We start from the raw sequence: 448,127 nt of genomic DNA, 5'->3' as shown, positions 1-448,127 counted from the left end.
CCCTCCGTTTCCGTTGGGACTGCAAAGGTAGAAATCTTTTCTGAACTTCCAAAAACTTTCTGAAGTTTTTTTTCTTTTTCTTTTTTTCGATTTCAGCGTTTAAAATAAACTGGGCGGGATTTTAAATCCTGTCGAACTCACTTAAACCCTTCTTTTTTCATCGGTTCCTTCTTTCGAAGTAACCCTGCCTCCCTTGCGGAGTGGTGCAAAGATAGGGAGTTTACTAACAAACTTCCAAGCCTTTTGTTTTATTTTCTTTCAATATTCCCCTAACTCACTGGAAACTTGACCGATTGTTTTTCCCGGCAACTGACCGGAGGGCCGTAGGAAAGGCTTCCGGGCAGGAAAAGCGGGAAAAAGGCGGCGGAACAACACCGAAATAAATCCGATGAGCCGGATCTCCCGGATCAGAAGATATGAAACGGTAGACAGGCATAAAAACCGCAGTCACAAACAAACCGAAGAGGCCGCAGAAAAACAAGGCAAAAGCGGACTTACTAAGATGACAAGAAATTCGTAGTTTAGTTAGGGTTTGTTTAGGTTTTACTTAGGTCTTAGTTAGGTTTAGTTTAGCTAAAAGCTAAACTAAACCTAACTAAATTCTAAACTAAGTCTAGATTACGTCTAAACTATTATATAACTTAATATTAAATTGTTGATACAATAATAAAAAGCGAATCCTTTCGAGCTATTTTAACCAACAACGATAGGGGGCATGTGGTCGCGAGCAAGAGACCTACAGCAGAATATATACTAACTTAAGTATTGTACTTCTCGCGTAGTACAAAAAGCACTCCCTCTTGGCATCAAGCTCCGAAAAACCTAATTCATCACCAACCGCAACGACAACTAATCATATTAGGTTAAAAAATAAAAAGGTAGAGGAGAAGCCGCCACTTATCAAAATGCCCAGAGGACTTAATTAAATAACAACAGCCGGACATGGTACCTCGAAAAGCAAAAATGATCACAACTATTCTCACGAAATCCATACACAACAATTATACTTAAGTAAAAAAACTTAAAGGGTATACGCAGCACAAAGAAAAAATGAGCTTATCTGTTTTTAAGTGTATTAACCTTGATCTAGATCAAAAATTTACGAAAAGGGATCACATATATATAAGATGTTAAAGATATTGAATACTTTTATTCTAAATAAAAATCATATTGGTCATGATAGATTATAATAAGCTTTTAAAACAAGTAGAAGAATATTCTAACACTTATATTATACAGAATATCTCTTCCTGTCATTGTTTTCACAACAGTCTGCACACACATTCAGTAGTACAGGCGGCAGAAGAGATTTCGTCATTTTATAAGTTAAATGACGAAGATCATTTTATTGTGATCAGTGCTGCCTATTTTCATGATTTGGGTTATGTAAAATCTGACAATGCCATTGGCCATGAGAAGAGAAGCGTAGAAATTGCTTTAGACTTCCTAGCAGATAAAAGCGTATCCGAAGAGGCAAAAGAGAAAATAAAAGGTTGTATTCTAGCCACCAGAATGCCGCAAGACCCAAATAACCTTTTGGAACAGATTCTATGCGACGCCGACCTGTTTCATTTTGGCAGTGATGATTTTGAGAACAGGAATAAGCTCATGAAAGCCGAAGCCGAAGCCGTATTAGGCAAAGAAATTGACAAAGACGTTTGGCGTGCGGGCACAATAAAGCTTTTAACAAGCCACCATTACCACACGACCTATGCCCAGCAGAAACTCAATGCAAAGAAAGAGGAAAACTTAAAAGAACTTGAACGTAAGCAGGAAAAATCCAAGGACAAGAAAAAAGAAGACAAGAAAGAAACAAAAAAAGAGAAAGATAAAAGTGTCAAACCTGAGCGTGGTATAGAGACAATGTTTCGGATAACATCGTCCAACAACCAACGACTGAGCGATATGGCAGACAATAAGGCCAATATATTATTGACCGTCAATTCCATTATTCTATCTGTTGTTATTGCCGTATTATTCAGAAAATTAGATAGTAACGAACATCTGATCTTCCCAACAATTATTCTCACAGTGATTGTTGTGGCGACCATGGTTATGGCCATATTATCGACTATTCCCAAAATACCATCTGGGAAGTTTTCAAAACAGGAAATAGAAAATAAAACCGTCAATCTATTATTTTTTGGGAATTTCTATAAAATGAAACTCGATGATTATAACGAGGGGATGCAAAAAGTAATGATCGATTCCGAATTTTTATACGGTATGCTTACAAAAGATGTTTATTCCCAAGGGGTAGTTTTAGGCAGAAAATATAAGTTATTACGTTATGCCTATGGTATTTTTATGTTTGGCCTGGTCATATCGGTGATTTCTTTTGTGATCGCCACGTTATTATGAATATAGATCAAGCTCCTCTAACTTCATTGCGTCTTAGATTATTTTTCAGATGAAGCCACCATGCTTTATTCAAACCGAGTAAACCGAATGAAGTAAGCTCACAAATACCTTAAAATATTAATTTAATGAGTAAAGGAGCGCCTGAATACCATTAAAATACATACTTAATGAATAATAACTTTAAAGGAAAAATGGACTGATGGATAAACAAATTTATATGGATAAAAAAAAAGACCTATATATCAATAGAGATATCAGCTGGCTTTCCTTTAATGACAGGGTGCTTAGCGAGGCTGGGCGCCAGGAGGTCCCACTATTGGAAAAACTTCAGTTCCTCGCCATCTTTTCATCAAATTTAGATGAGTTCTACCGTGTACGGATGCCCGTACTAATGGCATGGAAGAAAATAAAAAAGAAGACTAGTGAACAAACCTTCACGAATATTGATATTGGAACGTATAAAAAGGCATCTAAAATTATTGAAAAACAACAGGAAAAATTCGGGTTCTATCTAACTGATATCATTCATCAGCTGGCTGACGAAAATATTATACTGATCTATAACCAGGAAATTCCGTTAGCGGTAAAGCCTCTTGTAGCCAATTATTTTTTTAGTACGGTGGCCTCTTATCTGCAAATAATTTCTGTGGACGAAGAATTTTCATTTTTCCCGATCAACAACCACCTGTATTTCGCACTGACGGACAATAATTCTACAGATTTATTCATTGTCAACATTCCCTCAGATCGTATCAATCGTTTTTTTACCTGTCAGGTCAATTCCAAGACATACACTGTCTTTATCGACGATATTATTAAGCTATTTCTGCCCGGGTTGATAAAAAACAGCAGTTTAAATTTCTACTCCTTTAAAATTACACGAGACGCTGAACTCAACTTACAAGATGAGTTTGACGGCGATATCGCACAAAAAATAGAAGCGGAGGTCAATAAAAGGGACCTCGGCTATGCTACACGATTTTTACATCAGCCTGGTTTTCCAAATCCGCTGATCGAAAGGCTTGCGGTTCTTTTTGACTTGCGAAAAAGCAGTATCGTTGCTGGAGGATATTACCATAATCTGAAGGATTTTTTCTCCTTTCCAATAAAACAGGATAACCTTTCTTTCCCGAGACAGCAACAGTTGGCAGTACATCAGGACTTTGAGCGTTCCATTTTCGAACAGCTTGATCAGCATGATATGTTGATCTGCACTCCTTATGAATCATTTGACCCCATTCTTAGATTTTTTAACGAGGCGGCAATAAATCCTGATGTAGCGGAAATTCATACCACACTCTATCGAATTGCCGGTGATTCGCATATCGCCCAAGCACTGGCTACCGCAGCAAGGAATGGCAAAAAGGTGAGTGTATTTGTTGAATTAAAAGCACGTTTTGATGAAGCCAATAATATTCACTGGTCACGAATTATGAAAGAGCAGGGGGTAAAGATCAGTTATAGTATCCCAAACCTTAAAGTACATGCTAAAATTGCGCTTGTCAAACGAAAAGATGGAAAAGAGAGTGCATTATTCGGAACAGGTAACTTAAATGAGAAAACCGCTAAGGTATATACCGATTATTTCTTGATGACATCCAACCGCCGGTTGACGGCGGAGCTAAGCTCGCTATTTGAATTTTTGCCCAATAGAAAGAAACCGGACAAGCCGACCGATATCCCTTTTCAAGAGCTTTTGGTTGCTCAATTCAACCTAAAGCAAACTTTTGTTACTTTGATTGACCAAAACATTGCTCAGGCAAAACTGGGTAAAGCTACTTCGATAAAAATTAAGCTAAACAATTTAGAGGAAGAATCGTTAATCAATAAATTGTATGAAGCGAGTCAAGCCGGTGTGAAGATACAATTATTAGTCAGAGGAATATGCAGACTTAAACCTCAGGTAAAGGGATTAAGTGAAAACATTGAAATAAAGCGGATCGTAGGCCGCTATTTAGAGCATGGGAGAATATTTATATTTCAATATGAAGCGGATACAAAGGTATATTTAGGTTCCTCAGACTGGATGAATCGCAATATCTACCGTCGGATAGAAACCTGTTTTCCTATTATGGAGCCGGTATTGGCCAAAAAGATCCAGCAGCTCTTTGAAATCCAATTCGCTGACGACATGGAAGCAACTTTTCTTGATGACATGGGACAAAATATACCAATAGAACATCCGATTGGTAATAAATCACAACAACAAATTGTTGATTACTTAAACAACTAAATTGATGAAAGACTCAACACGATTAATAGCTCTCGCGTTAGGAATGATTTCCACGGTATTACTGGCCTGTAATCCCAGTAATGCAAACAAAGAACCTGCGGCAAATCCAACCAACGCTATAGCAGACAACCAACAGCAGCAGTCGATTCCATATAAATTATCAGCTGGAGAAAAGATTAACTTACCCAATGAACTGCTCGAAATATCAGGAATAGCATTTTTAGAAGGTCAGGATGAAGAAATCTATGCTATTCAAGATGAACAGGGGCTACTTTTTAAATACCATTTACCAAGCCAAAAACTTTCATTCAACCCATTTGGAAAAGATGGCGATTACGAAGATATTGGCATTAGTAAGACGCATTTTTTTATTTTAAAGAGCAATGGGGCTGTCTATTCATTTCCTATCACGGAGAAAGATAACATACAGGCGATTGCCGAACAAAAAGATATTTTACCCAAAGGAGAATATGAAGGCCTTTTTGTAGACAAGGCAAGTAACCTGGCGTATGTTCTCTGTAAGGAATGCCGGGTAGACAAAAAACAATCACAAACGACAGGATATATTTTTTCCATTGATCGTGATGGGAAATTTAGCCCCAAAGGCGAATTTGCCATTCAGATTGATGAACTGAAAAAATTTGATCCAAAAATCAAAAAAACATTCAAACCTTCAGCCCTTGCAAAGAAAAACGACAGCAATGAGTGGTATATTTTATCCTCCATTGATAAGGTGCTTGTCGTAACGGACGAAAATTTTCATGTCAAATCCATAACCTCACTAGATCCAAAGCTATTTCCTCAACCAGAGGGGATCAACTTTGATTCAAAATTCAATCTTTACATCAGTAGTGAAGCCGGCAACCAAGACAAAGGAATCATCTATAAATTTGAAAAATAATAAGCATGCAACGGGTACTACCATTCTTTTTACTTTTTCTCACGACACAAGCTTATGCTCAGCAGAAGAACAGATCCAACTCGGCAACTGATCCACACAAAGACCAGCCCCTGGTGCAGGCAGTGATTAAAGACAGTACGACCGTCATAGCAAATGCAAAGTATGGACAGGCGAATAGATTTAAGAAATCATTTCTTGGAGAAAATTACCGTAAAGAATGGGCGGCCGAAACCACGTTACCCCTGTTGCAGCTTTCTAATTTATTTGGTGGTCTCACACCCGTCAAGCAGGGGGGTGGGATGCAATCTGTATCCCTGAGGTTAACCGATCCAACAGGAAGGGAATGGGCACTCCGATCAGTCAATAAACGGACAGAATCTTTGATTCCAGTAGAATTGCATGGCACCTTTGTACAGGATGTGCTGGATGACGCGACAAGTGCCCAACATCCTTATTCCGCGCTGATGATTCCGGCACTGGCCAATGCGGTCAACGTCCCACACGCACATCCGATCATAGGTGTCGTTGCTCCGGACACAATTCTTGGCGAATACGCACCATTATTCGAAAATACGGTTGCGCTTTTGGAAGAACGGGAGCCTCTAGGCGACTCCGACAACAGCCCAAAAGCAGTTCGCAAGCTCCAGGAAGACAACGACGATAATTTTAAACCCAAGGCCTATCTTAGGGCCCGCATGCTGGATGTGATTGTAAGCGACTGGGATCGCCATGAAGATCAATGGCGTTGGTATAATGAAAATCAGGATACGGACGATAAAGACAAAGATTATATCCCCATTCCCCGGGACCGTGATCAGGCCTTGCGTGTTACACAGGGATTTTTGATGAAAGACATTTACCAGCGTTTTGTAAACCCCGTTATGCAGGGGTTTACGACAGGTATTCCAAGCATCCGGTATTCTCTTTTCAAATCCAGATTTTTAAATGCACACCCCAGTAACCAACTCTCCCACAAAGAATGGACAAAAGAGGTAAACCAGTTTGTTGCCCGTTTGACAGATTCGGTGCTCCGGCAGTCAGTCAACAGCTTACCCCAATCCTCCATCGCCATTCGTGGGGAACAGATTTTCCGTACCCTTCAGAGCAGACGTGATGCTCTACCAGCTGCAATGGAAGAATATTATCGTTTTATCAATAATATTGTCGATATCCATTTCAGTGATAAAAACGAAAAAGTGGAGGTTGCCAGTACCAAAGATAATGGACTGAAAGTCAATGTGTCCAAAATCAACAAAGATGGAAAGTTGACCAAAACCCTGATGGACAAGACTTATGAAAAGAACTTAACAAAAGAGATCCGGTTATACCTTTCTGAAGGTCAGGACTCGGTATCCATAAATAACGTAAATTCGCCGATAAAAATGCGCATTATTGGCGATAGTCTGCCAAAAACCTATATAGTCAACAAGAGCAGATCAAGGATAAAGCTCTATGAGAATACGAACAATTCGACTTTTTTAGGAGAAAAAGGTCGAATCAGGCTACATAAAGGTAAGGACAGCTTGAATACACAATTCGTTCCCGTCAATCTATACAACTCCTGGCTACCCTTATTAACAGCTGGTTATAACGCTGATGATGGCTTCTCTCTCGGACTTGGTGCGGCATATACGCATCAGCGAGGGTTTAGAAAAGTACCCTTTACCTATAAACAACAGATTACTGTTGCTACGGCATTCCGAACCGGTGCATATAAAATTCATTATCGCGGTGAATGGGAAGATGTTATCGGCAATGCAGACTTCGTCATTGATGCATTAGCAAAAGCGCCTGACAATACGCAGAACTTCTTTGGAGTGGGCAACAATTCCCTATTTTTAAAAGATCAGTATGGAGCGAAATACTACCGCAGCCGATTCAATATTTTCAATGTCAATCCGCTACTGCGGTGGCACCCATCATCGACGCTGAATTACGCTATTGGCCCACATATCCAGTTCTACCACCTGGATCCGATTGAAAATGAAGATCGTTTTATCTTAAATCCGCAGGCACTACATTCCTATGATAGTGTTTCCATTACCAATGACAAAGCCTTTGTCGGGTTAAACGCTTTTCTGACGCAAGATACACGCAACCGTAAGATCAACCCAAGTAAAGGATTATTTGTTAAGGCAGCCCTACATTCTTTTTTGGGCTTAAATAAACATTCCAGAAATTCAGCGCAATTAAGCGCAGAAATGACAGGCTATTTTAGTGCACTGAATGAAGGCATCGTATTCGCCAATAGAGTAGGGGGTGGAACGGTAGTGGGTAACCCTACATTCTATCAATATCTTTTTCTGGGCGGTCACGAGAATCTTCGTGGTTTTCGTCAATATAGGTTTGCTGGGGAACAGATGGTTTACAACAACCTCGAAGCCCGGGTTAAGATTCATGAAGTAAAAAGCTACGTACTACCCGGAGAGCTAGGGCTCATGGGTATGTATGATATCGGGAAAGTTTGGGCAAAAGATCACAACAGTAAGACAGTCCATCAGGGATTCGGCGGCGGACTTTACTACATCGTGGCAAATGCGTTGCCACTTCACTTCGTCATGACCAAATCCGATGAAGGCTGGTACCCCTATTTCAGCACCGGCTTCCGCTTCTAAAGGTATCAATAAATGGAAATAAAGAAAGTACATCTGACCAACGATAAAAAAACGCTGCATAAAGTCGAAAAAAAACTTCATTTTGAATCTTTTTTTCGATATCTGGAATCCTTTACTGAAAGCGGCGTATCTTCTGATGATATGATTCCATCATTTGCACTGGAACGGCTAAGAGAAATTGAACAAGTCAGTGGCAAGCTATGCATGCACAACCTAAGCGCTTATAGGGATATTTTACAGCTTATCTATAGCCTTTCAGTATCACTTATTGATACGGATCCTAAGCGTTATTGGGCGCTCGCGACACCACTCGCAGAAGAAACATTTTATGGAACTGAAGCTTTTTTTGACCTCTGGAAAAATAACCTGGAGGAACAAGATATACAGGATCAAATACAAGATGGAGGGATTCTGAACAATCAGGAAAAACTGTTGTATGCGCTTATTTTCGAGCGTTTATATGGACTCCCCGCCAAAGAAAATAATACGATCGTCTATCATCATCTCGATGAAAAGGGTGAAATTATTGATTATTATGATCTAAATATAGATTTTAAATTTGTCGATATTAAACCTAAAAAAGAACTCCCGCAATTTGATGTGGGAAGTCTGACCAAAAATACCAACGACACTTCCCTATTTGACTGGAATAATGTTGCCAATGTTATTAAGATAGAAGATTTTGAATTGTCAGGTTTTACCATCCTCACTGTCAAAAAGAGTAGTCTGGAACATACCCTCAAACGAGTACAGTCTATCTTATTGAATCTCGAAACGTATAATTACCACCTCTTTTTATCGGATCTGGAGAAGATTATCGCTCCGATCCTCAAAGGGGAAGATACAATTTTCAGTCTGTTCCCCTTGTTCCAGCTGAACGGCCTTCCTTTTTTTGATTATTCCATTACAAATAAAAGCATTTTAATTTCCGAAACTTACGCCAACAATACTTATACAAACATCAATCCGCAAGTTGCAAACTACCTAAAACATCCGCATCTTATCTTTTACAATACCCTAGATGCCATTAAAAATACCACATCCATTTTTGATGAACGTATCAAGGCTTCCGGTGTCAAGACTTACGTGTGTATTCCATTGATACATAATCATACATTGTCTGGTATTTTAGAAATATACAGTTATCAGCTGGATCAGCTGGAAAATGAGACCATGCACTCAATCCGTGAACTTGTGCCTTTATTATCTCAACTTTCACACGACATTACGACAGAGTTCAAAAAACGTATTGATGAGATTATTATCAACCGGTTTACGACCATACAGCCTGCAGTACAGTGGAAGTTTAATCATGTTGCCGCTCAATATATTCAAGAGTTCGAAAATGATGCGCAGAATGCACATATCAGACCTGTTATTTTCGAAGAAGTTTATCCGCTCTATGGCGCTATAGATGTAAAAGATTCTACCATCATCCGTAATGCTTCAATTTTAAAGGATTTTGGTTTCAAAGTGAAACAACTGGCTCTTCTCATTGACGAATTGTCTTTGGATGGCAGATATCAGTTGATTATTGATTTTTCAAAACGAGTCGATCAGATTACCAAGTCGCTCGACCAGATCTCCTTTGATGAGTCAATGGTCAAGATCATTGAATTCTTCCGAAAGGATGTACAGCCTTTTCTCGATCAAGCCAGAAGGCAATTCCCCACAAAATATGCCATTATCGAACATTATGCCCGACACTTTTTTACCAATCGGGATACCGGAGAGTTTTATAGGAATGAATTTGAAACTTCATTGCGCCATGTAAATCATATCATCAGTAAAGAGCTCAATCATTTCAACAGCTTTATCCAAGGGAATTATCCCTCTTACTTCCAAAAATTCAGAACTGATGGCATCGAATACGATATCTACATCGGCGAATCCATTACACCGCAACAGACTTTCAGTAAAGAATTCATCAATATCTTTAGGCGGCAACAAATTATCTCCATGGCCCGAATCGCACTGAAAGCACATCATGCAAAACAGGATTTACCACTTGGCCTGGAAACGACCCAACTTATTTTTATCAATCCGCACAGTATTGATATCAGTTTTCGGGAAGACGAGCGTAGATTTGATGTAGAGGGATCACTAAATATCCGTTACGAAATCATCAAAAAAAGGATAGATAAGATACGGATAAAACGCACGAAGGAAAGGCTCACCCAGGTCAATAAGATTGCCATTGTCTATCTTTCGGATGAGATCTTGGAGGACCTAAATCTGAGCATACAGGCCATTTATGATATGGGAATCATCGAAAACAGTGTCGAACATCTCAAACTGGAGGACGTGCAAGGAATTATAGGGTTGAAGGCAATTCGTCTGACGGTAAATTTAAACTACAGAGATTTCTCCTAAATTTGTCGAAATCTCGCATAGATAGATTATAGAAATAGGGAAATTATTTTTAAAAACATATTACGATGATAACTGATGCCAACTACTTTTATTTAAGCGATTTGCTTGGCACCTTATTTTTTGCGATATCGGGCACCTTGTCTGCGAAACGTAAGGATATTGACATCTTTGGGGCTGCTTTTTTGGGCTTTGTGACGGCGATTGGCGGTGGGTCCATGCGTGATGTATTTTTAAACCTACGTCCCGTTTGGGTGAATGATAGCAATTATCTAATCGCTATATTTCTAGGCATCTTGATCGCTATTATCTTCAATCGACAACTCTATAGTTACTATCGCACCCTGACGCTTTTTGATGCTATAGGAATTAGCTTCTTCACCATCTTAGGTGTACAAAAGTCATTAAACTATGAAAGCAATGTTTATGCAGCCATCATTTTCGGTATGTTTACTGCCGTTTGTGGGGGCATGACCCGGGATATCCTCCTCAATGAGACCCCCTTGATCTTTAAAAAGGAAGTGTATGCAACGGCCTGTCTGGCGGGTGGATTGATTTATATTTTGCTCGTTCATCTCGATCTTGATTTGTCCTGGGCAGCTTTTATCGCCGCTGGAATTGTCTTTATGATTCGAATGACCGCTGTCAAGTACAGGTTATATCTCCCCCGACTGGATTGAGTGCCGAAATTTGCAAGGTATCCTGTTGACTAAATAAGAAAAAGCGTTAGTTTGGACTAACGCTTTTTCTTTTGCTGAGGGAATTTCATTTTATAACTCACCCGGATGTTGCCTTTGGCGATCGCATCCAATCGACCTTTCAACATCGTTTTCTTCAGTGTACTCAATTTGTCCGTAAACAGCTTCCCTTCAAGGTGATCGTATTCATGCTGCACGACACGTGCCGCTAATCCGGTAAGATCCACTTCGTGTTCTTCAAAATTTTCATCCAAATAATTGATACGAATATTTTTATGACGAAGTACATCCTCATTAATATCAGGGATGCTCAGGCAACCTTCACCAAATGCCCACTTTTCACCAGATTCATCGACCATAATCGGGTTGATGAAAACTCTCTTAAAAGACTTCAGCATTTCCTTATTCTCTTCGTCATCCTCTGCAAACGGTGTCGCATCAATAACGAACATGCGTATTGGCAAGCCCACTTGTGGCGCGGCAATCCCAACACCATGTGCGGCATACATGGTATCGAACATATCATCAATCAGTTTCTTTAAATCGGGATAGTCTTCATCTATTTCTTCAGCAACCTTTCTCAATACAGGGTCGCCATACGCCACTATCGGAAGTTTCATATGTAAATAATTATTTTAATAAGTGTCGATTTCCACGGTTATACATGAACTCGTTACACTCGGTTTGTTTTTTAACGTCCTGTGAATAGCCTATTTATCTTATGCAGCACCAGTCTGGCTTAGCGGCCGATATATTGCTTCGCCTCCATCTGTGTATAAGTCTTATAAACAGGAATAGTTCACAGCACCACTATATTTTGTACAAAGATACGGATAATTATTAAAAGCGAATATTTCGTCAAAACTTACATAAAGGTTACTTTTGTGTTATGAATACATCCTTTAAAGATCTCGTTATTCGGTTCAAAATCGAACTTGAACGACAGCTCGAAGTGCAGCTAACCCTGGCCGAACTAGATGGATTTATACAAATTGACTCTTCTGAATTAACAAAAAAAATCTTTATTTACCCTAATGAACAGCGTTTACGCCACCAGACAGCTGAATCTGGCATCCATATAGATGAAGATCAGTTAGTAGAAAAATTCGGTCTCATTGTCCAGCGCATTATCGCTAAATCGGTGAATAATCGACGCATTTATGCACGAAATACAGTCGTTGCCCGAATTGACAAAAAAGTAAGTCATCAGTTTCTCGTGGAACATCACCTACAGAGTCCACTACCCGGAAAATATCGATACGGCCTATATGAGCATGGCGAACTCGTTTCCATCGCTGTTTTTTCCGGCGGGCGTCGCATGAACGATAAAAATGATGAGTATCGTTCTTTCGAATTATTACGCTTTTGTAATAAATCCGGTTACAATGTCATCGGCGGACTAAGCAAATTAATAAAAGCATTTTCAAAAGACTTCTCCCCGGGGGATATCATGACCTATACAGACCGGGACTGGAGCCAACATTCCTCCCTAGAAAAAATCGGCTTTAACGCAAAAGAAATTACGGACCCGATCAACTTCTGGGTAGCTGGTGCTCGAAGATATGCCTATCGTACCGAAGAAGAACTAAAAGCATTGATAGATCAGGCTCCGCTCGGCTTTCTAAAGGAAAACATGGGAAGCATCAAGATGATTTTATATATAAAATAAGCTAAATTGTGTATATTGTACACTTTAAGAGTTTGAAAAATAAATAATCAAAAATAATAACGTTATGAAGAGAAAACTTCGCATGGGTATGGTCGGAGGCGGAAATGACGCCTTTATTGGAGCCGTACACCGCATCGCCGCTTTTATGGATGGTAAGATTGAATTGGTTTGTGGTGCATTTAGCATTGATCCACAGATCTCAAAACAATCTGGAGAAGACTTATTTGTAGCTCCTGAGCGTGTCTATCTAAACTATGAAGAGATGATCGAAAAAGAATCTTTGCTTCCTGAGGGAGAACGCATGGATTTTGTAACGATTGTTACACCTAACTTTTTGCATTTTGCTCCTGCTAAATTAGCTTTGGAAAAAGGCTTCGATGTTGTCGTTGAAAAACCAATGACTGTATCAGTTGAAGAGGCAAAAGAATTGCAGGAGACCGTAGAACGCACAGGCCGTACGCTATGTTTGACACATACCTATTCGGGTTATCCAATGGTCAAACAGGCCAAAGCAATGGTAAAAGAAGGCCATTTTGGTAAAATAAGAAAGATTGTTGTTGAATACCCGCAAGGCTGGTTAAGCCGTTTAACCGAACGTGAGGGCAACGCAGGTGCTGCTTGGCGTGCAGACCCGAAACGCTCGGGCAAGTCATTGGTAATGGGAGATATCGGTACCCATGCAGCTCATCTTGCAGAATATGTTTCAGGATTAAAAATCGAAGAATTATGTGCTGACTTGACAACATTTGTTGAAGGCCGTCTATTGGATGATGATGGTTCGGTATTATTACGTTTTGAAAATGGCGCAAAAGGTGTATTAATGGCGTCACAGATCTCAGCAGGAGAGGAGAACGCTGTCCGCATCCGTATTTATGGAGAAAAAGGAGGCCTGGAATGGGCCAATGAAGACCCGAACAACCTGATCATCAAAATGCTCGATCAGCCGCGCCAATTGTACCGTACAGGAAACGCTTATGCGGCTCCATATACGTTGAGCTCTTTTGCCACACATAATACGCGTATCCCTGCGGGTCACCCAGAAGGGTTATTGGAATCCTTTGCGAACATCTACCGTAACTTTGCATTGACTGTTACCGCAAAACGTGAAGGCAGAACACCGACACCTGAGCAACAAGATTTTCCAACTGTTTACGATGGTGTAAGAGGAATGACTTTCATCGATACTGTTGTAAAAAATAACGAAGGAACAGAAAAATGGACTAAATTTGTCGTGTGATAGACAGATTAGAACATATACTTTCTCTTTTGGAAGGGGCACCCCTTCCAAAAGAGAAAGTAATCGTTATCCTGGGCCCAACAGCCTCCGGAAAAACCAAACTGGCAGTACAGCTTGCCCAACAAATTGATGCTGAAATTATCAGTGCAGATTCCCGTCAAATTTACCGGCGCATGGATATCGGTACCGGAAAAGACCTCGCCGAATATCAAAACATTCCATATCATCTCATTGATATACAAGAGCCTGGCACAAAATACAATCTCGGAAATTTTATCACGGATTTCAATCAGGCCTATCAATCCATTTTAAAAAAAGATAAACATACAATCTTATGCGGGGGCACGGGTTTATATTTGCAAAGTGTTATCCAACAGACACCCTATGCGTTGATACCCAGTATAGCAGGATTTAAAGAAGTACTTATAGGGCAGACCACGTCGGCCTTATTGCAGCGGCTAAATACCTATACATGTCCTTTGGATTTTCAGATAGACCACTCTACGAATAAGCGTATCATACGGGCCATCGAAATACTGGAATTTCTCCAACAAAACCCAGGCTTCAAACCACAGCAGCAAACCCTAGAAGTTTTGGTCATTGGATTAAATCCACCGCTGGAGAAAAGGCGGGAAAGTATTAGCAAGAGGCTGAACGAGCGGATTGAAAACGGCCTTTTACAAGAAGTCAAACAATTATTAGCTGAGGGGATTTCCCATGACCAACTCCAATATTATGGATTAGAATATAAGTACGCTTCTCTTTATCTCCTTGAACAACTGGATTACGCGACCTTCCTCACAAAATTAGAAACGGAAATACATCGATATGCCAAGCGTCAAATGACTTACTTCCGAAAAATGGAAAAAGACGGGATCAGGATCCACTGGATATAACAAAAAAGGGCTAGTATTACTACTAACCCTTTTCGTTAATCTCTTTCTATTATAACTTGATTTCCTCATCTTTCGCATTGAAAAAGTGGAATTCAGTTAGATAATATGACGTCATTGGATTTACTTTAATCCATTTACCGTACTTCATAAACCATTTCATTCTTTTAGAAATCAAACCAGACTTAATGTAGGCGTCTATGTAGGGGTGAACACATAAGGTCACCTTTTTCTCATTCTGTTCTTGAAGAATAAAACTCAAATTATTTTCAATATCATCCATTAGGACAATACTTGACCGGATTTCACCTGTACCATCACAAGCCGGACATTTCTCGTTTGTGACAATATTCATTTCAGGTCTTACGCGTTGACGGGTGATCTGCACTAGACCAAATTTACTTGGTGGCAAAATCGTGTGTCTCGCTCTATCCGAAACCATACATTCCTTTAAGAACGTATACAACTCTTTTCGATGATTGGGTTTATGCATATCAATAAAATCGATGACTACAATTCCCCCCATATCACGCAAACGCAGTTGTCGCGCAATTTCCTTTGCTGCTTCCATATTGACCAGCAATGCATTATCTTCCTGATTCTCCTTATTGGCAGAACGGTTACCACTATTGACATCAATTACGTGCAGGGCTTCGGTATGCTCAATAACGAGATACGCGCCGCCGGGCAAAGTAACAGTCTTGCCAAAAGCTGCCTTGATTTGCTTTTCAACTCCGAAATGGTCGAAAATTGGTTCTTTATGTTTGTAAAGTTTTACAATTTTCTCCAGGTCTGGAGATATATCGTGTATATATGATTTTGTTTCTTCGAAGATCGAAGGATCATTAACATAAATATGCGAAAACTCATCCGTTAGGATATCCCGTAGAATCGTGGATGCACGATCCATTTCGCCGAGAACCTTTTGTGGCGGTTCAGCATTACGAAGACGTTTGGTAAATAGCTCCCATTTTGAGATCAGGTCCAATAAGTCACGTTGTAGTTCTTCGACACCTTTACCTTCAGAGACTGTACGGATGATTACACCAAAATTAGCTGGTTTAATTCCTTCGACAATCTTTTTAAGTCGGTTACGTTCGTTACTACCTTTGATACGCTTGGAAATGGAAACAGTACTTGAGAAAGGTACCAAAACGACAAAACGACCTGCAATTGAAAGGTCTGAGCTCAGACGAGGTCCTTTTGTTGAGATGGGTTCTTTGGCGATTTGAACTGGCACGAGCATATTTTTGCTCAAGACATCAGAGATCTTACCAGCTTTATCGATATCCTTTTCAAGTTTTAAACTATTGAGCAGTTTCTCTTGATAACTGCCATTCTTTACGATACGTGTAAGCTTTAGCAAAGATTGAACTTGGGGACCCAAATCTAGATAATGTAGAAAAGCATCCTTTTCGTAGCCTACATCTACGAAAGCCGCATTCAGCCCCGGCATAATCCGTTTGATTCGTCCGAGATAGATATCTCCGACGGCGAAATTATTATTTGCGGGCTCGCGGTTAAGTTCAACAAGCTGCTTGTCTTGTAGTAAAGCAATAGTTACCCCTTTATCAGGAGTTGAATCGATAATTAATTCCTTTACCAAAAGCTACTCATTTTTGATACCTATGCAATATCCTATCGCAATTTTGGGTATCCGATTAAACATTTAAAGAACGTTGTTACGAAAAAAACAATCTACACACCCATTAAAGACATGTAGATCGTTTCGTAAAGCTATCTCAGCAAAATGGGCCAAGATGTTTAAAAGCTTAACACAAGACTATTTTTTCTTGTGTCTATTTTTTCTTAAACGTTTTTTACGTTTGTGAGTAGCCATCTTGTGTCTTTTTCTTTTTTTTCCGCTTGGCATAGCTAAATTTTTTAATGATTATAAAATAATAAATTAATTACTTGCTCAATTCCCCGATCTTACGGTCGATGAATTGTGATAGGGACGGATCAGCGGCCAGTTCTTTACTTTTTTGAAAAGCAGTTACGGCTTCTTTTTTCATCCCAATATTTTCATAGCCTGTGGCTAAGTAAAAGTATGACTCTGCATCGGGTTTTTGATCGATAACGGTCTTAAAACGCTCGATGGCTTTGTCAAACTGACGGGACTGTAATGAAAACAATCCCAAAGTTTTATTCGCTTCTAAGTTTTTAGGATCAGCAGCAACAACTTCTCGCAATAAAGCAATACCTGCCATCGGATTGTTTGTTCCTGATACCATTGCGGCACCTAATCCTGTTTTCGCATCAAGACTACTTGAATTCGCTTTTAGCGCCGCCTCATACGCATGAATTGCATTCTGATTAAGTGCTTGGGCCAAAGTAGAATCTTGCAAATTAGTATAAGCAGCACGATAAGCATTCCCAGCTTTCAACCAATATTCAAATTGGGGAGAAACCTTTGCCATTTCCTCATACACAAATGCCTGAGGGGCCGGTTTTGCGACATCGTCCCACTTATTTGCCAACTGTTGCAACAGCTTTATCTTATCTTCACCGGAAGCTTTTGCAACTTGGGCCTCAATATCGGAAATTTCTTTGACTAAACTAGCATCTAAACCTTGTTTTGTCATCGAAGAGATATTTTCCAAATTTACTTCATTGGAAGGTTTCGATTCAGATGCTGCAGCAGTTTGTTTTTCTTTGTCCACCAAACCTTTAATAGGCTGCGCAAATAGCACAGCAACCAAGGCTACAACTGCTCCTATGACTATTATTTGTTTGGTTTTTGCCATTTTAATCTATTTTAAGATTATTTATTGCCGTTTTTTACTTTCTCAACGAAAATCTTAGCTGGCTTGAAGCTAGGAACAAAGTGCTCTGGAATAATGATTGCTGTATTTTTTGAAATGTTTCTTGCAGTCTTCTCAGCTCTTTTTTTGACTACGAAGCTACCAAAACCTCTTACATATACATTTTCTCCTCCGATCATTGCGTTTTTGACAACTTTGAAGAACGCCTCTACGGTCTCTTGAACATCTACCTTCTCTAAGCCAGTTTTGTTAGAGATTTCTGCAATAATTTCTGCTTTAGTCATATCTATTTTACTGTAATTATTTATTTTTCAACCCTTAAGCCAACTAATGTTTGGGGATGCAAAAGTATTGTTTTAAAATGAGGAATGGAAATTATTTAAATACTTTTTTGATAAATAAGCTTCCAAAAGCCAAACATTTACAATCAATTAACGAGATTTCACATCGAGCAAACCGCTAAATAAGTTTCAAAATTAACAACAATTTCCTAATTTACAACAAGTTGATTCAATGGATGTCATAAAAAAATCAAGATATGCCAATTGCATGACTAATACGTTCCAAATCTTCGCGAGTATGATGTGCATTGACAACAATTCTATTCAATAATGGATCTGTAGGAAGGGGATAAGGGAAACTAGAGACCAATATACTTGCTTCCATTAGCCTTTCATAGAGACTAATATCATTGGAAGAGAAGACCGGAAAATTAGCGACGGTATTTAAATATCCTTTTGAAAGTGATGCGAAATAAAGAATATTTTCCTGCAATTTTTCAAATTGCTTGCGATAGATCTGCTCCCCATTTACAAAAGCATAAAGACTCGCGGGGGAACTCGGGGAGGCACCCGTATAAAAGTTTGATTTTTTAAACTCCGCAATCCGTTTCTGGCTAGCCAAGATTAGTCCTGCATCTGTCGCTAATCCCTTGGCCAGGGAGGCCACGACAATCAGTTCAATATTTGCGTCTAGAAAATCACGTTCAGTTAAAGAAATTCCATTTTCAGACAACACACCGATACCATGAGAATCATCCAGTACTAAAGTCACTCGTTTATCTGCCGCAATTGTACCAAAGACCGAAAAGTCGTACCGCTCGGGCTTCATGTTATCCAGGCTATTACTGACGACGACAAATGAAGTCGCTTTGGATTGATTGATATACTCGACAGTACGTAGGCTCCAGTCCCTAAAATCGCCCGTTATACCGGGGTTTGCGTCAAGCCATAGCGCGGGATGACTGGAGGGAGCATAAAGCAGCTCGCCTTCATTTGACAACATTTTGACAACAAATTGCGTTGCCAGGTAACCGCTTGATAGCAATAGTCCAGCCTCAAATCCAAATCGCCCTGAAGCATATGCTTCAGCTTGGTCGAATATAGCTTGCTGAACATTGTTACTGCGAGATGTCCCGTTATTAATGCCATACCGTTTTATCCCCTCGATAAAAAGTTCGGTGTATGCTCTGTCCGTCGCCAGCCCAAGATAGGAAGTCCCTCCAAAAAAGAGATATTCCTTTCCATCCAAGTAGATGGATCGCCCGGTAGGCTGGTCAAGTTTTGTAAAATTTTTCATTTAATTCTCTTATCCCCAAATAGCCCTTCTTTTAAATTTTCAATTACCAGGGGGTGCGCTTTTACTTTTGGAAAATTTGATTTCAGTCAATAATACACATTTAGATTGACACCGGTCAACTATAACAGAAACATTCATTTTCCATTCCTCTGATCAGCTATACAACGTGAATGACGTTTCAAGCACCATTCCACTGGATAGTGTGCCATTTATTTACTTATAGACAAAAGGGAAATTTTGATACACAAACCTATTTTAGCCGCGAGACCCGATCGGTGCGGGTTAACTCGTCAGTACCTCCGGGTTGGCAATATGCTGCGGCGTTCCTTGTGCGAAAGCAACAATATTTTCAAAAGCTGGCTTAAACAGCTTTTCATAACCATTCGCCTCCACGTACCCCAAATGTGGGGTACAAATAACATTGGACATCTGCAGCAATGGATAATTCGGATCCCTGATTGGTTCAGACTCGTACACGTCCACCGCAGCGGCGCCGGGCGTTCCACTTTCCAATGCGTCCAGCAGCGCACCTTGTTCCACCAACTCAGCCCGCGAAGTATTGACGAATAGCGCTGACGGCTTCATCGAACGTAGATCTTCCAATTTTACTATACCTCGGGTTTCTGGCACCAACCTCAGGTGCAGCGTTACCACATCCGCAAAATGGAAGAAATCCGATTTACTAGATGCAGCTAAGAATCCGTCCTTCACAGCTTCTTCTCTAGAGCGCTCACTCCCCCAAACGATCACCTGCGCACCAAATGCTTTGGCATATTGGGCAACCAGCCGACCGATCTTACCATAACTCCATATACCGATTGTTTTTCCTGCCACGGACTGACCGATATTCGTCTGCCATTGCCCTGATTTCATTGCTTCAATCGCTTGCGGCAGCTTCCGTAAGCCATGCATAATTAATAGCCAAGTCAGTTCGGCAGGAGCAGTCGGGGATCCGACACCCTCTGCAACAGCAACCTGATAAGCACTGCAGGCAGCCAGATCAAGATGGTTGGAAATTTTACCGGTTTGGCTGATGAGCTGGAGATTTGGAAGTCTGCTGAGCAGATCAGCAGAGATTTTCGTTCGCTCTCTGATTAGCACCAGCGCTTCTGTATTCTTAAGCTTTTCCGCTAATTCTTGTGGATCTGTATAGGATTGTTTCAATATCTGAACATCGTGACCATCAAGTATTTTGAAACAATCCAGCTGTCGGACAGCATCTTGATAGTCATCTAAAATGGTAATTCGCATCTTTCTGTGACTTAATTTACACCGCTCGTTATGGCGACCGGTTTTCATTTCAGACATTAATTTACAGCATAAAATCGAAATACTACATTTCGTCATGATATTTTGACATTTCATCTACTCTTTTTCGTAAAAGCAGCTGTGTCAGCCCATATTCGGATAAAAATCCATCAAATGAAGCTGCTATTAGTCTTATTTTTTTTACCATTAATATCGTTTTTCCCAATCTGTCCTCAAAGGAAGGGTATTGGAAAAAAATAGCAAACCGATCTATTTAGCCAATGTTTATATTGACGGAACCTACGACTGAAGCACAACGGATAGTCTCGGAAATTTTACTTTTGAAACCAATGAGCAGGGTCCGAAAACAATAAAAGTCTCTGTCATAGGCCCTGTCCTATACGGCACGTACATCAGCTCAAAAAAGGTTTTTTAAATACTTCAGGCAGAGAAAATTTTCGACTCATTTTCTTTTTGATTCAGAGCAATCAGACAGAAGACGTGAAAGCGAAAAAAATTACATGTTGAGCCTATAGTTCAGCGGAATACTGAATCTTAGGGACACGGCAAATCCTTTCATTGGCCGATAATCCGTTTTGTCTTTGATCGAAAAACCATACCCAAAATCAATATCTAAAAGCGTAGCTAGGCTAACGCCAACTTTTGGGGTGAAAGTATAAGGCGTTACTTCCGCACGTACAAATGGAGTCAGCACGTAGGTTTGTGGATAATACGTTAGCGCGGCCTCGGGAATGACTGCAAATTTCTTTTGCGTCCAGGTGAAGTTGGCAGTGGCATCCGCCCGCAAGATATTATCGCCTGAAAATGGAAATGCAAAATAAGCGCCCGTTTTTATAATACTCCCTTTTTGGAATTGATAACTCAGCGTAGGACCGATCAAATGATCCTGTGCCGTAGCCTTTTTTCCAAAAGCAAGCAAAATAACCATACTGCCGATCCAAAGTATACTTCTATTTTGCATAATCCATCATTTAATAAAGATGAAAATTCAGGGGTATATTCACCCCCACAGACACCGTAAAACCATCTATTGGCCTAAAATTCTTTTTCGTGTTATAATCAAATCCGTAACCTATACCCAGGTCGACGATTGAGAATAAACTTGCCCCAACTTTGGGTGTGATGGTATAAGGGGTCAATTCGGCCTTGACAAATGGGAACAGGACAAAGTCATTCAGATAATAGGTAAAGCCCACCTCGGGAATGACGGTCGTTTTGTTGTCCATCCAGCTGAAATTTGCACCAGCGTCTATTTTCATGTACTGAAAGTCGTTCGGTGCAAATAGGCCCCAACCAGAAACTTTTAGAAAATTGCCACTTTGGTATTGGTATCCCACTGAAGGGCCCCAGATCCAGCTGTTATGCTCCCGCCAAGGCTTATTTTGAGCCTTTACCAGAAAGAATGAACAACATAGCGCAGCAAATAACAGTAGTGTTTTTAGTTTCATCCAGCTAAATTACAAACTATAATCTATTTTATTGAATACAACAGGTGCGTCCCAGAATAGTTTTACCTAAAACAGAAAAATAGCGTCCATCCAGTCGATATCCGCAAATTAAATCGACATGGAGTCCTCTTTGGCTCCATCTTTAATGCTCAAGCAACTTGATTCTAACAAATTGGGAGCGTTCGCTTAAGGATCCATCTTCACCCCAATAACCATTTACGTGATTGGCCGCTGTGTAAATATGTCCATCTTTGCCCCAGAACATCAGCTCCTCTTTCCAGGTCGGCATCCATTCTTTAAAACTTACTGAAATCATCGGGATCACCTTTCCCTGTTTCACGTGGAAGACTTGCAGGTCACCCGTTGATTCATAGGGATCCGCATGCAAAGTCATCAAATATTTTTTATCCGCGGAAAAGAAAGGATAATCGCCGCATTCCACAATAAGATGACCATCCTGCCGATCAAAAAGGCGTACATCAGCACTTTCCCAATAGTTGCCCGCGACGGCAAAAGCATTCAGAAAATCGTAATGCCCCATGTACGAATAGCTAGATTCCAGCTCATTATCAATATCCTTATCTGTAAAAGTCAGTTTTTTCCCGTTTGCCAGCGGCAGTTCTAAAATCTTTCCGTTTTTAGTATAGGACAGCGTATCTTTGATCAAATAATTTTCTACCGTATTTCGGGCGGCTAAAAACGTTTGTTCATCTATTAATTCCACAAAAAGATATTTATCCAATGGATGCCCTTTTTCATAATAGCTTTCTTTTCCGTTCACGGTCTGTGAGACAATAATATTTAAATCCTTGGGCGATATTGTTATTTTATCCTGTTTGCCCAATTTAGATTTCGCCACATATACTTTTTCCCATCTTGTTACATCATTGGCTTCGCCATTAGCCCCTTTATAATCCCGTTGAATACGATCCATCACTGCAATCCACTCACCTTCCTCACCGATCACGTCCAGTTTTGTCCCAAAAGGATATTTTCCAAGCGCTGGAGCATTTTCATCTGCACCCTGGCGCAAAACCACGCCAGCACGATCGATCACATACAGATTTTTCAAGACCTTTGTCTGATCATAGTTGATCGGCAAGGGCGGAAATTTCTCCGCTGTCGCGGTATCTTTGATCGCACTCACATCCATTTGTGCCGAATCTTCCTTCTGGGTGGTCTTCTTTTTTGTTCCGTCACCACAGCTTGACATCCCCATCAAAATAGTACTTCCGACAAGCATATACGCAGGTAAAAATAGCAGTCTTTTCATATAGGTGAAGATAGCGATTCCCGTGCCGAAAAAAAATACTGGTATTCAGGGGTTCTCTTCTATTGCCATAAATTCGGAAAGGTCCATAAGGCGAACCTACCAATATCGGGCAAAAGCCAATGTAGACTCCCGAAGCTTCGCGCTTCCGAATTTTATACCTTGCGCCAAAGTGTCTTCCGATTTACCAGGAGACCGTTATGGCTATTCTTGGCTCTGATTACTGTCAATACTATAATTAGAGCGATCGTCAAAAAGCGGAAGATATTAGCATACCAATTGCCTGCAGCATTGTCGTCGACATTAAATAGCATCCAGGCCAGATTCATCAATATATGTAGGGCTACCGGAACCCAAAGATTGAACTTCCACTCGGTATATAACCAGGCAAACAATACCGATCCTAAAAATGTTGTCGCGAAAATGAGTACCAATTCCATCGGATCCTGACTTTGATATAGATGTAGTAAGGCAAATATCAACGAAGTCGCCAGAATAGCGGGAATAAAACCCAGGCGTGTATAACGGTAAACAAGACCAAAAAAATAAGCCCTAAAGATAAGTTCTTCAAACAGCCCCGCGGAGAGGGTATTAATAACCAAAAAGTTGAAATCGGGCTGCCTGATCAAAGAAAACCTAAATGCATAGCCGATAAACATTGGGAGTGTTGTCAATGCAGCGATACCTATTCCCAATGCAGGAGATTCATTTATTCCAAATTTAGACATCAGTGTATCCTGATCTTTAGGTCTGAGCAAAAGCGCACCCAAGAGCAAAGGCAGCAGACTGAGGACATAGGTTACCATGTGGGCCAGCGCCCTGTTGTGAAGAACGCCGGTTATCCGGGACTGAACAGACGTAAAAAATAACTGATCTAGGCCAAAGTAAATCCCGAAGAAAAAAAACAAAACAAGTAGGTTGAAATTTGTACGATTCATATTTTTTGGGACAAAACTATATGGCAATGTCAGGACTGACAAAAATATGTGGCGGTTCGCCCGATTAAGGGACGAATGGTATAAGTTGTCCCAGGAACCAATTAAACCGCATCATTTCAATAAGTAGGCCTTTACGGCAGGGAGCATCGAACGCGATACCAGCGCATATTCGTCCCTATCAGCGAAACGTAGCACAAAGCCCTTTGCATTGCCCTCCTTGGCCAGGATCTTGTCGAAATTGACCAAATATGATCTGTGGCAGCGGTGAATATTTGCATCTGTCAACTGCTCTGCTAGCTTTCCCAAAGTGATCCGGATAATCTCTTTTTTGGCTATTTTATTTTCATAAAAATAGACCTCACAATAATTATCCATGGATTTGGCAAATATAAAATCCTGTTGGCCAAAATATAAAAGCTGACTTCCATTAGCAAGACAGACCATAGTGCTGTTATCAGAAACAACGGCATACTGATCCGCTAAGCTCGCCACTAGTGGAGCGGTGGGGGTATGAGCGGTGGGGTGCGATATACGCTGCGCTGGTAAGCTTACCCGTATCGGCAAAACTGGACTCAGCGTAACAGGGACCGATACAGGCGTAGTCAGTCTGCCCCGATCCGTTTTTATGAGCGCTAAAAAATAAATCAGTCCGATGGGCACATAGAGCGACAAGGTATAAAGTCCCATATACAGCAAGTTGATCCATTGCATAGGCACCCGGCTCACAATACAACTATTGTATAAAAAATTTAATATTGTCGCTGCTACGTATACCAACAACATACGCAGAAATTCTTTTTTTAGCGTCCATTCCTTCCCGCTGGACAATAAGACAGTGGTGAATAGGTAAGATAAGGTGAAAATACCCCCATAGCCCATCAATAGTATATATTTTCCTGCATCCTCAAAATTGTAGGTACCAAAAGGCTGAAAAATGATTAAAAATAGATAACAGGATCCCCCGAGCAAAAAAGCGTATCGCAGCGATGTCCGGAGAGAAAATATTCCCGGAATGACCTGTTGTTGCTGCCTAAACCATCGATTTAAATTGATCATAATCAGCGCTGAATTTACTAAAAATTTAGCGCTGATTATAACACTTTTTGATCGTACAGCGCCCTCAATAACTAATTATAGCGAAATATTATTAAACTATAATAAAGAAATATCCAAATTATATCTAACTTAGGAAATAGATTTCATCAAATAGACCTTTTATGCGGTCTGATGACTATAGTCATAGTATTATTTAAACACATTATATTTTATAATTATGCGTTTACGTCATGTACTTACCTTCTTTTTCTGTGCTTGCAGTATCCATACTTTAATAGCACAGCAGAAACAGATCCTTTTGGAAAATGTTAAACTCATAGATTATGAAAGCCAGCGCCTTAGCGGCCTGAAGCACGTTCTGATCAATGGCAACACAATTCAAACGATTAGTGCTACGCCCATTAAGACCACGGGAGCCGAAATTGTAAAGATAGATGCCAAAGGCAAAACATTACTACCCGGATTGATTGATGCCCATGTGCATTTGGTCTTTGGGTCACTTACAATGCCACAGATGATGACAAACGATCTTTCGGAGGAATTTCTGGTTAACAAGGTCGGCCAATCAGCGCAGAAAATGCTCATGCGTGGATTTACGAGTGTGCGTGATTTGGGCGGGCCAATATTTCCATTGAAGGCAGCTATTGACAAGGGTAAACTAATCGGTCCCAGGATCTGGCCTTCCGGAGCTACGATAAGCCAAACTGCAGGACATGGTGATTTTAGGACACCAGAGGAAAAATCGCGTAGATTCTTCGGCATTGTTTCACGCGCCGAAAGATATGGAGCCACTTTTATCGCCGACGGACGCGATGAGGTACTGACGGCCGTCAGGGAAAATTTACGGTTCGGCGCCAGTCAGATCAAACTGATGGCCGGCGGAGGCACTTCTTCGGCATATGACCCTGTGGATGTTACGCAATATACCCTAGATGAGATGAAGGCGGCGGTAGAAGCAGCAGAAGATTGGGGCACTTATGTTACCGTACATGCCTATACCCCTAGGGCGATACGCCGCGCGGTCGAAGCAGGGGTAAAGTGCGTCGAGCATGGACAGCTATTGGATGAGGAAACACTGCAGCTTCTTGCAGATAAAAATATTTGGCTCAGCTTACAAAATTTGGTCGAAGACACTCCCGATATGGATCCGCAAAGGCGAATAAAACGCAAGCCCGTTATCGAAGGCCAGGAAAAAGTATGGCCTCTGGCCAAGAAGCACGGCGTTAAGCTCGCCTGGGGAACCGACTTTCTTTTTGAACCCGATCTGAACGATCTGCAAAATTCATTTATCCTGCGTCTTCAAAAATGGTTTACGAATGCTGAGATCATTAAAATGGTTACCCAAGACAACGCGGAACTGTTACAGCTTGCAGGCTTACGGAGCCCATATCCCGGCAAACTAGGCGTGATCGAAGAAGGAGCTTTGGCCGATATGCTTTTGGTCGATGGCGATCCGCTCCAGGATTTAACACTGCTGGCCGATCCAGCCAAAAATTTTCTCCTTATTGTCAAAGACGGACAAATCTATAAGGATAGTTTGCAAAAACGTTGATAGGTCAATCCAGGCTGGTCCAATTCTTTATCTATATAATTGATTTTTATGGATCGGGCCAGTCGTACACGTATTTTTTTGTAAAAGGCAGATCATAAAGATGTTTATTTGTCAAAGCTTTAAACACCTTTGCTTTTTATTGATTAGTTTTGTGTTTCAACGATAAATTAAAGCATTTCGGTGGCATTATTATTCAACGAAGGACGTCCTGTAGTTAGACTAAGAGCATTTCGTGCTATAGACGATCCTAAGACCTGTGAACGTTTTATAGAGGGACATGCTCATGTCTTGACAGCAATAGGTGTCAAGAAAGTTACGTCATCCAAGAACGAATGGATGTACAATCCGGCATCATTCGTCCTTATTGTAGAATCTCTTGATGGTGAGAAGGTATATGGAGGTGTTCGGATACATGCCGCCGGGGGAAGTGAGCCATTGCCGATAGAACAGGCTACAGGTGCCATGGATGCCCGGATCTACGATTTAGTATACGACTACGCATTACACGGTACCGGCGAAGGCTGCGGGCTATGGAACTCGCGTGAGATCGCGGGATATGGGATCGGCAGTATTTTCCTCACTAGGGCCGGAGCAGCCATCAGTACCCAGATCGGGATCAAATCGCTATTTGCCCTGTGTGCTCCATATACAGTAAAACTAGCGGAAAGTGTGGGTTACCGCATAGATACCAGCGTCGGTAACAATGGTACTTTTTATTATCCCAAATTAGATTTAGTGGCGACAGTCATGATCATGAGAAATCTGGATACGTTGACTGAAGCCGATCAGGAAAATAAGGAGGCTATTTTCTCCCTCCGAAACAATTCTAATATTGTTCGGATAGAAACCCTGCGAAATAAAGAAATTGAAATTCACTATCAAATAGACATTCCCAACCTGGACCGTTGGGATCTTGAAGAAGTCATAAAAAATTTGCAACACACATCGGCAGATCTCAAAGCAGATCATCGCAATCTAAATATTTTGTAATGGACACTAAACACTATGGCGCCGGTTATTTACAGGATACCGGAGACTTTCTCAAGCAATTAAAAATACATTCCTATTCTCCTTTCAGTACGATCAAAGAAGGGCTCGTGGCCGAGTTGGGCTGCGGTACCGGAATGGATGCTATTAACCTGGCCAATATGTTGGGAAGTGATGTCCAGGTGGTCGGCGTTGACCATGATGCGAAATTGATTGATCATGCGAAATCAGGTAGTGACGGAATCAGTAATGTTAATTTCGTCCAGGGTGAGGTATATCAACTCGGTTTCGAAGATGAGGCTGTTTCCGGAGTTCGTATGGAACGTCTTGTCCAGCATTTGACCGACCCACAAAAGATGTTTCGCGAGGTATATCGCATATTGGGCAAGGGACAACCTGTAGTTATCGTTGAAACCATCTGGAATAGCCTGACTTTTTACACCCAGCACGTAGGCATAGAAGCCAAGATCTGCCATTATTTGACCGAAGAAAAGGTCAACAATGGCTGGGCGGGCAATAAGCTGACAGCAGACCTCCTTGCAAATGGATTTCAAGATGTTCAACTGCAAACATTCTGTATGGTGACACGTTCAAAAGAAGAAGCCAACCGCTATCTGTTTTTGGACAGAATCCTTTTGGAGATGTTCGAAAAAGATAAATTAAGTCAAGCAGAATATGATGATTTCCAAAAAACATTGAAACAATTGGATGAAACTGGCTGTTTTTTAGTGTCAATGAATCTCGTCATCGCCCTGGCAAAAAAATAGCAGCTTAAAAATGAAGTGCTGGTTTCCCCTGATCTGTCTGTATATTCTCGCATGCCTGCCGTCGCGAGCACAGCTCACCATTGACCATCCCGGACAGCGGCTACTAGTCGGTCATCAGCTGGAGCGCTATACAGGAACAGGAGATGTTGCATTTTCAACCATTTTATCTTCATCGGACTTTCAACCCCTAAATAATGAGGTGCCAAACTTAGGCACCTCATCTGACGCCATCTGGCTTCGCCTTCCTATAAAAAATAGCAGCGAAAAAGATTTAGATTTTCTATTAGAAATTGCTTATCCGTTATTGGATGAGGTTGAATTATATAGCCCGTCCGAGAATGGCTCTTATCAATCCATGAAACTTGGGGAGCATCAAAATTTTTCCATTCGAAAATATAAAGTTCCGAACTATGTATTTGACATTCATCTACCCAGCCAGACGGAAAAGACTTTTTTTGTTCGTATAAAAAGTACCGAGCAGATTATATTACCCATCTACTTGAGTAGCGAGCGACAATTTGTGACGCAGATGAATAACGATAGCCTCATTAGTGGCATCTATATCGGGATAGTGCTCATTATGGCGATATACAATCTCTTTCTATTTTTCTCTGTCAGGGACAAGGGATACCTATATTATGTGTTATATGTCCTCTGTGCGGGGGTCACCCAAATGGGCATCAAAGGATATAGTTTTCAGTATCTATGGCCCTCCTGGCCTTACTTTGCAACCAAAGGCCCCATTATATTCGGTTGTATATCGGGGCTAAGTGCGCTTTTATTTGCAGATTCATTTCTCCAGTTAAAGAAAAATGCGCCTCGATCAAGACGGATAATCAGCATTTTTATTACTTTGTTTGCCCTTGGTACCATCTTGGCATTGACCAATTTAACACAATTTGCATTTTTTGTGATGCAGGTGACCACTGGAGCTGGCTCGTTATTCGTTCTCTACTTATCCTATCGTATTATGATAAGTGGCTATAGACCAGCAAAATACTTTGTTTATGGATGGACCGTCTTACTCCTAGGATCCGTTGTGTTTTTGTTAAAAGATTATGGAATATTAGACTATAATAACTTTACGAGCAACGCTGTGCAGATTGCCTCGGTAATCGAAATGGCCTTACTGTCCTTTGGTCTGGCCTACAGTATCAATATACTCAAGCAGGAAAAAGAAGAATCTAGGCTACGAGAATTAGCGATTTCTTTGGAAAACGAGCGGCTCATCCGTGAGCAAAATGTGGTGTTGGAGCAAAAGGTCAGTGAACGGACACATGAATTAAAAGAATCCAATGCGTCATTGCAAATGACACTGACACATCTGAAAGAAGCCCAGTCACAATTGGTTGAAGCCGAAAAAATGGCCTCTTTGGGACAGTTGACCGCAGGAGTCGCACACGAAATCAATAATCCAATCAACTTCGTCACCTCAAATATAGCCCCCTTGAAAAGAGATATCGGGATGATCTGGGATACATTGGACGAAGTCGAACGTATTGCTTTCACGCCAGAGCTTTCCGATGACGAGAAACAATTACAGATCAAAAAATTCAAGGATGATCTGGACCTTGACTATCTGAAGACCGAAGTCGATTTCCTATTGAAAGGAATGCATGATGGAGCCCATCGTACGGCCGAAATTGTAAAAAGTTTACGTATCTTCTCACGTGTCGACGAGGACACATTAAAATTCGCCGATATCAACGAGGGTATAGCGTCCACAATGGTGATACTGAACAGTTTGATCAACGATACGATCGAAGTCGAAAAAAACTATGGCGAGCTTCCAATGGTAGAATGTCATGCGGGAAAACTGAACCAGGTATTTCTGAATATTATAACGAATGCGCTATATGCCATCAACAAAAAATTCGGCAATAACGGAGGAGGAAAGCTAGGGATAGAAACTGGACTTGCTGCGGATCAGTCCAGTATTTTTATTAAAATAGCAGACAATGGCATTGGTATTCCAAAAAACATTCAGGAACGTATCTTTGAACCTTTTTTCACGACGAAGGATGTCGGCGAGGGGACAGGATTAGGGATGTCCATCGCCTATAATACCATTGCCAAACATCATGGTAAGATTATTGTAGAATCAGAAGTGGGAGAGGGAACAGTCTTTACGCTACAACTCCCCATAGAACAAAAGAATTGATGCAAAAGTAAAACCCAATGAGTTCGATAAATTATGATTAATTTCGGTCATTTTGGGAAAATAAACCAGATTATAAAAATTATGCAGACGGAGCTTGAAATTTTATATATTGATGATGAGGCAAATAACTTAATTGGTTTTAAAGCGAATTTTAGATATGATTATGCCATTCATACTGCATCGAATACCGCCGAAGCCGAGACAATACTCCGCTCCAATCCGGATATCCGTGTGATCTTTTGTGATCAACGTATGCCCGAAGAATTGGGAATAGACTTTCTGCACCGCATCAAAAAAGATTTTCCAAAGCCTATCCGTATTTTATTGACCGCTTATGCTGACATGGATACAGTTATTGATGCGATTAATAAGGGCCATATCTTTCGCTTTGTCCGCAAGCCTTGGATGCGGGAAGAAATTATTTCAGCAATTGAAGAAGCAAATAAATTTTATGTTGCAAATTCGTTATTAGAGACAAAGAATCAGGAACTGCAGAAAGCGTACGATGAGCTGGATAAGTTTGCCTATAGTGTGAGCCATGATTTACGTGATCCGCTAACAGGAGTACTCTCTGCGGTAAAACTTGGGCTAGAATTTGACAATATAGACCGCATCCATGAATTACTTACCCTGATGGATAGTTCATTGGTCAGCCTAGATGCCTATATCGATAGCCTAAGGGACTATTATCTGCTTCGGAGAGGTGAGCTCATGCTCTCTGAAATTAATTTTGATGAACTTTTCGGCAATGTGAGACAGTTCTATAAAATGTATACTCAAAACAAAGACGTAACCTTTGATATCTGTGTTGAGCAAAAAGAATCGTTTAAATGTGACAAGGCTATTCTGGAATTGATTTTACACAATTTACTATCCAATGCCTTCAAATATCAGCAAAAGGGCCAAGCAAATCCATTCGTCAAATTATCCGTTGACGTATCTGGCAAGCAGGCGAAGATTGTAGTGAGTGATAATGGTATCGGTATTTCTCCCGAACACATCCATGATATTTTCAAACTGTTTTTTAGGGGCAGTGATCAGGCCAAAGGCATGGGATTTGGCTTGTATAACGTACAAAACGCGCTACTAAAGCTGCAGGGGACCATCGATGTGCAATCGCCTCCGGGAGCAGGGACGACATTTACGGTCAGTATACCGAGTAAATAGTTCTGCTTTCCTAAAAAAAAAGTTTTTAGGAAAGCAGTTTTTGTCGCAGCATAAACTCAAGTTGGTCATTGGACGATTCGAGTTTTGCATTCGTTTCGATTATTTTTTGTCGTTCTAGATACACCTCATACGCGCGCTGAATCGTTTCGTCCAGTTCCGCTTCGCTCCAAGGTTTATTGAGGTAATGGAATATCTTTCCTTTATTGACAGCATCGACCACCGCAGCCATATCAGTATACCCCGTTAAAAGTATCCGCATTGGAGCAGCATCAATCTTAATGATCTTCTCCAAAAACTCGACACCGGTCATTTCGGGCATCCGTTGATCTGTAATAATGATATTAATCGGATTATTTTTAACAAGATCAATTGCTTCGGCTCCACTGATGGCCGTAAATATCTTGTATTTTAAACGGAATGTCGCCTTGAAGGAAAACAAATTATTCTCCTCATCATCAACATACAATATTGAAATCTTCTTGTTTTCCATAAACTTTTTGTTTCCGGTACAAATTTACGGAATAAATTTACTGAATTAAGTAACAAGAAGGTAGTTTTTACAGAGTTGGCCCTTCAGGGAGCACGAAGAAGATCTAGAACATAAAAATTTCTTTCGCATACATCATGCATAAAACCAACCTGTTTAAAAGAGTCAAAATTAGATAAACGTATTGAAACTGCTTATAGGAACAAAAAAAGCCTTCTTACTTACGTAAAACGGCTTTTTTGAAAGTGACCCCGCTGAGGCTCGAACTCAGGACCCACAGATTAAGAGTCTGTTGCTCTACCAACTGAGCTACGAAGTCATTCGATAAACCAAATGTAAGGTTCACCGCAGAAAAAGTCAAGTGGAAAAGAATATTTTTTTGACTTTTATGACATTCAAGCGAGATTTTTGATCCTTTTGTAAATAGAAACAGCCTACCTATTGGTTACTTCGTTACATGCCCCTTATAACAATTACCTATACATAGAGATAGTTTAAATAGATGTAATTTATTGGGAGAACAGTGCGAGAACAACTATAATGATCAAAGCACAAATTTCAATATCCACTACCGATGACCTAACGAAACGCTCATACATCTATATCAAAATTGGAGATAAAAAATATAAAGAATATACGGGCATCAAACTAGGGCTAGACATACAGCCCAATTCCTCCATAACTATTAAGGAGCGCACAGAACAATTAAGACTTCTAGAGTATGAATTTAGAAAGGCTATAGAATTTGGTAAATACCCTGTTAACCAATCGAAACTAAGGATCAAAACAACAGAAAATACGCCTCTAAAAGAATTATTAGATATTGCAATAAACAATAAAAGAAAAGCAAACCTATCACCTAAATATGTTTACCATTTAGAAAAGCTCACCGAAAAATTAAAGCAATTTCTCTCACCCGAAGAATTGAACGGAAACATCAACAACTTACAACGATCTAGAATTCAAGAATACATGAACCAATTCAATTCAAGTGCTTCTAACTACATGATTTCTAGGCGCCATATAAAAGCGATCTTTGCCGAAATTGATAAAGATTTCGAATTTAACACCTCAATAATTAATAGAACAGATAAGAGAAAGGCAACACCAAAGCTACATCAAATATATTCGGACAACCAAATTAAAGAGGTATTGTCATTTCTCAAGACTAATCACAAAGACCTCTATCTTTGCTGTTTAATGAGCTATGGATGTTTATTACGCCCACATAATGAAATCAGATTGCTTAAACGTTACCATTTCAAAAATAACGTCACAGAGATACATCTTTCAGGAGATGAAAATAAAGGAAAGAAAATTAGAACAGTCCCAATACCTCATTATGTTAGAGAACTAATAATAGAAAGACTAGAAGGTCTATCATATGACGACAATCTATTTACAAGAAAGCCTGAAATTCATAACCCTTATTACTTTAGCACCGCTTGGACAAGAATGTTTAAGTTAATGGAGAAAGAAGGTATTATCGAGAAGAACCAAACTATCTATTCGTTTCGCCATACAGCTTCTGTAAACGTTTATAAGAAGACGAAAGACCTTCATATACTCCAACAGCTATTAGGACATTCGGACATGATTGTAACGCTTAAATACCTTCGTGGATTAGGTGTTCATAATGCGGATGAACTGAAACATGTGATGCCTGAACTCTAACATATCGAAAAACTGCACTTGAAAAGCCCATTCCATTTTATCGGAATAGGCTTTTTTTATTTATAATTGGTGCTTAAGACTAAATTTAATGGCACTTAAATACAAAAAAGAATCGTATGACCTTGAAGTAATATTTGATGATTATTTCCTAAAATACTTTAATCCTCTAGCTATCAAAGAAGAGACATTCAAGTTTGTACCTTTTACAAAGAAAAATAGCAAGGAGAAACCAAAAACTCTGGAGGAAATAAATCAAGAAGATTTTGAAAAGCAAAAAAGATCTAGGTGGGTTAATGGAGATTTCTATATTGCCACCTATATTGATTCGGATGGTGATGAAGAGTTTCATCCCGATTACGATGTATATGAATATGCAAGTCAAGTGCTATTTAAAATAGGTAAACATGAAATCGATAAGGAGCAAACAGAAAAGGTGGTTATGTTTGTTCATAATCTGCGTTTACTTCTTCTCCTATATAAAGCCGATCGTTGGAACAAAAGACTTGGTCTATTACATACAAGAGACCGCGATCTAACCTTATTCGAGGAGATAGAAAAGATTACCTATCTAAAACAGCTCTTGGATAAGTTAGAAAATTCAGAAAATTCAGAAATGATTCTTCGGAGGAAAGACGAATATGAAATTGTTATCACTTCGGAGAGCCAAAAAATTCCAGCAGAAGATTTCAAACCTATTCTTTTGCAATATGCCGAACGAAAGTATTATGAATTTATTCATAGATATAATGCCTACGGATATCTCCCATTAAAAGACATTAGCACAATTCGAAATAGGATATCAAAATTGCCCCAACAAGAAATAGCACAACCCAACAGTGACATTTCTTTTGCTATGAACATCCTGTCTGCGCAAAATATAAACCCATTCTTTACCTATTATTACTTTTCTAGGCTTGAAAGTCATTTAAACAGTCTGATTGCTTCTAAAAAGGAAGACCCTATCTACGAGTTCCTAAAGATTGCCGTTCCTGAACTGAACAGGGCTATCGAAGACAATGCTCATCCTAAGTTCAAGAAAAAAGACAAGCATCTATTACTATTTTCTCTTTTAAGGTCATCTAAATTTTTACCTGATAGAAAAGCTCTGGAACTAGATGGAATTGTGGATGTTAAAGAAGATTTTATAAAGCAACTACTACGCTAAACATACACTTTCCGAAAAAGGGGGTGATAGAAAATTAATCGTTTTTTATCACCCTTTTTTGCTTGCTCATCTTTGATTCAACAGTTCAGCAATGTCGCTGTTCTATAAAACAATTTAAGATGAAAAAGACTTCATTAAACGATTTATTGGGAACGAATTCTAGATTTCCAAAGTCTCAATATTTCATTACTCGCTTCAAAACTTTCAATGACAGATCGAGAGTACAGCTAGAAAAAGGGCTTCAACAGTTAAAGGATGCAAAATCCATTTCAGGATGTCTTATCGATTCCACGACTTACTTCACAACTATAACATTTAAAATTCAATTATCTAAAAATGAGCAAAGCCATGATGTTGTCTTACCCTATATAGATGGAATAGAAAAGCTAGATCAATGCAACGGAACCACTTTCAATCTTGCAGATTTACTGACGTATATCTTGAATCTGGAAGAACTAAATGAAATCTTCGAAGTAATCCCTGAGAAGACATATTGGGAAATACAAGATAAACTTAATGAGGAGACGAAGGAGGAATTGTTCGGAAATCCAGTTCTAGAACAAATCGAAAATGAAGCCTTATACTCCGAATTCATCGGTATTGAAGGGTACGAGGAAGAATCAGATCAATTTCTTTATTAAGCCGAGGTATTACACAGATTAAAATTTTCATCATGAAAGTCATTACAAAACATATAACCAAGGGACAATTTATCAAGGATATAATGTCTGAAATTCCCTCAAATATTCTCCTTTTCAAAAATATTACCGGTATCGGTGCCACCACATTAGAAATATTATCAGAAAGGCATTCAATCATTATCGAACCCTACAGTCCGGTCATGATAAATAAAAAAAGAAAACACTCAGATATATTTATTGTAAAGCACGGTATCGGCCGTGCGGACATTATTAAATATTTAAAGAATGATAAGATAAGGTTTAAAAAAATTGTGTCAACTCCTGAATCGTTTTCTAAAATCATGGATGCTTTTCGGATATTGAAAATCAATGTATATAAAGAATACTTTTTACTATTTGATGAATGTGAAACAACATGCAGAGATGTAAGCTTTAGACCAAAAATAGTTTTACCAATGAACGATTTTTTCAAATTCGATAAAAAAGCTTTTGTTTCAGCCACTGCTGTAATACCCCGTGATCCAAGATTCAAGGAGCAAGGATTTGAGATACATAACATTCTTCCTGATTTTGACATTAGCCATGATATTACACGCTATAAAACCAACAACTCAATTTATACAACAATGGAATTATTGGAAAAAGATGATTCTGAAAATAAACACTTTATATTCTTAAACAGTATCGATGCAATAACGACTTTGATCGAAAAATTGAAAATCCATAGCTTAAGCTCTATTTTTTGTGGAGAGAATGGCAAAGTCAAGCTAAAACGCGATAGTTACGCTCATGTTGGTTTAGAGATTGAAGAATCAAAGTTTTCCAAATATAATTTTTTTACGAGTCGCTTCTTTCGAGCTGTTGATATCGACGTACATGAGGATGTGAATATTTATATTATATCAGATCCAAATATATCCACCAATACACTTTTATCACAAGAAACAGATGTTACACAGATCATAGGTCGATTTAGGGATATGTCATTCAATAGAAATATTCAGGTGATTTCAACGACAAATGAAAAAACACCTTATATGACCGATCAGCAAATAGATACCTTTCTACAAGTAATTAAAGGCGTATACAATACAGTTAGTAAAGCGATAAGTACTATCTCCAAGGAAAACAATATTCCTAAAGCTGTCATAGAAGAATTCAAGAATATACTCAATTACAATATCTTTTTGCAACAAGATGGCAGTGTAAATCATTTTATGATTGATAATATTTATCACGACAACAGGATTAAAAGTCTTTATACCTGTCCTTATAAACTTGATAAAGCTTTTGAAGAAAGTCTGCTTTTTAATTCAAAAAACAAACGATACAATGTCAAAAACATTATTACAAGAAGTCATGAAAAAGGCAGTGATATGATTTATATTTATGGTGAACATAGACCTTATGCTGAAATTATGGATGAAATAATCGATGAACTGATGAAAGCAGAGAATCCAACTGATGCTTCGGAATCGAAAGAATTGAAATTTCTAAAATTAAAATATCAATCGCAGTTTCCTGAACTTATTGAAGCTTATGAATTAGTTGGTGGCGCAAAATTGCTGGAAGAGTGTCATTCAAAAAAAGGTGTACAGCGCTTAATAATGCAATACAAAAAAACCGAAGGAACCGGAAACTTTGAGTTTCTTAAAGATCTAAAGAAAATATTTTATACAGGCAAATTTGACACGGGAGTCAATTTAAGGAAATCATTTAGGGAGTTGATTCAAAAACATAAAATTGAAGGCCTATCCGATAGCTCGCAATCTTTACGAAATTTTGCCCAATTAAGTGGACAGACAAGAAAAAATGGTGTCCAAGGATATTATGTAATCGAACATAAGGTTTAGTTTTAGACTAACTTCTTGCCTATATTATATATAAATATAAACTAGTCTGGATTTTAGAAACTAAAAATAAGAGACAGTATTTTTAATAATAGAAAATACTGTCTTTATCCGTTATGGACACTGGCTACCTTCCTTTAGAAACCCATCAATTACAATACGTGCAAAAAACTTCATCATTTTAGGCCTTATATTTAAGCTTGACTCTAAAAAATAGCTTAAGCGACTACTATCCAATGCCTTATATCTAACCAAGCGGTCAATCCGAAGACAAGTCTCTAAAAGTCAGTAAAATGACCACCAATTTTACCAATCCGTTATATTGATTTTAACATAGAGCTTTTCCTTTTAAAAACCCAATCGCTTAAAAAATTATGTATCTCCCGCTCATTAAGGGTATATCTTAATCATCCCCCCACTTGGCCTTACAGGGTAATCAATCTTTAAATACACAATCAAATCATGAAAAATCTACTCAATGTTTCAGAAATTCGGGTCGAGTTTGTTCCCGAATTTAAAATTTCAGAATGTCCATTAATTACCAATTCACAGCAAGCCTACAAAATATTGATGCAGGTCTGGGACAGATCGGTTATGAGCTTTTTAGAAGAGTTTAAAGTTATCTTACTTAACAATGCAAACAAAGTGTTGGGAATTATAGATCTAGCAAGAGGAGGTAGGGATTTCGTGCCTGTTGACATGAAAGTTATCTTTTCTATAGCGCTGAAAGCATCAGCATCTAAAATTATACTGGCGCACAATCATCCATCAGAACAACTTCAACCGAGTTCCGCAGACAGAGCAATTACAAAGAAAGCAATTGAAGCAGGTAAATTTTTGGACATAGAAGTCTGCGATCATCTAATAGTAACGCATGATAAATACCTCAGTTTAAAAGATGAGGGATATTTTGACATTGATAATCAATAATTATTTATCTTTGTATTGTATTAAAATATTGAAGAAATAAAGCGTTAGCTTAAAGTTCTTGTGAAAGAGAAAACCTAGGAAATTTTCAATTGCACAACAAGAGCGGATAAGGTGACGTTCTACGCTATATATAAGCGTGGGGCGTACCTATCTGTTTTGTTTGTGCAGGGTTCTCCTAGGTACCTCTCTCAGCAATTCAGCTCTAGGTTACGTCCCACGCTTTTCCATTTATTAACCACCGTTAAGGGACTCACCGGTTATCAATTTATTGACAAATGAAATTCAAATCTTTTTTTGTTGCTCTATTTATGGGCACATTATTTCTAGGCTCTTGTGCATCTGGAGTTATTTGGAGCAGGATCGGTATGACTGAAACAGAATTCCTAAACACCAAGAAAAATCGTAAACGTGTCCATCTAGTTCAGGAGAGCATGACTAAATCTATTTACAAGGCAAATGATTTCAATTTTTTCTTTTATTTCCAAGACAAAATTTTAGTTGAAAAAAATGAGGGTCAAAGACAATCTGACTTTATTCTTGAAAATAGAAACAGGTAAAATTATAAAGCAAAATTTAGATGCACACAGTTTTAGCAATCATTATATTTTTGGCAGTGCTTTTTTGGTTTAATTCACAAGGTGTCTTACATAAATCCAAAAATATTACACTCCTCATTATTCTAGGTCTATGCGTCATCGTAAGCCTTCTTAATACAATTTTTATAAAATAATTATTATGGCCATAACTTATAAAACACGAGATGGAGGTAATTACAGAGGCTGGGACTACGATATTTCATTAGACTGGAAAGATGATTTAGTTATTTCTATTTCACCTGCTTTGGTATACAATAGTGTCGAAAATTTTTCCAACAAGCTTTTTGAAATTCGTGCAAAAAACACTTATACCTTTGTAAAGAAGTTCCGTTTTCTAGGAATTTTTTCTTCTCCTATACCTCAAATTCATAAAGGACATGCTGTTGCTAAAGAATATATAGACGAAAAACTAGGGGATTGCAATTACAAAGAGATTTTTAAATCTATCCTGTAATAAGATATAGCCTCTTCGATGAGAAGAGGCTTTCCAACCTTATAAAATTTATTTCAAATGATACGACTTTATCTAGCAATATTCGCTGTCATTCTAATTGGCTTAACATTGAGCGAAATACAAAATGGTGAATCTATCGTGGTTATTATCATTTTAGGCACCCTAGCCTTGATTGTTTGCTCCTACTTAGTGTATAGTATTTTTCACGATGTCTTCTTTCTAAAAAGGGTCAAACGTGCATTTGAGAGGTTATCATTTGAGAGTCTTTTACAGGGCAACAATCAAACATATATAGTGGAAAGCTTAATGTTTGATTGTTGCCCTACATCACCTGTTGCCACTGCTGAATTTACAGTCTCAGGCCAAAAGGAAAATGAAACTGAGGGTTTCCTTCATATTATCGACCATTTGGAAAACAAAAGCTATAACCTATATATTTTCAATATTCAAATATCTAAAGACGTTCACATCTTTAATGGGAAGTACAAGGATCAGATAAAATTCAACCTATATGCCCCAATAGCTAAAGCTATGGCTAAAAAGGACTTGTTATCAGTTAAATTCGACCGAGAATATAAATCGGGTAAGTTGCGTTTTTCCTATACTGTTGAAGTACCATCTAAAAAGATCGGGGAATCTGAATACTGTATCGATTCAAATTGGGGTTATTTAAAGGGATTGAAATTTTAGCAAGACTTGAAGATAACCCTCCTTAATTCTTAACACCCTACATCTCACCAATAATCATCCCACTCACTTGAAACTTGGAGGGTTTCGTGAGTGGGAGTAATTAAAAAAATTATATGTTTTAATTACGCCTTACCTCAAATGCCATTACTTCAATAAATTTATATTGCGTTTTCATCTTCTTTAATATTCCAGAAATTTCAATATTACGCCCTTCTTTATGAGCGTCAACAGCTTCTTGATATTGTTCACTACTCAACTTAGCTTTTACTCTTACTGGCATCTGATCAAGTAAAGTTCCGATAGTAATTTCATTAGAATTCCCCTCTGGATTACTCGACTTAAGATTGATAACTCTCCCCAAAAGTCGTGTTTGATTCTCTTCATTTAGAGTTTCGTCAAGCTTCTTAATCAAAGAAGATAAATTGGCTAATCTATTATTGTAAATACCCTCAGTTTGAATTTTCTTAGTATCATTAATATCACTAAAACTGAATTGGATATTCTCACTTTTTGTATTTTCATAAATTTTCTCCAAATCTTTTAATAAATTAATATTCAAGTTTTCTTGGTTCTCGTCAAAATGATTTTCATCAAACTGTCCATTCGATTCGAAAACAGAGTTACTAACATAAGAAATTACTGAAATCAGTTTTGAATTTATTTCAGATGCTCTTATCTCATCTCGAAATATTTGTTGTTCTTTTATAATTTCCTCAGATGGCAATTCTATTTTTGCAACAAAGCTACCAACCTCCGTTTGTAAAAATTTGCAATAATTTAAATATCTTAATGCTTCAGCCGGCTTAGACTTGGTCACTATCTGAGGATTTAGGACAAATGATGCTGTATCAACTAACAAATCTTTTAATCCATCAATTAGTTCTTCAAATCTATGGAAGCCAATTTTTCCTAATATAGTATCATTGTCATGAATTCTTATAGAAAAAACTGAATTGTTTTCAGCAATTACCACAGAAAGCTCATCAAAAGATAGTTCATAAATATCAGCTAAAATAGTAAGTGTATTTTTTAGAAATTTTTCATTGTCAACACTATTATTAATTCTTGGAACAGGTAAATCATAGGCGTCCTCAAATCCTAAATCCGCAGGAGCTCTATAATAATCAAATTTTTGACTCTCAGCCTGTAAGAGCCATCCTCTATTTGAAATATACCGTACTATTTGTGCACTTGTAATCATGCGTAATGTTGATCAAAAAGTTCTCTAAAAAAGTCTATCCCAATTTTATTCTCATAAGGAATACTGATCCTTATAGTATTTGCATTTTGAGACTCTAGCATATTTTCATCAGGATAAAAATAATAAACAATTTGATTTAAATTAAGACAATTTTCACCAATTAATGCCCACTCATTTTGGTCGTCAGGTAAAATTGCTAGAACTAAAACTAAAGGGGCATTTCCATCATTAAATCTATAAATCAAATCATTATAGGTTTTTACTTCGAGATCAAATCTTAAATGATCTTCATCAAATACAATACGGTGTCTTTCTGTTGCTTTTAATTGAAGTTCTATATATTTACCTGATTGAATATGCCTTATTTTACCATTTCTATTTTGAATATAATCAAATGTAACAGAGAAATCTACACCACCAGTATCATCAGGTTTTTGTAATTTATAACCTTTATAATTTGCTATTACTGAAACAAATGCATTTGAAAGCTTTTCCTTAATTTGCTCTATGGTCATTGCTAGTATTATTGGTAATATGGCATTCCGTTACGGAATTTCTGCCATTAAGATACGCCAAACTTCATAAATATGAAACCTTATTTCATAAAATTTCATATTTATAGCTTCGCTGTTTGTCATACTTAATGTTTTATAAATCCCTCCACTTCATAAAAGCACCTAAATCTTTTTAATTAGTGCTGCGCACCCATTAAAAATCTTCAAGCTTTTAGAGTTTGGCTCGCCTGCTTAATCTCTCAGGCTTCGCTCTTGTCAATATTTTTGATAAGCCCAGGTCACAAGCCCCTTTTTCAAAAATATTGACAAGAAGCTTCGTCTATTTCATAGATATCGTTGAATCGTGCTAAGCACTTTTTTTCAACGACCTTCGTTCAACTCGCAGGAGGCGAGCGATTCTAAGCCCCTCTTTGCGGTGTTTTTTGTTTAATTTGATCGACGGCTCTGTCTACGATTTCAGATTCCAATAGATTCTCCACAATTGAAAGAACTTGAAACAATGTTTCTTTATCAGGTTTATATCCTCTATGAGCAGAAGCATTTCCAGCATCAATTGTTGTTTCTAAAACCTGCGCTTTTGAACTGGTTATAATATTGTTCTCTACTAATTTCTTAATTTTTTGTTTGAAATTACCTGAATCACCAATCTTCTCAACAATGTAAATATCCAACAATGTGCGAATTCCTGTTAAGGCTAAAGTGAAAAGTTGTTCGTTTACAGCTATGTAAACTTCCCTAAGAATATCAACATATTTTATCGGTATGTTAATGACCCAATTTGGAATAGATCGAATAGCTCTTTTGGGAAAATAAAAAACTTGGTCGGTTTTATCAACAGGCGGAGCACTCCTTAATGTATGTTTAAAGTTAATCTTATCACAACCTCTGCATTTCGTCAAAAGCCATATATTTCCAACAACCTCCCAGACCGATTTTATATCATCTCCTTTATCGTTCCGTAATATAATCTCTCTTGGCCCGATTTCAGAAGTGTGAAACAGAACATCTTGATTTGTATCGTGGTTACAATTATAACAATGAGTTTTAATTGTTTTTATCTCAGGTTTAGAGCTATCTTCCTTTTCCAATTGAATTATTGTATGGTATTATAAATGAACTTGCGATTATTAAAATAGAAAAAATATTTCATACAATATCAGAGATTACAAAAAAGGGTTCCCATACAAGTTACTATATATACCAAAAATCCTCCTTAACTTTATACAAAGAGAAAGGAGGATTTTCATATAAATTAGAGAGAACAAATGCGAGAACAAAGGCCTAATTCAGGCTGTAAAAACAGTGTTAATTAACAATATTTTAAATTACTGTTCTAACAATAAATACATCTAATATCTTTTAAATCAGGAAATTGAAAGGAAAAATTAAGCTTCAAATGATTAATTAAGAGTCTGTTGCTCTACCAACTGAGCTACGAAGTCATTCGATAGATCAAATGTAAGATTCAACAAAGAGAAAGTCAAGTATAAAAGTAGATTTTTTATTCTTTGTCTTTCATTTTTTGTTCCATGGCTTCGATTGCCTTAAATGTACGTTCATACATTCGTTCCACGAAATCATATAATATGCGATAACTACCAAAAAACCTCTTCGGCAAAGTCCAGATTAGCGATATATGCATCTGATATCTACTTATAAACTGTCAAAAAAGTCTGCTGGTCATCATCAACAGAAGCGATATTGACGGATAGTTCCTCATAACGGGGAAATACCTTATCAAATACTTCAAAATATCATCGGTGCATCGGCCGGTCTGCACGTAAAGCCAAGCAAAAAATAGAATGCCTTCATGTGGCCCAAGTTCCTACCTATCTGAAGTAGCAATTAGTCCCATGATCATTGGTCTAACCTCCATTTTAATAGACTTATTTATAACTTTCTTGTCGCACTTTTTTAAGCGAACGACAGCAGTTTTATACCCGATCATTTGTGCATGTAGCTCCTGATCTTTACGAAATAACGACTGTGGTACCCAAAGCTCAAAGCGACCATTTTCATCAGCTTTGGTATGGTAGTTTTCAACTGACACGTCAGTTCCCATCATGCTGCCCTCGCCAGAAGCACATACAATTTTTCCCGCGATCTTCACCTTAATGCTATCCTGATTTGACAATGCAGGTTCACTTTGGAGACGTTGGCTTGAAATTGTCTGTTTTTCGACAGATTCCGTCACTGCTAAGTCTTTTGACTGTACTACAGCTACTTCACCTGTTGTGAAGGTTTGCGCCTGTACCCCAGGCGAGCTCAATGCACCGATCAGCATCAATCCGGCAGCAACACCATTCCACCTATTAAGCCATAGCGGATTTTTTGCAAAAGAAAAACTGGCATCCAGTTCACGTAACAGCTGATCTTCATAAAACCGGCCACAGAGTCCCTTGTTGGATTTTGTAATCTGATCAACGATTTCCTGATCACTCATCTGCGAAAAATCAACGACCATTTTTTTACACTGCCCACAAAAACGTCCCTGTTCTTGTGCTGTCATTTCGCCCCAATCCGCTGTGCAGGCTTCTTTTACTTGTAATATGATCTTTTCCATGTCTATTCCTTTTATGTTTTGAGAAGGGATGCACAAAAGATCAAGATTTCACAAGAGCAGAATAAAATAATTTTAAAGAGCTGTAAAGAGGCACTAAGGGAATTAATCTTGCTATTAGCTGGAGGGGATACCCCTCCAGCTATAGCCGTTTATTATTATTACTTGAGATCGGCTAAGATTTCTTTCACTGCACGCTCCAGCTGCGGATCTTTATTTTCCATACGATCCTGCACTGTGTTTTTCACAAAAATATCAGGTGCGACACCTGTCTGCTCCAGATCCTGACCGTCCAGCGTATAACAACCCCAGGAAGGTAGTCGGTAGAAAGACCCGTCGACCAGTCCTTTCCCTGAGGTAAAGATGATCCAGCGGTAAGTTTCATTACCGATGATTTTACCTAGTTTCAATGCTTTGAATCCGGCGGCGGTCATCTCCGCGTCACTCAGGGACTGTTCATTGATCAACAGTACGATCGGCTTGGCAGCAGGCGCGAAATTACTCTGCGGAGCACGCTTTCCACCGCGATATTGCCACTGTAGGTAAGGGCGCTGTGACAAAAAACGCAATACTTCATCGTGTACATTTCCTCCGGTATTATAACGTAAGTCCAAAATAATTCCTTGCTTGTTATTTTCCTGCTCAGCCATATCGATAAGAAAACGTTGCAATTCTCCGCCCGACATATTCTTCATATGTGAATAAGCAATTTTATTGTCACTCAGTTTGTCTACACGGCTGCGGTTATCCTTGATCCATTCATCATAAATCAATTCTCTAAAAGCTGTACTGGAAACCGGACGCACATTAGTATGAACTTCTTTGCCATTACGGCTTAGCGTCAGCTGCACTTCCTCTTCCAATGATGGCCATGTAAAATAACTATCCCGATCTACCGCTGTGTTTAATTTTACACCATTGACAGCCACTAGCACATCACCCGCTTTAATATCCACCTCTTTCTTTGCCGCAGGTCCATTGCCTATAATCCGGCTGACCTTATATGGGTTTTCGCTATCATATTCTACTCCTATTTCGTTGGTCACGAAGCCAAAAGGCTTGCGCTCTTCAGCTCCCATCGAACTAAAGCCTAAGTGTGATGAGTTGAGCTCGCCCAACATATCGTTCAGGAGAATACGCAGATCATTACGGTCATTGATTCCCGGCAGATATTTTTCGTATTTCTTTTTGGTTGCCGTCCAGTCTACCCCATGAAAATTGCCATCATAAAAGTTCTCCTCCAGATTGGCCCAGGTCTCATAAAACATCTGGTTAAATTCTTTCTCCAGATCTCTGTTGAATTTAAAGCTCATGGTTATCGCATCAAACTTGTTGCCCTCCAGACTATATTTCTGTATAGTACCTCGGTTCAGCACAAAGTACTTGCCTGCCGATTCTTGTACCTGTCCCATGCCACCTTCGATTACCTTTTCAGTTTTTGGAGCCGTGAATGGTTCATATACGGTACGGTAAGCGCTGAATTTACCTTCATGGTCAGACGAATAGAATACATAGGTCTTATCTGCCTTTTGGATCACCAAAGGGCTGTACTGTGTCCCGGATGCAGGACTGACCTGTTCGATACGATCGCGCAAACCCTCAAGATCAAGCTGTACCAAGACTGTTTTCTTCGGTTCTGGACTAGGAGCTGCCGTCTTATTCGTATCTGCATTGGACTTACTCATGTCCTTGGCGGCTTTTTCTTTTTTAGGCGCTGTCGGCTTATTTGCGACCGAATCTTTTTTTATAGCGGGCTGAGCAAATAATTCGTCAAACTTGGCACTGCGATACGGTTGGTCAAAATTGGTCAGCGCCATACGGAAGATGCTCGAATTTTGCATCCCGGTAGGGTATGAGGGCTTCGTCCTGTTGCTCGCAAAATAAATATACTTCCCATCCGGAGACCAATAGGGGTTGGTCTCGGAGACACCGGTATTGGTCAGGTTGGTCGTTTGCCCGGTCTTAAGGTTATGGACAAAGATGTCCTGTTCAAAATTGCGCATTGCCGTAAATAACAGATAATTACCGTCAGGCGAAAATGAGGGGGAAGAATTTTGGAAGCCCCAGATTTCATCTTTAACCACGGTCTGGCTTTTTAGACTCCCTAGATCCATTGTTCGTACCTCATCGCGGCCGCTTAGGTATACCGCTTTCGTCCGATCAGCGTTAAAGCTAATGTCGCGGTTGTTTCGAAGGTCTTCGGTCAGCTGCTTCACCTCACCTTTTCCATCTGCGGTACGGGAAAACCAGTTCTGATATCCCTGGTAGGTTTGACTATAAAGCAGCGTTTTACTGTCCTTGAGCCATTTAACTTCCATGACACGTTCCCCTTTGCCCGGCATCTGACGCACAAATTTGCCTTCACTATCGGAAACAAACAGCTCACCTCTGGATATAAACGCTATCTTTTTACCGTCGGGCGAAACGTCAAAATCGCTGATATTGCCCGAGACATTGAACTCCTTCAGCTTGCCAAGTACCTGATTGCGGTTTAAAGCGATATTGGGCTGTACCGTTTTTTTCCCGGCGACATCATAGATATAAAGCTGATACCCCTTTTCAAATGCAATTTTATCGCCGTTTGCTGATACAAAAGGACGTTTAACAGATTCTGTAAAACTTGTAAGCGCTGTTTTGGTCTTACCGTTCAGCTGATACAGGTTATATTCGCCGTTGTTTTCATCCGAAACATAGTATATGTTTGCTTTTTGATCTGTTGTTGGCCAAAGATCTTTTCCAACGTAGTCTGTATATTGCTGAAAGGCTTTTGTCTTGGGGTTATAGGAACGGATATCCGGGTTGAATGCTCCTTTATAGCGTTTGCGGTTTGCCGAACTGTATCCTTCCCAGCTATCGTTAAACAGGAGCTCTCCCGAAGGCGTAGGAACGATACCACTGATATAGTTGAAAAAATGTGGAAATAAGCGTGTTGCCGTACCGCCGTCCAAAGAGACCTGATAACCAGCCATACGATTATAACGTGAGGAAGTGAAATAAAGTGATTTACTGTCCCAACTCCAGCTGTCCACTTCATCCGAGGCATCATGTGCTGTCAATTGACGGATATCCCCACCAGCCAAAGGCATGACATAAATATCCATATTCCCGTTTTGATTGGCAGAGAATGCTAACCATTTACCATCCGGAGAGATTCGGGGATTGATTTCATTGCCTTCCATACCCGTAAGCCGGACAGCAACACCTCCTTGGCTCGCTACTTTCCAAAGATCTCCTTCATAGCTGAATACCATCTCCTTCCCATCGGGTGTCAATGTGGGGTGAGACAAAAATGTCGGTTGCTGCGCAACGACATAAGCAGTTCCGCCGTAGGCCAGAACTGCACTCAAAAGCAGTTTTTTTATCATTATATCTAGGAGGCTAATAATTGTTGCCTGTAACAAAAATAGAATACGTTATCGAAAAACTATTGACGTATTGCGAATTTTACATTTTGATTGTATTTTGGTCTGACATGAGTAGGTCGTGTTTTAACAACTTCGTATATTTAAATAAAAAAGGTGGGTAAATTCAACATCTGGCTCCTGATCATCGTAGATGTGGGGTAGGATCTAACTATGGTTTAGAAACATGTATAAACCTTATAATAAGGTGTTTAACATAACAAAATGTACACAAGCGCATAAAAGAAGATAATTATCACATTCACTGTCGGCACAAACCGAAGCGTTAGAAGATAATTTTCACTTATTTTGAATATAATTTTCAACTTAATTTATTGCCTTTTATACTCTTGTCAAACCTTAACGATATTTTCCTTCGGGACTGGGTGATTAAATTTCTTTATTGATCCTGTCGTAAAATGAAATACTTATCCGTAACTTTGCACGCTCAAATCAGGAACTATGGACACTACGCTAACTCTCTCAGAGGAAGATCTTTATCATAAACGTAATCGCATTCGGATTGCGGTATCTCTTTTCTTTTTTTGTCAGGGTATTGCTTTTGCCTCTTGGGCTAGCCGTATTCCTGTCATCAAGGAACGTCTTCACCTGAGCGAAGGGCAGCTGGGAACCATTTTATTGATGCTTCCGGTAGGTCAGCTGGCCACAATGGCTCTTTCGGGTAAATTGGTCACCAAATATGGTAGCGCCAAAATGCTGCGTATCGTACCGATTGCTTATGCATTGGTCTTGTGCTCCATCGCCTTTGCTCAAAATGCCTGGCAACTGGGTGCTATTCTCTTTCTTTTTGGCGTAACAGGAAATATGTGCAATATTTCGGTCAATACTCAAGGGGTGGCTACCGAACAGATCTATAAAAAATCCATCATGACTTCTTTCCACGGCGCATGGAGCATCGCCGGCTTTACAGGCGCATTGGTCGGACTGCTCACCATGAACCTTGGCTTGGATACTTTATCGCATTTTTTGATCATATTGGCCTTCGTCACCGGCAATACATTCATTAATCAACGCTATCTGGTTCCGGGAAAATCACCACAGAAAGAAAGGCGAAGCTTTTTTTCCAAACCTGAGGGAAGTCTTTTACAACTGGGCATCATCGGCTTTTTCAGCATGGCAACGGAGGGCGCCATGTTTGACTGGAGCGGGGTATACTTTAAGGAGATCGTTCATGCACCCGAAAAGTTCGTGGTTGTGGGGTATGCTTCTTTTATGATCATGATGGCGACGGGCCGTTTTGTGGGTGACGCCGTGATCCGTAAGCTGGGACGCAAAAGAACCTTACAATATAGTGGGCTCCTGATGTTCGTAGGCATGATGACCTCGGTTATTTTTCCTCAATTTATTATATGCACACTTGCTTTTATGCTTGTGGGCATCGGTGTCGCCTGTAATGTACCCTCTATCTATAGTATCGCCGGTCAAAACAAAAATGTGCCATCGGGCGTGGCATTGGCGATGGTTTCGAGCATTAGCTATCTCGGTTTTTTAATGGGGCCACCACTGATCGGCTATATCGCAGAAGCATTTAGTTTGCGTTATTCCTATGGTGTTTTCGCCTGCTTCGGCCTACTCATGTTTGGCATGGTCGGAAGGCTATCCTTATTTAGGGAAATGCCGTCAAATACCTAATCACTACTGGTCTTAGATAGCACATAACTTCGTTTTTCGCTGATTTGATCTTCGCTGGTTCTGTTGACATCTTGTCGCGGCTAACTCCGGGTGTTTTTCGTCTGCTTTGCTTTTTATTTACCCTTGCGGTGTTCGATCCTGCTTTGACCTGCGCCGGTCTACTGTCACTGGGAGAACCGCTCTCATTAATTTGATCTGAGGGAACTTATAGTTAAATACCAAAAATTTATTGCGTGAAATCATCGGCATAACAATAAAATAAATACAGGTAGTCCCCACACCCAACAGTGATCCAAAGCCAACATCTTCGAGGAAGTGCTGTCCCAGATAAATCCGGGAATAACCAGTTAACGCCGCCAGAATAAAACAGAACAGCCCCATTTTCTTGCTCTTGGAAATAATGGCAATCGTGGCCGCCATGGCAAATGCAGATGTTGTATGGCCGGAAGGGAAGGAATTGGTGTAGGCTACCGGCAACCAGGAGACAACGTGCAATGTCGGATCCCCACGAAACATCGCTGCCGGACGCTCAGCATGAAATATGCTTTTCAAAACACAGCAAACTACACCCGAAAAAATATAGGTCCCAAAAATCCCTTTCGCGAAATTCCACTTTTTCAGAAAGCAACACACAGCGGCCAGGGCAATAATGCTGATCCCATCCCCAACGAACGTGTTCACTGTCATGAAAATATCCGCCCAGAAAGCATGGTGACTATTAACAAACTGGAATGATTCTCTTTTGGTTACAAAAAGCAACAGAAAGGCAATCAGCAGGAACCATATACTAATTATATGGAAAAAAGTGGGGTTGGTATTATATATTTTTTTCAATTGTTTCTGAATCACTTTTATCATCGCTCGCATTTTATTGGGCAAAATTAGCCACCAAAGATTAGTAAGTCATTAATTTGTAATAAAATTTAAATTAACACAATTTTTACCAATCCTGAAAATATTATGACAAACGTCCTAAAATGTTACAGATTTAATGAGCCTATGAATTTATAATTGATCAAAGAACTCGCTTTTTCATGTGCAACAATTAGGTAATGAATTATTCGGACAGCATTTCAATTTCAAAAATCAAACGGGATATTTTATTTTGAAAACCAACAGTCTTTCTGAGAGGAAACTTTATGGCAGGAGACCAACGGTCTGATGAGAGGAATAGCGATACAAAATAGCAAAGATGATTTCGTCTTAAAATAAAACAGGAGAAATATCTTTTATCGTATTTCTCCTGTAATTGAAAAGTAACACTGTTGACATCACTTCTCTTTATGTAGCCCCGAGCAGAATCGAACTGCTATCAAATGTTTAGGAAACATCTATTCTATCCGTTGAACTACGGGGCCTTTTCAAAAGCCAAACTTAGGCTTATTTTATAAATAAGTCAATAGCTAGTTGAAAATCCATGCTATATTTTTTGCCGGACTCCATAATCAGAAGCAAAAAAATATCAACACAGACGCTATAGCGCAAAAAGCTACCCTTAACCAATGCCATCGGTATACGAGCTCTTCTATTTGACAGGAAAATTTAAAGTGAATTTTATAAAGGAAAAAATGTGGAGGGAGAAGGATTCGAACCTTCGAAGCCGAAGCAACGGATTTACAGTCCGTCCCATTTGACCGCTCTGGAACCCCTCCAGCATTGCGCTATTTTGAAATAGAACGTCGCAAAAGTAGGCTTTGCCTACCAATTGTACAACTATTTTAATGCATTAATCTGTAACTACCCCAGTATGAATTGTTTTATTTTTTCAACAAATCCCGATTCGGATAGAAAACCCCCAAACAGCTTGTATTAATATAATAAAAACTTATTGTTACATTCTAGTCATAATAGATTTTGATGATAGTGTATTGGTAAAATCAATTCGCTTTTTGATCCGGGTTACCTTATCTTTGTGTCAACAAAAAAAGAAAGATATATTATGAGTTTCACAGGTAAAAGTTTTCCAAGCATTACAGTAGATGCAATTGATTATTTAGGCGACAATTTGCAGATCAACATTTTCGAAAAAGCAGTTAAAGAAGGTAAAAAAGTACTTTTATTCTGGTATCCAAAAGATTTCACTTTTGTATGTCCTACAGAATTACACGCTTTCCAAGAGGCCGCTGCTGAATTTGAAAAACGCAATACAGTCTTAATCGGTGCTTCATGCGACACAAACGAAGTTCACTTTGCTTGGTTAAACACTGCAAAAGATAATGGCGGTATCGAAGGTGTTGAATATCCTATTTTAGCGGATACCAACCGCAACTTATCTAGCGTATTGGGTATCCTAGACGTTCAAGAAGTTGAGCATCCTGAGTACGGTACATTAGCACAAGGATCTGCTGTTACTTACAGAGCTACTTATTTGATCGACGAAACTGGCCGTGTATTCCACGAGTCTGTAAACGACATGCCTTTGGGCCGTAACGTAAAAGAATATTTACGCTTGATCGACGCTTACGCTCACGTACAAAAATTTGGCGAAGTATGCCCTGCAAACTGGGAAGAAGGTAAAGATGCAATGAATGCAGACAGAAAAGGTGTAGCTGACTATTTAGCAAAACACTAACAATAAAAGACCCCGGGTCTTATCAACAGGGGCCCTTATCCCGGCTCCTGTTGATTTCTCCATCAATCACCTTAATAATAAAATCATGTTACAAGAATTAGAAAACGATAATTTACAAGAAATTGTAAACAATAACGATATTGTGATGGTTCAGTACGCTGCTACATGGTGTGGTAACTGCAAAATCATGAAACCAAAATTCAAAAAATTGTCCGGTGAGAACGAAAGTATTCCTTTTATCATCGCTGATGCAGAGAAATTTCCTGAATCACGTAAATTGGCAAACGTCAATAACCTGCCTACATTTGCTGCATTTAAAAACGGTAAATTGGTGAATCAAGTACAAACAAATAAGTTGGACGCATTAGTAGAATTATTCAATGAAGCTGCCGGTAATTAAACATCTTACAGAATTCATCGAACAGAACGATGTCGACTATGTATTGGAGACCATCGAGACTTTGGAAGCGCTTACTGAGGCGCCATTGAAAGATGAGGAACTCGACGTGATCGGTGAATTAATTTCGAACCTATACGGTGCCGTGGAGGTTGATAAATTGATAAAGGAAGGCAATTCGAAAAAAGATGCCTTAAATATGTTCATGAAACGTGTTTTAGGGGCAATTGACAAATAATTTTGCTTGACCAAACACAATGAAGTGAAACTTTCTTTTCATATTTTTAGTTACTCAAAAGCTAAATTGTTGACAAAATTTAGCAATGTGGAAAACTAATTGGAGGAATCTGACAGAACTAAATATTTTCTACATATATTTACTATGTTAAAGGTTGCCACTTGGAGCGAAGCGACAAAATAACTATTCTCTAAAAATTCGTTTCAGGAAAAAATATTTTAATTGTTAAACGGAAATTCCAACTTGGTTGGAATTTCCGTTTTTTATTTTAGACGAATTTCAAACTAACCTCATTATTTTACCTGAGTTTCACCTTCTTTACAACAAATAATATACATTAAAATTACAATGCGTAACGATGCTGTTTTGGATGAAATCTTTATCTTTAAACATGCGAAAACCCTTTCTTTCTGTCATTATTCTATTGGCCAGTATGCTGTCAAAGTCAACTGTACAAGCACAAAATCCGCAGTGGAATGCCGCCGAGATTAAGCTTAACCTAGAAAAACTGAATGTTTTAGGCTCTGTCCTGTACTTTGCAGCACATCCGGATGACGAAAATACCCGTCTGATCGCCTGGCTGGCCCAGGAGAAAAAATATAGAACGGGTTATTTATCCCTGACCCGTGGTGACGGGGGACAGAATCTTATCGGCACCGAGCAAGGTGTTGAGTTGGGACTGATCCGCACACAGGAGCTTCTTGCCGCGAGAAAGATCGACAAAGGGGAACAATTTTTCTCTTCAGCTTATGATTTTGGCTTTTCAAAGACACCCGAGGAAACATTTGACTTTTGGGACAAACAACGGGTGCTCGCCGAGGCAGTATGGTTGATCCGCAAATTCAGACCTGATGTGATCATAACGCGGTTTCCTCCCGATGCCAGAGGTGGCCATGGTCATCATCAGGCCTCCGCAATGTTGGCACACGAAGCATTCAAAGCCGCTGCTGATCCCAAACAGTTCTCTGAACAACTTCAATACGTAAAACCTTGGCAGGCGAAACGCCTCCTCTGGAATACGTTTAACTTTGGCGGACAGGACAATACGCGCGAAGATCAGCTCAAAGTAGACATCGGAAACTATAACGCATTGATTGGTGCCTCCTATGGTGAAATTGCCGCGCATAGTCGCTCTTCCCACAAAAGCCAGGGCTTCGGATCTGCCGCCCAACGGGGGGCTTCCATTGAATATTTTGAATATGTCGACGGTGCACCCGCAACAGCTTCTCCATTGGATGATATTGATACTTCCTGGAAAAGAATACCGAATAGCGGGACAGTACAATCGCTGATCGCTAAAGTTAATCAAAACTATCAGATCGACAAACCTGAATCGGCTTTACCTGATCTGCTCCAGCTCCATAAAGCGCTCGACCAGATCAAGGATGACTACTGGCGGGATCAAAAGAAAAAAGAAGTCGAAAAACTGATCCTTGCTTGCGGCGGAATATGGTTTGAAAGTATCGCAAAAAATCCGGATTATGCAATAGGTGATCTGATTAATGTCGACAACGCCATTATTGCGAGACGTCCCGATGTTACCGTACAACTGGTGAAGCTCAATGGTAAAGAGATCCATAAAAAACTGACCAGCAACATTCTTTTAAAGGATTCTCTTTCGGTAAGTGCAACAAACTCTACGCAGCCCTATTGGCTAAATGAACCGCACGCCAAAGGGAAGTTTAACGTCAAGGACTTTAACCTCACCGGTTACCCCGAAAACCCTGATCATCCAAAAGTACGCTTTGAATTAATGATCAACGGTACCGCCATCACATTTGACCAGCATATACAATATAAGTATACTGATCCTGTCCGTGGTGAAATCTATAATCCAGTCGCCATTCTGCCACAGCTCACAGCAAAGAGTTCGAGCCCACTGGCCCTGACCCAAAATGCCCAATCTGTCAACGTAAATATTTCATTCAAAAAAAATGGGCAGGCATCCGCACAGTCATTTCGTGTAATGCCGGTTGGAGTAAAAGGCTGGGAAATACATCCGGCTTCATTTGAGCTCCAGTTTACCGCGGGGGTTAATAGCCTATCAAAAGAAATTTCAATACGCCCTTTGAATCCGGCTATTTCATCCATTGATACGCTACTTTTCCAAGTTGATCAAAAGGATAGACTAAAAGAGATAAAAACAATAGATTATAACCATATTCCTGAAATTGTTTACTTTCCTGATGTGGCGATAAAAATGAGCAATATCAACCTGATCAATACGGTTAAAAAAGTAGCCTACATCCATGGTGCGGGAGACCTGATTCCCGAATCGCTCAGTGCTATTGGCATCAAAGTGGACATACTGAGTAGTGAACAGCTTTTAAAAAGTGACCTATCGGGCTATGACGCGGTCGTCCTGGGTGTCAGAATCTTCAATGTCAATAAGGACATCGCACAGATTCAGAGCAAGCTGTTTGACTATGTCAATACCGGAGGCACCGTCGTTGAGCAATATAATGTGAACAACGGACTGGTTTCAAAAAATTTCGGTCCCTATGCATTCAGCCTCGGGAGAAGTCGGGTCACCGATGAACTTGCCGCCGTTCATTTTGACGAAAAAGATCCTATTTTCAATTATCCCAATAAAATTACAACATCCGACTTTGACAATTGGGTGCAGGAGAGAGGTTTGTATTTCGCCGAAAATATCGACAAAAGATACCGTACACCCGTCGCCATGCAAGATCCGGGCGAACCTTTGCATAAAGGAGCGCTGTTGATCGCAGACTACGGGAAAGGAAAATTTGTCTATACATCACTATCTTTTTTTAGACAATTACCTGCCGGAATTCCCGGAGCTTACAGATTATTTGTAAATTTGTTATCAAAATCAAAATAAAATATCACAATGGAAAATCAGATTGACAACAACTGCACAACGATAGATGCTGGAAAAGCAAAAGGAATCATCCTTTTGGTCGCTGTAGTATTTGGGGCATTAATTGGCTTCACTGCAAACGAGACATTTTTAAGTATCATTGGTGGTGCTGTTATCGGATTGATTATCGCTGCATTTTTTAACAGTGTTATCTATCCTCAAAAGCCCTCAGATAGATAAAAATAGGATGAATAGCTGGAAACGTTACTACTGGATGGTCGTTATCTGGCTATTTATATTTATCCTTTTTCTGTACTTTTTTACGAAATATTATTCATGAGTACAGTAGACTGGACCGTTTTATTGCTAACACTTTTGTCGATTGTGGCTTATGGCATCTTTAAAAGTAGAGGTATAAAAAATATTGATGGTTATCTTTTGGGCAATCGTTCTTTGCCCTGGTACCATGTAGGGCTTTCGGTAATGGCCACTCAGGCGAGTGCCATTACTTTTCTGTCCGCTCCCGGATTGGCCTACTCGTCGGGAATGAGTTTTGTCCAGTTTTATTTTGGTCTCCCACTGGCCATGATCGTGCTCTGTATCACTTTTATTCCGATATTTCACAGACTTAAAGTCTTCACAGCCTATGAATTCCTGGAGAAGCGCTTCGATGTCAAAACCCGGGGGCTTACTGCATTGCTGTTTTTGATCCAACGGGGTATTTCTACTGGTATCACCATTTTTGCACCCTCGCTGATCATCTCCACAATCCTTCATATCGACCTTACGCTAACAACTCTGGTCATCGGCAGCTTTGTGGTAATTTACACGACCTACGGCGGGACAAAAGCCGTATCTCATACGCAGTTGCTCCAGATGAGCATTATCTTTGGATCACTGCTTATCGCGGGTATGCTTGTCATCCATTTGCTCCCGGCAGATATCGGTCTTTCGAAAGCGCTTCATATCGCCGGTAAATCGGGTAAAACCAATGCACTGGACTTTACTTTTGACTTGAATAACAACTATACGCTGTGGACGGGGCTGATCGGAGGTTTTTTCCTGCAACTTTCTTATTTTGGAACCGACCAGAGCCAAGTAGGCCGTTATCTCACCGGTTCATCCATAAAAGAGAGCAGAATGGGATTAATTATGAACGGACTTTTGAAGATCCCCATGCAATTTGCCATCCTGCTGATCGGTGTTCTGGTATTTACCTACTATCAATACCATCAACCCCCGATTTTCTTTAACCAGGTCGAAGTACAAAAGTTAAAAGAAAGTCCGTATGCTGCTTCCTACCAGAAGCTTGAGCACACACACACACAGCTATTCCAACAGCGTGAGTCTCTCGTCAATGGCCTCAGTACAGCACTGGATCAGGGAGATCAGAGGGGCATCGAGACTTCCCGTTCGGCTTTGCATCAACTGAATGCACAGATGCAGCAAGTGAAAGACAGTACACTCACACTTATCAAGAAGAACAATCCGGCAGCCGAAACAAACGATAATAACTATGTATTCCTTTCGTTCGTAACCAAGGCATTTCCAAAAGGCCTGATCGGTTTACTGATCGCCGTTATTTTTCTGGCATCCATGGGCTCTACTGCCAGTGCCATTAACTCCTTGGCTTCAACCACAACCATAGATATCTACAAACGCTTTATAAACCGCAACGCAACCGAAAAGCAGGATCTCTTCTGGTCACGTATATTTACCTTGATCTGGGGTATTTTTACCGTCGTCATCGCGCTGTATGCAAACAGACTGGGCAATCTTTTGGAAGCGGTAAACATCTTAGGTTCTTTATTCTACGGCACGATCCTCGGAATATTTATCGTCGCTTTCTATCTAAAAAAAATTCAGGGAAAAGCCGTTTTTATCGCTGCAATCCTCTCTGAGATCATGGTCATTGGCATTTGGTATCTCGACAAAATCCCTTTTCTCTGGCTGAATCTCATTGGCTGTGTGGCTGTAATGATAATCGCCTATTTTATACAGCTTTCACTCAGAAATGATACCACAGCATCAAATAGGAGCACTAACCCTTAGAAACAATCTCTCGTAAGCCAATTCGCTGATTTCGAATCGGAATTTTGTTTGGAGTGGGCTTTTTAATCCCCCGATTATTGAAAAAAGTCCGGATTCGCGATAAATCCGGACTTTTCATTTAATAGACCGAGATACCAGGGTCTTATTTGGTATCATGGATCAATATTCGCTTTTGGAAAGCCTATTCGTATTTTTTATAAATATTGTAAAGTACGCTCTTATCATACACCGTCAGTTCGGGTGTTGTGTCCCGTACAATAAATTTCCGTTTAAATGCGACGATCGCTGCCTTTAGGTTAGCAGTATCATACCCGATGATTTTAAGCGCATCAATGGCATTAAAACTATCAGGAGGGGCAACCAGCTGGCCTTCATCATACCAGATACCAAATCCTCTCGCTGCAAGCTTCTTCCAGGGGAAGAATACACTGGGATCGTTCTTGCGTGACGGAGCGATATCTGCGTGACCGATAAAGTTATTGTCAGGGATCAGATAGCGTGATTTTAAAGTATCCAACACTGTCATCAGCGAATTGATCTGGGCATCTGGAAAAGGCTCCCTGCCGTTATTGTCCAATTCTATTCCGATAGAGCAGGAGTTCATGTCCACAATGGATCCCCACTTTGCAACACCGGCATGCCACGAACGTACATAGTCATTCAACATCTGGATAATCTCACCGTTGCGACCGATCACATAATGTGAACTCACTTTGGTGCGTGGAATCTGGAATGTCTTGATGGTCTGACCGACACTATCTTGTGCCGTATGGTGGATGATCACAAAATTTGGCTTGCGAACATCATAATGAATCGCCTCTGCTTGACGCCACTCGGGGTGAACCCCGGTTTTCTGCAAGAAGATGACCTTTCTCTCCTGGGGTGTCAATTGATTCGTATCGGGCTTGGCAACAACCTTTTCTTCCAATACAACTGCGGGTGCAAAAGAAGCGACCAATGGTCTGGACACAGCGGCATGTCCTTTGGACTTACAGCTTGCCAAAGACATCAACACAGCAAGTATGATCCCAATCGACACTGGTCTAAGCATTATTTTGGTAAACTATATACAATTCCCATGGCCAATGACTGGCTCAACTGAACTCTTGAAATAACATCTGGATCATAGATCAAAATCCCGTTTAGATTGACGTTGATTACGCGTGTTACTTTTGCTGTTACCCAAACGTCAAGCCGGTGGGTAGGATCTGAAATCTTTTCATAGTCTGCGAATAGATTGTAACGTGCCTTCACATTCAATTTATCAGTAAAGTTTTTGTCTAGGTTGCCCGTAAGCTGGAAAGCGAGTGCATTGGCAAAAGAACGGTCTTCTTTGACACCAAAGCGTTCTCCTGTTCCTACCGTTGGGTTGTTAGGGTCTCTATAATAACCGTATTTCTGAAAAAAGCCTTCTCCCGAACGAGGTTTTACACGCTCATCCAAAATAAAGGTCTGCCGTGCGGTACCTGTACCAAAACGCAACGAAAACTCATTGCTCGGTTTATATTCAAGACCGAATGATTCCGTTAGATAGGCAGGTGCCATAAACGCATTTTCAATGTAATCTATTGTGTCCTTGCCATTCACGGTTTTATATTTATAACCCGCATCAAATTGTGACTCGAAAGTAACCGATGTAAACAAGGCCCAGTTTGCCGACAATTTATAGGATAACTTGTTATCCCAAAATATACGGTCATTATTCTTTTTAGCAATATTATTCGTATTCTTGATTTTACCGTAACGGAGGTCTAATTCAGTCACAAAATTAAAATTGTCGCGGGTATAGTCCGATTTGTGATTGGCATTGAGACCGACAGCGATGGAACCGACACCCCCACCTTTCCAATCGTTATTAAAGGAGGCCTGATTTAAATTGATACCAAACTTGGTCCAATGCTTCCAGTAATCTACTTCAAGATTAAGCTTGGGTACCACCGGACGAATGGTTCTGATATTTAAAGGTTGCTCTTTTTGTACAGAAATTACGGTATCTGGTTTTGCTCTAAGATCCTTCAGATCCTGTGCCTTTATGCTCGTAAAAGAAAGGCAAAGCATAGCCATGCCGACAAAATTGAATAACTTCATTCTGAAAACGTCTATTTTTTTGTTTACGGTACTAATTTATAATTAATTGTTGGAAAAGGCTCAATAAAATATTGCGAAGGGTTCAATCTATAACGCGAATAGCACTCTTTGATGTAATTTGTTACTTCGTAATCACTCGCCGCCAGAATGAAAAAATAGGATGGTCTAAATATTCGCCTAAATTTTTCTGACTCCTCAAAACTGAGTCCTGTAACTTTACTGATGAGTTCCTTCGTAAATTTATAATCAATTACATTTTCCTTATAATCGTTTTCAATGGTTTTAGTCAGCCTACGCGCTCTTTTAGCTTCTTTGCTAAATAAACTGTAAATGGAGTTTATACTCAGTCCTGCTCCGGTAGGGCCTACGGAAAATACGTCACCATACCCCGCCAGACGATAGGCTTTCTCATAATCTTCTTTTGCTTTCTTCAGAATTTCCTCTGGGCTCTTTCGTGCGGACACCTGAACCTCGTCGATATAGATTGATTCACGCAATAAATGAAACAGCAACAGCCCTTTACTGTCAACGGAAAGGGTATCCGAAAAATAGCCTTTGCTCATAGCGACAACCCGATCGCCTATGCGGGCAGGAAAGTCAAATTCGCCTTTAATATTATTATAGATTACTTCACCCGTACGCAGATTCGCAAGTCTCACATTTCCGATACGTTGTTTCGTATTTTTGTCAAATACGATCCCTTCAACTCTTTTTTCCTGACAAAAAAGTAGTGGGAGACTGCCCAATATGGCCGAAAACAGAAAAATATAGCGTATTAGCTTCACTTTCGTAAAACTACTATATCGCCATACAAAACTGAAATATTTAACATCTTTTAAAGCGTAACTATTTAGATATAACCAATAGTTGTCCTAGGGACAATGCTTCATCTGTCAGGCCATTTAATGATTTTATCTGTTCGACTGAGACATTATAGAGTTTGCTCAGCGAATAAAGGGTATCCTGCGCTTTCACCTCGTGAATACGCATCGCCACTGGGCTTTTAATTTCTTCGGTCTTAACGACAGCAGGAGGGTTCTCCTGAACAAGCTGTACGATTTCCTCTTGCACGACCTCTTCACGTACCACCTTCTCCTTCGGCGTCTCTCTCCGGTCATATTGATCAAGATGGTAGCGTTCGATCATTTCTATCAAGAGATCTGGATAACGGGGATTGGTTGCATATCCTGCAGCCTTAAGTCCTTTGGCCCAGCCCTTGTAGTCATTCTTATCCAGCTTGAACAAGGCCGAATAGCGAGGCCTTAGCAGGAATTCGGAATGATCCTTAAATGATTGTTCGGGATTGTCATATACACGGAAGCAATCGTTGATATTGTCGTCAGGGCGGGTCACGGATTTACCTTTCCATACGCCACCGCACTTAATACCGAAATGATTATTTGCTTCACGAGCCAGGTAGCTGTTGCCATTGCCAGACTCCAACAGGGCCTGCGCAAGTTTGATACTGGCCGGAATACCATATTTGTTCATTTCTGCAATTGCTATATCTTTATAATGCGCAATGTAGTCATTTCCTGCCATGGAGGGCCGACCTGTAGAGGAAGATGAAGAAGTTTTTGAATTGGAGCCGGATTTAGCCGATGATAATGTGCCTCTCCGGCTTGAACATGATGTAATCAACATCATGAATACAAACATGCCATAAAAAAACTTCTTCATGCAATAATATCGTGCTTATTTTCTAGTTGACGAGAATTTATTTTGCTTGGAATCATTATCAAACATATCAAGATGATAAAGTTTGATCGTTCTGAGTACCTTCGCTGTCCAGTCTCTACTTGTGGAGTATCCCGAACGCGCTATCGCCTTTACCCAAGCTTCATATTTTTCTCCCGGATGTTTTTCAAAAAGGCTTTGAGTAGTCTTTTTTCTTTTTACTATTCCTACAAAGTCATCATATGAGTCCAATACAGACCTATAACCTTTGTAAGCTGACCGAATAACGGTACTGTTGTTTCTTCCTTTGACACCAAAATGGTTATTCAAATTCTTTGCTATCCTGCTACCACCATTTCCGCTTTCGTGCATAGCGATGGCTAAGATAACCGATGCCGGAACGCCATGTTCGTCCATCATTTCTTTTGCTATTGGACTGTACTTATCGACATATGCCGCACTTTGAGCTGAAACTCTTGAAATTCCAAAAGTTGCTAAAGCCAGTACCAGTACAAAGCTTTTTAATTGTTTTAAATTCATGAAGAATGTTTTAGTTCACAAATTACTTCTTGCGCAACGCAAAAAGTCCGTCTCGAATCGGTAATATCACCTTTTCTACGCGCTTGTCCTGAGCTAAACGTGCATTCAAATCAATGATCTGCTTTGTTTGGTTGTCTGGTTTTGAATCTAACACCTTACCTTTCCATAAGACGTTGTCAATCAAAATAAGTCCCCCAGACGGAACTTGATTTATTATCGTTTCGAAATAATATAAATTTCTTTTTTTATCAGCGTCAATAAATACCAGATCAAATGTTTCGTTCAAAGTGGGTATGATTTCCGCTGCGTCGCCAATATGATATCTGATTTTAGCTGCGAATTCTGACGCATCAAAATACCCTTGGACTCGTTCCTGTTGCTCTTCATTGATATCAATGGTATGTAATATTCCATCCTGCTGGAGACCTTCTGCGAGACATAATGTTGCATATCCCGTAAAAGTTCCAATCTCCAAAATACGTTTTGGAGCAACCAATTTACTCAATAAAGAAAGAACTCTTCCCTGATAATGACCAGATAACATATGGGGCATTGTTTCCTTCAAATATGTCTCCCGATTTACCCTTTTCAGTAACGAATTTTCGTCGTCTGTAGTATGTTCCAAATAAGACTCTAAATCGTCGGCAACAATTTCCATAACCACAAAGGTACCAAAAAACATTTTTATGATAAAAATATTTTTTTATAAAATACTGAAATACAATACGATATAATTATCCGTTTGTAAAGGGATTTTTTATCGACTTGCCCTAAAAGCCCAAAAACGCAATATGCTCATTTTTTGATTTTTTTATTTTTTCTCCGATTCCATCAAAAAATGAGCCCTCGGGAAGACGTGCTTCGCGAGGGCTCATTTTTATTATTTAACGATAAAATTCTAAGCAAGATCTGCTGTAATCAGACGTAAAAATTCGGACCGCGTCACGTCATTTTGAAATGCACCTGTAAATGCGGAGGTCGTCGTAACAGAATTCTGTTTTTGCACACCACGCATGGCCATACACATGTGTTTGCACTCCATCACAACCGCAACCCCACGAGCGCCCAGTGTTTCCTGGATACAGTCTCTGATCTCGTTGGTCAGACGCTCCTGTACCTGCAGGCGGCGGGCAAAGATATCCACGACGCGGGGAATTTTACTCAAACCTACAATATGTCCGTTTGGAATATAAGCGATGTGTGCCTTTCCAAAGAAAGGTAACATGTGGTGCTCACACAGGGAGTATACTTCAATATCCTTTACAACCACCATCTGGCTATAATCTTCCTCAAACATGGCTCCTCTCAGCACTTCAGCAGCATCGATATCATATCCATGTGTCAAAAACTGCAGGGCTTTAGCGACACGCTCGGGAGTCTTTACCAGACCTTCACGCTTGGGATCCTCCCCGAGGCATTCTAAGATATCTGTATAATGAGAAGCGATGCGATCTACTTTTTCAGTATTGTATTTGTCGATCTTAATATATCCATCCAACTCTTCGTTGTCAAATGAGTGTTGACTCATAGTTTCTACTATTTAAATGTATTAAAGATTAATCGCCAAAATATTCGACGTAGTTATTTTCGGTTTCGTGCAAACGGACACTATGCAGTGCAACTCCTTCTTCCTCAAAAAGCGGCTTGAGGATCTTGAATATCTCAATAGCGATATTTTCTGTAGAGGCCATGACATCCTTCATAAAATCAACATCCAAGTTGAAATTACGGTGATCCACTTTATCAATAATGCTGCGGTTGATAATTTCTTTCATGATCTTTAAATCGATCAAAAAACCAGTTTCGGGATTGACCTCTCCCTTGACCGTGACAAAAAGGTCATAATTGTGCCCATGCCAATTTGGATTAGAACAGAGTCCAAACACTTGTTCGTTTTGTTCATTGCTCCAATCTTCACGATACAGCTTATGTGCTGCACAAAAACGTTCACGACGAGTTATAAATATCATAATAATACAAAGATACGGCTTTAGGGCCAATTTTAACATTCCTATTTTAGGAATGCCGTCAGAATATAGTAATATAATTAAGGAGGGAAGATCATCCGCTGATTTTTATTTTTAAGTACCCAAGACCTGCACGATAATTCGTAATTTTCGCGTACTATAATTCGCATACTATAAAAATAAGTTCATCATGAAAATATTAATCGTTTCCGCCACGCAGTTCGAAATTCAGCCTTTTTTGGAGGTCGACGCAAATTATCCCGACTGTGATACGGTAATCACGGGCGTAGGAATGGTGGCAACAGCATTTGAATTAGGAAGAGTGCTGCACGAGAACAAATATGACCTCCTTATAAATATAGGTATTGCGGGCTGCTTTGACCGCAACCTGAAAATAGGAGCGGTTGTACAGGTCATCTCAGAATCGTTGGTCGAATTGGGGGCGGAGGATGACCAACAATTTATTCCGATCGAACAATTGGGTTACGGAAAATCCAAATTTGAGTCGTCTTTACTTCGTGGCAAAAATCTAGTGCTTCCGTTTTTAACTCAGGAGCACGGCATTACCGTAAATAAAGTACACGGGAATGCGGATAGTATTGCAAGAATTCAACAGCTCCACCCTGACCGCTGTATCGAGAGCATGGAAGGCGCTGCTGTTTTCTTTGCTGCGAATAAAATGGATCTTCCGGTGATCGAGCTTCGTGGCATCTCCAATTATGTGGAAAAAAGAAACCGTGCCACGTGGAACATTCCGCTGGCAATAATGAATAGTAATAAGGCTCTTATACAGACATTGGATTTCTTGCCGAACTTATTTTCCAAAATTTAATACAAAAGTCATTTACTTATTAAAAAATGACATAAAACTATACAATTAGGCTGGTCAAATCTTCAAAATATCAATTTTAAATAGTAGATTTGTAATCTAAAAATTGACACTATTTTACAACTGATGAGAGAAATACAATTCAGAGAAGCACTTCGTGAAGCGATGAACGAAGAAATGCGTAAAGACGACAAAATATTTTTATTAGGTGAAGAAGTTGCTGAGTATAACGGTGCTTATAAGGTAAGCCAGGGTATGCTTGATGAATTCGGTGCAAAACGTATCATTGATACACCCATTGCTGAACTTGGTTTTGCTGGTATTGCTGTTGGTGCAGCAATGAACGGTCTAAAACCGATCGTTGAGTTCATGACATTTAACTTTTCACTTGTTGCGATTGACCAAGTTATCAATGCTGCTGCAAAAATCCACTCCATGAGCGGTGGACAATTTTCGATTCCTATAGTCTTCCGTGGGCCGACAGGAAATGCAGGTCAGCTAGCAGCACAACACTCTCAAAACTTTGAAAACTGGTTTGCAAATACACCAGGATTGAAAGTGGTTGTTCCTTCAAACCCTTACGAAGCTAAAGGTTTATTGAAATCTGCTATTATTGATCCAGATCCAGTTATTTTCATGGAATCTGAGGTTATGTACGGTGATAAAGGTGAAGTGCCTGAAGAAGAGTACTACCTGGAAATCGGAAAAGCAAATATCATTCAAGAAGGTACTGATGTTACTGTTGTTTCTTTCGGTAAAATGCTTCCTCGTGTTGTAATCCCTGCAGTTGAAGAATTGAAAAAAGAAGGTATCAGTGTCGAATTGATCGATTTGCGTTCTGTGCGCCCAATTGATTACCCTACGCTTATTGAATCTGTTAAGAAAACAAACCGTCTGGTTATTGTAGAAGAAGCTTGGCCTTTGGCGTCAATCTCTACGGATTTGGCATTTAATGTACAACGCAATGCGTTTGATTATTTGGATGCCCCTGTTATCCGGGTGAACTGTGCTGACGTACCTCTTCCTTATGCGCCAACATTGATCGAAGCTGCTTTACCTAGTGTAGAAAAAGTGGTTAAAGCCGTAAAAGAAGTATCCTATATCAAAAAGTAATTCGATTACTTTTTTGAATCAAATAACAATCCCTTTTACTGTAGTAAAAGGGATTTTTTTATATATTTATCTGTCCTGTTATTCAACAACACTAAAATCCAATAGATGAAAACACTAAAAACAATGGCCTTGACTGCTTTATTTGCATTTATCGCCCTATCTGTATCCGCCCAAAAGAAATATACCCTACGGGTGAATCCCGACCAGGGAAAGAAAATAGCGCAGAATGTTGCCATGGCAATGGATATCGAAACTGGCGGGCAGAAGATTGTGACAGACTTAACAATGGGCTTTGATATTACAAATACAGCCAAGAAAGATAACTCCTTTCTATTTGACCTTATCTATACGGGAATCAACATGAAAATGAGCGGAGAAGCGATGGAAATGACCTATGACTCCAAAAATCCCGAAGCCAATGAATTTTCAAAACAAATGCATGCTACTGTAGGCAAATTAGTGGATAGTAAAATAGGCTTTTCGATAGATCAATTGGGAAAATCTTCGGATATACAATTGCCTGAAGGTGTCAATCTGCCTTTCGATCGAAGTATGTTTGAAAATATCAGCACAGTATTACCTGAACAGTCCATTGCTGTTGGCGAATCATGGAGTTCAAAAACCGAATCGGAAGAATCAGGCTTACTAATCGAAAACAAAATGACACTCGCCGAAGTGAATGAGCAGGGATATAAAGTAAATGTCGAAGGAAAAATGTTTGGATCTGACGCAAAGCAGGTGGGTAGTATCCAGGGATTCTATGTCCTGGATAAAAAGACCTGTCTAACTAAAATAACAGAGATGACAAGTGATGTCGATATGCCCGAGGCAAAGATTAAGACAGTCATAAAATGCCAGTAAATAGATAGCAACAAAAAAGGGGTTTAATTTTAAAATTAAACCCCTTTTTTGTTATCACACCGATATTAAGCGTTGATTTCTTCTTTGTATTGATCCGCAGATAATAATGCATCTACATCAGCTGCATTATTCAATTTAATACGAACAATCCAGCCTTCACCATAAGGATCAGAATTCACCAATTCAGGAGAAGCATCAATTGCATCATTAACCGATAAAATTGTAGCTGCTACAGGTAAAAACAGATCAGAAACTGTCTTCACAGCTTCGATTGTACCGAAAACTTCATTTGCGGCAACTTCTTCACCTACTGTGTTAATGTCAACAAAAACGATGTCACCCAATTCACGTTGAGCGAAATCGGTAATCCCTACAACTGCTTCATCACCTTCAACACGAATCCATTCGTGATCTTTGGTGTATTTCAATTCTGCTGGAAAATTCATTGTATCTAATTTTTTGATTTTTAATGCCGTGAAGTTACAAAATATCTTCAATTGTCAAAAATGATATTCGTTATAACATTTTTGTGTTTATTTTTAAGTCATGAATCCTCAAATCGAAAAACTTTATCAGATCGCGCTAAAAAAAGAGCGTTTTATTATTGGTTTAATGTCCGGTACCTCCTTAGACGGCCTTGATATCGCATTATGCCGTATTGAAAACTCCGGAAAGACGACCAAAATAAATTTGGAAAAGTTTATCACAATGGACTACGAGGATATTTTTAGAACCAAAGTCCGTGAAATATTCGCAAAAAGAACCATCGACCAGCAGCTATTTTCAGGGCTTAATGCATACGTAGGTATCACCCATGCGAATCTGATCAATCAAGCGCTCAAAAGCTGGAATATTTCAGCTGCCGAAATAGACTGTATCGCCAGTCATGGACAAACGGTCTACCACGCACCGCAATCGCTGACAAAAGACCTTAATTGGCCGAATAGCACGCTACAAATCGGTGACGGAGATCATATTGCCATGCATACGGGCATAATTACACTCTCAGATTTTAGGCAAAAACACATTGCCGCAGGAGGAGAGGGAGCCCCATTGGCAGCCTATGGTGACTACCTGCTTTTTTCTCACCCTACTGAAAACAGGTTTTTACTAAATATAGGCGGCATTTCGAACTTCACCTTTATACCAAGTCATCAGAGTAATCTGGAAGCCTATGCGACAGATCTAGGACCGGGAAATACAATGATGAATCAGTATATGAAAGCTCATTTTGACCTGGAGATGGACAGAGATGCCGTGATCGCAAAAAAAGGAAGAGTCAATAATAGGTTATTGGAACAGCTTCTGGCCGAAGACTTCTTATCCCTGGAATTCCCGAAAACAACGGGGCCAGAATTGTTCAATCTGGATTATCTAAAAGAGGCCCAAAAACGTTCTGAGACGTTACATCTATCCGCAGAAGATGTGATGGCAACACTCAATCGCTTTTCGGCCCGGGCGATGATCAACGGTATACACAGACAAGCCGTTGGATTAGCCAATTTCTCAGTATATATCAGTGGTGGTGGACTACATAACCCCTTGCTTTTTGACGACATCAAAGCAAATCTGCCAAACATCAAGGTAGAAAGCTTCGCCACACTGGGGATTGACCCGGATGCCAAAGAGGCCGTATTATTCGCATTGCTGGCCAATGAGACCCTCACCGGAACAAGGTCCAATGTTGAACACATTAAAGACTCTCCGGCGGTTTGTATGGGCAAAATTAGTCTACCAGAGTAGGCTACTCACTTTCTATCGCCTCTTGTAAAAACTCCTTGAACGGTAACATCTTTTTATAAGAGGCGATAATACCATCCAGCGCATTTTTATTTGACAGGTCTTTAATGGTCAGGGGCTGATCCAGAACAAAGCTTTTTAGCTTGATAAAATCAATATGTGGATTGTCCTCACCATAACCGGCGGGAGCACGCTTGAGCAGATCTTCTTTGAACAGGATTATTTTTCCATCATCCAAGGCCCCATTCAGGATTTTCACCAAATGCTCACCATTATAGTCAATCTCCTGTCTTATGGCTTCCAGGTGTGGCTTCTCCGGCCGCCAATAACCACAGGCAATAAATGAATTTTCAGCACCAATATGAATATAATATTCAGGACCGTGCAACTTCCTTCCGTCAACAGAGATCCCAGCGCCAAACCAAGTCTTATAAGGCGTTTTATCATTTGAAAAACGGGTATCTCTATAGATACGGAACAAACATTTATTGGCCTGAATAGAGGTATTTATTTTGGGGTCGAATTCACTCAGCGCAGCAATCAAATCGGTTAGAAAACTCCGGACATCCGCCAGTGCGGACTCATATTTCTCGCGGTTCTCTGCGAACCATTCCCTTGAATTATTTTCCTTTAATTCTTTCAAAAAATCAAAGGTAGATTTTTGAATGTAACTCATAATGCTTTTAACTAATTAAAATTAAGAAAACGTAGACGATGGGTGCAGCCAATAATAAACCGTCAAAACGGTCTAGGAAACCACCGTGTCCGGGTAAAATGCTACCCGAATCTTTCACATGTAAGCTCCTTTTTAGCATCGATTCGACCAGATCTCCTAATGTTCCAACAATACTGATGATCATGGCAACAGTAATCCATTGCCATAAGGGCAAACTTCCAAAATATTTCTCCAGATTTATAGCGACAACAATAGCCAAAATGAAGCCTCCAAAAAAACCTTCCCAGGTCTTTTTTGGAGAGATACGCTCAAAAAGTTTATGGTTACCAAAGCTCCGGCCGGCAAGATATGCTCCGGTATCATTGGTCCAGAGCAATATTAAAAAACCCAGGGGGATATAATGATTATATACACCATTAATAAACCCCAACTTTGCAAAAAGAAAGAAGGGAAATGTGACGTAACAGATACCCAAAAAAGTATAGGCGATATCATTAAAGGGAAAACTTCGCTTTTGAAAAAGTGAAATGATATAGGTCAGGCCGATCAATGGTGTAATGAGCCATAGAAATTTAGTTTCCAAAAGGTTCATAGCCACCATAGACCCTACAGCAAATCCTGTCACAGCCAAAATCATGCCCAGGGCCTTATTGGGTGCACGCTCCTCAGAGGACACGATGCCGTAAAACTCATACAGACACCATGCACTTAACAGCGTAAAAAAGATACTGTATAGGTATGGTCCGAATAAAGTGGATGCCACCATGACAGCTACAAAAATCGCACCGGTTATCGCTCTTGTCTTCATCTTAATTCTCTCCCTCTGCTTCTTCAATCAATCTTTCGGCAGTTTCAACCGAGTTTTCACTAACATATAGTTCTATTTTTCCAAACAGATAGGAAGAATCCTGTTTGTTTAATGCCACGGTTGGAATACCATTCTCTTCCAGCATCTGTTTTACTATTTCAGCCTGAATAGCATTTGTATATGTTTTAATTTTCTTCCAATCGTTCTCCATGATTTCCTTTTTGTGTTGACAGATAAAATAAGAATACAAAAATAGCAGTAAAAATGAAGCCTACAACATATATCCACCAAGATTGCAGCTCAAAAGCATTGATCTCTTCATAACTTTTACCATTTCTTGTATAATAAAAGGACATCACTGTCGCTCCGGCGTTATTGACAAAATGACCAAAAATAGGCAAAAGAATATTTTTGCTCCAGACATAGAGATAACCGAAAAATGCGCCCAGCAGCATACGTGGTATAAAACCAAAAAACTGCAGGTGTATGGCGCTGAAGACGATTGCAACAATCCAAATGACAACATGAGGATTGGAAATCCACCTGCCGACGATATTTTGAAGGACACCACGGAATAAAAGTTCTTCGCCTATAGCTGGTATCAGCGCCAGAACAACCAGGTTAAACAGAAATCCGAAAAAACTTGTTTCCACGATAATTCCTTTGATCAGATCTCCTGATTCTCGCTCACTGCGCTCCATCCAAATCTGCACAGACCTCATATTATCTGGCAGCTGTAATGATTCATTCCAATGTCCGATTAGACTCATTAGCGGCATAAAAGCAAGCATGGCGAAAAAGACATAAGCAAACTGCTTTGCCTGTGGTGCGTATTCTTGCTTAAAATAAGTGATTCCGTACCCCTCACGTGTATGCATCAGATATGCCGGTACAACAAAGGAACCCAAACTACTCATCAACAACAAAAAACGCATTTCATTTGCGGAACCTTGCATAAGGGTAGCCAATGAAAATACCTGTCCTGTAAATTTGTAATAGAAAAAGAGCATAAGGATACCGATGACCTGCGAGAGAAAGGTAAATCCGATGACCAACAGGACCAGACGCAATAATGATTGAAATGGGGAAGTAGTTTGCTCGGGATACATAAAATTTTAAATATGTTTTAAAGATAACAATAAAAGCATGTCACTTTATAAATTTCACTGCAATTCAATAAGACATCCCTGACCGGATCAGTAGAAAAAATGGTATTATGAAAGGCTCCGGATCAGTTGGAAACAATAAAAAATAAGTATCAAAATCTAGTAAATAGCGCTGGATGGTATATAAAAAAGGTTCCGGAAATAATTTCCGGAACCTTTTTTATACAATATTGATATTGATCTGTTAATTTACCCGAATCGGATCTGCTGGTTTTTGTAGATTTTTGTAAGGGTAGGTTTTCATTTCTTCCAATAAAATCTTCACCGTTCTTTCCAATTGTGGATCACGTCCTTCTAAGAGATCCTTCGGCAATTGCTCTACAAATATATCCGGAGCGACACCCTCATTTTCTATAATCCAGTTACCTTTCAGGTCGTATACCCCAAAGTTTGGCGAGGTGATGCGTCCTCCATCCAACAACGGCGGATATCCGCTGATACCAACCAGAATACCCATTGTAGTGCGGCCAACTAGCTTACCTAAGCCTTTGAAGCGGAACATATAAGGCATCATATCACCTCCTGAACCCGCATTTTCGTTAATAATCATCGCTTTTGGTCCATAGATACCATTGCCCGGCGTGGTAAATCCTTTACCGTCACGGATCCCCCACCCAGCAATTAATTCACGTGATAGTAAGTCAATGACATAATCGGCTACCCAGCCACCACCATTGTTTCTTTCGTCCATCAGAAGGGCCTTTTTATCCATCTGGGAGAAATAATAACGGTTGAAGTAGGTGTATCCCTCCGGACCGGTATTTGGCATGTATACGTAAGCTATTTGTCCATTGCTTAGCTGATCCACTTTCCTGCGGTTACGTTCTACCCACTCCATGCTGCGCAAGCTCATTTCGTCTGCAAAGGAAATTGGTTTCACAATGACTTCGCGAGCGCCGACCAGCGATGGTTTGGAATTAATTTTTACCGCCACCTGTTTGTCTACAGTATTATCAAATAAACTATAAATGTCTTTATCTTCCGTTAATTCAATCCCGTTTACTGCAACAATATAATCACCTTCTTTGATATTCAATCCCGGTTCTGCCAACGGAGCCTTAAAAGAAGGATTCCATTCCAGACGTGTAAGTAACTTCGCGATCTGGTAATAGCCATTTTTGATCGTATAGTCGGCTCCTAATACGCCCACCGACACAGATGGGGTAGAAGGCTGGTCACCCGGATAAATATAATTGTGTCCAACAACCATTTCGCCCATCATTTCGTTCAATAAATACCCCAAATCAGAACGATGGCTAACAAAAGGGAGAAACTTCTCATATTTGGCTTTCATGGCTTTCCAGTCAGCTCCATGCATATTCTCCACATAGAAATAGTCCTTCTGCATTGCCCATACTTCATTGAAGATCTGTTTCCATTCTGCGACAGGATCCACCAATTGTTGAATACCATCCAATTTGATAACACCTGCAGTCGGGGAGGCGACTTTCTGTCCGGCCGGCACGATATTATAACCGTTAGCTGTCTGATATAACATCTTCTTGCCATCGGCACTGATCACAAAGCTACGGGCATTCTCCACCAATGTCTTATTTTCCAGATCTTTAAAATCATAGGCTCCGATGGTACCTCCACGCTGATATGTCAACTGGTTTGGAACCAGACCGTTCAGATTCCAATAGGTACCTGCTGGCAACGGTAAAGCGACAATGCGGTTTTCAATACGGTCAAAATCTACCGGAATGATTTTGTCTTCAGGCTTATTGGCCGGAATTTCCTCCTTTTTATCCTTTTTCGTTGCCTTTTTATCGTTTTCTTTTACGCGCGCTGTTTTGTTGCTTTCTTTTTCAGCCGGTTTGTCCGGTTTATCTTCACGAATCTGCTCTTCATCACTTTCGTTCTTAAAGAAAGAAGGGGTCTTACTTGATAGAATGAAAGCATATACAGCATAGTCAACATTACGTTGTGTAGCCGACATGTGCAGACCAGAATTGGTCAATCCTGTATTGGTACTTGCTGTGAAGAAAAGATATTTACCATCCTGTGAAAAAGCAGTGCTACGCACCGAACTCATACCATCTGTAATCTGCTGCGTTTTCTTGGTATCCAGATTGTACATAAACACAGCCGGTACGCCGTTTTCTAAGGTACGTGTAAATGAAATCCATTTGGAATCCGGAGACCAGCTCGGTTGAAAATGATTCGAAACTCTGCCGGTTTGGCCGCTCAGTTTATCGTCCGCAACCTTCACTATAGCCTTAGATGCGATATCAATATAGTACAGATTGAGATGAGCGTCGTTATAAAACAGCTTTTTCGAATCTGGAGACCATGTAGGTTCAAAATAAAAATTGGTCTCACCCAAATTGAAATATAGCGGCTGATCCTTTCCAAACTGATCCACTAAAACTAACTGGTAAGAACCGTTCTTATCTGAAATATAAGAAATCCATTTTCCATTGGGTGACCAATCTGGGAAACGTTCGTGTGAACCCGGTGAATTCGATAAATTGCGTGCTTCACCTTTCTCTTTAGGTACGGTGAAGATCTCACCGCGAGACTCAAATAATGCACGTTGTCCTGTCGGAGACAGGGCAGCATAACGAATGTCGTCTTTGATATTTTTATAGAAAGGACGCTTAAACATGGCATCCGTGTTTACGCTAATGTGTAGGGCAGTTACCTTATTATTGTTCGTTAGGTTTAATGTATTCAATACACCCGCGTATTCAAAAATCAATTCATTGCCGTTTCCATTTAGCGAGCGCACATCGTAATCTTTGAAATCAGTCAGCTTTTCAACTTTCTTTGACTTGGTATCATAACTGAAGATGTTGACTATTTTATCGCGATCTGACAGGAAATAAACCTTATTACCTAACCAAAGGGGTTTCACATCGTTGCTTTTTACCTGGGGAATTGCATCTATTTCCTTGGTTTTTGTATCAAAAATCCAGATGGTAGGTGTACCGCCACCTCTATAGCGCTTGAAAGCTACGCGATCCCGCTCTGTCGGATCGGTATTTTTGATATAGGCCCAATAGCGCCCGTCTGCGGAGGGGCTACCCTGTGTTGCTTCGGGCATCAATAAAGCCTTATCCATACCCAGTCGCTGAATATTAGAGCTGTATAACCGTGGGCTTAGCGCATAGGTAAAATCACGGGATGTCGTATAATAAACTTCATCATTATTCAGCCAGCCACGTAATACATCGGAAGAAGGGTGATAAGTGATGCGTTGCGGTTCCCCTCCTTCGATAGGGAGAACATACACATCTGTATTACCGTCATAATTGCCCGTAAAAGCAACTTTCTTTCCATCAGGAGAGAACATGGGGTTTTGTTCGACACCGGGATTTGTTGTTAGACGTCTGGGATTTGCACCGTTCTTGTCTGCAATCCAGATATCTCCACCGTACACAAAAGCAATATTACTGGCGCTGATACTTGGATTTCGGAGTAATAAAGTTTCTTGGGCCTTGACCTGTAGAAATGAGGTTCCAATCAAAAACGCCGCAATAAACTTAAAATGAGTTTTATTCATAAATGCTCAATGGTTAAAATTAATATGCAAAGCTACTATTTTGTTCAGCACATTGCTCGGCATATCAAATTCATAAAAATATAAAGGTTACAACTTACTCTACAAAGCTACTATTTTGCTCAATAAATAGCCTCGTATATCAACAAAGTTGCATAAAAAATATCGTAAAAAAAAAGCCCTGCTTTATGGGCAGGGCTTTATCCTTTTATTAACGATTAAAAACCGTATTCTTGCTCGATTTCCAATACGATACCTTCGTCTACCAAAACGCGACCACAATGTTCGCAGATAATGATTTTTTTACGTTGACGAATTTCAGATTGCATCTGAGCAGGGATTTTATTGTGACATCCTGAACAGCTATCACGATCGATAGAAACGACCGCCAAACCATTTTTGAAAGAATTACGTAAACGGTAGTAAACTTTTACCAAACGCTCTTCGATATTCGCTTCCGCTTCTGCAGCTTTGGCCAATAAAGCATCTTCTTCCTTTTGAGTTTCTGAAGTAATTGTTTCCAATTCTTTCTTTTTACCCTCAAGTTCATTTTTGCTGTAATCCAGGTTACCTACAGTAGCATCGTAGTTTTCTGTTTTGTTACGAATCTCGAATTCTGCTTCTTTGATTCTCTTTTCACAAACCTGAATCTCAAGACCTTGGATTTCAATTTCTTTCGAAATAGCGTCGTACTCACGATTGTTTTTTACCTCATTTAACTGCGACTCATATTTTTTGATTGCAGCTTGGGCATCCTTAATCATGTTTTTACGCTTAACGATCGAATCTTCTAAATCGTCTAAGTCTGTTCTGATCTTCTCAATACGAGTCTCTAAACCCGCAATCTCATCTTCAAGATCTGCAACTTCCATAGGCAACTCACCACGAACCTGGCGAATTTTGTCTATTTTAGTATGTATGGCTTGCAAAAGCCATAGTGCTTTCAATTTTTGTTCTACGGTTTGTTCCATCAACTGTAGTATTTTATAGGATTTGTATCTATTTCTGTTGTTAAGGTTGCAAAGTTAGGAAATTTTTTCGTAATAATGTCGTACAATAATTCTTGCGTAAATTGTTCGCTCTCAAAATGTCCCGTATCTGCAATGACAATTTCACCCTCCGCATCAAAAAATTCATGGTATTTATAATCAGCCGTAACAAAAAAATCAGCTCCTGAGCGCTTTGCCGCCCCTAATAAAAAACCGCCTGCACCACCGCACACAGCAACCCTGCTAACCTTTTTGCCTAAAAGCGCGGTATGGCGAATAACATTTAGTTTGAGATTCTTCTTCAGATAAGCCAAAAACTCTTGTTCATCCATAGGCTCCGATAAATTGCCGATCATTCCAGCTCCAATTTCTACCGCAGTATTCTGCAAATCAAAAAGATCATACGCGACCTCCTCATAGGGATGGGCCTCGTAAAGTGCCAAAAGAAGTTTTCTTTCAATTGAACGGGTATAGATCACTTCAATCCGCGTTTCTTCGACACGTTCCTGTGTTCCTATTTCGCCGATCGTAGGTGCAGATCCTGTCAAAGGCCTGAAACTTCCATAACCGGCCGTATTAAAACTGCATTGGTCATAATGCTTACCGATCTGGCCCGCTCCGGCTTCAAATAGGGCTGTCCTGACTTCTTCTACATGGCTCCTTGGCACAAATACCACCATCTTGCGCAGTACATTGGGTTTTGATTCCAATATCGCCTGATTAACTAAGCACAGCTTATCTGCTATTTTTGAATTAACACCTCCAATAACATTATCCAGATTGGTATGTATTGCATACAGTGCGATTTTGTTTTCTATAGCTTTTATAACAGTACGCTCTACATAATTCTTTCCGTTGAACTTTTTTAATCCTTTGAAAACAATGGGATGATGCGAAATAATTAAGTTGCACCCTTTTTCGATCGCTTCCTGTACAACTTCCTCCGTACAATCCAACGAAATTAATACTTTGGTAATCTCTTGATCTGCATTGCCGACAATAAGCCCGGCGTTATCGTAAGATTCCTGCAAATCCAATGGAGCCAACTGCTCCAGGTATTGAATAACTGCTTTAATTTTCATCGTTTATAATAACCTCCTTTTCTCGAAATTTATCGTGTTCTTCTAAAATTCTACGGTTTGCATTGATATTAAACCAGTAATTAGCCAATGTGACAAAGTGCATGATTACCAGCACACCTGAAATAGAAATCGGCAGGGGAATATTTGTAGCCAAATAGATCCAGGCATATAACGATCCTTTCCGAAAAGTCGGATTCTCCTCAACAGCAATCTTGCGATCATAGAACTCATTGATGAGCGAATCCCGCAGACGGGAAGCAACCTGAAAGTTCCAGTAAATATTGATCAGTGGAACGGCAACCAACCAAGACTGATTGGGTGTCATCAATCTATTTTCCACGGCTATCAAGTTTAATGTCCGGCGAATTGTATTCGCAAATAACAACCAGATAATAATGCGTATAACGACCAGGCCTAAGGCTGCATACAGTACTTCGGGTTTACTTAATTCTTTTACTAATTCTTCTTGCGTCATTGAAATATCTTACTCTTATTTATTTTTCGTGTAATAACAAATCTACTAATTCTTTCAGCTTTTTTATTTGCGGATTGTGATCGCTGATCAATTCAACGGTTTTAAAATGACGCTGCTTTGCTTTCGCATAAAATGGATAAAAGTCGTCTTTGTCTATTGCCTTATTATCTTCGTAAGTCAGGATATAAGTTGCGGGAATTGTCTCCCGTTTCGGGTTTCTTAAACCGATTTTATCAGTCATCGTTTTCAAAGGATGGGGGACATCCCGCGGAAACTCGCGTTCGTTCTTTACCCAAAATGGAATAATAAAACCGTCCTTCTCAAGTTTTAAAAGACCATTGTCCCCATCAGGCTTTACCATCAAACTCAGGACGGATTCCTGATCATCCGGAAGGATGGCATCTAAATAGACCAACTTTTTTATCCGATCCGGAAGACTGTCTGCTACACCGGTTATTATCATTCCACCGTAGCTATGTCCAACCAATACAATATCCCGGAGATCTTCAAATAATATCTTATTGATAACATCGTTGATGTGGTTCTGTAAACCAATAGAAGTGTCCGCTAAATGATAACGTTCTCCCAGGCCCGTTAGTGTGGGGCGATAGGTTTTATGTCCTTCTTTCTCCAATTCATTTGCTGTCTTTTTAAATTGCCAGGCACCACCCCAGGCACCATGCACAATAACATAAGTAGTTTGCTGTGCATAAGTAGATTTTAAGCCTACAGCTAATGAAAAAAACAATATAAAATAACCTAATCCACTAAATTTCATTACATTATATTTACATCAAATAATCTTATCACTATTTCTAAATCTACTCAACAATTTGCTATGTTCCAACATGCATTTATCGTTTTGTTACCGAAAAAGGTAAACGTGAGTGCTCACTTATTAAACAAACCTCCCTTAATTACTGTTTAACTACCTATTTCATATAAAAATCGCCTTATCAGATCAAGCAGGGTAGGGGAGAACGCAACAAAAAAAAGTCATACATACAATAAAAATATGGTTGGTTTTTTATGATAATCCACTTTTTGTTTTTTCCATTCCGCGATGGTCAGACTCCGTATAGATTCATCGGCTGAGGTCACATTGCAGGCTACACAGAGCTGAGTATTCGGTTTGCAGGTTTTCAGAAGATCCTCCAGCAGGTGATTGTTACGGAAAGGTGTTTCGATAAAAATCTGAGTTTGCTTCTCACGCATGGATTGTAGCTCAAGATCTTTAATCTTCTTCGTACGTTCGTTTTTGTCAATGGGCAAATAACCTTGGAAAGCGAACTTCTGTCCACTAAATCCTGAAGCCATAAGTGCTAATAAGATGGAGCTGGGGCCAACCAATGGCACCACTTTAATTCCGAGCTGATGCGCGCGGGCCACAACAGAAGCGCCCGGATCCGCTACTCCCGGACAGCCAGCCTCCGACATGAGGCCCACATTTTTACCTTGCTTCAAGCCCTCAAAAAAATCATTAATATTTCCTTTGTCCCGTGCATGTTTCCCATAATCATGTATTTTCAATTCACTTTGGGGTATCTTTAAACCTGCTAGCTTTAGAAACTTTCTTGCAGTCTTTTCATTTTCCACGATATATTCGTCCAATGTATTGATTGTTTCAACCAAATAAGGAGTAAAAGACTGGAATGCAGCATCATCGCTCAGAGGAACGGGAATTAAATATAATATACCATTTGCCATATACAAACCTACTAATTAACGATCATTTGATTGTAGTAATTTTATACTTAGCATAATTTAACCTTTAAAAATGATTAAGTTTGCAAATTTTAAACTCATTATTAGTATTTTAGCATAAGTATTTGTTGCAACAATAAACATCATCCAAATGATCACACAAATTACAGAAGGCGTAAAAATCTCGGTTGAAACCATCTATCAATCGGAGTATTCTAATCCCGACCGTGAACATTTTATGTTTGCTTATCACATTAGCATAGAAAATCTGAGTGATTACACGGTACAATTGCTAAGTCGTTACTGGAAAATTTTTGATGCAAAAGGCGACTATAGGGAAGTATCAGGCGAAGGCGTTGTAGGCGAGCAACCTGTCATCGAACCTGGCCAGATACATCAGTATACTTCGGGATGTAATCTTAACAGTGAATTTGGTTTCATGGAAGGTCATTACAACATGATCCGTTCTTTGGATAATAGCAGTTTTCAGGTTGAAATACCACGCTTCAATCTGATTGCGGATTATGCATTGAATTAAATTTATCAAGGTAATATCATTATTGCCGATTTATCACACAACGAAGCTTTTTTCGCATCGAATAAGAAACTATTTCTTTATTTTTGCGTGCATTCTAAATCAACTGTTACTGAGACCATGCTGCGCGAAGGCAATTTACCCGTCATGCACCGGTTAACATCGTATAGAAAGCCACCCAACAGATTTAATTAGTCAGCAATCAAAACAGATTATTGATTCAATATATAAATAATTGAAAATCAAAAAGATATACAACTATTTGATTTTCAAAACATTAAAAAACCATCAAGGGTAATGGATTCTTGAAGGGAATTTTATTGTATTAAAAATGACTAAAATTAATTTTTGGGTGATATAACGTGAGTATTTTAGCTACAGAACAAGTAAGCCATTCCTTCCACGATAGGTGGCTTTTTAGAGATTTACACTTCGGACTCCAAAAAGGAGAACGGGTGGCTTTGGTCGGAATAAATGGTACAGGCAAATCAACATTGCTTTCTATTTTAGCAGACCGTACCTTGCCAACATCAGGAAAAGTTGTCAAGGAAAAAGGTATAAAAATTGGTTTTCTCGAACAAGATCCTGATTTCACAGGATTAAAATCAATCAACGATTTTATATATAGTGCGGACAACGATCAGCAGCGTCTAATCAGGGAATATGAAGAACTTCTCGAAAGCAGTGATATCGACCAGAAAAAATTAGAAGATCTTACTGAAAAAATAAGTTCACTGAACGCCTGGGAATATGAGCATAATATCAAGACGATTTTAAATCGCCTAAACATTATGGACTTTCAACAGGATATAAAAAGTCTCTCCGGGGGCCAACGCAAAAGGCTGGCATTAGCCAAGCTTTTGATAGATGAACCAGACGTATATATCCTCGATGAACCAACCAACCACCTGGATATAGAGACCATTGAATGGTTAGAGAAGCTGCTTACCACCGGAAATAAAACGGTACTTTTGGTCACACACGACCGCTATTTTCTCGATAATATCTGTACGGAAATCCGGGAACTGGACAGGGGCAATCTATATATTTATAAAGGCAGCTATGCTTATTTTTTAGAGAAGAAATCGGATCGCGAGACGATAGATGCAGTCATGGTCGAAAAGAGCAGAAATCTACTTCGTAAAGAGTTGGAATGGATGCGGCGCCAGCCTCAGGCTCGGGGTACCAAATCGAAATCCCGTATAGAAGCGTTTTACGACCTGGAGGAAAAGTCAAAATCAATAAAGGGAAACGACTCCGTTCAACTTAGTGTAAAAGTAAGTAGACAGGGATCTAAAATTCTTGAACTGGAACATGTATCCAAACATTATGGACCAAAAGAAATCATTACGGATTTTTCTTACACCTTCAAAAAAGGAGACCGCATAGGTCTGGCTGGAAAGAATGGAACAGGTAAATCGACCTTTCTAAATCTTATCACAAAAGAAGAAACCCCAGATGCCGGAACCATAGCAGTAGGAGAGACCACCGTATATGGATACTATAAACAAGGAGGTCTCGAAGTAAACGAAAATGACCGCGTACTTGATGTTGTAAAAAATATTGCGGACTATATTGAGATGGCAAACGGAGAAGTAATTACGGCATCTCAATTACTCACGCACTTTTTATTTCCTCCGGAGAAGCAGTTTGGCTTTGTCAACAAACTTAGCGGCGGGGAGCGAAAACGTCTCCAGCTGATGCGGGTATTAATGAAGAATCCAAATTTTCTTATACTGGATGAGCCTTCCAATGATTTGGACATCGATACCCTAAATGTACTTGAAGAGTTTCTTGACAACTACAGGGGCGTACTGATATTGGTATCCCACGACAGGTATCTCTTGGATAAGTTGACAGATCAACTTTTCATATTTGAAGGGACAGGCAAGATCCGTATCTATAATGGAAACTATGCCGACTTTAAAATAGAACAAGACGAGCTTCAAAAGTTAGAAAAGGAAAAGCAAAAAAAGAATATCCAGGAAATAGCGAAACCTCAGATAAAAGAAGAAAAGAAAAAGCTTTCTTATAGGGAGCAGCTCGAATACAATAAACTCGAATCAGAAATAGAAAGCCTCGAACTACAGGTGAAAGCCAAGACTGAGGAACTAAACCAACTGACAGATCACACCAAACTTTCAACAGTGGCAGAAGAGATAAAAACGATGCAAGAACAAATAGATCAAAAGTCAGAGCGCTGGTTATATCTTGCCGATTTTATATAAAATTTTTCATTGGGTTTCACGTGGAACCTAAAGAAAAGAGTAAATTTGTAGATAAATAAAAAGCCACGTTTCACGTGGAACAAGGATATAAAAATGTTTAAAAAATACAATGTAATTGTAGTAGGTGCCGGACATGCCGGATGTGAAGCAGCAGCAGCAGCAGCCAATCTCGGTTCTTCCACTTTACTTATTACAATGAATATGGGTGTGATAGCTCAGATGAGTTGCAACCCAGCTATAGGTGGTGTAGCCAAAGGACAAATCGTAAGAGAGATAGATGCGATGGGTGGATACACCGGAATCATTGCAGACAAATCAACTATTCAATTCCGCATGCTTAACCTTTCAAAAGGTCCGGCAATGTGGAGCCCACGTACACAAAATGACCGTATGCGATTTGCGGAAGAGTGGAGATTACAATTAGAATCTTTACCTAACCTAGACATGTGGCAAGACACCGTAAAAGAGGTCATCGTTAAAAACGGAAGAGCATGCGGCGTAATCACTTCCATGGGAATAGAAATTGAATCAGATGCTGTTGTCCTAACAAATGGAACATTCCTAAACGGTGTGATCCACATCGGTGATAAAAAATTTGGCGGCGGTAGGACAGGAGAGAAGGCTGCTACTGGATTAACCGAACAGCTCGTTTCACTGGGCTTCGAATCGGGCAGAATGAAAACGGGTACTCCACCGAGAATTGATGGTCGCAGTCTCAACTATGCGCTCATGGAAGAACAATGGGGCGATGAAAAGAAGGGACGTTTCTCCTATACAGATGTAGAGATGCCCACCGAACAACGCTGTTGCTGGATTACATATACCAACGACAAGGTACATGAAATGCTCCGCACCGGCTTTGAAAAATCACCCATGTTTACCGGACGGATCAAAGGGTTAGGACCACGCTATTGTCCATCCATAGAAGACAAGATCAACCGCTTTGCGGAGCGTGAGCGACATCAGATTTTTGTGGAACCGGAAGGATTCAAAACCGTGGAAATATATGTAAATGGTTTCTCGACTTCGCTTCCCGAAGATGTACAACTAAAAGCTCTTCAACTCATTCCGGGTTTCGAAAATGCCAAGATGTACCGTCCGGGATATGCAATAGAATACGATTACTTTCCACCGATGCAGCTTGACCTAACATTGGAAACTCAATTGGTGAAACACCTTTTCTTCGCCGGACAGATCAATGGAACCACAGGGTACGAAGAAGCAGCAGCACAAGGTTTCCTTGCAGGTATCAATGCACATCAACGTGTCAATGAGGATAAAGAACTTATTCTAAAAAGATCCGAGTCCTATATCGGTGTACTGGTGGATGACCTTGTCACAAAAGGAACCGAAGAACCCTACCGTATGTTCACTTCGAGAGCAGAGCACCGGCTCTTATTACGTCAGGATAATGCCGATATCCGCCTTACACCATTAGCGTACAAACTGGGATTGGTCAGTGAGGAAAGACTAAAGAAAGTAGAGGCTAAAATAGAAAATTCGAATAACATCATTGAATACCTCAAGCAGAATTCAACCGATCTCGAGAAGATGAATGCCGTAATGGCCGAAGTGGGTTCAAGTGCACTTGCACAAAAAACTCGTTTAAGTAACGTACTTGCCCGACCGCAGGTTAATATACAGGACATCGTCAAAGGGGACGAAGGCTTTGCTCAATACGTTTCTCAATTTGACAACGAAACCATAGAGCAGGCTGAAATTAATCTCAAGTACGAAAGCTATTTCGAAAAGGAAATCGAGATCGTCAACCGCATGAAGAAGATGGAAGATAGAGAAATTAATCCTGATTTCGATTATAGTTTGTTAACTTCACTGTCCATAGAAGCCAGGCAGAAATTAGCGAAAGTAAAACCCAGAACATTGGGGCAGGCTTCCCGAATTTCAGGCGTATCACCGTCAGATATCAGCGTTTTGATGGTACATATGAGTTAATTAATTGATTACCAGATAATTATAAATAATAAAAAACAAGCTTAAAATAAGCGATTTAAGACAATATTCTATTTTTTATGACAACTTCTTTAAAAAATAATAAAAGTAGTTCAGAGAGGCTAAAAAGTAGCTTAAAAACGAGATTACTTATTTTAAGCATGTTTATAATGCTCATTGGCTTGTCAATACAATGTGCGAGTATACAACAGCCGACAGGGGGGCCCAAAGATTCCATTCCACCAAAAATTCTACAGGAAAGTCCTACGAACTTTTCGAAGAATTTTACGGAGAAAAAAATAGTGATCACATTTGATGAGTATGTCAAGTTGGCCAATCAACAAAAGGAATTTAGTATCACGCCTGATATGGGAAGTAATCCCCAATTCAAAATCAAGAAAAAAAATCTGGAAATCACTTTACCTGATTCGCTGGAAAAAAATACGACCTATAGCATCTATTTTGGTAAAGGTCTTGTAGATTATAATGCAGGAAATGCATTGGTAAATTATGCTTATGTATTTGCAACAGGTGATAAAATTGACTCGCTCAGTATATCGGGTAATGTAAAGAGCGCAATGACAAAAGAGGTCTTAAAAGAGGTTAAAGTTCTGCTAATCCCCATAAGTCAAGATTCAATTTTCGGAAAAAAGAAAGCCAATATTTTTACAACAACGGATACCGCCGGAAATTATAAACTAAATAATCTGCGTGAAGGGACATATCGCATATATGCACTTCAGGAAAAGAACAATGACCGAATCTATAATGCACCTGATGAAGAAATAGGATTTCTAAAAGATTCCATCGTATTGGAACGCGATCTTACCAACATCAATCTTGAAGTATTTAAAGCAATTCCAAAAAAATTCCGCATCCAGGAAAAGAAGTTTGAAAAAAATGGTAGTGTACTGCTCATTTTCAATAGAAGAGTAGATAAACCCAAACTTAATATTCTGAATGATGAGGTCAACAACAAGGATAAAATAGTACGGTTCTCGAAGAGTGCTGATTCTGCAACGTTGTTTCTGCCAAATCTAAAAATAGACTCTTTAAAACTCGTTCTAACGGAAAATGAAAAACCTCTGGATACCATTCTCGTCAGAAAGGGAAACGTAAAAATTGAACAGGTTATTGACCCGCAATTTACACCAAATAACGGAAAAGTGGACAGAATCAATCACCTTCAGGTATCAGCTTTTACTCCGATAAAAAATATAGATAAGGCAAAGCTAAAGTTTAAAGAAGACTCGCTTGTAAGAACAAATTATCAATTAGCAGTGGATACAAATGACTCCAATATTTACCATATCCGTTATAATTGGAGAAAGGATAAAAAATATCAAATAGAATTTACCGAAGGTGCCATAACAGGGTATTTCGGGGAACAAAATAAAGAGAAAAAATTCGATCTGACATACGACGATAGCGAAAATTATGGGGATCTAACCTTTGATTTCACCGACCTGGATAGCAACACAACCTACCTGGTCGAACTGATCAATGAGAAAAAAGATAAAATATATAGAATTGATAAAATCAACAGCAATAACGCTTCAGTAGTTTATAAACAATTTCCAGGGGGAAAATATACCATCCGCGTCATTCGGGATGACAATGACAACGGCATATGGGATACCGGAGATGTTGAAAAGAAGACTTTTCCCGAGCCCGTTGTTTATTTAAACAAGGTTTTCACGATACGTGCAAACTGGGAACAAAAAGATAGTTTTTCTCTAAATGGCCTCAAAAAGGAATAAAGTCAAGGCCACTGCTAAAAATAAAGGCGAAAATATCTTGCTAATACGTTTAAGCTAAAACCAAGAACTATATAATACGTAGTTGTGTGGCAACTGCTGTAAAAGCGCTTTCTGTTCCTCAGTCAGCGCTTTTATCTTTTTAGCCGGAACGCCGGCATATAAAAAACCGGACTCACAACGCGTATTCTCCAAAACAACAGCGCCCGCTGCAATAATTACATTAGACTCCACTACGGCATTATCCATTACGATAGCCCCCATTCCGATCAATACGTGATCCGCCACGACACATCCGTGTACCATTGCCTGATGGCCAATATTCACATAATTACCAATAGTAGTCCCACACTTTTGATAAGTACAGTGAATAACAGCCCCATCCTGGATATTGGTATAATGCCCTATACGAATATAATTAACGTCTCCGCGTATTACCGCATTGAACCATACCGAACAATGGTGTCCAATCTCCACATCGCCGACAATAGTCGAATTGGGTGCTAAAAAGCATTCCTCCGCTATCAATGGAGACTTGTCCAGAACAGGTAAAATAAGTGCCATATCTCCTAAAATATTGTGTCTTGTAATACAGTTGAATGCTGTGGATAATCCGTCGTATAATGTAGGCCCCTACTCTCTTTCCTCAACATAGCCGACTTGGTTACAATATAGGCTACCTGGATCACATTACGCAGTTCACAAAGCTTCACAGAGAGCCTCGTGTTACGATAAAAGTCCTCTGTTTCCTCATATAATAAATGAAGACGCTTTAAGGCTCTTTCCAATCTAAAATCCGACCGGACAATACCTACGTAGTCACTCATAATTTTCTGACATTCACGCAAGTTATGGCTGACCAAAATATCTTCATTAGAAAGTGAAGTCTTGGAGTCATCCCAATCCGGGACATTAGTAACATAATGTATGGATTCAATCGCTTTGGTCGCATCCAAAAAGATGCGATGCGCATATACAAGGGCTTCCAGCAAAGAATTCGAAGCTAAACGATTTGCCCCATGTAGTCCGGTTGACGAACACTCCCCACAAGCGTACAGGTTGCGTATACTGCTTCTTCCGAAATCATCCACATATATTCCCCCGCATAAATAATGTGCTGCCGGAGTGACCGGTATAAAGTCTGTCGCCATATCCAATCCGATGGAGAGACACTTCTCATAAATATTTGGAAAATGCTTAATGATATCCTCCTTATCCCTATGGGTAATATCCAAATACACATAATCTATACCGGATTTTTTCATCTCCGCATCTATAGCGCGCGCAACAATATCCCTGGGAGCCAATGATGCCCGCTCGTCATATTCCTCCATAAAAGACTCACCATCCACCCGTCTAAGAATCCCTCCGAAACCGCGAACGGCTTCAGACACCAAAAAAGCCGGAGAATCCTTAGGATTATATAATGAAGTGGGATGAAACTGCATAAATTCCATATTACGCACCTTGCCCTTAGCCCGGTAAACCATGGCTATACCGTCACCGGTAGCAATAGTCGGGTTAGTTGTACTCGAGTACACGTGACCAGCTCCACCGGAAGCCATGACAGTCACCCTACTTAAAATTTTGTCCACGAGGTGGGATGAAGTATTGAAAGCATAGATACCATAACAGGTTATATCCTCCCTATTCTTATCCACATATTCCCCCATATGATGTTGGGTAATCAGATCTACGGCAAAATAATGTGTGACAATTTCAATATTGGGATCGCTATGGGCCTGCTCCAACAATGCTCTTTCTATTTCGTAACCTGTTATATCCTTATAATGAAGAATACGGTGAGCCGAATGCCCGCCCTCTTTAGCCAGGTCATATACCCCCGATTCTTCCTTGTCAAATGAGGTTCCGTAGGAAATAAGTTCAGCGATTCGATCCGGTGCTTCCCTAACGACGTTTTCCACAATTTCCACATCACATAATCCATCCCCAGCTATCTGAGTATCAATGATATGCTTTTCGAAGCTATCAGACTTATCCACAACGGCAGCCACTCCCCCCTGCGCATATTTTGTATTAGACTCATCCTCATTGGACTTCGTGACTATCAACACTTTACCAAATTTTGAAGCCTTTAACGCAAAGCTCAATCCGGCAATACCTGATCCAATGACCAAAAAATCTACCTTTCTATCTGCCATATATTTTAAATTCACAAACTATCCCCAAAAGTGATGGTTGAAATTAACGAAAAATGTGGAAAACGTGTAAATAAAAGGTTAAATAAAAATGAAAAGTATTTAACATTCCACAGATCCCCTATTCACAGCACGAATTCCAATTATTTTTCCGCATAAAATTTGATAGATTTCCACATTTTCTCGACAGCGACTATTCAACAAAAAATTATGGAAAATAAAAAACGTCAAAAATTAGATTTTTAAAAATCAGCTCTTTAAAGCAAAAATTCTGTTGAAAAATTGTTGAAAACTCTATAAAAACCGCAAATCAAAATCGATTCAGATCAATTTATACCACTTTTCCACACCCTAATAAACAATAAGAGAATCTTTAATTTAAAATATTAGTATTTATTGAAAAAAAAGATTGTGGAATACGTTCGAGAATCTTTGTTTAGCTTTGTCAATATCGAATCAAACCTATTTAGGATACGATATTTGGAAAGGGATAAACTCCCCTTTTGAAATATTCAATTCTAAACGGCTTTATTTTCGATAACTGGATTCTTGAGGTATTTTAGACCTTTTTAGAATGGAATATTTTTTTTAAAACTTTTTAAACAACTTTTTATGGAATTATAAAAGGGTTTGTATCGGCATTTTTATGGTCTTTAAGCCCAGAAATTGGTTTTTAAACCGTTTAGACTAAATTATTTAGACTTTGGTAGCTTTATTTCAATTTTATCAAAGTCTGAAAGGCTTTGATAATTTTGAGATTGAAAGAAATATGCATTTTGAGCCGTTTAGGTTTAGATATTTGATTTTTTTTAGAAAAAAATTGAAAATATGCCGTGCAGAGAGTGTTTTCGATGAATTTTTATGGAATATTTAAATTTGGATTTTATCGATATGCTGTTTTCGTTTCTCTAAAGCGATTTAGATTTGCATATTAGATTTTTTTATAAATTTTTAAGATTTTATGGCATTTTAAGTGACTTTGGATCAATCGGAATTATTTTTTGCTACTGGAGATTTCAAAATGTTGATTTATGGACATAAAATCTGGCAAATCTGTTCGGAGATCAGTTTATAGTTGATTTCTTTGCAATATTTGAAATTTTGGAGGATTTTTTGGTAATTATGCGATTTTTGGAGGGTTTGTTATCAATTTTAATACAATTAAACTCAATTAGAATTGAATATTTTTTTTGTAAATGCCGTTTTGATTGATTATTGGATTTTAAGCGGTTTGATAACAGGTTTTGCTATAGATCTTTGAATCGCCTCCATTAGCAAATGGCAAATGGATCAAATTCGTGGAGATTATTTTTAAAAAATTATTGTGGAATGAAGATTCTTACTATATTTGCGACCCAGTATCTATTGGGAGCTTTAAAAAAATATAATTTAGTCTTTTAGATTTTGATAATTACCATTATCAGCTATAATAAATTTTTTAGACGAATGTCAAGGGGCTTATTTTAAAAATAAAGTCCTCCTGATTGCGATAGATTTTTATTTTAAATGCTATATCGGATTTAATGGATTGTAAAGCCCTATTTTTACTATTGAAAATAGCTCTTAATAATTTTTATATCCTTATTGTAATTTTATTATTTTATTAATTAATAAAATAAAATATAAGGTGTACTATTCTCTATTCAAGTAGGATATCACTAGTATTGCCTAGTTGAGATTTTTTCAACTTATTCATTCAAAACCTATTGAACCGAAAAATAATTTGTTTAAAGCTCTTCATATAAGCTGGTTTAGATTTTCATAAAATTTTATTCAGCCCATAACAGCGCAAATATCGCATTCTATGGGGCTTTAACTTTTGCTCTTATAATTTCATAGATAAAATAAACCCCGCCAGTTTGCGCTATAATTTTTTATTTTCAATTTTTACAGAATAATCGTATCCTAAACGGCTTTGAAGTACGAAAGCACCGAATAAACTGTTAAACTAATCTTCGCTATTCAAAGCTGCTCGAAACTATCCTAGCCCAGATAACTGTCTTTGCCTGGCTATCGCGAATAATTTCGCTTTTAATATGTTAAAGTATGTGTCGTGCTGTTTTTCAATTTGAGGCCTCTTACAATCAATTGTACGATATGATACTATAATTCATCGAAAATATCAGATTCTCATGGACTTTAATTGAGATGATAATTGAAAAATTAGACCTAACGTATATCCTTCCAATTTTATGGACTCAAATTGTAAATTTTATCGAAATAAAGCCTTTTAGGTTTTCCTAAAAGCATCCCATTAGGCTATTGTATGTAAATATTCAATTCTGAACGAGTTTATAATGGAAGCAGCCATAATGCTGTTGCAGTTCATTGTTTGTCGTTAGATATGCTATGGTAATATGTGCTGCTACTCGTTTGAAACAGGGGCAGCACTTTCCTACTAAAGCCTTTGAGCTTTTCATATATTTTTTCTTTCTTTTTCTCTTGGCAAATTTTGAATTCTGGCGGGCACAAAACGATAACAGCATGTGAAATGTTAATAAATAAAGCTTCCGTTTGTGCTATATTTTTGCTTGTTTTGTATTATGCCTAAGAACGTTCAATAGGCTGAAAATGGAGAGAAAGTCATTTTCTACGTTGGAAAGATTTTGGTACAAACCCGCTGAGCTTTTTATATATGGTATATTGCCCCGGTAGTTTTCTGAATATCCGACTCAAAAACGGTTTAAATTGGGTAATATCTTTATATATTTATTTTAATGATAATAATTTAATTTAAAATTTATAATATCTTCCTGCTATTGCTCAGCTACATATTTGATTAATTTGCTTTTTATTGACTTTTATATATGTAACAATGCGTATTTTTGCTGTTCATAAACTGTTGAAAGTACCCGCATGGAAATTGTAAATTATGAGCTTCAGGCAAAAGGATATAATGATGCTCCGATTGACCCCTCATTGGATTTGGTAGCTGAAATCCAACGATTGAAGAAAGAAAAGAATGCTGTAGTTTTGGCACATTACTATCAGGAATCTGAAATTCAAGATATTGCAGACTATATTGGAGATAGTTTAGGCTTGTCCCAGGAAGCGGCAAAGACAGATGCCGATTTAATTGTTTTTGCCGGAGTACATTTTATGGCGGAGACAGCGAAGATACTTTCGCCCACAAAGAAGGTTATCTTGCCGGATGCTAAAGCTGGATGTTCGTTGTCGGATTCATGTCCACCACACTTGTTTGCTAGATTTAAGGAACAGTATCCAGATCATTTGGTCATTACCTATGTCAATTGTACTGCCGAATTAAAGGCGCTTTCGGATATTGTATGTACGTCGAGTAATGCAGTCCAAATTGTGGAGAGTCTTCCGATAGATCAGAAGATCATTTTTGGACCCGATCGTAATCTTGGAGCTTATGTAAGGAAAAAAACGGGCCGTGATCTCGTGTTATGGAACGGTGCTTGTATGGTCCATGAAATTTTTTCTCAAGATAAAATTGATCGCCTGAAGAGTGAATATCCTGAAGCTAAGTTTATTGCTCATCCTGAATGTGAAGACCATATTTTGGCTAAAGCGGATTATGTGGGTTCCACATCGGGGATGCTTAAGTTTACGCAAACAGATAATGCGCAGGTTTATATTGTAGCCACAGAATCTGGAATTCTTTATCAGATGCAGAAAGCAAGCCCAGGGAAGACTTTTATTCCTGCACCACCAAACAATGCCTGTGCATGTAATGATTGCCCTCACATGAAGCTTAATACGCTTGAGAAGCTTTATAATTGTTTGAAATATGAATCGCCTGAAATTTTACTTCCTGAGGATGTCATACTTCGCGCACAACGTCCTATTGAGCGGATGTTGGAGATATCCGCAAGTTTGGGATTGTAATAATTTGTATAATTTTTGATGATAATCTATATAATAACACATTGGTTATCATATAGATTATTATTTTTGTAGTGCTATTAACGGAGCTAAACCATCGCGATTATGAGATCCTTGTCTGGGCATTATATGATAGTTTAAAATTTTAAATTTTTTAACATGTTTGATTTTGATAATACTGAACGCACCAGCCTGGAGGACATGGGGGAGTTCGGTTTAATTGACTACATAAGTAAAGCAGTGGAGCTGACCGAAAAATCTACCATTAAAGGAATTGGTGATGATGCAGCGGTATTGGATTTTGAAGGAAAGAAAACCTTGATTTCTACTGATTTGCTTTTGGAAGGTATCCATTTTGATCTGCGATATGTCCCTTTAAAGCATTTGGGATATAAGGCCGTACAGGTCAATTTGAGCGATATCTATGCGATGAACGGAATAGCTTCTCATATTACGTTTTCTATTGGGTTATCCTCGAAATTTCCACTGGAAGCCGTCGAAGAGATCTATCAGGGAGCCTTAATCGCCTGTAAGAAGTATAACGTCGATCTGGTTGGGGGGGACACTTCGGCTTCTGCCCAAGGTCTCGTTATCTCTGTTACCAGTGTAGGTTATGCAGACGCGGATAAGATTGTCTATCGTAACGGAGCGAAGGAAGGCGACTTATTGTGTGTATCTGGAGATTTGGGAGCAGCATATATGGGATTGCAACTATTGGAAAGAGAGAAAGATATTTATTTGGAAAATCCTAATGTGCAGCCGGATTTGGAGGGTAAAGACTATATTGTTGAACGTCAGCTAAAACCGGAAGCACGAAAGGATATTGTAGAATTATTTGCAAAATTAGATATCTTACCTACATCAATGATGGATATTTCTGACGGCTTGGCTTCCGAAATACTTCATATCTGTCGACAATCTGATAAAGGTTGTAGATTGTATGAAGAAAAAATTCCATTGGACCAGATGACCTACGATACCGGACGGGAATTCGGTATTGACCCAACTGTAGCAGCACTTAATGGTGGTGAGGATTATGAACTGCTGTTTACAATAGCACAGGCGGATCACGATAAGATCAAGAATTTACCTGATATCAGTATTATAGGCTACATGACGGCAGCTTCAGAAGGCTGTGAAATGATTTCTAAATCCGGAAATCTTTATCCAATTACGGCCCAGGGCTGGAACGCTTTTAAAAAGAAGGGTTAAATTAAGATAACTAAAGAGAACAGCAAAGTTTTCAGTGAATGGATATTGAAGAAATTGGATATTGACATATTTAGACGATATAGAAAAGGTTGTCCAGCTTGCCAGACAACCTTTTTTATTGTTCTAGTTCTTCTTCGAGTACCAGATGTTCCTGTTCTGGATCCCGCTCCTCGACATTAAAATTGTTATATCCTAATCCTACTTCAATCTGTAGAAGATGCTGTTGGAGCATTTCTAAAATCGCGAGAAAATTATAGACAAATTGAACCTTGTTTTCGGAGTTTTTCAATAGTTCCTGAAAATCTAATTTCTTATTGATTTCAATAAGCTCAGCTATCGCTTTTTTCTGTTGTTCAATCGTATAGGGATACTTCACAACAGTATGCGTTACCTCTGGTGGCCTATTGCGAAATTGATACATCATTTGCTCATAGATCATCATCAGGCCGTATAGATCAAAACTATCCAAGTTTTCACCTGTAGCATCCAATTGAAGTTGTTGGCGTATATCATAATGGATATTGCCCCTACTATACAACTGAAGGCGGTTTTCTTCCATTACTCTTAGGCCTTCGCAGACCTCTTTGAACTGCTTATAGAGAATAAGTTTCTGAACGAGGTCTTCTCTCAGATCTATTTCGTTTTCATTTTCATCCAGATCTGGTCTTGGCAGTAGCATCTTTGCTTTTATACGCATCAATGTAGAGGCTACAAAAATAAACTCGCTGGCCATCTCCATATTGAGTGCCTGCATCTGACTTACGTAAGACAAAAAATCATCGGTAATTTTCGAAATAGGGATATCATGAATGTTCAGTTCGTCCCGCTCGATAAAAAATAGTAATAAATCAAAAGGTCCCTCAAATTGAGGAAGCTTGATTTCGTAACCTTCTTCTACTTGCATATCTTATACAAATTTACGCAATAAAATCTTTTGGAATCGTTCATATAGAAACTATTGCTGTTTTTATTTGTTGTAGCTCAATATGGAAATGCGATTTATTTTAAAGATTAAATAAAATTGTCGTTACTTTGTGTAAACATTTAATGTAAATAGCAGTACTATGCAATTTGAGGCTGGAGAACTATTAAGTAAAATAAACGATCCCTCTGATCTTAAAAAGCTAAAGGAAGACCAATTAGAACAACTAAGCCAGGAATTACGTCAATTTATTATTGATCAGGTTTCGGTGAATGGTGGTCACTTTGCAGCAAGTTTGGGAGTCGTTGAGTTAACGGTGGCGTTACATTACGTAATGAATACACCCTATGATCAATTAATATGGGATGTAGGCCATCAGGCTTATGGTCATAAAATTCTGACTGGACGTCGCGAGGTATTTCATACGAATCGTATTGAAAATGGAATTTCGGGTTTTCCGAACCGTTTTGAATCTGCATATGACGCATTTGGGGTGGGCCATTCTTCTACCTCAATTTCAGCAGCTCTAGGTATGGCCGTTGCTTCCCAAATAAAGGGAGAAAAAGATCGTCAGCATATTGCAGTTATTGGAGACGGCGCTTTGACCGGTGGAATGTCATTTGAAGCATTGAACCACGCTGGTATCTCTAAATCTAATCTATTGGTGATTCTGAATGACAATTGTATGTCGATAGATCCTAATGTTGGCGCGCTGAAAGAATATTTGACAAGTATTACGACATCAAAACGATACAATAGATTTAGGGATGATATCGCTGCTGTGCTGACAAAAATTTCTGAAGTAGGGCCAAATGCACTCGGTATTGTTAAAAAACTGGAGAAAAGTATCAAAGGGACTTTATTAAAGAATGCTAATCTTTTTGAGTCTTTGAACTTTAGATATTTTGGGCCGGTTGACGGACATGATGTAAAGAAATTAGCCAAGACGCTTGAAGATCTTAAACATATACCCGGTCCCAAATTGCTACATGTTGTAACAACTAAGGGAAAAGGATTTGCACTTGCGGAGAAAGATCAGACGAAGTGGCATGCGCCGGGCTTATTTGATAAAATTACCGGGGAGATAAAAAAATCTTCCAGTGAAAAACCGGTAGCACCAAAATACCAGGATGTCTTTGGACATACGATGGTTGAGCTCGCTGAAGCGAATGAAAAAATTGTTGGTATCACACCGGCGATGCCTTCAGGCTCTTCTATGAATATCATGATGAATGCAATGCCTGATCGGGCATTTGATGTCGGTATTGCTGAACAACATGCCGTCACATTTAGTGCCGGCCTGGCGACACAGGGCTTATTACCTTTTTGTAATATTTATTCATCGTTTATGCAACGTGCCTATGATCAGGTAGTCCATGATGTCGCGCTACAAAATTTGAATGTTGTTTTTTGCCTGGATCGTGCGGGGGTAGTTGGAGCCGACGGAGCAACACATCACGGAGCTTATGATATTGCATTTATGCGTTGTATCCCTAATATGACCGTTTCTGCTCCAATGAACGAAGAAGAGCTCAGAAACTTAATGTATACAGCACAATTGCCTAATAAGGGGCCTTTCGTCATTCGTTATCCGAGAGGAAATGGAGTAATGCCGGATTGGCGTCGTCCATTTACGGAAATAGAAATCGGAAAGGGGCGTGTCATTACCGAAGGTGAAGAACTCGCTATTCTAAGCTTCGGCGCTATTGGTAATGAAGCTGTCAAAGCCGTACAGCAATTGAATGAATTGGGAATACATCCTGCACATTATGATCTGCGATTTGCCAAGCCTTTGGATGAAGCCTTATTGCATCAGGTCTTTAAAAAATTTAAAAAGATAATCACAGTTGAAGATGGCTGTCTACAAGGTGGTATAGGTTCCGCTGTATTGGAATTTATGGCAGACCACGGTTACAATAGCCAGATTGTACGATTAGGTATTCCTGATCGAATTGTAGAGCATGCTGAACAGAGTGCCCAATGGCGAAATTCTCATTACGATGCAGCTGCAATTTTACAAGAGGGAAAGAAAATGTGTGATGGAAAATTTACCCATACGATGGTTGGATAGATACGACTACTTATATCATAAAAAAAGGAAATTCTTTAAGAGGGTTTCCTTTTTTTATGACATAAAACCAAATCCATTTTTTAAATTTTCCTGTCAGCTATGTTACAAAATGATTTTCCAATATCTTGTAGATACTATATTTTTTTATTTTCCAATGGCTTCAGAATGGGGTAGAAAGATATTGGGTAATGTTGTTAAGTAGACTTTAAATTCTTATAAATTTAATATTAAAAATATATGAACTAAAGGTTGTATTTCGCTTTTATTTTGGTTAATTTAGTTCTAGACCTTTAAGACTGATCTGTAGTATGTTTACTACTTTTTTTGTTCTTTTTTTTGAAATAAATTTGGAATGTTAATAATTATTTTTAGAGATCAATTTTAGCGCAAGTTTTCCACAATTTTACAAGGTAAATAGCTGATATATAGATTTTTATTAATTATTTTATATTTTAGTTTTTTAGCTGATTTTTTTTTGTCATCTTCGTTCTCAGAGAAAGTTATCAACATATTTTTTGTCGCGTATTGTAAATCAACTTATTAACAATTTTAGAATGGAAAAAACGTATTCAAGTGTCTGGAATAATTGTCTTTCGATTATCAAAGATAATATACCAGCGCAAAGTTTCAAGACCTGGTTTGAACCTGTGAAAGCAGTCCGTTTGGAGGGTGACGTTTTGACTATTCAAGTACCTAGCTTATTTTTTTACGAGTGGCTGGAAGAACACTATGTAGGTATTCTTCGCAAGACCGTAAAGAAGTTTCTAGGGGAGCAAGGTAGATTGGAATACAATATTGTAGTTGAGAAGTCGTCGGCTTCTCATCCTTATACGACTAATCTTCCATCGAATGGCAATGGGGCAGAGGGTAAGAGACAATCTATTCCCGTGCCGGTATCTTTGAATAGAGATATCAAAAATCCATTTGTTATTCCTGGATTAAAGAAATTGCAGGTTGACCCGCAATTGAATCAAAACTATACATTTGAAAATTTTATTGAAGGTGAATGTAACCGTCTTGCTCGTTCTGCAGGTTATGCCGTAGCAAACAAGCCGGGAGGTACGTCATTCAACCCCTTAATGATCTATGGTGATGTAGGTTTGGGAAAGACGCACCTTGCCCAGGCTATCGGTAATGAAATCAAAAGAAATCTTCCCGATAAGTTGGTCATTTATGTGTCTTGTGAGAAATTCTGTCAACAATTTGTGGACTCATTGAAAAACAATACTATCAATGATTTCGTAAATTTCTATCAGGCAATGGATGTGATTATCATGGATGATGTACACAATTTTGCCGGTAAAGAGAAAACGCAGGATATCTTCTTCCACATATTCAATCATTTGCATCAATCTGGGAAGCAAATCATTCTAACTTCCGATAAGGCACCTAAAGATTTAGCTGGTTTAGAGGAACGATTGCTCAGTCGTTTTAAATGGGGATTATCTGCAGATATTCAAATTCCGGATCTTGAGACAAGAATGGCGATTTTGAAGAAAAAAATGTATTCTGATGGCATTGAGTTACCAGAAAATGTCGTGGAGTATGTAGCAACACAGATCGATAACAGTGTTCGTGAATTGGAAGGTGCAATGGTTTCCTTATTGGCTCAATCAACATTGAACAAAAAGGAAATTGATTTGGGACTGGCAAAATCGATGTTGAAGAATTTTGTGAAAAATACACATAAGGAAATTTCAATGGATTTTATTCAGAAATTAGTTTGTGAATACTTTGAAGTTCCTGTGGATATGGTAAAGTCAAAGGTCAGAAAACGTGAAATCGTGCAGGCCAGGCAAATTTCGATGTATTTAGCAAAAGCCCACACAAAATCTTCACTTAAATCGATCGGTGCATTCTTCGGAGGAAGAGATCATTCAACTGTCATCTATGCATGTCAAACCGTTGAGGATTTAATTGAAACTGACAAGAAATTTAAAACTTATGTCAGCGACATTATGAAGAAATTGAAATCTTAATGTAGCTTGATATCGAGTTAAAGCAAAAAGGTTGTCCAAATAGACAGCCTTTTTTTGTACCCACAAAGGACGATATAATAAAAAACCTCTGAATATGCCTAAGCATATCCAGAGGTTTAATACATTCCTCTTAATTGAATAGAATGATTATTGTTGTTGATTGCTGTTTTCGTTATTATTTTCCTTTTGCTCTGTTGGAACCGGAGTTGACGGAATGATTACCGCAGGTCGTTCATCAATGTATTTTTTAAAGGCTGCTTTCTGCTCATCGGTCAATAATAGCGCAATCTTGCTATCCGATTCACCTTGAAGTTTCGTAATGCTCTCCTTTTTTACATCAGCCGTTGTTGTGGTATCTTGGATAACAGCTGCTATCGCTTTTTCTTGATCCAATACAATCGGTGATACAGCGGCTTTTTGTTCGTCATTGAGTGTAAGCTTTGTGACCAATTCGGTCACAACTTTAGCTGCATTTTCTTCTGGTGTTGTTTGCTGTGCAAATAGTAGGCTCATCGCTAGAAAAAAGCCTATACCGGTTAAAAATAACTTTTTCATGATGTTTAATTTTAAATGAAATTATTCAATGAATTTATTAACGTCTGTTTTTACTTGTTCCAATAAGCTGTTAGTTCGCACTGGATTTTGTCTTAGAAGGTTCAGTCCGAGCTGGAACCGATTTTGCCGGGCGTTCGGCAATTACCTTCTGATAGATGTTTTTTTGGTCTTCTGTCAGTAATTGACTCACTTTGTCGTCTACTTCTGTTTGAAGTTTATTGAGAGCTTCACCTTTCGCAGCTGCGGTGGAAGTACTGTCTTTTAAAATCGTTTCTTCTGCTTTCGCTTGATCCAATAGAATGGAGGATACGGCAGTCTTCTGCTCATCGTTCAGATTCAGCTTCTGTACCAGCTCAGTAGTAGCTTTTGCAGCAGTTTCCTCAGGTGTAGCCTGTTGGGCAAATGTTAGGCTAAGTGTCAGACACAACCCTATACCTGTTAAAATTAGCTTCTTCATATAGTTTGTATTTAAAAAGTTACAACTATGATGTCTTGCTATAAAAACTAATAAAGTCGATTTATATTGTATCAAGTATGTTACTTTAACAAATTTTTAACGCTATATGTGGTTTTATGTTGCTTATTATCAGGTTAATAAGTGTTTCTGCTATTGTATAGCATAGGGCTGTTATTGTTTTGTTTAAATAAAGGGCTAAGAATAACGCTCAGTGTAAACTCGAGGAAATGTATGCTTGGAGAGATAAATAATGTTAGAAGGCTTTATAATGGTATTTATGGCGATGAATATACAGGAGATAGGTAGGGTCTATAAAAAAGAGCGGTTAATTACAACCGCTCTTTTTATGGAAATTAGTTTGAAGAACGTTTAGACATCCTATCCTTCATTTTTTCTTGCTGCTCATCAAATAATTTGATTTGATCAGGAGTGAGCCAAGATTTTATTTTTGTTGCCTGAGCTTCTTGAAGCTGTTTGAATTTTTCCATATTGGCTTTGCGGTCTCCACCATCATTTTTCATTGTCGCCCGCTGTTGGGCTTGGCTCAATGTAAGGTTATAGATGGAATCTTTTTGGACTTGATTAAGTGTAAGTAGTTTGTCCAGGTGCTCTACGCGCATCTTCGCCTGTTCTTCTGGGCTACGTTGTTGGCGCTGCTGCGCAAAAGCGACTGTTGTCGCCAAAAGTAGGCCGCTGATTACCATTAAAGTTTTCTTTTTCATCGCTTTATATTTTAAGTTTGTTTTTCTTTTGAATATAAATTTGACGAAAAAGTTTGCTAAAATATTAGCATTTAACAAAATTTAAGGTTGATTAACACTTAATGCGACAGTATCACTTAAAATATTACAAAATTGATTATTTTGTCGTACATCATTAAAGCTAAGTCCTATCGGTAAATGAACGAGTTCTATCGTATCGAATAGCGCTTTATATGGTTTTAGTCGTTGATAGTCCTTCTCAGTGGTCAATACTATTTTATTGTCACTATCTAGGGATTGGTATGTTTTTATGATGCGGTCAATGTCTGCCTCGCCAAATGTATGATGATCCCCAAAAGAAATATGACTGACAGATTTCGCTTTTTGGGTAACATGGTCTACCATCGGTTGTGGTTTAGCAATCCCTGTCACCAAGACGATATCTTTATTTTCGATATCAATATGTATTCCATCACCATTTACTGGTTCAAAATAGCTAATATAGCTAAATGTGATCGGAGCTTCTCGATTATAATGGCGCAGTTTTTTTTCTATACGTATTTTGTCCGCACTAGAAATATTGGTGGGACATTTTGTAATGACTATGATTTGCGCCCGTTTAGATTCCATAAGTAAGTCTCTGAAATTTCCAGCGGGAAATACAAACATCGGTTGTGAAAAGGATCGGAAATCGAATAAGAGTATATTAAATTGAGGTGATAATTTTCGATGTTGATAAGCATCATCCAGAATAATAAGCTGATGATCCTCCTGAAGTTTTTCTATGCCCGTACAACGATCTTCACATACCGCTACAGTGACATTTGGAAACTTATTTTTGAATTGTAATGGTTCATCGCCTACATCTATCGCCAAAGAATCTATTTGCACTGTACGGAATCCTTTTGTTTTTCGACCATAACCTCTGCTGAGGATAGCTACGTTGTACTGCTTGCTAAGGTAGGAGACAACAAATTCGGTCATGGGACTTTTACCGGTACCACCAACAGCTAAATTACCGATTACGATGGTAGGAATTGGAAAAGATCGAGCCGGTAGCAACTGAAAATCATAGAGCCGATTTCGTAACCATATGACTGACCCATAGATCAACGAAAAAGGAAGAAGAAGATATCGTAAAAAGGTCCACATTACTTTGGTATTACTGTCAATCCAATATCTGTAATTTCTTTTAAAGGATTATCTCGCATATTCTGTTCAATTGATATCGTATATAATCCGGTATCCGGAAATATATAATCTTTATGGAGAATTGCCTGCTGATTGTAAAGACTACCCGATGATTTTCCGGTCCACTTTCCATCGGATTTTGCCAATTTAACTTCCTTACGAAAGGTATATGTTTTTTTATTGGGATCCTGCTGGTAAATCAAAACAAAGAGATTGGAAAAAGCATATTCTGGTGTATGGCGTACATCCATATATACATCGTATTTCTTCGTATTGTCACTAATATGGAATTGAAAACTAGGATGTGAGGTATACAGCCAAGTCTTATTTTCGATGGGTTTATTTTCATTTAGAATGGCAGTTTGGTCACAAGATGCCCATAAACCAATACTTAAAGTTCCAAAAAGAAAAGCCTTTAGTTTCATTTTAAATCTATAAAAATAGAATATGCCTAACATTTTAAAATTAGGCATATTCGTTTTATTCTGGTTTTGAGGCAGAGTTGTTATTATTGCCTCTGTTTTTATTTCTATGCCGATTAAAGCGTTTTTTAGGCCTATTATTCTGCCCTTCTTTATTCTCTTTGCCTGCCGTTGCCGTAACTGCACTGTCCGGGTTGCTCTGCTGTTTAACTACCGCCTGTTTTGGTGGATTTTGCTCAGCTTTATCGCTTTTCTGACTATTTTTATTTTCCGGTTTAGCGTTATTATTGCTTTTAGTCTTCCGTTTTTTCTTTCTTTTGTTACGGTCATCAAGGCGTGTTAAGCTATCCTGGCCGACTACATTTTCATAATCGTAGTTGACAATCTTCTCCTCCCGGATATCTTCGGTCTCTATTGCGCTTGATATGACCTCTGGTTTAATACCCTGCTTATTCATTTCGACAAGTTCTTTGACTTGTTGAACTGGCATCGCAATCCAGTTTTCTGCTCCGGGGAAAGAAAACCACATCATTTTTTTGAAGATATCGGTTTTTTGGAGATAAGCCACACCTTTTAATGTTTCAATACGATCAATATTGTTGGGAATGTCTTTCAGTGCATCCATATAGCTATCCAATTCATAATTGAGACAGCATTTCAATTTACCACATTGTCCGGCTAGCTTTAACGTATTCAACGATAAATTCTGATAGCGGGCAGCTGAGGTGGATACAGTTTTAAAATCTGTCAACCAGGTAGAGCAACATAGCTCACGACCACAGGATCCGATACCGCCAAGGCGGCTTGCCTCCTGGCGCATACCGATCTGGCGCATTTCAATCCGTATACGGAAAGCCTCAGCCATTTTCTTGATCAATTCACGAAAATCCACACGGCCTTCGGCTGTATAATAAAACGTCGCTTTCGTTTTATCGCCCTGATAGTCCACATCAGAAATCTTCATGGATAAACCCAGATCCAAAGCAAGTTTACGTGCTTTATGCATGGTTTCCCATTCCAGGTCTTTCGCTGCATTATACTTTTCTACATCCACTTCATTTGGCTTCCGATAGATCTTTTTTGTTACCAATTCTGGGGTAACATTGTTCTTTTTCAATTGCAATCGAACCAATTCACCAGTCAAGGAAACGTGGCCAACGTCATATCCCCCTGTTGAGGGCTCTACAACGACCATTTCTCCCATTTCAAGGTATAGGTTGTCTACATTAATAAAGAAATCTTTTCGAGATCCTTTGAATCGTACTTCTACGATATTGAATGGTTTATAGTTTGATGGCATATCCATATCGGAAAGCCAGTCATATACATCTAATTTATTACATCCGCTAGTCATGCAAGAGCCATTATTTTGACATCCTGCCGGTGTACCACTTGCTGTGGTAGTACCGCAACCTCCGCCGGATGAGCAACTGCCACATCCCATAGTTTTCTATTTATATATATTGAGTTCCTTTCGGAAACGTTTTGTATTTGTATATTAATGTTAATTGCAAAGATAAATCTAAAAATAATATTTTAGGGTTTGCATTTCTTTCTACAAAATAATGCGTTTCCTCAAATAGATTTATTGTTGCTTCAATTTGTTCTACTGTGTAATGTACTGCAAATTTTTGGACAAAATCCAATTCTTTTGCAGGTAAAAAGACAAGACTGGAGAGGCCTTCCTTAATCAAAATAATCTGGCGCATCATGTTGATGGCATAAAAAAGAAAGGTCTTTTGATTTTCGCGACCCATTTTGGACAGATCCTCTTCAATTAAAGAGATCATATTTGTGCCAGCATCCGATACAATAAATCGCAGCCAGTTTACCAGAATACCAAAATGATTATTGGTCTGGGTGTTGAGTTGATTAAGTGCTTCCTGCAAATTTCCATCCGCTATAAAAGCTACTTCGGATGCTTCCTGATCAGAAAGATGTTGCTCAGTCTTCAAATACTGTGTGACTTCGGTATGGTCTAGTTTCTTTATTTTGACCAGCTGTGTCCGAGAAATAATGGTATTTAAAATTTTATCCTGATTCTCCGCAACCAAAATAAATAGCGTTTTTTCAGGCGGTTCCTCAATCAATTTTAATAAGGCATTGCCTTGGGTATCCAGATATTCGGGTAACCACATGATCAAAACTTTATATTCGGCCTCAAATGCTTTAAGACTCAATTTCTTGATGATGCCATGTGCTTCAGCAATATTAATATTGACCTGTTTATTGTCTGCATCCAACTGATTGCGCCAGTATTCCAATCCCATATAAGGATTGGTCAAAAAGGACTTTCGCCAGTTTTCGGCATAATCTGTCGCGGTATCTTCTTTGTGTTTGGCAATAAATGGATAAGACATGTGCAAATCTGGATGAATAAGCTTGCCATATTTTCGGCAAGAAGCACATTCGCCACAACTATCCGCAGTTTGTTTATTTTCACAGTTTAAAAACTGAGCATATGCATACGCTAGTGCAAGGCTTCCGGAGCCCTCCGGTCCCAGAAATAATTGCGCATGGCTTACACGGTTTTCATGAACCGTACGAACAAGATGTTCTTTGATGTCTTTATGCCCAATGATATCTTTAAACTGCATACACTATTGCTAATATACAAATGTAATAAATATTGTGATTTATCAGGGTCAATTTGCTTTCTATACTTTTGAAAGCGTACTTATTAATTGAAATACAATCGCTTATTTAAGTACAATAAATCTTCGTATGTGGAAAGAAAGGGGGGGACAAAACTGAAAAATATTGATTAATTTGTGTATTATTGCACATAATAATTAGTAATTAGGAAATGAGATTCATTGTATCAACATCAATTTTATTAAAGCAGTTACAAGCTATCAATGGAGCATCTAGTACAAGTACTGTTTTACCAATTCTGGAAAACTTTCTTTTTGAAATAAAAGACAATAACTTGACTATTTCTGCTACGGATCTGCAGACGAGTATGGTTACTTCTTTACAGATTGAAGCAAAAGAAGAAGGAAGAGTAGCTATGCCTTCAAAGATTTTGATAGAGACGCTAAAAACTCTCCCTGATCAGCCTGTTGCTTTTTCGGTAGACATGAATACATTGGCTATTGAAATCAGTGCGGGTGATGGTAAATATAAATTGAGCGGAGAAAATGCAGACGATTTTCCTAAAATTCCATCTATTGATAACGGATCTATTATTGAAATGCCTGCTCCGGTTCTTTCGGAGGCGATCAGTAAGACTATCTTTGCGGTCAGTAATGATGAATTGAGACCGGCCATGTCTGGGGTTTTAGTGCAATTGGCGGAGAAGAATGTTACTTTTGTTTCTACAGATGCACATAAATTGGTACGTTACACCCGATCGGATATCAGTGCTGAAAAACCGGCATCACTTATTTTACCTAAGAAAGCACTTTCTTTACTGAAATCGTCACTGCCTTCGGATGATACAAAAGTATCTATTGAATATAATCAAACTAATGCATTTTTTAGTTTTGGTAATATCAATCTGATCTGTCGTTTGATCGATGAGCGTTACCCTGACTATGCTGCGGTAATTCCTCAGGTCAACCCTAATAAGCTGACGGTTGATAGACTACTTTTCTTAAATACCTTGAGAAGAGTTGTTATTTTCGCAAATAAAACAACACATCAAGTACGTTTGAAGATATCAGGTAGCGAATTGAATATCTCCGCTGAAGATCTGGATTTCTCCAACGAAGCACATGAACGTTTGTCTTGTCAATTTGAGGGGGATGATATGGAAATTGGCTTTAACGCGAAGTTTCTGGTAGAGATGTTAAACAACCTTGAAAGCGAAGAAGTGGTTATCGAAATGAGCACACCAAATCGTGCCGGTTTATTGATCCCTGCCACATCTGAAGATCATGAAGATATTTTGATGTTGGTGATGCCAGTGATGTTGAATAACGCTTAATCTTCTGATCGGTTTTGGAAATAATTACACACCTTATTGACTTTATTCTCCATATTGATAAACATTTGGTTGAAATTGTCAATGACTATCAGTTGTGGACATACCTTATTTTGTTTCTCATTATTTTTGTTGAAACAGGGGTAGTTGTCATGCCTTTCTTACCTGGAGATTCCTTATTGTTTGCTGGGGGAATGCTTGCTGCGCAACCAAATGAATTGAATGTTTGGTTAATGATACTGATTTTATTGATTGCTGCAGTAACTGGTGATTCTCTCAATTACTCCATCGGAAAGCATTTTGGGATGCGATTGACAAAATTCAAGCTTTTTGGCAAACAGGTTGTCAAGGATGAACAGATTGCCAAAACGCATGCTTTCTATGAAAAGTATGGTAGTAAAACAATTGTTATAGCCCGTTTTGTTCCTATTGTACGCACGTTAGCACCATTTGTTGGTGGTATCGGAAAAATGAATTATGGTACTTTTATTACTTACAATGTTGTTGGAGCAATATTATGGGTAGGAGGCATTACATTAGCTGGCTATTTTTTGGGCAATATCCCAATTATTAGAGATAACTTTTCTAAAGTGGTACTGCTGATCATTTTTATATCTGTATTACCTATAATCTTTGAATTGGTCAAAGAAAAAATAAAAACTAAAAAGGGAGTTCAATAGGACTCCCTTTTTTTCTGAAAGTGTCTGTTTTCTATTGGTCAGAAAGAACCTTCAGTTGATTTTTATAGCTGTTGGCGCTTATAAGAACATAAAGGTTTTATTTATCGAATATGGATTTTGTTTATCATCTGGTCGATTTTATCCTACACATTGATCAACACTTGTTGCAGATCGTCAATACCTATGCAGGATGGACTTATTTCATTCTATTCTTGATTATCTTTGCTGAAACAGGATTTGTTGTTACACCATTCCTTCCAGGTGATTCAGTTTTATTTGCTTTAGGTGCCATTATTTCACGAGCGGAAAGCAATCTTTCACTGTCCCTTTTCTTATTGATTCTTATATGCGCGGCTATTTCTGGCGATTTTGTTAATTATGAGATTGGCAAATATTTTGGAATCCGGGTTTTTAAACCGGGCTCAAAAATATTTAAATCTTCCTATCTTCAAAAAACGCAGGATTTCTATGCTAAATATGGTACTAAGACCATTGTTTATGCTCGTTTTGTTCCCGTTGTCCGGACCTTTGCCCCTTTTGTAGCGGGTATTGGCAAGATGCCATACAGCGTTTTCGGTAAATATAATGTAGTAGGAGGCATATTGTGGGTATCCTTATTTCTTCTAGCCGGCTACTTTTTTGGACAGATTCCTTTTTTCAGGCATAACTTTTCCTGGGTTGTATTAGCAATCATATTTATCAGTCTAATACCCATGCTGATACAGTTTTTTGTTGTTAAAAGAGCAAAAAAAGATTAAACGTTAAGTACTAAATGCAGTCTTTTAAGGTTAAAGGATTGGTATGAAATATTTCATTTTAGCGTTTACCTTATTTGTCGCACAGTTTTCATTGGCACAACGTGTCAAAGTCGATCGTCATCAAGCAAAAGAAGCCTACGATCTGTTGAATAAAATTCGAACAAATCCCGAGAATTATAAAAAGGAACTGAAGCTTTTTAATTTACATAAGATTACCCGAACAAAGCTTAATTGGAACAAACAGCTTGCTGAGGTCGCGGAATACCGGGCTAAGGATATGGCTAAACGGTCTTACTTTGATCATGTCTCTCCTGAGGGCTATGGACCCAATTATTTTATTGAAGAAGCCGGATATAGTTTAAATCAGTCATGGTTAAAAAAAAGGAATGCCAATAACTTTGAATCCATTGCTGCTAATCGCGCCAGTGCGACTGATGCGATTAAAGCGTTAATCATCGGAAAAGAAGCACCCGGTTATCATCACCGTACGCATCTGCTAGGGATGGATCAATGGAACGCATCGCTATATGATATCGGAATCGGTTATGTAAAGTGTAAGGGGGCCAAACCTTATGAAAGCTATCTCGTTGTTATTATTGCAAAGCATGATTGGTAAAGAAAATGAAAAATCATACCTTTGCATATGATAAAATCCATGACAGGATATGGCACGGCTTCACAAGAGAACGGTAAAGTCAAATATAGTGTCGAAATAAAGTCCTTAAATTCAAAATTCCTTGAATTAAATCTTCGTCTGCCCAAAGTCGTTTCGGACAAAGAATTGACCTTGCGCACAGAGTGTAGTAAGCTTATTGAACGCGGCAAAGTCAATTTGAACGTAACCGTAGAATATACTGACCAAACAGCTAAGGCCTCATCTATCAACGCTGATTTACTTAAAAAATATTATGGTCAATTGCAGCAGATCGCAGATGAGCTAAATGATACGAATGTCAATCTATTCGAATTGGCGTTAAATATGCCCGAAGTTGTCACCAACAACGATGATACCGTTGATGATGAAGAATCCAGCGTATTGATGGATGCTTTTTATGATGCGGTCAAACATTTTAATACATTCCGTGAGGACGAAGGAAATGTATTGGCTCAAGATTTAAAAAAGCGAGCTGAGCTAATTTTGACTTATTTGAGTGAGGTCGAAGATCTTGAAGTTGAGCGTATCCCATTGATCAGACAGCGTATAGAGCAATTTCTCAACGATAGTGTAGGTAAAGAGAACGTGGACCAGAATCGTTTTGAACAGGAGCTCGTTTACTATATAGACAAATTAGATGTCACTGAAGAGAAAGTTAGGTTGCGTTCCCACTGCAACTATTTTCTGAAAGCCTTTGATTCTGCCGATTCCAATGGTAAGAAATTAGGGTTTATCTCTCAAGAGATGGGCCGTGAAATCAATACCTTGGGATCCAAAGCTAATCATGCCGGTATTCAACAGATCGTGGTTAGAATGAAAGAAGAATTAGAAAAAATAAAGGAGCAGTTGCTCAACGTATTATAAGAATGAGCGGTAAATTAATTATTTTCTCGGCACCATCAGGAGCAGGAAAAACAACTATAGTAAGAGATCTATTAAGTAAACATGGGGATAAAATAGAATTTTCTATTTCTGCGAGTACCCGCGATCCAAGGGGGCAGGAGGTCGATGGAAAAGACTACTACTTTATGTCCAAAGAAGAATTTTTGCATAAAGTTGCCAAACAGGAGTTTATCGAATTTGAAGAGGTCTATTCGGGTACATTTTATGGTACGTTGCGTTCCGAAATCGAACGTATCTGGAAAGAAGGTAAAAATGTTATTTTCGATATTGATGTCGTCGGAGGATTGCGCCTGAAATCTAAATTTCCGGAACAGGCAATCTCTATATTTGTACAGCCACCTTCATTGGAGGTGCTTAAAGAACGTTTAACCGGACGTGGCACGGATTCGGAGGAAAAGTTGCAAGAAAGATTTGCCAAAGCGGAACTGGAACTTACCTATGCGAATAAGTTTGATGTGATCTTGAAGAATTTTGATCTAGCGACAGCTTGCGCTGAGGCAGAAGAAATTGTAATGGGTTTCATCGATAAATAAAACGCTAAATGAAAAAGATTGGTTTGTTTTTTGGTTCTTTTAATCCGGTGCATGTCGGGCATTTGATTATAGCAAATTACATGGCCAATTTTACCGGACTGGATGAAGTATGGTTTGTGGTATCTCCACAGAATCCATTTAAGAAAAAATCAACTTTAGCGGATCCCTATGATCGTTTGGAAATGCTCAATCTTGCCGTTGAGGATTGCGAACATTTGCGCGTGAGCGATATTGAATTCCATTTGCCGGTACCATCCTATACCATAGACACCTTAACGCATCTGAAGGAAAAATATCCAACTAGAGAATTTGTGCTTCTTATGGGGGAGGATATCTTAGAATCATTGGAAAAATGGAAGAATGCCGAGATTATTTTGCGTGATTATCACATTTATGTGTATCCCCGTCCGGGCTACGATGGTGGGAAACTAAAGGATCATCCGGCTATAACCATGACTGATACGCCATTAATGGAGCTTTCTTCAACGTTTTTACGAAAGGCAATCAAAGAAAATAAGAATATTCAGTTTTTCACACCGCAAAAAGTGATTGATTTTATAGACAAAAAGGGCCTTTATTCCTAAAGTGCAATATAAGAAGAGTTTACTCCCTGGATTCCATAAAAGATTCGGGGATTTTTTGTTTTCCTGTGGTTGGTAAGCTTATTGGATAGCCATTGATTTTGAAAAATGCAGAAGGGATAACGAAACGAAATATACTTATAAATCAGGGTAATATAATTTGTGATTTTGGATTTAACAAATGGAATTGTTTTTGGTAAGAATAATTTCTTTACTTTTAAATAGCACGATGCATACTATATGAGAAGTTTAATTTTATTATTAATCTGCCTAAGTCGTTGGACTTGTGTCTTTGCACAGACAGGAGATGATACGGGAAGTGATTATATCATGGATCCCGTTGCCATTGAATTCAGAACAAAGATGACCACACCTCCATATGGTTTGGCAAAGGTGAAAGCAATGATCGCAAAGTTGTCACCGGTAGAAGACAAAGACGGTTCAGAGACTGGGTTACTGGCACTCTCAGCGACGGATTTTAAGAATTTAAGTTTACGTGAAAAATTTACTTATACCATGATCCATGCTGAGGTGTATGCCCAAAATTGCGATATACCGGAACACCAGAAAGCTATAGATAAGAAAATATTTGGCAAGTTACTCGATGGTTTTAATGAAGCCTGGTGGTCAGAAAGACAGACTGATTTTCTGCAGGAAAACAGGGATTCGGTCATGAAACTGATCCAGGAATCTGTTTTGAGAAGCAAACGAATGGGCGTGAATTATAAAGAGGCGATCGAACAGATCAATGGCTGGCAAATGATTCCATTTATTATTGAATACGCAAAGAAAACCCCTAAAGATAAAGATGCGTTGACTTTATTGCTATTACTGATGAAACGTGGTGAGTATAGCGAATTTATGCAGTCTACATCCTTCAAAAAGTTATATGGCGAGACAAGTAACTACTATTCCTATCTAGACTATAATAAGGAGAATGAAGCATTAATATATCGTAGAGCAATGGGATATTACAATGAGAAAAAAGGTAAATAAAATATTGTTCTGCTGCCTGATATTGATCGGGTTTATTCGCAATTCAAGTTTCGGTCAGGAATATAAAGACGTAGCCTGGAATGATCCACGGCCAAATGATTCAGCCTATTATGCGATGCGCGAAAAAATAAGCATACCGCCTTTTGGTCTCAAGAAGGTTCAGCGCCTAGTTGAACAACGGGTGAAAAGCCTACCGGACGAAGCAATGGTGGACTATGATGCTGGCATTTCAAGCGTAAACTTTGATAAGTTGAGCTTCGAAGAAAAGTTTACTTATACGATGATCCATCCTGAAATCTATAGCCAGGCCTGTGCCGAGCGGATGTTTGTATTTGACCCCCAGAATAAAATATTTGGGCATTTGCTTTTTGTTTATAATGGTGTCTTTTGGAGTGAGCGGCAGCTTCATTTTATGAAGAAAAATAAAAAAAGAGTAATAGATCTGATCATGGATCAAGCGGACCGGAATCATATGTTAGGATTGAATTATAAAACTGCGTTAATAGAAATCGACGCTTGGGAAAGTATTCCCTCTTTAGTCAGTTTTTATCAAAAAAATCCAAAAGACAAGGATATTCTGACCACTCTGCTACAGCTAATAAAAAAATCGGAGTTAAAGGAATTTGAGCAGTCGAAAATATACAACAAGTTATATGGAGCAGATACGCATTATGATAGCTGGATAAATTTTTCAAGTGCCAACGAAGTGTATATTATTGAATCTGCTCAGGCTTGCTATAAAAAACGTCAAAATCAGTGAGAGAAGCATTATACATATTGCTCTTTTTTTTATCAAACTGTTTATCGCTAGTGGGTCAGGAGAAGGGATATATTTTAATTCCCGAGGGAGACTATCAATTGGGTGATACGATGAGTTTGGATAACCCAAGAAGAACGGTGCATATCACATCGTTTTGGATTGCTCCCTATGAGCTGACGAATGCTGAATTTGAAAAATTTGTCCGGGCAACGAATTATCGGACTTTGGCGGAACGACATCATAATGCAATGGTATTTGAGCCGGGGCTCGCAGAGTTCAGGTGGCTGCAAGACAGCACCGCTTATTGGCGTTTTCCAAATGGAATAAGCCGTGGTGGTATAGTAGACAAAATGGATCACCCTGTCACCTGCATTTCTTTTAAAGATGTATTGGCCTATTGTGCCTGGGCAGATTGTAGATTACCTACTATTGAGGAGTGGGAAGTCGCTGCGCGAGCCGGCAATGATGGCCGTTATTTTGAAGGGGTGAATAAAGATAATATCGGACAATATGCCAATATATGGCATGGTAAAGATCATCTTAAAGCAGACTATTCGGATGGTTATATGTATACATCTCCAGTAGGGACTTTTAAACCGAATCCATGGGGGCTATTTGATGTATTTGGTAATGTATTTGAATTTTGTCGGGGCAAACTAAATAGGGATGGAGAGCGCGATGTGGCTCATGCAAGAGGTGGCTCGTGGTGGTGCAGTAGAAATAGCTGTTCGGCCTTCAACACGGTTTATATTGGCTCTGTCAGTCCGAACGCCTCATTCAGCAATCTTGGGTTTAGGGTTGTAAAAAAAGCCTTTACCACGCAGGATAAAGACTTTTAAAACAAACTAATCTTAAAAGGTTGAATTTTTATCTTCCCATCCAGCCGCCGTCGACAGTAAGAATCGTACCGTGTACATAATCCGCTGCTTTTGAAGCAAGGAACACTGCCGGTCCTTTAAAGTCTTCCGGAGTACCCCAACGTCCTGCGGGGATACGGTCCAAGATGGATTTCGAGCGTTCGGGATCCTCTCGAAGTGCTTCCGTATTATCTGTCGCAATATAACCTGGTGCAAAACCATTTACATTCACTCCTTTGGAGGCCCATTCATTTGCGAAAGCCTTGACCAATGATCCTATCGCACCTTTGGACGCAGCATATCCCGGAACATTGATACCGCCTTGAAAAGTCAATAACGATGCCGTGAATACAATTTTACCAGTTCCACGTGAAATCATATCTTTTCCAATTTCCCTTGTCAGAATGAATTGTGCATTCTGATTAATTTCAATGATTTCATCCCAGTATTCATCGGGATGTTCAGCGGCTGGTTTACGCAATATATTTCCGGCATTGTTGAATAGGACGTCTATTGTCGGATGTTCCGATTTTACTTTTTCAATAAACTGATAGAGTTCTGTTCTTTTCGAAAAATCACATTGATAAGCATAAAAATTCCTTCCTAACGTCTGAACGGATCTTTCTACGGCGGATCCCGTTGTCTCCAACGATGCCGAAACACCAATGATGTCCGCTCCGGCTTCCGCTAATGCTTCCGCTATAGCCTTACCTATTCCCCTTTTACAGCCTGTTACCAAAGCGACCTTTCCGGTCAGATCAAAAGATTGCAGTATAGACATTATTTTGCGTATTTTATCGTTAATGGTTGATTTAAGTTATTTCTGAATTCTTTGATATAGGATTGCCATTGATCAAAACTGGTTATTTTACCTGCCTTATTAAATGCAGCTCCGGCGAAATAGACCAAAGGTTGGTCATTTTTGACCGTAGTCGCCAATAAAAACTGTTTGGGACTATCCTTAAATACATAGTTTATTTTAGGTAAGATGACAGCTGTTCCAGTGATTTTATCTCCTTCAGCAGGCTCCCAATATGCCAAAAAACCATTTTTAGGATCGTTTAAGAGCTGCGGTTTATCCTCTTTACGTTTGGCAAGACCAACGACTACAGCTGTACTGCCTGAAGTCGTATTTTTGATTGCATAACTTATTTTGTTCAGCTGGCTTCCCGCATCCAGAGAGACTGTCTTTTCAACTTGTATATGCTGTCCTTTTACATTTTCTGGATCATATATTAGCTTAAATGTAGTGCGTAAAGGACCATTATCCAGCACTTTGTATTGACGATAATGTTTGTGATAGACGACTTCCTGGTCAATAAATGGAGTTGCGTCTCCTACTCCTAGGGTCTGACCTACAGAATAATAATCTAAACCTTTTCCATGATCGGCGTGGTAATCTCCTGTTTTATACCATTCGTCAATAACGAGGTCGTTACTACGTTTAGCCCAAAAATCAAATCCCTGAGCATCCTCGGAGCTGCCTTCCAAAGCTTTTCCATAAGCTCTGAATGCAGCAATGTCATTTTCCCAGGCAAAGTCATCTTTACGTTCAGGGACGTAACGTGCATATGCTTTGGAAGCAACGGCTTGGGGATTGTTTCCGGTTACGCCAAAAGTTAAAGCGCTTTTGGGCGCAATGGAGACTTGTATCAGCACATTTTGAGGTGTTGGCTGTCCTAATTTTTCCAATTGGTAAGCCAGTTCCTGTTTATTTTTGCTGTCGATGATCGTAAAGACATTTTTCTTCAGTTCGAAATGTTTTTCGAACGTTGTATAAGGAATACTGATCAGCTCTGTTCTAGTTACAGCTGAAGGATTATTTACTGTGATTGTCTTATTGTTTTGGGCAAAGGCGATACTTGAAAGCCCCAGCGCTAAACTTAATATGAATGTTTTTTTCATTTGATATTTTTGTTAAAGAATCTCAGATCTCTATCTCCAAAAAACTACTTAAGCTCAGTGATAGCACATTTGTCCATGTCATCGTAGTCCAGGTTTTCACCCGCCATACCCCAGATAAACGTATAGTTGGATGTTCCTGCCCCCGAGTGAATTGACCAAGGCGGAGAAATGACCGCTTGATCATTATGCATCCAAATGTGACGCGTTTCGTCTATCGGTCCCATAAAATGAGATACTGCCTGACCTTTTGGCAATTCAAAGTAAAAATAAACCTCCATACGACGGTCATGTGTATGCGAAGGCATAGTGTTCCATACCGATCCTGGCTTTAGTTCCGTCATTCCCATTTGTAATTGACAGGTTTGTACAACTTTATTCAGCAACATTTGGTTGATGGTACGGTGGTTGGCTGTTTCCAGGGATCCTAATTCTATTTTATTGGCATCTTCCTTGGTCACCTTTTTTGTGGGATAACTATGGTGAGCTGGGGTTGAATTTAAATAAAATTTTGCCGGGTTTGAACTGTCCTGACTTGAGAAATAGATATCTTTTGAACCTTGCCCGATGTAAAGTGCTTCTTTGGTTTTAAGTTCATATGATGTTCCATCTACTTCCACCTGTCCATTCCCACCGACATTGATGATACCTAATTCTCTTCTCGAAAGGAAGTAAGGTTCTTTTAATAATTCAGGGATTGTTTCTAATTTGATTTTTGAATTTACGGGCATTGCACCACCGGCCATGTAACGGTCATAATGCGTGTAGACAAAGTTAATTTTATCAGTTTCAAAAACTTTTTCAATGAGAAAGTTATCTCTTAATCCTTGCGTGTCTAACGTTTTGTATTCTTTAGGCCCGATTGCATAACGGGATTCAAAATTAATGCTCATAACTGAATGATTTTTCTTTATTTGAAAGCTAAATTTAGGGCTAATATTTATTAAAAGCTATATAATCTTACGCAATCGATGTCGTACTTATGTAAAGGATCTATTAAGACAAATTTTCTTACGGTTTTTATTTTTCAGATTTGCTAACTTCGTATATGGTAAAGAAGAAACCGAATATTTTAGTTGTTAATGACGATGGTATCACAGCTCCGGGAATTAAGGTGTTGTTAGAAGAAATGCAAAAAATAGGCAATGTGGTTGTGGTAGCGCCGGATTCGGCACAATCGGGTATGGGCCATGCGATCACGCTTGGTAGACCGTTGCGATTGGATAAAATTAATCTTTATGAAGGAGTAGAGATGTATCAATGTTCGGGAACGCCCGTTGATTGCGTCAAGCTTGCCGTTAATAAAGTCTTCAAAGGGCAAAAACCGGATATCTGTGTGTCTGGTATTAATCACGGGCTGAATAATTCAATTAATGTTTTATATTCTGGAACAATGTCTGCTGCGGTCGAAGGAGCTATCGAAGGAATTCCTTCTGTTGGTTTTTCGCTGGACAATTTTTCCCATGATGCGGACTTTAGCTACTGCAGACCTTATGTGATTTCCATAACGGAACAAGTTTTGGCCAATGGTCTACCAAAAAATACATTGCTCAATGTCAATTTTCCGCAAACACAAGGATTTAAAGGTATTAAAATTTGTAGACAGGCTGGAGGACACTGGGTAGAGGAATTTGATGAACGTATTGATCCACATAACCGTGATTATTATTGGACCACAGGAAAATTTGTCTTGCAAGACCGTGGAGAAGATACGGATAGTTTTGCATTAGCAAATGGCTATGTATCCGTTGTTCCTACACAATTTGACATGACTGCACATCATGCTATTCCGGAACTGAATTCATGGAGTTTTGATCATTTGGATGGTATGACCCAATACAGCAAGAGTGAAAAATAATCTTTGGATAGGCCTTGGCATAGGCATTATATTTCCCTTACTCGCATTTTTACTGGTGCGTTTCACTGATATCGAACTTCATTTTCTTCCTGACAAGCCAATGGCAACGTATACCATTGCTGTATTGATCAATTTGATTTTCTTAAGGTTTGCATATCGCTCAGGTAATGATCACGTAGGGAAAGGAATTATCATCATGACATTTTTGGCCATGATATTATATTTAATTACACATAAAGTGACTGTATAAAACAAAAATGTAAACAGCTGTGGCTATACCACAGGGATCGTTTAAAATGTTTTTATCGGTTCATTTTTTAAAGAAGGATAAAATGAAATTAACATTGGGGTTTTCTCCCTGTCCGAATGATACATTTATTTTTGATGCCTTGATCCATCATAAAATAGATACGAAAGGGTTGGATTTTGATGTAGCTTATCAGGATGTTGAGACATTAAATTTAAAGGCTTTTCAAGGAGAACTGGATATCACCAAATTGAGCTATCACGCTTTTGCTTATGCCATTGAAGATTACGAACTGTTGGATGCGGGTAGCGCCTTGGGCTTTGGTGTGGGTCCGATGCTAATCACAAAAGATGCTGCTTTGGCGGAAGTGCTCAAGGAGAAGCTAAAAAATGGTGGCGGTTTAGGCGAATTTGATAAGTTAAAGGTGGGATATCCAGGGAAGTTTACAACTGCAAATTTTCTGTTGGGCTTGGCATTCCCGGAATTAACCAATAAAATAGAACTGGTTTTTTCTGATATAGAAGGGGCGCTCTTGGATGGTTCAATTGATTTGGGGCTTATTATTCATGAAAATCGGTTTACATATGGAGAAAAAGGACTGTATAAAGTCGTCGATTTGGGAGAATATTGGGAAAGTACGACAAAATTTCCGATTCCGCTGGGTGGTATTGTCGTAAAACGTTCGTTGCCGAAGGATGTGAAAGACACGCTTAATGCAATTTTAAAGGAGAGCGTCGAGTTTGCTTTTACAAATCCAAAGTCCGGATTGGAATTTATCCGTAGCCATGCGCAGGAGATGAGTGAGGAGGTGATGTATAAGCATATTGAACTTTATGTCAATAAATATTCAGTTGAATTGGGCATTGAAGGACGGAATGCAATTACTAAAATGTTTCAAAAGGCTCAGGAGATGGGTTTGATCCCGCATTCGGATAAAAAATTGTTTCTTTCATAACATCGTCCCAATATTTGGTAGCCGTAATAACAGGTCGCTTGTGCAGCAGCACTACCTGTTTTCTTTCAAGTGCTACTATTCGGGGTGTAAAGAACAAATAACCAAGATAAAGGGAATAGAACGTCCTCAATAATAGGATAAATGAGGTGAGAATAGGATAAATTGAGACGAGTAAAATAAGATGCGCATCCAATTGAAAAAAATAACGCAAAAAAAATAGTGGTAAGCTGTTAGATATCATATCTAATAACTAAATTTGCCCGATTAGTGTCAAATTGTCTGCAATTTTACTTTGGAGTCATTATTGTACAAAATCTTTAGTTGAGATAGAAAAAAAATTATGTTAAAGTTTTTAAGTAAATTATTTGGAAGTAAATCCGAAAGAGATATCAAGGGGATTCAGCCAGTTGTAGAGCAAATCAAAGCTGAATATGATAAACTTTCAAATCTAACCAATGACGAGTTACGTGCCAAGACCGTTGACTTCAAAGAAAGAATTAAAAATTACCTTGCAGATATTGACCAAGAAATAGAGGCGCTTAAAACAGAGGCGGATCAAGATGAGGACGATATGGCTAAAAAGACTTCTATTTACGAGCAAGTAGACAAATTGTCTAAAGATCGTGATAAGAAGTTGGAAGAGATATTGAAGGATATTTTACCGGAGGCGTTTGCTGTGGTGAAGGAAACTTCAAGACGTTTGACAGAAAACGAAGAATTGGAAGTTACTGCCAGTGATTTTGACAGAGAACTCGCTGTCTACAAGCCAAACGTTATTATCAATGGTGATAAAGCTATTTGGAAGAACAAGTGGATGGCTGCTGGTACTGAGGTAACCTGGAACATGATACATTATGATGTGCAGTTGATCGGTGGTATTGTACTACATAGCGGCAAGATTGCTGAGATGGCAACAGGTGAGGGTAAGACATTGGTCGGAACCTTGCCAACTTATCTAAATGCACTTTCTGGACAAGGGGTGCATATCGTGACCGTCAATGACTATCTTGCTCGCCGTGACTCTGAATGGAACGCACCATTATTTGAATTCCACGGCTTATCCGTAGATTGTATTGATAAACACCAACCAAACTCACCGCAACGTCGTAAAGCATACCAATCCGATATCGTATATGGTACAAACAACGAATTTGGTTTCGACTATTTACGTGATAATATGGTTCAGACGCCTGATGCATTGGTGCAAGGTAAATTGCATTTTGCCATGGTCGATGAGGTTGACTCCGTTTTAATTGATGACGCCCGTACACCATTGATTATTTCAGGTCCGATCCCCCGTGGCGATCAACATGAATTCTATCAATTGAAACCACGTATTGAGCGTTTGGTGCATGTTCAAAAAGCTTATATCAATACTGTATTAAATGATGCTAAAAAAGCATTGGCTGCTGGTGATTCTGATGTTGAAGGTGGTGGTTTAGCTTTATTGAGGGCGTACAGAGGTCTACCTAAAAATAAAGCCTTAATCAAGTTCTTGAGTGAAGGCGCCAATCGTTCCATCTTGCAAAAAGTAGAAAACTACTATATGCAAGAACAAAATAAAAATATGCCTAAAGTCGATGCAGAGCTTTATTTTGTCATTGATGAGAAAAACAATCAGGTCGAACTGACTGAAAAAGGTATTGAATTAATTACAGCGACAGGAGAAGATCCTTCATTCTTTATTTTACCTGATGTAGGTACTGAAATTGCAGAAATTGAAAAGTCTTCGTTGACTTTGGAAGAAAAAGCAGCTCAGAAAGAAGACTTATTGCGCGATTACTCGATTAAAGCAGATCGTATCCACTCCATTAATCAGCTATTGAAAGCATATACCTTGTTTGAGAACGATGTGGAATATATCGTGGATGAGGGTAAAGTGAAAATTGTCGATGAGCAAACTGGCCGTATCATGGATGGTCGTCGCTACTCAGACGGTTTGCACCAGGCGATCGAAGCAAAAGAGAATGTGAAGGTCGAAGATGCTACACAAACTTACGCGACGATTACCTTACAGAATTACTTCCGTATGTACCACAAACTTTCAGGTATGACAGGTACTGCTTCAACAGAAGCCGGAGAACTTTGGGAAATTTATAAATTGGATGTTGTAGAAATCCCTACCAATCGCGTTGCCCAACGGGAAGACCGTCAGGATCTGATTTACCGTACTGCACGCGAAAAATACAACGCAGTAGCCGAAGAAATTCAACGGTTGACAGATCAGGGACGCCCTGTGCTAGTCGGTACAACATCGGTAGAAATTTCCGAGCTATTGAGCCGTATGCTTCAATTACGTAAGATCAGACATAATGTATTGAATGCAAAGCTTCACCAAAAAGAAGCCGATATCGTTGCTGAAGCCGGACGTCCCGGACAAGTGACTATCGCGACGAATATGGCTGGTCGTGGTACGGATATTAAATTGACTGAAGAAGTAAAAAATGCTGGTGGTCTTGCAATTATCGGTACTGAAAGACATGAGTCTCGTCGTGTTGACCGTCAGCTACGTGGTCGTGCTGGTCGTCAGGGAGATCCGGGATCATCACAATTCTTCGTATCGTTAGAAGACAACTTAATGCGTTTGTTTGCTTCTGAAAGAATCTCCAATATCATGGTGAAAATGGGGGTCGAAGAGGGTGAAGTGATGCAACATAGCATGTTGACCAAATCTATCGAACGAGCACAACGTAAGGTTGAGGAGAACAACTTTGGAATTCGTAAGCGTCTATTGGAATACGATGACGTAATGAACTCACAACGTACCGTAATCTACACTAAACGTAAAAATGCGTTGTTTGGCGAGCGTTTGGATGTGGATTTGAATAATATGATCTTTGATGTTGCTGAAGAAATTGTTGCTGAAGCCAAAGAGCAAGGTAATTACGAAGACTTTCAAATTGAGGTCATCCGTATTTTTGCCATCACACCAGAAATCACGGCAGAAGAATTTGGCCAAGGAAAGATCGAAGGGTTGACAGATCGTCTTTTTGATCAAGCAAGCAGAGCATATCATCATAAAATAGAAGCGATTGGTGCATTAACAGTTCCTGTATTGAATAATGTGTATGCTGAACGAGGACAGATTGTTGAAAACGTGGTAATTCCATTTACAGATGGTATCCGTGGTATTCAAGTTTCTGCGAATCTGAAGAAAGCGATTGATAGCAATGGTAAAGAGGTTTTCAAATCCTTTGAAAAAGGCATTGTATTGGCTTTGATCGACGAAGCATGGAAAGAGCATTTACGTGAAATGGATGATCTAAAACAATCTGTTCAAAATGCTGTTTATGAACAAAAGGATCCAATCATTATCTATAAAATGGAAGCCTTTAATTTGTTCAAGTCTATGTTGGCTTCTATGAACAAGGACGTCGTGAGCTTTATTTTCAAAGGAGAGATCCCAGGGCAGGAAACAACCTCATTACAGGCTAGACAAGTAACCCAAGCACCTGTAAAAACGGTTGAAACAAAAGCAGAGTTGGCTTCCCCAACAGGTGTCAGTGAAGAGGATATGAATGATGGTCCAAAAGAACCTGTTCGTAACGAGAATACAGTGGGACGCAATGACGAATGTCCTTGTGGTTCCGGTAAAAAATATAAAAATTGCCACGGCGCAAATAACTAATCGATAAGAAAAGTTAAACTATGCTGAAGAGAGGATTGATTTTCATACATGCATTTGTGCTATTTACGATCGTTCACGTAAAAGCACAGGAAAAGGGTGGAGTGATGGTAACCAAAGATTCTTTGATTACACAGCTTCAAAATTTTAGGGCAGCAATGGGAATCAATCCTGTCGAAAGCAAAACCACGACAGTGCCTTCTAAACCTGTTGTACGTTCCGCGGCAACAAGAGTCAAGGTGAGAGGCTTTCGCGTCCAGATCTTTGCTGGATCCAGTCGAAACCAAGCTTTTTCAGAGCAAACTCGTTTTCGGGGAATGTATAAAGATGTTGATACCTATATCACTTATGATGAACCCAATTATCGGGTGAAGGTGGGCGACTTTAGAAGTCGTTCCGAAGCGAATGCGTTTATGCGTGAGCTGCGTCAATATTTTAGTAACGTTTTCGTATTTTCAGAAAGCGTTTTTGTTTATCAATAAATCAAACAACCTTATGGCAAGTACGAAAGAAAAAGTCCTGGCCTTAGCCCATCAATATTTTGAAGATACAGTTGCTAACCGCAGACATCTTCATCAAAACCCTGAACTTTCCTTTGAAGAATATAATACTTCGGCATTTGTAAAGGCGCAGCTGGATCAATTAGGCATCCCTTACGAAGCAAAGGCAGACACAGGTATCGTGGCGTTAATTAAAGGTGAACTTGCTTCGGATGAAGTAATCGCCTTGCGTGCGGATATGGATGCATTGCCTATTCAGGAAGTTGAAGGACGATCTTATGGATCCAATAACCCAGGGGTCATGCATGCTTGTGGCCATGATGTGCATACGTCTTCGTTGTTGGGAACCGCAAAGATATTACATAGCCTGAAGGCTGAATTTGGTGGTACGGTGAAATTAATCTTTCAGCCCGGAGAAGAGCGTTTGCCCGGCGGAGCATCCATTATGATCAAAGAAGGAGCACTACAAAATCCGGCACCTTCCGCTATCATAGGCCAACATGTAATGCCGTTTATTGAAATTGGCAAAGTCGGATTTCGTGAAGGCAAGTACATGGCTTCCTGCGACGAGTTGTTTATGACCGTAAAAGGAAGAGGGGGGCACGGTGCACATCCGCATCAGAATATTGATCCGATTGTGATCACAGCGCATATTATTACCGCTTTACAGCAGATAGCAAGCCGTTTTGCGGATCCTCGTACACCGACTGTTCTATCTTTTGGCAAAATCATCGCTAATGGTGCGACAAATATTATTCCTGATCAGGTTTATCTCGAGGGTACATTCCGTACATTCGATGAGCAATGGCGCGCTGAGGCACATGAGGCGATGGTAAAAATGGCTGTCGGAATCGCCGAAAGTATGGGGGCTACCTGTGACTTCGAAGTTCGCAAAGGCTATCCATTTTTGATCAATGCCCCTGAACTAACTAAGAGTGCGCGCACTTTTGCAGAGGAATATCTCGGAAAAGAAAATGTCGTGGATTTGGACCTTTGGCCAGCTGCGGAAGATTTTTCTTACTACTCGCAAGAAATCAATGCTTGTTTCTACCGATTAGGTACAGGAAATAAGGCGAAAGGAATAACTTCTGCGGTGCATACACCTACATTCGATGTCGATGAAGCCTCGCTGGAAATCAGTACGGGGTTGATGGCTTACATCACTTTGCGCAGATTAGGGTATTAAATCTTTCGAAATGTCATCGCATCATATCGTTCGAGAGAACCAGGAACCTGCTCTGCTGATTGAAGATCTTTTTCTGATCGATGAAGAAGATTTGGGACAATTGCTGGAATGGAGCCCAACGATTGCCATAGAAAATAATATGGTTGATCCATTGGACGCCAGGGGATACAAATTTGATATCGTTTTTGCACAGTCCCAAACAAATTATGCACAGGAGAATTTGAGAGTAGTTTCATATATCGATAGTTTTTTACAATCGGCCATTGAATATCTCATTGAACATCAGTATAAGGCGGTAAATATTATTACGGATCAAATAAGTCTTGTACATTATCAGCGCTACCTGGATCTGATCAATGTGGTATTATTGGCCCAAGGAATGCGCTACTATTTTGTCACGACCGGTTTTACAAAGTGGAAAATGGGTGGGGAGCAGCTAAAAATAGACTCCCAAGGCGAAGAAATCACGACAGAAGGACTTCGGAAAATAGGTGAAGATCTTTATGAAACAGTAGCGGATGGCTTATTTAAGCTCGGATTTTCGAAATCAAAATATATTTTAATAGGAGAGACAATCTCATGATAACAATAGAGTTAGCCGAACAGACAGATATCCGTAGTATTTCTAACATGGCGCATATCATATGGCCAGATGCTTATGGAGAGATACTTTCAAAAGAGCAGATTGATTTTATGCTGGAGAAAAGCTATACCGTTGAAGGCTTAGCTGAGGGAATGGTAAATGGACAGTTTTTTTATATTCTGAAGGAAGATGGTATCGGCCAGGGCTTTGTAGCGTTGAAAACTTTTGCAGACAAACTTCGTATTGAAAAGCTGTATTTGATGCCCAATGTACAGGGAAAAGGTTTTGGGAAAGCATTGATTGATTTTGCCATTGACAAAGCAAAAACCAAAGGCAAGAATATTTTGGAACTCAATGTCAATAGAAATAACCCTGCTTATCATTTTTATTTGAAGCAGGGGTTTCAGGTTATCGAAACTGTTGATATTCCCTATTATGACTTTGTATTGAATGATTATGTCATGCAGCGGGCAATAGATCCTACCACCTCTTTCTAGTCTTTTAATTTTTCCACACGCGAAGGAGTTTGCTTGCCTTCAACAATACCCGAAGCTCCAATCGCAATAGCTTCAATACTGGAGATAATATTTTGAACGTTTAGCGTGGCGACTTCATCCTTTACCGTGTGGTAATATTCATCCTTGTCCATTTGGGAAGTAGAAAATGAATGTGCGGGAACACCTTTTGCCGCTAACACTGCATTATCACTGCGATAGAATAAATTTTGCTTTGTGTAAGGATCAGGATAAAATTTGAAGGTCGTATTCTTTAGGTTTTCCTGCATTAATTTACCTAAGTCAGATTGATCATAGCCTGTTATATAGACTGTATTGGGCCCAAATTTTGAATCTTTTCCGATCATTTCCATGTTGATCATCGCCACGACCTGATCCGCATTGATGTGATTAGAAAAATATTTTGAACCATACATGCCGAGCTCTTCGGCTGTAAATGCCACAAAAATAAGAGTCCTTTCATTGTTATTTTTCTTCTTATAGTAGTCTGCGAGGGTCAGCATCGCTGTTACTCCCGACGCATCGTCATCGGCTCCGTTGGCAATTGAATCTTGTCCCACAGCTGGCAATATGCCAATATGGTCATAATGCCCTGAAAAGATTACATACTCATTTGGTTTACTCTTTCCGGGAATAACTCCAGCAACGTTAAAAAGCGGGAAGTGTTGGAGGTCCCGTTCGATATGGATATGGAGTGTTTTTGGTTTTTCCTTTGTCAGCAGGTAGACTATTGAAGGTTTTTGTGTGCCCGGATCTTCAATAAATTTGGGTTTGTTGAGCATTTGGCCAAAACGAACAAAAGAAGCTTCAAATGAAGGGTCTACCAGTACAAGCGTATTTTCCTTAGACAAGGACTGTTCGCGAAAAGCCTGGGCAAAATCAGCATCGGATGTAATATGAACGACCTTAATAGCGCTCTTTTCATCCCATTTAAGGTCCGCGTGGTTCCCCAGTGATATGATATGCTCCGCAGGAACGGTTTTTTTATTGACGGTTGCGGTATTGTTTTTGGGTGAGAGCCTGTCCAGTTGGAATGTTTGTCTAAACGCCCCTTTTGCATAAGGTACCAGACCAACCTTCTGCATCTCTTTTGCGATAAAATCTGCCGCTGGCTCAATGTCCTTTGTCAGAGCTGATCGCCCACGCATATCATCCGAAGCCAGGGTATTTAAGATACGGCTCACATCCTGCCGCTGTTGTTCGGAAATCACCTGCTGTCCAAATGTAATGGTAGATAGCGTAATTAATGATAAGGCTAAAAATATTCTAGGTACTGAATTCATAAAGTTAGTAATGTTCGGATGAAGATAATAATTTCAGCTGTAATTTTAGTGGAAATTCACGCCGGCCGTCGATAATGGCCTACCATCTTTAACCTCAAGGCGGTAAAAGGTTAAATGAAAGCGCTTATTGCCGTTCAGGAAAAAGATGCAATCAATGAAACTCTGGTGGTTACATTGAATTAGCAATAGGCACGAAAGTTCCTGATGGCCTTTGAAGACAGACAATTCAGAAAAAAATGTAGTATATTTGATTATAAATTATTTGACAATGAAAGAAGTATCTGTACAAGAATTAAAGAATAAGATCGATAACAACGAAGATTTTCAACTGATTGATGTGCGTGAGTCATTTGAATATGAAGTTTCAAATTTGAATGGTTTGAATATTCCACTATCAGGAATCCTGATCGAAGCAGATAAGATTGCGAAGGATAAACCAGTTATCGTTCAATGTCGTTCCGGAAAACGTTCGGCACAGGCAATTATGTTGTTGGAACAACAAGGTTTTGATAATCTAGCAAATTTAAAAGGCGGCATCTTGGCCTGGAAAGAGGAAATCGATCCAGAGTTAGACGTTTATTAATATGAAAAATTTGGAGCATCAGACTAAACAGGCTTTCTTGTTTAGTCTTGCTTTTTATATTGTAGCCCTATTCGCCCGGCTATTAAGCTTAGGTATTTTCCCCATATTAGGTAGCCTTTCTATTTTATTGTCTCTTTTGTGGGTGATATTGGCCTTACGGGAAATTATGCTTTCCAGGACGATTTCCAACAGTGAGCGGATGTTGATGGCATTGGCTATCGTATTGCTCAATATTATCGGTGGGGTTTTCTATTTCTTTGTGTGGCGGCCGCGTGTGCTGGGATTAACAAAAAAGTAATATGACAAAATATTTTATACTGAATATTGTATTGAACTTGGCCATTGTATTTTTGGCGTATTGTGGATTTGAAGGCTATAAAGCCGGAAATATGTTGGTGACCGGATTGTCAATCGCATTTTTGGTGGTACTGATTTACCTTAAGGTTGTCTTAAGCAAACGCATAAAAGTGGTGATTCAGGAGAAAGATCGCGAGAAAAAGCAGCAATATGCCGCTAAACAGGCGAAGGGAAAAAATAAATAAGCCAGTTTCTTACTTATAACAAAAAAAGAGCAGAAAACGATCGTTTTCTGCTCTTTTTTATATGTTCTCTCTACTCCGGTTATTATTTTACAAAAGGAGGTTTTGTTACTTTAGCTTTTACTTTTTGATTACGGATATGAATAAAAATATCTGTACCGTCTTTTGCAAATGCCATGTCCACATAACCCAAACCAACCGATTTTTTCAATGTCGGAGATTGCGTTCCGGAAGTAACCCGACCGATTACATTGCCATCAGCATCTACGATTTCATAATCATGACGAGGGATGCCTCTGTCGATCATTTCAAACCCAACCAGTTTCTTTTTAAGTCCAGCTTCTTTTTCAGCTTTAAGCGCAGCGGAGTTTACAAAGTCTTTCGTGAACTTCGTTACCCAACCTAACCCAGCTTCTAAAGGCGAAGTATTGTCGTCAATGTCATTTCCATAAAGGCAGAAACCCATTTCTAGACGTAAGGTATCACGGGCACCTAATCCGATCGGTTTGATTCCGTAAGCTTTTCCAGCTTCAAAAATAGCATCCCAAACTTTTTGTGCATCTTCATTGGCAACATAAATTTCGAAGCCACCGGCACCGGTATATCCTGTAGCGGATACCAATACGTTGTCTACCCCGGCAAAAGTACCTTTGGCAAAGGTATAGTATTCCATTGGCGCGAGCTCGATATCTGTCAACGATTGTAAGGCATCAGCTGCTTTGGGACCCTGAACGGCAAATAAAGAAGTCTGGTCAGAAATATTTTTCATTTCCACACCATCGGTATTGTATTTGGAAATCCAGTTCCAGTCTTTCTCGATATTAGAGGCATTGACAACCAAAAAATAGGTTTTGTCGTCTATGCGGTAAGTTAGGAAATCGTCTACTACACCGCCCGTTTCATTCGGAATATAAGCATACTGAACTTTACCGTCATATAATTTAGATACATCATTTGAAGAGATTTTTTGAAGAAGGTCCAAGGCTTTTTCACCCTTAAGGATGAATTCGCCCATGTGGCTTACATCAAAAACTCCTACACCTGTACGAACTGTTTCGTGCTCATCGTTGATACCGGTATATTGTACCGGCATGTTGAAGCCTGCGAAGGGAACCATCTTTGCTCCTAAAGCAATGTGCGTCTCCGAAAGGGCAGTATTTTTTAACATAAAAATTAAGTTTTAATCAGTTGCAAATTTAATAAAATATACGTGATTCCTAGCTTTGAATCTATTTTAGAACAAACGATTTAATTCGTTACTTTCAACGAATAAACAGTTAGTTCAGCCTCTTCTGTATCCGTATCTTCACAGAGAAGGAAGATTAAACCCGTCTCAGTTTTCTCTTTGAGCGTAATACCTTCGAATTTATGATTTCCGGGGATCTGGAATACTTCAGGCCCGGAAGACAGGTCTGCGGATATTTTTCCAAGTAAAGACCCAGCGATTTCGCCGTCAAGATAGGTCGATTTTGCATCTTCTGCAGTCGCGATGAAATATATGTCGTCGCCAACATGTGTGGCATCCGAGAAGCCGGTACTGATCCCATTTATCTTAGGTAAGTCGACTGGAATACATCGCGATTTACCTTCCGCTTTACTGTTGTATTCTAAAATCGCATTGATGCCTTTGGGGCCATTTCCTCTATTGAAAAACAATATCCGGTCATCCATATGAACCACCCCCTCGATGTTAAAGTCCGCTTTGCTTATCCCAAATTTCTGCATTAAATGCATATAGATTTTACGATAGTCTTCCTGTAGGACCTTTTTTCCGTCCCAGATAAAGCGATTGTTTCTTTTTTCCGTCGATCCTGAGCCATAGAGATAGTAGCGGTAGCCATCGAATGTGATGGATTCAAGATCCATTTTATTCGCTTTGTTTATATTTTCCATTGGCTCAGCTTCAAGTAAGACTGTTTTGGATAAACTTTGCTGAGAGAGTTTATAGTTATAGAGGTAATTGCTGTTGTCAGAAATAATATGAAGCTCATCATTATGGTAGACAATCCCAGATGCTGCCGCGATGCCGGATATGCTGATAAATGCTTCGAGAATTAGTTTTAACATAATCCGTGTATGTTTAAGATTCCAAGTACTTTCTGAAAATCGGATTGGATTGCTGCTTTTATATGAACAGTCTCACCTGACAGCGGATGTTTGAAGGATAATTCGGAGGCATGCAGTAGCATGGTATCCATCTCGTAGTTCTCTTTCCAGAATTTATTTTGCTTATTACAGCCGTGTGGCCGGTCGCCGATGATGGGATAAAAGATATGCGCAAAATGACGTCGCAATTGATGCATACGGCCAGTAAGTGGGTTGGCTTCGACAAGACTGTAACGTGAGGTCGGAAATTTCCCGAAAGGAATATCGAGTTCACTCTTCGCTAATAACCGGAATGATGTCTGGGCTTCCTGTATGGTCCCATTTTCTTTTTTTAATGGATAATCAATCAGCCCTTCCTCAGGGGCGAAGCCTCTGAGCACAGCGAGATATTTTTTGTCTATTTGATGTTCCTGAAAACTTTTTTGTAGGTATTGATCCGTTTCTTTGTTTAGTGAAAACAGGAGTACACCAGCAGTTTTACGGTCTAAGCGATGAGCGGGATACACCGTTTTCCCGAGCTGATCACGTAGTATTTGGAGGGCAAATTCGGACGTGTCACGCGCAATGGATGAACGGTGTACCAAAAGACCATGCGGCTTGTTGATCGCCACGATGGATTCATCTTCGTAAAGAATTTCTAAGGACATACTAGATTTTTTTCAATGCGGCAATAATTTCGTCGGCTTTTTCATCAATCTTGGGACTCAGCCAAATCTGCTTAAAAGCACCGCCACCTATAATTTGTTCCTTTCCCTGCCATTTGATCTTGGTAAGGGAAAAGAGATAGTAGTTGTCTACAACGATCGAATTTTTGACAAAATCGTCCACTAATTTATTTCCGAAAAGTTGCATCCCCAACCCGAAAAAGGCTTGGTCTTTCGCATGGAGCTGGCTTTTCAATAATTGCTCAGCTTTTGCACGGACAATTTTTTCATGTTCATCTTTACTTGGGTTTGTTAGGATGGCCGCTAGCATAATGACAACCAGAAGTAGGGCAAATATTCTTTTTTTACTCATTTTTTAATACTAAAATTAATATTGAGAGATCGGGTCACACAGGATCTATCGTTACCAAAATTATTAAATAGATATTAGATATACACAATTGTTTTTGTGTGGAGGTTTTATTGCGAATAGAAGTCGGAGTAAAAAGGGCAAGACCTTAAAAAGAAACCCCATTTAGCAAGGAAAATGCCCAGGAAAAGAACATCCATATCAGGTAACAAGTGCCAGCGATTAAGATAAATAACATCAATATGATCGTCAGGACAATGCCGATGCCCGAACCTTTGTGTCGGCCTTCATAATAGTGTTCGCGTAGAAGTCTGATGTTTTTCTCGTTGGCTTTGCTGTAAAAGTCGAAAATATTGCCTAAGAACGGGATACTCCCCAAGATTGCGTCAAGGGTAATATTAAGCAGCATACGGATGACCAGTTTTGGGCTAGCCCCATTTCGCCACATGGCAATGACCAGGACCAGTGATGTGCCAAAGCCGGCTACCGCACCGCCCAAAGGGATCAGATTCAAGATCGGATCCAATCCGAACCGGAAATTGCCAATCTTGAACTGATTATCCATTAACCAAGATATTCGATTGATCCAACCGAAATCTTGGTCTATCTGTTTCTTTTTATCTTCTGGAGATAATTCTCTATGCATGATTACAATAGTTCGAAAGAAGCGCTGATTTCGCTTGTCACTTTCATTGGTCTGATATTTAAGTCAAGACCATTTCCACCGGCGTCGTCTGCCATTTCAGCCATGGCGCCTTTATACATGGCATTGCGCATCATGGGCTGAACACCAAAAATAATTTGTTGTGGTGTTTCCGAAAGGACGATTGCCTTACCAATTTTTTGCCCTGCTGCTTCGGCAAGAATCTGCGCATTCGCTTTCGCATCCAATACAGCTTTCGTTTTTAAGGTCTTTTCAAGCTCTTTTTTCTTCGAATAATCGTATTCGCTGATGTAGGTGCTCTGGATACCTGCTTTATCTACACCGTCCAACAATTGATCTAAGTTGTTTAAGTTGGTAACCTTGATGCGGTATTGTCTGGAAAGCAAGATATCCGTATCCTTTTTCTTTTTTTCCGGTGTATTATAACTCCAGATATTCTGGATCGTAAAATCTTCTTTTTTAACACCAGCTTTTGTTGCTGAGTCAAAAAGATCTTTTTCTAACTTGTCTATGGCAACCTTTTTCTTGGTGTTTCCATTGTCATAAAATTCCTTTAGTGTAACATCTATATAGATGATGTCCGGAGTCACTTCTTCCTCTGCGCGACCCACTGTGGATACAAATTCTTTATTTACCATTTGTTGAGCGTTTAGTTTTGTCATCAAACCTAAAAAAGCCAGTCCTAATAATATTTTTTTCATGCTTTACTATCTTAAAGTTTTATAATAATACGATTGCTATTGTCGCAATGCTACAAGATTGGAGCCAAAGTAGACAAAAAAGTTTAACGGATAAAAAAAATAAAAACGTTAAGATTTTTGATTTTATTTCTATACCTTTAGGGAAATTAATAAAATAGTGCCATGCAAGAAGGTAAAGTAAAATTCTTTAATGAGACCAAAGGTTTCGGTTTCATCATCCCTAATTCAGGCGAGAGCGAGATTTTTGTTCACGTTTCTGGATTAATTGACAAAGTTCGTGAGAATGACAATGTATCTTACGAAGTTGAACAAGGCCGTAAAGGTCTTAATGCGGTAAATGTAAGAGTTATCTAATAAGATTCAAGATATATTTATTGTGAAAAAGCCTATGCGATCCGCATGGGCTTTTTTATTGCAATAATAATTTGGACTGATAATTGTTTCACAATGCTTAAATATAATAGGTTAACATGAAACGTACTTTAGTATTGATCTTCTCTGTTGTGGTGGCAATTTCCATGTCTGCATGTTATTCCACACATCATAGGCATGGGCATAGAGGTGGGCCAAAAGGTATGCCCCCTGGTCAGGCAAAAAAATATTATGGCGAACAATCTGCGAGAGACTTTGCTCCCGGGCAACAAAAGAAGAAGCATAGACATTGATCTCGCTGAATTTCACTTTCGCGGAAAATTTCGCAATCGAAAAAATAAAAAAAGAGCTTTCATTACAATGAAAGCTCTTTTTTTATTCCGTTAGAACGACCTATGCAAATGGATCTTTATCTGCAGGAGGTGTTGAAGGTGCAGGAGGCGTTTGTGAATTTCCAAACGGATCATTGTTCCCCGTATTTTGTTCAGGTTGTGAACTTCCAAAGGAGTTATTCGGCTGTGATGAACCAAAAGGATCTTGTGGTTGATTAAACGGATGATTTGTCCCGTTTTCAACGGCCTTTGGATCAGGGCCATATTGGTTAGGTCCCTTGTCGCCTTCTAAAATCTCCAAATAGAGTAAATATAAGCTTCCTACAAATGGGATTAATGATACGAGTATAAACCAGCCTGATTTATTGGTATCATGAAGTCTTCTTACGGTAACAGCTAAGGCAGGTACCAGTATGGCTAAATAGGCTAGGCCCATAATGCCGTAAAATAGACTGCCTAATGTATCACTGATAGCGGATAGAATGCCGCCGACAATACCGAGTGCAAAGAATAATACAAATACAGCGAGCACGAACATCCAATATTCTTTTCGGCGGGCTCTACCTTCAAAATTTGCGTAGTTGTCTCGGACAACTTTTAAAAAGGCTTCTTTAAGTTCCATATCGTTAAGACTTTTTTTAGGTGAAAAATATGTTAGTAAATCAAATGTTAATATAATTCTGTTACAATAAATGTACCAAGAATTTATCTGGGAAAACAATTATTATAGATAAGTAACTGAGATAGGTGCATTGTTGAAACTTGAATGAACAGTGTGCGTTTATTTATACGAAACATCCCGCCGATTGGTCCTGACAGGAAATAGACAGCTCTTTACGAAGGAGGATCTAAGGACAAATGTCTTATCGAAAAATCTCTTCCAGAATATACAGCGATTTTATCTCCTTGAAATTTGTGCGATGAAGGCGGTAGAAATCCAATAATTTTTCCAATAAAAATTGTCTGTCTGCACTGGACATTTTGATGCGATCACAATTTGAGTATTCTGATGTTATTAAACTCCGAAAAATTGAGGTATGTGGTTCTTGAAGTACAAGTGGATGTTCTGGAAGACTGCTTGAAAATGTTGCTTCGTGTAAGTTAAAATAGGGCAGGACCTGTTTGGATGCCGTTGGGTAAAATCCAAGAAAGCGCGTCAGTTTGATTAGAAATACGAGATGAAAATTGGCGAGGTTTAAGTGAGTTTCATCTAACCATCGGATAGACTGATGGATGAATTCAAATAAATGAGGGTCACTTTCTTGTTCTTTTAATACTTTGTACAAAATTTCATTCAAGAAGAGCGCTATTGAACTTTTTATAATATCGTAAGGTATTTCCTGTAATACTGGCGTTTGTCGGGCTTCGGAAATACGCTGTAATGATCCGTTATCCTTATGGGTTACGATAACTTCAAGTAGATGCAGCGGTTGTAAGATATTGGCTTTGATTTTAGCCTTTGGCTTACGTGCGCCGGCAATGAGGTACGATTGCATACCAAAGGATTCGGTGTATATCTGTGCAACGAGGCTGCTTTCCGAATAATTCGTTGTTTTTAAAACGATACCTCTAGTTTTGTTCAGCATCCCCTTCCTTTTCTTTTTTATGAATTTCCTCCTTATGAGCCTCTTCGCGCATTTCAATAATTGCATTGCGGTCCACTTTTCGAATCATTCGATAGATTAATGTGAGAAAACCAATACCAAATGTAATAACTCCGATGATCATGGCTAACTTGTACCAGTTAGATCGTTGCTCCATCAGGTAATAACCTAGGATAACGAACAACGCGCCGATGATTATTTCTCTTAGGCCCTTGCGAAGATATTTGTTCATAAATGTGAATTGTTGAAAACTATTTTTGTTTACAGAGCAAATATAATACAATAAAATGCTTTATTTTTGCCCACACCCTTCCTGTGTAGAACTATTTTTAAAAATAATTCCCATAATGTTGTTGCTTATCTAAAAAAAAATATAGATATTTGCAAACTCTTTGCAGAGAGTGCAAAGGATTAACATATTGTAATAAAGACAACAAAAAAGATAATATCATGTCAAGAATTTGTGATTTAACAGGCAAAGCGGCGTTAACAGGAAATAACGTTTCTCACTCAAACGTTAAAACTAAACGTAAATTCTATCCAAATTTACAAACTAAACGTTTTTACATTCCAGAAGAAGATCGTTGGATTACGTTGAAAGTATCTACTTCTGCTATCAAGACTATCAACAAGAACGGCATTACAGCTGCGATCAATAAATTTATCGTTAAAGGATCAATTTAATATTGATTTATCGCCTGTTACATTAAGATTATTCATGAATTTCAATCCTATATTAGGGTTCAAAATAAAGTAAAACAATGGCTAAAAAAGGAAATAGAGTACAAGTTATCTTAGAATGTACTGAACACAAAGAAAGTGGTCTTCCGGGAATGTCTCGTTACATCACTACTAAAAACAAAAAGAACACAACTGAGCGTTTAGAGTTGAAAAAATTCAACCCAGTATTGAGAAAAGTTACTGTTCATAAAGAAATTAAGTAATTCACCCATTCTTAGCACTTGCAAATAGCGGGCTGAGTAAAAATATTTAAATACCATGGCAAAGAAAGCAGTTGCATCGTTACAAAAAGGTGGCGGTAAAGAATTTACAAAGGTTATTGTTACTACTAAATCTGCAAAAACTGGCGCGTATACTTTCAAAGAAGGTATGGTTCACAACGATAAAGTGAAAGACGTGCTTGCAGAAGCTCAAAAAAATAACTAGTAGCATTTTCCTTTTTTAAAGTTTTTCTTTAAAAAGAATTCGATAAAAATAGCCGTTTTGGTATCCTACCGAAAGGGCTTTTTTTGTTGAGGACATTTGTTTATATTTGGACATCAATTTTCACTAAACACTCCATGGGATTATTTGATTTTTTTAAGAAAAAGCCGCAAACACAAGAAGAAGAGCAAGCCTTAGACAAGGGTTTGGAAAAAACCAAAGAAGGATTTCTTTCCAAGATAACGAAAGCTGTAGTGGGTAAATCTACTGTAGATGACGATGTGCTTGATAATTTGGAAGAAGTTTTGGTTACTTCTGATGTAGGGGTTACGACGACTTTAAAAATCATAGACCGCATACAAGCGCGTGTTGCCCGAGATAAATACGTCTCCACTTCAGAGCTAAACAATTTACTGAAAGAAGAGATTCAGACCTTACTTGCCGAAAATAACAGCTCAGATTTTGAAAACTTCAACTACGGAGATCATAAACCTTATGTTATTATGGTCGTCGGAGTGAATGGTGTTGGTAAGACGACGACAATAGGCAAACTTGCCCATCAGCTCAAGCAAGCTGGAAGTAAAGTCGTGTTAGGTGCAGCAGATACATTTCGCGCCGCGGCTGTAGATCAGCTTAAGTTATGGGGCGAGCGTGTTGGAGTGCGCGTTGTGGCGCAGGCAATGGGTTCAGATCCCGCTTCGGTCGCTTATGATACGGTTAAGTCTGCTGTTGCAAATGGGGAAGATGTCTGTATTATTGATACGGCAGGCCGTCTACATAATAAGGTTGGTCTAATGAATGAATTGACCAAGATTAAAAATGTCATGCAAAAAGTCGTTCCAGGCGCTCCGCATGAAATTTTATTAGTCTTAGATGCTTCTACAGGTCAAAATGCCATAGAACAATGTACGCAATTTACCCAGGCGACTGATGTAAACGCTTTGGCACTGACGAAATTGGATGGAACAGCCAAAGGTGGTGTTGTTATAGGGATATCTGATCAGTTCAAAATCCCGGTGAAATACATCGGTGTAGGCGAAAAAATAGGCGATCTCCAATTATTTAATAAAAAGGAATTTGTAGACTCCCTTTTCAAATAGAAAATTAAAATTATTGTCAGAAATAAGGTTGTCATCCTTTGCTGTGCATGATGATTAACCAGCCCTTTTTTTTCTTGACAAACCCTTCTAATCATATGAAGACAAAATATACGAAATCTGTCCCTTTGATCAATAAACCGCGTGTAAACGTCGTTACTTTGGGCTGTTCGAAAAATATTCACGATAGTGAAGTGCTGATGGGCCAGTTGAAAGGTAATCAGATGGAAGTTGTCCATGAGGCCTCAAATATACAGGAGAATGATATTGTTGTCATCAATACCTGTGGTTTTATCGACAATGCTAAACAGGAGTCTATTGATGCAATCTTACAATATTCAGAATTAAAGGATCAAGGTAAGATCAATAAGGTGATTGTTACTGGATGTCTTTCGGAACGTTATAAGCCAGAACTGCAAGCTGAAATTCCGAGTGTGGATGCCTATTTTGGGACAAATGATTTGCCTGATTTACTCTCTTCTATCGGAGCAGACTATCGCCATGAATTATTGGGTGAACGCTTATTGACGACTCCTTCCCACTTTTCTTATTTTAAGATCGCGGAAGGTTGTAACCGCCCATGTTCATTCTGTGCAATACCATTAATGCGAGGTAAGCATGTTTCCAAATCAATTGATGACTTGGTTAAGGAAGCGAAATTTTTGGCATCAAATGGAACCAAAGAATTAATTTTAATAGCGCAAGATTTAACCTATTATGGATTGGATATTTATGGTAAACGTAATCTTTCCGATTTGATGCGTCATTTATCCGATGTAGATGGTATTGAGTGGATCCGTTTACAGTATGCCTATCCTTCTGGATTTCCAATGGATATTTTGGATGCAATGAATGAGCGTTCAAATATCTGTAATTACCTGGATATGCCATTGCAGCATATCTCAGACCCGATGTTGAAGTCTATGCGTAGAGGGACAACCAAACAGAAACAGATCGACCTTGTCAATGCGATCCGGGACAAAGTGCCTGATATCGCGTTGCGTACGACATTAATCTGCGGATACCCCGACGAGACTGAGCAGGATTTTCAAGAGATGTTGGAATGGGTGGAGGAAACTCGTTTTGACCGTTTGGGCTGTTTTACCTATTCCCATGAGGAAAAGACCCATGCACATACATTGGAGGACAATGTTCCACAAGAAATAAAAGAAGAACGGGTTGAAGCTATTATGGAGGTTCAGCAAGGCATTTCTTATGAGATTAATCAATCGAAAGTCGGTAATACCTATAAAGTACTGGTTGATCGTGTGGATGGAGATTATTTTATCGGACGGACAGAATATGATTCTCCGGAAGTGGACAATGAGGTCTTGATTTCAGCAGCTGATTCCTATGCGCGGATCGGAGATTTTGTTCAGGTAAAAATAGATCGTGCGGAGGATTTCGATCTCTATGGCGAAATTGTGAAAAAATAATACGCGATTGACCGATGAAAGTCATTAAGAATATATGGAAGAGCCTCCCGAAATACAAGGGAGGCTCTTTTTTTGAATTGTCAGGGAAAACCTGCTGTGGATGTATGTCGCTGTTGGTGCCGGTGAAGGTATAAGGGTTTTATTTGGACATTTGTCAATAGAATGATATAATTTAAAAGTGGAATGAGCTTTTTATTAAAAATCAGTATTTTGTCTGCTCAAACTAAATACATTTGTATATCGTACAATAAGCATATATGAAAGCAACTTATATCGAATATAGTGAGACAAACAGTTTCTCAAAAACATTGTTGGCCTATCTGGCTCATGACGAGGCGCTGAAACCGTTTGTTGGACACTGGCCTACATTTGACGGTTTTGAGAAGCAATTGCACGAAAAAAAACATTTTGACCACCGCACCATTCTCGTGGAGCGCCTAAAAGCTCAGTATGCGGCATTGTTGCAGGATTCTCCTGCTGTCGCCGAAAATATGGATTTGTTGTTGCAGGAGAATACCTATACGATCACTACGGGCCACCAATTGAACATCTTTACAGGGCCCTTGTACTTCATATTTAAGATCATGACGGCAATACGTCTATCCGAAGACTTGCATGCCAAATATCCGGACAAAAACTTTATCCCGGTATATTGGATGGCAACTGAAGATCACGATTTTGAAGAAATTAATCATACAAAAGTCTACGGAAAGAAAATAGCTTGGGAGACACCTGCGGTATCGGCCACAGGGCGTATGGATATAGCTTCAATTGTCGATGCGGTAAAGCAGTACACCAATATCCTTGGTCTTTCTGAAAATTCTGCTAAGCTCACGGGTATTGTGGAGCAAGCTTACCTGAAGCACACGAGGTTGGCCGACGCGACACGTTATATGGTGAACGAACTTTTTAAAGCCTATGGTCTTTTGATTGTTGATGCCGATGATAAAGAATTGAAGGAGTTATTTAAACCGATTATCAAAACGGATATTTTATCCGAAAATAGCTTTAAAGCTATCACGGAGAGGTCGAAAGAACTGGAATCAAAGGGTTTTTCTACACAGGTGCATGCGCGGGAGATCAACTTCTTTTATCTGACCGATGAATTTAGAGAACGCTTGGTTCTGACTGCAGACGGCCGATATGAGGTTCTGCATCAAAATATATATTTTACTAAGGAAGAGCTGGAAAAAGAAATAGATGCCTATCCTGAGCGTTTTAGTCCAAATGTGGTGATGCGTCCGATGTATCAGGAAATTATCCTTCCTAATTTAGCCTATATCGGCGGTGGCGCTGAAATGGTCTATTGGATGCAACTGAAATCTAATTTTGATCAGTACCAAATAGACTTCCCCATCCTGATTCCGCGAAATTCAGCAATGATTACCGAAGATAATGTGGCCGCAAAGCTTTTCCGTGTGGATCTAACCTTCAAAAGTATCTTCCGGCCAGCAGAGGTTTTGAAGAAGGAGTATGTACGTCGTCATACCAAGGAAAGATTAAACCTTAATGATGAATGGATGGAACTGAATGCGATCTTTGGAAAGATAAGATTACGTACACACAAAATTGACCCGAGTCTGGGACCCAGCACCGAGGCGATAAAAGCTCGCTTGAAAAAGGCGATGAACAATCTGGAAAAAAAGTTGATGAAAGCAGAAAAACGAAATCATCAGCACGCATTGGCAGATATAGACAATGTAAAAGAAAAGCTCTTTCCCGGAGGGGGCCTACAGGAGCGATCGGAAAACTTTGCCTTGTTGTATGTAAAATATGGTGATAACCTCTTTAGAGATCTTTATAAATACTTTAATCCCCTGGATTTTAAATTTACAATCTTATATTAAAGTCGGTATTTTACTGACTTTTTTTATGACTAATCTTCTATTTTCTTTGCTTTTTGCTTCGTTGTTTTTTCTTAAAATGTTTTGTAGTGTTTTGTTTATAATTTCATAATATTTCGTTTAGCTTCTGTTAATACTATCGAAGTAGTTTTGTTGCCATATCACAACCAACAACTAAATGAAAGAAATATTACTTACGACTTGTGCCATTGCGATAGGAACAGGTTTGTATGCTCAAACAACTCAGGCAGGATTTTCCGGAAAAATTACGGACGAGAATAACAAAGGGGTTCATGGAGCTTCAGTAGAGGTTCGTAACGAATCTACGGGTTTTACCACCAAAACATCTACCAATGCCAATGGCGATTTCAATTTCAAGGAGCTTCCATTAGGAGGTCCGTATATCATTAAAGTTACTTATATCGGCTATGGTGAGCAGGTTCGTTCGGGCTTCACACTAAATCAAGGCGATATGATCCGGTTAAATATTCCAATTCAGAATGCTTCAAATGTACTGGAGACGGTCGAGTTAACGGGTGTAAGCACCTTGAAGAATAAAATAGAGAACTTAGGTGCAGCAACCGCGGTAACAGCCCGAGATATTGCAAAACTACCCGTCAATGGACGTAATTTTACTTCCTTGATGGATCTATCTCCGTTGAGCAAGGGCGATAATATTGGTGGTCAGCTCGGGTCTTCTACCAATTTTACCATTGATGGTATGAACGCAAAAAATCCAACTTCTGCGGGTTCGACAACAAGCCGGAGTGGTGCTCCTTTTTCGATTTCTATCGAAGCAGTCCGAGAGTTTAAAGTCGTGACCAACCAATATGATGTAACCTATGGCAGGGCCGGGGGTGGAACAGTCAGTGCAGTGACGAAACAAGGTACAAATAAAACTCAGGGCAGTGCCTGGTTATATTCGCGAGCAGATTGGTTGTCCAGCCCATACGATATTCGGGGAAACAAACGAAGCAACGATTTTTCCACTTATCAATATGGCTTTACTTTGGGTGGTCCCATTATAAAAGACAAACTCCATTATTTTGTTGCTTGGGATCATCAGCAAGACTCCCGTCCCTTGATTATTGCTGATATCAACTCTGAAGCCGATGAAAAAAGATTTAATGTTACAAACGCGACATTGGATGAATTTGTCAATATCGGGCGGAAAAAGTACGGATTAGGGAACGAACGCCAATATGGTGCTTTTGACAAGAAAAGAGGCTCTGATGCTATTTTTGGGCGGATTGACTGGCAAATCAATGACAAAAACTTATTGACAATCCGTAATAACTTTACAAGTGACAACAATAAGCTTGGGCTACAAGACAACAAGCCAATTACTTTATATGAATCTTACGGAAATGACAAGAATATTGACAATAGCCTATTGGCTACTTTACGTACCACCATTTCCCCTAAGGTAACCAATGAGCTAAAAGTACAACATCTCTATACCTATCAGAAAAGTAGTCCGGGAGACCTTTTACCCGGTCAGAATATTCCACGTGCAATTGTAGAAGATGCGGTCTCCAAAGTTGCCGGGGAAGATAAAAAGACCACATTGCAATTGGGCGGGCATCGTTTTGCGCAAGAATCTTTTAAAAATAATGTATTTCAGCTTGTCGATAATATCTATTACAGTACCGATAATATCAATTACACCTTTGGTGTGGATCTGATGTATACCCACGCAAATTCCATTTACGGAAGTGAGGTTAATGGTCGCTTCCACTTTAGACCAAGTGATGGAAAAACGGCTATGCAGAACTTTGACGACATGAAGCCATATGCTTACTATCGTGAAGTTCCTTTGATGAGTGATCCGGCAGTGGTCGGTAAGATATTCAATGCTGGTGTGTATGGACAATTGCAAACCAAGCTAGCACAGGGATTGGACCTGGTCGCCGGTTTGCGATTGGATTACGGACATTATCCTACCTCTCCTCTGAATGAAGAATTGCTAAGAGAAGTCGGTGTCCGTACGGATCATAAACTCAAGTCTTTTGTGGTGCAACCGCGTTTCCAAATGACCTGGGATGTGAACGAAGAAAGAAAGGATTTCTTTCGAGTGGGTGGAGGCATATTTGCCTCGGATATCAATAATTACATGACGATCAATAACCTTACTTTTGATGGGAAGCATTTTGCTACTGTTGATGTTCGCGGTGCGGATGTACCTACACCAAATTTTGTCGACTACAGAAAGGATCCATCATCCACACCTGCTTTAGCCCAGTTTCAGGTCCCGACCATCAACACTTATGGTCCCGACGCCAAAATCCCGGTCGTGTATAAAGCAAATTTATCTTATACGCACTTTTTCACAGAAAAGTTGAAGGCAAGCCTTTCTGGGTATATGAATTTGGGACGTAATAATTATATGTATGTAGATCGTAATATGGTGAAAGATCCTTTCTTTAGGCTAGCAAATGAAGATAATAGAGGTGTATTCGTTCCTGCGGCATCCATCGTCGATGGAGCTCCGGATTGGAAAAAAGGAAGGATTTCAGATAAGTTTGGTCGGGTTTTGGAATTGAATTCTGAGGGCAAAGTCAACCAATTTGCCGTCGTATTTGATGCAAGTTATCAGTATTATAAGGATGGAACGATCTCGGTTAGTTATACCTGGAACGATGCGAAAGACAATACTTCCTTCAACGGGAATGTGGCCAATACGGCTACTTTATCCCTAGCTGTGAAGGATGATCCTCGCGATTTGAGCAAGATGAGCTATTCGAACAATCAATTCCGTAATAAGATTGTTATTTACGGAACTTTGCCAACATTTTATGGGGTTAGTATCGGCGTTCGCTACTCAGGGATCGGCGGGACACGGTATAGTTTACTCGCAGGCGGTAATATCAATGGAGACTTTGTCGCCGGAGACAATGATCTGGCCTTTATCTTTGACCCGAATAATCCGAATACTTCAAAACAGCTGGTCACCGGGTTGAATAATCTGTTGAATAATCCAGAAGCGAGTCAGAGTCTTAAAGATTATATCAAGAAATATCAGGGTAAAATAGCGGAACGTAATGGTGGGGTGAATGGTTTCTATGGTTTAATAGATCTGCGGATTGCCAAAAAATTCAATCTATATAAAAATCATGCGTTGGAAATATCAGGAGACCTTTTCAACGTTGCCAACTTGTTTAAGAAAACTTGGGGCATAAATGAGTCTCTAGGCAATCAAAATCTGTATGCCTTAGGCGGGAAAGATGCTGCTGGGGAAAAGCTGATCCCTTTTGATGTTGCCAAACAGCAGTTTAATTACAATGTAAATAATTCAGGTATCGTTACCCCCTCTGGCAACCCATACCAATTCCAGCTGGGATTACGTTATTCTTTCTAAACGTTTTAAAAAAGCGGGACATGGCTATCTAATTAGATCGACATGTCCTTTTTGAAATTGAATCAAAAAAATAACAATAAAGGGGCAACATGTCTAATGTAATATCAGATTCAGAAATAAGAAAGATCAACAAATTAGTAAAAAAAGAGCTTCAATAGCTGTATTGACCTGATGGAATTTGAGTTTCAAAAAGTGATGAATGCCTTAAGCATTCATCACTTTTTCTTTTGGAAGGAATACCTCAGCCATCATATGACGGACACTACCTCCGCCACAGGTTTCAATAACATGTAAATCCTGATGGATGATTTTTCCATGTTTTTCCAATTGTGCCGTTTGATAAAGGGTCAAGGAGGATAATGCTTTATCGCTTAATACTATAAAGCGGTTTCCATATTTATTTCTTACCTGAAGACAGTTTGCAGCAAAATTTTCCAGTTGGTTCTCATTGATCTCGATGATTTCTTTTCCGGTTTCTTTTAATTTCTTTAACAACCCTTCCCGTTCGGATTGATTATCAATCGCAGCTGGACATAAGATTGCAAAATCTTCTCCCACGGCCAATACTACATTGGTATGATAGATAGGTCTGCGTTCGCCATTGACCGTCTGAAATGCATGAAAGACGATAGGAGTATAATTTTCCGTTTTGCAGTATTCGTCCAACATGGTGCGGTCCGCGCGTTCCGACAGTGCGCAATAAGCAATACGGTGTGTGCGATCCAGTACGAGGGCCCCGGTCCCCTCTAGATATTGTCTGTTATTTTCGGCCTCGCTTAAGTCTTTAATCAACTTTACGTAGTAACCATTTTGTTTCAATGGGCCTTCAAAGTCCAATAAATGCTCTTTTCGACGGTTGGGGGCAAACATCGGATAAAAGATAATTTTTCCGTCCTGATGGAAAGAGACAATATTGTTCGGAAATATACTGTCTGGACTTTCTGATTTTTCATCATCTTGAATGACCGTCACTAGAATGCCGTGTGATTTCAATTCATTGACAAGGGCATCAAATTCACTTTGTGCCTCCCTATTTACATCTTCACCGCTTAAGTTTTCAATGTCCTTTTGGAAAAAATTATTGACTGCGGTCTGCTCATTTTTGCGGAAGACAGAGGGCCTTACTAGGAGTACACTGTCTGTTACCTGTTTTCTCATGATTTATAATCGTTACTTCGCTGGTTTATATTTGTTAAAAAGAATGATATTCTTGGTTTGTACGAGTCCCATTGCAGTAAAAGCCTGATTTCTCTTTTCGATTTTTCAGCAATGCTGCGATATGTGTGAAATCCCTTTGAATCATTGACCAGTATCAGAAATCACTTTACAATTGGTACTTATACTAATGTATTGAAAAATCAGCGCCATTGCAAAAAGAATATCTTCAAAAAGAAAAAATGATGGTTTAAAAATAACAGCATAATCTTTCGTTTTTTGTTATTCTGTTAAGTTATCTTTGATTTGGTTGGTATATTTTCAACATGAACTTTGGTTGTTTGTTTTTATTTGAATTTTAATACATATAGGACAATCGATTGCACATCTACCCGTTGTTAAAACTGACTTTTTATACACTTTTTTGCTTCGTTTTCAGTCATTTATTTTGCTATCTTTGCTCATCCAAAAAACGACTGTTTATAAGAGAGTTAATTACCTAATTATTATGTCGCTAACTGTCTATAAGCGTTAACTTTTTGCACACATGAGCAATATACACTTCCAAGAAAAATTCGAAAGTCGCCACAATGGCCCAAGTCCAGTTGAAGCGAATGAAATGTTGGCCAAATTGGGCGTATCGTCAATTGACCAGCTAATTGACCAAACGGTCCCTTCTCAAATCCGCGCTCCAAAACCTTTAAATCTTCCAAAAGCATTGTCTGAGGTTGCCTATTTAAAGCGGATAGCGGAAATCGCAGAGAAAAATAAAGTTTTTAAATCTTTTATTGGTCAAGGATACTATGACGTGATCCTTCCGGGTGTAATTCAACGTAATGTGTTTGAAAATCCGGGATGGTATACGCAATATACTCCTTACCAGGCGGAAATTGCACAAGGTCGTTTACAGGCACTGTTAAACTTCCAGACCGTTATTTCTGATTTTACTGGATTGGAAATTGCAAACGCTTCATTATTGGATGAAGCCACAGCTGCAGCTGAAGCTATGTTTATGCTTTACTCAGCGCGTAAAAACAAAGAAGCAAGCATATTCTTGGTTTCTGAAAATGCGTATCCACAGACGATTGATGTATTGAAAACGCGTGCGTTATCTTTTGGTATCGAGCTAAAAATCACAGCTATTCAAGAATCGGAATTGACAGACGACGTTTTTGCTGTATTTGTACAATATCCGGCGGCAGACGGTTCAATCGTTGATTACAGATCATTTGCTGAGGCTGCACATGGTAAAAACATTACGGTATGTGCTGCTGCGGATCTAATGAGCTTAGCGCTATTGACTCCTCCGGGAGAATGGGGGGCAGATGTTGTTGTCGGTAACTCACAACGTTTTGGTGTGCCGATGGGATTCGGAGGTCCGCATGCGGCATTCTTCGCTACACGTGATAGCTTCAAACGTAATATTCCCGGACGTATCATTGGTGTAACTTCTGATTCGAATGGAAAGTATGCCTTACGTATGGCTTTACAAACACGTGAGCAACATATCCGTCGTGATAAAGCTTCTTCCAATATCTGTACGGCGCAAGCTCTATTGGCTATTATGGCCTCTTTCTACGCTGTTTATCATGGTCCAGAAGGAATTAAAAATATTGCATCCCGTATTAATGCTTTAGCAAATTTATTGGATCAAGCGTTACAATCATTGGGTTATGCCCAATTGAATAAAGCTTACTTTGATACCCTGCGTGTGGATTTAGGCGCACATGCGGGCGCGTTAAAATCTGAAGCGTTGAATAATGAGTTGAACTTCTACTACAAAGGTTCACAAGTTTCTGTCGCTATCGATGAAACAACAACATATGAGGATATCAAAACAATCGTAAAAGTGTTTGCAAAAATTCAGGGCAAAACATTGAATGATGTAGATTTCGATACCTTAGAAGAAAACTTAGGTTCTTCGATCCCTGCTGAATTGGTTCGTACCTCAGCGTACTTAACTCATCCAAATTTTAATAGCTACCATTCTGAACACGAAATGTTACGCTATATTAAGTCATTGGAAGCAAAAGATTTATCGCTTTGCCATTCGATGATCCCATTGGGTTCCTGTACAATGAAATTAAATGCCACAGCTGAGATGACCCCTGTTACCTGGGCGCGATTTGGAGGATTACATCCATTTGCTCCAGCAGACCAAACTTCAGGTTATATGCAGATGATCGGTGAATTGAACGATTGGTTGTCTGAGATCACAGGTTTTGCTAAGATGAGCTTCCAACCTAATTCAGGGGCGCAAGGTGAATATGCGGGGTTAATGGTTATCCGTGCTTATCATGAGAGCCGTGGCGATCACGGACGTAATATCTGTCTGATTCCAGCTTCTGCACATGGTACTAACCCTGCGTCGGCTTCAATGGCTGGCTTGAAAGTGGTAGTAGTGAAATGTGACGAACTTGGAAACATTGATATCCCAGATTTAAGAGCAAAAGCAGAAGAGCATGCTGCTCACCTGAACTCTTTAATGGTGACTTATCCATCTACACATGGTGTGTTTGAGGAATCTATCATTGAAGTTTGTGAAATCATCCACGCTAATGGCGGTCAGGTATATATGGACGGAGCAAATATGAACGCACAGGTAGGTTTGACTAGTCCGGGCCATATTGGTGCTGACGTTTGTCACCTGAACTTGCATAAAACATTCTGTATTCCTCATGGTGGTGGTGGCCCGGGTATGGGACCGATCGGTGTTGCTAAGCACTTGGTTCCTTTCTTGCCAAACCATCAGGTGGTTTCTACTTCAGGAGAAGAAGGCATTACTGCTGTTTCTGCTGCACCATTTGGATCTGCATCAATCTTGATTATTTCCCATGCCTATATTTCCATGATGGGTGGTGAAGGCTTGACCAACGCTACACGGACGGCAATATTAAACGCAAACTATATTAAGGCGCGTTTGGAAAATGCTTATCCAGTACTTTATTCTGGTAGCAATGGCCGTTGTGCACATGAGATGATCCTTGATTGCCGTGGTTTCAAAAATGTAGGTATCGAAGTTGCTGATATCGCGAAACGATTGATGGACTACGGTTTCCATGCACCAACAGTCTCTTTCCCTGTTGCTGGTACATTGATGGTCGAGCCGACGGAGTCTGAATCAAAAGCTGAATTGGATCGTTTCTGTGATGCATTAGTTGCTATTCGTCAGGAAATTGCTGCAGTTGAGGCTGGAGAAGCTGAACAGGCAAATAACGTATTGAAACACGCTCCGCATACAGCGGCAGTGGTTACCGCAGATGAGTGGGATAGACCTTACAGTCGCCAAACGGCCGCTTATCCTTTGGAATATGTGAGAGAGCGTAAGTTCTGGCCTTCAGTAGGTCGTGTAAACGATTCTCAGGGAGACCGTACATTGATCTGCTCATGTCCTTCGATCGAAGAATATGCTGAGGCCTAACAAGTCTTAAAAAATATAGTAATAATGCCTCCCGCTAACGGTGGCTTTTATGAGCACACAAATAAGTTCTATGTATCGCAGAAAGTCCGGACATCCCGTCCGGACTTTTTTAATGATCAGATTATGTTAGAAACAAACCGACCATGAATAAGGAATGATTTCGTGAAAAGTATTACAGGATCGGAAAGTTATTGTATCAATTTAAGCTACAATCCTCCTGATATGGTATTTTGGAAGTATATTTGTGTTGAAACATTTCGATATGAAGATAACATTAATATTCAATCTTTTTATTGCTGCGGCATTGATTACATCTTGTGCGGGCAATAAATATGCGAAGACCGAGAAAGTATATAAGAATCAAGCGAAGGAGTTTTCTAATTTATATCGCGCCTCTCCCGTAACCGGGCAGCTGGATAAAGTAAATGTCAAAGATCAGCAGTGGATTGCCTCCATCAATTTTGGTATCCGGAAGCCTAATTTTGTGGTTATCCATCACACGGCTCAGGATTCTCTGGGACAGACCATTCGTACCTTTCATTCCGCAAAAGCAGGTGTAAGTTCACATTATGTGGTCGGTAGGGACGGCAAGGTTGTGCAGATGGTGAATGATCTGTACCGTGCGCATCATGCGGGTCTGGGTAAATGGGGAAATGATACCGACCTGAATTCTTCGTCCATAGGTATTGAACTGGATAATAATGGGACAACAGATCCCTGGACGGATGCTCAGATAAATGCGTTGACACAACTATTGACTTATCTAAAGAATACTTATAAGATTCCGCAGGCAAATTTCATCGGTCACATGGATCTTGCGCCTACACGTAAAAATGATCCGTCACGATTCCCTTGGAAAAAGCTGGCTGATCAGGGATTTGGCTATTGGTATGAAGAATTTTTGGAAACACCTCCTGTTGACTTTAACCCCAAAATGGCGTTACGCATTATTGGCTATGATGTCAGTAATCTGGATGCGGCAATAAAGGCATTTAAGATTCACTATATCCAACAGGATGTGAATACAGCATTTTTGGGTGAAAACGATTTAAAGATTATGTATTCCATCTATAAGAAATATCTATAGGGATTTCCTCAGCATTATAAAAGTGAATTTACAGGGGCTGCAACTCTTAGGGCTGGTATTATAGTACTGCTGATGGAGTATGGGTATTATCTTACTTCTTGTATTTGTCTAAATAGGTTTCAAATACACGTTGATAGATTAGCTTGAACCAAGGTGTAAATTTCTCCGGAAAGTGCGTGATTTTATCTTCGATCTCTTGTTGACTCATATACTGTACAGCGGCGACTTCTGCCGGATTAAAATCAGGGGCTCCACTGAATTTTCCAATCAGGATATGATCAAATTCATGTTCGGTAAGGCCATTGTCAAATTGGGCGCTGTATACAAATGAAAAGGCATCATATAGCGCTGTTGCCTCAATCTGGAGCTCTTCTGTCAGGCGTCTTGTTGCAGCGTCCATATTGCTCTCTCCGAGGCGTTGGTGCGAACAGCAGCTGTTTGTCCAAAGCCCGCCACAATGGTATTTATCCAAAGCCCTTTGCTGCAAGAGTAATTGATCCCGATCATTAAATAAAAAGACACTAAATGCACGATGCAACAAGCCCTTTTCATGGGCTTCGTATTTTTCCATAAGACCAATGAAAGTATCGTTAGCATCGACTAATATAACATTTTCTTGCTTCATGAAGACTGGAAATAAATATAGTCCAATTTAACTAAATTGGACTATATAATAAATTAAATTTTAACGAAGCGTATATTATACGGTTTTTACAAATTTCTCGTCGTAATTTTCAATATCTATAATGTATCCGTTCTTGATCAGGAATTCGAAGAGAGGTTGTGCCTCTTCCGAAACCGGCATATTCTGTGTGGTGATGATTTTGTTTTCCTTTTTCAATAGATAAGGATAAGCATAAAGCTTTACATTCTTGTTGAACATACCGGATATGTACGATAATAGTTCATTGGTATAGAGTTCTTTATTGTAGTTGTCCGAATTGAAAATGTTCTTTAAGTTATAAACGTTTGTCGCAATTCCGATATTCTTGGGTTTAAAGTTGCTTATAAACTCAGCGAGATGATTATTTCTACGGAAGTTGCTAACGATAATATTATTGCCTGTGGCACATAGCTCATCTGCTCTTGATGCGAATTCTTGTAGATCTTCATCTGTAATTTCATGCGTATCCTCTAAGACATTCCCCATCAAAACCTCGATCAAAACAATAGTATCTTGATCAGTAGCGCCTGTATTTTTCTTAAACTGCTCGACGGCAAGGTTAAATAAGTCAAAGTTAGGAAGTGATTTCTGACGGTATTTTGTGCGAAGTAAGATGATATTCTTTTTATATAAATAATCCTTGATCTGTACTGCTTTACCGTCCGGCTGGAAAATAGCTGCTTTTGCGAACCCTTTGGCAATAAGATATAAGTTGATCAGGCGTTGGTTGACATTTTCGAACAAAGGACCGTTTAATTTAACCAGATCAATTTCGACAGATCCTATCGACAAATTATCAACCAGGGATTCAATCATTGTCTGTACATTTTCTGCGTAGTAATATGCGGCAAACAACAGGTTTACACCAATAATACCCAATACTTTCTGTTGCAGCTGGTTGTCACTGTCCAAGAGTCTGACATGGACGATAATGTCATTTGTGGGGCCACCGACCTCGTTTTGAAACCGAAGACCGATCCAGCCGTGAGGCTCATTGGTTTTGGTAAAATTCAACGTGGTAACCGTGTCCGCAAAGGCAAAGAATTTTTTGTTGCAATACTTGTCGCCATGTAACCGTTGCGTCAGCAAGTTAAATTCATGGGAGAGCATCTTCTGTAAACGGGTTCTGCTGACGTATCTGCCGTCTTCTTCTTCACCATATATGGCGTCACTGAATGCCATGTCATAAGCTGACATCGTTTTCGCGATTGTGCCTGATGCAGCTCCTGCATTGAAAAAGTTACGTGCGACTTCCTGTCCAGCACCGATCTCGGCGAAGGTTCCGTAAATCTCTGGGTTTAGATTTATTTTCAGGGCCTTTCGCTTAGTTTCAAAAATTTCTCTTGCCATGGCACAAAGGTACAAAAATCAAAAGTCTAGTGAAAATTAAAGTATGAAAGGAAAAAACAGAATAAAATTAGGCTTGTTTTAAAACAAGCCTAATTTATTAAAAGCATAGAATAATGCACTGCTATGCAGAGCTTGGCTAAATTTGTTTTCCAACAGCATGGTTTTTGCTTCCTTAAGCGGTATTAGGATAACGTCAATCTCTTCGTGTTCATCCAGTTCCTGTTCCTGAACTTTCTGTCCTCCTGTCATGAGATAAGTATAAGTAATATTACCACTTGTTGCCGGATTGGCATAGAGCGTAGCGATCTCTTCAATTTTTTCAAACTGATATCCTGTTTCTTCGAGCATTTCCCGTACTGCGGCATCTTGGGGATTTTCACCCGGCTCCGTTGTACCAGCTGGAATTTCCAAGGAAAGGACCCCTGCTCCGTGACGATATTGCCTGATGACCAATAACTCGTTTTGCGCTGTAATCCCGACCATGTTGACCCAATCTGGATATTCCAGTACATAATAATGGTCATTAATGCGTCCATCGGGCAGTTGGCATGTATCCCGGCGTAAAGTCGCCCAGGGTTCTTTGCAGATATATTCAGATGATAGTAGTTTCCACTTTTCCATTTAACCAACAATATCTTTCATCATGCGGTCCACTTTTTCTTCCAACGTATGTTGAAGATTTAGATAGTCCTTTTTGTCCTGAAGTATTCCCTTGACTGAGCAATAAAATTTGATTTTCGGTTCCGTACCGGAAGGTCTTGCCGAAATCACGTCACCATCCGTCGTGATAAATTGCAATACGTCCGACTTTGGAAGTGTAATCTCTTTCTTACTTCCTGTCTTCATATCAGTAGTTTGGGAAAGTTGATAGTCCCGAATTTCCTTAACTTCGATTCCGCCGAGTTTCGTTGGTAAATTTTGACGTAACCCGGCCATCATAGCCTGAATTTCCTCAGCTCCGGCTTTTCCTTTTTTCGTTAAGGAAATCAGTTTCTCCTGATAGCAGCCAAATTCTTGATAGATCTCCAATAGAACCTCATAGACAGTCTTGCCTTTTGATTTAAAATATGCCGTCATTTCAGCTAAGAAAGCGCATGAATTGGGCGCATCCTTATCTCTGACAAGATCACCGACGAGGTAGCCATAACTTTCCTCTCCACCGGCTAGATATTGAGCCGAATCTCCTAATTTTGTTATCAGTTCCCCTATATATTTAAAGCCAGTGAGGGTTTCATAGTGCGACACATGATAATGATTAGCAATATCAGCCTGAAGGTTGCTGGTTACAATTGTTTTAACGATGTAAGGGTTATGTCCCAATTGTTTTAGATCACTCTTTGCACTTAAGACATAATAGATCAGCAGGCTGCCGATCTGATTGCCATTGAGTAACTGAAATTGGCCGAGGTTGTTTTTAACGGCGATTCCGACACGGTCCGCATCGGGGTCAGTTGCCAAAACGAGATCCGCGTCAATCTCTTCACCTTTTTTCTTCGCCAAGGCCATTGCATCTTCCTCCTCCGGATTTGGATAGATGACCGTTGGGAAATTTCCATCCGGTGTTGCCTGTTCAGTGACTACCATAACGTTTTCAAAACCCCATGATGCGAGCATTTTTGGTACAATTGTAATTCCTGTACCATGGATCGGAGAGTAAACTATTTTTAAGTCTTTCTGTGCGCGTACAGCTTCCGGATGTATACTCAATGCGATATTGGCATCAATATAAATTTGATCAATTTCTTCTCCGACTGGAATGATATGCTGGGCGTTTCCCTCAAATCGGATGTCTTTAACGGAGGCGATTGCATTGACTTCATCGATCACATTCTCATCATGTGGCGCGGTCAATTGCGAGCCGTCGTTCCAGTAGGCTTTATAACCATTGTATTCCTTCGGATTATGTGAAGCTGTCAACATGACCCCGCTTTGGCAACCAAAATGGCGGATTGCAAAAGATAACATTGGTGTAGGACGTAACTCGTCAAACAGATAAACCGTGATTCCATTTGCAGCAAATACCTGGGCTACAAGGTGACCAAAAGATTGCGAGTTGTTACGGCTATCGTAAGAGACTGCTACCTTTATTTCCTGGTTGGGAAACTGTTTGATTAGGTAGTTTGATAATCCCTGAGTTGCTTTTCCAATCGTGTATTTATTCATGCGATTGGAGCCTACCCCCATAATCCCTCTTAATCCTCCAGTTCCAAACTCGAGATCCTTGTAGAATGAATCAATCAGCTCCGTCTCGGCCTGCTCATCTATTAATTTCTGAACAGCATCTCTTGTTTCCTCATCATAATTTGAGGTTAACCAATCGTCGATTTTCTTTTGTATGTCTTTATCTAAATTTCCCATTATCTTTAAATATGGCTAAATGTAAAAAAATCTTTTAGGCATCGCAACCCGCATATGCACGATCAATGACTGTAATGTACCATTTTTCCCCTTCTTTTGTAACGTGAAAAACAAATGGTTCTTCGCTTTCATTGGAGGTCATTATCGCGCGGTAACTCCTGACTTCTATATTTCTTAATCGTTGTAATTCGTTACCCGTAATTTTTGCGTCTAAAATCTCATTCATAAACTTGGCTGTTTGTGACAGTTCATTCGGGCGGGATTTCTTGTCATAAAAAAAACCGAGCTTATCCCATTTCATTGTGCCGCAGTCAAAAACGGGAAGTTTTCCAGTTTTTAAAGGTCCTTTGTAACTCAGTTTTTCATACGAATGATACTCTGGCACCGGTTTGGAAAAGTTGAAATTATTTTGATGTACATACGAATCCAATGCCCCGGGACGATAGATGATATAGATCCCTAATTTGGGATGTATATAACTATTGATTGTTTTGCTGTCTTGATCGGTATACGCTTTGGCTATTTTTTCCAAAACTTGTTCTAATGTTTCTGTATCCTCTTTTTTGACTTCCTTTTCGAGTGTGTCGGGTTTGCTTATCGTATCTAAGGGGATAGAATCTTGGGCAATTTTTACGGCCTTGTCTTCCTTTTTATTGTTTCTACAGGAGAATATACCTATCGAGATACAGATCAGAACAAAGAAAAAGAGATTTCTCATGTTGTTTTTATTTATTTAGTACTATTTTTTGAAGTCAAGTTATCTATGATCGACTTTAATATTGACCTTGTTGATGGCAGCCACCATTGCACAAGGATTTCCTGAATAGTTTCTTCTCTATTCTCGCGCAATTTAAGAATTATTTCTTTTCTGAAGTTCAGTTTGGAGGTCTGCCAGGTCTTTTGATTAAACTGTGTGATCTGTTTTATTTTCTTTGCTGCGGTATTAAAAAGCATGTTTGCCGGAACGACATCATCTACCAAACCTTGCGATTTTGCCTCATCTGGAGTTAAGAGTTTTCCCTCAAGCAGATTTTGATACGCGTTGTGTCTTCCAATCCAGAAAGCATACAGTTGAAAGATACTTTCCGGTACAATGAGCCCCACCGGTATTTCATTGAGCCCGATGACGAAATTACCCTCGGCCATGATCCTATAGTCGCAGCATAGGGCAAATACGCAGCCTCCGGCAGGACTATGACCGGATATGGCCGCTGCGATTGGTTTTGGAAATGATGCCAAGAGCGAGGTTGCCTCCAAAAAAAGATTCCAAAATTCCCTGATTTGATCCTCATTATAGCCAAATAAGGTGATGAGATCAAGCCCCGCACTGAAAAAGTTCTCCTTACCAATAAGAATCACACCGTGAACGGCGTCGTTTTCCCGATTTATCTCCAACGTCTCTATTAGCTCTTTCAGTAATAGCGTATCTATGGCGTTTGACTTTCCTCGATCCAGAAAAATGCTTAAAATATGGTCTTCTACTTGGGTTTTGATATGCTCCATAATGAGTTTATTTAAATGTATAACGGTTTGTTCGGCTTGCTATTGTGGCTTTACTTCCATTAAATATTCCAGGTGTGCAATTTTTCCCTCCATGTCAATTCCTTCAATCGTGATTTTATAGGTTCCGGGTTCATCCGAAGTATAGAAATCAAATTTGGCTTCTCCGTTTTTAGTTGTTACCAGATTTGGTTCCCAGGCGATTGTTGTTCTCAGATCACGATTAAGCTCTTGTTTCTGTGTGCTATTATATTGTGGCTTGTAAAAGTTGCGATTCACATGCAGACCTTTGGGTAAAATGGTTATTATTCCTGTTGGCGTATAGGCGGATAACATCGCATCGCCAGATTTACTGGTGATAACCAATACACCGTTGCCGCCGTACATTCCATAAATAGCGGTGTTTCCAGCGCTTCTCAGCACTTCGATGCTCGCGATATCCGGGACGTTGATCATACTAATCTGGTCAGGCTCAATATACATGCCGTCTAGCACTACCTGCATGGGGCTGCCGCCATTTAATCCCACCGATCGGGTACTGTAAGGGACTCCATTTCGGAAAATAACTCCCACTAGTCTCCCCGCAAGGCATTGCTCCAGGGTCGCACAGGTAGACAGATCCTCGGCCGTAAGCACCTGATCAGCATTGCCTGGGCCATTGAGGTTTCTTGAATTTTTATCTGCTTTATTGACTCTGACCCTGTTGACCTGAACTTCTTCCAGTTTGATGCTTTTTTGAATAATACCGGCAGCTTCAAGTTCGGACAGGAATTGCTGATTGTCTTTAAGCTGGTTGATTAGCTTGGTGTTGATGTCATTCAGCACCAGTGGTTTGTCTTTACTTTCTCTGACTGGGGGAGAGGACGCATTGTCAACAAGTATATCGACTCTATTCTTCTCTTTTTGACCATTTCCGGTGACAATAAACTTGATACTATCCGCAAAAAATAGGTTATCAAAAGAAAATCTACCATCACTATCTGTCAGCGTATCTATACTTAGCATCATATTGCTCGTGGGGACTAAAGTAACTTTTGCATTCGGAACTACTGCCTTTCTTCCGGTTTTTTTAACAGTACCCGAGACCGTGAGACCCTTCTCCGGAAGGTACGCATTATTCGTCGTATTAAGGTAATTTTTCCAATCTAGCTTACGCCAGCCCTGGATCAGCATAAGGTTGTCAAGCTCATTGAACTTGATATTGTTGAGATCTTCAAAGTAATAATTTGGACGTTCTATAAAGCCCCTGAGATCGGATTTTAAGAGGAGCTCGGAGACAATTGAAGAATAATATTGCGCTGTAGCAGAATCGACTTTACTGAGGTTGATCACCGAGGCGGAGAGTGCCGCTATTTTTGAGGTATCACTGCTACCTTCCTTAACCGAAAGATTTGCGATTACCTGATCCCGTGTTGTAAATGTTGGCTTGTTCAATTGTAAGGTTATTGGCAACATTGTTTTTGGCGCATTGTAACTAAATACGAGCCTTTCGATGATCGGAACCAGCTGTTCATTCAGTACTGATAATTGGATTACTCCCGAAGAAAGGTCTTGTTTGGGAATGTTGAATAATATTTCCGGCCCGTTTAACTTTTGTTTAACAGCATGTAAAACAAGTCCATTGTATTGTGCAATGAGGTAGACTTCTTTACCTGTTACGAGGTCATCTGTCGCCGATAATTGCGCGGCGATTTTATCTTTTAAACCTGAGTTGACAGTGAGTACATAGCCTGAGGCAGCTACCGGAGGCAGAGGGCTGCTCACCGAATTCCCGTCCGGGAATACCGCCGTGGCAATATATTTTTTTCCTGTGCTTAAAATAAGCGGCATACTGCCCATGCCGAGGTCATTCGTCTCAAATTCGATGATGGGAGCCTGGTTTTCCTCTCCGATTTTGATTTTGGACTTCAGGCCCAGTCCGGCGGGTGTAAGTACTTTAACCCCGGTTTTGCTCAAAATATTGTTTACGAGCTCACCACTTTCAGGGAAAATCTGGATACTGTTCTGTAGGTTGGGATCTGGAATTGTAAAATTCTTTAATACCCGTCTTTTATCTGATGATAAAAATTGTAAGGATAATGTTCCGCCCCTAAAATTATCTTTGAGCTCAAGAGCTATCGTTCCATTTTCATTGGATTTTAAGCGCCCCTTCTTTTCTTTTAGGCCGTCCTGTTGGAGGGTATAGCTCACGCTGCTGTTTATTAGTGGCGCGCCCTGAATTGTCTTTAAGTTGATCTGGAAGAGGTTTTCAGTTCCATTTTGAAGGAGAGTACTTTCAGTAATGACATTGTCTGCCCGACCATTGGTAACCGGTACAATCCGCTCATAGAAGTTGGAGACGGAATCGTTTTCCATCCAGCGGGTGTAAGCTCTGATACGGTATGATCCTTCCACGAGTGTGTCCGATAGGCTCAAATCACCGATGCCAAGGCCCAATGTGAGAGGGATTTTAATGCTTTTGATGATGCTATTTGTCGGCGAGATCAATTCGATATTCGCAATCTTGCTGATATTGCTCAAGTAATTAAATGGCGCCGTGGTACAATATAGTTTGAACCAGATATTTTCACCCGCTGAATAGTCATTTTTGTCCAAGTGTAGATAAATTTTCTCCGTAACATGACTTTCGTGATAGGTCTCCAATTTCTGTATGGTCTGATCAATTTGAGCGGAAGCCAGAAAGGGAAGCAGAAGGCAATTGATTAACAACAATAAGCGAGCATACATATGACTAATGTTTCTTGAAAATTAGAAAATATTTTTCCTTTAATCAACTTATAAATCAAAATATTATCGCATGAAAGAGATCCGGCAATTCCTATTACAGGGATGGGGGCGCTTTTGAGTTGGAAAATAAATATAAAATCCGTTTTTGAATGATCTTATGTCTGAAAATTAGCATAAAAAAAATATCTTTGTGCTATGAATATCCTAATAATCGGTTCAGGAGGTCGTGAATCCGCCTTCGCCTATAAACTATCGAAAAGTCCACGTTTAGATCAATTGTTTATTGCTCCAGGAAACGCTGGTACAGGAGCATATGGACAAAATGTAAATATTAAAGTTACTGATTTTGAAGCTATCGCATCCTTTGTTTTGGAAAATGCGATACAAATGGTGTTGGTGGGACCAGAAGAACCTTTGGTGAAAGGTATTCATGATTATTTTTTGAACCGGACAGATTTAAAAAATATTCCTGTCATAGGCCCACAGCAAGAAGGTGCCCAATTAGAAGGTTCAAAAGATTTTTCGAAACAATTTATGGATCGCCATGGCGTGCCTACCGCCGCTTCTCGTTCTTTTGATGCAGACTCGCTTGCTGAAGGATTGGTTTATCTGGAGAGCCAAAAGTTACCGATTGTGCTTAAGGCTGACGGATTAGCTGCGGGAAAAGGTGTTTTGATCTGTGAAACACTCGAAGAAGCAAAAGCCGAATTGAAAGCAATGATTGCTGACTCTAAATTCGGAGAGGCAAGTCGCGTCGTTGTGGTGGAGGAATTTTTAAAAGGAATTGAACTCTCGGTATTTGTCTTGACGGATGGAAACTCCTATAAGGTACTTCCTTCTGCAAAAGATTACAAACGTATCGGAGAGGGTGATACAGGTCTAAATACAGGCGGAATGGGCTCTATTTCTCCTGTACCTTTTGCTGACGAAACATTTTTGAATAAAGTGGAAGAACGTATCATCAAACCAACTGTAGAGGGGCTGAAGAAAGATGGTATTCCCTATAAAGGTTTTATTTTCATCGGTTTGATGAATGTTGATGGTGAACCCTATGTGATCGAATATAATGTGCGTATGGGAGACCCTGAAACTGAATCCGTATTGCCTCGTATCGAATCTGATCTGTTGGATCTGTTGGAAGGCGTCGCACAGGGGAATTTGGATCAACGCTCTTATACCGTTTCTCCAAAGACCGCGGTTACAGTTATGTTAGTGGCAGGAGGTTATCCAGGAGCGTATGAATCTGGAAAGGAGATCGCGAATATAGAGAATGTTAAGGAGTCGATTGTATTCCAGGCGGGAACGAAGGAACAGGACGGCAAGGTTGTTACTGCCGGCGGACGTGTGATCGCGGTAACCACATTACAGGATTCGCTTTTTGAAGCGCTTCAACAGGCTACTGCTGATGCCGGAAGGATCTATTTTGAAGGAAAGTATTTCCGTCGTGATATCGGTTTTGACCTCATCTAAAAAATATTTAAAATTATTTTTGTATAAATGATTTTAAGGCCTATATTTGCAACTCCAAAAACAACAAAACTTTTGGAGTTGCATAAAAAGGCCCGTTCGTCTAGGGGTTAGGACGCAAGATTTTCATTCTTGAAACAGGGGTTCGATTCCCCTACGGGCTACACATCTAAAAGTCAAAACATACAAAAGCTTGCAAATTAAACATTTGCAGGCTTTTTTGTTTTTCAGTATCTACAAAACTTACACGAATTCCCAATAAAAAAGTGAGTCATTCAGTGAGTCATTTTCGCTCATTTGCTTACTCACTGAAATGGTGATAACATTTTAATAATCAATATGTTTAAAAATCAAACATCTTGATCCGTTTTAGTTGCAAGGCTAATTTTGCATCTGCTTTCATTGTTTTTTCAATGGCGATGCAGAGCCTGTTCCGAAAGTCGGGACAGGGTTTGTTTCACTTAAATGATGTTGTCATGAGTACAAATTATTCCTTGCTCTTCTACTTGAAGAAACCCAAAAATTATGTTACTGGCCCCAAGCCAATCTACATGCGGATTACTACCAGAGGTATGCCAAAAGAAACTTCCACGGGACGTGAATGCGAGCCATCGAAATGGAATTCTAAAGCCAACCGCGCAAAGGGTACAACAGAAACTGTAAAGACCCTGAACAGTTACCTTGATACACTCGTAACTAAAGTAAGTGCGATCCATACTGCTATGGTGGCGGCAGGAGAAGAAATTACAGCGGAGTCCATTAAGTTGCGGTTTCAGGGAAAGGATATCAAACGCAAAAACTTCTTAGATGTATTCAGGGAGCACAACAACCAGATGGAAGCGCTTTTGGGCAATGGGTTTAAGCCCAATACGCTCAAAGGGTATAAAACCTCCTTTTCCCATGTTGGTGGGTACCTGGAAAAAGAATACAGGTCGCAGGATATCAACACAAGAAGGATTGACCATGCTTTCGTCACAGGATACGAGTTTTTTCTGCGTTCCACAATGGGCTGTTCAGCCGTGTCGGCTGCAAAGTACATGAAACACCTGCGCAAGATCATCAAGATCTGTATTGCACACCGCTGGATCACAGATGATCCATTTGCATTCTACAAGATCAAAGCGAAGGCGAAAGAGAAGGAGTTTCTAACAGATGCTGAACTTCGTAGGATAGAAGAAAAGGAATTCAAAATACCACGTCTTGCGCATGTGCGTGATATTTTTGTCTTCTGTTGTTATACAGGTCTATCTTATGCTGATGTAAAGAAATTAAAATGGATAGATATCGCAGAGGGTGTGGACGGGAAACTCTGGATCTTCACGAGCAGAGAGAAGACTGAAACATCATCAAATATTCCTCTATTGCCAAAGGCACTTGAAATTATTGAAAAATATCGTGATTATCCGCCCTGCGTAGCGAAAGATATGGTATTACCTGTTCTTAGTAATCAGAAAATGAACAGCTATATGAAGGAAATTGCCGATTTATGCGAGATTACCAAAGAGCTAACATTTCACAAATCACGCCATACGTTCGCTACCTCTGTTACACTTGCCAATAGCGTACCTATCGAAACTGTTTCCAAGATGCTCGGGCATACCGACATCAAAACTACGCAGCATTATGCGAAACTCTTGGACAATAGAGTTGCTGTGGATATGGACAGACTGGAAAGAAAGATCGAGAATAAACCGGTACCTGCAAATCAGGCTAAAATGGCTGAGCTATGTACTCCACAGGTTTTTACTTTCATAAAAGCAGGCCATAACGGAAGAAATATTGCTTAATCACAAAGTGAAGCGATACATCAGGTATCGCTTCTATAATAAAATAAAAATATGTTATCCTCCCTTAATAAAGAAACAGCTGTACTTGTTTATTCTTTTGAAAACAGCATTGTCACCTTGGACCGAAAACTATCCTTGTCGCCATAGCTGATTTCCTGCTGTAATTTTAATAAATTTCCATCGAGGAATATGTCCCACCAGTCAATATCTGTCCTGAGCTTTGGGTAATAATCGGCAAGAGAATCAATAATTCCTGTTGCGGAGGTTCCCCATTTCTCTGCCCAAGCGGATGGGTTAAATGTATTAGTTTCCTTTAGCAGAAGTTGGTTTGCTGTGATACGATAATAGTATTTTCGGAAATAGATAGGTTCTCCAATATGGATCCCCCCATCTTTAATACTTACATCTGCACCTGATGGATTCCAATTAGTACCATTCGCGGTAGAGCTGACAAAGTAAGGGGTTGTCAAGCGCAGGGAAGCACTGTCAGGTCCATCAAAACTCAGATATTCGTAAGGAAGATGCTCATTCTGAGCAATACTGTTTTCATTTTTGTCTCCGGTGGACAGGATCGTTTCATAACTGGTTAACTTCCATTTACCTTTAAGGCTGTTGGCCATGTGCTGTCCAGAATTCTCCTTCTTGCAGGAAACAAACAATAGGAGGAAAATGAATAAAATAATCAATCGGTTTCTCTTCATGGCCTGTTATGGTTTGAGTGGCTAAAATAAATAATTTAAATCTAATTTTACAATCTATGAGGGTTTAAGTGTCGGACTGTGATAGCCCGCATATAGAACTTTATCATGAGGCCTTCTTGTCGGTAAAATTTGTGGTTGGTTTGGCCTACAAGTTTAATTAATCGAGCGTATTAAATGCTTGGGCATGGTCAAATGGGAGTTGGTCGAATAATTTTTGAATTATTATCCGAGTTTATCTAATTTGAATATTGTTTTTTTGAACTGGACAACGGTCAGAATAGATAGCCATAATTACAGAACTGGACAGCCCGAATAACCATGAAAGAATTCGAAATTGATATTTATCTAGAAGGAGTGAAAACGAGGATCAATCTTCGCAAGATGGATTATACCTCGCTTCGGAACCTTTCCCTGAAATTGCAGCGGCTATTGGGAGATAACAGGTATATCCATGAGTTGGTCCTTGAAAGCGACCTCTTTTATTTCCGGCAGGAGCTCAGCGGAAAGACCGTCAGTGCCCTTCACAAGAATGGAATAATAACTGTTGCGGACCTGATGGCCTGTTCGTATGGGGATCTGGCTGCTATAGGCGGATTGGGAAACAAATCCCTTTCAGAAATATCCGGCTTTGTTAAGGAACTTGGAAAATGGCCCATCGAATTTTGAAAGATCTTCCGAAAAGTGTAATTTGATATTGTTTTTCAAACAAATCCCATAAACTAATCCTTAAGCGGCTGCCCCGAAAGGGTGGCCGTTTTACTATGGATACCCCTCAGTGGACAGTCCATCGGATATAAGGATCATGGTATGGGGCGACGCTTTTATAGGTCTGGATTTTCTTCCCCTTTATCCCTTCTCCATTTTTTCTCGGTAATGGAGTTAAAATTTGATTTTTTCCATTTGGTCAGGTGGTAGCCCCCGCAATGTGTACAGTAATATGCACGCCGCTGTACAGGCCGTCCCTGCCTGTGCTTGATGCGGCGGCCTGTTTCGTTTCGTCCCTTTTGAAAAAGTAGTTCCACTTAATGTCGAGCATGACGAGCCGGGCCTCTATCGAGGAAGCAAATATCACCTTTCCGGTTTCCCTGCATTTTTTATTGGTCGCCATAGAAATAAGTTTTGTTTTTCAGTATTCCCTTCGGTTATATTTTGGTCCTTTGAGGCAATAGACTACGAAAATATTTCTCTGCCCGTTAGCATGTCCAGATCGCTCCCTATTTTGACCGTAGGTATTGACCGCTTCTTAAAGCTAACCAATTTGCTGCTGAAAACGAGGCAGACAGCTATCTGGTCAGGAGAAAGGCTGTACGAAAAAGTCAGATATCGAGGAAATCGTAGAACTTATAGTGGTCAGACCTCTGTTTGTCGAAAAAATTTGCTAATGTGAAATGTAACACCCTACATTTAATGTATTTCGTACCCCTAAAGTAGTCCAAGTAGAACAGTATACAATTATTTTTTTGCGTTTATGACGGATCATTTTAATATTATTTTTCCCACTGAGCCCCTTTCCGTACTTGATTTAGGTAGCTGTCCTGCTGACTGGACGGAAAATGCTTTGAAGTCAGCAACTTCGTCCTTAAGGTATTTTTTTCCGAAAGCAGAAGTCCTCCGTGAGAAGCTACTCCTAAAAAAATACCATATTGAGCTTTTACAGATCCGTACAGAAGAACCTTTCAGACTTCGATTTCAGTTGGACCGTGACAGGCTGTTCCTTTTATTTACGATGCAGGGAGATCTCAGGTTTTCAACAGAAGATGGTACAGAAGTTACCACGGCAAACGAAAACAGTTTTTATCCCTCACATAGTAGGGCCGGAGTCTACCGAGGAGAAATTGTAGAAGAGTCTGTAGTAAAGGCTCTCATTATTTCATTTGATCCGAAATGGACAGAAAGTATTGTCCGGCCCTATAGGGTCCTATGGGAGGCGTTAAGTGAAATAGCGCTTTCCGATAGACAGTTCAGCATCCTTCCGCGCCTTAGGATTGATCATGTGCTGGGAGAAGAACTTGACGAGATACTGGACTTCAATGATGCCAATATCGGGATCGTCAAGCTCAAAATGCGCAAGAAGATTGCTATGGTCTTGAAGTCTTACCACGAAATGCTGGTCAGCTCGGGACTGGACAGGATCTATCTGGCAGGATTATATATAATGAAAAATTTTACAGATCCAGAAATTGATATCCAGTCGCTGCTACAGGATCTACCGATGAGCGATAAAACTTTTCGCAGAAAGTTCAGGGTCATATTTGGAACTACGCCCTATGACTATTGTGTAAGGCTAAGAATGGAGAGGGCCCGAAAATTCATCGATGAACAGGGACTGACCCAAAAAGAAGTATTTTCCCTGGTTGGCTACACGGATCTTGGTAGCTTTTCACGTATCTATCGTAGCTACTACCGAAATGGAGGAAAGAAATAACCTCATGTAGATCTTTTCTATTGTATCTCTTTTGTTACCCAGAAAGGGAATAAACGGACATTTTTGATCAAAAGTCTCCAAAAATTGTCCGTTTTTTCCTTTTTCAGGCTATACCCAAACCTGAACTTTGTATTAAAGGTTTTGTAACCGGCTATCCCTGAATAGGGAACAGCGATATAAACAATAAGGAAATGAGAACAAAAAAGAAAATAGAGACTATCGCGCAATACGGCTTTTTACTGCTCTGGGGAGTTACAGCTGCTGTCAAGCTCAGTAGCTGGGATACGACCAAAAGTGAAATGGCATTGCAGTCATTTCCCTACTGGATGGAGCAACTGCTTCTTTGGGGACTCCCGGCCTTGTATATAGGCCTGACCTTAATATTGCTATATAGACCTACAACGAAACTGGGCCTGAGGCTGTCTACGGTCGTGATTGTTATTTTTACTATCTATCTTTTGGTTGGAGTTTCGGGGGTACTCGGTTATACGCCCTGCGCCTGCGCTGGGATATGGCCGACAAACAACCACTGGCTGCATATTGCACTGAACAGCATATTTATTACCATAGGTATCATATATTGGGTGTCGGCCCACAAAAGCCATACGGAAAAAGACGTCGTTTCCGATCTCGGCAGGAAGGAGGATACCATCTTATCATAACTCAGCCGATAAGGCAGGTTGAAGGTCTGCCCTGCCAAGATCAAGGAATATCCCCAGGCCAAGACCTCGGATGGTATATGGGGCAGGCCATGCAATGGGCCTGATGAAATCAGCGCATGCTAACCATTAAATTTTTTGTTATGAAATCATTATTTAAAAATTTGAACTTTGGCGCATTAGTGGTACTTCTATCAGTTGTGGCCCTGACAGTTTCCTGGAAAAACCATGAAAGCAAGCGATTGACTTTCCAATGGTTTGAGGTTTCCGATAATGGATCAGGCAATACCAACAAGGTTATTGACGGTCCTTATCCCGGAGGAACACCCGGAACTGAATGTCAGGAGCCTGAAGGTAACATGTGTGCCGTTCCTATCGACAGACAATCCTATACCGGCCCGATCAATACGTTGGCCCATGCTTACCAGCTACAGACAGAAGGTAAGATCCTTGTAGGTGAACCTGTTTATAGAGAAGAGGAATAAGCAAATTAACATATTTTTTCACAGGGCCCGATCCTTTAGATGGCGGATATAGCTATCCGCCATCTATCATTTCTGATCAATAGTTTTTCTCACTGTCCGGCCATTGCCAAACCCATCGGGCATCATCAGGGAGCAGTGAATACGTTTTTCCGCCTGCCTGACGTGTCAGGGTGATCCCATCGTCACCTGTTAAGTTCTGTTTCCTGATGTCCGACCATCTGGTTCCCCGCATATAAAGTTCTTTTATCCGTTCGTCATCGATGCGCTCCCGAAGGGAATTTTCATCTGAGGCGATTGAGCCAAAATCGCCGTTCCTATACCGATGGGACAGTAGAAACTCCAGGTCATCTTTTGCTTTTTCGGGCAGGCCTTTTTTGAGATAGGCCTCAGCACGGATCAGGACAACTTCATCCAGGGCCAGTCCGTTAAAGAAGATGCTTCCCGCATAGGAACCATAAAACCGTCGCCCATTCTTAAAAAATAGGGCTTTTCTCAGATCATTTTGTTCATAGGACCTCAGGATATCTTCACTGACGATCCCCTTGCTCATAATGGGAGCTCCGAAGGACTGGCAATAGAAAAGGATCTCGCTGTTTTTCATTCCTTTTTTCATGGCGTCAAAAGGATATGAAGGGGATCCGCTGATCTTGTTATAGTCAAGCAGGTCTTTCTTTACCGAAAGGATCTTTTCACTATATTCAAGGGCCTGATCCCAACGGTCCATTTCCCTGAAAATTCTGGCCAGCAGTGCGTACGATGAAAGTCTCGACGGTCTATAATTATTAGCTGCTGTTTCCGGTAGCAGGCTGGCTGCTTCCAGCAGATCCGATATTACTTTATCGTACATATCTTCAAGGTTGCCGTATTGCGGACTGACCGCTACATCATAATCCAGACGTAATGGAATGGCCCTGTCCAGCTTTGCTGTTGCAGGGACATACGGTCTGCAGAATGCCTGCGCCAGTTGATAATAGGCAAAGGCACGATGAAATAGCGCCTGTCCCTGAATATTTTTCCAGCTCTCAAGGTTTTGGGCATCAGGTTTTAGTTTCTTTATGTCCAGTGCGAGATTGGCATACATAATCACCTGATAAGCATTGTTCCAGTCTGCAACCTGTTTTCCTTCATAGACATCATCGGCCCAGATGTATCCGTTTTTATAATAAAAATAGGATATTGGGCTCAGCGTTTCCCATGCGTCGTCGGGATAAATATATTCATCAGACCCGATGGACACCAGACGGAATGCTGCCTGTTTGTTCATCACGGTACTGTTGTCCAATATCGCCTGATAATCGTTTATGTTGCTTGGTATAACCTGATTGGTCTCCCTTTTCTCATTCAGAAAATCCTTTCCACAGCCGGCAAAAAAAAGAAAGCAGCAGGGGAATATAAAAAGTATCTGTTTCATAATGTTTTATTAAAAGTCCAATTGCATTCCCAATGTGATTGTTTTTGGCGCTACATATTCCGCTCCGGAATAATCGGGATCAACACTGCGGTCACCGGACTGCCATAAAACACCGAGGTTACGTGCCATTGCATAGAAGCGCATATTATTGAATTTAAGCTTTTTTGCCACCGAAATCGGCAGGTCATAAAATAACCGGATATCCTGAAGACGGATCTGGTCTCCCCTTTTGATCAATATGGCAGAATTGCTATATATGATATTCGAATAGGGAATGGTTTTGCCGATCTCCTGAGTGGCAGGAACATCGGTACTGTTTTCGTCTCCGGGTTTCTGCCACCGCTTAAAATAATCCATATTATAGTCAAGCGTATACTCGCCCCCGGAATTCATTGAATTTGCACGAAAGGAATGGCCTGTTTTCCAGCTCAATGTAAATTCCAGGCCAACCCCGTTATAGTTAAGGGCATTTCGGAGCGTTCCATAGAATGGGGGCACACTTAGGCCCGCTGCTGTTAGGTCATTAAAAGCCAGCCCCGAATAAAATTTGGTATAGTCCCTGCTTTCCCTGCCATCAACATATACAATGGGCAGACCGTCCGTATTGCCCAGTCCATACCATGGAAGAGTGAACATGGCGTCCCTGCTCATGCCGGCTACGGGAACCTTTCCGTCCAGGTAATCGGAAATCACCACATTATTGTTCTGCGCATATCTGGTGACACGGTTCCTGACAAGATTCAGCAGAAGTGCAGAGGTCCATTTTAGCCTGCCATCCGTATTTATGGAATTTAGCTGCAGTTCATACCCGTTTGTAACCAGATCCGCATAATTTATAAGCCTGGAATTATTGGCGCTCCCACCTTCAATAATACCAGTGTTGGGGGGGAGTATATCTTCGCCGATCAGGTCGGAAGCGTTCTTTCTGAAATATTCGGCAGTACCGGACAGCCTATTTCCAAATGAACGAAAATCAATGCCCATATTGAATGTATTGACTCTTTCCCACCGGAGCGACGGGTTCCCGACAGATAATATCTGAGCATTGTCCACCCCCGTTGTCAGGTCGGCCCCCATGTGCCTGACCGTTGGATATACGCTCACGGATTTATTGACATTTCCGGCACTGCCATAGGTTGCCCGTATCCGGAGATATTCCAGATTTCTTACCGCAAACCAGTTTTCCTGCGAAATGTCCCAGCTCGTACCAAGGGAATACAGCGGTGTTCCTTTCTGATTTGTCTTTACACCAAAAAGATTGGAGCCATCCCATCGCAGCGAGGCTGAAAGGATATACCGTTTTTTAAAGGTATATCCCACATTCCCGAAATAGGAAAGATAACGGTCCACAAAAATTCTGTTTGTATAATCGGGAGACGATATATAGCCGTAGCTGTCAGGACGCAGGTTGTAGCCCTGCGAATAGTCCAGATTTGTCAGGCCCATTGCTATATCGGGATTGTAGCCATAAAGTGTTGAGCCCGGTGTAATGGTCCGCCTGAATTCCCGTATCTCGCCGCCGATCAGCCCGGAGACCTGATGGTCTTTCCCATAACTGCCGTTATAGTTCAGCTGTCCCCTTGCCGAATGGCTCAGAAGCGATTCAGGGGATTCATTTATGAATATCCCACCATAGGGTATGATTTTTTTTCCGTCATCCTGCGTGAAACGATTGACCATATCCCGCACAAAATAACTGTCCCTGTCGTATAACACACTGCGAAAAGAACTTCCTTTTGTGTACTGATAAGTAATGTCCAGATGGAAATCTTGAAGAAAATCATACCGGAGGCCGGCATTTAACCGCAGTTCCTCACTTTTTCTACGTTTATCTATCAGGTCACGCTCCCGTAAAGGATTGTACTCCCAGTCCAGCAGTCCATCAGCTTTGGCCCGATCAATATAGCTCTGGCGATATTCCTTTATCAGGGTCAGGCGATTCCCGTTTTCGTCCATCAATCTTGTATAAGGAGACAGGCCTACGCTTGTTACGTGTCCTTTTAGGTCGTTCAGGGTGATCCCGTTTTCTTTTCCATGCTGCTGACTATACCACACCGAACTCATCACCTCGAGGTTCCTCAATGGCCTGAACGTGTTCTGTGTACTAAAGCTGACACGGTTCCCTGTATTTCCGATTACTTCGCCCCTATTTTTGTCATAGCCTCCCGATAGGAAATAAGTATAATTTTCTCCCCCTCCGCGGGCATTCAGCGCATATTGCTGGACGACTGATGGCTGGTACAAGTACCGCATGGCCTCTTTTCTGACTTCCGTTTTCTTGAGCATATTCTCCTGGCCGAGAAACTCCTCTTCCGTCATGGAACCATTGTCCCGGGCGATCAGCATTTCCACGTACCTGGGGAATGGTACCTGATTATCAGTATCAATATAGAATCCGCCATGAAGGTATTTTTCCTTTTCTATCTGCATTACGGTTTCACTCGGCAGCCGGTTTCGGCTGTACATCAGGTCGGGTTTCCGGCCGATGGACAGATTGCTGTTAACGGAAAGTACTCCCTTCTGATTATACCGCCCTTTTTTTGTTGTAATCACGATCACTCCATTGCCGGCACGTGCTCCCCAGATAGAAGCGGATGCTCCATCTTTTAGAACTGTAATATTATCTATGTCATTCGGATTGATGGATGTGATATCGCCATCGTATGGGAAATTATCCACGATGATCAGTGGACTGGCATCCGATTGGATCGTTGCGAGGCCCCGAACACGGATATCCGAAGGTTTTGTTCCGTTCGGTGTGACAAACTGAACCCCTGAGGCAACACCGTCGAGCCTTTCAAGTATGTTCGCTCCCACAGAGCGGTTTAAAAGCTCATTGTTTATGGTAGTAAATGATCCGGTAGCTCTTTCTTTGGGGATCTGGTAAAACCCTGTGTTTACGACCTGTACTTCACTTATTGCCTGCGTTGCATGGACCAATCGGATTTGCAGATTCCGGCCTGCCGAATTTACCGCGACTTTCTGTTCAATGTATCCAACAAAGCGGACGGATAATGTATCGGGAAAGGATACTTTGCCGAAAGAAAAATGGCCATTTTCATCAGACAGCATCGTTTGCCTAGCCTCTTTGAGGGCCACAGTCGCTCCAGATAGCGGAATATTATTTTCTCCGATGATCTTTCCGGCTATCTGCGCTTTTCCTTCCAGAAAAGAGATTAAAAAAAAGAAGAGTATTATTTTTTTCATAGCTCCTCCTTTCCCTTCTTTAGTTTGCGGTCTCCATTTTCCGAGAATGAGGGTGGTAGACCGAGCAATAGGTTATTGATAATTTTTTCGCTGTCAGCCCTGGCATCAGAAAGGCCAATGAATTTGCCTTTGTTGATCCAAGCTGACGGACCGGTAACTGGCGTTCCGCAGAAATAGTAATTCAGTAAATATACCTCCGGTCCGATCAGCTGCGGCATATTCCAGCCCATTTTATGGATCATCAGTTCGGCTTTGTAATCCCAATCGAGCATCAGCCCGACCACCTGGACCTCCCCTTTATATTTTGGCTGTAGTTCTTTCCACTTATTCATGGATTTCAGGCAGGGAGAACACCATTTCGCCCAGAAATCGAGCACGAGGATCTTATCTGCCGCAAGTTCCCGCAGGGTTATACTATCTCTTCCCCGGATGTCACCAACAATCCTGACCGGCAGATCCCATATTTCGTCGGGGACATTTTTACCGACCTTTAAAGGTCTTATTCTATCTATTTTTGCGCGATACTGAAATACCGGATACTTCTCCAGATCGGCATTTGGATAGTACATTAACTGTTCCCGTGAATTTTCCTTTTTGTCGATTATATCGACGAAAAAAGGAATGTTCTCCCGTGTTATTTTCTTAGCGGATTGCCCGGCATCAGCCCGTGTTTCCACGGACTGTGCGGAACATAAACTAAACATAGAAACGAAAACCGCCGTTAACGTCTTTAACAGGTTGTTTCCCCTATAAAGATGCGTTTTTAGAATATCTTTTATCAGTAACAGTATGAGTGTCATAATATGGTCTGTTTATGGTCGAAAAATCAGCGGCGCGAAAAAAGCATACTTCTCCCATTACGCTATCTGCGTTTGTTTTTCGATAGAAAATTGGTTTGTTTTTGGCTTATAATATAAAAAATAGCCGCTCCCAGCCCTTGGAAAATTTATGACGGATTCGGTCGGGACAAAGAGGGAGCGGCATATGGTTATTGTACCACACTATTCGGGTGGGCATGCTAAATTTTGAAGTAATTGTTTCTTTAATGCTATCATAACTTCTTGTTTTATGAGTTATGAGCGAGGGAGGCTAAAAAATAATTAAGCGACATGGGCCTCTGCTCGCTCCCTCCCCAGGCAGGTTTGGAAAAGCGAGTGAGCACACCATGTCGCTCAATCATGTAAATTTATGATAAAATTTAACATGCACGACATGGGGCTTCACTTGCCTTGGTTAGCTTCCTATTTTGCCTGGGGAGGACTAACCAATACTGTAATAAAGCCAGAACGATAGCTAATGTATTGGGTTCAAATCTTGTTCAAATGTGATCCACTAGTAAAACACTATCAAATTCTTATTCAAATATAAGAATAATATTTAAATAAGTAAAATAAAAACATACTAAAGTAAATTTATTAGATCCTTTTGGGTGTCAATTAAGATTATTAGTAAACTAATATTTGTCTTATGAAGATTAACATTGGACAGATAATAAAAAGAGTTGCGACTGAACAGGGAATCAGTCAGAAACAATTAGGTGATAAAATTAACAAAACTAAGCAAGGAGTGGCAAGTATATATAGACGTTCCACAATTGATATAGAACTCCTTAAGGAAATAGCTTTGGTATTAAATCATGATTTTCTATCGTATTATTACCAAGATGCTCCTTTTAAAGTTTTTAAAGAGTTGGAAGTCAGTAATTGGGAACAAAAAGTAGATGACCTCAATGAACAGATAAATCTGAAGGATATCTTATTAGGCAAAAACGAAGAAATTCTTCTCTTGCAGCGGAAATATATAGCTGAGCTGGAACAAAAGCTAGGCAAAAAGTAATATAGACTTTTTATAATAACTAGGAGTCTGGGCATAATTGACATTAACGATATAGAATCCATCAGGATTAGCTCATTTCAACTTCTAAATGTTGGAAATTGACCTGATTTTTATTAACTTAAGGAATATTTAAATCCTCTTTTTATAGGATAGGATCTCACATCTAGAGGATTTAAGCCAAATGGAGGGGTATGACTAAATCGAGCCATCGAAAAATCAGTTACGGCCAGAAGGAACAGGCCCGCCGTCGGGTATTTTACCACAGGTTACGCATTATCTGTGAAAAAATGGTTGGCAAGGGATATTTTGAGCTTCTTCCTGAAAGTAGCCTCCGACTATTATACCTATATAGATATCCCGAGATCAAGGTGATCCTGCGTGGTAATCGTGTCATGAATGAAGAGGAGCTCAAAAATTATAAGCAAACTTTGGCCGAACTGCTCAGCAGTCAATATATCGAAACCCTGCTGGGAGAAAAGATCTCTTATGCACGCTTTTTGACTGATGCGCTTGTCCTGCTTCATTATATACAGTACAGAGTGGGCACGAGGATCAAAGGGTTTTCCAAGTTACGGGAGGTGTTCGCGCCCTATTTCACCACTAAAGAGTGGTTCAGTCAGCAGCGCACGAATATTATACAGATCATGAGCATCAACGATCTGCAGCTCTATGATTTTTACAGGGGTACAGTACGGTTCAGTTTTGACCGGATGGCGATAGAACAATTCGGTGGGACCAATGAAATCTATATTCACCGTCTGGCCCATAGCACAGCTTTACAGGATATCGACGGTAAGAAAAGGGTAATCGTCCGTATGGGAGTACCCTCTCCGTTCAAAGTAGATGAATTTGACTGGATCTCTATCCGACCGAGCCAGTTGGGACTGGCCAATGTTGAAGAAGATATACCGCTTCCAATCTATGCCCAGCAGCATGCACTCGACCGCTTTGAAGAGCGCGCGGTGTTTTGGAGAGGATACGTGCAGGCCTATATTGGATATATAATGCGGGAAGGAAGTGCCCGTACCATTGTAAAAAAGGATTATTTGCTGCTGGAATGTTATCTCGCCACCCACAAGGTGGGTTACTTTGTCATATCGCTCCAAAGGGACAAGTGGCTGATCCGGACTTTCCTGTTCCTGACCAATTCGGGAACACCGGAGAGCAATAAACTTGAAGAGATGACCAAACTGAAATTGCTCGACAGGAAGCACCTGATGATAGACAGCATGGACGCTTTTTTACTTTACGATATTGCAGGAGATAAAGGGCTACGCAAACTCTTTAACAAAGCAGGGTGTGGCTCTCTGATGCAATATGCTGATCAGATCAATAAACATGGAAAGGAGAGCCTCAAAAGTCCTGATTTTATATACCGTTATATGTCTATGCTGAAATAAAGAAAATACCAGATTTTCCTCTCCTTAACGGCAGTTGATTTGAACACACCATCCTATTGCCAGCGCTTAGGCCACCAGAAGGCAAGATGGTACAATTTGGTCAGGGGCGCTAGCAGGGGCGGTGTGATTGAGCGTTCACTACACCTTTGACCTTTGAACCATCGTGGCTATATTTGCTTTTGCGGTGACAATAGATATCCATATTTACAGTTATTGATATATGCAGATATATAAAATTCTTTATTATTAGCGCATACCTCGACCCCTGCCTCTCTTTTTTCGCTTTCTTTTTCTTTCCTCTTCTGCAGAAACGGTATCATGTCCTCCGAAATCCTGAACTGGAGCTAGCAGAATATCCAATAGCCCCCAACTAGCTTCTGGAAATAAAGGTCCCCATCCTGTTAGCTGTGGAAATTTCTCTAAGTCCACCTTTGAAAGAATCGGTTCGTCCTGCTGCTTTTCCCTTGCTGTATCTCCGCCACTCTTCAATTGTCTGTCAAGTGTATGCACTGCCGCCTGCTGGTCAATATTTCCGTTCTTCATCGTATTTGCGTAGAGTAGTGTATCTTTCAATTTTCGGTCAAAGCCGAACATCCTGTCGAAAACTGTCTCGCCACACTGCTTGAAAGCCATCTGGTCAAATTGTCCCATTTTTTTTGAATGTTCCACATTCCTTCCCCGTGACCTGTTCTGAGGGCTAAGCTTGATCCTGTTTGTTATATCTTTTCTGCTGACGATGACCTGCACATGGAACTGCGGCCCTTCTTTACGATCCCCTACTTTTTTTGTGCCATTTTTTACCTCTCTGTCCTTATGGCTGTAATACCGGTAGTTTTCCAGTTTGCCAAACCACAAAAGATCATTATTGCTTTCTATTCCTGGGCGCCTGAAATTGCGTGCATATTCATCCATGATCCTTACGGCGTATTCTTTCAGTTTTTCCCTCGCGCCCTGCTCGCCATAGGTAGACAGCAGAAAGTCGATCTCTTTTCTACTGGGGCTGATGTTGATCAGAAAAAACTTACTGTCATCTTTTCCCAGCTTGGCGATATTGCCATCTATACCGATACGGACTTCATGCGGCCTGATGTTACTGCTAGCCCCATTGAACCAATGCTGGGGCACTTTGTTTTCAGCAAGACGGTTTTCCTTCTCAAGATAAGAGACTAGATTCCCGCAGCTTTCCTTATTGTTCCCTGTTTCGGAATCCGTGATATTGATATACATAGCGACTAAAGTTTATCCAGTGCTTCTCTGACCTGTTTGGCCAGTTCTTCCTTTCTGGCGGCAGAGACCGACCAGCCCAGCGTCTCCCGTTGACTGATATAATGTTCAAGGATCTTTCTGAAACTATCTTTTAGCTCCTGTTTTTCTGCGATCCCCAAAAGTAATTTCTTAAGGACTTTATCAAGGCTCCCGAAATATTCCGTATTGGCTTTCAAAAATTTTGATGCCTGCTGCTGTTCATTAGAAATAATGTCTATCGCTCCTGATTGTTGTCTGTGCATGGTCGTCAGTTCATCCAGCATGGAATATAGGGGTACCAACAGGTCGGTTTCCTGCTTTCTGATAAAGGAAAGTATACGGCTTACTCCACTGGAAAGTTCCTTTTTCAGCACCTCATCGTTCAGATCGGCCGGATCCTTCTTGCTCCTGTAGAAATAATCTACCATCTGTATCACCAGCAGGCGTTTTGTCCGACCGAGTTTAAGGGAAAGATGTTCGAGCCTGCCGTCCACTTCCATGGGGAAGCGGACGGACCTTGTGTTTTCATCGGACCTAGCCATTGCTGCCGGGATTATTGTTCATGATAAACCTGAACCTGCTTGCGTTGGTCGGATGCCATGAGGGGATATACTCAAGATAACCAAACCGGACAAGTTCGGAAAGGCATTTATGATAGGTAGCAATGGAACGTATGCGGGAAAAATGCATCAGTTTCCTGCGGCTCGTATGAAAAAAATCGTTGAAATTATCATGCTGCTGAAAATAGCATAGGGCAATGACAAGCCCGATATGTGAAGGGAGTAGTCTATCATCCTGCGTGATATGTTCAAAATAAACGCTAAAGTTATGGTCATGCGTATTATTAACCATTGCCGTCTCCTCCTTCCATCATCATATTTACATCGCTACTGCGATAATACATACTGCCTCCGATTTTCTTGAAGGGCAGTACTCCGGTTATCCGCAGGTTCTGCAAAGTGCCCGGAGATATGTTCAGTTTCTTTCTTACCTCCCGGCTACGGAGCCATTCTCTATCTCCGTTTTGCGCTAAGCTCTTTTCCTTTATGATCTGTCTGATTTCATCGAGCAGCTCTCTCTTAAATACCTGTAAGTCTTCTTTTGTCAGAATGTCCAATACCATAGAATACCAATTTTGTAAACAATACCGGGCAGGCTGTATGCCGTGCCACCGTTGCAAAATTGTGATCCGGGAGAGGACTTTGGATGACCATCCGACCGCAATGGTCATGTTCATCAATCAGACAGGAAAGCCGTTAAAGCGGAATTTTGGGAATAATCTCGAACAGTTTCTTTTCTTTCGGAATTTTGACACCTTTCATGGAATCTTTCGGGTCTTTCTGTACAAAATAGTTCCGGACGGTATTTACCGGTATATCTTTGCCATTGTAGACAAAATATTTTGAGACCATTTTATAATAGGGACTTTCGTGGTCACTGACCAATAGCTTCCTTCCGTTGGGAAGGTTCAGATTTTTCATCTGCTGCAATAGGTCGATAAATGTGGGGAGGTGATCATCCTGTATCATCGGCTTTACGGAGACTTCATATTTCTCCAGATCGGCAAGTTTGGTCTGTAAAACTTCGACCTCTGATCGAAGTTTTGAGATCTCTTGGTCTTTCTCTTTTACCAGCATATCATTTGGCCTGATGTTCCATTTGTCGAGCGGTGCGAGGAAATCCAGGAATTCACCCAACTTCTTGATATTGGAGATATGGAGGGAGTGCTTTGAGGAAAAGGGATCCTGTCCCTTAAAATAATCAATCCTATCGGACACGATACGCCAGACATGGGAAAAGAAATCTTTTTCCGAGCGGTTTCCTCCGGAAAGGTAATGTTCCAGATGGTACTGATAATAATCTTGAAATATTTTCTCTTCCAGATCATAGACCTTCAAAAGGAAGTGATTGTCTTCGTACCCCATTTTGAGACCCAGAATATTTCCTAAATCAAAAGGGTTCGGATTGAAATCAAACGCTTTTCTTGCTTTAAAGTAAGTTACTGTCATATAACGAATTTAATAAAATCATTACAATTGATATGAATCAATCCTTTGGATATGGATAATATTATCTGGGGACGCTCTTCTAACGAGAAACAATAAGTAAATTTGGTAAACGACCAATACTATGCATGATTTAGACAGATTAAAAATGTTGATCGGATTGTACCAGAAGGAAGCAAGGGACTTGAAAAAGTTAATTTCTACCGGCATTAAGGAATGGGAGTATATGATGGCAGATTATTATGCACAAAGGTTGCGACAGGTCAATAGGGAGTTACAGATATTGCAGACAATCCTTGACCCCGATTATGGTGAAAAACAGATCCTGATTAGGCAGATTACCCACTGTAAAAAGAATCGCTCATTGGCGGGTCAAAAAAATTTAAGGGAACTTTACGAGCAGTGGATAGGAGATGCCGAGAAGAAGTTGGAGGGACTGAATAGTAATGTGAACCCAGACTCGCCCTTTTCCAGGGTTGTGGCTGATCTACTAGAGAAATTGAAACGGAAGGAAGTTCAAAAAGTCGTACTGATGTTCGATAGTGAACTGGATCTTGGTATCATAATTACCAGCGGTAGAAAGTTATGCCTACGGATTCCCAAAATAAAAACTCTCAGAAATAGAAACGCTATCGGAAACCATCAGATCAGCCTTCTGCAGCGGATGGGGTTCCAATGGGATGCAAGAGAAACTTTGTTGTATTTGGGATTGGAGCTTAACACCTTAACCAATCAAGTGATGGAATTATTGTCAAAAATTGTATTCAAAGTTTTCATATTCGAAGAGATGGGTGGTAAAAGCTACATCAGTTATAGCTAAATGAATGCTTATTCAGATAACCAGCGATATATTTATCTATATTGATAGCCTAATAGATATATTGTCTATTCGATATACAGCCTATTATTTCCCATGTTGGATTGAATTATAAAGTATACTGTTCAGTATACTAAAACGAGGCTTAGCGGTATCGTTAAGCCAAAAGAGTATCCCCGGAGGATACTCTAAACCCTATTTGCAGAGCAGGGGACAAGAAAAGTAGGGCTGTGCCCAACTTCTGCTTGCTCTAATGTCTCGTCCTACTATGGGGTTTACAATTGTTTAATAAGATAATTGAATTCCTTTACAATTTGATTAGCATTCAAATTATATATATTTATCTATTGAAATGTTTCTGCAAAATTAATGGGTGTAAATGCAACTCAACTTCCATTTTTGAAATAAAAATGTATATTTTTAAGCTTCAGAACTTATGGAAAATAAAAAGATCTCAATAAATGACATTGCGAAACACTTAAATATTGCAAAGTCAACCGTGTCATTGATCATTAACGGAAAAGCTGATGAGAGACGCATCAGTAAAGAATTACAGACTAAGGTATTAGATTATGTCAGAGAGGTTCGTTTTTATCCCCATCACTTAGCGCAAAGCCTTGCAACAGGACGGAGCAACAGTATCGGACTTATTGTTGAAGATATTTCTGACTCATTCTTTGGACCAATAGCACTTATGATCGAAAATCTAGCCAAAACGAAAGGTTATAGAATAATGTATAGTAGTACGCTCGGTGACACCAATACAGCCATTGAGATTATCAATTTTTTCAGACGGAGCCAATTAGATGGTTATATTATTGCGCCAACCAAAGGAATAGAAAATATAGTGAAAGAAATGGTCGATGAACATATCCCAATTGTTCTATTTGATCGGGATCCGGTCGAAGGGGTAGATTTCGTCGGAACGAACAACAAGGAAGCAACGATAGAAGCTTGTATGCATCTTTATGATAGGGGTTTTCGTCAGATTGGATTCGTTACACTCGAATCTACACAAAGCCAAATGCATGAGCGATTATCAGGTTATGAACAGGTTATGGTGAAATTAGCTATTGATTCTAAAGTGGCCTTTATACCGTTTGAATCAAAAAAAGCAATCAAACAGCAGCTTATTAAAGATTTTCTTGAGAACAATCCGGAACTGGATGCTATCATCTTTGCAACCAATTATCTTTGTCTAGCAGGATTGGCTGCAATAAATAACCTAACGACTAACACGAAAACGGATTTCGGAATTGTGTCCTTTGACGATCATGAGGCGTTTAACCTGATCTCTCCAACGATCACCGCCGTACGCCAGCCGTTGGAAGAACTAAGTAATAACATCATAAAATTATTGCTAAAGCAAATAGAAAAGCCAACAAGGGATAATGCTAGTCATGTGGTATTGCCCTCAGTGATAAAAACAAGAAAATCATCTGAAAGAAAAAGTTTTACATAGAATCGTATTAAAGGGAAAAAAAGACTCCTCAAATTTAAGATATCATGAGTACTAAAATAATCTTCTTCCGATAGGTAGCAATAACTAATCGAAAGAAGATTATTAAAAAAAAGAGTGTAATCAGTTATTATTGCACTTTCATTGAAGAGGCCTTATCATTGCCCGATGGTGTTAATTGAGAAAACAGTGGTGTATCCGTCGTCAACACCCAGTTGATCCCTAAGAAATTCTGGTGTTCATAGATCGTCAAAGTAAGCCCATTTGGTACTCTAGCCGAAGATGCCCAGTCATTTTCAATGCCTCGGGCATTGAGATCAGCTAAGTTATAAGTCCCTCTCGGTAAGAAAACTCCCTTACCACCATAGTGTGCATCTTTGAAAATACTTACCCCGTCTACTTGTAGTCGCGCAATAACAGGAAAATGATCAGAAGGCAATATTCCTCCGGGATCTTTATGGTACCAATCGACTAACCTGGAGGAAACTGACCATTGACCGGTAACAAAGATATGGTCGATCTGACTATCCCCGCTTGGGCTAATGTTCCATCCATTACCGGTAACACGTAATGCAGGCGACTTAGAACCAGCGATATTCCAGCTTTCTTCTAACCATGACGGACTATTAAGCACACTATATGCGGCAGAATTTTGATTTGCATTTAGGTCGCCCATCAGTACCGCCGGAAGATCGCCAATTTTGTTTTGCATATAGGTTAACAAAAGATTCGCACTATTAACCTTAGCATCAGCACCTTTATGATCAAAATGCGTATTAAATACATAAAAGATCATTGCCGTCTGTTTATCCTGAAGCTTTATCCAGGTACAGATGCGCTTGTATGCAGCATCCCAGGCTGGTCCGGCCGGAGCTGTAGGTGCTCCAGGCGCCAGCCAAAATGTACCGCTTTCCAAAGCATTAAATTTTGTGTTTTTATAAAATATGGCAGAGTGCTCAGAAGAACTATTTCCTTCTCGTCCTGTGCCCACTTTGCTGTAGCCTTGCAGATCTGAGGCCATATTGTCCATCTGATTTCCTAAAGCTTCCTGAACTCCGACTATATCACAGTCATGTTCCAAGATTCTTTCTTTGACCAAAGATCGCCTGACCGTCCATGCACGGTTTCCCGCATCGGGTGCATCCTGCCGGATATTAAAAGTCATCATGACGTACCCCCCGCTTCCGGCTATTGTTGCTGAACTTTGTACTTCGGTTGGTAAGGACAGCGTTTCGTCAGCCGGTGATGACTTTGCTAAATCTTTCGCACAAGCTGCAAAGATGCAGCCGGACAGAAGTGCCAGCTGCAGTCCATAAATTAATTTTCTCACAATTTATATCTTTTGGTTAACATGAAACAATTACGACGATAGCGTTCACTAAGACTATTTCAGATTAAATGTTCCCACAACTGGATAGTGGTCTGACTCTTTGTCCGCCCAAAATTGAACCGCGTAGTCCTTAACTTCAAAAGCCTGGTGAGGTGCATATATTAACCAGTCACAGGTATATGTAGGCTTTGGAGTCGGTACGGTCCATTCACAATTTGAGATTTGACAAGGCAAAGTAAACCATTTCTGCAAAGCCGGCATCGTCTGCGAATTAGGCCGAGAATTCAAGTCAGCCCCTAAAATGATCGGCTGCTTTAAATTTTTAATTTCCTTCAAAATCTCGTTGATCTGTTTTAAACGGGTGGCATCGTCCTTTTTATAGCCCAGGTGAGTCGTGGCGAAATAAAACTGTTTACCATCCTTTTCCAGCAACGCATATCCAAAAGATCGCGTATCATCCCCATCATCAGCAACCCCCAAATGAATGGACTTTGTTTGCAAAAGCGGATATTTTGAAAGGATAACATTTCCATAGTCTCCTTTCTTCAGGGTGAGCGCATGTGCAAAAAAATAATATTTCATTCCCGTCAACGCCGCTATTTCCTTAGGAAAATCCATCGGATTCACATCGGTATTGCGTTCTACTTCTTGTAGAGAGACCACATCGGGGTTGACCTTTCTGATTACCGCTGCAATAGCTTCAATACCCATTTTTCGAGCACTGTAGATGTTGTAGGTCATCGTTTTGATCTCAACTTCACCGCTCAATTTTTGAGCAGAAGTTTCATTCGCGCTTACAGCCACCAGAACAGCAGTGATTAAAGCAAACAGTAGAAGACGCAAGTTTAGATTTCTTGCTTTAGACAAAGCTATCATCATGATCCTATTCTTTAATTTAAGTAAGAATTTGGTAAAACATATTTTAGTTATTCTATAACTATTTTTCGAATAACGTGATTCCAGGTGTCAGCGACGTACAATGCGCCGTCAGGACCAAATTGCAGGCCTTCGGGCTCATAAAATTTTGCTGATAAAGCGTTTCCGTTCTGCAGGCCATTTGTACCCGCAATACCCGCGTAAGTAGTTACCGTACCGGTGGTCGTAATTTTTCGAATGCAATGGTTTTTACGATCGGCAACATATAAGTTTCCTTCGTTATCCAGATCCATCTGTGCAGGAGTGTTAAACCGGGCAGATTCTCCATTTCCCACCGCATTCCCTGTTGTATTGGCATTTGGTCCAGCAAGTACCTGTACTGTTCCAAAACTCTTGGTGCTTATGTCATAAGGAACACGATAAACACTGTGTGCATTGTAAGCGCCAGAAATATACATGGTTTGACCATCCTTAGAGAAAATGATGTCCATGATATTCACGTTTTTTGAATTGACACCAAACAGTCCCTCCAGACTACCATCGGGTTTTAATCGACATATCTTTCCCCCGGAATATACTCCCACGAATACCTCATCTGTCACTGGGTTAGTTGCGACAGCGGTTAATCCCCCTTGCGCTGACAAAGCTGTCAAATTGTTGTACTTACCTGAAGATTTCGTCATTTTGCCCAGGCCCATGGAGCCATTTGCGTTATTGTCATTAGTAAGAAACAATGTACTCTGATCCATTGAAAAGTCAAAAGCCCGGAGGCGTTCAAACAGCGTACTTTCAGAAGCCTTGAGTAAGGTCGTCACATTGTTATTTGATGCTACACGGAGTGCTGCGAAGTTATCTCGGCTGCTTGCCCCCTCTTCGACAAAATAAAGCGCATTATCCTTGCTCCATTTCAAATATCGTGGCCCCGACAATTTGGCTTGGGCATAGTCCCCATCCATATCGTCCTTGGTACTTCCCAAGTACGTATAGACTACAGTCTGGTAGCCATATTCAAAAGCCTGTTTGTAAATATATTCTTTCCCGCCAATGGTCAATTTGACTTTTCCAGAACCGGCATTCTGTGGAATGCGGGCCGTAATGATACGTCCATTCGAACTCAATACCGCCGCTTCCTTATCATTTATGGTCACCTTAATTTTTGTCAGATCTGTTTCAAAGTTGCTTCCGTACAGCGATATCTCAGTTGCGGACCCTCCGGAGATCGGCGTATACTGTGTAATTTGAGCCCCATCAGTTTTATCAGGGTAAGACATGTCACTGCCTTGATCTTTATTACAGCTCACAACGCCCATGCTGAATGCCATCAATGCCGCAAAGCAGAGGTTTCTGGCACCTGACCGTTTAAAAAAACTAATTATTGTCATGGTTTGTTAGGTAAAAATTTTATGGATTTTTGATCAAAAAGTTTGCAACGACCGGAAAATGATCAGATTGCGAATAAGAACTATAATCAACATCATATGTCTCTGTCACTGCTGCATCTGTAGGCGCATACATCAGATAATCTATGGTTCCATCAGGCTTAGGCGTCCCAGCCGTAAAACCGCAATATCCATTGAGGCACCCAGATGTAAACCATTTGGTCAGCACTTTATAGGCTTCTTCCGTAGGTTTGGCATTTAAATCTGCGGACAGAATGACCGGCAATGCAAGATCTTTGGTATATTGGCGGATCAGATCAATTTGATGGAGCCTATTTGCATTATCGGACAAATGGTCCAGATGGGTTACGGCGAAATAAAAGTCCTTATTTTCTTTGCTTACCTTGACAGTTCCGAGCGCCCTAATGTATGCATTGGCTTCCGATGTAAGTACATCCAGCAAATATGTTTTCGTTTCTTTGAGGGGAAATTTAGACAGGATCAAATTTCCATACTCACCTTGTGCCAAGTTACGTGCCTTAACAAAATAATAATAAGGCATTCCCGTGAGTTCCGAAAGTCGTTTACCAGTATCAAAATTCAGATTGGTAGAATTTACCTCTACCTCCTGTAGTCCTACGAGTTCGGGGTCATTTTTCTTGATCACTTCGGCGATGGCCTCAATGCCTCTTTTTTGCGCCGCATAGATGTTGTAAGTCATAGTTTTGACAGAAACACCAGTGACAGGTGGCTCTTCCACCTTGGTATCATTTTTACTGCATGATGCCAATAAAAAACCTAGGATACTTAATGTTATAATTTTTTTCATCAGTGACTTTTTTGTAGGTTTCACTTTGCGTGTTATTTGATCAGTCATTTGCTATCAATTCTATGGTATCACTATAATTCACGACACCGTTTACCGTCGCACTTACCCTGACGTAGATTTTGTTGCCATTTGCCTTGATTTTGTAGAAGTTCTCGACAAATTGTTTGTCATTGGCCAGTTCAAAGACATGTGTACCTTCTTCTATTTTGCCTTTCGCGGTCTTTGTGACATAATTAGCATTATTTTCATCTACTCGCGGTGTATAGTTCCACATGACAGATACATTGGTAAACGTAAAGGATTCATCCGCCTTATTGACTTTAAATGCTATTTCGACCTGATTTCTTGCGGAAATGGTCGCCGACGCTGCAATACGGGAAAAAGGGGTAGCTTTCAAATCGTACTGCGTCTGCCCATTAACCGTGGTATAGCCTTCACAAACCCCTATAAAAGGACCATTTACGACCACCCTATACTTCCCGTTAAACACTTTATTATTGGTATAAGATCCGTCTGCATTCGCTCTGAAATCGACAGAAGCAGTCGCATTTGTCCCTATTTCAAATAAAGAAACCAGTACGCCACCCGATCCCTCCACGGGCAGCGGAATAGGCTTGTTTGTTTCCATATCATAAACGGTTCCGTGCAGTCCGCCATTTGGAGCCTCCAGATTATCGATCTCATTTTCACAACTGTTCATGACAGCAATCAGCATAACACCGAGCATAAAAAAAATATTCTTCATATTTATCATAATTTTATACATCTCAATTAATTACCGTATCCCGGATTCTGAACCAGTTGCGGGTTTGTGCTCAAGTCCGTCGGACTGATGCGGATATAATAGTTTCTTTCCAGAAATAATCTCTTTTGCTTAGGAGGAACTCCGGTTTCGAAAGTAAACTTCTTACTTTTGACATTGAACCAAGGGTATAATGCGGTGCCCCTATAGTTGGTAAGTCCGCCCTGAGATTCATCCAAATGGGCCACCCGCCATCGTTTGAGATCCCAAAAACGCAGCTTTTCAAAAGCGAGCTCTACCTTTCGCTCCTGTCTTACTTTAGCGGTGGATATCGCTTCAAGAGGCTGGATCCCGGCCCGCGAACGAATGGCATTAACCGCCTGGAGAGCCTCTGCGTCTCTTCCGCCGAGCTCTACACAGGCCTCGGCAAGATTGAGGTAAATTTCACCAAGGCGAAATACTACCCAAGGTGTTTCCGAGCGTTTGGCATCAATATTAGTCATATCCGTAAGCGTTTCATCAAAAAACTTTCGCATATAAAACCCCGTTTTTGAAGCATCTCCCACGTCTGCACCACCATCTTTACCTGAAGTATTGTACCTCACGCCATCGATTGTAGCCACATTATCTTTGTCCGGCTGATTCTGTGCCTGATATTTTTGTCCCGAGCCATTTTGTCCATTGATCACCCCCCGTATCCATTCGACCTTGCTGCCCTTTAAAGGAGCTCCGGGTACATAGATGGAAGCAAATAGACGCGGATCCTTGCCAGCGAAAAGATCATAGGGACTATCAAAACTACGTGGTGTCCCATCCGTATTTTTTAAGGCCAATTTACCGGGGCTTCCATCGCTGTATTCAAATGCTTCGACCATTTCAAGCGTAGGAGTTACACCACATCCCCATCCGTCACCACGATAGGAAAAAGGAGCATTCATCTTATCCCACATGTGACCTTTTCCCGCTGAAACATTGAATGTTTTCTGAAAGATATATTCCCCATTATTACCATTAACACTTTTGGAAAACAGTTCATAGAAATTCTCCGCTTTGTCGGCATTTTTATTGTAAAGGCTATAGGTACCTGCGTCCAGCAATGCTTTTGAAGCATTGTATGATTCCGTAAAATACCGCATTGCCTCACTGGATGCTATTCCCACGTATCCACGTGTGACCGCCTCACCGCTTAAATTGGCGTTCGAACCATATTTTGCAATTGAACCAGCATAAAGCGCAGCTCGCGAACATAGAGCAAGCGCGGCACCTTTAGATGCCCTATATTTACTTTCAGCAGTTCTGGATGCGGGAAGGATATCACTGATTGCCTTACACTCAGCGATAATAAAATCATACACTTCTGACTCCTTATTTCTAGGTACCTGCAATCCTTCAAAATCTCCGGGCACATATTCCTGCGGCGCTGTCAGCAGAGGAACTCCTCCATAGCGTTTAACCAGTCCGAAATATTGCATTGCCCTTATCCAGCGTGCTTCAGCGTCGATCACACGTTTTTCTTCCGTACTCAGGACAGCAGTCTCGTTCAGCTTCTTGAGGAAGTCGTTGGTGCGGCGTATCTGTACGTATCTGGTCGCAAACGGATCTTCAAATACATAATCACTATAGGTATATATCGAATTGGCATTACTGAACGCATAATCCTTCTGGTACGCCCCTGTGGCTTCGTCCGACAAGGAAGTCAAGTTGAGCAGATTAGATTTTCCTGTAAACCAGTCGTCAAATTCATCTAATCTTAATCCTTCATCGTACATGGTGACCAGCACGGACTGTATCGCCTGCGGGCTTTCCCAGATCAAATCAGAAGTTATGACACCGCTAGTGAGTTCCCGATCCAGATAATCATTACAGCTATATAAACTCAGTGTAAGTGCACAGCTCACAAAGAGAGGACTGAAATATTTCATTTTCATAGTATAACGGTTTTTATAAAACTAAATTAACACCCAAGTTGAATGTTCTCAATTGCGGATAATAACGTAATCGGCTTTGATTGCTTTCAGGGTCGATATTTTTTAATAATTCATCGCTTCCCGTAAAAGTCAGCAAGTTATTGGCATTGAAATAAATTCTGCACCGGTCAATTTTTAAAGACTGTATCCAGCTTTTTGGGAGCGAGTATCCGACTTCCAAAGTTTTTAAGCGCAGATAATCCGCTTTATGTAAGGACCATGAGTTATCGGATCTGTTGTCTACCTGCCCTGTTACACGAGCAGCCGGCATAGTTCCGGGGATCCACTCACTATTGGGATCCGAAGGATCTGCTCGATGCCATCGGTCGGTCATAAAAGCAAAGCCATTGCCGAGTCCCTGCTGTATAAATGGATCGAGGATATCACCGCTGATGTAGATGTCATGACCTGCGGCCCCCTGAAAGAATAACGTCATGTCAAAGCCCTTATAATTAGCTCCTAGATTAAGACCATAATACATTCTTGGCGTTGCACCGTGCCCAATTGGTTCCACATCGTTGCCGTCTATGATCCCATCGCCATTTACATCTTTGAACTTTAAATCACCCGGAAGCAGAGAACGGTTGCCATTATTATCCTGAACGGGAGAGTTTAAGATATCCTCATAAGATGAGAATTGGCCTAAGACCGTCTTTCCCCATCGGATATCTTTATTTCTATCGTTATTATTTTTCTGCCAGTTATCGTAAAGATTGGTTGACGCGGCACGTTCAACATAGCCATATCGAATCCGTGTAACGGAAAAATTAGCCGAAACATTATAGGCAAAATCAGCGATCTTGTTTTTATGGCCGACAGTCCATTCAAATCCAGTATTGATATCAGAATTTAGATTTTCCTGTGGCATAGACTCGCCAAATGTTGTCGGAAAAGTACCTTGTCTTGTCGCCGGTAATCCAGAACGTTCCCTTCTAAACCAGTCGAACTCGGTATTGATCAATCCATTTTTAAAAGAAGCTTCAAACCCTAAATTCATGATATTAGATTCATACCATGTCAACCAAGGATTAGCCATCCCACTGCTTCTCAGCCCCGAAGATAAGCCACCAGTCCCAAGTACATAACTTCCGCCATAAACATATCCATCCAGATATTGGAATGCAGAAAAATCTCCCTCATCGCCGACTTTGGCGTATGAACCCCGGATTTTTACATTGTCAAAGTGGGAGAGGTTTTCCTTGAAGAATTTCTCTTCCGAAATCCGCCAGCCGGCCGATACCCCCGGGAAAAAACCCCATCTCCGGTCGCGTCGAAATTTATAAGACCCATCATAGCGAAAATTCAGTTCAAGCAGATATTTTCGATCATAGGCATAATTAAACCGTCCCACAAGACCAGCGTGAGCCGTTTCCACACTTTTGCCGCTTGTATTCTGGTTCTCGGTGTCCCCCTTACTGATATCGTCAATGATACCGATGGAAGATTCCCTAAATCCTAGAATATCGGTCAAGCGGTCATGATAAGCCTCCCATAACAGTAAACCGCTTACATCATGTTTTTGTCCAAATACACGGTTGTAATTGATCGAATACTGCTGTGTGGGCATATACAGATTTTCCATCTTGGACTCTAGACTGGCCTTTTTTCGCAAAGCGACCTCCGTATACTGTTCATTCGTCTGATTATACTGGTAATCGCTCAGAGCTTTTTGCCAGGTTTTCCATTCGCTATTTTTGTAGTCATAAGCCACCATGGCGCGCAATGAAAGACCGGATACCCAAGGCAGCTTCCAATTGAGGTCCAGCGAGCCATTGAACTCTCTTCTCAGGCGTGACTCATAGCCACTATTATCAATGTAGGAACTATGGATAGGATTGGCCATATTTCCGATTGCCTGCCAGTAATCCGGATTATTGTTGGCATAAATATTATAAATCGGAATAGCCATCTGAGCCTGGGTAAACAGATCATCAGCGCCATATGGTTTCTCACGGTCTTGAAGACGCCCTGTCAATTTAAATCCGACCGTAAAATTTGGCGCGACATTCAGGTCTATATTGGAACGTAAATTATACCTTTTGAAGTTCCAGTCATCTGATCTCAAAATCCCCCCCTGATCTACATATCCGACGGAATTATAATATTTGACCTTATCATTCCCGCCATAGATGCTGACATTGTGCGAACTCTGTGGAGCATTGTTCCGTACCATGGCATCCCACCAGTCGGTACCTTGCGATCCGCTTTTATAACTATCGAGCTGTTCTTGGCTATAGGCAGGCACCCCTGTATACGGATTGGTGTTATAGATCGCTTCATTATACAGTGATGCATATTCGTAAGCGTTCATCATGCGTGGATAGCGGGTTACCTGCTGGATGCCATAATACCCATTGTATTCCACTTTGGTTTTCGCGTTAGTCCCTTTTTTGGTGGTGACCAGTAATACTCCGTTTGAGCCTTTAAACCCGTACACCGCAGCAGCAGCGTCCTTTAATATCGATATAGATTCAATATCATTTGGATCGACCTGCGCGAAATCCCGTTGTACACCGTCGACGATAACAAGCATGCTGCCGTATCCACGGATATCCACCGAGGCACCATCATCGCCCGGAGCACCGCTGCGCTGTACAGCGCGGATCCCCGGCAGTCTGCCTGCCAGCATATTTGTTACATTCGGTGTTTTCACCTTGATCAGTTCATCGGCCTGTATCGAAGCAACAGCGCCTGTTACGGAAGCACGTTTCTGCACACCATATCCCACCACGACCACCTCGTCCATCATCGCTACACTATCCTGCAATATAATGGATAAGTTTGTTCTTCCCCCCAGCATGATTTCCTGACTTTTATAGCCAGTGGCAGATATCAGCAGCGTTTCATCGGGTTCTGCTGCAATGGAAAATTTCCCAGTACCGTCCGTACTGGTTCCGATGGATGGCGTACGCTTTATTTGTACAGTAGCTCCTGCAATCGGATTATTGGCGGCATCCACAACTTGTCCGTTTATCTGGACGGGAGCTTTGGCAATGGACACGTGTATGGGACTATTGTCCCAACGCTCATGTCCGTAAGCCGCGGATGTCATTAGTGCAATCCCTAACAAGCTCGCTTTTAAAGCTTTTTTGTAGGGTACATTCAAATCACGCTGTATCATACTATAAGATTTCTATATGGTTATTATTTTGTAAACGTAGATGTTCTTCAATTTGGCGATATACATCTAAACTTATTTCACTTTAGGCAGCGGATCCAGAGCAGCTGGCTTCTCAGGATCAAAAATGGCCACTCCTACTTTTGAGTCAGCGCAGCCATAGTAGAGAAACCATTTCTGCTGAAAATATACAAGACCTTCAATAAACACTGTACCGTCTACATACTGTCCGCTTTTTTCAAACGCTTCCATGGGCCTTAAAAAAGGCACGTCCATCCTTGCCAATACTTTACCCGGATCTTTGCTGTCGAAAAGAACCTGCCCCGCCGAATAAGTGCCTCTGTTAAACCGCTTATCTCCTTTTTCAGGATGGTTTTTACCGTTGTACAATAGCAGGATTCCTTTATCTGTCAGGATGGCTGGCGGGCCGCATTCGGTTAAAGAACTATCAAAATACCCCTCCCTGGGAGAGATGAATGCTTTCAGTTCACCCCTTTCATCGACAATCGGTTCCCAATCTACCAGATTGTCTGAGGTGGCGCCATATACCCCATGCTCGCCCCAATACATCCAGTACTTCCCGTTTACTTTAGCAATCAGCTGCTTGCCGTGCTCCAGTTTGGTGACGATCGACGCTGATTTATGCGATCTGTTGACCAGGTCAGGCAGTACTTTCGATTTTTTAAAAATAGGGCCATATTTCGTCCAGTTTTTAAGATCCCTTGAGGTGGCCACACCCAAGCGGGGTACTTTTCGGTTCCACTGCGTATAGAACATCACATAGGTGCCATCCGCAGCTTCTGCTATCCGGGGATCCTCAGTTCCGCCTGGCCACTCAAATTCACGCTGACTATCATTTCCGGGATAAAAAACAGGCGTATGCCGGCGATTAAAATGTGTCCCATCCGCACTCGAGGCAAGTCCAAGCCGGGAAGTCCGATGTCCGATTTTTATACCAGTTTTATCTTCGGCCCGATAAAGCACATAAATGCTATCGCCTTTTACAACGGCCGCAGGATTGAAAGTGTCATTATTCTCCCAATGCACTGCTTTTCCATACATGGGATCCATAAAAGTTGTCGTACTATCCGGCTCAATGACTGGGTTTACTCCTATTGGACGAACAAAACCGCCCATCACCCAGTCTTGGGCAGGATGGGTTTGTTGTTTTTGCGTGCTGCAGCCCCAAAAAGTGAACATAATCGTCATTATGGATAGGGGCTTGTACAGATTTTTAATTTGTTTTATCATATTTCAGCTAATTTAATATAGGGTGTTATTGAAAATATATTTATCGTCATCAAAACAAGTAAACGACGATAGAAAACCGGTTTTGCAAAGCGAAACTAAGAAGTTTATACTACACTATCGCATCATGATGGAGAATTAATAATTATTTAATATGGATAGGGCTCAATTTATTTCCTCAAGTGCTTTACCTTTCGTTTCGGGCATAAACAGGATAAAAACGAACGAAGCAACGACCATCAGTGCATAAAAAAGAAAAACATAATAACCGCCGAGCACGCTCCCTTCTACGATAATGGGAAACACCCAGGATATAATGGCCGCGAACAGCCAATGCGTCGTACTTCCCAGTGAAGAGCCTTGTGCGCGGACCTCATTGGGGAAAATTTCGGCCAGAAACACCCAGATAACAGCCCCCTGTGATAAGGCAAAAGATGCTATAAAGCCCATGATATAAAAAAGTAAAAACTGCGGATTTACTCCTTTTAGGCCAAATGCAGCCAATAGCAGGAATAAGAACATGCCGATTGCGCCCGTCAGCAGCAATTTCTTCCGGCCAAAACGATCGATAATGCTCATGCCGGCCAAGGTGAAGAGCAAATTGGTACCGCCGATAAAAATAGGCTGAAGGTAGGCCAGCTCTGCATTAAAACCAGCCATTTCAAAGATCCGCGGGGCATAATATAAGATCGCATTGATCCCTGTCATTTGATTGAAGAATGCCAGCAGAACAGCAAAAAGTATCGGCCTGGCATATCTTTTTTGAAAAAGGCTGACATTTTTAGCTGGTATTTGGGACTGGTTGCCCAACATCTCAGCCGGCGTTTCTAGCCGCAGATAACTTGCACGCGCTTTATCGGCCTGTCCCCGCTGCAGCAGCCATCTGGGACTTTCGGGAATGAGATTCAATAAGAGCACAAATAATAGGGCAGGAACCGCCATGATACCGAGCATGTATCGCCAGCCGCCAGATTCAACGCTCATAAAGAGAAAATTGGTCAGGTAGGCAGTAAAAATGCCAAGTACGATCATAATCTGAAAGGTTCCTGTAAGTTTGCCCCGGTCTTTTGCTGGTGCTATTTCAGACGTATATACCGGTCCGACCACAGAGCTGATGCCGACAGCAAGTCCGCCCAGCAAACGGAAGAGCAGGAAAAGTTCCCATATGGAAGCTAATGCACAGCCCAATGCCGAGAGCAGATATAAAGAGGCAACAAAATAAAGCACGGGTTTGCGCCCATAACGGTCGGCCATACGTCCGGCGACTATGGCTCCTATAATGGTCCCGATCAGGGAGATCGATACGGTAAGTCCATGACGGACAGCATCCAGATGCCAGAGTTTCTGTATAATCTGTTCTGCACCCGAGATGACGGCTGTTTCAAAACCGAACAAAAAGCCGCCCAAAGAAGCGATTAATGTAAATTTCCAGATGGGTTTCATATACTAAATGTCTTAAGGGTTAATCCAAGAAATAAGTTGCGTTCATCAAATGATGCAATGGACAGATCCACATCAAGGGCAGACCGGAGCTTATCAAAAAAATAGATGTGTGCTTTGGCAATACTGCCTCCAATGATAATTGAGTCAGGGTTTAATGGACAGATATATTCCTTAATGAAAGCAACCAGCTGCTCGCTTAAGAAACCAAAAGCTTCCTTTCTGTACTCATCCAGGCCATCCAGGTGTACCAAGTCTTTTATATTGCTTACCGGCGCGGATCCAAATACTTCTTTTAAATGCGACAGCATCCCGCGGGTTGAGAGCACATCTTCAACGATACCTGTATGAAATATTGCTGATCCTAAATTGAGATCTACGATTGTCCCATTTTCATAAAGCGAAGAGCCCAGTCCTGTTCCTAAGGTCAGGCCTACAACCCGCTTAGTTTCGATTTTTTTATTGACAACTTCACCCAGCAGAAAGGCCGAAGCGTCATTATAAAAGTAGATCGACGCTACATCAACACCAGTGATAGCCGAAAAAAAATTTTTTAGATTAACATGTAGCAGGGCTTGATATTTATTCATGCCGTCCATTAAAGATATGCCATTTTCATAATCGAAAGGACCGGGACAGGATATAAAAATTTTGGATGGACGAACCGTGGCTGCTCTCAGCGTCTTATCAATCGTTTCTTTTATCTCAGACAAGATCTGCCCTCTTTCCGCATGGCTATTTACATTCCCCCGGAAATAGGATCCGTCAATGACATACCCAGATGACACCTGCACAAGACCCGATGAACAATGTGTACCGCCTAAATCAGCACATAAAAATAAATTGTCAGTATGAGGCATTTTGTTTTTAAAATTGGTTATTAGTAAAAGATATAGCAAAACCGGTTTTGCTATATATTGCGAATATAGTATATAAATTTTAAAAACAAATATTTTTTATTTTTTTTAACGATTTTTATAATATTCCTAACTGATTCTTCGTTTAGCAGCATTAATATTTGCCACAATGAGTCTATCAAAAAGTATATCACCAAAATATTTTCTGTTCAGCTTGTAAATAAACTCATCCAAGTGCAGCTGTAGATACTTTTGATTATTTTATGATAGTTTCCTAACAAATTTCCTTTTTGCGTTAACGATCGCTATGCGCACATATTTAAGTGTTTCTTTGATGGTTTTGGCATCCGATTTTTCAGTGATATGTAATTCAACAAAACTAGGGATATCTACATAAGAAGAACTTTTATCCGTAAATACGATACAGGATCATTTATTGATTCTTTGACGACTTCATTGATCTCTTTTCCAAAATGGCTTTCCATCACTTTAGCCTTGAAAAAACGGACGTTTCTCTTTTTTGCCTGTAGAAAGATCTTCTAAAGTTACACTTTCCGCCATGATAGCCACGTTTTGCTTGCCCGCTTACCCTGTCCCTTTTTATTTCCTTGCTCGCAACAGAAAAATATCCTTCGTCAAATTCTATCCTACCTTCTAAGGTATATCTTGAATCTCGGTTACGCATAGTTCTACGTATTTCGTGAACCATGGCCCAGACTGGTTTGTAACGCTTTAGCCCCAGTTGCTTCTGAATCTCATTGGTCGAAAACCCCTTCTTGGTACAACTCATCAAAAACATCGTCTTGTACCAAATCAAGAAGAATAACTTCAAACTCTCCATTATCGCACTGCTTCGTAATGAGGTCCTAAAATGGCAATCTTGCACTCATAGCTCCATTTGCCTAAACGCTAATATTGATTTACCTTTAAGATCTAAATTATAGTCTCTTAGTAATAGGCTGCAAAGAAAAATTCATTATAAATAGTTTATTTATTTGAATTTTCTTAATTTTAAAGTTTAAAGCGCTTGCAACTAAAACGTATGTCAAACCAGTGAGTTATTCGAGGAGTTAGATCTTGATAGGTTTGTAAATTATTGATAAATAGATTAATGTAAGTAGGGTTCGATTCCCCTACGGGCTACAGAATAAAAGTTAAAAACATAACGCCTGCAAATATTAAATTTGCAGGCGTTTTGTTTTTTAGTATATACAAAACTTACACGAATTTCCAAGAAAAAAGTGAGTCATTTTTCGGACATGACCACTTTCAAAAATCGGTTTTGCTGAATGTAAATGATGCTGATTTATCTGACGCAGAGTATTGTATCATTTTAGTTCTTGTTATTTGCTGCATTGCACCATTTAAGTTATAATAAGTCTGCGTTGCAACTGCGCGCACAATTCCCGAATTTCCAGGTTTAGAGATATTGTGGCTGCCCTCAGGACCCCAAGGGGCTTTTGCGCCATTGACGTATAGTCCTCCAACAGTGACGTAATAAGAATAAGTGTAACCGCCATTATTTTCTGGTAGTGACACTTTCACATTCAAAACACCATCATCATCTATCTTCTCATCTTTCCAGGTATTCGTAAGATTATTTGGGGAGGGTTGTGGTCTGTTAATGCCGTATTCATTCCATCTTTCGTTATAGTCATACCATCTTGAGGCTAAACTTTTATCGTATTCAGGATGGGATGCGGTGCCAATATTTGGCCCAGGAAAATTATTGCTGACAACTCTGATTCTTATCTTGATATATCCATAAGGGAAATACGTGGAACTTAAGTCTATCGGGTAGTCCCTTACCGGATCAACCACTCGCGGATAGAGTCCATATCGTTTATAAATTATCCCCCAGGGATCATCATTTTGAGGACTTTCCATTATCGGGTAATACCAGTTTGAGCCACCGCCCTGCGGCTTATATTGGATCTGCAACATTTTATAATTATTACCAGCGCTTCCATAATAAGGAGGATACGAATTCCATAATATCGAAACATAATGGGCAAATAAATTAGTTCCTACCTGTGATTCAGGACTTGTGCCACCTGTATAAATATCATAAATATATGGGGCCGGCATTGTCCCCTCTTCTTTGTCCCACCATTCCAAGGCAGGGTCAGTCCTTATATCGCCCATAAAGCCACTTCCAGAAGTTAGAGATAAATTTGTTTCTTTTTGATTTGAACGCTCAGATTGCTTATTTAGCTCCACTTTCATGTTGGGGTTTATGGATTCTTTACTGCAGGAGTAAATTCCTAACAGTACAAAGAACATACAATTAAGTTTTGAAATAGATAGTCTTTTCATAATTGAAATAATTTGATAATTAAGTTATTGTTTACTTTGCATAGTATCTTTTATTGTCAATACAATAGTTTTCAGCATATTCTTCCGTATTGCAAACTTTATGTGAAAAAATGTTTCTTAAATTTATAAAAAAATAATAACAATATCTATTCTGTTACTGGGCGATTGTTTTTTGTAGTCCTGGTCAAAAGCTTGTTTAAAAACTTTGACAATTAATATTGGCTGATACTGATTACATGTTTTCGAAAGAAGGGTTTCTATTTGTTACCTCTCATTTTCTCAATTTCTAAAAAAAATAACCGAGGTAAGAATCATTTTTGACAAAGACCAAGCCATCGAATGGTAAACTTTATCAAACCATTCCGCGAGCTATTGGTTATATCTAAGGTATAAAAAATAGTGTTATGATTGGTATAGTAGGTGGCCTTGGTCCTTATGCAGGCTTGGATATAGCCAAGAAAATTATAGATGAGACAGTGGCAAGTTCCGATCAGGAACATTTGCCACTGTTGTTGTTTTCCTGTCCTAATCTGATTCCGGATCGTTCCGCATATTTATTGGATAAATCGAAGGAGAATCCCGGAAAGGCAATAGCCGTGGTTTTAAAACAACTGGAGCAGGCTGGCGCAACGATTGCGGCAATTCCGTCGAATACAGCGCATGCAGAACCGATTTTTTCAGTTATTCAGGATGAAATGGCCCGTTTAGGAAATGAACTGAAGTTGCTCCATATTGTCCATGAGACGGTACGCTTTGTTCATGAAAATTATCCAGAGAGTACAATAGGAGTTTTATCGACAGCAGGTGAGCAGGCTTACAGCCAGTACCGGGAAGCTTTTATGAAAAAAGGATTTCCTATCGTAGAACCTGAAGGTGCACAAAAAGAAAAGGTAAACAATGCTATTTACGATAAAGAATATGGGATTAAGGCGCAACCAGCACCAATAGCCAATAAGGCTAGAGAAGATTTATTAATGGCTATGGATGATTTGAAAAAGCAGGGCGCACAGGTGATTATTTTGGGATGTGCCGAGTTGCCATTGGCCATTCGCGAAAGAGATCACAATGGAATGACCGTAGTGGATCCCAACCGGATCCTCGCCCGGGCACTTATTCAGGCTGTCGCTCCCGGTAAACTCAAAGTACTTTAGTGGTGTTTTTTGTCAAATTGGCAGATTTTTTACCAAAATGCTTGTTGGTATGAGTTTTGTCCTCTGATTAGTAGTGATTTATATAACAGGGAGAAACAGATGCAAAAGATCATACACCGGGAAAACGATCGCGGCCATGTTGATTTTGGTTGGTTGAAAAGTGCCCATTCATTTAGCTTTGGGCAATATTTTGATCCTGAAAAAATAAACTTTGGAACATTACGGGTATTAAACGATGATCAGGTGGAGGGCGGTCAGGGTTTTGGTCGTCATGGCCATGACAATATGGAAATCGTGAGTATACCTTTGGAGGGAATACTTTCCCATCAGGACAGTATGGGCAATGTCCGTAATATTGAAACAGGAGAAGTACAAATTATGTCCGCGGGTAAAGGGGTGAAGCATTCAGAGTTTAATGGGGATCAGAAAGATCTTGTTAAATTTCTGCAAATTTGGGTCATACCCAATGAAATGAACCTAACACCTGGTTATGATCAAAAATCTTACCTGCATTTAGATCGCCATAATACGTTTGCAACCATTGTATCTCCTGATAGTTCTGATCCGGACACCGTTCATATTCATCAGGATGCGTATTTCAGTCTTGCGGATCTGGATGAAGGGAATACAGTTTCGTATGCTGTTCATTCGGAAAGAAATGGTATGTACCTTTTTGTGCTTGAGGGAAAGGTAAAGGTGGCCAGCGAAACATTATCCCGAAGAGATGCTATCGGCATCTACGATTCGGAAAAAATGGAGATTACGGCAGATTACAATGCAAAATTGCTACTGATTGAAGTTCCCATGTTTTAATACAGCTCATATCTTATTATGATTTAGCTGGCCCTTGACTAGAAACATAAGACAACATCGAAAATTCATGGAGATTTTGCGAAGAGATAAACAAGTAGTTGCTTATCTAATATTAGGAGGGGTAATCAGGATCTGCATCCTGTGCCGGAGCGATCTTTTGCAATAACTGATTCACTTCGTCTTCGGTTGTGGTCAATTTTGTCCGGCATACTTCAATGAGGTCGGACGCACGTTTTATTTTTTCAGCTAGCTCATCAATATTTGTTGTGCCGTTTTCAATTTCTTTCACAATTGTTTGTAGTTCGTTGAAGGCGTCGGTATACGTATATTTTTGCTCCATTTTATTTTTCTCCTTAAAATTTTTCAGTTTAATATAGTTCCGGTTAGCTGTTTCCGGAACTGTCGCTAAGCGCTTTCTTATCTGTTACAGTACTTATAATTTCGCCATCTTCCACGATTGTCTGGATCAGGTCGCCCGGAGATAGCTGATCAAGAGATTGGAGTAACTTGCCATTGACTTTTGTGATGGAAAATCCCTGTTTGAGCAGTCGCCGCGGATCAGAAAGCTGGATAATCCGTTCGGTGTGCGCTAAAGCCGTTTTATGTTCATAAAAGCGTAGTTTGATCAAGGCGCCCAGCTCGTGCTGCATATGCTGAATATTGGTGCGCGCAGTCTGAAGTTCTCGCTTTCCGACCCATTGGATATGCGTTGCCATTTGAGACAAGAAGTTTCTCTCCTCCTTAAACCGCGTAAAGATCAGCTGTTGGATCCCTTCCACGGCCTTTTCGATTGGGACAGAAAAATTATGGAATTTTTGAATAAGGAAATCAGCCAGTTCACTCGGTGTGATCGCATTTTTGTAGGCGACCATCTCACTCACAGTATAGTTGGTAGAATGGCCAATGCCGGTCAATATAGGAATGGGAAAGATCGCTATTGCCTTTGCCAGCAAATAATTATTGTAGCTGGATAGGCCAACCTCTCCGCCGCCACCACGAATAATGGCAACCACGTCAAATTCAGCTATTTTATCCGCAATGACCGCGAGTTGATTGATAATTGAGGGAATGGATTTATCTCCCTGTAAGAGCGCTGGAAATAGTGTGCATTCCAACTTGTAACCCCAGGGATTTTGATTTATAATTTTGTAAAAATCAGAAAGACCTTTGCTTGTCTCCACCGAAATAATTGCTAGCTTTTTTGGAAGCATTGGAAACGGAATAGATTTATTGGCCTCGTAAATGCCCTCTTCTTTGAGCTTTCTAATGCTGTCCAATTTTTCTTTCTCCAGTTCCCCTAAGGTAAAAGTAGGATCAATATCAACAATCCTTAAGCTTAAACCATACATCGGATCATAGGAAATGCTCGCCTGAAATAACATGGTAATGCCTTCCCTTAAGGGTTCTTGGGCAATTTTCAGAAAATTGTTATTGATTCGCGTGAAATCTGCTTTCCACAGAGTTGATCTGATCTCTGCAACGACTTTGCCATCTTGTTTTTCAACGAGTTCGGGGTAACAATGTCCGGAATGTGTATAGTGGTTGAGTTTATTCATCTCCGCCTTGATCCAATATAAGCTCTTGTAACGCTCAGCAAGCGTTTTTTGGATACTTTTGCTCACCTCTAACAGGGAAAATATTGTTTTATTTTGAATCAATTCCGGCATTAATCAAACTTACAGAAAAAAAAAGATTTATACTTGCTCATCCCGAAAATCCCTAACCGGGGCCTTTAAAAAACAAGCGTAACAAAATTGATTTTTTTACTGAAATGGACTTGGCTTTTTTATTTTATTCGTATTTTTATTTGATAGAACCTAAAAAACGATAAAAACAGAATGAAAAAAGGATTTTTCGGGGTGTTATTTGCAGGTTTGTTCTGTATTGCCCCCCTGTTCGCTCAATATAAGTCGACCATAAAAAACGAAACCATACTTTATAATAATGTAGATCAGCTGCTGCCACTCACAGGGCTAGATCAACGGCGTATTGCTGTCGTTGTTCCAAATGTAGACAAATATGCTGCGTTTATAGGCCAGCTGACGCGTTATGCGAATACAGCGCTTTTTGATTTTAGTAAATTTGACGAAGATATCAAGTATTATAATACGATTATTGTAGCTGGCAAGGAAGATGATTTGGATGCAGATTGTTTGGCGCAGCTCAGGCAGGCAGTCCTGAACAATAAAAAGGTTGTGCTCTGCCATTTCTTTGAACATGAGCGAAGCAGAAAGACTGTGTCTGAGCATCCGCAATCCGATTTGATTGAACTGCTGGCGCCTTTTACCGCTGTCGGTCAACGCAATGCCGCCATGTCTATTTTTGGCGGAGCAGCCATTACTGAAGGAAACGTCAAGACGGCTCAAACGCGACTTCAATACAGTTTTGGTGAAAACTCAAGTCTGAACTTGGGTAAATTGACCAAAAAAATTGATGCCATTGCACAAGAAGCAATTGAGAAACAGGCGACTCCGGGAGCGGTCGTGATGGTTATCAAAGACGGGCAGGTGTTATTGGAAAAATCATACGGTTATCATACCTACACGAAGGCAGTTCCAACGAAAACGAGTGATATCTTTGATCTGGCCTCAGTCAGTAAAATCGCGGGTACTACTCCAGTTATTATGCGTCTGACCGAACGTAATATCATTAATCTGGACAGTACCATGGGGCACTATCTGTGGCAAGCGAAGTATACAAATAAAAAAGATATCAAATTGCGTTCCGTAATGCTGCATGAAGCTGGCTTTACGCCATTTATCCCATTTTATAAATATTTGAAGGCCGGAGATGTTGTTGCCAGTCCAGATCAACAGCATCAGGTTAAGATGGCCGACAATAGTTATATTCTCAACCATTACTATCGGGATGTGATGTGGCCCGAGATGTTAAATTCTCCAGTTAAGCCAACAGGAAACTATGTGTATAGTGACATCAGTATGTATGTGATGAAGGAAGTTGCCGAACATCAGACGGCAGTACCTTTGCAGGATTATGTTCAGGAAAATTTCTATCGACCATTAGGAATGACACACGCGGGGTATCTTCCAAGGGAACGATTTTCAAAAGAGCAGATTGTACCTACGGAGCAGGATACTTCATTTCGCAGGACATTATTGGAAGGGTATGTGCACGATCAAGGAGCAGCTATGGCGGAGGGAGTCGCCGGACATGCGGGGTTATTTGCCTCCGCCAATGATCTGGCGATATATGGACAACTGTTGCTGAATCGGGGTGAATATGGCGGAGAGCGCTATTTTAAGACTGAAACGATAGATCAGTTTACCAGTAAGCAGTCCACCTCAAGTCGGAGGGGACTGGGGTTTGACCGTTGGGATCCAAACCCGAAAAATGAATATCCATCTAAATTGGCCAATAGCACTGTCTTCGGACATACTGGTTACACAGGTACCTGTATCTGGATAGATCCGCAAAATCAACTGGTCTATATCTTTTTATCCAATCGGGTGCATCCGCAGGTCAGTACCAAATTGTTGGATCTCAATATCCGCAGCCGGATTCAGGATGCGATTTATGAAACAATCAATGAGGTGAAAAAATGACAAAAAAATTAGTGCTTATGGGCTTATGCATGTTATCCTTAAATCACTTGAGCCAAAGTCAGGATTATAAGCAAATTCATGCAGACATGGTTGTTGTTGATGGGCATAATGATGTGATCTATGAATCTATTTTTCAGGGAAAAGATATCGGTCGGCGTCTGAATTCCGGCGCCACGGATTTGCCACGGCTAAAGGAAGGTGGAGTGGATGTACAAGTATTTGCTGTTTGGTCCGATGATGCGAAATGGAAGACCGGAGCATTTGAGCATGCCAATGCGCAGATAGATTCGCTGGAGAAAATGGTAGCGACGAATGCGGGAACTATTGCCTTGGCTAAATCAGTGGATGATATCGACACAATTCTAAAGACTGGAAAAATTGCCGCAATTATTGGTGTGGAGGGCGGTAATATGATCGAGGAGAGTATTGATAATCTTGTCCGGCTCCATGAACGTGGCGCGAAATATTTGACCTTGACCTGGAACTATAATCTACCGTGGGCAAGTTGCGCTGCGATGGAGTCCAAAAAGATGGATTCGAAGGCAAAGGGATTAACGAATCATGGGAAAGCGATCGTTAAAAAAATGAACGAACTTGGCATGCTAGTCGATCTCTCCCACGGTGGCGAGCAGACTTTTTATGATGTACTTGCGGTTTCCAGTAAACCAATATTAGTGTCTCACAGCAATGCCTATCGTTTATGTCCACATTTCCGAAACCTGAAAGATGAACAATTGGAAGCGTTGAAGAAAAATGGCGGTGTGATCGGTGTGAACTTTTACTCTGGTTTTTTAGACCCGACCTATGAAACAAGGTTAAAGAAGATCTACAAAAAACAAGTTGGAGAGGAAGCCGATATGACAAAAAGCACCTGGAGTATGTATGATCAGTTATCCAAGGAGGCGAAATACGAAGTTGATGCACCTTTATCCAAACTATTGGATCATATCGATTACCTTGTCCGTAAAGTTGGGATTGATCATGTAGCGATTGGATCAGATTTTGATGGTATCGAATCTGCTCCTCAGGGCTTGGAAGATGTTTCAAAATTTCCTTTATTGACAAAGGGACTTTTGGAAAGAGGTTACAACAAAGCAGATATCGCTAAAATCATGGGCAAGAATTTTTTGCGGATTTTAAAAGAAAATGAAAGGTAAGGTAACGGATAGAAATTTGTAATTTCGTAGATGGCAAAAACAAAATCGGCATATTTCTGTCAAAACTGCGGCTATGAATCTCCCAAATGGATGGGACAGTGTCCTTCGTGCAAACAATGGAATAGTTTTGTTGAGGAGGTGGTCGAAAAGTCAAGCTCAAAAGTTCCTGAATGGCGAAGCACGACAACAACAGGGAATGCAAAGCGGGCAAACAAAGCTGCTATTATTCATGAAATTGTATACCAGGATGAATCGCGTATCCTAACTCCAGATCAAGAGTTCAACCGTGTATTAGGTGGCGGCATAGTTCCGGGCTCCTTGGTGTTGATCGGTGGTGAGCCCGGAATAGGAAAGTCCACCTTGATGCTGCAGCTGGCTTTGTCCATTCCACAGGTCAAAACACTCTATATTTCCGGAGAGGAGAGTGAGCAGCAGATCAAGATGCGGGCCGAACGATTGTCGCAGTCCTCTAAAGCCAATTGTTATATTCTGACGGAAACATCCACACAAAATATTTTCAAGCAGATTGAAACCGTACAGCCCAATGTTATTGTCATCGATTCCATCCAAACCTTGCATTCAGCGCAGATTGAATCGGCACCGGGGTCGGTTTCCCAGGTACGGGAATGTACCGCCGAATTACTCCGGTTCGCCAAAGAAACCAGCACACCTGTATTTATTGTAGGGCATATTACCAAAGATGGTTCTATAGCCGGACCGAAAGTATTGGAACATATGGTCGATACCGTACTCCAATTTGAGGGTGACCGCCATCACGTCTACCGTATATTGCGTGCGGTAAAAAATAGGTTTGGCTCCGCTTCGGAATTGGGTATATATGAAATGCAGGGTTCCGGATTGCGGGAGGTGTCCAATCCGTCCGAAATTATGATTTCACAACGTGATGAGCCCGTGAGTGGGGTTTCCATTGCGGCCATGCTGGAGGGGATGCGGCCGATGATGATCGAGGTGCAGGCTTTGGTGAGCAATTCGGCATTTGGCACAGCTCAACGCTCATCTACAGGTTACGATACAAAGCGATTAAACATGCTATTGGCCGTATTGGAAAAGCGATTTGGTTTTCGTTTAAGTGCGCAGGATGTGTTTTTGAACATCGCCGGCGGGCTGCGGGTCGAAGATCCCGCTATTGATCTGGCAGTTGTCGTTGCGATTATCTCATCTCAGCAGGATATTCCGATACGGAGCAACCTGACTTTTGCCGGCGAGGTGGGCTTATCGGGAGAAATCAGAGCAGTCAACCGGATTGAACAACGTATCCAGGAAGCTGAGAAGCTGGGTTTTGATGGAATCTTTATTTCCAAGTTTAATACCAAAGGACTGGATGCCAAGAAATATAATATTGCCATTAGGCCAGTGGCTAAATTGGAGGATATTTTTAGCGCTTTATTTGGCTGATTTGCTAAAACATATATTAAAAAGAATAGGTGCCTGATTTTTGGGCACCTATTCTTTTTAATATGGTTATTATTCCCCTATAGCCTCATTTCTGATGCTTACTTTGAAGGAGACAGCAACCATATATACCGAAAACCTACTTCAAAACTTCTTTTAGCTTTTCACGTAAAGCATCGCCATGCAAGTTTTTGGCAATGATTTTTCCATTGGGGTCAATCAATACATTTTGAGGGATAGACTTTACTGCGTATAATGTGCCGACATCATTTTGCCAGCGTTTTAAGTCAGAAACATGTCTCCAGTGTAGCTTATCCGCATGAATGGCTTTGATCCAGGAGTTGCGGTCCTTGTCAAAGGATATACCCAGGATTTCAAAGTTGTCTCCTTTGAACTGTTGATAAGTTTTTACGAGATCAGGACTTTCAACGCGACAGTCCGGACACCAGGAAGCCCAAAAATCAAGCAGTACATACTTGCCTTTGAAATCGGATAGTTGTACAGGGTTGCCCGTTGTGTCATTTTGTGTAAAAGCAGGTGCGACTTTTCCGATCTGAACAGTCTCCAGTGCATTTAAATATTCCTGGAATTCTTTTCCTTCACTGGAGTTCTTGACATTATCGCTCAAAGTGTTATAAAGGGCTTGTAGCTCAGTATAGACAGGGTCGTAGCCGCCTACACGACGCAAATCAACTAATGTTGAAATAGAATCCGGTGCTGCTTTAACACGGGCAATGTATTCCTGTTTGGTCAATTCTTTTTTCTGGGCTGAACCAAAGAGCGGAAGAACCAAAAAAAGTAGTGTGATGTATTTTATCATGTTGCTATTCTTCTATATATTTACAAATATAAGAAAATCCACTAATTTAGTAGATTAATAAAATGTCAAAAAATGAACTTCAACCTAATAGCTAAACTTCCACATGTCGGTACATCGATCTTTACCCAGATGACCACGCTTGCCAATGCGGAGCAGGCCCTGAACCTTTCACAGGGATTCCCGGACTTTGAAACAGATCCCAGGCTAACCCAATTGGTTTCTGCGGCGATGGAAAAAGGACATAATCAGTATGCGCCGATGATCGGCGCACAAAGTCTGCGAGAGACGATCGTAAATAAATACAAGGTTGTATATGACGTGGATGTAGATCCTTCAGAGGAACTCACGATAACAGCCGGGGGAACTCAGGCCATCTTTACAGCTCTAGCAACAGTGGTCGGGGCTGGAGACGAAGTGATTATATTCGAACCGGCATACGATAGTTATGCCCCAACGATCGAATTGTTTGGGGGTAAGGTTATTCCGGTTCGATTATTGGCACCGGATTTTCAAATTGACTGGGATTATGTGGCCACGTTGATCAACGAAAAAACACGACTGGTGATTATCAATAATCCGAATAATCCTACGGGAAAAGTTCTCGGAAATGAAGAATTGAATAAACTTGGCAAGCTTCTGGAAGGTACGGGCACTCTGCTGCTCAGCGATGAAGTCTATGAGTATCTTGTCTTTGATGGCGTTGAACCGCAATCAGTTTTGAGCATTCCGGCCTTGCGCGAGCGGAGTTTTGTTGTTGCTTCTTTCGGAAAGCTGTTGCATACGACAGGCTGGAAGATTGGGTACTGTGTAGCTCCGGCCATGCTGACACGAGAATTTCGAAAGATTCATCAGTTTAACGTGTTCAGCGTCAATACACCAATGCAAATTGCGATCGCGGAATATTTAAAAGATATTGCGTACATCGATAATCTCGCTGGTTTTTTTGAGAAAAAAAGAGACTTGCTCAAAAATGGTTTGAAGGAATCCCGTTTTAAAGTACTACCCTGTGAAGGTACCTATTTTCTGAATCTGGATTATAGTGCAATCAGTCAGGAGAAAGAATTCGATTTTGCCCGTTATTTGACAACACATCATAAAATAGCGACAATCCCGCTCTCTGCATTCTACAAACAGGTTACAGATCAACAAGTTTTGCGCGTTTGTTTCGCCAAGCAGGACGTTACTTTATCCGAAGCGGTCGCTATTTTGAATAAAATTTAGCCTGTTTTAGATGCTAAATTTGGGGCTAAAAGGTTTTATTTAAAATATTGTTAAGAACAGGGTACTTTATTAAAATTTTACTTCAACTTAACTCACTAATTTCATAAATTTGTAATTCACGTTTATCAATATATCCATAAAATGGCTAGATTAAATTTATTGGAAGAAACACGCTTCGAGAAAGTCCCCGTAAGCGTCTATCCAGATCAAAATTCAGCTTCGAAAAACGTTGCAAATCGTATTGCTGACATTATTCGTGCAAAGCAAGAGAAAGGTGAAAAAGCTGTTCTGGGTCTTGCCACTGGTGCCACACCGGTGCAGGTCTATCAAGAACTGATTCGCTTGCACAAAGAAGAAGGTTTAAGCTTTAAGAACGTGATTACCTTCAATCTTGACGAATATTACCCTATGCAACCTGACGCCGATCAGAGCTATGTGACCTTTATGAACAAAAACTTGTTCGATCATGTGGATATTGATAAGGCGAATGTAAATATTCCTGATGGTACCCTGGCACCTGATCAAGTCAATGCATTTTGTGAGGCATACGAGCAAAAGATTACAGCTGCTGGAGGTTTAGATATTCAATTGCTAGGTATTGGCCGTACCGGACATATTGGTTTTAACGAACCGGGTTCTGCGCCCAACTCCGGTACTCGTATTGTAACCTTAGATGATCTGACACGTCGTGACGCCTCTCGCGCTTTTGGTGGAAAAGAAAATGTGCCAAGAAAAGCCATTACAATGGGTGTGGGTACAATTTTCAAAGCACGCGAGATCATTCTGATGGCATGGACTGAAACGAAAGCGGAGATCATCAAAAAAGCTGTTGAAGGCGAGATTTCAGCAGAGATTCCGGCTACATATCTTCAACTGTCGGATAATGTCGAGTTCATTTTGGATGAGGCAGCAGCGTCGTTGTTGACACGTTTTGATCTTCCATGGTTAGCCGAAGATGTTACCTGGACACCCTCTTTGATTAAAAAGGCAGTTGTTTGGTTGGCCTTAGAGATCAATAAGCCGATTTTGAAACTTACTGACGAGGACTATAATGCCCATGGCATGGCAAAACTGGTAACTGAAACTGGTCCTGCCTATAACATCAATATCCGTATTTTTAATGAACTTCAGCATACGATTACAGGATGGCCGGGCGGTAAACCTAACGTAGACGATTCGCAACGTCCGGAGCGTGCCAACCCAGCCAAGAAAAATGTGATCGTATTTTCTCCTCACCCAGATGACGATGTCATCTCTATGGGCGGAACATTTATCCGTTTGGCAGATCAAGGGCACAATGTGCATGTTGCATACCAAACTTGTGGTAATACGGCTGTATGGGATGATGATGTGGTGCGTTACCTGGAATTTGCGGAGGATCTGGCAAATCAAATCGGTGCAAAGGCGGAGGCCGCTCAGATCAATCAGATTTATGATGAGGAAAGAGCAATCTTTGCAACGAAAAAACCAAATCAGATCGATACCGAGCTTGTTCGCAAAATAAAGGCATTGATCCGTAAAGGGGAAGCCATTGCCGGAGCTCGTTTAGTCGGATTGCCAGATGAAAATATCCACTTCCAGGATCTTCCATTCTATGACAGACAAAAATTTGCGAAAGAAGTATCGTTTGAAGATGATATTCAACAAACAATGGAATTGTTGCGTCAGGTAAAACCGCACCAAGTATTTGCAGCGGGAGATTTTGCCGACCCACATGGTACACATAAAGTATGTTTCGATATTTTATTCGAAGCCTTGAAAAGATTGAGCAAAACAGACGAGTGGACAAAAGACTGTTGGTTATGGTTGTACAGAGGTGCATGGCATGAATACCCAATCCATGAGATTGAAATGGCCGTTCCCCTATCACCACAAGAGGTGTACCGCAAGCGTTTAGCGATCTTCAAACACCAATCCCAAAAAGATCTACCTGTATTCCCGGGTGATGATCCACGTGAATTTTGGGTACGTGCTGAAGACCGTACGAGTGACACCGCGTCGTTATATGACAGGTTAGGTCTAGCTAACTACGAAGCGATAGAGGCTTTTGTACGATGGAAATTTGACTAAAATACACTGAGTTAATATTAGGAAAGCTCTGAATCATAAGCGATTCAGAGCTTTTTTATTTTTAATTATTCTAAATAAGTGAGTTTTTATATCTTTGCCCTGTTATTTAGAATAATTAAAAATAATTACCCAAAATTATTAACATGGACAAACACTTACTTGCTCTTGCCTCTACGTTGTTAATCGGAAGCGCTGTATATGGTCAAACTTCAGGGATCGTAAAAGGAAAGGTTGTTGATGCAAACAACAACCCATTAAGCTCAGTGACCGTTTCAATCGGCGATAAAACCGTGCGGACAGACCACAGAGGTCATTTTAGACTTCAGGGTGTCGATCAAAATGCGGTTATCCGTTTTACCTATCTAGGATATCAAACAACCTCGGTTGATTATGTATTTAGCTCCGCTAGCCGTGAGGTGGTCATAAAACCGGTGGTGCTGGTGAGCAATGAGCAGGCTATCGATGAAGTGGAGGTGTTTGGTGAGCGGAATAAAAAGCCAAAGGGGCTTGAGATGATTACCCGTATGCCTTTAAAACCTTCCGATCAGATTCAGAGTATATCGGTGATATCCAATAAAGTAATTCAAGATCAGGGTATATTAACATTGACTGATGCTGTTCGAAATATTCCGGGCGTTACGCTATTTGGTTCTTACGGCGGTGTCAAAGAATCATTGTCTACAAGAGGTTTCAGAGGAGTGCCAGTTTTGAAAAATGGGGTACGTATGGACTCGCAGTTCCAGACTGCTTCTGGCGTTGTTGATATGCAAGGGGTAGAGTCCATCCAGATGATCAAAGGTTCTGCTGCGGTAACACAAGGTGTTATTACTGACCTTGGTAATGCCGGCGGGGTGATTAACGTCGTGACAAAAACGCCTAATTTTACAAACTCCGGCGAGGTTGGGGTACGTGTAGGAAGCTGGGGACAGTTTCGGCCGACATTTGATTTTCAGACGGTACTGGATAAAAAGGAGACTGTCGCTTTTCGTATGGATGGTGCCTATGAAAGAAATGATAGTTTCAGAAAAGGGCTTTCAGCCGACCGTGTCTATCTAAACCCATCACTGGCTTGGAAGCCAACCGATAGAACAACGATCACATTGGAAGGAGACTATTTCAACGATAATCGTACCCCAGTGAATTCGGCAGTTAACTTACACAAATCTCAATCGGTAAATGCGTTGTATGTCATCCCAAACAATAAATTCTTGGGTATGAATTCTGATAATGTGAATACAGAGATGAAGAGCTTTATGGGGCAGATCAATCATGAATTGACCGATCGTTGGAGTATTCGCGCTTCCATAGCAACCTCATCTTATCAGGTCGATAACTTGACAACATCGGCGACTCTTATAAAGGACCGTGAGGAAAAGTTCAATACCTTTTCACGGAAGATGAGCAAGAGTTTGCGTGATGATAAAAACAAGACCTTCCAATTTGATTTGATCGGAAAGGATTTGTATACAGGCAAAGTAAAGCATTTGGTACAGGCTGGTGTAGATTATCGTATTGCGGATGCAACAACAACTTCGTTTGATACCAAATTGAATCTGTTAGAAGATAAAGTTCTTTTAAAAAAGACCGACCAGGCGGCTTTAGCTGCAGGGGTGATTGATGTTATTGATATTCATGGCGACTGGGCTAATGATTTGGATCAAGTATCTTATGTGGATTCTTTGGGAAATAAACGGACAGGAAAGAAGGTGGCTTTTGAGGCTAAAACGCCGGTGAGAAATTACTATTCTTCTGTTGGCTTTATGGCACAGGATGTTATTGAATTCAGTAAATACATTAAGGCAGTATTGGGTTTGCGTTACTCTGAAATGACGACAAAGGACTTTACATCAAACGGAAATAAGAGGGTATCAGCCTGGAATCCGATGGCGGGTGTTATCGTAACACCTTTCGAGAATTTCAATGTATTCGGATCCTATACGAATTCAACAAGTCTTAGAAGTGCTGCCAATCCAATGGTTGATGGGACCAAGGCAGGTGCTTCAACTACCGAACAATTCGAAGGTGGGATTAAATCAGATTGGTTGAATAATAGACTGCGTTTCAACTTAACGTATTTCCATATTTATACGTCTGACTTAACCAATGCGGAATATAATGAGGCAAATCAACCGACGGGTCTTTATTTTAAAGCAGGTGATTTAATCCGGGATGGTATCGAAGCTGAATTAAATGGTCGTGTATTGGAAAATCTAACGGTGATGTTGGGCTATGCATATTTGGATGCCCGATATAAAAATTCTCCGTCTTACATGAATGGCTCCGCACCAATGAATGCGCCAAAACATACGGCCAATGCCTGGGTGCAATATGTCTTTAATCAAGGTGCTTTAAGAAATCTGAGCTTAAGTGCCGGAGTTTATTATGTGGGCGATCGTCCAGTAAATGAATATAGTCTAACACCGCAAGGCCACGGTGAATATTATGGCGAAAAACCATTCAATATGCCAGCCTATACAACTTTAAACGCACAGGTAGGGTACAAATGGCGAAAATTTGATGCAAAAGTTTTTGTTAACAATATTACCAACGAGATTGGCTTGAACTCGTATTTCCGTGGAGGTTTTATCAATCAGATTGATCCAAGAAATGCGGCTGTTTCGTTAAGCTATAAGTTTTAAACAGATAGCATTTAATCGTGAGCACAAGTAAAAAGGGATGATTTCTATTCGAAATTATCCCTTTTTCAGTTTTAGAACTGCTATCGGCCGTGCTATTTCACCGATGAGCGTGAGCTTATTGGATATCACTATTTATTGTAATAATCCAGTTCAGTTTTTAATAGGCAATAACATCTCCAGATCTACCTTTGGCGTCAAATACCTTGAATAGATATTTGTTGCCCGCTTGAAAAGGAATTGCGCCATTTACTTCTTTTGATTTCAAATTCGGTGTACTTCCATTCTCTGTATAATAGACTTTGAATCCAGGATAATCAGTGTTGATATAAAGTTGGTTACCCTCTTGTTTAATTCCAAGCTTCGGAAGGCGATAGGTATAACCCCCATCAATAATATCCAGTTTCTTTAATTCATCCTCGCCTAATTTCTTAATAAAGGCTGTATACGACTTACGATAGGTTGCTTCATCATAAGAATTACCTTTTTCCCAAGCTTGTTCTTGCGCCCAGGCGCGATCGGCAATAGCAATTAACCGGGGGAATATCATCTCCTCAAGGCGTTGGTCTGTGGATACTTTTTCAGCCCATAGTGCACCCTTGATGCCGAGCAGATTTTTCTTTCCTTCAGTAGTAAGCTGCACTTTGTTAGTATAAGCTTCTTTTACGAGATCTTTTCCAGTATCATCTTTACGAAGGTTGATGAAGAAGTTTTCCGGTGCGAACGAATAGGTTCTGTTCAAGTTTACAGTACCCACCCAGCTATGGCCCGGATCAGCAAAGTCTCGATCCCATGACATATCCAGGTAATTGTTTGCTGCGCTTGTATACACCACTTTATAGCCTGCATTTGCTAAGCGGTAAGCTAGATCTTCTTGTCCCTGTCCCGGAAGGTTGTTCCATACATTGAGATGTATGCCGGATTTACCCAATTCAGCGTTAACTTCCATTCCTTTCCCTTTGTTACGCATCCCCATTTCTTCCCATCCCGACATAGTCAGACCTTTACTTTGGACAAGTTGATTTATTTTGGCGATATATATTGGCCATACATCAAGTACATTACTGATGTTATTTTCCTTCATGAAAGCAAGGATCTTCGGCGATTTTTCCCAGACACCGCTTGGTGTTTCATCACCTCCCAAATCGATAATTTTCAATGGTACTCCAGCTTTTTCATGGATAGCTTTGATTTCATCGACCACTTTGCTCAGGAAATGATAGGTTGAAGGTAAGGCAGGGTTCATCACATTGTCATTCCAGTTCTGTGCAGAGTTATAGATCGATTTATCATCCGCATCATCCAATAGGAACTCTTCTGCTTTCTGTTTGTCGCCCACCTTAGTGAAGTGAGCATAACGTGCGCGCATTGCTTTGATCGCAGCACGGGCATGCCCCGGTGTTTCTACTTCAGGTATCACATCGATATGTCTTGCTTGCGCATATTTTAAGATTTCGATATAATCAGCTACGGTGTAGAATTGATGCGCTTTTGCAGTGGCACCAGAACCATAAGCGGGTTGAATTCCTTTACCGTCTTCGAAATTAGCGGTGCGGTTAGCACCCACAGCAGTCAGTTCCGGTAAGGATGGAATTTCCAATCGCCAACCTTCATCGTCAATAAAGTGGAAATGGAACTTATTTAATTTATAGGCGGCCATCAGGTCTAAAATGCGCAACACTTCTGCCTTGCTATGAAAATTACGGGCTGCATCCAACATAAATCCACGATAGCCATAACGAGGACTATCCTCTATTTTTGCGTAAGGTAAGGCAATTGATTTTGTGGTTTTATTCCATTGTTGATGATTAATCAAGGATTTCAAAGACTGTATGGCATAAAATGCACCTGCTTTATCCGAAGCCTCTATGTGTATCCCCTTTGCATCAATGTTTAGCCGGTAGGATTCAGGTTTTAGATCATTTGTTTTGACGATAACAATTCCATCTTCTTTTGCCGAAGAAGGAGATAGTTTGATTCCCGTGTACTTGTTTAGAAAATCTGTCAGAAAATTCGCTTCTGAAGCAAATTCGCTGGCAATTAATGCCTTAGTATCGTTCGTTATATTGAACTTTGCGTTATTGTCGATGTTAATATTACTGGGTAAAGGAATAATGCTTTGTGCTTCGATTCCATCTGTAAGTTGGTTCTGATCATACTTATAAGACCAATAATCCGCTTTTTCAGTGTCAGATTGAGGTGCGGTTTTCACTGCTGTATAGTTCCGAATATCTGTTGAAAGCCCGGTTTTGCTGTTTTTTACATACAAACCGATTGGTCCGTCGGTGTAATTGACGAGTCCAGTTGTGGTAAAATCAATATGGATGGTGTCCTGTGCTTTTAATAGAAAATTGTTTTTCTTAAAGCTAACCTGAAATAGGTCACCATTCCTGTGGTCAATGGCAAATCTATTATCTACTTTATCAGGATCAATAGACCGGATAAAATTAAACCAGAGGCTCCAATCATTCAGCTGTATGGCACTTCTGCCCTTATTTTTCAAAATGATTGTTGAGACAGGATTTTTACGGATATTCTGGCCATCCTTGACTTGCCAGGTGATTTGCAGCTGATCGGCAATTGAGCTCGATTTTTGAGCATATGCTGCTTGGCTAAAAAATGCCATGCCAAGGCCAGCATAGAGTAGTGGGTTTTTAATTTTTTTTAAATTAGTCATGTTGGTTACTTTTTCAATGAGTCTAAATATAGCTATTTTAGAGGGTTTTGCGATCTATTTAGAAAAAAATGAATAAAAATTCCGATAAAATTTTGACAGATTTAGAAAACTTTCTATATTTGCACACCGAAACAGAAAACGGCCCGTTCGTCTAGGGGTTAGGACGCAAGATTTTCATTCTTGAAACAGGGGTTCGATTCCCCTACGGGCTACACATCTAAAAGTCAAAACATACAAAAGCCTGCAAATTAAATGTTTGCAGGCTTTTTTGTTTTTCAGTATCTACAAAACTTACACGAATTCCCAAGAAAAAAGTGAGTCATTTTCTCTCATTTGCTTACTCACTGAAATAGAGTTAACATTCTAATAATCAAGATGTTCAAAAGATAAACATCTTGATTCGTTTTAGTTGCAAGGCTAATTTTGTTTCACTTAAATGATGTTGTCATGAGTACAAATTATTCCTTGCTCTTCTACTTGAAGAAACCAGAAAATTATGTTAGTGGCCCCAAGCCAATTTATATGCGGATCACAGTCGACTGCTTTCCAAAAGAGACCTCGGTGGGACGTGAATGCGAGCCATCGAAATGGAATTCCAAAGCTAACCGCGCAAAAGGTACAACAGAAGCTGTAAAAACCCTGAACAGTTACCTTGATACACTCGTAACTAAAGTAAGTGCGATCCATACTGCTATGGTAGCGGCAGGAGAAGAAATTACAGCGGAGTCCATTAAGTTGCGGTTTCAGGGAAAAGATATCAAACGCAAAAATTTCTTAGATGTATTCAGAGAGCACAACAACCAGATGGAAGCGCTTTTGGGCAATGGATTTAAGCCCAATACGCTCAAAGGGTATAAAACCTCTTTATCCCATGTTGGTGGGTCCCTAGAAAAGGAATACAGGTCGCAGGATATCGACACTAGAAGGATTGACCATGCTTTTGTCACAGGGTACGAATTCTATCTTCGAGCAACAATGGGCTGTTCAGCTGTGTCGGCGGCAAAATACATGAAACATCTGCGTAAGATCATCAAGATCTGTATTGCACACCGCTGGATCACCGACGATCCTTTTGCATTCTATAAGATCAAAGCTAAAGCAAAAGAGAAGGAGTTTCTAACAGACGCAGAACTTCGTACGATAGAAGAAAAGGAATTCAAAATACCACGACTTGCACATGTTCGTGATATTTTCGTCTTCTGTTGTTATACAGGTCTATCTTATGCTGATGTAAAGAAACTAAAATGGACGGATATCGCTGAGGGTGTGGACGGAAAACTGTGGATCTTCACAAGTAGGGAAAAAACCGAAACATCATCAAATATTCCGTTATTACCAAAGGCACTTGAAATTATTGAAAAATATCGTGACTATCCGCCATGCATAGCGAAAGATATGGTACTACCTGTTCTCAGCAATCAGAAAATGAACAGCTATCTAAAGGAAATTGCTGACCTATGCGAGATTACCAAAGAATTGACCTTCCATAAATCACGTCATACCTTTGCTACTTCGGTTACATTGGCCAATAGTGTTCCGATTGAAACAGTATCCAAGATGCTTGGTCATACGGATATCAAGACAACACAGCATTATGCGAAATTATTAGATAATAGGGTTGCCGTGGATATGGATAGACTGGAAAGAAAGATCGAGAATAAACCGGTGCCTGCAAATCAGGCTAAAATCGCTGAGTTATGTACTCCACAGGCTCTTACTTTTATTAGAACAGATCACAGTGGTCGGAATATCGCATAAATCCCAAAAAGGAAGCTGCACAAAAGGCAGCTTCCTTTTCAGATTACGGTTGTAAATCCTCTTTATATATAAAAGTTACTTTACTTGTCTGGATGATATCTTCCTTGAAATTTAACAGGGAAACACTATATTCCATTTTTTCCCCTTCCGTAAATGTCAAAATCCGATCCATGTCCTTCGGTAAAAGTACTTTGTTGATTTGGACCACTCCTTGCATGGCATAAACTATGTTTCGGGGTTCTTGATCAGCTGTTTTGATCTTCCACGAAAGAGGACTATTCACGGTCTCATTTCGGTTATCAAACTTCCCTTCACAGGTAAATAATGCAAATGAAGTGCTAAGGTCTTTCGTATAGGTCAACTTAACGGGCCTGTCTTCATACATGACGTATAGGCCTTTAGCATTAACGAAAAGCGTATCTGGATAGATCTTGTAAATATCATCTGCCTTTGGACAAGCATATTCTATAAGGGGTTCCGGTTCTGGCTGAGGTTTTGGGTAGAATGGTTCATCACGGCTACAAGATGCAACAATTAAAAACAATATACTAAAAAGTGGAATAGTTAGTTTTCTGCTCATTATTGAAAATACTAGTATGGTTTATAAAATTCATATAAAGAAACGAAAAAAACATTCGTCATGCTACAGTTGAACCTGTAAAATTTCAGTTATACCTCTTCTTTCTATATGAACCCAAATTCTGTTATCTTGTTGATCGACAGTTTTTTAGCTCATCCACTACTAGTAATGGATCAATCTATCAATCGAGATTCTTTATAATAGGTTTTGTTGAGAAAACTTGTGCTACAAGTTTAAGTAATCGAGCGTATTCAATGCGTGAACATGGTTAATCGGAAGTTGGTCGAATAAATTTGGAATTATTATTCATTTTTACCTAATTTAAATGTTGATTTTGAACAGGATAACGGTCAGGAGAGATAGCCATTAATGCATAACCAAATCGTCTGAAAACATGAATGAACACGAAATTGATATCTATCTAGATGGTGTTAAGGCGAGGATCGACCTTCGAAAGATGGATTATACCTCCCTTCGGAACCTTTTCATGAAACTTCAGCGGATCTTGGGTGACAATGAGTATATCCATGAGACCATCCTTGAAAGCGACCTCTTCTATTTCCGGCAGGAGCTCAGCGGAAAGACCGTAAGTGCCCACCATAAACAAGGAATAATAACTGTTGCGGATCTGATGAACTGTTCATACGAGCATCTCGCTGCCATGGACGGACTGGGGAACAAATCACTTTCGGAAATAGTGAGTTTCATTAAAGATCTTGGTAAATAAGCTGTTTATATAAACAGTTAATTTTGAACCTTCCTTTTAGAAATGTATATTGATATTGTTTTAACTACGCCCTATCTAATCCTTAAACGGCTGTCCAATGGGATGGCCGTTTTACTGGACTTCGGTCGGAAGCCCCTAAAATCAAAGGTTATGTTTTGAGCGGCTGAACTTTATTCCCCTTGGTCCCGTCTCCATCGTTTCTCGGTATACGTATTGAAGTTTGATTTCTTCCATTTTGTCAGGTGGTATCCGTTGCAATGCGTACAGTAGTATGCCCGTCTCTGGATAGGCCTGCCCTGCCTGTGTTTGATACGTCGGCCTTCCTCATTCCGTTTATATAGGTAATTCCATTTCAGGTCGAGCATAACAAGCCGGGCCTCAATCCAGGAGGTAAAAATTACCTTTCCGGTCTCCCTACATTTTTTATTGGTTCCCATAGAAATAATTTTCTTTCCCATTTCCAGTATGGGGTACAGATGTAAACAATATATTTTCGACGATACCCACAGATGAACGCACTCTAATGGCTGGTATTCATAGCTGCTGCTAGGTTCCTACAGCTTTTTCTAATTTAACCAAATCCCTTTTGAAAATAAAATGTGATAGTTCTAGATAGCATAAACATTAGCCCATAAATAGAAGATATAGAGTAAAGAATCGCTCATTGGCGGGTCAAAAAAAATTAAGGGAACTTTACGAGCAGTGGATAGGAGATGCCGAGAAGAAGTTGGAGGGACTGAATAGTAATGTGAACCCAGACTCGCCCTTTTCCAGGGTTTTGGCTGATCTACTAGAGAAATTGAAACGGAAGGAAGTTCAAAAAGTCGTACTGATGTTCGATAGTGAACTGGATCTTGGTATCATAATTACCAGCGGTAGAAAGTTATACCTACGGATTCCCAAAATAAAAACGCTCAGAAATAGAAACGCTATCGGAAACCATCAGATCAGCCTTCTGCAGCGGATGGGGTTCCAATGGGATGCAAGAGAAACTTTGTTGTATTTGGGATTGGAGCTTAACACCTTAGCCAATCAAGTGATGGAATTATTGTCAAAAATTGTGTTCAAAGTTTTCATATTCGAAGAGATGGGGGGTAAAAGCTACATCAGTTATAGCTAAATGAATGCTTATTCAGATAACCAGCGATATATTTATCTATATTGATAGCCTAATAGATATATTGTCTATTCTATATACAGCCTATTATTTCCCATGTTGGATTGAATTATAAAGTATACTGCGCAGTATACTAAAAATTGGCTTTATGTTATTGTAAAGGCAACAGAGTATCCCCGGAGGATACTCTAAACCCCATTTCTGGCAAATGGGACAAGAAAAGTAGGGCTCTGCCCAACTTCTGCTTGCTCATTTGTATCGTCCTACTATGGGTTTACACATTGTATTGTACTAGTATAGGTTTACAAAACGAGTGTTGTAAAGAAAGGTTTAAACCTATAAACGGACATTTGAAAACAGACCATCGATTGGGGAGAAATTTCTACAAAGGAATCGTAGGTGATAATATTAACGTTATGCTAACAGCTACTGCTTTTAATTTCAAAAGGATGATGAACAAATGGAAAAAATCCGTTTTTGTGCTTATTCGAAATATAAACATCTTGCCTAAATATTTCATACTAAAATCAATATTAAAACTCAATGCGACTTTTTAAGCTCGGACTATTTATTATCTTTAGCTTGATTTTCGATTTTATTAAATCCTAAATGGGAAAGATACCTCAATTTAAGCTATTTTTGTTTTTATTCTTTTGGCAAACTATGCTAGTTGCTCAAATTAATGATCAATCTCATTTCTCGGGCCTTACTTTTATTGCCCACACGAAAAATCAGGATGAACGTACTGGATTAAATTTGTCCGCCGAAAAGCCCCTGGAATTTTCAAAGGATGGATTTTCATTGGAATTTGATTTAAGGCTCAGAAAGGAATTACATACCTATGGCTATGTGTGCCGCGTGGTTGCAAACGATTCGGAAAGTTTCGATATCATTTCCCACCTGTTAAAATCCGAATTTAAATGCTTACTGACAAAAGTAGATGGGGTCATCGAGTCTGCATCGATTCAGGATGCGGGAGGTCTACAGGAAAATAAATGGCTGAAAATTAAACTATCTTTTAATAGGGATAATATAAAGGTGCTAATTAATGGCAAGGAGCGAGTAATTAAACAGCCTATTGCGGACTTTGATAACATAAAGATATATTTTGGCGAGAATAAAAATATTCATTTTTATACCAATGATGTGCCTCCAATGACCATCCGAAATATTATTATCAGAGATAAAAAGAACGTCATAAAGCACGAATGGCGTCTGGCTACACATAACAAAAATGTGGTGTATGATGAAATAACAAAAAATCCGGCGATAGCGGGAAATCCGATCTGGGAAATCGATAAGCATTCGCAATGGCATAAAATTGCATCGCTTAGGCTCAATACGGACGGCACAAATCGTAACCCTCTCCCGCAGATTGCTTATGACACGCTTGGTGGAAGGGTATTTATGGTTACGCGAGATAGAATTTATACGTATCACATTGATGCCAATAGAACGGATACGATCATCCCGAAAAAGGGCTACCCTTACTTCAGGGTGGGCGCGTCTAGCCAATTAATATTCGACAGTAAGCAGCGTAAACTGATCTCCTACAATCCGGATCTGCCTAAACTGAATTTTTATGATTTTGATAAAAATGAATGGAGTGAGCATGCGATTGTTGAGATAGATACGCGACAGCATCATAATCAATTTATAGATTATGAGAATAATCGCTTGGTCGTCTTCGGTGGGTATGGGATCCACCGATACAATGCGCAATTAGCGGTCATTGAGCTAAATGATACGGCAAAATGGGCAGAGAAATCTCTTGCGGCAGGGATTGAACCGCGCTATCTCAGTGCTTCGTGCAACATCGATAATAAGCATATGTTGATCTTGGGCGGGTACGGGAGTGCTTCGGGCAAACAGGAGGAATCGCCCCGGAATTATTATGATCTCTACAAAATAAATATTGATACGAAAGAACATACGCGCATGTGGTCTTTTGTGAATGATAAGAATCATTATACGTTTAGTAATGCTATGGTGGCGGATACTGCGGCCAATAAGCTCTATACGCTCACGTATAATAATGATAGGTATTATTCATTCCTTTATCTTTCTGCTTTCGATATAGAAACTAAAAATCCGTCGATGGAGATTTTAAGTGATTCTATTAAATATAATTTTTTGGATATCAAATCTTATTGTAGTTTATTCTTGTATCGGAAAACATCATCGCTATATGCCTTTGTGCAGCAGGAAGAGGCTTCTGGTGAAGCTACAATCATCGATATTTATTCTTTGGCTTTTCCGCCGCTATCTAAAGAATTTATCCAGTCTTACGAAGTTGCTAAAAAGGGGGGAGGGTTGTCTCCGCTGTGGTTACTCGTCCTTATATGCCCTATTGTGGTACTGGTTGGACTTATTTTTTATGTTCGAAAATATAAAAAGCAAGGTGTTGAAGATCGGACGCCACAGGCAGACTTGCTGCAATATGATAAAATTGAAAAATATCCTGTAGAGAAGCAAAAGTCAGCTATTTATTTGCTAGGCGGCTTTAGGATATATGATCAACATGGGAATAATATGACCGGTGAATTCTCGCCTACAATCAAGCAGCTATTGATCTACCTGCTGCTCAGTTCGGTCAAAGATGACAAGGGGACGACTTCGCAACGGCTGGACGAAACGTTTTGGTTTGGCATGGATAAAGATAGTGCGTCCAATAACAGACGGGTGAATATCAGAAAACTGCGTTTGCTTCTGCAGAATGTTGGAAATATTGAAATAATTCATAAAAATAGTTATTGGTATCTCGATCTTGGTGATCAGTTAATCTGCGATTACAGTGAAATATCGGCAAATTTAAAACTGCTTGATAAAAATCCACTTGATAAAGACTTGATCCGACAGATCGTTCGCGTGGCTTCTTTGGGTCCATTGCTGCCGAGTTTGGAAACCGAATGGGCGGATAGTTATAAATCTAAATTCTCGACATTATTGGTCGATGCTTTGCTCGAATCTATCCATCAACAGGGGATTGCTGATGATCCTAAATTGTTATTGAAAATAGCTGATGTCATCTTGATTCATGATAATATTGATGAAGAAGCGATTCGCTTAAAATGTAAAGTCCTGTACGAGATGAGGCAAAAGGGATTATCTAAACAGAGCTTTGATAAATTCTGCGAAGACTATAGGCGTCTTCTCAATTCAACGCCTGACTTTACTTATGAGGATATTATAGCGCGGTTTGTAAATAATTAATGCCCAATTAATGTGCTTGCTTAAACCTACCCTTTAAAAAAAATAATATTTTTTATTCACCTTTTTGTTTCTGATTTTCAGATAGTTGCATTGTGTGTTGGGACGGTGTGCCGTGCGCGTTAATGCGCGATTAATGCTGGATTAACCCCTCCAATTCTATATTTGGACGGGAAAATAATATAACCATTTGATGTTTCATAATTCTTACGCTGGATCGTGGTATTGTGTGCATAATTATGAAAAGCTGAACCTAATAAAAATATAAGACTTTATAAATTAATACGACAATTATGAAAATGAGAAAGCATGTAGGGAAATCACAAAAACCTATTTTGAGATTTTTTTCTATTTTGATAGGCGTTATTCTTTCATTCAGTTTTGTTACGGCACAGACCAATACTACGGTATCTGGTAGGGTAACAGACGATAAAGGAGATCCTATCGTAGGGGCATCTATAACCTCCCCGAAACAAAGTACAAAGTCTGACCGTGAGGGTACTTTTACCTTGAATGTGCCATTGGGCACTGAGATTGAAATATCATTTGTTGGTTTTAAATCTCAAAAGCTAAAGGTTGACAGTAGAAACCGGTTGGAAATAAAGCTGAAGGAAGATAAGCTGGAACTCGACGAAATCGTCGTGGTCGCCTATGGTGTGCAAAAAAAAGAAAGTCTCACAGGTGCTATTTCCAATATCAAATCGGATGAGATTATCAAAACGAAGGCTCCTAGTTTGGCGCAATCGATACAAGGAAAGGTGTCGGGACTTAGAATTAGGCAACAGGATGGTGAACCGGGACAATTTAGGTCTGATATCAATGTACGGGGAATGGGAACTCCACTATTTATCATTGATGGTATTGTTCGTGATGGAGCGGATGCTTTTCAACGGTTAAATCCGGAGGATATCGAGAGTATCTCCTTCCTGAAGGATGGAACTGCTGCAATCTATGGTATGAACTCCGCGAATGGGGCTATAATTGTAACAACCAAAAAGGGTGCTAAAGGAAAGACAAAGATCTCTTTGTCTTCGAATATTGGGATATCTAGTCCTACAAATATCCCCAAAATGGCAACGGCAGCGCAATACATGGAAATGCGAAATGATGCGGCTATTCTTGGTGAAGGCAACCCGCTGGTGACGGAAGAGGTGCTGGCGCTGTGGAAGCAGGGGGCGCTCGGATATGAAAGTACTAATTTATATAATGATGTCTTCAAAAAACATGCGGTACAGCATCAGCATACGGTTTCAATGCAGGGGGGATCGGATAATGTCACTTATTTTGGTAGTCTGGGCTATGCGCGTGATGAAAGCTTACTAAAATCGGATGACTTAAATTATGATAAATATACGTTTCGCTCAAACGCTGATATTAAATTAGCGAACGGACTCGTAGCAGGAATAAACCTCTCGGGAAGATGGGATAAGACGAGCCAACCCTGGAGCTCGTTTTTCGAAATATTTAAACAAACGCGTATCAATGTGCCCACTTATCCGGCTTATGCCAACAACAATCCGGACTATTTGGCCACGCAACAAATGGGGCTCAATCCGATCGCATTGGCAGATGCTGATCTGACGGGTTATCATACGTATCATAATAAGAACCTCCAGTCTACTTTCTCATTGAAATACGACCTGCCATTTGTGGAAGGATTGTCGATAAAGGGCCAACTTGGGTATGACTTTAATCAACAGAAACATAAGGGTATTCGAAAACAATACGCGACTTATACGTACTCGGCAGAGAATGATCAATATATTGAAAGTATATACAATAGTCCTTCTCTGATCCAAGTGGGAAATAATGAAACGAATCGTCTGGATATGCAGGCGCAGATAAATTATGTGAAGTCGTTCAATAAGCTGCACAATGTGAGTGGAACCTTGGTCTACGAAAGAAGACAGGAAAATAATGATTGGTCCAGTATTGAACGTAAATATGATCTGTATACCTACGATGAACTGGATTATGCTGGAATAAAGGATCAATTGGTGAGTGGAATGTCTAACAAATCGGCTTTCATTTCTTATGTAGGTCGTTTTAATTATGATTTTAAGGGTAAATATTTACTTGAACTGGCTTTTAGACAGGATGGATCTTATCGGTATGCGCCGGATAGCAGGTGGGCGTTCTTTCCGATGGGATCTATCGGATGGCGTGCTTCGGAGGAGAAATTTATAAAAGAGAAGTTTGATTTTGTTGATAACCTCAAATTTAGGGCTTCTTATGGAAAATCGGGGCAGGATGCTGGTGAAGCGTTCCAGTATATCCCGGGCTATAACCTGAATGTAGGGACTTATGAATTTACGGATGGTACTGCACTGTCGGGTATAGGGGCTCCGTCTATTACCAACCCGAATTTGACCTGGTACAGGGCTAAACAGCTTGATATCGGTATGGATCTTTCGTTATTTAACGGTCTGTTTTCAATGGAATTGGACGTGTACAGACGCGATCGGACTGGATTGCTGGCGACGCGAACCGTGTCTCTGCCAAATACGTATGGTGCCAGCTTGCCACAAGAGAACTTGAATAGTGATATTACCAAAGGGATAGAGTTAACATTAGGACACCGAAATAAAATTAATGATTTCTCCTACGGCATAAAAGGGAATATGAATCTTGCGCGTACGCAGATGAATTATGTCGAAAGGGGGCCTTTTGTGAGTAGCTGGGATCGTTGGCGAAATCAAACGTCTAATCGCTGGAATGATTTTGTATGGGGGTATGAAACGCTCGGGCAATTTACGAATTCTGAACAAATTAGAAATTATGGGGTGGTGCAACATGGCGAAATGGGAAACAGCAACGAGTTGCCCGGCGACTATATTTTTAAAGACGTGAATGGTGATGGTATTATTGACGATAATGATAAAATGCCAACGTTCTGGTCTGGAACTCCGCTGATCCACTATGGTCTTACGTTAGAGGCATCGTGGAAAAATTTCGATATCTATGCCTTATTTCAAGGTGCCGCAATGTACACTGTCCAATTTAGTGAGGTGTATGCTGAAATCTTATGGTCCAAAGGGGCAAATACGCCGGCATACTTTTATGATAGATGGCACCAAGAGAATCCATACGACCCGGATAGTCGCTGGATTGCAGGCGAATGGCCCGCATCACGCCTGATACAGGATGTCGGGGCGCTATATATGGATAATAGTGATATCTGGCGCAAAAATGCATCTTATTTGAGATTGAAAACAATTGAACTGGGTTATACTTTTCAGTCTCCTGTGATGAAAAAGATCGGCTTAAGTAATCCACGAATTTATGTGAATGGATACAACTTGTTCACCTTTGCTGATGCTTTTGTAAAACCGTTTGACCCGGAACGGATCGAGGGTTCATATAATGCGGGAATGAACTATCCGCTGACGAAGAGTTTCAATTTTGGCTTCACGGCTAACTTCTAAAAATAAAAATGATGAAACAACTATATAAATCGATGTTATTCTTAGGGATAATGAGTTGGACAACAGCTTGTACTGATATCCTAGATGTTGAACCAAACAACAAGGTGCCGGCAGATAAGGTACTTAATTCGGAAGAGGGGGTCGCCATGCACATGGCTAACTTATATGGGCGTCTGCCGGTCGAAGATTTTTCGTATGCAATTGATAAGGGGTTCAGCCTGGGCATAGGAAATACGAATCCGAACAATGGAGGTCGTTCGGCAGCGCATGCGAGTGATGAGGCAATGCATTCTGAATTTAATGATGATGTGGACGAAGGGTTTAACTTTTGGGAGGGATATATCGACGGCGATGGTACGTATAAAAATTGGCGCGGAATATATACACTGATAAGAGATATAAACGGGTTGATAGAAACCATACCGACATTAACAAAAATTTCGAATGATGAAAAACTGAAACTTGAAGGTGAAGCTGCTTTCTTAAGGGCGTTTACGTATTACGCCTTAGCTAAACGCTATGGTGGTGTTCCTCTAATAAAGGAAATGCAGGTCTATAACGGATCGGTGGAAGATTTGAAAGTTCCGCGTAGTACTGAAAAGGAGACTTGGGACTTCATCTTGAGTGATTGCGATATCGCTGCTGAAAAATTATCCGACTCTCCTTCGGATACGCGTCGGGCAAATAAATGGATTGCGCTGGCACTGAAATCAAGGGCTGCGCTGTATGCGGCTTCTGTAGCCAAGTTTACGCATGCGCCTTACGTGAGCTTCTCTGGTCCTGCAGTGGATCTAAAACTGGTCGGGATTGATGCGTCGGAGGCTGATAGATATTATAGTGAATGTATAGCTGCGTCTAGCGAGATCATAAAAAGTGGACACTATGGATTATATGGTGCGGACCCGGCAACAAAAGAGGAGGCGATAAATAATTATAAGCAAATGTTCGAAAATCCCAATAGTGTGCTTTCTGGTGTAAAGGAGCCCATGTTTATAAAGGGATATACATCGGGAACGGTATTGGCGCATAATTATGACATCTGGTATCGTCCTAACCAGACAGCAAATGGTTGGCCTCATCCGGGAAGAATGAATCCGACACTTGATTTAGTCGATGCGTATGAGGATTATACGGATAATGGACTGGGAGCGAGTACGGCGGTAAAGACAAGAGTCGACGGTAACGAGTCTACTTATGGTGGCTTTGATAAGAATGTGCAGTACTATGCTTTCCCTATCGATAAGCCTTATGAATTATTTGAAAACAAGGATGCTCGATTGTGGGCCACAATGATTCTGCCGGGTACATCTTGGAAAGATAATAAAATTATTATTCAGGGCGGAATCATTAAACCTGATGGATCGTATATCTTTCGTACGGATGCCAGCGTAACTGGGCTCGATGGGAAGACGTATTATACGTATGGTGCAGAGAAGGCAAATCAGTATTCGGGTTTCAGTCCTGTCGGTGGCAATTACACCAGATCGGGGTTTTTACTTCGGAAGTTTCTTCAGGAAAAAGAGACGGTTACGGCCGAATGGAACAAAGGGGCCAACGATTGGATCGAATTCCGATATGCCGAAGTTCTGCTGAATTATGCGGAGGCTGCTGCAGAAAAATTTGCGGCAACTGGTGAAGACAAAACAATGGGGAAAAAGGCGCTAAATGAGGTGCGTAAAAGGGCTGCTCATAAAGATGAAATTGGGCTGACGGTGGATAATGTGCGTAAAGAAAGACTCGTTGAATTTGCCTTTGAAAATAAGCGGCGGTGGGATTTGAATCGTTGGAGAACGTATCACAAATTGTTTGAAAATAGAATGAAACGTTCGTTAGTTCCTTTTCTCGATTTGAGAGGGGCCACTCCCAAGTATATTTTTGTACGGATGAATCCCCCAGGATATAATAATCAAACTTACACGTATTCGCGGTATTACAGACAGATACCGGGTATTGGAAGTAACGGCCTTGTACAGAACCCATAACACGCTTTAATTTTAAATATTATGAAAACGAATTTAATAATAATGGGCATGCTGATCGTGCTAGGACTCTTCTCTTCGTGTGAGAAAGATAACCTCGATTATGCACCTAATGCATCCTTTTCTGGTGAAATAAGAGACCTTGAAACGGGCGAACTGTTACCTCAAGATATATTGGAAGGATCTAAAATCTATTTCATCGAATTGGGCTGGAATAATCCTCCGGTGCAATCGATGGTCTTTAAGAATGACGGTACATTTCGTAATGACCTAATGTTTGCGGGCGATTACAAAATTATACTGAATAAAGGGAACTATGTGCCGCTGGATACCCTATTGTACCAAATGAAGCCGGGAGCAAATACACAGCTATTTGAAGTGGTTCCTTATGTCAGAATTAAAGATGCGGATATAAAGTTTAGAGACGGAAAAGTTATTGCAAAATTTAAGATGCAACAAAACTCAAACAACCCTATTAAAGCTATCTCACTTTTTGCGCATCCGGATATATCCGTTGGCTACCGTATCCAAACGGCGAGTGTAACATACGAGTTGAATACAAATGCGCAGGATAGTGAATATGAAATTACAATGGATATAAGCAACTACAGCCAAATAAAGACGGGCAACAGTTATTATTTCCGGATCGGGGCATTGAGTAGTGCTGCGGAGGCGAAGTATAACTACTCTCCAGCAATAAATGTCGATTTGTAATCTTTGCGTGGCGCAAGCTAATATATCATAACATGAAGAGGTCGTTACATTATGTTTTTCGGTTTATATTCTTACTGTTGGTTTTAGGGATAATGGCGAATTGCTCGCGTAGCAATAGCATTGGAAAAATGCCTGTTGACTATGTGAACCCGTACATCGGAAATATTAGTCACCTCTTGGTGCCTACTTATCCCACCATCCATTTACCCAATAGCATAGTGAGAGTGTATCCGGAAAGGGAAGATTTTACGGGAAATAAAATAAAAGGCTTACCTGTCGTTGTGACAAGCCATCGAGGGACTTCAGCGTTTGCGATAAGTCCCGTTACTGGAACGAAGAAATTGGCGTCGGTAGTTCCACTTGCCTATGACAATGAAATAATCACGCCTTATTATTATAAGGTATTTCTTAACGAGGATAACATCGATGTGGAGTATAGCCCATCCTATCAGTCTGCAATCTACAGATTTAAATTTGATGGTACTGATGTTTCATCGCTGGTTATTAGTAGTCGCAACGGGATGCTCAAAGCGGACGGCAATACGGTGTCAGGGTATCAACAGATCGGCGAATACGCGACAAAAGTGTATCTGTTTTTGGAATCGGATATTGCACCGGTACAGCTTGATTCGTTGCCAAATGAAAGCCGTGAGCAGGCGAGTGTCGTTCTTAAGTTTGCGAAGAATGCCCAGCAGGTGCAGGTCCGCTATGGGGTTTCTTTTATCAGTGAAGAACAGGCAAAAAAAAATCTGTATAGGGAAATAAAGACAGCTTCTTTTGAGGAGGTTAAAAACAAGGGCCGGGATATCTGGAACGAGACGCTGGGTAAGATCAAGGTGGAGGGGGATAGCGAGGATTCGAAATCCATATTTTATACAGCCTTGTATCGGACTTACGAACGCATGATATGTATTTCGGAGGATGGGATGTATTATAGTTCTTTTGATGATAAAATACATGGCGACAATGGTATTCCGTTCTACACGGACGATTGGATATGGGACACCTATAGGGCTACGCACCCGCTAAGGGTTATTTTAGAACCGGAAAAGGAAGTTCAGATGATCAACTCGTTTGTAAAAATGGCAGAGCAGATGGACAACTTCTGGATGCCGACCTTTCCCGAAGTTACGGGTGATAGCCGAAGAATGAATTCGAATCATGGCGTGGCAACGATTATTGATGCTCATGTAAAAGGTCTGAAAGGCTTCAATCTCGAATTGGCTTATAATGCCTGCAAACAAGGGATTACCGAAAAAACGCTTATTCCTTGGTCTGGAGATCGGGCTGGTGTACTGGATGAGTTTTATAAAAACAACGGTTACTTCCCCGCGTTGGGAGCCGATGAAAAGGAATTCTTAGCGAACGTAAATACCAATGAGAAAAGGCAGCCCGTTGCGGTTACATTGGGGACTGTTTACGATGAGTGGTGCCTTTCGCAGATTGCAAAGAAGATCGGTAAAAAGGATGACTATTCTTATTTTCTGAAAAGAAGCTTGAATTATCATAAGTTGTTTAATCCGATTACGCGATTCTTTCATCCGAAAGATAGCTATGGCAATTTCATCGAACCTTTCGATTACAGCGATTCTGGGGGACAGGGAGCACGTGACTATTATGGAGAAAACAATGGCTGGGTGTATCGGTGGGATGTCCAGCATAATGTGGCCGATCTTGTTAACCTAATGGGTGGAAAAGATGCTTTTGTCAATGAATTGGAAAGAATGTATGATACGCCTTTGGGAAAAAGCAAGTTTGATTTTTATGCTCAACTGCCGGATCATACGGGTAATGTAGGTCAGTTTGCTATGGCAAACGAGCCAAGTCTTCACATTCCTTATCTGTATAATTATGCTGGTCAGCCTTGGCGGACGCAAAAGAGAATTCGCAGTTTGTTGGATCAATGGTTTCGAAACGACCTGATGGGAATCCCCGGAGATGAAGATGGGGGCGGGATGACAGCTTTTGTTGTGTTCTCACAGCTTGGATTTTATCCCGTTACGCCGGGATTACCCATGTACGTGATCGGAAGCCCAACATTTGAAAGGGCTAGTATAACGTTGGGACAAGGCAAAACATTTGATATTATTTGCCACAACTATTCACCGCAGCATAAATATATACAATCGGCTAAATTAAATGGGGAACCATGGAACAAGTCTTGGTTTTCGCATGATGATCTGATGAAAGGAGACAAGTTGGAATTTGTGATGGGAGATAAACCGAATAAGAGTTGGGCTTCGGCGGAAGAATCACTGCCGCCATCCTTCGAAATGAATGTCGATTGAATAGATTGCTAAATACGCGATCAAGGATCTTACTTGCGGGTAAGGATCACCTAGATAATGACTATCGAACCCGAATGACACATTGAAATTAATTAAATAAAAGATGAAAAAGAGATTATTAACAATATGTTTTATTGTATTCTTCGCATTGGCTTCCACTACCGGATGTAGCAGTGATCGTGAAGATAATTTAATCCCCGAGTTGCCTGATACGGAAGATGATGGGCAATTGGATTACAAAACGATAGGTTTCTATTACGATTGGTATGGAAACGAAGAGTTTGATGGCGCAATGCAGCATTGGGCGCATGCGATAATACCCAATCCGAATGGCGGAAGCAGCCTCGGTTCTATTCCTGGGACAAATGGAAATATAGCCTCTAATTTCTATCCCGAGCTGGGGGCGTATAGTAGCCGCGATCCTGAGATCGTGAAAAAGCATATGGAAATGTTTAAAAAGGCGCGCATTGGTGTCGCATCGATCAGTTGGTGGAATGAAAAAACAGACGCTGAAGCGATAAAAAACCTGCTTGTACTAAATGAAGCGGAGAAAGTTGGCGTTAAGGTGTGTTTTCATCTCGAGCCGTATGCTGGTCGGAATCCGGAAAGCCTGCGCGAAAATATTAAAAAACTGATTGATACCTATGGTAGTCATCCCGCATTTTTCAGAGTTGATGGAAAGCCTATGTTTTTTATCTACGATTCGTATAATATCGAGCCAAATGAGTGGGCCAAACTACTCAGTCCGGATGGGGCGCTTACCATACGAAATACGCCCTACGACTCCTATGTTATAGGTTTGTGGTTGAATGATATAAAAGAACAGGGACAAGCGATCATCGATGCGCATTTCGATGGCTTTTATACCTATTTTTCGTCACTTGGTTTCAACTACGGTTCGACACCGACCAATTGGGTGACCATGCAAAAATGGGCAAATGATAATAACAAGATCTTTATCCCAAGCGTCGGTCCGGGATATATCGATACGCGCGTCCGTCCGTGGAATACACTTGCTACACGCAACAGAAACGATGGTAAGTACTATGATGTGATGTATAGAAAAGCGATTGAAGCCAATACGCCTTATATTTCTATAACGTCATTTAATGAGTGGCACGAAGGTTCACAGATCGAACCTGCTATCCCTCAAAAAAATTCGGCATTTACTTATCTTGACTATGGCGGTCTAGCACCCGATTATTATTTAACGAGAACTGCTTACTGGGTCAAAGAATTTAGGAAAAAGTAGGGCGAAGGTATTCTTCACTCAAATTATGAACTATTATCTAAAACCTGAAAGAATGAAAACTAAACAATTATTGGGCAGCCAGATTTTATTGTTGCTATCAACTTTCTTGATAAGCTGCAACAAAACGCTCGAGATCCAAGAAAAATATGAGGCTACGAATAAGTCGCTGATGCTAAAGAATGCGACGCTCGTTGCAGAAAACTTAGATTATAATACTTTTGGATTCTATTACAATTGGTATGGTAATGCCGAATTTGATAATGGCTATTTTCACTGGGGACATGATATACTTCCCGGCCCTGGACAAACGACTAGTCCGGGGTATATTCCGGGTACGAATGGTGATATAGCGGCTAATTTTTATCCGCAGCTCGGCACATATAGTAGTAAGGACCCTGTGACCATAAGAAAGCACATGGAAATGTTTGTGCGCGCTGGTGTTGGTGTTGTCGCCCTGTCTTGGTGGAATGAGTTGGGTACTTCTGAGCCCGAAAAAATAGCCTCCTTACTTAATATTGCCAATGAATATGGGTTGAAAGTGTGTTTTCATATCGAACCTTTTGGTGGACGCAATGCGGCAACGATGAAAACAGGCATGAGCCAGTTGATTGATAACTATGGGAATCACCCTGCATTTTATCGACTGGGGGGAAAACCGGTATTTTTTATTTACGATTCTTATCTTACTTCTCCATCAGAATGGGCTACTTTGTTAAGTCCTAATGGGAGTCAAACAATAAGAAATACCCCTTACGATGCGCTTGTGATAGGCTTGTGGCTCGAGGGTATGAATACACAGCCTGCTATTATATTGAACGCTAATTTTGATGGATTTTACACCTATTTCGCTGCGGATGGCTTTACTTATGGTGCTACCTCTGCTAATTGGGCTGCGATGCAAACGTGGGCGCAACAAAATAATAAGCTATTTATCCCAAGTGTAGGTCCGGGATATATCGACACGCGTATTCGTCCGTGGAATACGGCTACTACCCGCAATCGTAACAACGGACAGTATTACGACAACATGTATCAAAAGGCATTGGATGCGGGGACTGAACTGATCTCAATCACATCGTTCAACGAGTGGCACGAGGGCTCGCAGATTGAACCAGCTACACCTTTTAGTAGTTCGGCGTTCACTTACTTGGACTACGGTAACCTTTCTCCGGAGTATTACTTGGATAGAACGGCTTATTGGGTTAGCCGGTTTGTCCAGAAGAAACAACAGGCAAGTGCCGAGTTATATGTAAATGGCCGAAATGGCGGGTATATCGACTTTGGTTACAGTCCTAATTATTCCAACTTTGGTGTGGAGGGTAAACAGGCGTTTACTGTTGAACTATGGCTTAAAATGAAGTATACGGAAAGTTTTGGCAGTATAATTTCCTGTTTCAACGAGGATAGCCAAACGCAAACCCGAAAAGGATGGGTCGTGAATAATTTTAATAATGCGAGGTTGAGAATGACCCTTGGGTTAAAAAATTGGGGATTGTTAGAGCCTGGATTTGACTTTTCAAGTACTGAACAATGGGTGCATTTTGCGGCTGTAGTGGATGAAAATGGAATTAATGGGGAGCAAATCAATGGAAAGCCTGTGGTGGTAAAAGTGTATCAAAATGGGATATTAAAGGATCAAAGTACTTCTTTCGATGGGGGGAATTATCTTTCAAATTACCTGCAAACCCCCATGATTGCTTTCGGACAGCCGGCAGGGGTCGGGGGGATGACCAGCAATTGGAGGCTTTCGGGCTACATCAAAGATTTCCATTTATGGAAGAGTGCAAAATCGGCTGATGTAATCCAAAAGATTATGAATAAGGAGATCGATGTGACAGGCTTTGAACCCGATTTGGTGTGTGGCTGGAGATTTAATGCTATTCCATCAAACAATCAAGATATTAAGGATCTTACGAAGCAGTATTCGGCCAAAATAGTGGGCGATCATCAATGGACGACACTCAACTAATTGGAAGTATACATAACCTAGATAAACGCTATTAATTAAAACTAAACCAATAACATGATGAAATATATTTTTAAGTTGTTGTTCTCTTTATTTATCGCATCCGCTTTTCTTACCGCTTGTTCAAATGACGATAAGATAAATTTGATCGATGTAAGCGACTTTGTCAATCAAATGCAAAGTGTAAACGAAAATATGGTTTCTCTGCGTGATGGTTCCACGTATGGAGACAAAAAAGAAATGTATCCCCGCGATAGTAAATACATTTTAGATGATGCAATAATACAATTGGAAAAAACAATTCGTTTTTTTAAGAATGGGACAGAAGCGGATCCTACGCAAGTGAAAGTAGATGCTGCCCTGGCTGCGGCAAACAAAGCAATGGCAGATTTTAAGGCAACTCAACGTAGCGAGGATTTGCCGCCGGAATTTAAACAGGCGGAGCTGTATGTCAATGGACGTGCCGGAGGCTATATTGACTTTGGCTATAGCCCAGATTATTCAAAGTTTGGCGAGTCTGGGAAACAGGCTTTTACAGTAGAGTTGTGGTTTAAACTTAAATATACGGAGGGTTTTGGTAGTATTATATCTTGTTTTAATGAAGATGGAGCGACGCAAACCCGTAAAGGTTGGGTGATCAATAACTTTGACAATTCGCGTGTGCGCATGACTATTGGTCTGGAGAATTGGGGGTTGATGGAACCGGGGGTTAACTTCTCTACGACGGAACAATGGGCTCATTTTGCCGCAGTTATCGACGAAAATGGAATTAATGGAGAACAGATAGATGGTAAGCCCGTAGTCATAAAAGTTTATTTGAATGGTGAGCTGATCGAGCAGAAAACAGCGCAAAGTGGGAAAAACTATTTATCTAACTACTTAGAGACCTCGATGGTGGCTTTCGGACAGCCCGCTGGGATCGGTGGAATGACAGAAGCTTGGCGATTATCTGGCTATATTAAGGACTTTCATCTATGGAAATCTGCGAAAAGTCAGGCAGAAATTCTGAAAATTAAAGATAAAGAAATCGCTGTTACTGGGGCAGAATCTGATCTGGTTTGTGGCTGGGAATTTTCATCTACGGTCAAAAATGATGAAGATATTAAAGATTTAACTGGGAAATATTCGGCAAAACTTGTGGGAGATTACCAATGGAAAACCGTTGATTAGTCGCTTATATCGTAATCAGTAAGTATGCACTATCCGTGTAAGAGGAGGTGCATACTTCGTATAATTTAATAAAATGAAATCTAAATTATTATTTATTTTTTTAACTCCTTATCCTGCATTTGTACTTAAGATACTTCTAGTATTACTCGTATGTATTGTTACGTTGAATGGCTGTAATACCAATCGGATGAATCAACAGACCAAGTATAGACAGTCTTTCTCATTGGATGGAAATGCGATTGATATACATGTCGCGGGTGTTACGGATACGATAAATATTATCTTTTTGTCTGATACACATCTGGCTATGCAGGATGATCGTGAAAAACCGTATGAACACTATAGTAAGCGGATGTCTCAAGCGTATACGTCGACAAGGCATTTTCAAACGGGGGAAGAAACTTCGCCCCAGCAGTCTTTTGCGGAGACGGTAGAAATCGCTAAAGAAAAGAATGTTGATTTATTGGTATTGGCAGGGGATATTGTTAGTTATCCTTCAGAAAGAGTAATAGCATGGGTTGATTCAATACTTGTTGATTCGAAATTGAAATATGTGTATACCACGGGAAACCACGATTGGCACTATGAAGGTATGCAAGGTTCTACAAAAGAACTTAGGCAGGCATGGATAAACCGGCGGCTTTTGTCACTTTATCAAGGAAATAATCCACTTTATTATGCTGTTGATATAAAAGGCATCAGGGTTGTCATAATTGATAATTCTACCTATGAAATATCGCCCGAGCAATTGACATTTTTTAATCAGCAAGTGGCCGCTGGTGTACCTTTTATCTTGGTTATGCACATCCCTCTTTATGTCCCTGGGCGCCCTGTAAACTATGGTTGTGCCCATCCGGAATGGAATAAAGCGCATGATAAGCTGTATGAATTGGAAAGAAGAGCGGCATGGCCTGAAAAAGGACATACACAAACCACGATGGCGTTTAGACAAAAAGTATTAAATGCCTCAAATTTGCTGGGTGTTTTTACGGGACATATACACCAACAGACCCTGGATGTGATTGGAAACTTACCGCTATTTGTAGCCAAAGAAAATGCTTCCGGTAATTATTACCATATAAAAATTATCAGTAACAGGTAAGCACATTGTTTAGCAGCATTCAGGGTTCATATTTTTAGTGTTTTCTCCACCTATTTGTCGGAAACAATCGTAAATCCAAGGCTAAAATACCGTTAATAATGTTCCATATAAACGAATTCATGGTAATGACCAGCTTGCATTTTGGGAAATAAAGTCAAGAGATCTCCTAGGGTGAGTGATAGCGAGGTCATATGTATACCTATATTATTCCATTTGGGAGTTTTTCGTCGCTTACAGCACTTATATCTATTCCATGTAAAACAACATATGCAAGAAGAATTTCCGTACTCATTTTCTTATAATCGTTTTGTTGAGTTAACTCAGCAAGTAGTTATGCCGATGACTATATTTTTAAAAACCTCTTGTTTAAGAACTTGCTCAGGAATATCTTTTCTCGACTCAACCCCTATAAGAGTATGTAAAAACAAGATAATCAAAAGAAATAATGTATTTAATAGGATTGCTGAAGTAGGAAAATCTCTATGGGATGGTTCTATTGTTTCAAATTACAAATCGTCATTAATGATGAAGGAGAAATATTGAATTTTGATATTACTAGGAATTATTACGATTTATTAATATTAATTGCTTATATTGAAAGCATCAACGCTTGTAGCTAAAACATGTGTCAAACCAGTGAGTTATTCGGTGAATAGGGGAATGGAAGGTTTGTAAATTACTGATAAATAGATTAATGCAAGTAGGGTTCAATTCCCCTACGGGCTACAAAAGCGACTTCAGAGGAGTCGCTTTTTTTATACAATTCAATCGTCCAATCCCGTCGGGAGCGATACTGTCGCACTTATCTTACTTCATTTAAATTGTGGGAAATAGCCCAGATTTGAATTACTCCGAAAAGAAGATCCTGTCTGTGTCCAGATGGTTAATTTTGGTCTGTACCAACATCTCCAATTGCCCCCAAATGATCTTCTCCTTTTACATGAACTCGCGGAAACAAAGATCAGGGACAAAAGAAGTGATTAATACGATGGCTTTTGGATATGTGGATTTTTCGGGATCTCGACCAATCTGTATCCTTCTTCGATAAGGGATTTCTTTAGGGAATCATCGGGCATATTCTTAAAGACGGCAATGGAAAGTGTCTGGCTGGGCAATATCCCCCAATTGGAAAAAAGATCACGTATTTTCTTTCTGAAAAGAATACGCCTGAAAAGCTTCTCCTTTCTATTAGCTTTGATATGCTCACTGCCCGGAAACCAAAAGTTTGGGTTGAGTTTTTTTATTGCAATCATAGGAAGATTAAGCCCAGCTGCAAATTTTTCAAATTCCCGTTCCGAAACCTTGTAGACAAAGTTTCCCACCTTTTCATAGGAGAACCTATTTTTCCAGATCTTATTGATCGTCCTGTCGTTGATTCTTCCCAGTAGATTGGCCAAATACAATAAGGAGGGCATTTTTGATATCGGATCCTGTGGCTCAATAATTATAATAGCTTTTCTGGCTACCCGGATCATTTCGTAGAGTGCGGCGTAAGGACGTGGAAAATGATGGTAACTTTCCTTACAGAGTATATAATCCACGCTCTCATCTTCCAAGGTTAATGATTCAGCGTTCTGGGCGGAGAAATCCTTTATAAATTCTTCTTCATGGGAAACTTTCAGGAAACTGTCATCCAGATCACTTGCGGTGACATCCTGGATATTCTGGTCAAGTAGATGTCGCGCGTCATGTCCATAAGCATCACCAAGGGTAAGCCATTTCGCATTTTTATCCTTGGTAAAAGGATTCAGACAATTGAAAAAAAGGTTCTGTAACCAATGGTTGATACTTCCATTGTAACTATTTAAAGATTTGATTACCTTAATCTTTTGTTCTTTTTCTGGATAGAGGGTATTGTACCAATTGGCATGGAGGCCGTAGCTGTGGTCATTAAATTGATCTGATTTTCGCAAATTATTTTCCATGATTTAGTTTATAGTAGTTACATTATCTGATATTGATCAGACAAAGGCGAATTTTTCCCTTGGCCTTAACCTTATTTTAGGTTTTATTAAAAATACGGATAATTATTGGTAAATGCTACACATAAACAAACAAATATTATTCAATTGGAGGTCAGGTAGATGTATAGTTGCATATTTAGATATATACTTAGTTATATCGCTATTTGTCGGGATAATTATTGGATAATTTGTTTATCGATGTATAATGCGGAAAAGGATCTCTGAATAGCGTTTGTGCCAAATAGCGCTTAATTTAATGAGATCAGATCTATAATTGTGGTGTTAAGTTAATTGCGAAACAAAAGATTTGATGAAGGTTTTTCTTAATCAAATGATTACATTGCCTCCAAATATGGAAAAACCTTCAGTTTTCACCATATTTGGCGGTGAGAACTGAAGGTTTTAAAAGAATGCTACCTAAAAATAGTATCAAATAAATGAGACTACAAGCGGGCGTCTACCAATTTTCGGTCAAGTATTCCTTTGATGTCAAATACGACAGAAGGATCCTTTTTTAAATTTTTGAGATCCAAGTGTAAAAACTCACGATGCCCCACAGCCAGAATGATGCTGTCATAATTACCGGTTTGCGGTAGAGTCTCCAATAATTCGAGTCCAAAATGCTTTCTTAATTCATCTGTATTTACCCAAGGATCATAGATATCGACTTCCAGACCAAATTCTTTAAGATCATGGATCATGTCAATGACCTTGCTATTACGGATATCAGGACAGTTTTCCTTAAACGTTACCCCCAACACTAAGGCTTTCGCGCCGTCAAATTTGATGTTCTTCTGTATCATCAGTTTGACCACCTTGGAAGCAATAAAAGAAGCTACCTGATCATTAACCTCGCGGCCAGATAAGATCACATGCGGATGGTAACCCAGCTGCGTCGCCTTTTGCGCTAAGTAATAAGGATCTACTGAAATGCAATGTCCCCCAACTAGACCAGGTTTGAACCGGAGAAAATTATATTTTGTTCCGGCAGCATCGAGCACATCCTGTGTATCTATGCCAACGCGATCAAAGATCAGGGCCAATTCGTTCATAAAAGAAATATTGACATCCCGCTGCGCGTTTTCAATCACTTTTGCTGCTTCTGCTACCTTGATGGAAGGAGCTAGATGTGTGCCGGCATGAATAATTTTTTTATAGAGCGCATCAACCACAAGTCCCGCTTCGGCAGTGCTTCCGGAAGTTACTTTCATTACTTTTTGCAATGAATTCACCTTGTCGCCAGGGTTTATACGCTCTGGAGAGTAGCCAACAAAGAAGTCTTGATTAAATTTCAAGCCCGAATTTTTTTCCAAAACAGGGACACATTCTTCTTCGGTACATCCCGGATAGACTGTGGATTCATAGACGACTAAATCCCCAGCCTTTAGCAGTTCTCCAATCATTTTAGATGCTGCCAAGAGCGGCGATAAGTCAGGCGAGTTATAACGATCTATGGGCGTCGGGACTGTGACGATATACACATTGGCATCTGCGATATCATGAACGGTTGAACTTGCATCGTAGCCCCTGCGCTGTTCCGATGCGGTAAATAGATTCCGTGCATGCAATAGCTCATCACCATCTGCTTCAAGTGTACGGTCTATACCAGCTTTAAGTTCGTCAATACGAGTTTTATTTATATCGAAGCCAATCACCGGAAAGAATTCAGAGAAAGCTATCGCTAAAGGCAATCCCACATAACCCTGACCAATAATGGCAATTTTTTTAATCTGAAAATCTGTCATATTTATATTTAAAGTAAAGATACGTTCTTTCCGTCGAAACTAGCCTCTTGTCAACCAACCTTTACGCCCAGCCGTAGCAATGGCATAAGGTGTGATCCAAAATAAGCTGAAAGCGTAAAATATGCTATAACTATAAGCCCAGAAAGCTTCTTTTGCATCTGAATTTTTGGATGCAAAGAAATAAGCCTGAATACTTGAGAATATAAGGATTCCGACTAGCGTTGAGCTCAAAAACATCAATGGATAATGAAATACGGTCCAAAACATTAATAACATCATTGGGTAGGAAAGTAGTACTTTTTTCCATTGCATGATCAATAGGATACGTGCACCCCATTTCGGCCCTTTACGGAAATTCTTAAAAGCAAACTGGCTCATCATAATATTTTCACGCACATTACTTCTTTCCCAACGGATGAACATCTTATATAAATTTTTATAACGTACAGGCGTATCGGTGTATACGTAAGCATTCGATTGGAATAATACATGATATCCCTGTTTTAATATCATATTTGTCATGGCGCGATCTTCTCCGATATCAGAAGGTTGTCCCATAAAAGTTTGATTGATCCAATCCTCCAAGCAGTGCATAACAGCTTCTCTGCGGTACCCAGATAATGCTCCAGGGGTACACATCACTGTTCCAAGCATACTTTGAGCCGAACGTACAAACTCAAAACTGAAGACAAAACTCACATTTAACATACGAGGTATAATTGCCTTTTTATTATTCAGTACACGCACATTACCTGCTACTGCCCCACATTCGGGGTTGGTCACAAATGGACTGGCCATATTGCGAATGGTATCTTTGTTGACCACAGAATCGCTATCTACTGTAATAAAAACTTCGCCTGTCCCCAATTTAAATCCACGGTATAATGCATGGCGTTTACCCTTGTTTTTGGGTTGTTGATAGATTTCAATACGATCACCCAATTCCATCTTCGCACGTTGTATCCAGGCAAAAGTGTTGTCCTTACTTCCGTCGTCAATAGCAATGATCTGGAGTTTTTTCTCCGGATAGTCGCTGCTTGCCAAGCTATGGAGTGTGTCGTATACCAGTTGTCCTTCATTATAAGCCGGAACAATAATTGTACAGGTAGGTAGCTCTTCATCCGAAACAGACGCAATTGGTTTGTATCTTCGATGAAGTACAATCAAAAAGATCAAAAAACTTAGGGCGACAACGGCTAAAAATATTCCTAAGCCAATTAAAAATATTCCGCCGATACTGTCTAAACGTTGGAAACGTAATGCATCAAAATCTGGCTGAAGCATATATACACCAAAGACTGATGCAAATAACACAAAAAAAGTCGCTCCAAAAATAACGTATTCTTTCGTTCCAAAATTGCTTTCTTCGACTTTGTTTACTGTTGTCTGAGCTTGTTGCTGTTCTTCATTGACGTCGTACACGGCAGGTTTCCATTGTTTGGCCATCTGCTTTGATACGATTGAGTTTTCTTTCATGTAATTCATAACCGTTCTATTTTTAGATATACATTCTTCTTTTTATTTTCTTTGCTGGCCCAAGCATAGGGTCTTTTGTAATGAAAATATTACGAATGCATGAACGCAAAATACATGCCTTTATTTTGTGCCAAAAATTGAAGAAACTTATGATTTGTAACGTTCTTGATACATTTTTAAGTTTTGTAAATCATTGTTTTTTAATTGTTTATAGTTGATTGTTCATCTGTTTAATCAATTATTTGCTACCCTGTGTACACAGTCGACATTTAAGGTTTTTTAACGTTTTTGAGATTTTTTTAAAGAGTGATTGACAGCTACAGTGACAGACTGTGTATGAAAGAAGGCAGTGATTGCTTGACAAAAAAAAGACGCCCATCAATGGAGCGTCTTCAATTTTCTAGTTTTTTATGGCAGATTAACCGCCAAATTCCATTAAATAATTTTTCAGGAAATCGTTCAAGTCGCCATCCAGTACCGCTTGGGTATTTGATGTTTCGTAATTTGTCCGTAAATCCTTGATTAATTTATAAGGATGCAAGACATAATTACGAATTTGGGATCCCCATTCGATTTTCTTTTTATTTCCTTCGATTGCAGCGGAGGCCTCCTGCCGTTTGCGCATTTCAATCTCATACAGTTGCGATTTCAATAAGCGCAGCGCATTTTCCTTATTCTGTAATTGCGATCTCGTCTCCTGATTTTTGATAATGATGCCAGTGGGTTTATGGTGTAGCCTGACGGCTGTCTCCACTTTGTTGACATTCTGGCCACCGGCACCTCCTGAACGGAAGGTGTCCCATTCAATTTCCGAATCTTTAACGTCTATTTCTATGTTGTCGTCAATCAATGGGTAGACATATACCGATGCAAATGAGGTATGTCGTTTGGCGTTGGAGTCAAAAGGCGAGATGCGGACCAGTCGGTGTACGCCATTTTCACCTTTAAGGTAACCATAAGCAAATGCTCCGGACAATTGAAGAGTAACACTTTTGATTCCCGCGACATCGCCTTCCTGGGAGTCTTGCTCGGTCACTTTATATCCATTTTTCTCACCCCACATAATATACATGCGCATCAGCATGGCTGCCCAGTCGCAACTTTCGGTACCTCCGGCACCAGCTGTGATCTGTAGGATGGCATCCAATTGATCCTCCTCGGCGCTGAGCATATTCTTGAACTCCAGCTCTTCGATTTTTTCCAATGCAAGTTTATACTGATCGTCCAGTTCTTTATCTGTTGCGTCCCCGGATTGAAAAAACTCATACATGACATAAGTGTCTTCAACCGCTGACGCTACGTCATCAAAATGATCAGTCCATACTTTTTGGTTTTTGATCGCAAGCAATATTTTCTCTGCAGCCTTCGAATCATCCCAGAAGTTTGCTTCCAGCGTAATTGCCTGATCTCTTTCTATTTCATTTTTGCGGACATCGATGTCAAAGATGCCTCCTCAGGGATGTAACACGATCCCTCAAGTCTTGAATTTGTTCTTTTGTCATATCTGCTAATGTAGAAATTAAAAAGTAGAAATTGAAAATTAAAAAAAACGGAAACAATTGGTAAGCACCGGGGCTTGGGGAAGCAAAATCTCCAATCTAATATCTCCATACTAATATTTGGCCTTTTTTTTTTAGTTTTGATAGTGTCAACAGTATAAACCTTTGTTTAATGAGCTTCAATGCATGTGGTAAAAAGATGCTGAAGGTTCTTACTGTGATTTAAAACAAATAATTTCAATAAAAACAGTATGTTTCCAAAAATTAATTTTACAACGACCAAAGCCTACCAATATTTGGTAGATCATTATATTGATATCAATCAGCAGGGCTTACGTGAACTTTTTGCAGCGGATCCACAGCGATTTAAGAAGTTTTCGATTCTCTTTGAGGATATTCTTCTAGATTATTCCAAAAATCGCGTCAACGAGGAGACCATGGCATTGTTGGTTCAGCTTGCCAAAGAATGTCATCTATCCGAAGCAATAGCGGCGATGTTTGCCGGAGAGCGGATCAATGTGACCGAAAATAGACCCGTCTTGCATACCGCCTTGCGGAATCAGTCCGATAAGCCTGTCTTTGTGGATGGCAAGGACGTCATGCCTGCGGTTAGAAGTGTATTGGCACAGGTAAAAGCCTTTACAGAAAAGATACTCTCTGGCGAATGGAAAGGTTATACAGGAAAAGTCATTACTGATGTCGTTAATATCGGTATCGGCGGTTCTGACTTGGGGCCGGTGATGGTAACCGAGGCTTTAAAGGCATATAAAACCAGGCTGAACGTGCATTTTGTGTCTAATGTAGACGGAACACATATTGCCGAAACCCTAAAAGAAGTTGACCCGGAGACAACCTTGTTTCTAATTGCATCCAAAACATTCACTACCCAGGAGACAATGGCCAATGCACATACGGCAAAAGATTGGTTTCTGAGTAAGGGAGCCGGGCAGGAAGATGTCGCCAAACATTTTGCGGCATTGAGTACCAATACAGAGGCTGTAACGGCTTTTGGTATAGATCCGCAAAATATGTTTGTATTTTGGGATTGGGTTGGTGGGCGCTATTCACTATGGTCTGCCATTGGGCTTTCCATCAGTCTGGCGATCGGATTTGATAATTTCGAGGAGCTCTTAGAAGGTGCCTATGAAGCAGATGAGCATTTCAGAACCGCCGCTTTTGAAGAAAATATTCCGGTAATATTGGCTTTGCTCGGTATATGGTATAATAATTTTTTTGAGGCTGAAAGCCATGCCATCCTTCCTTACGATCAATACCTGCATCGCTTTGCAGCTTATTTTCAACAGGGAGACATGGAGAGCAACGGAAAATACATTGACCGCAATGGCGAACGTGTCGACTACCAGACCGGGCCGATTATTTGGGGCGAACCCGGAACAAACGGTCAGCATGCTTTTTACCAGTTGATCCATCAGGGGACGAAATTGATTCCATGTGATTTTATCGCGCCTGCAAATAGCCTTAACCCGATCGGCAATCACCATCAACTTTTATTGTCTAATTTCTTTGCACAGACGGAGGCCTTGATGAATGGTAAAACCGAGGAAGAGGTTGTTGCTGAATTCCAAAAAGCAGGTAAGTCCAATGCCGAGATCGAAGAATTAAAAGCTTATAAAGTGTTTGAGGGCAATCGGCCAACAAACTCCATTTTATTGAAAAAAATGACTCCACGGACATTGGGCAGACTTATCGCGCTCTACGAACACAAGATATTTGTACAGGGGGTGATTTGGAATGTCTATAGTTTTGACCAATGGGGGGTTGAGCTTGGTAAACAGCTTGCCAATAAGATTCTACCGGAGCTGAGCGACGATAATCTGATCACCAGCCATGATTCTTCCACCAATGGATTGATCAATGCCTATAAATCCTGGCGCGATTAATTAATCCATATAGTACATCCGGCTGATCTTCAAACAAGGTTGGCCGAATGTACTTTTACAATTTTTCCTGCTTTTAAACAGTCTTTTCTGGACTGTATTATATCGTTTTATTCTGAATTCGGATGGCATTTAAAATCGCCAATAGCGCCACACCAACATCAGCGATCACAGCTTCCCATAGTGTGGCAACCCCTCCGGCCCCGAGGATCAGCACAATAATTTTGATACCCATTGCCAGGACGACATTCTGCCAGACAATATTACGGGTGATCTTACCGATTTTGATGGCAGACAAAATTTTATGCGGTTCATCATTTTGGATTACAACGTCTGCCGTTTCGATAGTCGCGTCTGCACCTAATCCGCCCATTGCGATGCCTACTTGAGCCAAAGCAACCACAGGAGCATCGTTGACGCCATCGCCCGCGAAAGCTACATTTCGCCCTTCGTCGATTAATCTTTGGACATGGCTTACTTTATCTTCTGGCAGAAGGTCGCCGTAGGCTTTATCTATCCCCAGTTCCCTCGCCACATCACCCACTACCGCTTTTTTGTCACCGGACAGCATGACCGTGTACAAGCCTTGTGCCCGCATGGCTGAAATTACCGATTTAGCGTCTGGTTTATTTCGGTCTGCAACCGTAATGTAACCTGCATATTGGCTGTCTATTGCAATCAGTACGATGGAATGGACAATTTGCTTTATTTCTTCCGGATAGGAGACGTCAAACTTGTCCAGCAGTTTGCTGTTGCCGGCAAGGACAAGCTTATCGTTGATCGTCGCTTTGAGCCCATGACCAGGTACTTCCACGATTCTTTTGGTAATAAAAGTGGGATCTCCCGGATGGTAGCGCGCTATCGCTTTTGCAATGGGATGGGTCGAATTGGATTCAATGGCTTTGGCATAATCCAATAGTTCCGCCAACTGTCCATTGACAGCAACGACCTCTTTGACTTCAAAAACACCTTCGGTAAGGGTACCCGTTTTATCCATGACAATGGTATCGACAGCAGTGATGGCATCCAGGAAATTACCGCCTTTGAACAAAATCCCGTTTCTGGAAGCTAGGCCTATTCCGCCGAAGTAACCTAAGGGGATCGAGACGACCAGGGCACAGGGGCAGCTGATCACAAGAAATACCAGACTACGATAAAACCAGTCTCTAAAGCTGTAGTCACTGACAATAAATATCGGGACGATAAGGACAAGAACAGCAAGTGCGAAGATAATAGGGACATAGATTTTTGCAAACTTGGAGATAAATAGCTGTGTTTTGGATTTGCGCGCCGTCGCATCCTGCACCATCGCTAATATCTTACTCAGCTTGCTGTCCTTGAACAGGCTGTTTACGCTGATTTCACAAACTGATTCTAAATTGATCAGACCCGCAAAGACGGCGTCCCCCTTATATTTCGTGTCGGGCTTGCTTTCTCCGGTGAGCGCTGCGGTATTGAATGCAGCCCGTTCATTCAGCAGTTTCCCGTCCAGTGCAACTTTTTCGCCTGCTTTAACAACAATCACTTCACCGATGTTGACGGTTTTGGGATCTACATCCAGTTGTTTTCCATCCCGCAAGACCGTGACTTTATCCGGACGGATGTCCAACAGCGATTTTATGGATTTTTTGGCGTTATCTACAGCTGTATCCTGAAACCATTCGCCGATCTGGTAAAAGACCATTACGGCAACCCCTTCTTCAAATTCCCGGATAGCAAAAGCCCCTAAGGTTGCAACACTCATCAAAAAGAATTCATTGAAGAAATCGCCGCGTTTGGCCTTCCGTAAAGCCATCTGCAGAACGGGTATACCTGCTAGTAGGTACGCTACACCATTTAAAAATAAAGAAGCATAAAAAGGAGGCGTGATCTTAAAGGCGTATTTGAGGATCAACAGTGTGATCAATAGGATAAGTGCAATAAGAAGTTTGCGTTGTGATATCCACCAGGGAGTCTCTTTTTCTGTATGGCTATGCTCGTGGTTGTGTTCGCACATATATCGGAGGATCTGTTAAATAATTTAAATTTAGCTATTTTAAGCTTAAAAAGCGAGGGGAGGGGAATTAAAATAGCGCATAAACAGCTTTAGAAATAGTCTTTCCGTCGAAAGATCATCAATCCTGCTGATATCGAAAAAGGCTGTTTTCCCCAATCGGAAAACAGCCTTTTTTATATATAATTATATAATTTTTAGTCTTTTGAAGTACTTCCGATGATCATTTCCAATACGGCAACGACTATGGCGAACAACGCTGCTGTCCAAAATCCATCCACATCAAATTTGGATCCAAGGAGCGAGTCTGAAAGTAATACCATCAAAACGGTGATAATAAAGGAAACCAGCCCAAGCGTCAGCCAGTTTAATGGAAAAGTGAACAATCTCAAAATTGAACCTACGGTTGCATTGACAAATCCGATTACCAACCCCGCGACAATAGCCCAGCCGAATCCTGCTACATGTGCACCTGGAACAATCCAACAAGCAACTGCGACGACTACGCCAGTAAGTAGAAGACTAATAATAAATTTCATAATATGTGCTAATTTATAAACAGTGAATAAAGTAATAATATAATAACTATCGTGCAAACGCAATGCCAAAGTTTCGGTCCGTTCCTTCGCCTTTTTACCATGCCAGGTCGGGGACTGCTTCGGATCTTGTACGGTACTTCTCCACAGAAAAAGGGTATAACATTTTCGAATCAGGGGCGAACAAAGGGCGAAGCAGTTCCAAAAAATCTCCGAACCCTACGTCAGCTGGCTTTATATATGAAAAATCGAGTCTCTCTTTTATCAGCCGATATGAGAGCAGACAGGAAACAGCTCTTTTATCTATTTAAATCAGTAGGGGATATGGGAAATAAATATATGCAAGCATAGTAAATATTTTGTATATTTAACTTATAAGTCCACAAGCTTTAATGCGCTGGACTCCATTGGAATTGGTTAGACGGTTTTATTTTTCTTTTCTAGAATCTTTTGGAGATAGGCGATTAGAGAGATAGGCAAAAAAATGTTAAAATAAATTCATAAAAATAATATAGACCAATGAAGAAAATTATGATGTCATTCATCATGTTGCTTGTTACAGTAACATTGTTTGCGCAAACAGATCCGATTATCGGAAAGTGGGAAAACCCGAGCGGCGAGGGCCGTGTGGAGATTTATAAAAAAGGGGACAAATTTTTTGGTAAGCTTTATTGGCTTAAATTTCCAAATAATGAAGCTGGACAGCCCAAGAAAGATATTAAAAACCCAGACAAGGCGCTTCAGAGCCGGGCAATTCAGGGATTGGAGATCTTGACCAATTTTGAAAAAGATGGAAATACCTATGAAGATGGGAAGATCTATGATCCAAAAACAGGGAAAACCTATAGTTGTAAAATGACTTTAAAGGGGGACAAACTCGACATACGTGGCTATGTGGGGGTTAGTTTGCTCGGACGGACAGAGACCTGGAAAAGGATCAATTAATCGTCTAATTAGGGCTGAAAGTAATAGGATGTAAGCTATTTAGAAAGCTAATGACGACCTTTCTGTGGGCATTGACCTGTTATAAAAAAGGCAATTTATTCCATTAGAATAAATTGCCTTTTGGTTTTGTGGAGGAATAACAGTATTTTCATCTGCAAATTATAAAAGTCGCCGCATGTCCGTAAAAATGTCTTATGTTGAAAATGTAAAACTTGCACTGCAATCTATTGTAGGTAACAAGTTGCGGACATTTTTAACGGCATTGATCATTGCGATAGGGATGATGGCCCTGATCGGTGTATTGACATCTATTGACGCCATGAAAAACTCCTTAACGGATTCCTTTTCTTCCATGGGGTCCAATTCATTCAATATACGGAATAGGGGATTGAATGTGCAGATCGGTACAGGAGGTACACGGTCTAAGGTATTTGCCAATATTACCTATGCCCAGGCCGCAAGGTTCAAACAGAATTTTCATTTTAATGCGACGACATCCATCAGTGCCAACGTAACATGGAATTCAACCGCAAAATTTCAGTCAAAAAAGACAAACCCAAATATCGGCCTTATTGGTACCGATGAAAATTATCTTCAGACCTCGGGCTATATCGTCAGTGAAGGACGTAATTTCTCTGTCCGTGATGTAGAGACCGGGGGAGCGGTGATTATCATCGGCAGTGAAGTCAGTAAAATGCTTTTTGGGGAGATCATTGACCCCATCGGGCAGTTTATTACGGTCAATAATATCCGATACCAGGTCATCGGAGTGCTAAAAAGCAAAGGTTCCTCCGCGGGTATGGGTGGCGATAGGGCCTGCTTTATTCCCCTGGTGAAAGCAAGATCGGTCATGCAGGTCGTAGAGCCATCCTATGTGATCACCGTATCGTCCAATGATCCCATGCGTTTGGAAGCAGCTATTGGCGAAGCTTCCATTGTATTTCGGAATATCCGCGGCCTATCGGCAAGGCAAACCAATGATTTTGAGATTACCAAGTCCGATGCGGTGGCACAAATGCTGATGCAGAATATGGCGATGGTGACCTTAGGAGCAGTAGTGATCGCCTTTATCACCCTTGTTGGTGCATCCATCGGACTGATGAATATCATGCTGGTGTCGGTTACTGAACGGACAAGAGAGATCGGTATCCGGAAGGCAATAGGTGCTACGCCCAGTGTGATACGCAAGCAGTTTTTGATGGAAGCCATTGTCATCTGTATGATGGGCGGTGTCGCGGGTATATTTATCGGTATCCTGATCGGTAATTTGTTGGCCCTTCAGCTGGGGACATCCTTTATTATCCCTTGGGCAGCTATTATTCTCGGATTTGCAGTATGTGGCCTTGTGGGAATGCTATCCGGTTATTATCCGGCTTCAAAAGCTTCAAAATTAGATCCGGTGGATGCCCTGCGTTACGAATAAGCCAAATCCGTATTAAATCATATGTTGTTGACCTAAAACAAAGGAATACAAAGCGCCAGATCTAAACTGGCTAAGGGCTGCGTCCATCTTAAGTCCGTATAGCGTCCACGTTAAGTCCACCTTGCCATACTCCCGACGATCCAATGTAGTTTGCCTATTATCTCCTCTTGATGGAGCCATTATTCGTTGCGAAAAGGAAGAAACCAAAGTGCTACGTAAATTTGTGCAAACGGTTTAATGTTATCAAAACATTGATTTGCGGTGAATTCTCAATAAACAGGCTGTTTCCACCAAAGAAAAACTGTAATATTGTATAAAAAAATAAAATCAAATTATGTACAATACATTACAACCAGTTTTAGAAAAGGAATTGGAAGCAATCAAAGAAGCGGGATTGTATAAACAAGAGCGGGTGATCGTTACTCCACAAGGAGCAGACATCAAAGTAAGCACAGGACAGGAAGTTGTCAATTTTTGTGCTAACAATTATTTGGGCCTGTCTTCTCACCCAAAAGTAATCGAAGCGGCCAAGAAAGCGATTGATACACACGGATATGGCATGTCATCTGTACGTTTTATCTGTGGTACCCAAGATGTGCATAAAGAATTAGAAGCAAAGATTTCCCAGTTCTTAGGAACAGAAGATACGATTTTATATGCGGCGGCATTCGATGCGAACGGTGGTGTTTTCGAACCTTTGTTTGGTGCTGAGGACGCAATTATTTCGGATGAATTGAACCACGCTTCGATCATTGATGGGGTACGTTTGTGTAAAGCACAACGTTTCCGTTATAAAAATGCGGATATGGCGGACTTGGAAGCACAGCTACAGGCAGCATCCGGCGCAAGACACAAAATCATCGTGACCGATGGGGCTTTCTCCATGGACGGATCAGTGGCGCCATTGGACAAGATCTGTGACCTGGCCGACAAATACCAAGCGTTGGTAATGATCGATGAATCACATTGTACGGGCTTCATTGGTGCTACCGGTCGCGGGACACATGAACTTTTCAATGTGATCGATCGTGTAGATATTATTACTGGAACTTTAGGTAAAGCCCTCGGCGGAGCCTCTGGCGGTTTCACATCCGGTAAAAAAGAGATCATTGATTTGTTACGTCAGCGTTCTCGTCCGTATTTATTTTCAAATACATTAGCACCGGCGATTGCAGGCGCTTCTGTTGCGGTATTGGATATGCTGAGCGAGACGACAACCTTGCGTGATAAGCTGGAATCCAACACGAAATATTTCCGTGAAAAAATGACGGAAGCCGGATTTGATATCAAGCCGGGTTTCCACCCGATCGTCCCTGTGATGCTTTACGACGCGAAACTTGCACAAGAATTCGCGGCTAAAATGTTGGACGAAGGTATTTATGTAATCGGTTTCTACTATCCTGTTGTACCTCAGGGGAAAGCCCGTATCCGTGTTCAGATTTCGGCAGGACATGAGCTCGCACACCTGGATAAAGCGATCGCCGCCTTTACCAAAGTAGGTAAAGAATTGGGTGTAATTAAATAAAATACACATAGTTATAAATTTTATGGTGCAAAATGTTTATCTTTGCACCCTAAAATTTTATAAAATTATTCTTGCTCAATGCAAAACATTAGAAACATTGCGATCATCGCTCACGTCGACCACGGTAAAACTACGCTTGTAGACAAAATTTTATATTTTACCAATCAATTCAGAGAAAATGAAAATGCTGGTGAATTAATCCTAGACAATAATGATTTAGAGCGTGAGCGCGGGATCACTATTGTATCTAAGAACGTATCAGTAACATATAAAGGTGTTAAAATCAATATCATTGATACTCCTGGTCACGCCGACTTTGGTGGTGAAGTGGAGCGTGTATTGAAGATGGCCGATGGTGTAGTATTACTTGTAGATGCTTTTGAAGGTCCAATGCCTCAAACACGTTTCGTTACAGGTAAAGCACTTGGATTAGGTATCAAACCTATCGTTGTTGTCAATAAAGTGGATAAAGAAAACTGTCGTCCTGATGAAGTGTACGAAAATGTTTTCGATTTATTCTTCAACTTGGGTGCTACCGAAGAACAATTGGATTTCCCAGTATTATACGGTTCTTCAAAACAAGGATGGATGTCTACAGATTGGAAAAATCGTACCGAAGACTTCACGGATTTGTTAGAAGCAATCATTAAATATATTCCTGCTCCGGTGGTTACTGAAGGTAATTTGCAGATGCAGGTAACATCATTAGATTACTCAACTTTCGTAGGACGTATCGCTATCGGTCGTGTTGCCCGTGGTACTATCAAGGAAAACCAACCAGTATCATTGGTAAAACGTGATGGAAAAGTGGTTAAGTCACGTGTTAAAGAACTTCAGGTTTTTGAAGGCTTAGGTCGTATCAAAGTGCCAGAAGTACATGCAGGTGATATTTGTGCTGTCGTTGGTATCGAAGGTTTCGATATCGGTGATACCATCGCGGATTTTGAAAATCCCGAGCAATTGGAAGTTATCAGCATCGATGAGCCGACAATGAACATGTTGTTTACAATCAACAACTCCCCATTCTTTGGTAAAGAAGGTAAATTGGTAACATCTCGTAATATCTACGATCGTTTACAAAAAGAATTAGAAAAGAACTTGGCGTTGCGCGTAGTTCCTACCGAATCTCCTGATGCGTGGTTGGTATACGGACGTGGTATCCTTCACTTATCTGTATTGATCGAAACAATGCGTCGCGAAGGTTATGAATTACAAGTAGGACAACCTCAAGTTATCGTGAAAGAAATCGACGGTCAAAAATGTGAGCCGATTGAAGAGCTTGTGGTTGATGTTCCTTCTGATGTTTCTGGAAAGGTAATTGAGTTGGTAACACAACGTAAAGGTGAATTGTTGATCATGGAAGCTAGAGGTGATATGCAACATCTTGAGTTCTCTATTCCTTCTCGTGGTATCATTGGTCTACGTAACAACGTATTGACTGCAACAGCTGGTGAAGCTGTAATGGCTCACCGATTGAAAGGTTACGAGCCTTGGAAAGGTACAATCCCTGGTCGTTTGGCAGGTGTATTAATCTCTTTGGATACAGGTTCAACTACAGCATATTCTATTGATAAATTGCAAGATCGTGGCCGTTTCTTCGTGGATCCAGGTGTAGATGTATACGAAGGACAAATCTTGGGTGAGCACATCCGTGATAACGATTTAACAATCAATGTTACTAAAGGAAAGCAATTGACAAATATGCGTGCTTCCGGTTCAGATGACAATACACGTATTGCTCCAGCAATCAAATTCTCATTAGAAGAATGTATGGAGTATATTCAGGCAGATGAATATATTGAGGTAACACCACAATCTATGCGTCTACGTAAAATCTATTTGACAGAAAATGAGCGTAAACAAAACGCGAAAAAATTTCAATAATCAATAGATAAGGATAATAAAGATAAAAGAGGCCGTCTCGTAAGAAATTATGAGACGGCCTATTCTTTATAAGCTTTGTTTGTTGTTTTTGGGCCAACTAAACAGAATTTAGTGGCTATTATTTTTTCTTTTCTCTGACTTCAGCAGCCCGATAGGTATCTCCATCTGTTGAATAGATTTTGAATTGTGCCTCATATCCTTCAGGGACATAAATAACAATAGGCATCCGACCGTTGTAACGTACTGTTTCGGGTTGGGCGCTTACAAAAAGATTTCTCTTGGCTTTATCCGGGCAGGCCATCATGGTACTTGCTACATTTCCGTTGGTTTTGAATACATAGTAATCATACCCCCAGCCCTGAAGATCTTTTTTCTCAAAAGAACCAGCTAGATTAAAATTGTTACAACCATCTACCTCCATCCATTTACCTACAGAGAATTCGATCTTCTTGTTCTTGTCATTCTCCGAATATGGAACTTCGATAACCATTTTTTTGTATCCTTTTTCCGCTGCAGGAAAAATATTTAAGTCTATTTTATCAATCACCATTTGTGCTTTACTTACTGTTGTAGATGCGACGAAAACGAATAGCATCATGACCATAACTTTAAATACATTTTTTCTCATAACCTTTTTTTTATTTTATTCTTTAAACGCAATCTCTATCACTATTGCTACTTTGCTTTTTCAAAACTATATTTTTAAGACATGTAAAAAATTAGAAGGATTAATTGAAAATGGGTAAATATTTAAAATAATTATTCGAAAGTGTTCGATAGCACCTATTAAAAAACATCGTTAGATAAGACCCCGTCGATGTAGGATATCCAGCAGTTATTTTGTAACAAAATCATGTAAGTTGCTTAGGATATTTGTTGCAATACCATTATTTACAGTATATTAACTTTTCAAATACGACCTAAATATAAAGATGAATAAGGAAAATCATTTTGACACTATTGTGATCGGTTCGGGCATATCTGGCGGATGGGCCGCTAAGGAATTTTGCGAGAAAGGATTGAAAACACTTGTTTTGGATCGAGGTAAAGATGCCAAACATATTCAGGATTATCCCACAGCGTATATGGATCCTTGGCAGTTCAAGCATGGGGGACAGGTGGAACAGCAGACCAAGGATGAAAATCCGATTGCTTCAAAATGCTATGTCTATCGGGAAGACGCCAAACACTTTTTTCTGCCGGATGCTGCCCAGCCTTATATCCAGGAAAAACCATTTGACTGGATTCGGGCTGATCAAGTTGGCGGTAAATCTCTCCTTTGGGCCCGTCAGACCCAGCGGTGGTCTAAGTACGATTTTGAAGGGCCTGCAAGGGATGGCTTTGCAGTGGATTGGCCTATTCGTTACGATGATATTGCACCTTGGTATTCGTATGTCGAACATTTCGTCGGAATATCGGGTAACAGGGACGGAATTGATGCGATGCCAGATGGTGATTTTCTTCCCGCTTGGGAGATGAACGTGGTGGAGAAAGCAATACAACAACGTATAGAGCAGCAGTATAAAGATCGTCCGGTGATTCAGGGGCGCTGTGCTCATTTGACCCAACCTCGGCAAATCCATATCGATCAAGGGCGGAGTCAATGTCAGGCACGTAGCCTATGTCATCGTGGATGTCCTTTTGGTGGATATTTTAGCTCCAATGCATCTACTTTACCTTGGGCGGCGAAAACAGGAAAGCTGACCATACGCCCCCAGGCGATTGTCGAATCCATACTTTATGATGATAGTTTACAGAAAGCGATCGGTGTCCGTATCATCGACACAGTCACAAAGGCGAGTCAAGAGTTTTTTGCGAAAATCATTTTTGTCAATGCCTCTGCATTAGCGACAAACCAGATTTTATTGAATTCCACTTCCGATCGTTTTCCGAATGGCCTTGGAAATGATAGTGGCCTGTTGGGTAAATATGTCGCTTTTCATAATTATTTGGGCTCAATATCGGGTACAATGGAAGGCTATGAAGATAAATATTATTATGGGCGTAGGCCAACCCAACCTATTATTCCCAATTTTAGAAATGTACATCGGCAGGAAACTGATTTTTTGAGAGGTTATGCTTCGTTTTTTGGCGCTTACCGTTCGCGGGGAGGGGCTTTTGAGGGAGTGTCAGTTGGTGGGGCTTACAAAGACAGTTTAGCTGAACTGGGAGGCTGGGGTGTTTCCATGATGATGCAAGGGGAGACGATTCCCAAGGAAAGCAATCATGTGCGATTGAGCAAAGACAAGAAAGATCCTTATGGTATTCCACAATTGATTACCGCTGTCGGTTACGAGGAAAATGACTACAAATTGAGAGATGACTTCTTTCAACAAGGACAGGAGATGCTGGATATTGCAGGAGTCAAGAATCTCAAAGTCAGTGACAGCAACCAAAATCCGGGTTTGGATATCCACGAAATGGGAGGAGTACGTATGGGATTGGATCCCAAGACCTCTTTGTTGAACAAATGGAACCAGTTACATTTGGTGAAAAATGTATTTGTCACCGACGGTGCCTGTATGACCTCAACAGGAACGCAGAATCCGTCGCTGACCTATATGGCATTAACAGCTAGAGCCGTAGATTATGCTGTCTCTGAAATGAAAAAAGGCAACCTCTAAATCCATAGAACTGCACTGGGATAGGGACTATATTTTTTCGCAAGAGCTTTTAATTCGTAGGGACTATAATCAGCCAAGATTGCGTAACTTTGTGTGAGATAAGGATTATTATGAGTAAAAAAGTGGAGCGTACTCCAAAAGAATATATTCAAATAAAAGGGGCTAGAGTCAATAATCTGAAAAATATTGATGTTGATATTCCCAAAAATAAATTGGTTGTCATTACTGGAATGTCAGGTTCAGGAAAATCTTCCCTCGCTTTTGACACCCTATACGCTGAAGGACAACGACGGTATGTTGAAAGTCTTTCTTCCTATGCACGACAGTTTATGGGACGGATGAATAAACCCGAAGTCGATTACATCAAAGGGATCGCCCCAGCGATTGCAATTGAACAACGTGTTATTACCAGCAATCCGCGTTCCACTGTCGGAACTTCTACCGAAATATATGACTATCTAAAATTACTATATGCAAGGATCGGGAAGACGATTTCTCCTGTTTCAGGTAGGGAGGTGACCAAAGATAGTGTGAGCTCGGTGGTAGATTTTGCACTGAAGTTTGACGAGGGAGAATCTGTCACGCTATTGGCTCCGTTGGTGCCTTCCCATGGGCGAAAACTCAAAGAAGAGTTATCTCTCTTACTGCAGAAAGGGTTTGTCCGTGTCGTCTATCAGGATAAAATGCAAAAAATCGAAAGTATTATTGACGATAAGAGCATGGCCAATGAAACGATTCAGGACGGCGAGGTATTGATCGTCGTGGATCGGGTACGTATCGAGCAGGATGATGATACCATGAATCGATTATCCGATTCCATTCAAACGGGATTTTTTGAGGGTAAAGGTGAATTGTATATCGAAGAAAAGCATAAAAGACATCATTTCTCACACAAGTTTGAACTCGATGGAATTACCTTTGAGGAGCCTAGTCCTAACTTCTTTAGTTTCAATAATCCCTATGGTGCCTGCCGTCGGTGTGAAGGCTATGGGAAGATCATTGGTATAGACCCAGATCTTGTTATACCAGATAAGAGCCGCTCTGTTTATGATGGCGCTATTGCTCCTTGGCGAGGAGAGAAAATGAATGAATGGTTACAGGTGCTGGTAAAGAATTCTCTAAAGTTTGATTTTCCGATACACCGCGCCTATTCCGATCTGACAACAGCCCAAAAAGAATTACTTTGGACGGGAAATAGTTATTTTACAGGGCTTAACAAGTTCTTTGAAGAGCTCGAAGAACAGACCTATAAAATTCAATACCGCGTGATGTTGTCACGTTACCGAGGTAAAACCGACTGTCCCGATTGTAGGGGAACAAGGTTGCGTAAAGATGCGACCTATGTCAAAGTCGGTGGTAGGTCAATTACCGATATCGTATTGATGCCTCTTGAAGAAGCTTTGGCATTTTTTACGGATTTGTCACTGGAGGGAAATGAAAAGGTGATTGCCAAACGCCTGCTGGCCGAAATTAATAACCGGCTACAATTTCTATGCGATGTAGGGTTAAGCTACCTTACCTTAAACCGTCTGTCCAATACGCTATCCGGAGGGGAATCCCAACGGATCAATTTGGCAACTTCGCTCGGAAGTTCGCTCGTGGGCTCAATCTATGTGCTGGATGAGCCAAGTATTGGATTGCATCCACGCGATACTCAGCGTCTGATTTCGGTACTGAAATCCTTGCGTGATGTAGGTAATACAGTTGTTGTGGTTGAGCATGAACAGGAAATGATGGAGGCTGCAGATTATCTGATCGATATTGGCCCCGAAGCAGGGATCAATGGCGGCGAGATGGTATTTGCAGGAACATATAGTGAGATTCTAAAAGATGATAGGAGTTTAACAGGTCAATATCTGAGTGGCAAGAGCAAGATCGAAGTTCCAAAAAAACGACGAAAATGGTCCAATAGCATTACTGTAAAGGGAGCGCATGAAAATAACCTTCAGGGGATCGATGTGCAGTTTCCTTTAAATACATTTACCGTTGTATCAGGGGTATCGGGATCCGGAAAGACATCCTTGGTGAAACGTATTCTTTATCCGGCTTTGCAGAAATCAATCGGTAATTATTCTGGTGAACAAACAGGTGTATATGATTCCATAGAAGGCGATATTGCACAAGTGGAACAGATCGAAATGGTTGACCAGAATCCGATCGGTCGTTCTTCACGTTCAAATCCGGTGACTTATGTGAAAGCCTGGGATGAGATCAGAGCTTTGTATGCTAATCAGGCTGCATCCAAAGCTGCGGGATTGAAACCTGCTGCGTTTTCTTTTAATGTCGAGGGCGGTCGCTGTGATGTCTGTCAAGGTGAGGGGGAAGTGAAAATCGAGATGCAATTTATGGCGGATATCGTACTTCCATGTGAGGCCTGTGGTGGAAAACGTTTCAAGCAGTTTGTGCTAGATGTGCAGTATAAAGGTAAATCCGTAGCGGATATACTTGAGCTGAGCGTGGATGAAGCCATTGTCTTCTTTGGCGATCAGCCTAAGATATTGGCCAAGTTACAGCCACTACAGGATGTAGGTCTGGGCTATGTGAAGCTCGGGCAGTCTTCCAGTACACTTTCTGGCGGTGAGGCACAACGGATTAAACTTGCTTCTTTCCTGATCAAAGGCAATAACAGCAAGAAGACCTTATTTATTTTTGACGAACCGACTACTGGTTTGCATTTTCAGGATATTAAAAAACTGCTAAAATCGTTTGATGCGTTGATCGCCCTTGGGAATAGTATTTTGGTCATTGAGCATAATATGGATATGATCAAATCAGCGGATTGGGTGATTGATATTGGACCTGAAGGGGGCAATAAAGGTGGAAAGTTGGTCTTTGCAGGACTTCCAGAAGATCTTGCGCATTGTAAAGATTCTTATACAGGACAATTTTTAAAAACACATTTAAAAGATTAAGCCTACTTTAGCATGCGTTATTAAACGAAGGGTCTGCACAGTGGGCCGCTAAATTTAGGAACAAAGATTAAAGCGCAAGGAATGAAAGATCATGTTCGTAAACCGAAGGTTTGCCGGACTAAAATCTAAATACTAATTACTCAATATTAAAATTAAAAAGTCAAAAATGGGAACAGCTGGTAAGCCTCAGGCTGGTATAAAGATTAAAGAATAAGGAGCATAAGCCGTAGACTGGCACAACCCAGAATCTCATATCTAATATCTCAATACTAATATCTAACAACAATGATTAAAAGATTTTTTTTAAGTGTCGTATTTGGAATAGCAGCACTCTCCTCCATGGCACAACAACCGGACAGACCCAAACTGGTCGTCGGTCTGATGGTGGATCAGATGCGCTGGGATTATCTATATCGTTTTGCGGATCGATATGGCAATGATGGCTTCAAGCGACTTTTGAAAGAAGGCTTCTCCTGTGAGAATACCCTGATCAATTATATTCCGACCTATACAGCTATTGGACACAGTTCGGTATATACCGGTTCTGTCCCTTCCATACACGGTATTGCAGGCAATGACTGGATCGAAGAGCTTACAGGCAAGAGTATGTACTGTACACAAGATGACAATGTCATTGGTGTAGGGACAACTGAAAAGGAAGGCAAACAATCTCCACGTAACTTGCTGGCATCTACCGTAACGGATCAGTTGAAGCTGGCTTCAAATTTTAAATCCAAAGTCATTGGTATAGCGATCAAAGATCGTGGTGGAATATTACCTGCAGGCCATTTTGCCGATGCAGCTTATTGGTTTGAGGCGAAATCAGGCAATTGGATTACCTCCAATTTTTATATGGATCAACTGCCAAAATGGGTGGTGGACTTTAACAAGAAAAAATTAGCTGAAAAGTATCTTAAAGCAGACTGGAAGCCAATGTACGATGTGCAAACTTATGCGGCTAATAGCATTGCGGATGATAATATTTATGAAGGAAAATATCCCGGTGAAGAAAAGCCGACCTTGCCGCGGGCGACATCCAAGCTGATGAAAGATGAAGGTCTTGAACTGATCAAAACAACACCGATGGGGAATCAGTTCACGCTGGATCTGGCCATGGAAGCGATCAAAAATGAGCAGATGGGAAATAATCCGACTAAAAACACCGATTTCCTTTGTGTGAGCCTTTCAGCTACGGATTATGTTGGACACCGTTACTCACTGACCGCTGTTGAGATCGAAGATATTTACCTGCAGTTAGATAAACAGTTGGCCGATTTCTTCGCTTATCTGGACAATACGGTCGGGAAAGGGAATTACACCTTCTTCCTGACAGCTGACCACGGTGCTTCGTACAACTCTAGATTTTATATGGATATGAAAGGAAATGGCGGCTATTTCTATTCCCGCCAGATTATCTCGGATCTCAACAAAAAGCTGAAAGAGAAATTCGGACAGGAAAAAATCGTCAAAAGTCTCATGAATTATCAGGTTCATCTGAACAATCAGATGATTGATTCGCTTCAATTGGACCGCGACAAAATAAAAGAGACCATTATTCGTGAGTTGCGCCAGACCGAAGGCGTTGCGTATGTTGCGGATATGGAAAAAGGTGAAAGCCTCATGATTCCGGAGCCTATCCGTGAAAAAATGATCAATGGCTTTAATTTCAAACGGAGTGGTGTTATCCAGATCGTTTGTGAGCCACAATGGTATGATGGAACACCACGATCTACCGGTACGACACATGGTACCTGGTCGGGCTACGATTCCCATATTCCATTAGTATTTATGGGCTGGGGCATCAAGCCGGGCGTATCCAATACCGAAGTGCATATTGTGGATATTGCGCCTACCATTTCATCGCTGCTGCATATTACTGAGCCAAATGGAAGTATTGGTAAACCCATTACGGCAGTTTTGGGCCAATAACGTTAAGTTTTAATACGATCCGCCCTTAGCACCAGGATATCCCATCGGATGAAATTGTGCTAAGGGCTCTTATTTTACCGGCTAATGATATGGGTTTTATTCTATTGAATAAAAAACGTAAATTTGCAATTCAACAGGGGGTTAACAAATTATGCTTTCCAAAAAGACAAAATATGCAATTAAGGCACTTATGGTGCTCGGTCGTAACTACGGAAATGAACCTATGCAGATCGTTAAGATTGCGCAGGAGGAAAATATTCCAAAGAAATTCTTGGAACAGATTCTCCTTGAAATGCGAAATGCTGGGATTCTCTACAGCAAAAAAGGTGCAGGTGGTGGTTACAGTTTAAACAAGGCGCCTGAGGATGTATTTTTATCGCAAGTGATGCGCTTGATCGATGGGCCGATTGCCTTACTTCCCTGTGTTAGTTTAAATTTCTATCGCTCCTGCGAGGAGTGTACTGAAGAACATGCCTGTGGGATACGGGATACATTTGTTGAAGTAAGGAATGCAATGTTACAGATTTTGAATGATACGAGCATCGCGCATTTAATCAATAAAGAAAAAGAATTGAACCTAAATGTAGATTAGGTAAAATAAATTGAGTCATCAAAAACAAACAAGGAGATGTAACAGATAAGTTGCATCTCCTTTTTGTTTTGATAAGGCGCTGATAAACAGTGTTTTTGTTTTTATCGCCTATCCGGGGTTTTATTGTTTATTATTTATGTTTTTAACTTCGTAATTATTTAACATTATTTTACGAATTTTCCGTAGCAACATTAATATCTTTAACGCAACACTATATAAACGGAAAATTTATGAAACTAACCTATTCTTTAGTTTTGTTTCTTGTACTCTCAGCGCTAAGCACTATTTCCTATGCCCAACATAGGCTTGTAGGTACAGTTGTTGACGGTAAAGATCAGGCTAAACTTCATCAAGCGTCTGTTGCGTTACTAAATCCTAGAGATTCAATTTTAATTAAGTTCGACCGAACGAAAGAAAACGGTATTTTCCAGTTGAACAGCCTGGATACAGGTACTTATAAAATGGTTGTTTCCTATCCGCAATATGCAGACCTGGTAAAGGATATTCATATTCCAGCACAGGGGCTGGATCTTGGAACCATAGCGCTGTCCAAGGCGGCTTTGCTCTTAGACGAAGTACAGGTTGAGGGGAGAATTCCGGTTGTCATTAAGGGAGACACCGTAGAATACGATGCCGGTAGTTTTAAAGTGGAGAAGGATGCCAAAGTTGATGATCTGCTCAGGGTGTTGCCTGGCATTACGATTGACGGGACGGGTAAGATTACGGCGCAGGGAAAAGAGGTAAAAAAGGTGCTGCTTGATGGAGAGGAATTTTTTGGGGACGACCCCACCCTGATTACCAAAAACATCCGATCGGATATGGTGAGCAAAGTACAGGTCTACGAAAAAAAATCAGATCTGGCTGTACGTACGGGCGTGGACGATGGGGAGCGTACACAGACCATTGATATCAAGCTCAAAGAGGATAAGAAGAAAGGGATGTTCGGCCAGGCAATCGCTGGAGCCGGAACGGATAAATACTATGGCGGGAAAGTCATGCTCAATAAATTTAAAGGATCACAGAAAATTGCTGCTTACGGTATTCTGGCCAACGATGGTATGGTGGGACTGGGGTTTGAAGATAGCCAAAAATACGGTGTCGGGGGGAATGGCAATGTCCAGATGATGGATGGTGGAGGCATTATGATCTCTTCGGGTGGAGACGAGACGGAAGGTGGATGGGATGGACAATACCGGGGTGGTGGTGTACCTAAAGCCCTAAATATGGGGGTAAGTTATTCCGACAAAACCAAAGACGATAAACATAAAATCAATGTCAACTACAAGCGCAGTCAGATCAATGTCAATAATACAAGTACCTATAATGCACAGAATAATTTACCGGAGCGCGCGCAGATAGACAGTAATATAACCAGATCAGAAAATGAAAACAGAGCCAATGTTGCCAATCTTAGATACGATTATAAATTGGATTCACTTGCCGATCTGACGGTTAATATGGGCTTTAATAAATCCAATAGAGATAATCTATCCGAGGCTGAAGCTTACCAGAAAACCCTTGACGGAAAAGATATTACCAGAACTAAATCGCGTACAGACCTGAATAGTGATCAGGATAAATTCAACCTGAACGCGCTATTGACACGGCGCTTTAAAAAAGAACGTCGCTCCATCACATTCAATGTGAATGCAAATACGGATCAGAACCGGTCGGACACAAAGTATTTTTCCGAAAACAGGTTTTACAATGACTCCCGTACCGACACAATTGATCAGTTCAAAAAAGATAAGCTCAGCAATAACACCTATGGTGCCTCAGTCACCTATACCGAGCCGCTCTCAAAAAGGATCACCGGATCAATAGGATATTCCTTTTCCAATAATCAGTCAAAGACACTCAATCAGGCTTTTAATCGGGATTCCGTTACACATCAATATACTGTGCTGGACGAAAGTGTATTGAATGACTTTAATTTTTCCAGTTTAAAAAATAGTGTTAATACGGCGTTGAATTATAAAACAAATACATGGACGGTCAATCTGAGCAACCGTACTGATTTTGAGGCTGTGAAACGAACCTATAACAACTTGAATACCGTATTGCAACGCGACCAGACATCCTTTAGACCTTCACTTAATGTGAACTATAAGATTTCAAAAACGAAGAATATATGGCTCAATTATTATGGGCAGACTGTTCAGCCTTCGCTCACACAGATTGAACCGCTCAAACAAAATAGCCAGCCGCTTGTCGAATATTTGGACAATCCGGACCTGAAAGCCGGTTTTAATAATTCCTATTCCATCAATTATAATTCTTACAAACAGATCAAAGACCAGAGCTTCTACTTCTACATTAGCGCCAATCAGGGGAAACGAAACATTAACAGCAGTGTTCGTTATAACCTGGAAGACGGTACCAGACAGATTTCTTTTGTAAATATTGATAAGGACAACTGGCGTTTCTATGGAAGTGGGTCATATAATTTCATGTTAAAAAAGAAATGGGGTTTGAAAATGAATATGGGCATGAATGCACAATACAATAGCCAATATAGCTATCTGTCGCTGCTTAATGAAGAACCTAGGCTCAATCGTAATAAGACCTGGAGTATCGGGCCCGAGATTGGCTTTAATCGGTATAAAGCCAATAAAATGGATTTTTATATTAGCTTAAGTCCAGGGGTTGAACAGATGGATTCCTATCTGCAGCCCGAATTGAACCAGACCACGTTTAAATTCAATTCGTATACACAAGTCACCTATTACTTACCCAAAGACTTTAAGATTTCTGTCTCCATGCAGCAGAATTATCAAGCTGCCACAAAGACTTTGCAGTCCATTAATATGCTGAATATGAACGGTTATATTTCAAAAAAATTCTTAAAAGATAAATCTCTCGAAGCGCAGCTATTTGTCAATGATATATTAAATAAGAATATCGGCGTACGTCGTTATCAGGACGGTACTGCATTTGTCCAGACCAGTAATGATGTATTGCGTCGTTATGGGATGTTAAAAGTGATCTACAATTTTACAACAATGAACCGTCCATGATTAAATTATCAATTTTATTGTCCAGGGTTAAGGTGAATTTTAATCATGGTAAGCTCCATCTGGCCGATGGAAAAAATAATTATTTACAGATGAAAGGAGGTGATAAATGAGTAAGCAATTGATATCAATGCTTTGGCTATTATGCTTATCCGTAACTACGATACAAGCCCAGAACGCATTTTTTCCAAGCAGCGGTACGGTGACGTTTGAACGAAAATTCCATGTGCAGAACTATCTGAAACGGACATATCTCAGTAAGCCGGACCTGGATACCTGGGATAAGCTGGGTGTAGAAAATGCAGTCAAAAATGGCCCTGTTGAAGTGATCACCCATCATACATTAAAATTTTACGATCAGGAAACACTGTTTGAAACAGTAGAGGAAGATTACCCGGCGAATTATCGAAATGTTTCCTGGTACAACCCCGCACTGACGGATTCAAAGACGTATATGAACTTTAAGAACGGGGAGTTTATAAAGTTACTGCCCTTTGGTGATGAGCAGCTGTTGATGAAGGATTCTTTGCCGGCGGTGAAATGGAAGTATACCGACGAATATCGCACTATCGCCGGATACGATTGTCGACGGGCAAATGGAATTATGCAAGATTCTATTTATGTTGTCGCATTTTTTGCGGGACAGATTCCGATAGCGGGCGGACCTGAATTAATCCATGGCCTGCCCGGGCTGATCCTAGGGATATCCGTCCCTAGCATGAATATCAATATGTTTGCAACCAAAATTGAGCTTACCAATGCCCCGATCTCCAATGTGCTTACCAAAAAGAAAAAGGTTGTCGCGGAATCTAAGGCAGAGATCATAAAAAAATTGAAAGATACAGTCTACGATTGGATGGATGACAAAGATTTTAAAAAGCGATTACAGCACGTGTTATTCTAGGGTTGTTGATTGACTTCGGATCATTTATAAAAGCGAGATCAAACATAGGAAAATTGATCCTAACGAATAAATTTACCATAAAAAAGCCTGTCCAAAAGACAGGCTTTTTTATGATATCGTTTACAACTCATTAGCGTACTGTGCTACCTACTTTAATCGCAGTATCCGGTTTGACAAAATCCAGTCGGCCATCAGCATCTTCGGCCATCAGGATCATCCCCTGAGAGGTAATCCCTTTGATTTCACGAGGCTCTAGATTCACCAAAATAGAAACCTGGCGTCCGACGATTTCTTCAGGACTGAAGAATTCCGCAATACCAGATACGACGGTGCGTTTGTCCATACCCGTATCAATTGTTAGCTTCAGTAATTTCTTTGTCTTCGCAACTTTTTCAGCCGCTAAAATTGTTCCCACACGGATATCCATTTTTACAAAATCGTCAAAACTGATATTTTCTTTTGCAGGAGCAACTTTTGTATTGTCCGCGCGGTTTTTCAGTTTCGCTTCCGCAAGTTTGTTTAACTGGAACTCAACTTGTTCGTCGGTGATTTTGTCAAACAACAATTGTACTTCCCCCAGTTGATGTCCATCTTCAATCAGTCCTTCGTTGCCCGCATCACTCCAGTTCCCTTGTGGGAAATTGAGCATTTCAAATAACTTTGTCGCTGTTTTTGGTAGGAAAGGCTGTGCCAGTACAGCCAGGTTAGCAACAATTTGAGACGCCACATTCAGGATCGTTTTAACACGCTCCTCGTCTGTTTTGATGACTTTCCAGGGCTCTTCATCCGCTAAATATTTGTTACCAAGACGTGCAACATTCATAAATTCGGCCAGCGCTTCACGGAAACGGAACTGTTCTAATGACGACTTAATGGAGGCCGGGTAAGATTTCAACTCGTCCAATACCGATTGATCCACTGCTGTCAATGGCGATCCATTTAATACTTTGCCTTCGAAATATTTATGGGAAAGTACCATTACACGATTGACAAAGTTACCAAAGATAGCGACCAGTTCGTTGTTGATCCGTGCCTGGAAATCTTTCCAGGTAAACTCCGCATCTGAAGTCTCTGGCAATATCGAGGTCAGCACGTAACGTAATTCATCCTGTTTGCCCGGGAATTCTTGTAGATATTCATGTAACCAGACCGCATGGTTTCTGGAAGTTGATAACTTATCACCTTCTAGGTTGAGGAATTCATTCGCAGGGATATTTTCCGGTAAGATATAGTCCCCATGTGCATGAAGAATTGCCGGAAATATAATGCAGTGGAATACAATGTTATCTTTTCCGATAAAATGGATCAATGTTGCATCGTTCGCTGGATTTTCATGGGTTTTCCAATAGTCTTCCCAATTTTTTCCGTGGTCAATTGCCCACTGTTTCGTCGCAGAAATATAGCCTATTGGCGCATCCAGCCATACATACAGTTTTTTTCCTTGTGCTTCTTCCAGAGGTACATCTACTCCCCAGTCCAGATCTCTAGTCATCGAGCGAGGCTGCAGCCCTGATTTTAGCCAGGATTGGCATTGGCCAAAAACATTGGATTTAAGAATATTTTTCTTGCCTTCGATTAACCATTTTTCAAGCCAGGGCTGATATTTATCCAATGGTAAATACCAGTGTTTTGTCTCCTTCAATACCGGTGTTTTTCCACTCAGTGTAGAAATGGGATTGATCAGGTCTGTTGGACTAAGTGAGGTACCGCATTTTTCACATTGGTCGCCATAAGCGCCTTCGGATTTACAGTTTGGACAGGTTCCCGTGATATAGCGGTCTGCCAAAAACTGATGGTATTCCTCATCATAGTATTGCTCCGAGAATTTCTCGACAAATTCACCTTTGTTGTATAAATTCAGGAAAAAATCCTGTGACAATTGATGATGAATCGGTTCAGAGGTACGGTGGTAGATATCGAAAGAAATGCCAAACTCTTCAAAGCTCTCTTTGATCTGTTTGTTGTATTTATCTATGATCTGCTGTGGGGTAATGCCCTCTTTTTTTGCGCGGATGGTAATGGCTGCGCCATGCTCGTCCGAACCACATACATAGACTACATCCTTTTGATTTAAACGCAAATAGCGAACAAAAATATCACCGGGAATATAAGCACCGGCAAGGTGTCCGATATGTAAAGGACCATTGGCATAAGGTAATGCCGAAGTAATTGTATAACGTTTTTTATCTAGAATACTCAATGCTTGAAAGTATATTAAAGTTTTTACTTGTTTCTTTCACAAAGATAATTCAATTTGCGGTATAAAACTAAGATAAATTTGTGTTAATTTGTCGCTCAGAGAGCTTTATGGACGACCAAATTTAGCGTTCTCTCCTCATCCATTGAAGATTTTAATAGAGGAAACCATCACGAGCAACAACAAAATAATTTGAGTTAAAATAAAGCACATTGGCGCATGATCGCTTCATAGCCATAAAAAATCAAATCATTCATGAAACATAATAATTATGTCTAAAATACCCGATTTTCTTAAAAAAGGTGACAAAGTTGCCATCGTTTGTCCGGCCAGTTTTATTCGCGGCACGATTGATATAGGGATTGAAACATTGAAGAGCTGGGGACTGGAGGTTCTGGTAGGAGAGACGGTAGGGACATCTTACCACCAATTTGCCGGAGATGATCGGCTGCGCGCCGCAGATCTGCAATGGGCACTGGATGATCCATCCATTAAAGCTGTATTTGCCGCCCGGGGAGGCTATGGTTGTGTCCGTATTGTGGATGAGATCGATTTTGCTGGTTTTGAGCAGCATCCCAAATGGTTGGTCGGCTTTAGCGATATCACTGTATTGCACAGCCATATTCAGCGTAACTATAAAATTGCAACCATCCACGGACAGATGCCCAAGTCTTTTGAATCGGGAACAAAAGATTCGCTGGAGACGTTGAAAAATGCACTTTTTGGGGAATCCATGGACTTTGCATATGAGCAATCCGTATTCCCCAATCGTCCGGGGGAAGCCGAAGGGAAACTGATTGGTGGAAATCTGGCTATTCTATTATCCGTCTTAGCTTCGGATTCCGATGTTAAGTATGCCAATAAAATTCTTTTTATTGAAGATGTGGGCGAGGCCTATTACTCCGTGGACCGGATGCTCTGGGCGTTGAAGCGCGCGGGTAAATTTAAAAAATTGAAAGGCCTTATTGTCGGTAGTTTTTCGTCCATGAAAGACAATGACCCCACATTTGGACAGACCGTAGCGGAAATTATCTGGGACAAAGTTGAAGAATACGACTTTCCGGTTGCCTTTGGTTATCCTGCGGGGCATATTGATGATAACCATGCGCTGGTATTGGGCCGAAAAGTAAGATTAATAACGAGTGCCAATAAAACCGAACTTAGCTACATATAGACTTTCCCTATTACCCTGAATGGACGGGGATCACCATCATTGCGGCCTGGCTTTTCCAGGCCATTTTTTGTGCGATACTGGTGTTGAAAATCCGGCTGAGTAATCCTTTGTCACGATGGAAGGTAACCATCATATCAATATGATTCTCATTGATGTATTGATTAATACCAACGGCAATGTCCGATTGCAGGATATAGCTGTAGATCGGATGGTAAGAGGCCAGCAGATCGGTCATAATATTAATTTCTGTGCTTAGCGCCTTACTCGCAGGATCTTCCTTAGTCACATGGACCACATAGACCTCACTTTTGCGGAGTACTTCCGCCGCATTGACCAATAGGCGGTCCAGTTTGATTTTCACCTCTTTTAGATTCGTTGCGATCAGCATTTTTTTGGGAATCCTGAACTCTGCTTTGGCCGGCACAACTAACAGCGGGGTATGACAGTTTTCGATCAATTTTAAGGTATTGCTTCCCAGAAGCAGTTTTTTAAATCCACTTTTACCGGCCGTTCCCACCACCACAAGATCAATATCTTCTTCGGCACAGGTGCGGTTGACGCCATAGCTTAATTCATACTCTTCCAGAACCACTTTCCATGCGATCCCCTGTGGAAAGAGTTGTATCAGATCCTCCTGCCATACGTTGAGATCCTTTTGTTTTTCTTCCAGAATATCCGAATTACTGATGACGACAGGCTCTGTTCCGACTGTCGGGACAACCTCATAGGTGTGGTAAAGCACTACCTTTTCTATTCCCCAAAGCGGAGCTAATTTTGCAGCGTATTGGGCAGCAGCATAAGCATTGTCAGAGAAATCCGTTAGCAAGAGAAGATTCTTCATTTTATTTTATAATCGGGTCTACGTCCCTTAAATTACGTATTTAGTAGCATAAATGCAATATTTTTCTATTCAGATTAATCTATTTTATTGAATTTCTTAATCTATATCAAAGGGAAATATCCCATACCGGTTTAATTTTGTGGTGTCAAAAGGCAGGATTTAAACAGCGATCAATGAAAAATTTTGGTTATTTTAGGAAAGTCTATCAGTAATTAACAGTTTAATATATTATAATTTTTATTTATGGCAATTTGGAATTCACTGGGTAAATATAGGGATACAGGCTTATTGGTCCTTCGTATCGGATTAGGTGTCATGATGATCATGCATGGTTTGCCCAAGCTGCAGGGAGGTCCTGAACTGTGGGCTGGTGTAGGTAAAGCAATGGGCAATATGGGCATCAATTTTATGCCGGCATTTTGGGGTTTTATGGCCGCAGCAGCAGAAACCATTGGTGGTCTTTTTCTACTATTAGGACTCTTTTTTAGACCCTCAGCCCTGTTACTTGCTTTTACGATGGTTGTTGCTGGACTGATGCACCTATCTAAAGGCGACGGTGTCTCTGGAGCATCCCATGCTATCGAATTGTTTTTCGTGTTTCTGGGACTTGTATTTATTGGACCCGGGAAACATTCCGTAGACAAGAAATAGCAGAAATTTAGCGGCAAATCACAGCCAGGGTCGTTCGTGATATTATATGAGTACAAAGAGCGCTCCGTATATCGAACTTGAAGCACGGAGCGCTCTTATGTCAGTGGCCGTTTTAGGACTTGTCCATTGGAATAACCAATAAGTTGGCAGCGCCGTTCCAGGCCATCTTTTTGGATATACTTGTTTTAAATAGACTAGCCAGTAAGCCTTGTTTCTTATGAAAGGACAGGATAAGGTCAATATGTTTCTCTTTTGCATATTCCGCTATTCCCATCGTAATATCGTCGTGACTGATGTAGTCATAGATCGGTTTATACTTGTCCAGCCGTTCATGTAGGTGTTTTAATTCCTGTGCCAGATCTGCGGCCGAACTCTCCCGCTTCGCGACGTTCAACACGTATAACTGTGCGGAGAAAGCATCGAGGACCTGATCCAGGTTAAACAGACTTAATTTCCGGTCTACTTCTTTCAGGTCAGTGGTTGCCAGTACATGCTTTGGAACTGCCGGATCGACCTTGTGGGAGACAATCAGCATCGGCTTATTGCAGATATCCATTAGGGTAATGGCGTTGCTGCCTACCAATATTTTTGCGAAGCCAGTCTGTCCCGTGATTCCCAGTGCCACCAGATCAATAGCTTCGGATTTGCAGAGGTCATTCACCCCTATCGGCAGGTCGACATCCTCCATCCTGTGGGATAAGGTCACCTGTGGTGGGAAAAGCGGTTTGATCAGTTCAAGCCAAGTATTTAATTCTTTCTCTTTGGCCTCTTTCACTTCGTCATTGACCACAACTATGGGTTCGTTGTTTACAATTGTTACGCTGTTGTACGTATGGTAAACAATAACTTGTTCAGTTTTCCAGGCCGCTACACAGAGGGCGACCTGTTTTGCCGCTAATAGTGCATTTTCTGAAAAGTCGGTTAAAAGCAGGATACGTTTCATTGTGCTATAAGTTAGAAATTTTATGTCAAGCCAAGTTTATGTTTAGTATAAACAGTTTAAGCCGGTTAAAGTTTACACAACCGGGGCCATCGTCCTAAAATCTACTCGATTATCGAGTTATAGCAAGGTACGAAGAAAAGATGAATTCGTTGTTAATGACCTAGCATTGTGATGACTATCATAAAAAAAGGCAACCGTTGTTACGATTGCCTTTTTTTATGGGAGTATCCCCGTTATTTTTTATTTGCAAAATTGATGATGTAATCCGTCATGACTTTTGCACTTTCATCTTTTACGAAGTCAAGATCCATTTTCGGTTGCGGTTTACCCTCTTCCCAAGCTGGTTTGCCCTGTAATTTCAATAAAGCATTGATACGGTCTTTATTTTTCTTGAGGTTGTCATCTTTTTCTTTTTTGAATTTATTCAATTCCAATGAAATTTTGACATCCTCATCTTTTTGAGCCTCTTCAATGTCCTCTTTTAAGTATTTGTATTCCAATGAATTTTTGATACGATCCTCGTGTAAGGTTTCGAGCTTTTTGTCCACACCGCTCATATCCGCGACTTTTTTGAAGTTGCTGGACTGGATCTGATCCCAAGGAAGGGCAGACTTTTCTGAACTTTCACCAAATTTCTCTGCAGAGAATTGAGATGGAAAAGTAATGTCAGGTGTCACCCCTTTATGTTGTGTACTGCTGCCATTGACACGGTAGAATTTACCCAGTGTAATGTTGATCTGTCCATATTGTGGTGCACCTTCTGGCGTATCAGGATCTTTCTCACCAGAAGCTTTCAGTAACAAGCGGCTTGTTGGGCTAATGACACGTGACATGTCTATAGCCGATTGAACGGTTCCCTTACCATAACTTTGTGAGCCAAGGATTACCCCTCTGCCATAATCCTGAATCGCGCCGGCGAAAATTTCAGAAGCTGAGGCCGAGAAACGGTTGATCATCACACCCAGTGGACCATCCCAGGCCACACCAGCATTTTTGTCTTCTTCGACGTCAATATTATTTTTGGTATCTCTTACCTGTACCACAGGTCCTTTGTCGATAAACAAACCTGTCAGATCAATGGCTTCTGGAAGTGATCCCCCGCCATTGAAGCGTAGATCAATAAGTACAGCATCGACTTTTGCCTGTTTCAGGGTATCTAAGATCAATCTAACATCCCGTGTTGTACTTTTATAGTTTGGATCACGTCTTCTGTAAGCCTCAAAATCCATGTAAAATTTAGGGATATTGATCACCCCGACTTTATACATTTTGCCATCAGCACCTTTGATGTTCATGATTTCTTTTTTCGCGGATTCTTCCTCGACAACGATTTTCTCACGGACTAAGGAAACAATGCGCGGGTGCGAGTTCATCGGTTGCCCGGCCGGAATAATCTTAAGTCTTACGATTGTTCCTTTGGGTCCTTTTATTTTAGCTACTGCCGCATCCAGTCTCCAGCCGATGATATCTTCAAATTCGCCATCTTTGCCTTGCGCGACACCGATGATCTTGTCGTTCACCTGAATGGTTTTATCCTTAAAGATCGGTCCGCCGGGAATGATTTCGTTGATGCTCACGGCCTCATTGTCGATGGTCAGTCTTGCACCTATACCTTCAAAAGTATTTGCCATGCCTTCATTGAAAGCCTGTGCATAGGATGGGTTGAAATACGAGGTATGCGGATCCACAGCATCCGTAAGCGCCTGCATAATGATCTGGAAGGCGTCATTGGAATTGTATTTTTTTGTCTGCGAAATTAAATTCACATAACGTTTCTTCAATGTTTCCACCTGTTTGGTTTTGGCACTGTCCGTTGATTTGCCACTAGCTGTTTCCAGGTTCAATAAGTCATACTTTACCCGTTTACGCCATTGGTCATTCGCTTCGGCATCAGCTTTGAACCAGCCTAATTTTTCACGGTTGGGCTGATAATACTCGTCTTTGGTAAAGTCCTGGGGTTTGTCGATTTCAGAAAGCGCATATTGCATCCTTTCCAAATATCTTTTTTTGTATACATTGAAGATATGGAAAGCAGCAGAAAGATCGCCATCTTTCATATCTTGAGCCAGATTACTCTTGTAAGCCTGAAATTCATCGATATCCGACTGGAGCAAGTAATTTTTGCTTTGGTCTAAGCCTTTGATCAGATTATCGTAGATAATTCCAGATATCGAATCATTCATTTTGACTTTCTTGTAGCTCGCATTTTCCAATAATCCAATGACTTCTTTCGCGATGATCTGATGCTGCGTGCTCGGCTTGAGCCCGCCGTCATCTGGAAGCGTCACCCTTGGTTTTGATCCACAGGAGACAATAGATACCACAAAAAGTGCAAATATGAGTTTCCTAAACATATTTTCGACAGTTTTAATAATCATTTTAAAAATAAAAATATTCAGCTCTTATTGATAAGCGTGCTAAATTTAGTGAAATTCATAGCACATTATCATAGATTCTAAAAATTTATTTGATTTATCCTTTAATATTTACAAAAAGCTTAAAATACAATTTATTTCTTACTTTCTATTCTCGGTTGCTATGATCTGATCAAAGCCCATTAATTGTACAATTCCTTTTTCAGCTGTGTATATGCTTTGTAAGTCTGGTCGGCGGATGGATAATCCTTCAGAACCAGGTATACTTCGCCCAATTTGTCCAATATCGCCAATGACAGCTGTTTGTTATTCTCATTGGAGGCCAGTTCAGCCGCCTGTATAAATTCTTTGATGGCGACTTTGTAATTACCATCCTTTTGTTTGGAGGCGGCAAGTAGATACTCGATCTCAGCAAGTTCGCTGCTCAGTTTTTTTGCGTTGGCCAGATCGCGGGCCTGCAGCAAAAACCACTGTGCCTCTGTGTATTTATTTTGCTTAAAATAAATCTCCGCGAGCATTTCCCATGCGAATATTTTGCCTTCATAGGCTTTAGACTTATTGAATAGGGGGATAGCACTTCGGATAATATTATTTTCAGCAGCTTTAAAGTTTCCTTGTCCTGCACGTGCCATGGCAATTAATAACCAGGCATTGGCCTGTTCGAGGTAGCTTTTGCTGACCGTGGCGTAGCTATGATATTTTTGGGCACTTTCTTCGGCTTTGACAAAGTCCCCATGGTACAATTGAAAGTTACTTAGATTCAGGTTGATTGTAGCAATGTCATCTTTATTGTCGGTACGGTTGGCCAATGTTAAGGCGTCATACAGCAATTTTGAGGCATTGCTGCTGTCGTTATTTTTAATGGCAAATAGCGCGGCCTCATTCGCTAGGGCATAACCCGCAATCCAGTTTTCCGATTTCTTTTGCTGCTCGATAGCGTTATTCCATGCTGCGGCATCTGCCGGAACAGGGTTCATCAGGTATTGAAAATGCCCCATGTTGTTGGTGCTTTTCAATTGCAATAACAAGCGTTGAAAGAGTAATTGTCTGGCGATTTCCTTGCTAAAGCCTTTTTTATCGCTATAATTATCTTCAATAATTTCGTTTTCAGTCTTTGGGGGGGGCAGGAAATACACCTCCGGGCCTACACCTTTAAATGAAACATCATATTTTTTTATAGCCCCGGTATAATCCTTTGGGGCTTGCTGTGCCGCCACCTTTCCGCTCATTCCAACGGTCAGGATTAGGGCAGTCAAAAGTAGGGTCCAGTATTTCGTCATCCTTATGCTTTATAACGCCATAATTGACGTGTATTACTAACTTAGATAAATTGCATATCAAAAGCAATTTATGATTTTATTCTTCGATGCGCCCGCAAGCTCGGTTGTGCTCAGCCATATAAAACTTTAATCTTAGAGCAAACTCGGATAAATTGTATAGTGAAAAGCAATTTATCGATCTCTGCTCGACCACAAAGACTTATATTAGAGCAAATATGACGAAAAATTGTGTGAAAAAATGTTAAAATGCTTTTTGAGTATCCACAAGCCCACTATTTGGGTATACTTTATCGGTATACGCTAAAATATTTAGTTATTTTGCCATTTAATTTTTAATTTTGTATTATGGCAACACGTATCCCGCTTGCAGAAAGACTGCGTCCACATCAATTGAATGATTATGTGGGACAGCAGCATATTGTCGGCCCTGATGCAGTCCTGTATCATGCAATTCAGCAAAAAAATATCCCTTCGATGATCCTATGGGGGCCTCCGGGTGTCGGAAAGACAAGTTTGGCACTGTTGATTGCCAAGGAGCTGGATCGCCCCTTCTTTTCGCTGAGTGCGATACAGGCAGGAGTAAAAGATATCCGTGAGGTTATTGACAAAGCCGAGCGGCTGATGAATTTCAATCAGGATCAGCCCATTCTGTTTATTGATGAGATCCATCGTTTTTCCAAATCTCAGCAGGATTCTTTGTTGGGCGCCGTCGAACGGGGCTTGGTTACACTGATCGGCGCGACAACTGAAAATCCTTCGTTCGAAGTGATATCCGCACTGCTATCCCGTTGCCAGGTCTATGTACTCGAACATCTATCGGAGGAGGATCTGATCGGTCTGGTTCAAAAGGCGCTGCACGAGGACGAATACCTCCAAAAGCATGAAATTGTTGTCGAAGAGTATGAAGCACTCTTGCGTTTATCTGGCGGTGATGCGCGCAAACTATTGAATGTGCTCGAGCTTGTGGTCAATGCATCGGTTCTCCACAGGGAGCCGATTACGAATGCTTTTGTCTTGCGGCAAGTGCAGCAGAACATGGCGATATACGACAAGGCGGGCGAGCAGCATTACGATATTATTTCAGCTTTTATTAAGTCTATTCGCGGATCCGACCCAAATGCTGCCGTGTACTGGCTGGCACGCATGATCGAGGGGGGAGAAGATCCATCATTTATCGCCCGTAGATTACTGATTTTAGCATCTGAAGATATTGGCAATTCCAATCCCAATGCCCTCTTGTTGGCCAATAATTGTTTCCAGGCAGTGAATGTAATCGGCTGGCCCGAATCGCGTATTATTCTGTCGCAAACTGTTATTTACCTTGCCACTTCGGTCAAGAGCAATGCTTCCTATGAAGCAATCAATAAGGCTCAGGCGCTGGTGAAACAGACCGGCGATTTGTCTGTGCCCCTGCACATTCGTAATGCCCCGACCAAGCTGATGAAAGACCTTAATTATGGTGCTGAATATAAATATGCACATGCCTATCCCGGCAATTTTGTGGTACAGGAGTTTCTGCCCAAAGAAGTCAGTGGCGTAAAATTATATGAACCCGGACAAAATCCGCAGGAAGAGAAGATCCGCCATAGTCTACGCGACAAGTGGAAGGAGAAATATAAGTATTAGTAGTTAGATTTTAGTAGTTAGTATTTAGATCTGGATTGTCAGCCAGCCAATAATTTAATTAACAACGGTGGTTTTGACTGGGTCTTGTTTTTTGGAGGGTAAGAGGCCGCTGAAAAACTACAATTCTTTGTTATCAAGCGTAATTAAATTGCATATAAAAAGCAATTTATCTATGTTTGTTTTACAAAATGCTTTAATATATGAACATAGTGCCTCTACAACAAGTAGGACGTTGGGCAGCCATAGCGCTGATCGGACTTACTGTTCTTTCCTGTAAAAAGGATAATCCAAAGCCCGAACCGGAGCCGGAACCAACTGACCGCACCGAAGGTCAGCTTATTAAAGACGATATTTATAAATATTATAAGCTCTATTCCGTATGGGCGGATGGATCTATTCCGGATTATTTAAAAGATCCGGCTCAATATACCGATCAATATGGCTCGGCGAGCAATGTGCTTGATGCACTCAAAAGGCTGACACCCGTCCATGTGGCGGCCGGTTACTCGGGCGTTTTTGACCGCTTTTCCTTTATGGAGGGAATCAACGGTTACAATATCGCCGGGCAGGCCAGTACCAAGATGGATAACAACGAAGGCTATGGTATCTCTGTGCAGTGGTTTTCGATAGACGGCAAGATCGCACACCCCTATATTTCCTTTGTCGAGGGTGGTTCACCGGCTCAGGTGGCCGGATTTAAACGGGCAGATATTATTAGCTCGGTCAATAATGACAAAGAAAATTATTCGGTCGAAGTCAGCTGTCCGGATCCCGGCGGAAGCTGCGAAGTAAAGGATCCAGCTGCCTATAGTCGATTACGTAACACGATCAATACAGCCTTGGATGCTGCCAACCTTACCCTGCAAGTGAAACGTGCGGATAATAAGGTGTTCGAAAAGCCGATGAGTTATAACAATTCGTATGTGATCAATCCGATTTACAAGGATACGATCTACCTCAACAGTAATAATAATGTCGGTTATCTCGCCTTATCTTCGTTTGAAGAGATCGAGAATAACAATCAAAATCAGAAAAATATCAATGCAGCCTTTGCGCAATACGAAGCCAAACAGATCAAAAGCCTGATTGTTGATCTGCGTTACAATGGCGGGGGCTATGTAGACGCGGCTATTTATATTGCGGATAAGATCGGTGGCGCCAAGACCAAAGGTAAACTGATGCTGACCTATGAAATGAATAAGTATATGCAGTCGGATGCGGCAAAAAGCTTAAGAGATCAACTGAATATGCATGATACCTACTTCGAAGGACTAAGTGCCTTAAATCTCAATAAAGTTTATTTCTTGGTGAGTGAGGAGACGGCTTCAGCGGCTGAGATGCTGATTAATGTGCTGGTACCACACCTTCCGGTTGAGATTATTGCCACGGAGTCAAGAACCTACGGTAAGCCCGTCGGGTTTTTCGAGCAGAAAGTCCGGGATAAAGTATCTTACTGGCCGGCTTCATTTATCTTGAAGAATTCGCGTGGAAATCTTGGTGAGAAATATAACAAGGGAACTGAATCAGGTCTGCGTGATTATTGGGACGGTCTAGTTCCCGATAAGAGTGGTGTCGGTGACGATGTTTCAGCTGGTGTCGGAGATCCTAAGGAGAAAATGCTGGCAACAGCTTTAGCGGAAGCGGCTCCGTCGACCAAAGCCCGGGCGGCATTAAGGACGCTGTCTACACGGACGATCCAGGCGGTGGATCAGGGCAAAATGCATACAAGGCCAGAGCGTGGCATGATCAAGACAAGGAGCAAATAAGTTAATGCTACTATCGTGTGCTAAGAGAACACTGGCACGGCTTGATAATAACTCAAAAAAATAGAAAGGTCCCCGGATAACATAATATCCGGGGACCTCTTACTTTAAAAAAATCTTAATACGAATTACTTACTACCAAATATGGATGAATAACACAGCTGGGCCGCGGCAGCGTCGGGCAAGCATTGGAGATAACCTACCGGTATTTCGCCTACAATTTTTTCGAGAATTGTATTCATCCCGGAAAAAAGATCTTTGTTCCACCGGATCGCGGTACAGCTCGGGAGCACCGCAATAAAGCCCTTGAGTCCAGGCTGCAATGTAAATGTATTGGCCGGAGCCTGCTGTAGCCGTACGAACGCTTTTAATGGTAGCCGTTCATTTTTATAACAGGGTGTTTTGCCACTCCAGGGCGTTCCATAGATAAAAATGCCCGCCGCTGTTATGCGGATGGCCGGATTATCATCGTTTAGTAATACAGTGTTGGGAATATGAGTTTGCCATAGCCGGCTGTGTGTGCTTTTTCCGGTCCCGCTTTTACCTAAAAAGGCGATTCCGCTACCCTCATGATTGACCACGGAGGCATGAATCATAATGGTATCATGCAGTAGGCTGGCTTGGCCAAATATCATCATGGACATCCAGGTGATTACGGCACTTTGCTCAGTGGACGAGCTCTCAGGCACATAAATCGTCGATTCTTCAAAGTTGCGACTGCTGTACTGGTACCAGGTCCCGGTAGCATGATCATTTATTATTGTTGTAATGAATGTATCCTCTTTTTCATAAAAGCGAAATCGATCCCCCCAGGCGATGGATTCATCGGTCCGTAGTAAGCCCATATCGGCTGTCGCCGGAGCCCTGTCTAAACTGATATGGATAACAATGTCAGCTTTATCATCAGTCGTAGTGATCTGAAAATCCCGAAAAGAGAAGAGAATATGATTGAGCGCAATACCTGTCGGATGGTTAAACTCCAAAATTAAGTCTGCGATACGATAGCGGGTTTGTGCCAATTCAGTTGATTTCGTTCTAGTCATGATTCAGTTTTTACTTATTTCTTTAGTCCAGGTAGATGCGGTGCTGACATTTATCTGCCAGGTTTAAGTCATGTGTTACAAATAGACATATTTTATGTTTTCCATATCCCAGCAGGCGTTGGGTCAGCATATCCGAGGTTGTACGGTCCAGGGCTGAAGTGACTTCATCAAAGAGCCAGATATCACCGTCATGCATCAACGCACGTGCAATGGCGATGCGTTGTGCTTGCCCCTCCGAAAGACCCATCCCAGATTCACCAACTAAAGTGTCCACACCATCCGGAAAATCAAATACAAACTCTGCACAGGCCAGCCAAAGCGCTTTATCCATATCCAATGGGCTATCTTCTTTCACATGGAGCAGGAGATTTTCTCGTATCGTTCCACTGAAGAGCGAATTCCCCTGTGGGATATAAGCAAAGTTGATGCGGTGTTTTGCTTCCAGCGATCTTTCACCATCGTTGTCAATCAGTATAATGTCACCTGTTTCCGCTTTTAGCAGCGATAGCAACAGCCGGATCAGGGTTGTTTTTCCTTTTCCGCTCGGACCAATAATTGCTGTTGGTTCGCCAACTTTCAGTGAGAGTTTTAACTGTTGTAATACCCATTTGTCCTCGTAACGAAAGGAGAGGTCACGGATCCGGAGTTCTTGTGTTTTGTTCAGGCGCTCCTGTTTTACCTGAGGTTCAATCTCACCCTCCTGTAATTCCAGGAGCCGGTCTGCGGATACCCGAAATCGGACGAAGCCTGGAATATAGGCGATCAGGGCAAGAATTGGGGTTTGAATTCTGGCAACCAGTTGCAGAAAGGCCGTCATGGTCCCAAAAGTGATCTGCCCCGATTGTAACCGATGGACGCCCCAGATAAAGGCGACTAAATAACCCGCATTCATGGCGACTTTCATAGCGCCCTGGGTATAGGTCGAAAAATTGATCTGACGCATTTTCAATAAGAAAAGCTGTTGTTGACTTGCTGTCAATTTCGCACGCCTTTTAGGAAAAATGCCCATGGCACGGATCAGCAGGCGGAAGCGCAGATTTTCCTGGAGGACCTTTGAAAAATTACTTTCCTCCTCTTTTACCTCTTTGCTGAGTTTACGCATTTTACGGAAGTAAATCTTTGAAAAGACAAAGAGGGGCGAGATGGCTAGGATCATCAGGGCGAGCATGGGATCCATATACCATAGGAAACCCACTGAAGCCAATAGTTGGATAATCGTCAATACAAAGGAAAGTACGGTACTGGCGATGGTATTGGCCACTTCTTCACAGTCTGTCTGAATCCGGATCTGGATATCACCCGTATGCCAGTTTTTGATCAGCCGCCATACCGATAGCATCTGCGCGTCGAGCATATTACGCTGCAACTGGAGTGTCATCATCAATTTGATCCGTTCGAGCAGACGGCCCGAATAGCCTTTGATGGCCACATTGAGGGTGATGCTGCTTATAATGCCGATCAACAGCCATTTGAGTGGCAATTCCCCGGGAGAGGTAGCCACATCAACCGCTTTTTTGGACAGGTAGACAAAGACAAGGGAGAGACCGATACAGATCAGCTCCAATACAAAGTAAAGAAGCAATCTACCGCGATAGCCCTCGCTGATGGACCATGCCCAGCGCGCATGTTGTTTCAGGCTGTTATTGTTCATTTGGATAGATCAATGGAAAGGTTATTTTTCCAATAGTCCTTGTCTTTCAAAATCTCCAAGTAACACCTTGGCATCGGATTGTGCTTGCTCTACATCTACTTCATAATTATCACAGAGCAGTTCAACGATTGTTGCCTGATCAAACTCTTTTCCTTTGAGTTGCTCCCAAAGCCATGCCGCAGAGCTATTCAGTGTGTACACGGTCGATAGGTCAATGCTATCTTGACTGGGGTCAACAATTAAATGATCTGCACCAATTGTTCGCAATACTAAATCCGATCTCAATTTCATATGTAAATTATTTGTATATAAAGCATCTGCCTTTAATTGTAATAAAATAGGGTGCTATACCTGTTTTATTTTCTAAAGTGTTTGAATATCCGAACGAAAAGTTATAAGTAACTAAAATGTATAGATAATCCACATGAAGACTTAGAAAAATAGCTACATGATACCAAACTTAGATAAATTGCCTTTTATATGCAATATAATTCGCTTTTTATAGAAATAATTTATCGGCTGTAAATCATTGCTCCAATTATCCAAAGAAATCTAGATAAAACATGTATGGCCTATGCGAGGCGCATCTATGGGTTTATTTTTATACTTGCCTGAATGAACGAATAGTTTCTCGTAACCCCTCTTTTGCTGTTTTAGGTAACCTTTGGATAGCTAAAGCTACTTTTATCTTTTTGTTCGAAACCACGAGATTGCTTGTTAATTTTTTTAAACGCCAAGAATTCAAAGGTAATACTCTACTATAGTCTCCTAACTTTGAAATCAATCGGATGATACGCTTTGGTAGCGGGAAGCAAGGGGTGTTTTGTCCCGTTTCTTGTTTCATCAACTTTACAATTTCATTCGATGATAAAGTTTCATCGTCAGCGAGGTGATAGACTCCGGTCGCAATCTTCTCGTTTTGTAAAAGAGTCTGTTCAATAAAAAAGCAAAAGTTGTCAATAGAAAGAAAAGATCGCTTATTCTTGAATCGCACCAAGGGGTAAGGAATGCCCTTACTGACTATTTTGTATAATTGGCTTAGGTTCCCTTTGTCTCCTGAACCATGGACCATTGGTGGTCGAAGGATAATTAGTTTCTTATCTGTAGGTAAATGTTGGCCTAAAAGCCATTCTTCTGCAGCTTGTTTTGATCTACCATAGGGAGAAACTGAATTGTAACGAGCCTCCTCTGAAAGGGATTCAAAGGATTCTATTTCTTCAATAGCGGCCAAGGAGCTAATATGAATAAATACCTTTGCCTGTGAGGAAATAAATATGTCAAAAGCTTTTTTCGCAAGTTCAAAATTGGCATAAAAGAAATCTTTCTCTGTTGCTTTTCCCGTGAAATCATGTGCTTTGCCAACTAAATTAATAATGCAGTCAGCAGAAAAATTTTCGTTCAACCAATTTAGATTTCTCATGGAAACAAATTTGGAATGAAATGGATCTCCGAGTTTTTTACTTAAATGACCTCCTATAAAGCCACTTTTTCCTCCTAAAACTAAAACTTTCATGTTATTCCCCTTAATAACTCTTTACTATAGCTAAATGAAAATATTGTTCTAACCAAAATATGATGTAAAGAACAATTTGTTCTTTATGTATGTTAAAGTATAATTTGATAATTACACTAGCTAATCTATCTATTCGCAGCTTCTAGAATATGTTTAAATATGGCTTTCGAAGAAAAATACCGCTGATTATTCGAATGATTAAAACTTCCCTCATAATTCTAGTTAGAATAATTGTAGCAATTATACACATATTTATGCAATTATACTCATACTTGCATGTTTTTATTTACTCAACGTTAAATTCATTTAAACTGCTACAGGTATATGTTATTTTTTTTTTTTTAATTGTTTGAATTTTAAAGGATTGTAATTCTATTTTTCTTATATCGGGAGAAAACAGGGTTTAAAATACCTTTATTTGCGGATCGACTGATGAAAAAAATGAAAATATTATGAGAAATTATCGACGTTTTGCATATAAATGAACCTATATTTTAACAAATTCGTTTGTAATTTATTTGTTTCAAATGGGGGTATTATTTCCTTCAGTTACATTTAAAGTTGGAATGATACTTAATGTGTCGCCGTTATTTAAAGATTTATGAAAGTAAACTTGCTAATTTTACAACGACCCGTCGAAGCAGACGGATATGATACCAAGCCAAGCCGCGGAATCTTGCCCAGCTGTGATTTAAATTAATTTCCTTCGCTGAATTTTGCGGAAAATGAACCAAAGCAACAGCAATAATATCTGCCGGATTTATATATTCCCGTAGCACAAGATTGCCGTCCCCGGCCAATACGACCTGTCCCTTTTTCCTTCCGACGTAGCGATGAAAAACATATTTTCCCTGATGTCTGGCCAATAGGTTACTGCCGGGCTGCAGAGCCCCACCGCGGTAAGCGAGCAATAAGACACTGTCTCCATCCTGAATAAAGGGACGCATGCTGTCTCCTTTGATTCGTATACGTATCTCTTTACCTTCATTCAACATATGTTGTACTTCGGTAAAATAAAGTTCATTGGAAATAATGCGTGTCTTACTGTCTTCCGAATGTTCGGTCATATGCTATTGATTGGGTTGAACAAAATATTGAATCACCGGTTGCAGGTAAGTGTCTTTCAATAGGACTTTCTTGTTTTCATCCAAAAGATATATTGTTGGCGAAGCTTTAAGGTCATATAAATTGAACGATAGCACCTTACTGTCGCTGTCAAATCCGTTAATCCATTTTTCAGACATTTCGGGCATATAATTTTTCCATTTACTGCGGTCGCCCCAAGGGTCAATCGCTAGCACCTGGATCTGCAGCTGTGAAAAAAGCTGGACCAGTTCCGGCGTATCGCGGAGCTGGTGGATGGTTTCTTTGCAATGTGAGCAATCTGGATCATAAAAGATCAGGAAGGTATATTTAGCTTTTGTCTGCGATAGCTTCTTTTTTTTTCCATCGGCCAGTTCATAGCTGAAGTCCTCCGCGGGATGACCTACTTTATTGCGCATGACCAATTTGTAAATTGGTCTATAGGCCTCTTTTTCCAGATCCGACAGCAGATCCGTTTTGATCAGGTAACGCAATACCGACTCATAGATAATATCATTTCGCATGGGCGAATTGCCATCATATAGATAACGTTCATAAAGTTTAATGAAATGGTCAAAACTCGGTCGGTTGGATTTGGCTTTGTCTAACATCAGATCCACGGCCTTATCGCGCAGGGCTGAATCCGGGGCTTTGGATAACAGCCCGATAAAATCAGCAATTTTCTGTTCGCCAATGTCCGGATTTTTTACTTGTGCTGTGTCCTTCATGTCAAACTTGTCCCAGAAATGCAGTAAGCTGCTGTCAGCAGTGCTCAGGGAACTTGTTTTTTGCGGTATTGTTTCGTTACTTTCCTTTTTTGATTTATTATTTCCATTGCAGGCCCACAGCAGGCCTACAATCAGGCCCATCGATAACCAAAAACCAAGAGTTGAACTTTTCATTCTAATTTAATGCTTAACTTTGCTAAGTTAATAAAACTTTCAGGAATCCATTGACAGAATTATACGTAGAATGTGCCCGTTGTAATCAACTGGTCTTAATGGATTATTAAACCAATGATACATAGTATAATAAGGAGTTCTGCGTAGCAGAATGGTTGTCTTTTACGTTAGACACCTGGATATCGAAAGATTTAAGCAAAGGGCAAAAATCTGTTTCTTGCCACTTGAAAGCTTTCTGTGTAATTTTTTAAACGATTTAATTAAATAGTTTTACTAATTTTGCGGCAAATGCCAATATATCGAATGAAAAAAGTAATTTTATGGTTTTGCATGATCGGATTTGTGGGGTCAGTATACGCACAGACCAATCCTGCCAATATCAAAGTAGATAATCTGACAGATGCCCAGATTGAGCAATATGTAAAACAGGCTGCGCTAATGGGTTATGATGAAAGCCAACTGGACGGTTTTGCCCGTGCACAGGGGGTGTCTGCTGTTGAAGTGCAAAAACTAAAAGATCGTTTGGCGAAAATTAGACGTAAGAAGCAGCAACCCGATCAGTCACAGCGAAATAATACCGCCAATAACACAGGCTGGACAGCTGGCCGTCAAGTGGGAGGAGCAAATACGACAGATTCCTTACAAAGGAAACGTACTAATAATCAGGATTCCGTTCAGCAAGACGATGGGAAACTAAAGATTTTTGGCGCGGATCTGTTTAAAAATAATAGCATTACTTTCGAACCCAATCTTCGGATGGCCACACCAAGCTCCTATATCATTGGTCCTGATGATGAGATTTTATTGGACATCACAGGTGATAATGAGGCCTCTTATACGCTTCCTGTCAGCCCAGATGGAATGATCAAGGTGGAATATGTTGGTCAAATTAATGTTGCGGGCTTATCGATCGCTGCGGCGAAGAGTAAGATTGAACAACGCTTGATCAGTACTTATCCTGCCATCCGTTCAGGAAGGACCAATGTCAGTGTGACAATCGGTAATATTCGTACCATCCGTGTTACCTTGACTGGAGCGGTTACTCGGCCGGGCACCTATAGCCTTCCCTCTTTAGCGACGGTGTTCAATGCACTCTATGCTTCTGGAGGTCCCAATAAAAACGGTACCTACCGTCAAATCCAGGTGATCCGTGGTAATCGTGTAGTCAGCACAATTGATGTGTATGATTTTCTGGCTAATGGTATACAACAGGGTAATATTAGATTACAGGATCAAGATATTATCCATATCCCTGTATACGGTGCACGCGTGCAGTTTGAAGGTGAAGTAAAACGACCGGCTATTTTCGAGACCGTGGCTGGTGAATCCTTATCCGATATCTTGCGTTATGCAGGTGATTTTACGGAGAAAGCCTATACAGCTAAGATTAAAGTATTGCAAACAACAGGACGTGAACGTAGTGTGCAGGATGTCTATTCCGATCAGTTTGCAAATTATACCCCTAAGGGCGGAGATCAATATATTGTCGATCCGATATTAGAACGTTATGCCAATCGAGTCTCTGTTCTGGGTGCGGTATTCCGCCCCGGTATATTTGGTTTAGAGCCAGGCCTGACACTCAAGCAAGTGCTTGAAATGGCCGATGGTGTTCGTGAAGATGCCTTCTTGGAGCGAGGTATTATCAACCGTCTGAAAGCAGATAACACATCCGAGCTGATTAACTTTAATATACGGGAAGTATTGGCCGGTATAGCAGCTGATATTCCATTGAAGCGTGAAGACAAAATTGAAATTGCTTCTATTTTCGATTTACGGGATGAATATAAATTTACCGTTCAGGGAGAGGTACGTTACCCTGGTGATCTGCCTTTCGCCAGCAATGCAACTTTGGGCGATGTTATCCAGAAAGCGGGCGGTTTTACCGAAGCGGCTAAAAATGCGCGTGTCGAGATTGCCCGGAGGCTTAAACAGCATAATGCTGATGATCACAGTTCTTCGCAAACTATTTTAGTTGATATCAAAGATGGTGTCCTTACCGATCCGACTATCACTTTACAACCTTACGATGTTGTTTCCGTCTTAGGAGATGCTGGCTTCCGTACACAGCGACAAGTGACGATTGAGGGTGAGGTCTTGTATCCTGGTATTTATACTATTTCACGCGAAGATGAACGGATTTCTGATATCGTCAAGCGGGCGGGTGGATTGACTACCTATGCTTATACCGAGGGCGCTTCTTTAAAGCGTACGGGGATGTCCAAACTGAAAGCGGAGGAGAGAAAACAAAAAGAACGTCTTCGAAAGGAGCTGGAGCAAGATAGCCTTGGCGAAAACGGAAATAATACTCCGAAAAATCAATTGGATAGGGATTTTGACGAGGAAAATGCGGACAATTCAAACGCCAAAAACACCGCTTTGGCCAAAGTGTCTCAACAAGGAATGTCGGCTTCGGACATCGAACCCAGTGATCTTGTCGGAATTGAGTTAAATAAGATTTTGGAAAATCCTTACCAACGTGGTGATTTATTGGTATTGGATGGCGATATTATTACCGTACCAAAAGAACTGGAAACCGTTAAAGTGGCCGGTGAAGTATTGAATCCGAATAATGTGGTCTACATAAAAGGTAAAAACCTCAAATATTATATCAATCAAGCAGGGGGATTTACAGATAATGCATTAAAAAAACGTGTCTTTATCCAGTATGCCAATGGTGCAGTTAAAGGAAAAGATGGGGGCTACCCTGATGTTAAGCCAGGAGCCGAAATTATTGTTCCAAAAAGAGCTCCCCGTGAAAGGCTTAGTTCCCAAGCTTGGGTGGGTATCGGAGCTGGTGTAGCTTCTACTTTGGCAATTATTTTAAGCTTATTCAAATAGCATATGAATAAAACGAATAACCAGGAGATGGTAAGCTTGAAGGATCTGGTCCTTGGTCTTAAGGATTGGATGAGGTATATCCTATCCAAGTGGTATTTTTTTGTCATTGCAGTTTTAATCGGTGGGAGTATCGGCTATTATTATGCGAAATCCCAAGAGCCGATGTATACGGCAACTACGACATTCGTATTGGAAGCTGGAGAGGGAGCAACTAATACTGGCGGCCAGATCGCAGGTTTAGCAGCTTTGGCAGGGGTGAATTTAGGTTCATCTGGTGGCGGTATTTTTCAAGGAGATAATCTTTTTGAGTTGTACAAATCCCGCAAAATGATTGAAGCGGCTTTGTTACTCCCATCAGTTAGCGATAGTTCAATGCTTATTTGGGATCGTTATTTAATGATGACCGATGCACATAAACGTTGGAAAGAACATCAACCAACCTTACTGGAACTAGACCTAAAGAAGCCAGTTCCAGACAGCCTATTGCGCAGTCGTGATAGCTTATTGCAAAAAGCAGTACTAGATATCAATAAGAATTACTTAATTGTGGATAAACTGGATAAAAAATCTTCCTTGATTAAGATCGATGTTAATTCCACAGATGAGATTTTCTCCAAAGAATTTAATGAGGCCCTGGTTGCCCAAGTCAACGATTTTTATGTAAAAACAAAAACTAAAAAATCGTTAGATAATATTGCGATTCTACAACATAAAGCAGATTCGGTCCGTGCTGTTATGAATGGTAATATCGCTACAAACGCTCTTACAATAGATGTTACTCCCAATCTAAACCCAACAAGGCAAGCTCAGCGATTAATTCCCACACAGCGGTCGCAGTTTTCTGCAGAAACGAATAAAGCGATGCTAAGTCAGATGATACAAAATTTAGAATTATCTAAAATGGCCCTGATGAAAGAATCACCTTTAATTCAAAAAGTTGATGAACCAGTATTTCCACTTTTAGTGGAACGACCTAGTGCGCTGAAATCATCTATAGTTGCCGCTTTTATAGTTGCTTTCTTAACATTTGTTATATTGGTTGTAAAAAAGTGGTATACTGAAATTTTGAAAAATTAATGAAATACTAAATAATGAATTTAGATAATAAATCGATACTGATTACCGGAGGTACTGGTTCACTTGGCAAAGCGTTGGTAAAACATATTATGAGTAATCACCCTGAGGTGAAGCGTCTTGTAATATTTTCACGAGATGAGCAGAAGCAATTTCAAATGGCTCAGGAATATCCTAATAGTCAATACCCTCAAATCCGTTTCTTTATAGGGGATGTTCGTGATAAAGATCGACTTGTAAGAGCAATGAAGGGAATCGATTATGTAATACATGCGGCAGCAATGAAACATGTTCATATTGCCGAGTACAACCCTGATGAATGTGTCAAGACAAATATTCAGGGGGCTCAGAATGTTATCGATGCATGTTTAGAAACTGGAGTCGAACGTGTAGTGGCTTTATCGACAGATAAAGCTTGTGCGCCTATTAATTTGTATGGAGCGACTAAGTTGGCTTCAGATAAACTATTTGTTGCTGCAAACAATATCCGGGGCAACAATCCGATCAGATTTTCTGTCGTACGATATGGTAATGTCATGGGGTCAAATGGTTCTGTGATTCCCTTTTTTATGAATAAGAAAAAAGAAGGTATTCTCCCGATTACTGATCCGAATATGACACGTTTTAATATTTCATTACAGGGCGGTGTTGATATGGTTATGCATGCTTTATTTCACGCATGGGGTGGGGAGATATTCATACCAAAAATTCCATCCTATCGTATTATGGATGTTGCTGTTGCCATTGCTCCGGAATGCGAGCATCGTGTCGTCGGTATTAGACCGGGAGAAAAGATTCATGAGGAGATGATTACGCCCTCGGATTCATTTTACACCTATGATTTAGGCAAATATTACACGATCTTACCAGCGGTTCCAAAATGGGACTTAACAGATTTCCTGGAAGCTTTCCGGGGAGAAAAAGTAGAAGCGGGGTTTGCCTATACTTCGGGTGCCAATTCAGCTTGGGAAACTGTTGACAGTTTACGAGCTTTGATCAGAGAACATGTTGATTCATCTTTCGAGCTATAATTATGTCCAATCAAGCTATTCCTTACGGCAGACAGCATATCACAGAAGAAGATATCCAAGTCGTCATTGATACCCTGAGGTCAGATTATTTGACACAGGGCCCTAAAATCAAAGAATTTGAAGATAATTTTGCAACTTATGTCGGGGCCAAATATGCCATAGCCGTATCCAATGGCACGGCAGCATTGCATTTATGTGCGTTAGCATTAGGTGTAAAAGCAGGAGATAAAGTAATTACAACACCAATTACTTTCGCCGCTTCAGCTAATTGTGTCCGTTATTGTGGAGGAGAGGTTGTTTTCGGTGATATTGATCCAAAGACCTATTTATTGGACATTGCCTCGGTCAAAGCTTTACTGGAAGCTTCTCCTAAAGGTACATATAAAGGAATTATTCCGGTTGATTTTGCTGGTCGAGCGGTGAATTTGGAGGAATATAAAAAACTTGCCAAAGAATACAATCTCTGGATTATTGAAGATGCTTGTCACGCTCCCGGAGGTTTTTTTATCGATTCAGATGGCGAAAAGCAATTTTGTGGAAGTGGCAATTATGCTGATCTGGCTATATTTTCATTCCATCCTGTAAAACATATTGCGTCAGGTGAAGGCGGAATGATAACAACTAACGACGAGACGCTTTATAGGAAACTATTGGCGTTACGTACACACGGTATTGTAAAAGACAACGATCTTTATGAAAATACAGTGGCATTTGCGGGTGGAGAAGAAATTTACCCCTTATGGTATATGGAGATGCAGGCGCTTGGCTATAATTATCGTATTACTGATTTTCAGGCAGCATTAGGAAATAGTCAATTAAAAAGAGCAGACGAAGGCCTTGCAAAAAGAAGACAGATTGCAGCTCGATATCTAGCTGCATTTTCAGATCTACCCTACATCAAAGGTCAGTCCGGTTCTATTGAAGGACATGCGTACCATTTGTATGTTGTGGAGGTAGAAGATCGGCTTGGATTATATAATTTCTTGCGAACCAAAAATATATTCGCACAGATACATTATATTCCCTGTCATTTAATGCCTTATTATCGCCAATTTGGATGGAAAGAGGGTGATCGTTTGCATTCCGAGCAGTATTATAAACATTGCATCAGTTTACCGATGTATCCGACCTTAACGGAAGATGAGCAGTATGAAGTTATCGAGGCGATTAAAGATTATTACAAATGAATGTTAAGTTAGCTGTTTGGGGCGATAGAATTGGGCCTGACATTGGACTTACGCATTGGATGTTACATTTTAGATCCCTAACAAATTTTTTTCTGCTGGGTAAATTTGGTCAGGTCGGAAAAAATTTTCAGATTCGGCCATACGTAAGTATTGTTGGTGGTAAAAACATTCGCATTGGTAATAATGTTACCCTGCGATCATTTACACAGATACATGCAGGAAAAACTGCACAAATAGTTATAGAAGACGATGTTTTGATTGCTCCTGGTGTATTTATCACTACCAATCAACATAATTTTGAGGATATTTCAAAACCAATTAGGCTTCAAGGGGGAAACTCAAATGATATTCGGATCAAGCGTGGAGCATGGATCGGTGCAAATGCGATCATTATGGATGGGGTAACAATTGGGCGTAATAGTGTTGTCGCAGCAGGAGCTGTCGTGACTAAAAGTGTACCAGATTTTTGTGTTGTCGGTGGAGTACCCGCTAAATTAATAAAAACGCTAGCATGAAAAATATTTGTATCATTCCAGCTCGTGGTGGAAGTAAACGAATCCCTAGGAAAAATATCAGGAATTTTCTGGGCAAACCTATCATTGCGTATTCTATAGAAGCGGCTTTAAATTCAGGTGTGTTTGCCGAAGTAATGGTTTCGACAGATGATTTGGAAATTGCGACCATTGCTAATCAATATGGTGCAAAAACGCCATTTCTTAGGTCCTCCAAAAATTCAGATGACTATGCCAGTACCACGTCTGTTATAAAAGAAGTATTGGCGAATTATGCTGCTATAGACGTTTTTTTTGATGGTTGTTGCTGTATCTATCCTACGGCCCCCTTTATCGTTCCAGGTAATTTAGTTCAGGCAAATCGCTTGCTTGTTAGTGGAGCTGCCGATTTGGTGATGACTGTGGTTGCTTATAGTTTTCCGATTCAAAGGAGTCTGATCATTAATTCATCCCAGACATTAGCTTATAAATATCCTGATCAACGCTTGATGCGGAGTCAAGATCTTGAGCCCATTTATCACGACGCAGGCCAATTTTATTTTTTTTTAATAAAGCAATTCGAAGCCAGAGATAGTATTATGAGTGACCGGGCAGTTCCGCTTATACGCTCAGAGTTAGATGTACAGGATATCGATAATGAATCTGATTGGATGATAGCTGAATTGAAGATGAAGTTAAGATCAGCGCATACATAATATGATGAATATTGGTATATATGTAGAGGGAGGGCACTACCTGGGGTTGGGTAATGTGTATCGTATGATTTCACTTGCGAAGTCCTTGATGCAAGAACCTTATATTCAGGTGTGTTTTATAACGACAAGTGACGATGCCATCCCTGAGTTAATCAGGAGTCATGGTTTTGTAAATGTAATAACACAAATTGATTTAACTGCTGTGCATGCATGTTTAGCACGGCTGAATCTAGCGACATTGATCGTTGATGTTCTAAATGTTGACGTTAATTTTATTAGCGAGGTAAAAGCTAAGTATTTTTTTAAACTGGTATTATTTGGTAATAATAACGAAGCAAATGATTTATCGGATCTTGTTATAAATGCGATTATTTCAACAAAACAGTTTCGCAATGAAAATTATATAGATAAGAATAATACGCATTATTTGAAAGGCCCGAAGTACCTTACTTTACGGGATGAATTCGAATTTCAGGGTTATCGCCATGCGAATGCGATAAAAAATGTTCTGCTTTTATTTGGGGGCAGTGATCAGGCCAATTTAAGTTTTAAAATTTTAAGGGATTTATTGGCAGATGACCGAGTAAAGCATTTGAATTTTACGATAGTAACAGGTGCAGCATATATTAATGAAGGCAGCTTGGAACAATTTGGTACGCGGGAAAATGTTAACATTTTAAAAAATATTACTAACGTAAATGAGGTTATGCTTGCGTGTGATTTTCTATTTACATCTGCAGGAACCGCATTTTTTGAAGGATTATATTTAGGGATTCCTTCCGTAGCTTTTTTTCAAAATAATGCACAGAAGGAGGTGTTCGGAGATTTTTTTAACACTTATGAATACGAGAATGTTCCTTCAATTGTCGAACTTATGATGGAAGTATATGGTGACTATGCGCGTTTTTGTAGAGGTGTTAGCGATTTAGAAGTTGGTAGAGGAAAAAAAGAAATTGTAGAAACGATATTAAATTTGAGGAAATGATTATAGTTATAGGCGGCACGGGCTTTATAGGTGCTTATTTAGTCGATGAATTAGTAAAAAATGGAAAGAAGGTCTTTGTTACAGGACGTAATAAGGCTGTGCTGGATCATTATAAAAGTCTTGGTATAGATTCATGCTATTTGGATCTAAGTGATAGCACATCATTCCATCAACTGCCTAATAGCGGAATTGAGGCCGTCGTTCTTTTAGGTGCGCATTTGCCCGCAAATGTACAGGATTACAACCCGCAGGATTATATTGATATCAATATTTCTGGCACATTAAATGTGTTGGAATTTTGTCGTACAAACCATATTGATACGATTATTTCGACTACATCCTATTCTGATGTACGTACACTCTGGTTGAAGGATCAGCCAATCGATGCAGATGTACCACGCGAAGCTATGTTTAAAGGAGACCATGCGGTCTACTCAATTTCAAAGAATGCTGCAACGGATTTAATCATACATTATAGTACAGAATATGGTATGAACGGCAGTGTTTTTAGATTACCGCCAGTGTATGGTTATGGCCCTCACTCCGTAATCTATGTGGACGGCAAATATTACAAATCGGGGTTCCAGGTGTTTTTAGAGAAAGCAATGGTTGGGGAAGATATCGAAATATTTGGCGATCACACTGCTTCACGTGATGTTGTCTATGTTAAGGATGTTGTCCAGGCATTTGTGAAAGCTATTTCCACGAAAAATGCGCGTGGCGTCTATAATATTACTTCGGGAATATCTACGTCACTTGTGGAGCAAGTTGAAAATATCGTAGAAATATTTGGTCCAAGTGATAGAAAATCCAAAATTCATTTAAATGCAGATAGACCAAATACCAGTGCGAGTTATATTTTTGATATTTCAAAAGGCACTAAAGATTTTGGTTACTCGCCAAATTATGTTCCTTTTACGCGTCTTTTACAGGATTATAAAGAGGAAATGACGAGCAAAAAATTTGATTTTTTAATTAATTCTAGGGTTAAATCATGAAAGAAAAACTTCTGATACTCGGAGCCGGTATTATTCAGGTACCGATCATAGAAAAAGCCAAGAGCTTAGGCTATGTTGTTCTTGTATTGGATGGAAGTGCTGACGCACCGGGAATGAAATTGGCAGATTACAGCTTTGTTATCTCAACATTAGATTCAGAGTCGGCGCTACAGATTGCCAAGGAATATAAAGTTGACGCTGTTCTTACAACTTCCGATTATCCCGTTAATGTTGTCGCACAGCTATGTGAACAATTAAATTTAATTGGAATAAGCCCATTTGCTGCTGCAGTGTGCACGAATAAATATTTGCAGCGTGAGTTGGCACTTCAATATGCTATTAAGTGTCCAAGGTTTGTTAAGTTAAATTTCAATCAATTAGCGGATTATATTGTTCCGTTCAATTATCCAATTATTGTAAAACCGTTGGATTCATCAGCAAGTAGGGGTATCACTATTGTTTACGAGGAGACAGCCTTGGCACAGGCCTATCGTGAGGCTGAACGTTATAGCAGGACTGATGAATTCTTAATAGAAGAGTTCATTGGCGGTAAGGAGTACAGTCTAGAAGGGCTTGTGCAACGGGGAGAAGTACACATCTTGGGGCTGACAGAGAAGTTTTTAGAGGATGCCGAGGGATCACACTTTCCTGTAGAGATAGGTCATATCTGTTCAGTTGCCTTTGATCGCCCTCTGCAAGAAGAAATCTCCAGATTTGCGGCGATGGTGGTGAAAGCGTTTCAAATTGATAATAGCGCACTTCATCTCGAGTTCAAAATATTGGATGATCAGATTTATTTGATCGAATGTGCATGTCGACCCGGAGGGGATTTTATAGCTTCGGATCTAATCCCATTGTCGACCGGGATTGATATGTTGGCATCACTCATTAAAATTGCCATGGGCCAAGACTTAACGATTGAAAGATCGGTTGAGACTTATGCCGGTATTAAATTTTTGGATCGGAGTAATTACAGGCGGTTGACCTCCTACTTACGTGGATCTCCTCCTGCTTCGATTTCGAAATATAATATTGAGGTCTATAAAGATGTACCATTAAAAAGTTCATTGGATCGCTTGGGGTATTTTATCGCTAGTGATAATAGTAAAGATAGGTTAATTGAAATACTAGATGGAAAATAAAAGAAAATTCGATTACACGCAGTTTAAAGAAAGTGGAGAATTATTCATTATTGCAGAATTATCTGCCAACCACAACAATGATTTTGATTTGGCAATCAGGACAATTGATGCTATTGCTGCTAGCGGAGCAGATGCGGTTAAAGTACAGACTTTTACGCCGGACTCGCTTACGTTGGACGTGGATAATGAATATTTTGGACCAAGAAAAGATGGGCTTTGGAAAGGGAAGCGTCCTTATGATCTATACCAAGTTGGAATGCTACCCTTCGAATGGCATGAGAAATTAAAGAAACATGCAGAATCTTTAGGCTTACTTTTCTTCTCCTCTCCTTTTGATTCGAATTGTGTCGAGTTTTTGGAAAGCCTAGACGTTCCTATGTATAAAATTGCGTCAGCTGAAATTACGGATATAGACCTGATCAGGGTGGTCGCAAGTAAAGGAAAACCAGTTATTATTTCAACGGGTATGGCCGGGTTGGATGATGTCGAGTTGGCGATTGAAACTTGTTTATCTGTTGGTAATGATCAAGTTATTTTATTGAAGTGCACTTCAGAGTATCCAGCGCCAATAGAAATGGCTAATCTTTCCACTATACCGATGTTGAAGGAAAAATTTGGCGTCATTGTAGGTGTATCCGATCATACTATGGGCAGTATAGTGCCGACGGTTGCTGTTGCCATGGGGGGGCAGGTGATCGAAAAACATATTATATTATCCCGAGAATTAGGTGGCATTGATTCTCAATTTTCAATGGAGCCCGTTGAATTCAAAGCAATGGTTGACTGTGCACGTATGGCCGCAAAGTCGGTTGGACAGCCAGTACTTGAGTTAAGTGAGAAAAATAAGTTCAGAAGAAGGTCTATTTTCGTTTCCGAAGATATCATGGCAGGGGAGGAACTATCGGTTGATAATGTGAGAGTTGTTCGGCCGGGGCATGGGCTTGCTCCTAAATACATGAAGGATCTGATCGGGCGAAAAGTAAAATATTCAATTAAGAAAGGAACGCCATTGGATTGGAATATGTTGATCGAGGATGATGAATAAATTTAAGCAAATAATTACTGCTGTATTTAGAAATAATGTCGTTCTGTATCTCTTTAGTAGGTATTTTACGTTTTTTCTTCAGTTTCTAAATTCTTTGTTTTTAGCTAGTAATTTAGGTCCCTACTACCTCGGTATATGGGGTTTTTTTAGTTTGTCTCTACAATACATCTCTTTTTTAAATTTCGGCATTCAACAGTCCAGTAATAATTATTTATCGCTCAAATTCTCGAATGAAAAATTGCGCGGAAAAATAGCAGCCAATGCGTTGAATCTATTAGCAATCCTATTTGGCATATTGATTTTAGTGGCGGTGGGATTTAGATTATTTGCATACGATTTTGCTGAAAAATATCACTTTTCTACACTATATATTCCATTGCTGATAGCTGGGATAATGAATCATCTAATTGTTTTCTTTTCCAATATATATCGTATTTATGGTAAATTTTTAAAAATTGCACTGAGTCAATCTTTGTCTGTCTTCCTCACCTTGTTAGTCGTATGGCGATATAAAGGGGCCTATCTTTTAGAGGTTTTAGTATTCATCCAGGTTGCTTCGGCGATTTTTTCGGTTATTTTATTTCTGATAGGTCTACCTTTTAGAATAAGATTGTCTTTTAATACCTATTGGTTGAAACGAATAGCTATTAAAGGACTGTATATGTTTTTTTATAATTCCTCCTTTTATTTTATGATGCTAGCTACCCGTTCATTTGTAAGCAGTTATTATGAGGTTGAGGAGTTTGGTTATTTTACTTTTGCTTTTACCTTAGCAAATACCATATTGTTATTATTAGATTCAATAAATTACGTTATCTATCCAAAAATATTGAACCGTTTTTCAAAGATGGAGCAAAGTAAGGTGGTTACCGAACTGGGCTATATTCGATCCTGTTATACGACCTGCACACATCTTCTGGCACATACTTCTATTGTATTTTTTCCACTCTTTCTATATTTATTCCCAAAATATGCTGAAAGTCAAAATGCGTTTCGTCTTATTATATTGACTGTTATTTTGACTACCAATGCATTCGGTATCTCAGGATTTATTATAGCAAGAGGTAAGGAACGTAGCCTCGGGCTAATCGCTTTTTCTTGTTTGTTATTGAACTTAGTCTGTAACTACTTTCTCGTCATTGTGTGGCATGTCGGATTCGAATATGTGATTTTATCTACTGCTTTAGCCTATCTGGTTTACATTTTCGGGATTAATTATTTTGGCTTGACTCTAATCGGCGATAAGCTTAATTTGCGGGAATTACTTAATTTTACATTTAATGCCAAGCTTTTATTACCTTATATATTGAGTTTAGTCTTTGTATTTTTCAACTGTCCCAATTATTTCTATATATTATCTGTGTTAGTTTTTGTGGTTCTTAATCTCAGTAATTTTAAGCAGATCGTTGCGATGGTAAAGCGTTTAATTTTGGATCCGAGTATATTTTCCTTAAAATAGATGATGAAACTGTTTTTTAAGACAATGGTATTTTCTCAGGCGTTGGGGCTACTTTTTCTGCTTGCAGGATGTGGTAAAGAAAAACCGTGGATCGATTTGCCAGAGATCCCCCTAGTAGAAAGTGAGTATATATGCGAAGTTTTAGATAGTGCAATTGTATATCATACGGCCCCTTATAATGCTTTTACTGATCTTGCTTTTTATGATGGAAGTTTTTATTTAACATTTAGGTCTGCGAGAGAGCATGGATTTGATAGTACAAGTTCCATTAAAACAATGCGTAGTAGGGATTTCATTCGTTGGAGTGAATTTTCCAATAATCTGGAAAAAGGTCTTGATGTTCGAGATCCTAAATTTTTATTGGAAAGAGATCAGTTATATTTGAACTACACGACTATAAATCCGAATATTCCTATAAATAAAAAGCAATTGCGCATCTTTAAAATCGACACAGGTGATAAAACCAGCTTGTTTAGTGGTAATTATAAGAGTAGCGATATCTGGTATTGGTATACTGGCATATTTCAGAATGAAAAGCTTAGTATGGGATATAAAGATAACCATGTTGCTTATTATCAAGTACCACAGTCAAGTATACCTTATCCCAAATGTGCGCTAGATCTACCAAATTCTGCCTCCGAGGCTAGATTTGTTACAAGCCAAAATCGTATGTATTCGGCTATAAGAACGAAATACAAAGGTATTCTGGCAGTTTCTGATTTGTCAAACATTTGCACTGCAAAATTATGGCAATTGCCCGTCTATCAGTTAGGCGGACCCAACATAACTGTCTTCGATGAAAATCATCTTCTTATTTCGGGAAGAGAACTTCTTGAAAATAACAACTCTGGAAAAAATGTTAAAACATCCTTGTTTTTATTCAATACAAAGCGAAATACAATATCAAAATTGCTAGAGTTGCCCTCTTTTGCCGATAACGGATATGCCGGACATGTAATTAAAAATGATACCATATTTGTCAGTTATTATGATCTACATGTACCAACGGGAAAGGCTGTCATAAAAACAGCGCGTATCAAAATTGTAAAAAAGCATGCATAAATTAAAAGAATTTCTAGCTAAAATAGTTGACCGAAACAGGATATTGCGCGCGTTGTTTACCGCTTATAAATGTGCCCAAAATCAAGGTTTTAGTGCAGAAGTTGATCGTAGGTCTAAAATTTCTATTTTTGACTACAAAGCCCTTGCAAAAGAGCTTGTCGAATATCCTTACTTCTATATACCAGATTGTAACTATTATGGTTTGTATCACCATTTACTGGGTTATGCTGGCCTGGGGAAAGAAGATCTTAATTTGATACAAAAACATTATTTTTATATTGAACATGGGCTAGTTTTAGGTACCTATGCTAACCAATATAATATGGGGAAAGCAAAGTTGATAACAACATTAAGCCCAGTCCGTAAATCCTATATCGATGGTATTGTTAATGGTGTTCCAACGTATGTAATCGGGCCTTATATTCATTATTGTCCGAGTTTGTTATCTGCGGATGAAATTATTGCACAGAAGGCAGCACTAGGAAAAGTATTATTGGTTATACCATCGCATTCTATTGGGTCCGTTACTGCGCAATTTGACGAACGGTCATTTATTTCATCCATACATGAGAAAATGGTCGGATATGATACAGTAATTGTATGCCTTTACTGGAAAGATATTGATAATGGAGTAGATGCTATATATCTAAAAGAAGGATTTAAGGTGAGCACGGCAGGGCATCGCGATGATTTGAATTTTATTCCAAGGCTTAAAAGTCTACTGTTGTTAGCTTCCGAAATATTTACCAATAATCTAGGGACACATTTAGCGTATGCATTGGAGGTTGGGGTGCCCATTAGTATATATAAACAGAAGGTAAACTATAAAGAGGTTCAATTCTTTAAAAGCAATCAAGATATCCTTAAAAATGAACAAAATGTTATTTCCTCTCGATTTGACAGGAAACAGATAGAGGATGCTCTGGCAAATGACGACCGTCTTGTGTTAAATCAGTATTTTGGCCTGGATCAAGTAAAGAGTCCGGTAGAGATGCGGAAGCTTCTATTATCAATTAAATAGATAATTAAGATAGATCAATCACGTTATTCATAGAAATGAAAGAGCTTAACCTTTTTAAAATAATCTCACTGAATTTATTGGTAATAGCCATATTTGACTCTTACACAGTGTACAGTGAATTCATTGTTTTAAAATTGGCTATTTATATGCTCAAGCTGTTGAATGTGATCGGTATTTTTTATTTGTTGCGGTTCAATACAAGGCAAAATTACCTTTGGTTGATGTTAATATTGCCCATATTATATCTATATCTATCCAAAGATATTTTACTAAGTGTTCAGCTATTTTATTCAGCTTTTTTACCTGTATGCTGTTTTATATTGCTGCCTGACGAATATAAATATGAAATTGCTTTAAATTATATACGGTTTTTTTGTGCCCTGTGTCTTATCGGAATACCTATTTATATTTTGGTCAACGTTGGGCTCCTACCAAGTTTATTTACGTATGCAAAAGGTGAAAAAATCTATTATAATTACTTGCTTGTTTATTGGGGACGTGAAAACCTCCAATACCGATTCAATTCTATTTTTGACGAACCGGGGGTGATCGGTACGCTTGTTCCCCTAATCTATTTTTATTATCATCAACAATTAGCGCGCTGGCAAAAGATTACGCTAAATATTGCAGGTGTTCTCAGTTTGTCCATGTTTTATTTTATAACGATTGTTCCGGTTCTATTTTTTTCTGACCTGAGATCTATTTCAATAAAAAAAACAGTACGTCGCGTTGTTATTTTTATCTTATGCCTGATTACTTTTTATTTGGTGCTTAATTTTGTAGCGCTTTGGACGGAGTCTAATCCTGTACTGGCCTTAGCAGTATACCATCGTTTTGAGTGGGCTGGCAATTGGATCGTTGGTGTTGTTAATAACCGCGATCTTGCTATACCAGGATTTGATGAGTCATTTAATAAGTGGAATAATTACCGTAATTTAGCTTATTATTTCGGTTACGGAAAGGATTATATGGTGGAAGTTTTTGATGGTTCTACATTGTCCTATCGGACAGTTTTGATTGAAAAAGGTACGATCATTGTCTTTTATTTATTAGTATGCTTTTCGCTGATGCATCAGCCCCGTTATAAGCTTTTTAATTTAATTTCAATTGTGTTTCTTATGGCTGTTTTCTTTCAAAGGCCTACATTACATGCCATAAATTATTTTTTATTGCTATATGTGGGATTATATTTATATAAGGGGCCTGATGAAAAACATTTAAAACAAGAGGGATAGGAAAGAAATACGTTATCTTCATGGACAAACTTACTTTAGTACATATAATACCATCATTAGGGAGAGGCGGAGCCGAGCGTTTCGTTGTTGATCTGTGCAATGAACTTGCCAAATCGAATGAAGTGTATTTAATTTCTTTATTTGATAATACCGAGCATTCATTTCAACATGAAGTATCGAAAGATGTTCGATTGATTTCATTGGGTAAAAGACCGGGATTGGATTTGAAAGTAATACCCAAATTATTTAAGCTTATCAAAAAAATAGCACCACGTGTCGTCAATTCACATATAAATGCCTTAGAGTATTTAATACCTTATATGTTGTTCAGATTTAGAAATAAAAATATTAAGTTTTTTCATACCATTCATAATGAAGCAGATAAGGAGGTTGAAAATCGGGGTATATTTTTAATTCGGAAAATGTTGTTCAGTTCCAAACTAATCACCCCTATTACTATATCAAGTAGTATGAGTCAGTCTTTTCAAAAAGTATACAACTTATATGGCTATGATAAGCAAATAGACAATGGAAGGCCCTTTAAGCCTTTCGATATTAAGAAGCGTGATGAGATCAGAGCCAAGTATAGGGCAGCTGATGGACAACTATATGTCAATGTTGCTAGAATAGATACCCAAAAGAATCAGCTAAATTTAGTCCGTGCATTCAAAAACTTACGATCAACGATTGGCAACGGCGTGTTATTGGTGTTGGGTGATGTTATGAATGAAACAATTTACCGGAACATTATTGATGAGGTAGCGGGTGAATACAATATTTATTTGTTGGGCGGCGTTTCAAACGTCGAGGATTATTTGGCGGCATCAGACGCTTTTATTCTGCCAAGTATATACGAAGGTATGCCGATCTCATTAATAGAGGCTTTATCGCACGGATGTATTCCCATCTGCAGTCCGGTCGGGGGTATGAAAGATATGATCGAAGATGAGAAAAATGGTTTTTTTACTACCGGAACTTTAGTCGACGATATTGCCAATGGGATAGTACGGTATTCAAAAAATGAAAATAAAGAGGCCATTAGCGAAAATGCTAAAAAGTGCTTCCACGATCACTATGCTATTGAGTCTAGTGCTTCTAACTATTTAAAAGCTTATACAGTATGAAAAAGATTCTAATCGCTTTAGTATTATTTTTGATTTTTCAGCATTCATATGCTCAAACTGTGGTGACGGTTTCAGTATTGGATTTTGGAGCCAAGCCTAATGATCTTGAGAGTGATCAGCTGGCATTTGAAAAAATGAGTGCATTTGTGAACGCTCGCGGGGGACATGCGATCATTAATATACCTTCGGGTGTATTTTTAGTTGGGCGCCAGGAAAAGATCGCAAATAGCAGCTATTACCTAACAGGTAAAGACGTCATTGGCCTTGAGAATTGTGAGAATGTAACGATTAGGGGAGCTTCAGGTACTAAGCTACTGTTCAATGTCGGGATGCGATTTGGCTCTTTTAATCCGGCTACAGGAAAGAGTACCAATAAAACTTTCGAGTGTGTTGCCAAAAATAATGTTGCAACGGAGCGGGCAATGCTTGGACGAGTTATCCATATCAGAAACAGCCGTAACATTACCATTCAGAACCTACACCTCGATGGTAACTTTTATGCCGGTACGGTTAATAATATGAATAATTTTGCTCTACGTGGTATTTCTCAAAATGCAGAATTTATGCCTGATAAGCTCAACTTAGGTGGCGGTTATGGCGATTGTGGTATTCAGATTGAACATTATGGCATCGTTGTATTTCATTCCCGCGATGTTTTGATCAATAAAGTACGCTCCAATCGTTTTGGGACTGATGGACTGATGATCGCTAATGTCAGTGGGAGCGATAACAATATTCGTGTTCAAAGCTCTACTTTTGATTATAATTCGCGCACAGGTATAGCTATCGGAGGAGGTCAAGACATAACGATTAATAAAAGTACAATAAGCAATACAGGACGATTTTTGTATATTTCTACTGCTACAGGCATTGACATCGAACCGGAGGCCGATGCGGCAGTTAAAAACAAAACGGTTAAGAAAGTAACCATCAGCAACTGTATGCTTTCAGGAAATAGCGAAGGAGCTATATTAGCCAAATTCGGAGGAGCTAGTTCGGAAGTTCACGTTTTGAATTGTAACATATCTTCCGCGCGGACAGCAGTTGTGGTAGGACCAAAGTCAACTAACTTTAAGTTTTTCAATAACAAACTGAATGGTGAACTTATTCTTAACAATAAAAATATGGGTAAAATTTCAGTGAAAGAACAACGTGTGTTAAACCAAGTGAATTAATGAATATTCTTCATATTATCAATAATATGGCCAATGGCGGGGCGGAGCGATTGCTTGTCGATTTTCTGCCACAGCTAAAAGCGGAGCACTGTAACATTACTTTGCTGGTTGTTATTGAGTCAACCAGTTTACCTGTTTATATCGACGAATTACGCGAAGCTGGGGTTGCGGTCTATTTTTTAAAAAATAGCGGCAGTTTATATGATATACGTTTGCCATTTGCGATAAATAAATTTTTAAACCAAGGAAGATACGATATTGTTCATGCCCACTTATTCCCAACTTTTTATTATGTGGCGTTAGTGAAACGGATCTTCGCCAGGAAGGAACGTTATTACTTTACTGAGCATAGCATTCACAATAAGCGAATTGACGACAAGCGATTCAAATATTTGGAAAAGTGGATTTATAAGACCTTTGATAGGGTTATTGTTATTTCTGATGCTATTAAGCACAAATTGGATAATTGGACCGGAACGGCCGAAAAAACGTTAACCATCCGGAATGGTTTAAATTTAGCGAAGCTAGAACAGGCTGCAGCAAAAGATCTGAGTACAATTGATAGCGTTTTAGTGGGTCACGATAAGAAATATCTGTTGATGTCGGCACGATTTGATCGTCCGAAGCGGCAGGATTTGTTATTAGAGGTTGTCCAACGGCTTCCCGAAAATTTTGTGCTAATCTTGGCGGGAGAGGGGCCACAGTTGAGCAACTGCCAATTGCTGGCCGGACAATTGGGAATCTCCCATCGGGTAGTTTTTTTAGGGCATCGTAGCGATATCGCTTCGTTAATGAAATCGGTTGACTTGAATATCCTGTATTCTGATTATGAAGGTATGTCTGGCGTCACAGTTGAGGCATTGGCTTCTGGCAAACCATTTTTAGGATCCGACGTACCGGGTATCAATGATGTTGCTCCGAGTCCCTTAAATTTATTTAAAAACTATCACCCTAATGAAATTGCTGAAAAAATCATTAATCTCTCCACATTGAAAGAAAATGTATTGCTTGATCTTCAGAAGGAGCAATCCGAAAAATTTACGATGAAAGCGATGGTGGAAGGCTATTTGGGTTTATATCAATCACAGGGATAAGTATGATGGGAAAAAAAGTATTACATATTGTATCGGTATCCTTTTCGCTGCGTTATTTTATCGGCAATCAGTTCCATTATTTTAAAGAAAGAGGGTATGAATTTCACGTAGCTTGTTCTCCATCCGACGAGTTAGTTTCTCTTTCCAAAGAGTATGGCTTTGCCGTCTTCCCAGTTCCTGTTTTGCGTAGTATCAGTCCCGTTCAGGATATTATCACTATTACTAAGCTTTACCAGTATATCCTCCGCGAGAAATTTGATATTGTGATTGCTCACTCCCCCAAGGGAGGGTTGCTCGGAATGATATCTGCTTATCTGGCGAGGGTACCAAAACGTATTTATTTTCGGCATGGATTGGTGTTTGAAACAGCTTCGGGTTTCTCGAAAAGATTATTGATAACTATAGAACGTATCACTGCGGCATGTTCGCATATTATCGTTAATGTTAGCCCATCGATTATAAAATCCTCAAATAATTTAAAATTAAATCCGCCTCATAAAAATGTGCTGCTAGGCAACGGTACTTGCAATGGAATAGATGTGAATAGATTTGTACATCGGCCAGCTCATTCGGATTCTACTGTGACTACGATAGGTTTTGTAGGAAGACTATGTAAAGATAAAGGGATATATGAGCTCATCGGCGCCTGGGCATTACTTCAAAAGGAATATCCACTGTTGCGCTTGCTTTTGGTGGGGCCTTTAGATGAGCGTGATAGACTCGATAAAGCTATTACGGATCAGATTTATGCGGATCCCGCCGTTGAATACGTCGGTGAAGTTGACGATACTTCACCCTACTATAATAGCATGGACATATTTGTGTTGCCATCTTACCGTGAGGGTTTTCCTACAGTTACTTTGGAAGCCTCTGCCTCCGGTCTGCCCATTGTTACCACCCGCGTGACCGGTTGTATTGATTCGATTCGAGAACAGGAGACGGGCATTTATGCAGATAATACTATTTCCGGTCTATACCATGCCCTGAAATTCTATATTGATCAGCCGCAAATAGCGCGGGAACATGGCAGCAATGGGCGTGCATTTGTGTGTGCTAATTTTTCGGAAGAAAAGATTTATCAGGAAATAGAAAGCAAACTGTTATCATGAGGCTATAGAAAGGTACATTAATTATTATTAATTTTACCTGGACTTTTAGGAGGAGTAAATATGCAATCAGGATTAAGTTTTACAGCAATAGATTTCGAAACAGCTACGGCCAACCAGAATTCGGCGTGTGCCATAGGTCTAGTAGTTGTTGAACAAGGAATTATTGTAGAAGAATTTTATTCACTGATCCAACCCCCTCAAAATCAATATATGTGGCAGACGACCCGTGTCCATGGAATACGCCCAAGGGACACTGCGACAGCGCCTACTTTTAAAGAATTGTTCCCCCGCATCTTTCCTTTGATCAATAACCGGGTTATGGTTGCGCATAATGAATTATTCGACCGTGGCGTTTTGCGCAAGACCATGAATTACTATAATCTGCCTTACGATAGTTTGGGTTTAATGGAAAAATGGGAATGTACCTTCAGAATTTATCAGGAAAAAGGCTTTAAACCTGCCCGATTAAATGCCTGCTGTGAGGTGTTGGGAATTGAGCTAAATCACCACGAGGCACTTTCTGATGCGCGGGCCTGCGCCAATCTGTACTTGAGGCATGCCGATGTCCCTTCTTTGGCATGATTTTTTCGTTAAATCTCGGTGTAAAGAAGGTGGCATCCTGTTTTAATTTTTATCTTTGGTAAAGGTGTACTGCCGTTTTATTATAAATTTTAATATTTAATTTGACTATGATTACTATTCCAGCCAAGGGCATGCGTATCGGGATTACTTTCAGTGCGTTTGACCTCTTGCACGCGGGGCATATCAAAATGCTTGAAGATGCTAAGCGTCAATGCGATTTTTTGATCTGCGGTTTGCAGACCGACCCGACTTTGGATCGGCCAGAGAAAAATAAACCGGCACAGACTGTAGTGGAGCGTTACATCCAGCTTAAGGGCTGTAAATATGTGGATCAGATTGTACCTTACGCTACGGAGCAAGATCTGGAGGATGTCCTTCGCTCCTTTAATATTGATGTGCGTATCGTTGGTGATGAGTATCGGGAAAAAAACTTTACAGGGAGGGCATATTGTGAGGAAAAAGGGATTGAACTCTATTTCAATAGCCGTGATCACCGGTTTTCAAGTTCGGGTTTACGCAAGATTGTGGCCAATGCCAATTTAGAAGAAGAATCCATTTTAAAATCAGACGTTTCATCAACAATTTAAGAAAGTAGCTACATGAAAATAGGAATTACCTTTGGTGTATTTGACCTCCTGCACGCCGGCCATATTATGATGTTGGAAGAAGCCAAGCGACATTGTGATTATTTAATCGTTGGTCTTAATACCGATCCTTCGGAAGTATCTCCTGAGAAAGCGAAGCCTACACAAACAATTGTAGAACGTTATATCCAACTAGAAGGTTGCCGTTATGTGGATGAAATAATTCCTTACGAGACGGAGCAGGATCTGATTGATATGATCAAAGCTTTGCCGATCAATTTGCGCATTATTGGCGAAGAGTACCGCGATAAAGATTTTTCTGGTCGCCTGTATTGTGTGGAGGAGAATATAGAAATCTATTATAATAAACGTACACATCGTTTTTCGAGTACGGGTTTGCGCAAAGTTGTAGCAGATAAAGAAGCGGAGAAAAAATAATAATATGAGCGCAATTATCCATGTGGTATTAACAGGAGGAGTAGGAAGTCGGCTTTGGCCACTTTCGCGTAAGAGCTATCCCAAACAGTATCTTTCGTTATTCAAAGAGGGATCTTTGTTTGAGATGACCATTAAGCGGAATCAGGCGCTTTGTAGTCAGGTTATTGTGGTGGGTAATCGTGACAATCATGGTCTAAGCCGGGAGGTGATGGAAAACAATAAAGTGGACTATATCGATATTGTTGAAGCTACACCACGTAATACGGCTGCGGCAATTGCTTTTGCCGCTTTTGCGGCGCAGCCGGACGATATTCTTATTGTCACACCATCAGACCATGTTATTGTGGGTGATGAAGCTTATGCAAAAGCCATTAAAGCTGGGATAGAAAAAGCGAACAAAGGTTATATTGTCACTTTTGGTATACAGCCGACCCGACCGGAAACGGGCTATGGTTATATTGAATACAAAGATGATAAGGTGTTGTCTTTTCGGGAGAAGCCGAATCAGGATACAGCAGAGGATTTTATAGAGCGGGGCAATTTCCTATGGAACTCAGGTATGTTTTGTTTTCGCGCAGATACCTTCTTAAGTGAATTACAGAATTTCGAGCCCAAGGTATATGCAACAGCATTTAATGCCTGGCAACATCGTCAGGATGGGGAGCTTGATTTAACTTTGTCAAAAGAGATACCATCCATTTCCATTGATTATGCTGTAATGGAACGGTCAAAGAAAATCCGTGTGGTGGCTACGAGCTTTCAATGGTCGGACCTCGGCTCCTTTGAATCGATGTATGATTATCTGAAACAAACAGGACATCCAGTGGATGAAAATGGAAATATGGTAATCGGTACCGATATCTATACTGCTTTTGTTGGTCTGCGCGATAGTATTCTGGTGCATACTAAAGATGCTATTCTAGTGCTACAGAAAGAGAAATCCCAAGATGTCAAAAAAATATATAATACGCTTGAACGTCATCAATCCAAATTGATTGACTAAAATTATTCGGGGGGCGTGCTAGTTTTGCGCTCCCTATTCCTATTTCCTTAACTTAAATTCATCTTTTTGTTAATTTCTTTTTCAGAAAAACTATTTGTTAACAATAAAATAATAGAGTGTATTTTGTTGATTATCAGTTTTTTGTGAAATGTCCCTTGTTTGTCCCTAGTAAATCTTGATGATAAAAGAAGCTGTTGAACTATATTTGAATGTAATCGGATTCGTATACCGACTATTTAAAAGCCATTTAAAATTATTTTATCGTATTCTTATGACACTTGCTATAACGCTATCTATCTTAGTATTGACCACCATTTATTTTTTGATGCGGAAAAGACAACAGGAGCAACGGTTTAGCCGAAGGGTTGCTATGACTGTTAATTATATGTTCCAAGACCGACCAGGGCAATATAGCGGTGATCGCAACGTGAAAAGTGGTGTGTTCGTTTTCAAGGCGGAGCGGCATGATGATAAACTAAAGAATATTGTTATAAGGAGGGTAAAACCTCTAAATACTGCTTTAAATGTTAATTTAGAACAGATTTTGGTTGTGCCTTTTGGACAACAGGAGGGGGCGATATCGGATGTTTCGGTGCGATTTAAAGTCGTCAAACGAGGTGCAAGGTTAGCAGATCTGAAAGGAGGGCGGGTAAGTATTTCTGGTGTAATGAATTTCGAACAGCATAAACCTGAACCTTTTACAGCAACACTAGCTATTACGGATTTATACCAAGGCATAGGTGTGTGATTGTTTGTGACTATAACTCTTGAATTTTATATTTTCATTTTTAGACAGCTCTTCATGAGCTGTCTGTTTTTGAGCCTATTGAGATCAATGTTCCACGTGGATGCCGAATGGAAAATGTTTTTTCCAGCGTTGGTTAACAATTTAATAATTTGCAAGAATCAATTAGATTGAGTACTTTTGTTACTCAATCTAATGCTAAACCATGTTAGACTCTTTGATTACCTCCAAAACCAGGCTTAAGCTGCTCATCAAATTTTTTGTTTCGGCAAGTAATCGTGGTTATCTGCGCGGGCTGGCAGATGAGTTCAAGGAATCGACCAATGCCATCCGTAAAGAGCTTAATCAACTAACCGATGCAGGTTATTTAATACGGGAGGATAACGAGCATAAGATTTATTATCGGGCCAATATCAAACATTCACTTTTTTCTTCTTTGCAAGGATTGATTCATAATTTTTTGGGGATTGAGGCATTTGTGGATCAGGTACTGGAGCGTGCTGGTGATGTGGAGATTGTGGCATTACTGGGCGACTATGCACAAGGTGTAGATTCAGGGCATATTGAAGTTTTGGTAAAAGGAAAAGAACTTAATATAGACTATTTGGAGCAAGCTTCTGTTAAAGCTGGCACAATACTTGGTAAGAAGGTGTCCGTATACACAGAAATACCTAGTGTCGTACAGGGGATGATCGTGTTATACACAAAAAAGAACAATACATTGCTCCAATCTTAGAAAAACAAGATAAATTATTATAAAAAATTAATTGGAATAGATAAAATGAAAGAAATTAAAAGAATAACCTGTATCGGTGCGGGTTATGTAGGCGGTCCTACCATGTCGGTCATTGCACAGAAAAATCCAAATGTCATTGTTACTGTAGTCGATTTAAACCAGGCGCGCATTGATGCATGGAATGATGCTGATTTAGAGAAGCTGCCTGTCTACGAGCCAGGTCTCGATGCAGTTGTGGCGGATGCACGTGGTCGCAATCTTTTCTTTTCTACGGATGTGGAGAAAGCCATTGACGAGGCCGATATGATTTTTATTTCGGTCAATACACCAACCAAGACCTATGGTAAAGGTAAGGGACAAGCTGCCGATCTCAAATACATAGAATTATGTGCTCGCCAGATTGCGGCTGTAGCCAAGTCGGATAAGATTGTTGTGGAGAAGTCTACTTTACCGGTACGTACGGCTGCTGCTCTAAAAAGCATTTTAGACAATACAGGTAATGGCGTTAACTTTCATATTTTATCCAATCCCGAATTTTTAGCTGAGGGTACTGCAGTCAGCGATCTGCACAATCCTGATCGCGTATTAATTGGAGGTGAAGATGCTGAGGCAATAAATGCCTTGGTAGAAGTTTACAAAGCTTGGGTTCCGCAGGAGAAGATCTTAACCACTAATCTTTGGTCTTCTGAGCTATCCAAGCTGGTTGCCAATGCTTTTTTGGCGCAACGTGTTTCTTCAATCAATGCAATTTCGGAATTATGTGAGGTGACAGGAGCTAATGTGGATGAAGTAGCTAGAGCCATTGGTCACGATAGCCGTATTGGATCGAAGTTTTTGAAAGCTTCAGTTGGTTTTGGAGGATCTTGTTTCCAAAAGGATATTTTGAATTTGGTCTATATTGCGCGTTCCTATGGTTTGACAGCTGTAGCAGATTATTGGGAGCAGGTCATTATTTTGAATGATCATCAAAAAGCGCGGTTTGCAGAAAATATTATTCAGACCATGTACAATACAGTGAATGGTAAGAAGATCGCATTCTTGGGGTGGGCATTTAAGAAAGATACTAATGATACACGTGAGTCTGCAGCTATTTATGTAGCCGACCATTTGTTGGAAGAAGAAGCGCATGTGGTTGTTTATGATCCAAAAGTATCAGCTGAGCAGATTTATAAGGATTTGGATTATTTAGGTACGAGATCTCCAGAAGACAATCGTCGTTTAGTGACTGTGATTAACGATCCTTATGATGCTCTACGAGATGCACATGCTGTTGCGGTACTTACTGAATGGGACGAGTTTAAAACTTATGATTGGGCAAAAATTAAAGACAATATGAAAAAACCAGCCTTTGTTTTTGATGGGCGTAAATTGTTGAATGGTGAGCAATTGAGTGTGCTGGAATTTGATTATTATGCGATTGGTGAATAAGAGAGCTAATTTATATCGTAGAACAATTCAAAATTCTTTCTTATTAATGTAATAATGAGAGTTCTATATATTCTTGTTGTAGTAACGATGTAAATACGTAAGGAAATTTGGATAGAACTAAATTAAACTATGAGCTATAAGAAAATATTGGTAACTGGGGGCGCGGGATTTATCGGCTTTCATCTATGTAAACGTTTAGCGGAACAAGGAAATGTTGTCGTAGGTATAGATAACATCAATGATTATTATGACGTTAATTTAAAGTATGCGCGCTTACATGAATTGGGGATAGACCGTTCTGAGGCGGAGCAGTTTAATTCTAAAGTGTCTTCGCGTAATTATACTAATCTGACGTTTGTCCGTATGAATTTAGAAGATCGGGAGCAACTACCGGCACTTTTTCAAGCGGAATCCTTTGATGCTGTTATCAATCTGGCGGCACAAGCAGGTGTTCGTTATAGCTTGGAAAACCCGATGGCCTACGTTGACAGTAATTTAGTTGGATTCGTCAATATTTTAGAATGCTGCCGCCATCACAAGATTGGGCATTTAGTCTATGCTTCGAGTTCATCCGTGTATGGAGAAAATGGAAAAGTACCTTTTTCGGAGGAGGACCGCGTGGACTATCCGGTAAGTTTATATGCAGCAACCAAGAAAGCCAATGAATTAATGGCTCATACCTATAGTCACCTGTATCAAGTTCCGACGACGGGTCTACGTTTTTTTACGGTTTATGGACCATGGGGAAGGCCAGATATGGCACCAATTCTCTTTGCTTCGGCTATTAGTGAAGGACGTCCAATTAAGGTTTTCAATAATGGCGATATGAGCCGCGATTTTACCTATATTGATGATATTGTTAATGGAATTATCATTGCATTGGAAAATCCTGCTAAAGCAGAAAACATACAGCCTTATTATCAGGTTTTTAATATTGGAAATGGGGCTCCCGTGTCCCTGATGGAGTTTATTGAAACATTGGAAAGTAATTTGGGGAAAGTTGCTGATAAAATCATGCTTCCCATGCAACCAGGTGATGTGCCTCGGACTTGGGCAGATACAGAACATTTAAGTGCGATAGGCTATCAGAGTTCAACCTCTATCACTACTGGAGTAAGAGACTTTGTTGAATGGTTTGGGACTTATACGAACATATCTAATTAGAAAATTATGATTAAAACGAAAAGTGATTATCATTTTTATCTGGAAGAAGACAGAAAAGCTTTAAATGTGAAATATAGGAGTTTTATAAATCAATTTGTAAGAGACATGTTTTTTCCAAATTTTATTTATGTTTTTCAGCGTAAGCTTCGGAAAACTGAATATTATAAAAATACACAAAGTAATATATTTAGGAAGCTTTTGTATTTATACTCATTTCAAGACTATCGAAGATATCAAATGAAATTAGGTTTTTCGATTCCTCTGAATGTTTGTGGTCCAGGTCTTTCGATCGCTCATTATGGGACTATTGTGATAAATGGGAATGCTAAAATTGGAGCAAATTGCAGAATACATATTGCTGTCAATATTGGAGCCAATAATGGAAGTAAAAAGGCTCCTATCTTAGGTGATAATGTTTATATCGGTCCTGGTGCCAAAATTTTTGGAGATATAAACATTGCTGATAATGTTATGATTGGTGCGAACTCCGTCGTTAATAAATCAGTGGAGGAAGTTGGATCAGTTGTAGTGGGAATTCCTGCCAAGAGAATTAGATAGTATTATTGTATGATAGAAAATAAAATATGGACTGGTATTTGAGCGTAATTGTAATAAAATAAAGCATGCTATGAAAAAGATTGTTTTTTTAGTGATATCGTTATTGTTCGTCTATTTAGAACCATTTGCTTTTACAAGAGAAAATAGTCTAAACGATTCATTTAGATTAGGAAAAGATGAGTTAGGCCCTTTAATCTCATTAGCAGAATTAAATTCAAAGATGTCTCAATTACCTGAGTCTGTAAAGAAAAGCATAGTTAATGATGCTGATAAAGTCAATAATATTTCAGTATCTACTCTTAAAGCTATTTCTGCTTCATCCTATAGCGATTATCAAACATTGGGGACAAGATCGAGTTATGACGATATTAATAATGATGATCTTACAAACTTGAAAAAGCTTTTGTTAGCGGAGGTGCTTCAAAACAATGGTCGCTATATTTCAAATATAGTTGCTTTCTGTCAAAGGTTTATCAATAGAAAAACTTGGGTTATGCCTGCCCATGTATCAAAAGTTGAAAAAGGAGATGCAATTGATTTAGGGGCCGTAGATATTTCCGAAACTTTAAGTTGGGTAGTACATCTTTTTAAATCAAAACTACCTAAACAAACTGTATCCGCACTAGTAAAAGAATTGGATTCTAGGATTTTTCAGAATTATATTTCTAAGGATATGACTTGGATGGGGTTTAATAAAGGAACTCAAGTGGGGAATTGGAATCCTTGGTGTAATTATAAGATAACGTTAAGCCTAAGTCTCTTGGATGATAACATTTCTGAATCTACTAAAAAGGCAGTTTTTGAAAAATCTAAACGGTCAATATTAAGTTTTGTAAATCAATATAATGTAGACGGATATAATTCTGAAGGACCTGTGTATTGGCAACAGTCTATTCCAAATCTATTTAAATACTTGGATGTACTGAAGGCAGGAGGATATTCTCTTTCTATTGACAAATCGCTTCTTCAGAAATCACTTCAGTACATACAGAATATGTATATTTCAGGAGAATATTTTGTGAATTTTGGCGATGCTTCCCCTAGGGTGTACTTTTTTCCAGTTGATGTTTATATGGCAAGCAAAGGTTTAAATGATCAGAAGATGCTCTCCTTTTCCTTCTTTCTTAGTCAACGTAATAATGTTTCTACTAAACCTACGAGAGGTACAATAACTCAAGCTATAAATACAATAATCCATTATCAAGATCTTAACTCCAAAGGAACACCGTCCTTTAAAAGAGGAATTTATTATAGTAGTGGACAAGTGGCTTTAGCTAGGACTTATGAGAATAACAAAGGTTTTATATTTGCTGCAAAAGGTGGTAATAATGGTGATAATCATAGTCATAATGATGTAGGGAGTTTTGTGCTATATTATCAAGGTTATCCAGTTTTTATAGACTTAGGCACTGGCACTTATACAAAACAGTACTTTTCAACAGGCAGGCATAATTTAATGGCAACCCAATCACAGTATCATAATGTTCCACAAATTAATGGAACGGATCAAAGACAGGGCTCAAACTTCGTTGGAGTAAATCCTGAGTACTCTTCTAACGAAAATAATATGAAGTTTTCAATCGATCTCCAAAAAGCTTATCCTAAAGAAGCGATGGTCAATAGTTATAAAAGAGTTTATTCTGTTTCTTATTTGAATCCACAGCTAACAATAACTGATCGATTTGACTCGAAGAAGTCTGGTGGTAAGACAGAATTATTTTTCATGTGCATTAACAAACCTGAATTAAATGGTAATGGTGAAATGATACTTAGTATTGAAAATAAAGCCAAAATTGTAATGAACTATAATAAAGATAAGTTTCGGCCAGTAATTGAAGAGGTTAAGCTTAATGATAACACTCTAAGAAAAAACTGGGGGAGGGAAGTGGTGTATAGAATTCATCTACAATTCATAAAAGTTAGTTCGGGAATAAACGAAGGAGTAATTACAATTAAAGGATTATAAAAACTGTGTTATTTAAAAATGTGTTTTGGTCTCTATTTGGACAAGCAATCCAAATGATTATTAGTTTCGTAACCAATATGATATTGGCTAGGATGCTTAGTTCTTACGAATTTGGACAATTAGGAATTATAATGTTTTTTATAACTATAGCAAATGTTTTTGTTGATGGAGGATTAGGGGGAGCGCTCGTGCGTAAACAAGATAGCACTAGTAAAGATTATGCAACTGTATTTTCATTAAACTTAATTATTAGCATAATCTTATATGTTATAATTTTTCTTTTTTCAGAAAGTATTGCTAGTGCTTACAATGATATTAAGATTTCTGATCTTTTAAAAGTTTCTTTTTTGGTCATTTTATTTAATGCAGTTTCATTAACTCAAACAACCAAATTAGTCGTGAAAATGGATTTTAAAACTATTTCAATTTGTAAGATAATTGCAATCCTAATATCTTCTTTATCTGCTTATATACTTGCATATAATGGTTTTGGTGTCTGGTCGTTAATTATGATGCAAGTTATATATGCGTTTATAAATTCTTTACTATTAAATCTTGTTAATGGATTTTACTTTAAAATTCAATTATCTAGAGAATCTATAAAGGAGCTATATGGCTACGGTATAAACTTATCCCTATCTTCCTTGCTGACTACGGCTTTTGATAATATATATCAATTAGTAATAGGTAGATTTTTTTCTATAAATTTGACTGGATTATATTACCAAGGGAAGAAGTTACAGGAAGTTCCTATTAACGTTTTAAATATAAGTATCCAAGGGCCCATTTTCTCTTTTCTGTCTAAAAAACAAGATAATATAAAAGAGTTTTTAGATTTTTACAGTAAAATTAGTAAAGTATTTATGCTCGTTACAGGGCTTTTGACGTTGGTAATTTTCATTTATGCAGATTCTATTATCCTTATTGTTTATGGTAAAAAATGGATAGAAGCTGCTGAATTTATGAAATTGCTAAGTCTCGCATCTTTCTTTTTCCTCCTTGAGATGTGTAATAGAGTAGTTTTTAAAGTATTCAATAGAACAAGAGAGATATTGTATTTAGAAATTTTTAAGAAATTTTTGCAAATAGGGGGAATTCTGTTGGGCGTATATTATGCAAAAATCGAATTTTTGTTAATCGCCTTTGTTATCACATCAATGGTGGGTTATTTTGTAAACCTCTACTTTTCAATGAGAATCATCAATAAGAGTGCTATCCCGGAAGGAATCTATTTATTGAAAGTTATAACCGTAGCGACAATAGTAGGTTTAATATCTTATTCGATGTTATCGTATTTTAATAAAGATCTGTTTCAGAATTTGGTTTTAATTTTGGGAACTACAATAGTCTATCTAGGACTTTGTTATTTCACAGGTTTGTATAAAGGTTTGAATATAGACTTAAAAAAAATATTTAAATAGGTAAAGATCATGATTAGAAAATTTGTTCAAATTTTAAAAAAATATTCTATGTCTCACGAAGAGTATGGGAGATTTTTGGGAGTTAAGATCGGTAAAGGATGCTCTATTAAAACAAGAAATTTTGGGATGGAGCCTTATTTGATAGAAATAGGTAATAATGTCCAAGTTACAAATGGGGTTTCTTTCTATAATCATGGAGGAGCTTGGGTTTTGAGAGACAAATATCCCGACTTTGACTTCTTTGGTAAAATAAAAATCGGCAATAATGTTTATATAGGTAATTATGTCCTTATAATGCCCGGGGTTACTATAGGGGATAATGTAATAATCGGGGCGGGTTCGATTGTTACTAAATCTATTCCTGCGGATTCCGTTGCGGTAGGTGTACCTGCTAGAGTAGTTAGTTCTTTGACAGAATATGAGAAAAGGGTTATTCCTTTTAATGTGAATACTAAGTCAATGACTAATGATGAAAAGAGAGCGTTTTTATTAAAACTTGATGATGCATACTTTGTCAAAAAATAATTTTAAAGTTGTGATGTTTATATTTTAGATGGATTCAATGGCATTAAGTTTAGGAGAAAATAAGAGTAATCAATTTGAGATAAGAATAGTTTTGTCTCTTGTCTGGCTTTATTTGCTTGCGGAATTTTTTTCAGCACCAAAAGATCTTTCAACAGGATACCTGATAAAAATTCTTTTAATTGATTGTTTTGCAATAGCTCTGTTTTTATTTAGAAGGGAAAGTAATAGATTTTTGAAAAACCAATTTATTCGCATTACTCCATTATTCTTGTTAGGGTTTGTAATTGTTCATTTTCAAATTTATTTAGATGTTATAGATGGGATTTACTATACATTTGGACACGATTATCTTTTCGATACAAGTATTGTGTGTAAAGCTTGTGTATTGTCTTCTATGGCAATGGTGTCATTTTTTATTGGCTATACGTTTAAGCAACAGATCAAAAATGAAGAAAATGGAATTATCTCAACTAATGTAAAATTGAGAGAAAAAGTGTACATATTTCCTATCTATATACTTTTTATTACCTTCATTGCATCTACCGACCCTCGATATTTTATGGGAGGATATGGACCTGCTGCATTTGGTGGAATTGAACTATCAGGATTGAGCTATTATTCGAGTTTTTATTTAGGTTTAATGTTTTTGGCATATGTCGCAATTCGGACTTATAATCTGAAATATTTTTATAAAATTAAGGTTTACGGTATTTCCGACTTTATTAAGAAGTTCGATAGGAGAATATTATTTGTTGCTGCTATCTATTTCCTATTAGTTTTAATGTCTGGAGATCGTGGGCCTGTTCTTCAATTAGGTATAACTTTTTTTGGAGCATTTGTTCTAATTTACTATAAAAAAATTTCATTTTTAAAAATTTCATTTTTTTTGGTGATTGGTATTTTTGTTATGTCTTTCATCGCCTACGCACGTTCATTTAAAGAAATTGACTCCTTTTGGGATAAAATTAGTAGCGCCAATGAACTTATGGCTGAAACTAAAAGGAACGCTTCAATTTCTCCAGCAACGATAGAACTTGCTTCAAGTGTACGTACTGTCCATGCAGCAGTGAGTTATACAGAATCAAATGACTATTATTACGGAGCTTTCCAAGGAGTGCAGATTATTGGGATTATTCCTGGATTTGGGTTGTTAATTTCCAATTTATTTGGATTTGAGTTAGATCAATATAAATCTGTTACATTGTTAACGGACGCTATATTGGGAAATGATCCCACACATAGTGTAGGAACTAGTCCTGTTGCTGATATCTATCTAGATTTTGGAGTCCTCGGGGTATCAGTAATATTTTTTGCGTTTGGGACATTCATCAGAAGGATTGAATTTAGTGTATTTTCTAATAATTTAGCTCCCTTAATACTTTGGGCGCTTTTTTTTCTAATTCTATCAAAGGCCGTTTATATTGGTAGATCAACGATAATCATCTTATTTAGAGAAGGAATTCAACTATATCTCATTATGTATCTATTATCCGTTCTAGGTGTGAAAAAGAATAAGTTAAATATTTAAAAATGAAAATACTTTGTGTTATAGACTATCTATGTGCTGGAGGTGCTCAAAGGCAGTTAGTTAATATGTCTATAGAATTTAAGGCGAGAGGTCATCAAGTTGAGTTTTTAGTATATCATGAACATGACTTCTTTAAGTCGGTACTACAGGAACATCAAATACCCATTAATTTAGTTAAATCTGATAACTATTTTTTTAGGTTGATCAAAATGCGAAAGTTCATTCGGAACTTTAATGCGGATGTGGTTATTTCCTTTCTTGAGGCTGCAAGTTTTATCTGTGAGATATCCAGTCTGCCTACTAAGAAGTTTAAGTTGATTGTTGGCGAGCGGAACGCAAATCCAAATATTTTGATATCAAAAAAGCTACGCTTTTATAGAAGGTTTCACGGATTAGCAGATTATATTGTGGCAAATTCTACAAATAATATTGAACTGGTGAAACAGATCAATCAAAGTTTGCCTGAAAATAAATTAAAGGTAATCTATAATATGGTCGACATTGATAAATGGCAACCAAATTTGAATTACAAATATCTGGATAATGGGAAGCTTAAACTTGTTGTATTAGCGCGATATCACGTATCTAAAAATATTTTGGGATTATTACGTGCTATTTCTAGTCTAGATCTAACACTTAAAAATAGATTAATCGTGGATTGGTATGGAGAAGTGGGAGACGATAGTTATGAAAAGGGGATTTTCTTTATAAAAGAAAATAACTTATCCTCAGTTGTGACTTTACATAAACAAATTAAGGATGTGCTACCCGTCATTCAAAATGCCGACTGTGTAGGGTTATTTAGTTTTTATGAAGGATTGCCAAATGCTATGTGCGAAGCGATGGCGGTTGGAAAGCCTATAATGTATTCAAATGTCTCTGATTTGCCAAAAATTATAGATGTAGATAATTACTGTTTTGCGCCAGAAAAGGATGAAGAAATAAAAAAAGTAATAGAATTTTTCTTGTCATTAACAGAGTTGGATCTTCAGAAAATTGGGGAGAAAAATAGGCGAATCGCCTTAGATACGTTTTCTAAAGAAAATGTCGTGAATGCTTATATGAACTTATTTTCATGAAAAAAAAGAAATATTTAGTTTTAGGCTATTTTGGTTATAAGAATAATCAAATCGATGGTCAGACAATAAAAACTAGAGAGGTTTATGAACTACTGTGTGAAAAAAAAGATAGTAAGAATGTAAGTTATTTTGATACTCAAATTTTGCAAACTAGTCGTTTGGCTATTTTTAATTTGTTATATCAATTAGTTCAGGCAGATACAATAATTTATTTACCTGGTCAAAATAATTTAAAAAGCTTTTTTCCCATCGTGAGTTTTATAAGTGAATTTTTGAAAAAAAATATAATATATTGTGTAGTTGGAGGCTGGCTGGTAGATTTTCTCAAGGAAAATAAATCTATTGCTGAAAAATTGAATATATGTTCAGCAATATTGGTCGAAACGGATTATTTGAAAACCAATCTGGCAACACAATTTAATTTGAATAATGTTTACCTGTTTCCGAACTTTCGAAGACAATCCTTTAAGCCTGATTTTGATAAGGCATTGTCGAACACATTTAATCTAGTTTTCATGGCAAGAATTATGGAGGAGAAGGGAATAAATTATATTTTTAATTTTGCAGACTATATTCTTGAGACTGATTTGCAAAATTCTTCTCGGATCCATTTTTATGGACAAATTAATGAAAAAGATTTAAAGGTATTTTTGGAGAAGGTTCAACGCTATCCATTTGTTGAATATAAAGGTGTTGTAGAGCCATCAAATGTTTATAGCACTTTAACAAACTACGATTTATTATTATTGCCTACCTACTATGAAGGAGAAGGCTTTCCTGGAACCATAATAGATGCTTACATATCAGGAGTGCCAGTTTTAGCTTCTAGGTGGAAGCAAATACCGGAATTTATAGACGTTGGTCAAACAGGTTTTCTATTTGATCTCAATAACCAGAGAGAATTTAATGATATCATCATTGAACTTTTAAAACATAAAGATACTCTTGTGGAAATGAAGAAACAAGCATTCATAAAGAGTATGAATTATTCTGCTGATTCAGCTTGGAAAATATTAGAACCTTTTTGTGCTTAATTATATCTTATAGAATTATTGACGCATATACAATTTGGTATCCATTAATTATTTGAAAAATAAGTATTTGTATAGAAATGACTAATCAAAATGAAATAGTGTCCATAGTGACTCCGCTGCATAATGGCGAACAATATGTTGCTCAAACTATTGATTCTGTATTGTCTCAAACATATCAATTCTGGGAACTTATTATAGTTGATGATTGTTCATCGGACGGTGGGCCAGATCTTGTTAAGGAATATATGTTAAGAGACTCAAGAATAAAGCTAATAGAAAGTGATACTAATTCTGGACCGGCAATCTCTCGTAATAAAGCAATAGAAGCCTCTAATGGGAAATACATAGCATTTTTGGATAGTGATGATCTCTGGACAAACGACAAGTTAGAGGTTCAGATTAACTTTATGAAAGCTAATAATGCTTATTTTACTTTTTCATATTACGACCAAATTGCTGAAGATGGCAAATTTATTAAAAATGTGAATAATCTTCCCGAGAAGGTTGATTATCTATCCTCGATAAAGTCCAATAAGATTGGTTGTTTAACAGCGGTCTACGATGTTGCATATTTCGGTAAGGTTTATATGGAAGATATTGCAAAAAGGCAAGACTATACATTATGGTTAAAACTTTTGAAAAAAGTTAAGAATGCGTATTGTGTGCCGAAAATATTGGCTCATTATCGGATAAGAGAAAATTCGGTTTCTAGTAACAAATTCAAACTTGTGAAATTTCATTGGCATATTTATAGACATATTGAAGGGCATAGCTTTATAAGAAGTTTATACTTTATTTCGAATTATATTTTGGTTAGAATTTTTAATTCCTAATCTTATGAGAATTATAATAACAGGTGCATCCGGTTTTGTATGTCAAAATTTAGATTCATATTTCCGAAATAATAATTGTGAATATGAAATTGAAAAACTTTCTTTACGTAAAGAAGGATGGCATAAATACGTGACGAATAATTTTGGAGCAATAGTACATTTGGCAGGTAAGGCTCATGATACATCCAATACTTCATCAGAAGAAGAATATTTTAAAGTAAATCGTGATCTCACAATTGATCTATATAATGTTTTTCTAAAGTCTGAAATTAAAGATTTTTTTTATTTTTCGTCGGTTAAAGCAGTAGCAGATACTGTTGAGGGGATCTTAGAAGAGGAAGTGATCGGTAAACCTTTTACGCCGTATGGGAAGTCCAAACTGGAAGCTGAGCAATATTTATTAAATCAACCCTTACCTGAAGATAAGCGTTTATTTATTATTCGACCCTGTATGATTCATGGACCTGGAAATAAGGGAAATTTAAATTTATTATATAAAGTCGTTGAAAAGGGGATTCCTTGGCCTTTAGCTTCGTTTCATAACCAAAGATCTTTTTTGAGTATTGATAACCTATCTTTTCTCATCAAAGAAATGATGAAAAATAAGGAGATTCCCTCGGGCATTTATAATTTTGCTGATGATGAAGCTCTTTCAACGAATGATCTTGTCACCCTAATTTCTCAGACTTTAAATAAGAAGCCTAAATTATTATGCGTACCAGCTTTTTTAATTAAAAATGCTGTAAAAATTGGAGATGTCCTTCCTCTACCACTGAACTCTGAACGTCTGAAAAAGCTTACTGAATCTTACGTGGTTTCAAATAAAAAAATAAAGAAAGCATTAGGCATCGATACTTTACCGACGAGTACCAAAGAAGGTTTAGTTAAAACTATTCTTTCATTTAAATAATAAGAACGTGGTTCCCATTGGAGATGGAAAATTTAGATAAAGACATACAAAAGAAAATCGAAGATTGGTTAACTCCAAGCTATGATGAAGGAACCCGGAAAGCGGTTCAGGATTTAATCGATAATAATGAGGTGACAGAACTTACAGACTCTTTTTACAGAGATCTTGAATTTGGAACCGGCGGCTTGAGAGGCATTATGGGAGTTGGCTCCAATCGGATGAATAAATATACGATCGGTAAAGCAACTCAAGGCTTGTCAAACTATTTAAAGAAACAGTTTCCGGATCAGGAAATAAAAGTAGCTGTATCTTATGATAGCCGTAATAATTCACAGGCTTTTGGTCAGCTCGTTGCCAAAGTGTTTGCCGCCAACGGAATTAAAGTTCATTTCTTCAATGAATTGCGGCCTACCCCTGTGCTATCGTTTGCCATTCGCCATTTCGGTTGCCAAAGCGGCGTTATGCTAACAGCCTCACATAATCCAAAGGAATACAATGGTTATAAAGCTTATTGGAATGATGGCTGCCAGCTGACTGCTCCACATGATAAAAATGTTATCGATGAAGTGAACGCAATCACGTCGGTTAGCGACATTAAATTTGAGGGAAATACACACAATATCCTTCCTGTGGGGAATGAAATCGATCAGATCTACATCGATGCCAATAAAACGTTGAGTATTCACCCGGAAGCTGTATTGGCACAAAAAGATTTAAAGATCGTTTTTTCTCCGATACATGGTACCGGAATTACAATCGTCCCTAAAATGCTGGCTGCTTGGGGATTTGAAAATGTGTCAGTTGTCGCTGAACAGGCTACCCCAGATGGCAACTTTCCAACAGTAATCTATCCAAATCCCGAAGAGGAAGATGCCATGGCCCCCGCCAAGAAAAAAGGAGAGGAAATCGATGCCGATCTTGTCCTGGCGACAGATCCAGATGCTGATCGTGTGGGGATTGCCGTAAAAAATAATAAGGGACAGTTTCAGCTGCTCAATGGCAATCAGATCGGTAGTTTATTGGTATACTACGTCCTCAGTGCAAAAAGTGACTTAAAACAGCTAGGGGCAAACCCTTATATTGTAAAGACTATCGTAACCAGCAACTTGCAGGCAGATATCGCAGACCACTATGGCGTAAAACACTATGAAACGCTTACCGGGTTCAAATATATTGGTGAATTGATTACCAATTTAGGCGATTCTGCACAATATCTTGTTGGCGGTGAGGAAAGTTATGGTTTCTTGGTCGGTGATCTCGTACGGGATAAAGATGCGCCGAATTCCTGTGCTTTCCTGGCCGAAATGACCGCATACTTCAAATCAAAAGGAAAAACTGTCTACGAAGTCCTATTGGATATCTATAAAGAATTCGGTTGTTACCAGGAAAAACTGATCTCTTTGACAAAAGAAGGAAAAGCAGGGGCCGAAGAAATTCAGGCGATGATGGCCGGCTTACGTCATAATCTACCGACTACACTTGGTGGAATAAAGGTCCGCGAAATACGTGATTATCAGCTTTCACAGATAACAGATATGAGTACAGGAGAACGAAAAGCAATCTCTTTGCCTAAATCCGATGTTTTACAATTTATAACAGTCGATGGCGATGTGATTTCTGCCCGGCCTTCGGGAACAGAACCCAAGATTAAATTCTACTGTTCAGTTAAAGAAAGCTTGCAAGTTAATGCCGATTACTTCAATTTGCAAAATGTTCTGGAGGCGAAGGTAGATCGCATGATGAAAGATATTGTAGGCTAATTAAGTATTTGTAATGGAAAGAGAGAAAAATAATAGTCTAAAAAGTATTTTACGTAAGGATGGTCCGCGTTGGCTTGTGCTGTCCATCGATCTGTTTTCGGTTTGGATATCATTTATTTTCAGCTATATTTTGGTGCTCAAATATAGGGGAGCCATTTCAATTTCGTTGATGTTATTGGAATCTGCTGTTGTAACTTGTATTTATTTAGCAGTTTTCTTAGGGTTTAAACCGTATCAGAGTATTGTTCGGCGTACTGGTTTACGTGATTTAAAATTGATTGGTAACTGTGTTGCAGTAGCTTTTGCGTTAACAATCTTTTTATCTTATATCTGGGAATTTATTGTTGCGGATGATTTAGAAGAAAAATATTATTTTTCGCAAACGCAATTGCTCTTTCATGGGCTAATGACAGGAATGGCGCTGGCATCTACAAGGCTTTTTTATAAAACTGTCTACCATTCTTTTTTCTGGAATAATAGACAAAATGCAATCCCTGTAATTTTATTTGGAGCCGGGAACATGGGGCATAATACCTATAATCTTTTACAATTAGGCTCCCGTAATAGATATAAGGTGGTTGCGATCTTAGATGATAATCCAGTGCGTATTGGCCGATATATTCAGGGTATCCGAATTCGTTCACTAAAAGAATTGGATATGGAATTATTAGAACGAATCGGAGGGGCACAGGAGCTGGTGATAGCGATTGATAATTCCACTCCTGAAAGATTAAAGAATATCACGGCAAGGGCTGAATTATTGCCAATAAAAATTAAGATCATACCAAATTCTGCAGCGCTGTTAGAAGGTAGTGTAGCTACGCAACAGATTAGGGCATTGAAAGTATCAGATTTATTGGGACGAAAGCCTATTGAATTGGATAATCCGAATATAAAAGAAGCATTAACTGGCAAAGTTGTTTTGGTTACAGGTGGCGCGGGATCCATTGGCGCTGAGCTGGTCCGCCAGATCGGTCTTATATCTTGTACGCTGGTGGTGCTAGATCAGGCGGAGTCTGCATTATATGATATTCAGCAGGAGTTACGCAATTCGCCCTGTTTCAGTGATTTTACATTCATCGTGGGCGACGTTCGGGACAAGGACTTTATGGAGGTTGTATTTCAGCAGTACCGACCGCAATTCATTTTTCATGCAGCAGCTTATAAACATGTTCCTTTGATGGAAGCAAACCCTTATGAGGCTGTGCGGACCAATGTTTTCGGTTCATATAATATGGCTTTGTTAGCCGATAAATATGACGCAGAAAAGTTTGTTATGGTTTCCACAGATAAAGCTGTTAATCCAACCAATGTCATGGGAGCTACAAAACGAGTGGCTGAGATTGCAGTAAGTGCCGTTAATCAGTTTTCCAGTACAGCTTTTATTGTCACCAGATTTGGTAACGTATTGGGATCAAATGGCTCGGTTATTCCATTGTTTGAGAAACAGATTGACAAAGGTGGGCCGATTACAATTACTCATCCAGATATTACTCGCTTTTTTATGACAATTCCCGAAGCTTGTCAGTTGGTCCAAGAAGCTGGAGTTATGGGAAATGGTGGTGAGATATATGTTTTTGATATGGGTGAGTCTGTAAAAATTATGGATTTGGCAAAGCAGATGATCCGTCTTAAAGGCCTTCGATACCCAGAAGATGTAGATATTAAAGTTGTTGGTTTACGGCCAGGAGAAAAAATCTTCGAGGAGCTATTGGCAAATGATGAAAATACTGAAAAGACGCATCATGAAAAAATTATGATTGCAAAAGTAAATACATTAGATGTTGGTGAAAAACGTAAGAAAATTGACGAGCTTTGCCATTTGGTGCAACGAGGCAAGCCTGAAAAAGATAAATTGCAGATTGTAGCGTTAATGAAAGCAATTGTGCCGGAGTTTAGATCGCAGAATTCTATTTTCGAATCTTTGGACCATTTGAAAGAGCCTCTGAATTAAAAATTTAAATAAATTACTATACATTACTTAGGAATGATTTACTTACTTGTGCTGATTGCCTTATTTATCTTAGAATTAGTGTATTTTAAAGTTGCTGACCGCTTTAACATCATTGATAAACCTAACGAGCGCTCTTCCCATTCGTCAATAACGTTACGCGGAGGTGGGATTGTATTTTATTTCGCGGCATTGATATATTTTATATATTCTGGTTTTCAATATCCCTGGTTTTTTATTGGATTGTCCATGATGACAATAGTTTCTTTTTTGGATGATATTTTTACTCTTTCCAATAAAATTAGGCTACTAATTCATTTTTCTTCAGTTTTACTAATGGCTTATCAGCTCGATTTATTCGATATGCCCTGGTATTATCTATTGATCGGCTTTATAGTAGTGGTAGGCGTTATCAATGCCTATAACTTTATGGATGGAATCAATGGGATTACAGCTTGTTATAGTCTCGCGGTCGGGGCTTTGTTGATGATTGTTAATCAACAAGTGGATTTTATCGCGCAAGATTTATTGATATTTTCACTATCTGCGGTATTGGTTTTTGCTTTTTTTAATTTCCGGAGTAAGGCCAAATGCTTTGCCGGTGACGTTGGCTCTGTGGCGATCGCTTATATTCTACTTTTTGCTTTAGGTCTGCTTATACTAAAAACAGGTAATCTTATTTATATCCTATTTTTGGTCGTATATGGAATTGACGCTGTCTGGACAATCGTTAGACGGCTATCCCGCAAAGAAAATATTTTTGAGGCGCATCGTTCTCATTTATACCAATTTTTAGGTAACGAGGCGGGAGCAAATAAATTATTGATTTCTTTTTTTTATGGGGCGATTCAATTTGGAATAGGTTATATGGTGATTTATTTTTCGACAGCTTCCTTACAAACGCAACTGATTTTTTCTTTGCTATTGATTGCCGTTTTAAGCGTCTTTTATCTTCTATTAAAAAATCACATTATCAAACGTCACGTTAAATTATAAGTGTTATGAGCGAATTAAATCTTATTCAGGGAGGGATTGCTAAGGATGAGCGTGGACAAATTCGTTTTGTCAATGATTTCGATATGAGCTTGGTCAAGCGATTCTATATTATAAAGAATGCGGATACTGAGTTGGTCAGAGGCTGGCGGGCACATCGTATTGAGCAACGTTGGTTTTATGTGCTATCTGGGAGTTTTAATGTCGATTTCGTAAAGATTGATAATTGGGAAAATCCAGCATCATCATTACCTGTTGAAAAGAGGATCCTTAATGCAGCTGATATGAAGATACTTCATGTCCCTGCCGGTTATGGGACAGCCTTCCGTGCATTAGAATCGGATAGTGAATTATTGGTTTATGCAGACTATCCAGTGAGCCACGCTCCAGTGGATGACTATACCTGGAAGTCTGATTATTTCACCAATGCATGATCACTATTTTTCCAAATCAATGTTTTAGGCACAAAAGTTGCTTGGCAGAGGCAGTGTTCGTTAAATCCGAATTAAGTTATCATATTTAAGGGGTTTTTGAGGAAAAAAATATATTTTTGTCATTGAAATACTAAAATCAATTTTATAATTTAAATAAAACATGCGATTAATTTCAAAGTATGGTTTAACACTTGGCCTGTTATTTACGCTAGTGTTGATGCTATTTAGTTCTTGCGGTTCGCGTAAGAATATGGTCTATTTACAGAATGATTCTACGCAAATTAATACCTTGTATGAACAGTACGTTCCAAAGATTCAGGTGAATGATATCTTGACGATTGTGGTTACTGCTGCCGATCCAAAAGTAACGGCTCCCTTTAATCCGGTTAGTACAATGACCACAAGTAATTTGACACAACAAGTTGATATGGCTTTACGCCCGACCTATACTGTGGATAATCAAGGAGATATTACATTGCCTATGTTAGGGAAAGTTCATGTGGCCGGATTAACTAGAGTGGAGGCGATTGAAAAAATCCGGTCTGAATTAAGTCAATATATTAAAGATCCTGGTGTTAATATAAATTTTAATAATTTTAGGGTGTCGGTTTTAGGAGAAGTAGCAAAGCCAGGGTCATTTATAATGCCGACTGAGCGTGTTACTGTATTGGAGGCAATTGGGATGGCCGGCGATTTAACCATTCGTGGCATTCGTGAAAATGTAATGTTGATCCGCGAAGTAGATGGAAAAAAATCTATGCATCGTTTAGACCTTACTCAACAGAGCACGTTAAATTCGCCTTATTATTATTTAGCGCAAAATGATGTGATCTATGTCGAGCCAAATAAGGCGCAGATAAATAACTCAAAGCTAGGGGCAAATACAAATATAATTATTTCAATTGCCAGTTTATTAATTACAGTAATTTCAGTATTGACCCGTTAATAAGATTCATGGAACAGCACTCTATAAAAGTAAAAGAAAATCAAGAGGACGAAATTAATTTACGTCAGCTTTTCGAGCAATATGCTTTCTATTGGAAATGGTTTCTCATATCCATTATTCTTGCTTTAGGAATTGCAGTAGTTTATTTACGTTATGCGCAGAAGACTTATAGTACAACTGCTAAAATTCTTTTAAAAGATGAACGGAGCGCTTCCGCCGGAGAGTTGGCCGGTATTGCCGAATTGACCAGTAGTATGGGGTTTGGAGGAACTCGTGCTTCTTTTGTTACTGATCAGATTGAAGTTTTGACATCTAGAAGGCTGATGCGTAAAGTGGTTGATCAACATCATTTGAATATTATTTATGCAACAAAAGGTAAGATTCGAACATCTGAAGTTCTTCAGAAAGACATGCCATTTTTCATAGAACCACAGGGAGATCAAGATACTATTATGTTAAGTTTACGTGTCCGTTACAAAAACGGTAATGAACTTCATTTAACGGATATCGTTTCTGATGAAAAAGTAACATGTGGTTTTGATAAGATCGTCAGAATAGGCGAAAATAAAATAATTTTTAGACGTAATAATCAGTCAGATAACAAGCTTATTTTTGAGGCGAATCCTAGTTTTGAAATTAACGTGATACCGAAGGATTGGGCAGTAGATGCGAATTTAGGAGCTATTAATATTTCTCCTAGTAAAGAAATGCAGTCTTATATTGTTAATTTTTCGATGGTGTCTGCCTTGGGAAAAAAGGCTGAATTAGTGCTAAATACATTAATTGATGTTTACAATGCAGATTTAACGAATGATAAATTAAGAATGACGCGGGCGACTTCAGACTTTATTAATAAACGATTGATGCTTATTTCAAAAGATCTCTCAGGTGCAGACGAGCAGGCGGCTGACTTTAAATCCGCTAATTCGATGGTTGATATGGCTACTGAGGCTGGGGTTTTTTTAAATAACGCTTCTGAAAATGATAAGAAAGTGCTGGAATATCGTACGCAACTGCAATTGGTAGACCATATGAGTGATTACCTTAAAAACCAATCAGTAGGTAAGTTATTGCCTTCAAATATTGGATTGCAGGATGCGTCGATCGGAGCTGCAATTTCTGCATATAATAAACTGGTTTTGGAACGTGACGATTTATTAAAATCTGCATCTGATCAGAACCCCGCTGTTATAGCACTAAATGAAAATATCGCTGAATCGGATCAAAATATTCGCCAATCTTTACAAAATTACCGGAAGGTTACACAATTGGCTCTGAGCAGTATTGAAAGGAAATCTAATGAAATAAAAGGAAGGATTAGCTCAATCCCAAATCAGGAACAAGGATTCAAGAAAATATCACGTCAGCAACAAATTGTAGAATCTTTATATCTCTTGTTGTTGCAAAAACGAGAAGAGAGTGAGGTTAAAGCTGCAGCTACACCAGATAATTTAAAGATTATTGATGCAGCTTATGGTAACGGAATTCCCGTAGCACCTAAAAAGGGAATAGTACTTTTGGGAGCTTTAATCGGGGGTTTTCTGATTCCGTTTGCGATTTTATACTTAAAATTTTTATTAGATAATAAAATTCATTCTCGTAAGGATATCGAAGATATCGTTAAGGCGCCAGTATTGGGTGAAATACCTACTGCAGAAGATACAATTGTACATCTCAATGACCGTTCATCATTGGCGGAAGCTTTCCGTATTCTGCGTACCAATATGAACTTTATGTTTGGAGCCGATCAAAAGGATAAGTCAAAGGTAGTTTTTGTGACATCGACTATCTCAGGTGAGGGTAAGTCCTTTGTGACCACCAATCTTGCACAGATCTTATCCATGTCTGGTAAGAAAGTATTGCTGATTGGTGCTGATATTCGTAGTCCTAAAGTATTGGATTATCTTGGATTATCACATTTACAGCATACTAATGTCGGGATTACCCAATTCTTGATCAATCCGGATATGGATGTGGACAATATCATTATAAAAAAGCCGGGTAATTATGACTTTGATGTGGTCTACTCAGGATATATAGCTCCAAATCCGGCCGAGCTTTTAATGAACGGGCACTTTGATGATGTAATTAAATATGCACGAAATCACTATGATTATATATTGGTCGATACAGCCCCAGTAAGTCTGGTGACTGATACCCTGCTCATTGCGCACAATGCCGATTTAACGTTGTATGTGTCGCGTGTTAATTACTTAGACAAGCGCTTACTTCAAGTGCCGCGTGAGTTATATATTGATGGTAAATTAAAGAACCTTGCTGCAGTAATCAATGATGTTGATTTTGCACGTGGTTATGGTTATGGCTATGGTTATGGCTACGGCTACGGTGATAAAGGGAAGCAGAAAACAGGGCTTGCTAAAGTTTGGCAAGATCTAAAAGGTCGTTTAAATATCAAATAGTTCTATAGTTTTGTAGATTTTGGCCTTATTGTTGTTTAACCCCAAGTCGATACCCCGACTTGGGGTTTTATTTTATAATAATTTTGGATGAAAAACGTTTTTGACTATATACATTTATTTACTAATCAATACAGATGAGACCACTAAGACACAGATTTTTGCAATTGAAAGAAAAATTGGCACTTACATTTATTGGGCTATTCTGCATGTTCATAGGGACTACTTCGGCTCAATTTTCACGTCCTATTAGCGTAGGTGCTGGTGCCGGGGCGACATTTGGCCTGACCGATTTAACCAATGATGGGGCCAAATTCGGATTCTATGGTGAAGCAGATTATCTTATCACACCATTTATTTCCGTTGGTATACATGGCGAAAAAGGTAAATTGAGCGGGAATGGTTATAATAGCGAATTTGAAAATAATTACTATGCCGCTAATGTGAATGGAAAAATTAGATTAGGGCAGTTTTTGGACCATCCTGATAATTATAGTTATTATACTTTACAGGCAAATACATTTTCGCGTATTCTTTCCAATATCTACGTCGGTGCTGGAGCTGGAGCCTTCAAAAATCGGATAAAAAGACAATTAGATCCAAGCTATGCTAACGGTATTATTAACAAAGGGGGCGAGATTGCGGAGGATCGCTCAGGAATTCATTTTATCATTCCTCTGAACGTGGGTGTCGATATCCCATTCGGACGCACGCTTTATGGACCACAATGGGCAATTAATGTAAACTATCAACATACCTTAACCACCAATGACAACCTGGATGGAATAATCAATAGTAATAAGGATCAATATGGTTTTGTTTCCGTTGGTGTGAAATACGCACTATTCAATCGTAAATAAACTAATCGAAAAATAAACGTATGAAAAATATATTTGGAGCGAACCCTAAGAGCCAGCTGTTTGGTTTATTTGCTTTCGCTATATTAATAGGCTTCTCGGCCTGTAAATCAAATTCCGCCATGTATCAGGCACCAAAGGTAAATGCTTTTAAAGGCGGTAAATTACCTCCGCCTCCCGGCATGGTATATATTCCGTCAGGGACTATACTTTTCAAGGGATCTTTAGATAGCGGGAATGTCGGTAAAAATGTTAGTGTAAGTGCCTTCTTTATCGATGAAGCTGAGGTGACAAATAAGCAATATCGCGAATTTGTCAACTGGGTGGCAGATTCAGTTGCAGTAACCGATTACCTAAACGACGAGCAATACTTTTTACAAATAGCTGGAGAGCAAGTTGGTCAAAAAAGGATCAATTGGGCAAAGGTTAAAAAGGTATCACCTCTTTGGAAAAGTAATGATCCAAGTATCCAAGAACGCATCGCTCCCATGTTAGAAATGCGGGGCAACCGACGTTCACTCAATCCGGAAGTCATCAGATATCGTTTTTCCTATTTACAATCTAAAGGTAATATGAAAAAGTCCTATGTCACAGATACGGTCGCTGTTATGCCTGTAGAGGATATCTGGACTAAGGATTTTCCAAATGCACAGTTAGCTTCTCTGGATGCGAATTATTTTACGCATCCCTCTTTTGATTATTATCCTGTTGTTGGCGTTACCTGGAGACAAGCACGAGCTTTTACAGATTGGAGAGCGAGCGAGATGGCTGCAACAGTGCTAAAGAACTCGTACCTAAACGGCTATCAACTGAGTCTGAGTCTGCCAACTGAAGCACAATGGCAGTATGCGGCTTCTGGTAAATTGGATCCACAGGATACCATTGCTGGTTCTCGTATGACAATTGATGGGAGAGAAGGTAAAAAGAAGTTAGCTGTCAATTTTAAACAGGGGGAAGGAACATATTCACGAGATGGTGCAACCTTTACTTTGCCAGTCAAGTCGTATATGCCGAATGCCTTTGGTGTATATAATATGGCCGGTAATGTGTCTGAGTGGACATTGGATGCTTATAGCCCATCTGCTGTCGTATTTGTGAATGACTTGAATCCTGCTTTGCTGTACGATGCGGATAGCAAGGACGGTGATGCATTGAAGCGTAAGGTGGTACGTGGAGGTTCTTGGAAAGATAATGGTGAGCAACTGAATAGTGAAACAAGAAATTACTCGGTCGACTATGAACCTCATTCCTATATTGGTTTTCGTTGTGTCATGTCAGCATTCGAAATGCCCACTGTACAAAGTAAAACACGTAAATATTAATTCTTTGATCACCATATAAATTGAAAGTGATGAACATAAAAATATTAACTGCAGTTTTAATGGGCGTAGGCATTGGAACTGTGACAGCTCAGGAGAACACAATCCCTGATACATTAAATGCAGCTGTTTCTCAGGATATTATTCAAGACACTATTCCTACTTCGGATGGATTTTATCAGGCTAATAACATGGAAGATGCTGTTCCATTTGCCTATCCGGAAGTAAATAAAAAGAATATCCGTTTTTATAAGCGCGTATGGCGCGATATTGATCTAAAGGATGAAAAGAATGCAATTCTGGCTGTTCCAGGTAATTCCTTAATTGAGGTGGTGATGAAGGCGATCGAGAAAGGAAAACTTTCTTTATATAGCCCGGATGATGATTCTTTTAAAGGAAGATTAAGTGCTCAGGAGGGAATGGCAAGGTTTGCGGACAGTGTTCTGGTCCCAATTTTTGACGGCGAGGGAAATCAGATAGATTCCAAAATGGCACTCAACGAATTTGACCCTTCTCGGGTTACCAAATTCCGGGTAAAAGAGGATATCTTTTTTGATAAACAGCGCAGTCGCTTGGAAACGCGGATTATTGGTGTGGCACCCTTGATGAATATAACAACTTCGGCTGAACTTGCAGAGTCAGTTGGTGCGACACCGGCATTTTGGCTTTATTTCCCCCAATTGCGTTATAGTCTAGTACAAGTCGACATTTCTGACCCTGACAAAGGGCTTTATGAGATGAGCATGGACGATTTTTTTGTTCAGAATAAGTTTGCGAGCACTATTATTAGGGAATCTTCTCCAGGTATGCTGCAAAATTTGAAAGAAACAGAGAATGGGGGCCAGCAGCTTGACGGAAAAAAAGTTGAAGAAAAATTGGATGCCTACAAGAAGAAATTATGGAGTAACCCGAAAGGGGTAAAGGCCGAAGAATTAGAAGGAAATCGTACAACCGTTGAAAGTAAAGATAAAGTAACACAAAGTTCAACTGAAGCTGAAGAGAAATTGTAAAGTATTAAGAAGCAAGACTTTCGTTACAGCAAAAGTCTTGCTTTTTTATACTAGTCACTATCTTTCCCTAAATACTTAGAATAGGTATGGATTATCGGAAAAGCAATAGCTTCTTCTGGGGCGTATTTTACGTAGCGTTTGAAATTTTGCCATAAGCGTCTTGGAGAATCTGGCCTTGAAAAGTTTTTCGATTTTTTACTATTTTCAAATCGCTCATCGTGTATACCGAAATTGCCCGAATACCATACTTCATCGAGCATCCATTTGGTTTCAAGCTCTTCCAGGTAAGGGAAAGGTAGTTTAGTTTTGGGAAGACCTAAGTTTTCAACCAAAAGTTTATGCAAGAGATGAATCCATTTCAGGATGCCAGTTTTTCGATAAATTTGTTCCAATGCATGCGAATCAATTTGAGAGGATACGCTATAATATAAACGTGCTGAGTCACAAAATTGACGAAGACCTATTCCATAGGTTATCAAGTGCTTTAATATATGGATATTGACTTGAAGAAGCTGTAATTCTGGTGCAAGTAATCTGATAGGAACTCCATTGACAATAAGTTTTTCTTGACGATCCTTATAATCCGTAAGGAGTTTTCTTAGGTATCTTCTTTTTAGTGGGCTACGAAAATCAAATGTTCGTTTATGATGTTCAATATGGATACCTCTCCAGTGATAATCCAAGCTAAAACCAGCTGTATCTTGAAAACTAGGATGTTTTTCCTTTAGAAGATCTCTGGCTTTCATATAACCATCTCCTTCAAAACACCAATCGACGTCTCCACTGATACGATGGAGAGGGGTACGGTAATAGGATGCGACTCCTTGTCCTTTTTGAAGTATGGGACGAATGCCCTTTTCGTTGAAGATTTTGAACTGTTCAGCAATCACCAGATTCATTTTCTCATTATGCCTTTCAATTTGGTCCATACGGACTGCCCATTTCAATCGAAGTGCTTGTGGTGGGAGCTGCTGCTCTTCTAAAAAAGGAAAGCTATCGTAAATAATGCCTTCAACAGTATGGTTGACAGCATACTGTCGGATGGTAATCCAATCCTCCATGTTCATTGGCTGTTTTAGGGTCAGTTTTCCCTCTCCCCAAAGACCTATACGTAGTAATTGAAAAAATATATTCCTTAGCTGACTGTCCATTTAGATTATACGCATAAAAAATTTAGACAAAGATAATGATTTAAGATGCTAGGCTGTCTTCTTTTCTGTTTTTCCTTTTTATTTACTGGTTTTGTGAGCATGGTCTACTTTATCCATTATCAAGGGAGGTTCAAGGATTTTTCCTATTATGAGTTTACCTTAAATACGGAACGTATAATTTTATTGGTTGGGATAAATGCTGATTATGTAATAATAACAAAAAAGGTCAGGAACTCCAATTCCTAACCTCTTGCATTTTCAAAATATACTTTAAGTAAAGTTAAATATACAGTAATAATCTGAACATTACTAAGGATAATTGATCATCTTACAGATGAATGATGTAAAGATTATAGCTTAAGGGTCTTGAGAATGATTTTAGTGAATCTACAATGTTTTTTAATTCAATAAAATTAATATAGTAAAAATACTATTTTTGCATAAATTTAATAATTATGCAAATGCCCATATTAATCAAACCTAATGCTAGACTTTATAATCTTGATTATGTCAGAGGAATAGCAGCTTTTTTCATTATGCTGTATCATTTTCTTGGTTGGAGAGGATTTGAATATACTTCTTCTGATTTTTTTGGAAGAATTGGGTTATATGGAGTGGCTATTTTTTATATTTTAAGCGGGTTGACCTTGTACCATGTTTACTTTGATCGATTAAAATATTCAACTCGTGAAATTTTAGACTTTGCTAAGAAAAGAGTCTTAAGAATATTTCCATTATTATGGCTAGCTTCTATTTTATCCATTATATTTTATAAGTTTCACCCTAGTATTTTTGACCTCTTCATGAGTTTAACAGGGCTTTTTGGATTTTTTAAATGGGATACTTATTTTGCAACTGGAGCTTGGTCAATAGGTAATGAATTGGTTTTCTATGTGTTTTTTCCAGCTTTTTTATTTTTGCTTAAAAACAATAAAGCTGGCTTCTTTTTATTTGCACTTATAATATTCGCAATAGGAGGGTACTTTGCTTTTTTTAAATTGAAAGAAGCTTTGGGCACCGAAGATGCGTGGAGCATATATGTAAATCCACTAAATCAAGTGTTTTTATTTTTAACAGGGATAATAATTGGTTATTATCTTAAAAATAAGAGAGTTAATCAAATATCCAATTTAACAGTTTTAGGATTGGCAATATTATTATTTATATTTTATCCTTCAAACGGCCCTGGAATGGAACTAACTGTAGGATTGAATAGAGTTATATTTTCGAGTTTATGTGCGGCAATAATTGCGTGCTTCTATAAACTAGAACTTCAGGTTCCAGATTTTTTACATAAACCGTTGACCTTATTAGGTGAAACAAGTTATTCTGTTTATCTATTACATCCCTTAGTGTATACTATCGTCGTATTCATCCTTAAGTTGATATCGAAGTCTGGATATAATTTTAATATAACTGGATTTATAATTCCTATTTCTTTAATAGGTACTATATTTACAAGTTATATTGTTTATAAATACTATGAGAAATTTTTTATAAGATTAGGCGGTAAAAAGTTATGAATTCAAGATTGTTTTTAAAGCTATCAATGATAATTATATTTTCTTTAGCTAGTTGTAAAAAAGATAATAAAGAATATTTGAGTGATAATGATGCAGATTTTAAGATAGATAACTCGGTCATTAAATTTAAAGCTACAGCTGAAAGAATTAATTATTCTAATACAGATGGGAAGATAAAGTTGATTCTTAAAAATGATTTTAATTTTGAGAGATATTCCTTTACAACTGTTTTTACGGTAAAAAGTAAAGAATTAAAAATTGGTATAGGAAAAGGCTCTGGGGGATTGGTGCTGAATAATAATGAAATAAAAATTTACGACAATAATGCGTTATTAATTCATAAATCCAGTTTAAAAGATGGCTTGAAATTGTCAAAAGATTATAGCCTATCTTTAAAGAAAGAAATTGATTTAATTACATATTCGTTATTTGAAGGAGATAATAATCTGCTCTTCTCTAAGTCTTTTCCAATTAATGAGTATTTGGATGCGGTTATACTTCGAGGTGATCCATATTTAAAATTATACAGTGGGAATTTTTCCATCGGTTCGGTATTAATTACTACGCCATATTCAACACCTCTAGTGAGCGTATATGGAGATTCTTTTGTTGAAGGTGGAAATCTTCTATTGAATAGAGCGGATATTAAATCAAAATGGACCTATTTATTGGGAAAGGATATAGGGTTCGATAATGTGCTTGTAGACGCTAGAGGTGGAATTCGTGTATCATTTGAATTTTTTGAAAGGTTTAAAATTCAGAATGAATATTACAAGAGCAAATATGTTATCTTAGGAATAGGTACAAATAATTATTCCAACATATATGAGTATTTTGAATATATGACAAATATTATAAATTATCTTAAATCTAATAATCAGATACCTATTTTGGTAACGGTAACCCCGAGAGATAAATATATTTTTGCCAATTCTGCAATGCTGATAAATAATTGGGTCAAAAAAGTTGGGGTACAATATATTGATTTCCATAAAGCTGTTACCGAGTTAAATAAGCCAGAGGTTTGGGTTGAAAGCTATGTAGATTCTGACGGTATCCACCCTTCTGTAGAAGGGTATAGGAGAATGTATGAACAATTGAAAATAGATTTAAAAGATGTATTAAAATTTTAGTCAATAGCAATAGCTGCTCAATTCTTCTCATTTTCTTTCGCAGGAATATACAATCTACTATAAGATGCTCATTACATCGATAGCCTTTCAATTTGAAAAAGCAGCGGTCGAAATTGCACAAAAAAAATGAGCGTGTCGTCTGGCACGCTCAAGTCTGAATTTTTTATTAAAATTTCTTTTCAATGATTGTCGGGGAGTAGTCTTTAATAAAGTCAATCCGCATACCAGTTGATTTTAACGGATCCTCAATTGTGTCAAAAAGATTCCCGGTCAATCTTGTAATATGACTTTGCTTAAATTGAACATCGGAAATAGTTTTCGTACCCAAGAGTTTATTATTCTTATCATAATAAAGCACTTCATAGCTTGCTTGTTTTGTAAGCTTATCCGTTGAATACGCATTGGGATAGAATGTCGCTGTGAGTACTTTTTCTGTTTGAGTTCGTATACTATTCAAGTCTAACTTGATATAACCACTTCCTGACGCGTTCGCAATCTGATCGAACAAAAGTACAGATTTGGCGATCTTTCCACCAAACAATATATAATCAACATGTTCAGGGATTTCATCATTAATTTTTATCTCCAATTGTGCATTCAGTCGTTTCATTTGTACCGCATGATTCACCGCCGTTGTCCCAACAGTCAGCGGGCTTTGTTTATGGATAAATATTGGCGAGAATTGGACGATCTCTTTAGTCGAATATGTGGACGGGAAGTCGATGTAAAAGTTTTGTAAATGAGTGTTTAGGTAGTAAAAATCTGTATGATATCCATCCCTAGCCACAGCGGAAACATAATAACTACCTTTTGGAAGCTCCATTGTTACATTAGTACTACCTGCTATAAAATTTCCATTTGCATCATAAAAATTTGAATAGGTTTGTCCGACCAAATTCGAAAGATTGTCAAAGACAAAAAATTCTACACCCGTAATTTCATCTTTTAAAAGTGGATCTTGGGGACTTGTAGTCGTAGATGACTTTAGCCCGATCGGTTTGATGGATTGCTCAAGTCCAGTGGTAGACAACTTTACTTCATACAATTCATTCTTTTGTTTAGGTTCAGCTTCTATCCCTTTTTTAGCGCAAGAAGCAAACAAAATAGGCGTAATAGCCCATAGGGTTAATAATTTCTTCATAAATATAATATTTGACTGGACGCAAATATAAGGTTTTCTATTAAATCTAACTCCTTAGATAGTTATTATTCATTACTAAAATCATATCGAAATATTTACCTTTCCGCATGAAACTAAAGTCCGAAAGAAGCTTTGTTTTAAAGGAGGAATTCTGGAGTGCACAGAGATGGATTGGTAGACTTACCTGTTTCAGCTTAGCGAGGTAATATGAAAAGCGAGTTAGTGGAGCGGATATAATACCTTGATCATTGCGTTTTATATTATCTATCTACGGTTAATACAGTGGAAACAACCTTGTATTAGTATCTTCTAGTAGATTATGGGTTTTAATAGAAGGAGTTTTGGTTTGAAAGTATTAACTTTATTTAACCAACAATAAATGAGTTGATTATGATAAGGTTCTTCTTTATAGCACTTGCTGTTTTTGTACTTCATACAGGACTACGTGCACAAGAGAAATTCGATCCCGTAGCTTGGAAGGCTCCATATAGTCTCAGCCTTGATGGATGGGGAATAGAGCGTTTTCCGATACCTGTAGATTTTGCACCTAAGATTCCATACAAAGGTGTAGAAGACGTACGTTTTGCGACAGGCTGGAGCAAAGCCGAGAGCCATGAGTATTGGTCTTATGCTTTCTTGTGGTATGTAGAAGGCAAGCAGGTACTCGATTCAAAAACAATTGAAACTAATCTGTCTATGTACTTCGATGGACTTGTGCATCGCAACATAGAAAAGCGTGCCCTGCCAAAGGATCTGATCAAGAAAACCAAGGCGAAATTCAAGAAATTAGCCGAGCCTCAGGGAGAAGATGAATCGACCTTTACCGGTACAATTCAAATGGTGGACTATATGGGCAAGCAGCCCATCACATTGCATTCAACAATACATGTGAGAACCTGTCCCGGTACAGATCATACCATTATTTTCCATCAGTTTTCGCCGCAAGAGAGATCTGCCTCGGTATGGTCAAAGTTGGATGGATTGTGGAATACTTTTCATTGTTCGGAATAATTTCCGTACTGATTTTAACATTTTATAACAATTTCCTTTAAACGATTACGGCTGCAGGCTGTTCTATTCATAAATAACGAAAGGAAAAATAGTATGAGCGAATTAACTTGGAAAGGCCGTTGGAATGAGATTAAAGGCAAAGTAAAACAGCAATATGCCGATCTAACGGATGATGATTTACTATATGCAGAAGGCAAAGAGGATGAATTGGTCGGTAAACTTCAGAAGAAGACCGGAAAAACACAAGATGAAGTGAATAGTTGGTTGAACGGATTGTAGAAAGAAGTGTTTTTTTTGTGATAATGAAAAGCGGATAGCAAAATAATGTTATCCGCTTTTTTGCGAAAATATTTGGATACTTCTATTATAACTGGGAGTTCTGGTCAATACAACCTTGTTATTTTGTATAAAAATACGCCTTTTAATATAAGTACCTTCAAGTCCATTCCCATTACAATTACGTTTTAGATCAATGAGCCTTTTTAGTAAAGTTGGGCCTTCGATATTAAAAAAAGAACTTCTCTATCATCGGGCGATCTGAGGAGAGTTACTTTTTTATTAACCTAATTTGAAAAGTATTTTTAGATCTGTATAAACGTTGTATTGACTTTATGTGGATTTAAAATAAAGAGGCTACCAAGGACAGTCTCTCCGCCAGATATTAGCATTTTTTTATCGGTATTCCTATAATTGCATATTCCGGTGATATGTACTCTATCTGTACCTATCTGGGTACAAAGTTTACCCAGCTGCTCATTTCTAATCAAATTACTGAACGCTAATCTTTTCCGTAGGGATTCGAAGAGATGGCTAGGAAGAATTTTAGAAACGGTGGGGAAGGTGTCCTGTTGGGCCATCGGAGTTTGCATGCCGCCGATGTGGTTGCAACTAAAAGTATATCCGGTGAAAATACCTTTACGACTGTACAGCTATTTTGTAAGATTATGTGTGAAAAGCCGAGGAAGGTGAAAAAGCCTGTTTATGGAATTAATGATTGGTATTTTGCCTATGGCAACAACTCAGCTAAAGTGATCCTCGAACATACGTCTTTACTTTCTCCTCTGGCAATGGATACCGACAATCGTCCGTTTCTGTGATAGACGATGGTTGGTCTAAAGGTACGGATTATTCCAGCCCGAATGAGAAGTTTGGAGATATGGCTAATGTGGTTGAGCAAATCAAAGAATTGGGGATGCGTGCGGGTTTATGGACAAGGCCTCTTTTGGCTAGACCGGGGTGTAGGGAAAATTTGTTTATTAAAAATCGCGGTCAAGTACTTGATCCGACTATAGATGAAAATATGGATTATGTTCAAAGTCTGTTCCGCTTATACGGCGAATGGGGTTTCGAGCTTGTTAAACATGATTATACGACATTCGAGTTATTTTCAAAATACGGATCCGAGATGGCGGAACATATAACGGTACCTGGATGGCATTTTAACGACCGTAGCAAAACGAATGCGGAGATTGTATTGAACCTCTATAGATCAATTCGCAAGGCTGCAGGAAATACCTATTTAATGGGGTGCAATACCGTAAGCCATCTTTCTGCAGGTGTATTTGAACTTTACCGTACAGGTGACGATACGAGTGGTAAGGAGTGGTGGAGAACAAAAAAAATGGGTGTAAATACTTTGGGCTTCCGTATGCCGCAACATCGCACTTTTTATGAAGTCGATTGCGATTGCGTCGGATTGACGACAAAAATAGCATGGGAAAAAAATAGGCAATGGATGAAACTTTTGGCCGAAAGTAGCACTGCGTTGTTTATATCGGCACAGCCAGAAGCGGTAGGGGTATCTCAGAAAAATTTCATTAAAGAATGCTTTACCCATGCGGCTGTTCATCAACCCATTGGAGAGCCTCTTGATTGGCTTGACAATATATTTCCTTCCAAATGGAAATTGAATAATAACGTTATTGAATTTGATTGGGAATAGAACAAGAAGATATGTCAAATTTATGGATTGGAGCTTTTCTATATTCAAAAATGTCCCCTTTTTCCGCGGGCGAGGAAGAGGGGACTGTGTTTTTCACCATTTTATTCGTAGCTTTCTAAAATAAAATGATTAACTTTATGGAAACCAATGGCCTATATATGAAGTTTCCAATACTTTCTTTTTTAATTTTATTTTCTTTATCCTTTGCTATTGCACAATCTTCGAACGAAAAATCGCTGAAAACCGATCCTAATGATTGGATCGTGCAACAGTTAGCTAAAGCAAAGGTGAAAAAAAAGCTAGCGTCTTATAAAGATCATTTCTTTCAATTTGATACCGTACGTGTAATTGGATTTATCGAAGATTATACTCCCGCGTTAGCATTTACAAGCGGCATTATCTATAGTAGTAATCAGCTGACGCGTGAAGATTATCCTACTACCGTACAGATTTATCCGGATGGCCGTTTTGAAGCGAGCTACTTGGCGACTAACCCGAAGGTCGCTTATATTACGTTTAAAAATAACCGATTTGAATTTTATATTGAACCAGGACAGACGCTAGCCTTGCGATTTAAAGTTGCGACAGATCAAAATATTGAACTCATATGTTTTGAAGGGCCTCTTGCTGCCGACAATCAGCAATACAAGAAATTTGATTGGGGAAAGAATCAACGTGTCTTTTATCACGGAATGGAAAGCAGATTGACAAAGCAACCAATTTCGGAAATTAAAAAGCAAATCTTGACGGTCTGGGATTCGGTTCAAAATGATGTAAATAAACGTTTAGCAAAATCCAGCTTCTCTGCCAAATTAAAAAATCTGATCCGAACGGATGTTGCCCTCAGTTTTGCAGTGCAATTAATGGATCTGGAAATGTATCGAAAGGATTACCTAAGGAACAATCCTAAAAATACCTTCCTTAACGAACCGCTACCCAGTGATTATTATAATTTTATAACTCGTTTGGACCTAAATGATCCAGCTATTTTGGTACAAAATGAATTTTCAACCTTTATCAACCGATTCGAGTATTCGACGCTATTTCGTATTGATGCCTATTATGACGCCTTAAATAGTCATGGCAAAGAGAATTTATATTTGGTATTGGATTCGGCAAATCAAAAATCTAACCCAGCAATCGCAAATACGCTGATCTCCGAAGTTGCAAAACTACGTACGCTACAGTTTAATTTAAATGATGCAGCTGATACAGCTGGGATAACTAACAAGACAGGTCAATTGTTGGCTGTATTAACAAATAAAGACCTAAGGAATGAAGCGCTTAAGCTTGCTGACCGTGTAAAGAAATCCAGAAATGGCTATTTGCTACCCCAAACCCATTCCGCGGCCATCTTTAGAAGATTGACGGATAAGTATCGTGGTAAAGTCGTTGTTGTGGACTTTTGGGCGCAGTGGTGTGGTCCGTGCCGCTATGGTATAGAATCAATGCAGGAGAAACGCTTAAAACTCAAAGATAACCCGAATTTGGTGTTTGTTTTTGTGACAGATAGTGAGGGTACCCCAGATATGGAGTTTTATAGAGATTATATTGTTAAAAATAGCATGTTTGAATCCTATCGAATTTCTGCCGATGAATATAGGGCATTGCGCGAATTATTTAAATTTAACGGGATTCCGAGGTATGTATTGATGGATCCTGATGGTAGAATTAGAAATGATGATTTTCAAATGCATAATCTGACCAATGAACTTTCAAAAACTTATCCACAACTATTTACGCATCAATTGATGCAAGGGATTTAATATGGGGTACAAAGTCCCTATTACGACTAAAGCGATCTTGGCTGATGAAAATGGAGGCTACCGGCCAGTGGTGTATCGGCAAGAATTTATGGGCACGTCATTGCGCTACGATTTTAACAGTTACAAGATCATGGATCAGGATGAGTCGGTATTACGAGCTAATGAAAATCCATTTTCAGTGATTGTCCTTACTGCTCTTTTGGCTATCAAGAACAAGAAAATAAGTGACGAAGGGCTGAAAGCGATTAAGCATGATCTTTATGACGAAATGATAAATCGGGAGATGGATAAGGATACGAGGCAAGGGCTATATGATTTCCTTACTTACTACGTAAGTTTTGATAATGAGGAAGTTTTGAGTATATTTCCTCAATAGATTAGCTCTCAATGGCAGAGGAGAGATCGATAAATTGCTTTTTGTATGCAATTTATCTAAGTTTGAAGAAGAAATAAAAACAAAAATAGGAAGGAGCGATACTATGGGCACTCAAGAATATTTATTAGATAAAGCTGAGAAAAAAGGGATTCAGAAAGGTAAGATTGAAGGCAAGATTGAAGGAAAGCGGGAAGAAGCCATTGCTATTGCTAAGGAATTCAAAAAAATGGGTATTGCAATAGCTGATATAGCGAAAGGAACAGGTCTTTCTATCGAAGAGATCGAAAAACTGTAATAAAGTAGTTTTAAATTTATAGAAGCCATTTCCGCAAGGGAATGGCTTTTTTGTTTGGTCCGCCAGATATTAGCGTTTTTTAATTGGCATCCTATAATTGCATATTCCGGTGATATGCACCCATTTGTACCCTATCTGTATCATCTTGGTAAAAGTTTACCAGCTTCGCTCGCGGTCGGCCAATTTATGTAAGAAGTGTACCCTGTCTGTACCATCTGGGTAAACTGTATAGCTATTTCAGGACGGGTCGAAAAAAAACTCCCCTATCATCGGGCGATGTAAGGGGAGTTACCTTTTTTATTAACCTAATTTTTATGAAAAGTACTTTATTGAAATTCAAGGATGATTTAAAATAAAGCCTCCAGATGTAACTCCGGAGGCTTAGTTAGAGTTGGTTTTACTTTAACCGGCATCAACAATTTAGTGATAAATATTTTAATATCAAAAAGGTTTTAAAATTTGTTTTCTATTTAATGCTAATATCAGCGACAGAGTTTACTTGACAGGTATAATCCCAATCATTGGACGTGGGCTATTGCCGTAAAAGTAGTTGGAGAGTTGACTTGGTTTGAGGCCAGCGGCAATACTTAGTCCGAAGGCCTCATATGCATATAATTGAAGCGGATAAAAGTCGACTTCATCTTTTATATTTTTTTCTGCTTTGAGAAAATTGCAGAAGCTATACCTCCATCAGTTGAAATGATGGCTGATACGAAAGCTGCTAAATTTAAATAATCGCTATTTTTTGGTCGATAGCGATTCAATTAGTGCTTTCTGAGTAGCTATAAGCTCCTTTTGCGTTTGTATGGTTTCTTCTTGAACTGAGATTAATCGATTGGCCTGATCCAATTGCTCTTTTAGAGTATCAATTTTTTCATCCCATTGTTTACATTCTTCCTCTCGATAGCTCTTAAATGGCTCGTCATTATAGTAATATTGTATGAAATTATGATCTAATGCCTTTGAATAGGCTAATAGTTTCTCAAGGGAAAGTGAAGATTTTTTATAATCATTCCCAACATTTTGCTGGTTTTCATTTATTAGATCACCAACCATTTTCTGCGACAAGTTTTTTTTATCGGCAATTTCCTTAATCTTTTCTCCAATATTCATTAATTTAATTTGTTGTTTTTACAAAATATTTTGTTGGTAATTGTTATTTAATTATATTTGTACTATAATCAGTTAATCTGATTTAGTCTCGGATATCGAAACGGCAAATTTCAAATGACACGAGATGTAGGGTTTGCGAACCCCCAAGCTTTTTGTATCTTTACAACAAGGAGGGGCGAGCACTCTCTATTGGAAACTGTGTCAAGGCTCTTTGCCGTGCCCGATGTTCAGTGGAAGATAGTGAGGCTCGCCTCTTCAATATTTAAAGGTGATACCTTCTCACTTCTCCTCGAGACTCTTTTTAATAACTCCAATGCTATTAAATTATGAAATCAAATGAGTCAAAAACACCACCACTACAACGACTGATCAAGGATCCTTGTCGAAACCATGTAGTCACATTGTTGATTAAGAACAAGTATTGTCCACCAGAGTAGTTGTCAAAAGTATAAAAACCATAAGCGGCTGATATCAATCGTGTCGGTAGTGTAAATAAGAACGCCCCACAAGGATTTCTTACCAACACATGCTTTTTGGTTTTGCCGACCTGATTTTTTCAAGATCAATGCCCGACAATTGGACTATCCCTGTTTCTTTTATTCTTAGCAGCTTAAAAGTACGGATTTTGCAATTCATAAGCAAAGATTCTAAAAAATAAATATAGTTTTTCTATAAAAAAGGTCGGTTTTTCATTTTTCCAACTGATGCGGTATCGTCTCTATCAAATCACCTGTAATTGTAAAGCACCGCATCTGAGAACCTATTAATAGTTCTATTATTTACTGGAGTGATCTAAGCAAGGCTTAGGAACCTGGAAAAACTGATTTAAGTCGGAAGGGAAGGCGATGTGTTTAGGTCACTCTTTAAACACCTAAAAAATGAAATATTTTTTTGGGGCAGGAGAGGTCTTGCCCAATCCGAAGACAATTAAACTGCATAGTGCCCTACTATCTATCCTATGGTTTTCTATGTTTAGTTTATCGGCTCAGACGCCCCGCAAGGACAGCGGGGCCGATGGGTCTAAAATTATGCCTTTAATGATTGGGCAGAGGGTGCCCGAAGATTTTTGGACAAGAGAACACCTGTTCTATAGTCAAGGTGATACAATCCGGCAAACATTGGAAGCATATAAGGGGCGGCCCTTGGTCATCGATTTTTGGGGTACTTGGTGTGTTTCATGTGTGAAAGCTTTCCCTAAACTAGGTGCTATGCAAAAATCATTCGATGGTAAACTTAATATCGTATTAGTGAATTCGATCGTTACAAAAGATGATTTTTCTAAAATCAATCAGATGAAGGATGGATCGCTTAAAAACGGACAGCTAACGACGATATTTCGCGATCAATATTTTGCTCAGCTATTTCCTTTTATAGCAATACCTCAATATGTGTGGATAAATTCAAGGGGTATAGTGGAAGGTGTAACTGGAGGGCGGCTTGTAAGCGAACATCAGCTTGAAGTATTAGCTAACTATAAGTAAGGTCATGAAAAAGTTAGTAAGTATACTGATCGCTCTGCTGATGGTCGTAGCGGCAGAAGCACAAATCCAATTTAAAGGCACTGTTAAAAATCGGGATCTTAAACCAATACCATTTGCGACAATACAGACAGCAGATAAAAAACTTGTTTTTATCACAGATAGTCTCGGAAGATTTGCTTTTTCATATGGACGTGGTGATTTTAAAATTGTCATTTCGGCAATGGGATATGAATCAAAAGAGCAACTATTTCGTATTGACAAAACTCATGTTGATATTATCTTGCTGGCAAAAGAGAATATACTTGAAGAAGCGTCGGTCAATACAGGGTATCAGATGCTTCCCAAAGAAAGATCCACGGGAAGTTTTGGCCAGATCAAAAATAAAGACCTGAATGCCATGACCACTGTAAATCTGATGGAACGCCTGGAAGGTAAGCTTGCCGGAATGCAATTTGATAACCGCTCGGGAAACTCAGAGATTAATATCCGCGGACTGAATACCTTTAACGAGGGGTCTTCCCGGCCGCTTATTGTGCTGGATAATTTTCCATACGAAGGTAGTCTTGAAAATATAAATCCAAATGATATCGAGTCGGTTACTGTTCTCAAAGATGCCGCGGCATCGTCAATCTGGGGCTCTAGGGCTGGAAATGGCGTTATTGTCATCAATAGCAAAAAAAGTGGACTACAGGATAGAACACGTATCAATGTGTCAGCAAACACGATGATAACCGAAATGCCTGATGTGTTTTATCGCCCAGCCATTTCTAGTAGTGATTTTATCAAAGTGGAGCGTATGCTGTTTGAAAAGGGGTATTACGATACGCAGTACAATGGGTCGTCAAATAAGATGTTTATATTCTCACCTGTTGTGGAATTGCTGTACGCAAATAAAAATGGATCCGTTTCAAGCGGAGAACTGGAGCAAAAAATTGAGTATTGGTCGGCAAATGATTATCGAAAGGATTATAGTAAATATCTTTTGCGTACCGGAATCGGACAGCAGTACTACGCAGATATGGAAAGCAATTCCTCAAATAACAGTATGAGGGTTAGTGTAGGGTTTGATCGTCAGTCTGGAACTCGTATTATGAGCACTGACCAACGATTTACCTTTAAGGTGATCAATGAGACCAAATTGGGTAAAAAGGGTAAAGCGACGAGTAGTGTCGCGTATACTGAATCTAATAACACAAGTAGTGCAAATTTTCCGGATGAGAATCTGAACCCTGGCGGTACACGTAGCAGAATTTATCCCTATGCTGAACTGGTGGATGCTACAGGAAAGGCACTTGCGATTCCCAAAGGATTTAATCAAAACTTTGCAGATAGTGCAGGAGCTGGAAAACTGTTAGATTGGAATTATAGACCGTTGGATGATGTGAGTAAATCTTTGTTAGAGAACCGGCTAAAACATATGGTAGCAAGTATGCAGCTTAAGTATCAATTATTGGAAAGCCTCTCGGGGGAGCTGATATATGGTTATGAGCATCAAAGCGGTAATACAACAATGAGCTACTCCGAACAGTCATTTTATACAAGAAACCTCATTAACCGTTATTCACAGATTGTGAATAATCAGGTAAAATATATTGTCCCTCGAGGAGATATATTGAACAAGTCTGTCAGCAATATGCAGTCTCATAGGGTAAGAGGTCAATTGTATTTCAACCGTACTTGGGATAATAATCACAGCTTGAATATGCTGTTGGGTGGAGAGATATCTGCTGCTAAATCTACAACCGATTCATATGGGGTATACGGTTATGATAAAGATGTAATGGTCAGCAAAGATGTGGATTATGTAACTCGATTCCCTACATATGGAGGCCTGTTCGGTAATCAGACCATTCCTTCATTTTCAAAGTTTACGGACCGGATCAATCGATTCGTGTCCTTATATTCCAACCTTCAATATAATTTTCGAGATAGATATAACCTATCATTATCTGCACGTAGGGATGCCAGCAATGGCTTTGGTAGCAATACCAACACCCGTTGGAATCCATTGTGGTCGGCAGGAGTAGCATGGCAAATTTCAAAAGAGCCCTTTATTCAAAATATAGGTTGGGTCAATCAATTAAAACTGCGCGCAACCACGGGAGCGGGAGGGAATGCTATCCCTAGCTCATCGAGCGAAACTATGATTACTTATGTTAGCAAAGCTCCGGTATCTGGGCTTCCTTATGCTGTAGTCGTTACACCGCCTAATCCTAATTTGAAATGGGAAACTGTAAAAATGAATAATTATGGTCTTGATTTCGAAGTGCTTAATCATAAGATTTCGGGCTATGTGGAATATTACGAAAAGCGTTCATACGATATATTGTCTTTGGATGTGGTCGACCAGACGAGTGGTTTTGTTAATATGCCAAAGAACATTGGGGAGATCAAAAGTAAAGGGTTAGATCTGGGATTGACTGGTACTATCACGATCGGAAAATTCGTCTGGAATCCACAGGTTAATTTTTCCTATGCAAGCAATACAATTACGCAATATAAAGGCGGTATCGGTGAGTCTGCATTTTATGTCAATGGAGGCGTTTCCATTACGCCTATTGAGGGGAACCCCCTTTATCCTATATTTTCTTACCAATTTGCAGGATTGGATGCCCAAAATGGCGATCCTGTAGGGTATCTGAATGGACAGAGGTCCAAAGACTATATTAAGATTATAGCAGACTCATTGCAGTATCTTAATTTTCATGGAACAGCATTGCCGCCATACTATGGTTCTTTTAATAATAATTTTTCTTACGGTAGGTTGAATTTGAATGTTGCGCTTATGTTTAAATGGGGACACTATTTTAGAAAAGAAGCGCTTGTATATAGCTCGCTTTTTGAATCATGGTCTGACCATGGTGATTTTGAAAAACGATGGCAAAAGACAGGGGATGAACATAATACTACAATACCATCCATGATTTTTCCGGCGAATGCTGACCGTGATAATTTTTATAGCAAATCATCAGCAAATATTGATCGGGCCGACCTGGTCAGAGTACAAAGTATCAGGTTGTCTTACGGACTAGGGATAAAACAAGGTAAACATACTATTAATGGTAGTGTATTTATTGGCGGCAATAATCTCGGGATAGTATGGAAGAAAACAAAAACTGATTTAGATCCCGATTTTCTAGGGACACCGAATCCGCGAATGTTCACAGCAGGCGTAAATTTTCAATTTTAATAATTATGAAGGCATCGATCAAAATAATAGTAAAATATTTCATCGGAATGGTATATTTATTGCTCCTTTCCGCATGCAACAAATTCTTAGATGAACGTACTTCGCATTCTAGCAAAGTTCCTTCTGCCTTAAGTGATCTTCAGGCACTAATGGACGCTGAATACGTCATAAATCTGGGCGGTTATCCTTTCCTTTTGGAAGCTTGGACAGATAATTATCATATCGATAGCAAGAGACTGAGCCTGATGACATCTTTTGAGCAGAGCCTATACAAATTTGAGTCGCCTGAAATTTATCCACCGAGTAATTTAGGGGTCTGGTCCAATTCTTACAAACCCATCGCAATTAGTAATATTGTTCTTGAGAATTTAAAAAAAATAAGTCTAGCAGAAAGTGAAGAGGGGCAAAACATAAAAGGTCAGGCTTTATTTATGCGCGCATTTGGTCATTTTCTGTTAGCACAGGTATTTTGTCTTCCATATGATAAGAATAATGATAACAGCGGTATGGGAATACCCCTTCGGCATACGGCCGACGCTAATGTAATCTCGACCAGGAGCACAATTAAAGAAACTTATGAAGATATATTGAATGATATGCAAGCGGCTCTAAAATTAATCAAAGAGAATAATGGTTATCCATCAAGAGCAAACAAAGTAGCTGTATATGCTGCACTATCGAGGGTTTATCTTGCTATGGAATTATATAAGGAATCCGAACAGGCGGCATCAGAAGCATTAACCTTGTACAGCTCACTGATCGACCTGAATACCATGACCAATTTAGATGCAAGGATACCTTACAAAACAAATAATGCGGAGACAATATTTTTGGCATGCAGTGGATCTTCTTTAGTGACACAAAGTAAAGGTTCGCTCGTTACCGAGGAACTACTGTTGATGTTCGAAGAAAACGATTTAAGACTTAGGTCATATTTTATGAAAGAAAAAGATGGAGGATATTCTTTTAAAGGGGATTATGCGGGGATCGGATCGGGAACTATTTTCTGTGGGTTCACGACTTCCGAACTCCTTTTGAATAGAGCGGAATGCTACGTTCGCAGTGGTGAGCTGGAAAAAGCAAGGAGGGATCTTAATGTGCTGTTGAAGAATAGAATTGACAAAGCTTCCTTTAAACCTATAGTGGAAAGCGACCGTGAAAAACTCCTTAAAATCATTTTGGATGAGCGAAGAAAGGAGCTGATCAACAGAAGTGCACGTTGGCTGGACTTGAGAAGGCTCAATCGAGATATGCGCTTTAAAAAGACCCTAGTACGGACTATAATAGAAGATGGGACTGAAAAGGAGTATAAATTATTACCGGAATCAAAAAATTATGTATTTAAGATTCCTAGGCAGGTAATTGACCTGACGGGAATGCCGCAAAATTAACCTGATTGCAGAAGCTCGGACAATAATACCGAGCTTCTGCAATTAGGTTCCTCATTCAAAAGAGTCTAGATAGATTTTAGAAGTCTTTATTATAGAACTATAAAGGCCTCAAACTCAAGACAGTTTCATTGGTTTGTTTAGAAGAACCTCCAACTGCGTTGTTGATTCGCTGTGTAATGGTCTGGCTTGGCTGACCAGGTAGTGAAACAGACGCTGACATGTCAGGCTGATTGGGGTTTGACGGCGAGGCAGGAGCAAAAAGCTTGCAAACTGTTTCTTGCGTTATACCGCATGGCTCATTATCGTCAAGGGTGTATTTACTTGCATCCGTCGGAGAATCCGAAGGACCTCCATTGTAATGCCAGGTCTGATTGGTTAATACTACGGACTCCTTCTCAGCCTTGACCTCTTTTTCACTTTTAATACTTTGGGCATTCGCACTCAACGAAATCCCTAGTGTCATGATACCAATACTCATGGTGCCGATGATTCTTTTTACTACTTTGTTCATGTTTCTATGTTTATAATTTTAAAAATTTACCTATCCTTATTATCCTCCTGGATCAGCCGTGGAGTTGTTCCCTATTGACCGACCAATACTACCTGAGTACAGCCGATCTGTATCTTATACCAAAGTTAGGGCCGCAATCTTCCATGGATGTATGACTTTTCGGTAGGCCGTTGTATGGATTTTAATCTTAGGGATAAAAGTTGCAATTTCGGAAATGAATGCCGAAGGGTTGAGTGGCTTTTTATTTATATTGACTCGGACAGATGCCCGTCTGTTTCTGGAAAAAGGTTGAGAAATTTTGCTGCTGCCCATATCCACAATAATTACTGACCTCTTTGACCGAATGCCCCATCAGCAGCAACTCTTTTGCTTTTAGAATAAGATGCTTATTCCAGGTCTGCTTTGGACTTTCACCATAGATGGTTTTATAGATTTTGTTCAATTTGCTCTTGTCTACTTGCAGCTGTTCGGCTATTGCCTGAATGGAGCAGCGGCTAAAAATCTGCGTGACCTGATCAATGACCATCTTCTGGGCGAGCCTGGCCAATAATTGGTCCGGATCTATCTTTTCATGCAGATCGAAATTCTTGTCAATGGCGATATCAAAAAGGTCATAGACCACTTTGATTGCAATGGCCTCATTCTCTTTGCGGTACTTAAATAAATACGCTTCAGTGTAAGATAGCTGATAGCGTGTCCGCTCTTTAACAGGCCAAATGGCACTTTGGTAGAGTCGTTTTTTATCTCGTCTGTGTGCTGCTCTAAATTTGGATAAAAAGTGGTTTTCCTTATAAATGGCTGGTCTAATAAAACCGATATCAACCAAAACTCCATAAAGAAGGTATGTCCCTGGAATTAGATTTATCTCTAGCTTACCTTTGGGGATATAAACATAGCTGTGATATTCGGCGGGCAGGGATACCTGGCAATCATTCTTGGGCTGCTCGATAACAATCTCTTGAGGCGAGCCGAGATTATAGAGCAGGTGATAATCTGCTTTGACCGTTTCAATGGAAAGCCTAGTAGGTTGCTGGATATGGCACTGTAACCGATAAAAGATGACGCTATGATAGTCAATGTACTCTTCAATGAGCTGAATACCTGTATCCTCATAACGCTGTATTGACGAATCGGCCAATTTGGGCAAAAATACTTTTACTTGATTAGAAAATGTGCCGACCTCGGGCAACTTAAAATGGAATGTTTTTTTCATAAAATAAACGGTTTTTGATTATTTAACGTGTTTGTTATTACCTCCTTCCTTTGTATTGAGATCCGCTGTCGCCGGTCGCACCTGTAACGTCGGCTCGGTGGTCTCAAGTGGTTTTATAATTGGCTTGGCAATGCGATGTAAGAGGGGATGATCCCAGGCACAGAGGTTGTACCAGATCATCAGACAGGAAAAATGGATCAACCCCATGGTCAGTGCGATACCCAGATGCATTAAAATAATGCCGGTACTGATATAGATACGGACTCGGCCTTTGATCCATAGCAATCCATATCCCAATTCTAAAAGCAGGGTAGCGATTCCCAGCCCGACCCAAAGAGTTGCCAATTGCTGGGCTGACTGGGGGATAGTAACCAAAGCGGGGCTCAATGGTTGCTGAAGGGCCTTCCACATGGCTTCGCCATTCCACCAAGTGGGGCCAATGGCTTTACCCAAACCGGCAAAAAAATACACGACAGTAAGCTGCAACCTAAATACTGTGGACCCAAGTCTGGCCCATCTTTGATGAAGTAGTCCACGACTTCCGAAACAACAGCATATGAAACCGGTAAACAAACCTGTCTGGGCGAGATAATCTGCTCCGTAGCTCCAGGTATAGTTGGCGATAAAAAAAAGATAATGCAATATAATGAGCCCCAGCATTGCGGCGCTGCGATAGTGGTCAAAAAACAAGGCTAACCCACAGATGATGTACAGCAGGCCAAAGAAATGGATCCATTCTAGGCTGGCTAGTGTGTACTCCGGCAAATTGGCAATCAGGGTGTGGATGGATAGTGTATCTGGCCTTTGCTGCCATGAAATGCTGTGCTCGTCAAGGAAAGTACCCTGGCCAAATAGCATACTGAGGTCTGGCCATAGCCGCCACATGTCTATGGCCAATAGCAGCCCCAGTCCCCTAGCCATAATAGGTATGATCGTATCGGCGCTTAGCTGTTCTTCCTTGTTCATAACCTTAATTTTTGATATACTCAAAAAGAATAATGTACTGAGATGAAAGGTGCGGCTCACCTTTTTGGACTAATGCTGGTATATATTTCGTTATTAAACGACATGAAATGCTGTCGGCAGCCATAATCTCGGACAGACCGCCTGTTAGGCTCCTGATTGATGCACGCGCCTGATCCTGTAGATAAGACTGACTGCTGTCAACGAATGATGAACCCAATTGCAGGTAGCTGTTGAGCCGGAGCTTTCCGGTAGTGCTTTGTATGCGCGGTTCGCTCGTCAGCGTGGCGTTACCCTTTTGATATTGGATATATTCAAGCTGTATCTGCATGCCTACGCTAGGACCATAGAAAGTATAGCCTCCACTCAGTCCTGCGAGGTCCTGATATAGATAAGCGAACCCGAATATTTCTGGCAAACGATCAGGAAGTTTAAAAATGATCCGTAGGTTGTAGGCTGATGCCATACAGATATGTATGGCACAGCCTAGGGCAAAAATCAGTCTTAGCATAGGTTTAAGTAGGGAGTAACTGCTATTTTAATTGTTTTGTAAACTGTTCATTGGGCGATGAGGGAAAGAATAAACGGGTAGAAAGTCCATCTTGAATGCGATTGTCCATCGCGTTCAGGTGTATGTAATTTTTGTTGTTTATGTCCCGTTCGGGCATGACGGGATTTGGTGCGACGTTCAGAACGAAAAAGAACCCTGCGCAAATGAGATAAAGGAATAAATTAGATCGTTTCATGTTATGAATTTTTTAGTTGTTTATTTCTTTAAATTGTTAAAATCGGGGGATAACTTGGAGTTAACTATTTGTTTATGTCGGCTGTAATTATTTACTTTACGGCTATAACTATTTTTGTAATCAGTCAACATAAACCTATTATGAGCAAATTTCCTGTGGTTATAATCGATGATCTATATGGTGCGCTGGAGGATACAGCCGCCGTATTGGAAGAGCTTGGCTTATTTCAGATAAAAGGTAAATTTACCTCGGTCAGAGATGCCGAAGTGTATTTTCTACATGCGGACGAGAAAGTTTATATTATATTCTGTGATATTGAGATGCCGGACTGTTCGGGCTTGGATGCGATTAAGAGGCTCCGTAATTATTGTTCGCACTTTGTTTTTGTCACTGGTTTTGCGAATAAATATGCGCTAGACGGATACAAAGTGCATGTTGATGGTCTCTTGTCAAAACCTGTTGAAGCGGATGAACTGCTTGACTTATTAAAGCATTTAGAAAGAAAATCCCCAGGCAGTAGTGCTGACCGTGATCTCAAGACCGAACTGATGATTTTTCTGGATTTTGTTGATCCAAAAAGCGAATTGCATCTTGCACGAAAGAATGGCCCCCCAATGCGGAAGCATCCGGAAAATAAAAGGGTATATGAGAAAGTCCCGGTCGCACTTGCGGAAATTGCTTATTTAGACAAAATACATAATTACATTCATTTTTTCGGGCTTAGACCAAATAATCAGTTTTTCTTGCTGGGGGTGCTCAACAAAAGGATGATAGACATGGATGATCTACTCCAGCAAGATCCGAGATTTGTCCGAGTCGATCAGTCCGTATTCATTAATTTAAATTATGTTAGAAAAGTGACCCTGGTAGGAGTCAAAGTCGGGCCAAAATTTCTAACTGTTTCAAAATCACGTGCTGATGAACTTAAAAGAAAATTGAAGATGATGGATATTAGCCACAAATTGTAAGATCATGCCAGCAAGAAAACAATTTATGCTTACCTGGCTCAAAAATATCGTACTCAGCACTGCAATTGTCTTTTCGCTGGCTTATATCTTCCTGATCATACCTGCAGCATTTCAGGATTGGCGCGATCAATTGACTGCCTTGGTCCTGACCGGTATTATATATGTGTTGGTTAGGCATCTGATACTCCCCAGGCTATTTATATGGTCTAGGTATAATGCCTGGCTGTTGATGACTTTCGTCATGCTGCTTTTTCTTTTTTTTTGTTCTATTCCAATCTTGATTAGCCTTTCTACGGGTGCATTGAAATGGACTCCGGGAAAATGGGATATTGAAAATTTCTGGCCTGTGATATTTTTAATCATTCCGCCCGTACTGGTAGCTTTCTTTATGTATAGCTGGCAGTTTGGTGTTGATAAGTGGTTAGCATATCGAGAAGCCCAGCAACGGCTCACCGAAATAGAACATATATCCATAAATTGGGAATTAATTGCCCTGACAAAAGATCTCAATCCTCATTTTATAACAAATAGTATGGCTACGATCCGGGCTTTGATCCGCAAATCACCAGCAAATGCATTGCTCGCTGTAGGTATACTAGGTAAAATAGCCAAGGTATATATGAATAATCATGATACATGGTTAAACTTAAGGAGGGAAATGGACATGGTCGATAAATTGGTAAGTATGTATGAATTTATAAAGGGACATTCAATTTCGCTACAAATGGAGGATATATCGGACGGAGCTTATATGGCCCCCAAAATGCTCCTGTTCAATCTGGTAGAAAATGCGTTGCAATATGGTGAGACATCCGTGAAAAAGTATCCCATACGAATAGTGATCACTAAATCACAAGATAATATGGTGACCGTTCAGGTTTCCAACCGGATCGCCGCAAAAGCGGTAGCTGGTAAGGTAAGTCACAATACGACGCTGGAAAGAATAGCGCGTCAGCTGCGGTTGCTGGATCCGCAGCGTACTGCCCTTATAGTGTCTAATGATGAATCTATATTTATGGTATCAGTCTCATTCCCACAAATCATCGACAGTAATCTAACAGATCAGAAAAATGTGTAACTTAAGGTAATTATAAACCTTTACCATCCGTGGGTATTTTCCTTTATTTCGCAGGGCTTGGCAGACCTTGAAATAAAACTGATTTTTCTTTGTTTCTGGAAATAACCCTACCTGTGCGTCGATGGTCTTAAACCCATAGACCATGAACCTAAGTGTATTCTTACATACATTAATAGATCGTATAGAAAAATTGACTGAAATTTTAGTAGCGATATACCGCCTGCTGGCGACCCTGATCCTCATCCTTAAAGTAAAGAAAGTAGAACAAAAGCCTCTGCTCGAACGTAAGCTCTGGACGCATACCGAAGTGACGGCATACCTTGGTATCAGCGTTTCGACCTACAAGCGCCGTGTGCGGGAGGGACTGCTCAATCCGATGACCCTCACTGGCGATGACCGCTACTTTGAAGAAGATCTGACCGAAGCACTCGAAAGGAGCAGACTCAAGGGGAAAATATAATTTTCTGGCCCCAGCGCTTTGGTCAGGCGCTAAGGAACTGCGACTTCGCGCTGTGTCTTTGCGATCTTCCCGACCAAAAGTATGAAACAAACCGTTGACTGGTTGTTTTTTCTCCAGGACAGAAACAGATCTTTATTCGGCCGAACGGAAAATTCCCCTGACTGGTTGGTGCAGTCGGGGGAATTTGCTGTTCAGTCACACGGAAATATGAAACAGTCACCCATCTGTTTCATTTCCCCACCCGGCCAAATGAACTTTTCACTGGTTTCTTTGTGTCAGTCCTTGGATTGCGCGGATATTCCAGGGGACGGAATCGATATTTTATTGTGCGAAACCGAGCAGTCACAGCGCAAAATCACCCCTTTCTGGCGCCTTACCGATCAGGTTGGCTCAAATGGGCTTAATTAAGCTCAATCTAGGTCAAAACTTCATTTTCGGTCCGTTACGATGATATGTTTGTGTCATTAAATGATCTCGAGAGGAATATTTAAGCGTTAACAAACAGATTATTAAACAGACACTGTCAATGCTAATACTACTAATGACAGGTCATAATAGAAAAAAAATGGCAACGAAAATGAAAGCCCTAATTGGCTTTGGAAAAATGAAAGATGATGAACTGGTCATCGTCTGCAATACGATTATAGGTGCGATGACGGGCAATGCCAAGTATCCGACACCGACGCCCGAATTGACCGATATACAGGTCTTATTGGATGATTTTACGGCCAAGCTGGCCATTGCCCGTAAACGTGGTTCGCCCGAAGATACCGCGCTTAAGGATGAGAGCCGCAGCCCGCTTATTGTGGTGATGCAGCAGCTGGGCTATTACGTCAATTCGGTGGCCCAAGGTCATCTCTCCACCTTGCTGAGTTCGGGATTCCCGACCAACAGCACCTCCTTTGCCAATCAGGTACCGCTCAAAGTGGATAATGTGCGGCTCTCGGATGGACGGCAGTCGGGGCAGGTGAAGCTGGACTTTGCCCCCCAAAGGATAGCGACGATCTATGAATACCGCTATCGCATACGAACGGATAATCCTTCGGAATGGGGCGACCGCTTTACGACCACTTCGTCCCGGAGCAATATTATCGCTCCATTGGAAGTAGGCAAATTCTACGAAGTGCAGGCGCGCGCAATCAATACCCAAGGAGTCGGTGATTGGAGTGATTCGGCCAATATCCTGGTGCGTTAATGGATATGCTGCTAAAAAGAGTCAGACAGGGGAAAAATAGTACCCTGTCCGAATTGTATATAGATGGTCTGTTTCAATGTTATGTTCTTGAAGACAGCATCCGTGATCATAAAATCAAAGGACAAACCTGTATTCCTGCAGGGAGCTATTGTCTGGGGGTTAACCATTGGGGTGGAATGAATACCGCGTATAAGAAGCGTTTCCCCGATATGCATCAGGGGATGATCGAGATACGGGATGTGCCGGCTTTCAGTAATATCTATATCCATATCGGCAATACGCATGCGGATACGGCCGGCTGCCTATTGGTGGGGACGTATTTCCACAGCGACAAAAACCGCGAAGACTATGAAGTATATCAATCACAGGAGGCTTACCAGAATTTATATCAAGTGGTGATTGACCATGTGAAAAGCAGCAAGGTCATCCTGACCATCCAAAATAAGCTGATAGGAGGGAACTATGCCCGTTTGAGCCGGGCGTGTAAATCACCGAAGGCAGCTAACACATAATAATAATTTATACGGATGAAAAAGATAATCAATAAAATAGGAAAAGTACTGGGACTAGTACTTGCAGCACCGATAAAGCTGCCCGGAAAGGCATTAAATATCGTCCGGTATCTTGCGCTGGGCCTGGGGATCATCGAGTCGGTCATCAACGAAGATGATCAGGTGATCCGTGAAGAGGAGAAGGATGAAACAGTCCCGGAACATAAGGATAACCTGAAAAGGGCTTCGGAGCATGATGTCCAACGGATAAACCCAGCGAAGAAAGGAGCGATTGATGAAACTGAGTGATATGCGCTTATCGGCAATCGGTGGCACACTCTGCGGTATCTGGGCGTCTTTTTCAGTAGGCGACCTGCTTAACGGAGCATTGACGGCATTGGTCGGAACGCTTGTGAGTTTCTTATTGAGCCGCGTTTTAAACCGGGTATTTAAACGAAAGTGAAACCAAGGGCTTCTGTTACTGTAGAAGCCCTTCGCTTAATGTATACCTGATCGAAGGGATAACTTTTAAATTAAATGCTAATATTATTAGTATTTTTATAATATTTTATTTATATTTGCTTGATAACCAATATTTAATAATTATGGGTAAATTAAAACGGCATATTGGCAAATATGTAGACCCTAGTACTGATTTCGGCTGGAAGCTTTACTTTGGGCGCGAGGAAAACAAGATTCTACTAATTGAATTTTTGAATAGTCTTTTCGAAGGCGAGAAAGTTATTGCTGACCTACGATACAAACCTGTTGAACATGACGGTGATTATGAAAATATGCGAAGGGTAGTCTTTGACTTGCACTGTATCGGTAGTAAAGGCGAAATATTTATTATTGAGATGCAGCAGTTGTTTCAAGAGTTTTTTAAAGATCGCGCGGTATACTACACATCACGTTTAATCAATAAGCAACTGCCCCGTGGCAGTAAAGGGAATAATTATTGTCTACCTGAGGTTTATTTTATTGGTATCTTGGAATTTAATATGATGGAGAATGGTAATGCGCCATTACACCAGATTACCAATAGACCATACTATCATGATGTGGCCTTATGTGATAAATCAACCAATGAGATCTTCTATGACAAGTTGGGATATAAGTTGGTCTCGCTACCTTTGTTTGATAAGAGGCCCGAAGAGTTAGTGACAATTATGGATCAATGGCTATATTTACTTAAACACTTGAGTACCATGGATAAATTGCCTTCGTTTTTGGATAAGCGGATATTTGGTCTTATCTTTGAAGTAGGGGAGATAGGTAAATTAACGAAGGAGGATATGATGTCATACGAATCGAGTCTAAAACACAAACGTGATGCCGAGAGTGTATTTAATTCAGCATTACGATCCGGAGAAGCCTTGGGACATGCTAAAGGTCTTGAAAAAGGTCTTGAAAAAGGTCTTAAAAAAGGTCTTAAAGAGGGACTTAAAGAAGGTCGTGCAGAAGGTGAACACAAGCAAGCTATCGAATCCGCTCGCAAGATGCTAAATAAAGGCTATAGTAAAGAGGATATTAGCGAAATTTCTGGACTCTCTATCGAAGAGATCGAAAAATTAAAATAATTTTAACATTTTATAACAATTTCTTTTAAACGATTGCGGCTGCAGGCTGTTCTATTCATAAACAACGAAAGGAAAATAGTATGAGCGAATTAACTTGGAAAGGCCGTTGGAATGAGATTAAAGGCAAAGTAAAACAACAGTATGCCGATCTTACGGATGATGATTTACTGTATGCAGAAGGCAAAGAGGATGAATTGGTCGGTAAACTTCAGAAGAAGACCGGAAAAACACAGGATGAGGTGAATAGTTGGTTGAACGGATTGTAGAAAGAAGTGTTTTTTTGTGATAAGGAAAAACGGATAGCAGTAATGTTATCCGTTTTTTTTTGAGGTAAGTCTGGAGAGCTAATGTTTTGATGTTGCAGTAATTCTATATTGTGGGCGATAGCATGTTGATGTTCACGTAATATCTTTATCAGATAACGAAAAATTACACTGCTTTTTAGGCCAAATTCGATAACTTTAATAAATAACTTAAATATAAAATCCAAAAAAGCATGAACCATCATAATTTTATGAGCGCTATTGATCAGAGCATTTCTGAAGGCGTTAAAAGAGGTATACTTCATTTAACTCAGGAAGGTAATCTGACAACCGACAACCTTATCCGCATCAATGGCTCCGAGTTAGTGAACTTTACCTCTTGTAGCTATCTTGGACTCGAGCATGATGAACGTTTAAAACGTGCCGCAATAGCAGCCGTAGAAAAATATGGTGTGCAATTTTCCGAATCCAGAGCATACGTTTCCATTGATTTATATAGCGAACTGGAAGATTTAATGAGCGAAATTTTTGAAGCTCCTACCATTGTTGCTCCTACGACAACACTCGCACATTTGTCTGCCATACCAGTGATTCTGGATGCTGGAGATGCTGTCATTGTCGATCAGCAACTCCATAATTCGGTTTTAAGCGGTATAAATGTATTTAGGGCAAATTGGCCAATTCACTTTGAAGTCCTTCGGCATAACCGCTTAGATGTACTGAAGGAACGCATCGAAACACTCCAAAAAACGTATCAAAGAGTTTGGTATTTTGCGGATGGGGTGTATTCCATGTTTGGTGATCGCTGCCCTGCTGATGAAATCTTTAATTTGTTGGATTCCTTTCCCGCATTCCATACCTATATCGACGATGCGCACAGTATGAGTATAATGGGCAAAAATGGGAAAGGATATATTCTTAGTAACCATACCATACACGAGCGGATGATTGTCGCCTCATCGATGGCCAAAGCTTTTGCCACAGGCGGCGGTATTTTGATTTTCCCGAATAAGGAAATCGCCAGAAAGGTGCGTGCCTGCGGAGCTCCATTCAATTCCTCCGGTCCTTTGCAGCCAGCGACCTTGGGTGCTGCGGTTGCCTCTGCAAAGATCCATTTAACAGATGAGATCTATACGCTGCAAACTGAACTTGCAAATCGTATAAAATATGCAAGCTCTTTATTTAGAGCTACTGAATTGCCTTTAATTTCGAATTTTGATTCGGGGATATTCTTTATAGGTACATCGAGGGCCGAGCTTGCATACATTATCATGGAAAAAATGATCAAGCGCGGATTTTTGTTGAACATCGGGGTATTTCCCGCTGTATCCAAAAACCATTCCGGTATAAGATTTACAATGACAACACTGCAGTCCTATGATCAGATCGAAAGGATGGTAAAGGCGCTGAATGAAGTATTCTTTGAAACTTTAGATGAGCATCAATATACAGTCGATCAGATCTATCACGCATTCAAGGTCGTCGCCCGTTTGGAGGAGCGGTCAGCCGGCGAATTCATTAGCGCACATAGCCCTGAAAAAGAATAGCGCATACCGAACCATGTTCTGCTAAACGGAAAATAAGGGGGGATATAGCTATCCGGCCGGCTCTTCGACCGAGTTATAGGCCCACCCTAAAATGTTTTTGATCGAAGCTTTGATCCTGTTCAATCCCTCTGGGGTGGAGATGTCTATTTCACAGACGGTACTTTTTGTATGTGCAGCATGAAGAACAATATAATAGATTCCTGCAACCAGAATAGTGACAACAGCCCTGAGGTCGAGGTCCTTGCCTTGAAGTTCTTTATCTGCAAAAGCAAAGAATAGGGCACTCATCTTTTCCCGTTCCTGCGAAATCTCCGACATGAGTGCAGATTCCTCGCAGATCTGCCAGGCCAAAATCTTTTGCATCTCTGTATTGGTAAGAAAATCGTCAAACTGATTTAATAATAAAGATTCCAAAAAACCTCTTGACCCTACCTCGGGCGCATCTCCAAAATATCCCACAGCATTCATCGTCGTAGTAAGCCAATAGTCTTTGCCCCTGATGTAAGTTTCAACCAGCTTGTCCAATGTGCCGAAGTATAAGCCAATGAGCTTGCGGTCAACACCTGCCGCTTTTGAAATATTGGCAATGGTGAGACCGGGATAACCTTTCTCTTCAAGTACTTTACCAACGGAAGCAATTAACTTCCCCATGGTTCGTTCCTTATTATTTTTTTCTCCTTGATATTTTTTTCTCGACTGTTGTTTAGTGGTCATAATACTGCTTGAAATCGAAAGATTTAAGATTAATATCAAATATAAAAAAATTACTTAGCATACCTTTAATTTGTTAAACAGTTGTGAGTTATTTAAACGATTGGTTACAAAAAATGCTGCATATATAGTTGATACAATATAACCATACGATGCTTTCATATCTTGGGAAGTATCGTATGGTTCAGCAGGAATTGTTTATTTGATCTTAACCAACTCGACGCGGCGGTTTTTAGCTTTGTTTTCTTCAGAATCATTGGCGACAAGTGGTCTTTCGGCACCGTAACCTTTGGCTGATAAGCGTGACTTGTCTATTTTTTGTCCTACTAATGCTGTCATCACTGCGTGCGCCCTATCATCAGATAGTTTTTTATTATGTGCCGCATCACCTGTGTTGTCCGTGTGCCCTTCAATAGCGATTTTAAGTGTGGGGTCATTTTTTAGCGCTTCGGCAATCTGAATAACCAGATCGGTGCCCGCTGTGGTTATGCTGGATTTATCAGTATCGAATGTGATGTAAACAATTGATTTTCCAGTCTCTGATAGATCCTTGCTGATATCGTCTGCCGTGATTTTTTGGATAGTTTGTTTAAAGTTGTTTTCCTGCAGTATATTGAGCTTGGCACCCGCATTATTTGCCGTATATTGAATAAAGATATTGCCCTGATTTTTACTCCGGATGACGTATACCCGGATCTGTTCATCCGCATAGCCGATATCGCCCTCATCACCTTTATAGGGGTCTTGTTTATGGTACCGTTCGTATTCTTCGGGCGTGATGGTGCCATCGAAGACTTTAACAGCACCTATTGATGCTAAATAATCTTCCATACTCTTTTCAAAATAGCGCTGTGAAAACTGCGTACCCGGCTCATTGGTAATATTTGCTTTATACAGCCGTCCTTCATAGGGCTTCATGACACCATTAATTGCGAAATAGCAAACATCAAAGTCCTTTTTGATCGCCTGGTTCATCTCTTTATAACCTTTTGGTGGCGTAAAAAACGGGAATACACCGATATCTGCATCCGAATAGGGGATGCTCGCAAGGTCGAGTGTTGCCGATGTATCAATTTTAACGGGCTCTTCAGTCGCCGATGTATCTTGTGGAGCGGGAGCTGTTGTGGTTTCTTTTGGTTTTTGGTTACAGGAAACCACAACTGCCGCGAGTGCAAATAATAGTGCTGTTCTTTTCATGATCTGTTATTTTTCTTTTTTTGCAGCGACAAATTTTGTGCCTAAAGGGAAAAGTAGCACGTTGATTTGTTATAAACAAAACATTCTGTCGTTGTCGGAGGTTCACCTGTATAAAACCACACGCGCGATGGAAGTAAAAAGGAAAAGCTCGAATCAGGTAAAAACATATTGGACCATCTTTAAAAATACCGTATCCGGATTTATGAATGAGGATTCCATGAAATACAGTGCTTCTCTGTCCTATTACACGGTATTTTCAATTGGGCCGATCCTTGTGTTGATCATTGCCTTGGCTGGGATATTCTATGGCACAGAAGCCATTGAGGGGAAAGTGTTCACGGAGTTGAATGGATTGGTCGGAAACAGTGCTGCCAAGCAAATCCAGGAGGTGATTCAGAATTTGCAACTGTCTGGCAAATCAAATACGGCTTTGATCATCAGTTTGGTCACCTTGATCATTGGCGCAACGACCGTATTTGGGGATATGCAAAACTCGATCAATAAAATATGGCATGTGCTGCCCAAACCCAAAAAGGGCTGGCTGAAAATCATACAGGACCGATTACTGTCCTCATCGCTTGTCATTGGCTTGGGCTTTCTGCTGGTGGTCACTTTAATTATCAATGGACTGATTCTGGCATTGACACAGCGGCTACTGCATTATTTTCCTGATATAACAGTTGTCTTGATGAATCTCCTAAATTTCGCGGTTTCCTGTGCAGTAGTCTTTGTGTTATTTGCGGTGATCTTCAAAACGCTCCCAGATGTTAAGATCCAATGGAAGACGGTGCGGGCCGGCGCTTTGTTTACGACAGCTTTATTTATATTGGGGAGATACCTGATCGGAATATATCTGCAGACTTCCTCTACCCAGGATACGTATGGCGCAGCAGGTTCTTTCGTCCTTATCCTGCTTTGGGTATATTACACGGCTACGATCCTTTATTTCGGTGCCATTTTCACACGCGAATATGCAACGGTAAAAGGTATACCCATCAAGCCGGCTGAATTTGCCGTACATGTGGAAACACAGGAGATTGAACGCAATGTGGCCACGGTTCCACCGGCTCCACTTGGACCTGATACAAATGTATCGCGATAAATAATTTGGTATGCAGTACTGTATTTGTACGGGTGATCTGTATTTATACTTCTTTTGTTTCAATTGATACGGATCTTATTTTGCACCTGGGGTAATGGCATAAAGTTTGGATTTAACCTATCGATTTTTAATAAAAAACACATTAACGATGAGAAAATTTATTCAAACATTGGGACTAGGGATGCTTATCTTGACAGCAGTAATCAGTTTCACTTCATGCAGCAAAGATGATGATCCGGCAGACAACAATCTTTTTATCGGCAAATACGAAGGAAAGATTGCGTTTGACGATCTAAAGGATAATAGTAAAGATGTACCTTCTGCCGACGGAAGTATTACAGTAACGAAAACTGGCAATACCTATAATTTTGCTTTTGGCAATGGTATTCCTAATCTCAATGGCGTTGATTTTGAGGAGAAGGATAACGTGCTGATCAATATAGGCTCGGCCGGTACCGGAGTGATCCGTATTGATGCTGGTAAATTAACAATCGGTTACACCAAAGATGACAAAGTGTGGACAGCCGATTGCCAGCGTAAATAACAGCAATTTATTGAATTTTTTGAGCCATTGCCATAGGGGAATGGCTCTTTCTTTTTTGGTCATCGCCTCAATTAATTTCTTTTGGCGTAACGCGGCTTCTTCAATATATTACGCAGTTCCTCTTCGGTGTACCGCTTACTGCCGGTTTGGAGCAGTTTGAATCCACAGACAAGCCGCAGCCCATTCATCGAAAAAAAACGAAATTCATATACATCCCTGGAGTAACCGGTCAGCTCCATCAGCTTGCTGCGCGGCATTCCGTTTGGATAACCATGTTCGATGCTTTTGGATTTATAGCGTTCCGCAAGCTGCTTTTTGCTGAGCTTGCAACGCTCACGCGTACTAAAAGCAGGCTTTTGGCCGAAAGATTCGATCAAACGATTTAAGCGCTGGCCGGTTTTCCAGACCATCGCCCCGGCAGTGACGCCCATTTTGGCTTCCAACTCTTTGGTGGTTGGTGTTCTACCGAGTTCCTTGGCTAAGCTGAGGTAATAATCTCTGATACTAAACTTGGTAACGGGTATTTTAGTTCCGGCGAGATAACATAAGTTATTCCAGCCAAATTTTTCTTTCAGGTACCAAACCGAGGGATAATTTTCGGGCTTTAACCGTTTGTAGTCTTTATAATGTTTGATACGGTGCTTTTTGATTAGCTTGATCACTTTCTCCTTGGCTTCAGCTTCCGTCATCGTTGTAATTCGAAAGTGAGGTTTTAACTTGGCGTACTCCAGTACATCAGCCCAGCTGTCGACGTTAAAATGTCTGTAATAGGATAATGAATTATAGAGCCCATTCTTTTTGGTGCAATCTGATATGCTGGGTGAGCGTCCATGTTTAAGGTAAAATTTGACCAATGAATTTTTTAGTTTTCCGATGGAAGAAATTCTGCGGTCATTGGGGGCAAACCCGGCTGCGGCAATAAACTTGTTCCAGGATCCAAAATATTTATTGATACTGGTTGATTTTGCAGAAAATTCCCTGCGCATTGGAATCCGCCCGTTAATTTTATAAAAGTCGTTTACCAATGTCAGTAGCTCAGCTGTAATTTCTTCTTTGGACTTGTTTATATTAGGCTTTAATCCCGCCGCAAGAATAAAGTTATTCCAGGAGCCAAAATGCCGGCGGGCAATTGTATTGATGTTCTCCATTTCCCGGCGAATTGGGGTTCTGCCGTGTTGGCGCTGAAATTCATGCACTTTCGAAAGTGCATAAGCAATAATATCTTCTTGTTTTTGTTTCAAATTAACCTCCTGGTGCTTTAGAAAGCTTTTTTGTAGCAGTACCATCCTACTTGAATGTGGCCTGGTACACAGTAAAATAAAATGGTTATTAATATAAAGATAAAATTTTTCTTGAAATCTGCGACAATGCATTGATTCTATTTTACTTTCGAGCCAAATTTCGGCTGATGACCAAAAGATCAACTATAAAGAAGTAAAAAAGCCTTCTCCAATAAAGGAGAAGGCCTCATATATAAATGTAGGGGTGATTTTGCTAGTTTGCTGTTAATGCGACGGCATTGAGCTGTCTGGACGTCCCGTCCGGACCGACAGCAACAATATTGTCGAAGATCACGCGTGTACCCGGCACAATGCCATTTAATGCCGATGACATGCTTGAGCTTAACTGACCGCCCGAGGTGGACAGCACGATGGCGTCTGCACGGGGTTTGGCGATAATCATCGTAAACTTAGTCACTTTAAAGGTCGCGTCAAAGTCAAAGTTATCCAGTTTCGCAAATAGTGCATTTTGTGCCTTCAGTGCTACTGTCGCCATGGATCCGCCTGTTTTGCCGGCAAATTTGGCAATCGGATCCGGGATTCTTTTGACGCGGAATTCCGTTGAACTCAAGGTCTGTGTTTTACCCGGAGCAACTTCTGCGGATACAGAGATATGTGCCGTGCCCGGCGAACTCACCCGGACATTATATTTGCCGCCACCGGCGCTGGATATGCTACCGCCGCTCATGCTTACCCGCACTTTATCCGTAGGTGTGCCGGGCGCAGAAACGGAAATCGGATTATTGACCCCGATATACAGGACATTCATTTTATCCGGTGAGACCACGGCCGAAGGACGGGCTACCTGATAGGTCTGCTGAGGTGTGCGATACTCCTTAAAGGATCCATCCGTTTGTTTGACTTTAATCACCCCCGTCCAGCTAAAAATACCTTCCCGGTTTGTCGGTACGGAATATACGCCTTTACCGTCCACAATCTGTAATGCTGAACCATTGACAGAGATCGCCGGCTGGGACTTAGAATCAGATGCGGTTAAAAAGACTTCTGCTTTGTAGGGTTGTCCCTGTACCAAGTAAGACGTGGGCGCAACGGCTACTGCAGCAAACTTGTCCAGATTGACCACGGCCTGATCCATTTTGCCCAGAATGATCTTCACCACATCCGACTCGGCATTTTGTGCATCGGTTTGGATCTTTGTTAGGATCGTCATGGCTGCGGTCAATGGCGTGCCACTGCCGAAATTGATCTCTTCCCAGGATTTTTTGCCATTCACGGACTTCTCCGGATTCTTGGCTTCAAGGGAAAAGGAAACCATTTTTTGCTCTTCGGGTGTTAGTAATGCCAATAACTTGGAACGGGTTTCATTAATTTTGTCCTTAAGAACCGTTCCTTTTTTCTCATTGATCATCAGATTGGGGGAGATATCTTCATTTTCCCGTTTGACCAGGTCTCCCTTTTCCTCATCGTAACCGCCGCCCTGTTTGACAAATTCTTCTTTTAGGGACAGAATGTATTTATCGAGCTCGCCAATAATGGCCTGAGCTTTTTTCGCTTTATCGTAAATAGGTTTGGCCCTTGCGGGTTCCTCCTTTAATTTGGTGTTTTCAAATGCAGCGAATAGCTGTTGTACAGCTGTGTTGACATTTGACTTGGATGCTTCGAGACTGTTGTTGATATTTTTGAATGCATCCAAGATTGAATCCGGTACATTGAGTGCCAGTAAAGCAAGCAAGACCAGATAGAGGATGCCGATCATCCGCTGTCTTGGCGTTTCTCTTCCTAATGCCATTTTTTCTAATTTAAGTAATACAAGGATAAATTATACACGTGGCTGGTTCATGGCACTGAGCATATTACCGTAAATGGCATTTAATGCATTCAGATTTTTCGCCAGCTTGCCCACTTCTTCTTTAAATGCTTTGGAGTCATCCAATGATTCGTTGAAGTTTTGCATGGTATAGCTTAAGTTCTCATAAAACTTATTCATGGACTGCAGGTGAGATGCCGAGTCGCGTAGTTCACGCTCATACATGGCATTGAGCTGACCGAGATTGGTTGTCAGGTTTTTCACCTGGTCGTGGTAATTTGCCGTATCACCGGAGGTGTTTGACATCGCTACGAGGTTTTCCGAAGCTTTTTCAAAAGCTGAGCTCAGGTGATCAAATTTTGACGTTGCCGTACGCAGTTTCTGTGTAAATTCTTCTGTTGCCAGCGAAACGTCAGACAGTTTGTTGATGGCCGATACCTTCTCGCTGAAGTCACGTAATCCACGGCCCAGGTTTTCAATACTTGCCGGCTCAATATTGGCGTCCGCAAACATTTTATCCAATGCGGCTGTCGCTGATGGGCCTGCGGGCTGTGCTACGGCTGCTTTGCCGCGAACAGGCAGCTCACCGTTGAAATTATCATCCAGTTCAGGATAGACGCGGCTCCAGTCTGGTTCTGGTGCCGGCGGATTGAAACCCATCAGAAAGAAAAGGAGGGCTTCCACACCGAGTCCGATACCGATCATATAGTTGGCCGTGCTGCCGCCGATGTGGAGGATCTTGAACAGTACCCCGATGATGACGATACTCGCGCCCCAGGATATGGCCACATTCAGCCATCTTGAATTGTCTTTTTTCTTGCTCATAGTTTTTATGTGTGTGTTTGGTTTAATTCTTTTTGGATAGTTTTATTTTTTTGTTTCATCTGTATAAAACGGATTTGTCTATTTTATAGTATACAGCATCCCACTATGTACCTCCATTTCCTGTTGATTGCAATAGACTGCTTTGTTTCAAAAAATATACCAAAGGTCTTTGTTGTCTTAAATTTTATGTGCTGAATCAATCCCTTTACGGTTGGAACTGCTCATTTTCTCAAAATAAAGTAAACGTTCGAGCCCCCCAATAGTTATACTAATACGTAGATGTTGAACCCTAGAAAATTGTAACGTTATGACCGAAGCTTTAATCCAACTTTCACAGGCCTGGCCTGCATGGCTGTGGAATATGGCATTAATTTTATTTTCATTCCTGATCGGTATCCTGATCAAGATGCTGTTTATACCGCTGTTGCGCAAACAGGCGATCGAGCAGTCTTCTTATTCGCTATTTCGCTCTTTTACCCGCAGGTTTAACAGAATATTAAGCGTGTTTATCCCCTTAGTGGTTTTCAATAGCTTGCTGCCTTTTGCGCATTTTAATCCCACGACATTACAGGTGGTGGCCAAGATCAATGAGATTCTACTGGTGTTTTTTTTCGCCATGGCCCTTATTCAGGCCATCAAGGTATTTGAAGATTATCTTTACCATCGCTTTGATGTCAACAAGGAAAATAACCTCCGCGAAAGGAAGGTACGGACGCAGATCGTCTTTATCCGAAAGGTGGTGGTGACCATTATAATTGTGGTCGCGCTGGCGATTGTATTATTAAGTTTCGAAAGCATGCAAAAGATCGGTGCCGGATTGCTGACCGGTGTGGGGGTCGGAGGTATTATCATTGGCTTTGCGGCACAGAAGTCGCTGGGGAATCTGCTGGCGGGGTTTCAGATCGCATTTACACAGCCGATACGAATGGATGATGTGCTGGTCGTAGAAGGGGAATGGGGAAAGGTCGAGGAAATCAACCTCACGTATGTGGTGGTCAATATTTGGGACAAACGTCGTCTGGTACTGCCGATCACCTATTTTATCGAGAAACCTTTTCAGAACTGGACGCGGACTACAGCCGAGATATTGGGAACAGTTTTTATATACACCGACTTCACCATCCCCGTGCAGCAGTTGCGGGAGAAGTTGACAGCCTTGCTTACCGGGCACCCCTTATGGGATGGTCAAGTGAATGTCTTGCAGGTGACCGATTTTAGGGAGCAGACCATGGAGATACGCTGCCTGATGAGTTGCCGTAATTCGGGGCAGGCCTTTGACCTGCGCTGTTACATACGTGAACAGATGATCGACTATATCAGGGTCAATTTTCCGGATGCCCTGTCCAAAACACGTGTCGATTACACCGAGAAAGAAATTAAAGTGTAATCCTTTGTAAGGGATCTTCCTGCCAGTCAGTGATTGGATACGGAAATGTCTTGTTCAAGCCATATCTTTGTGAGGTAATTTTGAAAGCAATATGCAGATTTTATTTTTTGTTTTATCGGGGCTCTTGATTATCCTGAGTCTGCTGCCTTTTATCCGTTGCCAGCATTGGGTGTTTCGTGTGGCTGAGTTTGTGAAGCTGCAGCTGCTGGTCTTTCAGGTGCCATTGCTGGCCTGGGGCTTTTACCTTGTTGTGGATGCTCCCTGGATATGGAGTATACAGATCGTTCAGGCACTATTGATTGGCTATCATGTATTTATCCTGGTACGATATACCAAATTTTGGCGTAAAGAAAAATATGAAAAGGGGAAAGATGCCTCGGATAGCATTAAAATTATATCCTGTAATGTCTTGCAGTTCAATAAAGAGCACGACCGTTTTATAGATCTAATTCGGAAAGAGCAGCCGCAGATTTTTTTGACAATGGAAAGCGATGCGGTTTGGGAAAATGCCTTGCGTGAATTGGAATCAGACTATCCAAATGTGGTCAAAGTGACCTTGGATAATACCTACGGCATGCATTTTTACACCAAGCTCAAGGTCAATAAAAGTCAGGTACATTACTTTGTCGCTGATGACATTCCGAGTATCGAGGCTGAATTGGAGACACAAGACGGTCACCGTTTTATATTTTTTGCGGTGCATCCACCGCCTCCAAGTCCTACGGAGGAAGAAAATTCCAAAGAACGGGATGGTGATCTGCTCAGTGTAGCAAAAAAGGTGCGCGATTATAAAATGCCGGTAGTGGTGACGGGTGATTTTAACAATGTGGCCTGGGCACGGTCCTCGGTCCTGTTTAAAAAAACAAGCAAGCTGATCGATGCGCGGATCGGACGTGGCATCTTATCGACCTTTCATGCCAATTATTGGTTTTTCAGGGTGCCGCTGGATTTGCTATTCCATAGCCCGAATGTATTTATAGACAAACTGTTTATTTATCCCTCCGTAGGTTCTGATCACTTCCCTATGGGCTGTACCTTCTTTATAGATCGCTATTCGGATGAGCAGGCGGAGGATATCAAAGACCTTGAAAAGGGAGAAATGAGTGAAGTCAACGAACTGATCGCCGAGGGGCGTGAGGAGGAGAGTGACAATCGTGAATAATTTGTGCATGCGATGGGGGCCCTGGTTATTGTCCGATCTGTAGTTGATATTCCTTTGCTGCCGCAACCGAGAAATAGCCCAATGCGTTGTTGGAGATATTGGATTTCGGATTGCTTGGTGCGGCATTGCTGAGGTTGTTGCTTTGGTATTCGTTCCAATATTGATAGGTTTTCTGGTCCACACAATAGCGGCGTACAGTAATTGTGTCGCCACGGGATAGGTCTTTCTCCTGGTCGGTTATATAATGGGTTACCTTGAGCCCGTCGTTAAATTGGTCAGACTCTGCTCGGGCAAAACGAAAGGGGCCACCATTGGTGGAGAGGGTATAGATATAATAATTGGAAATTTTAGCCGGATCTTTAAAGGTCAGTGCTGCAAAAAAATAATTTTCTCCAGCAAGATTCTTTTCGGAAATATTGGTTGATTCCACGGCAACATAGGCGGGCATCTGGCAGGTAGCGCTATATTGCTGCTTTTGGACGTCAACATGCAACGTATAGGTTCGGCCGGCAAGGGGTTTAAAGTTGCGGTGGATATAATTGCCGTCTTTCTCATATTGAAAAGAGTAGTTCCTATTTTCATTGTCTTTGACCGATACCGTTGCTCCTTTGATCCCGGAAGTATTGATGGGATCGTCAAATCCGACGGATCGTGAAAGGCGTATCCGCTGGACTGAACCGGCATCGGACAGCTGAGCATCGATAACAACGCGGGCTGCAGCCTTATTGAGAGCAAGATCCATTTTTTCCTCACAGGAAGAAATCAGCAGCAACAGACCGGACAGGATAAAAGATCGTTTAGCATTCATGGGGTCTAAAATTTAAAGTTCCAGGTGACGGAAGGAATAATTCCGAATAAAACAATTTTGTAAGCTTCGGTCAGATTGGGGTTGGCCTTGTTTTCCCGAAAGTCAATAGTGTAAGCATTTTTGCGGTTGTAGGCATTGTATAGGCCAATTGTCCAGCTCGAATGAAAGCGTTTACCGTTTTTATTGGGGTCGTAAGTCGCTGACAGGTCCAGACGGTGATAATCAGGCATGCGGTAACCGTTCCGCTCGGTATAGTAGAACATGGATTTGCCGTTGACAAGGTATTTTCCGCTTGGAAAGGTAACGGCATTTCCGGTATTGAATACAAATGTTCCGCTGAGTGTCCAGCTGTCCGAAAGGGCATAATTGGCCACAACCGCGAGGTCGTGCGTACGGTCCTGCCGTGCATTGAACCAGTTTCCGGCATTGATTCCGTTAAATTTACGCCGGCTTTTGGAAAGGGTATAGCTGATCCAGCCTTTAAGACGGCCGCTGTTCTTGCGCAGGTACCCCTCCAGGCCGTAAGCCCGTCCAATACCAAAGAGCAGCTCTCCTTCAAAATAGGCATTTGCCTGTAAGGTGGCTCCGTTGCGCACGTCAATCTGATTACCCAGACGTTTATAATAGGCCTCGACCGAAAAGTCGTACTGTTTGTTCGCAGAGGTACGAAAGTAGCCCAGGACAGCCTGGTCTACGCGCTGCGGTTTAATCTGGAGACTACTGAGCACATACTGATCGGTGGGCAAGCTGGCGGTGGTATTGGTCAGCTGGTGCAGGTTCTGGACGATGCGGTTGTACGAGGCTTTTAAGCGGCTGCGTTCATCCAACCTCAAGCTGGCAGACAGGCGTGGTTCTAGATTGACATAGTGTTTGGCAATTCGGCTGTTATCCCGCTTTTCCGAAACGGGATTTCCGTTTTTGTCAAATTGATAGAAGGTCCGTCTGCCCAGGACCATAAAATCATGGACATGGATACCATACTGTAACGACAGATTGGTGGTCGCTTTCCATTCGTGGGAGATATAACCCCCGAGATCAATCCCGCGCTGGCTTTCAATGGCTGTCGGATTGACAGACTGATTTTTGTCTGAAGAGAGATTGGCCGGCCGGATGGACTGTGCCAATGCGCTTACACCCAGCCGGATGGTATTATTGATATTTGCATAATAGGAGAAATCCTGCTTAGCATTGACGTTCCGGATGTTGGAGGCCACCTGAAAATCAATCTGCTCGCTGGAGACACCGGACTGATAATTGAATCCACTGTAGATAAGCGAGGTGTTACTCGATATTTTATCGTTAAAGAGGTGGTTCAACCGTGCCGTCGCTGTGGTATTTCCCCAGAAAAGGTGAAATAGGTCATTGTACTTTAATCTGTCTTTGCCGTGATAGCCCGATAGGTATAAGTTGGTTTTCTTACCCAGATTAAAACTAAGCTTGGCATTCAGATCATAAAAATACAGGCTATTCTTATCCATATCTTTACTTTTCGCCAGTTTTAAAAATGAATCGGCATAGGAACGGCGGGCACTGAATAAAAACGAACTCTTATCTTTTACAATGGGGCCCTCAAGTTTGAGCCGCGAAGCGACGATACCCAGCCCACCTTCGCCGGAAAACTGTTTTTTATTGCCATCCAACATGGAGACGTCCAATACCGAAGATATCCTTCCGCCAAACTGGGCCGGTATTCCGCCCTTATAGAGCTGCACATCCTTGATGGCATCGGAATTAAAGGTGGAGAAAAATCCAAGCAGATGCGAAGCATTATATACGGTAGCCTGATCAAGTAAGATTAAGTTCTGCCCTCCATCGCCACCGCGTACATGAAAATTGGCCGAACCTTCCCCACCGCTTTGTACACCGGGCAACAGCTGAATGGTTTTAACCAGGTCTTTCTCGCCAAAGAGGACGGGGACATCTTTCATATCTTTCATCGTGAGATGGGTCGTGCTCATCTGTGGGTCGTCGATGGCTTCGCCCTTCTCTTTGGCGGATACGAGAACCTCGTCCATTCGATTGGTCAAAGGCTGTAACGCAAAGCTTTTTTCAAGTGCCTGCCTTAACTCGACCGTTGTTATCTGCGACCGGTAGCCCATGTAACTTACCGTCAACTGCTGAATACCTGCGGGAAGTGTAATCTGATAATGTCCCTGTAAGTTTGTGGTCGTGCCTATGCCGCCCTTTATGGTAATAATGGCTCCGCTCAGCGGTTTTTGAGTCACGGAATCACGAATGGTGCCACTTAGCAATGCGTCTTGTGCGGAGGCAAGGAAAGGGGATAGTACAATAGAAATAGGCAGAAAATAGGAGATGATCGAGCTCATTTTTAGCGCTGGTCTGATTGAATTGTGGACAATAAAAAAATAGAATGACGTATTAACCCTTTATTAATATTTATTGCTATAGTTTAAGTGATTTTAGCTGCATAGTAGTCTCCTGTATTGATGTGGTTTAGTTATTATGTAACGCTTTTGGTACACGGAATATTGTTCTAAACGCTTTATTTAGGCATTAGATTTACTTGTGCTTAGCAGGGAAATGTGCCGGACCGAAAACCAGATGCTGGATATTTACTTAGAAATGTGTAATTTAATAGCGCAAATGTGTATTGTAAATCTAACTAATGGGTAAAGATTATCATTATAAAATGTCTGACGATGAGCTACAGTCGAAGACCATTGACTTTTTGCGTTTCCCGCTGATTGTGGGTGTTGTATTTATCCATACGGATTTTTCAGATATTGTTATGACGGGTGTCAAGGAGATCAGCTTTGTTAACTATCCTTTGTTCTCGCATATCTTTTTTTTATTTTCCAAAGTTATTTTCGAGGTCTGTGTACCGCTTTTCTTTTTTATTTCAGGTTTTTTATTCTTCTATAAAACAGCCGGTTTTTCTGCGGAAATCTACCTGCGGAAATTAAAAAATCGTGTGCGGTCTCTGTTGATTCCCTATGTTTTCTGGAATCTATTGGTTATCTTATTCCTTTTGCTTGCGCAGCTATTTTTGTCGGGAAGCTTAGTTTCCGGGCGAAACAAATTAATAACCGACTATAGCCTGCAGGACTGGCTCTGGTCTTTTTGGGATACCTCACAAATTAACCCAAATTTAAGGAAATCATTACCTATTAATTCGCCCTTTTGGTTTATCCGTGATCTGATGGTTGTGGTGCTGTTTTCGCCAATAGTCTATATCCTGATTAAAAAGTTGCGGGCTTATGCAGTCATTATATTGGGATTGCTCTGGATTTTTAATCCCTTTTTTTATTTGCCGGGGCTGAGTACCGTTTCTTTCTTTTTCTTCACTGCAGGGGCATATTTTAGTATCAATACTAAAAACTTTGCGCGTGGTATGCGGCCGATGCTATCGATCGTGGTACCATTGTATCTCCTGCTTGTTGCGGCACAGCTCATCTTTCTAAACAAAAGCTGGTGGGTTGATTTATACTGTGCAGGCATTTGCATAGGTCTTATTGCTACGTTGTCAGTGGTCGCACATTTTATAGCAAAAGAAAGCTGGCGCACAAACGCGTTCCTGGCTAATAGCAGCTTCTTTATTTTTGCCTACCATCGTTTGCCTTTGGTCTTTGTTATCAAATTTTTATTTAAGATACTTGAGCCACAGTCTGAAGTCTTATTGCTATTCCTATATGTGTTCTGTCCCGTTATTATCATTGTTTTTGGTCTGGTGATTTACAGTTTTTTAAAGCAGTTCTGGCCCCGGTTTACAGCGGTCATCAGTGGCGGACGTTAATAAGATATTATGAAAAAATATAAAAAGCCTGTCATTATTCTGCTTGTACTTGTTATCGGGGCATTGCTGGTCAATTACGGCCCCAAGATGTTCATTAAAAACAAGTACAAGCGGATCCGGACGGAATATGTATTTACGGATATTATCAATCTTGGCTGCACCCCGGTGAAACAACAGGGCGCATCGAATACCTGTTGGTCCTATACCGGCAATTCATTTTTGGAGTCGGAGATGATCCGTATGGGAAAAGAGCCTGTTGAAATTTCACAGGTCTATACGGCCCGGCAGGCCTATGTGGAAAGGGCGCATAATTATGTGCGTCTCCATGGGGGGCTTACAATGGGCGAAGGGGGGCAACTGCATGATGTCCTCAACGTATTTCGTAAGTATGGTGCGATGCCCAGGTCCGCTTACGCCGGCTTGCGTGGCAACCAAACCTACAATGATTTTAAAAAGATGACACCCATGCTGAACACCATGCTCAAAGTCCTTGTGAAAAGCAGGCCATTGACTCCCAACTGGGAGCAGGCCTACCGCGCTGCACTTGATGCACATCTTGGGGCAGTGCCTGAAAAATTTGACTTTAGGGGAAAGACTTATACGGCACGCTCATTTGCCGATCAGGTGATCGGCATCAGTCCTGATGATTACATTGGTTTTGCTTCTGTGACAGATCAGCCGTACTACAAACCTTTTGTACTATTGGTGCCGGACAATTGGTCATTTGATCGTTTTTATAATGTACCGATGCCGGATCTAACAGGGATTATTGATACGGCATTGCAGCGGGGCTTTACCATTGCCTGGACAACGGATGTGTCTGAAAAGGGGTTCTCTTGGCCTTATGGCATTGCTTTCGTTCCCGAAAAGCCCTTTGAGAGCATGTCCAGCGATGAGAAAAAAGCCATGTTTGTCAAACCAATGCCTGAAAGGAAAGTGACTGCCGAAGAACGGCAGATGGCTTTCGACAACTGGGGAACGACCGATGATCATGCGATGCATATCGTGGGACTAGCCAAGGATCAGCAGGGTAAAGAATACTACCTTGTTAAAAATTCATGGGGCAAAGCCAATGATTTTAAAGGGTATATGTATGTTACTAAAGAATTTGTCAACTATAAAACCATCACTCTGCTATTGCATAAGGATGCGCTGGAGCCAACGCTAGCTTACAAATTGAAACCTGAATAAATTTATCCGTTAAAATGAAGTACTCGAAATAGGTGTAAAATACCCCAAACGCGGTATTTTATATATTCATATGCACCATTAATTTTACGTCTAAAGAAAGGGGGGAAATTATGAAAAGAATAAGCCTATATACTTTTATGCTATGCATAGGGTGTTTTTTAACGATTAGTTGTGCGAAAAAGGAACGGGAACCGGAGGAAGATAATTCCGAACAGCTCGAAAAAAAGGAGCGGGCCAGCTACAATAACAAGCAAATGCCCGGAGTGGGGAATGTGTATGTGTCAGGCGGTACGCAAGCCGGTGGCAAACAGGAGTTATATGCGAAGGCTGACTACCAAAGTGGCCATTTTGCGTATTATATATCACCCACAGCAACTGATCTGGGAGCGGATCATCGTATCGTTTTCGGTGCGAATAAAGGTGATCTATGCATCGTTGAATTGGATGAAGCAAACCAGGTCTTGCGTATGTATACCGAGCGGGAAGGGAAACGTTTACCGGTCATCTTAAAAGTCAGCCAGTATAGCCTAAAACAATTTGAATTCCAGCTCTATCGGATAGACTGGGACAAAAAAGTTGAAGAACTCGTGACGAGTGTCTACCTACGCGATGGTAAGCCGGTAGGGACTTACAAATTAGCCGCTCGTGCAGCCAGTGCTGTCGCAGATACCGTTTCCAAGGATATAATGGGATTCCCCGGAGTAAAGAGACCGGCTAAGCAGTCATCTGTCACGGCCAACACAGCTGTAATGCTGGATTATGTCAATCGTATATTAGGACCATTGGTCGATCTCTCCAACGAAGGAATGGTAACTTTATCCGGTAAATTGGAACAATCATCAGCCACGGCAGGTGCGTTTGAAGCATTGTGGTACGATCTGGGCGCAATGAATACGGTCCTTGCGCAGGCTGGTACGCTATTTGGCTCATTCCGTACCGATCCATTAGCAAAAGGTGATCCGATGTCGAGTTTCAGCTGGTATACGGGGCAGGGGCAGACGGCTATCAATCTTAAAAACATGCAATTGACACCTGTACTGAAAAACTCGACACTGTTATATGATGAGACGGATCTGACTAGGCAATTAAAATTAATGGTACAGGTAGAAGATAAAAATAAAAAGGCGTTGATAGGCAATCCTGTGTTTGTCGATTTTAGGGTGGAGCTCGAGCAGGGCGGCATGATCCATCTGCTGTCTGAACAGACCTTAAGCTCGGACAAAGAAAAAGGGATCGTTGAGCTATTATATAACCCGCATCAGGCTATGGTAAAACCCAAAGCTGGGAGCAAGCTCAATATCTTATACAGATTGAGCGCACATGAGGGTGCTATTTTTGCAAAACAGGAAGCGAGTATCGCTGATCGGGAACCTGCAGGAATAAGTATTGTCAGTGGTGCTGGTCAGGAAGCGGATTGGGAAGAGAAGCTGAAAGCTCCCCTGATCGTCAAAGTAACGAACAGAGCCGGGCAGGCCTTAAAAAATGTTGGTGTTAGCTGGACAGTGCAATCAGTCTCCTGGGGAATTATAGTCGGCACATTGAGCGAAACACAGGTTGTGACAGATGATCAGGGACTGGCAAAGACGTATTACAGGGTCGGAAAGCAGCAGGATAAGCCTGAGACTGTAAAGGTACGGGTAGTAGGTAGTAATGGACAACCCATCCCGAAGCTTGAAACTGTATTTACCTACAAACAGAAGCGTAGGAACTTTACACTGGTACAAATGAAACACGAGACAGATAATAGCGACATGAGTAAAGCAAGTGTAATGCGGGAATGGAAGAGTGGTGATGCGGTTACTATAATGGAAAACGAACTGATTACATTTAATATTAAGGAGGATGGAAAACTATTGAAATTTTCAGATGGAACCGTAGCACATTTTATTCAGTCAACAAAAGGACTCGTGCTGGAATCGAAATACACTGGTCGCACTTTTCAGTCGAAAGACATCGAATTGAAAAATTGGGCGGTGAAATTTTCTGATCCGGTCACTGGACGTACAGACAGTATTGTGATTGATCTTACTGTCAGTAATCAGCTCTACCGTACTTTTGTGGGAAAGACACTTCGTATAGAAGGAGGTGGAGATCCTGTACACGGAAATGGGGATGAAGTACTGACCTTTGCCTATAGAAATGATGGAAAAGTAGATATGAAAAGTGCTAAATACCCTAAAAATGGTGTTGTGACTACTTTTGAAACAGCTCACATCAATAGTTATGCTCCGGTCTATGGTTGTCCAGATAAAAATAGCGTGATTCCTTATACCATGAAGCGAGTAATCGGACTGATTACCTCATCTGGCCATCTCCCCATGGTCTATGGTATGAGCACTTCCTTCATCTTATTCGCTGATGGAACTATTAAACCGAATACGATGATGGCAGGTTTTGATGACTGTACATTTAATCAGTTCTGGAACAGTGTTAAGCTTCAATAAAAGAACTGTCTGATTTAGAAAATACGTTTCCATTTAAATATGTCAAAAGGCTATTCGGAAGAATAGTCTTTTTCCGTATTAAGATGAAAAATCAAGAGCTCAGTTTTACGCCTGTATATGATGGTGTTTACAACGGATTATCTGTGCGATTGAGAGTGCCAAAAAGTATTTGTTATAAAATAGTGAGTCCTGTATCTACAACCTGAGTATAAAGAAGCAGGCCTAGCTCTATACAACGTTTGATTAATGAGCTACTGTTGCGCGTATTGGTTTTGCGCAGTATATTTTTTCGGTGCACACGAACGGTTAATTGGGATATCTCAAGTTGTTTGGCGATCTCAGTACTTGACATTCCCTGTGCAATATAGGGAAGAAGGTCAAGCTCACGCTTGGTCAGTGGACAGCTGTGCTTATTCTTTTCCGCCTTGCCAGATAGATCTATTTGATAGAAGTCATTCCGCCCATTGATACCCATGACCGTGGCGATGTAGTTATTCTTAGTTGATAAATGGGATATATCCGTATGGATATTGAGACTACGAACTATTTTGTTCTCTTGATCCGCAATCAAAGTAATGGCTTGATGATGAAATAGCCGGTAAGATCCGTCCGCAACACGCATACGGAAACAATAACATGACTTCAATGACTTAAGGTGTTTTGCGCCGATTTCATTGACTTTAGCATAACAGGCTTCCTCCGCATTTAGGACAAAAGGAATATCATCGGGATGGATGAGGTCAATAACTTCCTGAAGCTGTGCTGGTACAATTTCCAGCCCGTGAATATGGAGTATATTGGGGTGTTGGTGGCTCAATTCCTGTGCGCGAATATTGATGAGATAGTAATAATAATCACCTGTAAGAAATATTTCGGAAATTAAATCGATTATTGTCGATGAATCCACAGCGAGATCATCCGAAGAGAAAATCTCCGGATATTTTCCCCAAATGAGTGTCAGGCTATGTTCCTTGTTTTTCATCATTACAATAATAATAAAGCAAAGGTGCGGATGAAATACCTCATTTAGGGTATTTTTTATATAAGGCCGAGTTCAATGCTTTTTTTGATCAGGCAGCCACTGCTTGAGGTCTGCGTTTTCTTAAGTAGATTTTTTCGATGCACTTGTACCGTAAATGGTGAAATAAAAAGTTTGTCCGCAATTTGGGGACTCGTGAGCCCCTGTGCTAGCAAATAGAGTACTTCCATCTCACGCTTGGAAAGTTTCGGAAGTATAAATTCGGTAGGGTCTGAGGAAAGCTCCAGCTGACAGTAATTTTTTTCACCTAATGCTTTTACGAGGACAATTTTATTATTGACTTCTGTAATATGGTTAATGTCTGTATGAATATTTAGGGCGGTGGTAAAACGTCCTTCTTGATCTTGACTTAAATGAATCCCCTGATGATGGAAAAGGTGGTAGGAGCCTCCGGCAACTTTCATGCGGAAACAATAGGATGTTCGGTAAAATATGCCTTCCCCAAATCCCAGCTCTTCCATTTTTAATAAAGTGTTTTTTTCCGCTTCAACGACAAAATCTACGTCGTCGGGATGAATATAATCTATAATCTCTTTTACAGTTGTTGGATAACAATTGGTGCCATGTAACGTAAGCAGGTTGTCATGAATATTATAAATAGTATAATCGGCAATATTGATGACATAATAATACAATGGGCCTATGGCCATCATCTCAGCGAGATATTTGCCTATAGGAGCCTTCTCGGGCACCACGTATTGACTGGTAATGGCATGGGGATAACTTTCCCAGAGATTGGCGAGTATATGCTGCTGTTTCTTCATCTTTCCATTTGGTTAGTTATTCTACGCTCTAAAAAGTAAAAGGGCATAAACGATACTGGCTATGTATCGGTGGTTGTCATGCTACGGCTAAGATCTCTTAAAAATAGAAAAATAAAGATAGAACGCCAAATGGAATTGTGGGCGAAATGGTCTTCCGGTTAAGATAGGGAACATTAAGCTGTCTTTTTAAACAAAAAAGGCAGCCTCAACTGGAGGCTACCCTACTATTTGGAGGTAAAGATATTATTTTTTCAAGTAGTAGGTTTCGACCCATTTGATATTTTGTCCATCTCCGTTTTTGCTTGTTCCCTCACCCTTGAAGATCAGTTCATGGTTTGTTAGCTTTAAAATGGTAAATGCCTCCTCCTCGTCGTCACGGTCTTCTTTAAAGATTAATTTATTGTCCTTGACCTTCCACGTAAAAGGTTCCAGATCGAAACGACCATCACCGTCATCCCATCTTTGGGATCCTGTCCCGTCTTTTTTAAACTCGGCCCACTCTCCGGCCTTGCCGACGTAGGTGTCGGTTTCACCGGGGACTAACTGACTTACGTACTTTTCTAAGTCCCATTTGCCGATAATGTTTTTCTCGGTTTGTTCCGCATCGCCATCTAAACCCTCATTGTCTTTACTACATCCAGTAAAAAGCAATAGGAATAGGCACAAAGTTATTGTTAAAAATTGAACCTTGTTTTTCATGTTTTGTGTTTTCATAATGTTTTTTAATATTGGGCGGCATAAGATCTGCCGAATGTTTCAAAAAAAAGCGTTTTTTATGTATTAAAATCTAAAGGCTAAAAATACCCGGCTCCCGCTTAGTTTTATTTTCTCTTTTACGGTTACCTCTTGTTCTTCTAGTTCGTCTATAGCGATATTAAAACTATGCTTGGCCGATCCCCAGCGCGTTTCAAAACCTAAACCGAATGCGCCATAATTAACTGTTAAGCCTGTGGTGAAAAAATTGCCAAAACCTCCGGAAAAGTCTTCGTCAGCATATAATAGTGAGTAAGAGGGGGCAAAGCGTACATGGCCTGAGAGGGTAAATCCATCTGTCAATCCTACGTGAACGGATGGACCGACCTGCATACCAATTTCGCCTTTGTGGGTGACATAGTCGTCTGTCTCAGTAATCATTCCCCCATTTCCGTCATCATAAGAATAGGTTTCCGATTGTTTAAACTGTGCATAGTTTAAATCTAGATAGGTCCAGTCGATCCCAAAATACAATACCTTGGCGATAGGTTCCTTATTAAGGAAGAATGTCCGGCCACTGCTGAGGGATGCACCAAATTTACTTTTGATTTTTGACTCACCATCTAAATCGTCGGTGGCTTTAAGATGTTGCGAAACATAGCCAATATTTAAATATTTTTTTCCTGGCTTTGACTGTGCGTTGACAGTAAAATAAGCTAAGCTGAAGGAGGTTAATAGCAAAAGGACTTTTTTCATAGTTTTTAGATAATAAAGTTGCGTTAATATGTTATTTCAAAAGTAGTGGGATTAAATAAGCGGTAAAATACCGCGTTTGAGGTATTTTGTACAAATCCACTTTTGAATAATTTTACCCTAAATAGCAATCTACTCTTGGTTTAATAGTCTTTTAGGAGTTTTAGGTATAACCTATGAAATGGAGAAAATAATCGTGTTTGATGTAAGTTTCACTTTGTTTTTGTTGCACTTGCCTTGTTTAGTCACTGTGTTTGTTGGCTTGGGCATAAGTGTGTATTGGTTTGGTCCGATTGCTAATACCAAGTGCTCGTTTAGCACGACATTAATGCTGGAGAAAATATTGATCAGCTATATAATTACACTTACTTCTATCGTAGTATTTGCGATAAACTCTTTTGTAATAGGTGGGGATTTTGGAAATTTTATTTCCAATGATATTTTTTGGTTAGGGATGGGGATTGCAGTTGTAGGCTTTGTGTTTACGACCATTTTTGTGATTGCCAAATGTGTTTTATTTTGGTCAGCGGCATATGGTCTAGGGCAACGGAGATGCCGCTGGTATTTAGCTTTTTACTATTTTGGTTATGTTGCTTTTTGGTCCAAACGGTTGTGTTTATTTTAGCGATAATAAAATTTAGGCTAGAAATTTAAATTCCCAAATGTTTCCATAATCTCGCTGGAGGTTTGTTGTATGAAAGACAACAAACATATCATATACCTCGCTGAAGCTTCCCTGATCATGGTCACGTTATTTTCAAATGGGGCCAAAGCACAGCAGCCCCGATCCTTGCCGGATAAGGTGCACCATGCCGAGCCGCTCTATAATGATCTTGTTCGTGATCTGGGCGCAAGGAAGGGTGAGAAGGAGTTTAATGTGGGGGCGGACATTAAAAAAATGGGCAAGGCAGATAAATATGGCTACTTGGCAGAATATGAGTTTGCACCCATCGATCGATTGGGGCTGGAAGTAGAAACTGATTTTGTCTATTCAAAAAGTAAAATAGCCGACGTTTCCTCGGGCAATGAACTTGAAAGGTTAAGATTGTCATCTCAATATTCCTTTTATGTATCTAAAAAACAGGCGACAACATTGGCTGTAGGCTATACGCAGATTTTTAATTTCGTGGATGGGGGTACCGCATTCAATCCCTTTTTTGTGGCTGCGAAAAGCTGGCACACGAACTGGCATACACTGATTTATACCGGACCAGAGATTGCTTATCGTTATAACTCTGGTAAGACAGAGATGAATTGGCAAATCAATACATCCTTTCACTATACGTTACCACAAACGGATCATTTTATAGGGCTTGAGGTGAATCAGGAAGTTGCTTCCGGAAGTTTAGAGACCACCCTCAGACCACAAATGAAATTAGGGCTAAATGATAAATTAGCCATTGGTATGGCGGTAGGCTTTCCGATCGGAGGGAAGGAAAACGCGATTAGCTCATTTTTCCGCTTGATTTATCAACTTTAGAAATGCTTTTACCCCGAAGAAATAGCGCTGTTAGTCTGCCGATATTTTTATTTTAGTTGTTAGTGCAATTTATTTAGTTTGAGCTTTTGTGTGTCATGAGTTCAAGAAATTTAAATTTAACCGGATACTAAAAATTTACTTTTGTACACTTCATCGAGATAAGCGCCCAGTGAGCGTGTTCGTTCGGTGTCTGTATTGCTGATATAGCGCTGAAACATCAGTTCGGTACTATGTCCTGTTGCTTGCATAAGCAATGGTGTGGGGATCTTGCCGTAAAAATTAGAGGCAAAGCTGCGTCGGCCGATATGGCTGGTAATGGCTTCCCACTTTTGTATCAGCTTTTCTGTCGACCTGAAACCACTTCGGGTGCGGACTTTGATCAAGCTATTTATACCGGCCAGACGGGCGATTTCCTTAATCTGTTCATTGTATTTCTGAGCCGAAAGTTTTGAAGGAAAGTCGTTTCCATTATCGGACATAATATGTATGGCCGTCGGATGCAGCGGCAACAGGATTGTCTTTTGTGTTTTCTGCTGCGTAAAGGAAAGGCAGGGTTTTCCGTCCAGAATTTCCATCATATCCAGGTTAAAATTCATAAAATCCGAAACGCGTTGGCCTGTGTAACAGCTAATGACCAGCCAGTCTTTGGCAGCCTTCAATTCTGGGGGGACAACAGTTTCGTTGATACGAATGAGCTCATCTTCGGTGAGGCTGATGACACGGTTGTATTTTTTGATTTTTGGGAGTTCCAGTTCGTAAACGAAGGTACGTATCCCTCTTTTTTCCAGAAAATTGAGAACCGTACGAACAAAATATATGGTGCGATAAATGGTGCTTGAACTATAGGCTTCCAGCTCACCAAATTTAATGAATTCTTTGACAAAGTTGCTGTTTACTTCGTTGAGCATCAGGTGTTTTTGCTGGAAGCCTTCGAAGCGCTTTAGCATGCTAAAAAAGACCTTATAGCGCCGATGTGTATTGCCTGATATAAGGTGCAAACGGCTCTGGATAAAATTTTCGGTCGCCTCCAGCAGACTTCCTTTTGCAAACGAACTTTCGTTTAAAATGCAGGACTTTTTTATAAGCCGGCTGACAACATTGAGCGAGAATTTACGTTGTTTAGATGCGACCTCCTTCAGGTAATTTGATACAGCAATTTTGATCGAATCTAATTTTGTATTAAGCTTTTTGTAGATTTTTAAATAAATGTTTTCCGGACGCTGTTTATCTGGATTCCAACGATTAGGATTAATCTTTAAGGATGTTTTTACGACGAACTCTTTTTGTTGTTCATCAATAAATTTTAGAGCAATTATGGATGTCGAGCCTGTACTCAACAGGGTAAAGTTGAAAATCATCGCGTACACTTTTTACTAATATCTGAGTATAAAGTTAATAGTATATACGAATTAGTCTAATTCAGACTACAATTTTACTTAATCAAATATACCATTTTTATTTTAAATGCGTGCAAACGATTCTGTTAAAAATAACCACAGAATTAAAAAATTGTCAAATCATTACCTAAATGCATACTCTAATAAAATGTTTAAAATTTATCTATCTGAAAATCAGTGTGAAATATATTTTTTCTAGTCTGAATTAGACTAATATTATTAGCCCAAGTGGTTATTTAGAAAATGTTTAAAAAACCATACAGTACCATGATGATGAAAGCCAAGCGCAATTATGTACAGCCAAAAGTTGAGGTAATACTTGTCGAATTGGAGAATTGTTTTGATAAAAATTCTTCTGGGCACCGCGGAAAAAAAAAGACAAAGGAATTGTAACAAAATGTCAAATGTTAAGCTGGCGGAAATGAAAATACGTCCATATTAATCTTTTGATGGTTTGGATGTAGCCTCTATAGTTTAATGTAAAAAATGAATATACATGGAAAACAAGATGAAGTTGATCTTTGCGGATGACTGCAGGCTGCAGCAGAAAATTATTGAGCTGCTTTCAGCGGAACTTGATCTGTTCGACCTGCAATTTACAGCGGATAACGGGAGTGAATTGCTCCGGTATCTTGATTCTTGCAAAGTACTGCCCCAGATCTGTATTTTGGATCTGCACATGCCTGTGATGAATGGGATAGATACGGTGCGCGAAATGAGGCGCAGATTTCCATCCATTAAAGTATTCGGGTATACGGCTACAGATAGCCTGATCGAAATAAGTGATTTCAGACGGAACGGAGCGCTGCAGGTTTTTTCAAAACGCAACCCGAAACAAATGTTGGTGGAAATTTGCGGTTATGGAAAAATGGGGGCGCAATACGAGCGGCCCGTCATTGTTAGAAAAAGCATTTCAATCGTTTCGCATGATAACTCCTGATCAATTTGGCAATATCACGACTACCGGCTTTCAGTTCTTCAGTTTTCGGAGCAATCCTGATCTGGGCATCGAACAAAACGGGCGGGATTTCTTTACGATAATCAAGACTTTCGAGCCGATTGATATCATCATTGAGGGAGAAAGATATCATCTTGGAACAAATCAAATGATTTTTGTTGGCCCAGGTAGGTCCATTGACATGTCAAATGTGCGTGGCGGCAAAGGTTATCTGCTTTGTTTCACTGCCAGATTTTATGAACGTTCGGTTGAGGATAGCGCTACAATCCATTCGGCATTGTTTTTTGGGGAGCGCCCAGTTCTGTATCATGATTCCTGTTTTGGCGAACATGTTTTTAACCAGCAGATTACGAGCCGTCTCGCTAGGGCACGTAGGCAAGGGGAGCATATCTTTGATCTTGTTGCACATCACTGTGTAGAATCGCTTTTACTGGATGTGTATCATGAGGTATCCTCGGGCGATGACATGTCACAGCTCAAAAACACAACAGATATTGGCCTGGTAAATCATTTTTCGGTGTTGATTCATAAACATTGCCGGGAGTACACCTATGTACAATTCTATGCCGATCAGCTTCATGTTACTGCGCGCAAGCTAACGGATGTATGTTTGGCGGTGACTGGAAAAACTGCCAAATCGATGATTTTATCCGTTTTGGTTCAGCAGGCTGTAAGGTATATCAAGCATACCAGTCTATCTATTTCACAGATATCCTATGAAATGGGGTTTAATGATGAATCCAACTTCCGGAATTTTGTGAAAAAGCAGACAGGCCATATCCCACGTGCACTACGAGGAAATTAGTTGAGATGAAAATCTAAAAAATTATATCGTATGAAAGTTGGTCGGTTATTTTTGATCGTGCTTGCGTTGTTTTGTGTGCTATTGAATAGCAGGGCCGCCATGGCGCAACAAGCTTCATTGACAATTCGTTTGGGTACTTTTATCTCGGTCGGTTGGATTCCGGATCATGTTAATTTTTCATCGGGTGATGCCCGGGCAATTGCTGTGGATTCTTTGGCTATTATGGCTTTGGGGCCATTTGAGATGCTTGTCATTAGCACGGGCTCCGATTTCAGGAAGGGAGCTGATAGGGAAGAAGCTGAAAATAACAATATGATATTTGGCAACAGGTCGGCCATACCATGCGATAGGGGTGTTAACGTACTAAGTGGACAGCAGCAGATAACGCTTCCGCTTCAATCTCGGGTAAATACTTTTGTTTCAATAACTGCTTTATAGCTGTTGAGTTTCGTCCACGGACTTAAAATACAAGAAAGGCCTTCTGCTGATGCTCCCTTTGCATTTGGGTCTAGGTAGGGGTTTTCGTTGCAACACTTCGCGGCCCACATATTTTCGTAACAAGCTATAGATCCTTTCGGTGCTAAAATTGATGTTATAATTTTCCTTAAAATCGTCGACCATCTGTTCGAGTGTCCGGGGTTCGGAAAAATAATCCGATGCATAAACGACATAAGCGATCAGTTCGCGTTGTCGTCGCAGGTCTTCATTGACCGCTTCATTGGCAGGGTCGATTTTTTGCTTGAGGAGTAAGTTTTGCTCCTGAGCCGATATGGTTTCTTTAAAAATGTGTAAGTCTGGAAGACTGTCCATATCTATGGCCAGCGTTATTTTTGGATTGAAAAAATCTGCAAGAGAAATAGAAAATGGGCGGCATATTTTTGCGACATGTTCAACGGTGATGGTGAGCGTTTTATTGTAATGGCTACGCAGCGGTCCTGCCGTTAAACCGGTGAAGCTGGCGAGACCGTTGAGCGAGAGTCCCGTCTGATTCATAATCTCCGTAATCCGTGATGAAATCAATATGGCCAATGCATTGTCTGTAACTTTTCCCATTTTATGATCTGAAAATGATATCCTTTAGCGCAGCGGATCAGTTGTCCATCGCGTTACCTCGATCAGATGCTAGGCTGCCGGTATTTTAAGAAGTTTCAGGGGTAGATCGTCAGCTTCTTATGTTGCAGAGACTGGCAATAGCTGATGTGTATTTTGAGGTAATAAGCTGGCTATCAGTTGTAAAAAAATAATGGAACGAACGCCTTCGTTCCATTTTATCCATTAATATTATCAAGTCGAACGCAAAAAAAATGACTTGATGGTTCAAAAGTAGAAAATATAATTGGAACTTATCGTGTGAAAATTGACGATAATCGTGTTAAAAAATGTGAAAAAGAATTTTTGTAGGGAGTCGGCTACAATAAAAAAAGGCGGCTAGGTATTACCTAGCCGCCTTCTGATATAAGGTGTTAAAAATACTTTATTGTTCTAGTATTGTTTTAGTTTGCACGTACGCAACGAACGTTTTTGAAAGTAGTTCTAAGTAGGTCCAGTCCTAATAATTCGACATTTAAAGCTTCGGCTGTAGTTGAAGCCTTAACGAAAGGAGCTGTAGGTAATGGAATTCCTATGATACTTGCTCGTGTTGTAAAAGCATGGTAGCCATAGTAACCAACTCTTGTTCCTAAAAGATTCAAAAGAGAGCCACCTAGTACAGGGGAATCTGTCCAGAAAGCAGCGGACGTATTGTAGCTGTCACCAAGGATATCTATATTCGTTCCAATAATTCTGAAACCTAATAGATCTGCATTAAGTGTTGATAGTCCTAATCCTAATAATCCTTGTCCGCTAGATCCAATCTGAGAAAGTAATGCCGTGTTAACAATCTGTCCATTATAAAAAATGCGCATATTGTTAGAGTTAGAAGTCCCGGTTCCGAAAGCATTTGTTCCAGTAGTACCGCCAGCAGTGATACCATATTGAGCATGATTGCCACCATTAGTGCCAACTGTCGATCCTGGTGCGGGGTCTGAGGCTCCTAATAATGTTCCAACTAGGTTTAAAACATTGTTTAACACGCCTGATGAAGATGTTAACGTGCTGACCTGAGTGCTAGTAGGTTGTTTCCAAAGTCCTTGAGGGTATATTCTTGTACATGGATCTCCCTTTTGTGCAACAGTGGAGGGGAATCGTGCAGCGACTAAAGAACCATAGGAGAAATAGCCATCGGCTCTACTCCTTTGCGCATTCGTTGCATAAAATGCGAAATTACGGATTGGATCGCTGCCACCTCTATCATATAAATTCGAACGGCTCCACTTGACAGCATTTGCTCCTGTTCCTGTCGTTAAAGGTGATTCAACAACATTTAACAATAAGTGGTGACTTTTTCCCAGTTCGGGTGTAATGGAAAAATTAAAATCTGTAGCTGAAGCAAAGTATGTACGAGCTAAGCCACCATCCACATGGTTAATATTTAAGTTTTGTAGTGTTACTTTGATAGCGCTTTGTGCGGTAGTAGAGGCAGTATATACGTATGCGATTTTGGCGTCGTTATACAATGGGTCAACATTTTTGAAATCAGCATAACTTAGTGTTGGTGTAAACGTAGCACCTGCGGTTACCGCACCTGTCAATAAATTAATGCTACCTGTTGCAAGGTTTAATCCGGATACAGACACCGATGGATTTCCGGTGATATTACCGAATACACCGATAGTATTCAGTTCTATGCCAACACGCGAAAATGCATGATTAAAAAGAATGTTAATGTTTGAGCTAGTTGCTAAATCAACAGTACCTGAGGCGTATAGAACATCCTTATTTTGTGGAAGTGCAATTTCTCCACTAGTTGGTGTTGACGATGGAGCGTCATCTTTAGAATTGTAGGAAAGGGCTACCCATTTGTAAGAGCCAGCTGGATCCAGTCCGTCAATTGTTCCTGCTGTGCCTGATTGTAATTCTTCAACTGCAACAAGGCTATTCCCAGAATAAATATACACTACATATTTGGTGTCTTGTTCCATATTCTCGGTAACGCCAGGTACCGCATCGGCAGCTGTGCCATTTGATCGTGCTGCACTGTTTATAGTAGTCTTTACAGGAACATCGTTGTCTGTTGAAACGGCCATATCAACATCGGAGAAAGAATAAATTTTGCTCTGTGCTGTCTTATTGGTTGAGGAAGATGCAGCGCGTTTTACTCCTGCATCGTTGTTGGTTTTAATACCGCCTACCGAAATGGTTAATTTGTTGCTTTTTGTGTCAACAATTTCTTTTGAATCTTTGGAGCAGCTCGTTATTAACGTCGCCGGTATTGCAAGCATTGCCATTGCAACAACCCAGTGAGCTCCTTTTTTTTGTAGAAATTTCATTTTGTGCTTTTCTGTTTTGTTAATAATTACAATACTTCCTAAGATCCTTCACCGTTATTGGTTTCATCTGCTCCAGCTCCCCAGCCACTCGATTGTGGAGTCGCGCCTGGTTGAGCTTGTGAACCTGCAGCAATGCCTTGCTCAAGCTCAATTACGTTCTCCTCAATGGACGGAGCAACGTACATTTTTTTTGCGTTCTTATTCATGATAATATTATTTGGATAATCCATGCTATTACTAGCATGGGGTTTAAAATTTAATGGACAATTTAATGCTTCATTGTTAAAAATTTAAAAATTAACGTTTTGATAAGCAGCTTGTCTCTGCGTACAGACAAGTATTGTGGTTATCGCTGCGTCAATTTTGATATAATATTCCTATTAGTGCTGTTATAAATTTATATATGTCTACTACTTTTTTCTAGTTTGGCTAAAACATAATATGTTTTCGGATTGTAATATTACGACTAAATATCAACTTGTGCAAAAAAAAATTGTAAATTATTTTGTAACATAAAATTCACTTGATATTTAAACATGTTTCCTTTTCATGACTTTATTGTTTGCCTTTTTTGCTATAACTGTCTTTTAATGTAAAATTGAAGTGTTTTTAAATACTTTTTTACCGCATTATATGACTGTAATACTCTGCTTGAACAAAGTTGTTTCCCTTTTGTTTTAAACTTGAATAATTTTTTTCCGGTAAATTTTTGTTTTATAATTAAGATGTTTGAACAGGTAGTTCCTTTATGGTGCATTCGACCAAGTATAAGTTATAGTCTGTTTTATTTTTAAATTCTGTTTGGTATTTTTAATATCGATAATCAATTTCTTAATAATACTCACTTCTATTTGAAATAAAATATTTGCCATTATAACGCATTGCATCTTTATTGACAAACGGTAATAGTGCTATATGTTTGTTGTTTTAGAAAAATATATATCGATTTAGGCTTTTTGTTTTTTATTGTTGTTTTGTGTTTTTGTTTTCATAATAATTAAAGTGTTTAAGCAATCAATGAATTTTTGATTCCCGATTCAGGTTCATAGGTATACCTCTCCTTTTAAGCCGCTCTAAATACACCCAACTCTTTTTCTTAGCCAAGTTTCCGCAAATTTGACTTTAATTCTCATGGAAATGTCATGCAAATAACTCATTTTAAGTCGGTTTGTAGTGCTTTAGCTACAGGAAAATAAACATCGCCCGAATTTCTTTGGCCCCTTTCAAATATTATCTACTTTCGTGCACCTTCTGATTTGGAAGTGTCATATTATTCTATTCTAAAGATCTTGTTATTAATTAGATAGTATTTTTTTTATAGTGTGTACAAATTACACAAACATAAATTGCTTTAGAACATTTAAAAATATAAGAAATGAAAACGAACACAAAAAATTTGGCTAACCAAAATGGCCGTCTTCCTTATGAAGCTCCGCGTATGAATGCGTTACATGTAGAATTGGAATACAGTGTTGCGGCTGGTTCAACACAGGGTTCTGTAAATGGTTCAATGACAGAATCTTGGCAGACTGAGACGCAAAGTCAGGATTTAGATTGGTAAAAACGGGGATCTCATTATTTAGTGATATAAACAATTATTTTATGAACAAGTTTACAACAAAATTCGGGTTAACTTCTCTCTTGGCATGCGTAATCTTTATCTCATCTTGTAGTAAAGATAATAATAACGTAGCCATTCCAGATGGACCAACCGTACGTTTAAATATAGGACAGGCATTTGCGCCAGAAGGTCCGGTAAAAGCGGCTTCAGTTGGCCGTTCTTATGCTTCGGCAACACAAACAGTAGAAATCCCGTTTGACAATCAATATACATTGGTGGCGACGTTGACCGCGGAAACAGCAGCGGCTCCGAGTTTAAAAGCATCTAACCGTGCGGCTACCGTTTCGACAGGCACTGATCAGAAAAAATTGAAACAGGGGACTGTGTATTATGTGGCAATTTTTGATGCAGCGGGTGACTATAAGGAAACAAAAACGTTTACGCAAGGAAACAGCGCACAGGATTTTGCGATCGACAAAGGAAAATATACTTTCGTAATTTATGCATCTGGTACCAACAAGACATTGCCTTCCATTGCTGCTGGCGCGAAGCTGAGTACCGTGAATTTCGCTGGTCTAACTGCTGATAAGGACTTGATGTTAGGTCAGGTGCCATTTGAGGTTAAAGATGGACAGAATCTATTGAATGCTGATTTGGCGCATTTATTTACACAGGTGACATTGAAATTTGATGCCTCCCAGTTGGGTTCCGTAAGCAGTATTGCAGGCGCAACTATTGCTCCTTCCAATGCAGCTGTTGATGTGGCGCTTACAAATGGTGCATTAACCTTCACTGGGGCTGCAAATCCAGTAGCGTTCAATCTTAAAAATACAACCGGAAAAGTAATCAATTCGGATTCTACTTTTATCACAACGGCTGCTACAGCAAATGGTACAATTGTACTGTCTGGTGTTTCGATCGCCGGAAGTGCTGCAAAGAACTTGACAAAGGCGGGCTGGAATCTTAAACCGGGCGTAAAATATCAGTTGGATATTACATTGAAGAAACCAATTGACGTAAATATTGGTGGTAGTACTTGGGGGCTTGGAAATTTAGTCTATAATCCAAGTACGGGCAAGTATGGCTTTGCAGAAGCGAATAATGCAGCCGGCGATTATTTCTTTGCTGATTATGTGTTGCCGAAATTTATTCCGACATCCAATACAAAAGATCCTTGGATTTACCAAACTCCTTCAAGAGACAGAAACGGTGCGGCAGGTGACCCTTGTAAATTGGTAGATGGTAATACTTGGAGATTGCCAACTGAGCAGGAGGCTAATGCATTGGTTCAAAGGACAAACCCAAATAGCGCTGAAAATCGTCGGAGCGATGCTGCGGCTAGGTGGGTAGATACATTTAGCGGTAACGCTGATGGAAAAATGGGAATGTTTTATGGTGTATATAATCATCCTGGGGCGGCAAGGGACCAGTATTTATTTATGTTATTTGCAGGTCAATATAGTACTTCCAATGCGTTAAACGGTGAAAATAATAAAGCTTATTATTTAATTACGGCTAATGGTGGCGGATACAAAAAATTCGAAATGGGTGGAACGAAAGGAAGTATCGGTTGGGACTGTCAGATCAGTGGAATTAATTCGGGTGATGCCGTGCAAGTACGTTGTGTGAGAAATTAAGGACTGAAATATATTTGGATAATGAAATTTAATGGAGACGTCTTCCCTTTTTGGGAAGGCGTTTTTTTTCGTTCCAAATTATTTGTTAAATTCGCTTGGCCTACGTTGCTGTTTAAGGTGTTATTTTCGGATAATTGGAAATTATGGAATTTGGAGTTCATCGTGTGATCGGGATAGAGCGGGAGGATTCGGCTATTGCTGATGCAACGGCAACGGACAATTATACGGTTCTTTTTGTGTCGGCAGGTGGCTGCCGGATTCAGATTGATAAAAAAATGATTGAGGTAGATGAATATAGTCTCGTCCTGGTGCCACGGGGAATTAAAATAGGGTTTGACCCGGAGGAGGCGCGGGCTTTTTTAATCATCTATTTTTCCGATAATTTTTTTGCGCGTACAGACATCGATGCTTCCTTCATCCGCAGTTTTAAATCATTTGACAGACGGCAATATACCTATCAGGTACTCAGTGTTCCTCAGGAATACGCGACTTATTACGAATTCGTCGGACAGCAGCTCAAACTCTCCAAGCAGAACTATAACCAGGCTATCTATCGTGATCTGGCACATAATATTGTGAAGCAGGTGGTTTTGCTCGCGGCTATCTATTTGGAAGAAAAAGGACCGGGTGAGCTGTTGGGATATAACATGGATTTGGTACGTCGCTTTCAGGATCTTGTAGAAAAAAATGTAAAAAAGGAGAAACGGGTGATGTATTATGCCGATCTGCTCCATATTGGCAGTAAAAAACTGACCAGTTTAACAAACGAAGTGCTTGGAATTACGCCAAAAGAAGTGATTACGGGCGAATTGTTGCGTGTGAGTAAACAATCATTGGCTGAATCTTCGCTCAGTATCAAGCAAATTGCCTGGGAACTGGGCTATACCAATGTAAACAACTTTAGCACGTTTTTTTTGAAAGAAACTGGTACAACTCCTAAGGAATACCGAAAAACCTGGCAACAATAAGTCTACTGTTTTGTTGCGTATGGTACATGTCTCCACCCGAATGAATTCAATCTTCCACGTAGGGCAACAACGCTTTTATTATTGAATAATTAATAATTGCTGTGGCTACAGGGCTACAGAAATACCCGGCCTCCTGTTTTTATACTTTTTAGGCCGAAATTCATACTTTTCGCCTTCTTTGATGCCGTATTTTTGTATCAATACAAATACCCTACACCCCTATGAAAATCATAAAAATACAGGTGTCATCGGATACCTGCATTTTTATGTTTATACCACCCGTTACTTGCCAATGTTATATTTTTTTTAAGCGGGATAAATACTGATCTTGTAAGTCGTCCATTGCTGAAGAAAGTGAAGTCAAAAAAGGTCAATTTCAAAGGTTTGCGCTGTAATGGCACCATTAACCTGTATTTTTTTAGCCGGCAATGCCCTGAGATTTACTGTTGTTGAAATGGTCCGCTAGGCTTTGATTCAGGATCGGGGAAGTTTTTAACATCTCGCGCACCGGATATTTTTCTGCGATTTTCTGTAGCGCTTCGAGATGCCGCTCATGATGCAGGTCTGTGCCCACAAAATCATACATGCCGGATTTTAATAAAGTCATTGCAATTGCTTTCGCATCAACGCCATAATATCGGCTGAGCGAGAGTAGATTGAGCTGCAATAAACAGCCCGCATCCTTAATCTGTTTGTAAATATTGAAATTGCTATGGTAATAATTGTAACGTTCGGGATGCGCTAAAATAGGTTTGTAGCCAAGTTTTTGTATATCCAAAATGGTATGAAATAGTGTTTTGGACTCGGATAGATAAGACATCTCGATCAGCACATATCCACCGGGTATAATGCAGAGTTCATCCTGTTGAATAAGGGAGGTCAGACCATCATCAATCATGTGCTCGGCTGCTGCAAAAATCGGGGTGTCGTTTCCAATATCTTTCAGACCACTGATCAAGGCAGTCTGTGCCTCTTCAATTGTAGATTTGGTATTGGGGTGTACGCCGGCCATAATATGCGGGGTACAAATAAATTTCTTCAATCCCAATTTTTGTAAAGCCTGAATATAGCTTATTGAATTTTTTACTGAACTGCTTCCGTCGTCAATACCGGGCAAAAGGTGATTGTGCATGTCTACCTCCAAAAACTCCAGCTGGGCCAAAGGTCGGACGGATGACGACTTTTTACGGTTGAATATATTGGTAAAAAAATTCATAATAGCTGATTCAAGTATGGTTTTGTCTGTCTTACAGGATGTTTTACAAACAATATGCCAGTTTTGACGTTTATGAAGAAGGATAATGTAAGGAAGAATAGATTTTGTTGAATAACAATAAATTCTAACGGCCTTGTGTTGGGGATTTTTAATTTTTATTGCTGTTTGTAATATTTTCGGTATAATAGTTGCTTACTCCACGATGATGCGAATAGAACGTATGTAGCACCTGCTGTTATTGATATTTTAAGTAAAAAGACCAAATAATTGTTAAATTTTAAGTATCTTGGTCATCTTTTATGAAATTGAAATAAGCCATATACGTTGTATAGACTTCAAGAAGATACGACGGTATAGAAATAAACTAAAAGAGAAGAAAGCTATGATGGGATCTCTATGGGATTTAAGAAAACGGTTGCGGAAGGATAATCCTCGGTGGGTCATTTTGCTGATTGATATGTGGTTTGTATTTGCAAGCTATGTGTTTTCAAACTACGTAGTCAATAATTTCAGAGGGGTCTTTGATGTGGCCCTTATGTTGAAGAAACTTGTACTCGTTTTGCCGGTGTACTTTGTCCTATTTTTGTGTTATAATACCTTTAGGGGGATCGTGCGTCAGACAGGCATTCGGGATACCATAAAAATATTTAAGACTGTCACGTCTGCCTATATCGTCTTGATGTTGTTGACACTGCTTGCTAAAGCTATTTTTGAAAAGGGAACATCAGCGGGCGATTACCTGCGTCTTTCGTACGGGGTATTAACGATGCAGGCCTGTATTTTAATGGTGATCATGGTCGGGGCACGTGTGGTATACCGAACGATTTTTGAGTATCTGTTCCTGCCCGCACGAAAAGGTGAAAATGTACTGATTTTTGGAGCTTCACGCCCGGGGCTGGTGTCTTTCTCCCTGTTGAAAGAGGATCCCCGGATCAAGTACCAGGTCGTCGCCTTTGTAGAAGATAAGGTATCACGCATCGGAAAACGCCTTGCGGGATTGAAAATCAAGGATATTACTGAAATTACCAAGGAGTATATCAGCAAACACGAAATTACCCAGGTGATCATTGCCGTGGAAAACAATGATCCCGAACGCTTGGAATATGTCTCAGACTGGTTTCAGAATATCGGGCTTGAACTTAAAATTATGCCGCCAGCACGGATCTTACTCAACTCCGGTGCAAAGCGGGAGATCCGCCCTTTAAAAATTGAGGATTTGCTCGGTCGCAAGCCTATTAAGCTGGATCACCCTGAGATTGAGGAAGAGATGAAGGGCAAAGTGATTCTGGTCACTGGGGCCGCGGGGTCCATTGGCTCGGAGCTGGCCCGTCAGATTGCAAGACGTTATTATAAAAAGCTGATCCTATTGGATCAAGCGGAATCTGCGCTGTACGATATCCAACAGTCGATCAAAGCAACACAGCCTGAACATCTGCATTGCATTGTGGGTGATGTCCGCAACTATGCTTTTATGCAAAATATATTTGCACAGTATAAGCCGGATCTTGTTTTCCATGCTGCGGCGTACAAACATGTACCCTTGATGGAGGCCAATCCTTACGAATCCATTCAGACAAATGTACTCGGAAGTAAGAATGTGGCTGATCTTTGCATGCAGCATGGTGCAAAGAAAATGGTAATGGTTTCTACGGACAAGGCCGTCAATCCAACCAATGTAATGGGGGCAACCAAACGAATGGCTGAAATCTATGTAAGTAGCTGTAGCGGTAGGTCTGAAACTAGTTTTATCATTACGCGATTTGGTAATGTGCTCGGTTCAAATGGTTCGGTCATACCGCTCTTTGAGAAGCAAATGGCAAGCGGTGGTCCATTGACCCTGACGCATCCCGAAATTACGCGTTTCTTTATGACCATCCCTGAGGCTTGTCAGCTGGTGCAGGAAGCTGGTGTGATGGGGAAAGGCGGTGAGATATTTGTCTTTGATATGGGCAAATCCGTTAAAATAATGGATCTGGCCAAACGAATGATCAAACTGAAAGGTTACCGCTATCCCGAAGATATCGACATCAAGCTTGTTGGTCTGCGCCCGGGCGAAAAGATTTATGAAGAGCTTTTGGCTAATAATGAAAATACGGTAAAAACTCATCACCCGAAGATTATGATTGCCAAAGTAAAACACGATGAACTCACCCTAAAAGCCGAACGAATCAATGCCGTATGCCAGCAGATTGTGGATGCGGATCAGCATTTGCCGGATTATATGGAATTGGTGGCAGCGATGAAACGCATTGTTCCGGAATTTAAATCTCAAAATTCGGAGTATGAAGCTTTGGATAACAGGATTGAACAGGAGTATAGTGATGATGTTCCCGTTTATTCACTGATTAAAAAGGCATAACCTGACGCTAAAGAATAAATACGAAAAGTCCCATTAATGGGATTTTTTTGTTTGTTATGCTTGCTCCATCGATTAAAACTTGCCAATTCGCAAAAATCAACCTAATTTTAGTGAATTATTTAATTGAGGTAATAATTTTGGGCAGGTTAACCTGAGTGGTATTCCGTCGATAACCGAGGCATATATGAATAAAAAAATCTTAATCACAGGAGGCGCAGGATTTATTGGATCCCATGTCGTTCGTGAATTTGTTGTAAAGTATCCACATTATCAGGTTATTAACCTGGATGCCCTGACCTATGCGGGCAATCTGGAAAATCTAAAAGATATCGAGGATCGTCCGAATTACACCTTTGTCAAAGCGGATATTACGGATCAGGCAGCAATAAATGTTGTTTTTGAACACTATCAGCCGGATGGTGTGATTCACTTGGCGGCAGAATCCCATGTCGATCGCTCCATTGCAGATCCGACGGCATTCGTGATGACCAATGTGATCGGGACAGTCAATCTGTTGAATGCTGCTCGTGCAATCTGGAAGGATAATTTTGAAGGAAAACGTTTTCATCATGTTTCTACGGATGAGGTGTTTGGTGCGTTGGGAGAGTCCGGTTTTTTTACGGAAGACACCAAATATGATCCGCACTCACCGTATTCGGCTTCGAAAGCGAGCTCGGACCATTTTGTCCGTGCCTATCACGATACTTATGGATTGCCGATTGTGCTGACCAACTGTTCCAACAATTACGGGCCCAATCATTTTCCTGAAAAACTGATTCCGCTGTGCATTCATAATATTTTACATGATAAGCCATTGCCTGTATACGGAGACGGAAAATATACCCGCGACTGGCTTTTTGTGATTGACCATGCCAAAGCGATTGACCTGGTTTTTCATCAAGGGAAAAATGGAGATTCGTACAATGTAGGTGGCTTTAACGAGTGGCAGAATATAGACCTGATCAAGGAGCTTTGCCGACAAATGGATGTCAAATTAGGCCGGGAGCAGGGGACGGCAGCTTCGCTGATCACCTTTGTGAAAGACCGTCCGGGTCATGACCTGCGTTATGCAATTGATGCAAGCAAAATCAATACAGAGCTGGGCTGGAGCCCGTCAGTAACTTTTGAGCAAGGCCTGTCACTGACAATAGACTGGTTCTTGTCCAATCAGGAATGGCTGGATCATGTGACTTCGGGCGACTATCAGCACTATTATAATAATCAATATCACGGCGCTTAAATATGAAACATACAGAAACGAAATTATCCGGTTGTTTTATTTTGGAGCCTGCGATATTTGAAGATGAAAGGGGCTATTTTTTTGAATCCTATAATCAAAACAGACTGGCAGCCATATTAGGTTATGATCCGCATTTTGTGCAGGATAACCAGTCGAAATCTCAATTTGGCGTCGTGAGGGGATTGCATATGCAAGCCGGAGCGCATGCGCAGGCGAAATTAGTCCGTGTATTGGAGGGTAGCGTACTGGATGTCGCTGTTGATGTTCGGCCCGGTTCCCCTACTTATGGACAGCATGTTGCCGTGGAGCTCTCTGCGGAAAATAAAAAGCAGCTATTTGTACCGCGTGGATTTTTACACGGATTTTCAGTATTGTCCGAGCATGCGGTATTTGCCTATAAATGTGACAATAATTATAACAAAGAAGCGGAAGATGGTGTAGATCCACTGGACCAGCAACTGGCGGTTGACTGGCAAATTCCGGCAGAACAGATGATCTTGTCCCAAAAAGACAAAGAGGCACAAAGCTTCGCGGCATTATCCAATAAATTGAAATAGTAAAATAGCGTGCCTGAGCTGCTTAAAAGCTCCTGCTTGAAGGAGATAAACGGATCAGGATGCTTGAACCATAAAAAAGATTTTGATGAAAATCGTCATTACCGGTGCTTCCGGACAGCTAGGATCCGAATTGTATGAATTATTGGTAAATGATACCGAAAAAGAGTGCTACTTTTTGGACCGTAAGCAATTGCCTTTGGACCAGATTATGCTGATCCAGGATATTTTGGCCATGTATCAGCCCAATTTAATTATTCATGCCGGCGCTTATACGGCCGTAGATAAAGCCGAGGAAGAACATGAAACAGCTAATTTGGTCAATCATTTGGCCTGTGAGGAGATTGCACAATACTGTCGCCTCCATAGCGCCAAGCTGATCGCCATTTCAACGGACTATGTGTTTGATGGTAATTCTGCCATTCCGCTAGCCGAAGATGCACCTACAGCACCGATCAATGTCTACGGTCAGACCAAACTTGCCGGGGAGCGCGCTATTCAAAAATGGTGTCCCGAGGCGATTATTATCCGGACATCCTGGGTGTATTCTGCATACGGGAAGAATTTTGTCAAGACGATGTGCCGTCTAATGGCCGAACGGGGTGAAGTAAATGTAATCAATGATCAGATCGGTACGCCGACGTATGCAAAAGATCTGGCGATGGCGATTTTGAAAATTGTCGATGCACCGGATTGGAAAGCCGGAATCTATAACTACAGCAATGAGGGGGAGATATCCTGGTATGATTTTGCTGTAGCAATACGGGATTTCCGTTCGTTTGATTGTCAGGTAAAGCCAATTCCGACAAGTGCATACCCCACACCTGCGCAACGGCCAAAGTATTCACTGCTTGATAAGTCTAAGATTAAAGCGGCCTTTGATGTAGCTGTACCGGAATGGGCGTTAAGCCTGGCTAAAATGCTGGGCGAGGAAATTAAAAATTAAAAAAATTATTGAGCTGAATACAAATGAAAGGAATTATATTAGCCGGTGGATCGGGAACCCGTTTGCACCCTTTAACGCTCGCCGTGAGTAAGCAATTAATGCCCGTTTATGATAAGCCGATGATATACTATCCCTTGTCTACATTAATGCTGTCGGGAATTCGTGAGATATTGATTATATCGACTCCACAGGATTTACCAAACTTTCAAAAGTTATTGGGCGATGGTTCTCAATTAGGCTGTCGCTTTGAATATAAGGAACAGCCAAGCCCCGATGGTCTCGCACAGGCATTTATATTGGGGGAAGAGTTTATCGGGAAGGACAAGGTCGCATTGATTCTTGGCGATAATATTTTCTATGGCTCGGGCCTATCAAAGCTGTTGCAGTCGTGCGCGAACCCTGATGGGGGTGTCGTATTTGCTTATCCTGTACAGGATCCTGAACGTTATGGCGTGGTGGAATTTGATGAAGCAAAAAATGTAGTTTCTATTGAAGAAAAACCAAAAATGCCTAAATCCAGCTACGCTGTTCCCGGTATTTATTTTTACGACAACGATGTCGTTGCAATTGCAAAAGGCATCAAACCATCCGCACGGGGAGAGCTGGAGATTACCGATATCAACAAAGAATATTTACGTCAGGGCAAATTAAAGGTCGGCATATTTGACCGCGGTACGGCTTGGCTAGACACGGGGACCATCCAGTCACTGATGCAAGCAGGACAATTTGTACAGGTCATTGAAGAACGGCAGGGAATGAAAATAGGCGCGATCGAGGAGGTCGCCTATCGCATGGGCTATATTGATAAAAAGCAATTGTTAGCTGTTGCACAACCTCTGTGCAAATCTGGATATGGTGAATATCTGAAACATATTGTTAAATGACAAGTTTATAGGAAGCATATATCCGAAATCTATTTATAAAGTAGTCCTATGGTATTGATAATGTTTGTCCTGGATCTGCTATAGGATGTTTTTTTTTGCCGTAATTCAATAAAATAAAAAAGAAGACCTTGGTATTCTTTAAAAAATAGCTATAATTGCGTATAATCCATTTTATTAGACGCAATTATACCTTATGAAAAGTTTCAATTCGCCTTCTTGGCGAGCTCATTTATACCTTATCGCGATTTTACGGTCCATACAGAAGTCGTCTTATATCGAAAAAAATTTCTAATATATTTATGATTTTTTCTTTTATAAAACAATTCTTTTCTAGTAGTTGTTTTTAAAGAGATACAAATACGATAAAACCCAATCTGGATTGTGTTCGCGGAATTTGAATTGACACGGGGTGGCCTCAGAACATGATATCAGAGCGTATATGACTGATTATAATACAGAATAATAACAAGGACATGATTACTGTAGGCATCATAGATAGTGACGAACACGCGAGACAAGAAACGCAGCGTATACTTAACGCAAAGAATAAAGTAGCGGCAAATCAGATCGAAGTTATTTTTGATATCGGCAAGGGGCGAGTGGACCGAGCTATGGCTGCACCGGATGTACTGATCCTGGATATTGAACACCAGGAACCACTGATCGTCGAACATGTTAAAAGTATTTTTCCCAAAACTGAAATTGTGATATTAACCAATACCTGTGATGTCAAGACTGTACGTAGTTGTTTTAGACACGGTGCCGTCGGATATCTATTGAAACAAACCTGTATGGATTCGCTTCTTTCGGCAATTAAGATTACCTTAAATGAAGGATCCTTTGTGAGTCCGGGTGTAAATAGGGCCCTGATCGAACAAAGTTTTAAATCAAAAAAATTTGAAGACCTGCTTACCGCACGGGAACTCCAGATTGCCAATGGGATCATCGAGGGATTGAGCTACAAAATGATCGCTCAGAAATATACCATTTCATTGGATACCGTGCGGATTTACATCAAACGAATTTACCGAAAGCTCCAGATCAACAGCAAAGGCGAACTGATCGCGCAATTGACAGCCTAAGATTTCGTTACATGAAGATGTGACGCCTTATATTTTAATCTCATGGAATTTAGCCTGACTTTTATGAATATTTGAATCGTATGCTATGCCAATAAGAAACCGCTGGATTTTCCTGTTTCTTTTCTGCCATGCTGTTCTTCTCTTGTCCAAAGCGAAAGGTCAGCAACAGTACGATATTGTGTATTATTTTGAACGTGATACGATCCAGATTACATCCGCACAGACATTCTCCAATAAGTTAAACATCAGTAACCATACCGATCGATCAATTGAATTAAGACCTCTGTCGGCGAATACCGCCGCGCTTCGGGGCTTAATAAAATTACCGGCTTCAATTATTTTAAAGGCCAAAGAAACAAAATTTTTTCCGCTAAAATATATCGCCGACCGCCAGACGATTGCGCAGGGGATACAGGCTTTTACGATCGGATTGGAATCGGATGACCCATCCGTAAAAATACAGCCCCCCCAGTCTTTTTATACGCAGTTGGAGATGGAACAGTCTTTCCTGATACAGACCGAACAATCCGAATATTACCTGGATCAGGCCACGGGGCAAACACAATTTTCAGTACGCGCTGTCAATCGTGGACTGGTACCCCTGACTGTTCAGTTGCGTTTTCCTAATCTTTCTCCTGACCTGGAGATTATCGGTGAGACACTGCCGTTCACACTGGTCGCAGGGGGGCAGTCTTTGCTGACTTTTACAGCCCGTTTGCGTAAGAAAAATATAAATATGGATTTCGATGTTGATATTCAGGCGGTCGAGGGCGGCGGTAGCGTATTGGCCTCCAATCGTATCCGTATGATGACAGTGGGTAGTGTGAAGCGTTTCTTTTCCAATATGAATCTGCAAAACCAACCCCGGGACAATAGAGCGGCTTTACGTTATATTAATATGGGGCAAGATATTTCGGTTTACCAGCTACAGGGAGATGGCAAAATTGATCTGAACAACAAAGATAGATTGAGCTACCGAATGAATCTCGATTATTATCAAGATCAACGTACCTTTAATCTATACGATACCTATCTGGATTATGATACCGAAAAGTGGGGGGTGAAACTGGGTAATATTTATGAAAATCTCGATCAGTTTATCAATGGGCGCGGTATCAAAGGGACTTACAAATTCGATAAACGGCGTTCCCTCAGCCTATATGCAATCCAGAACAATTACATGTTGTTTACAGAAATGGATAATCCGATTCCGGGTGGGGAAATTGTTGGCGTTAAATATGCCATTCAAACCGAACAAAATCAGGAGAACAGCATGGCCTTCTTACATAGCAATAATGATTATCGTGGCGTCCGCAGTGGTCTGTTCAGTGGTAAAGGTTTTATTGATCTGGGCAATAATAATAGCCTTTTCCTGGAAGGAGGAACGAGCATCGAACAGGTTGAAAGTGGAAATAATAGGCTGGCGGTAGCGGGGGGCATAAATTACAATACCTCTTTTGGCAACTATCAGCTTACAAGTGTCAATTATTATAGTTCACCGTACTATGTGGGACTGCGGAGAGGTCTTACCCAAACAGATTCACGCATAACCTTGTCACTGGCCAACGATCGAAATCTTTCTGCCCGGATCAGCTATATGGATAATAATCCAAAATACCTTGCTGGAGACAGAAACTATTTTTTTAGCAATGCTTCGAGGATACAGATCTATGAGTTGGGCTACCATACTGGCTTTGGAAAACTACAGCTTGATCTCAGGCCTTATTTTATGGCTCAACAGGGTACCTATCAAAATTGGTGGGGAATTGCAACTAATCCGACAAACTGGAAGTCGAATTCCCTTCGCACAGTGGCAGATCTCAATTTTTTTACCCCAGGCCACCGGTTCTCGCTGCAAACGGATTATGGATATACCTACAGGAATACTTCCAATAGACCTATTGCGCCATTCCATTCGGTCCGAATCAATGGTAATTATACACATACGTTTTTTGGATTTAATACATTTATTCAGATCAACCCGTACTACTTAAGTGATCTTTTAGCGACTAGCGCAAATTCGAATTACAGCATTTACTCGTTGGGCCCGAATACACAATTTTACGCCTTTAATAACCAGCTTCATGTGCAGCTGTCGACCATATATAGCTATTATGGCTTCTCCCGAAGTAACAATCTCTCGGTGAATGGCAATGTCCGCTGGCAGATAAAAGAAAACTGGAATCTGACGGCCGACATATTTTACACGGCAATAAGCGGAAAATCATTGTTCCTAGTCGATCCGAATTTACCGCCTGACCCTAATCCGCTGAACCGTTATTCGTTTAATAATAGGCAGATTCGCCTGGGAATAGAAAAGAATTTTGGCCGACGGGCCGGACAGAAAGGCCATAAACTGGAACTGACTTTTTTCGAAGATGACAACAATAACGGTAGCAATGATGTCGGAGAAACCAAAGCTGGGGCCGTGCTGGTGCGGGTTGGCAAGGAAGTAGCGCAGACGGACGGGAATGGGCGTGTGAAATTTGTTGATATGGGGGTTGGTCCTTATTTGGTACAGGTGGAGAATAGCAAGGGTTGGGTTTCGCGGGGGCCGATAAATGTATTGATGACTAAAAACCAGCGGCTGGAAATTCCACTGATAAAAACGAGACCATTAAAAGGGCGCATTAAGGTCGTTGATAATAAGTATCTAAAAACAAGGCCGCAACTTGGCGGAATAAAAATAACCGCGGCGGATAGCCAAGGGAAGATCTACAGTACATTAAGTTCAGAAAACGGCGATTATGTGCTGTACCTTCCATTGGGAAATTACAGCATCGCTGTTGTTACCGAAGGAATGCCTTTCTCAATCGAAAATCAACATTGTGAAATCGAAGTAAAAGCAGATACGGATAACATAATTCCTGATTTTAATTATCGGGATGAGCGCAGAAAAGTAGGTGTTAAGCGCTTTTAAGGGGCGACGAAGCTAAAAATAATATTGGTTGTATAGGCGCCGGCAGGTTTATTGAGCAGTGTACCTGTTGCGCTGGCGGGGATGCTGTAAAGAATATTGAGATTACGGTCTATCACAGGATCGGCATTCTGAATGAGCTGCTGAGCTGTCGTGGAAAGTGTAACGGTATTCATGCCGCTCTGACCTGCCATAGGTCCAATGCGCAGTACATTTAACGGAATACTGTTGGCTCCTGAGGTAAAACTTGCCGATGTAGCGCGTACGTAGAGATTGTAGGAGCTTGTTGCGCTAAGTTTTAGATGATTCGACATATTGACGTTAACCCCATTTTTATAGTCGTTGGCAGTTGTAAAAGACAAGTTAACAGCCTGCTGATTGGCAATGATTTCAGCAAGATCACTCACAACAACGGCTAGATTTCCGTTTGACTGAGCCAGTAGACTGCCACTGGGATACGCTGATGATAATTTGTTCCAGGTGTAGGTTAATGGAACGGAATAAGTACCTGCCTGTATAAAATTTGTTTTCAGCTGGTTTAATCCAATGCTATACGTATAGGTCAATGATTGACTGTTGTTTGTGGGCACAGCAATGCCGGCCGTATTGGTTAAGGATTGATCCGTTGTGGATAAAGCTACAGCGGTTGTATTTGTTATCCCTGTTAAAGTCGTATTGACTGTTGAAACAGAGGTAACAGGTAAGGCATTATAGGTCGCAATGGTGCTGAAGCTAAATTGTGTATTTCCAGTTTTGATACTTGGAATGTAGGGGACAGTGGTCGATAGGGGTATAACAGTATTGCTACTAATGCCGTTGGCAGCACGATAATAGCTCAGGTCATTGACCAGCATACTGGTCGTACCAATACTGGCCGGGGGGCTTATAAAAGCCGGGACACTGATGGAGAGATCCTGGCTGGGGGGCGTGATGGTACCGCCTAAAATACCGGAGGCAGTAAGCGATAGCGTAGTTTTGTAAATGCCTGAAACCCATGTTTGATTGGCGGTAACAAAGCGTGAGTTGATAATAACCGGACCTGCAGAAAGACTTACGGTAGCCAGCGCACTGATTAAAACTTGATCGGCTGTTGATAGCGTGACATCATTACTTGAGCCGAGCAGCGAAAGATTGTTGATTTTTTCCAGTTTAAGGTGTGCTACATTTAAGGGGACTGTTCCTCCGCCTGTTGTGCTGACAAAACTTGTGTTGTTAATTGCTTTGGTGCTGATTGTTGGGAGCAGGGCAAGTAATGTAAAAGAATATTGTCCACCAGTAAAACTTTGGATGTAATCGGTACGTCCCTGAATGTTCGCTTCTGGCAGGCTAATAGTGACCTGAGCCCTAGCATGGGGTATGCAGTGGCTTGTGCCAATCAGTAAAGCAGCGAGACTAATATGTAATTTCCTTCTCCGCAATTTTTAAATCATATTGGCTCCCCGCATCGAGTATCGCAACAGCGAGGTATTGGCCGGGGGCAAGTTTATGGGGTAGATCTACGCGAACCCATTGTTCCGACTCGGGAAGCATGGCAATGGGCAGTGCATCAACGGGGGTTTCTTCCCCGGTTGCTATATTGGTCAACTCAAAACGTACATAAGCATCCTTGTTGATCTGGCCTGTGTTTCTAACCTTGACTTCCATTCGACGGAAGGCTTGCCCTTGCTGAACAGTAATAGCGCCTTTATCTTCAAAAGCAAGAAATTCCAGATCACCGGATTTTAATCCGGTTGGCGTATGATAAACCTGGATGCCGACCTCAATCAAGACGTTCATATGGAGTCCATTTGCCTGCGCAGCTTTTTGTTCTTTAACCTGTGTAAAGAAAAGCATGCTATGGCGTTGCTGTTTCGTTGCCGGATGATCCGGAATGGTCATGGAAAGATTGACCACTTTTGTTTCCCCAGGAGCCAGCTGGACGGTATTTTCAGATAAGGTAAGCCAGGAAGCATTTGACCCGGTATTATTCCCTGTGGCATAATACTGCTTACTGCCCAAGGAGTCGCGGTCCCAATCTTTCAGATTTGCGACGAAGGATAGCGCGCCGGTAGAGGTATTACTGAACGTAATGGCCTGACTGACGGTCTGTCCGGCTTCGCCGGTGAAAAATATCCGCGAAGGTGAAATGGAAATACCCTGGCCCACGGACAGGGTATTGCATATCAGGATAACAAATACGGCTAAAGAATATCTCACGAATAAAATGTATAGTCAGATTTTTAGCGTTGTGTTGCGGTATACGTTACTGTTGTACTATAGGCCGATCCTGCAAGGTTTAATAGCGATGCGGGATTGGAGATCGTATAATCGACTGTATAAACTGCACCTGTGGATGCCGTAGAGTTATTAACCAAGGCGGCGGCGGTGGTACTAAGGGGGACATTGGCAACCGGAGTTCCGCCATTGGCCGTTGCAGCAGGTACAGTAACTGTAACAATATTTAGTGCGGGTCCACCGGCTGGCGTAAATGCCCCTGTTGCGGCTACCGTAAGGTCATAAGGTTTATTGCTGACCACCGTAAAGTGACTTGCTTTCTCCACCGTTTTTGACGCGGCATAGTCGGCAGCCGTCGTGTAATTAAAATTAACGGTTGGGTCTGCGCCCAAAGTAATGGAAATTGCATCGGTCAGATTGATGTTGACGGTCACTGGGCCCGAAGTTGCGGTAGGTTTTCCTTGTGCTTTTGCTTGATGACCGAAGCATATGGCAGCGACGGCAATAAAGACTATTAATAGGTTCTTTTTCATAATTTCCTCGTTTTACGGATGTTTAACGTAAGTAAAGTTAACCACGATGTGATGGAAATGCAATGTGACATAGTCACATAATGATGTTATAAATTCGATGCTGCATCGGCTATTTCAACGTATATTGACTATCGTAGGCTCAGAAATTAATAATGTCGTTTTTAAGTCGTCATCAGAAACTATAAATGAAACAGCCTATATTTGCGCTCAAATGTCTGAATCCAAAAGAATCTATCAAATTGATCTGTTTCGCTTTATCGCGGCATCTGCGGTCGTATTGTATCACTATTTATATCGGGGATATAAAGGTGGCAACATGTCATTGCTGCGTTTTGATGAGATCGGTGAATATTTTAAATATGGGTATCTGGGTGTTGACCTCTTTTTTATCATCAGCGGTTTTGTGATCGCTTTTTCCATCAAACATCGCTCGCTGCCCAAATTTGGCTATTCGCGTTTTAAACGCTTGTATCCAATGTATTGGATCTGTTTGATCATCACGTTTGTGGTCGTTTATTTCTTTGGAGCACCGCGCTATCTTGTGACATTCAGACAGCTCCTTGCCAACTTGACCATGGTTCAGGAACTGTTCGGACAGGGAAATATCGATGGGGCATATTGGTCTCTCTATGTTGAACTGAAATTTTATTTCCTAATCGCTGGATTTCTTATCGTAAACCGATTTAAGCAGGTCAGCCTGGACTACCTCGTCTACTTCTGGCTGTTGTTGTCAAACTTGCGGCTGTTTGTCGGACCATCTGAAATTTATGATGCCATCCACGATTTCTTCATTCTGGACTGGAGTGCTTATTTTATTGCAGGAATCGTATTTTGCCAGATTTTTTTGCAGGGACCGGCGGTAAAACATTTTATCGCATTGCCCTGGTGCCTGTACTTGTCCATCGATGGCGCAATTGGCCGTATTCATTGGCTGACCAGAACTTTTCATAGCGATTTTTCCCCCTATATAATTGCCTCGACCATCCTTATATTTTATATGGCGATGTTACTCGTCTCCTGTAAGAAACTACAATGCCTCAATTCGCCTAAATTTGTCAAAATTGGGATGCTGACCTATCCCTTGTATCTTATCCATCAGCATATTGGTTTTATTATTTTCAATCAGCTTCACGGCTACGTAAATAAATATGTGCTTGTTTCTGCCGTTACGCTCCTCATGCTAGGGGTTGCCTATATCCTGAGCGATTGGGTAGAGCCTCGGCTCATGAGGTTCTTTAAGCGATAGTGACACAGATTTGATAGCGGCTACGTTGTCGAATAAGCGCGATCGTTTTTTTCGGAAATTCATCGCATGCTAGCTTTATCTGAAATGTTATGTAATCCTTCTTTACAGTATGCTTAAGTGTGATGGAAATTATCTTCCTGTAAATCTGTTTTTTATATCAGAGTATTTCGTTTTTTTTTGATAGGCAGTTGATTTCGTGTTTAATTTTAGTAGTTTGGCTTCAAACAAACAATTATACGCCTAAGAAGGACTTCTCATACGATTTAGCGCAAGCGCTATTAAACTTTGGAGTAAAGTTGTAAAAGCTGGCTAACTATAAAAAGCGGACTGAATTTAATTCCGATCTGTATAACTGATTTTAACAAAACTGAAAACATAAGAAAAGGAGGTAAGTATATCGGGCATTTTGCTATCATCACCTAGCCGCATGCCGTTAAAAAGTAACGTATTCTTGGACCTATTTTGACAAACTAAACAGTAGAAATTAATAACCACTTGTCAAAAACCAAGTTTTACTATGAAACCAATTTTTAATACTTCTGCTTATGGATTTCAGTATCTGTACCAGAAAAAAAGATTCTCACTGGGGGTCGTATTATTTTTGCTTGCCAATGGTGTGCAGGCAAATGATTTACGAGCTGGAATTCCTGAGCGATTTGTGTCAAAGGGAATCCCTACTGAAGAAACAAACCTAACAACGCTGCAACGCGAGCTGTCTGGCCGTGTTGTCGATCAGCAAGGGCAACCTATCGCTGGTGTAACCATCAAAATCAAGGGGGGCACCGCTACAACCTCCACGGATAAAGATGGACGATTTCGAATTACTTCTGGGACAAATGCTATACTGAATATCAGTGCCGTAGGCTATAAAGCACAGGAAATTTCGGCTCCTGTTAGTGGCGAACTGCAAGTACGTCTGGAAAGTAACGTGAATGACCTGGAGGAAGTAATCGTTGTCGGTTATGGCACACAAAAGAAGACAAACCTAACGGGAGCTGTTGCTTCAATTGGTGGGGAGCGCCTTGAAAATCGTTCTGTACCTACCATTACACAAGCGCTACAAGGAACAGTAGCAAACTTAAATATTTCGACGCCAAATGGTGCACCGGGGACAAAACAGGAAATCAACGTCCGGGGGTATACGGGCATTGCAATAGATGCCGATGGTAACAAAGTGAATAGGTCGGCGGGACCATTGGTCGTGATTGATGGAGTGCAGGGGGGAGACCTGAGTAGTATCAATATGAACGATGTGGAGAATGTATCTGTTATCAAAGATGCCGCTGCTGCAGCAATTTATGGATCAAGCGCTCCATATGGAGTAATTATCATTACGACGAAAAAAGGGAAAGCGGGTAAACCTGTTATTACGTATAATAACAACTTTGGATTTGCCCAACCAATTAACTTGCCGACGATGGTGAACTCGTTGGACTTTGCCAATGCTTTTAATGAAGTCGGTGCAAATTCGAATTATACGGCCAAACTTTTTGACGACGAGGTTATCAAGCGGATCAAAGATTACCAGGCTGGGATTATTAAGGATGAAACCATGAAAAATCCAAGCGCGGATAGCTGGCTCGGCTGGAACGCGGCAAATGCGAATAACGACTGGTTTGACATTTATTTCAAAAAGGCAAGCTTTAGTCAACAGCATAATGTGGGTGTATCCGGAGGGGGTGAAAATTCCAACTATTATGTCGGTATGGGATATAATCAACAGGATGGTTTATTTAACTATGCTAATGATCAATATAAACGTTATAATGTTAGGGCTAATATATCATCTAATATTACCTCTTGGCTTACCTTTAATTTCCGGAGTGCAGTATCCCGGGCACAGACGGATAACCCCGCAATTTATAGCGGAATCAGTGGCGGAAATAGTTATTCTTATGACTACTTTCATCAAATTGGCCGTACTTATCCAACGGTACCGATGAAAAATCCGGACGGCAATTGGTCGGAAGGGAGCGGTATTGGCATATTTACGGATGGTGGACGTGCAAAAGCGACGACTGACAATGCGATCCTGACAGGAGAATTTTTGGCACATCTGGCTCCAGGCTGGGATTTTACAGCGAATTACACCTATGACGGTACTTATATCGATAATAGCAATCACCGCAAAACATTTTATATTGTCAAACCAAGTGGCGCAAAAGACCCGCGTGGAGGAACTTCGCCAAATTATTTCGAACGCAATACCTACAAAAATCAGCACTATACCATCAATGCTTTTACATCTTATGAAAAGACATTGGGTGGCCATTATTTTAAAGTCCTGGGTGGTTTTACACAGGAACTTTATGATAATCTGCGGCTACGAGGATCGAATGATAACCTGTATTCGGATGAAGTGCCTTCACTCGGACTATCGTATGGCGTGAATCGCAATGCGGCTGACGAAGCCTCACAATTGGCGATACGTGGTGCCTTTGGACGAATTAATTACAACTACAAAGAAAAATATCTGCTTGAACTGAATGGAAGGTATGATGGTACATCGAGATTTTTAAAGAACGAACGATTTAAATTTTATCCGGGTATATCTGCTGGCTGGGTGCTTTCGAAGGAAGAATTTTGGCAACCGCTTTCCAATGCGATTGACCAATTTAAGATCCGCGGATCCTATGCAAGCTTAGGTGATCAGGCTTTTACCGATAATCGTTATCCATTCTATCCGAATTTGGCGACGACATTGCCTACCGATACCCGTTGGATCTTTAATGGTGGTCGTGGATCATCAGTTGGAAGCCCCGGATTGGTCAACTATGGCCTCTCATGGGTAACGACAAATACACTCGGCTTTGGTGTGGATGCTGCTTTACTGAAAAATAAATTAAATTTCAGCTTTGACTGGTATAAACGAAACGGTAAAAATTACGCGATGGAATCACAAGGGTTACCAGCACTTTTGGGCGTGCGTCCACCGCTTGTCAATGATGGGGAAACAGAAACAAAGGGTATTGAATTGACAGTGGGTTGGAAGGATAAAATCAATGAATTTTCCTATGGTGCTAACCTGGTATTCAGTGATTACACGGGAAAAGTGCTTAAAATCACAAATCCGAAAGGTTTGATAGACCGTCAATGGTATAACGGCATGACGCTCGGTGAGATCTGGGGCTATGAAACTGTGGGTTTATTTAAGGACCAGGCGGAAATCGATGCAACGGATCAATCTTTTATTCACGGTGGTACATGGAATATCGGTGATGTGCACTACAAAGATCTAAATGGTGACGGTAAAATCAATATCGGTGAAAATACCATTACCGATCCGGGGGATAGAAAAATCATCGGTAATAATACGCCACGCTATTCTTTTGGATTGAATATGAATGCAGCCTATAAAGGATTTGACCTCACCGTATTTTTGCAGGGGGTAGGTAAACGCGATATCATGTTTGATGCAAATTCAAATTATTTTTGGGGTTTTACGGACGGAGAATGGCAGTCTTCTTATTTTACGGTACATACCGATCGCTGGACAGCCGAAAATCCAAATGGGTATTATCCAAGAGCTTACTTCAACAGCGACAGAAATCGTAAGGCACAAAGCGGTTACCTGCAAAATGCCGCCTACTTACGGGTGAAAAATCTACAATTAGGCTATACTTTGCCGAAAGAAATACTTGACAGGATCAAGTTCAAGCGGGCGCGCTTATTTTTCAACGTAGAGAATCTGGCGACGATTACTAGCCTGACCAAAATTGTAGATCCCGAAATTGTTAATGGAAGTGCAAAAGTATATCCTTTGCAACGGAATTGGGCTTTTGGACTGAATGTTACATTTTAAAACTGAAGAAAATGAAAACGATAAAATATGTGAGCTTAGCTTTCGCTTTACTTTCGCTGAATGTATCCTGCAATGATGATTTTATGGAACGGCAGCCGCTAGATAAAATCAGTGACGGTAATTATTGGAAAACAACAAATGATCTAAAATTATACCTAAATAGTTTATACGACAAAAATGAACTATTGGCCCGAGAAGATGGCTGGGGATCGATCGGCCCCTATGGTTGGGATGCGGATAATGGTAGCGATACCGAAGTGCGCTATACCTACAATACGCGAATGAATGGCGAGAAAACTATTGCAGATGATAAGGACGGCTGGGGAACAGATGATTGGGCACCTCTGCGCAGTATCAATTACTTTTTGGATCATTATAAAACGGTCGAGGAAGCGACTTCCTTTGATGCCGTAAAACAATATGTCGGTGAGGCCCTCTTTTTCCGTGCCGGATTTTATTTTGAAAAATTAAAACGTTATGGTGACCTTCCTTGGGCAGAAACTACTGTAGGAATGGATTCGGAAGTGCTACAGGCAGCCCGGACCCCGCGTAACCAGATTGTGGAAAATATTCTTGGGGATCTGGACAAAGCCATCAGCTATCTGCCGGGTGGTGCCAGTGGTTGGACCGGACGTCTTACGAAGGAAACCGCAATGGCCCTTCAGTCACGTATCGCGCTTTATGAAGGGACATGGGAGAAGTACCATGCCGCTGACGATTTTAGGGCTGCAACAAATAAAAGCCAACAATTTTTGGAAAAAGCAGCCGCTGTATCTGGTCAATTGATCGCACTGTCCGCGTCAACAGGATATCCGGCTCTGGATAATGTGGGAGTCGAAAATGGTTACCGGGACCTGTTTAATCAAGAGAATTATAGCAGCAGTAAAGAGGTGTTATTCTGGCGGAAGTATGAGGCAGGCGCAATCAACAGTATCTGGGATCGTTACTCTTCAAATGGAGCCGGAAGGGGAGCAACAAAAAACTTAATTGACTCTTACCTTAAAGCCGACGGAACACCTGTCGCAGCAGGTTACGATGACGCCTCTTTACTTAAAATTGTTGAAAATCGTGATCCTAGACTAGGACAAACGATTCAAATTAATGATAAAAAACATTATAGATGGGACAAAGCGAATCCGATCTTTTATTTTACGGCTCCTGCATTTGACGGCTGGGATTCGGAAGAATCCTGTCCTACAGGTTATCAGATCTATAAAGGTCATAATTTCCGCTATGCGGATGCACGAGCTGCTGGACAGGGCTTACAGGCCTTAATTTATTTCCGTTATGCTGAAGTTTTGTTGAACTATGCTGAAGCCAAAGCTGAACTTGGCACTATTAGCCAAGATGATTTGGATAAGAGTATCAATAAATTGCGTAAACGCGTGGGCATGCCGGACCTCACCACGAATGTGGCCAAAGATCCTAATTTTGAATTCTCAAGTTTAAAACCAATTATACAAGCTGTACGTCGTGAACGCAAGGTAGAATTGGCGTGCGAGGGTTTCCGTGTAGATGATATATTCCGTTGGGCTGCTGCTGGTGAACTTATCGTGGGTAAAATACCGGTTGGTGCCAAAAAAGCGTCATGGGTCGGATTTAAATTTTCCAATTACTTGCCTGAAGCTACTCCGGATCTCTCCAGACAAGCAAAATTTGACGAACGTGTTGCTGCATTGGAAACTGATGCGAACGGTTATATTAAAATCTTTAAAAATACCTTGAATAAGGGGACGGAAGGATTTAAATTCAAAGTAAACCGAGATTATCTTCTCCCGATACCGACCAATCAAGTGACGTTGAATCCCAACTTGAAACAAAATCCAGGCTGGTAGCTTGTTTTTTAGTTGTCTTGATCTTCGATATCCAGTTATAATTGACTGCGTATAATTTGGATAAGGCCCGGCGTTTAATACGGTCGGGCCTTATTGTTTTCTATAGTATGATGTAGGGTGTTATTTTTTCCATTGAAGTGTACCTTCATAGGCCAGGGCCATGGTTAGTGATACATTTATTCACAATGGGGCAATCAAAAGCTTGTAAAAAGCAATTGACCGCCATTGTATTAAAAAGATCTGTTGAGTAGTACTTCCTGTTTCAGAAGCCTAGTAGACAATATTTCCTTGATAGATCAGGGAGCCCACCGGTGAAATACGCGAAATAGCTTCGGCCGAACAGCTTGCATCTATGAGTACGATATTTGCGTCGTCGCCGGGCTTTGGCCATTGCTGTTGCCCTTTGTCATCTAATGGAATCGGGCCTGCTGTTGCCAGCTTTAACATACGTGACAGACCGTACTCGGTAACCTGTCCATATACCTGGGCCGCCATATTGGCCTTTTGCAGAACACTTCCTGTCCCAAAGGTGTTCCAGTGATCGACAATGCTGTCGTTTCCGGTCATCACGGTGACCTTATTTTCCAGCAGTGTTGGGATAGGCATAATCAAGCCGGCAAAAGGGATGGTAGAGACAATGCCGATCTGCGCAGCACCGAGCTTCTCCGCGATCTCCTGTTGTTTGGCCTTCTCGAGCTTTCCTAAAACAAAACAGTGACTGAGATAGGTCTTTCCTTTTAATGCAGGGTTTTCATTGACTTTTTTGATCAGATACTCCACCGTTTTCAATCCGGATTCTCCAGATTCATGCAAATGGATGTCAATTCCCTTTTTGTGATCCAATGCCAGTTGGACAGTGAAGTCCATGGTTTTCTCGATGGCACCGTCAATGGTAAAGGGATCCACGCCACCGATAAAATCAATATTGGTTTTTGCCGCTTCTTTGAGGTAGGGCACAGAATCCGTGTAGTATACGCCATGCTGAGGGAAGGCAACCAACTCGGCTCCAAAACTGTTTTTCTTATTTTCCAGTGCAAGTTGTAGGTGATGTAGGGAATCCAGTTTTGATGTGGGCTCGATATTGACATGGCTACGTGCAAAAGCTGTTCCTTTGGATTGTAGTAATTCAATCAGCTTTTCGGCCTTATAGGTTGAGTTTTTTAACAGTTCCGGAAGAATCTGCTGTTCTAGTGCGATCATTCCTTTGACACCACCGGCGCCGCGGCGTACAGCTTGCCATTTATCCCCATAAAATGTTTTGTCTAGGTGGATGTGCATATCTCTAAACGAAGGGAGCATCAGATGGCCTTTTGCGTCTATGGCATTGGCATCGGTACTGTTGGGGTCAATTTTTTTGATTTTTGCGCCTTCGATCTGTACAGTAAAAAGACCGGTTTTTGTTGCAATAACATTGCCATTGCCATCATATTCAAAGCCTGTTTCCAATAAAACATTCTTTAGGATATAACTTTTTTTGCCTTGGTTTCCAGCCAAAGTTTGCGGGCCAAGTTCACTACGGTTTTCGGCGACGAGCGCGCCCGGGATCAATGTTGCTCCGGCAAGTGCTAGGGCAGAATTCCGTATAAATTCTTTGCGTGTAAGCGCTATTGGTTTCATTTTATTTTTTATTTACGGTGCAATCTTGCTGATCCATAAAATGAACCAGCCTTTTACAAAGGTATATACAGGAGCTTGCGTATTACTGGGTAATTTCTGCCATTTCTTGTGCGATTTATCTTTTTTCTCGAAAATCACTTGGACTTACACCCGTCTGTTGTTTAAAAAAATTCGAAAAATAGGCTTGATCTGCAAAGCCCAATTCGAATGTAATCTCTTTAATGGATGATTCTGTACTTTGAAGAAGGCGTTTGGCTTCTACACAGATCCGCTGATGGATAAGCTGGGTGGCTGATATCTTCAAATGTTTTTTGCACAGGATATTGAGATAATTGGCAGAGATATGCAGCTTCTCAGCATAAAAAGCAACTAATTTCTGTTCCCTGAAAAATTCATCTATCAACATATTGAATTTGGCAAGACGGGGGACGGATTGATAGACTTTAAATTCGGTGAATACATGCTCTGCTTCCCTGCTGACGATGGCGGCGATCACACCGGCACGTGCTGTAATCAAGGGGATCAAAGAATGCTCCCGCCCCAGTTCTCTTTTGACCGATTCAAATTCGTAGTGGAGCTGGAAGAAGGCTTCTTTGGTCAGGTCGATCACAGGGTGGTTTTGGTAGTTGGTAAAAGAAAAGCGAAAGAAGGGCGCGAAATTCTCAAAAAATGAGCGTTCGATCATCAATTGATAACCAATTGTACCCGCGTAAACATGCCACTTATGCATTTGGCCCGGAAATAGCACATGTACCTGATGATCTTTGATCGGGTAGTCAATCGAATCAATCGTGTGTACACCGGATGCGGTATCAAATAAATTGATAATAAAAAAATCGTGCTTATGGGGCTTTTCGATCAGCCTTTCGCCATGTAATTCATTGAAGAGCAATTCTTCCCGGCCGGCGGTCTGTTCTTTGCGAAAACCGTCCAGCCCAATGACCGGCGCCCAGCTATTAGCATTTCGTTTATCCATAGTGCAATGTCTCAGACCTAAAATACGAAAAGCCCATAGCATTTGAGGCAATGGATCAAAATAAACCGGTTATTCGATACGGGCTGTCCTACTGTCGACAGTAAACAATAGTCATTTTCCCAATTCTTTCCTAAATTCGGAATACATTTGTAACGAGTAAGGAAAAGGTTGAACCGGGGAATAAGAGTGAAATTTAGTTAAAAAAACAATTGTCCAATGAAAGTACTTGTAATTGAAGACGAAGCGGAATTGAGGGAAACATTGAAAGACTCTCTTGTTAAAGAAGATTATATCGTCGAGACTGCGGGCGATTTTAGATCGGCGGTGGATAAGGTCTCGGTCTATGACTATGATTGTATTTTGCTGGATATCATGCTTCCGGGGGGGAGTGGATTGCAGGTCTTGGATCTGCTTAAGCAGGAGGGTAAATCGGATAATGTCATTATCATTTCTGCGAAAGATTCCCTGGATGACAAGCTGAGGGGGCTGGAACTTGGCGCCGATGACTACCTGACCAAACCCTTTCATATTGCTGAGTTAAATGCCCGGATTAAAGCTGTATTGCGCAGAAAACAACGTGATGGCAAAAATACGTTGGCAATGGGCAACCTGTTGCTGGATCTGAATGAACGTAGTCTTTCGATTGCCGGTGAACCTGTCGCACTGAATAGAAAGGAGTTTGATATCCTCAATTATTTTTTGCTGAATAAAAACCGCCTGGTCAGTAAGAGCGCACTGGCGGAGCATGTATGGGGGGATAATACTGATCAGGCAGATAACCTCGATTTTATCTATTCCCAGATTAAAAATCTTCGAAAGAAATTTTTGACGAAACAGGCGGATGTGGATTTTGAAGCGGTCTATGGAATAGGATATAAACTTGTTGAAAAATGAAATTAGCCAATCAGACACTCAAATATCTCGCTGTCTCCGTACTGGTTGTGATCGCACTATGGTCGACCATTTTTTATTTATTTATGTTGGAAGTGATCCATGATAATATAGATGAGGAATTAGAGAATCAAAAGCGCCTAATTATTCAGGAACTGGCTTCTGAGGCAATTGTATCTCCGGATCTGGAATTTGGAATTAACAATTATAAGGTACGTGAAATTTCCGAACAGCAGGCGATAAACATGCAGAATGTATATAAAGATACCATGCTTTATATGCAGGATGATGATGATCCGGAACCCGAGCTCGAACCTGTACGTATGCTGACAACGGCTTTTGAGCATAAAGGGCATTACTATAAGCTTTCTATCATTAATTCGATGATTGAGGAGAGTGATCTGATCAAAAACTTGTTTTACTCTGTTCTGATTTTATTTGTCCTGCTGGTGGTCAGTATTGTATCGATCAATAAGGTGGTGATCGAACGATTATGGAGCCCCTTGTATCATTTTTTGGATCAGCTGACCAAATTTCGCCTTGGGAAATCGGACGACAAACCGGCAATGAATACCAATATTATGGAATTCAAAGACTTGCAGTTTGCCGTGACAACATTGATCCGACATAATGAGGAAATCTATGAACAACAGAAGCAGTTTATCGGAAATGCCTCGCATGAATTGCAGACACCTTTGGCGATAATGATCAATAAACTTGAAATGGTGGCTGAAACAGAAGGCTTGCAACCTGAACAGGCAAATGCAATTGCCGAAGTATTGAACACTGCGGAAAGATTGGTGCGATTGAATAAGTCCCTATTGCTGCTTACAAAGATTGAAAACAGGCAATTTTTAAACAACGAGGATCTTTCGCTCAATACGCTTGTGACACATATCGTCGAGGAACTTGAAGATATGGCCGCATTTAAAAATATAAAGATACAGGTGCAGCAACAATTGGAGCTTAACCTACGGTTAGACAGCTCCCTGGCTAATATTATGGTGTCGAATTTGATTCGTAATGCTTTGTTTCATAATATCGAGGGCGGGCAAGTTGATATCACGATCACTGAAAATGCGCTGCTGGTTGCAAATACAAGTGTTCAGGAGGCTCTGGATGCTGAACAAGTCTTCTCAAGATTTTATAAATCGGATACCTCTTTCAAAGGTACAGGGCTGGGCCTTGCAATTGTTCAGGCCATCTGTCATCTCTATGGTTTTGAGATTTCATATCATTATGACAATAGCCGGCATATATTTAAACTGGATTTTAACCCGGCATAATTTTAATTCCCAAATCTTTACAGAATCGGGGCTTTACTTTGTATAACATTAAAGAAAGTAAAATGATGAAATGTAAAATAATACTAAGTGCATGTATTCTTGCACTTACAACGATTGGAGCTTTTGCGCAGGATATCCCCCAAAGTCAGGTACCTGCTGTCGTGGTGAATAGTTTCCAGCAAAAATTCCCGAAAGCCAAAGGGGTAGACTGGGAATTGAAAGCGGGACTTTATGAAGCCGAATTTGAAACCGGTTTGTTCGGAACAGACCACGAAGTTTGGATTCAAAGCAACGGTAAAATTGTGCGCCATAAGGAAGAACTTGCAAAAAATGATTTGCCAAAAGTGGTAATCGCCAATGTGAAAAAGGAATTTCCGGGCTATCGCATCGAAGATGTGAAAAAGATTACGGCGGAGCAACAGGTTACTTATGCATTCGAAGTAAAAAATGGAACAAACGAATGGAAACTTGTGGTCGATTCCAAAGGGAATGTGTTAGGAAAAGTGAGAGATTAGACCCTGCCGGACGTAAAAAATACAAAACACCTTGTTAGCAAGTTTAACAAGGTGTTTTGTATTAATAGAGTCGCCTCCTTAAATTAATCTTCGCCCTCTTCGGCGTGCATCTCGAAGGATAACTGGATGATATCCTCGCCGGGATATTTCGCCACATAGTCGGCGCGGTTCCAATCCCCACGAGTAATCGTCGCTTTCGTCGCTGTGTCCTTAAATTTTCGTAGAACGAAGGCAACATCTTTTTCCCCGGCATTATCTTTTCCGGCTGTAAAATAGCTCGTGATACCAGTCGTTTCAACGGCACCTGTTACGGCCGAACCATCCCCATAAGATGTCTCTTTTGTCTGAAATACTGCACCGCTTGAGGTCGTGCTATTGGAATTCAAAACAAAAGCACCACCGGTTAAGAAGGCTTTATAAAGACTTGCTGTTGTTTTATCTTTAATATATTGCCCCTGAATTTCCTGTCCTGCGGCATCAAATTGTTTGAAGTCAATTTTATAAACACCTGCTGGCTTGATATGCGCGTGACCATCTCCTAACGCCTTGCCACTGTTGTCAAAGTTTACTGAAATAGGTTCTACGCCAGACTTATCAACGATATCGTGGAAGTGATCGCCATGGGCATGGGCATCGACTTCGGTAAAGACCAATTTAAAAGCAACTTTGGCATCTGCCGCCTGTATCGTCAACGGCGACTCTACGGTAGTCGTATTTCCGGCTTTGTCACTTACGGTAAAGTGAAAATGATATTGACCGGCGGGAGCTTCAGATGGAATGTCGATGTGCTCATGAAAAGTTGCATTCTTTTTACCGGCATATTTTTCGTCGGTAAAAACTTTGGCTAATTTGAAGTTACCTCCGCCTTCCTGATGGATTTCGATAACAATCTTGTCGATGAGTGCCTCAGCCACAATTTCACCTTCTAAGTGGAGATCTGAGCCTGCTTTTACTGTTTTATTATTGTCGGATCCGATTTCCATGGTGCCGATCTCGGGTTTCGTTGAGACAGGAATATCGGCATCGTCTTTCTTACAGGAAGACAGGAAGCCAAAGAAAAGTGCTGTAAACAGTAATAAAAAGTTAATGTTTCTAGTTTTCATCTGCATTGGATTTAAAATTTATGATATAAAATAATTGAAGTATAGTTGTGTGTTAAGGGAGCATAACATTATTCAACGATACGTACGCTGATTCCGCGTTGTATGCTCCAGCCGGATTGATCCGTCACTTGAATCATAAAATGGTAATTTCCGGGATCGATGTCTGCAGGGACATCAATCTGAAGCTGGGCATCATACTGTTGTGGTTGTCCGGGTATAGTGACGGACTTGACAAGAACAAATGGTTTGACCGGTTTTTTGACGGGCTCTAGTGTACATTCCTCTACCTCGGTACTGTGGGAATGATGGTCAAAATTGTGATGAATGTCAATGCTATAACTGCCCAAAGCGACATTGTCGGATAGTTTTGCATGGAAGGTAAAACTGGATCCCCTTGTGATCTGGCTGCACTGCTTTGGAAAAGCCGTTGATGCGCTGAGATCGATGGTTGGTTTTTCGGTGTCAATATTTTCGGTATCCTTTTTACAAGCGATGGTGGCGCATAGCAAGAAGGCCATAAGCGTGTATTGTTTCAGTCTCTGCATTTCTGTGTTCTTTTTTATCATGATTTTAGTCAATTTTGTTGTGCTGGGCTGTCCTTCCCGAATGGTATACCAATCGATAGGACGATATTTCGTCCCTGTTCTGGGAGTGATATCAGACGGTAAAAACTGGTGTGATCCATATATTTGTTATCAAACATATTCTGGACTTGTAAGCGCAATAGCAGCGCTGACTTGCCCCATGTCAACTCTGTTCCCGCTCTGAAATTGAAGACTTGGTAACCTGCTGTTTTTTCTTCTGGTGGGACAATATGGTCTTGCTTAGCGGTCCATTTGCAATCCAAAGAGAGGTAAGGCGCCTTGAAATACGTGCTGCTTTTGGGAAACCAACTGAGGTCGGCCAAAAGTGAAGGAGCAGGTGAGAAAGGCAAGGTATAGCCTTTTTTGCTGCCGGATAATTGTTCGGATCGAACATATTCGCCCAATAATTCTACTTTCCAGTGAGTTAAGGGGCGATATTCCATTTTTAGTTCGGCACCATAGCGACGTACCTTGCTTTCGGCATACTCAAATATTTGATTGCCCGCTCCGTAATACTGATCATAACCCGATGTAGGATTGAGGTAGATATAATTCGCGAAATAATTGAAAAAGGGTGTGAAAGCAATGGAAATATTCCTCGAACGCCGCGCCAGGGCGAAATCGACTTGGTAAGATTGCTCGGGTGAAAGGGATGCATTACCTTTTTCATAACTGAAATAATGATAATTTACCCCGTTGGCGGCAAGTTCCTGTGCAATAGGTACCCGAAAACTTTTACCAACATTCAGTTTGGTTTCCCATGGACCGATTTGTCGCGTTGCCCCTAACGACCAAACCAAACTATTGAAGCTACGACGAAGTTCATCCGCTCTGACGATATAAGCCGACTGTCTGTCTTCCAATGTAGACGCAAACCAGTCCTGATAGGGCGAGGTATGTATGTGGCTATAGTCATAACGTAAAGCAGCATAGAGTATCGTTTGATCGTCGATCGGATATTGATCATGGATAAATGCACCCACTGCCTGCTGTTTGTACGATGGGATAAGGAAACTCCAACCAGCTATTTTATTATGCTGATATTCCGCATTGCCGCCAAGGGTGAGCTGGTGAGTACCTAGGTTGAATTGGTCTTTTAGTGCTATATTAACAATTTCTTTGTCATAGCGTCGTTCGAGATGAATGGGAATGTTCATATCCTGAGGATAGACTGGTGGCATATACCCGTGTGCGGTATAGTGGTTGAACTCCTGACGATAATTTCTTTGGTAGCCAAGATCCACCCAGATCTTATGCCTGCCCTGTGTGATATAATTTCGATTGATGAGTTTAAAATGATTAACCTGCTGGCTTGGGTAGAGAATGTCCCGATCGGATTGGTCATACAAGGCCGTATTCACTCCACGTGGCTCCAAACCGTGCGCATTGGCAAAAAAACCTATTCTAGTGTGGTAGTTGCTTAAATAGAAAATGGACGAAAATTGACCAGAGTTATAACCGCCCCTGAGCTGAAAGTTGGTCTCCCGTCCGGCCGTATTGCGTACCTGACGATCTTTTAATCGGACGGCATAATTGTACACATACACTGTGTCAGTAGGTACACGATAGTCGGCGTAATCCAGATGTGTAACACCGCCACCGAAGACCCAATTGCTTTTTCGGCCCTGAAGTTGCAACGATCCACCATAAGTTGCGTTGTTAGACTTGGTTAATAAATTGACAACACCTTTCAAGCCATTCTCTTGTAGTTCAGCAGGTGGTGATAGTCGGATGACACCACCAATAGCATCCGACCCATACATAAATGAGCCGGCTCCTTTAATGATTTCGGCAGTGCCGATACTGTATTGATCAATTTCCAGTCCATGGTCCAAACCCCATTGCTGCCCTTCGTGCTTAATCCCATTTTCTACGGTGGCCACCCGATTAAAGCCTAGACCCCGAATTTGTGGTTTGGATTGACTGGCACCTATACCTATCGCATTGACGCCGGGTAGCCGGCTTAGGGTCTGCATTAAACTGCCTGCCTGATATTTCTGTATGGAATCGCTGGTTAAAACATCTACAGACATCGCTCCCTCCGCAGAATGTTTATAACGTTTTCCCTCAACATGTACCTCCCGCAGTCCAATGGTCTTTGCTGCTTTTTCTTGTGCAAAAGTGGAATGTAGAATACTATAGGTGAATAATAGAGTGAAAATCGTACGCTTGTTCATCAATTGAGCTGTTTGTAAACCGTGTATTGCAATTAAGTTGCAACAAATATAGGTAAAAAGATTTTAAAAGCAACAGTGTTGCGTAATATGAATAGAAAAAGAAATCCCTGAAATCAGCGATAAAAAGAATGCTATAGCTCAACTATCTTTGAGTAAGTTGATTAACGGATTGCTATGGCAGTTTATTCGAGGTCAATTCAGAATGGATAGGATGGAACGTTTATAAATAACAGAACAAATAAACTATAAAATATATCAACGATGGTAAAACAATTTATGACTGGCATCTTGACCGTAGCGGTGCTGACCATGTCAAGTTGTGGTTCAGGAACAAAGGATCCCGCAACTTATAACAATTCAATTATAACGGTTATCAATGGAAGTGAAAAGCATATCACCGATATGAATGCAGCCATGAATGCCTCTGATTATGCAAAGGCAGAACAGGTCCGTTCGGATTGGGAGAAATCCTTGAACGAAGATATCAAGAAAGTGGAGGATCTTGGTGATTTCAAAGGTGACGCCAATTTTCAGAAGGCGGTACTCGATGGTCTCAACGGTTATAAAAAGATCGTTACCGAAGATTATCCAAAGCTGATCGAGTTGCGCAAAAACAAAACGCCTGATGCAACTGCCGAATCAGCACTGCTGGATAATATTAATAAGGCCTTTGAAAATATGAGCAATGGTGTGAACAAAGCATCTACCGAATTTGAAGGGAAATATAAGGGCTAGAAAGTTGAAAACATTTCTGCAAGCGCGAGAAAATAAAATCAGATAAAGTGCTGTCCAAGAATAAATTGGACAGCACTTTCGTTTTTAAAAATCAATACTGTAATTGACTGTAAATGTGCGTCCCCTTCCCTGATAGTAGAACATCTCCGGAACATTGTAACTAGCATAAAGAAGTTGAGCTCTTTGACTCCAGATCGACTGATATTTGGTATTTAGGAGGTTTTGAACACCAGCATTAAATCGGCCATATTTGGTTGTATAAGTCACAAACCAATCTACAGCATTGTATCCTTTCAACTTTTTATGGTCCGCATCTTTCAGATCGAGTATCTGCAGCATCTGTAATCTTGTGGACCATTCCCGATAAGAATAACCTGCATACACGTTTATTTTATTTGAACTGGCATAATTAATATCTTGTTTCAACCATTCGCCATTAATTTTGTTCTTGGAGCTAATAACTAATGTGTTGGCTCCAAGTAAGATGCTTTTAATTTTGTAATCGATCTGCGCCTCGATACCGATATTACGGATTGGGTTATCTTTCACTAAAATCTGATAGGTACTGCGGTCACTTTCTACAGATTTGTTGGATTGACTGACAAATCCGGATAATTGAACCTTTAGATCTCCCTGATTAAGACGGTACCCCAGCTCAAACTGATTTGTCTTTACCCCCTGTAACTTTGCTTCTGCAATATTGACACTTGACTGCAATGCATAGTGGGCTGCGGTAGCATCATATTTGTAGGTGCCATAACCAAAATATTTCGCGGGATCGGCTAGTGCAACTCCCTCTGAGTAACTTAGCCAAGTCTGTTGTTGTGCATTGATTTTATACAGTGCACTGGCATTGACTGTAGTCATTCCATAATTACTCTTTCCTCCGGGAATCTGGTCAGCGGTCTTTCCCATACCAAAAGCAAGTAAAGCTTGCTGGGTATTGCCGATGAAGTCTGCGACATCAATAGCTGAATTCTGATAACGGATGCCAGCAGACAATTTCAATGGATCAATAACCTGGTATTCTGCCTGAATATATCCCGCCAGCGATCTCGATTTGATCGTCGGATAGCGGCCGACAGCATAAATCTGTTCGTTGACTAAACCTCCCGATGCTAAGGCCTTTGGAATATCATAGATAGATTGTGTCGCCTTAAATTTTTCGAAATCTAAGTCTGCACCATAGGATAAACTTAGATGATCAAATTCTTTACTCAACAACAGCTTCATACCTGTATAATCGGTATTTTGACGAGATGAAGAGGTGTATATCGTCTTTCCCTGATGGAGGGTAATATTGTTCGGAAATGGGTAGAAATCAATTTTCTCTGCCCGGCTCGCAACTTGGAGATAGAGATCCTGTCCACCGAGAATATTGTTTCCGGTATAATTCAGCGTTCCCATCCACCGTTTTGTGCCTGGGTCGACGGAGGACTTGAAGCCGTCCCTCATTTCCAATAGATGTCCATTGCCCGGGGTGAATGCTTTGATACTGTCGCCAAGGAATAAACTACGATCACCATTGAACTTTGAGTCATAATATTGACCAAAAATGGAAATCTTATGTTGTGGATTAATTCGATAATTCAACGTTCCCTGAAGATCCATCGACCTATTGTATTGTAGATCGGTTTGGGAGATATCCGTAAATATTTGTTTATTATCCGCACCATAGGTCGCGCCGTTCTGTTGGTAAGCGAAAGCAAGTCTACCATCTATTTTTTCTCCTTTTGCCTGGACGGATTGTGCAATACGCCAATCAGCATCTCCGCTATGACGAAGACCTGATCGTACTCCGGCTTCAGTCGAAGCCCCCCAGCCATTCTTTGAAGCTTTTTTGGTGATAATATTGATAATACCGCCTGTTGCATTCCCGCCATAGATGGAGTTTGCTCCGGACAGGACTTCTATTCGTTCGATATTGAATGGATCTATTGCATCTAATTGGCGGCTTATTCCACGTAAACTATTTAAACTTACACCATCAATCATGACGAGCATACTACGTCCACGCATATTCTGTCCATAATTGGTCCGTCCTTGCGGCCCCACGTCCATGCCGGGAATCAATAACCCGAGCATCTCTTTAATCGGAACTCCGCTTTTGGCCTGTTGTTGTATCTGTTCTGAATTTACCAACCAAACTGTACCTGCAACGTCTGAAATACTGGTTGGCCTGCGATTGGCGACAACAACAACTTCATCAAGTTGATGACCCTCATTGATTTGAAAATCTAATTGCTTGAATTCATCACTTTGTATCGAAAATACGGTCAATTCGGATGATCTGCCAAGGTAACTTGCCTTTCCTTGATAGGTACCGGGCTTGATGAAAATGCTGTAAAATCCGTTTTCATCACTTTTAGTTTTATTTTCGTTCGCAAAAGTAATCGTGGCACCTGTTATAGGCTTGCCTTCCCCGTTTTTTATATATCCCTGAATTTTTTGAGCGTAACCCAAAGATAGCGTACCTAGCCCCAGTAAAGGTAGTAGAAGTCTTTTTTTCATAAGAGCTGTAAAGATAATTCTTGTCTGGGGACAAAAATAGTTTATAATAAATCTAAATAAAAGATTTTTTTAAAAAAGATATTCTGCCAGATGCCCGAGCTTTTGTATCTAGTCAATATCTTCGTTAGGGTCATTGTGACAAAAGCGGTATGACCATGCATTTTGAATCGATGATATAAGCATCGTGCCGATAGCCTAAAGAAGGAGTTTTATCCGCTTGTGGAATGCATTTACTTAAGAAAGGTTAAAGCACAAAGAATTGCGTTTGAATCATGTATTTTTATGTAGATTTACATCTAAATAGTAGTTTATGAGACAGGTATTAGACATTCGTATTGTTTTTTTATTGTTTTTTATTTTTCCTTCAGCCATAGTACATGCACAGATGAAGGAAAAAGATATGGATTATTTAGTATTGATGAATGCGGATACCCTATATGGTAAGATTTCATCTGTAAAGGACAATAAACTTAAATTTGAAAATCAACAAAAGGAAAAGGTAGCATTTACTCCTGATCAGGTTTATCGTGCGTACTGGCAGTCCAAAAAGAAAGTATATGCGCCATCCTATGTAGAAAAAGGATTGGAAGTGGTCCCCGGAACAAGCCCAAAAATGTATCGCATACAGAAGGGAACAGATCAGGGGCCAACTTTTGCAGAAGTGCTCGCCGATGGTGAAATAATGGCTTATTATGTTTCAGAACTAAAATTTGGTGGCGGTGCCGCAGTAAATGTTGGTGGCGGTGGTGCCGGAATGATGCCAACTATAATGGTTAATAAGAATAAATATGCATATGCACTGAAAAAGGGGACTGGCGAGGTCGCTGAAATCAATAGCAACAACAATGGCCTATTTAGCAATGCTAAAAAGAAAAGACAGATTACCTTCACGCAGTTAATCAATGATGAGCCAGCGTTACTTGCTGAATTTGAAAAAGAGCAAAAGTATAATTATGATGTATTTATTAAATACATTATGCGATATAATGAGCTACAGCAGGCAAAAGAATCTCCTTCGGACCAATCCAGACTGTTTATTTATTAACATTCATCCATTTACATTTCGAAAAAAAACAACATATGGCGCTTATTATTTTTATTGTACTGACCATCATTGCTGCTTATGGTTTTTGGCTTTTGTTTGAGAAGGCGGGGCGTCGTGGCTGGGAGGGTATTGTACCTGTTTATAGCCAATGGATTCAAGGCCAGATAACCAATCGACCTGTCTGGTACATTGTACTGTTGATCATTCCGATCGTGAATGTCTTTGTCTTTTATAATTTATACCTGGATTTCATCCATTGTTTTGGTAAGAGAAGGTTTTGGGAAAATTGTGCTGCGGTGCTGGTCCCTTTTATCGTATTACCATTATGGGGCAGAGATAAAAATGTCCAATTTCTAAATGGACTTTATGCTAAAAAACTGAAAGCTGCTGCTGAGGGCACACCGCTGACAAAAGATGATAAACTGGGGTTGTTGCATGAGTCCTACAATGAATTTAAAATCAAATACCCCTATAAGAAATCTATGGTTCGCGAGTGGGCGGATGCCATTGTTTTTGCGACGGTTGCCGCAACGCTGATCCGCGGTTTCTTGCTGGAAGCTTTTATGATCCCTTCAGGTTCAATGCAACAATCGCTTTTGATCGGCGATTATTTATTCGTTAGTAAATTGAATTATGGCCCCCGTATTCCCAATACGCCGATTGCTTTTCCTTTTGCACATCACACCATGCCTTTATTTGGTGGTAAAGCGTTCTCTGAACTGATCGAACTTCCTTATAAACGGTTGCCCGGTTTTCAGGAAATCAAACGTAATGATGTCATTGTTTTTAATGCGCCAGCCGGAGATACTGTCGCGATAGAGAATCAGGATCAACCTTATTACGATCTGGTTCGTTCCATGGGGTACGAAGCCGTCCATCAACAGTTTACTATTCAAACACGTCCAGTGGACAAGCGGGAGCATTTGATCAAACGCTGTGTCGGAATGCCGGGTGATAAAATCAGTATGCGCGATGCTGTACTCTATGTAAACGATCGACCCGGTTTCGTTGCTCCAGAAAGTCAGATGGATTATACCGTGATGACTGATGAGACAGGCCTGGATGAACAGCGAATGCGGGATATGGGGATCGAAATCGCACAGATTCAGCCCGGAATTTATACGGTCTTTCTAACACCTGAGCAGGTGAACATGGTGAAATCTTGGTCCAATGTTAAATCCATGCAGATGAACCTGCGCAAAGCAGGGGAACCGGAAGCGAATACATTCCCGAATGATCCACAGTACAAATGGAATTACGATAATTTTGGACCTTTTGTGATACCAAAAAAAGGAATGAAGGTTGCTTTGAATGCGCAAACACTACCCCTTTATGAACGAGCGATCCGAGTCTATGAAAATAACCGCCTGGAAAAGAAGGCGGATGGTTTATACCTGAATGGCAACAAAGTGGATTCCTATACGTTCAAAATGGATTACTATTGGATGATGGGGGACAACAGGCATAATTCATTGGACGCAAGGGATTGGGGCTTTGTGCCCGAGGATCATATTGTGGGTAAAGCGCTATTTACCTGGATGAGCTGGAACACAAACGGAAATGGATTTTCTAAAATACGGTGGAACCGGATTTTTAAGGGTATTCATTAAATAGACGAAAATAAAGTGTGTAGAAACGGGGATGGTCGTGCAAGACCATCCCCGTTTTTATTTTTAATATTACTTTTTCAAGCTCAGGTAATCTATTCCCATAAAGCTTTCTCGCTTTGTTAGTACGATCCATCCCAGGACAACTCGGTAACTATTTGTAAAAATATTTCTTGTTTTTATACCGTATTAGCATTGTATCAGATTTCCCATTATATGTTTTGTAGGTCAGTGAGTTAGGATTCGTGATACTTGGTATTTAAGTGTATTGGGTTTTGCTGTAAACATCTAATTTACAGTGTATTACATTTTATTTTTGTTGTTTTTTTAATCTGATCGAACTAATTTAGCAACCATAAATAAACCAATTAACAATTATTTCAACGCTAAATTTCCAAAAAATTATGGCCAAAAAATTAACGCTCTTGATTTCAAGTGTACTTGCCTGTACCTATATGGCAAATGCACAAAATCGGACGGTCAGTGGTACGGTGGTAGATAGCCAAGGGAAACCGATACCGCATGTCTCCGTCAAGCTTAAAAATCGCTCAGGTGGAACAACGACAGATGATCAGGGTAGATTCTCTATTCCTGTTTATCCCCAATCAACACTCGTATTATCCAGTGTCGGATTCCTCAATAAAGAACAGGAAGTCAACGAGCAGTCTTCGCTGAGTATTACCTTGGAATCTGGCAATACCGAATTGACCGAAGTTGTTGTTATCGGTTATGGAACGGCATCCCGAAAGGATGTTACAGGTTCTATCGCTAGTGTGAAAGCTGAGCAGCTGGAAAATGAGAACCCACAGAGTGTAGCGGATCTACTGAAAGGGAATATTGCAGGTCTGAGTGTATCGCAAAATACCTCGGCAAAGGGTGGTGGCGATCTACTCGTTCGTGGTAAAACAACGCTGAGTGCCTCGACCTCGCCGTTAATTGTCCTGGATGGGATCATTTACAATGGACAGCTCTCGGATATCAATCCAAATGACATACAAACCATAGATGTACTCAAAGATGCGAGTTCACTGGCTGTATATGGAGCCAAAGCTGCGACAGGGGTAGTCGCTATTACAACCAAAAAGGGTACAAGTGACAAACCGATACTGACCGCCAATACAAACTGGGGGCTGGCCACGCTGGCACGCAATCAACGGGTATATAATGGGCCTGAGTTCCTAAAATGGCGTGCAGATGTGGGTCGGGCTGGAGGTAGTAGGCCTTCTTACTTTTATGACGACCCACGCAATCTTTCTGCTGGTGTAACTTTAGATCAATGGCTTTCGGGAGGAAATAAAGATTTGGATCCTGTGGACATCTGGTTGGATAGACTGGGATTGGTGGCAAATGAAAAAGCAAATTATGTAGCCGGTAAGACCGTGGATTGGTATGATGAAATTTTCAGAACAGGAATACGTCAGGACCACACCGTCAGTATGAGCGGAAGAAAGGAAGATGTCAACTATTATATGTCTTTAGGCTACAATAAAAATCAGAATCTGATCGAAGGCGGAGAGTTTAGCACCTTTCGGGCACGCTTAAACCTAGAGGGTAAAGTGACTAATTTTTTGCGCATGGGAGCCAATGTGCAGTATGCAGATCGTGACGAAGGTGCCATTGAAGCCGATTGGGCGCAATTGACCAGTCTATCACCTTATGGTGATAAATACAATGCGGATGGTACACTAAGACGGATTCCAACCGATGATAATGGATTGAATGCACGGAATCCTTTCCTGAATATGACATACAATGATCGGATGAATAAGCAAAATACACTCTTCGCGAGTTTATTCGCCAAAGTCAATCTCCCTTTTGGGATTACCTATCAGTTCAACTTTAGCCCCGGAATTGATATGTATCGTACCTTTAATCATAACTCTTCCGCCAACCCCAATGTGACTATCCCAGGTGGATCGGCAAGTCGGGATCAAGAGACTCGCTACAACTGGCAGATCGACAACCTCTTGAAATGGAATCGCAAATTTGCGCAGATCCATCATGTCGATGTAACGCTTTTGGCAAACTCCGAAAAATACCAGACTTGGTGGACACAGGCAGCTAATCAAGGTTTCGTGCCAAACGATTATCTGGGGTATCATAATCTCGCCAGCGGAACCCTGCCATCTGTCAATAGCGAGGATAAGGTGTATACTGGTGATGCACTTATGGCCCGGGTCAATTATAGCCTAATGGACCGCTACAATTTGACACTTTCTGTGCGGAGGGATGGCTACTCGGTTTTTGGGATGAATAGTAAACGTGCAACTTTCCCGGCGGTGGCCGCTGCCTGGACATTCACCGAAGAATCTTTTTTGAAGAATCTATCCTGGCTTAATTATGGTAAATTGAGACTCTCCTATGGTATCAATGGGAACCGTGACCTGCGCAATCCTGACAATGGAACGGTAGATCCCTATGCTGCGTTATCACAATTGACCATCAATAAGTATCAAACCGTAAAACCTGATGGTACGCCAGCCGAGGTCAATACTGTAGTCGTTAATTCTAGGTTGGGCAATCCCGACTTAAAATGGGAGCAGACAACCTCGCTCAATGCCGGATTGGACTTTTCAGTATTAAAAGACAGGCTAAGTGGTTCAATCGATGTGTATAGCAAAAAGACAAATGATCTTTTGGTTAAGCAGTCGCTTTCCAGTGTTTCGGGATACCAATTTGTTTATTCCAACTTGGCCGAAGTGAAAAATAAAGGCCTCGAAGTGAGTTTAACAAGTAGAAATTTGGTGGATGGTCCAGTAAAATGGAATTCCAATGTTATCCTTTCGCTCAATAGAAATAAAATAGTCCGTTTGGCAACCCCAAGTGATGATCGTGGAAATGGCTGGTTTATCGGTCAGGATATCGATGTTATCTGGGATTATAAGGTATCGGGTGTGTGGCAGGAAAATGAGATTGAAGAGGCTAAAAAGTACACGAAGGCAAGCATTCGGCCAGGTGACTTTAAACTGGAGGATCTAAATGGTGACTATGTGTACAACGATGAGGACAAACAGTTTATCGGTTATACCTCACCCCGTTTTACTTGGTCTGTCCGCAATGAATTCAATTTGTTTAAGAATATAGACTTCTCCTTCCAGTTGATTTCCAATTGGGGTCAGAAAAAACAATTTAACCAAGCAAAGAACAATCCGGGTAGTGTGGGCTTCATGCGCTCAACGTCCTACATTCAACCCTATTGGACGCCAGAAAATCCAATAAATGACTATGCGCGCTTGGGTAGCGGTGCTAATGGAACCAGTTTCAATGTCTATTGGAAAAATAGCTTTATTCGCCTGAACAATATATCGCTCGCCTATTCTCTGCCAAAGCAACTCGCAGAACGATTTAAAGTAAGGAACCTAAAAGTATATATGAATGTCAATAATGCTGCGGTATATGCGCCAGTGTGGAACTATTGGGATCCGCAGAATGATGGCCCTACCCCGAGGTATTACACACTTGGATTGAATGTATCACTTTAATTTTTACGATATCATGAAGAAGATAAATATTAAAATAACGGCCGTAATTGCATCCATGGTACTGATGACCACCCATGGATGTAAAAAGAGTTTTTTGGATTCAAACCAGTTATCCCAGTATTCTCCCGATAATTTGGATAATGTTGATGCACTCAAAGGTGTACTCAATGCACTGGGAAAAGCCTCAAGAGGGGAGTTTTTCGGTGATTCGGCCCCATTATTAACAGAATCACTGTTTTCAGACGTTGCAGTAGACGGGACAACGGACAAAGCGACTCCGGCGCAGAATCTTGTATCCCTGATTACGCCGGATGCCAACCTCAATAGTGATGACTTTAATAAAATAGGCTGGTACTGGAGTAATTTTTTTGCTGCTGTCCGCTCGGCTAATACAGTGATAAGCAATATAGATCGACCAACTTACAGCTCAGAAGCGCAAAAAAATGAAATCCTTGGATCGGCATATTTCTATCGGGCTTATTTCTATTATCGTCTAGTGCATGAGTTTGGAGATGTACCGCTGCAGTTGAAAGACCTTACAGCACCGAAATATGATTTCTATTCGACCAAAAGAGAAGTAATTTTGAAAAAGATGAAAGAAGATTTAGAGTTTGCGCAGCTGTGGGTTAAAGACGAAGTCAATAGAGGGGAAGTGACAAATGGAGCCGTCAATCACCTGTTGGCAAAAATACATCTGGCATTGGGGGATTTTGATGGTGCTATTGTAGCCGCCAGCAAAGTGATTGATGGGGGGAAATATGCCCTGATGAAAAACCGCTTTGGGAGTACGGCGGCAGATCAGTCCAAGAATGTAGTATGGGATCTCCATCGCATGGATAACAAAGCGATTCCTGCCAATAAGGAAGCTTTATTTTTGGTGATTGATCGTCAGACTTTGCAGGGAAGAACCGACCTTGGCTCTCAGTTGATGCGCAACACTGTACCTGCCTGGCACTTTGCAAACCTAAAAATACCCCAAGGTGGCTTACAGGCTATTGTGGATGCTGTAAATGCTGAAATTCCCCTGACACGCATGTATGGGCGGGGAATAGGGCGGTACCGCGGAACGTATTACAGCACCAAAGAAATATGGACAGATCAGACAGATTATCGTCATGCCAAAGGGATGTGGATGGATATGACAGATCTTGTCTATAATAATCCGGATATTAAAAAATCCGCAGACGCTGAAATTAGAAAGCTTTATGGTCAGCCGATTCAACAATTTACTTCGGATAATATAAATAGGGTATTTACGAATGGTTCATTGGATACCATTCGTCACTGGTTTGGATGGCCTCATTATAAGGTTTTTATCAATTCAACAAACCAATATGCCGAGGATCCTTACTGGAGTCCACCACGCGGCACCAATACGGACTGGTATGTATTCCGCTTAGCGGAGACCTATCTACTACGGGCCGAGGCTTATATCTGGAAAGGACAACAGGCACAGGCCATGGCCGATATCAATGCCGTTCGCGGGCGCGCGAATGCAGAACTGCTGCAAAATTCCGCCCGGATCAATATCGGTACAGTACTGGATGAAAGAGCAAGGGAACTGTTTTGGGAAGAACCACGAAAAACGGAGTTGACACGGATTGCCTATATTTTTGCGCAGACTGGTATTGCTGCTTATAACGGTAAGACCTATAGTATGGCTAATTTCGCACAGAACAATTTCTTCTACGATCGCATTATTGAAAAAAATTCATTTTATCGCAATAAGGTTCCTACTGTTCAAGGTGTTCATTATGAGATTGCCCCGTACCATGTACTATGGCCGGTGCCAGCATCAGCACAACGCTTCAATACAAATGGTATGATTAATCAGAATCAGGGCTACGCGGGAGCAGAAAATAATGTGCCGGCGTTAGATAAAATTGTTGAATAAGTATATAACATTGAGATGATAATCTCGAATCACATGCTTTAGGATAATTTTGTTATTTTGATCATCTAGAATGATTCCGGATAGGGGCAGCCGCTGGTCGCTGATACCTATCCGGCTATAAATAACCAAAAGAAAAAGGGGAAGGCGAGTTATGTGCACCAAAAACAGGACGAAAATACGAACCGGTGTAATTGTACTATTCTTATTTAAGATAGGATGGTTATTTGGGCAAAATCCTATTACGATATATCCCAATACAGCCGAACACATCTTTAAGACAGCCGAAGTATTCTATATGGAAGACAGCACCAATAGGCTGTCATTTGAGGAAATTAAATCGGCGGGGCGATCACAACAGTTCGTTCCTAACGAACGGTATTACCCCAAAAACTTTAATCGGTCTTCGACCTATTGGTTTAGAGTGAAGATCCATTTTAGACAACAGTTATCTGGAGAACGGGTCATTGAGTTATTTGATCAGACTGCGGATCTCGTGGAAGCATTTATTCCAAATGGAAAGGGTGGTTTTGTGCACGATCAAACCGGGGCCTCCATTCATTTTGGGAACCGGCATTTTATGCACAAGAACTTTGAGTTTTTGATTCCTGCATTGGAAAAAGGAACCTACGAAGCTTACTTTAAGGTACGCTCAAGACAGATGGTCAATGTGATTTTGGTCTATCGTACCATGGAGCGATTTGTGCAGTACACCTTGACCGAGTATTTTACTTTTGGTCTGTTCTACGGAATGATTATCCTCTTTAGTTTCAATAATCTACTGATGTATTTTGCCGTAAGGGGGCGCCAATACCTCTATTATGTGTTATATATATTGTGCGTCGGCCTTTATGAGATGTCTTCGGATGGGATCGCATTTCAATACCTATGGCCTGAGAACCCGTGGTTCAATCAATATGCAACCGCGGTTTTTGTGTGTTGTGTCAGTGTCTTTGCGCTGTTGTTTACGAAGTCTCTGCTACATGTCAAACAAAAGGAACCTAGACTTAATAAGCTGTTGAATGCGGTAATTATCTTAAGGATACTATTTTTTGTGTATTGCCTATGCTTCAATCAAAATTGGTTTATCTACAAATTTGTAGAAATTGTTCCACTATCGGTCGCTTTTTTTTCAGGAATATGGCTATGGAGAAAAAAATACCGTCCCGCTCGTTATTTCGTCCTTGCTTATGCCTTCCTCTTCTTGGGATTTGTACTGAAAGTAATTTATGTACTGGGTTATGCACGCTTTCTACCCAGCTCAATTGGTCATTACAGTATTACATTTGGTTTTGTTATGGAGATGACTTTCTTGTCATTTGCCATCCGCGATAAAGTCCGTCTATTGAAAAATAAAAAAGAGCGTGCACAAAAAAGAGTCATAGAGCAAATGCAGATCAATGAGAAACTCCATGAAATGCATAACAGGGATTTGGAAAAGAAAGTGAAGGAGCGAACATTGGAAGTCATGCAAAAATCGGAAGAACTGGTGGAAAAATCGGAGATCATTACAGGGCAAAACCGCGAGCTGAAGGAAATGAATAACCTCTTAATGGCTCAGTCGGAAGAAATACGCCGCATGAATCAATTGTTGGCCAAGGATAATAAAAATCTGCAAACCAATATTGAACGGATTACGGACGATCGCGTGCTTTCCAAGGAAATGAACTTTGAAGAATTCGGGGCAAAATACCCGGATAAAGAAACCTGTTATCGGATACTGGCGGAATTGAAATGGAAAAAAGAATATTGCTGCAGGAAATGTGGTTACGATAATTATTGCGCCGGTAAAACGCCCTATAGCCGTCGATGTACCAAATGTACCTATGAAGAGTCTGTGTTGAACAATACGATTTTCGAAAATGTACGCATACCGATCAACAAGGCTTTTTACCTCGTTTACCTGGTGCATTTTCATCAGGGTGAGATTTCTTCCTATAAGCTTTCCCAAAAATTGGGGATCAGACAAAGTACCTGTTGGAATTATGCGAGCAAAGTGAAAAGTATACTTACAACGAACAGTAAAAAACATAAAAAAAATGAAAAATCAGGTTGGACAAAACTGGTGTTAAATGTATTGGATTGACCAACATAAATAGAATACATGAAGATTATATTTAAACAAATTATTACTTTATTTTATATAGGGTGTATACTTTTCTCTTGGAATGCCAATGCCCAGACACTCCAAGATGGTAGAGGTTCGATTGATTTCTCGTCGAACTGGCAATTTAAGAAAGATACAGCCTCCCAGGGACGTTCCCCTCGACAAATGCAAAAATGGGAAACTGTCAACCTTCCACATTGTTGGAATATCCTTGACGTTATGGATGATATTCCGGGTTATTATCGCGATGGCGCCGAATATCAAAATACCCTAAACTGGAAGACCGAATGGGAGCATAAAAGGATTTTACTTCACGTTGGGGCGGCCAATCAGGAATCTATCATATTTGTCAATGGCAAGCAGGTGAAAAAGCATGTTGGTGGTTATACTGCTTTCAATGTCGACATTACCGACTATCTCAATCGGCGTGCAAATGAAAAAAATAATATAGTCCTTAAGGTTAACAACCGCTACAATCAGGATATTGCGCCATTAAGTGGAGATTTTACTTTTTTTGGGGGTGTTTATAGGAAGGTGTTTTTGCTGTTATTGGATCAGATTCATTTTACAGATCCAATCTACGGAAGTAGTGGTTTGCGCGTTAGTGCAAAGGTAGATGCAAATGGAAAAGGCACGATCAATCTTCATGGAGATCTCCAAAATTCTTGCTCATCCGAACAGGATGTATTAGTAGAAAGTATACTTGTAGATGCCACAGGGGCAGTGATAAAAAAAATGCGTCAAAAGGAAAAATTAAATCCGAATGCACAGAGCAATTTCCGCATGAACATCACAGGCATTCAGCCCCCAAGTCTATGGTCACCTGAATCGCCCTATCTCTATCGCCTATCGACGAGTATTTACGATTGTAGCGGTAAGCTGCTGGACCGACTGGACAACCCTATTGGTTTTCGCTGGTTTTCATTTGATCCTCAAAAAGGATTCTTTCTAAATGGGCATCCACTGAAATTGATCGGGGCAAGCAGACACCAGGATTTTGAAGGAATGGGCATTGCAGTCCCGGATACGATACAAGTACAAGACCTTGTTAAATTAAAAGCAATGGGGGGTAATTTTTTACGTGTTGCACATTATCCTCAGGATCCCGCCATATTGAAAGCCTGCGACAGTTTAGGTCTTTTGGCATCCGTAGAAATTCCGCTCGTCAATGAAATTACGGAAAGTGCTGCTTTTGCTGAACATAGTTTCCAGATGCAAAGAGAAATGATCCGGCAATATTTTAATCATCCAAGCATTATCGTCTGGGGCTATATGAACGAGATTTTTCTTCGCCCCCATTTTCCAAAAGATAAAGAGCGGCAAGAGACCTATTTCAAATCTGTTGTAGCACTGGCACAGGAATTGGAAACACTTACGCGTGCCGAAGATTCAACGCGCTATACCATGATCGCCAACCATGGTAATTTTGATCTCTACCATCGGACGGGCCTGACCAAAGTTCCGATGCTTGTCGGCTGGAATCTCTATCCGGGATGGTATGGTGGCAAGATTGCTGATTTTGGGAAGCAATTGGAGCATATCCACCAACAACTCCCCAATAAACCACTATTGGTGACCGAATATGGTGCTGACGCAGATGATAGGATATATACCGATAGACCGATTCGCTTTGATAAGAGTGTGGAATATGCATTGATGTACCATCAGGGTTATCTCAACGAAATTTTGCGCAAACCGTTTGTTTCTGGTGGCGCTGCGTGGAATCTTTCAGATTTTAACTCGGAGACACGGGAAGAAAGTATGCCACATATCAATACCAAAGGCTTATTGACGTGGGGTAGAAAGCCAAAAAACACCTATTTTTTATATCAGGCATATTTAAATAAGGAGCCCTTTGTAAAAATCGGGTTAACTAATGGTAACAAATGGAGCGCGAGGTCTGATTCGAGCACATCCATGGTTGGTTCAGGATGGTTAAAGATACCTATATTTAGTAATGCCGATTCGGTTAAGTTGCTGTTGGATGGTATCGTTATGGGCGTGAAAGTTCCTGTAGACCGGGTAATGATGTGGCCTGTAAATTTAAGCCGAGGTGTGCATGAGGTAGAGGCGGAGGCCTTTCATGCGGGCAAAATCACTGGCACGGACAAGATGGTTCTCGACTGTGAAGTTATGCCTTATGACCTAAGAAAAGACGGGGGATGGCAGCAGCTATTGATCAATGTTGGAGATAACCGTCAGTATACGGACACCAAAGGCAATAGGTGGTTTCCGGACCAGCCTTATCGAGCGGGGAGCTGGGGATATCATGGCGGTAAACAGTATCGCTTAAAAAATACTGGGCGAGAAAACCTCGGGAGTGATACCAATATTCGCGGTACTTGGGACGATCCGCTTTTCCAGACGCAACTGCAGGGATTGGAGTATTATCGGTTTGACCTGCCCAAAGGTGATTATGAAATCGAATTGACTTTTGCCGAATTACAAGGATCAAATCACAAAGAACAACTTGTTTACGATCTCGAACAACGCGAGAGAGAACAGGAACAGATAGCTATCGACCGCATTTTCGACATTCAAATTGATGGGCGAACAGCGGTTAGTTCCCTTAATGTACTGGATGAAGTCGGAGCATTTAGGGTATTGCGTCAAAAATATCTGGTGCAAGTGATAGACAAAAACAATCTGACGATTTCATTTATTCCTAAAAAAGGAGAAACAATACTAAATGCAATTCGACTTAAAAGAGTCGAAAATACCCCATCTATAAAAAAATAGACTTATGCTAAGATTTAAAAACTATATTATTCCCGTTTTAACGTTGTTAGTTACACAGTCAGTCCTAGGAAATCCGAAGCCATGGGCGAAAAACAAGACATCTCACAAAAGCCTTGCTGCAGGTCGGAACGATAAAAATAAGAGCCTAATCCGTTTTGGTCAATCAACAGAAACGAATACAATTGCCAAAGACGATGGTCAGGAAATCTTCATGAGTAAGGGAAATGTAAGTCTAGACTTTAGCAAGCGAGTGACTGCAAAAAAAATAAAAGCCCCTTTTTTAATTCGACGGGCAAAGGGCAGGCTTGGGGATTATCAAACAATAGCCAAAGTCACTGAGCCCAGGTTTATCGATAAAAATATCGAAGGAAGTCCATATGATTATTACTATGAGATACAGACGGTAAGTGGCGAGCCTATTGCACGCTTGGCCATGGAGCTACAGCTCTTTGGGGAAAATACTTTTATTTATAGCCCTACAGACGATAAGGAACGTGTAGGTATGGAAGTAAATCAGCTCCATGATCAGATGTTCGGAAAAGAATTCAGTCCCAATCGTTATGCCCTGCTCTTTAAGTCGGGGGATTACCGGGACGCAGGGATATTGAAAATTCCTTTTTACGTGCAGATAGCAGGTTTAGGACAGGTTCCATATGACGTTGAGGTTTCAAATATCCATACACCACCACATCTTGCGGAGGGAAATGGTACGTGCACTTTTTGGCGATCGGCAGAAAACCTGTCTGTCATTGGCCCGGAGAGCTACGAGGAAGAAGAGACATTTAAATGGGCCGTCTCACAGGCGGCTCCTTTACGTCGTATTTATTCCACGCGTGTTGTGCGCAACCAATGGGCAAATGGCTGGGTGAGCGGCGGATATACTGCTGATTGTTATTTTGAGGCAGCCGCGGGTTCAAAAAATCAACAACAATGGTATACGCGAAATTCTTTTTTGAATAAAGGCAGAGGAAAGTTTGAGGAAATTAAATACAATTATTGTTTTCAAGGTGTTGACTTTGGTCCGTCTGTTGACACAAGTACGTATCAAAATAATTGGGTAAAGGGCGGAAATGTGACGCTGATTCCGACAACACCTGTTATTCGCGAAAAACCTTTTGTCTTTTTTGATAAGGAGGGGCGATATAAGGTTTTTCGTCCGGCATTGAAACACAAGCATAAAGGGGTATCCTATTCGCGGAATGATATGGGAGCAGGTGAAGTGATTGACATCGAAAAAGATTTTTATGTAGTGAAGCCAGGAACTTCAGCGCAGGATATGAACCGACAGTTGCGTATAGGAAAGCACCTGCTGATTACACCGGGAATGTACAATTTGTCTGAGCCATTGCATATTACCCGGGCGAATACAATTATATTGGGGCTTGGTCTGGCAACATTGATCCCAGGAACCGAAAATCCATCTACAGCGATATTGGTTGACGATGTTGATGGGGTGACTGTTGCCTCACTGATGTTCGATGCACATTATAGTTCACATAGTCTGATTCAAGTCGGCGGGCGAAAAACATCAGTTAGACATGATCGTAATCCGACCTTGTTGGCGGATCTTTTTCTGCGTATTGGAGGTTTTAGGGCAGATAAAGTGCATGTGGACCAGTCGGTTATTATTAATAGCAATGATGTGATCGGCGATCACTTTTGGCTATGGCGTGCAGATCATGGTGTAAAGGGCAGTGTGGGCTGGGATACCAACACCACACGGAATGGACTCGTTGTTAATGGCGATTATATGACGATGTATGCCTTGTTTAACGAACATTTTCAGGAGTATCAGACCTATTGGACCGGAAATCATGGTCGCACGTATTTTTTTCAATGTGAAAGCCCTTATGACGCACCCAATCAGGCTGCATATCGAAGCGAGAATGGGACACGAGACGGATTTGCAGCCTATAAAGTAGCTGAGCAGGTAGAACAACATGAAGCTTATGCATTTGGGATATATGATGTATTGGTAAATGCGATCAGGATTGAAAGTTCGGTGGAGACTCCAGTAAAACCCGGCATTAAGTTCAAACATATTTGCAACAACAGCCTATCCAATGGCCCAAATCGCGGATACGGTTATGTGATTAATCAGATTCAAAAAAGTACATACAATACCTGGCGAGATAATAGGACTTTTGTTGTGGAATTTCCGTAAATCTCTTCTATTGTTAAATATAATTTTATTTATATGCCGAATACCAATCTATGCATTTAGTAGTAATGAAAACTTAACGTTACAAATAAATTTAAGATTTTTTAACATTTTGAAAATAGCGAAATCGATTGCGTAACGAAATACAATCGATTGCGTTAAAAAAAGCGTCGTTTACGCTGAAGAACCGTTTTGATATATTAATAAATTGGAAGATTTTAGTGCTGAAAAGAACACTATAACCAAACCCAATTTATGGAAATGGACATCTACACCAAGAGGAAGTGGATTAGAATAATCCCGCTTCTGTTTAGTCTAATGCTTTTCCAGCTATCTTCTTTTGCACAATCGAAGATAACAGGAAAGATCTTAAACAATAATCGGCCACTGCCTGGCGCAACGGTTTTTATAAAAAATAACGTAAAAAATGCCACTTCAAGTAATCAAACCGGTGCATTTGAAATTCAAGCTAAATCAGATGATATTCTAATTGTCAAAAGCGTAGGATTTGAGACACAAGAGATTTCTGTAGGAGGAAGACAAACTCTCACTATCAATTTGATAGAATCAAGTAATGATCTCGGGGAGGCTATTGTTACGGGATATACAACAATCAGCCGTAAGAAGAGTACAGGTTCTATTGCGAGTGTCACCAGTAAGGATATTGAAAATCTCCCAGCAGCTAGTATCGATGTATTATTACAAGGAAAGTTGCCGGGTGTTAACGTCCAGAACTTTACAGGACAACCGGGGATGAAAACATCATTGGTCATTCGTGGGAACACGAATATTCCTCGATCTAATGGTGACTATGATGCGGACAATTTGACGAGTAACCCATTATATGTCATTGATGGAATTCCGACGTCTGAAGATGAAATTAAGAGTTTCAATGTGACGGGAACCAATTTTTTGGCCAGTCTCAACCCAAATGACATCGAGTCTGTTGATGTATTGAAAGATGCTTCTGCTGCTGCACTTTATGGTGCTCGAGCTAATAATGGCGTTATCTTGATCAAGACAAAGCGTGGTCAATTAGGACGTCCGAAATTCAGTCTAAATACATACCAAGGTTATGTCACAAAACCCGCGAAGGTAGCTACTTTGATTGGGGCAGCTGAGCGAAGGAAAAAGTTAGCCTTGATTTACAAATACGGCAATGATGCACAACTTGCAGACATACCACAATTATTAACGGACAGCTTAAATCCAGCATTTAATAATAATAATGACTACCAGGATCTGTTTTACCAATCTGGCTATGTACAAAATTATGACCTTTCCGTTTCGGGAGCGACTGAAAATTTGAACTACCGGGTCAGTGGTGGGATGTATAATGAGAAAGGGATTGTCAAAAGTACGGGTTTAAAGCGGTATTCATTCACCAGTAATTTGATCTTTAACATCACAAAACAATTGGAATTCCTTACCAATTTCAAGGCCTCAACCAACAAACGTATGGATGGAAAAGGAAATACTGAATTTCTAAAGACAAATCGATATCGTGGTATATTTGCTATTAATCCAGTCGATATGCCGACTTCCTTATTGGGCATGAGTCAGGATGATATTAATAGCATTGTAAACCCTTACGATTATCAACGTAACGATAATATCAATGTTGATTTAAGTGGTGTGGGTGAATTAAGATACACCTTTCTAAAAGATTTCCGTTTGAGTACAAGGAGTATCATTAATTATTCAACAGCCAAAAATGATTTTGCATCACCCTCTATTTTGAATTCAGATGGTTTGGCTTATGCAAAATCCACTTACACCCAGTATAGAAAATATTTGTTGACGAACTCCTTGTTATGGACAAAATCCTATAATGATGTACATAATTTTACTGCTACAGCAGTACAAGAATATGAATCTCGAAAAAATGAAGGGTTGTATTTGTTAGGTAAGGATATCCCAAATGATAATATTCAGGTTGTTAAAGGAGTCAGCTCGCAAAACCTCAATGGATATTCCGATCAGTCCACCTATGCAAAATTATCGTTTTTGGGCGCTTTTCATTACGATTACAAAAGTAAATATCTATTGGATGCGGTATGGAGAGCGGACGCTTCTTCACGCTTCGGTAAAAATAACAAATGGGGATATTTTCCTTCTGTAGGTGCGGGATGGATTATTTCAGAAGAACCGTTTATGGAAGCCAACGAGTGGGTGGATGAATTTAAGTTGCGTGCTAGTTGGGGGCGTACCGGAGATGAGAGTAGTATTGGCGATAATGACCGATATAATGCTTTTGTTGCGGGAGATGGATCATATCCAGGGAACTTTGGCAATACTTATGGTGGAGGCACAGCGATTATACCTAACTATTCTGGCATAACCAACGATAATATTACATGGCAAAAATCGGATACATGGAATGCAGGGTTTGATGCCTACCTGTTGAAAGGTAGACTGACAGTCAATTTTGATACTTATGTAAGAACTACCACGGGACAAATGCTGCAAATTTGGATACCAGAGTATTCAGGTTATTTACAAACATTTACAAATGCTGCAGGCGTAAGAAATTCTGGGGTAGAGATTAATATCCAAGGAAGGGTATTTGACAAAGAGAAAGCATTTCAGTGGACTCCGCAATTAAATTTATCATTTAACAAAAATGTGGTAACTGCACTTCCGAATGGTAATAGGGATCTGTATTATGATAATGGGGTGTATGTAGTTGGAAAACCATTGAATATGTTCTATGGCTATTTGGTTAATGGTGCTATCAGTTCATCAAATGATATTATTGTCAACCCATACACGGGAGCAGTCGGCGCTACAAAATGGGGAACATTAAAACCTGGGTATCCAAATTGGGTAGACGTTAATGGTGATTATAAAATTTCCGATGCTATTGGTGAAAATGACATGACCTTTTTTGGAGATCCTAATCCAAAAGTGACCGGTGGATTTATCAATAATTTTAGTTACAAGGATTTTTCCCTTCAGATTTTGACAACTTTTACATTTGGTCGTGATATTATCAACAATACTTTCGCCCGTAGGATGTCCAATGGTTTTTTCTATGGTAGTGCAAAAGATTTTTCGAAAGCATCTATTGGAGATCTAGATAAATTTGATTTTTGGGAGCAAGAGGGGGATATCGCCCGATATCCAGCGGCAAATCCTTATATGGGATTATATGCCTGGAGGGCTGCACAATCAATGTTTATGGAACCCGGATGGTATGTACGTATCAAAAATATCAATTTAGCTTATCGTTTTAATAAAGGCAAAAATCCGTGGATGGATCGTTTGGGGATAAATTCATTAAGGCTCTATGGTACAATGGATAATGTTCATATGTTCCAAAAATTTTCAGGTGTAGATGCTGAAATGGTAGATGCACGTGGATTTGACTATGGAGATGGATACCCTTTACCATCGAAATATACTTTAGGCGTTCAATTTGAATTCTAATCACTAACGTTATGAAAATCTTAAAAATAAATTATAAAAAGCTTGGACTAGCTGCAACTCTCATGTCCGCCTTGTTGTTAGGGGCCTGCAACAAACAGTTAGAAAATAATTTGATAAATGATACCTATTCAGATACGTTCTGGAAAAATGAGAAAGATTTTACGGGAGCTGTACTAGGTACTTATGGCTTGTTTCGTAAGGCAATGGTCACCAATCAGGCATTTTTTGCTTGGGGGGATACTCCAATAGGAATTTTTACTACGGATGATGGAACCCTGCACTCCAACATCTATACAGGCGGAAGTTTTATTATGAGTTATAGGGAAGGAGGGTGTCTGAATTGGACCAATTGGTATCGTGTTATAAACGCGGCTAATTTGATTATTAAAAAATTACCTGAAGTTTCTGATGATAAATTTTCAGTGGGAACAAAGAGTTATATACTTGGGGAAGCCTATTTTATGCGAGCGCTATCATACTTCTATATGACTAGGGTATGGGGAGACTTACCATTACAGACCGAACCAACAGAAACCGCCGATCAGGCCGTTTTGAAAGGCAGAACGTCAACAGAGGAAATCTTGAAGTTTATTGTTGAAGATGCACAGAAAGCCTCAAGCTTATTGACATGGGAAGGTGTTGATGGCTTGGGACGTCGTCGCGCCAATAAAGCTGCTGCTTTGGCCTTATTGACACATGCCACGGCTTGGCAAAACGATTATGCAAAGACTGTAACCTATGCTGATTCACTGATCAAACGTACCGATCTTTTTGCTCTACAGGCAAAAGGTAATATCCGAAATGTGTTTAAGGAAGCCGGAGCTAAAGAAAATATATTTGTTTTTACAAATAAAGATGCAGAAAATGAATCGGCTTTTTATAATACAGATTATGTTGGTGTATTTTCGGCGGCAGTGGGTTTTATTACTGTCAGTAGCGATATCTATGTGAATATGCCATTTTTTAGACCTATTTACTTTGTTACCAATACAAAATTAGAAGAAATTTATGGTTCTGGAGAAGAAGGAGACTCTAGGAGAACTGATTTTTTTAGAAATAATACAAACACCCAGTATAATTCTTTAATGAAATATTCGGATATCGTTTATAAGAATGCTGCAACGAATTCTGATCCTAGAATAGAGAGTAATCTTGTTGTTTTTAGATTGGCGGATATGATTTTGTTGAAAGCCGAAGCCTTGAATGCTCTAGGCCGAGATGGAGAAGCCTTGACTGCTGTAAATTCAATTAGGGAGCGTTCGGGAGCCAAAACACCAATCAGTAGCAGTGGGGCCAACCTAAGGAGGGATATTCTAAAGGAAAGACAACGCGAACTAATTGGAGAAGGACATGCTTATTTTGATATCGTACGTAATACTTGGAAAACAAAAAATAATAATCTTTATATACAATTGGCTTCTTGGAGCATGGATGCAAACCGAATGGCACAAAAAGGATACTTATTTCCAATACACAATGATATATTAAATTCTAATAGATTAATCTCCCAGAATCCTTATTGGATGGGTAAATACTAACAATATGAAAAAGACAATATTATATATAGGCCTTCTCTATTTCGTATCTCTATTATTCAGTTGTAAAAAAGATGGTGTAATAGATGGCGGAGTAAGCGACCCACATGTCAATATGACGACTTATGATTTTTTAAAATCACATCCGCGACATCTTTTTGACACGACATTAATGATTATCGATAAGGCTGGATTAAAAGATAAAGTGAATAAAGCGGGAACATTTTTTGTACCCACGAATTATTCGATCCGCCTCTTTCTCTTTGCAAAACAGAATGAGTTGCGAAAAACTGACGAACGACTCAACTTCAATTTGGATTCGTTGTTTAAATATTACTCTCCAAAAATGCTGCAGGACTCCATGAGTGCTTACTTTTTCAATGATCGCATTGTTCGAGATAATCTGACAGAGACCGGGACAATATTCCAAACTCAGGAGCCAACAACGAAATTGTTGGTGACTTTGGAGAAGTCAACGAGTGCAGACTATACAGAAGATGGTATTATTTCTCAAGGGCCTAAATTATTGTATTTAACAAAGATCTATGGTGAACGAGATGTAATGAAAAATGGATCATTGTCCGACCCGTCAGGAAAAGCTAACCTTAATGATACGAAAGTGATTTGCCAGACCTCGGGGATTATTTCAACAACTGGTATCGTGCATGTATTAAGCAACCAGCATATTTGGGCATTTAGAAGATAAAATTAATTGGCATTGATATGAAAAATAAATTTAAGATATTCATATATCTAGGTGCATTGGCCACTCTGATGTGTACTGGATGTAAGAAAATAGAGGTAGGTTACCTAAGCGATAATATTCGGTACGGATCTAATCCCATTATGGTAGATCAAGGTACCTTTTATACGGCAGTTGGGATTATTCCGGATGCTTCTACACCTCCATTTACGGTGACATTATTAGATGTCAGGAATAAAGCAACAGGAAAACGAGAAGAGTCATTTTTCAGAGAATACGATATTAAAGTATGGAAGCAAAAATATGATCCGAAAACAGATACCACGCTGGAAATAATTAATAGCAAGCAAGGAATAGAAAAAAGATTACCACTTACCGTACTGGAAAAAAGTGGTCAATTTATGTTTACTCAAGCGACTGACAACGTGCCAACGGGTGAATATGAGGTTGATATTCGTGTGCAAAACCCAAAAGGAACAAAAGACTATAAGAATATAACTACTATTAAGCTCTCGCCAGTAAAAGAGTACTCTTATGAAAATGTTCCGTATTTTATTGCAGTAGAGGCAAATAGTGAAACTGGTATTCGTTTTCCTTATGATGATCAATGGATTGATCAAGTTAAGGGTCAGAGTACGAGCTTAACGTTGAAGATAACACGTGTTGCAGATGGTCCAAATCAGATTGCTCTCAAGGTATATGATAAAAATGGCGCACTTTTTCCTGGTAAAGCATTGGATAGAAGGCCATCTGGTAACGATTTTCTTAAAACTTTGGCCACTTTCGCCTATAAAACAACAGTCACAGATACAGCGGTTATCTACGACTATGCGCAGGTGAGATTTCCAGATGTGTATTGGGATACTCAATCAAATGGTATAAATTGTTATTATCGGATTCAGTCCAAATGGATTCAGTCGGTGGATTATGCTGATACTAAAAATTGGAATCCGCCAACGGATATGAAGTATTTAACTTATGATCAGTCTGTTAAATTAAACATTCGTTTTAATACTAAAATTTATAAACCAGGTAAGTATATCTATGAACTTCATTTGAAGGCAACGAAAAATCCGGATGCAAAATAGTTATTGAGGAGATTTGAAAAACTTGTGTAAGTGGAGGCTATTCCCATAAGAATAGCCTCCATTTGGTAAACACGGTTTCCGATATCATTTTTAAAGACGGTTATGCTTTTGGGGAGGTAAAGAGATTGTGCATTTTGCTTTAAGAGGTCGCATTCTCGTTCTTATTTAAACCATAAATAATTATGAAAAGAAAATTTTTCACTTTCGGTCTGAGCCTATTGATGAGTACGAATCTAATGGCACAATCTGCTCAGGATTTTAAGCAGACCTATTCGGATCTTTCTGTGTTCGAAGACGCATTCGCATTAACGTTAAAAAAAGGTATTAAGAAAAAGCAGATCGACCAGATTGGTGACACCACATTGCGCAGGGTAGCTTTATCTATGCTAGATGGCAAATACAGTAAGGAGTATAGATATGCAGCTTATTCTGCCTTGCTTAACCCATCCACATTGGGGCATCAGTTGAGTATTGGTGATGGATATAGCAAATATGAGAATATGACCGGGGTTTACCTTCCAAAAGGGCAGCATATTGTCATTGTAGATGGTATTGCAAATGGCAAAGAAGTTAACCTAGTGGTACCAAATTGGCTGCGTAAAGCTCCGGATCCGATCAAACCCACAGAAGATCCGAAAGGCTGGGGATTAGAAAAACAAGAATTTAGATTGCATAATGGCGTGAATATTATCCAGCTCAACGATTTTGGAAGTTTAGCTTATATTGATTATTTCTCTGAAGAACCTGAGAAAGAAAAACCTGTTACGGTGCATTTTCCAACAGGACAGGTAAACGGATATTTTGATATAAAAAAGCAGGGCAACAAGGAATGGGACAGTCTGATTGATCATGCAGTCTTTCCAATTATGGATGCAAAGGGCGAATATATACAGACAGCCTATCCCATAGAGGCAATGAAGAAATATGCCTATGGAAGAGGTGTTGAACTGATCAGTAACTATGATTCTTTAGTATTCAGACAGCATCGTTTGATGGGTTTGGAAAAATATAAGAAAGTTCCTAAGAACCGTATCCTTGCGCGGGTAAATTATAATTATTACATGTTCCGTGATGGGGATGGGGTTGCCTATATGGGGGACAAAGTAGGTTATGCGATGCGTATGGTTGTTGATCCTGCTTCAGTAATAAAAGGAGATCCCTGCTGGGGGTTTAGCCATGAAGTAGGACATGTGCATCAAACACGACCAATGTTTAATTGGGGAGGACTCGGTGAAGTGAGCAATAACCTGTTTTCTTTATATGTTACACGGTCATTTGGTAATAAAACACGGGTTTCTGAGCAGAATAACTTTGAAAAAGCCAAATCCAGTATTATTGACAAAAGAATTTCCTATTTATCTGATCCTGATGTGTTTAATCGTTTGATCCCTTTCTGGCAATTGCAGTTATATTTTGAAGGAGTTGGAAAGCGTCCAGATTTTTATGCGGATCTGTTTGAGGCTTTTCGTCAACAGAATAGTGCTAAACCAAGGAGGGTACGCTCGGATTGGGCTTCTGACAGGATGATGGGAGAGCGGAATCCAGCTGTTCATCAATTAAACTTTGTCAAAACAGCATGTGAGGTTGCTAAAATCGATCTGACTGATTTCTTTGATAAGTATGGATTCTTCTATATCGGTACATTGGAGTATGATGATTACGGAAAGTATACGTATACAATGACACAGGAAATGGTTGATGAATGCAAGAAGGCAATTAAGAATATGAGCTTGTCTCAACCTAAAGTAGATCTTACTACGCTAAGAGACAATTAATATTTGGCAATTAGTCGATAAAACTCCGAACGATACAAGTTGCTTCGGAGTTTTATATTTTTAAGCGCATTCGTTCTTATAAAATATTTACTTTTTACTTCAAGAAACTTCGTTTCCAGCCAGTGAGTCCGAGTATTTGGACTGTTTTTGGATTTTTTTTAGTTGCGGTTGGCGAGCTGTTCGACACGAATCAGGCTTTAAAAGTACCTGAATACAGATGTTAGTCTAGTTCGGCGTGAATGCCAGTGCCGTTTTAATGTGCTGTACTCGGAGCAAGCACGGAAACAGTATGGATTCATGTCAATGTTCCAACTGGGATATAACTCCTTTCGCCCCCCTAGCCAAGGGGGGACCGCAGGATACCACACCATATTATATGATTCCGTCATCCCATAGCCCTAGAATCACAAATACTACCTGTGATCGCCCCATTGTTACTCGTTATTATAGACAAGTTCGATTTTAATTTAGCAATAAGTTAGATTTAAGTTAGCGATCCATTAGGTATACTTTAGCTTTTACCTAATGAAAACCTAAACTAAACCTAAACAAACCCTAACTAAAACCTAAATAAATGGATAATTTGTCCGCCAGTTAAGAATAAAGTTCTCCATAGGCTATCGAATGGAAATCTTCGGGTTATTTCCTGTAGGAATCCCCCGGAGCGCCCTGTCCGTAAGGGGAGAGCATCTGTTTTTGCGTTGTTCGCCAGCACCGTCCGTGGCGCAGTCTTTTTCGGTCACCGTTTCGTTCCTGATCACCATATCCCCGCTAAGTGTTCACATCCGCCCTTTCCAGATTCCGGGTGTATCCCAGGGGGCCTGACTGCCATTCTTCAGCCGCGCCTATGCGATGGGCTGCCTCGCGATCCATTTCCCCTGCTGTCCGCCGCCTTTTTCCCGCTTTTCCTGTCCGGAAGCCTTTCCTACGGCCCTCCGGTCAGTTGCCGGGAAAAACAATCGGTCAAGTTTCCAGTGAGTTATGGGAATATTGAAAGAAAATAAAACAAAAGGCTTGGAAGTTTGTTAGTAAACTCCCTATCTTTGCACCACTCCGCAAGGGAGGCAGGGTT

The 448,127-nt window shown here is 40.2% G+C and carries 371 protein-coding genes, 5 tRNA genes and 3 pseudogenes; 227 read left to right on the top strand and 152 right to left on the bottom strand.

The features are described 5' to 3' along the window. Positions 1–1,176 precede the first annotated feature (1,176 nt). From HMAT_RS21070 to HMAT_RS21045, 6 genes are all read left to right on the top strand, one after another. Positions 1,177–2,361 (top strand): Pycsar system effector family protein, encoded by a 1,185-nt coding sequence (locus HMAT_RS21070; RefSeq protein WP_233789479.1) that lies wholly within the window; start codon positions 1,177–1,179, stop codon positions 2,359–2,361. Positions 2,362–2,578: 217 nt separating this feature from the next. Further along, positions 2,579–4,594: a polyphosphate kinase 1 gene (ppk1, locus tag HMAT_RS21065; protein ID WP_104384847.1), complete on the top strand. Its 2,016-nt coding sequence runs from the start codon at positions 2,579–2,581 to the stop codon at positions 4,592–4,594. Between the two features lie 4 nt (positions 4,595–4,598). Further along, positions 4,599–5,495: a hypothetical protein gene (locus tag HMAT_RS21060; protein ID WP_104384827.1), complete on the top strand. Its 897-nt coding sequence runs from the start codon at positions 4,599–4,601 to the stop codon at positions 5,493–5,495. A gap of 5 nt (positions 5,496–5,500) precedes the next feature. Further along, positions 5,501–8,110 (top strand): BamA/TamA family outer membrane protein, encoded by a 2,610-nt coding sequence (locus tag HMAT_RS21055; RefSeq protein WP_104384826.1) that lies wholly within the window; start codon positions 5,501–5,503, stop codon positions 8,108–8,110. A 12-nt stretch (positions 8,111–8,122) separates the two neighbouring features. Beyond that, positions 8,123–10,483, top strand: a complete 2,361-nt coding sequence (locus HMAT_RS21050) for a GAF domain-containing protein (protein ID WP_104384825.1) — start codon at positions 8,123–8,125, stop codon at positions 10,481–10,483. A gap of 65 nt (positions 10,484–10,548) precedes the next feature. Next, a complete protein-coding gene (locus HMAT_RS21045; protein ID WP_104384824.1) occupies positions 10,549–11,160 on the top strand; it encodes a trimeric intracellular cation channel family protein in 612 nt (203 codons plus the stop codon). A 56-nt stretch (positions 11,161–11,216) separates the two neighbouring features. Here HMAT_RS21045 and def read toward each other — a convergent pair whose 3' ends face one another. After that, on the bottom strand, positions 11,217–11,798 hold the full coding sequence (gene def, locus HMAT_RS21040) for a peptide deformylase (RefSeq protein ID WP_104384823.1): 582 nt from the start codon (positions 11,796–11,798) through the stop codon (positions 11,217–11,219). Positions 11,799–12,067: 269 nt separating this feature from the next. Here def and HMAT_RS21035 point away from each other — a divergent pair, with 269 nt between their 5' ends. The 3 genes from HMAT_RS21035 to miaA all read left to right on the top strand — a co-directional run bounded on the left by HMAT_RS21035 (position 12,068) and on the right by miaA (position 14,980). Then, complete coding sequence (locus HMAT_RS21035; RefSeq protein WP_104384822.1) at positions 12,068–12,847, top strand: hypothetical protein; 780 nt, start codon at positions 12,068–12,070, stop codon at positions 12,845–12,847. A gap of 64 nt (positions 12,848–12,911) precedes the next feature. After that, on the top strand, positions 12,912–14,084 hold the full coding sequence (locus HMAT_RS21030; RefSeq protein WP_104384821.1) for a Gfo/Idh/MocA family protein: 1,173 nt from the start codon (positions 12,912–12,914) through the stop codon (positions 14,082–14,084). Next, positions 14,081–14,980, top strand: a complete 900-nt coding sequence (gene miaA / locus HMAT_RS21025) for a tRNA (adenosine(37)-N6)-dimethylallyltransferase MiaA (RefSeq protein ID WP_104384820.1) — start codon at positions 14,081–14,083, stop codon at positions 14,978–14,980. Before HMAT_RS21030 ends, miaA begins: the two co-directional genes overlap by 4 nt. Before the next feature lie 49 nt (positions 14,981–15,029). Here miaA and HMAT_RS21020 read toward each other — a convergent pair whose 3' ends face one another. The 10 genes from HMAT_RS21020 to HMAT_RS20975 all read right to left on the bottom strand — a co-directional run bounded on the left by HMAT_RS21020 (position 15,030) and on the right by HMAT_RS20975 (position 25,301). Continuing rightward, on the bottom strand, positions 15,030–16,583 hold the full coding sequence (locus tag HMAT_RS21020; RefSeq protein ID WP_077436961.1) for an Rne/Rng family ribonuclease: 1,554 nt from the start codon (positions 16,581–16,583) through the stop codon (positions 15,030–15,032). Positions 16,584–16,887: 304 nt separating this feature from the next. Further along, a complete protein-coding gene (locus tag HMAT_RS21015; RefSeq protein ID WP_104384819.1) occupies positions 16,888–17,724 on the bottom strand; it encodes a tetratricopeptide repeat protein in 837 nt (278 codons plus the stop codon). Positions 17,725–17,741: 17 nt separating this feature from the next. Continuing rightward, positions 17,742–18,026: an HU family DNA-binding protein gene (locus tag HMAT_RS21010; RefSeq protein ID WP_028071165.1), complete on the bottom strand. Its 285-nt coding sequence runs from the start codon at positions 18,024–18,026 to the stop codon at positions 17,742–17,744. A 247-nt stretch (positions 18,027–18,273) separates the two neighbouring features. Beyond that, a complete protein-coding gene (locus HMAT_RS21005; RefSeq protein WP_104384818.1) occupies positions 18,274–19,320 on the bottom strand; it encodes an aminotransferase class I/II-fold pyridoxal phosphate-dependent enzyme in 1,047 nt (348 codons plus the stop codon). A 282-nt stretch (positions 19,321–19,602) separates the two neighbouring features. After that, complete coding sequence (locus HMAT_RS21000; protein ID WP_104384817.1) at positions 19,603–20,571, bottom strand: D-2-hydroxyacid dehydrogenase family protein; 969 nt, start codon at positions 20,569–20,571, stop codon at positions 19,603–19,605. A 514-nt stretch (positions 20,572–21,085) separates the two neighbouring features. Then, positions 21,086–21,550, bottom strand: a complete 465-nt coding sequence (locus HMAT_RS20995) for a hypothetical protein (protein ID WP_104384816.1) — start codon at positions 21,548–21,550, stop codon at positions 21,086–21,088. Between the two features lie 10 nt (positions 21,551–21,560). Then, the gene (locus HMAT_RS20990) at positions 21,561–22,037 is read right to left on the bottom strand and encodes a hypothetical protein (protein WP_233789478.1); all 477 of its coding nucleotides are present in this window, start codon (positions 22,035–22,037) and stop codon (positions 21,561–21,563) included. Positions 22,038–22,179: 142 nt separating this feature from the next. Continuing rightward, on the bottom strand, positions 22,180–23,310 hold the full coding sequence (locus tag HMAT_RS20985; protein WP_104384815.1) for an SH3 domain-containing protein: 1,131 nt from the start codon (positions 23,308–23,310) through the stop codon (positions 22,180–22,182). 152 nt (positions 23,311–23,462) lie between these two features. Beyond that, complete coding sequence (locus HMAT_RS20980; protein WP_104384814.1) at positions 23,463–24,245, bottom strand: CPBP family intramembrane glutamic endopeptidase; 783 nt, start codon at positions 24,243–24,245, stop codon at positions 23,463–23,465. A gap of 111 nt (positions 24,246–24,356) precedes the next feature. After that, positions 24,357–25,301 carry a LytTR family DNA-binding domain-containing protein gene (locus tag HMAT_RS20975; RefSeq protein ID WP_104384813.1) on the bottom strand — a complete coding sequence of 315 codons (945 nt, stop codon included), beginning with the start codon at positions 25,299–25,301 and terminating at the stop codon, positions 24,357–24,359. A gap of 217 nt (positions 25,302–25,518) precedes the next feature. On the opposite strand from HMAT_RS20975, the gene HMAT_RS20970 reads away from it, so the two are divergent. From HMAT_RS20970 to HMAT_RS20950, 5 genes are all read left to right on the top strand, one after another. Then, complete coding sequence (locus HMAT_RS20970; RefSeq protein ID WP_104384812.1) at positions 25,519–26,853, top strand: amidohydrolase family protein; 1,335 nt, start codon at positions 25,519–25,521, stop codon at positions 26,851–26,853. Between the two features lie 180 nt (positions 26,854–27,033). Next, positions 27,034–27,843: a hypothetical protein gene (locus HMAT_RS20965; protein ID WP_104384811.1), complete on the top strand. Its 810-nt coding sequence runs from the start codon at positions 27,034–27,036 to the stop codon at positions 27,841–27,843. Then, complete coding sequence (locus HMAT_RS20960) at positions 27,843–28,607, top strand: methyltransferase domain-containing protein (protein WP_104384810.1); 765 nt, start codon at positions 27,843–27,845, stop codon at positions 28,605–28,607. The genes HMAT_RS20965 and HMAT_RS20960 overlap by 1 nt, the downstream gene beginning before the upstream one ends. A 10-nt stretch (positions 28,608–28,617) precedes the next feature. After that, positions 28,618–30,768 (top strand): 7TM diverse intracellular signaling domain-containing protein, encoded by a 2,151-nt coding sequence (locus HMAT_RS20955; RefSeq protein WP_104384809.1) that lies wholly within the window; start codon positions 28,618–28,620, stop codon positions 30,766–30,768. 81 nt (positions 30,769–30,849) lie between these two features. Then, entirely contained in the window at positions 30,850–31,935 is a 1,086-nt protein-coding gene (locus HMAT_RS20950) for an ATP-binding protein (protein WP_104384846.1), read from the top strand. A gap of 25 nt (positions 31,936–31,960) precedes the next feature. Here HMAT_RS20950 and HMAT_RS20945 read toward each other — a convergent pair whose 3' ends face one another. Both HMAT_RS20945 and HMAT_RS20940 read right to left on the bottom strand, forming a co-directional pair. Beyond that, on the bottom strand, positions 31,961–32,425 hold the full coding sequence (locus tag HMAT_RS20945; protein ID WP_104384808.1) for a response regulator: 465 nt from the start codon (positions 32,423–32,425) through the stop codon (positions 31,961–31,963). 243 nt (positions 32,426–32,668) lie between these two features. Beyond that, positions 32,669–32,741: transfer RNA gene (locus tag HMAT_RS20940), tRNA-Lys, on the bottom strand. A gap of 221 nt (positions 32,742–32,962) precedes the next feature. Here HMAT_RS20940 and HMAT_RS20935 point away from each other — a divergent pair. The 7 genes from HMAT_RS20935 to HMAT_RS20900 all read left to right on the top strand — a co-directional run bounded on the left by HMAT_RS20935 (position 32,963) and on the right by HMAT_RS20900 (position 40,422). Continuing rightward, positions 32,963–34,096 (top strand): tyrosine-type recombinase/integrase, encoded by a 1,134-nt coding sequence (locus HMAT_RS20935; RefSeq protein WP_104384807.1) that lies wholly within the window; start codon positions 32,963–32,965, stop codon positions 34,094–34,096. Between the two features lie 88 nt (positions 34,097–34,184). Beyond that, on the top strand, positions 34,185–35,261 hold the full coding sequence (locus HMAT_RS20930) for a hypothetical protein (protein ID WP_104384806.1): 1,077 nt from the start codon (positions 34,185–34,187) through the stop codon (positions 35,259–35,261). 119 nt (positions 35,262–35,380) lie between these two features. After that, positions 35,381–35,902 carry a hypothetical protein gene (locus tag HMAT_RS20925; protein ID WP_104384805.1) on the top strand — a complete coding sequence of 174 codons (522 nt, stop codon included), beginning with the start codon at positions 35,381–35,383 and terminating at the stop codon, positions 35,900–35,902. A gap of 32 nt (positions 35,903–35,934) precedes the next feature. Further along, positions 35,935–37,755 (top strand): hypothetical protein, encoded by a 1,821-nt coding sequence (locus HMAT_RS20920; protein WP_104384804.1) that lies wholly within the window; start codon positions 35,935–35,937, stop codon positions 37,753–37,755. A 459-nt stretch (positions 37,756–38,214) separates the two neighbouring features. Next, positions 38,215–38,682 (top strand): RadC family protein, encoded by a 468-nt coding sequence (locus tag HMAT_RS20915; protein WP_104384803.1) that lies wholly within the window; start codon positions 38,215–38,217, stop codon positions 38,680–38,682. A gap of 735 nt (positions 38,683–39,417) precedes the next feature. Continuing rightward, entirely contained in the window at positions 39,418–39,732 is a 315-nt protein-coding gene (locus HMAT_RS20905) for a hypothetical protein (RefSeq protein ID WP_104384801.1), read from the top strand. Positions 39,733–39,789: 57 nt separating this feature from the next. Beyond that, complete coding sequence (locus tag HMAT_RS20900; protein ID WP_104384800.1) at positions 39,790–40,422, top strand: hypothetical protein; 633 nt, start codon at positions 39,790–39,792, stop codon at positions 40,420–40,422. Positions 40,423–40,540: 118 nt separating this feature from the next. Here the strand turns inward: HMAT_RS20900 and HMAT_RS20895 are convergent, their stop codons facing one another. The 6 genes from HMAT_RS20895 to HMAT_RS20875 form a co-directional block, all read right to left on the bottom strand. Continuing rightward, positions 40,541–41,623 (bottom strand): hypothetical protein, encoded by a 1,083-nt coding sequence (locus tag HMAT_RS20895; RefSeq protein WP_104384799.1) that lies wholly within the window; start codon positions 41,621–41,623, stop codon positions 40,541–40,543. Then, positions 41,620–42,138, bottom strand: a complete 519-nt coding sequence (locus tag HMAT_RS20890) for a DUF4365 domain-containing protein (protein WP_104384798.1) — start codon at positions 42,136–42,138, stop codon at positions 41,620–41,622. The genes HMAT_RS20895 and HMAT_RS20890 overlap by 4 nt, the downstream gene beginning before the upstream one ends. A gap of 398 nt (positions 42,139–42,536) precedes the next feature. Further along, positions 42,537–43,226 (bottom strand): DUF4145 domain-containing protein, encoded by a 690-nt coding sequence (locus HMAT_RS20885; RefSeq protein WP_158656035.1) that lies wholly within the window; start codon positions 43,224–43,226, stop codon positions 42,537–42,539. 413 nt (positions 43,227–43,639) lie between these two features. Then, positions 43,640–43,780 carry a hypothetical protein gene (locus HMAT_RS27105; protein ID WP_158656034.1) on the bottom strand — a complete coding sequence of 47 codons (141 nt, stop codon included), beginning with the start codon at positions 43,778–43,780 and terminating at the stop codon, positions 43,640–43,642. A gap of 183 nt (positions 43,781–43,963) precedes the next feature. Then, positions 43,964–44,701: a hypothetical protein gene (locus HMAT_RS20880; protein ID WP_104384796.1), complete on the bottom strand. Its 738-nt coding sequence runs from the start codon at positions 44,699–44,701 to the stop codon at positions 43,964–43,966. 158 nt (positions 44,702–44,859) lie between these two features. Next, on the bottom strand, positions 44,860–48,045 hold the full coding sequence (locus HMAT_RS20875; protein WP_233789477.1) for a S41 family peptidase: 3,186 nt from the start codon (positions 48,043–48,045) through the stop codon (positions 44,860–44,862). A 516-nt stretch (positions 48,046–48,561) separates the two neighbouring features. On the opposite strand from HMAT_RS20875, the gene HMAT_RS20870 reads away from it, so the two are divergent. Then, positions 48,562–49,752 (top strand): MFS transporter, encoded by a 1,191-nt coding sequence (locus tag HMAT_RS20870; RefSeq protein ID WP_104384794.1) that lies wholly within the window; start codon positions 48,562–48,564, stop codon positions 49,750–49,752. 117 nt (positions 49,753–49,869) lie between these two features. Here HMAT_RS20870 and HMAT_RS20865 read toward each other — a convergent pair whose 3' ends face one another. From HMAT_RS20865 to HMAT_RS20855, 3 genes are all read right to left on the bottom strand, one after another. Next, a complete protein-coding gene (locus HMAT_RS20865) occupies positions 49,870–50,610 on the bottom strand; it encodes a phosphatase PAP2 family protein (RefSeq protein WP_158656033.1) in 741 nt (246 codons plus the stop codon). Positions 50,611–51,038: 428 nt separating this feature from the next. Continuing rightward, positions 51,039–51,110: transfer RNA gene (locus HMAT_RS20860), tRNA-Arg, on the bottom strand. A gap of 213 nt (positions 51,111–51,323) precedes the next feature. Then, a tRNA-Tyr gene (locus HMAT_RS20855) sits at positions 51,324–51,404 on the bottom strand. 287 nt (positions 51,405–51,691) lie between these two features. Between HMAT_RS20855 and HMAT_RS20850 the strand changes: the two genes are divergently transcribed. The 6 genes from HMAT_RS20850 to HMAT_RS20825 all read left to right on the top strand — a co-directional run bounded on the left by HMAT_RS20850 (position 51,692) and on the right by HMAT_RS20825 (position 57,835). Continuing rightward, positions 51,692–52,324, top strand: a complete 633-nt coding sequence (locus HMAT_RS20850) for a peroxiredoxin (protein ID WP_104384792.1) — start codon at positions 51,692–51,694, stop codon at positions 52,322–52,324. A gap of 85 nt (positions 52,325–52,409) precedes the next feature. Beyond that, entirely contained in the window at positions 52,410–52,724 is a 315-nt protein-coding gene (locus tag HMAT_RS20845) for a co-chaperone YbbN (protein ID WP_104384791.1), read from the top strand. Next, positions 52,705–52,959, top strand: a complete 255-nt coding sequence (locus HMAT_RS20840) for a hypothetical protein (RefSeq protein ID WP_077436919.1) — start codon at positions 52,705–52,707, stop codon at positions 52,957–52,959. The genes HMAT_RS20845 and HMAT_RS20840 overlap by 20 nt, the downstream gene beginning before the upstream one ends. A gap of 391 nt (positions 52,960–53,350) precedes the next feature. Beyond that, on the top strand, positions 53,351–55,804 hold the full coding sequence (locus tag HMAT_RS20835; RefSeq protein WP_104384790.1) for a PIG-L family deacetylase: 2,454 nt from the start codon (positions 53,351–53,353) through the stop codon (positions 55,802–55,804). 9 nt (positions 55,805–55,813) lie between these two features. Beyond that, positions 55,814–56,023 carry a hypothetical protein gene (locus HMAT_RS20830; protein WP_104384789.1) on the top strand — a complete coding sequence of 70 codons (210 nt, stop codon included), beginning with the start codon at positions 55,814–55,816 and terminating at the stop codon, positions 56,021–56,023. A gap of 96 nt (positions 56,024–56,119) precedes the next feature. Further along, positions 56,120–57,835: a sodium:solute symporter gene (locus HMAT_RS20825; RefSeq protein WP_104384788.1), complete on the top strand. Its 1,716-nt coding sequence runs from the start codon at positions 56,120–56,122 to the stop codon at positions 57,833–57,835. A gap of 181 nt (positions 57,836–58,016) precedes the next feature. On the opposite strand, the gene HMAT_RS20820 is transcribed toward HMAT_RS20825, so the two are convergent. From HMAT_RS20820 to HMAT_RS20785, 8 genes are all read right to left on the bottom strand, one after another. Beyond that, on the bottom strand, positions 58,017–58,886 hold the full coding sequence (locus HMAT_RS20820; RefSeq protein ID WP_104384787.1) for an N-acetylmuramoyl-L-alanine amidase: 870 nt from the start codon (positions 58,884–58,886) through the stop codon (positions 58,017–58,019). Beyond that, entirely contained in the window at positions 58,886–59,923 is a 1,038-nt protein-coding gene (locus HMAT_RS20815) for a DUF3078 domain-containing protein (RefSeq protein WP_104384786.1), read from the bottom strand. The genes HMAT_RS20820 and HMAT_RS20815 overlap by 1 nt, the downstream gene beginning before the upstream one ends. A gap of 23 nt (positions 59,924–59,946) precedes the next feature. Next, on the bottom strand, positions 59,947–60,708 hold the full coding sequence (locus HMAT_RS20810; protein ID WP_104384785.1) for a hypothetical protein: 762 nt from the start codon (positions 60,706–60,708) through the stop codon (positions 59,947–59,949). A 61-nt stretch (positions 60,709–60,769) separates the two neighbouring features. After that, complete coding sequence (locus HMAT_RS20805; protein ID WP_104384784.1) at positions 60,770–61,603, bottom strand: glucosaminidase domain-containing protein; 834 nt, start codon at positions 61,601–61,603, stop codon at positions 60,770–60,772. Positions 61,604–61,618: 15 nt separating this feature from the next. After that, complete coding sequence (locus HMAT_RS20800; protein ID WP_104384783.1) at positions 61,619–62,140, bottom strand: glucosaminidase domain-containing protein; 522 nt, start codon at positions 62,138–62,140, stop codon at positions 61,619–61,621. Between the two features lie 22 nt (positions 62,141–62,162). Further along, entirely contained in the window at positions 62,163–62,798 is a 636-nt protein-coding gene (locus tag HMAT_RS20795; RefSeq protein ID WP_104384845.1) for an O-methyltransferase, read from the bottom strand. Positions 62,799–63,038: 240 nt separating this feature from the next. Further along, on the bottom strand, positions 63,039–63,668 hold the full coding sequence (gene folE, locus HMAT_RS20790; protein ID WP_104384782.1) for a GTP cyclohydrolase I FolE: 630 nt from the start codon (positions 63,666–63,668) through the stop codon (positions 63,039–63,041). A gap of 28 nt (positions 63,669–63,696) precedes the next feature. Further along, the gene (locus HMAT_RS20785) at positions 63,697–64,110 is read right to left on the bottom strand and encodes a 6-carboxytetrahydropterin synthase (protein WP_104384781.1); all 414 of its coding nucleotides are present in this window, start codon (positions 64,108–64,110) and stop codon (positions 63,697–63,699) included. Between the two features lie 187 nt (positions 64,111–64,297). Between HMAT_RS20785 and mqnB the strand changes: the two genes are divergently transcribed. The 3 genes from mqnB (at position 64,298) to HMAT_RS20770 (ending at position 66,910) form a co-directional block, all read left to right on the top strand. Beyond that, positions 64,298–64,939 (top strand): futalosine hydrolase, encoded by a 642-nt coding sequence (gene mqnB / locus HMAT_RS20780; RefSeq protein ID WP_104384780.1) that lies wholly within the window; start codon positions 64,298–64,300, stop codon positions 64,937–64,939. Positions 64,940–65,062: 123 nt separating this feature from the next. Further along, positions 65,063–66,049: a pyruvate dehydrogenase complex E1 component subunit beta gene (locus tag HMAT_RS20775; RefSeq protein WP_104384779.1), complete on the top strand. Its 987-nt coding sequence runs from the start codon at positions 65,063–65,065 to the stop codon at positions 66,047–66,049. A 105-nt stretch (positions 66,050–66,154) separates the two neighbouring features. Next, on the top strand, positions 66,155–66,910 hold the full coding sequence (locus HMAT_RS20770; RefSeq protein WP_104384778.1) for a DUF6263 family protein: 756 nt from the start codon (positions 66,155–66,157) through the stop codon (positions 66,908–66,910). A 65-nt stretch (positions 66,911–66,975) separates the two neighbouring features. On the opposite strand, the gene gcvH is transcribed toward HMAT_RS20770, so the two are convergent. After that, on the bottom strand, positions 66,976–67,356 hold the full coding sequence (gene gcvH / locus HMAT_RS20765) for a glycine cleavage system protein GcvH (protein ID WP_104384777.1): 381 nt from the start codon (positions 67,354–67,356) through the stop codon (positions 66,976–66,978). 100 nt (positions 67,357–67,456) lie between these two features. Here gcvH and HMAT_RS20760 point away from each other — a divergent pair, with 100 nt between their 5' ends. Continuing rightward, positions 67,457–68,653, top strand: a complete 1,197-nt coding sequence (locus tag HMAT_RS20760) for an anhydro-N-acetylmuramic acid kinase (RefSeq protein ID WP_104384776.1) — start codon at positions 67,457–67,459, stop codon at positions 68,651–68,653. Between the two features lies 1 nt (position 68,654). On the opposite strand, the gene HMAT_RS20755 is transcribed toward HMAT_RS20760, so the two are convergent. From HMAT_RS20755 to HMAT_RS20710, 10 genes are all read right to left on the bottom strand, one after another. Further along, on the bottom strand, positions 68,655–69,326 hold the full coding sequence (locus HMAT_RS20755; RefSeq protein WP_104384775.1) for a DUF2461 domain-containing protein: 672 nt from the start codon (positions 69,324–69,326) through the stop codon (positions 68,655–68,657). Positions 69,327–69,333: 7 nt separating this feature from the next. Continuing rightward, positions 69,334–70,134: a phosphatidate cytidylyltransferase gene (locus tag HMAT_RS20750; RefSeq protein ID WP_104384774.1), complete on the bottom strand. Its 801-nt coding sequence runs from the start codon at positions 70,132–70,134 to the stop codon at positions 69,334–69,336. A 1-nt stretch (position 70,135) separates the two neighbouring features. Next, entirely contained in the window at positions 70,136–70,345 is a 210-nt protein-coding gene (locus tag HMAT_RS20745; protein ID WP_104384773.1) for a DUF2007 domain-containing protein, read from the bottom strand. Then, positions 70,320–71,243, bottom strand: a complete 924-nt coding sequence (locus tag HMAT_RS20740; protein WP_104384772.1) for a CPBP family intramembrane glutamic endopeptidase — start codon at positions 71,241–71,243, stop codon at positions 70,320–70,322. The genes HMAT_RS20745 and HMAT_RS20740 overlap by 26 nt, the downstream gene beginning before the upstream one ends. A 241-nt stretch (positions 71,244–71,484) precedes the next feature. Next, positions 71,485–74,805, bottom strand: coding sequence for a S41 family peptidase (locus HMAT_RS20735; RefSeq protein WP_104384771.1), 3,321 nt, complete (start codon positions 74,803–74,805; stop codon positions 71,485–71,487). Positions 74,806–75,020: 215 nt separating this feature from the next. Beyond that, entirely contained in the window at positions 75,021–75,773 is a 753-nt protein-coding gene (locus tag HMAT_RS20730) for a zinc ribbon domain-containing protein (RefSeq protein ID WP_104384770.1), read from the bottom strand. Further along, a complete protein-coding gene (locus tag HMAT_RS20725) occupies positions 75,773–76,873 on the bottom strand; it encodes a Nif3-like dinuclear metal center hexameric protein (RefSeq protein ID WP_104384769.1) in 1,101 nt (366 codons plus the stop codon). Before HMAT_RS20725 ends, HMAT_RS20730 begins: the two co-directional genes overlap by 1 nt. Next, positions 76,863–77,348, bottom strand: a complete 486-nt coding sequence (locus HMAT_RS20720) for a hypothetical protein (protein WP_104384768.1) — start codon at positions 77,346–77,348, stop codon at positions 76,863–76,865. The genes HMAT_RS20725 and HMAT_RS20720 overlap by 11 nt, the downstream gene beginning before the upstream one ends. A gap of 19 nt (positions 77,349–77,367) precedes the next feature. Next, positions 77,368–78,126 carry an alpha/beta hydrolase gene (locus HMAT_RS20715; protein WP_104384767.1) on the bottom strand — a complete coding sequence of 253 codons (759 nt, stop codon included), beginning with the start codon at positions 78,124–78,126 and terminating at the stop codon, positions 77,368–77,370. 218 nt (positions 78,127–78,344) lie between these two features. Beyond that, complete coding sequence (locus HMAT_RS20710; protein ID WP_104384766.1) at positions 78,345–79,055, bottom strand: SAM-dependent methyltransferase; 711 nt, start codon at positions 79,053–79,055, stop codon at positions 78,345–78,347. A gap of 148 nt (positions 79,056–79,203) precedes the next feature. On the opposite strand from HMAT_RS20710, the gene apaG reads away from it, so the two are divergent. The 4 genes from apaG (at position 79,204) to HMAT_RS20690 (ending at position 85,525) form a co-directional block, all read left to right on the top strand. Further along, positions 79,204–79,590 carry a Co2+/Mg2+ efflux protein ApaG gene (gene apaG / locus HMAT_RS20705; RefSeq protein WP_104384765.1) on the top strand — a complete coding sequence of 129 codons (387 nt, stop codon included), beginning with the start codon at positions 79,204–79,206 and terminating at the stop codon, positions 79,588–79,590. 359 nt (positions 79,591–79,949) lie between these two features. Next, positions 79,950–81,815 (top strand): ABC-F family ATP-binding cassette domain-containing protein, encoded by a 1,866-nt coding sequence (locus tag HMAT_RS20700; RefSeq protein ID WP_104384764.1) that lies wholly within the window; start codon positions 79,950–79,952, stop codon positions 81,813–81,815. A gap of 93 nt (positions 81,816–81,908) precedes the next feature. After that, positions 81,909–83,768, top strand: coding sequence for a tRNA uridine-5-carboxymethylaminomethyl(34) synthesis enzyme MnmG (gene mnmG, locus HMAT_RS20695; RefSeq protein ID WP_104384763.1), 1,860 nt, complete (start codon positions 81,909–81,911; stop codon positions 83,766–83,768). A 158-nt stretch (positions 83,769–83,926) separates the two neighbouring features. Further along, positions 83,927–85,525 (top strand): Ig-like domain-containing protein, encoded by a 1,599-nt coding sequence (locus HMAT_RS20690; protein ID WP_233789472.1) that lies wholly within the window; start codon positions 83,927–83,929, stop codon positions 85,523–85,525. A gap of 54 nt (positions 85,526–85,579) precedes the next feature. Here HMAT_RS20690 and HMAT_RS20685 read toward each other — a convergent pair whose 3' ends face one another. Next, complete coding sequence (locus tag HMAT_RS20685; protein ID WP_104384761.1) at positions 85,580–86,086, bottom strand: gamma carbonic anhydrase family protein; 507 nt, start codon at positions 86,084–86,086, stop codon at positions 85,580–85,582. A gap of 5 nt (positions 86,087–86,091) precedes the next feature. After that, complete coding sequence (nadB, locus tag HMAT_RS20680; protein WP_104384760.1) at positions 86,092–87,684, bottom strand: L-aspartate oxidase; 1,593 nt, start codon at positions 87,682–87,684, stop codon at positions 86,092–86,094. A gap of 2,853 nt (positions 87,685–90,537) precedes the next feature. Between nadB and nadA the strand changes: the two genes are divergently transcribed. Together nadA and thiL are read left to right on the top strand one after the other, a co-directional pair. Further along, on the top strand, positions 90,538–91,533 hold the full coding sequence (gene nadA, locus HMAT_RS20675) for a quinolinate synthase NadA (protein ID WP_104384759.1): 996 nt from the start codon (positions 90,538–90,540) through the stop codon (positions 91,531–91,533). A gap of 156 nt (positions 91,534–91,689) precedes the next feature. Next, positions 91,690–92,742 carry a thiamine-phosphate kinase gene (gene thiL, locus HMAT_RS20670; RefSeq protein WP_104384758.1) on the top strand — a complete coding sequence of 351 codons (1,053 nt, stop codon included), beginning with the start codon at positions 91,690–91,692 and terminating at the stop codon, positions 92,740–92,742. Positions 92,743–92,857: 115 nt separating this feature from the next. On the opposite strand, the gene HMAT_RS20665 is transcribed toward thiL, so the two are convergent. After that, the gene (locus tag HMAT_RS20665; RefSeq protein WP_104384757.1) at positions 92,858–93,646 is read right to left on the bottom strand and encodes a ScpA family protein; all 789 of its coding nucleotides are present in this window, start codon (positions 93,644–93,646) and stop codon (positions 92,858–92,860) included. 160 nt (positions 93,647–93,806) lie between these two features. On the opposite strand from HMAT_RS20665, the gene dxs reads away from it, so the two are divergent. Next, positions 93,807–95,735, top strand: coding sequence for a 1-deoxy-D-xylulose-5-phosphate synthase (dxs, locus tag HMAT_RS20660; protein WP_104384756.1), 1,929 nt, complete (start codon positions 93,807–93,809; stop codon positions 95,733–95,735). Positions 95,736–96,289: 554 nt separating this feature from the next. Beyond that, positions 96,290–97,714 carry a chromosomal replication initiator protein DnaA gene (gene dnaA, locus HMAT_RS20655; protein WP_104384755.1) on the top strand — a complete coding sequence of 475 codons (1,425 nt, stop codon included), beginning with the start codon at positions 96,290–96,292 and terminating at the stop codon, positions 97,712–97,714. Positions 97,715–97,861: 147 nt separating this feature from the next. Here the strand turns inward: dnaA and HMAT_RS20650 are convergent, their stop codons facing one another. The 7 genes from HMAT_RS20650 to HMAT_RS20620 all read right to left on the bottom strand — a co-directional run bounded on the left by HMAT_RS20650 (position 97,862) and on the right by HMAT_RS20620 (position 103,637). Further along, entirely contained in the window at positions 97,862–98,269 is a 408-nt protein-coding gene (locus tag HMAT_RS20650) for a hypothetical protein (protein ID WP_104384754.1), read from the bottom strand. A 70-nt stretch (positions 98,270–98,339) separates the two neighbouring features. Continuing rightward, positions 98,340–98,726, bottom strand: coding sequence for a hypothetical protein (locus tag HMAT_RS20645; RefSeq protein ID WP_104384753.1), 387 nt, complete (start codon positions 98,724–98,726; stop codon positions 98,340–98,342). Positions 98,727–99,079: 353 nt separating this feature from the next. Continuing rightward, positions 99,080–99,448: a hypothetical protein gene (locus HMAT_RS20640; RefSeq protein ID WP_158656032.1), complete on the bottom strand. Its 369-nt coding sequence runs from the start codon at positions 99,446–99,448 to the stop codon at positions 99,080–99,082. 81 nt (positions 99,449–99,529) lie between these two features. Continuing rightward, positions 99,530–100,579 (bottom strand): tetraacyldisaccharide 4'-kinase, encoded by a 1,050-nt coding sequence (gene lpxK, locus HMAT_RS20635; protein ID WP_104384751.1) that lies wholly within the window; start codon positions 100,577–100,579, stop codon positions 99,530–99,532. Then, positions 100,579–101,043, bottom strand: a complete 465-nt coding sequence (locus HMAT_RS20630) for a gliding motility lipoprotein GldH (protein WP_158656031.1) — start codon at positions 101,041–101,043, stop codon at positions 100,579–100,581. Before HMAT_RS20630 ends, lpxK begins: the two co-directional genes overlap by 1 nt. A gap of 55 nt (positions 101,044–101,098) precedes the next feature. Continuing rightward, positions 101,099–102,484 carry a regulatory iron-sulfur-containing complex subunit RicT gene (locus HMAT_RS20625; RefSeq protein WP_199768728.1) on the bottom strand — a complete coding sequence of 462 codons (1,386 nt, stop codon included), beginning with the start codon at positions 102,482–102,484 and terminating at the stop codon, positions 101,099–101,101. A 10-nt stretch (positions 102,485–102,494) separates the two neighbouring features. Beyond that, a complete protein-coding gene (locus tag HMAT_RS20620; RefSeq protein ID WP_104384748.1) occupies positions 102,495–103,637 on the bottom strand; it encodes an ATP-binding protein in 1,143 nt (380 codons plus the stop codon). A 209-nt stretch (positions 103,638–103,846) separates the two neighbouring features. Here HMAT_RS20620 and dnaN point away from each other — a divergent pair, with 209 nt between their 5' ends. From dnaN to HMAT_RS20570, 10 genes are all read left to right on the top strand, one after another. Further along, positions 103,847–104,968: a DNA polymerase III subunit beta gene (gene dnaN / locus HMAT_RS20615; protein WP_104384747.1), complete on the top strand. Its 1,122-nt coding sequence runs from the start codon at positions 103,847–103,849 to the stop codon at positions 104,966–104,968. A gap of 14 nt (positions 104,969–104,982) precedes the next feature. After that, positions 104,983–105,645, top strand: a complete 663-nt coding sequence (locus HMAT_RS20610; protein ID WP_104384746.1) for a DedA family protein — start codon at positions 104,983–104,985, stop codon at positions 105,643–105,645. 110 nt (positions 105,646–105,755) lie between these two features. After that, positions 105,756–106,403 (top strand): DedA family protein, encoded by a 648-nt coding sequence (locus tag HMAT_RS20605; protein WP_104384745.1) that lies wholly within the window; start codon positions 105,756–105,758, stop codon positions 106,401–106,403. A gap of 43 nt (positions 106,404–106,446) precedes the next feature. Then, on the top strand, positions 106,447–107,019 hold the full coding sequence (locus HMAT_RS20600) for a CAP domain-containing protein (protein WP_104384744.1): 573 nt from the start codon (positions 106,447–106,449) through the stop codon (positions 107,017–107,019). A gap of 27 nt (positions 107,020–107,046) precedes the next feature. Then, positions 107,047–107,922: a YicC/YloC family endoribonuclease gene (locus tag HMAT_RS20595; RefSeq protein ID WP_104384743.1), complete on the top strand. Its 876-nt coding sequence runs from the start codon at positions 107,047–107,049 to the stop codon at positions 107,920–107,922. 2 nt (positions 107,923–107,924) lie between these two features. Further along, the gene (gmk, locus tag HMAT_RS20590) at positions 107,925–108,494 is read left to right on the top strand and encodes a guanylate kinase (RefSeq protein WP_104384742.1); all 570 of its coding nucleotides are present in this window, start codon (positions 107,925–107,927) and stop codon (positions 108,492–108,494) included. Positions 108,495–108,502: 8 nt separating this feature from the next. Continuing rightward, positions 108,503–109,078, top strand: a complete 576-nt coding sequence (gene nadD / locus HMAT_RS20585; protein WP_104384741.1) for a nicotinate (nicotinamide) nucleotide adenylyltransferase — start codon at positions 108,503–108,505, stop codon at positions 109,076–109,078. Between the two features lie 237 nt (positions 109,079–109,315). Next, positions 109,316–110,071: a hypothetical protein gene (locus HMAT_RS20580; protein WP_104384740.1), complete on the top strand. Its 756-nt coding sequence runs from the start codon at positions 109,316–109,318 to the stop codon at positions 110,069–110,071. Next, positions 110,052–110,831: a hypothetical protein gene (locus HMAT_RS20575; RefSeq protein ID WP_104384739.1), complete on the top strand. Its 780-nt coding sequence runs from the start codon at positions 110,052–110,054 to the stop codon at positions 110,829–110,831. The genes HMAT_RS20580 and HMAT_RS20575 overlap by 20 nt, the downstream gene beginning before the upstream one ends. Beyond that, positions 110,828–111,670 carry an SUMF1/EgtB/PvdO family nonheme iron enzyme gene (locus HMAT_RS20570; protein WP_199768727.1) on the top strand — a complete coding sequence of 281 codons (843 nt, stop codon included), beginning with the start codon at positions 110,828–110,830 and terminating at the stop codon, positions 111,668–111,670. The genes HMAT_RS20575 and HMAT_RS20570 overlap by 4 nt, the downstream gene beginning before the upstream one ends. A 28-nt stretch (positions 111,671–111,698) precedes the next feature. On the opposite strand, the gene HMAT_RS20565 is transcribed toward HMAT_RS20570, so the two are convergent. Genes HMAT_RS20565 through kduI form a run of 3 tightly spaced genes read right to left on the bottom strand, consistent with a single transcriptional unit; the run spans position 111,699 to position 114,483 of the window. Beyond that, positions 111,699–112,463, bottom strand: a complete 765-nt coding sequence (locus HMAT_RS20565; RefSeq protein ID WP_199768731.1) for an SDR family NAD(P)-dependent oxidoreductase — start codon at positions 112,461–112,463, stop codon at positions 111,699–111,701. A gap of 5 nt (positions 112,464–112,468) precedes the next feature. Further along, positions 112,469–113,593 carry a DUF4861 family protein gene (locus HMAT_RS20560; RefSeq protein WP_104384736.1) on the bottom strand — a complete coding sequence of 375 codons (1,125 nt, stop codon included), beginning with the start codon at positions 113,591–113,593 and terminating at the stop codon, positions 112,469–112,471. Between the two features lie 44 nt (positions 113,594–113,637). Beyond that, entirely contained in the window at positions 113,638–114,483 is an 846-nt protein-coding gene (gene kduI / locus HMAT_RS20555; RefSeq protein ID WP_104384735.1) for a 5-dehydro-4-deoxy-D-glucuronate isomerase, read from the bottom strand. A gap of 155 nt (positions 114,484–114,638) precedes the next feature. Here kduI and surE point away from each other — a divergent pair, with 155 nt between their 5' ends. The 7 genes from surE to HMAT_RS20515 all read left to right on the top strand — a co-directional run bounded on the left by surE (position 114,639) and on the right by HMAT_RS20515 (position 123,041). After that, entirely contained in the window at positions 114,639–115,448 is an 810-nt protein-coding gene (surE, locus tag HMAT_RS20550) for a 5'/3'-nucleotidase SurE (RefSeq protein WP_104384734.1), read from the top strand. A gap of 332 nt (positions 115,449–115,780) precedes the next feature. Further along, entirely contained in the window at positions 115,781–116,650 is an 870-nt protein-coding gene (locus HMAT_RS20540; RefSeq protein ID WP_104384844.1) for a 1,4-dihydroxy-6-naphthoate synthase, read from the top strand. Positions 116,651–116,990: 340 nt separating this feature from the next. After that, positions 116,991–120,278, top strand: a complete 3,288-nt coding sequence (secA, locus tag HMAT_RS20535) for a preprotein translocase subunit SecA (RefSeq protein WP_104384732.1) — start codon at positions 116,991–116,993, stop codon at positions 120,276–120,278. Between the two features lie 20 nt (positions 120,279–120,298). Beyond that, complete coding sequence (locus HMAT_RS20530) at positions 120,299–120,757, top strand: SPOR domain-containing protein (protein ID WP_104384731.1); 459 nt, start codon at positions 120,299–120,301, stop codon at positions 120,755–120,757. Positions 120,758–120,770: 13 nt separating this feature from the next. Further along, the gene (locus tag HMAT_RS20525) at positions 120,771–121,961 is read left to right on the top strand and encodes a M20 family metallopeptidase (RefSeq protein WP_104384843.1); all 1,191 of its coding nucleotides are present in this window, start codon (positions 120,771–120,773) and stop codon (positions 121,959–121,961) included. A gap of 10 nt (positions 121,962–121,971) precedes the next feature. Next, positions 121,972–122,544 carry a thiamine diphosphokinase gene (locus HMAT_RS20520; protein ID WP_104384730.1) on the top strand — a complete coding sequence of 191 codons (573 nt, stop codon included), beginning with the start codon at positions 121,972–121,974 and terminating at the stop codon, positions 122,542–122,544. Further along, positions 122,541–123,041, top strand: a complete 501-nt coding sequence (locus HMAT_RS20515) for a GNAT family N-acetyltransferase (RefSeq protein ID WP_104384729.1) — start codon at positions 122,541–122,543, stop codon at positions 123,039–123,041. The genes HMAT_RS20520 and HMAT_RS20515 overlap by 4 nt, the downstream gene beginning before the upstream one ends. Here HMAT_RS20515 and HMAT_RS20510 read toward each other — a convergent pair. After that, complete coding sequence (locus HMAT_RS20510; protein ID WP_104384728.1) at positions 123,038–124,342, bottom strand: M20/M25/M40 family metallo-hydrolase; 1,305 nt, start codon at positions 124,340–124,342, stop codon at positions 123,038–123,040. The genes HMAT_RS20515 and HMAT_RS20510 overlap by 4 nt on opposite strands. A 268-nt stretch (positions 124,343–124,610) precedes the next feature. Here HMAT_RS20510 and HMAT_RS20505 point away from each other — a divergent pair, with 268 nt between their 5' ends. From HMAT_RS20505 to HMAT_RS20495, 3 genes are read left to right on the top strand one after another with little or no spacing between them, the layout of a single operon-like run. Beyond that, positions 124,611–124,925: a rhodanese-like domain-containing protein gene (locus HMAT_RS20505; RefSeq protein ID WP_070562591.1), complete on the top strand. Its 315-nt coding sequence runs from the start codon at positions 124,611–124,613 to the stop codon at positions 124,923–124,925. 1 nt (position 124,926) lies between these two features. Beyond that, complete coding sequence (locus HMAT_RS20500; protein ID WP_104384727.1) at positions 124,927–125,223, top strand: PLDc N-terminal domain-containing protein; 297 nt, start codon at positions 124,927–124,929, stop codon at positions 125,221–125,223. 1 nt (position 125,224) lies between these two features. Then, positions 125,225–125,467 carry a DUF6358 family protein gene (locus HMAT_RS20495; protein WP_104384726.1) on the top strand — a complete coding sequence of 81 codons (243 nt, stop codon included), beginning with the start codon at positions 125,225–125,227 and terminating at the stop codon, positions 125,465–125,467. Positions 125,468–125,549: 82 nt separating this feature from the next. Here HMAT_RS20495 and gcvT read toward each other — a convergent pair whose 3' ends face one another. The 6 genes from gcvT to HMAT_RS20465 form a co-directional block, all read right to left on the bottom strand. Then, the gene (gcvT, locus tag HMAT_RS20490) at positions 125,550–126,632 is read right to left on the bottom strand and encodes a glycine cleavage system aminomethyltransferase GcvT (protein WP_104384725.1); all 1,083 of its coding nucleotides are present in this window, start codon (positions 126,630–126,632) and stop codon (positions 125,550–125,552) included. A gap of 80 nt (positions 126,633–126,712) precedes the next feature. Next, a complete protein-coding gene (locus tag HMAT_RS20485; RefSeq protein WP_104384724.1) occupies positions 126,713–127,531 on the bottom strand; it encodes a hypothetical protein in 819 nt (272 codons plus the stop codon). Then, entirely contained in the window at positions 127,525–128,217 is a 693-nt protein-coding gene (locus HMAT_RS20480; RefSeq protein ID WP_104384723.1) for a pseudouridine synthase, read from the bottom strand. The genes HMAT_RS20485 and HMAT_RS20480 overlap by 7 nt, the downstream gene beginning before the upstream one ends. Position 128,218: 1 nt before the next feature. Further along, entirely contained in the window at positions 128,219–128,587 is a 369-nt protein-coding gene (locus HMAT_RS20475) for a DUF4359 domain-containing protein (protein WP_104384722.1), read from the bottom strand. A gap of 145 nt (positions 128,588–128,732) precedes the next feature. Beyond that, positions 128,733–129,230 carry a DUF4112 domain-containing protein gene (locus HMAT_RS20470; RefSeq protein ID WP_104384721.1) on the bottom strand — a complete coding sequence of 166 codons (498 nt, stop codon included), beginning with the start codon at positions 129,228–129,230 and terminating at the stop codon, positions 128,733–128,735. A gap of 2 nt (positions 129,231–129,232) precedes the next feature. Beyond that, the gene (locus HMAT_RS20465) at positions 129,233–129,949 is read right to left on the bottom strand and encodes an SIMPL domain-containing protein (protein WP_104384720.1); all 717 of its coding nucleotides are present in this window, start codon (positions 129,947–129,949) and stop codon (positions 129,233–129,235) included. A gap of 162 nt (positions 129,950–130,111) precedes the next feature. Between HMAT_RS20465 and HMAT_RS20460 the strand changes: the two genes are divergently transcribed. Both HMAT_RS20460 and HMAT_RS20455 read left to right on the top strand, forming a co-directional pair. After that, on the top strand, positions 130,112–130,303 hold the full coding sequence (locus HMAT_RS20460; protein WP_104384719.1) for a cold-shock protein: 192 nt from the start codon (positions 130,112–130,114) through the stop codon (positions 130,301–130,303). A gap of 116 nt (positions 130,304–130,419) precedes the next feature. Next, complete coding sequence (locus HMAT_RS20455; RefSeq protein WP_104384718.1) at positions 130,420–130,614, top strand: quinol oxidase subunit 4; 195 nt, start codon at positions 130,420–130,422, stop codon at positions 130,612–130,614. A gap of 100 nt (positions 130,615–130,714) precedes the next feature. Here the strand turns inward: HMAT_RS20455 and HMAT_RS20450 are convergent, their stop codons facing one another. The 3 genes from HMAT_RS20450 to HMAT_RS20440 all read right to left on the bottom strand — a co-directional run bounded on the left by HMAT_RS20450 (position 130,715) and on the right by HMAT_RS20440 (position 132,489). Next, a complete protein-coding gene (locus tag HMAT_RS20450) occupies positions 130,715–131,275 on the bottom strand; it encodes a DUF805 domain-containing protein (RefSeq protein WP_104384717.1) in 561 nt (186 codons plus the stop codon). Positions 131,276–131,516: 241 nt separating this feature from the next. Continuing rightward, complete coding sequence (gene recO / locus HMAT_RS20445; protein ID WP_104384716.1) at positions 131,517–132,239, bottom strand: DNA repair protein RecO; 723 nt, start codon at positions 132,237–132,239, stop codon at positions 131,517–131,519. Next, positions 132,223–132,489, bottom strand: coding sequence for a signal peptidase (locus HMAT_RS20440; protein ID WP_104384715.1), 267 nt, complete (start codon positions 132,487–132,489; stop codon positions 132,223–132,225). Before HMAT_RS20440 ends, recO begins: the two co-directional genes overlap by 17 nt. A 218-nt stretch (positions 132,490–132,707) precedes the next feature. On the opposite strand from HMAT_RS20440, the gene rpmB reads away from it, so the two are divergent. The 7 genes from rpmB to HMAT_RS20405 all read left to right on the top strand — a co-directional run bounded on the left by rpmB (position 132,708) and on the right by HMAT_RS20405 (position 141,156). Beyond that, entirely contained in the window at positions 132,708–132,941 is a 234-nt protein-coding gene (gene rpmB, locus HMAT_RS20435; protein WP_046672597.1) for a 50S ribosomal protein L28, read from the top strand. A gap of 77 nt (positions 132,942–133,018) precedes the next feature. Beyond that, positions 133,019–133,201: a 50S ribosomal protein L33 gene (gene rpmG / locus HMAT_RS20430; protein ID WP_002998409.1), complete on the top strand. Its 183-nt coding sequence runs from the start codon at positions 133,019–133,021 to the stop codon at positions 133,199–133,201. Between the two features lie 55 nt (positions 133,202–133,256). Next, on the top strand, positions 133,257–133,424 hold the full coding sequence (locus tag HMAT_RS20425) for a DUF4295 domain-containing protein (protein ID WP_104384714.1): 168 nt from the start codon (positions 133,257–133,259) through the stop codon (positions 133,422–133,424). A 134-nt stretch (positions 133,425–133,558) separates the two neighbouring features. After that, positions 133,559–134,521 (top strand): signal recognition particle-docking protein FtsY, encoded by a 963-nt coding sequence (gene ftsY, locus HMAT_RS20420; RefSeq protein WP_077436836.1) that lies wholly within the window; start codon positions 133,559–133,561, stop codon positions 134,519–134,521. Positions 134,522–134,616: 95 nt separating this feature from the next. After that, entirely contained in the window at positions 134,617–135,954 is a 1,338-nt protein-coding gene (gene rimO / locus HMAT_RS20415; RefSeq protein ID WP_104384842.1) for a 30S ribosomal protein S12 methylthiotransferase RimO, read from the top strand. 257 nt (positions 135,955–136,211) lie between these two features. Further along, positions 136,212–137,801, top strand: coding sequence for a bacillithiol biosynthesis cysteine-adding enzyme BshC (bshC, locus tag HMAT_RS20410; RefSeq protein WP_104384713.1), 1,590 nt, complete (start codon positions 136,212–136,214; stop codon positions 137,799–137,801). Between the two features lie 175 nt (positions 137,802–137,976). Next, positions 137,977–141,156, top strand: a complete 3,180-nt coding sequence (locus HMAT_RS20405) for a TonB-dependent receptor (RefSeq protein WP_104384712.1) — start codon at positions 137,977–137,979, stop codon at positions 141,154–141,156. Between the two features lie 204 nt (positions 141,157–141,360). On the opposite strand, the gene ctlX is transcribed toward HMAT_RS20405, so the two are convergent. Beyond that, positions 141,361–142,314 (bottom strand): citrulline utilization hydrolase CtlX, encoded by a 954-nt coding sequence (ctlX, locus tag HMAT_RS20400; RefSeq protein WP_104384711.1) that lies wholly within the window; start codon positions 142,312–142,314, stop codon positions 141,361–141,363. A gap of 544 nt (positions 142,315–142,858) precedes the next feature. Here ctlX and gcvP point away from each other — a divergent pair. Both gcvP and HMAT_RS20390 read left to right on the top strand, forming a co-directional pair. Beyond that, entirely contained in the window at positions 142,859–145,732 is a 2,874-nt protein-coding gene (gene gcvP / locus HMAT_RS20395) for an aminomethyl-transferring glycine dehydrogenase (RefSeq protein WP_104384710.1), read from the top strand. Positions 145,733–145,994: 262 nt separating this feature from the next. Continuing rightward, positions 145,995–146,819: an N-acetylmuramoyl-L-alanine amidase gene (locus tag HMAT_RS20390; protein WP_104384709.1), complete on the top strand. Its 825-nt coding sequence runs from the start codon at positions 145,995–145,997 to the stop codon at positions 146,817–146,819. A gap of 91 nt (positions 146,820–146,910) precedes the next feature. Here HMAT_RS20390 and idi read toward each other — a convergent pair whose 3' ends face one another. The 7 genes from idi to HMAT_RS20355 all read right to left on the bottom strand — a co-directional run bounded on the left by idi (position 146,911) and on the right by HMAT_RS20355 (position 155,418). After that, positions 146,911–147,444: an isopentenyl-diphosphate Delta-isomerase gene (idi, locus tag HMAT_RS20385; RefSeq protein WP_104384708.1), complete on the bottom strand. Its 534-nt coding sequence runs from the start codon at positions 147,442–147,444 to the stop codon at positions 146,911–146,913. A 75-nt stretch (positions 147,445–147,519) separates the two neighbouring features. Next, positions 147,520–148,833, bottom strand: a complete 1,314-nt coding sequence (locus HMAT_RS20380) for a nicotinamide mononucleotide adenylyltransferase (protein ID WP_104384707.1) — start codon at positions 148,831–148,833, stop codon at positions 147,520–147,522. Positions 148,834–148,911: 78 nt separating this feature from the next. Continuing rightward, entirely contained in the window at positions 148,912–149,454 is a 543-nt protein-coding gene (locus HMAT_RS20375) for an NUDIX hydrolase (protein ID WP_104384706.1), read from the bottom strand. Beyond that, complete coding sequence (locus HMAT_RS20370) at positions 149,455–151,191, bottom strand: phospho-sugar mutase (protein ID WP_104384705.1); 1,737 nt, start codon at positions 151,189–151,191, stop codon at positions 149,455–149,457. A 34-nt stretch (positions 151,192–151,225) separates the two neighbouring features. Further along, positions 151,226–151,909, bottom strand: coding sequence for a hypothetical protein (locus HMAT_RS20365; RefSeq protein ID WP_104384704.1), 684 nt, complete (start codon positions 151,907–151,909; stop codon positions 151,226–151,228). Positions 151,910–151,920: 11 nt separating this feature from the next. Beyond that, positions 151,921–152,694, bottom strand: coding sequence for an enoyl-CoA hydratase/isomerase family protein (locus HMAT_RS20360; protein ID WP_104384703.1), 774 nt, complete (start codon positions 152,692–152,694; stop codon positions 151,921–151,923). A 39-nt stretch (positions 152,695–152,733) separates the two neighbouring features. Beyond that, positions 152,734–155,418, bottom strand: coding sequence for a carboxypeptidase-like regulatory domain-containing protein (locus HMAT_RS20355; RefSeq protein WP_104384702.1), 2,685 nt, complete (start codon positions 155,416–155,418; stop codon positions 152,734–152,736). 195 nt (positions 155,419–155,613) lie between these two features. On the opposite strand from HMAT_RS20355, the gene purD reads away from it, so the two are divergent. From purD to HMAT_RS20340, 3 genes are all read left to right on the top strand, one after another. After that, positions 155,614–156,888 (top strand): phosphoribosylamine--glycine ligase, encoded by a 1,275-nt coding sequence (purD, locus tag HMAT_RS20350; RefSeq protein WP_104384701.1) that lies wholly within the window; start codon positions 155,614–155,616, stop codon positions 156,886–156,888. 89 nt (positions 156,889–156,977) lie between these two features. After that, positions 156,978–157,049, top strand: a tRNA-Glu gene (locus HMAT_RS20345). A 312-nt stretch (positions 157,050–157,361) separates the two neighbouring features. Then, entirely contained in the window at positions 157,362–158,672 is a 1,311-nt protein-coding gene (locus tag HMAT_RS20340; RefSeq protein WP_104384841.1) for a site-specific integrase, read from the top strand. 89 nt (positions 158,673–158,761) lie between these two features. Here HMAT_RS20340 and HMAT_RS20335 read toward each other — a convergent pair whose 3' ends face one another. After that, positions 158,762–159,373 carry a hypothetical protein gene (locus tag HMAT_RS20335; protein WP_158656030.1) on the bottom strand — a complete coding sequence of 204 codons (612 nt, stop codon included), beginning with the start codon at positions 159,371–159,373 and terminating at the stop codon, positions 158,762–158,764. A gap of 318 nt (positions 159,374–159,691) precedes the next feature. Here HMAT_RS20335 and HMAT_RS20330 point away from each other — a divergent pair, with 318 nt between their 5' ends. Beyond that, positions 159,692–160,039: a helix-hairpin-helix domain-containing protein gene (locus HMAT_RS20330; protein WP_070561039.1), complete on the top strand. Its 348-nt coding sequence runs from the start codon at positions 159,692–159,694 to the stop codon at positions 160,037–160,039. Between the two features lie 155 nt (positions 160,040–160,194). On the opposite strand, the gene HMAT_RS27100 is transcribed toward HMAT_RS20330, so the two are convergent. Beyond that, on the bottom strand, positions 160,195–160,395 hold the full coding sequence (locus HMAT_RS27100; protein ID WP_158656029.1) for a hypothetical protein: 201 nt from the start codon (positions 160,393–160,395) through the stop codon (positions 160,195–160,197). Positions 160,396–160,841: 446 nt separating this feature from the next. Here HMAT_RS27100 and HMAT_RS20320 point away from each other — a divergent pair, with 446 nt between their 5' ends. The 3 genes from HMAT_RS20320 (at position 160,842) to HMAT_RS20310 (ending at position 162,942) form a co-directional block, all read left to right on the top strand. Then, positions 160,842–161,798 carry a helix-turn-helix domain-containing protein gene (locus HMAT_RS20320; protein WP_104384698.1) on the top strand — a complete coding sequence of 319 codons (957 nt, stop codon included), beginning with the start codon at positions 160,842–160,844 and terminating at the stop codon, positions 161,796–161,798. Between the two features lie 191 nt (positions 161,799–161,989). Continuing rightward, positions 161,990–162,460, top strand: coding sequence for a MauE/DoxX family redox-associated membrane protein (locus tag HMAT_RS20315; protein ID WP_104384697.1), 471 nt, complete (start codon positions 161,990–161,992; stop codon positions 162,458–162,460). A 140-nt stretch (positions 162,461–162,600) separates the two neighbouring features. Further along, a complete protein-coding gene (locus HMAT_RS20310) occupies positions 162,601–162,942 on the top strand; it encodes a hypothetical protein (RefSeq protein WP_104384696.1) in 342 nt (113 codons plus the stop codon). Positions 162,943–163,018: 76 nt separating this feature from the next. On the opposite strand, the gene HMAT_RS20305 is transcribed toward HMAT_RS20310, so the two are convergent. From HMAT_RS20305 to HMAT_RS20295, 3 genes are read right to left on the bottom strand one after another with little or no spacing between them, the layout of a single operon-like run. Further along, a complete protein-coding gene (locus tag HMAT_RS20305) occupies positions 163,019–164,353 on the bottom strand; it encodes a RagB/SusD family nutrient uptake outer membrane protein (RefSeq protein WP_104384695.1) in 1,335 nt (444 codons plus the stop codon). A gap of 9 nt (positions 164,354–164,362) precedes the next feature. Further along, a complete protein-coding gene (locus HMAT_RS20300) occupies positions 164,363–167,560 on the bottom strand; it encodes a SusC/RagA family TonB-linked outer membrane protein (protein ID WP_104384694.1) in 3,198 nt (1,065 codons plus the stop codon). Beyond that, positions 167,557–168,360 (bottom strand): redoxin domain-containing protein, encoded by an 804-nt coding sequence (locus HMAT_RS20295; RefSeq protein ID WP_104384693.1) that lies wholly within the window; start codon positions 168,358–168,360, stop codon positions 167,557–167,559. Before HMAT_RS20295 ends, HMAT_RS20300 begins: the two co-directional genes overlap by 4 nt. Positions 168,361–169,027: 667 nt before the next feature. On the opposite strand from HMAT_RS20295, the gene HMAT_RS20290 reads away from it, so the two are divergent. Next, a complete protein-coding gene (locus HMAT_RS20290; protein WP_104384692.1) occupies positions 169,028–169,396 on the top strand; it encodes a helix-turn-helix transcriptional regulator in 369 nt (122 codons plus the stop codon). Between the two features lie 191 nt (positions 169,397–169,587). Further along, a complete protein-coding gene (locus tag HMAT_RS20285; protein WP_104384691.1) occupies positions 169,588–170,796 on the top strand; it encodes a hypothetical protein in 1,209 nt (402 codons plus the stop codon). 246 nt (positions 170,797–171,042) lie between these two features. Here the strand turns inward: HMAT_RS20285 and HMAT_RS20280 are convergent, their stop codons facing one another. The 5 genes from HMAT_RS20280 to HMAT_RS20260 are packed head-to-tail and all read right to left on the bottom strand — an operon-like array spanning position 171,043 to position 174,050. Beyond that, on the bottom strand, positions 171,043–172,023 hold the full coding sequence (locus HMAT_RS20280) for a DUF5712 family protein (protein WP_104384690.1): 981 nt from the start codon (positions 172,021–172,023) through the stop codon (positions 171,043–171,045). A 5-nt stretch (positions 172,024–172,028) separates the two neighbouring features. Next, entirely contained in the window at positions 172,029–172,583 is a 555-nt protein-coding gene (locus HMAT_RS20275; protein ID WP_104384689.1) for a BfmA/BtgA family mobilization protein, read from the bottom strand. Further along, positions 172,576–172,893 (bottom strand): hypothetical protein, encoded by a 318-nt coding sequence (locus HMAT_RS20270; RefSeq protein ID WP_104384688.1) that lies wholly within the window; start codon positions 172,891–172,893, stop codon positions 172,576–172,578. Before HMAT_RS20270 ends, HMAT_RS20275 begins: the two co-directional genes overlap by 8 nt. Continuing rightward, positions 172,886–173,278, bottom strand: coding sequence for a helix-turn-helix domain-containing protein (locus HMAT_RS20265; RefSeq protein WP_371412055.1), 393 nt, complete (start codon positions 173,276–173,278; stop codon positions 172,886–172,888). Before HMAT_RS20265 ends, HMAT_RS20270 begins: the two co-directional genes overlap by 8 nt. Before the next feature lie 19 nt (positions 173,279–173,297). After that, positions 173,298–174,050: a hypothetical protein gene (locus tag HMAT_RS20260; RefSeq protein WP_104384686.1), complete on the bottom strand. Its 753-nt coding sequence runs from the start codon at positions 174,048–174,050 to the stop codon at positions 173,298–173,300. A 121-nt stretch (positions 174,051–174,171) separates the two neighbouring features. On the opposite strand from HMAT_RS20260, the gene HMAT_RS20255 reads away from it, so the two are divergent. Both HMAT_RS20255 and HMAT_RS20250 read left to right on the top strand, forming a co-directional pair. Continuing rightward, on the top strand, positions 174,172–174,867 hold the full coding sequence (locus tag HMAT_RS20255) for a hypothetical protein (RefSeq protein ID WP_104384685.1): 696 nt from the start codon (positions 174,172–174,174) through the stop codon (positions 174,865–174,867). 433 nt (positions 174,868–175,300) lie between these two features. Then, positions 175,301–176,326, top strand: a complete 1,026-nt coding sequence (locus tag HMAT_RS20250; protein ID WP_104384684.1) for a LacI family DNA-binding transcriptional regulator — start codon at positions 175,301–175,303, stop codon at positions 176,324–176,326. A 127-nt stretch (positions 176,327–176,453) separates the two neighbouring features. On the opposite strand, the gene HMAT_RS20245 is transcribed toward HMAT_RS20250, so the two are convergent. The 12 genes and pseudogenes from HMAT_RS20245 to HMAT_RS20190 all read right to left on the bottom strand — a co-directional run bounded on the left by HMAT_RS20245 (position 176,454) and on the right by HMAT_RS20190 (position 192,425). Next, the gene (locus HMAT_RS20245; RefSeq protein ID WP_104384683.1) at positions 176,454–177,653 is read right to left on the bottom strand and encodes an endonuclease/exonuclease/phosphatase family protein; all 1,200 of its coding nucleotides are present in this window, start codon (positions 177,651–177,653) and stop codon (positions 176,454–176,456) included. Positions 177,654–177,707: 54 nt separating this feature from the next. Further along, positions 177,708–178,532 (bottom strand): endonuclease/exonuclease/phosphatase family protein, encoded by an 825-nt coding sequence (locus HMAT_RS20240; protein ID WP_199768726.1) that lies wholly within the window; start codon positions 178,530–178,532, stop codon positions 177,708–177,710. 47 nt (positions 178,533–178,579) lie between these two features. After that, on the bottom strand, positions 178,580–179,911 hold the full coding sequence (locus HMAT_RS20235) for an IPT/TIG domain-containing protein (RefSeq protein WP_104384682.1): 1,332 nt from the start codon (positions 179,909–179,911) through the stop codon (positions 178,580–178,582). Positions 179,912–179,930: 19 nt separating this feature from the next. Beyond that, the gene (locus tag HMAT_RS20230; RefSeq protein ID WP_158656028.1) at positions 179,931–180,737 is read right to left on the bottom strand and encodes an endonuclease/exonuclease/phosphatase family protein; all 807 of its coding nucleotides are present in this window, start codon (positions 180,735–180,737) and stop codon (positions 179,931–179,933) included. 40 nt (positions 180,738–180,777) lie between these two features. Beyond that, positions 180,778–181,482, bottom strand: coding sequence for a DUF3823 domain-containing protein (locus HMAT_RS20225; protein WP_199768725.1), 705 nt, complete (start codon positions 181,480–181,482; stop codon positions 180,778–180,780). 26 nt (positions 181,483–181,508) lie between these two features. Continuing rightward, complete coding sequence (locus HMAT_RS20220; protein ID WP_199768724.1) at positions 181,509–183,407, bottom strand: RagB/SusD family nutrient uptake outer membrane protein; 1,899 nt, start codon at positions 183,405–183,407, stop codon at positions 181,509–181,511. Positions 183,408–183,420: 13 nt separating this feature from the next. After that, a complete protein-coding gene (locus HMAT_RS20215; protein ID WP_104384680.1) occupies positions 183,421–186,567 on the bottom strand; it encodes a TonB-dependent receptor in 3,147 nt (1,048 codons plus the stop codon). Between the two features lie 72 nt (positions 186,568–186,639). Then, the gene (locus HMAT_RS20210; RefSeq protein WP_233789471.1) at positions 186,640–187,815 is read right to left on the bottom strand and encodes a glycoside hydrolase family 130 protein; all 1,176 of its coding nucleotides are present in this window, start codon (positions 187,813–187,815) and stop codon (positions 186,640–186,642) included. A 162-nt stretch (positions 187,816–187,977) separates the two neighbouring features. After that, a complete protein-coding gene (locus HMAT_RS20205) occupies positions 187,978–189,255 on the bottom strand; it encodes a sugar porter family MFS transporter (RefSeq protein ID WP_104384679.1) in 1,278 nt (425 codons plus the stop codon). Beyond that, a complete protein-coding gene (locus HMAT_RS20200; RefSeq protein ID WP_104384678.1) occupies positions 189,252–190,112 on the bottom strand; it encodes an ROK family protein in 861 nt (286 codons plus the stop codon). Before HMAT_RS20200 ends, HMAT_RS20205 begins: the two co-directional genes overlap by 4 nt. A gap of 126 nt (positions 190,113–190,238) precedes the next feature. Beyond that, positions 190,239–191,009, bottom strand: a pseudogene (locus HMAT_RS20195) (IS1595 family transposase); the annotation flags it as partial. 369 nt (positions 191,010–191,378) lie between these two features. Continuing rightward, positions 191,379–192,425: a hypothetical protein gene (locus HMAT_RS20190; protein WP_158656027.1), complete on the bottom strand. Its 1,047-nt coding sequence runs from the start codon at positions 192,423–192,425 to the stop codon at positions 191,379–191,381. Between the two features lie 404 nt (positions 192,426–192,829). On the opposite strand from HMAT_RS20190, the gene HMAT_RS20185 reads away from it, so the two are divergent. Then, positions 192,830–193,576 carry an aspartate/glutamate racemase family protein gene (locus tag HMAT_RS20185; RefSeq protein ID WP_104384676.1) on the top strand — a complete coding sequence of 249 codons (747 nt, stop codon included), beginning with the start codon at positions 192,830–192,832 and terminating at the stop codon, positions 193,574–193,576. Positions 193,577–193,675: 99 nt separating this feature from the next. Next, on the top strand, positions 193,676–194,389 hold the full coding sequence (locus HMAT_RS20180) for a pirin family protein (RefSeq protein ID WP_104384675.1): 714 nt from the start codon (positions 193,676–193,678) through the stop codon (positions 194,387–194,389). Positions 194,390–194,501: 112 nt separating this feature from the next. Here HMAT_RS20180 and xseB read toward each other — a convergent pair whose 3' ends face one another. Together xseB and xseA are read right to left on the bottom strand one after the other, a co-directional pair. Next, on the bottom strand, positions 194,502–194,729 hold the full coding sequence (gene xseB, locus HMAT_RS20175; protein WP_104384674.1) for an exodeoxyribonuclease VII small subunit: 228 nt from the start codon (positions 194,727–194,729) through the stop codon (positions 194,502–194,504). 43 nt (positions 194,730–194,772) lie between these two features. Further along, the gene (gene xseA, locus HMAT_RS20170) at positions 194,773–196,056 is read right to left on the bottom strand and encodes an exodeoxyribonuclease VII large subunit (protein ID WP_104384673.1); all 1,284 of its coding nucleotides are present in this window, start codon (positions 196,054–196,056) and stop codon (positions 194,773–194,775) included. Positions 196,057–196,227: 171 nt separating this feature from the next. Here xseA and HMAT_RS20165 point away from each other — a divergent pair, with 171 nt between their 5' ends. The 3 genes from HMAT_RS20165 to radA are packed head-to-tail and all read left to right on the top strand — an operon-like array spanning position 196,228 to position 200,525. Next, on the top strand, positions 196,228–197,952 hold the full coding sequence (locus tag HMAT_RS20165; RefSeq protein WP_104384672.1) for a serine hydrolase: 1,725 nt from the start codon (positions 196,228–196,230) through the stop codon (positions 197,950–197,952). Next, positions 197,949–199,109: a dipeptidase gene (locus HMAT_RS20160; protein ID WP_104384671.1), complete on the top strand. Its 1,161-nt coding sequence runs from the start codon at positions 197,949–197,951 to the stop codon at positions 199,107–199,109. The genes HMAT_RS20165 and HMAT_RS20160 overlap by 4 nt, the downstream gene beginning before the upstream one ends. A gap of 30 nt (positions 199,110–199,139) precedes the next feature. Beyond that, complete coding sequence (radA, locus tag HMAT_RS20155) at positions 199,140–200,525, top strand: DNA repair protein RadA (RefSeq protein ID WP_104384670.1); 1,386 nt, start codon at positions 199,140–199,142, stop codon at positions 200,523–200,525. A gap of 136 nt (positions 200,526–200,661) precedes the next feature. On the opposite strand, the gene HMAT_RS20150 is transcribed toward radA, so the two are convergent. Continuing rightward, positions 200,662–201,342, bottom strand: a complete 681-nt coding sequence (locus tag HMAT_RS20150; RefSeq protein ID WP_104384669.1) for a peroxiredoxin — start codon at positions 201,340–201,342, stop codon at positions 200,662–200,664. Positions 201,343–201,414: 72 nt separating this feature from the next. On the opposite strand from HMAT_RS20150, the gene HMAT_RS20145 reads away from it, so the two are divergent. From HMAT_RS20145 to HMAT_RS20135, 3 genes are all read left to right on the top strand, one after another. After that, entirely contained in the window at positions 201,415–202,563 is a 1,149-nt protein-coding gene (locus tag HMAT_RS20145) for a methionine aminotransferase (protein ID WP_104384668.1), read from the top strand. 141 nt (positions 202,564–202,704) lie between these two features. Further along, positions 202,705–204,633 carry a glucosamine-6-phosphate deaminase gene (nagB, locus tag HMAT_RS20140; protein ID WP_104384667.1) on the top strand — a complete coding sequence of 643 codons (1,929 nt, stop codon included), beginning with the start codon at positions 202,705–202,707 and terminating at the stop codon, positions 204,631–204,633. 143 nt (positions 204,634–204,776) lie between these two features. Then, positions 204,777–207,272: a TonB-dependent siderophore receptor gene (locus HMAT_RS20135; protein WP_104384666.1), complete on the top strand. Its 2,496-nt coding sequence runs from the start codon at positions 204,777–204,779 to the stop codon at positions 207,270–207,272. Between the two features lie 157 nt (positions 207,273–207,429). On the opposite strand, the gene HMAT_RS20130 is transcribed toward HMAT_RS20135, so the two are convergent. After that, positions 207,430–209,946 carry a family 20 glycosylhydrolase gene (locus tag HMAT_RS20130; protein ID WP_104384665.1) on the bottom strand — a complete coding sequence of 839 codons (2,517 nt, stop codon included), beginning with the start codon at positions 209,944–209,946 and terminating at the stop codon, positions 207,430–207,432. A gap of 140 nt (positions 209,947–210,086) precedes the next feature. Here HMAT_RS20130 and HMAT_RS20125 point away from each other — a divergent pair. Together HMAT_RS20125 and HMAT_RS20120 are read left to right on the top strand one after the other, a co-directional pair. Further along, positions 210,087–210,158: transfer RNA gene (locus HMAT_RS20125), tRNA-Glu, on the top strand. A 235-nt stretch (positions 210,159–210,393) separates the two neighbouring features. Then, positions 210,394–211,704: a site-specific integrase gene (locus HMAT_RS20120; protein ID WP_104384664.1), complete on the top strand. Its 1,311-nt coding sequence runs from the start codon at positions 210,394–210,396 to the stop codon at positions 211,702–211,704. 43 nt (positions 211,705–211,747) lie between these two features. Here HMAT_RS20120 and HMAT_RS20115 read toward each other — a convergent pair whose 3' ends face one another. After that, complete coding sequence (locus tag HMAT_RS20115; RefSeq protein ID WP_104384663.1) at positions 211,748–212,284, bottom strand: hypothetical protein; 537 nt, start codon at positions 212,282–212,284, stop codon at positions 211,748–211,750. A gap of 394 nt (positions 212,285–212,678) precedes the next feature. Here HMAT_RS20115 and HMAT_RS20110 point away from each other — a divergent pair, with 394 nt between their 5' ends. Continuing rightward, positions 212,679–213,011, top strand: a complete 333-nt coding sequence (locus HMAT_RS20110; RefSeq protein ID WP_104384662.1) for a helix-hairpin-helix domain-containing protein — start codon at positions 212,679–212,681, stop codon at positions 213,009–213,011. A 170-nt stretch (positions 213,012–213,181) separates the two neighbouring features. Here HMAT_RS20110 and HMAT_RS20105 read toward each other — a convergent pair whose 3' ends face one another. Further along, the gene (locus HMAT_RS20105; protein ID WP_158656026.1) at positions 213,182–213,448 is read right to left on the bottom strand and encodes a hypothetical protein; all 267 of its coding nucleotides are present in this window, start codon (positions 213,446–213,448) and stop codon (positions 213,182–213,184) included. Between the two features lie 227 nt (positions 213,449–213,675). Between HMAT_RS20105 and HMAT_RS20100 the strand changes: the two genes are divergently transcribed. The 12 genes and pseudogenes from HMAT_RS20100 to HMAT_RS27810 all read left to right on the top strand — a co-directional run bounded on the left by HMAT_RS20100 (position 213,676) and on the right by HMAT_RS27810 (position 231,854). Continuing rightward, a complete protein-coding gene (locus HMAT_RS20100; protein WP_104384660.1) occupies positions 213,676–214,131 on the top strand; it encodes a hypothetical protein in 456 nt (151 codons plus the stop codon). A gap of 332 nt (positions 214,132–214,463) precedes the next feature. Next, positions 214,464–214,685: pseudogene (locus HMAT_RS27815) on the top strand (IS5/IS1182 family transposase); the annotation flags it as partial. A gap of 52 nt (positions 214,686–214,737) precedes the next feature. Further along, complete coding sequence (locus HMAT_RS20090; protein WP_199768723.1) at positions 214,738–217,341, top strand: hypothetical protein; 2,604 nt, start codon at positions 214,738–214,740, stop codon at positions 217,339–217,341. 290 nt (positions 217,342–217,631) lie between these two features. Continuing rightward, the gene (locus tag HMAT_RS20085; RefSeq protein WP_104384658.1) at positions 217,632–220,763 is read left to right on the top strand and encodes a TonB-dependent receptor; all 3,132 of its coding nucleotides are present in this window, start codon (positions 217,632–217,634) and stop codon (positions 220,761–220,763) included. 8 nt (positions 220,764–220,771) lie between these two features. Continuing rightward, positions 220,772–222,745 (top strand): RagB/SusD family nutrient uptake outer membrane protein, encoded by a 1,974-nt coding sequence (locus HMAT_RS20080; protein ID WP_199768722.1) that lies wholly within the window; start codon positions 220,772–220,774, stop codon positions 222,743–222,745. Between the two features lie 21 nt (positions 222,746–222,766). Then, positions 222,767–223,456 carry a DUF3823 domain-containing protein gene (locus HMAT_RS20075; RefSeq protein ID WP_104384656.1) on the top strand — a complete coding sequence of 230 codons (690 nt, stop codon included), beginning with the start codon at positions 222,767–222,769 and terminating at the stop codon, positions 223,454–223,456. A gap of 32 nt (positions 223,457–223,488) precedes the next feature. Continuing rightward, complete coding sequence (locus tag HMAT_RS20070) at positions 223,489–225,744, top strand: GH92 family glycosyl hydrolase (RefSeq protein WP_104384655.1); 2,256 nt, start codon at positions 223,489–223,491, stop codon at positions 225,742–225,744. Between the two features lie 103 nt (positions 225,745–225,847). Beyond that, the gene (locus tag HMAT_RS20065; protein WP_104384654.1) at positions 225,848–226,996 is read left to right on the top strand and encodes a glycoside hydrolase family 99 protein; all 1,149 of its coding nucleotides are present in this window, start codon (positions 225,848–225,850) and stop codon (positions 226,994–226,996) included. A gap of 52 nt (positions 226,997–227,048) precedes the next feature. Beyond that, positions 227,049–228,965: a LamG-like jellyroll fold domain-containing protein gene (locus HMAT_RS20060; RefSeq protein ID WP_199768721.1), complete on the top strand. Its 1,917-nt coding sequence runs from the start codon at positions 227,049–227,051 to the stop codon at positions 228,963–228,965. Between the two features lie 54 nt (positions 228,966–229,019). Further along, positions 229,020–230,132 carry a DUF4972 domain-containing protein gene (locus HMAT_RS20055; RefSeq protein ID WP_104384653.1) on the top strand — a complete coding sequence of 371 codons (1,113 nt, stop codon included), beginning with the start codon at positions 229,020–229,022 and terminating at the stop codon, positions 230,130–230,132. A gap of 73 nt (positions 230,133–230,205) precedes the next feature. Then, positions 230,206–231,234 carry a metallophosphoesterase gene (locus HMAT_RS20050; protein ID WP_104384652.1) on the top strand — a complete coding sequence of 343 codons (1,029 nt, stop codon included), beginning with the start codon at positions 230,206–230,208 and terminating at the stop codon, positions 231,232–231,234. Between the two features lie 267 nt (positions 231,235–231,501). After that, positions 231,502–231,854, top strand: a pseudogene (locus tag HMAT_RS27810) (transposase). A 360-nt stretch (positions 231,855–232,214) separates the two neighbouring features. Here the strand turns inward: HMAT_RS27810 and HMAT_RS20035 are convergent. The 4 genes from HMAT_RS20035 to prfB form a co-directional block, all read right to left on the bottom strand. Continuing rightward, complete coding sequence (locus HMAT_RS20035) at positions 232,215–233,159, bottom strand: class I SAM-dependent methyltransferase (RefSeq protein WP_104384649.1); 945 nt, start codon at positions 233,157–233,159, stop codon at positions 232,215–232,217. Positions 233,160–233,641: 482 nt separating this feature from the next. Next, positions 233,642–234,943 carry a nucleotide sugar dehydrogenase gene (locus tag HMAT_RS20030; protein ID WP_104384648.1) on the bottom strand — a complete coding sequence of 434 codons (1,302 nt, stop codon included), beginning with the start codon at positions 234,941–234,943 and terminating at the stop codon, positions 233,642–233,644. A gap of 39 nt (positions 234,944–234,982) precedes the next feature. Beyond that, positions 234,983–236,428: a glycosyltransferase family 2 protein gene (locus tag HMAT_RS20025; RefSeq protein WP_199768720.1), complete on the bottom strand. Its 1,446-nt coding sequence runs from the start codon at positions 236,426–236,428 to the stop codon at positions 234,983–234,985. Between the two features lie 409 nt (positions 236,429–236,837). Then, a protein-coding gene (gene prfB, locus HMAT_RS20020) for a peptide chain release factor 2 (protein WP_121125327.1) occupies positions 236,838–237,921 on the bottom strand; the annotation gives its coding sequence in 2 pieces (ribosomal slippage) (positions 236,838–237,860 and positions 237,862–237,921; 1,083 coding nt in all). A 248-nt stretch (positions 237,922–238,169) separates the two neighbouring features. On the opposite strand from prfB, the gene pgi reads away from it, so the two are divergent. Beyond that, positions 238,170–239,819 (top strand): glucose-6-phosphate isomerase, encoded by a 1,650-nt coding sequence (pgi, locus tag HMAT_RS20015; RefSeq protein WP_104384645.1) that lies wholly within the window; start codon positions 238,170–238,172, stop codon positions 239,817–239,819. 97 nt (positions 239,820–239,916) lie between these two features. Here the strand turns inward: pgi and HMAT_RS20010 are convergent, their stop codons facing one another. Together HMAT_RS20010 and HMAT_RS20005 are read right to left on the bottom strand one after the other, a co-directional pair. Then, positions 239,917–241,812, bottom strand: coding sequence for a heavy metal translocating P-type ATPase (locus HMAT_RS20010; protein ID WP_104384644.1), 1,896 nt, complete (start codon positions 241,810–241,812; stop codon positions 239,917–239,919). Between the two features lie 194 nt (positions 241,813–242,006). Then, complete coding sequence (locus HMAT_RS20005; RefSeq protein WP_104384643.1) at positions 242,007–242,348, bottom strand: phage holin family protein; 342 nt, start codon at positions 242,346–242,348, stop codon at positions 242,007–242,009. Between the two features lie 516 nt (positions 242,349–242,864). Between HMAT_RS20005 and HMAT_RS19995 the strand changes: the two genes are divergently transcribed. From HMAT_RS19995 to typA, 4 genes are all read left to right on the top strand, one after another. Next, positions 242,865–243,290 carry a DUF2147 domain-containing protein gene (locus HMAT_RS19995; RefSeq protein WP_104384641.1) on the top strand — a complete coding sequence of 142 codons (426 nt, stop codon included), beginning with the start codon at positions 242,865–242,867 and terminating at the stop codon, positions 243,288–243,290. Between the two features lie 175 nt (positions 243,291–243,465). Then, the gene (locus HMAT_RS19990) at positions 243,466–244,713 is read left to right on the top strand and encodes an ABC transporter permease (protein ID WP_104384640.1); all 1,248 of its coding nucleotides are present in this window, start codon (positions 243,466–243,468) and stop codon (positions 244,711–244,713) included. A 334-nt stretch (positions 244,714–245,047) separates the two neighbouring features. Further along, on the top strand, positions 245,048–246,238 hold the full coding sequence (gene kbl / locus HMAT_RS19985) for a glycine C-acetyltransferase (protein WP_104384639.1): 1,191 nt from the start codon (positions 245,048–245,050) through the stop codon (positions 246,236–246,238). Between the two features lie 78 nt (positions 246,239–246,316). Next, on the top strand, positions 246,317–248,122 hold the full coding sequence (gene typA / locus HMAT_RS19980; protein ID WP_104384638.1) for a translational GTPase TypA: 1,806 nt from the start codon (positions 246,317–246,319) through the stop codon (positions 248,120–248,122). A 118-nt stretch (positions 248,123–248,240) separates the two neighbouring features. On the opposite strand, the gene HMAT_RS19975 is transcribed toward typA, so the two are convergent. After that, a complete protein-coding gene (locus HMAT_RS19975) occupies positions 248,241–248,750 on the bottom strand; it encodes an ecotin (RefSeq protein ID WP_104384637.1) in 510 nt (169 codons plus the stop codon). 304 nt (positions 248,751–249,054) lie between these two features. Here HMAT_RS19975 and HMAT_RS19970 point away from each other — a divergent pair, with 304 nt between their 5' ends. The 6 genes from HMAT_RS19970 to HMAT_RS19945 all read left to right on the top strand — a co-directional run bounded on the left by HMAT_RS19970 (position 249,055) and on the right by HMAT_RS19945 (position 260,097). Next, positions 249,055–250,746 (top strand): GMC oxidoreductase, encoded by a 1,692-nt coding sequence (locus HMAT_RS19970; protein ID WP_104384636.1) that lies wholly within the window; start codon positions 249,055–249,057, stop codon positions 250,744–250,746. 110 nt (positions 250,747–250,856) lie between these two features. Continuing rightward, complete coding sequence (uvrA, locus tag HMAT_RS19965) at positions 250,857–253,658, top strand: excinuclease ABC subunit UvrA (RefSeq protein WP_104384635.1); 2,802 nt, start codon at positions 250,857–250,859, stop codon at positions 253,656–253,658. Positions 253,659–253,943: 285 nt separating this feature from the next. Beyond that, positions 253,944–255,587: an alkaline phosphatase PafA gene (pafA, locus tag HMAT_RS19960; RefSeq protein WP_104384634.1), complete on the top strand. Its 1,644-nt coding sequence runs from the start codon at positions 253,944–253,946 to the stop codon at positions 255,585–255,587. Positions 255,588–255,738: 151 nt separating this feature from the next. Continuing rightward, positions 255,739–256,179, top strand: coding sequence for an Rrf2 family transcriptional regulator (locus HMAT_RS19955; RefSeq protein ID WP_104384633.1), 441 nt, complete (start codon positions 255,739–255,741; stop codon positions 256,177–256,179). A gap of 230 nt (positions 256,180–256,409) precedes the next feature. After that, positions 256,410–259,196: an outer membrane beta-barrel protein gene (locus HMAT_RS19950; protein WP_104384632.1), complete on the top strand. Its 2,787-nt coding sequence runs from the start codon at positions 256,410–256,412 to the stop codon at positions 259,194–259,196. Between the two features lie 106 nt (positions 259,197–259,302). After that, a complete protein-coding gene (locus HMAT_RS19945) occupies positions 259,303–260,097 on the top strand; it encodes a GLPGLI family protein (RefSeq protein ID WP_104384631.1) in 795 nt (264 codons plus the stop codon). A gap of 130 nt (positions 260,098–260,227) precedes the next feature. Here HMAT_RS19945 and metG read toward each other — a convergent pair whose 3' ends face one another. Continuing rightward, positions 260,228–262,297: a methionine--tRNA ligase gene (metG, locus tag HMAT_RS19940; RefSeq protein ID WP_104384630.1), complete on the bottom strand. Its 2,070-nt coding sequence runs from the start codon at positions 262,295–262,297 to the stop codon at positions 260,228–260,230. 268 nt (positions 262,298–262,565) lie between these two features. On the opposite strand from metG, the gene HMAT_RS19935 reads away from it, so the two are divergent. Next, positions 262,566–263,468, top strand: coding sequence for an LD-carboxypeptidase (locus HMAT_RS19935; RefSeq protein ID WP_104384629.1), 903 nt, complete (start codon positions 262,566–262,568; stop codon positions 263,466–263,468). Positions 263,469–263,478: 10 nt separating this feature from the next. Here the strand turns inward: HMAT_RS19935 and HMAT_RS19930 are convergent, their stop codons facing one another. Beyond that, positions 263,479–264,309 carry a universal stress protein gene (locus tag HMAT_RS19930; protein ID WP_104384628.1) on the bottom strand — a complete coding sequence of 277 codons (831 nt, stop codon included), beginning with the start codon at positions 264,307–264,309 and terminating at the stop codon, positions 263,479–263,481. A gap of 243 nt (positions 264,310–264,552) precedes the next feature. Here HMAT_RS19930 and HMAT_RS19925 point away from each other — a divergent pair, with 243 nt between their 5' ends. Continuing rightward, entirely contained in the window at positions 264,553–264,960 is a 408-nt protein-coding gene (locus HMAT_RS19925; RefSeq protein WP_104384627.1) for a DoxX family protein, read from the top strand. A 112-nt stretch (positions 264,961–265,072) separates the two neighbouring features. Here HMAT_RS19925 and HMAT_RS19920 read toward each other — a convergent pair whose 3' ends face one another. The 3 genes from HMAT_RS19920 to HMAT_RS19910 form a co-directional block, all read right to left on the bottom strand. Continuing rightward, the gene (locus HMAT_RS19920) at positions 265,073–265,903 is read right to left on the bottom strand and encodes a universal stress protein (protein WP_104384626.1); all 831 of its coding nucleotides are present in this window, start codon (positions 265,901–265,903) and stop codon (positions 265,073–265,075) included. Between the two features lie 233 nt (positions 265,904–266,136). Continuing rightward, complete coding sequence (locus tag HMAT_RS19915; protein ID WP_104384835.1) at positions 266,137–268,257, bottom strand: carboxy terminal-processing peptidase; 2,121 nt, start codon at positions 268,255–268,257, stop codon at positions 266,137–266,139. A 203-nt stretch (positions 268,258–268,460) separates the two neighbouring features. Next, the gene (locus tag HMAT_RS19910; RefSeq protein ID WP_104384625.1) at positions 268,461–269,558 is read right to left on the bottom strand and encodes a M48 family metallopeptidase; all 1,098 of its coding nucleotides are present in this window, start codon (positions 269,556–269,558) and stop codon (positions 268,461–268,463) included. A gap of 345 nt (positions 269,559–269,903) precedes the next feature. Between HMAT_RS19910 and HMAT_RS19905 the strand changes: the two genes are divergently transcribed. Further along, positions 269,904–271,184 (top strand): replication-associated recombination protein A, encoded by a 1,281-nt coding sequence (locus HMAT_RS19905; RefSeq protein ID WP_104384624.1) that lies wholly within the window; start codon positions 269,904–269,906, stop codon positions 271,182–271,184. 200 nt (positions 271,185–271,384) lie between these two features. Continuing rightward, positions 271,385–272,950, top strand: coding sequence for a S41 family peptidase (locus HMAT_RS19900; protein ID WP_104384623.1), 1,566 nt, complete (start codon positions 271,385–271,387; stop codon positions 272,948–272,950). A gap of 125 nt (positions 272,951–273,075) precedes the next feature. Here the strand turns inward: HMAT_RS19900 and HMAT_RS19895 are convergent, their stop codons facing one another. The 6 genes from HMAT_RS19895 to HMAT_RS19870 all read right to left on the bottom strand — a co-directional run bounded on the left by HMAT_RS19895 (position 273,076) and on the right by HMAT_RS19870 (position 279,139). Then, positions 273,076–273,990, bottom strand: coding sequence for a hypothetical protein (locus HMAT_RS19895; protein WP_104384622.1), 915 nt, complete (start codon positions 273,988–273,990; stop codon positions 273,076–273,078). A gap of 22 nt (positions 273,991–274,012) precedes the next feature. Then, positions 274,013–275,641, bottom strand: a complete 1,629-nt coding sequence (locus HMAT_RS19890) for an ABC transporter ATP-binding protein (protein ID WP_104384621.1) — start codon at positions 275,639–275,641, stop codon at positions 274,013–274,015. Positions 275,642–275,662: 21 nt separating this feature from the next. Continuing rightward, a complete protein-coding gene (locus HMAT_RS19885; protein WP_104384620.1) occupies positions 275,663–275,932 on the bottom strand; it encodes a PqqD family protein in 270 nt (89 codons plus the stop codon). A 310-nt stretch (positions 275,933–276,242) separates the two neighbouring features. Continuing rightward, on the bottom strand, positions 276,243–277,154 hold the full coding sequence (locus HMAT_RS19880; protein WP_104384619.1) for an NAD-dependent epimerase/dehydratase family protein: 912 nt from the start codon (positions 277,152–277,154) through the stop codon (positions 276,243–276,245). A 599-nt stretch (positions 277,155–277,753) separates the two neighbouring features. After that, the gene (locus HMAT_RS19875) at positions 277,754–278,221 is read right to left on the bottom strand and encodes a S24 family peptidase (protein WP_104384618.1); all 468 of its coding nucleotides are present in this window, start codon (positions 278,219–278,221) and stop codon (positions 277,754–277,756) included. A gap of 3 nt (positions 278,222–278,224) precedes the next feature. Continuing rightward, complete coding sequence (locus tag HMAT_RS19870; protein WP_104384617.1) at positions 278,225–279,139, bottom strand: DUF5106 domain-containing protein; 915 nt, start codon at positions 279,137–279,139, stop codon at positions 278,225–278,227. A 303-nt stretch (positions 279,140–279,442) separates the two neighbouring features. Between HMAT_RS19870 and HMAT_RS19865 the strand changes: the two genes are divergently transcribed. The 44 genes from HMAT_RS19865 to gldN all read left to right on the top strand — a co-directional run bounded on the left by HMAT_RS19865 (position 279,443) and on the right by gldN (position 328,146). Then, positions 279,443–281,977: an SLBB domain-containing protein gene (locus HMAT_RS19865; protein WP_104384616.1), complete on the top strand. Its 2,535-nt coding sequence runs from the start codon at positions 279,443–279,445 to the stop codon at positions 281,975–281,977. A gap of 3 nt (positions 281,978–281,980) precedes the next feature. Next, a complete protein-coding gene (locus tag HMAT_RS19860) occupies positions 281,981–283,054 on the top strand; it encodes a lipopolysaccharide biosynthesis protein (RefSeq protein ID WP_104384615.1) in 1,074 nt (357 codons plus the stop codon). 14 nt (positions 283,055–283,068) lie between these two features. Next, on the top strand, positions 283,069–284,082 hold the full coding sequence (gene pseB, locus HMAT_RS19855; RefSeq protein ID WP_104384614.1) for a UDP-N-acetylglucosamine 4,6-dehydratase (inverting): 1,014 nt from the start codon (positions 283,069–283,071) through the stop codon (positions 284,080–284,082). A 2-nt stretch (positions 284,083–284,084) separates the two neighbouring features. Continuing rightward, positions 284,085–285,269, top strand: coding sequence for a UDP-4-amino-4,6-dideoxy-N-acetyl-beta-L-altrosamine transaminase (gene pseC / locus HMAT_RS19850; protein WP_104384613.1), 1,185 nt, complete (start codon positions 284,085–284,087; stop codon positions 285,267–285,269). Then, entirely contained in the window at positions 285,266–285,784 is a 519-nt protein-coding gene (locus tag HMAT_RS19845) for a DapH/DapD/GlmU-related protein (RefSeq protein WP_104384612.1), read from the top strand. Before pseC ends, HMAT_RS19845 begins: the two co-directional genes overlap by 4 nt. Then, positions 285,781–286,476 (top strand): pseudaminic acid cytidylyltransferase, encoded by a 696-nt coding sequence (gene pseF / locus HMAT_RS19840; protein WP_104384611.1) that lies wholly within the window; start codon positions 285,781–285,783, stop codon positions 286,474–286,476. The genes HMAT_RS19845 and pseF overlap by 4 nt, the downstream gene beginning before the upstream one ends. A gap of 1 nt (position 286,477) precedes the next feature. Then, positions 286,478–287,461 (top strand): hypothetical protein, encoded by a 984-nt coding sequence (locus HMAT_RS19835; protein ID WP_104384610.1) that lies wholly within the window; start codon positions 286,478–286,480, stop codon positions 287,459–287,461. Then, a complete protein-coding gene (locus tag HMAT_RS19830; protein ID WP_104384609.1) occupies positions 287,458–288,459 on the top strand; it encodes an NAD(P)-dependent oxidoreductase in 1,002 nt (333 codons plus the stop codon). The genes HMAT_RS19835 and HMAT_RS19830 overlap by 4 nt, the downstream gene beginning before the upstream one ends. Further along, the gene (locus tag HMAT_RS19825) at positions 288,456–289,601 is read left to right on the top strand and encodes an ATP-grasp domain-containing protein (protein ID WP_104384608.1); all 1,146 of its coding nucleotides are present in this window, start codon (positions 288,456–288,458) and stop codon (positions 289,599–289,601) included. Before HMAT_RS19830 ends, HMAT_RS19825 begins: the two co-directional genes overlap by 4 nt. Then, the gene (gene pseI / locus HMAT_RS19820) at positions 289,591–290,646 is read left to right on the top strand and encodes a pseudaminic acid synthase (protein ID WP_104384607.1); all 1,056 of its coding nucleotides are present in this window, start codon (positions 289,591–289,593) and stop codon (positions 290,644–290,646) included. Before HMAT_RS19825 ends, pseI begins: the two co-directional genes overlap by 11 nt. Further along, positions 290,636–292,105, top strand: coding sequence for a lipopolysaccharide biosynthesis protein (locus HMAT_RS19815; protein WP_158656025.1), 1,470 nt, complete (start codon positions 290,636–290,638; stop codon positions 292,103–292,105). The genes pseI and HMAT_RS19815 overlap by 11 nt, the downstream gene beginning before the upstream one ends. Next, on the top strand, positions 292,106–293,167 hold the full coding sequence (locus tag HMAT_RS19810) for a hypothetical protein (RefSeq protein WP_104384605.1): 1,062 nt from the start codon (positions 292,106–292,108) through the stop codon (positions 293,165–293,167). Beyond that, entirely contained in the window at positions 293,160–294,188 is a 1,029-nt protein-coding gene (locus HMAT_RS19805; RefSeq protein WP_104384604.1) for a hypothetical protein, read from the top strand. Before HMAT_RS19810 ends, HMAT_RS19805 begins: the two co-directional genes overlap by 8 nt. Before the next feature lie 35 nt (positions 294,189–294,223). Then, positions 294,224–295,423, top strand: coding sequence for a hypothetical protein (locus tag HMAT_RS19800; RefSeq protein ID WP_104384603.1), 1,200 nt, complete (start codon positions 294,224–294,226; stop codon positions 295,421–295,423). 20 nt (positions 295,424–295,443) lie between these two features. Beyond that, positions 295,444–296,547, top strand: coding sequence for a glycosyltransferase family 4 protein (locus HMAT_RS19795; RefSeq protein WP_104384602.1), 1,104 nt, complete (start codon positions 295,444–295,446; stop codon positions 296,545–296,547). Beyond that, positions 296,544–297,722 carry a right-handed parallel beta-helix repeat-containing protein gene (locus tag HMAT_RS19790; RefSeq protein ID WP_104384601.1) on the top strand — a complete coding sequence of 393 codons (1,179 nt, stop codon included), beginning with the start codon at positions 296,544–296,546 and terminating at the stop codon, positions 297,720–297,722. Before HMAT_RS19795 ends, HMAT_RS19790 begins: the two co-directional genes overlap by 4 nt. Then, positions 297,722–298,816 (top strand): glycosyltransferase, encoded by a 1,095-nt coding sequence (locus HMAT_RS19785; protein WP_104384600.1) that lies wholly within the window; start codon positions 297,722–297,724, stop codon positions 298,814–298,816. The genes HMAT_RS19790 and HMAT_RS19785 overlap by 1 nt, the downstream gene beginning before the upstream one ends. A 2-nt stretch (positions 298,817–298,818) precedes the next feature. After that, positions 298,819–299,925 (top strand): glycosyltransferase family 4 protein, encoded by a 1,107-nt coding sequence (locus HMAT_RS19780; protein ID WP_104384599.1) that lies wholly within the window; start codon positions 298,819–298,821, stop codon positions 299,923–299,925. Between the two features lie 60 nt (positions 299,926–299,985). Next, entirely contained in the window at positions 299,986–300,507 is a 522-nt protein-coding gene (locus tag HMAT_RS19775; RefSeq protein WP_104384598.1) for a 3'-5' exonuclease, read from the top strand. Positions 300,508–300,614: 107 nt separating this feature from the next. Continuing rightward, positions 300,615–301,094 (top strand): adenylyltransferase/cytidyltransferase family protein, encoded by a 480-nt coding sequence (locus HMAT_RS19770; protein ID WP_233789470.1) that lies wholly within the window; start codon positions 300,615–300,617, stop codon positions 301,092–301,094. A 12-nt stretch (positions 301,095–301,106) separates the two neighbouring features. Next, positions 301,107–301,529, top strand: coding sequence for an adenylyltransferase/cytidyltransferase family protein (locus HMAT_RS19765; protein ID WP_104384597.1), 423 nt, complete (start codon positions 301,107–301,109; stop codon positions 301,527–301,529). Between the two features lie 4 nt (positions 301,530–301,533). Next, positions 301,534–302,532: a mannose-1-phosphate guanylyltransferase gene (locus HMAT_RS19760; protein WP_104384596.1), complete on the top strand. Its 999-nt coding sequence runs from the start codon at positions 301,534–301,536 to the stop codon at positions 302,530–302,532. A gap of 271 nt (positions 302,533–302,803) precedes the next feature. Beyond that, positions 302,804–303,280, top strand: a complete 477-nt coding sequence (locus HMAT_RS19755) for a hypothetical protein (RefSeq protein ID WP_158656024.1) — start codon at positions 302,804–302,806, stop codon at positions 303,278–303,280. A 202-nt stretch (positions 303,281–303,482) separates the two neighbouring features. After that, a complete protein-coding gene (locus HMAT_RS19750) occupies positions 303,483–304,013 on the top strand; it encodes a transcriptional regulator (protein WP_104384594.1) in 531 nt (176 codons plus the stop codon). 45 nt (positions 304,014–304,058) lie between these two features. Further along, positions 304,059–305,441, top strand: a complete 1,383-nt coding sequence (locus HMAT_RS19745; RefSeq protein WP_104384593.1) for a nucleotide sugar dehydrogenase — start codon at positions 304,059–304,061, stop codon at positions 305,439–305,441. 129 nt (positions 305,442–305,570) lie between these two features. Next, positions 305,571–306,605, top strand: a complete 1,035-nt coding sequence (locus tag HMAT_RS19740; RefSeq protein ID WP_104384592.1) for an NAD-dependent epimerase — start codon at positions 305,571–305,573, stop codon at positions 306,603–306,605. A 6-nt stretch (positions 306,606–306,611) separates the two neighbouring features. After that, positions 306,612–307,163, top strand: coding sequence for a serine acetyltransferase (locus tag HMAT_RS19735; RefSeq protein ID WP_104384591.1), 552 nt, complete (start codon positions 306,612–306,614; stop codon positions 307,161–307,163). A 70-nt stretch (positions 307,164–307,233) separates the two neighbouring features. After that, on the top strand, positions 307,234–309,129 hold the full coding sequence (locus HMAT_RS19730; protein ID WP_104384590.1) for a heparinase II/III family protein: 1,896 nt from the start codon (positions 307,234–307,236) through the stop codon (positions 309,127–309,129). A 5-nt stretch (positions 309,130–309,134) separates the two neighbouring features. Beyond that, positions 309,135–310,550, top strand: coding sequence for a lipopolysaccharide biosynthesis protein (locus HMAT_RS19725; RefSeq protein WP_158656023.1), 1,416 nt, complete (start codon positions 309,135–309,137; stop codon positions 310,548–310,550). 9 nt (positions 310,551–310,559) lie between these two features. Continuing rightward, on the top strand, positions 310,560–311,075 hold the full coding sequence (locus tag HMAT_RS19720) for a DapH/DapD/GlmU-related protein (protein WP_104384588.1): 516 nt from the start codon (positions 310,560–310,562) through the stop codon (positions 311,073–311,075). A gap of 37 nt (positions 311,076–311,112) precedes the next feature. Then, positions 311,113–312,603, top strand: coding sequence for an O-antigen polymerase (locus tag HMAT_RS19715; RefSeq protein WP_158656022.1), 1,491 nt, complete (start codon positions 311,113–311,115; stop codon positions 312,601–312,603). Between the two features lie 2 nt (positions 312,604–312,605). After that, positions 312,606–313,682: a glycosyltransferase gene (locus HMAT_RS19710; protein WP_104384586.1), complete on the top strand. Its 1,077-nt coding sequence runs from the start codon at positions 312,606–312,608 to the stop codon at positions 313,680–313,682. Then, complete coding sequence (locus tag HMAT_RS19705; RefSeq protein WP_104384585.1) at positions 313,679–314,716, top strand: glycosyltransferase; 1,038 nt, start codon at positions 313,679–313,681, stop codon at positions 314,714–314,716. Before HMAT_RS19710 ends, HMAT_RS19705 begins: the two co-directional genes overlap by 4 nt. Positions 314,717–314,793: 77 nt before the next feature. Next, positions 314,794–315,549 carry a glycosyltransferase family 2 protein gene (locus HMAT_RS19700; protein ID WP_104384584.1) on the top strand — a complete coding sequence of 252 codons (756 nt, stop codon included), beginning with the start codon at positions 314,794–314,796 and terminating at the stop codon, positions 315,547–315,549. Between the two features lie 4 nt (positions 315,550–315,553). Next, positions 315,554–316,459 carry an NAD-dependent epimerase/dehydratase family protein gene (locus HMAT_RS19695; protein WP_104384583.1) on the top strand — a complete coding sequence of 302 codons (906 nt, stop codon included), beginning with the start codon at positions 315,554–315,556 and terminating at the stop codon, positions 316,457–316,459. Between the two features lie 23 nt (positions 316,460–316,482). Then, positions 316,483–318,219 carry a phospho-sugar mutase gene (locus tag HMAT_RS19690; protein ID WP_104384582.1) on the top strand — a complete coding sequence of 579 codons (1,737 nt, stop codon included), beginning with the start codon at positions 316,483–316,485 and terminating at the stop codon, positions 318,217–318,219. A 169-nt stretch (positions 318,220–318,388) separates the two neighbouring features. Next, positions 318,389–320,173, top strand: a complete 1,785-nt coding sequence (locus HMAT_RS19685; RefSeq protein ID WP_233789469.1) for a nucleoside-diphosphate sugar epimerase/dehydratase — start codon at positions 318,389–318,391, stop codon at positions 320,171–320,173. Positions 320,174–320,206: 33 nt separating this feature from the next. After that, positions 320,207–321,166, top strand: a complete 960-nt coding sequence (locus HMAT_RS19680; protein ID WP_104384580.1) for a glycosyltransferase family 4 protein — start codon at positions 320,207–320,209, stop codon at positions 321,164–321,166. A gap of 5 nt (positions 321,167–321,171) precedes the next feature. Next, entirely contained in the window at positions 321,172–321,597 is a 426-nt protein-coding gene (locus HMAT_RS19675) for a WxcM-like domain-containing protein (protein ID WP_104384579.1), read from the top strand. A 160-nt stretch (positions 321,598–321,757) separates the two neighbouring features. After that, complete coding sequence (locus HMAT_RS19670; protein WP_104384578.1) at positions 321,758–322,543, top strand: polysaccharide biosynthesis/export family protein; 786 nt, start codon at positions 321,758–321,760, stop codon at positions 322,541–322,543. 8 nt (positions 322,544–322,551) lie between these two features. Further along, a complete protein-coding gene (locus tag HMAT_RS19665; protein ID WP_104384577.1) occupies positions 322,552–324,963 on the top strand; it encodes a polysaccharide biosynthesis tyrosine autokinase in 2,412 nt (803 codons plus the stop codon). Positions 324,964–325,097: 134 nt separating this feature from the next. Further along, complete coding sequence (locus HMAT_RS19660) at positions 325,098–325,820, top strand: outer membrane beta-barrel protein (RefSeq protein ID WP_104384576.1); 723 nt, start codon at positions 325,098–325,100, stop codon at positions 325,818–325,820. 20 nt (positions 325,821–325,840) lie between these two features. Then, the gene (locus HMAT_RS19655) at positions 325,841–327,139 is read left to right on the top strand and encodes an SUMF1/EgtB/PvdO family nonheme iron enzyme (protein WP_104384575.1); all 1,299 of its coding nucleotides are present in this window, start codon (positions 325,841–325,843) and stop codon (positions 327,137–327,139) included. 29 nt (positions 327,140–327,168) lie between these two features. Further along, positions 327,169–328,146: a gliding motility protein GldN gene (gldN, locus tag HMAT_RS19650; RefSeq protein ID WP_104384574.1), complete on the top strand. Its 978-nt coding sequence runs from the start codon at positions 327,169–327,171 to the stop codon at positions 328,144–328,146. 50 nt (positions 328,147–328,196) lie between these two features. Here gldN and HMAT_RS19645 read toward each other — a convergent pair whose 3' ends face one another. Then, positions 328,197–329,297, bottom strand: coding sequence for a nucleotidyltransferase family protein (locus HMAT_RS19645; RefSeq protein WP_104384573.1), 1,101 nt, complete (start codon positions 329,295–329,297; stop codon positions 328,197–328,199). A gap of 455 nt (positions 329,298–329,752) precedes the next feature. Here HMAT_RS19645 and HMAT_RS19640 point away from each other — a divergent pair, with 455 nt between their 5' ends. Together HMAT_RS19640 and HMAT_RS19635 are read left to right on the top strand one after the other, a co-directional pair. Beyond that, entirely contained in the window at positions 329,753–330,820 is a 1,068-nt protein-coding gene (locus HMAT_RS19640) for an acyltransferase (RefSeq protein WP_104384572.1), read from the top strand. Then, positions 330,817–331,953 carry an SGNH/GDSL hydrolase family protein gene (locus HMAT_RS19635; protein ID WP_104384571.1) on the top strand — a complete coding sequence of 379 codons (1,137 nt, stop codon included), beginning with the start codon at positions 330,817–330,819 and terminating at the stop codon, positions 331,951–331,953. The genes HMAT_RS19640 and HMAT_RS19635 overlap by 4 nt, the downstream gene beginning before the upstream one ends. 166 nt (positions 331,954–332,119) lie before the next feature. Here HMAT_RS19635 and HMAT_RS19630 read toward each other — a convergent pair whose 3' ends face one another. Next, entirely contained in the window at positions 332,120–333,094 is a 975-nt protein-coding gene (locus tag HMAT_RS19630) for a FimB/Mfa2 family fimbrial subunit (protein ID WP_104384570.1), read from the bottom strand. A gap of 390 nt (positions 333,095–333,484) precedes the next feature. On the opposite strand from HMAT_RS19630, the gene HMAT_RS19625 reads away from it, so the two are divergent. The 7 genes from HMAT_RS19625 (at position 333,485) to HMAT_RS19595 (ending at position 338,484) form a co-directional block, all read left to right on the top strand. Continuing rightward, entirely contained in the window at positions 333,485–334,105 is a 621-nt protein-coding gene (locus HMAT_RS19625; RefSeq protein ID WP_104384569.1) for a hypothetical protein, read from the top strand. A 93-nt stretch (positions 334,106–334,198) separates the two neighbouring features. After that, a complete protein-coding gene (locus HMAT_RS19620) occupies positions 334,199–334,384 on the top strand; it encodes a CsbD family protein (protein ID WP_046675215.1) in 186 nt (61 codons plus the stop codon). A gap of 527 nt (positions 334,385–334,911) precedes the next feature. Then, positions 334,912–335,202 carry a hypothetical protein gene (locus HMAT_RS19615; RefSeq protein ID WP_104384568.1) on the top strand — a complete coding sequence of 97 codons (291 nt, stop codon included), beginning with the start codon at positions 334,912–334,914 and terminating at the stop codon, positions 335,200–335,202. Next, positions 335,199–336,047, top strand: a complete 849-nt coding sequence (locus HMAT_RS19610; protein WP_158656021.1) for a hypothetical protein — start codon at positions 335,199–335,201, stop codon at positions 336,045–336,047. The genes HMAT_RS19615 and HMAT_RS19610 overlap by 4 nt, the downstream gene beginning before the upstream one ends. A 158-nt stretch (positions 336,048–336,205) precedes the next feature. Next, a complete protein-coding gene (locus tag HMAT_RS19605; protein ID WP_158656020.1) occupies positions 336,206–337,813 on the top strand; it encodes a TlpA disulfide reductase family protein in 1,608 nt (535 codons plus the stop codon). A gap of 1 nt (position 337,814) precedes the next feature. Further along, complete coding sequence (locus HMAT_RS19600) at positions 337,815–338,189, top strand: hypothetical protein (protein WP_104384565.1); 375 nt, start codon at positions 337,815–337,817, stop codon at positions 338,187–338,189. A gap of 103 nt (positions 338,190–338,292) precedes the next feature. Further along, positions 338,293–338,484 carry a hypothetical protein gene (locus tag HMAT_RS19595; RefSeq protein WP_158656019.1) on the top strand — a complete coding sequence of 64 codons (192 nt, stop codon included), beginning with the start codon at positions 338,293–338,295 and terminating at the stop codon, positions 338,482–338,484. Between the two features lie 738 nt (positions 338,485–339,222). Here the strand turns inward: HMAT_RS19595 and HMAT_RS19590 are convergent. Next, positions 339,223–339,597 (bottom strand): helix-turn-helix transcriptional regulator, encoded by a 375-nt coding sequence (locus tag HMAT_RS19590; protein ID WP_104384563.1) that lies wholly within the window; start codon positions 339,595–339,597, stop codon positions 339,223–339,225. 878 nt (positions 339,598–340,475) lie between these two features. Between HMAT_RS19590 and HMAT_RS19585 the strand changes: the two genes are divergently transcribed. Genes HMAT_RS19585 through HMAT_RS19575 form a run of 3 tightly spaced genes read left to right on the top strand, consistent with a single transcriptional unit; the run spans position 340,476 to position 345,659 of the window. Beyond that, positions 340,476–341,078 carry a TlpA disulfide reductase family protein gene (locus HMAT_RS19585; protein ID WP_104384562.1) on the top strand — a complete coding sequence of 201 codons (603 nt, stop codon included), beginning with the start codon at positions 340,476–340,478 and terminating at the stop codon, positions 341,076–341,078. A 4-nt stretch (positions 341,079–341,082) separates the two neighbouring features. Then, positions 341,083–344,268, top strand: coding sequence for a SusC/RagA family TonB-linked outer membrane protein (locus tag HMAT_RS19580; protein ID WP_104384561.1), 3,186 nt, complete (start codon positions 341,083–341,085; stop codon positions 344,266–344,268). A gap of 5 nt (positions 344,269–344,273) precedes the next feature. Beyond that, a complete protein-coding gene (locus HMAT_RS19575; RefSeq protein WP_104384560.1) occupies positions 344,274–345,659 on the top strand; it encodes a RagB/SusD family nutrient uptake outer membrane protein in 1,386 nt (461 codons plus the stop codon). Between the two features lie 97 nt (positions 345,660–345,756). On the opposite strand, the gene HMAT_RS19570 is transcribed toward HMAT_RS19575, so the two are convergent. From HMAT_RS19570 to HMAT_RS27095, 5 genes are all read right to left on the bottom strand, one after another. Continuing rightward, positions 345,757–346,122, bottom strand: a complete 366-nt coding sequence (locus HMAT_RS19570; protein WP_158656018.1) for a hypothetical protein — start codon at positions 346,120–346,122, stop codon at positions 345,757–345,759. Positions 346,123–346,411: 289 nt separating this feature from the next. Continuing rightward, positions 346,412–347,383 (bottom strand): helix-turn-helix transcriptional regulator, encoded by a 972-nt coding sequence (locus tag HMAT_RS19565; RefSeq protein ID WP_104384558.1) that lies wholly within the window; start codon positions 347,381–347,383, stop codon positions 346,412–346,414. A gap of 18 nt (positions 347,384–347,401) precedes the next feature. Next, the gene (locus tag HMAT_RS19560) at positions 347,402–348,349 is read right to left on the bottom strand and encodes an HTTM domain-containing protein (RefSeq protein WP_104384557.1); all 948 of its coding nucleotides are present in this window, start codon (positions 348,347–348,349) and stop codon (positions 347,402–347,404) included. A gap of 4 nt (positions 348,350–348,353) precedes the next feature. Then, positions 348,354–348,857 carry a hypothetical protein gene (locus HMAT_RS19555; protein WP_158656017.1) on the bottom strand — a complete coding sequence of 168 codons (504 nt, stop codon included), beginning with the start codon at positions 348,855–348,857 and terminating at the stop codon, positions 348,354–348,356. 22 nt (positions 348,858–348,879) lie between these two features. Then, on the bottom strand, positions 348,880–349,092 hold the full coding sequence (locus HMAT_RS27095) for a hypothetical protein (protein WP_158656016.1): 213 nt from the start codon (positions 349,090–349,092) through the stop codon (positions 348,880–348,882). Positions 349,093–349,232: 140 nt separating this feature from the next. Here HMAT_RS27095 and HMAT_RS19550 point away from each other — a divergent pair, with 140 nt between their 5' ends. The 10 genes from HMAT_RS19550 (at position 349,233) to HMAT_RS19505 (ending at position 356,674) form a co-directional block, all read left to right on the top strand. Beyond that, the gene (locus HMAT_RS19550) at positions 349,233–350,060 is read left to right on the top strand and encodes a LytTR family DNA-binding domain-containing protein (protein ID WP_158656015.1); all 828 of its coding nucleotides are present in this window, start codon (positions 349,233–349,235) and stop codon (positions 350,058–350,060) included. A 4-nt stretch (positions 350,061–350,064) separates the two neighbouring features. Beyond that, entirely contained in the window at positions 350,065–351,138 is a 1,074-nt protein-coding gene (locus HMAT_RS19545) for a histidine kinase (protein ID WP_104384554.1), read from the top strand. A 142-nt stretch (positions 351,139–351,280) separates the two neighbouring features. Further along, positions 351,281–351,598, top strand: coding sequence for a hypothetical protein (locus tag HMAT_RS19540; protein ID WP_104384553.1), 318 nt, complete (start codon positions 351,281–351,283; stop codon positions 351,596–351,598). A 577-nt stretch (positions 351,599–352,175) separates the two neighbouring features. Next, positions 352,176–352,793 (top strand): fibronectin type III domain-containing protein, encoded by a 618-nt coding sequence (locus tag HMAT_RS19530; protein ID WP_158656014.1) that lies wholly within the window; start codon positions 352,176–352,178, stop codon positions 352,791–352,793. Beyond that, positions 352,793–353,305: a DUF5675 family protein gene (locus tag HMAT_RS19525; protein ID WP_199768719.1), complete on the top strand. Its 513-nt coding sequence runs from the start codon at positions 352,793–352,795 to the stop codon at positions 353,303–353,305. Before HMAT_RS19530 ends, HMAT_RS19525 begins: the two co-directional genes overlap by 1 nt. Positions 353,306–353,320: 15 nt before the next feature. After that, entirely contained in the window at positions 353,321–353,593 is a 273-nt protein-coding gene (locus HMAT_RS19520) for a hypothetical protein (protein WP_104384550.1), read from the top strand. Then, entirely contained in the window at positions 353,580–353,747 is a 168-nt protein-coding gene (locus tag HMAT_RS27090) for a hypothetical protein (RefSeq protein ID WP_158656013.1), read from the top strand. The genes HMAT_RS19520 and HMAT_RS27090 overlap by 14 nt, the downstream gene beginning before the upstream one ends. A 142-nt stretch (positions 353,748–353,889) precedes the next feature. Continuing rightward, positions 353,890–354,864 (top strand): Rpn family recombination-promoting nuclease/putative transposase, encoded by a 975-nt coding sequence (locus tag HMAT_RS19515; protein ID WP_104384549.1) that lies wholly within the window; start codon positions 353,890–353,892, stop codon positions 354,862–354,864. A gap of 80 nt (positions 354,865–354,944) precedes the next feature. Then, the gene (locus tag HMAT_RS19510) at positions 354,945–355,130 is read left to right on the top strand and encodes a CsbD family protein (RefSeq protein ID WP_046675215.1); all 186 of its coding nucleotides are present in this window, start codon (positions 354,945–354,947) and stop codon (positions 355,128–355,130) included. 230 nt (positions 355,131–355,360) lie between these two features. Then, positions 355,361–356,674: an aminotransferase class I/II-fold pyridoxal phosphate-dependent enzyme gene (locus HMAT_RS19505; protein ID WP_104384548.1), complete on the top strand. Its 1,314-nt coding sequence runs from the start codon at positions 355,361–355,363 to the stop codon at positions 356,672–356,674. 48 nt (positions 356,675–356,722) lie between these two features. On the opposite strand, the gene HMAT_RS19500 is transcribed toward HMAT_RS19505, so the two are convergent. Both HMAT_RS19500 and HMAT_RS19495 read right to left on the bottom strand, forming a co-directional pair. After that, positions 356,723–357,325, bottom strand: a complete 603-nt coding sequence (locus HMAT_RS19500) for a TetR/AcrR family transcriptional regulator (RefSeq protein ID WP_233789468.1) — start codon at positions 357,323–357,325, stop codon at positions 356,723–356,725. Between the two features lie 258 nt (positions 357,326–357,583). After that, on the bottom strand, positions 357,584–358,582 hold the full coding sequence (locus HMAT_RS19495) for an OmpA family protein (protein WP_104384546.1): 999 nt from the start codon (positions 358,580–358,582) through the stop codon (positions 357,584–357,586). A gap of 127 nt (positions 358,583–358,709) precedes the next feature. On the opposite strand from HMAT_RS19495, the gene HMAT_RS19490 reads away from it, so the two are divergent. Together HMAT_RS19490 and HMAT_RS19485 are read left to right on the top strand one after the other, a co-directional pair. Next, positions 358,710–359,684 (top strand): YihY/virulence factor BrkB family protein, encoded by a 975-nt coding sequence (locus HMAT_RS19490; protein ID WP_104384833.1) that lies wholly within the window; start codon positions 358,710–358,712, stop codon positions 359,682–359,684. A 148-nt stretch (positions 359,685–359,832) separates the two neighbouring features. After that, on the top strand, positions 359,833–360,228 hold the full coding sequence (locus tag HMAT_RS19485) for a hypothetical protein (protein WP_104384545.1): 396 nt from the start codon (positions 359,833–359,835) through the stop codon (positions 360,226–360,228). 71 nt (positions 360,229–360,299) lie between these two features. Here HMAT_RS19485 and HMAT_RS19480 read toward each other — a convergent pair whose 3' ends face one another. The 3 genes from HMAT_RS19480 to gldL all read right to left on the bottom strand — a co-directional run bounded on the left by HMAT_RS19480 (position 360,300) and on the right by gldL (position 364,101). Next, positions 360,300–361,469 carry a homing endonuclease associated repeat-containing protein gene (locus HMAT_RS19480; RefSeq protein WP_158656012.1) on the bottom strand — a complete coding sequence of 390 codons (1,170 nt, stop codon included), beginning with the start codon at positions 361,467–361,469 and terminating at the stop codon, positions 360,300–360,302. Positions 361,470–361,722: 253 nt separating this feature from the next. Next, positions 361,723–363,258 (bottom strand): gliding motility protein GldM, encoded by a 1,536-nt coding sequence (gene gldM, locus HMAT_RS19475; RefSeq protein WP_104384543.1) that lies wholly within the window; start codon positions 363,256–363,258, stop codon positions 361,723–361,725. Between the two features lie 30 nt (positions 363,259–363,288). After that, positions 363,289–364,101 carry a gliding motility protein GldL gene (gldL, locus tag HMAT_RS19470; RefSeq protein ID WP_104384542.1) on the bottom strand — a complete coding sequence of 271 codons (813 nt, stop codon included), beginning with the start codon at positions 364,099–364,101 and terminating at the stop codon, positions 363,289–363,291. 307 nt (positions 364,102–364,408) lie between these two features. Here gldL and HMAT_RS19465 point away from each other — a divergent pair, with 307 nt between their 5' ends. Next, entirely contained in the window at positions 364,409–365,488 is a 1,080-nt protein-coding gene (locus HMAT_RS19465; RefSeq protein ID WP_104384541.1) for a mechanosensitive ion channel family protein, read from the top strand. A 91-nt stretch (positions 365,489–365,579) separates the two neighbouring features. Then, the gene (locus HMAT_RS19460; protein ID WP_104384540.1) at positions 365,580–366,650 is read left to right on the top strand and encodes an endonuclease/exonuclease/phosphatase family protein; all 1,071 of its coding nucleotides are present in this window, start codon (positions 365,580–365,582) and stop codon (positions 366,648–366,650) included. Positions 366,651–366,675: 25 nt separating this feature from the next. On the opposite strand, the gene HMAT_RS19455 is transcribed toward HMAT_RS19460, so the two are convergent. Both HMAT_RS19455 and HMAT_RS19450 read right to left on the bottom strand, forming a co-directional pair. Next, positions 366,676–367,458 carry a DUF4249 domain-containing protein gene (locus HMAT_RS19455; protein WP_104384539.1) on the bottom strand — a complete coding sequence of 261 codons (783 nt, stop codon included), beginning with the start codon at positions 367,456–367,458 and terminating at the stop codon, positions 366,676–366,678. A gap of 5 nt (positions 367,459–367,463) precedes the next feature. Further along, positions 367,464–369,785 carry a TonB-dependent receptor gene (locus HMAT_RS19450; RefSeq protein WP_104384538.1) on the bottom strand — a complete coding sequence of 774 codons (2,322 nt, stop codon included), beginning with the start codon at positions 369,783–369,785 and terminating at the stop codon, positions 367,464–367,466. Positions 369,786–370,084: 299 nt separating this feature from the next. Between HMAT_RS19450 and HMAT_RS19445 the strand changes: the two genes are divergently transcribed. From HMAT_RS19445 to HMAT_RS19435, 3 genes are all read left to right on the top strand, one after another. Beyond that, positions 370,085–371,212 (top strand): acyltransferase family protein, encoded by a 1,128-nt coding sequence (locus HMAT_RS19445; protein ID WP_199768718.1) that lies wholly within the window; start codon positions 370,085–370,087, stop codon positions 371,210–371,212. Positions 371,213–371,221: 9 nt separating this feature from the next. After that, positions 371,222–372,403, top strand: a complete 1,182-nt coding sequence (locus HMAT_RS19440; protein WP_104384537.1) for an aminopeptidase C — start codon at positions 371,222–371,224, stop codon at positions 372,401–372,403. A gap of 110 nt (positions 372,404–372,513) precedes the next feature. After that, positions 372,514–374,847 (top strand): Ig-like domain-containing protein, encoded by a 2,334-nt coding sequence (locus HMAT_RS19435; RefSeq protein ID WP_104384536.1) that lies wholly within the window; start codon positions 372,514–372,516, stop codon positions 374,845–374,847. A gap of 172 nt (positions 374,848–375,019) precedes the next feature. Here the strand turns inward: HMAT_RS19435 and HMAT_RS19430 are convergent, their stop codons facing one another. From HMAT_RS19430 to HMAT_RS19415, 4 genes are all read right to left on the bottom strand, one after another. After that, on the bottom strand, positions 375,020–375,832 hold the full coding sequence (locus HMAT_RS19430; RefSeq protein WP_104384535.1) for a LuxR C-terminal-related transcriptional regulator: 813 nt from the start codon (positions 375,830–375,832) through the stop codon (positions 375,020–375,022). A gap of 53 nt (positions 375,833–375,885) precedes the next feature. Further along, positions 375,886–376,650, bottom strand: a complete 765-nt coding sequence (locus HMAT_RS19425) for a response regulator transcription factor (RefSeq protein WP_104384534.1) — start codon at positions 376,648–376,650, stop codon at positions 375,886–375,888. 243 nt (positions 376,651–376,893) lie between these two features. Next, positions 376,894–377,364 (bottom strand): lipocalin family protein, encoded by a 471-nt coding sequence (locus tag HMAT_RS19420; RefSeq protein ID WP_104384533.1) that lies wholly within the window; start codon positions 377,362–377,364, stop codon positions 376,894–376,896. Between the two features lie 66 nt (positions 377,365–377,430). Beyond that, a complete protein-coding gene (locus HMAT_RS19415; protein ID WP_104384532.1) occupies positions 377,431–378,099 on the bottom strand; it encodes a hypothetical protein in 669 nt (222 codons plus the stop codon). Between the two features lie 178 nt (positions 378,100–378,277). Between HMAT_RS19415 and HMAT_RS19410 the strand changes: the two genes are divergently transcribed. Then, entirely contained in the window at positions 378,278–378,721 is a 444-nt protein-coding gene (locus HMAT_RS19410) for a hypothetical protein (protein WP_158656011.1), read from the top strand. Between the two features lie 69 nt (positions 378,722–378,790). Continuing rightward, positions 378,791–379,576, top strand: coding sequence for an HAEPLYID family protein (locus tag HMAT_RS19405; protein WP_104384530.1), 786 nt, complete (start codon positions 378,791–378,793; stop codon positions 379,574–379,576). A 116-nt stretch (positions 379,577–379,692) separates the two neighbouring features. Here HMAT_RS19405 and HMAT_RS19400 read toward each other — a convergent pair whose 3' ends face one another. Continuing rightward, positions 379,693–380,934, bottom strand: coding sequence for a tyrosine-type recombinase/integrase (locus tag HMAT_RS19400; protein ID WP_104384529.1), 1,242 nt, complete (start codon positions 380,932–380,934; stop codon positions 379,693–379,695). Between the two features lie 535 nt (positions 380,935–381,469). Between HMAT_RS19400 and HMAT_RS19395 the strand changes: the two genes are divergently transcribed. Genes HMAT_RS19395 through HMAT_RS19385 form a run of 3 tightly spaced genes read left to right on the top strand, consistent with a single transcriptional unit; the run spans position 381,470 to position 383,174 of the window. Continuing rightward, positions 381,470–381,913: a response regulator gene (locus tag HMAT_RS19395; protein ID WP_104384528.1), complete on the top strand. Its 444-nt coding sequence runs from the start codon at positions 381,470–381,472 to the stop codon at positions 381,911–381,913. Further along, positions 381,900–382,736, top strand: a complete 837-nt coding sequence (locus tag HMAT_RS19390) for an AraC family transcriptional regulator (RefSeq protein ID WP_158656010.1) — start codon at positions 381,900–381,902, stop codon at positions 382,734–382,736. Before HMAT_RS19395 ends, HMAT_RS19390 begins: the two co-directional genes overlap by 14 nt. A gap of 30 nt (positions 382,737–382,766) precedes the next feature. Further along, positions 382,767–383,174 carry a hypothetical protein gene (locus HMAT_RS19385; protein ID WP_104384526.1) on the top strand — a complete coding sequence of 136 codons (408 nt, stop codon included), beginning with the start codon at positions 382,767–382,769 and terminating at the stop codon, positions 383,172–383,174. Here the strand turns inward: HMAT_RS19385 and HMAT_RS19380 are convergent. From HMAT_RS19380 to HMAT_RS19370, 3 genes are all read right to left on the bottom strand, one after another. Further along, on the bottom strand, positions 383,169–383,789 hold the full coding sequence (locus tag HMAT_RS19380) for a helix-turn-helix domain-containing protein (RefSeq protein ID WP_104384525.1): 621 nt from the start codon (positions 383,787–383,789) through the stop codon (positions 383,169–383,171). The two genes, HMAT_RS19385 and HMAT_RS19380, sit on opposite strands and share 6 nt — an antisense overlap. A gap of 440 nt (positions 383,790–384,229) precedes the next feature. Beyond that, positions 384,230–386,062: a fimbrillin family protein gene (locus tag HMAT_RS19375; RefSeq protein WP_158656009.1), complete on the bottom strand. Its 1,833-nt coding sequence runs from the start codon at positions 386,060–386,062 to the stop codon at positions 384,230–384,232. An 80-nt stretch (positions 386,063–386,142) separates the two neighbouring features. Then, positions 386,143–386,310, bottom strand: coding sequence for a hypothetical protein (locus HMAT_RS19370; RefSeq protein ID WP_158656008.1), 168 nt, complete (start codon positions 386,308–386,310; stop codon positions 386,143–386,145). 1,169 nt (positions 386,311–387,479) lie between these two features. Between HMAT_RS19370 and HMAT_RS19360 the strand changes: the two genes are divergently transcribed. The 3 genes from HMAT_RS19360 (at position 387,480) to HMAT_RS19350 (ending at position 390,270) form a co-directional block, all read left to right on the top strand. Next, positions 387,480–387,665 (top strand): hypothetical protein, encoded by a 186-nt coding sequence (locus HMAT_RS19360; protein ID WP_104384521.1) that lies wholly within the window; start codon positions 387,480–387,482, stop codon positions 387,663–387,665. Between the two features lie 41 nt (positions 387,666–387,706). Then, on the top strand, positions 387,707–389,302 hold the full coding sequence (locus HMAT_RS19355; protein ID WP_104384520.1) for a hypothetical protein: 1,596 nt from the start codon (positions 387,707–387,709) through the stop codon (positions 389,300–389,302). Between the two features lie 143 nt (positions 389,303–389,445). Next, positions 389,446–390,270 carry an AraC family transcriptional regulator gene (locus HMAT_RS19350; RefSeq protein WP_104384519.1) on the top strand — a complete coding sequence of 275 codons (825 nt, stop codon included), beginning with the start codon at positions 389,446–389,448 and terminating at the stop codon, positions 390,268–390,270. Between the two features lie 418 nt (positions 390,271–390,688). Here the strand turns inward: HMAT_RS19350 and HMAT_RS19345 are convergent, their stop codons facing one another. Then, entirely contained in the window at positions 390,689–391,486 is a 798-nt protein-coding gene (locus HMAT_RS19345) for a tyrosine-protein phosphatase (RefSeq protein WP_104384518.1), read from the bottom strand. Positions 391,487–391,868: 382 nt separating this feature from the next. On the opposite strand from HMAT_RS19345, the gene HMAT_RS19340 reads away from it, so the two are divergent. The 7 genes from HMAT_RS19340 (at position 391,869) to HMAT_RS19310 (ending at position 401,471) form a co-directional block, all read left to right on the top strand. Continuing rightward, the gene (locus tag HMAT_RS19340) at positions 391,869–393,845 is read left to right on the top strand and encodes a nucleoside-diphosphate sugar epimerase/dehydratase (protein ID WP_233789467.1); all 1,977 of its coding nucleotides are present in this window, start codon (positions 391,869–391,871) and stop codon (positions 393,843–393,845) included. Positions 393,846–394,029: 184 nt separating this feature from the next. Further along, complete coding sequence (gene rfbB, locus HMAT_RS19335; RefSeq protein ID WP_104384517.1) at positions 394,030–395,085, top strand: dTDP-glucose 4,6-dehydratase; 1,056 nt, start codon at positions 394,030–394,032, stop codon at positions 395,083–395,085. 2 nt (positions 395,086–395,087) lie between these two features. Beyond that, positions 395,088–395,642 (top strand): dTDP-4-dehydrorhamnose 3,5-epimerase, encoded by a 555-nt coding sequence (gene rfbC, locus HMAT_RS19330; RefSeq protein ID WP_104384516.1) that lies wholly within the window; start codon positions 395,088–395,090, stop codon positions 395,640–395,642. A gap of 85 nt (positions 395,643–395,727) precedes the next feature. Continuing rightward, entirely contained in the window at positions 395,728–396,585 is an 858-nt protein-coding gene (gene rfbD, locus HMAT_RS19325) for a dTDP-4-dehydrorhamnose reductase (RefSeq protein WP_104384515.1), read from the top strand. Positions 396,586–396,608: 23 nt separating this feature from the next. After that, complete coding sequence (gene rfbA, locus HMAT_RS19320) at positions 396,609–397,469, top strand: glucose-1-phosphate thymidylyltransferase RfbA (protein WP_104384514.1); 861 nt, start codon at positions 396,609–396,611, stop codon at positions 397,467–397,469. 473 nt (positions 397,470–397,942) lie between these two features. Next, positions 397,943–398,551 carry a response regulator transcription factor gene (locus tag HMAT_RS19315; RefSeq protein WP_104384513.1) on the top strand — a complete coding sequence of 203 codons (609 nt, stop codon included), beginning with the start codon at positions 397,943–397,945 and terminating at the stop codon, positions 398,549–398,551. Positions 398,552–398,636: 85 nt separating this feature from the next. Next, positions 398,637–401,471: a TonB-dependent receptor gene (locus tag HMAT_RS19310; protein ID WP_104384512.1), complete on the top strand. Its 2,835-nt coding sequence runs from the start codon at positions 398,637–398,639 to the stop codon at positions 401,469–401,471. Here the strand turns inward: HMAT_RS19310 and HMAT_RS19305 are convergent. Genes HMAT_RS19305 through HMAT_RS19295 form a run of 3 tightly spaced genes read right to left on the bottom strand, consistent with a single transcriptional unit; the run spans position 401,468 to position 404,215 of the window. Continuing rightward, complete coding sequence (locus tag HMAT_RS19305) at positions 401,468–402,886, bottom strand: hypothetical protein (RefSeq protein ID WP_104384511.1); 1,419 nt, start codon at positions 402,884–402,886, stop codon at positions 401,468–401,470. The two genes, HMAT_RS19310 and HMAT_RS19305, sit on opposite strands and share 4 nt — an antisense overlap. After that, on the bottom strand, positions 402,861–403,664 hold the full coding sequence (locus HMAT_RS19300; RefSeq protein WP_158656007.1) for a hypothetical protein: 804 nt from the start codon (positions 403,662–403,664) through the stop codon (positions 402,861–402,863). Before HMAT_RS19300 ends, HMAT_RS19305 begins: the two co-directional genes overlap by 26 nt. Positions 403,665–403,687: 23 nt before the next feature. Then, entirely contained in the window at positions 403,688–404,215 is a 528-nt protein-coding gene (locus HMAT_RS19295; protein WP_104384509.1) for a hypothetical protein, read from the bottom strand. 211 nt (positions 404,216–404,426) lie between these two features. On the opposite strand from HMAT_RS19295, the gene HMAT_RS19290 reads away from it, so the two are divergent. From HMAT_RS19290 to HMAT_RS19280, 3 genes are all read left to right on the top strand, one after another. After that, positions 404,427–405,461, top strand: a complete 1,035-nt coding sequence (locus tag HMAT_RS19290; protein ID WP_158656006.1) for an acyltransferase — start codon at positions 404,427–404,429, stop codon at positions 405,459–405,461. A gap of 517 nt (positions 405,462–405,978) precedes the next feature. Further along, complete coding sequence (locus HMAT_RS19285) at positions 405,979–409,263, top strand: TonB-dependent receptor (RefSeq protein WP_104384507.1); 3,285 nt, start codon at positions 405,979–405,981, stop codon at positions 409,261–409,263. A gap of 11 nt (positions 409,264–409,274) precedes the next feature. Further along, positions 409,275–411,098: a RagB/SusD family nutrient uptake outer membrane protein gene (locus HMAT_RS19280; protein WP_104384506.1), complete on the top strand. Its 1,824-nt coding sequence runs from the start codon at positions 409,275–409,277 to the stop codon at positions 411,096–411,098. A 270-nt stretch (positions 411,099–411,368) separates the two neighbouring features. Here HMAT_RS19280 and HMAT_RS19275 read toward each other — a convergent pair whose 3' ends face one another. Next, entirely contained in the window at positions 411,369–412,715 is a 1,347-nt protein-coding gene (locus tag HMAT_RS19275; RefSeq protein ID WP_104384505.1) for an amidohydrolase, read from the bottom strand. A 115-nt stretch (positions 412,716–412,830) separates the two neighbouring features. Further along, positions 412,831–413,691, bottom strand: coding sequence for an AraC family transcriptional regulator (locus tag HMAT_RS19270; RefSeq protein ID WP_104384504.1), 861 nt, complete (start codon positions 413,689–413,691; stop codon positions 412,831–412,833). A 216-nt stretch (positions 413,692–413,907) separates the two neighbouring features. On the opposite strand from HMAT_RS19270, the gene HMAT_RS19265 reads away from it, so the two are divergent. The 3 genes from HMAT_RS19265 (at position 413,908) to HMAT_RS19255 (ending at position 416,383) form a co-directional block, all read left to right on the top strand. Beyond that, positions 413,908–414,585 (top strand): response regulator transcription factor, encoded by a 678-nt coding sequence (locus HMAT_RS19265; protein WP_104384503.1) that lies wholly within the window; start codon positions 413,908–413,910, stop codon positions 414,583–414,585. Beyond that, on the top strand, positions 414,582–415,868 hold the full coding sequence (locus tag HMAT_RS19260; protein ID WP_104384502.1) for a cell wall metabolism sensor histidine kinase WalK: 1,287 nt from the start codon (positions 414,582–414,584) through the stop codon (positions 415,866–415,868). The genes HMAT_RS19265 and HMAT_RS19260 overlap by 4 nt, the downstream gene beginning before the upstream one ends. A 62-nt stretch (positions 415,869–415,930) precedes the next feature. Further along, entirely contained in the window at positions 415,931–416,383 is a 453-nt protein-coding gene (locus HMAT_RS19255) for a PepSY-like domain-containing protein (protein WP_104384501.1), read from the top strand. 83 nt (positions 416,384–416,466) lie between these two features. On the opposite strand, the gene HMAT_RS19250 is transcribed toward HMAT_RS19255, so the two are convergent. The 3 genes from HMAT_RS19250 to HMAT_RS19240 all read right to left on the bottom strand — a co-directional run bounded on the left by HMAT_RS19250 (position 416,467) and on the right by HMAT_RS19240 (position 420,247). Then, positions 416,467–417,486 (bottom strand): DUF4625 domain-containing protein, encoded by a 1,020-nt coding sequence (locus tag HMAT_RS19250; protein ID WP_104384830.1) that lies wholly within the window; start codon positions 417,484–417,486, stop codon positions 416,467–416,469. A 68-nt stretch (positions 417,487–417,554) separates the two neighbouring features. Next, the gene (locus HMAT_RS19245) at positions 417,555–418,031 is read right to left on the bottom strand and encodes a DUF4625 domain-containing protein (protein WP_104384829.1); all 477 of its coding nucleotides are present in this window, start codon (positions 418,029–418,031) and stop codon (positions 417,555–417,557) included. A gap of 29 nt (positions 418,032–418,060) precedes the next feature. Further along, positions 418,061–420,247, bottom strand: coding sequence for a TonB-dependent receptor (locus HMAT_RS19240; protein WP_104384500.1), 2,187 nt, complete (start codon positions 420,245–420,247; stop codon positions 418,061–418,063). A gap of 261 nt (positions 420,248–420,508) precedes the next feature. On the opposite strand from HMAT_RS19240, the gene HMAT_RS19235 reads away from it, so the two are divergent. After that, positions 420,509–420,982, top strand: coding sequence for a hypothetical protein (locus HMAT_RS19235; protein ID WP_104384499.1), 474 nt, complete (start codon positions 420,509–420,511; stop codon positions 420,980–420,982). A gap of 84 nt (positions 420,983–421,066) precedes the next feature. Here HMAT_RS19235 and HMAT_RS19230 read toward each other — a convergent pair whose 3' ends face one another. After that, the gene (locus tag HMAT_RS19230) at positions 421,067–423,493 is read right to left on the bottom strand and encodes a TonB-dependent receptor (protein WP_104384498.1); all 2,427 of its coding nucleotides are present in this window, start codon (positions 423,491–423,493) and stop codon (positions 421,067–421,069) included. A gap of 310 nt (positions 423,494–423,803) precedes the next feature. Here HMAT_RS19230 and HMAT_RS19225 point away from each other — a divergent pair, with 310 nt between their 5' ends. From HMAT_RS19225 to HMAT_RS19170, 12 genes are all read left to right on the top strand, one after another. Beyond that, complete coding sequence (locus tag HMAT_RS19225) at positions 423,804–424,538, top strand: hypothetical protein (RefSeq protein WP_104384497.1); 735 nt, start codon at positions 423,804–423,806, stop codon at positions 424,536–424,538. Positions 424,539–424,573: 35 nt separating this feature from the next. After that, complete coding sequence (lepB, locus tag HMAT_RS19220) at positions 424,574–426,148, top strand: signal peptidase I (protein WP_104384496.1); 1,575 nt, start codon at positions 424,574–424,576, stop codon at positions 426,146–426,148. 401 nt (positions 426,149–426,549) lie between these two features. Then, positions 426,550–429,627 carry a SusC/RagA family TonB-linked outer membrane protein gene (locus HMAT_RS19215; RefSeq protein WP_104384495.1) on the top strand — a complete coding sequence of 1,026 codons (3,078 nt, stop codon included), beginning with the start codon at positions 426,550–426,552 and terminating at the stop codon, positions 429,625–429,627. A gap of 13 nt (positions 429,628–429,640) precedes the next feature. Next, positions 429,641–431,521, top strand: a complete 1,881-nt coding sequence (locus HMAT_RS19210; protein WP_104384828.1) for a RagB/SusD family nutrient uptake outer membrane protein — start codon at positions 429,641–429,643, stop codon at positions 431,519–431,521. A gap of 151 nt (positions 431,522–431,672) precedes the next feature. Beyond that, the gene (locus HMAT_RS19205; RefSeq protein ID WP_104384494.1) at positions 431,673–433,604 is read left to right on the top strand and encodes a 7TM diverse intracellular signaling domain-containing protein; all 1,932 of its coding nucleotides are present in this window, start codon (positions 431,673–431,675) and stop codon (positions 433,602–433,604) included. Between the two features lie 18 nt (positions 433,605–433,622). Next, positions 433,623–436,364 carry a glycoside hydrolase family 2 TIM barrel-domain containing protein gene (locus tag HMAT_RS19200; RefSeq protein ID WP_104384493.1) on the top strand — a complete coding sequence of 914 codons (2,742 nt, stop codon included), beginning with the start codon at positions 433,623–433,625 and terminating at the stop codon, positions 436,362–436,364. A 4-nt stretch (positions 436,365–436,368) separates the two neighbouring features. Next, the gene (locus HMAT_RS19195; RefSeq protein WP_199768717.1) at positions 436,369–438,528 is read left to right on the top strand and encodes a coagulation factor 5/8 type domain-containing protein; all 2,160 of its coding nucleotides are present in this window, start codon (positions 436,369–436,371) and stop codon (positions 438,526–438,528) included. Between the two features lie 252 nt (positions 438,529–438,780). Continuing rightward, positions 438,781–441,954, top strand: a complete 3,174-nt coding sequence (locus HMAT_RS19190; protein ID WP_104384492.1) for a SusC/RagA family TonB-linked outer membrane protein — start codon at positions 438,781–438,783, stop codon at positions 441,952–441,954. An 11-nt stretch (positions 441,955–441,965) separates the two neighbouring features. After that, positions 441,966–443,492, top strand: coding sequence for a RagB/SusD family nutrient uptake outer membrane protein (locus HMAT_RS19185; protein ID WP_104384491.1), 1,527 nt, complete (start codon positions 441,966–441,968; stop codon positions 443,490–443,492). A gap of 4 nt (positions 443,493–443,496) precedes the next feature. Then, positions 443,497–444,195: a hypothetical protein gene (locus HMAT_RS19180; RefSeq protein WP_104384490.1), complete on the top strand. Its 699-nt coding sequence runs from the start codon at positions 443,497–443,499 to the stop codon at positions 444,193–444,195. 17 nt (positions 444,196–444,212) lie between these two features. Next, positions 444,213–445,280: a DUF5007 domain-containing protein gene (locus HMAT_RS19175; protein ID WP_104384489.1), complete on the top strand. Its 1,068-nt coding sequence runs from the start codon at positions 444,213–444,215 to the stop codon at positions 445,278–445,280. Positions 445,281–445,462: 182 nt separating this feature from the next. Continuing rightward, positions 445,463–447,055, top strand: coding sequence for a M60 family metallopeptidase (locus HMAT_RS19170; protein WP_104384488.1), 1,593 nt, complete (start codon positions 445,463–445,465; stop codon positions 447,053–447,055). A 617-nt stretch (positions 447,056–447,672) separates the two neighbouring features. Here HMAT_RS19170 and HMAT_RS27470 read toward each other — a convergent pair. Next, positions 447,673–447,819, bottom strand: coding sequence for a hypothetical protein (locus HMAT_RS27470; RefSeq protein WP_233789466.1), 147 nt, complete (start codon positions 447,817–447,819; stop codon positions 447,673–447,675). Positions 447,820–448,127: the final 308 nt, after the last annotated feature.

The organism is Sphingobacterium sp. HMA12 (assembly GCF_002933815.1).
In the GTDB taxonomy this organism is placed as follows: Bacteria; Bacteroidota; Bacteroidia; order Sphingobacteriales; family Sphingobacteriaceae; genus Sphingobacterium.
The sequence above is the reverse complement of the archived record's forward strand: the minus strand, read 5'-3'. Positions and strand labels throughout refer to the sequence as shown.

Coding starts and splice junctions, on each gene's coding strand:
- HMAT_RS21070 (WP_233789479.1), top strand. CDS start 1,177: ATGATAGATTATAATAAGCTTTTAAAACAAGTAGAAGAATATTCTAAC.
- ppk1 (WP_104384847.1), top strand. CDS start 2,579: ATGGATAAAAAAAAAGACCTATATATCAATAGAGATATCAGCTGGCTT.
- HMAT_RS21060 (WP_104384827.1), top strand. CDS start 4,599: ATGAAAGACTCAACACGATTAATAGCTCTCGCGTTAGGAATGATTTCC.
- HMAT_RS21055 (WP_104384826.1), top strand. CDS start 5,501: ATGCAACGGGTACTACCATTCTTTTTACTTTTTCTCACGACACAAGCT.
- HMAT_RS21050 (WP_104384825.1), top strand. CDS start 8,123: ATGGAAATAAAGAAAGTACATCTGACCAACGATAAAAAAACGCTGCAT.
- HMAT_RS21045 (WP_104384824.1), top strand. CDS start 10,549: ATGATAACTGATGCCAACTACTTTTATTTAAGCGATTTGCTTGGCACC.
- def (WP_104384823.1), bottom strand. CDS start 11,798: ATGAAACTTCCGATAGTGGCGTATGGCGACCCTGTATTGAGAAAGGTT.
- HMAT_RS21035 (WP_104384822.1), top strand. CDS start 12,068: ATGAATACATCCTTTAAAGATCTCGTTATTCGGTTCAAAATCGAACTT.
- HMAT_RS21030 (WP_104384821.1), top strand. CDS start 12,912: ATGAAGAGAAAACTTCGCATGGGTATGGTCGGAGGCGGAAATGACGCC.
- HMAT_RS21015 (WP_104384819.1), bottom strand. CDS start 17,724: ATGGCAAAAACCAAACAAATAATAGTCATAGGAGCAGTTGTAGCCTTG.
- HMAT_RS21010 (WP_028071165.1), bottom strand. CDS start 18,026: ATGACTAAAGCAGAAATTATTGCAGAAATCTCTAACAAAACTGGCTTA.
- HMAT_RS21005 (WP_104384818.1), bottom strand. CDS start 19,320: ATGAAAAATTTTACAAAACTTGACCAGCCTACCGGGCGATCCATCTAC.
- HMAT_RS21000 (WP_104384817.1), bottom strand. CDS start 20,571: ATGCGAATTACCATTTTAGATGACTATCAAGATGCTGTCCGACAGCTG.
- HMAT_RS20995 (WP_104384816.1), bottom strand. CDS start 21,550: ATGCAAAATAGAAGTATACTTTGGATCGGCAGTATGGTTATTTTGCTT.
- HMAT_RS20990 (WP_233789478.1), bottom strand. CDS start 22,037: ATGAAACTAAAAACACTACTGTTATTTGCTGCGCTATGTTGTTCATTC.
- HMAT_RS20985 (WP_104384815.1), bottom strand. CDS start 23,310: ATGAAAAGACTGCTATTTTTACCTGCGTATATGCTTGTCGGAAGTACT.
- HMAT_RS20980 (WP_104384814.1), bottom strand. CDS start 24,245: ATGAATCGTACAAATTTCAACCTACTTGTTTTGTTTTTTTTCTTCGGG.
- HMAT_RS20975 (WP_104384813.1), bottom strand. CDS start 25,301: ATGATCAATTTAAATCGATGGTTTAGGCAGCAACAACAGGTCATTCCG.
- HMAT_RS20970 (WP_104384812.1), top strand. CDS start 25,519: ATGCGTTTACGTCATGTACTTACCTTCTTTTTCTGTGCTTGCAGTATC.
- HMAT_RS20960 (WP_104384810.1), top strand. CDS start 27,843: ATGGACACTAAACACTATGGCGCCGGTTATTTACAGGATACCGGAGAC.
- HMAT_RS20955 (WP_104384809.1), top strand. CDS start 28,618: ATGAAGTGCTGGTTTCCCCTGATCTGTCTGTATATTCTCGCATGCCTG.
- HMAT_RS20950 (WP_104384846.1), top strand. CDS start 30,850: ATGCAGACGGAGCTTGAAATTTTATATATTGATGATGAGGCAAATAAC.
- HMAT_RS20945 (WP_104384808.1), bottom strand. CDS start 32,425: ATGGAAAACAAGAAGATTTCAATATTGTATGTTGATGATGAGGAGAAT.
- HMAT_RS20935 (WP_104384807.1), top strand. CDS start 32,963: ATGATCAAAGCACAAATTTCAATATCCACTACCGATGACCTAACGAAA.
- HMAT_RS20930 (WP_104384806.1), top strand. CDS start 34,185: ATGGCACTTAAATACAAAAAAGAATCGTATGACCTTGAAGTAATATTT.
- HMAT_RS20925 (WP_104384805.1), top strand. CDS start 35,381: ATGAAAAAGACTTCATTAAACGATTTATTGGGAACGAATTCTAGATTT.
- HMAT_RS20920 (WP_104384804.1), top strand. CDS start 35,935: ATGAAAGTCATTACAAAACATATAACCAAGGGACAATTTATCAAGGAT.
- HMAT_RS20915 (WP_104384803.1), top strand. CDS start 38,215: ATGAAAAATCTACTCAATGTTTCAGAAATTCGGGTCGAGTTTGTTCCC.
- HMAT_RS20905 (WP_104384801.1), top strand. CDS start 39,418: ATGGCCATAACTTATAAAACACGAGATGGAGGTAATTACAGAGGCTGG.
- HMAT_RS20900 (WP_104384800.1), top strand. CDS start 39,790: ATGATACGACTTTATCTAGCAATATTCGCTGTCATTCTAATTGGCTTA.
- HMAT_RS20895 (WP_104384799.1), bottom strand. CDS start 41,623: ATGATTACAAGTGCACAAATAGTACGGTATATTTCAAATAGAGGATGG.
- HMAT_RS20890 (WP_104384798.1), bottom strand. CDS start 42,138: ATGACCATAGAGCAAATTAAGGAAAAGCTTTCAAATGCATTTGTTTCA.
- HMAT_RS27105 (WP_158656034.1), bottom strand. CDS start 43,780: ATGCATATATCGCTAATCTGGACTTTGCCGAAGAGGTTTTTTGGTAGT.
- HMAT_RS20880 (WP_104384796.1), bottom strand. CDS start 44,701: ATGGAAAAGATCATATTACAAGTAAAAGAAGCCTGCACAGCGGATTGG.
- HMAT_RS20870 (WP_104384794.1), top strand. CDS start 48,562: ATGGACACTACGCTAACTCTCTCAGAGGAAGATCTTTATCATAAACGT.
- HMAT_RS20865 (WP_158656033.1), bottom strand. CDS start 50,610: ATGATAAAAGTGATTCAGAAACAATTGAAAAAAATATATAATACCAAC.
- HMAT_RS20850 (WP_104384792.1), top strand. CDS start 51,692: ATGAGTTTCACAGGTAAAAGTTTTCCAAGCATTACAGTAGATGCAATT.
- HMAT_RS20845 (WP_104384791.1), top strand. CDS start 52,410: ATGTTACAAGAATTAGAAAACGATAATTTACAAGAAATTGTAAACAAT.
- HMAT_RS20840 (WP_077436919.1), top strand. CDS start 52,705: ATGAAGCTGCCGGTAATTAAACATCTTACAGAATTCATCGAACAGAAC.
- HMAT_RS20835 (WP_104384790.1), top strand. CDS start 53,351: ATGCGAAAACCCTTTCTTTCTGTCATTATTCTATTGGCCAGTATGCTG.
- HMAT_RS20830 (WP_104384789.1), top strand. CDS start 55,814: ATGGAAAATCAGATTGACAACAACTGCACAACGATAGATGCTGGAAAA.
- HMAT_RS20825 (WP_104384788.1), top strand. CDS start 56,120: ATGAGTACAGTAGACTGGACCGTTTTATTGCTAACACTTTTGTCGATT.
- HMAT_RS20820 (WP_104384787.1), bottom strand. CDS start 58,886: ATGCTTAGACCAGTGTCGATTGGGATCATACTTGCTGTGTTGATGTCT.
- HMAT_RS20815 (WP_104384786.1), bottom strand. CDS start 59,923: ATGAAGTTATTCAATTTTGTCGGCATGGCTATGCTTTGCCTTTCTTTT.
- HMAT_RS20805 (WP_104384784.1), bottom strand. CDS start 61,603: ATGAAGAAGTTTTTTTATGGCATGTTTGTATTCATGATGTTGATTACA.
- HMAT_RS20800 (WP_104384783.1), bottom strand. CDS start 62,140: ATGAATTTAAAACAATTAAAAAGCTTTGTACTGGTACTGGCTTTAGCA.
- HMAT_RS20795 (WP_104384845.1), bottom strand. CDS start 62,798: ATGGAAATTGTTGCCGACGATTTAGAGTCTTATTTGGAACATACTACA.
- folE (WP_104384782.1), bottom strand. CDS start 63,668: ATGAGTCAACACTCATTTGACAACGAAGAGTTGGATGGATATATTAAG.
- HMAT_RS20785 (WP_104384781.1), bottom strand. CDS start 64,110: ATGATATTTATAACTCGTCGTGAACGTTTTTGTGCAGCACATAAGCTG.
- mqnB (WP_104384780.1), top strand. CDS start 64,298: ATGAAAATATTAATCGTTTCCGCCACGCAGTTCGAAATTCAGCCTTTT.
- HMAT_RS20775 (WP_104384779.1), top strand. CDS start 65,063: ATGAGAGAAATACAATTCAGAGAAGCACTTCGTGAAGCGATGAACGAA.
- HMAT_RS20770 (WP_104384778.1), top strand. CDS start 66,155: ATGAAAACACTAAAAACAATGGCCTTGACTGCTTTATTTGCATTTATC.
- gcvH (WP_104384777.1), bottom strand. CDS start 67,356: ATGAATTTTCCAGCAGAATTGAAATACACCAAAGATCACGAATGGATT.
- HMAT_RS20760 (WP_104384776.1), top strand. CDS start 67,457: ATGAATCCTCAAATCGAAAAACTTTATCAGATCGCGCTAAAAAAAGAG.
- HMAT_RS20755 (WP_104384775.1), bottom strand. CDS start 69,326: ATGAGTTACATTCAAAAATCTACCTTTGATTTTTTGAAAGAATTAAAG.
- HMAT_RS20750 (WP_104384774.1), bottom strand. CDS start 70,134: ATGAAGACAAGAGCGATAACCGGTGCGATTTTTGTAGCTGTCATGGTG.
- HMAT_RS20745 (WP_104384773.1), bottom strand. CDS start 70,345: ATGGAGAACGATTGGAAGAAAATTAAAACATATACAAATGCTATTCAG.
- HMAT_RS20740 (WP_104384772.1), bottom strand. CDS start 71,243: ATGTATCCCGAGCAAACTACTTCCCCATTTCAATCATTATTGCGTCTG.
- HMAT_RS20735 (WP_104384771.1), bottom strand. CDS start 74,805: ATGAATAAAACTCATTTTAAGTTTATTGCGGCGTTTTTGATTGGAACC.
- HMAT_RS20730 (WP_104384770.1), bottom strand. CDS start 75,773: ATGGAACAAACCGTAGAACAAAAATTGAAAGCACTATGGCTTTTGCAA.
- HMAT_RS20725 (WP_104384769.1), bottom strand. CDS start 76,873: ATGAAAATTAAAGCAGTTATTCAATACCTGGAGCAGTTGGCTCCATTG.
- HMAT_RS20720 (WP_104384768.1), bottom strand. CDS start 77,348: ATGACGCAAGAAGAATTAGTAAAAGAATTAAGTAAACCCGAAGTACTG.
- HMAT_RS20715 (WP_104384767.1), bottom strand. CDS start 78,126: ATGAAATTTAGTGGATTAGGTTATTTTATATTGTTTTTTTCATTAGCT.
- HMAT_RS20710 (WP_104384766.1), bottom strand. CDS start 79,055: ATGGCAAATGGTATATTATATTTAATTCCCGTTCCTCTGAGCGATGAT.
- apaG (WP_104384765.1), top strand. CDS start 79,204: ATGATCACACAAATTACAGAAGGCGTAAAAATCTCGGTTGAAACCATC.
- mnmG (WP_104384763.1), top strand. CDS start 81,909: ATGTTTAAAAAATACAATGTAATTGTAGTAGGTGCCGGACATGCCGGA.
- HMAT_RS20690 (WP_233789472.1), top strand. CDS start 83,927: ATGTTTATAATGCTCATTGGCTTGTCAATACAATGTGCGAGTATACAA.
- HMAT_RS20685 (WP_104384761.1), bottom strand. CDS start 86,086: ATGGCACTTATTTTACCTGTTCTGGACAAGTCTCCATTGATAGCGGAG.
- nadB (WP_104384760.1), bottom strand. CDS start 87,684: ATGGCAGATAGAAAGGTAGATTTTTTGGTCATTGGATCAGGTATTGCC.
- nadA (WP_104384759.1), top strand. CDS start 90,538: ATGGAAATTGTAAATTATGAGCTTCAGGCAAAAGGATATAATGATGCT.
- thiL (WP_104384758.1), top strand. CDS start 91,690: ATGTTTGATTTTGATAATACTGAACGCACCAGCCTGGAGGACATGGGG.
- HMAT_RS20665 (WP_104384757.1), bottom strand. CDS start 93,646: ATGCAAGTAGAAGAAGGTTACGAAATCAAGCTTCCTCAATTTGAGGGA.
- dxs (WP_104384756.1), top strand. CDS start 93,807: ATGCAATTTGAGGCTGGAGAACTATTAAGTAAAATAAACGATCCCTCT.
- dnaA (WP_104384755.1), top strand. CDS start 96,290: ATGGAAAAAACGTATTCAAGTGTCTGGAATAATTGTCTTTCGATTATC.
- HMAT_RS20650 (WP_104384754.1), bottom strand. CDS start 98,269: ATGAAAAAGTTATTTTTAACCGGTATAGGCTTTTTTCTAGCGATGAGC.
- HMAT_RS20645 (WP_104384753.1), bottom strand. CDS start 98,726: ATGAAGAAGCTAATTTTAACAGGTATAGGGTTGTGTCTGACACTTAGC.
- HMAT_RS20640 (WP_158656032.1), bottom strand. CDS start 99,448: ATGAAAAAGAAAACTTTAATGGTAATCAGCGGCCTACTTTTGGCGACA.
- lpxK (WP_104384751.1), bottom strand. CDS start 100,579: ATGTGGACCTTTTTACGATATCTTCTTCTTCCTTTTTCGTTGATCTAT.
- HMAT_RS20630 (WP_158656031.1), bottom strand. CDS start 101,043: ATGAAACTAAAGGCTTTTCTTTTTGGAACTTTAAGTATTGGTTTATGG.
- HMAT_RS20625 (WP_199768728.1), bottom strand. CDS start 102,484: ATGGGATGTGGCAGTTGCTCATCCGGCGGAGGTTGCGGTACTACCACA.
- HMAT_RS20620 (WP_104384748.1), bottom strand. CDS start 103,637: ATGCAGTTTAAAGATATCATTGGGCATAAAGACATCAAAGAACATCTT.
- dnaN (WP_104384747.1), top strand. CDS start 103,847: ATGAGATTCATTGTATCAACATCAATTTTATTAAAGCAGTTACAAGCT.
- HMAT_RS20605 (WP_104384745.1), top strand. CDS start 105,756: ATGGATTTTGTTTATCATCTGGTCGATTTTATCCTACACATTGATCAA.
- HMAT_RS20600 (WP_104384744.1), top strand. CDS start 106,447: ATGAAATATTTCATTTTAGCGTTTACCTTATTTGTCGCACAGTTTTCA.
- HMAT_RS20595 (WP_104384743.1), top strand. CDS start 107,047: ATGATAAAATCCATGACAGGATATGGCACGGCTTCACAAGAGAACGGT.
- gmk (WP_104384742.1), top strand. CDS start 107,925: ATGAGCGGTAAATTAATTATTTTCTCGGCACCATCAGGAGCAGGAAAA.
- nadD (WP_104384741.1), top strand. CDS start 108,503: ATGAAAAAGATTGGTTTGTTTTTTGGTTCTTTTAATCCGGTGCATGTC.
- HMAT_RS20580 (WP_104384740.1), top strand. CDS start 109,316: ATGAGAAGTTTAATTTTATTATTAATCTGCCTAAGTCGTTGGACTTGT.
- HMAT_RS20575 (WP_104384739.1), top strand. CDS start 110,052: ATGAGAAAAAAGGTAAATAAAATATTGTTCTGCTGCCTGATATTGATC.
- HMAT_RS20560 (WP_104384736.1), bottom strand. CDS start 113,593: ATGAAAAAAACATTCATATTAAGTTTAGCGCTGGGGCTTTCAAGTATC.
- kduI (WP_104384735.1), bottom strand. CDS start 114,483: ATGAGCATTAATTTTGAATCCCGTTATGCAATCGGGCCTAAAGAATAC.
- surE (WP_104384734.1), top strand. CDS start 114,639: ATGGTAAAGAAGAAACCGAATATTTTAGTTGTTAATGACGATGGTATC.
- HMAT_RS20540 (WP_104384844.1), top strand. CDS start 115,781: ATGAAATTAACATTGGGGTTTTCTCCCTGTCCGAATGATACATTTATT.
- secA (WP_104384732.1), top strand. CDS start 116,991: ATGTTAAAGTTTTTAAGTAAATTATTTGGAAGTAAATCCGAAAGAGAT.
- HMAT_RS20530 (WP_104384731.1), top strand. CDS start 120,299: ATGCTGAAGAGAGGATTGATTTTCATACATGCATTTGTGCTATTTACG.
- HMAT_RS20525 (WP_104384843.1), top strand. CDS start 120,771: ATGGCAAGTACGAAAGAAAAAGTCCTGGCCTTAGCCCATCAATATTTT.
- HMAT_RS20520 (WP_104384730.1), top strand. CDS start 121,972: ATGTCATCGCATCATATCGTTCGAGAGAACCAGGAACCTGCTCTGCTG.
- HMAT_RS20515 (WP_104384729.1), top strand. CDS start 122,541: ATGATAACAATAGAGTTAGCCGAACAGACAGATATCCGTAGTATTTCT.
- HMAT_RS20510 (WP_104384728.1), bottom strand. CDS start 124,342: ATGAATTCAGTACCTAGAATATTTTTAGCCTTATCATTAATTACGCTA.
- HMAT_RS20505 (WP_070562591.1), top strand. CDS start 124,611: ATGAAAGAAGTATCTGTACAAGAATTAAAGAATAAGATCGATAACAAC.
- HMAT_RS20500 (WP_104384727.1), top strand. CDS start 124,927: ATGAAAAATTTGGAGCATCAGACTAAACAGGCTTTCTTGTTTAGTCTT.
- HMAT_RS20495 (WP_104384726.1), top strand. CDS start 125,225: ATGACAAAATATTTTATACTGAATATTGTATTGAACTTGGCCATTGTA.
- gcvT (WP_104384725.1), bottom strand. CDS start 126,632: ATGTTAAAAAATACTGCCCTTTCGGAGACGCACATTGCTTTAGGAGCA.
- HMAT_RS20485 (WP_104384724.1), bottom strand. CDS start 127,531: ATGTTAAAACTAATTCTCGAAGCATTTATCAGCATATCCGGCATCGCG.
- HMAT_RS20480 (WP_104384723.1), bottom strand. CDS start 128,217: ATGTCCTTAGAAATTCTTTACGAAGATGAATCCATCGTGGCGATCAAC.
- HMAT_RS20475 (WP_104384722.1), bottom strand. CDS start 128,587: ATGAGTAAAAAAAGAATATTTGCCCTACTTCTGGTTGTCATTATGCTA.
- HMAT_RS20470 (WP_104384721.1), bottom strand. CDS start 129,230: ATGCATAGAGAATTATCTCCAGAAGATAAAAAGAAACAGATAGACCAA.
- HMAT_RS20465 (WP_104384720.1), bottom strand. CDS start 129,949: ATGAAAAAAATATTATTAGGACTGGCTTTTTTAGGTTTGATGACAAAA.
- HMAT_RS20460 (WP_104384719.1), top strand. CDS start 130,112: ATGCAAGAAGGTAAAGTAAAATTCTTTAATGAGACCAAAGGTTTCGGT.
- HMAT_RS20455 (WP_104384718.1), top strand. CDS start 130,420: ATGAAACGTACTTTAGTATTGATCTTCTCTGTTGTGGTGGCAATTTCC.
- HMAT_RS20450 (WP_104384717.1), bottom strand. CDS start 131,275: ATGGAACTTAAAGAAGCCTTTTTAAAAGTTGTCCGAGACAACTACGCA.
- recO (WP_104384716.1), bottom strand. CDS start 132,239: ATGCTGAACAAAACTAGAGGTATCGTTTTAAAAACAACGAATTATTCG.
- HMAT_RS20440 (WP_104384715.1), bottom strand. CDS start 132,489: ATGAACAAATATCTTCGCAAGGGCCTAAGAGAAATAATCATCGGCGCG.
- rpmB (WP_046672597.1), top strand. CDS start 132,708: ATGTCAAGAATTTGTGATTTAACAGGCAAAGCGGCGTTAACAGGAAAT.
- rpmG (WP_002998409.1), top strand. CDS start 133,019: ATGGCTAAAAAAGGAAATAGAGTACAAGTTATCTTAGAATGTACTGAA.
- HMAT_RS20425 (WP_104384714.1), top strand. CDS start 133,257: ATGGCAAAGAAAGCAGTTGCATCGTTACAAAAAGGTGGCGGTAAAGAA.
- ftsY (WP_077436836.1), top strand. CDS start 133,559: ATGGGATTATTTGATTTTTTTAAGAAAAAGCCGCAAACACAAGAAGAA.
- rimO (WP_104384842.1), top strand. CDS start 134,617: ATGAAGACAAAATATACGAAATCTGTCCCTTTGATCAATAAACCGCGT.
- bshC (WP_104384713.1), top strand. CDS start 136,212: ATGAAAGCAACTTATATCGAATATAGTGAGACAAACAGTTTCTCAAAA.
- HMAT_RS20405 (WP_104384712.1), top strand. CDS start 137,977: ATGAAAGAAATATTACTTACGACTTGTGCCATTGCGATAGGAACAGGT.
- ctlX (WP_104384711.1), bottom strand. CDS start 142,314: ATGAGAAAACAGGTAACAGACAGTGTACTCCTAGTAAGGCCCTCTGTC.
- gcvP (WP_104384710.1), top strand. CDS start 142,859: ATGAGCAATATACACTTCCAAGAAAAATTCGAAAGTCGCCACAATGGC.
- HMAT_RS20390 (WP_104384709.1), top strand. CDS start 145,995: ATGAAGATAACATTAATATTCAATCTTTTTATTGCTGCGGCATTGATT.
- idi (WP_104384708.1), bottom strand. CDS start 147,444: ATGAAGCAAGAAAATGTTATATTAGTCGATGCTAACGATACTTTCATT.
- HMAT_RS20380 (WP_104384707.1), bottom strand. CDS start 148,833: ATGGCAAGAGAAATTTTTGAAACTAAGCGAAAGGCCCTGAAAATAAAT.
- HMAT_RS20375 (WP_104384706.1), bottom strand. CDS start 149,454: ATGGAAAAGTGGAAACTACTATCATCTGAATATATCTGCAAAGAACCC.
- HMAT_RS20370 (WP_104384705.1), bottom strand. CDS start 151,191: ATGGGAAATTTAGATAAAGACATACAAAAGAAAATCGACGATTGGTTA.
- HMAT_RS20365 (WP_104384704.1), bottom strand. CDS start 151,909: ATGAGAAATCTCTTTTTCTTTGTTCTGATCTGTATCTCGATAGGTATA.
- HMAT_RS20360 (WP_104384703.1), bottom strand. CDS start 152,694: ATGGAGCATATCAAAACCCAAGTAGAAGACCATATTTTAAGCATTTTT.
- HMAT_RS20355 (WP_104384702.1), bottom strand. CDS start 155,418: ATGTATGCTCGCTTATTGTTGTTAATCAATTGCCTTCTGCTTCCCTTT.
- purD (WP_104384701.1), top strand. CDS start 155,614: ATGAATATCCTAATAATCGGTTCAGGAGGTCGTGAATCCGCCTTCGCC.
- HMAT_RS20340 (WP_104384841.1), top strand. CDS start 157,362: ATGAGTACAAATTATTCCTTGCTCTTCTACTTGAAGAAACCCAAAAAT.
- HMAT_RS20335 (WP_158656030.1), bottom strand. CDS start 159,373: ATGAAGAGAAACCGATTGATTATTTTATTCATTTTCCTCCTATTGTTT.
- HMAT_RS20330 (WP_070561039.1), top strand. CDS start 159,692: ATGAAAGAATTCGAAATTGATATTTATCTAGAAGGAGTGAAAACGAGG.
- HMAT_RS20320 (WP_104384698.1), top strand. CDS start 160,842: ATGACGGATCATTTTAATATTATTTTTCCCACTGAGCCCCTTTCCGTA.
- HMAT_RS20315 (WP_104384697.1), top strand. CDS start 161,990: ATGAGAACAAAAAAGAAAATAGAGACTATCGCGCAATACGGCTTTTTA.
- HMAT_RS20310 (WP_104384696.1), top strand. CDS start 162,601: ATGAAATCATTATTTAAAAATTTGAACTTTGGCGCATTAGTGGTACTT.
- HMAT_RS20305 (WP_104384695.1), bottom strand. CDS start 164,353: ATGAAACAGATACTTTTTATATTCCCCTGCTGCTTTCTTTTTTTTGCC.
- HMAT_RS20300 (WP_104384694.1), bottom strand. CDS start 167,560: ATGAAAAAAATAATACTCTTCTTTTTTTTAATCTCTTTTCTGGAAGGA.
- HMAT_RS20295 (WP_104384693.1), bottom strand. CDS start 168,360: ATGACACTCATACTGTTACTGATAAAAGATATTCTAAAAACGCATCTT.
- HMAT_RS20290 (WP_104384692.1), top strand. CDS start 169,028: ATGAAGATTAACATTGGACAGATAATAAAAAGAGTTGCGACTGAACAG.
- HMAT_RS20285 (WP_104384691.1), top strand. CDS start 169,588: ATGACTAAATCGAGCCATCGAAAAATCAGTTACGGCCAGAAGGAACAG.
- HMAT_RS20280 (WP_104384690.1), bottom strand. CDS start 172,023: ATGTATATCAATATCACGGATTCCGAAACAGGGAACAATAAGGAAAGC.
- HMAT_RS20275 (WP_104384689.1), bottom strand. CDS start 172,583: ATGGCTAGGTCCGATGAAAACACAAGGTCCGTCCGCTTCCCCATGGAA.
- HMAT_RS20270 (WP_104384688.1), bottom strand. CDS start 172,893: ATGGTTAATAATACGCATGACCATAACTTTAGCGTTTATTTTGAACAT.
- HMAT_RS20265 (WP_371412055.1), bottom strand. CDS start 173,278: ATGAACATGACCATTGCGGTCGGATGGTCATCCAAAGTCCTCTCCCGG.
- HMAT_RS20260 (WP_104384686.1), bottom strand. CDS start 174,050: ATGACAGTAACTTACTTTAAAGCAAGAAAAGCGTTTGATTTCAATCCG.
- HMAT_RS20255 (WP_104384685.1), top strand. CDS start 174,172: ATGCATGATTTAGACAGATTAAAAATGTTGATCGGATTGTACCAGAAG.
- HMAT_RS20250 (WP_104384684.1), top strand. CDS start 175,301: ATGGAAAATAAAAAGATCTCAATAAATGACATTGCGAAACACTTAAAT.
- HMAT_RS20240 (WP_199768726.1), bottom strand. CDS start 178,532: ATGATGATAGCTTTGTCTAAAGCAAGAAATCTAAACTTGCGTCTTCTA.
- HMAT_RS20235 (WP_104384682.1), bottom strand. CDS start 179,911: ATGACAATAATTAGTTTTTTTAAACGGTCAGGTGCCAGAAACCTCTGC.
- HMAT_RS20230 (WP_158656028.1), bottom strand. CDS start 180,737: ATGAAAAAAATTATAACATTAAGTATCCTAGGTTTTTTATTGGCATCA.
- HMAT_RS20225 (WP_199768725.1), bottom strand. CDS start 181,482: ATGAAGAATATTTTTTTTATGCTCGGTGTTATGCTGATTGCTGTCATG.
- HMAT_RS20220 (WP_199768724.1), bottom strand. CDS start 183,407: ATGAAAATGAAATATTTCAGTCCTCTCTTTGTGAGCTGTGCACTTACA.
- HMAT_RS20215 (WP_104384680.1), bottom strand. CDS start 186,567: ATGATACAGCGTGATTTGAATGTACCCTACAAAAAAGCTTTAAAAGCG.
- HMAT_RS20210 (WP_233789471.1), bottom strand. CDS start 187,815: ATGATAAAACAAATTAAAAATCTGTACAAGCCCCTATCCATAATGACG.
- HMAT_RS20205 (WP_104384679.1), bottom strand. CDS start 189,255: ATGAAACCCATCTGGAAATTTACATTAATCGCTTCTTTGGGCGGCTTT.
- HMAT_RS20200 (WP_104384678.1), bottom strand. CDS start 190,112: ATGCCTCATACTGACAATTTATTTTTATGTGCTGATTTAGGCGGTACA.
- HMAT_RS20190 (WP_158656027.1), bottom strand. CDS start 192,425: ATGAAAAGACTATCTATTTCAAAACTTAATTGTATGTTCTTTGTACTG.
- HMAT_RS20185 (WP_104384676.1), top strand. CDS start 192,830: ATGATTGGTATAGTAGGTGGCCTTGGTCCTTATGCAGGCTTGGATATA.
- HMAT_RS20180 (WP_104384675.1), top strand. CDS start 193,676: ATGCAAAAGATCATACACCGGGAAAACGATCGCGGCCATGTTGATTTT.
- xseB (WP_104384674.1), bottom strand. CDS start 194,729: ATGGAGCAAAAATATACGTATACCGACGCCTTCAACGAACTACAAACA.
- xseA (WP_104384673.1), bottom strand. CDS start 196,056: ATGCCGGAATTGATTCAAAATAAAACAATATTTTCCCTGTTAGAGGTG.
- HMAT_RS20165 (WP_104384672.1), top strand. CDS start 196,228: ATGAAAAAAGGATTTTTCGGGGTGTTATTTGCAGGTTTGTTCTGTATT.
- HMAT_RS20160 (WP_104384671.1), top strand. CDS start 197,949: ATGACAAAAAAATTAGTGCTTATGGGCTTATGCATGTTATCCTTAAAT.
- radA (WP_104384670.1), top strand. CDS start 199,140: ATGGCAAAAACAAAATCGGCATATTTCTGTCAAAACTGCGGCTATGAA.
- HMAT_RS20150 (WP_104384669.1), bottom strand. CDS start 201,342: ATGATAAAATACATCACACTACTTTTTTTGGTTCTTCCGCTCTTTGGT.
- HMAT_RS20145 (WP_104384668.1), top strand. CDS start 201,415: ATGAACTTCAACCTAATAGCTAAACTTCCACATGTCGGTACATCGATC.
- nagB (WP_104384667.1), top strand. CDS start 202,705: ATGGCTAGATTAAATTTATTGGAAGAAACACGCTTCGAGAAAGTCCCC.
- HMAT_RS20135 (WP_104384666.1), top strand. CDS start 204,777: ATGGACAAACACTTACTTGCTCTTGCCTCTACGTTGTTAATCGGAAGC.
- HMAT_RS20130 (WP_104384665.1), bottom strand. CDS start 209,946: ATGACTAATTTAAAAAAAATTAAAAACCCACTACTCTATGCTGGCCTT.
- HMAT_RS20120 (WP_104384664.1), top strand. CDS start 210,394: ATGAGTACAAATTATTCCTTGCTCTTCTACTTGAAGAAACCAGAAAAT.
- HMAT_RS20115 (WP_104384663.1), bottom strand. CDS start 212,284: ATGAGCAGAAAACTAACTATTCCACTTTTTAGTATATTGTTTTTAATT.
- HMAT_RS20110 (WP_104384662.1), top strand. CDS start 212,679: ATGAATGAACACGAAATTGATATCTATCTAGATGGTGTTAAGGCGAGG.
- HMAT_RS20105 (WP_158656026.1), bottom strand. CDS start 213,448: ATGGGAACCAATAAAAAATGTAGGGAGACCGGAAAGGTAATTTTTACC.
- HMAT_RS20090 (WP_199768723.1), top strand. CDS start 214,738: ATGGGAAAGATACCTCAATTTAAGCTATTTTTGTTTTTATTCTTTTGG.
- HMAT_RS20085 (WP_104384658.1), top strand. CDS start 217,632: ATGAAAATGAGAAAGCATGTAGGGAAATCACAAAAACCTATTTTGAGA.
- HMAT_RS20080 (WP_199768722.1), top strand. CDS start 220,772: ATGATGAAACAACTATATAAATCGATGTTATTCTTAGGGATAATGAGT.
- HMAT_RS20075 (WP_104384656.1), top strand. CDS start 222,767: ATGAAAACGAATTTAATAATAATGGGCATGCTGATCGTGCTAGGACTC.
- HMAT_RS20070 (WP_104384655.1), top strand. CDS start 223,489: ATGAAGAGGTCGTTACATTATGTTTTTCGGTTTATATTCTTACTGTTG.
- HMAT_RS20065 (WP_104384654.1), top strand. CDS start 225,848: ATGAAAAAGAGATTATTAACAATATGTTTTATTGTATTCTTCGCATTG.
- HMAT_RS20060 (WP_199768721.1), top strand. CDS start 227,049: ATGAAAACTAAACAATTATTGGGCAGCCAGATTTTATTGTTGCTATCA.
- HMAT_RS20055 (WP_104384653.1), top strand. CDS start 229,020: ATGATGAAATATATTTTTAAGTTGTTGTTCTCTTTATTTATCGCATCC.
- HMAT_RS20050 (WP_104384652.1), top strand. CDS start 230,206: ATGAAATCTAAATTATTATTTATTTTTTTAACTCCTTATCCTGCATTT.
- HMAT_RS20035 (WP_104384649.1), bottom strand. CDS start 233,159: ATGGAAAATAATTTGCGAAAATCAGATCAATTTAATGACCACAGCTAC.
- HMAT_RS20030 (WP_104384648.1), bottom strand. CDS start 234,943: ATGACAGATTTTCAGATTAAAAAAATTGCCATTATTGGTCAGGGTTAT.
- HMAT_RS20025 (WP_199768720.1), bottom strand. CDS start 236,428: ATGAATTACATGAAAGAAAACTCAATCGTATCAAAGCAGATGGCCAAA.
- pgi (WP_104384645.1), top strand. CDS start 238,170: ATGTTTCCAAAAATTAATTTTACAACGACCAAAGCCTACCAATATTTG.
- HMAT_RS20010 (WP_104384644.1), bottom strand. CDS start 241,812: ATGTGCGAACACAACCACGAGCATAGCCATACAGAAAAAGAGACTCCC.
- HMAT_RS20005 (WP_104384643.1), bottom strand. CDS start 242,348: ATGAAATTTATTATTAGTCTTCTACTTACTGGCGTAGTCGTCGCAGTT.
- HMAT_RS19995 (WP_104384641.1), top strand. CDS start 242,865: ATGAAGAAAATTATGATGTCATTCATCATGTTGCTTGTTACAGTAACA.
- HMAT_RS19990 (WP_104384640.1), top strand. CDS start 243,466: ATGTCCGTAAAAATGTCTTATGTTGAAAATGTAAAACTTGCACTGCAA.
- kbl (WP_104384639.1), top strand. CDS start 245,048: ATGTACAATACATTACAACCAGTTTTAGAAAAGGAATTGGAAGCAATC.
- typA (WP_104384638.1), top strand. CDS start 246,317: ATGCAAAACATTAGAAACATTGCGATCATCGCTCACGTCGACCACGGT.
- HMAT_RS19975 (WP_104384637.1), bottom strand. CDS start 248,750: ATGAGAAAAAATGTATTTAAAGTTATGGTCATGATGCTATTCGTTTTC.
- HMAT_RS19970 (WP_104384636.1), top strand. CDS start 249,055: ATGAATAAGGAAAATCATTTTGACACTATTGTGATCGGTTCGGGCATA.
- uvrA (WP_104384635.1), top strand. CDS start 250,857: ATGAGTAAAAAAGTGGAGCGTACTCCAAAAGAATATATTCAAATAAAA.
- pafA (WP_104384634.1), top strand. CDS start 253,944: ATGATTAAAAGATTTTTTTTAAGTGTCGTATTTGGAATAGCAGCACTC.
- HMAT_RS19955 (WP_104384633.1), top strand. CDS start 255,739: ATGCTTTCCAAAAAGACAAAATATGCAATTAAGGCACTTATGGTGCTC.
- HMAT_RS19950 (WP_104384632.1), top strand. CDS start 256,410: ATGAAACTAACCTATTCTTTAGTTTTGTTTCTTGTACTCTCAGCGCTA.
- HMAT_RS19945 (WP_104384631.1), top strand. CDS start 259,303: ATGAGTAAGCAATTGATATCAATGCTTTGGCTATTATGCTTATCCGTA.
- HMAT_RS19935 (WP_104384629.1), top strand. CDS start 262,566: ATGTCTAAAATACCCGATTTTCTTAAAAAAGGTGACAAAGTTGCCATC.
- HMAT_RS19930 (WP_104384628.1), bottom strand. CDS start 264,309: ATGAAGAATCTTCTCTTGCTAACGGATTTCTCTGACAATGCTTATGCT.
- HMAT_RS19925 (WP_104384627.1), top strand. CDS start 264,553: ATGGCAATTTGGAATTCACTGGGTAAATATAGGGATACAGGCTTATTG.
- HMAT_RS19920 (WP_104384626.1), bottom strand. CDS start 265,903: ATGAAACGTATCCTGCTTTTAACCGACTTTTCAGAAAATGCACTATTA.
- HMAT_RS19915 (WP_104384835.1), bottom strand. CDS start 268,257: ATGTTTAGGAAACTCATATTTGCACTTTTTGTGGTATCTATTGTCTCC.
- HMAT_RS19910 (WP_104384625.1), bottom strand. CDS start 269,558: ATGACGAAATACTGGACCCTACTTTTGACTGCCCTAATCCTGACCGTT.
- HMAT_RS19905 (WP_104384624.1), top strand. CDS start 269,904: ATGGCAACACGTATCCCGCTTGCAGAAAGACTGCGTCCACATCAATTG.
- HMAT_RS19900 (WP_104384623.1), top strand. CDS start 271,385: ATGAACATAGTGCCTCTACAACAAGTAGGACGTTGGGCAGCCATAGCG.
- HMAT_RS19895 (WP_104384622.1), bottom strand. CDS start 273,990: ATGACTAGAACGAAATCAACTGAATTGGCACAAACCCGCTATCGTATC.
- HMAT_RS19890 (WP_104384621.1), bottom strand. CDS start 275,641: ATGAACAATAACAGCCTGAAACAACATGCGCGCTGGGCATGGTCCATC.
- HMAT_RS19885 (WP_104384620.1), bottom strand. CDS start 275,932: ATGAAATTGAGATCGGATTTAGTATTGCGAACAATTGGTGCAGATCAT.
- HMAT_RS19880 (WP_104384619.1), bottom strand. CDS start 277,154: ATGAAAGTTTTAGTTTTAGGAGGAAAAAGTGGCTTTATAGGAGGTCAT.
- HMAT_RS19875 (WP_104384618.1), bottom strand. CDS start 278,221: ATGACCGAACATTCGGAAGACAGTAAGACACGCATTATTTCCAATGAA.
- HMAT_RS19870 (WP_104384617.1), bottom strand. CDS start 279,139: ATGAAAAGTTCAACTCTTGGTTTTTGGTTATCGATGGGCCTGATTGTA.
- HMAT_RS19865 (WP_104384616.1), top strand. CDS start 279,443: ATGAAAAAAGTAATTTTATGGTTTTGCATGATCGGATTTGTGGGGTCA.
- HMAT_RS19860 (WP_104384615.1), top strand. CDS start 281,981: ATGAATAAAACGAATAACCAGGAGATGGTAAGCTTGAAGGATCTGGTC.
- pseB (WP_104384614.1), top strand. CDS start 283,069: ATGAATTTAGATAATAAATCGATACTGATTACCGGAGGTACTGGTTCA.
- pseC (WP_104384613.1), top strand. CDS start 284,085: ATGTCCAATCAAGCTATTCCTTACGGCAGACAGCATATCACAGAAGAA.
- HMAT_RS19845 (WP_104384612.1), top strand. CDS start 285,266: ATGAATGTTAAGTTAGCTGTTTGGGGCGATAGAATTGGGCCTGACATT.
- pseF (WP_104384611.1), top strand. CDS start 285,781: ATGAAAAATATTTGTATCATTCCAGCTCGTGGTGGAAGTAAACGAATC.
- HMAT_RS19835 (WP_104384610.1), top strand. CDS start 286,478: ATGATGAATATTGGTATATATGTAGAGGGAGGGCACTACCTGGGGTTG.
- HMAT_RS19830 (WP_104384609.1), top strand. CDS start 287,458: ATGATTATAGTTATAGGCGGCACGGGCTTTATAGGTGCTTATTTAGTC.
- HMAT_RS19825 (WP_104384608.1), top strand. CDS start 288,456: ATGAAAGAAAAACTTCTGATACTCGGAGCCGGTATTATTCAGGTACCG.
- pseI (WP_104384607.1), top strand. CDS start 289,591: ATGGAAAATAAAAGAAAATTCGATTACACGCAGTTTAAAGAAAGTGGA.
- HMAT_RS19815 (WP_158656025.1), top strand. CDS start 290,636: ATGATGAATAAATTTAAGCAAATAATTACTGCTGTATTTAGAAATAAT.
- HMAT_RS19810 (WP_104384605.1), top strand. CDS start 292,106: ATGATGAAACTGTTTTTTAAGACAATGGTATTTTCTCAGGCGTTGGGG.
- HMAT_RS19805 (WP_104384604.1), top strand. CDS start 293,160: ATGCATAAATTAAAAGAATTTCTAGCTAAAATAGTTGACCGAAACAGG.
- HMAT_RS19800 (WP_104384603.1), top strand. CDS start 294,224: ATGAAAGAGCTTAACCTTTTTAAAATAATCTCACTGAATTTATTGGTA.
- HMAT_RS19795 (WP_104384602.1), top strand. CDS start 295,444: ATGGACAAACTTACTTTAGTACATATAATACCATCATTAGGGAGAGGC.
- HMAT_RS19790 (WP_104384601.1), top strand. CDS start 296,544: ATGAAAAAGATTCTAATCGCTTTAGTATTATTTTTGATTTTTCAGCAT.
- HMAT_RS19785 (WP_104384600.1), top strand. CDS start 297,722: ATGAATATTCTTCATATTATCAATAATATGGCCAATGGCGGGGCGGAG.
- HMAT_RS19780 (WP_104384599.1), top strand. CDS start 298,819: ATGATGGGAAAAAAAGTATTACATATTGTATCGGTATCCTTTTCGCTG.
- HMAT_RS19775 (WP_104384598.1), top strand. CDS start 299,986: ATGCAATCAGGATTAAGTTTTACAGCAATAGATTTCGAAACAGCTACG.
- HMAT_RS19770 (WP_233789470.1), top strand. CDS start 300,615: ATGATTACTATTCCAGCCAAGGGCATGCGTATCGGGATTACTTTCAGT.
- HMAT_RS19765 (WP_104384597.1), top strand. CDS start 301,107: ATGAAAATAGGAATTACCTTTGGTGTATTTGACCTCCTGCACGCCGGC.
- HMAT_RS19760 (WP_104384596.1), top strand. CDS start 301,534: ATGAGCGCAATTATCCATGTGGTATTAACAGGAGGAGTAGGAAGTCGG.
- HMAT_RS19755 (WP_158656024.1), top strand. CDS start 302,804: ATGACACTTGCTATAACGCTATCTATCTTAGTATTGACCACCATTTAT.
- HMAT_RS19750 (WP_104384594.1), top strand. CDS start 303,483: ATGTTAGACTCTTTGATTACCTCCAAAACCAGGCTTAAGCTGCTCATC.
- HMAT_RS19745 (WP_104384593.1), top strand. CDS start 304,059: ATGAAAGAAATTAAAAGAATAACCTGTATCGGTGCGGGTTATGTAGGC.
- HMAT_RS19740 (WP_104384592.1), top strand. CDS start 305,571: ATGAGCTATAAGAAAATATTGGTAACTGGGGGCGCGGGATTTATCGGC.
- HMAT_RS19735 (WP_104384591.1), top strand. CDS start 306,612: ATGATTAAAACGAAAAGTGATTATCATTTTTATCTGGAAGAAGACAGA.
- HMAT_RS19730 (WP_104384590.1), top strand. CDS start 307,234: ATGAAAAAGATTGTTTTTTTAGTGATATCGTTATTGTTCGTCTATTTA.
- HMAT_RS19720 (WP_104384588.1), top strand. CDS start 310,560: ATGATTAGAAAATTTGTTCAAATTTTAAAAAAATATTCTATGTCTCAC.
- HMAT_RS19715 (WP_158656022.1), top strand. CDS start 311,113: ATGGCATTAAGTTTAGGAGAAAATAAGAGTAATCAATTTGAGATAAGA.
- HMAT_RS19710 (WP_104384586.1), top strand. CDS start 312,606: ATGAAAATACTTTGTGTTATAGACTATCTATGTGCTGGAGGTGCTCAA.
- HMAT_RS19705 (WP_104384585.1), top strand. CDS start 313,679: ATGAAAAAAAAGAAATATTTAGTTTTAGGCTATTTTGGTTATAAGAAT.
- HMAT_RS19700 (WP_104384584.1), top strand. CDS start 314,794: ATGACTAATCAAAATGAAATAGTGTCCATAGTGACTCCGCTGCATAAT.
- HMAT_RS19695 (WP_104384583.1), top strand. CDS start 315,554: ATGAGAATTATAATAACAGGTGCATCCGGTTTTGTATGTCAAAATTTA.
- HMAT_RS19690 (WP_104384582.1), top strand. CDS start 316,483: ATGGAAAATTTAGATAAAGACATACAAAAGAAAATCGAAGATTGGTTA.
- HMAT_RS19685 (WP_233789469.1), top strand. CDS start 318,389: ATGTTATTGGAATCTGCTGTTGTAACTTGTATTTATTTAGCAGTTTTC.
- HMAT_RS19680 (WP_104384580.1), top strand. CDS start 320,207: ATGATTTACTTACTTGTGCTGATTGCCTTATTTATCTTAGAATTAGTG.
- HMAT_RS19675 (WP_104384579.1), top strand. CDS start 321,172: ATGAGCGAATTAAATCTTATTCAGGGAGGGATTGCTAAGGATGAGCGT.
- HMAT_RS19670 (WP_104384578.1), top strand. CDS start 321,758: ATGCGATTAATTTCAAAGTATGGTTTAACACTTGGCCTGTTATTTACG.
- HMAT_RS19665 (WP_104384577.1), top strand. CDS start 322,552: ATGGAACAGCACTCTATAAAAGTAAAAGAAAATCAAGAGGACGAAATT.
- HMAT_RS19660 (WP_104384576.1), top strand. CDS start 325,098: ATGAGACCACTAAGACACAGATTTTTGCAATTGAAAGAAAAATTGGCA.
- HMAT_RS19655 (WP_104384575.1), top strand. CDS start 325,841: ATGAAAAATATATTTGGAGCGAACCCTAAGAGCCAGCTGTTTGGTTTA.
- gldN (WP_104384574.1), top strand. CDS start 327,169: ATGAACATAAAAATATTAACTGCAGTTTTAATGGGCGTAGGCATTGGA.
- HMAT_RS19645 (WP_104384573.1), bottom strand. CDS start 329,297: ATGGACAGTCAGCTAAGGAATATATTTTTTCAATTACTACGTATAGGT.
- HMAT_RS19640 (WP_104384572.1), top strand. CDS start 329,753: ATGCAAATGCCCATATTAATCAAACCTAATGCTAGACTTTATAATCTT.
- HMAT_RS19635 (WP_104384571.1), top strand. CDS start 330,817: ATGAATTCAAGATTGTTTTTAAAGCTATCAATGATAATTATATTTTCT.
- HMAT_RS19630 (WP_104384570.1), bottom strand. CDS start 333,094: ATGAAGAAATTATTAACCCTATGGGCTATTACGCCTATTTTGTTTGCT.
- HMAT_RS19625 (WP_104384569.1), top strand. CDS start 333,485: ATGATAAGGTTCTTCTTTATAGCACTTGCTGTTTTTGTACTTCATACA.
- HMAT_RS19620 (WP_046675215.1), top strand. CDS start 334,199: ATGAGCGAATTAACTTGGAAAGGCCGTTGGAATGAGATTAAAGGCAAA.
- HMAT_RS19615 (WP_104384568.1), top strand. CDS start 334,912: ATGGCTAGGAAGAATTTTAGAAACGGTGGGGAAGGTGTCCTGTTGGGC.
- HMAT_RS19605 (WP_158656020.1), top strand. CDS start 336,206: ATGAAGTTTCCAATACTTTCTTTTTTAATTTTATTTTCTTTATCCTTT.
- HMAT_RS19600 (WP_104384565.1), top strand. CDS start 337,815: ATGGGGTACAAAGTCCCTATTACGACTAAAGCGATCTTGGCTGATGAA.
- HMAT_RS19595 (WP_158656019.1), top strand. CDS start 338,293: ATGGGCACTCAAGAATATTTATTAGATAAAGCTGAGAAAAAAGGGATT.
- HMAT_RS19590 (WP_104384563.1), bottom strand. CDS start 339,597: ATGAATATTGGAGAAAAGATTAAGGAAATTGCCGATAAAAAAAACTTG.
- HMAT_RS19585 (WP_104384562.1), top strand. CDS start 340,476: ATGAAATATTTTTTTGGGGCAGGAGAGGTCTTGCCCAATCCGAAGACA.
- HMAT_RS19580 (WP_104384561.1), top strand. CDS start 341,083: ATGAAAAAGTTAGTAAGTATACTGATCGCTCTGCTGATGGTCGTAGCG.
- HMAT_RS19575 (WP_104384560.1), top strand. CDS start 344,274: ATGAAGGCATCGATCAAAATAATAGTAAAATATTTCATCGGAATGGTA.
- HMAT_RS19570 (WP_158656018.1), bottom strand. CDS start 346,122: ATGACACTAGGGATTTCGTTGAGTGCGAATGCCCAAAGTATTAAAAGT.
- HMAT_RS19565 (WP_104384558.1), bottom strand. CDS start 347,383: ATGAAAAAAACATTCCATTTTAAGTTGCCCGAGGTCGGCACATTTTCT.
- HMAT_RS19560 (WP_104384557.1), bottom strand. CDS start 348,349: ATGAACAAGGAAGAACAGCTAAGCGCCGATACGATCATACCTATTATG.
- HMAT_RS19555 (WP_158656017.1), bottom strand. CDS start 348,857: ATGCTAAGACTGATTTTTGCCCTAGGCTGTGCCATACATATCTGTATG.
- HMAT_RS27095 (WP_158656016.1), bottom strand. CDS start 349,092: ATGAAACGATCTAATTTATTCCTTTATCTCATTTGCGCAGGGTTCTTT.
- HMAT_RS19550 (WP_158656015.1), top strand. CDS start 349,233: ATGAGCAAATTTCCTGTGGTTATAATCGATGATCTATATGGTGCGCTG.
- HMAT_RS19545 (WP_104384554.1), top strand. CDS start 350,065: ATGCCAGCAAGAAAACAATTTATGCTTACCTGGCTCAAAAATATCGTA.
- HMAT_RS19540 (WP_104384553.1), top strand. CDS start 351,281: ATGAACCTAAGTGTATTCTTACATACATTAATAGATCGTATAGAAAAA.
- HMAT_RS19530 (WP_158656014.1), top strand. CDS start 352,176: ATGAAAGCCCTAATTGGCTTTGGAAAAATGAAAGATGATGAACTGGTC.
- HMAT_RS19525 (WP_199768719.1), top strand. CDS start 352,793: ATGGATATGCTGCTAAAAAGAGTCAGACAGGGGAAAAATAGTACCCTG.
- HMAT_RS19520 (WP_104384550.1), top strand. CDS start 353,321: ATGAAAAAGATAATCAATAAAATAGGAAAAGTACTGGGACTAGTACTT.
- HMAT_RS27090 (WP_158656013.1), top strand. CDS start 353,580: ATGAAACTGAGTGATATGCGCTTATCGGCAATCGGTGGCACACTCTGC.
- HMAT_RS19515 (WP_104384549.1), top strand. CDS start 353,890: ATGGGTAAATTAAAACGGCATATTGGCAAATATGTAGACCCTAGTACT.
- HMAT_RS19510 (WP_046675215.1), top strand. CDS start 354,945: ATGAGCGAATTAACTTGGAAAGGCCGTTGGAATGAGATTAAAGGCAAA.
- HMAT_RS19505 (WP_104384548.1), top strand. CDS start 355,361: ATGAACCATCATAATTTTATGAGCGCTATTGATCAGAGCATTTCTGAA.
- HMAT_RS19500 (WP_233789468.1), bottom strand. CDS start 357,325: ATGGGGAAGTTAATTGCTTCCGTTGGTAAAGTACTTGAAGAGAAAGGT.
- HMAT_RS19495 (WP_104384546.1), bottom strand. CDS start 358,582: ATGAAAAGAACAGCACTATTATTTGCACTCGCGGCAGTTGTGGTTTCC.
- HMAT_RS19490 (WP_104384833.1), top strand. CDS start 358,710: ATGGAAGTAAAAAGGAAAAGCTCGAATCAGGTAAAAACATATTGGACC.
- HMAT_RS19485 (WP_104384545.1), top strand. CDS start 359,833: ATGAGAAAATTTATTCAAACATTGGGACTAGGGATGCTTATCTTGACA.
- gldM (WP_104384543.1), bottom strand. CDS start 363,258: ATGGCATTAGGAAGAGAAACGCCAAGACAGCGGATGATCGGCATCCTC.
- gldL (WP_104384542.1), bottom strand. CDS start 364,101: ATGAGCAAGAAAAAAGACAATTCAAGATGGCTGAATGTGGCCATATCC.
- HMAT_RS19465 (WP_104384541.1), top strand. CDS start 364,409: ATGACCGAAGCTTTAATCCAACTTTCACAGGCCTGGCCTGCATGGCTG.
- HMAT_RS19460 (WP_104384540.1), top strand. CDS start 365,580: ATGCAGATTTTATTTTTTGTTTTATCGGGGCTCTTGATTATCCTGAGT.
- HMAT_RS19455 (WP_104384539.1), bottom strand. CDS start 367,458: ATGAATGCTAAACGATCTTTTATCCTGTCCGGTCTGTTGCTGCTGATT.
- HMAT_RS19450 (WP_104384538.1), bottom strand. CDS start 369,785: ATGAGCTCGATCATCTCCTATTTTCTGCCTATTTCTATTGTACTATCC.
- HMAT_RS19445 (WP_199768718.1), top strand. CDS start 370,085: ATGGGTAAAGATTATCATTATAAAATGTCTGACGATGAGCTACAGTCG.
- HMAT_RS19440 (WP_104384537.1), top strand. CDS start 371,222: ATGAAAAAATATAAAAAGCCTGTCATTATTCTGCTTGTACTTGTTATC.
- HMAT_RS19435 (WP_104384536.1), top strand. CDS start 372,514: ATGAAAAGAATAAGCCTATATACTTTTATGCTATGCATAGGGTGTTTT.
- HMAT_RS19430 (WP_104384535.1), bottom strand. CDS start 375,832: ATGATGAAAAACAAGGAACATAGCCTGACACTCATTTGGGGAAAATAT.
- HMAT_RS19425 (WP_104384534.1), bottom strand. CDS start 376,650: ATGAAGAAACAGCAGCATATACTCGCCAATCTCTGGGAAAGTTATCCC.
- HMAT_RS19420 (WP_104384533.1), bottom strand. CDS start 377,364: ATGAAAACACAAAACATGAAAAACAAGGTTCAATTTTTAACAATAACT.
- HMAT_RS19415 (WP_104384532.1), bottom strand. CDS start 378,099: ATGAAAAAAGTCCTTTTGCTATTAACCTCCTTCAGCTTAGCTTATTTT.
- HMAT_RS19410 (WP_158656011.1), top strand. CDS start 378,278: ATGGAGAAAATAATCGTGTTTGATGTAAGTTTCACTTTGTTTTTGTTG.
- HMAT_RS19405 (WP_104384530.1), top strand. CDS start 378,791: ATGAAAGACAACAAACATATCATATACCTCGCTGAAGCTTCCCTGATC.
- HMAT_RS19400 (WP_104384529.1), bottom strand. CDS start 380,934: ATGATTTTCAACTTTACCCTGTTGAGTACAGGCTCGACATCCATAATT.
- HMAT_RS19395 (WP_104384528.1), top strand. CDS start 381,470: ATGGAAAACAAGATGAAGTTGATCTTTGCGGATGACTGCAGGCTGCAG.
- HMAT_RS19390 (WP_158656010.1), top strand. CDS start 381,900: ATGATAACTCCTGATCAATTTGGCAATATCACGACTACCGGCTTTCAG.
- HMAT_RS19385 (WP_104384526.1), top strand. CDS start 382,767: ATGAAAGTTGGTCGGTTATTTTTGATCGTGCTTGCGTTGTTTTGTGTG.
- HMAT_RS19380 (WP_104384525.1), bottom strand. CDS start 383,789: ATGGGAAAAGTTACAGACAATGCATTGGCCATATTGATTTCATCACGG.
- HMAT_RS19375 (WP_158656009.1), bottom strand. CDS start 386,062: ATGGCAATGCTTGCAATACCGGCGACGTTAATAACGAGCTGCTCCAAA.
- HMAT_RS19370 (WP_158656008.1), bottom strand. CDS start 386,310: ATGAATAAGAACGCAAAAAAAATGTACGTTGCTCCGTCCATTGAGGAG.
- HMAT_RS19360 (WP_104384521.1), top strand. CDS start 387,480: ATGAAAACGAACACAAAAAATTTGGCTAACCAAAATGGCCGTCTTCCT.
- HMAT_RS19355 (WP_104384520.1), top strand. CDS start 387,707: ATGAACAAGTTTACAACAAAATTCGGGTTAACTTCTCTCTTGGCATGC.
- HMAT_RS19350 (WP_104384519.1), top strand. CDS start 389,446: ATGGAATTTGGAGTTCATCGTGTGATCGGGATAGAGCGGGAGGATTCG.
- HMAT_RS19345 (WP_104384518.1), bottom strand. CDS start 391,486: ATGAATTTTTTTACCAATATATTCAACCGTAAAAAGTCGTCATCCGTC.
- HMAT_RS19340 (WP_233789467.1), top strand. CDS start 391,869: ATGATGGGATCTCTATGGGATTTAAGAAAACGGTTGCGGAAGGATAAT.
- rfbB (WP_104384517.1), top strand. CDS start 394,030: ATGAATAAAAAAATCTTAATCACAGGAGGCGCAGGATTTATTGGATCC.
- rfbC (WP_104384516.1), top strand. CDS start 395,088: ATGAAACATACAGAAACGAAATTATCCGGTTGTTTTATTTTGGAGCCT.
- rfbD (WP_104384515.1), top strand. CDS start 395,728: ATGAAAATCGTCATTACCGGTGCTTCCGGACAGCTAGGATCCGAATTG.
- rfbA (WP_104384514.1), top strand. CDS start 396,609: ATGAAAGGAATTATATTAGCCGGTGGATCGGGAACCCGTTTGCACCCT.
- HMAT_RS19315 (WP_104384513.1), top strand. CDS start 397,943: ATGATTACTGTAGGCATCATAGATAGTGACGAACACGCGAGACAAGAA.
- HMAT_RS19310 (WP_104384512.1), top strand. CDS start 398,637: ATGCCAATAAGAAACCGCTGGATTTTCCTGTTTCTTTTCTGCCATGCT.
- HMAT_RS19295 (WP_104384509.1), bottom strand. CDS start 404,215: ATGAAAAAGAACCTATTAATAGTCTTTATTGCCGTCGCTGCCATATGC.
- HMAT_RS19290 (WP_158656006.1), top strand. CDS start 404,427: ATGTCTGAATCCAAAAGAATCTATCAAATTGATCTGTTTCGCTTTATC.
- HMAT_RS19285 (WP_104384507.1), top strand. CDS start 405,979: ATGAAACCAATTTTTAATACTTCTGCTTATGGATTTCAGTATCTGTAC.
- HMAT_RS19280 (WP_104384506.1), top strand. CDS start 409,275: ATGAAAACGATAAAATATGTGAGCTTAGCTTTCGCTTTACTTTCGCTG.
- HMAT_RS19275 (WP_104384505.1), bottom strand. CDS start 412,715: ATGAAACCAATAGCGCTTACACGCAAAGAATTTATACGGAATTCTGCC.
- HMAT_RS19270 (WP_104384504.1), bottom strand. CDS start 413,691: ATGGATAAACGAAATGCTAATAGCTGGGCGCCGGTCATTGGGCTGGAC.
- HMAT_RS19265 (WP_104384503.1), top strand. CDS start 413,908: ATGAAAGTACTTGTAATTGAAGACGAAGCGGAATTGAGGGAAACATTG.
- HMAT_RS19260 (WP_104384502.1), top strand. CDS start 414,582: ATGAAATTAGCCAATCAGACACTCAAATATCTCGCTGTCTCCGTACTG.
- HMAT_RS19255 (WP_104384501.1), top strand. CDS start 415,931: ATGATGAAATGTAAAATAATACTAAGTGCATGTATTCTTGCACTTACA.
- HMAT_RS19250 (WP_104384830.1), bottom strand. CDS start 417,486: ATGAAAACTAGAAACATTAACTTTTTATTACTGTTTACAGCACTTTTC.
- HMAT_RS19245 (WP_104384829.1), bottom strand. CDS start 418,031: ATGCAGAGACTGAAACAATACACGCTTATGGCCTTCTTGCTATGCGCC.
- HMAT_RS19240 (WP_104384500.1), bottom strand. CDS start 420,247: ATGAACAAGCGTACGATTTTCACTCTATTATTCACCTATAGTATTCTA.
- HMAT_RS19235 (WP_104384499.1), top strand. CDS start 420,509: ATGGTAAAACAATTTATGACTGGCATCTTGACCGTAGCGGTGCTGACC.
- HMAT_RS19230 (WP_104384498.1), bottom strand. CDS start 423,493: ATGAAAAAAAGACTTCTACTACCTTTACTGGGGCTAGGTACGCTATCT.
- HMAT_RS19225 (WP_104384497.1), top strand. CDS start 423,804: ATGAGACAGGTATTAGACATTCGTATTGTTTTTTTATTGTTTTTTATT.
- lepB (WP_104384496.1), top strand. CDS start 424,574: ATGGCGCTTATTATTTTTATTGTACTGACCATCATTGCTGCTTATGGT.
- HMAT_RS19215 (WP_104384495.1), top strand. CDS start 426,550: ATGGCCAAAAAATTAACGCTCTTGATTTCAAGTGTACTTGCCTGTACC.
- HMAT_RS19210 (WP_104384828.1), top strand. CDS start 429,641: ATGAAGAAGATAAATATTAAAATAACGGCCGTAATTGCATCCATGGTA.
- HMAT_RS19205 (WP_104384494.1), top strand. CDS start 431,673: ATGTGCACCAAAAACAGGACGAAAATACGAACCGGTGTAATTGTACTA.
- HMAT_RS19200 (WP_104384493.1), top strand. CDS start 433,623: ATGAAGATTATATTTAAACAAATTATTACTTTATTTTATATAGGGTGT.
- HMAT_RS19195 (WP_199768717.1), top strand. CDS start 436,369: ATGCTAAGATTTAAAAACTATATTATTCCCGTTTTAACGTTGTTAGTT.
- HMAT_RS19190 (WP_104384492.1), top strand. CDS start 438,781: ATGGAAATGGACATCTACACCAAGAGGAAGTGGATTAGAATAATCCCG.
- HMAT_RS19185 (WP_104384491.1), top strand. CDS start 441,966: ATGAAAATCTTAAAAATAAATTATAAAAAGCTTGGACTAGCTGCAACT.
- HMAT_RS19180 (WP_104384490.1), top strand. CDS start 443,497: ATGAAAAAGACAATATTATATATAGGCCTTCTCTATTTCGTATCTCTA.
- HMAT_RS19175 (WP_104384489.1), top strand. CDS start 444,213: ATGAAAAATAAATTTAAGATATTCATATATCTAGGTGCATTGGCCACT.
- HMAT_RS19170 (WP_104384488.1), top strand. CDS start 445,463: ATGAAAAGAAAATTTTTCACTTTCGGTCTGAGCCTATTGATGAGTACG.
- HMAT_RS27470 (WP_233789466.1), bottom strand. CDS start 447,819: ATGGTGATCAGGAACGAAACGGTGACCGAAAAAGACTGCGCCACGGAC.